The organism is Pseudomonas sp. LB3P31 (assembly GCF_054897945.1).
This window is the reverse complement of sequence record NZ_CM142710.1, coordinates 1,883,599-2,333,819: the sequence shown is the minus strand read 5'-3', so window position 1 is coordinate 2,333,819 and position 450,221 is coordinate 1,883,599. Positions and strand designations below refer to the sequence as shown.

Annotated in this window: 436 protein-coding genes, 5 tRNA genes, 2 pseudogenes and 1 riboswitch (2 of these 444 only partly in view); of the genes and pseudogenes, 262 read left to right on the top strand and 181 right to left on the bottom strand. The window is 59.8% G+C overall.

The window, feature by feature from the left end:
* The 4 genes from cyoD to ACYZTK_RS10680 all read left to right on the top strand — a co-directional run.
* Positions 1-157, top strand: partial view of a cytochrome o ubiquinol oxidase subunit IV gene (gene cyoD, locus ACYZTK_RS10695; RefSeq protein ID WP_194691338.1) — the 3' end only. Its footprint begins 179 nt before the window's first position; only the last 157 of its 336 coding nucleotides appear in the window; the start codon falls outside the window, past its left edge; it ends in the stop codon at positions 155-157.
* 11 nt (positions 158-168) lie between these two features.
* On the top strand, positions 169-1,056 hold the full coding sequence (gene cyoE / locus ACYZTK_RS10690; RefSeq protein ID WP_462014402.1) for a heme o synthase: 888 nt from the start codon (positions 169-171) through the stop codon (positions 1,054-1,056).
* Positions 1,057-1,202: 146 nt separating this feature from the next.
* Positions 1,203-1,547: a toxin gene (locus tag ACYZTK_RS10685; protein ID WP_462014887.1), complete on the top strand. Its 345-nt coding sequence runs from the start codon at positions 1,203-1,205 to the stop codon at positions 1,545-1,547.
* Positions 1,544-1,858 (top strand): helix-turn-helix domain-containing protein, encoded by a 315-nt coding sequence (locus ACYZTK_RS10680; RefSeq protein ID WP_462014401.1) that lies wholly within the window; start codon positions 1,544-1,546, stop codon positions 1,856-1,858. The genes ACYZTK_RS10685 and ACYZTK_RS10680 overlap by 4 nt, the downstream gene beginning before the upstream one ends.
* A gap of 52 nt (positions 1,859-1,910) precedes the next feature.
* Here ACYZTK_RS10680 and ACYZTK_RS10675 read toward each other — a convergent pair whose 3' ends face one another.
* Complete coding sequence (locus tag ACYZTK_RS10675; protein ID WP_462014400.1) at positions 1,911-3,329, bottom strand: aminotransferase-like domain-containing protein; 1,419 nt, start codon at positions 3,327-3,329, stop codon at positions 1,911-1,913.
* A gap of 149 nt (positions 3,330-3,478) precedes the next feature.
* Between ACYZTK_RS10675 and ACYZTK_RS10670 the strand changes: the two genes are divergently transcribed.
* The 10 genes from ACYZTK_RS10670 (at position 3,479) to ACYZTK_RS10625 (ending at position 12,745) form a co-directional block, all read left to right on the top strand.
* Positions 3,479-4,579, top strand: coding sequence for a hypothetical protein (locus ACYZTK_RS10670; protein WP_462014399.1), 1,101 nt, complete (start codon positions 3,479-3,481; stop codon positions 4,577-4,579).
* Positions 4,580-4,635: 56 nt separating this feature from the next.
* Entirely contained in the window at positions 4,636-5,916 is a 1,281-nt protein-coding gene (locus ACYZTK_RS10665; protein ID WP_462014398.1) for an ATP-grasp domain-containing protein, read from the top strand.
* A 39-nt stretch (positions 5,917-5,955) separates the two neighbouring features.
* A complete protein-coding gene (locus tag ACYZTK_RS10660; protein WP_462014397.1) occupies positions 5,956-6,450 on the top strand; it encodes a RidA family protein in 495 nt (164 codons plus the stop codon).
* Between the two features lie 83 nt (positions 6,451-6,533).
* Positions 6,534-7,001: a cupin domain-containing protein gene (locus ACYZTK_RS10655; protein WP_462014396.1), complete on the top strand. Its 468-nt coding sequence runs from the start codon at positions 6,534-6,536 to the stop codon at positions 6,999-7,001.
* Positions 7,002-7,205: 204 nt separating this feature from the next.
* The gene (gene yfcF / locus ACYZTK_RS10650) at positions 7,206-7,850 is read left to right on the top strand and encodes a glutathione transferase (RefSeq protein WP_462014395.1); all 645 of its coding nucleotides are present in this window, start codon (positions 7,206-7,208) and stop codon (positions 7,848-7,850) included.
* A gap of 30 nt (positions 7,851-7,880) precedes the next feature.
* Complete coding sequence (locus ACYZTK_RS10645) at positions 7,881-9,221, top strand: KamA family radical SAM protein (RefSeq protein WP_462014394.1); 1,341 nt, start codon at positions 7,881-7,883, stop codon at positions 9,219-9,221.
* 24 nt (positions 9,222-9,245) lie between these two features.
* Positions 9,246-10,118 (top strand): branched-chain amino acid aminotransferase, encoded by an 873-nt coding sequence (locus ACYZTK_RS10640; protein WP_462014393.1) that lies wholly within the window; start codon positions 9,246-9,248, stop codon positions 10,116-10,118.
* Positions 10,119-10,139: 21 nt separating this feature from the next.
* Complete coding sequence (locus ACYZTK_RS10635; RefSeq protein ID WP_462014392.1) at positions 10,140-10,898, top strand: TauD/TfdA family dioxygenase; 759 nt, start codon at positions 10,140-10,142, stop codon at positions 10,896-10,898.
* Between the two features lie 69 nt (positions 10,899-10,967).
* Complete coding sequence (locus tag ACYZTK_RS10630; RefSeq protein WP_462014391.1) at positions 10,968-11,927, top strand: diiron oxygenase; 960 nt, start codon at positions 10,968-10,970, stop codon at positions 11,925-11,927.
* A 14-nt stretch (positions 11,928-11,941) separates the two neighbouring features.
* The gene (locus tag ACYZTK_RS10625) at positions 11,942-12,745 is read left to right on the top strand and encodes an N-acyl homoserine lactonase family protein (protein ID WP_462014390.1); all 804 of its coding nucleotides are present in this window, start codon (positions 11,942-11,944) and stop codon (positions 12,743-12,745) included.
* Positions 12,746-12,929: 184 nt separating this feature from the next.
* Here the strand turns inward: ACYZTK_RS10625 and ACYZTK_RS10620 are convergent, their stop codons facing one another.
* From ACYZTK_RS10620 to ACYZTK_RS10585, 8 genes are all read right to left on the bottom strand, one after another.
* On the bottom strand, positions 12,930-14,351 hold the full coding sequence (locus tag ACYZTK_RS10620; RefSeq protein ID WP_462014389.1) for an aminotransferase-like domain-containing protein: 1,422 nt from the start codon (positions 14,349-14,351) through the stop codon (positions 12,930-12,932).
* Between the two features lie 320 nt (positions 14,352-14,671).
* Complete coding sequence (locus tag ACYZTK_RS10615; protein WP_462014388.1) at positions 14,672-15,376, bottom strand: hypothetical protein; 705 nt, start codon at positions 15,374-15,376, stop codon at positions 14,672-14,674.
* Positions 15,377-15,605: 229 nt separating this feature from the next.
* On the bottom strand, positions 15,606-16,106 hold the full coding sequence (locus ACYZTK_RS10610) for a hypothetical protein (RefSeq protein ID WP_462014387.1): 501 nt from the start codon (positions 16,104-16,106) through the stop codon (positions 15,606-15,608).
* An 80-nt stretch (positions 16,107-16,186) separates the two neighbouring features.
* Entirely contained in the window at positions 16,187-17,014 is an 828-nt protein-coding gene (locus ACYZTK_RS10605; protein ID WP_462014386.1) for an ABC transporter permease, read from the bottom strand.
* Positions 17,015-17,022: 8 nt separating this feature from the next.
* The gene (locus ACYZTK_RS10600) at positions 17,023-17,895 is read right to left on the bottom strand and encodes an ABC transporter permease (protein WP_462014385.1); all 873 of its coding nucleotides are present in this window, start codon (positions 17,893-17,895) and stop codon (positions 17,023-17,025) included.
* Between the two features lie 10 nt (positions 17,896-17,905).
* Complete coding sequence (locus ACYZTK_RS10595; RefSeq protein ID WP_462014384.1) at positions 17,906-19,018, bottom strand: ABC transporter substrate-binding protein; 1,113 nt, start codon at positions 19,016-19,018, stop codon at positions 17,906-17,908.
* Positions 19,019-19,107: 89 nt separating this feature from the next.
* Complete coding sequence (locus ACYZTK_RS10590; RefSeq protein WP_462014383.1) at positions 19,108-20,199, bottom strand: ABC transporter ATP-binding protein; 1,092 nt, start codon at positions 20,197-20,199, stop codon at positions 19,108-19,110.
* A gap of 252 nt (positions 20,200-20,451) precedes the next feature.
* Entirely contained in the window at positions 20,452-21,357 is a 906-nt protein-coding gene (locus ACYZTK_RS10585; RefSeq protein WP_462014382.1) for a LysR substrate-binding domain-containing protein, read from the bottom strand.
* 245 nt (positions 21,358-21,602) lie between these two features.
* On the opposite strand from ACYZTK_RS10585, the gene ACYZTK_RS10580 reads away from it, so the two are divergent.
* From ACYZTK_RS10580 to ACYZTK_RS10570, 3 genes are read left to right on the top strand one after another with little or no spacing between them, the layout of a single operon-like run.
* Positions 21,603-23,348: an amidohydrolase gene (locus ACYZTK_RS10580; protein ID WP_462014381.1), complete on the top strand. Its 1,746-nt coding sequence runs from the start codon at positions 21,603-21,605 to the stop codon at positions 23,346-23,348.
* The gene (locus tag ACYZTK_RS10575; protein ID WP_462014380.1) at positions 23,348-24,298 is read left to right on the top strand and encodes a CobW family GTP-binding protein; all 951 of its coding nucleotides are present in this window, start codon (positions 23,348-23,350) and stop codon (positions 24,296-24,298) included. Before ACYZTK_RS10580 ends, ACYZTK_RS10575 begins: the two co-directional genes overlap by 1 nt.
* On the top strand, positions 24,295-25,050 hold the full coding sequence (locus tag ACYZTK_RS10570) for a class II aldolase/adducin family protein (protein ID WP_462014379.1): 756 nt from the start codon (positions 24,295-24,297) through the stop codon (positions 25,048-25,050). Before ACYZTK_RS10575 ends, ACYZTK_RS10570 begins: the two co-directional genes overlap by 4 nt.
* A gap of 185 nt (positions 25,051-25,235) precedes the next feature.
* Here ACYZTK_RS10570 and ACYZTK_RS10565 read toward each other — a convergent pair whose 3' ends face one another.
* Both ACYZTK_RS10565 and ACYZTK_RS10560 read right to left on the bottom strand, forming a co-directional pair.
* Positions 25,236-26,756, bottom strand: a complete 1,521-nt coding sequence (locus ACYZTK_RS10565; protein ID WP_462014378.1) for a sensor histidine kinase — start codon at positions 26,754-26,756, stop codon at positions 25,236-25,238.
* Positions 26,753-27,472 carry a response regulator transcription factor gene (locus tag ACYZTK_RS10560; protein WP_462014377.1) on the bottom strand — a complete coding sequence of 240 codons (720 nt, stop codon included), beginning with the start codon at positions 27,470-27,472 and terminating at the stop codon, positions 26,753-26,755. Before ACYZTK_RS10560 ends, ACYZTK_RS10565 begins: the two co-directional genes overlap by 4 nt.
* A gap of 208 nt (positions 27,473-27,680) precedes the next feature.
* Between ACYZTK_RS10560 and msrB the strand changes: the two genes are divergently transcribed.
* Positions 27,681-28,193, top strand: a complete 513-nt coding sequence (gene msrB, locus ACYZTK_RS10555) for a peptide-methionine (R)-S-oxide reductase MsrB (RefSeq protein WP_462014376.1) — start codon at positions 27,681-27,683, stop codon at positions 28,191-28,193.
* Positions 28,194-28,217: 24 nt separating this feature from the next.
* Positions 28,218-28,922 carry a peptide-methionine (S)-S-oxide reductase MsrA gene (gene msrA, locus ACYZTK_RS10550; protein WP_462014375.1) on the top strand — a complete coding sequence of 235 codons (705 nt, stop codon included), beginning with the start codon at positions 28,218-28,220 and terminating at the stop codon, positions 28,920-28,922.
* Positions 28,923-28,930: 8 nt separating this feature from the next.
* Here msrA and ACYZTK_RS10545 read toward each other — a convergent pair whose 3' ends face one another.
* Both ACYZTK_RS10545 and ACYZTK_RS10540 read right to left on the bottom strand, forming a co-directional pair.
* Positions 28,931-29,422, bottom strand: coding sequence for a GNAT family N-acetyltransferase (locus ACYZTK_RS10545; protein WP_462014374.1), 492 nt, complete (start codon positions 29,420-29,422; stop codon positions 28,931-28,933).
* 89 nt (positions 29,423-29,511) lie between these two features.
* A complete protein-coding gene (locus tag ACYZTK_RS10540; protein WP_462014373.1) occupies positions 29,512-30,417 on the bottom strand; it encodes a LysR family transcriptional regulator in 906 nt (301 codons plus the stop codon).
* 102 nt (positions 30,418-30,519) lie between these two features.
* On the opposite strand from ACYZTK_RS10540, the gene ACYZTK_RS10535 reads away from it, so the two are divergent.
* Positions 30,520-31,686 carry an acetylornithine/succinylornithine family transaminase gene (locus ACYZTK_RS10535; RefSeq protein WP_462014372.1) on the top strand — a complete coding sequence of 389 codons (1,167 nt, stop codon included), beginning with the start codon at positions 30,520-30,522 and terminating at the stop codon, positions 31,684-31,686.
* Positions 31,687-31,818: 132 nt separating this feature from the next.
* Here the strand turns inward: ACYZTK_RS10535 and ACYZTK_RS10530 are convergent, their stop codons facing one another.
* The gene (locus ACYZTK_RS10530) at positions 31,819-32,241 is read right to left on the bottom strand and encodes a bleomycin resistance protein (protein ID WP_462014371.1); all 423 of its coding nucleotides are present in this window, start codon (positions 32,239-32,241) and stop codon (positions 31,819-31,821) included.
* A gap of 92 nt (positions 32,242-32,333) precedes the next feature.
* Between ACYZTK_RS10530 and ACYZTK_RS10525 the strand changes: the two genes are divergently transcribed.
* Entirely contained in the window at positions 32,334-33,479 is a 1,146-nt protein-coding gene (locus tag ACYZTK_RS10525; RefSeq protein ID WP_462014370.1) for a hypothetical protein, read from the top strand.
* Positions 33,480-33,481: 2 nt separating this feature from the next.
* Here ACYZTK_RS10525 and ACYZTK_RS10520 read toward each other — a convergent pair whose 3' ends face one another.
* Positions 33,482-35,398 carry a metallophosphoesterase family protein gene (locus ACYZTK_RS10520; protein WP_462014369.1) on the bottom strand — a complete coding sequence of 639 codons (1,917 nt, stop codon included), beginning with the start codon at positions 35,396-35,398 and terminating at the stop codon, positions 33,482-33,484.
* A gap of 231 nt (positions 35,399-35,629) precedes the next feature.
* Here ACYZTK_RS10520 and ACYZTK_RS10515 point away from each other — a divergent pair, with 231 nt between their 5' ends.
* Together ACYZTK_RS10515 and ACYZTK_RS10510 are read left to right on the top strand one after the other, a co-directional pair.
* On the top strand, positions 35,630-35,971 hold the full coding sequence (locus ACYZTK_RS10515; protein WP_462014368.1) for a potassium channel family protein: 342 nt from the start codon (positions 35,630-35,632) through the stop codon (positions 35,969-35,971).
* A gap of 53 nt (positions 35,972-36,024) precedes the next feature.
* A complete protein-coding gene (locus ACYZTK_RS10510; protein ID WP_150583123.1) occupies positions 36,025-36,393 on the top strand; it encodes a PH domain-containing protein in 369 nt (122 codons plus the stop codon).
* A gap of 245 nt (positions 36,394-36,638) precedes the next feature.
* On the opposite strand, the gene ACYZTK_RS10505 is transcribed toward ACYZTK_RS10510, so the two are convergent.
* The 4 genes from ACYZTK_RS10505 to ACYZTK_RS10490 form a co-directional block, all read right to left on the bottom strand.
* Positions 36,639-36,938 carry a DUF3077 domain-containing protein gene (locus ACYZTK_RS10505; RefSeq protein WP_462014367.1) on the bottom strand — a complete coding sequence of 100 codons (300 nt, stop codon included), beginning with the start codon at positions 36,936-36,938 and terminating at the stop codon, positions 36,639-36,641.
* Between the two features lie 491 nt (positions 36,939-37,429).
* The gene (locus ACYZTK_RS10500; protein ID WP_462014366.1) at positions 37,430-38,398 is read right to left on the bottom strand and encodes an RHS repeat-associated core domain-containing protein; all 969 of its coding nucleotides are present in this window, start codon (positions 38,396-38,398) and stop codon (positions 37,430-37,432) included.
* 102 nt (positions 38,399-38,500) lie between these two features.
* Positions 38,501-38,830, bottom strand: coding sequence for a hypothetical protein (locus ACYZTK_RS10495; protein WP_462014365.1), 330 nt, complete (start codon positions 38,828-38,830; stop codon positions 38,501-38,503).
* A gap of 162 nt (positions 38,831-38,992) precedes the next feature.
* Positions 38,993-39,077, bottom strand: a tRNA-Leu gene (locus ACYZTK_RS10490).
* 108 nt (positions 39,078-39,185) lie between these two features.
* Here ACYZTK_RS10490 and queA point away from each other — a divergent pair.
* The 6 genes from queA to ACYZTK_RS10460 all read left to right on the top strand — a co-directional run bounded on the left by queA (position 39,186) and on the right by ACYZTK_RS10460 (position 45,271).
* Positions 39,186-40,235 carry a tRNA preQ1(34) S-adenosylmethionine ribosyltransferase-isomerase QueA gene (gene queA, locus ACYZTK_RS10485; RefSeq protein WP_462014364.1) on the top strand — a complete coding sequence of 350 codons (1,050 nt, stop codon included), beginning with the start codon at positions 39,186-39,188 and terminating at the stop codon, positions 40,233-40,235.
* A gap of 14 nt (positions 40,236-40,249) precedes the next feature.
* Positions 40,250-41,365 (top strand): tRNA guanosine(34) transglycosylase Tgt, encoded by a 1,116-nt coding sequence (gene tgt / locus ACYZTK_RS10480; RefSeq protein WP_163019375.1) that lies wholly within the window; start codon positions 40,250-40,252, stop codon positions 41,363-41,365.
* Positions 41,366-41,408: 43 nt separating this feature from the next.
* A complete protein-coding gene (gene yajC / locus ACYZTK_RS10475; RefSeq protein ID WP_007982729.1) occupies positions 41,409-41,744 on the top strand; it encodes a preprotein translocase subunit YajC in 336 nt (111 codons plus the stop codon).
* A 63-nt stretch (positions 41,745-41,807) separates the two neighbouring features.
* Positions 41,808-43,676, top strand: a complete 1,869-nt coding sequence (secD, locus tag ACYZTK_RS10470; protein WP_462014363.1) for a protein translocase subunit SecD — start codon at positions 41,808-41,810, stop codon at positions 43,674-43,676.
* Between the two features lie 9 nt (positions 43,677-43,685).
* On the top strand, positions 43,686-44,600 hold the full coding sequence (gene secF / locus ACYZTK_RS10465; protein WP_462014362.1) for a protein translocase subunit SecF: 915 nt from the start codon (positions 43,686-43,688) through the stop codon (positions 44,598-44,600).
* A gap of 122 nt (positions 44,601-44,722) precedes the next feature.
* A complete protein-coding gene (locus tag ACYZTK_RS10460) occupies positions 44,723-45,271 on the top strand; it encodes a glycine zipper 2TM domain-containing protein (RefSeq protein WP_462014361.1) in 549 nt (182 codons plus the stop codon).
* Positions 45,272-45,485: 214 nt separating this feature from the next.
* On the opposite strand, the gene suhB is transcribed toward ACYZTK_RS10460, so the two are convergent.
* Positions 45,486-46,304 (bottom strand): type III secretion system regulator SuhB, encoded by an 819-nt coding sequence (gene suhB / locus ACYZTK_RS10455; protein WP_016984379.1) that lies wholly within the window; start codon positions 46,302-46,304, stop codon positions 45,486-45,488.
* A 146-nt stretch (positions 46,305-46,450) separates the two neighbouring features.
* On the opposite strand from suhB, the gene trmJ reads away from it, so the two are divergent.
* The 21 genes from trmJ to ACYZTK_RS10350 all read left to right on the top strand — a co-directional run bounded on the left by trmJ (position 46,451) and on the right by ACYZTK_RS10350 (position 65,423).
* On the top strand, positions 46,451-47,221 hold the full coding sequence (trmJ, locus tag ACYZTK_RS10450) for a tRNA (cytosine(32)/uridine(32)-2'-O)-methyltransferase TrmJ (protein ID WP_462014360.1): 771 nt from the start codon (positions 46,451-46,453) through the stop codon (positions 47,219-47,221).
* A 3-nt stretch (positions 47,222-47,224) separates the two neighbouring features.
* Entirely contained in the window at positions 47,225-48,001 is a 777-nt protein-coding gene (cysE, locus tag ACYZTK_RS10445; RefSeq protein ID WP_462014359.1) for a serine O-acetyltransferase, read from the top strand.
* A gap of 241 nt (positions 48,002-48,242) precedes the next feature.
* Complete coding sequence (iscR, locus tag ACYZTK_RS10440; RefSeq protein WP_008042436.1) at positions 48,243-48,734, top strand: Fe-S cluster assembly transcriptional regulator IscR; 492 nt, start codon at positions 48,243-48,245, stop codon at positions 48,732-48,734.
* A gap of 50 nt (positions 48,735-48,784) precedes the next feature.
* On the top strand, positions 48,785-49,999 hold the full coding sequence (locus ACYZTK_RS10435) for an IscS subfamily cysteine desulfurase (RefSeq protein ID WP_462014358.1): 1,215 nt from the start codon (positions 48,785-48,787) through the stop codon (positions 49,997-49,999).
* 84 nt (positions 50,000-50,083) lie between these two features.
* Positions 50,084-50,470 carry a Fe-S cluster assembly scaffold IscU gene (iscU, locus tag ACYZTK_RS10430; protein WP_003443374.1) on the top strand — a complete coding sequence of 129 codons (387 nt, stop codon included), beginning with the start codon at positions 50,084-50,086 and terminating at the stop codon, positions 50,468-50,470.
* 28 nt (positions 50,471-50,498) lie between these two features.
* Positions 50,499-50,822: an iron-sulfur cluster assembly protein IscA gene (gene iscA / locus ACYZTK_RS10425; protein WP_028620147.1), complete on the top strand. Its 324-nt coding sequence runs from the start codon at positions 50,499-50,501 to the stop codon at positions 50,820-50,822.
* 8 nt (positions 50,823-50,830) lie between these two features.
* Positions 50,831-51,343 carry a co-chaperone HscB gene (gene hscB / locus ACYZTK_RS10420; RefSeq protein WP_462014886.1) on the top strand — a complete coding sequence of 171 codons (513 nt, stop codon included), beginning with the start codon at positions 50,831-50,833 and terminating at the stop codon, positions 51,341-51,343.
* A gap of 51 nt (positions 51,344-51,394) precedes the next feature.
* Positions 51,395-53,260 carry a Fe-S protein assembly chaperone HscA gene (hscA, locus tag ACYZTK_RS10415; RefSeq protein ID WP_462014357.1) on the top strand — a complete coding sequence of 622 codons (1,866 nt, stop codon included), beginning with the start codon at positions 51,395-51,397 and terminating at the stop codon, positions 53,258-53,260.
* Positions 53,260-53,601, top strand: a complete 342-nt coding sequence (fdx, locus tag ACYZTK_RS10410) for an ISC system 2Fe-2S type ferredoxin (RefSeq protein WP_462014356.1) — start codon at positions 53,260-53,262, stop codon at positions 53,599-53,601. The genes hscA and fdx overlap by 1 nt, the downstream gene beginning before the upstream one ends.
* 14 nt (positions 53,602-53,615) lie before the next feature.
* Positions 53,616-53,816 carry a Fe-S cluster assembly protein IscX gene (gene iscX / locus ACYZTK_RS10405; protein ID WP_426206946.1) on the top strand — a complete coding sequence of 67 codons (201 nt, stop codon included), beginning with the start codon at positions 53,616-53,618 and terminating at the stop codon, positions 53,814-53,816.
* An 88-nt stretch (positions 53,817-53,904) separates the two neighbouring features.
* Positions 53,905-54,330 carry a nucleoside-diphosphate kinase gene (ndk, locus tag ACYZTK_RS10400; RefSeq protein WP_002552482.1) on the top strand — a complete coding sequence of 142 codons (426 nt, stop codon included), beginning with the start codon at positions 53,905-53,907 and terminating at the stop codon, positions 54,328-54,330.
* Positions 54,331-54,358: 28 nt separating this feature from the next.
* Entirely contained in the window at positions 54,359-55,501 is a 1,143-nt protein-coding gene (gene rlmN / locus ACYZTK_RS10395; protein WP_462014355.1) for a dual-specificity RNA methyltransferase RlmN, read from the top strand.
* Positions 55,502-55,518: 17 nt separating this feature from the next.
* Positions 55,519-56,277: a type IV pilus biogenesis/stability protein PilW gene (gene pilW, locus ACYZTK_RS10390; RefSeq protein ID WP_462014354.1), complete on the top strand. Its 759-nt coding sequence runs from the start codon at positions 55,519-55,521 to the stop codon at positions 56,275-56,277.
* Complete coding sequence (locus ACYZTK_RS10385; RefSeq protein WP_462014353.1) at positions 56,277-57,272, top strand: RodZ domain-containing protein; 996 nt, start codon at positions 56,277-56,279, stop codon at positions 57,270-57,272. Before pilW ends, ACYZTK_RS10385 begins: the two co-directional genes overlap by 1 nt.
* 3 nt (positions 57,273-57,275) lie before the next feature.
* Entirely contained in the window at positions 57,276-58,385 is a 1,110-nt protein-coding gene (gene ispG / locus ACYZTK_RS10380; protein WP_462014352.1) for a flavodoxin-dependent (E)-4-hydroxy-3-methylbut-2-enyl-diphosphate synthase, read from the top strand.
* A gap of 36 nt (positions 58,386-58,421) precedes the next feature.
* Positions 58,422-59,711 carry a histidine--tRNA ligase gene (gene hisS, locus ACYZTK_RS10375; RefSeq protein ID WP_462014351.1) on the top strand — a complete coding sequence of 430 codons (1,290 nt, stop codon included), beginning with the start codon at positions 58,422-58,424 and terminating at the stop codon, positions 59,709-59,711.
* A 42-nt stretch (positions 59,712-59,753) separates the two neighbouring features.
* On the top strand, positions 59,754-60,395 hold the full coding sequence (locus ACYZTK_RS10370; RefSeq protein ID WP_462014350.1) for a tetratricopeptide repeat protein: 642 nt from the start codon (positions 59,754-59,756) through the stop codon (positions 60,393-60,395).
* Positions 60,388-61,539: an outer membrane protein assembly factor BamB gene (gene bamB, locus ACYZTK_RS10365; RefSeq protein WP_462014349.1), complete on the top strand. Its 1,152-nt coding sequence runs from the start codon at positions 60,388-60,390 to the stop codon at positions 61,537-61,539. The genes ACYZTK_RS10370 and bamB overlap by 8 nt, the downstream gene beginning before the upstream one ends.
* A gap of 239 nt (positions 61,540-61,778) precedes the next feature.
* Complete coding sequence (gene der / locus ACYZTK_RS10360; RefSeq protein ID WP_462014348.1) at positions 61,779-63,248, top strand: ribosome biogenesis GTPase Der; 1,470 nt, start codon at positions 61,779-61,781, stop codon at positions 63,246-63,248.
* A gap of 247 nt (positions 63,249-63,495) precedes the next feature.
* Positions 63,496-64,644: a pyridoxal phosphate-dependent aminotransferase gene (locus ACYZTK_RS10355; protein WP_462014347.1), complete on the top strand. Its 1,149-nt coding sequence runs from the start codon at positions 63,496-63,498 to the stop codon at positions 64,642-64,644.
* The gene (locus ACYZTK_RS10350) at positions 64,632-65,423 is read left to right on the top strand and encodes an amidohydrolase (protein ID WP_462014346.1); all 792 of its coding nucleotides are present in this window, start codon (positions 64,632-64,634) and stop codon (positions 65,421-65,423) included. The genes ACYZTK_RS10355 and ACYZTK_RS10350 overlap by 13 nt, the downstream gene beginning before the upstream one ends.
* A 170-nt stretch (positions 65,424-65,593) precedes the next feature.
* Here the strand turns inward: ACYZTK_RS10350 and leuA are convergent, their stop codons facing one another.
* The 3 genes from leuA to ACYZTK_RS10335 form a co-directional block, all read right to left on the bottom strand.
* Positions 65,594-67,273 (bottom strand): 2-isopropylmalate synthase, encoded by a 1,680-nt coding sequence (gene leuA / locus ACYZTK_RS10345; protein ID WP_462014345.1) that lies wholly within the window; start codon positions 67,271-67,273, stop codon positions 65,594-65,596.
* A gap of 364 nt (positions 67,274-67,637) precedes the next feature.
* Positions 67,638-68,141, bottom strand: a complete 504-nt coding sequence (locus ACYZTK_RS10340; RefSeq protein ID WP_462014344.1) for a L,D-transpeptidase family protein — start codon at positions 68,139-68,141, stop codon at positions 67,638-67,640.
* Between the two features lie 84 nt (positions 68,142-68,225).
* On the bottom strand, positions 68,226-68,777 hold the full coding sequence (locus ACYZTK_RS10335; RefSeq protein WP_462014343.1) for an NUDIX hydrolase: 552 nt from the start codon (positions 68,775-68,777) through the stop codon (positions 68,226-68,228).
* Between the two features lie 146 nt (positions 68,778-68,923).
* Here ACYZTK_RS10335 and ACYZTK_RS10330 point away from each other — a divergent pair, with 146 nt between their 5' ends.
* The 5 genes from ACYZTK_RS10330 to purT all read left to right on the top strand — a co-directional run bounded on the left by ACYZTK_RS10330 (position 68,924) and on the right by purT (position 72,214).
* Positions 68,924-69,523, top strand: coding sequence for a CoA pyrophosphatase (locus ACYZTK_RS10330; protein WP_462014342.1), 600 nt, complete (start codon positions 68,924-68,926; stop codon positions 69,521-69,523).
* A gap of 53 nt (positions 69,524-69,576) precedes the next feature.
* On the top strand, positions 69,577-70,101 hold the full coding sequence (locus ACYZTK_RS10325) for a gamma carbonic anhydrase family protein (RefSeq protein WP_462014341.1): 525 nt from the start codon (positions 69,577-69,579) through the stop codon (positions 70,099-70,101).
* Positions 70,098-70,313, top strand: a complete 216-nt coding sequence (locus tag ACYZTK_RS10320; RefSeq protein WP_462014340.1) for a DUF1289 domain-containing protein — start codon at positions 70,098-70,100, stop codon at positions 70,311-70,313. Before ACYZTK_RS10325 ends, ACYZTK_RS10320 begins: the two co-directional genes overlap by 4 nt.
* 151 nt (positions 70,314-70,464) lie before the next feature.
* On the top strand, positions 70,465-70,932 hold the full coding sequence (locus ACYZTK_RS10315; RefSeq protein WP_462014339.1) for a preQ0 transporter: 468 nt from the start codon (positions 70,465-70,467) through the stop codon (positions 70,930-70,932).
* 100 nt (positions 70,933-71,032) lie between these two features.
* Positions 71,033-72,214, top strand: coding sequence for a formate-dependent phosphoribosylglycinamide formyltransferase (gene purT / locus ACYZTK_RS10310; RefSeq protein ID WP_462014338.1), 1,182 nt, complete (start codon positions 71,033-71,035; stop codon positions 72,212-72,214).
* A gap of 102 nt (positions 72,215-72,316) precedes the next feature.
* Here purT and ACYZTK_RS10305 read toward each other — a convergent pair whose 3' ends face one another.
* The 3 genes from ACYZTK_RS10305 to ACYZTK_RS10295 form a co-directional block, all read right to left on the bottom strand.
* The gene (locus ACYZTK_RS10305; RefSeq protein WP_462014337.1) at positions 72,317-73,633 is read right to left on the bottom strand and encodes an MFS transporter; all 1,317 of its coding nucleotides are present in this window, start codon (positions 73,631-73,633) and stop codon (positions 72,317-72,319) included.
* A gap of 243 nt (positions 73,634-73,876) precedes the next feature.
* Complete coding sequence (locus tag ACYZTK_RS10300) at positions 73,877-75,121, bottom strand: transporter associated domain-containing protein (RefSeq protein ID WP_462014336.1); 1,245 nt, start codon at positions 75,119-75,121, stop codon at positions 73,877-73,879.
* 12 nt (positions 75,122-75,133) lie between these two features.
* The gene (locus tag ACYZTK_RS10295; protein WP_462014335.1) at positions 75,134-75,946 is read right to left on the bottom strand and encodes a cytochrome C assembly family protein; all 813 of its coding nucleotides are present in this window, start codon (positions 75,944-75,946) and stop codon (positions 75,134-75,136) included.
* Between the two features lie 195 nt (positions 75,947-76,141).
* Between ACYZTK_RS10295 and ffh the strand changes: the two genes are divergently transcribed.
* The 10 genes from ffh (at position 76,142) to ACYZTK_RS10245 (ending at position 85,215) form a co-directional block, all read left to right on the top strand.
* Positions 76,142-77,518, top strand: a complete 1,377-nt coding sequence (gene ffh / locus ACYZTK_RS10290) for a signal recognition particle protein (RefSeq protein ID WP_008014733.1) — start codon at positions 76,142-76,144, stop codon at positions 77,516-77,518.
* A gap of 251 nt (positions 77,519-77,769) precedes the next feature.
* The gene (rpsP, locus tag ACYZTK_RS10285) at positions 77,770-78,021 is read left to right on the top strand and encodes a 30S ribosomal protein S16 (protein WP_010463010.1); all 252 of its coding nucleotides are present in this window, start codon (positions 77,770-77,772) and stop codon (positions 78,019-78,021) included.
* A 5-nt stretch (positions 78,022-78,026) separates the two neighbouring features.
* Positions 78,027-78,563: a ribosome maturation factor RimM gene (gene rimM, locus ACYZTK_RS10280; RefSeq protein WP_462014334.1), complete on the top strand. Its 537-nt coding sequence runs from the start codon at positions 78,027-78,029 to the stop codon at positions 78,561-78,563.
* On the top strand, positions 78,545-79,318 hold the full coding sequence (trmD, locus tag ACYZTK_RS10275; RefSeq protein WP_201200902.1) for a tRNA (guanosine(37)-N1)-methyltransferase TrmD: 774 nt from the start codon (positions 78,545-78,547) through the stop codon (positions 79,316-79,318). Before rimM ends, trmD begins: the two co-directional genes overlap by 19 nt.
* Positions 79,319-79,363: 45 nt before the next feature.
* The gene (rplS, locus tag ACYZTK_RS10270; protein ID WP_003175895.1) at positions 79,364-79,714 is read left to right on the top strand and encodes a 50S ribosomal protein L19; all 351 of its coding nucleotides are present in this window, start codon (positions 79,364-79,366) and stop codon (positions 79,712-79,714) included.
* Positions 79,715-79,908: 194 nt separating this feature from the next.
* A complete protein-coding gene (xerD, locus tag ACYZTK_RS10265; protein WP_462014333.1) occupies positions 79,909-80,805 on the top strand; it encodes a site-specific tyrosine recombinase XerD in 897 nt (298 codons plus the stop codon).
* A 255-nt stretch (positions 80,806-81,060) separates the two neighbouring features.
* On the top strand, positions 81,061-81,792 hold the full coding sequence (dsbC, locus tag ACYZTK_RS10260; protein WP_462014332.1) for a bifunctional protein-disulfide isomerase/oxidoreductase DsbC: 732 nt from the start codon (positions 81,061-81,063) through the stop codon (positions 81,790-81,792).
* Between the two features lie 133 nt (positions 81,793-81,925).
* The gene (locus ACYZTK_RS10255) at positions 81,926-83,230 is read left to right on the top strand and encodes a homoserine dehydrogenase (RefSeq protein ID WP_027924910.1); all 1,305 of its coding nucleotides are present in this window, start codon (positions 81,926-81,928) and stop codon (positions 83,228-83,230) included.
* Positions 83,231-83,296: 66 nt separating this feature from the next.
* Positions 83,297-84,706, top strand: a complete 1,410-nt coding sequence (thrC, locus tag ACYZTK_RS10250; protein WP_462014331.1) for a threonine synthase — start codon at positions 83,297-83,299, stop codon at positions 84,704-84,706.
* A 221-nt stretch (positions 84,707-84,927) separates the two neighbouring features.
* Positions 84,928-85,215: a DUF3509 domain-containing protein gene (locus ACYZTK_RS10245; protein ID WP_462014330.1), complete on the top strand. Its 288-nt coding sequence runs from the start codon at positions 84,928-84,930 to the stop codon at positions 85,213-85,215.
* Between the two features lie 170 nt (positions 85,216-85,385).
* On the opposite strand, the gene ACYZTK_RS10240 is transcribed toward ACYZTK_RS10245, so the two are convergent.
* A complete protein-coding gene (locus tag ACYZTK_RS10240) occupies positions 85,386-86,336 on the bottom strand; it encodes a TIGR02285 family protein (protein WP_462014329.1) in 951 nt (316 codons plus the stop codon).
* Positions 86,284-87,483 (bottom strand): CaiB/BaiF CoA transferase family protein, encoded by a 1,200-nt coding sequence (locus tag ACYZTK_RS10235; RefSeq protein WP_462014328.1) that lies wholly within the window; start codon positions 87,481-87,483, stop codon positions 86,284-86,286. Before ACYZTK_RS10235 ends, ACYZTK_RS10240 begins: the two co-directional genes overlap by 53 nt.
* 145 nt (positions 87,484-87,628) lie before the next feature.
* Here ACYZTK_RS10235 and ACYZTK_RS10230 point away from each other — a divergent pair, with 145 nt between their 5' ends.
* The 3 genes from ACYZTK_RS10230 to ACYZTK_RS10220 all read left to right on the top strand — a co-directional run bounded on the left by ACYZTK_RS10230 (position 87,629) and on the right by ACYZTK_RS10220 (position 91,327).
* Positions 87,629-88,171: a YaeQ family protein gene (locus tag ACYZTK_RS10230; protein ID WP_008151638.1), complete on the top strand. Its 543-nt coding sequence runs from the start codon at positions 87,629-87,631 to the stop codon at positions 88,169-88,171.
* Between the two features lie 65 nt (positions 88,172-88,236).
* A complete protein-coding gene (gene recJ, locus ACYZTK_RS10225) occupies positions 88,237-89,946 on the top strand; it encodes a single-stranded-DNA-specific exonuclease RecJ (protein WP_462014327.1) in 1,710 nt (569 codons plus the stop codon).
* Between the two features lie 274 nt (positions 89,947-90,220).
* Positions 90,221-91,327, top strand: coding sequence for an NADH:flavin oxidoreductase/NADH oxidase (locus ACYZTK_RS10220; protein ID WP_462014326.1), 1,107 nt, complete (start codon positions 90,221-90,223; stop codon positions 91,325-91,327).
* A 173-nt stretch (positions 91,328-91,500) separates the two neighbouring features.
* Here ACYZTK_RS10220 and ACYZTK_RS10215 read toward each other — a convergent pair whose 3' ends face one another.
* Positions 91,501-93,126, bottom strand: coding sequence for a glucan biosynthesis protein D (locus ACYZTK_RS10215; RefSeq protein WP_462014325.1), 1,626 nt, complete (start codon positions 93,124-93,126; stop codon positions 91,501-91,503).
* 388 nt (positions 93,127-93,514) lie between these two features.
* Here ACYZTK_RS10215 and ACYZTK_RS10210 point away from each other — a divergent pair, with 388 nt between their 5' ends.
* On the top strand, positions 93,515-93,700 hold the full coding sequence (locus tag ACYZTK_RS10210; protein WP_462014324.1) for a hypothetical protein: 186 nt from the start codon (positions 93,515-93,517) through the stop codon (positions 93,698-93,700).
* A gap of 49 nt (positions 93,701-93,749) precedes the next feature.
* On the opposite strand, the gene ACYZTK_RS10205 is transcribed toward ACYZTK_RS10210, so the two are convergent.
* The 9 genes from ACYZTK_RS10205 to ACYZTK_RS10165 form a co-directional block, all read right to left on the bottom strand.
* Positions 93,750-95,612, bottom strand: coding sequence for an NAD(P)-binding protein (locus ACYZTK_RS10205; RefSeq protein ID WP_462014323.1), 1,863 nt, complete (start codon positions 95,610-95,612; stop codon positions 93,750-93,752).
* A 64-nt stretch (positions 95,613-95,676) separates the two neighbouring features.
* On the bottom strand, positions 95,677-97,155 hold the full coding sequence (locus tag ACYZTK_RS10200) for an APC family permease (RefSeq protein WP_462014322.1): 1,479 nt from the start codon (positions 97,153-97,155) through the stop codon (positions 95,677-95,679).
* Between the two features lie 257 nt (positions 97,156-97,412).
* Positions 97,413-98,837: a gamma-aminobutyraldehyde dehydrogenase gene (locus ACYZTK_RS10195; RefSeq protein ID WP_462014321.1), complete on the bottom strand. Its 1,425-nt coding sequence runs from the start codon at positions 98,835-98,837 to the stop codon at positions 97,413-97,415.
* Between the two features lie 177 nt (positions 98,838-99,014).
* Positions 99,015-99,842, bottom strand: a complete 828-nt coding sequence (locus tag ACYZTK_RS10190; protein ID WP_462014320.1) for an ABC transporter permease — start codon at positions 99,840-99,842, stop codon at positions 99,015-99,017.
* Complete coding sequence (locus ACYZTK_RS10185) at positions 99,832-100,779, bottom strand: ABC transporter permease (RefSeq protein WP_462014319.1); 948 nt, start codon at positions 100,777-100,779, stop codon at positions 99,832-99,834. Before ACYZTK_RS10185 ends, ACYZTK_RS10190 begins: the two co-directional genes overlap by 11 nt.
* 1 nt (position 100,780) lies before the next feature.
* The gene (locus ACYZTK_RS10180) at positions 100,781-101,818 is read right to left on the bottom strand and encodes an ABC transporter ATP-binding protein (protein ID WP_462014318.1); all 1,038 of its coding nucleotides are present in this window, start codon (positions 101,816-101,818) and stop codon (positions 100,781-100,783) included.
* A gap of 176 nt (positions 101,819-101,994) precedes the next feature.
* Positions 101,995-103,146 (bottom strand): putative ABC transporter substrate-binding protein YdcS, encoded by a 1,152-nt coding sequence (gene ydcS, locus ACYZTK_RS10175; RefSeq protein WP_462014317.1) that lies wholly within the window; start codon positions 103,144-103,146, stop codon positions 101,995-101,997.
* A gap of 89 nt (positions 103,147-103,235) precedes the next feature.
* Complete coding sequence (locus ACYZTK_RS10170; protein ID WP_462014316.1) at positions 103,236-104,723, bottom strand: gamma-aminobutyraldehyde dehydrogenase; 1,488 nt, start codon at positions 104,721-104,723, stop codon at positions 103,236-103,238.
* 102 nt (positions 104,724-104,825) lie between these two features.
* On the bottom strand, positions 104,826-105,740 hold the full coding sequence (locus ACYZTK_RS10165) for a LysR family transcriptional regulator (RefSeq protein ID WP_462014315.1): 915 nt from the start codon (positions 105,738-105,740) through the stop codon (positions 104,826-104,828).
* 184 nt (positions 105,741-105,924) lie between these two features.
* Here ACYZTK_RS10165 and ACYZTK_RS10160 point away from each other — a divergent pair, with 184 nt between their 5' ends.
* The 15 genes from ACYZTK_RS10160 (at position 105,925) to ACYZTK_RS10090 (ending at position 122,400) form a co-directional block, all read left to right on the top strand.
* Entirely contained in the window at positions 105,925-106,647 is a 723-nt protein-coding gene (locus ACYZTK_RS10160) for a tellurite resistance TerB family protein (protein WP_462014314.1), read from the top strand.
* Positions 106,648-106,835: 188 nt separating this feature from the next.
* Positions 106,836-108,458 (top strand): methyl-accepting chemotaxis protein, encoded by a 1,623-nt coding sequence (locus ACYZTK_RS10155; protein WP_462014313.1) that lies wholly within the window; start codon positions 106,836-106,838, stop codon positions 108,456-108,458.
* Entirely contained in the window at positions 108,458-108,994 is a 537-nt protein-coding gene (locus tag ACYZTK_RS10150) for a chemotaxis protein CheW (protein WP_462014312.1), read from the top strand. Before ACYZTK_RS10155 ends, ACYZTK_RS10150 begins: the two co-directional genes overlap by 1 nt.
* Positions 108,991-110,259: a CheR family methyltransferase gene (locus ACYZTK_RS10145; protein ID WP_462014311.1), complete on the top strand. Its 1,269-nt coding sequence runs from the start codon at positions 108,991-108,993 to the stop codon at positions 110,257-110,259. The genes ACYZTK_RS10150 and ACYZTK_RS10145 overlap by 4 nt, the downstream gene beginning before the upstream one ends.
* The gene (locus ACYZTK_RS10140; protein WP_462014310.1) at positions 110,256-110,939 is read left to right on the top strand and encodes a chemotaxis protein CheW; all 684 of its coding nucleotides are present in this window, start codon (positions 110,256-110,258) and stop codon (positions 110,937-110,939) included. Before ACYZTK_RS10145 ends, ACYZTK_RS10140 begins: the two co-directional genes overlap by 4 nt.
* The gene (locus ACYZTK_RS10135) at positions 110,936-113,221 is read left to right on the top strand and encodes a response regulator (RefSeq protein ID WP_462014309.1); all 2,286 of its coding nucleotides are present in this window, start codon (positions 110,936-110,938) and stop codon (positions 113,219-113,221) included. The genes ACYZTK_RS10140 and ACYZTK_RS10135 overlap by 4 nt, the downstream gene beginning before the upstream one ends.
* Positions 113,218-114,228 (top strand): chemotaxis-specific protein-glutamate methyltransferase CheB, encoded by a 1,011-nt coding sequence (cheB, locus tag ACYZTK_RS10130; RefSeq protein ID WP_462014308.1) that lies wholly within the window; start codon positions 113,218-113,220, stop codon positions 114,226-114,228. The genes ACYZTK_RS10135 and cheB overlap by 4 nt, the downstream gene beginning before the upstream one ends.
* 48 nt (positions 114,229-114,276) lie before the next feature.
* A complete protein-coding gene (locus ACYZTK_RS10125; RefSeq protein WP_462014307.1) occupies positions 114,277-115,278 on the top strand; it encodes a diguanylate cyclase domain-containing protein in 1,002 nt (333 codons plus the stop codon).
* A gap of 203 nt (positions 115,279-115,481) precedes the next feature.
* Positions 115,482-116,577, top strand: a protein-coding gene (prfB, locus tag ACYZTK_RS10120; protein WP_122837662.1) for a peptide chain release factor 2 whose coding sequence is annotated in 2 segments (ribosomal slippage) — positions 115,482-115,553 and positions 115,555-116,577 — 1,095 coding nt in all. Because the reading frame shifts where the segments join, the coding sequence is not laid out codon by codon here.
* A 110-nt stretch (positions 116,578-116,687) separates the two neighbouring features.
* Positions 116,688-118,190 carry a lysine--tRNA ligase gene (lysS, locus tag ACYZTK_RS10115; protein WP_462014306.1) on the top strand — a complete coding sequence of 501 codons (1,503 nt, stop codon included), beginning with the start codon at positions 116,688-116,690 and terminating at the stop codon, positions 118,188-118,190.
* 99 nt (positions 118,191-118,289) lie between these two features.
* On the top strand, positions 118,290-119,006 hold the full coding sequence (locus ACYZTK_RS10110) for a TetR/AcrR family transcriptional regulator (protein WP_462014305.1): 717 nt from the start codon (positions 118,290-118,292) through the stop codon (positions 119,004-119,006).
* Positions 119,007-119,147: 141 nt separating this feature from the next.
* A complete protein-coding gene (locus tag ACYZTK_RS10105) occupies positions 119,148-119,702 on the top strand; it encodes a hypothetical protein (protein WP_462014304.1) in 555 nt (184 codons plus the stop codon).
* Between the two features lie 36 nt (positions 119,703-119,738).
* The gene (locus tag ACYZTK_RS10100; RefSeq protein WP_462014303.1) at positions 119,739-121,016 is read left to right on the top strand and encodes a flavohemoglobin expression-modulating QEGLA motif protein; all 1,278 of its coding nucleotides are present in this window, start codon (positions 119,739-119,741) and stop codon (positions 121,014-121,016) included.
* A gap of 143 nt (positions 121,017-121,159) precedes the next feature.
* Positions 121,160-122,074: an alpha/beta hydrolase gene (locus ACYZTK_RS10095; protein WP_462014302.1), complete on the top strand. Its 915-nt coding sequence runs from the start codon at positions 121,160-121,162 to the stop codon at positions 122,072-122,074.
* On the top strand, positions 122,071-122,400 hold the full coding sequence (locus ACYZTK_RS10090) for a hypothetical protein (RefSeq protein WP_462014301.1): 330 nt from the start codon (positions 122,071-122,073) through the stop codon (positions 122,398-122,400). Before ACYZTK_RS10095 ends, ACYZTK_RS10090 begins: the two co-directional genes overlap by 4 nt.
* A gap of 182 nt (positions 122,401-122,582) precedes the next feature.
* Here ACYZTK_RS10090 and ACYZTK_RS10085 read toward each other — a convergent pair whose 3' ends face one another.
* From ACYZTK_RS10085 to ACYZTK_RS10075, 3 genes are all read right to left on the bottom strand, one after another.
* On the bottom strand, positions 122,583-123,371 hold the full coding sequence (locus ACYZTK_RS10085; protein ID WP_462014300.1) for an OmpA family protein: 789 nt from the start codon (positions 123,369-123,371) through the stop codon (positions 122,583-122,585).
* Between the two features lie 55 nt (positions 123,372-123,426).
* Positions 123,427-123,840: a DUF4398 domain-containing protein gene (locus tag ACYZTK_RS10080; protein ID WP_247288361.1), complete on the bottom strand. Its 414-nt coding sequence runs from the start codon at positions 123,838-123,840 to the stop codon at positions 123,427-123,429.
* A 359-nt stretch (positions 123,841-124,199) separates the two neighbouring features.
* Positions 124,200-124,544: a pilin assembly protein gene (locus ACYZTK_RS10075; protein WP_462014298.1), complete on the bottom strand. Its 345-nt coding sequence runs from the start codon at positions 124,542-124,544 to the stop codon at positions 124,200-124,202.
* Positions 124,545-124,745: 201 nt separating this feature from the next.
* Between ACYZTK_RS10075 and ppc the strand changes: the two genes are divergently transcribed.
* The 7 genes from ppc (at position 124,746) to ACYZTK_RS10040 (ending at position 132,036) form a co-directional block, all read left to right on the top strand.
* On the top strand, positions 124,746-127,376 hold the full coding sequence (gene ppc / locus ACYZTK_RS10070; protein ID WP_462014297.1) for a phosphoenolpyruvate carboxylase: 2,631 nt from the start codon (positions 124,746-124,748) through the stop codon (positions 127,374-127,376).
* Between the two features lie 277 nt (positions 127,377-127,653).
* On the top strand, positions 127,654-128,304 hold the full coding sequence (gene adk, locus ACYZTK_RS10065) for an adenylate kinase (RefSeq protein ID WP_462014296.1): 651 nt from the start codon (positions 127,654-127,656) through the stop codon (positions 128,302-128,304).
* A gap of 85 nt (positions 128,305-128,389) precedes the next feature.
* Complete coding sequence (gene tsaB, locus ACYZTK_RS10060; RefSeq protein ID WP_462014295.1) at positions 128,390-129,064, top strand: tRNA (adenosine(37)-N6)-threonylcarbamoyltransferase complex dimerization subunit type 1 TsaB; 675 nt, start codon at positions 128,390-128,392, stop codon at positions 129,062-129,064.
* A gap of 257 nt (positions 129,065-129,321) precedes the next feature.
* On the top strand, positions 129,322-129,627 hold the full coding sequence (locus ACYZTK_RS10055; protein WP_462014294.1) for a hypothetical protein: 306 nt from the start codon (positions 129,322-129,324) through the stop codon (positions 129,625-129,627).
* Entirely contained in the window at positions 129,627-130,487 is an 861-nt protein-coding gene (locus ACYZTK_RS10050) for a DUF72 domain-containing protein (RefSeq protein WP_462014293.1), read from the top strand. The genes ACYZTK_RS10055 and ACYZTK_RS10050 overlap by 1 nt, the downstream gene beginning before the upstream one ends.
* Positions 130,488-130,519: 32 nt before the next feature.
* Entirely contained in the window at positions 130,520-131,341 is an 822-nt protein-coding gene (locus ACYZTK_RS10045) for an isocitrate lyase/PEP mutase family protein (protein ID WP_462014292.1), read from the top strand.
* Between the two features lie 2 nt (positions 131,342-131,343).
* Positions 131,344-132,036: an extensin-like domain-containing protein gene (locus ACYZTK_RS10040; protein WP_462014291.1), complete on the top strand. Its 693-nt coding sequence runs from the start codon at positions 131,344-131,346 to the stop codon at positions 132,034-132,036.
* Positions 132,037-132,039: 3 nt separating this feature from the next.
* Here ACYZTK_RS10040 and ACYZTK_RS10035 read toward each other — a convergent pair whose 3' ends face one another.
* A complete protein-coding gene (locus ACYZTK_RS10035) occupies positions 132,040-132,663 on the bottom strand; it encodes an energy transducer TonB (RefSeq protein ID WP_462014290.1) in 624 nt (207 codons plus the stop codon).
* A 92-nt stretch (positions 132,664-132,755) separates the two neighbouring features.
* On the opposite strand from ACYZTK_RS10035, the gene ACYZTK_RS10030 reads away from it, so the two are divergent.
* Positions 132,756-133,538 carry a class I SAM-dependent methyltransferase gene (locus tag ACYZTK_RS10030; protein ID WP_462014289.1) on the top strand — a complete coding sequence of 261 codons (783 nt, stop codon included), beginning with the start codon at positions 132,756-132,758 and terminating at the stop codon, positions 133,536-133,538.
* 235 nt (positions 133,539-133,773) lie between these two features.
* Here ACYZTK_RS10030 and ACYZTK_RS10025 read toward each other — a convergent pair whose 3' ends face one another.
* Positions 133,774-134,418 (bottom strand): TetR/AcrR family transcriptional regulator, encoded by a 645-nt coding sequence (locus ACYZTK_RS10025; RefSeq protein WP_462014288.1) that lies wholly within the window; start codon positions 134,416-134,418, stop codon positions 133,774-133,776.
* Positions 134,419-134,511: 93 nt separating this feature from the next.
* Between ACYZTK_RS10025 and ACYZTK_RS10020 the strand changes: the two genes are divergently transcribed.
* Together ACYZTK_RS10020 and ACYZTK_RS10015 are read left to right on the top strand one after the other, a co-directional pair.
* Entirely contained in the window at positions 134,512-135,612 is a 1,101-nt protein-coding gene (locus ACYZTK_RS10020; RefSeq protein WP_462014287.1) for an efflux RND transporter periplasmic adaptor subunit, read from the top strand.
* 6 nt (positions 135,613-135,618) lie between these two features.
* On the top strand, positions 135,619-138,684 hold the full coding sequence (locus ACYZTK_RS10015; RefSeq protein WP_462014286.1) for an efflux RND transporter permease subunit: 3,066 nt from the start codon (positions 135,619-135,621) through the stop codon (positions 138,682-138,684).
* 3 nt (positions 138,685-138,687) lie between these two features.
* Here ACYZTK_RS10015 and ACYZTK_RS10010 read toward each other — a convergent pair.
* From ACYZTK_RS10010 to plsB, 4 genes and pseudogenes are all read right to left on the bottom strand, one after another.
* A pseudogene (locus ACYZTK_RS10010) lies at positions 138,688-140,037 on the bottom strand (Fic family protein).
* A gap of 98 nt (positions 140,038-140,135) precedes the next feature.
* Entirely contained in the window at positions 140,136-140,825 is a 690-nt protein-coding gene (locus ACYZTK_RS10005; RefSeq protein WP_462014285.1) for a DUF4197 domain-containing protein, read from the bottom strand.
* 26 nt (positions 140,826-140,851) lie between these two features.
* A complete protein-coding gene (locus ACYZTK_RS10000; protein ID WP_462014284.1) occupies positions 140,852-141,250 on the bottom strand; it encodes a YbaY family lipoprotein in 399 nt (132 codons plus the stop codon).
* A 114-nt stretch (positions 141,251-141,364) separates the two neighbouring features.
* Entirely contained in the window at positions 141,365-143,866 is a 2,502-nt protein-coding gene (plsB, locus tag ACYZTK_RS09995; protein ID WP_462014283.1) for a glycerol-3-phosphate 1-O-acyltransferase PlsB, read from the bottom strand.
* Positions 143,867-144,030: 164 nt separating this feature from the next.
* On the opposite strand from plsB, the gene ACYZTK_RS09990 reads away from it, so the two are divergent.
* The gene (locus tag ACYZTK_RS09990) at positions 144,031-144,240 is read left to right on the top strand and encodes a cold-shock protein (RefSeq protein WP_010462862.1); all 210 of its coding nucleotides are present in this window, start codon (positions 144,031-144,033) and stop codon (positions 144,238-144,240) included.
* A 92-nt stretch (positions 144,241-144,332) separates the two neighbouring features.
* Here ACYZTK_RS09990 and ACYZTK_RS09985 read toward each other — a convergent pair whose 3' ends face one another.
* The 4 genes from ACYZTK_RS09985 to ACYZTK_RS09970 form a co-directional block, all read right to left on the bottom strand.
* Positions 144,333-144,710 carry a hypothetical protein gene (locus ACYZTK_RS09985; protein ID WP_462014282.1) on the bottom strand — a complete coding sequence of 126 codons (378 nt, stop codon included), beginning with the start codon at positions 144,708-144,710 and terminating at the stop codon, positions 144,333-144,335.
* Between the two features lie 77 nt (positions 144,711-144,787).
* A complete protein-coding gene (locus tag ACYZTK_RS09980; protein ID WP_462014281.1) occupies positions 144,788-145,597 on the bottom strand; it encodes a putative RNA methyltransferase in 810 nt (269 codons plus the stop codon).
* Positions 145,597-146,748: a succinyl-diaminopimelate desuccinylase gene (gene dapE, locus ACYZTK_RS09975; RefSeq protein ID WP_462014280.1), complete on the bottom strand. Its 1,152-nt coding sequence runs from the start codon at positions 146,746-146,748 to the stop codon at positions 145,597-145,599. The genes ACYZTK_RS09980 and dapE overlap by 1 nt, the downstream gene beginning before the upstream one ends.
* 197 nt (positions 146,749-146,945) lie before the next feature.
* On the bottom strand, positions 146,946-149,537 hold the full coding sequence (locus ACYZTK_RS09970; protein ID WP_462014279.1) for a glycosyltransferase: 2,592 nt from the start codon (positions 149,535-149,537) through the stop codon (positions 146,946-146,948).
* A 229-nt stretch (positions 149,538-149,766) separates the two neighbouring features.
* On the opposite strand from ACYZTK_RS09970, the gene tcdA reads away from it, so the two are divergent.
* The gene (gene tcdA, locus ACYZTK_RS09965; RefSeq protein ID WP_462014278.1) at positions 149,767-150,579 is read left to right on the top strand and encodes a tRNA cyclic N6-threonylcarbamoyladenosine(37) synthase TcdA; all 813 of its coding nucleotides are present in this window, start codon (positions 149,767-149,769) and stop codon (positions 150,577-150,579) included.
* A 131-nt stretch (positions 150,580-150,710) separates the two neighbouring features.
* Here tcdA and ACYZTK_RS09960 read toward each other — a convergent pair whose 3' ends face one another.
* From ACYZTK_RS09960 to ACYZTK_RS09945, 4 genes are all read right to left on the bottom strand, one after another.
* Complete coding sequence (locus ACYZTK_RS09960) at positions 150,711-151,115, bottom strand: SufE family protein (protein ID WP_462014277.1); 405 nt, start codon at positions 151,113-151,115, stop codon at positions 150,711-150,713.
* On the bottom strand, positions 151,112-152,317 hold the full coding sequence (locus tag ACYZTK_RS09955) for an aminotransferase class V-fold PLP-dependent enzyme (RefSeq protein ID WP_462014276.1): 1,206 nt from the start codon (positions 152,315-152,317) through the stop codon (positions 151,112-151,114). The genes ACYZTK_RS09960 and ACYZTK_RS09955 overlap by 4 nt, the downstream gene beginning before the upstream one ends.
* 236 nt (positions 152,318-152,553) lie before the next feature.
* Positions 152,554-153,588: a 2,3,4,5-tetrahydropyridine-2,6-dicarboxylate N-succinyltransferase gene (gene dapD, locus ACYZTK_RS09950; protein WP_462014275.1), complete on the bottom strand. Its 1,035-nt coding sequence runs from the start codon at positions 153,586-153,588 to the stop codon at positions 152,554-152,556.
* Between the two features lie 31 nt (positions 153,589-153,619).
* Positions 153,620-153,928, bottom strand: a complete 309-nt coding sequence (locus tag ACYZTK_RS09945) for an arsenate reductase (protein WP_462014274.1) — start codon at positions 153,926-153,928, stop codon at positions 153,620-153,622.
* Between the two features lie 324 nt (positions 153,929-154,252).
* Here ACYZTK_RS09945 and ACYZTK_RS09940 point away from each other — a divergent pair, with 324 nt between their 5' ends.
* Positions 154,253-155,884 (top strand): Na+/H+ antiporter, encoded by a 1,632-nt coding sequence (locus ACYZTK_RS09940; RefSeq protein ID WP_462014273.1) that lies wholly within the window; start codon positions 154,253-154,255, stop codon positions 155,882-155,884.
* Positions 155,885-155,909: 25 nt separating this feature from the next.
* Here the strand turns inward: ACYZTK_RS09940 and ACYZTK_RS09935 are convergent, their stop codons facing one another.
* The 5 genes from ACYZTK_RS09935 to map form a co-directional block, all read right to left on the bottom strand.
* Positions 155,910-156,653, bottom strand: a complete 744-nt coding sequence (locus ACYZTK_RS09935; RefSeq protein ID WP_462014272.1) for a M12 family metallopeptidase — start codon at positions 156,651-156,653, stop codon at positions 155,910-155,912.
* A gap of 65 nt (positions 156,654-156,718) precedes the next feature.
* Positions 156,719-157,450: a M12 family metallopeptidase gene (locus ACYZTK_RS09930; protein WP_462014271.1), complete on the bottom strand. Its 732-nt coding sequence runs from the start codon at positions 157,448-157,450 to the stop codon at positions 156,719-156,721.
* A gap of 167 nt (positions 157,451-157,617) precedes the next feature.
* Positions 157,618-158,817 (bottom strand): succinyldiaminopimelate transaminase, encoded by a 1,200-nt coding sequence (gene dapC / locus ACYZTK_RS09925; RefSeq protein WP_462014270.1) that lies wholly within the window; start codon positions 158,815-158,817, stop codon positions 157,618-157,620.
* Positions 158,818-159,006: 189 nt separating this feature from the next.
* A complete protein-coding gene (locus tag ACYZTK_RS09920) occupies positions 159,007-161,709 on the bottom strand; it encodes a [protein-PII] uridylyltransferase (protein ID WP_462014269.1) in 2,703 nt (900 codons plus the stop codon).
* Positions 161,710-161,753: 44 nt separating this feature from the next.
* Complete coding sequence (gene map, locus ACYZTK_RS09915; protein WP_462014268.1) at positions 161,754-162,536, bottom strand: type I methionyl aminopeptidase; 783 nt, start codon at positions 162,534-162,536, stop codon at positions 161,754-161,756.
* A 374-nt stretch (positions 162,537-162,910) separates the two neighbouring features.
* Between map and rpsB the strand changes: the two genes are divergently transcribed.
* The 23 genes from rpsB to ispD all read left to right on the top strand — a co-directional run bounded on the left by rpsB (position 162,911) and on the right by ispD (position 189,031).
* Entirely contained in the window at positions 162,911-163,648 is a 738-nt protein-coding gene (rpsB, locus tag ACYZTK_RS09910) for a 30S ribosomal protein S2 (RefSeq protein WP_003219330.1), read from the top strand.
* A 191-nt stretch (positions 163,649-163,839) separates the two neighbouring features.
* Complete coding sequence (tsf, locus tag ACYZTK_RS09905; protein ID WP_033056302.1) at positions 163,840-164,703, top strand: translation elongation factor Ts; 864 nt, start codon at positions 163,840-163,842, stop codon at positions 164,701-164,703.
* Between the two features lie 210 nt (positions 164,704-164,913).
* A complete protein-coding gene (gene pyrH, locus ACYZTK_RS09900) occupies positions 164,914-165,657 on the top strand; it encodes a UMP kinase (protein ID WP_003172271.1) in 744 nt (247 codons plus the stop codon).
* Positions 165,654-166,211: a ribosome recycling factor gene (frr, locus tag ACYZTK_RS09895; protein ID WP_462014267.1), complete on the top strand. Its 558-nt coding sequence runs from the start codon at positions 165,654-165,656 to the stop codon at positions 166,209-166,211. The genes pyrH and frr overlap by 4 nt, the downstream gene beginning before the upstream one ends.
* Positions 166,212-166,224: 13 nt before the next feature.
* Positions 166,225-166,980, top strand: a complete 756-nt coding sequence (uppS, locus tag ACYZTK_RS09890; RefSeq protein ID WP_462014266.1) for a polyprenyl diphosphate synthase — start codon at positions 166,225-166,227, stop codon at positions 166,978-166,980.
* Positions 166,980-167,786 (top strand): phosphatidate cytidylyltransferase, encoded by an 807-nt coding sequence (locus ACYZTK_RS09885; protein ID WP_462014265.1) that lies wholly within the window; start codon positions 166,980-166,982, stop codon positions 167,784-167,786. The genes uppS and ACYZTK_RS09885 overlap by 1 nt, the downstream gene beginning before the upstream one ends.
* On the top strand, positions 167,783-168,973 hold the full coding sequence (ispC, locus tag ACYZTK_RS09880; RefSeq protein ID WP_462014264.1) for a 1-deoxy-D-xylulose-5-phosphate reductoisomerase: 1,191 nt from the start codon (positions 167,783-167,785) through the stop codon (positions 168,971-168,973). The genes ACYZTK_RS09885 and ispC overlap by 4 nt, the downstream gene beginning before the upstream one ends.
* A gap of 56 nt (positions 168,974-169,029) precedes the next feature.
* A complete protein-coding gene (gene rseP / locus ACYZTK_RS09875) occupies positions 169,030-170,382 on the top strand; it encodes a sigma E protease regulator RseP (protein ID WP_462014263.1) in 1,353 nt (450 codons plus the stop codon).
* A gap of 74 nt (positions 170,383-170,456) precedes the next feature.
* Positions 170,457-172,832, top strand: coding sequence for an outer membrane protein assembly factor BamA (gene bamA / locus ACYZTK_RS09870; RefSeq protein ID WP_462014262.1), 2,376 nt, complete (start codon positions 170,457-170,459; stop codon positions 172,830-172,832).
* A 45-nt stretch (positions 172,833-172,877) separates the two neighbouring features.
* The gene (locus ACYZTK_RS09865; RefSeq protein WP_010462812.1) at positions 172,878-173,381 is read left to right on the top strand and encodes an OmpH/Skp family outer membrane protein; all 504 of its coding nucleotides are present in this window, start codon (positions 172,878-172,880) and stop codon (positions 173,379-173,381) included.
* A 3-nt stretch (positions 173,382-173,384) separates the two neighbouring features.
* Positions 173,385-174,440, top strand: a complete 1,056-nt coding sequence (lpxD, locus tag ACYZTK_RS09860; protein ID WP_462014261.1) for a UDP-3-O-(3-hydroxymyristoyl)glucosamine N-acyltransferase — start codon at positions 173,385-173,387, stop codon at positions 174,438-174,440.
* A 109-nt stretch (positions 174,441-174,549) separates the two neighbouring features.
* Positions 174,550-174,990, top strand: coding sequence for a 3-hydroxyacyl-ACP dehydratase FabZ (fabZ, locus tag ACYZTK_RS09855; protein WP_462014260.1), 441 nt, complete (start codon positions 174,550-174,552; stop codon positions 174,988-174,990).
* Positions 174,987-175,763 carry an acyl-ACP--UDP-N-acetylglucosamine O-acyltransferase gene (gene lpxA / locus ACYZTK_RS09850; protein ID WP_462014259.1) on the top strand — a complete coding sequence of 259 codons (777 nt, stop codon included), beginning with the start codon at positions 174,987-174,989 and terminating at the stop codon, positions 175,761-175,763. The genes fabZ and lpxA overlap by 4 nt, the downstream gene beginning before the upstream one ends.
* 2 nt (positions 175,764-175,765) lie before the next feature.
* Entirely contained in the window at positions 175,766-176,899 is a 1,134-nt protein-coding gene (gene lpxB / locus ACYZTK_RS09845) for a lipid-A-disaccharide synthase (RefSeq protein ID WP_462014258.1), read from the top strand.
* A 7-nt stretch (positions 176,900-176,906) separates the two neighbouring features.
* Complete coding sequence (gene rnhB / locus ACYZTK_RS09840; protein ID WP_462014885.1) at positions 176,907-177,533, top strand: ribonuclease HII; 627 nt, start codon at positions 176,907-176,909, stop codon at positions 177,531-177,533.
* A 76-nt stretch (positions 177,534-177,609) separates the two neighbouring features.
* Positions 177,610-181,131, top strand: a complete 3,522-nt coding sequence (gene dnaE / locus ACYZTK_RS09835; RefSeq protein ID WP_462014257.1) for a DNA polymerase III subunit alpha — start codon at positions 177,610-177,612, stop codon at positions 181,129-181,131.
* 153 nt (positions 181,132-181,284) lie between these two features.
* A complete protein-coding gene (locus tag ACYZTK_RS09830; protein ID WP_462014256.1) occupies positions 181,285-182,232 on the top strand; it encodes an acetyl-CoA carboxylase carboxyltransferase subunit alpha in 948 nt (315 codons plus the stop codon).
* 129 nt (positions 182,233-182,361) lie between these two features.
* Entirely contained in the window at positions 182,362-183,687 is a 1,326-nt protein-coding gene (tilS, locus tag ACYZTK_RS09825) for a tRNA lysidine(34) synthetase TilS (RefSeq protein ID WP_462014255.1), read from the top strand.
* Positions 183,688-183,961: 274 nt separating this feature from the next.
* On the top strand, positions 183,962-185,593 hold the full coding sequence (locus ACYZTK_RS09820; RefSeq protein WP_462014254.1) for a CTP synthase: 1,632 nt from the start codon (positions 183,962-183,964) through the stop codon (positions 185,591-185,593).
* A gap of 5 nt (positions 185,594-185,598) precedes the next feature.
* Entirely contained in the window at positions 185,599-186,444 is an 846-nt protein-coding gene (gene kdsA / locus ACYZTK_RS09815; protein WP_462014253.1) for a 3-deoxy-8-phosphooctulonate synthase, read from the top strand.
* Positions 186,445-186,589: 145 nt separating this feature from the next.
* Positions 186,590-187,879 carry a phosphopyruvate hydratase gene (gene eno / locus ACYZTK_RS09810; protein WP_138964488.1) on the top strand — a complete coding sequence of 430 codons (1,290 nt, stop codon included), beginning with the start codon at positions 186,590-186,592 and terminating at the stop codon, positions 187,877-187,879.
* A gap of 169 nt (positions 187,880-188,048) precedes the next feature.
* A complete protein-coding gene (ftsB, locus tag ACYZTK_RS09805; RefSeq protein WP_008028992.1) occupies positions 188,049-188,327 on the top strand; it encodes a cell division protein FtsB in 279 nt (92 codons plus the stop codon).
* Positions 188,324-189,031: a 2-C-methyl-D-erythritol 4-phosphate cytidylyltransferase gene (ispD, locus tag ACYZTK_RS09800; protein ID WP_462014252.1), complete on the top strand. Its 708-nt coding sequence runs from the start codon at positions 188,324-188,326 to the stop codon at positions 189,029-189,031. The genes ftsB and ispD overlap by 4 nt, the downstream gene beginning before the upstream one ends.
* 139 nt (positions 189,032-189,170) lie before the next feature.
* Here ispD and ACYZTK_RS09795 read toward each other — a convergent pair whose 3' ends face one another.
* Positions 189,171-190,067, bottom strand: a complete 897-nt coding sequence (locus tag ACYZTK_RS09795; protein WP_462014251.1) for a LysR family transcriptional regulator — start codon at positions 190,065-190,067, stop codon at positions 189,171-189,173.
* Positions 190,068-190,172: 105 nt separating this feature from the next.
* Here ACYZTK_RS09795 and ACYZTK_RS09790 point away from each other — a divergent pair, with 105 nt between their 5' ends.
* From ACYZTK_RS09790 to ACYZTK_RS09730, 13 genes are all read left to right on the top strand, one after another.
* The gene (locus ACYZTK_RS09790; protein ID WP_462014250.1) at positions 190,173-191,285 is read left to right on the top strand and encodes an S-(hydroxymethyl)glutathione dehydrogenase/class III alcohol dehydrogenase; all 1,113 of its coding nucleotides are present in this window, start codon (positions 190,173-190,175) and stop codon (positions 191,283-191,285) included.
* A gap of 8 nt (positions 191,286-191,293) precedes the next feature.
* Positions 191,294-192,148 (top strand): S-formylglutathione hydrolase, encoded by an 855-nt coding sequence (fghA, locus tag ACYZTK_RS09785; protein WP_462014249.1) that lies wholly within the window; start codon positions 191,294-191,296, stop codon positions 192,146-192,148.
* Between the two features lie 91 nt (positions 192,149-192,239).
* Positions 192,240-192,713, top strand: coding sequence for a 2-C-methyl-D-erythritol 2,4-cyclodiphosphate synthase (ispF, locus tag ACYZTK_RS09780; protein ID WP_462014248.1), 474 nt, complete (start codon positions 192,240-192,242; stop codon positions 192,711-192,713).
* On the top strand, positions 192,710-193,768 hold the full coding sequence (gene truD, locus ACYZTK_RS09775) for a tRNA pseudouridine(13) synthase TruD (RefSeq protein ID WP_462014247.1): 1,059 nt from the start codon (positions 192,710-192,712) through the stop codon (positions 193,766-193,768). Before ispF ends, truD begins: the two co-directional genes overlap by 4 nt.
* Complete coding sequence (gene surE, locus ACYZTK_RS09770) at positions 193,756-194,505, top strand: 5'/3'-nucleotidase SurE (protein ID WP_462014246.1); 750 nt, start codon at positions 193,756-193,758, stop codon at positions 194,503-194,505. The genes truD and surE overlap by 13 nt, the downstream gene beginning before the upstream one ends.
* Before the next feature lie 41 nt (positions 194,506-194,546).
* The gene (locus tag ACYZTK_RS09765) at positions 194,547-195,182 is read left to right on the top strand and encodes a protein-L-isoaspartate(D-aspartate) O-methyltransferase (RefSeq protein WP_247289450.1); all 636 of its coding nucleotides are present in this window, start codon (positions 194,547-194,549) and stop codon (positions 195,180-195,182) included.
* A 199-nt stretch (positions 195,183-195,381) separates the two neighbouring features.
* Positions 195,382-196,236, top strand: a complete 855-nt coding sequence (locus tag ACYZTK_RS09760; RefSeq protein ID WP_462014245.1) for a peptidoglycan DD-metalloendopeptidase family protein — start codon at positions 195,382-195,384, stop codon at positions 196,234-196,236.
* Positions 196,237-196,341: 105 nt separating this feature from the next.
* Positions 196,342-197,349, top strand: coding sequence for an RNA polymerase sigma factor RpoS (rpoS, locus tag ACYZTK_RS09755; RefSeq protein ID WP_462014244.1), 1,008 nt, complete (start codon positions 196,342-196,344; stop codon positions 197,347-197,349).
* A 1,189-nt stretch (positions 197,350-198,538) separates the two neighbouring features.
* Complete coding sequence (gene kynU, locus ACYZTK_RS09750) at positions 198,539-199,783, top strand: kynureninase (RefSeq protein WP_462014243.1); 1,245 nt, start codon at positions 198,539-198,541, stop codon at positions 199,781-199,783.
* Between the two features lie 31 nt (positions 199,784-199,814).
* Positions 199,815-201,230 carry an amino acid permease gene (locus ACYZTK_RS09745; RefSeq protein ID WP_462014242.1) on the top strand — a complete coding sequence of 472 codons (1,416 nt, stop codon included), beginning with the start codon at positions 199,815-199,817 and terminating at the stop codon, positions 201,228-201,230.
* 130 nt (positions 201,231-201,360) lie between these two features.
* Positions 201,361-202,686 carry an OprD family porin gene (locus tag ACYZTK_RS09740; RefSeq protein WP_462014241.1) on the top strand — a complete coding sequence of 442 codons (1,326 nt, stop codon included), beginning with the start codon at positions 201,361-201,363 and terminating at the stop codon, positions 202,684-202,686.
* Positions 202,687-202,786: 100 nt separating this feature from the next.
* The gene (locus tag ACYZTK_RS09735) at positions 202,787-204,541 is read left to right on the top strand and encodes an LVIVD repeat-containing protein (protein ID WP_462014240.1); all 1,755 of its coding nucleotides are present in this window, start codon (positions 202,787-202,789) and stop codon (positions 204,539-204,541) included.
* Positions 204,542-204,645: 104 nt separating this feature from the next.
* On the top strand, positions 204,646-205,671 hold the full coding sequence (locus tag ACYZTK_RS09730) for a porin (RefSeq protein ID WP_462014239.1): 1,026 nt from the start codon (positions 204,646-204,648) through the stop codon (positions 205,669-205,671).
* A gap of 68 nt (positions 205,672-205,739) precedes the next feature.
* Here ACYZTK_RS09730 and ACYZTK_RS09725 read toward each other — a convergent pair whose 3' ends face one another.
* The 11 genes from ACYZTK_RS09725 to mutS form a co-directional block, all read right to left on the bottom strand.
* Positions 205,740-206,714: an amidohydrolase family protein gene (locus ACYZTK_RS09725; protein ID WP_462014238.1), complete on the bottom strand. Its 975-nt coding sequence runs from the start codon at positions 206,712-206,714 to the stop codon at positions 205,740-205,742.
* An 8-nt stretch (positions 206,715-206,722) separates the two neighbouring features.
* A complete protein-coding gene (locus ACYZTK_RS09720) occupies positions 206,723-207,295 on the bottom strand; it encodes a 3-hydroxyanthranilate 3,4-dioxygenase (protein WP_462014237.1) in 573 nt (190 codons plus the stop codon).
* Positions 207,296-207,305: 10 nt separating this feature from the next.
* Positions 207,306-207,731: a RidA family protein gene (locus ACYZTK_RS09715; protein ID WP_462014236.1), complete on the bottom strand. Its 426-nt coding sequence runs from the start codon at positions 207,729-207,731 to the stop codon at positions 207,306-207,308.
* Positions 207,728-208,516: a 2-keto-4-pentenoate hydratase gene (locus ACYZTK_RS09710; RefSeq protein ID WP_462014235.1), complete on the bottom strand. Its 789-nt coding sequence runs from the start codon at positions 208,514-208,516 to the stop codon at positions 207,728-207,730. The genes ACYZTK_RS09715 and ACYZTK_RS09710 overlap by 4 nt, the downstream gene beginning before the upstream one ends.
* Positions 208,513-209,550, bottom strand: a complete 1,038-nt coding sequence (dmpG, locus tag ACYZTK_RS09705; protein WP_462014234.1) for a 4-hydroxy-2-oxovalerate aldolase — start codon at positions 209,548-209,550, stop codon at positions 208,513-208,515. The genes ACYZTK_RS09710 and dmpG overlap by 4 nt, the downstream gene beginning before the upstream one ends.
* On the bottom strand, positions 209,547-210,500 hold the full coding sequence (locus tag ACYZTK_RS09700) for an acetaldehyde dehydrogenase (acetylating) (protein WP_462014233.1): 954 nt from the start codon (positions 210,498-210,500) through the stop codon (positions 209,547-209,549). The genes dmpG and ACYZTK_RS09700 overlap by 4 nt, the downstream gene beginning before the upstream one ends.
* 14 nt (positions 210,501-210,514) lie before the next feature.
* A complete protein-coding gene (locus ACYZTK_RS09695; RefSeq protein WP_462014232.1) occupies positions 210,515-211,327 on the bottom strand; it encodes a fumarylacetoacetate hydrolase family protein in 813 nt (270 codons plus the stop codon).
* 17 nt (positions 211,328-211,344) lie between these two features.
* Positions 211,345-212,811, bottom strand: coding sequence for a 2-hydroxymuconic semialdehyde dehydrogenase (locus ACYZTK_RS09690; protein WP_462014231.1), 1,467 nt, complete (start codon positions 212,809-212,811; stop codon positions 211,345-211,347).
* 113 nt (positions 212,812-212,924) lie between these two features.
* The gene (locus ACYZTK_RS09685; protein ID WP_462014230.1) at positions 212,925-213,893 is read right to left on the bottom strand and encodes a LysR family transcriptional regulator; all 969 of its coding nucleotides are present in this window, start codon (positions 213,891-213,893) and stop codon (positions 212,925-212,927) included.
* Positions 213,894-214,138: 245 nt separating this feature from the next.
* The gene (gene fdxA / locus ACYZTK_RS09680) at positions 214,139-214,462 is read right to left on the bottom strand and encodes a ferredoxin FdxA (RefSeq protein WP_462014229.1); all 324 of its coding nucleotides are present in this window, start codon (positions 214,460-214,462) and stop codon (positions 214,139-214,141) included.
* 141 nt (positions 214,463-214,603) lie between these two features.
* Positions 214,604-217,183, bottom strand: coding sequence for a DNA mismatch repair protein MutS (gene mutS, locus ACYZTK_RS09675; protein WP_462014228.1), 2,580 nt, complete (start codon positions 217,181-217,183; stop codon positions 214,604-214,606).
* Positions 217,184-217,417: 234 nt separating this feature from the next.
* Here mutS and ACYZTK_RS09670 point away from each other — a divergent pair, with 234 nt between their 5' ends.
* The 3 genes from ACYZTK_RS09670 (at position 217,418) to recX (ending at position 219,536) form a co-directional block, all read left to right on the top strand.
* The gene (locus tag ACYZTK_RS09670; protein WP_462014227.1) at positions 217,418-217,924 is read left to right on the top strand and encodes a CinA family protein; all 507 of its coding nucleotides are present in this window, start codon (positions 217,418-217,420) and stop codon (positions 217,922-217,924) included.
* An 83-nt stretch (positions 217,925-218,007) separates the two neighbouring features.
* Complete coding sequence (recA, locus tag ACYZTK_RS09665) at positions 218,008-219,060, top strand: recombinase RecA (protein WP_150709927.1); 1,053 nt, start codon at positions 218,008-218,010, stop codon at positions 219,058-219,060.
* An 8-nt stretch (positions 219,061-219,068) separates the two neighbouring features.
* Positions 219,069-219,536 carry a recombination regulator RecX gene (gene recX / locus ACYZTK_RS09660; RefSeq protein WP_462014226.1) on the top strand — a complete coding sequence of 156 codons (468 nt, stop codon included), beginning with the start codon at positions 219,069-219,071 and terminating at the stop codon, positions 219,534-219,536.
* A gap of 42 nt (positions 219,537-219,578) precedes the next feature.
* Here the strand turns inward: recX and ACYZTK_RS09655 are convergent, their stop codons facing one another.
* The gene (locus tag ACYZTK_RS09655) at positions 219,579-220,697 is read right to left on the bottom strand and encodes an LOG family protein (RefSeq protein WP_462014225.1); all 1,119 of its coding nucleotides are present in this window, start codon (positions 220,695-220,697) and stop codon (positions 219,579-219,581) included.
* 322 nt (positions 220,698-221,019) lie between these two features.
* Here ACYZTK_RS09655 and ACYZTK_RS09650 point away from each other — a divergent pair, with 322 nt between their 5' ends.
* Positions 221,020-221,214 carry a hypothetical protein gene (locus ACYZTK_RS09650; RefSeq protein ID WP_462014224.1) on the top strand — a complete coding sequence of 65 codons (195 nt, stop codon included), beginning with the start codon at positions 221,020-221,022 and terminating at the stop codon, positions 221,212-221,214.
* Between the two features lies 1 nt (position 221,215).
* Here ACYZTK_RS09650 and ACYZTK_RS09645 read toward each other — a convergent pair whose 3' ends face one another.
* Positions 221,216-221,638 carry a quorum-sensing-regulated virulence factor family protein gene (locus ACYZTK_RS09645; protein WP_462014223.1) on the bottom strand — a complete coding sequence of 141 codons (423 nt, stop codon included), beginning with the start codon at positions 221,636-221,638 and terminating at the stop codon, positions 221,216-221,218.
* A 160-nt stretch (positions 221,639-221,798) separates the two neighbouring features.
* Between ACYZTK_RS09645 and ACYZTK_RS09640 the strand changes: the two genes are divergently transcribed.
* The 3 genes from ACYZTK_RS09640 to ACYZTK_RS09630 all read left to right on the top strand — a co-directional run bounded on the left by ACYZTK_RS09640 (position 221,799) and on the right by ACYZTK_RS09630 (position 223,842).
* Positions 221,799-222,557: a tRNA-uridine aminocarboxypropyltransferase gene (locus ACYZTK_RS09640; RefSeq protein WP_462014884.1), complete on the top strand. Its 759-nt coding sequence runs from the start codon at positions 221,799-221,801 to the stop codon at positions 222,555-222,557.
* 197 nt (positions 222,558-222,754) lie between these two features.
* Positions 222,755-223,405, top strand: a complete 651-nt coding sequence (gene erdR / locus ACYZTK_RS09635) for a response regulator transcription factor ErdR (RefSeq protein WP_462014222.1) — start codon at positions 222,755-222,757, stop codon at positions 223,403-223,405.
* A gap of 74 nt (positions 223,406-223,479) precedes the next feature.
* Positions 223,480-223,842 (top strand): diacylglycerol kinase, encoded by a 363-nt coding sequence (locus tag ACYZTK_RS09630; RefSeq protein ID WP_247288596.1) that lies wholly within the window; start codon positions 223,480-223,482, stop codon positions 223,840-223,842.
* Here the strand turns inward: ACYZTK_RS09630 and ACYZTK_RS09625 are convergent.
* Positions 223,839-224,765, bottom strand: a complete 927-nt coding sequence (locus ACYZTK_RS09625) for a LysR family transcriptional regulator (RefSeq protein WP_462014221.1) — start codon at positions 224,763-224,765, stop codon at positions 223,839-223,841. The two genes, ACYZTK_RS09630 and ACYZTK_RS09625, sit on opposite strands and share 4 nt — an antisense overlap.
* Positions 224,766-224,887: 122 nt before the next feature.
* Between ACYZTK_RS09625 and fpr the strand changes: the two genes are divergently transcribed.
* On the top strand, positions 224,888-225,667 hold the full coding sequence (fpr, locus tag ACYZTK_RS09620) for a ferredoxin-NADP reductase (protein ID WP_462014220.1): 780 nt from the start codon (positions 224,888-224,890) through the stop codon (positions 225,665-225,667).
* Positions 225,668-225,799: 132 nt separating this feature from the next.
* Here fpr and tsaA read toward each other — a convergent pair whose 3' ends face one another.
* The 5 genes from tsaA to rimO all read right to left on the bottom strand — a co-directional run bounded on the left by tsaA (position 225,800) and on the right by rimO (position 230,062).
* On the bottom strand, positions 225,800-226,498 hold the full coding sequence (gene tsaA, locus ACYZTK_RS09615) for a tRNA (N6-threonylcarbamoyladenosine(37)-N6)-methyltransferase TrmO (protein ID WP_462014219.1): 699 nt from the start codon (positions 226,496-226,498) through the stop codon (positions 225,800-225,802).
* Positions 226,499-226,671: 173 nt separating this feature from the next.
* Positions 226,672-227,148, bottom strand: a complete 477-nt coding sequence (locus ACYZTK_RS09610; RefSeq protein ID WP_462014218.1) for a YehS family protein — start codon at positions 227,146-227,148, stop codon at positions 226,672-226,674.
* A gap of 75 nt (positions 227,149-227,223) precedes the next feature.
* Positions 227,224-227,934 (bottom strand): rRNA pseudouridine synthase, encoded by a 711-nt coding sequence (locus tag ACYZTK_RS09605; protein ID WP_462014217.1) that lies wholly within the window; start codon positions 227,932-227,934, stop codon positions 227,224-227,226.
* Positions 227,935-228,140: 206 nt separating this feature from the next.
* Positions 228,141-228,614, bottom strand: coding sequence for a GNAT family N-acetyltransferase (locus ACYZTK_RS09600; protein ID WP_462014216.1), 474 nt, complete (start codon positions 228,612-228,614; stop codon positions 228,141-228,143).
* A 110-nt stretch (positions 228,615-228,724) separates the two neighbouring features.
* Entirely contained in the window at positions 228,725-230,062 is a 1,338-nt protein-coding gene (rimO, locus tag ACYZTK_RS09595; protein ID WP_462014215.1) for a 30S ribosomal protein S12 methylthiotransferase RimO, read from the bottom strand.
* A gap of 288 nt (positions 230,063-230,350) precedes the next feature.
* Between rimO and ACYZTK_RS09590 the strand changes: the two genes are divergently transcribed.
* The gene (locus tag ACYZTK_RS09590; RefSeq protein WP_462014214.1) at positions 230,351-232,252 is read left to right on the top strand and encodes a potassium transporter Kup; all 1,902 of its coding nucleotides are present in this window, start codon (positions 230,351-230,353) and stop codon (positions 232,250-232,252) included.
* A gap of 172 nt (positions 232,253-232,424) precedes the next feature.
* On the opposite strand, the gene ACYZTK_RS09585 is transcribed toward ACYZTK_RS09590, so the two are convergent.
* From ACYZTK_RS09585 to ACYZTK_RS09570, 4 genes are all read right to left on the bottom strand, one after another.
* Positions 232,425-233,720, bottom strand: coding sequence for a virulence factor family protein (locus ACYZTK_RS09585; protein WP_462014213.1), 1,296 nt, complete (start codon positions 233,718-233,720; stop codon positions 232,425-232,427).
* On the bottom strand, positions 233,720-236,362 hold the full coding sequence (gene mprF, locus ACYZTK_RS09580) for a bifunctional lysylphosphatidylglycerol flippase/synthetase MprF (RefSeq protein ID WP_462014212.1): 2,643 nt from the start codon (positions 236,360-236,362) through the stop codon (positions 233,720-233,722). Before mprF ends, ACYZTK_RS09585 begins: the two co-directional genes overlap by 1 nt.
* 266 nt (positions 236,363-236,628) lie before the next feature.
* Positions 236,629-236,705, bottom strand: a tRNA-Met gene (locus tag ACYZTK_RS09575).
* A gap of 229 nt (positions 236,706-236,934) precedes the next feature.
* A tRNA-Met gene (locus ACYZTK_RS09570) sits at positions 236,935-237,011 on the bottom strand.
* Positions 237,012-237,307: 296 nt separating this feature from the next.
* Here ACYZTK_RS09570 and dinB point away from each other — a divergent pair.
* On the top strand, positions 237,308-238,369 hold the full coding sequence (gene dinB / locus ACYZTK_RS09565) for a DNA polymerase IV (protein ID WP_462014211.1): 1,062 nt from the start codon (positions 237,308-237,310) through the stop codon (positions 238,367-238,369).
* 93 nt (positions 238,370-238,462) lie between these two features.
* Here the strand turns inward: dinB and ACYZTK_RS09560 are convergent, their stop codons facing one another.
* The 4 genes from ACYZTK_RS09560 to ACYZTK_RS09545 all read right to left on the bottom strand — a co-directional run bounded on the left by ACYZTK_RS09560 (position 238,463) and on the right by ACYZTK_RS09545 (position 243,241).
* Entirely contained in the window at positions 238,463-239,416 is a 954-nt protein-coding gene (locus ACYZTK_RS09560) for a hypothetical protein (protein ID WP_462014210.1), read from the bottom strand.
* A gap of 17 nt (positions 239,417-239,433) precedes the next feature.
* Entirely contained in the window at positions 239,434-241,149 is a 1,716-nt protein-coding gene (locus ACYZTK_RS09555) for a proline--tRNA ligase (RefSeq protein WP_462014209.1), read from the bottom strand.
* A gap of 132 nt (positions 241,150-241,281) precedes the next feature.
* A complete protein-coding gene (locus tag ACYZTK_RS09550; protein ID WP_462014208.1) occupies positions 241,282-242,844 on the bottom strand; it encodes an AmpG family muropeptide MFS transporter in 1,563 nt (520 codons plus the stop codon).
* A gap of 43 nt (positions 242,845-242,887) precedes the next feature.
* On the bottom strand, positions 242,888-243,241 hold the full coding sequence (locus ACYZTK_RS09545) for an MGMT family protein (protein WP_462014207.1): 354 nt from the start codon (positions 243,239-243,241) through the stop codon (positions 242,888-242,890).
* 164 nt (positions 243,242-243,405) lie between these two features.
* On the opposite strand from ACYZTK_RS09545, the gene ACYZTK_RS09540 reads away from it, so the two are divergent.
* Entirely contained in the window at positions 243,406-244,413 is a 1,008-nt protein-coding gene (locus ACYZTK_RS09540) for a DUF481 domain-containing protein (protein WP_462014206.1), read from the top strand.
* 166 nt (positions 244,414-244,579) lie between these two features.
* Here the strand turns inward: ACYZTK_RS09540 and ACYZTK_RS09535 are convergent, their stop codons facing one another.
* Positions 244,580-244,789: a cold-shock protein gene (locus ACYZTK_RS09535; protein ID WP_002554837.1), complete on the bottom strand. Its 210-nt coding sequence runs from the start codon at positions 244,787-244,789 to the stop codon at positions 244,580-244,582.
* Between the two features lie 356 nt (positions 244,790-245,145).
* Between ACYZTK_RS09535 and dcd the strand changes: the two genes are divergently transcribed.
* Positions 245,146-245,712 (top strand): dCTP deaminase, encoded by a 567-nt coding sequence (gene dcd / locus ACYZTK_RS09530; protein WP_110658603.1) that lies wholly within the window; start codon positions 245,146-245,148, stop codon positions 245,710-245,712.
* 106 nt (positions 245,713-245,818) lie between these two features.
* Positions 245,819-246,028, top strand: coding sequence for a hypothetical protein (locus tag ACYZTK_RS09525; protein ID WP_017336784.1), 210 nt, complete (start codon positions 245,819-245,821; stop codon positions 246,026-246,028).
* 33 nt (positions 246,029-246,061) lie between these two features.
* Here ACYZTK_RS09525 and pdeM read toward each other — a convergent pair whose 3' ends face one another.
* The 10 genes from pdeM to ACYZTK_RS09475 all read right to left on the bottom strand — a co-directional run bounded on the left by pdeM (position 246,062) and on the right by ACYZTK_RS09475 (position 259,308).
* On the bottom strand, positions 246,062-246,715 hold the full coding sequence (gene pdeM, locus ACYZTK_RS09520) for a ligase-associated DNA damage response endonuclease PdeM (protein WP_462014205.1): 654 nt from the start codon (positions 246,713-246,715) through the stop codon (positions 246,062-246,064).
* Entirely contained in the window at positions 246,715-249,204 is a 2,490-nt protein-coding gene (locus ACYZTK_RS09515) for a ligase-associated DNA damage response DEXH box helicase (RefSeq protein ID WP_462014204.1), read from the bottom strand. Before ACYZTK_RS09515 ends, pdeM begins: the two co-directional genes overlap by 1 nt.
* A 280-nt stretch (positions 249,205-249,484) precedes the next feature.
* On the bottom strand, positions 249,485-250,249 hold the full coding sequence (locus tag ACYZTK_RS09510) for an ABC transporter ATP-binding protein (RefSeq protein ID WP_462014203.1): 765 nt from the start codon (positions 250,247-250,249) through the stop codon (positions 249,485-249,487).
* Between the two features lie 13 nt (positions 250,250-250,262).
* Positions 250,263-251,381, bottom strand: a complete 1,119-nt coding sequence (locus tag ACYZTK_RS09505; protein WP_462014202.1) for a succinylglutamate desuccinylase/aspartoacylase family protein — start codon at positions 251,379-251,381, stop codon at positions 250,263-250,265.
* Between the two features lie 29 nt (positions 251,382-251,410).
* Entirely contained in the window at positions 251,411-252,121 is a 711-nt protein-coding gene (locus tag ACYZTK_RS09500; protein WP_462014201.1) for an ABC transporter permease, read from the bottom strand.
* A complete protein-coding gene (locus ACYZTK_RS09495) occupies positions 252,118-252,846 on the bottom strand; it encodes an ABC transporter permease (RefSeq protein WP_462014200.1) in 729 nt (242 codons plus the stop codon). Before ACYZTK_RS09495 ends, ACYZTK_RS09500 begins: the two co-directional genes overlap by 4 nt.
* A 57-nt stretch (positions 252,847-252,903) precedes the next feature.
* A complete protein-coding gene (locus ACYZTK_RS09490) occupies positions 252,904-253,686 on the bottom strand; it encodes a transporter substrate-binding domain-containing protein (RefSeq protein WP_462014199.1) in 783 nt (260 codons plus the stop codon).
* 197 nt (positions 253,687-253,883) lie between these two features.
* Positions 253,884-255,572 (bottom strand): ATP-dependent DNA ligase, encoded by a 1,689-nt coding sequence (locus tag ACYZTK_RS09485; RefSeq protein WP_462014198.1) that lies wholly within the window; start codon positions 255,570-255,572, stop codon positions 253,884-253,886.
* The gene (locus ACYZTK_RS09480) at positions 255,569-256,633 is read right to left on the bottom strand and encodes a ligase-associated DNA damage response exonuclease (RefSeq protein ID WP_462014197.1); all 1,065 of its coding nucleotides are present in this window, start codon (positions 256,631-256,633) and stop codon (positions 255,569-255,571) included. The genes ACYZTK_RS09485 and ACYZTK_RS09480 overlap by 4 nt, the downstream gene beginning before the upstream one ends.
* 224 nt (positions 256,634-256,857) lie before the next feature.
* Positions 256,858-259,308 (bottom strand): penicillin acylase family protein, encoded by a 2,451-nt coding sequence (locus ACYZTK_RS09475; RefSeq protein ID WP_462014196.1) that lies wholly within the window; start codon positions 259,306-259,308, stop codon positions 256,858-256,860.
* A 315-nt stretch (positions 259,309-259,623) separates the two neighbouring features.
* On the opposite strand from ACYZTK_RS09475, the gene ACYZTK_RS09470 reads away from it, so the two are divergent.
* Entirely contained in the window at positions 259,624-260,193 is a 570-nt protein-coding gene (locus tag ACYZTK_RS09470; RefSeq protein WP_462014883.1) for a cysteine hydrolase family protein, read from the top strand.
* A gap of 74 nt (positions 260,194-260,267) precedes the next feature.
* On the opposite strand, the gene ACYZTK_RS09465 is transcribed toward ACYZTK_RS09470, so the two are convergent.
* Genes ACYZTK_RS09465 through ACYZTK_RS09450 form a run of 4 tightly spaced genes read right to left on the bottom strand, consistent with a single transcriptional unit; the run spans position 260,268 to position 261,989 of the window.
* Positions 260,268-260,477, bottom strand: a complete 210-nt coding sequence (locus ACYZTK_RS09465; RefSeq protein WP_064676164.1) for an SEC-C metal-binding domain-containing protein — start codon at positions 260,475-260,477, stop codon at positions 260,268-260,270.
* 5 nt (positions 260,478-260,482) lie between these two features.
* Positions 260,483-260,968 carry an LEA/WHy family protein gene (locus ACYZTK_RS09460; protein WP_462014195.1) on the bottom strand — a complete coding sequence of 162 codons (486 nt, stop codon included), beginning with the start codon at positions 260,966-260,968 and terminating at the stop codon, positions 260,483-260,485.
* 42 nt (positions 260,969-261,010) lie between these two features.
* Positions 261,011-261,487, bottom strand: coding sequence for a YchJ family protein (locus tag ACYZTK_RS09455; protein ID WP_462014194.1), 477 nt, complete (start codon positions 261,485-261,487; stop codon positions 261,011-261,013).
* 4 nt (positions 261,488-261,491) lie between these two features.
* A complete protein-coding gene (locus tag ACYZTK_RS09450; protein WP_462014193.1) occupies positions 261,492-261,989 on the bottom strand; it encodes a DUF6231 family protein in 498 nt (165 codons plus the stop codon).
* A 191-nt stretch (positions 261,990-262,180) separates the two neighbouring features.
* Here ACYZTK_RS09450 and ACYZTK_RS09445 point away from each other — a divergent pair, with 191 nt between their 5' ends.
* From ACYZTK_RS09445 to ACYZTK_RS09430, 4 genes are all read left to right on the top strand, one after another.
* Positions 262,181-262,876, top strand: a complete 696-nt coding sequence (locus ACYZTK_RS09445; RefSeq protein ID WP_462014192.1) for an OmpA family protein — start codon at positions 262,181-262,183, stop codon at positions 262,874-262,876.
* 92 nt (positions 262,877-262,968) lie between these two features.
* A complete protein-coding gene (locus ACYZTK_RS09440; protein WP_462014191.1) occupies positions 262,969-263,694 on the top strand; it encodes an OmpA family protein in 726 nt (241 codons plus the stop codon).
* Between the two features lie 149 nt (positions 263,695-263,843).
* Entirely contained in the window at positions 263,844-264,122 is a 279-nt protein-coding gene (locus ACYZTK_RS09435) for a DUF1145 domain-containing protein (RefSeq protein WP_462014190.1), read from the top strand.
* Positions 264,115-264,873, top strand: coding sequence for a collagen-like triple helix repeat-containing protein (locus ACYZTK_RS09430; RefSeq protein ID WP_462014189.1), 759 nt, complete (start codon positions 264,115-264,117; stop codon positions 264,871-264,873). Before ACYZTK_RS09435 ends, ACYZTK_RS09430 begins: the two co-directional genes overlap by 8 nt.
* A 290-nt stretch (positions 264,874-265,163) precedes the next feature.
* On the opposite strand, the gene ACYZTK_RS09425 is transcribed toward ACYZTK_RS09430, so the two are convergent.
* Positions 265,164-265,628, bottom strand: a complete 465-nt coding sequence (locus ACYZTK_RS09425; protein WP_462014188.1) for a CopD family protein — start codon at positions 265,626-265,628, stop codon at positions 265,164-265,166.
* A gap of 99 nt (positions 265,629-265,727) precedes the next feature.
* Here ACYZTK_RS09425 and dinG point away from each other — a divergent pair, with 99 nt between their 5' ends.
* The 5 genes from dinG (at position 265,728) to pdxH (ending at position 273,454) form a co-directional block, all read left to right on the top strand.
* Complete coding sequence (dinG, locus tag ACYZTK_RS09420; RefSeq protein ID WP_462014187.1) at positions 265,728-267,872, top strand: ATP-dependent DNA helicase DinG; 2,145 nt, start codon at positions 265,728-265,730, stop codon at positions 267,870-267,872.
* 96 nt (positions 267,873-267,968) lie between these two features.
* Positions 267,969-270,332 (top strand): beta-agarase, encoded by a 2,364-nt coding sequence (locus ACYZTK_RS09415; RefSeq protein WP_462014186.1) that lies wholly within the window; start codon positions 267,969-267,971, stop codon positions 270,330-270,332.
* A gap of 90 nt (positions 270,333-270,422) precedes the next feature.
* A complete protein-coding gene (locus tag ACYZTK_RS09410; RefSeq protein ID WP_462014185.1) occupies positions 270,423-271,568 on the top strand; it encodes a serine hydrolase domain-containing protein in 1,146 nt (381 codons plus the stop codon).
* A 113-nt stretch (positions 271,569-271,681) separates the two neighbouring features.
* Positions 271,682-272,782 (top strand): OmpA family protein, encoded by a 1,101-nt coding sequence (locus ACYZTK_RS09405; RefSeq protein WP_462014184.1) that lies wholly within the window; start codon positions 271,682-271,684, stop codon positions 272,780-272,782.
* A 24-nt stretch (positions 272,783-272,806) separates the two neighbouring features.
* Positions 272,807-273,454, top strand: a complete 648-nt coding sequence (pdxH, locus tag ACYZTK_RS09400; RefSeq protein ID WP_462014183.1) for a pyridoxamine 5'-phosphate oxidase — start codon at positions 272,807-272,809, stop codon at positions 273,452-273,454.
* Between the two features lie 5 nt (positions 273,455-273,459).
* On the opposite strand, the gene ACYZTK_RS09395 is transcribed toward pdxH, so the two are convergent.
* Complete coding sequence (locus ACYZTK_RS09395) at positions 273,460-273,696, bottom strand: hypothetical protein (RefSeq protein WP_462014182.1); 237 nt, start codon at positions 273,694-273,696, stop codon at positions 273,460-273,462.
* Positions 273,697-273,863: 167 nt separating this feature from the next.
* On the opposite strand from ACYZTK_RS09395, the gene ACYZTK_RS09390 reads away from it, so the two are divergent.
* On the top strand, positions 273,864-274,328 hold the full coding sequence (locus ACYZTK_RS09390; protein WP_020798113.1) for an outer membrane lipoprotein: 465 nt from the start codon (positions 273,864-273,866) through the stop codon (positions 274,326-274,328).
* Positions 274,329-274,398: 70 nt separating this feature from the next.
* On the opposite strand, the gene nhaA is transcribed toward ACYZTK_RS09390, so the two are convergent.
* Positions 274,399-275,589: a Na+/H+ antiporter NhaA gene (gene nhaA, locus ACYZTK_RS09385; RefSeq protein ID WP_462014181.1), complete on the bottom strand. Its 1,191-nt coding sequence runs from the start codon at positions 275,587-275,589 to the stop codon at positions 274,399-274,401.
* Between the two features lie 249 nt (positions 275,590-275,838).
* On the opposite strand from nhaA, the gene ACYZTK_RS09380 reads away from it, so the two are divergent.
* Positions 275,839-276,933, top strand: coding sequence for a PLP-dependent cysteine synthase family protein (locus ACYZTK_RS09380; protein WP_462014180.1), 1,095 nt, complete (start codon positions 275,839-275,841; stop codon positions 276,931-276,933).
* Between the two features lie 144 nt (positions 276,934-277,077).
* Here the strand turns inward: ACYZTK_RS09380 and ACYZTK_RS09375 are convergent, their stop codons facing one another.
* The 3 genes from ACYZTK_RS09375 to ACYZTK_RS09365 form a co-directional block, all read right to left on the bottom strand.
* Positions 277,078-278,691 (bottom strand): NAD(P)/FAD-dependent oxidoreductase, encoded by a 1,614-nt coding sequence (locus ACYZTK_RS09375; protein ID WP_462014179.1) that lies wholly within the window; start codon positions 278,689-278,691, stop codon positions 277,078-277,080.
* A 100-nt stretch (positions 278,692-278,791) separates the two neighbouring features.
* Positions 278,792-279,445, bottom strand: a complete 654-nt coding sequence (locus ACYZTK_RS09370) for a COG3650 family protein (protein WP_462014178.1) — start codon at positions 279,443-279,445, stop codon at positions 278,792-278,794.
* Positions 279,446-279,786: 341 nt separating this feature from the next.
* A complete protein-coding gene (locus tag ACYZTK_RS09365; protein ID WP_462014177.1) occupies positions 279,787-280,386 on the bottom strand; it encodes a short chain dehydrogenase in 600 nt (199 codons plus the stop codon).
* Positions 280,387-280,491: 105 nt separating this feature from the next.
* On the opposite strand from ACYZTK_RS09365, the gene ACYZTK_RS09360 reads away from it, so the two are divergent.
* Entirely contained in the window at positions 280,492-281,400 is a 909-nt protein-coding gene (locus ACYZTK_RS09360) for a LysR family transcriptional regulator (protein ID WP_462014176.1), read from the top strand.
* Positions 281,401-281,560: 160 nt separating this feature from the next.
* On the opposite strand, the gene ACYZTK_RS09355 is transcribed toward ACYZTK_RS09360, so the two are convergent.
* The 5 genes from ACYZTK_RS09355 to ACYZTK_RS09335 all read right to left on the bottom strand — a co-directional run bounded on the left by ACYZTK_RS09355 (position 281,561) and on the right by ACYZTK_RS09335 (position 286,562).
* Positions 281,561-282,262: an ABC transporter ATP-binding protein gene (locus ACYZTK_RS09355; protein ID WP_122837748.1), complete on the bottom strand. Its 702-nt coding sequence runs from the start codon at positions 282,260-282,262 to the stop codon at positions 281,561-281,563.
* Positions 282,262-283,029: a high-affinity branched-chain amino acid ABC transporter ATP-binding protein LivG gene (livG, locus tag ACYZTK_RS09350; protein WP_462014175.1), complete on the bottom strand. Its 768-nt coding sequence runs from the start codon at positions 283,027-283,029 to the stop codon at positions 282,262-282,264. The genes ACYZTK_RS09355 and livG overlap by 1 nt, the downstream gene beginning before the upstream one ends.
* Positions 283,026-284,282, bottom strand: coding sequence for a high-affinity branched-chain amino acid ABC transporter permease LivM (locus tag ACYZTK_RS09345; RefSeq protein WP_462014174.1), 1,257 nt, complete (start codon positions 284,280-284,282; stop codon positions 283,026-283,028). Before ACYZTK_RS09345 ends, livG begins: the two co-directional genes overlap by 4 nt.
* Positions 284,279-285,202 (bottom strand): high-affinity branched-chain amino acid ABC transporter permease LivH, encoded by a 924-nt coding sequence (gene livH, locus ACYZTK_RS09340; RefSeq protein WP_462014173.1) that lies wholly within the window; start codon positions 285,200-285,202, stop codon positions 284,279-284,281. The genes ACYZTK_RS09345 and livH overlap by 4 nt, the downstream gene beginning before the upstream one ends.
* Positions 285,203-285,434: 232 nt before the next feature.
* Positions 285,435-286,562, bottom strand: a complete 1,128-nt coding sequence (locus tag ACYZTK_RS09335) for a branched-chain amino acid ABC transporter substrate-binding protein (protein ID WP_462014172.1) — start codon at positions 286,560-286,562, stop codon at positions 285,435-285,437.
* Positions 286,563-286,913: 351 nt separating this feature from the next.
* Here ACYZTK_RS09335 and ACYZTK_RS09330 point away from each other — a divergent pair, with 351 nt between their 5' ends.
* Both ACYZTK_RS09330 and ACYZTK_RS09325 read left to right on the top strand, forming a co-directional pair.
* On the top strand, positions 286,914-287,219 hold the full coding sequence (locus ACYZTK_RS09330; protein ID WP_462014171.1) for a DUF2288 domain-containing protein: 306 nt from the start codon (positions 286,914-286,916) through the stop codon (positions 287,217-287,219).
* 269 nt (positions 287,220-287,488) lie between these two features.
* Positions 287,489-288,340: an NAD(P)-dependent oxidoreductase gene (locus ACYZTK_RS09325; RefSeq protein ID WP_462014882.1), complete on the top strand. Its 852-nt coding sequence runs from the start codon at positions 287,489-287,491 to the stop codon at positions 288,338-288,340.
* Here ACYZTK_RS09325 and ACYZTK_RS09320 read toward each other — a convergent pair.
* Complete coding sequence (locus tag ACYZTK_RS09320) at positions 288,231-290,513, bottom strand: putative bifunctional diguanylate cyclase/phosphodiesterase (protein ID WP_462014170.1); 2,283 nt, start codon at positions 290,511-290,513, stop codon at positions 288,231-288,233. The two genes, ACYZTK_RS09325 and ACYZTK_RS09320, sit on opposite strands and share 110 nt — an antisense overlap.
* Positions 290,514-290,784: 271 nt before the next feature.
* Here ACYZTK_RS09320 and ACYZTK_RS09315 point away from each other — a divergent pair, with 271 nt between their 5' ends.
* Positions 290,785-292,134 (top strand): spinster family MFS transporter, encoded by a 1,350-nt coding sequence (locus ACYZTK_RS09315; protein ID WP_462014169.1) that lies wholly within the window; start codon positions 290,785-290,787, stop codon positions 292,132-292,134.
* A 163-nt stretch (positions 292,135-292,297) separates the two neighbouring features.
* Here ACYZTK_RS09315 and rapA read toward each other — a convergent pair whose 3' ends face one another.
* Positions 292,298-295,144 (bottom strand): RNA polymerase-associated protein RapA, encoded by a 2,847-nt coding sequence (rapA, locus tag ACYZTK_RS09310; protein WP_462014168.1) that lies wholly within the window; start codon positions 295,142-295,144, stop codon positions 292,298-292,300.
* 264 nt (positions 295,145-295,408) lie between these two features.
* On the opposite strand from rapA, the gene ACYZTK_RS09305 reads away from it, so the two are divergent.
* From ACYZTK_RS09305 to ccoM, 3 genes are all read left to right on the top strand, one after another.
* Positions 295,409-295,750: an aspartate-semialdehyde dehydrogenase gene (locus tag ACYZTK_RS09305; RefSeq protein WP_462014167.1), complete on the top strand. Its 342-nt coding sequence runs from the start codon at positions 295,409-295,411 to the stop codon at positions 295,748-295,750.
* A gap of 94 nt (positions 295,751-295,844) precedes the next feature.
* Positions 295,845-296,006, top strand: coding sequence for a hypothetical protein (locus tag ACYZTK_RS09300; RefSeq protein WP_462014166.1), 162 nt, complete (start codon positions 295,845-295,847; stop codon positions 296,004-296,006).
* A 144-nt stretch (positions 296,007-296,150) separates the two neighbouring features.
* On the top strand, positions 296,151-296,267 hold the full coding sequence (gene ccoM, locus ACYZTK_RS09295) for a cytochrome c oxidase subunit CcoM (protein WP_015634423.1): 117 nt from the start codon (positions 296,151-296,153) through the stop codon (positions 296,265-296,267).
* A 284-nt stretch (positions 296,268-296,551) separates the two neighbouring features.
* Here ccoM and ACYZTK_RS09290 read toward each other — a convergent pair whose 3' ends face one another.
* Positions 296,552-298,027: an inorganic phosphate transporter gene (locus ACYZTK_RS09290; RefSeq protein WP_462014165.1), complete on the bottom strand. Its 1,476-nt coding sequence runs from the start codon at positions 298,025-298,027 to the stop codon at positions 296,552-296,554.
* Between the two features lie 376 nt (positions 298,028-298,403).
* Positions 298,404-298,604, bottom strand: a complete 201-nt coding sequence (locus tag ACYZTK_RS09285; RefSeq protein ID WP_007903846.1) for a hypothetical protein — start codon at positions 298,602-298,604, stop codon at positions 298,404-298,406.
* A gap of 647 nt (positions 298,605-299,251) precedes the next feature.
* Here ACYZTK_RS09285 and pcaR point away from each other — a divergent pair.
* From pcaR to pcaC, 11 genes are all read left to right on the top strand, one after another.
* Positions 299,252-300,094 carry a pca regulon transcriptional regulator PcaR gene (gene pcaR, locus ACYZTK_RS09280; RefSeq protein ID WP_462014164.1) on the top strand — a complete coding sequence of 281 codons (843 nt, stop codon included), beginning with the start codon at positions 299,252-299,254 and terminating at the stop codon, positions 300,092-300,094.
* Between the two features lie 140 nt (positions 300,095-300,234).
* A complete protein-coding gene (locus ACYZTK_RS09275) occupies positions 300,235-301,581 on the top strand; it encodes an aromatic acid/H+ symport family MFS transporter (protein WP_462014163.1) in 1,347 nt (448 codons plus the stop codon).
* A 229-nt stretch (positions 301,582-301,810) separates the two neighbouring features.
* Positions 301,811-302,668 (top strand): CoA transferase subunit A, encoded by an 858-nt coding sequence (locus ACYZTK_RS09270; protein ID WP_462014162.1) that lies wholly within the window; start codon positions 301,811-301,813, stop codon positions 302,666-302,668.
* The gene (locus ACYZTK_RS09265; RefSeq protein ID WP_462014161.1) at positions 302,668-303,447 is read left to right on the top strand and encodes a CoA-transferase subunit beta; all 780 of its coding nucleotides are present in this window, start codon (positions 302,668-302,670) and stop codon (positions 303,445-303,447) included. Before ACYZTK_RS09270 ends, ACYZTK_RS09265 begins: the two co-directional genes overlap by 1 nt.
* A complete protein-coding gene (pcaF, locus tag ACYZTK_RS09260; protein WP_462014160.1) occupies positions 303,444-304,652 on the top strand; it encodes a 3-oxoadipyl-CoA thiolase in 1,209 nt (402 codons plus the stop codon). Before ACYZTK_RS09265 ends, pcaF begins: the two co-directional genes overlap by 4 nt.
* Positions 304,653-304,672: 20 nt before the next feature.
* Positions 304,673-305,377 (top strand): protocatechuate 3,4-dioxygenase subunit beta, encoded by a 705-nt coding sequence (gene pcaH / locus ACYZTK_RS09255; protein ID WP_462014159.1) that lies wholly within the window; start codon positions 304,673-304,675, stop codon positions 305,375-305,377.
* Position 305,378: 1 nt separating this feature from the next.
* A complete protein-coding gene (gene pcaG, locus ACYZTK_RS09250) occupies positions 305,379-305,945 on the top strand; it encodes a protocatechuate 3,4-dioxygenase subunit alpha (RefSeq protein WP_462014158.1) in 567 nt (188 codons plus the stop codon).
* A gap of 193 nt (positions 305,946-306,138) precedes the next feature.
* Positions 306,139-307,443, top strand: a complete 1,305-nt coding sequence (locus ACYZTK_RS09245; protein ID WP_462014157.1) for an MFS family transporter — start codon at positions 306,139-306,141, stop codon at positions 307,441-307,443.
* A gap of 45 nt (positions 307,444-307,488) precedes the next feature.
* The gene (locus tag ACYZTK_RS09240) at positions 307,489-308,853 is read left to right on the top strand and encodes a 3-carboxy-cis,cis-muconate cycloisomerase (protein ID WP_462014156.1); all 1,365 of its coding nucleotides are present in this window, start codon (positions 307,489-307,491) and stop codon (positions 308,851-308,853) included.
* Positions 308,854-308,864: 11 nt separating this feature from the next.
* Complete coding sequence (gene pcaD / locus ACYZTK_RS09235) at positions 308,865-309,656, top strand: 3-oxoadipate enol-lactonase (RefSeq protein ID WP_462014155.1); 792 nt, start codon at positions 308,865-308,867, stop codon at positions 309,654-309,656.
* Between the two features lie 10 nt (positions 309,657-309,666).
* Entirely contained in the window at positions 309,667-310,059 is a 393-nt protein-coding gene (pcaC, locus tag ACYZTK_RS09230; RefSeq protein WP_462014154.1) for a 4-carboxymuconolactone decarboxylase, read from the top strand.
* Between the two features lie 221 nt (positions 310,060-310,280).
* Here pcaC and emhC read toward each other — a convergent pair whose 3' ends face one another.
* From emhC to ACYZTK_RS09215, 3 genes are read right to left on the bottom strand one after another with little or no spacing between them, the layout of a single operon-like run.
* Positions 310,281-311,741, bottom strand: coding sequence for an efflux RND transporter outer membrane subunit EmhC (emhC, locus tag ACYZTK_RS09225; RefSeq protein ID WP_462014153.1), 1,461 nt, complete (start codon positions 311,739-311,741; stop codon positions 310,281-310,283).
* Entirely contained in the window at positions 311,738-314,902 is a 3,165-nt protein-coding gene (emhB, locus tag ACYZTK_RS09220; RefSeq protein WP_462014152.1) for an efflux RND transporter permease subunit EmhB, read from the bottom strand. The genes emhC and emhB overlap by 4 nt, the downstream gene beginning before the upstream one ends.
* Positions 314,903-314,905: 3 nt before the next feature.
* On the bottom strand, positions 314,906-316,063 hold the full coding sequence (locus ACYZTK_RS09215; protein WP_462014151.1) for an efflux RND transporter periplasmic adaptor subunit: 1,158 nt from the start codon (positions 316,061-316,063) through the stop codon (positions 314,906-314,908).
* 266 nt (positions 316,064-316,329) lie between these two features.
* Here ACYZTK_RS09215 and emhR point away from each other — a divergent pair, with 266 nt between their 5' ends.
* Entirely contained in the window at positions 316,330-316,962 is a 633-nt protein-coding gene (gene emhR, locus ACYZTK_RS09210; protein ID WP_462014150.1) for an efflux system transcriptional repressor EmhR, read from the top strand.
* Positions 316,963-317,334: 372 nt separating this feature from the next.
* On the opposite strand, the gene ACYZTK_RS09205 is transcribed toward emhR, so the two are convergent.
* The 3 genes from ACYZTK_RS09205 to ACYZTK_RS09195 are packed head-to-tail and all read right to left on the bottom strand — an operon-like array spanning position 317,335 to position 319,895.
* On the bottom strand, positions 317,335-318,384 hold the full coding sequence (locus ACYZTK_RS09205) for an alkene reductase (RefSeq protein ID WP_462014149.1): 1,050 nt from the start codon (positions 318,382-318,384) through the stop codon (positions 317,335-317,337).
* A gap of 22 nt (positions 318,385-318,406) precedes the next feature.
* Positions 318,407-319,573 (bottom strand): MFS transporter, encoded by a 1,167-nt coding sequence (locus tag ACYZTK_RS09200; protein ID WP_462014148.1) that lies wholly within the window; start codon positions 319,571-319,573, stop codon positions 318,407-318,409.
* 19 nt (positions 319,574-319,592) lie between these two features.
* A complete protein-coding gene (locus ACYZTK_RS09195; RefSeq protein WP_462014147.1) occupies positions 319,593-319,895 on the bottom strand; it encodes an ArsR/SmtB family transcription factor in 303 nt (100 codons plus the stop codon).
* Positions 319,896-320,066: 171 nt separating this feature from the next.
* Between ACYZTK_RS09195 and ACYZTK_RS09190 the strand changes: the two genes are divergently transcribed.
* Positions 320,067-320,645 (top strand): acyl carrier protein phosphodiesterase, encoded by a 579-nt coding sequence (locus tag ACYZTK_RS09190; protein WP_462014146.1) that lies wholly within the window; start codon positions 320,067-320,069, stop codon positions 320,643-320,645.
* 149 nt (positions 320,646-320,794) lie between these two features.
* Here ACYZTK_RS09190 and ACYZTK_RS09185 read toward each other — a convergent pair whose 3' ends face one another.
* Both ACYZTK_RS09185 and olsB read right to left on the bottom strand, forming a co-directional pair.
* On the bottom strand, positions 320,795-321,586 hold the full coding sequence (locus ACYZTK_RS09185; protein ID WP_462014145.1) for a lysophospholipid acyltransferase family protein: 792 nt from the start codon (positions 321,584-321,586) through the stop codon (positions 320,795-320,797).
* Positions 321,586-322,341: an L-ornithine N(alpha)-acyltransferase gene (gene olsB, locus ACYZTK_RS09180; RefSeq protein ID WP_462014144.1), complete on the bottom strand. Its 756-nt coding sequence runs from the start codon at positions 322,339-322,341 to the stop codon at positions 321,586-321,588. Before olsB ends, ACYZTK_RS09185 begins: the two co-directional genes overlap by 1 nt.
* An 835-nt stretch (positions 322,342-323,176) precedes the next feature.
* Here olsB and ACYZTK_RS09175 point away from each other — a divergent pair.
* The 4 genes from ACYZTK_RS09175 (at position 323,177) to ACYZTK_RS09160 (ending at position 326,557) form a co-directional block, all read left to right on the top strand.
* Positions 323,177-324,271 carry a serine hydrolase domain-containing protein gene (locus ACYZTK_RS09175; RefSeq protein WP_462014143.1) on the top strand — a complete coding sequence of 365 codons (1,095 nt, stop codon included), beginning with the start codon at positions 323,177-323,179 and terminating at the stop codon, positions 324,269-324,271.
* Entirely contained in the window at positions 324,268-324,597 is a 330-nt protein-coding gene (locus tag ACYZTK_RS09170) for an amidase (RefSeq protein ID WP_462014142.1), read from the top strand. The genes ACYZTK_RS09175 and ACYZTK_RS09170 overlap by 4 nt, the downstream gene beginning before the upstream one ends.
* A 206-nt stretch (positions 324,598-324,803) precedes the next feature.
* Positions 324,804-325,394: a YceI family protein gene (locus ACYZTK_RS09165; protein ID WP_462014141.1), complete on the top strand. Its 591-nt coding sequence runs from the start codon at positions 324,804-324,806 to the stop codon at positions 325,392-325,394.
* Between the two features lie 5 nt (positions 325,395-325,399).
* Positions 325,400-326,557: a phospholipase D-like domain-containing protein gene (locus ACYZTK_RS09160; RefSeq protein ID WP_462014140.1), complete on the top strand. Its 1,158-nt coding sequence runs from the start codon at positions 325,400-325,402 to the stop codon at positions 326,555-326,557.
* Positions 326,558-326,659: 102 nt separating this feature from the next.
* On the opposite strand, the gene bglX is transcribed toward ACYZTK_RS09160, so the two are convergent.
* Complete coding sequence (bglX, locus tag ACYZTK_RS09155) at positions 326,660-328,951, bottom strand: beta-glucosidase BglX (RefSeq protein WP_462014139.1); 2,292 nt, start codon at positions 328,949-328,951, stop codon at positions 326,660-326,662.
* Between the two features lie 237 nt (positions 328,952-329,188).
* Here bglX and ACYZTK_RS09150 point away from each other — a divergent pair, with 237 nt between their 5' ends.
* The 6 genes from ACYZTK_RS09150 to ACYZTK_RS09125 all read left to right on the top strand — a co-directional run bounded on the left by ACYZTK_RS09150 (position 329,189) and on the right by ACYZTK_RS09125 (position 332,289).
* Entirely contained in the window at positions 329,189-329,797 is a 609-nt protein-coding gene (locus tag ACYZTK_RS09150; protein ID WP_462014138.1) for a LemA family protein, read from the top strand.
* Between the two features lie 34 nt (positions 329,798-329,831).
* Positions 329,832-330,590 (top strand): TPM domain-containing protein, encoded by a 759-nt coding sequence (locus tag ACYZTK_RS09145; protein WP_462014137.1) that lies wholly within the window; start codon positions 329,832-329,834, stop codon positions 330,588-330,590.
* 28 nt (positions 330,591-330,618) lie between these two features.
* A complete protein-coding gene (locus ACYZTK_RS09140; RefSeq protein ID WP_462014136.1) occupies positions 330,619-331,236 on the top strand; it encodes a TPM domain-containing protein in 618 nt (205 codons plus the stop codon).
* Positions 331,237-331,368: 132 nt separating this feature from the next.
* Entirely contained in the window at positions 331,369-331,668 is a 300-nt protein-coding gene (locus ACYZTK_RS09135; RefSeq protein WP_462014135.1) for a helix-turn-helix transcriptional regulator, read from the top strand.
* On the top strand, positions 331,655-332,011 hold the full coding sequence (locus ACYZTK_RS09130) for a putative holin (RefSeq protein WP_462014134.1): 357 nt from the start codon (positions 331,655-331,657) through the stop codon (positions 332,009-332,011). The genes ACYZTK_RS09135 and ACYZTK_RS09130 overlap by 14 nt, the downstream gene beginning before the upstream one ends.
* The gene (locus ACYZTK_RS09125) at positions 332,008-332,289 is read left to right on the top strand and encodes a phage holin family protein (protein ID WP_462014133.1); all 282 of its coding nucleotides are present in this window, start codon (positions 332,008-332,010) and stop codon (positions 332,287-332,289) included. Before ACYZTK_RS09130 ends, ACYZTK_RS09125 begins: the two co-directional genes overlap by 4 nt.
* Positions 332,290-332,311: 22 nt before the next feature.
* Here the strand turns inward: ACYZTK_RS09125 and ACYZTK_RS09120 are convergent, their stop codons facing one another.
* Positions 332,312-332,731: a helix-turn-helix domain-containing protein gene (locus ACYZTK_RS09120; RefSeq protein ID WP_462014132.1), complete on the bottom strand. Its 420-nt coding sequence runs from the start codon at positions 332,729-332,731 to the stop codon at positions 332,312-332,314.
* Between the two features lie 300 nt (positions 332,732-333,031).
* Here ACYZTK_RS09120 and ACYZTK_RS09115 point away from each other — a divergent pair, with 300 nt between their 5' ends.
* From ACYZTK_RS09115 to ACYZTK_RS09090, 6 genes are all read left to right on the top strand, one after another.
* On the top strand, positions 333,032-333,316 hold the full coding sequence (locus ACYZTK_RS09115) for an Ogr/Delta-like zinc finger protein (protein ID WP_462014131.1): 285 nt from the start codon (positions 333,032-333,034) through the stop codon (positions 333,314-333,316).
* Positions 333,313-333,675, top strand: coding sequence for a hypothetical protein (locus tag ACYZTK_RS09110; RefSeq protein WP_462014130.1), 363 nt, complete (start codon positions 333,313-333,315; stop codon positions 333,673-333,675). The genes ACYZTK_RS09115 and ACYZTK_RS09110 overlap by 4 nt, the downstream gene beginning before the upstream one ends.
* 115 nt (positions 333,676-333,790) lie before the next feature.
* Entirely contained in the window at positions 333,791-335,008 is a 1,218-nt protein-coding gene (locus tag ACYZTK_RS09105) for a class I SAM-dependent methyltransferase (protein ID WP_462014129.1), read from the top strand.
* A 171-nt stretch (positions 335,009-335,179) separates the two neighbouring features.
* Positions 335,180-335,761: a DJ-1/PfpI family protein gene (locus tag ACYZTK_RS09100; RefSeq protein ID WP_462014128.1), complete on the top strand. Its 582-nt coding sequence runs from the start codon at positions 335,180-335,182 to the stop codon at positions 335,759-335,761.
* 14 nt (positions 335,762-335,775) lie between these two features.
* On the top strand, positions 335,776-336,081 hold the full coding sequence (locus ACYZTK_RS09095) for a ribbon-helix-helix domain-containing protein (RefSeq protein ID WP_462014127.1): 306 nt from the start codon (positions 335,776-335,778) through the stop codon (positions 336,079-336,081).
* A gap of 164 nt (positions 336,082-336,245) precedes the next feature.
* The gene (locus ACYZTK_RS09090) at positions 336,246-336,590 is read left to right on the top strand and encodes a YegP family protein (protein WP_462014126.1); all 345 of its coding nucleotides are present in this window, start codon (positions 336,246-336,248) and stop codon (positions 336,588-336,590) included.
* 143 nt (positions 336,591-336,733) lie between these two features.
* Here ACYZTK_RS09090 and ACYZTK_RS09085 read toward each other — a convergent pair whose 3' ends face one another.
* Both ACYZTK_RS09085 and ACYZTK_RS09080 read right to left on the bottom strand, forming a co-directional pair.
* The gene (locus ACYZTK_RS09085; RefSeq protein ID WP_462014125.1) at positions 336,734-337,621 is read right to left on the bottom strand and encodes a dihydrodipicolinate synthase family protein; all 888 of its coding nucleotides are present in this window, start codon (positions 337,619-337,621) and stop codon (positions 336,734-336,736) included.
* 30 nt (positions 337,622-337,651) lie between these two features.
* The gene (locus ACYZTK_RS09080) at positions 337,652-338,434 is read right to left on the bottom strand and encodes an aldolase (RefSeq protein WP_462014124.1); all 783 of its coding nucleotides are present in this window, start codon (positions 338,432-338,434) and stop codon (positions 337,652-337,654) included.
* Between the two features lie 109 nt (positions 338,435-338,543).
* On the opposite strand from ACYZTK_RS09080, the gene ACYZTK_RS09075 reads away from it, so the two are divergent.
* Positions 338,544-339,086, top strand: a complete 543-nt coding sequence (locus ACYZTK_RS09075; protein WP_462014123.1) for a helix-turn-helix domain-containing protein — start codon at positions 338,544-338,546, stop codon at positions 339,084-339,086.
* A 118-nt stretch (positions 339,087-339,204) separates the two neighbouring features.
* On the opposite strand, the gene ACYZTK_RS09070 is transcribed toward ACYZTK_RS09075, so the two are convergent.
* Positions 339,205-340,224 carry a DUF4917 family protein gene (locus tag ACYZTK_RS09070; RefSeq protein ID WP_462014122.1) on the bottom strand — a complete coding sequence of 340 codons (1,020 nt, stop codon included), beginning with the start codon at positions 340,222-340,224 and terminating at the stop codon, positions 339,205-339,207.
* A gap of 156 nt (positions 340,225-340,380) precedes the next feature.
* On the opposite strand from ACYZTK_RS09070, the gene yiaY reads away from it, so the two are divergent.
* Positions 340,381-341,529, top strand: coding sequence for an L-threonine dehydrogenase (gene yiaY, locus ACYZTK_RS09065; protein ID WP_462014121.1), 1,149 nt, complete (start codon positions 340,381-340,383; stop codon positions 341,527-341,529).
* On the opposite strand, the gene ACYZTK_RS09060 is transcribed toward yiaY, so the two are convergent.
* Positions 341,526-342,692 carry an MFS transporter gene (locus ACYZTK_RS09060; RefSeq protein ID WP_462014120.1) on the bottom strand — a complete coding sequence of 389 codons (1,167 nt, stop codon included), beginning with the start codon at positions 342,690-342,692 and terminating at the stop codon, positions 341,526-341,528. The two genes, yiaY and ACYZTK_RS09060, sit on opposite strands and share 4 nt — an antisense overlap.
* Before the next feature lie 794 nt (positions 342,693-343,486).
* Here ACYZTK_RS09060 and ACYZTK_RS09055 point away from each other — a divergent pair.
* Entirely contained in the window at positions 343,487-343,990 is a 504-nt protein-coding gene (locus ACYZTK_RS09055; protein ID WP_462014119.1) for a DUF4142 domain-containing protein, read from the top strand.
* A gap of 42 nt (positions 343,991-344,032) precedes the next feature.
* Here ACYZTK_RS09055 and ACYZTK_RS09050 read toward each other — a convergent pair whose 3' ends face one another.
* A complete protein-coding gene (locus ACYZTK_RS09050) occupies positions 344,033-344,443 on the bottom strand; it encodes a low affinity iron permease family protein (RefSeq protein WP_462014118.1) in 411 nt (136 codons plus the stop codon).
* A gap of 169 nt (positions 344,444-344,612) precedes the next feature.
* Between ACYZTK_RS09050 and ACYZTK_RS09045 the strand changes: the two genes are divergently transcribed.
* Complete coding sequence (locus tag ACYZTK_RS09045) at positions 344,613-344,759, top strand: hypothetical protein (RefSeq protein WP_462014117.1); 147 nt, start codon at positions 344,613-344,615, stop codon at positions 344,757-344,759.
* Positions 344,760-344,828: 69 nt separating this feature from the next.
* Positions 344,829-345,599, top strand: coding sequence for a trans-aconitate 2-methyltransferase (gene tam / locus ACYZTK_RS09040; RefSeq protein ID WP_462014116.1), 771 nt, complete (start codon positions 344,829-344,831; stop codon positions 345,597-345,599).
* 156 nt (positions 345,600-345,755) lie between these two features.
* On the opposite strand, the gene ACYZTK_RS09035 is transcribed toward tam, so the two are convergent.
* From ACYZTK_RS09035 to ACYZTK_RS09025, 3 genes are all read right to left on the bottom strand, one after another.
* Positions 345,756-346,484: a class I SAM-dependent methyltransferase gene (locus ACYZTK_RS09035; protein WP_462014115.1), complete on the bottom strand. Its 729-nt coding sequence runs from the start codon at positions 346,482-346,484 to the stop codon at positions 345,756-345,758.
* A 395-nt stretch (positions 346,485-346,879) separates the two neighbouring features.
* Positions 346,880-347,551: a hypothetical protein gene (locus ACYZTK_RS09030; RefSeq protein WP_462014114.1), complete on the bottom strand. Its 672-nt coding sequence runs from the start codon at positions 347,549-347,551 to the stop codon at positions 346,880-346,882.
* A 128-nt stretch (positions 347,552-347,679) separates the two neighbouring features.
* Positions 347,680-348,360, bottom strand: a complete 681-nt coding sequence (locus tag ACYZTK_RS09025) for a recombinase family protein (protein ID WP_462014113.1) — start codon at positions 348,358-348,360, stop codon at positions 347,680-347,682.
* Positions 348,361-348,507: 147 nt separating this feature from the next.
* Between ACYZTK_RS09025 and ACYZTK_RS09020 the strand changes: the two genes are divergently transcribed.
* The 5 genes from ACYZTK_RS09020 (at position 348,508) to ACYZTK_RS09000 (ending at position 352,338) form a co-directional block, all read left to right on the top strand.
* A complete protein-coding gene (locus tag ACYZTK_RS09020) occupies positions 348,508-348,999 on the top strand; it encodes a hypothetical protein (RefSeq protein WP_462014112.1) in 492 nt (163 codons plus the stop codon).
* A gap of 15 nt (positions 349,000-349,014) precedes the next feature.
* Positions 349,015-349,335 (top strand): hypothetical protein, encoded by a 321-nt coding sequence (locus ACYZTK_RS09015; protein ID WP_462014111.1) that lies wholly within the window; start codon positions 349,015-349,017, stop codon positions 349,333-349,335.
* Between the two features lie 11 nt (positions 349,336-349,346).
* Positions 349,347-350,246 (top strand): hypothetical protein, encoded by a 900-nt coding sequence (locus ACYZTK_RS09010; RefSeq protein WP_462014110.1) that lies wholly within the window; start codon positions 349,347-349,349, stop codon positions 350,244-350,246.
* Between the two features lie 346 nt (positions 350,247-350,592).
* Entirely contained in the window at positions 350,593-351,225 is a 633-nt protein-coding gene (locus ACYZTK_RS09005) for a hypothetical protein (protein ID WP_462014109.1), read from the top strand.
* A 387-nt stretch (positions 351,226-351,612) separates the two neighbouring features.
* Positions 351,613-352,338: a hypothetical protein gene (locus tag ACYZTK_RS09000; RefSeq protein ID WP_462014108.1), complete on the top strand. Its 726-nt coding sequence runs from the start codon at positions 351,613-351,615 to the stop codon at positions 352,336-352,338.
* Positions 352,339-352,873: 535 nt separating this feature from the next.
* Here ACYZTK_RS09000 and ACYZTK_RS08995 read toward each other — a convergent pair.
* The gene (locus ACYZTK_RS08995; RefSeq protein ID WP_462014881.1) at positions 352,874-354,817 is read right to left on the bottom strand and encodes a DUF6538 domain-containing protein; all 1,944 of its coding nucleotides are present in this window, start codon (positions 354,815-354,817) and stop codon (positions 352,874-352,876) included.
* Positions 354,818-355,106: 289 nt separating this feature from the next.
* On the opposite strand from ACYZTK_RS08995, the gene ACYZTK_RS08990 reads away from it, so the two are divergent.
* Positions 355,107-356,342, top strand: coding sequence for a tyrosine-type recombinase/integrase (locus tag ACYZTK_RS08990; RefSeq protein ID WP_462014107.1), 1,236 nt, complete (start codon positions 355,107-355,109; stop codon positions 356,340-356,342).
* A 61-nt stretch (positions 356,343-356,403) separates the two neighbouring features.
* Here ACYZTK_RS08990 and ACYZTK_RS08985 read toward each other — a convergent pair whose 3' ends face one another.
* From ACYZTK_RS08985 to ACYZTK_RS08945, 9 genes are all read right to left on the bottom strand, one after another.
* Entirely contained in the window at positions 356,404-357,426 is a 1,023-nt protein-coding gene (locus ACYZTK_RS08985) for a DUF262 domain-containing protein (protein ID WP_462014106.1), read from the bottom strand.
* The gene (locus ACYZTK_RS08980; protein ID WP_462014105.1) at positions 357,426-357,968 is read right to left on the bottom strand and encodes a hypothetical protein; all 543 of its coding nucleotides are present in this window, start codon (positions 357,966-357,968) and stop codon (positions 357,426-357,428) included. The genes ACYZTK_RS08985 and ACYZTK_RS08980 overlap by 1 nt, the downstream gene beginning before the upstream one ends.
* 188 nt (positions 357,969-358,156) lie before the next feature.
* Positions 358,157-358,348 carry a helix-turn-helix transcriptional regulator gene (locus ACYZTK_RS08975; protein ID WP_462014880.1) on the bottom strand — a complete coding sequence of 64 codons (192 nt, stop codon included), beginning with the start codon at positions 358,346-358,348 and terminating at the stop codon, positions 358,157-358,159.
* 47 nt (positions 358,349-358,395) lie between these two features.
* Positions 358,396-358,689, bottom strand: coding sequence for a hypothetical protein (locus ACYZTK_RS08970; RefSeq protein WP_462014104.1), 294 nt, complete (start codon positions 358,687-358,689; stop codon positions 358,396-358,398).
* Between the two features lie 25 nt (positions 358,690-358,714).
* The gene (locus tag ACYZTK_RS08965) at positions 358,715-361,408 is read right to left on the bottom strand and encodes a toprim domain-containing protein (RefSeq protein WP_462014103.1); all 2,694 of its coding nucleotides are present in this window, start codon (positions 361,406-361,408) and stop codon (positions 358,715-358,717) included.
* 2 nt (positions 361,409-361,410) lie between these two features.
* Positions 361,411-361,656: a hypothetical protein gene (locus ACYZTK_RS08960; RefSeq protein ID WP_462014102.1), complete on the bottom strand. Its 246-nt coding sequence runs from the start codon at positions 361,654-361,656 to the stop codon at positions 361,411-361,413.
* A gap of 72 nt (positions 361,657-361,728) precedes the next feature.
* Positions 361,729-362,094, bottom strand: a complete 366-nt coding sequence (locus ACYZTK_RS08955) for a hypothetical protein (RefSeq protein ID WP_462014101.1) — start codon at positions 362,092-362,094, stop codon at positions 361,729-361,731.
* Entirely contained in the window at positions 362,091-362,570 is a 480-nt protein-coding gene (locus ACYZTK_RS08950; RefSeq protein ID WP_462014100.1) for a YmfL family putative regulatory protein, read from the bottom strand. Before ACYZTK_RS08950 ends, ACYZTK_RS08955 begins: the two co-directional genes overlap by 4 nt.
* A 29-nt stretch (positions 362,571-362,599) precedes the next feature.
* Entirely contained in the window at positions 362,600-362,800 is a 201-nt protein-coding gene (locus ACYZTK_RS08945) for a DNA-binding protein (protein ID WP_430954122.1), read from the bottom strand.
* Positions 362,801-362,892: 92 nt separating this feature from the next.
* Here ACYZTK_RS08945 and ACYZTK_RS08940 point away from each other — a divergent pair, with 92 nt between their 5' ends.
* Both ACYZTK_RS08940 and ACYZTK_RS08935 read left to right on the top strand, forming a co-directional pair.
* Positions 362,893-363,240, top strand: a complete 348-nt coding sequence (locus ACYZTK_RS08940) for a helix-turn-helix domain-containing protein (RefSeq protein WP_462014879.1) — start codon at positions 362,893-362,895, stop codon at positions 363,238-363,240.
* A 101-nt stretch (positions 363,241-363,341) separates the two neighbouring features.
* Positions 363,342-363,527: a hypothetical protein gene (locus ACYZTK_RS08935; protein WP_462014099.1), complete on the top strand. Its 186-nt coding sequence runs from the start codon at positions 363,342-363,344 to the stop codon at positions 363,525-363,527.
* A 69-nt stretch (positions 363,528-363,596) separates the two neighbouring features.
* Here the strand turns inward: ACYZTK_RS08935 and ACYZTK_RS08930 are convergent, their stop codons facing one another.
* The 3 genes from ACYZTK_RS08930 to ACYZTK_RS08920 all read right to left on the bottom strand — a co-directional run bounded on the left by ACYZTK_RS08930 (position 363,597) and on the right by ACYZTK_RS08920 (position 366,773).
* Positions 363,597-363,854 (bottom strand): ogr/Delta-like zinc finger family protein, encoded by a 258-nt coding sequence (locus ACYZTK_RS08930; protein WP_462014098.1) that lies wholly within the window; start codon positions 363,852-363,854, stop codon positions 363,597-363,599.
* A gap of 62 nt (positions 363,855-363,916) precedes the next feature.
* A complete protein-coding gene (locus ACYZTK_RS08925) occupies positions 363,917-364,798 on the bottom strand; it encodes a phage portal protein (protein ID WP_462014097.1) in 882 nt (293 codons plus the stop codon).
* Positions 364,710-366,773 (bottom strand): terminase large subunit domain-containing protein, encoded by a 2,064-nt coding sequence (locus ACYZTK_RS08920; protein WP_462014096.1) that lies wholly within the window; start codon positions 366,771-366,773, stop codon positions 364,710-364,712. Before ACYZTK_RS08920 ends, ACYZTK_RS08925 begins: the two co-directional genes overlap by 89 nt.
* 161 nt (positions 366,774-366,934) lie before the next feature.
* On the opposite strand from ACYZTK_RS08920, the gene ACYZTK_RS08915 reads away from it, so the two are divergent.
* The 26 genes from ACYZTK_RS08915 (at position 366,935) to ACYZTK_RS08790 (ending at position 387,104) form a co-directional block, all read left to right on the top strand.
* The gene (locus ACYZTK_RS08915) at positions 366,935-367,858 is read left to right on the top strand and encodes a GPO family capsid scaffolding protein (RefSeq protein ID WP_462014095.1); all 924 of its coding nucleotides are present in this window, start codon (positions 366,935-366,937) and stop codon (positions 367,856-367,858) included.
* Position 367,859: 1 nt separating this feature from the next.
* On the top strand, positions 367,860-368,876 hold the full coding sequence (locus ACYZTK_RS08910) for a phage major capsid protein, P2 family (RefSeq protein WP_462014094.1): 1,017 nt from the start codon (positions 367,860-367,862) through the stop codon (positions 368,874-368,876).
* Positions 368,876-369,604, top strand: a complete 729-nt coding sequence (gpM, locus tag ACYZTK_RS08905) for a phage terminase small subunit (protein ID WP_462014093.1) — start codon at positions 368,876-368,878, stop codon at positions 369,602-369,604. Before ACYZTK_RS08910 ends, gpM begins: the two co-directional genes overlap by 1 nt.
* A gap of 98 nt (positions 369,605-369,702) precedes the next feature.
* Positions 369,703-370,164 carry a head completion/stabilization protein gene (locus ACYZTK_RS08900; RefSeq protein WP_462014092.1) on the top strand — a complete coding sequence of 154 codons (462 nt, stop codon included), beginning with the start codon at positions 369,703-369,705 and terminating at the stop codon, positions 370,162-370,164.
* Complete coding sequence (locus tag ACYZTK_RS08895) at positions 370,161-370,607, top strand: phage tail protein (protein ID WP_462014091.1); 447 nt, start codon at positions 370,161-370,163, stop codon at positions 370,605-370,607. The genes ACYZTK_RS08900 and ACYZTK_RS08895 overlap by 4 nt, the downstream gene beginning before the upstream one ends.
* On the top strand, positions 370,594-371,277 hold the full coding sequence (locus ACYZTK_RS08890) for a virion morphogenesis protein (RefSeq protein ID WP_462014090.1): 684 nt from the start codon (positions 370,594-370,596) through the stop codon (positions 371,275-371,277). The genes ACYZTK_RS08895 and ACYZTK_RS08890 overlap by 14 nt, the downstream gene beginning before the upstream one ends.
* Before the next feature lie 11 nt (positions 371,278-371,288).
* Positions 371,289-372,404, top strand: a complete 1,116-nt coding sequence (locus tag ACYZTK_RS08885) for a DUF2586 domain-containing protein (protein WP_462014089.1) — start codon at positions 371,289-371,291, stop codon at positions 372,402-372,404.
* A 6-nt stretch (positions 372,405-372,410) separates the two neighbouring features.
* Positions 372,411-372,860 (top strand): phage protein, encoded by a 450-nt coding sequence (locus ACYZTK_RS08880; RefSeq protein ID WP_462014088.1) that lies wholly within the window; start codon positions 372,411-372,413, stop codon positions 372,858-372,860.
* On the top strand, positions 372,860-373,072 hold the full coding sequence (locus ACYZTK_RS08875; protein WP_462014087.1) for a TraR/DksA family transcriptional regulator: 213 nt from the start codon (positions 372,860-372,862) through the stop codon (positions 373,070-373,072). The genes ACYZTK_RS08880 and ACYZTK_RS08875 overlap by 1 nt, the downstream gene beginning before the upstream one ends.
* On the top strand, positions 373,069-373,275 hold the full coding sequence (locus ACYZTK_RS08870) for a hypothetical protein (RefSeq protein ID WP_462014086.1): 207 nt from the start codon (positions 373,069-373,071) through the stop codon (positions 373,273-373,275). Before ACYZTK_RS08875 ends, ACYZTK_RS08870 begins: the two co-directional genes overlap by 4 nt.
* On the top strand, positions 373,272-373,799 hold the full coding sequence (locus ACYZTK_RS08865) for a lysozyme (RefSeq protein ID WP_462014085.1): 528 nt from the start codon (positions 373,272-373,274) through the stop codon (positions 373,797-373,799). The genes ACYZTK_RS08870 and ACYZTK_RS08865 overlap by 4 nt, the downstream gene beginning before the upstream one ends.
* Entirely contained in the window at positions 373,787-374,263 is a 477-nt protein-coding gene (locus ACYZTK_RS08860) for a lysis protein (RefSeq protein WP_462014084.1), read from the top strand. The genes ACYZTK_RS08865 and ACYZTK_RS08860 overlap by 13 nt, the downstream gene beginning before the upstream one ends.
* Positions 374,264-374,294: 31 nt before the next feature.
* Positions 374,295-374,582 (top strand): putative phage tail assembly chaperone, encoded by a 288-nt coding sequence (locus tag ACYZTK_RS08855; protein ID WP_462014083.1) that lies wholly within the window; start codon positions 374,295-374,297, stop codon positions 374,580-374,582.
* 23 nt (positions 374,583-374,605) lie between these two features.
* Positions 374,606-374,746, top strand: a complete 141-nt coding sequence (locus tag ACYZTK_RS08850) for a DUF6890 family protein (protein WP_462014082.1) — start codon at positions 374,606-374,608, stop codon at positions 374,744-374,746.
* A 6-nt stretch (positions 374,747-374,752) separates the two neighbouring features.
* Complete coding sequence (locus ACYZTK_RS08845; protein ID WP_462014081.1) at positions 374,753-376,735, top strand: phage tail tape measure protein; 1,983 nt, start codon at positions 374,753-374,755, stop codon at positions 376,733-376,735.
* Positions 376,732-377,049 (top strand): DUF2590 family protein, encoded by a 318-nt coding sequence (locus tag ACYZTK_RS08840; protein WP_462014080.1) that lies wholly within the window; start codon positions 376,732-376,734, stop codon positions 377,047-377,049. Before ACYZTK_RS08845 ends, ACYZTK_RS08840 begins: the two co-directional genes overlap by 4 nt.
* Positions 377,046-378,221 carry a baseplate J/gp47 family protein gene (locus ACYZTK_RS08835; RefSeq protein WP_462014079.1) on the top strand — a complete coding sequence of 392 codons (1,176 nt, stop codon included), beginning with the start codon at positions 377,046-377,048 and terminating at the stop codon, positions 378,219-378,221. The genes ACYZTK_RS08840 and ACYZTK_RS08835 overlap by 4 nt, the downstream gene beginning before the upstream one ends.
* Entirely contained in the window at positions 378,214-378,801 is a 588-nt protein-coding gene (locus ACYZTK_RS08830; protein WP_462014078.1) for a phage tail protein, read from the top strand. Before ACYZTK_RS08835 ends, ACYZTK_RS08830 begins: the two co-directional genes overlap by 8 nt.
* 8 nt (positions 378,802-378,809) lie before the next feature.
* Complete coding sequence (locus ACYZTK_RS08825; RefSeq protein ID WP_462014077.1) at positions 378,810-380,495, top strand: phage tail-collar fiber domain-containing protein; 1,686 nt, start codon at positions 378,810-378,812, stop codon at positions 380,493-380,495.
* A gap of 8 nt (positions 380,496-380,503) precedes the next feature.
* Positions 380,504-381,214, top strand: coding sequence for a DUF4376 domain-containing protein (locus ACYZTK_RS08820; protein ID WP_462014076.1), 711 nt, complete (start codon positions 380,504-380,506; stop codon positions 381,212-381,214).
* The gene (locus tag ACYZTK_RS08815) at positions 381,211-382,131 is read left to right on the top strand and encodes a hypothetical protein (protein WP_462014075.1); all 921 of its coding nucleotides are present in this window, start codon (positions 381,211-381,213) and stop codon (positions 382,129-382,131) included. Before ACYZTK_RS08820 ends, ACYZTK_RS08815 begins: the two co-directional genes overlap by 4 nt.
* Positions 382,128-382,670 (top strand): baseplate complex protein, encoded by a 543-nt coding sequence (locus ACYZTK_RS08810; RefSeq protein ID WP_462014074.1) that lies wholly within the window; start codon positions 382,128-382,130, stop codon positions 382,668-382,670. Before ACYZTK_RS08815 ends, ACYZTK_RS08810 begins: the two co-directional genes overlap by 4 nt.
* Complete coding sequence (locus ACYZTK_RS08805) at positions 382,667-383,377, top strand: hypothetical protein (protein WP_462014073.1); 711 nt, start codon at positions 382,667-382,669, stop codon at positions 383,375-383,377. The genes ACYZTK_RS08810 and ACYZTK_RS08805 overlap by 4 nt, the downstream gene beginning before the upstream one ends.
* Positions 383,350-384,300, top strand: coding sequence for a hypothetical protein (locus tag ACYZTK_RS08800; protein WP_462014072.1), 951 nt, complete (start codon positions 383,350-383,352; stop codon positions 384,298-384,300). Before ACYZTK_RS08805 ends, ACYZTK_RS08800 begins: the two co-directional genes overlap by 28 nt.
* 1 nt (position 384,301) lies before the next feature.
* Positions 384,302-386,320: a glycerophosphodiester phosphodiesterase gene (locus ACYZTK_RS08795; protein ID WP_462014071.1), complete on the top strand. Its 2,019-nt coding sequence runs from the start codon at positions 384,302-384,304 to the stop codon at positions 386,318-386,320.
* A 13-nt stretch (positions 386,321-386,333) separates the two neighbouring features.
* A complete protein-coding gene (locus ACYZTK_RS08790; RefSeq protein WP_462014070.1) occupies positions 386,334-387,104 on the top strand; it encodes a hypothetical protein in 771 nt (256 codons plus the stop codon).
* 61 nt (positions 387,105-387,165) lie between these two features.
* Here ACYZTK_RS08790 and ACYZTK_RS08785 read toward each other — a convergent pair whose 3' ends face one another.
* From ACYZTK_RS08785 to ACYZTK_RS08775, 3 genes are all read right to left on the bottom strand, one after another.
* Positions 387,166-388,146: an acyltransferase family protein gene (locus ACYZTK_RS08785; protein WP_462014069.1), complete on the bottom strand. Its 981-nt coding sequence runs from the start codon at positions 388,144-388,146 to the stop codon at positions 387,166-387,168.
* Positions 388,147-388,620: 474 nt separating this feature from the next.
* Positions 388,621-389,055: a hypothetical protein gene (locus tag ACYZTK_RS08780; protein ID WP_462014068.1), complete on the bottom strand. Its 435-nt coding sequence runs from the start codon at positions 389,053-389,055 to the stop codon at positions 388,621-388,623.
* Positions 389,048-389,986: an endonuclease/exonuclease/phosphatase family protein gene (locus ACYZTK_RS08775; protein ID WP_462014067.1), complete on the bottom strand. Its 939-nt coding sequence runs from the start codon at positions 389,984-389,986 to the stop codon at positions 389,048-389,050. The genes ACYZTK_RS08780 and ACYZTK_RS08775 overlap by 8 nt, the downstream gene beginning before the upstream one ends.
* A 471-nt stretch (positions 389,987-390,457) precedes the next feature.
* On the opposite strand from ACYZTK_RS08775, the gene ACYZTK_RS08770 reads away from it, so the two are divergent.
* Complete coding sequence (locus ACYZTK_RS08770) at positions 390,458-390,607, top strand: hypothetical protein (protein WP_462014066.1); 150 nt, start codon at positions 390,458-390,460, stop codon at positions 390,605-390,607.
* Positions 390,608-391,018: 411 nt separating this feature from the next.
* Here the strand turns inward: ACYZTK_RS08770 and ACYZTK_RS08765 are convergent.
* The 11 genes from ACYZTK_RS08765 to ACYZTK_RS08715 all read right to left on the bottom strand — a co-directional run bounded on the left by ACYZTK_RS08765 (position 391,019) and on the right by ACYZTK_RS08715 (position 403,405).
* A tRNA-Gly gene (locus ACYZTK_RS08765) sits at positions 391,019-391,092 on the bottom strand.
* A gap of 151 nt (positions 391,093-391,243) precedes the next feature.
* Complete coding sequence (locus tag ACYZTK_RS08760) at positions 391,244-392,128, bottom strand: alpha/beta fold hydrolase (protein ID WP_462014065.1); 885 nt, start codon at positions 392,126-392,128, stop codon at positions 391,244-391,246.
* A gap of 314 nt (positions 392,129-392,442) precedes the next feature.
* A complete protein-coding gene (locus tag ACYZTK_RS08755) occupies positions 392,443-393,135 on the bottom strand; it encodes a pseudouridine synthase (RefSeq protein ID WP_462014064.1) in 693 nt (230 codons plus the stop codon).
* A gap of 32 nt (positions 393,136-393,167) precedes the next feature.
* Positions 393,168-393,386: a cysteine-rich CWC family protein gene (locus ACYZTK_RS08750; protein ID WP_462014063.1), complete on the bottom strand. Its 219-nt coding sequence runs from the start codon at positions 393,384-393,386 to the stop codon at positions 393,168-393,170.
* Positions 393,387-393,619: 233 nt separating this feature from the next.
* Positions 393,620-395,392 (bottom strand): allophanate hydrolase, encoded by a 1,773-nt coding sequence (gene atzF, locus ACYZTK_RS08745; protein WP_462014062.1) that lies wholly within the window; start codon positions 395,390-395,392, stop codon positions 393,620-393,622.
* Positions 395,393-395,418: 26 nt separating this feature from the next.
* Positions 395,419-399,069, bottom strand: a complete 3,651-nt coding sequence (gene uca / locus ACYZTK_RS08740) for an urea carboxylase (protein ID WP_462014061.1) — start codon at positions 399,067-399,069, stop codon at positions 395,419-395,421.
* Positions 399,070-399,330: 261 nt separating this feature from the next.
* On the bottom strand, positions 399,331-399,972 hold the full coding sequence (locus ACYZTK_RS08735) for an urea amidolyase associated protein UAAP2 (RefSeq protein ID WP_462014060.1): 642 nt from the start codon (positions 399,970-399,972) through the stop codon (positions 399,331-399,333).
* 11 nt (positions 399,973-399,983) lie between these two features.
* Positions 399,984-400,709: an urea amidolyase associated protein UAAP1 gene (locus ACYZTK_RS08730; RefSeq protein WP_462014059.1), complete on the bottom strand. Its 726-nt coding sequence runs from the start codon at positions 400,707-400,709 to the stop codon at positions 399,984-399,986.
* Positions 400,710-400,721: 12 nt separating this feature from the next.
* The gene (locus ACYZTK_RS08725) at positions 400,722-401,510 is read right to left on the bottom strand and encodes an ABC transporter ATP-binding protein (protein WP_462014058.1); all 789 of its coding nucleotides are present in this window, start codon (positions 401,508-401,510) and stop codon (positions 400,722-400,724) included.
* Positions 401,507-402,322: an ABC transporter permease gene (locus tag ACYZTK_RS08720; protein WP_462014057.1), complete on the bottom strand. Its 816-nt coding sequence runs from the start codon at positions 402,320-402,322 to the stop codon at positions 401,507-401,509. The genes ACYZTK_RS08725 and ACYZTK_RS08720 overlap by 4 nt, the downstream gene beginning before the upstream one ends.
* A 15-nt stretch (positions 402,323-402,337) precedes the next feature.
* Entirely contained in the window at positions 402,338-403,405 is a 1,068-nt protein-coding gene (locus ACYZTK_RS08715) for a putative urea ABC transporter substrate-binding protein (RefSeq protein WP_462014056.1), read from the bottom strand.
* 62 nt (positions 403,406-403,467) lie between these two features.
* Positions 403,468-403,568, bottom strand: a riboswitch (guanidine-I (ykkC/yxkD leader).
* Between the two features lie 349 nt (positions 403,569-403,917).
* Between ACYZTK_RS08715 and ACYZTK_RS08710 the strand changes: the two genes are divergently transcribed.
* The gene (locus tag ACYZTK_RS08710) at positions 403,918-404,367 is read left to right on the top strand and encodes a hypothetical protein (protein ID WP_462014055.1); all 450 of its coding nucleotides are present in this window, start codon (positions 403,918-403,920) and stop codon (positions 404,365-404,367) included.
* Between the two features lie 179 nt (positions 404,368-404,546).
* Here ACYZTK_RS08710 and ACYZTK_RS08705 read toward each other — a convergent pair whose 3' ends face one another.
* The gene (locus ACYZTK_RS08705; protein ID WP_462014054.1) at positions 404,547-405,659 is read right to left on the bottom strand and encodes an enoyl-CoA hydratase/isomerase family protein; all 1,113 of its coding nucleotides are present in this window, start codon (positions 405,657-405,659) and stop codon (positions 404,547-404,549) included.
* Positions 405,660-405,790: 131 nt separating this feature from the next.
* On the opposite strand from ACYZTK_RS08705, the gene ung reads away from it, so the two are divergent.
* Positions 405,791-406,483, top strand: coding sequence for a uracil-DNA glycosylase (ung, locus tag ACYZTK_RS08700; RefSeq protein ID WP_462014053.1), 693 nt, complete (start codon positions 405,791-405,793; stop codon positions 406,481-406,483).
* A 103-nt stretch (positions 406,484-406,586) separates the two neighbouring features.
* Here the strand turns inward: ung and ACYZTK_RS08695 are convergent, their stop codons facing one another.
* Genes ACYZTK_RS08695 through ACYZTK_RS08680 form a run of 4 tightly spaced genes read right to left on the bottom strand, consistent with a single transcriptional unit; the run spans position 406,587 to position 410,631 of the window.
* Positions 406,587-407,627 carry an AbrB family transcriptional regulator gene (locus ACYZTK_RS08695; protein ID WP_462014052.1) on the bottom strand — a complete coding sequence of 347 codons (1,041 nt, stop codon included), beginning with the start codon at positions 407,625-407,627 and terminating at the stop codon, positions 406,587-406,589.
* Complete coding sequence (locus ACYZTK_RS08690) at positions 407,620-409,134, bottom strand: tripartite tricarboxylate transporter permease (RefSeq protein ID WP_462014051.1); 1,515 nt, start codon at positions 409,132-409,134, stop codon at positions 407,620-407,622. The genes ACYZTK_RS08695 and ACYZTK_RS08690 overlap by 8 nt, the downstream gene beginning before the upstream one ends.
* Before the next feature lies 1 nt (position 409,135).
* The gene (locus ACYZTK_RS08685) at positions 409,136-409,594 is read right to left on the bottom strand and encodes a tripartite tricarboxylate transporter TctB family protein (protein ID WP_462014050.1); all 459 of its coding nucleotides are present in this window, start codon (positions 409,592-409,594) and stop codon (positions 409,136-409,138) included.
* A 59-nt stretch (positions 409,595-409,653) separates the two neighbouring features.
* Positions 409,654-410,631: a Bug family tripartite tricarboxylate transporter substrate binding protein gene (locus ACYZTK_RS08680; protein ID WP_462014049.1), complete on the bottom strand. Its 978-nt coding sequence runs from the start codon at positions 410,629-410,631 to the stop codon at positions 409,654-409,656.
* Between the two features lie 377 nt (positions 410,632-411,008).
* On the opposite strand from ACYZTK_RS08680, the gene ACYZTK_RS08675 reads away from it, so the two are divergent.
* A complete protein-coding gene (locus ACYZTK_RS08675; RefSeq protein ID WP_462014048.1) occupies positions 411,009-411,680 on the top strand; it encodes a response regulator in 672 nt (223 codons plus the stop codon).
* Positions 411,673-413,064: a sensor histidine kinase gene (locus ACYZTK_RS08670; protein ID WP_462014047.1), complete on the top strand. Its 1,392-nt coding sequence runs from the start codon at positions 411,673-411,675 to the stop codon at positions 413,062-413,064. Before ACYZTK_RS08675 ends, ACYZTK_RS08670 begins: the two co-directional genes overlap by 8 nt.
* On the opposite strand, the gene ACYZTK_RS08665 is transcribed toward ACYZTK_RS08670, so the two are convergent.
* The gene (locus ACYZTK_RS08665; protein ID WP_462014046.1) at positions 413,058-413,879 is read right to left on the bottom strand and encodes an HDOD domain-containing protein; all 822 of its coding nucleotides are present in this window, start codon (positions 413,877-413,879) and stop codon (positions 413,058-413,060) included. The genes ACYZTK_RS08670 and ACYZTK_RS08665 overlap by 7 nt on opposite strands.
* A 36-nt stretch (positions 413,880-413,915) precedes the next feature.
* On the bottom strand, positions 413,916-414,857 hold the full coding sequence (gene ygfZ / locus ACYZTK_RS08660) for a CAF17-like 4Fe-4S cluster assembly/insertion protein YgfZ (RefSeq protein ID WP_462014045.1): 942 nt from the start codon (positions 414,855-414,857) through the stop codon (positions 413,916-413,918).
* 149 nt (positions 414,858-415,006) lie between these two features.
* On the opposite strand from ygfZ, the gene ACYZTK_RS08655 reads away from it, so the two are divergent.
* Both ACYZTK_RS08655 and ACYZTK_RS08650 read left to right on the top strand, forming a co-directional pair.
* A complete protein-coding gene (locus tag ACYZTK_RS08655) occupies positions 415,007-415,261 on the top strand; it encodes an FAD assembly factor SdhE (RefSeq protein WP_462014044.1) in 255 nt (84 codons plus the stop codon).
* Positions 415,245-415,697: a protein YgfX gene (locus ACYZTK_RS08650; RefSeq protein ID WP_462014043.1), complete on the top strand. Its 453-nt coding sequence runs from the start codon at positions 415,245-415,247 to the stop codon at positions 415,695-415,697. Before ACYZTK_RS08655 ends, ACYZTK_RS08650 begins: the two co-directional genes overlap by 17 nt.
* On the opposite strand, the gene nadB is transcribed toward ACYZTK_RS08650, so the two are convergent.
* Positions 415,666-417,282, bottom strand: coding sequence for an L-aspartate oxidase (gene nadB, locus ACYZTK_RS08645; protein ID WP_462014042.1), 1,617 nt, complete (start codon positions 417,280-417,282; stop codon positions 415,666-415,668). The genes ACYZTK_RS08650 and nadB overlap by 32 nt on opposite strands.
* A gap of 559 nt (positions 417,283-417,841) precedes the next feature.
* Here nadB and rpoE point away from each other — a divergent pair.
* From rpoE to ACYZTK_RS08625, 4 genes are all read left to right on the top strand, one after another.
* Entirely contained in the window at positions 417,842-418,423 is a 582-nt protein-coding gene (gene rpoE, locus ACYZTK_RS08640) for an RNA polymerase sigma factor RpoE (RefSeq protein ID WP_007944079.1), read from the top strand.
* A 31-nt stretch (positions 418,424-418,454) separates the two neighbouring features.
* Positions 418,455-419,042, top strand: a complete 588-nt coding sequence (locus ACYZTK_RS08635; RefSeq protein WP_462014041.1) for a sigma-E factor negative regulatory protein — start codon at positions 418,455-418,457, stop codon at positions 419,040-419,042.
* Positions 419,043-419,050: 8 nt separating this feature from the next.
* The gene (locus ACYZTK_RS08630; protein WP_462014040.1) at positions 419,051-420,004 is read left to right on the top strand and encodes a MucB/RseB C-terminal domain-containing protein; all 954 of its coding nucleotides are present in this window, start codon (positions 419,051-419,053) and stop codon (positions 420,002-420,004) included.
* Between the two features lie 181 nt (positions 420,005-420,185).
* The gene (locus ACYZTK_RS08625) at positions 420,186-421,619 is read left to right on the top strand and encodes a DegQ family serine endoprotease (RefSeq protein ID WP_462014039.1); all 1,434 of its coding nucleotides are present in this window, start codon (positions 420,186-420,188) and stop codon (positions 421,617-421,619) included.
* Between the two features lie 75 nt (positions 421,620-421,694).
* Here ACYZTK_RS08625 and ACYZTK_RS08620 read toward each other — a convergent pair whose 3' ends face one another.
* Positions 421,695-423,128: a M48 family metalloprotease gene (locus ACYZTK_RS08620; protein WP_462014038.1), complete on the bottom strand. Its 1,434-nt coding sequence runs from the start codon at positions 423,126-423,128 to the stop codon at positions 421,695-421,697.
* 98 nt (positions 423,129-423,226) lie between these two features.
* Here ACYZTK_RS08620 and ACYZTK_RS08615 point away from each other — a divergent pair, with 98 nt between their 5' ends.
* Both ACYZTK_RS08615 and ACYZTK_RS08610 read left to right on the top strand, forming a co-directional pair.
* On the top strand, positions 423,227-423,466 hold the full coding sequence (locus ACYZTK_RS08615) for a sulfurtransferase TusA family protein (protein WP_020300476.1): 240 nt from the start codon (positions 423,227-423,229) through the stop codon (positions 423,464-423,466).
* Between the two features lie 31 nt (positions 423,467-423,497).
* On the top strand, positions 423,498-424,568 hold the full coding sequence (locus ACYZTK_RS08610; RefSeq protein WP_462014037.1) for an AI-2E family transporter: 1,071 nt from the start codon (positions 423,498-423,500) through the stop codon (positions 424,566-424,568).
* Positions 424,569-424,664: 96 nt separating this feature from the next.
* Here ACYZTK_RS08610 and ACYZTK_RS08605 read toward each other — a convergent pair whose 3' ends face one another.
* On the bottom strand, positions 424,665-425,138 hold the full coding sequence (locus tag ACYZTK_RS08605) for a peroxiredoxin (protein ID WP_095060286.1): 474 nt from the start codon (positions 425,136-425,138) through the stop codon (positions 424,665-424,667).
* Positions 425,139-425,149: 11 nt separating this feature from the next.
* Positions 425,150-425,710, bottom strand: a complete 561-nt coding sequence (locus ACYZTK_RS08600) for a glycine cleavage system transcriptional repressor (RefSeq protein WP_462014036.1) — start codon at positions 425,708-425,710, stop codon at positions 425,150-425,152.
* 325 nt (positions 425,711-426,035) lie between these two features.
* Between ACYZTK_RS08600 and dapA the strand changes: the two genes are divergently transcribed.
* From dapA to ACYZTK_RS08575, 5 genes are all read left to right on the top strand, one after another.
* Positions 426,036-426,914, top strand: a complete 879-nt coding sequence (dapA, locus tag ACYZTK_RS08595; protein WP_462014035.1) for a 4-hydroxy-tetrahydrodipicolinate synthase — start codon at positions 426,036-426,038, stop codon at positions 426,912-426,914.
* 17 nt (positions 426,915-426,931) lie between these two features.
* Positions 426,932-428,047: an outer membrane protein assembly factor BamC gene (gene bamC / locus ACYZTK_RS08590; protein ID WP_462014034.1), complete on the top strand. Its 1,116-nt coding sequence runs from the start codon at positions 426,932-426,934 to the stop codon at positions 428,045-428,047.
* Positions 428,048-428,051: 4 nt separating this feature from the next.
* Positions 428,052-428,810, top strand: a complete 759-nt coding sequence (locus ACYZTK_RS08585) for an MBL fold metallo-hydrolase (protein WP_462014033.1) — start codon at positions 428,052-428,054, stop codon at positions 428,808-428,810.
* A gap of 28 nt (positions 428,811-428,838) precedes the next feature.
* Entirely contained in the window at positions 428,839-429,552 is a 714-nt protein-coding gene (gene purC / locus ACYZTK_RS08580) for a phosphoribosylaminoimidazolesuccinocarboxamide synthase (RefSeq protein ID WP_092271820.1), read from the top strand.
* 83 nt (positions 429,553-429,635) lie between these two features.
* Positions 429,636-429,725, top strand: a tRNA-Ser gene (locus tag ACYZTK_RS08575).
* Positions 429,726-429,820: 95 nt separating this feature from the next.
* Here ACYZTK_RS08575 and ACYZTK_RS08570 read toward each other — a convergent pair.
* Complete coding sequence (locus ACYZTK_RS08570) at positions 429,821-430,105, bottom strand: DUF3077 domain-containing protein (RefSeq protein WP_462014032.1); 285 nt, start codon at positions 430,103-430,105, stop codon at positions 429,821-429,823.
* Positions 430,106-430,750: 645 nt separating this feature from the next.
* On the opposite strand from ACYZTK_RS08570, the pseudogene ACYZTK_RS08565 reads away from it, so the two are divergent.
* A pseudogene (locus ACYZTK_RS08565) lies at positions 430,751-431,084 on the top strand (type II toxin-antitoxin system HicB family antitoxin).
* Between the two features lie 86 nt (positions 431,085-431,170).
* On the opposite strand, the gene ACYZTK_RS08560 reads toward ACYZTK_RS08565, so the two are convergent.
* From ACYZTK_RS08560 to ACYZTK_RS08535, 6 genes are all read right to left on the bottom strand, one after another.
* Positions 431,171-431,542 carry a hypothetical protein gene (locus tag ACYZTK_RS08560; RefSeq protein WP_462014031.1) on the bottom strand — a complete coding sequence of 124 codons (372 nt, stop codon included), beginning with the start codon at positions 431,540-431,542 and terminating at the stop codon, positions 431,171-431,173.
* A 35-nt stretch (positions 431,543-431,577) separates the two neighbouring features.
* Positions 431,578-431,931: a hypothetical protein gene (locus ACYZTK_RS08555; protein WP_462014030.1), complete on the bottom strand. Its 354-nt coding sequence runs from the start codon at positions 431,929-431,931 to the stop codon at positions 431,578-431,580.
* 479 nt (positions 431,932-432,410) lie between these two features.
* Positions 432,411-433,385, bottom strand: coding sequence for a hypothetical protein (locus ACYZTK_RS08550; protein WP_462014029.1), 975 nt, complete (start codon positions 433,383-433,385; stop codon positions 432,411-432,413).
* Between the two features lie 11 nt (positions 433,386-433,396).
* The gene (locus tag ACYZTK_RS08545; RefSeq protein WP_462014028.1) at positions 433,397-433,885 is read right to left on the bottom strand and encodes an Hcp family type VI secretion system effector; all 489 of its coding nucleotides are present in this window, start codon (positions 433,883-433,885) and stop codon (positions 433,397-433,399) included.
* Positions 433,886-434,062: 177 nt separating this feature from the next.
* The gene (locus tag ACYZTK_RS08540; protein WP_462014878.1) at positions 434,063-434,662 is read right to left on the bottom strand and encodes a cupin domain-containing protein; all 600 of its coding nucleotides are present in this window, start codon (positions 434,660-434,662) and stop codon (positions 434,063-434,065) included.
* Positions 434,663-434,728: 66 nt separating this feature from the next.
* Entirely contained in the window at positions 434,729-436,690 is a 1,962-nt protein-coding gene (locus ACYZTK_RS08535; protein ID WP_462014027.1) for an oxidoreductase, read from the bottom strand.
* A gap of 234 nt (positions 436,691-436,924) precedes the next feature.
* Between ACYZTK_RS08535 and ACYZTK_RS08530 the strand changes: the two genes are divergently transcribed.
* From ACYZTK_RS08530 to ACYZTK_RS08485, 10 genes are all read left to right on the top strand, one after another.
* Positions 436,925-437,572: a TetR family transcriptional regulator C-terminal domain-containing protein gene (locus ACYZTK_RS08530; protein ID WP_462014026.1), complete on the top strand. Its 648-nt coding sequence runs from the start codon at positions 436,925-436,927 to the stop codon at positions 437,570-437,572.
* Between the two features lie 93 nt (positions 437,573-437,665).
* Positions 437,666-438,382, top strand: coding sequence for a response regulator (locus tag ACYZTK_RS08525; protein ID WP_462014025.1), 717 nt, complete (start codon positions 437,666-437,668; stop codon positions 438,380-438,382).
* 5 nt (positions 438,383-438,387) lie between these two features.
* Entirely contained in the window at positions 438,388-439,161 is a 774-nt protein-coding gene (locus tag ACYZTK_RS08520) for a substrate-binding periplasmic protein (RefSeq protein WP_462014024.1), read from the top strand.
* Positions 439,158-441,407: an ATP-binding protein gene (locus ACYZTK_RS08515; protein ID WP_462014023.1), complete on the top strand. Its 2,250-nt coding sequence runs from the start codon at positions 439,158-439,160 to the stop codon at positions 441,405-441,407. The genes ACYZTK_RS08520 and ACYZTK_RS08515 overlap by 4 nt, the downstream gene beginning before the upstream one ends.
* 208 nt (positions 441,408-441,615) lie before the next feature.
* A complete protein-coding gene (locus ACYZTK_RS08510; RefSeq protein ID WP_462014022.1) occupies positions 441,616-443,028 on the top strand; it encodes an amino acid permease in 1,413 nt (470 codons plus the stop codon).
* A gap of 1,362 nt (positions 443,029-444,390) precedes the next feature.
* Positions 444,391-445,182, top strand: coding sequence for an enoyl-CoA hydratase/isomerase family protein (locus ACYZTK_RS08505; protein WP_462014021.1), 792 nt, complete (start codon positions 444,391-444,393; stop codon positions 445,180-445,182).
* 43 nt (positions 445,183-445,225) lie between these two features.
* The gene (locus ACYZTK_RS08500; RefSeq protein WP_462014020.1) at positions 445,226-446,386 is read left to right on the top strand and encodes an acyl-CoA dehydrogenase family protein; all 1,161 of its coding nucleotides are present in this window, start codon (positions 445,226-445,228) and stop codon (positions 446,384-446,386) included.
* Positions 446,387-446,404: 18 nt separating this feature from the next.
* Positions 446,405-448,504 carry an acetate--CoA ligase family protein gene (locus ACYZTK_RS08495; protein WP_462014019.1) on the top strand — a complete coding sequence of 700 codons (2,100 nt, stop codon included), beginning with the start codon at positions 446,405-446,407 and terminating at the stop codon, positions 448,502-448,504.
* Positions 448,505-448,514: 10 nt separating this feature from the next.
* A complete protein-coding gene (locus tag ACYZTK_RS08490; RefSeq protein ID WP_462014018.1) occupies positions 448,515-450,122 on the top strand; it encodes a 5-guanidino-2-oxopentanoate decarboxylase in 1,608 nt (535 codons plus the stop codon).
* A gap of 36 nt (positions 450,123-450,158) precedes the next feature.
* Positions 450,159-450,221 carry the beginning of a pyridoxal phosphate-dependent aminotransferase gene (locus tag ACYZTK_RS08485; protein ID WP_462014017.1) on the top strand. The gene runs 1,128 nt beyond the window's last position, so only the first 63 of its 1,191 coding nucleotides appear in the window; the start codon lies at positions 450,159-450,161; the stop codon falls past the right edge of the window.

Here is a 450,221-nt window from a genome sequence, read left to right as displayed (position 1 = left end):
GCTGGTGCACCTGGTGTACTTCCTCCACCTGGACCGCTCGGCTGCCCAGCGTAATAACGTGATCGCGTTTATTTTCGCTGCACTGGTCATCGTCCTGTTGGTCGGCCTGTCGCTGTGGATCATGTTCAGCATCCACACCAACATGATGGCGCACTGAGGTAAATCCGGATGTCCTTGAAGCACTTTATCCAAATCACCAAACCGGGGATCATTTTCGGTAACGTGCTTTCAGTGGCAGGCGGATTTTTCCTGGCCTCGAAAGGGCATGTCGATCTGGCCATTTTCCTGGCCGCCATGATCGGCACGTCCCTGGTGGTGGCTTCCGGTTGCGTGTTCAACAATTGCATCGACCGCGACATCGACGTAAAAATGGAACGCACCAAGAACCGGGTGCTGGTGCAGGGCTTGATCTCCCTGAAACTGGCGCTGATCTACGCGACCGTCCTGGGTGTCGCCGGCGTTGCCTTGTTGTACAAGGTGGCCAACCCGCTGGCCGCGCTGTTTGCGGTGATCGGTTTTGTCATCTACGTCGGCTTCTACAGCCTGTACCTCAAGCGCAAGTCGGTGCACGGCACGCTGGTGGGCAGTCTGTCGGGAGCGATGCCGCCGGTGATTGGCTACGTTGCCGTGAGCAACAGCTTCGACATGGCCGCGCTGACCCTGCTGGTGATGTTCAGCCTGTGGCAGATGCCGCATTCCTACGCTATCGCGATTTTCCGCTTCAACGATTACCTGGCCGCATCGATTCCGGTGCTGCCAGTGAAGCGCGGAATCCAGGTGGCCAAGAAGCACATCCTGCTCTACATCCTGGCGTTCCTCGTGGCGACCTTGATGCTGACCTTCAGCGGCTACGCCGGCATGAGCTACCTCGCCGTCGCCGCGGCCATGGGCATGTACTGGTTGTACATGGCCTGGACCGGCTACAAGGCTGTGGATGACACGGTCTGGGCACGCAAGCTGTTCGTGTTCTCGATCTTCACCATTACCGCGTTGAGCGTGATGATGTCCCTGGACTTCCAGGTGCCGGGCGAGTTGTTGCTGACGTACGCGCCTTAAGCGTTGGATCCTGTAAAGAGAGACCCCGCCTTCGAGAGATGTGCGGGGTTTTTTATTGGGTGATTGTTGATGGGCCGCATCAACTGCTCGTCTGATGCATACGCTGGGACTTGATTGACTATAAGCAATTTGCCTATAGTTACCTCGTGCGAACAATATTTTTCGAAACCACATCCTTTACGGCAGCCCTCAGCGATTACCTGACGGACGACGAGTATCGAGCGCTGCAGAATCATATGCAGCTGCATCCACAGGCCGGCGACGTGATGCCTCGGACGGGCGGCTTTCGCAAGCTGCGTTGGGCTGATGGTCGCCGGGGTAAAGGCAGGCGGGGTGGCTTGCGGGTTATCTATTATTGGCTTATGAATGATGGCCAGTTCTGGATGTTTGCTATTTATGACAAAGATGAGCTTGAGAATTTGACTGCCGACCAAGAGAAGGCGCTTAAGAAAGCCATCGAAACAGAGTTGAAAGTACGAGGTACCCCATGAAAAAGCGTGACCTGTTTGCAGAGTTGATGCAGGGCGTTGAAGAGATGGCGGCCCAACGCGAAGGCAAGATCACACTGCGCAATACGACGGTGGAGGACATTCCGGCGCCTGATGTGGGGGCGCAAGAAATCGTCGCACTACGGGCAAAACTACACATGTCCCAAGCCGTTTTCGCCAAACGTATTCGGACCAGCCCGAGCACCCTGAGAAATTGGGAGCAGGAAAAGTCAAAACCCAATGCCCAAGCTGCCTTGTTGATCAGGCTGGTGGAGAAATTCCCTGACATGGTTGATCGACTGGCAGCCGTTTGAACGGAAAGCTGAACCACTGTAGGAGCAAGCTCGCTTCTACAGAGGGGAGCCGTTATTTTGGTTGGATATCCAGCAACCGAAAAAACCGCTCCCGCACCTGGCTGTTATCGCTGTGAGCCACATTAAAACGCAGGTACTGGCTGGCGTCCGGGGCTTTGCTGAGGAGGGTGCCGGGGGCCAGGACCAGGTCGATGTCCAGGCCTTTTCGGGCCAGGGTTTCGGCGTGGTAGCCGTCGGGTAATCGGGTCCAGATGAAAAGCCCTTCGTGAGGCTGTGATGACACCGAGCAGCCTGCCTCTTCCAGCCAGCGGGTCACTCGGCTGCTCGACTCGTAGAGCCGGTCTACGGTGCGGCGGGTGTGCTTGGCGTAGCTGCCGTCGCTGAGCATGTTGCAGACGATCTGCTCGGCCAGTTCCGAAGTCATGCCGCCGGCGGCCATCTTGAGCCCGATCATCCGTGCTGCCAGTTGCGGCGCCAGTACCGCATAACTGACGCGGCTGTTGGCAGTCAGGGTCTTGGAGAAGCCGGACACGTAGCTGACGTTGTCCAGCCCGCCCGCCGCCAGACGCGGGGTGCTTCGTTGTTGCAGGTCGCAATACAAATCGTCTTCGACGATGTGGAAACCGTAGCGGTGACTCAACTCCAGCAGGCGATAAACCTGCGCCGGGGAGAAGGAGTGCCCGGTCGGGTTGTGCAGGCTGTTGTTGGTCATGTAGAGCACAGGCCGATGGGCGATCACTGTGCGTTCGAAGGCGTCCAGGTCCATGCCGTCAACGCCCCGGTGCACAGTGACCACCTTGGCGCCATGCAAGGCCAGATTGGTGTGCATGGTGAAATAGCACGGGTCGTCGAGCAGCACCGTGTCGCCGGGTTTGATCAGCAGGCGCATCAGCATGTCGATGGCTTGCACGGTGTTGGCGGTGGTGACGATCTGTTCCACCGGCACTTCAATGCCGATGGTTGCGAGCTTGACCCGCAACGCTTCGCGCAACGGCGGATAGCCGGCGGCTACGCCATATTCACCCATGCGCAGGGAGGCAGCGCGCAGGGTCCCGCGCACGGCTTTGAGCAATTCATCCGCCGGCAGCCACGACGAAGGCAGAAAACCCGCACCGGGGCGCAGTGCGCCGTTGTCCTGCAGCACCGCGCGGCGGACCACGCTGAGTGTGTCCTGGGGGAGCAGGTCCGGGCCGGCATCAAGTTTGGGCATGGCGCTGGAGCGGTGCACAAAATGCCCCGAGCCCTGGCGCGATACCACCAGCCCCTTGGCACGCAAGCGATCCAGGGCATCGACCACCGTCGACTTGCCCACATTCATCAGGTCCGAGAGTTCGCGAATCGGCGGTAGCCGGGAGCCGTGGGGCAGGCCGCCCTGGTTGATTGCCACCGACAGCTGATCGACGATCTGCTGCACCAACGGGACCCCTGGCTGGAATTCGATGGCGGCAATGACCGCGCGTTGAACCTGCATTTTACTGGTCACTCCAGCAATAAACTTCGTTTGATTCTATACGAACTTGCTCTGATCAAGGCAAGCCCCTCTCTCTACCATCACCTTACAGTCTTTCCTGATTGTCGACGTTTTTTGCTCGCACAATCATTTGGTTCAAGAGGTGTTGCATGAGTATCGAGACAACGGTCGCCATCGCCAAACCGGTGATCAATATCCGTCTGTTCACGATCCGGATCATTACTGCGGTGTCGCTGTTTGCCGTGTTGGGCAAAGCCAACGTCTGGCTAGACACCGCCACCAACAGCATTCTCGCCCTCGGTTATCGCGCGTTGTTGCTGCTCCTGCCATTGACCTTGCTGGTGCTCGGCCGGCGTTCCCTCAGCGTCACTTTGCTCTGCGCGGCGTTGGGGCTGGTGCTGCTGGCGGTGACCAGCAACCAGGGCGTGGTGATGTTCGCCGCCGCGCTGTTTGCCTACGGCATTGCGATTGCCGGTTACCTGATCAAAAGCGAGGCGGCGCAGACCAAGGAAGGCGCGGCGTACAACCGGGTGGCGATGAACATGGGCAGCCTGCTGGCCGGGTTGATCCTGCTGTCGCCGCTGCTGACCCCGACCATGTTCTTCCTCGGTGCCGCCAGCTTTGTCCTGCTGTGCCTGCCGATCGCCATGGGCGCGACCTTCACTACCCAGGCAGCCGTGGCCAGCCCCGCGAGCCATGACGGCAGCGGCTGGCGCAACAAGCTGCCGTGGGTAATCGCCGGCATCATTATGGGGATCAAGCTGTTCGGCGTGTTCTCGATCCTTCCGCAGGCCATCCTCCTTGAAACCGGCGAGCTGCCAGCCTGGTATGGGCTGATGCTGATCCTCAACAGTGCGGTGGTGGTCTTCGCCCAGGTGCCGATGATGAAACTCATCGAGCGGACCGGGCGCTTCAAGGTGCTCGCGGTGATCGGGATAATCGTCGGCGGCTTCCTGGTGCTCTCGTCACCGGCGGCATTCCATGTCGAAACCCTGGTCGGTGCGTTGATCTGGGTGGCGCTGCTGTCCCTGGCTGAATGCGCCTTCAGCTACCTCGATTACTTCTCGGTCAAGCAGAACAACATGTTCGTCAAGGAAGTGTCCCTTGGCGTCGGGGCCGGTCTGACCGTGCTGATCATGCGGGTCGTGCCTGCGCCCTATAACGCCTTGCTCCTGGCAGCGATTGGCGCGGGCGGGATTCTGGCGTGGTACTGGCTCAACCGAAAATCCAATGCGTCACTGCACGACTGAGTCTTAAGGAACAAGCCATCGCGGTTGCGTTTTTTGCTTCACAGGTCGGAGGTTTCATGAAGACGACGTCATGCGTAGTAGTGGTCGGGTACAACGGCAACCGGGTTCACGATATCCAGAAGCTGCGCGACCTCTGCAAGACGCTCTACAACGCAAGATTGATCCTGGTAGTCGAGCGCATTGCGCCGGATGACGACCAAGTGGCGGACCACGTCTGCAGCACTTCGCTGTCGCCAGAGGACGTCACCGACTCGCTGGAACTGGTCGCAGGATGCCTGGCGGTCGACCGCTGGAAACTGATCGGCGTCCTGCCGTTTTCCGACCGCGGGGTGTTGCTCGGGGCGGCCCTGGCCACTCACTACGGCCTGCCGGGCATAACCCCGGCCGAGGCACGGGCAGGCCTGGACAAGCAGATTTTTCGCCAGCTGGAAGCGAGCTCCACGACTGCGCCTGAAGACTACCGACCGGTGTTTTCAACACCAGTCGAAAGCTTGGCAGAGCTGCGCCAGCGCGTTGTCGAACTCGGCGGCAGGGCGTTCATCAAGCCGGCGTGCGAAGGCGCCAGTCGCGGCTGCCGGGTGATTCATCATCCGTCCGAATGCGACGAAGCGTGGCTGGCGCTCAAGCCTTATCGTAGTGGCGGCATCGTCCTCGAAGAGTTGATTCGAGAGGCTCGGGAGTACAGCTGGGACTACGTGGCCGGCAACACCTGGGTCACTGAAAAGACCACCACCGAAGGCGCCTACCGCGCCGAGATCCAGCAAGTGGTGCCCGCCCCCTTGGCAGCCGATGCCGAGGCTCGCCTGACAGCGGCCGGCCGTCACATGTCGGGGCTGGTCTCACTTGATAACGGCGCCTACCACAACGAAATCTTCCTGCGCGGCGACGCACTGACCTCGGCCGTGGAAACCAACATGCGCCCCGGCGGCATGCACATCTGGGACCTGGCGCGGATCGCCTTTGTCGACTTCGACCCCTGGGAACGCTGGGTCCGTTGGGCCGTAGAAGGCAAGGTCGAACAACAGGACCCGGTCGCGCGCGGCTATTGCGGCATCCGCCTGCTCAGGGCGCCGGCGGGCGGCCTGCTGCGTGACCTGCCGAACATCGAGTTGCTGGCCGACAGGCTGGGTATCGAATTGGTGGAGGCGGTGTACGAAAAACGCATCGGCGATTCAGTGACGGCACAGGTGAAGGACAACACCGCGTTTATTGGCCACATCGTCCTGTTTAACCAGCACTACGAACAACTGAGCGCTGACTTGTTGCGCCTGGCCGAGGCTATCGAAGACCGCATGGACGTCGCCTGCGTGGCTCCACCCGCCAGAGCGATGGGCTGAACCCTGTTGTCTGGCTGATTTGATTGAGAGGTTTTACCCATGTTTGAACACACCACCTGTGATGAGCGTTTCATCACCCTCGCCAAGGAACTGGGCTACGACATCTACGGCGAAAACACTGCCGGCGGCCACTACGCGCCGCTGGTGCGGCACCATGACGAGTTGTACATCAGCGGCATGGTGCCGCGGATGAACGGCGCGATTCAGTACCCAGGCCGAGTTGGCCTGGAACTGAGCCTCAGTGATGCCCAGGCCGCCGCCAGCATCAGCGCGATGCGCGGGCTGGCGTTGATCGTGGATGCCATCGGTTCGCTGGACAAGATCAAGTCGCTGGTGCGGGTGACTGTGTACGTGAAATCCACGGCGGATTTTGTCGACCTGAGCGAGGTAGCCAACGGTGCATCGGATGTATTTAGCCACGTACTGGGGGATGCCGGTAAACATACAAGAACCACCGTGGGTGTTTATCAATTGCCAAAGAACGCGGCAGTAGAAGTGGACATGATCGCGGCATTGCGTCCTTCCGCATTATAAGACTTGATTGTCGACTTTACAGTGGCGACGGGTTCACCTAAGGTTCGGTGAATCACGTCGGCCTAATAGGTTGGAATGCATAAATGAATAACGTCCAAGGTGCGTTTTTTTCATATGATGAGTTTCGCCAGAGTTTACACCAGTCACCCGTTGGTGCGCGGGTGTGGACCCGTGATGAACTTGCCGCTATGCGCAAAAGTCTTGAGGGCAGTGAAGTTGATATAGTCGCGCTGGCGCACGACAACAGCATCGAAGGCTGCAAGCTGACACCCGGGGTGGCGGTGTCCATGCAGTGGCTTAAACCGGGCTCAACGTTAAACGGGCATGCTCATGCCTGGTGGCACCTGTTTATCATCCAGAGCGGTTGCGGCGTGCTGACCCTGGGCGATGCCGAGGAGGTCCGGGCCAGTACAGGCGACGTATTGCTGGTGCCAGCCTGGACTCGTCATGGCTTCGTCAACACCAGCACCAGCGAGGCTCTGGCCATGCTCAACATAAGCAATATGCCGCAACTGGCGCTGCTTTCGAGCATAGCCAACCCCATAAGCTGAGCCTCGAAAAACTTCTGATTTCCTCTCTGCTGCCCATCCGGGAGTCCGCATTCGCCGACTCCCTTTTTTTGTTTCAGTCTTCCAGGCTGCGCATTTCTGTATCCGTATAAACAGCTGATTTCTGTATCTGTTCGCCGCCTGCTCAATTATCTAGGATCGATTCCAGTGCAACCGATTAATTAAATAAATGCACAGGAGCGTTATATGGAAAGTGCGGGAATCAAACTTTATTTGGGTGCGGATTTTGTCAGTGCTTTTGCCATGTCGGCATTTGTTGCGCTAAAAGAAAAACAACTTCTGTTTGATCTGGTAACGCTTGATTTAAAAAGCCGCGAGAACTACCAGGCGAGTTATCGAGACTTGTCGATGACTTGCAAGATACCCACCCTGGTCCACGAAAATTTCGCCCTGTCGGAGTCCTCGGCGATTGCCGAATACCTCGACGATATCATTGCGCAAGCACCAAGACTGTTTCCCACAGACGCCCGGCTGCGTGCCAGGGCCCGCCAGCTGCAGGCCTGGTTGCGCAGTGATCTGCTGATCATCCGCAAAGAGCGTCCGGCAGACCTGATCTACTTCGGCCAAAAAGACACAGCCTTATCCGATGACGCACTGGCGGCTGTGGACCGTTTGTTCTTCGTGGCCGATCGCCTGCTCAAGGGCGGCGCTGACCACCTGTTCGGCGACTGGAGCATCGCTGACACGGACCTGGCAATCATGCTCAACCGCTTGCTCGCCAATGGCGACCACGTGCCGGCGCGACTTGCCGCCTATGTCCGTCGGCAGTGGGACCGCGACAGCGTGCGGGCCTGGATGGACATCGAGCGTACGCCGCCGGCCGCCCAGTAAGAAAGCCAGGAACCCATAGGGAGCGCTGCCATGCAGGGAATGTCGGAGCTGCACAGATACAAGCCTTACAACTCACGGACCATTCGCGAGACGCCGTACTGGCAAAGGCTCACCCCAGCCTTGCAGGAGGCCATGAACGTGGTGGCGCGGGTGATGCCATTTCGCACCAACGAGTATGTGCTGGGCACATTGATCGATTGGGACAACATTCCAGACGATCCGATTTTTCGCATGACTTTTCCCCACAAGGACATGCTGCTACCGGACGAATACGAGTCGCTCAGGCAACTGATCGAGCAGGATGACGCAATTGCCATCAAGCGCCGCATCGAAGCGATCTGGCTGCGCATGAATCCACACCCGGCGGGCCAGTTGACGCACAACGGCGCCAGCCTCGGCGGCAAAGCCTTGGCGGGTATTCAGCACAAGTACCGTGAAACCGTGCTGTTTTTCCCCGGCGCGGGCCAGACCTGTCACGCCTACTGCACTTTCTGTTTTCGCTGGGCGCAATTCATCGGCGAGGAAGAGCTCAAATTCAACGCCCGTGAATCCCAGGACCTGGTGAACTACCTGCGGGTGCACACCGAGGTTACGGATGTGCTGATCACCGGCGGCGACCCGATGATCATGAATACTCGCTCGCTGGCCAGTTACATCGAGCCGCTGCTGGAGGTGCCGCACCTCAGGAGCATCCGCATCGGCACCAAGTCGGTGGCTTACTGGCCGCAGCGGTTTGTCAGCGACAAGGACGCGCCGGAGCTGCTGCAGTTGTTCCGACGGATCGTTGCGGCGGGCAAACACCTGTCGGTGATGGGCCATTACAACCACCCGGTGGAGCTACGCCAGGACATCGCCCGCCAGGCTGTCGAGAATATTCGCGCCACTGGGGCAACCCTGCGCATGCAGGCGCCAGTGATCCGCCATATCAACGAAAACCCTGCCGACTGGGCCGAGCTCTGGACCGAAGGTGTACGGCTTGGCGCGGTGCCCTATTACATGTTCGTCGAGCGCGACACCGGCCCTCGCCACTACTTCGCGATGCCGCTGGCGCGGGCCTTCGAGATTTTCCAGGCGGCCTATCGCACGGTTTCCGGACTGGCGCGAACGGTACGCGGGCCCTCGATGAGCACCTTCTACGGCAAGGTCCTGATCAACGGCATTGAAACCGTGGCCGGAGAAAAAGTCTTCGTGCTGCAGTTCCTCCAGGCTCGGGATCCACAGTGGGTGCTGCGCACTTTTCATGCGCGCTTCGATCCGCAAGCCACCTGGTTCGACGAGTTGCGGCCGGCGTTCGGCGAGCGCGCATTTTTCTTCCAATCGGAACCCGTTGCGGCGCCGGAATTGATACCGGTCCTGCTGGAAACGGCGTAGGACGATTCATCAGGAGATAGGGATATGAGTGGCATACCGTTTGATCAGCGAGAAGGATTTATCTGGCTCGACGGCGAGTTCGTCGAGTGGTCCCAGGCGCGCTTGCATGTGCTGACCCATGGTCTGCATTACGCAAGCACCGTGTATGAAGGGGAGCGTGTCTACAACGGCAGGATTTTCAAACTGCGTGAACACAGCGAGCGGCTGTATCGCTCGGCGCAGTTGATGGACTTCGTGATCCCTTATGAGCTGGCCGAACTGGAAGCGGCCAGCCACGAACTGCTGCAACGCAACAACGTGGTCGACGGCTATTTGCGGCCAGTGGCGTGGCGCGGCAGCGAAATGATCTCGACCTCGGCGCGCTTTAACCGGGTGCACGTGGCGATCGCCTGCTGGCAGTGGCCGAGTTACTTCGACCCGGCGGGGCACATGGGTGGCATCCGTTTGAAAACAGCCGAGTGGCGTCGTCCGCCACCCAGTAGCAGCCCCTTCGAAGCCAAGGCGTCCGGGCATTACCAGATCGCCACGTTGAGCAAGCACGACGCCGAAAACAACGGTTACCACGATGCGCTAATGCTCGACTGGCGTGGCCATGTCGCCGAAGCCACCAGCGCCAACGTGTTCTTCGTCAAGGACCGGACGCTGCACACGCCGCTGCCCGATTGCTTCCTCAATGGCATCACCCGCCAGACTGTTATCGAGCTGGCCGCGGTGCTGGATTACCAAGTGATCCAGCGCACGATTCTTCCTACAGAGCTCGGCGATTTCGAGGAGTGTTTTCTGACGGGTACTGCCGCCGAAATCACTCCCGTGCAGAGCATCGACGAGCAGCGCTATCGACCGGGCAGCGCCTGTCGCGAATTCATTGCCGCCTACACCTCAACCGTTAACGCCTGATCAACCGCCAGGAACACCACCATGTCAGATCAAGGGATTGTTGCGTCTAAACCTTATGTTTCACTGGGCCATCGCCATGAAGAGTTGGCGTCCCGCGGCTGGACGGTGCTCACTCCGGCCGAATTTGCCTACGATGTCGTCGGCACCCTGCAGGAATTCGGCCCGATCATTCCGCAATTCAACGGGCAGACCGCGTTCGCCATTACCCGCAAGCCGGGGTATGAAGCGCTGCCGTATTCCCAGAGCATGAACGGCATCGGCCCGCACACCGAAGCGCCGGTCTATGGACCGCCGCCGCGGTATTTGGCGTTGCATTGTCATCATCAGGCCAAGTGTGGTGGCGGGCATACGGGGTTGGTCGACGGAATCGAATTCCTGGCGTTTCTGGAGCGCACCGAACCCAAGTTGCGCGAATGGATCGACGAAACACCGATCGAGTTCGTCGCCACCGCCAAACCCGGTGAGGCAGCTCAAACCCGGGTCAAGGAGTACATCCTGACGCCTACAGAGGACGGCGATATTTTCCGCTTCAGCTACAACCAGTTTCACTACGGCGATGTGAATCCTTCCGAGCAGGCCCTGCAGCAATCACTGGTGGCCAACAATACTTCGCCGCTGGCCCGCTTCGCGACACTGGGGGAAGCGTATTTCGTCGAGCACAGCACACCGGTGTTGATTCCCGATGGCTGCCTGCTGATCTGGGACAACTGGCGCATGATCCACGCCCGCAGTCGATACACTGACCCGGCGCGTAACCTGACCCGCTACTGGCTGGCCTGATTTTTTTCATCGCCCCTTCATTCCTTTTGCGTACCCCATGGCGGGTACGCGTCCTACAGGTATCGCGTTATGCAAACAGCCATCGAGATCGCCAAGGTCGATCATCAACTGATCGTGCGGCTCAACCAGGCGTGGACCAAACGGGCCACGGTGTGTGCGCCGGAGAAGTTGCTGGTCAGCGAAGCATTCGATCCGGCGCGCCCGGATTACCCGGAGTGCATGGTGCCGTTTTTCCAGCATCCAAAATTCCAGGCCCTGAGCGAAGAGCTCAAGAGCAGTGTGGTGACCTGGGGCTGGATCGGCTACAACCTGCGCACGGTCACGGCAGAAGAACACGTGGTGAACCCGGCCCTGAGTGTCATTGCCAATCAATACCTGGGCAAGCACGACTGGCATTTTCGCGAGGCCATGCAGCAGACGTTGATTGACGAGCATTACCACACACTCATGCACCTGCGCGCTATCCAGCGCACCAAAGAAGATCGCGCGCTCGACCAGGATCTGGACCTGCCACCTTCGGTGACTTACCTGCGTCTGCTGGCCCTGCGCGAGGAATTGCCGGAGCAGTGGCAGCGCGATCTGGCCTCGATCACTTTCGCTGTGGTCGCCGAAATCAGCGTCAACGCTTATCTGGACCTGCTGGCAGACGACCAGAGCATCCAGCCACAAAACCGGCGGGTGGCCGAACTGCATAACCGTGACGAGTATGCACACAGCAAGGTTCTGGCCGAAGTTGCGAAGGTCATGTACGCCAACATGCAGCCGCCGCAACGGGAATTTTTCGCACGGACTTTGTCGGTAGCGCTGAGTGCTTTTGTCGCCCAGGACTACTCGATGTGGGAAGCGATCCTGACTCAACTGGGGGTCGAGGACGCGGCGCTGATCATCGCCGATACCCGCGAGAGCAACCGCAACGCGACGATCATGCGCGACTACAGCGGGCTGCAGCGTCTGGCCGAGGACCTGGGCATCACCGGGCAAATCGATTTCGACTTCCGACCGACCCTCAAGTCCGCCTCGGTGGCGTGAACCAGGAGCTGCCCATGTCTGTTCCCGTTTACGAAGTGTTCGCCATCCGGGTCGGTGCCAATGCCCAGCGCACGGCCCGGGAGAATTTTCTCTACGACGCCTGCTGCGGTGACCCGAATGCGCCGATGCCGCTGGATTATTATTTCTGGGTGATTCGCAATGAGCAGCAGCAGGTGATTGTAGTCGACACCTGTTTTCAGCCGGCCACGGCGGATCGGCGCAACCGTCAGATGTATCGCCTGCCGGAAGAATCCCTACGCCAGCTGGGGATTGACCCGGCACGGGTCGACAATCTGGTCCTCACGCATCTGCATTGGGACCATGCCGGTAACCTGGGGTTGTTTCCCAGGGCCACCGTGCATTTGCAGGAGGCGGAACTGCGCTTCTGCACCGGGCCGAAGATGGCCCATCGCGCGGTGAACAAAACCTACGAGGTGGATGACGTGATGTCGGCGCTGCCACCGCTGTTCGAGGGGCGGATGCGCTTGCACAACGGCACTGTCGAGGTGGCTCCGGGGGTCACCCTGCATCCGGTGGGCGGGCACACGCCGGGTAGCCAGGTGGTGCGGGTGCATACCGGGCGCGGCTGGATAGTGCTGGCGTCGGATGCAGCGCATTTGTGGGTGAACATTCGCGAGCGTAGTCCGTTTCCGATACTCGATGACCTGGCGCAGTCGCTGGAAGCGTTTAGCGAAATCGATCGCCTGGCGGATAGTGAAGATCACGTGATCCCCGGTCATGATCCGCTGATCGCTGAGCGCTTCCCGCACTGGAACAACGATCCGCATATCATTTGCCTGCACGAAAACCCGATCTGAAACACGCCCATGGGCCTGCACCGAAACGCGACCTGAAACACATCCCCCTGGACCGATACGGGATCTGAAATGCCCCCCTGTAGGAGCTGCCGAAGGCTGCGATCTTTTGATCTTAAAAATTCAAAGTCAAAAGATCGCAGCCTTCGGCAGCTCCTACAGGGGGATGTGCGTTTCCCTGGCAGCCTTAAGTCTGGTTTTTCAGGAGCTGACCCAAGGTCGCCAACGCCTCCTCAACCCGCAACGAAAACGGCGCACCACAACCCACCCTCAAACAATGCCCAAACCCCGCGCCATTGGAAAAGATATCCCCAGGCAAAATCTGAATCCCCACCTTCAACCCCTCATGAAACAAACGCATCGCCGAATACCCAAACGGCAACTCCACCCACAACAGCGTTCCACCCCGTGGCTCGGTCACTCGGGTGCCCTGGGGGAAATGCCGCAGGATCGCCGCACTTATCTGTTGGCGTTGTTGCGTCAGCGTCTTGCGCAGCCGCCGCAGATAGCGTTCGTAAGACGGAGTTTTCATGAACGCACCGACCGCCAACTGCGACAGCACCTCGCACCCCCTCGATTGACTGTGCTTAAGCATCTCCACGCGGTCATGCCATCTGCCGGCACTGATCCACCCCAGCCGCATGCCCGGGGCCAGGGTTTTGTTCAGCGAGGCGCAGTAGATCAGGTTATCGCTGCGGTCCCAGTGCTTGAGCGTGGACTGCGGTTGCTCGGTATCCACCAGGTCGCCATAGGTGTCGTCTTCGATCAGCACAGCGCCGCGCTCGGCGCACAACTGCACCAGTCGTGCCTTGTGCGAGTCGGGCATGATGCTGCCCAGCGGGTTTTGCAGGTTGGGCATCACGATCACGGCATGGATCCGCTCGGGACCGCGCAGCAGCTGTTCCAGGGCAATAAGGTTAATCCCGCAGTGCGCCGTCGCCGGTACCTCCCGCACTTGCAGGTTCAGGCTTTCGAGAATCTGCAGCAGGCCGTGGAAGGTCGGCGACTCGACGGCAACCGTATCGCCGGGTTGCGTTACGGCGCGCAGTGCCAGGTTCAGCGCTTCGCTTGCGCCGTTGGTGATCACGATCTGCTCGGCGCTCAGCTGGGTTTTGCTGGTCAGGGCGCGGCGGGCGAGGATAGTGCGCAATGCCAGGTTGCCGCTGGTGGGGCCGGTCCGGCCCAGCAACTGCTGATCCTGACGCAGTGCCTTGGCCATATGGTTCTGGAGGATTTTCAGCGGATAGAGTTCCGGCGCGCAGTAGGGGCTGGCGAAATTGACCTTGATCGTCGCACGCTGGCTGGCCTTGAGCACCGCTGATACCTGTTGATGAATACCCACATAAACATCGGCGTCCGGCACCGCCTTTGGCATCGGCTGGGGCAGGCAGTCGGGCTGGCGGATGTAGTTGCCCGAACGCGGTCGGGCTTCCAATACCCCCTGGCCCTCCAGTTCCCGGCACACCTGCACCGCGGTCGACAGGCTGACGGCGTGCTTTTCCATCATCAGGCGGATGGAAGGGAAGCGTTCGCCGGTTTTCAAAGTGCCGCTGCGGATCGCGTCGAGGTAGTGGTTGGCTAACTGACGGTACAGGGGAAGTGTATTCATGCAGACCTCAGCAATTGCACCACTGAGGTCCTGGGCTGGACAGTGAGTTGACGCTCCCCGCAGACGGACCCATGGTGCTCGGGGATCAAGGGACGTGTTGATGCTGTTTCGATACTGGAACAGTAGTCGCGGACTTGCCTGAATCGCAGGCAATAAAAAGCCCCGCACGAGGGCGGGGCTTGGGGGAGGCAGCTGCTGGCGACAAACCCGTGGCGAGCGAGCTTGCTCGCGCTTGAGTGCGCAGCACTCACAAAAGAAGTGGTGCTGCCACTATTCTGGGGCCGCTACGCAGCCCAGCGGGAGCGAGCGCCCTCGCCACATTACTGCGCGGCGATAGTGAAACCGTCGAACGCGCTCTGTTGCTGCAGCGCGGTGATGATGTTCTTGCGGTTGATCGCCTGTTCGGCCCCGCTGTTGTCCAGGAACGTTTCGCTGTCCAGCTCCGCTTCCTCGCCTTCGCCAACGAAGGTGAAACCGAGGAACTCCAGGGCTTCGCGGTCAACGTTCAGGCGCGAACGCGGAGTGCGCAGCGGCAAGGTGACGCTCGTGCCGTCCTTGCTGATGGTGAACACTTCGACTTCTTTTTTCGCCTTGGCGGCTTTGCTCTTGCCGCCGCTCGGGTTGCTGATGGCCTGGTGGGTCTGGTTCAGCACTTTCAGCGCCAGGCCGTAGACGATTTCCTGGAACGCCGGGTCGTCCTTGAAGCTGGACAGGATGCGGCTGATCGGGAACTTGCTGCTGAGGTCTTCGAGGGCGGCGATGTCGGCGGCCTCGGCGTCCTTGAGCTGCTTGAGCTCGCCCATCAGTTCGTAGGCCTTGTCATCGTCGAAACTGTCGTGAGCCTGGCGAATCGCGGCACGCAGCTCGCGGATCTGCTCGCTTTCGCGGGTGGACTGGAACGAGTCCAGAACCATCTCGGCGATGGTCTTGGCCTGGGGCACATGCTGTGAAAGATTGATGGAGTTTTCGTATTCCGCTTTGGATGACAAGGTGACTACGGATTCAGCGGTATTGGAATCTGACATTGAAATTTCACTACTTCTCTTAACTTGGGTTTAGGCGAGAAAGCACAGGGCCTTTTCAGGCCGCCTAATCTATTGGACCGAGGCCGTGTTGTCACGGACGAACAGGCCAGCGGCCAAAAGATCACCCTCGGTCCCCTGTAGGAGCTGCCGCAGGCTGCGATCTTTTGATCTTGATCCTTGAAGACCCCAATGTTGCCAAAGATCAAAAGATCGCAGCCTGCGGCAGCTCCTACGCGGTTGATGCCTTGAAGCCGCGAAATACCTGATAAAACCTGATTGAACGCCCGCAGAACAAACCGCTGGCAATCCCGGACGCACAGGCCTTGAGCAACATCACCGGGAGGGTCTTGGACAGTTGCGGGTGCACTTCGGCTTCGTAGCCAAAGTAGTAGTTGATGGCAAACAACAGCAGATACAGCACCAGGGTCTTGCTGGTGCCCGGCAAAACCAGCCCGCTTCCCGTGTCATCCAGCCTGACGTCCTTGCTGGAAAAAATCAGCAGTGCGGCGGCGCTGCCCACCAGTACGGCGACCAGCCAGAAGCCCAGGGACAGCGCCGGATGCAGTGACAGATTCAGCGAATACAGTGACCAGGCGAGCAAAATTGGCGGTGTGATCAGCAGCGAGATCTTGCTTTCGCGGGTGGGGGAGAGGGCCTTGATACCGAAGTAGCACAGCAGCACGAATAGCGCGTAGACCCACGGCGGGGTGTTTAGCAGGGCGTTAAGCATCTTGACGCGTCCGTGTCGAAAGGTGAGTCGGGATAATAGCCGTGCTGCGTAGCTAGCAGCCGACTATTTCCCGATTACCTTCACGGATGCAGCAGCTTCTGCACGCGCTTGTCGGCCAGATGCTGGAACACCAACCGGCCGATCAGCACCAGCAAGGTCAGCGAGATCAGCAATACGGAAATGGCTGCCACACTCGGGTCAACGTTATCGCGCAAGCCGCTCCAGATGCGTTTCGGCAGGGTATCGACGTTGACACTGGTGATGAACAGCGTCACCGCGACTTCTTCCCACGAAAGGGCGAACGCCAGCAGGGCGGTGGAGGCAATGCCCAGTTTGAGATTGGGCAGGATCACCATGAAGGTGGTCTGCATCAGGCTGGCGCCGAGGTTGCGCGAGGCCAGTTCGATGCGTCGGTCGATCTGGCTGAGGGCAACCATCATGGTTACCACGCCGTAAGGCACGACCATGATCACGTGGGCGATCACTACGCCGGTCAGGGTGTCGTAGCCCATGCCCGGGGCGAAGCGTCCGAGCTTGGTTTCCATGAAATACAGCACCAGTGCGGAAATCACCGGCGGAATGGCCATGGGCAGCAGCACCAGGCCGATCAGCGCGGTGGCCAGTTTCGAGCGCATGTACCAGATGCCGAGGCTGAAGCTGGCGGCGAGCACGGTGGCGATCAGGCTGGTAGCGAACGCGATGGTCAGGCTCTGGCTAATCGCGTGGAACCAGTCGGGATTGCTCACCAGCGCCTCATAGTGGCGCAGCGACCAGTTGCCCTCCGGCATCGACAGGAAGCGTTTGCTGGTAAACGACACCGGGATGACCGTCAGCAACGGGAACAGCATGAAGGCCATGGCGATCACGGCCAGCAGCCGCGTACTCAGGCTTGTGCGATGGGTATTCATTATGGACCTCAGCCGACCAGGCGATTCACGCCGGTGATTTTCAGCAGTACCCAGATCAGCGCACTGACCAGAGCCAGCAACACCACGCTCAGTGCCGCACCCAGGCCCCAGTTGCTGGTCTGGAACATTTGCAGGAACACATATTCGGCGATCATCACGGTTTGCCCGCCGCCCAACAGCACCGGGGTAATGAAGAAACCCAGGCAGAACACGAACACCATGATGAACGCGCCCAGCATGCCCGGCAGGGTCTGTGGCAGCAGCACTTGCCAGAACGTGCGCAAGGGGCCGGCGCCGAGGCCGCGGGAGGCCATGAGGATGCGCTGGTCCAGCTGGCGCATGCTCGACAGCAGCGGGAACACCGCGTACGGAATCATCACGTGGAGCATGCCGATGACCACGCCGATTTCATTGCGACTCAACTGCAGCGGTTGATCGATCAGGCCCATGCCCATCAGGCCATTGTTGAGCACGCCGTTGCTGCGCAGGGCGATCAGCCAGCCGAACGCGCGTACCAGCACCGAAATCCAGAACGGAATGAAGATGCAGATCTCCACCACGCGCTGCCAGAACGGCGGGCTGAATACCCAGCAGTAGGCCAGCAGGTAGCCGATCAGCAAGGCCAGGCAACTGACGGTCATGCACAGGCGCAAGGTGCGCCAGAGCATGTCGTGGATCGCCGGGTCCGTGGCGATACGCTGGTACTGCTCGATGCCGGGTGTCGGCAGCGAGAAGCTCCAGCCCACCACGCCGAGGAATGGCAGCACGTAGAAAATCAGCAGCAGCACCGGCAGCGGAAACAGCAGCAAGCCGCGCTCCAGGCCCGGCGAACTGAATCGGGGCTTGGGCGGGGTCAAGGTGGAGGTCAGGGTCGTGGTCATGGTCGATGGCTCACTTGGACAGCCGTGTCAGGTAGGTTTCCAAGGTCTTCGAGTAGTTGTCGGCGTACCACTGGGCGTTGAGGGCGATCTGTTTTTTCAGGTTTTCGGCCGATGCACAGTTGGCCTGCAGTTGCTCGGCCGACATCAGCTTTTCAGTCGCGCTGTTGGACGGGCCATTGCCGAGCAGTTCAAACAGTTTCAGTTGGCCTTCCGGTTGCAGTGCATGCTGGATGAACTGCATTGCCGGTTGCGTACCGGCCGGGTTGCCCTGCAATACCGCCCAGCTACTGGAGTTGATGAAGCCGTTGTCGAAGCTCCAGCGCACGCGGTTGTCGGTGTCTTCGGCGAGCAGCTTGGCGCGGGTATGCCAGATCGCACCCATCGACACTTCGCCGTCGACCATCAGCTGTTGGCTCTCGGCGCCCGAACTCCAGAAGGACAAGACGTGGGGCTTGATCTCGTCGATCTTGGCCATCGCGCGGGGTATGTCCAGCGGGTACAGCTGGTCCGCCGGCACGCCGTCGGCGAGCAAGGCCGCTTCGAGCATGCCGTTCATCCATTTGTACATGGTGCGCTTACCGGGAAATTTCTTCACGTCCCAGAAATCCGCCCAGCTTTTCGGACCGTTATCGCCGAATTTTTCGCTGTCCCAGGCCATCACGTAGCTGAACTGATAGCTGGCGATACCGTGGTCGGAGGCAAGCGCCGGGGCCACCAGGTCGCGCTTGATGGTGGTGTAGTCCAGCGGCTGGAGAATCTTTTCCTTGCCCAGGACGATGGCGCTGTAGCTCTCGACGTCGACCACGTCCCAGCTCGGCTGGCCGCTGGCCAATTGCGAGCGGATGGCGCCCTCGGTCGGGCCTGCGCCGTCTATGCGCACCTGGATGCCGGTGTTTTTGGTGAAGGTTTCGGTCCATGCCGAGCGGAACGCATTCAGCGCATCGCCACCCCAGTTGACCACCACCAGCGGCTTGTCGGCCGACCAGCTGATGCCGCTGCGCAGGGCCAGGGGCACGGCTGCCAGTAGCCCCATGGCCTGGATGAAGGTCCGACGGTTGATCTGCCCGCCACGGGCTTTTTCGATCAGCACTTCAATACAGTCGCGTTGATGATCCTGGCTCATTGCAAGTCCTCAGTTGGCGGGTGTCCCTGGGGACAGTGGCCTTTTTTTGTAGTTAGGAGAGAGCTTCGTGACGCTTGGGTTAACGCGCTTCAGGCCTGCAGCAGGAAGCTTTGTTGCACCGGCCAGCTCAGCCACACCGGCGCCCCGGTGGGCATCAGCGCACCCGGATGATTGCCGGGAACCGACAGATTGACCGGTAACGCATCGCCTCCGACCTTGAGTGCCAGGTGGGTGCTGGAACCCTGGTAAACCTTGTCCGTGAGTCGCGCGGGCACCACGTTGTAACCGTCCCGGGTCGGACAGTCGCTGAGCAGCTCCATGTGTTCGGGGCGTACCGCCAGCACCGTCGGCTGGGCGCTAAACGGGTTGGGGGCGAGGGCGTGCAAGACGCTGCTGCCGCAACGGCCGCTGGCGGTAGGACCGTTACGGCTCATGTCCACCAGCGGAAACAGGTTCATCTTGCCGAGGAATTCCGCGACGAAGCGGCTTTCCGGACGGTTATAGATATTTTCCGGGGTGTCGACCTGGGTCAGCTTGCCGTGGTTGAAAATCGCGATGCGCGACGACAGCGCCAGCGCCTCGCCCTGGTCGTGGGTGACGAAGACGAAGCTGGTGCCGACCTGGCGATGGATGCGTTGCAATTCGGTCTGCAGTTGTTCGCGCAAGTTTTTGTCGAGGGCCGACAGCGGCTCGTCGAGCAGCAGCAATTCCGGTTCGAACACCAGCGCCCGGGCGATCGCTACCCGCTGCTGCTGGCCACCCGACAGCTCGGAAGGCTTCTTGTGCATGTGGGCGCCCAGGCCAACTACTTCGAGGATGTGCTTGACCCGGCGCTGGCGCTCTTCAGCGGCAACCTTGCGGATGCGCAGCGGGTAGGCGACGTTATCGGCCACGCTCATGTGCGGGAACAGCGCGTATCCCTGGAACACCATGCCGTAGTTACGCTTCTCGGCAGAGCGCTTGATGATGTCGACGCCTTGCTCCATCAGCTTGCCCGAAGTCGGGCTGAGGAAACCGGCCAGGATCATCAGCAGTGTGGTCTTGCCCGAGCCGGACGGACCCAGCAGGGTCAGGAATTCGCCTTGGCGAACATCCAGGTCGACGTTATCCAGCGCCGCGAAACGACCGTAATACTGGCTGATACCTTGTGCGCTAAGCTGGATCGCTGAACGGCTGGACACGATGGAAGTTCCTCTTTTTTGTTGCCCCGAGGCGTGCGAGGACGGATGTAAATCCGGCAGGGGCTTTGGGTTTATTATTGTTAAAAATATCGCTACATCAATGGAATTATTTTGCCGGGATTGGTTAGTTTTATTGAACAAACTTTGTAGGAGTGAGCCTGCTCGCGATGGGGCCAACACATTCAACATTGATGTCGCCTGGCGCACCGCGATCGCGAGCAGGCTCGCTCCTACAGGGGGATGGAATGTTCTTTACAAGGTGTCCTGCCAGGTTTGGTGTGACGACTGCAGCTGGGTTTTTACCCAATTGCTGAACGCCTGCACCACCGCGCGCTCGGCTTTTTGCGGGTCGGCGGCGAGGTAATAACCGCGGTGCAGGTCGATGGTGATGTCGAATGGGCGCACCAGCAGGCCCTTGGACAGAGCATCGCCACTGATCAGGTTGTCGCCGATGGCAATGCCCTGGCCGGCAATGCACGCCGACTGCGCGCAATGCGCATCGGAGAACAGGATCCCGCTCACCGCGTTCACCCCGGAGGCGCCGGCAGCGGTCAGCCAGACTCGCCAGTCCGAATAGTCGGTCATGTGCAGCAACGGGTAGCCGCTCAATTCCTGCGGGGTTTTCAGGCCGCTCAATGAATTGATCAGGCGCGGGCTGCACACGGGGAAGAAGCGCAGGGCGACGATTTCCTCGACGACCATTTCCGGCCAGTCACCAATGCCATAAGCGATGAACAGATCGGCGCCGGGGTTGTTGATGTCGTCCGGAGTCCTGGGGGAGATCAGCTGCAATTGCACTTGCGGATACTGCCGCAGGAACGCGCCGATGTGGTGGCACAGCCAATAGGTAGCAAAGCCCGGCGCGCAACTGACGCACAGGCGCCCGGAAATCTCCTGGTCGTCGACCAACTGCCCGGCGTCCAGCAGGTTCAACAGAATCCCGTGCACTTCCCGGGCATACCGTTCGCCCTGATACGTGAGGCCGATGCCGCGGCCGATGCGCTCGGTCAGGGCAAAACCGACGCACTCCTCCAGTTTGCTGATCTGGTGGCTGATGGCGCTGCGGGTCAGGTTCAGTTCACGGGCGGCCACCGACACGCTGCCGAGGCGGGCGACGGCATCGAGGGCGCGAAGGGCTGTCATCGATGGAAAACGCATAAATCATCCCGCTGAGAGTGGTCGGTTTGCTGTTTATGGTGACTTAAATTGAACAGTCAGGCCAAAAAAAATCGATTGTTGTATCGGTTGGTTCAACAATACTAGCCCCATTCGTCATCGGCCCATGAGGCCTTTGTCCAGGACGGCGTGTCTCGCCGACTAAAACAACAAGAACTTTCAGGCCCCGCCGCGCGGATTTTGCGCAAGGGGCCTTCAATTGAACTGCACTCGAAAAGGTGGCTTGCATGGCTGAGTCCGACAACTTTACCTCGACCCATTCTGCACAAGGGACATACGCCGATCTGATCCTCGGTAACGGTCGCATCTACACCCAGGATCCGGCAAACCCGTGGGCCGAGGCCGTGGCGATTCGCGACGGCAAGTTGATCGGAGTCGCCAGCCTCGACGAGCTTGAAGGGTTCAAGGGCCCGAACACCCTGTTGCACGATCTGCAGGGCGCGTTTTGCATGCCCGGCCTGCACGACATGCACACCCATCCCGACCTGGCCCTGGCGCCGCGGTACAGCGACGACCTCGACGTGGGCATCGAAGATCCCACGCCGGAGCAGCTGCGTGAAAGCATTCTGGCCTACGCCGACAGCCATCCGGGAGACGGCTGGATCTACGGGCAATACTGGGTGCGCTACACCTTCCGGGAAGCCGGCTTGACCCCGGGCCGGGCGTGGCTCGACAGCGTGATGCCGGACCGTCCCGTGGCCCTGCTCGACCGGATGTGGGGCACCATGATGGTCAACTCCAAGGCGCTGGAACTGGCCGGCATCGACCGCCACACCAGCGACCCGCGCAACGGTTATTTCGAGCGCGACGAACTGAGCGGCGAACCAACCGGCCTGATGATCGACGGCGCTTACGCAATGATCCACGCCGCCATGCCGCCGACCCCGGTCAGCGTGCTGCGCCGCGCCTATCGCGACGGCGTGCATTTCCAGAGTTCGCGCGGGGTCACGGCGAGCAAATACGTGCACGTCTGTGAGCAACGCCTGCAAGCCTTGAAGGAACTCGACGACAGCGGCGAATTGACCGTGCGCATCGAAGCGGCGATCAGCTGGCAGGACGATATTTTCCCGGTGCGGCGTCGCTGGGAACTGCTCAGCGGTGAGCGTCACTACTATCGCAGCGCGCGCCTCAGTGCGAACGCGGTGAAATTCCACTTTGACGGCACGGTCGAGCCGAAATCCTCGTACCTGCTGACCCCTTGGCCGCAGGAGAAAAGCTGGCGCGGCAAGCTCAACCTGACCCCGGAGCACATCACCGACATGGTGGTGGACATGGACAGCAAGGGTATTCGGGTGATCGCTCACTGCACCGGTGACGGCGCCTCTGACGTCTTTCTCGATGCAGTCGCCGAGGCGCGGCGGCGCAACGGTTTCAGCGGAGTGCGGCACCAGTGTGCGCACAGCACCTTGCTGCACCCGGGCAACCTGCCGCGCTTCAAGGAACTCAACGTGATCGCCGAGTTTTCCCCCGCTGCCTGGTATCCGACGCCGTTCGCCAGCGGGGCACGCTCCGGTTACGGCCAGGAGCGGCTCAAGCGCATCTATGATTTCAAGGGTGTTCTGGACGCGGGCGGCACGGCGGTGATGGGCACCGATTGGCCAGTGGCGTCGATCGACCCGTGGCTGGCGCTGGAAACCATGGTCACCCGCCAGAACCCATGGAACGACGATCCGGCCTGCTTCGGCGAACCGATCACCCTCGAACAGGCGCTGAACGTGGTGACCAGCAACGGCGCAGTAGCCATGGGCCTGGAACACAGCACCGGTAGCCTGCAGGTCGGCAAAGCGGCGGACCTGATCGTCATCGACCGCGACCTGTTCGCCGAGCCGGCGCGCAACTACATCCACCGCACCAACGTGTTGCTGACGTTTGTCGAAGGGCAGCTGGTCTATGACCGGCATTCGACCCTGGCACCCGCTGGATTAAAAGCCGTGTGGCAGGGCGAACCACCGGTGCTGGAGGGCAAGGCGTAATGGACCTTCCGCGCATCGCAGTCACTGTGGTCTCGGGTTTCCTCGGGGCCGGTAAAACCACCTTGCTCAACCGCATGGTGCGCCGTGCGGAAGGCAGTCGACTGGCGGTGATCGTCAACGATTTCGGTGAGCTGAACATCGATGCGGCGATCGTTTCCGAAGTGACCGACGCGGTGTACAGCCTGCAAAACGGCTGCATCTGCTGCACGGTCCAGGAAGACTTGCTGGCGCAGCTGGCGAGCCTGGCGCAACTGCAGCCACGCCTGGAACGCATCGTCATCGAATGCAGTGGAGTGTCCGATCCGCAGCGCATTGTGCAAACCCTGGCGTACCCGCAATTGCGCAGCCAGATGCAGCTGGACATGGTGATCACGGTGGTCGACGCCACCCGTCACCTGCAACTGGAGGGAGAATATGCGCGGCTGGCCCGGGCGCAGGTGGCTGCGGCGGACCTGCTGCTGTTGAACAAAACCGATCTGGTCGACGACGCGCAGTTGCAGACCCTGCGCGACGCCCTGGGTGCGCGGGTGCGGGTGCACGAGAGTGTGCAGGCGCAGTTGCCGGATGCGCTGTGGCTGGACACCGAGCTGGATGTTGCGCCTCGGGCGCTGAAGCCGCTGACGCTGGTGTCGACGGACGATCACAGCGAAATGTTCAGCAGCTGGTTGTGGCAGAACTCCGCCGGGCTCGATGTCGAGCGTCTGCGCGGCTGGCTGCAAGCATTACCAGGCGATGTGTTTCGGGTGAAAGGGTTGGTGTTGCTGGCGCAAGGTGGCAAGGCGCACTGGTTGCAACATGTCGGCACCCGCAGTCAGTTTCTGCCCGCCACGGATGAGGCGCTGGCGAGCGAGTCACGATTGGTGTTTATTGCTCGTCGGGGCTTCGACGGCTGGGACGCGTTGGGGCAAGGACTTGAGGCGTGCAAGGTGCCGGAGAAAGTGCGGACATGACCCCTGTGGAACAACGTTTACGTGAAGAGTTGGCCGCGTGTTATCGGCTGATCGCGCACTTTCGCATGACCGATCTGATCTTCACTCACATCTCGGTGCGCCTGCCAGGGCCCGAGCATCATTTCCTGATCAATCCGTATGGCTTGATGTTCGATGAAATCACCTCGTCGAACCTGGTGAAAATTGACCTTGAAGGGCGGGCGGTGGAGGCCAGTGCCTATCCGGTGAACCCGGCGGGGTTTGTTATCCACAGCGCGATTCACGGTGCCCGGGAAGATGCCCAGTGTGTGCTGCACACCCATACCAAAGCCGGTTGCGCGGTGGCTGCGTTGAAGTGCGGGCTGCTGCCGGTGAACCAGATCTCCATGGAGTTTTACGGTCGGGTGGCCTACCACGACTATGAAGGCGTGGCGCTGGACATGAGTGAGCAACAGCGGCTGGTGCAGGACCTGGGCGACAAGTCGGTGTTGATGCTGCGTAACCACGGTTTGCTGACTGTCGGCGAGACGGTGAGCCAGGCATTCCTGCGCATGTACTACCTGGAAAAAGCCTGTGAAATCCAGCTGGCGGCGCAAGCGGCGGGTGAGGTGATCTTGCCGCCGGCGCAGGTGTGCGCGCATACCGAGCGGCAGTTCAATGATCCTGGGCGACCGTTGGAGGAGGGTGAACTTGCTGACCCGGATGCGATGCAGTTGGCCTGGGCGGCGTTGATTCGGATGCTGGATCGGGTGGCGCCGGGGTATCGGGATTGATCCGAACCCTGTGGGAGCGGGCTTGCTCGCGAAGGGGCCGTCACATTCAATAATGATGCTGACTGACCCACCACTTTCGCGAGCAAGCCCGCTCCCACATTGGACCAGTGTTTTCCATACATGCCTTGCCCGCTGCAGATCCATGTGGGAGCAAGGCTTGCCTGCGATGCAGACGCCACGGTCAATCAGACCTGCCCCGGCGTATTCAGATTCATCGATCGCATCGCCAACCCCGTCGCCGTCTCCTCATCCACCGGCAACGAAAACACAAAAGTAGCCCCTTGCTCCGGCACATCCACCAGCCGAATCTCGCGGCCATGCAGCTGCAAAATTCGCTGCACAATTCGCAACCCCAACCCGCCGTCACGCCGCGCGCCGCCGATGTTGAACGGTCGCAAAAACAGCCCTTCACGCAGCTGCGCAGAAATCCCCGGCCCGCTGTCACTCACAGTGATCTCGACGAACCTGCCCTGTGATACCAGGCTGATGCCGATGGTCCCGCCCACGGGCGTATGACGCAGCGCGTTATCAAACAGATTGGTCAGTACTCGTTCGATCAACCCCAGGTCAGCAAAGACCCCAGACACCGTCGGAGCGAAGCTGGCCTTGAGTTGCACCTGGCGCGCCTCCGCCGTCAGTTCGAACTTCTGGAAAATATCCTGCACCAGGTCAGTCAGGAAAAACCGCTCCAGCACCGGCTGCACAAAGCCATGCTCCAGTCGCACCAGTTCCAGCAGCGATTGCGCCAGCCCGCCGACCTTGCGGCTTTGATCCAGGGCGATGCCCAGGTAGCGGCGGCGCTCGACGGCGGACAGCGTGGCGTCCTTGAGCGACAGCGTTTCCAGATAGCCGTGCAGCGACGCCAGCGGCGTGCGCAAATCGTGGGAGATGTTCGCCACCAGTTCGCGGCGCTCCTGGTCCTGGCGGGTCAACGAGCGCCATTGCTCGCCCAGGCGCGCCTGCATCTGCCGGAACGCGGCATCGAGCACCGCGATTTCGTCGTGACTGGCGGCTTTTTCCACGGTGACGGGCAGAGCTGGCGTGACCGGAACGCCATCGATGTCGAACTGGCTGACGGTTTCGGTGAGGCGGCGCAATGGCCGGGTGATCAGTGCAAACGCGGTGAGACCGGCAATCAGGCACAGCAGCGCGACCAGTGCGATTGACAGCAGGGCGGTATTGAGCGCAGCGCTGGTGGCGCCGCGCTCGGCCAGGCGATCATGGTCTTCACCCAGCAGTACCACATAGAGATAACCCGCCGGCTTGCCATCAACCTTCAGCGGTGCGGCGCTGAACACCTTGCGCGCATCGACACTGCGTGGATCGTCACCGGCAATCGGCAGGGCATCGCCCCTGAGCATACGCTGGATCGGCGCCAGGTCGACGCGCTCCCGCCGAATCCGGCCTTCGGGCGCGGCACTGCCGACAATCTTGCCCTCGGTGTCCAGCAGGTACACCTCGACACTGGGGTTGACCTGCATCAGCTTGCTGAACAGATCACGCACCGCATTGGGCATCAGGCCCTGGGTGTCCATCAACACCGTGTCGCGCGCAATGTGTTGCGCCAGGTCCCGGGACAACCCTTGCACCACTTCCTGTTCATGCATCTGGTTGGAACGCACCTGCAGCCACGCCGAGGTGCCGCAGCACACCAGCAGCAGCACGGCGAACACCAGGGACAGGCGCTGCGTCAGGGTCAGCCTCATGGCTGCGATTCCTCCCCGGTGGCGAACTTGTAGCCGCGGCCCCAGACCGTGAGGATGCGCACCGGTTGCGCCGGGTCGGCCTCGATCTTGGCGCGCAAGCGATTGATGTGGGTGTTGACGGTGTGCTCGTAACCTTCGTGGCTGTAGCCCCAAACGGCGTTGAGCAGATCCATGCGCGAAAACACCTTGCCCGGCTGGCGGGCGAAAAAGTACAGCAAGTCGAACTCCCGGGGCGTGAGGTCCAGGCGACGGCCATCGAGGGACACTTCGCGGGTGATCGGGTCGATGGCCAGGCCGTCGGTGAGCAGGCTGCCGGCGTCCATCTTCAGGTTGCGTGCCATGGCATCCACCCGACGCAGCAAGGCTTTGACCCGGGCCACCAGTTCGAGCATGGAAAACGGCTTGGCCAGGTAATCGTCGGCACCGAGTTCCAGACCGAGAATCCGGTGCACTTCGCTGGAGCGCGCACTGGTGATGATGATCGGCGTGTAGCGGGCCATGGCGCGGGCCCGGCGGCAGATTTCCAGGCCGTCGACACCGGGCAGCATCAGGTCGAGGATCAGCGCATCCCAGTTGCCTTGTTGCAGCAGGCGCATGCCTTCAGTGCCATCGGCGCTGTGCACCACCTCGAACTGCTCGTCACGCAGGTGCAGGCAGATCAGGTCGGCGATATGCAGGTCATCCTCGACTACGAGGACGCGTTTGGTCTGTTCCATCAAGCTCAATCCTTAAGTGCGATGTGCGATGTGCGATGGTCACAATTGCCACTGTTGCCACGGTAGGAGCGAGTGTATGCAACGACATTGTGCGGGTTTTTCACGGGCCGAGTTATCACGATTTATTTAACTTTCCGTGAGGATTTGGCGATCAAACCAAGCCTAGGTTGTCTTCCATGAAAGGCCCCCTGGATTTTTGGAGACGCGCATGTTTTCACGACGGCAGTTTCTCGTAGCGAGCGGCGGGCTGGGGGTTGCAGCCCTGGCGATCGGTGTATTGCCAAAATTTGCCGCGAGCTCCGCATTGCTCAGCAACGCCAGCGCCGCAGAGGCCTTCGAAGTTACCCACAGTGACAGTGAGTGGCACGCCCTGCTGAGCGATGAACAATACGAAATCCTTCGTGAGGAGGGCACCGAACGGGCCTACAGCAGTGCGCTGAACAATGAGCACCGGGACGGCACGTTCAGCTGTGCCGGCTGTGACCTGGCGCTGTTTTCCTCGGCCACCAAGTTCGAAAGCCACACCGGCTGGCCAAGTTTCTGGAAGCCGCTGGACAACGCGGTGGGCATTCGTCAGGACCGCTCGTTCGGCATGCTGCGCGAGGAAGTCCACTGCCGGCGCTGCGGCGGTCATCTGGGCCACGTTTTCGATGACGGACCCAAACCGACCGGGCTGCGCTACTGCATGAACGGCCTGGCGATGAAATTCACGCCGGCTTGATCCTTTGCTTCGGGAGTAAATCTGATGAAAGTCTCGTTCACCTGGCGTCGCACCTTGCTCGGCCTGGCAGCTGCCGGTGCCATCGGCCAATGCTCGGCCTTCTCCTTTGGCGCCGAGGACGCAGTGGTCATTCCGCCGCCGGCCCTTGATCAAACCACCCAGGCGCGCAGTGAAACCGCAGTGTTTGCCGGCGGATGTTTCTGGGGTGTGCAGGGCGTGTTCCAGCACGTCAAGGGCGTGCAAAAAGCTGTGTCAGGATATGCCGGCGGTACCGCCGACACCGCGCGCTATGAGCGGGTCAGCGACGGTGATACCGGGCATGCAGAGTCCGTTGAGGTCACCTTCGACCCGACGCAGGTCAGTTACGGCGCTTTGCTGCAGATCTACTTCTCGGTGGCCCACAACCCGACCGAACTCAATCGCCAGGGGCCTGACAGCGGCACTCAGTATCGGTCGGCGATCTTCACCCGCAATGGCGAGCAACAAAAAGTCGCCCAGGCCTACATCGCCCAGCTCGACGCCGCGCATTCGTTCAACAAACCGATCGTGACCAAGCTGGAAAGCTACAACGGTTTCTACCCGGCGGAGGATGAACATCAGGACTTCCTGACCGAACACCCGACGTACCCCTACATCGTCATCAACGACTTGCCGAAAGTGGCGCAGTTGAAACAGCTGTATCCGGAGCGTTATCAGGAGAAGCCGGTGCTGGTAAAAGGTGGGTCGTGACTTGGTGGTTACGCGTCGATCAGGCGTTTGCCCATCTCGAAAGCGCGCATTTCAAAACCCAGCTCTTCGTAAAGGCGCCGCGCCGGCTCGTTGAAACCCCATACGGTCAAGCGCAAATCCGCGGCGCCCTGTTCCAGTGCCCAGATTTGCGCCTGCTCCATCAACGCCCGGCCAATGCCCTGACCCCGGCCAGCCTGGTCCACGCAGACCGAACCAATGCGCCCGACAAGTTGCGGCTGCATCAACGAGCCCTTGGATTCGGTAACTTGTACAGTGATGAAACCAATCGCCGTATTGGCCTGTTCAGCGAGGAACACCGCGTGATGTTCGCCCTCGATGCTCGGCCGCCAGAAGTCGCTGTCGCGGGCGAAATCACCGGTCGAAGGCGCATAAATGTCCGGTCGGTGCTGGTGGTGCAGGCTGTTGAGTTGCTGGCCCAATCGGCAGATCGACAGTAAGTCCTCAGAGGTGGCTCGGCGGTAAAGGGTAGGTGAAGTCATTGGCTGTCCGTGGCGTATTGATCAGGTGGGACCTGCTCTCCATGTCGATCAGGTCCCCGCGCAGACTAGTGCATCCAGCTCGCCCCTGGCTACTGCTTGCCCCACAGCTGCATGGCGAAATCAACGAAGTGGCGCAGCTTCGGCAGGCGGTAGCGATCCTGGGCGTAGATCAGGCTCATGGGCCGGCTCGGCAATTGATAATCCGGCATCAGCGCCACCAGTTTTCCACTCGCCAGGTCCTGCTCCACCAGCGCGTCCGGCAACATCACGATCCCCATGCCGGTGCGAGCGGCTTGATGCAGGCCCGCTGAACTGTTGATCAGCATCGTGCCACTCACCGCCACCAGGATTTCACCTTCCGGGCCGCTCAGCCGCCAGTGTTTTGCTACCGAGTGCCAGTCGTCTCCGGCCGGATAGGCGAAGGACAGGCAGTCATGCTGTTGCAGGTCTTCCGGCTGCTGCGGAGTGCCCCGACGCTCCAGATAGGCCGGCGAAGCGCACATGGTCAGGGTGTAGTCGATCAGCGGCCGGGCGATCACATTGCTCGACTCGATGGCGCCCAGGCGAAACGCCACGTCGAGACCATTTTCCAGCAGGTCGGGGCGCCCGTTGGAGAGCATCACATCGAGTTTGACCTGCGGGAAGCGCAGGGCGAACTCGCTGAGCGCCGGCGCGAGCTTTTCCGTGCCGAAGGTCAGCGGTGCGGTGATGCGCAACGTGCCGCTGGGGGTGTCCTGGCTTTGTTCGGCCAGGCGCTCGGAGTCAGCCACCAGGCCCAATACTTCCAGACAGCGCTGATAGTAGGCCGTGCCGAATTCTGTCAGGCGCTGACGGCGGGTGGTGCGATTGAGCAGGCGCACGCCCAGTCGTTGCTCCAGCGCGCGCAAGTGATTGCCGACCATGGTGGTGGACATTTCACACTGGTACGCGGCGGCGGTCATGCTGCCGGTTTCGACCACCCGCACGTAAACGGTCATTGCCTGGAACAGATCCATTATCAAGCTCAGCTTTAAAATGATTGAAGGATTGCGGCGTTTATCCAGCTCAGGTGGCTAACGATACTGGAAAAACACCGACAATTGCTGGAGCTTGATGTCATGACCGCCGCCTGCCTGATGACCACCTATCAACCCTTGGCCTTGAGCTTCTGCAAAGGCCTGGGCACTCGCCTGTGGGATCAGGCCGGTCGCGAATACCTCGACGCGGTGGCGGGAGTGGCGGTAACCAACGTCGGCCATTCCCACCCTAAAATCGTTGCGGCGATCAGCGAGCAGGCCGGACTGTTGCTGCATACCTCCAACCTGTACAGCATCGACTGGCAACAGCGCCTGGCCCAGAAGCTCACCCAATTGGCCGGGATGGAGCGGGCGTTCTTCAACAACTCTGGCGCCGAAGCCAACGAAACCGCGCTGAAACTGGCGCGGCTACATGGCTGGCGCAAAGGCATCGAGCAGCCGCTGGTGGTGGTCATGGAGAACGCTTTCCACGGTCGCACCCTCGGCACCCTGTCTGCCAGCGACGGCCCGGCGGTGCGCCTGGGGTTCAGCGAGCTGCCGGGAGACTTCGTCAAAGTGCCGTTCGGCAACCTCAAGGCGCTCGACCGGGTGCAGCAACTGCACGGCCCGCGCATCGTAGCGATCCTGATGGAGCCGATCCAGGGCGAGAGCGGCGTGCAACTGGCGCCACCCGGCTACCTGCAAGCCGTGAGCGACCTGTGCAATCGGCAAGGGTGGCTGATGATGCTCGATGAGATCCAAACCGGCATCGGCCGCACCGGCCAGTGGTTCGCGTTCCAGCACGAAGGCATCGTCCCGGACGTCATGACCCTGGCCAAGGGCCTGGGCAACGGCATCCCCATCGGCGCCTGCCTGGCCCGCGGCAAAGCCGCCGACCTGTTCACCCCCGGCAGCCACGGCAGCACCTTCGGCGGCAACCCGTTGGCCTGTCGGGTCGGTTGCACGGTCCTGGAAATTATCGAAGAACAGGCTCTGCTGCAAAACGCCGCACGGCAGGGCGATCGGCTGCTCGCCAGATTGCGCGCCGAACTGGCAGACAACCCAAACGTGCTGGCCATCCGTGGGCAAGGCCTGATGATCGGCATCGAACTCAAGCAACCCATCCGCGACCTGACCCTGATCGCCGCGCGGGACCACGGCCTGCTGATCAACGTAACCCGCGGCAAAACCATCCGCCTGCTGCCGCCTCTGACAATTGATGAGCGGGAGGTGGAAATGATCGTCAGAGGGATCTGCCGGGCAATCTGATTCCCCAAGTCACCCACAACCCCCGTAGGAGCTGCCGCAGGCTGCGATCTTTTGACCTTGATCTTCTCGGCGATATTGGAACCGTTGAAGATCAAAAGATCGTCCGAACGCGGCCCGAGCCTTCGGCAGCTCCTACCATGGCCGCTCCCCCAGGCTTTCCACCAACCGCACCAGATAACCGTCCGGGTCCTGTACCAGGAATTCCCGCTGGCCCACTTCAACCTTGTCGGCGCGATACCAAGTGTCGGCACAGGCACGAAACAGCGGCCATTCCACTTCGGCCAGCCGCCGCAGGATCGGTTCAACCGATTCAACGGTGATCTGAAAATTGATCCCCCGACCAAACGGCACCTGCAACTCACCACTCAGCCACTGACCCTCATCGGGATCATATTGCTCCAGCATCAGCTGCACGCCGTTCAAATCAAGATAGGCAAATCCAACTTCCGGTCGCTCATAGGCAATCGGAATGCCGATCAACGAAGTCCAGAAGTGCAGGCTTTTCCTGATGTCGGTGACCATCAGCTCAGGTACCAACTTGCTCCGTGCAAACATAAAATATCCTTATTCAACAGTGTGAGGTTGTAGCGGGCGACGGCGGCATTGTAGTCGCCCGACGCCAACAGCATCATTCACTGGAGTAGTCCTTGCAGAACCTGCAGAATCGCCAGTCACTCAAGGGCAAGGAGCTTCCTAACGTGCGCGCAAAACTACTCTTTTTTATGCTGGCTGGACTCTACTCAGGCGCAAGTATTGCCACTCCCGCCGAAGACATCCCAGGAAACTACTACCTGCGCGCAATGGAAGTCGACTCCCGAATCATTCTCCAGCCCGACCACACGTTCACCGCCAACATCGCCTACGCCGGTGCGCAAGGCGAAGCGCAAGGTCATTGGGACCTGTCCGATAAAGTCCTGACCCTGACCAGCGACGAAGTAGAGCCGCCCGCCGACAAGCTGCTGTTCAGTTTAAGCCGAGCGCGCAACTTGAAAGAGTTGCAGGCAAGAGAACAGACCGACGCCGCCCAAACCCTGAAACAGGCGCAAAGCAACTACCTGCTGAATCTCAAGTACGCCCGCTCACGTCCGGTCCCGACCATCCCACCGGTAACACTGGTATTCGAATTCAACCATGGCCCGGCAGTTGAGTGGCTGTGGGACAACGCCCAAGGGCAGCAGTATTACCTGCCGTATTCCGAAGAAAGAAGCCTGACCCGAGTCGGATTTCAGTCCGCCGATAACGCTCAAGTCACCCAATGGTTTCCCATCGACCCGGCAACGCGTGCCATGACCCTGAACTGGACAGTCGATCGCGCAAACAGCCAGATGATTTACCAACAACCCGACCAGCTCGACCTCGGGCAATCGCAACACTACTTGCGCAACGCCCCAAGCGCACTGGCACTTATCGACAAGAACTACCGGGTGTCCATGTACTACGACATGCCCGCCGACCCTCCCGCGATCAAACCGATGGATATCTTCTGGTCATTCGACGATGGCTCGTCAGAACAGCAGCAATGGACCGACTCCCGGCAACAGCAATTACGCATGCCTGTCAGTTCGACAAAGACACTGAAAAAGTTCGGCGTGAAATTATCCGGTACCGCACAAGAAACCGAATGGTTCGACGTGGCCCCAGACAGCCGCGCGTTCTACCTGCTCTGGGAAGAACGCATCCGCCCTGGCCGGGGCAACGACCTGTCGGCGATGTTCAAGTCCCTGGAGTTGCAGGTCGACGACGGTTGCCTGGCCGTAGACCTGGGCAGAGGCGTGGCCTGTTACCGCAAGTAAGGTCAGTCGGTGGTCGTAGGCGCAACCATCCGCGTCTTCGGCGCACCGTTGGAATTGTGCTGATAAATAGCCTGAGGCTGGCCCTTATCATTAAAGAACACCTGCCCAATCCCCGCCGAGTTCCACAACCGCTCCCCAGCCTCGGCATGCTCCGGCACATGCGGAACAATGCGCATCAGCCGACGCTTGGTCAGCCAGTTCAGCGGCGAGCGCGGCGAGTAGAGCCAGCGGTTGAGCCGGTCGAACCACTCCAGCAGCGTCGGCGGAAATTCATTTTTGATGCCGCTACTGACGATCTGCCATATGCGCGGCCCACCCTTACGATGTCGGATAAATACTTCGTAGACGAAGGAATAATGCACATCGCCTGACAGCACCACGTAGTTACCCGGCGTCCGCGAGTGTCGGAAAATATTCAGGATCACCTGGGCTGCGCCGCGATGGGCCATCCAGTTCTCCGCGTCCACCAGTAGCGGGAAACCGCACCAGCTGAACACTTTCTGCACCGTCTCGATCAACTTCACCCCAAAGATCGGCGCTGGCGACACGATGATGGCCGAAGGGTGATCGAGCAACTCCTGTTGCAGCTCGCTCAAGGCTTCCCAGTCCAGCAAACCCGAAGGCTGCTTCAGCGTCATCTCGCTGCGCCAACGCCGGGTGCGGGTATCGATCACCACCAGCGCCGGGCTGGTCGGCAGCACGTAATGCCAGTGCTGGAATTTCAGCAAGTCATCGATCAGCTCATCCTGCACCGGACTGTCCAGGTAACGGTCCTGGCCGGTCGCGCTGAACAACGCAGTTTTCCTCAGCAAATCCTCGAACGCATCCGGGTTATTACCCCAGCCCTGACACAACATATACGCGATCAACGCGTTGCCGATGATCCGCTTGGAGAACGGATGCCCGTAGGCCGTTTCCTCCCATTGCGCGGAAAGATTCCAGTCATCGGTAATATCGTGATCATCAAAAATCATCAGGCACGGCAAATGCGCCATCGCCCGCGCCACTCCACCAAGGCCTGCTTTAAAGCCGTCGATCCGCGTCTGCTCCAGCGCATAACGCTTGGCGCGCGGCGCAGTCAGCACCGGCGGCTGCGGCGCAATCAGCGTCCAGGCCGTCGGCGACCACACCAACAGATACATCGCCATCACCTCGGCAAAGGTCACCAGATGATTGTCCGCGCTGCTACTGGTGAAAATCGGCTTACGCGCCCCGCCGAAAAATCGCTCACGCAACGTCTCGTTGCTCTCAAGCGCCGGTAACAGATCCGCACGATGGTAATAACTGGCCGGGTGCTCATACAGCTTGGCGCTGTCGCTGACCACCGCCCCCTCAAGATGCTCCTCGAACAACCCCAACCGCTCGATCAACGCATGAATCGCCCGCAGCATCGGGCCGGCGACGTCATCGGCATACACCTGGTCGCCCGTCATCATCAACAACGCAGGACGCTGATGAGGCTCGTGCTCGGTCGCCAGCAACTGATCCACACACAACAAACCATCGGCGGCAGGATGATGCGGCTTGCGGCAGGACCCGTGCAGCAACTGATCGATCCGCGAGCGCAGCACAAAATTCGGCCGCAGCGCATCTCCATACAACAGGTGCGGCGCCCACTCGGCGATGCCGGCGCCCTCAACCAACACGTCATATTCAATCAGCGTGTCGCAGGGCAGGGGACTGTCCAGGTGCACATCAATCAAATGCACAAACGCATGCGCGCCAATCGGAATCACCGTGCAGTGCTCGTCGCCCAAGCGAATATCATCCGCGCCGTGCAAACGCAAAGTCAGCGACAACTCACGAGTTCCCACCAGCCACAGCACCAGCCGCGAGGGCTCGAGCCGCCGCAGCAGCGGGCCGACCAGGACAGGGGGCAGGGAAGAGAGAGCGTCAGGCAATGGCAGAGACATGGACATCCGGGTTAAAGGTACACAGAGCCCGCGATAATACCGCAGGCGGCGGCGGGACAGCGAAAGTGCAGGAACTGATCGTTACATCGTGGGCGGGTATCGCAGCAGACATGCTTTGCTGCGCCGCAGTTGCGCTGTCGTCTTGGTGAGCTCATGCCAACGCTTTCCAGCGCTTGTGCCAAGCTGATGGAATCTTGATTCGCCATCAGCCCAGACAATCTCCAGGAAGCCCATGCCATGAAACCCACTCGTGCATCGCAGGTCCGTAGAGAGTTCTTCAGAGCCACCGGCTTCTACCTTCGCGTGGTGTGGCCGATCATTTCCGTACTGGTGCTGATCATCATCGTGTCCGGGTTGATCATCGGCTATCTGGAGGATTGGAAGGCGCTGGACGGGATCTACTTTGCCTTCGTCACCGGCTTTACCATTGGCTACGGAGAACTCGTGCCCAAGCTTGGCGTTTCGCGGGTCTTGGCGATATTGCTTGGGTTCAACGGCGTGTTGATGACGGCGATATTTGCAGCGGTCAGCGTTCGGGCGATAGAAGTTGCGGTGAAGGCGTCGGATTCGGAGGAGTAGGTAAGGCTGCGGTAACATGCTTAGATAGGCATTTAAATCGGGTGCAATCGCAAATGATCGACTTCAACAACAAAGGCTTCTTCAAGCTCAAGCAAAACGACGAATACGCCGAACGCGTCACCGCGCTGCTACTCGACGGCGAGCAAGTCATCGACTCCTACAAATCCATGCGCGACGGCGTGGTGTTTACCAACAAGCGCATCATCGCCGTCAACGTCCAGGGTCTGACGGGCAGCAAAAAAGACTTCACCTCGCTGCCCTATAAAAACATCGTCGCCTACTCGGTAGAAACCTCCGGAACGTTCGACCTGGACTCCGAACTGGAGATCTACTTTTCGTCGCTGGGCAGAGTGAAATTCGAATTCACTGGCCGGACATCTATGGTGGAAATCTCGAAGCTGATCTCGCAGCATCTGCTCTAAAACAAGCGCAAAGCCCCGAGAAGGCCGGGGCCTGACACCATCCAAAACCATTCCCGAATCCACGCGATCCCCACCGCAGAAGCCACACCGGGGAAGTCCCCTCTGGCAGACCAACTGAGCAAGTCACCGAGGATGACCCACTGTGGAAGTCACCTCTGTGGGAGCAAGGCTTGCCCGCGATAGCGCCAGATCACCCACCACCAACCCAAATGACCCACCATCACCGCAATCACCCCCCCCCAGCCCTAATCCCCTGAGCCCGTCGTCGGCTCAGAATCCCCCCGCTCCCGCACCAAAACCTTCACCGAATCATCAACCAACGCCTTACTCATAGCCGTCAAATAATGCGCAGCCCAAGCATGCCGCCCACTGCCCTTCGCATAAGCAGCATCCTCAGTAAGCGACTTGGCCAGGCAAAGAAAATCCGAAGCCATCGACAACGCATCACCAATGGGCACGCCACAAGTGACATGGAACATCGGTTGATTACCGAGGTAGATCGCGGGTGTGAAGCCGATGGTTTTAAGTTCGGAATCGTCGGTCATTTGCCACCTCCGGTGATGGAGAGGCAGTGGGGGAGGGCGGATAGTGGGACGCTACGCAACCGAAAGCCACGCAGAGGGAAAAGCCAAATTTCGAAGGGATTTATGCTGCGCATAGTGAAGCTCCTAGAATTAAGAAGCTGCCACGTTCGTTTCCAAGCGAATGGGTGACAGCTGTGCGCAGGTTGGAAAACCGGGAATCTAGGAAACCGGCACGCCCGAAGACGTCCCACGCACAGCCGCCATAGATCACGACTGAGAGAGTAAGAACTCCTGCAAACGTGAGTAAGGCACTGATGCACTTCCAGATTTGATCGGGTTTCCAAGCCCGGTCGCTGAGTTGGCAGCGACGGCGGAAAGGGTATCTCGCAACATCACTTCCTGCAACTGCGAGATTTCGCTCGGTCCGCCTGAGGTCAGGTGTGGCGGAGTTGTGGTCTGACGCCTATTTTCCTTCGTGCCCAAAGCTGATAGTTGTTGCCAACAGTGGGTTATTAAACTTTCGTACGGATCAAACCAGCGACAGTTTGCACAGGGTCAGGGACTAGACGTACGTTCCATTCTTGAGGTCGGGCGTGGTTATGGATAGGGCTTAAAGCGGTTCTGCTGTCGGCAGGCGGCAACCCAGGGGTGAGTTGCACTCGCCACTCGTCCTGGCCTGAAAAGTTATGGATTGGGGTCAGGGCGGTTCTACTCTGTGCTGTAGGAGCTTTGACCGAATCCATTTTTTTATTTGCAATCGTGCGTGATTTGTTGCGGGAAGTTCCGGTGGCGTTTCTGCTCGTCGTAGCGGCGGCTGCCTGATTGAAGCTTGAAGGTTTAACTGGTGCTGTCTTTTTTGATACTCGCGTTATTTTAGTTTTTTTAATACCGCTTGAGCTGTTGGTAGCTCGACGCACAACGGCGAGTAGTTTTGGTTGTTTGAACAATTTAAAGCGTAAAAAAAACCGCTTAATTTTACCCGAAGGATCTGCGCAGTTGATCGGGTCGTTTTCGCAGTAGGCATAAGAATTCAAGCCACCCTTTCCGAACGGACTTGAGCTGTCCGGGCTGTTAAAACGCATCAGCACCCGACAGTAAGTCCGATGACCCTGACCCAGTAAATAATTATCGGTTAGAGGGTCAAGCCATTCTCCGTTAAACCCTAGCAGGCTCAGTACTCCATTGTTCGCTGCGCGGCGATGACCGTAGGGGCTGTAGATTTGTAGATAAATGACGGTTCGATTGATGCTGGATAGCACCGTATTTTGTAGGTCAGTGGCGAGTAAGTTTCCAGGGGCGCCAGGTTGTATTTCGGCTAGCGGTATCGCGTCATGTTCGAAAATAGAAGTTTTTCTATCATCCTGAATTTTAGTCGCAATACGGGTCTTGTTGTAAAAATATTGGATCGTATTAGTGCCAATTAAACGATCCAGCGGGTCGTATCGGTGGAGGTTCGCGGAGCTTTTACGTGGTGTGCTCATGTTACAGGCTCCGGACAATGTTGATCTTCACATCAGCCTCTGCCTGTTTTCCTCGCTTGTATAGCTAGCAGATCTGTTAGCTACTTGGCTGCCCACCCTCATTTATTGAATATCTTTCAGGTAACCTTTGAGTCGGTTGGCCGGTGCATCAAGCTGCTCCACCGTTCGCGCACGATTGAAATCAATTGCCAACTTTTTCAACTCCCGCCCCAAAACCGTATCAACCCCACCAACCGCCTCCAGCGCCACCCCCACACATTCCCCCACCTTCACCTGAATCCCTTCCACATCTCCCCGCCGAACCAACAACCCAAATACCTCCCGCTCATATTCACTCATGATCGGATCATCCCGCAGAATCGGGCTCGACCCCTCCGTCTCATAAGCGAGCTTCAGGCAATACAGGGCAACGGCTTCCAGTAGCAATTCCATGGGGGGAATCCTTGTGAAATGGTTCACCGGTGGGGGAGGGCGGAAGAGAAGCAAGATCAAAAGATCGCAGCCTTCGGCAGCTCCTACGCAGGTCGGTGGGGTGGCAGTGGCTTTATCGCAGGCGAAAAAAAAGGCCTTGCAAAGCAAGACCTTTCTTAATTTTGGTGCCCCGAGGGAGACTCGAACTCCCACTTCTTGCGAAAACGGATTTTGAATCCGCCGCGTCTACCAATTCCGCCATCAGGGCTCAATGGCGGCGAAGTATAGAGATGAGATTACCGTTGGTCAATCACGTTTCATGGAGAATTTTTGATATTTCCGCTAGACTTCCCGGCCCTGCTAGACGAACCCCATCATGCGCGTTGCTGACTTTACTTTCGAGCTCCCTGATTCGCTGATTGCTCGCCATCCTTTGGCTGAGCGTCGCAACAGTCGCCTGTTGACCCTTGATGGGGTCAGCGGCGCCCTGGCACACCGTCAATTCACTGATTTGCTTGAGCATTTACGCCCGGGCGACTTGATGGTGTTCAACAATACCCGGGTGATTCCGGCGCGGCTGTTTGGCCAGAAAGCTTCCGGCGGCAAGCTGGAAATTCTGGTTGAGCGGGTGCTCGACAGTCATCGCGTGCTGGCCCATGTGCGGTCGAGCAAGTCGCCGAAGCCGGGGTCGAAGATCCTGATTGATGGCGGTGGCGAGGCCGAGATGCTGGCGCGGCACGATGCGTTGTTTGAGCTGGGGTTTGCCGAAGAGGTGTTGCCGCTGCTCGACCGCGTCGGGCACATGCCGTTGCCTCCTTATATAGACCGGCCGGATGAGGGCTCGGATCGCGAGCGTTATCAGACGGTGTACGCCGAGCGCCTGGGCGCGGTGGCGGCGCCGACGGCGGGGCTGCATTTTGATCAGCCGCTGCTGGAGGCAATTGCCGCCAAGGGCGTCGAGACGGCGTTCGTGACCTTGCACGTGGGTGCGGGTACGTTCCAGCCAGTGCGGGTCGAGAAGCTCGAAGATCACCACATGCACACTGAATGGCTGGAAGTCGGCCAGGATGTGGTGGATGCGGTGGCGGCGTGCCGCGCTCGCGGTGGGCGGGTGGTGGCCGTGGGGACCACCAGCGTGCGTTCCCTGGAAAGTGCTGCGCGCGATGGCGTGCTCAAGCCGTTCAGTGGCGATACCGACATCTTCATCTATCCGGGCCGGCCGTTTCATGTGGTCGATGCCCTGGTCACCAACTTCCATTTGCCCGAATCCACGCTGTTGATGCTGGTTTCGGCGTTCGCCGGTTATCCCGAGGCCATGGCCGCCTATAAGGCCGCTGTCGAGCACGGTTACCGCTTTTTCAGCTACGGTGATGCGATGTTTATCACTCGCAACCCAGCACCACGTGGCCCTGAGGAAACACAATGAGTCGCCAAAGTCGTATGTCGTTTGAGTTGCTTGCCACAGACGGCAAGGCTCGTCGCGGTCGTTTGACCTTCCCGCGCGGTACCGTCGAGACCCCGGCTTTCATGCCGGTGGGCACGTACGGCACGGTCAAGGGCATGCTGCCGCGGGATATCACCGCGACCGGCGCGGAAATCATTCTGGGCAACACCTTTCACCTGTGGCTGCGGCCTGGCACCGAAGTGATCAAGAAGCATGGCGACCTGCATGATTTCATGCAGTGGAAAGGCCCGATCCTGACCGACTCCGGTGGTTTCCAGGTGTTCAGCCTGGGCGCCATGCGCAAGATCAAGGAGGAGGGCGTGACTTTCGCCTCCCCGGTTGATGGCGCGAAGGTGTTCATGGGCCCGGAAGAGTCGATGCAGGTGCAGCGTGACCTGGGCTCGGACATCGTGATGATTTTCGACGAATGCACGCCGTACCCGGCTGACGAAGACGTCGCGCGTATTTCCATGGAGCTGTCGTTGCGTTGGGCCCAGCGTTCGAAGAATGCTCACGGCGATAACACGGCGGCACTGTTCGGTATCGTTCAGGGCGGCATGCACCAGGACCTGCGCATGCGCTCCCTGGAAGGCCTCGACAAGATCGGCTTCGATGGCCTGGCTATCGGCGGTCTGTCGGTGGGCGAGCCCAAGCACGAGATGATCAAGGTGCTGGATTATCTGCCGGGCCAGATGCCCGCTGACAAACCTCGTTACCTTATGGGCGTTGGCAAACCGGAAGATCTGGTTGAGGGTGTGCGCCGCGGTGTGGACATGTTCGATTGCGTGATGCCAACCCGTAATGCCCGCAATGGGCATCTGTTCATCGATACAGGCGTGCTGAAGATCCGCAACGCGTTCCATCGCCATGATGATTCGCCGCTGGATCCGACCTGCGATTGCTATACCTGCCAGAACTTCTCCCGTGCTTATCTGCACCATCTGGACAAGTGCGGCGAAATGTTGGGTAGCATGTTGAATACCATCCATAATTTGCGCCATTACCAGGTGCTTATGGCTGGTTTGCGCGAGGCTATTCAACAGGGTACATTGGCCGCCTTTGTCGATGCCTTCTACGCCAAACGCGGACTTCCCGTTCCGCCTTTGGACTGAGTTTTCTGACCCCAAGATTCAACATTTGCAACTGGAGTGCTAAATGAGCTTTTTTATCTCTAACGCCATGGCTGACGCTGCTGCACCTGCTGCAGGCCCAATGGGCGGCGGCTTTGAGTGGATTTTCCTGGTCGGTTTCCTGGTCATCTTCTACCTGATGATCTGGCGTCCACAGGCCAAGCGCGCCAAAGAGCAGAAGAACCTGCTGAGCAGCCTGCAGAAAGGCGACGAAGTTGTGACCACTGGCGGCATCGCCGGTAAGATCACCAAAGTGGCTGATGATTTCGTGGTTCTGGAAGTTTCCGACACCGTCGAAATGAAGTTCCAGAAAGGCGCCATCGCCGCCACGCTGCCAAAAGGCACGCTGAAAGCGATCTAAGTTCCAACTTCTACTCAATCGACGGGGCGCGCAAGGCGCCCCGCGTCATAAGCGGGCGGCGTGATGCTGAACAAATACCCTCTGTGGAAATACATTCTGATCCTGGCGGTGCTGGCGGTCGGTCTGATTTATTCCGCTCCCAATTTATATCCTGATGACCCGGCCATTCAGGTCAGCGGTGCAAGCACTGCGCTGCAGGTCAATCAGGCTGATCTGGATCGCGTGAGCGCTGCGCTCAAGGAATCCGGGATCAACGTCAAGGCGGCCACCCTGGCTGAAAACGGCAAGGGCGGTCTGATTCGCCTGACCAAGGCTGAAGACCAGCTGCCGGCCAAAGACGTCGTGCGCAAGGCATTGGGTGATGACTACGTCGTTGCACTGAACCTGGCACAAACCACCCCGCAATGGCTGCGCAGCCTGGGCGCGCACCCGATGAAGCTGGGTCTGGACTTGTCCGGTGGTGTGCACTTCCTGCTGGAAGTGGACATGGACAAAGCCCTCGATGCTCGCCTGAAAGTCTACGAAGGCGACGTGAAGAGCCTGTTGCGCAAAGAGAAACTGCGCTATCGCAGCCTGCCGCAACTCAACGGTGCCATTCAGCTGGGTTTCAGTGATGAAGCTTCCCGCGAACAGGCCCGTGCACTGATCCGTAAGAATTTCAACGATTTCGACATTGTTCCGGCCGACCTCAATGGTCAGGCGGTGCTGCGTCTGGCGATGACCCCAGCCAAGCTGGCGGAAATCCGCGAATACTCCATCAAGCAGAACTTGACCACGGTACGTAACCGCGTCAACGAGCTGGGTGTTGCCGAACCGATCGTTCAGCGCCAGGGCGCCAACCGCATCGTGGTTGAGCTGCCAGGCGTGCAGGACACTGCCGAAGCCAAGCGTATCCTCGGCAAGACGGCCAACCTCGAGTTCCGTCTGGCTGCAGAGCCGGGTGCTTCGAAAGCCACTTCGGAATCTTTCGAGTTCCGTGAAGGCAATCGTCCATCGGCGCAGATCGAGCGTGGCCTGATCATCACCGGTGACCAGGTGACTGACGCCAAGGCTGGCTTTGGCGAGCAAGGCACGCCAGAAGTGAACATCCGCCTGGATGGTCATGGTGGCGAGCTGATGAGTCGTGCCACTCGCAGCAACGTCGGTCGCAGCATGGCAGTGATCTTCATCGAGCAGCGTCCGGTTACCACTTACGTCAAGCAAGTGGTTAACGGCGTCGAGAAAGACGTGCCGGTGCAAACCTTCAAGGAAGAGAAGAAGATCATCAGCCTGGCGACTATCCAGTCGCCGTTGGGTGCGCAGTTCCGCATCACCGGCCTGAACGGCCAGGGCGAGTCGTCCGAGCTGGCGCTGTTGCTGCGTGCCGGTGGTCTGGCTGCGCCGATGTACTTCGCTGAAGAGCGCACCATTGGCCCGAGCCTGGGTGCGGACAACATCACCAAGGGTATCGATGCTTCGCTGTGGGGCATGCTGTTCGTCTCGCTGTTCATCATCGCCATCTACCGCTTCTTCGGCATCATCGCCACTGTCGCTCTGGCGGTGAACATGGTGTTGCTGCTGGCCCTGATGTCGCTGCTGGGTGCAACGCTGACCCTGCCAGGTATCGCCGGTATCGTGTTGACCATGGGTATGGCGGTCGACGCCAACGTGCTGATCTTCTCGCGGATTCGTGAAGAGATTGCCGCGGGCATGACTATCCAGCGGGCAATCAACGAAGGCTTCGGCCGGGCATTCACCGCGATTCTCGACGCCAACCTGACAACATTGCTGGTCGGCGGGATTCTCTTTGCCATGGGCACCGGCCCGGTCAAGGGCTTCGCAGTGACCATGTCCCTCGGGATCTTTACCTCGATGTTCACGGCCATCATGGTGACCCGCGCGATGGTCAACCTGATCTTCGGCGGTCGTGACTTCAAGAAGTTGTGGATTTAAGGGGCTGCCATGTTACGTACAATCAACTTCATGGGCGTTCGCAACGTTGCGTTCGGCGTCACATTGTTCCTCACGTTGCTGGCTTTGTTCAGTGTTGCTACCAAGGGCATGAACTGGGGTCTGGACTTCACCGGCGGTACGCTGATTGAGCTGACCTACGAGCGTCCGGCCGATGTCACCAAGGTGCGCGAGCAGTTGGTGGCTTCGGGCTATAACGACGCGATCGTGCAGAACTTTGGTGCGACCACCGATTTGCTGGTGCGCATGCCGGGTGAAGACCCGCAGTTGGGTCATCAGGTCGCAGAAGCGCTGCTGAAGGTCGGCGGCGACAACCCGGCGTCGGTCAAGCGCGTCGAGTTCGTCGGCCCGCAGGTTGGTGAGGAGCTGCGCGACCAGGGCGGCCTCGGCATGCTGATGGCGCTCGGCGGTATCCTGATTTACCTGGCTTTCCGCTTTCAGTGGAAGTTCGCGATCGGCGCCATCGTTTCGCTGATTCACGACGTGATCGTGACCATCGGTATCCTGTCGTTCTTCCAGATCACCTTCGACCTGACGGTGCTGGCGGCGGTACTGGCGATCATCGGCTACTCGTTGAACGATACGATCGTGGTATTCGACCGGGTTCGAGAGAACTTCCGGGTGCTGCGCAAGGCGACGCTGATCGAGAACATCAACATCTCGACCACCCAGACCTTGCTGCGGACCATGGCGACTTCGATCTCCACGTTGCTGGCGATCGGGGCCCTGTTGATCTTCGGTGGTGACAACCTGTGGGGCTTCTCCATTGCGCTGTTTGTCGGCGTTCTGGCGGGTACCTACTCGTCGATCTACATCGCCAACGTGGTGCTGATCTGGCTGAACCTGAGCACTGAGGATCTGATTCCTCCAGTGGCTACTGACAAGGAAGTCGACGACCGCCCATAACGGCTATCGTTGACCCAGTTGTCGGCCGAAAAGGCGCGAGTATTGAACTCGCGCCTTTTTTTATGCTCCAAGGCTGGGAGAAGCGCGGGCTTTGTCCCGCATGTGATGGTCAGGAGGTTCATGTGAACAAGTCGTTGCTGGTTGGTGCGGTATTGGGTGCTGTCGGTGTCACTGCCGGGGGTGCTGTTGCCACCTACAGCCTGGTTAAAAGCGGCCCTGAGTATGCGCAAGTTCTAGCCGTTGACCCGGTCAAGAAACAGATCAAGACGCCACGTGAAGTGTGCAAGGACGTAGCCGTGACCCGTCAGGCGCCGGTCAAGGATCAACACCAGATCCTCGGCACCGCCATTGGCGCAGTTGCCGGTGGTCTGCTGGGTAATCAGGTCGGCGGTGGTACGGGCAAGAAGATCGCCACTGTAGCGGGCGCTGTTGGCGGCGGTTACGCCGGTAACAAGGTGCAGGAAGGTATGCAGAACCGCGATACCTACACCACGACCCAGACTCGCTGTAATACGGTGAATGACATCAGCGACAAGGTCGTTGGTTATGACGTGCGTTATTCGCTGGATGGCAAGGAAGGCAAGGTGCGGATGGATCGCGACCCGGGGAATCAGATTCCGGTGGATAAGGAAGGGAAGCTGGTGCTTTCGCAGGCTGAGCCTGGGCAGTAAAGCCCGGCGGCTTTATCAAGAAGCACCCTGCGGGGTGCTTTTTTGTATCCTAAAAACCCGCCCCCGCTGTAGGATCTGCCGAAGGCTGCGATCTTTTGATTTTGATTTTTTAAACAACAAGATCAAAAGATCGCAGCCTTCGGCAGCTCCTACAGAGGAGAGGGTTGCAGGCAAAAAAAAGCACCCCGAAGGGTGCTTTTTTGTCGCTGGAAGCTTAGCGCTTCAGCGAGGCTGGCAGGTGCGGCTGGATGGCCGTCAGGACTGCTTTGAAGCACTTGGTGTTGCCGGCAACGATGTGGCCTTTCTCGAGGAAGTCGTGACCGCCGGTGAAGTCGCTCACCAAACCACCAGCTTCCTGGATTAGCAGGGCGCCTGCAGCCATGTCCCACTCGGACAGGCCCGACTCCCAGAATGCATCGAAACGACCGGCAGCGACGTAGGCCAGGTCCAGGCTCGCCGAACCGGCACGGCGGATGCCGGCGGTCTGGCCAACCAGGGCGCGGAACATGCCCAGGTAGTTGTCGAGGTTGTCCATCTGGTCGTCACGGAACGGGAAGCCGGTGCCCAGCAGGGCGCCGTCAAGGCTGGTGCGGCCGCTGACGCGCAGGCGACGACCGTTCAGTTGGGCGCCGCGACCACGGCTGGCGGTGAATTCTTCCTGGCGAACCGGGTCCAGAACCACTGCGTGTTCCAGGCGGCCACGGTATTTGCAGGCAATGCTGACTGCAAAGTGCGGGATGCCGCGCAGGAAGTTGGTGGTGCCGTCCAGTGGATCGATGATCCACAGGTATTCTTCGCCTTCGATACCGGTGCCGGCGTGCAGGCCGGTTTCTTCACCGCGGATCGAATGGTTCGGGTAAGCCTTGCGCAGCGCGTCGATGATTTTCTGCTCGGCGGCGCGGTCCACCTCGGATACGTAATCCTTGGCGTCTTTTTCGTCGACCTTGATGGTATCCAGGCGCTCGATGGAGCGGAAGATCAATTCACTGGCGCTGCGGGCGGCGCGCAGCGCGATATTCAGCATGGGCTGCATGGATGTGTCACCTAAGGTTGTTAAAGAAAGCCGGGCATTCTATCAGAAAGTTTCTACAGGTGAAGGACGACGTTCGCTTTCGTAGCTTAACGGTAGTAGGCGCTGTAAGATTCGGCTCCCCTTTATTGTGTTCGAGAGCGCCTCCCTTGCTGCATAACATTCGTGTCGTCCTGGTCAATACCAGCCATCCCGGGAACATCGGCGGGGCTGCGCGTGCCATGAAGAACATGGGCCTGTCGCGGCTGGTGCTGGTCGAACCCAGGTTGTTCCCGCACCACGAGGCCGATGCCCGGGCCTCCGGTGCCGGTGACATCCTGGAAAACGCCCAGGTGGTTGCCACCTTGGAAGACGCGCTGGTCGGCAGCAACCTGGTACTCGGCACCAGCGCCCGTGACCGGCGTATCCCCTGGCCGCTGCTGGATCCGCGTGAGTGCGGGACCAAAGTGGTCGAGGAAGCGGCCCAGGGTGCCGAGATCGCCCTGGTGTTCGGTCGTGAAGATTCCGGCCTGACCAACGAAGAGCTGCAGCGATGTCATTATCACGTGCACATCCCATCAGACCCTGAGTTCAGTTCGCTGAACCTCGGGGCAGCGGTGCAGGTGTTGAGTTATGAAGTGCGCATGTCCTGGCTCGCGGCCCAAGGCCAGCCGAGCAAGGTCGAGAAGGATGAAGTGGCTTCCACCAAAAGTGGCGAGCTGGCGACCATGGATGAGCTGGAGCGATTCTATGAACACCTGGAGCAGACCCTGGTGGCTATCGAATTCCTCGATCCGGAAAAACCGCGACACTTGATGGCGCGCCTGCGTCGCTTGTACGGACGAAGCTCGGTCAGCCGGGCGGAAATGAATATATTGCGTGGCATCCTCACGGAAACCCAGAAAGCGGCCCGTGGTGAGCTTCTAAAGCGGAAGGACTGAATGATGTTTGAGCGTTTGCGTGAAGATATCCAAAGCGTATTCCATCGAGACCCGGCGGCGCGTAACGCTTTTGAAGTCCTGACCTGCTACCCGGGCATGCATGCCATCTGGATCCATCGCCTGTCAGCGGCGTTGTGGGGCATGGGCTGGAAGTGGCTGGCGCGGCTGGTGTCGAACTTCGGTCGCTGGTTGACCGGGATCGAGATTCACCCGGGCGCCAAGGTGGGTCGTCGGTTCTTTATTGACCATGGCATGGGCATTGTCATCGGTGAGACTGCCGAGATCGGCAACGATGTCACGCTGTACCAGGGCGTAACCCTGGGTGGCACCAGCTGGAACAAGGGCAAGCGTCATCCGACCCTTGAGGATGGCGTGGTAGTTGGCGCTGGCGCCAAGGTGCTGGGGCCGTTCACTGTCGGCGCCGGGGCCAAGGTCGGTTCGAATGCGGTGGTGACCAAGGCTGTGCCGCCGGGTGCGACGGTGGTCGGGATTCCCGGGCGGATTATCGTCAAGTCTGATGATGAGGTCGATGCCAAGCGCAAGGCCATGGCCGAGAAGATCGGGTTTGATGCTTATGGGGTGGGTGAGGACATGCCCGACCCGGTGGCTCGCGCGATCAATCAGTTGCTGGATCATCTGCAGGCGGTTGATGGGCGGCTGGAGGGGATGTGCGGGGCGTTGAAGGATCTGGGCAGTAATTATTGTGCCAAGGATCTGCCGGAGCTACGGGAAGAGGATTTTGCCTGTGTGAAGGATAAGGATCAGAGTCAGGCCAGTTAGACCGAGTTGGCTTCATCGCGAGCAGGCTCGCTCCTACAGGGGGGGTGCGCGATCCAAATGTAGGAGTGAGCCTGCTCGCGATGAACGATGACTCGGTACTACTGGCTGTCAGAGCCCAGCCTTTGCTATGATACCGCCGCTCTTTTGCGGGTAATCCTGACTAAAGTACTAGGTCTTATAGTTGACTTAAATACTCGGGAATTGCATACTCGTCCCATTCCGAACTCCGTGGTAATTGTCCATGCGACTGACTACAAAAGGCCGATACGCCGTGACCGCCATGCTCGACCTGGCGTTGCACGCGCAGCACGGGCCGGTGTCACTGGCCGATATCTCCGAGCGCCAAGGCATCTCCCTGTCCTACCTCGAACAGCTTTTCGCCAAGCTGCGTCGCAGCAACCTGGTTTCCAGCGTCCGCGGTCCGGGCGGCGGCTACCAGCTGTCGCGCGACATGCAGGGCATCCAGGTGGCCCAGGTGATCGATGCGGTGAACGAATCGGTCGATGCCACCAAGTGCCAGGGCCAAGGGGATTGCCATCAAGGCGACACTTGCCTGACTCACCACCTGTGGTGCGACCTGAGCTTGCAGATCCACGAATTTCTGAGCGGTATCAGCTTGGCTGATCTTGTCACTCGCCGTGAGGTACAAGAAGTAGCCCAGCGTCAGGACCAGCGTCGTTGCAACAGCAAGACGCCGCGCCTGGACAAGATTGAAGCGTCCGCCGTCGAATGACAGCCAAAGAGCTAGCGGCACGCCAGCCAGCCTGATTTAGGAGATAGTCCATGAAATTGCCGATTTACCTTGATTACTCTGCGACCACCCCGGTTGATCCGCGGGTAGCGCAAAAAATGAGTGAATGCCTGCTGGTCGACGGAAACTTCGGTAACCCGGCGTCCCGTTCCCACGTGTTTGGCTGGAAAGCCGAAGAGTCGGTCGAAAACGCTCGCCGTCAGGTCGCTGACCTGGTGAACGCCGACCCGCGTGAAATCGTCTGGACCTCCGGTGCTACCGAATCCAACAACCTGGCAATCAAGGGCGCGGCGCATTTCTATGCGACCAAGGGCAAGCACCTGATCACCTCCAAGATTGAGCACAAGGCTGTCCTCGACACCATGCGCCAACTGGAACGTGAAGGCTTCGAAGTGACCTACCTCGATCCTCGCACCGACGGCCTGGTCACCCCGGAGATGGTTGAGGCGGCCCTGCGCGACGACACCATCCTGGTTTCGATCATGCACGTGAACAACGAAATCGGCACCGTCAACGACATCGCCGCCATCGGCGAGATGCTTCGTTCCAAAGGCATCCTGTTCCACGTTGACGCCGCGCAGTCCACCGGCAAGGTCGAGATCGACCTGCAACAGCTGAAAGTCGACATGATGTCGTTCTCGGCGCACAAGACCTACGGCCCTAAAGGCATCGGCGCGCTGTACGTCAGCCGCAAGCCGCGTGTGCGCATCGAAGCGACCATGCACGGCGGCGGTCACGAGCGTGGCATGCGTTCCGGCACCCTGGCGACCCACCAGATCGTCGGCATGGGCGAAGCATTCCGTGTGGCCAAGGAAGACATGGCTGCCGAGAACGTGCGGATCAAAGCCTTGAGCGACCGTTTCTTCAAGCAGGTCGAAGGCCTGGAAGAGCTGTACATCAACGGCAGCATGACCGCCCGCGTTCCGCACAACCTGAACCTGAGCTTCAACTACGTTGAAGGCGAGTCGCTGATCATGGCGCTCAAGGATCTGGCGGTTTCGTCCGGTTCGGCCTGCACTTCGGCATCGCTTGAGCCTTCGTACGTACTGCGCGCCCTGGGCCGCAACGACGAACTGGCACACAGCTCGATTCGCTTCACCTTCGGTCGCTTTACCACCGAAGAAGAAATCGACTACGCCGCGCAGAAAGTCTGCGAGGCCGTTACCAAGCTGCGCACTCTGTCGCCGCTGTGGGACATGTACAAAGACGGTGTCGACATTTCGAAAATCGAGTGGGCGGCACACTGATTTCAAGTCGCCGCAAACCAGCCCTGCAAGCCTTTGGGCGGCAGGGCTCAAGAGCGACTCTCTGATGAGTGAGGATTAAGAATCATGGCTTACAGCGAAAAGGTCATCGACCACTACGAGAACCCGCGCAACGTCGGCAAGATGGACGCGGAAGATCCTGATGTCGGCACCGGCATGGTCGGCGCTCCGGCGTGCGGCGACGTGATGCGCCTGCAGATCAAGGTCAACGAGCAAGGCATCATCGAAGACGCCAAGTTCAAGACTTACGGCTGCGGTTCGGCAATCGCTTCCAGCTCCCTGGCGACCGAGTGGATGAAAGGCAAGACTCTGGATGAAGCAGAGACCATCAAGAACACTCAGCTGGCTGAAGAGCTGGCACTGCCACCGGTAAAAATTCACTGCTCCGTACTCGCTGAAGACGCCATCAAGGCCGCCGTTCGCGACTACAAGCAGAAGAAAGGCTTGATCTAAGCATTGGGCGACGAGTAAGGAGTCAACGATGGCTATCAGCATGACAGAAGCGGCTGCTCGACACGTGCGACGCTCCCTTGACGGGCGCGGCAAAGGTGAGGGGATTCGTCTGGGTGTTCGCACCACGGGCTGTTCCGGCCTTGCCTACGTGCTGGAGTTTGTCGACGAGGTGGTTGCAGAGGACCAGGTGTTCGAGAGTCACGGCGAGAAAGTGATCATCGACCCCAAGAGCCTGTCCTACCTGGACGGCACCGAACTCGATTTCGTCAAGGAAGGGTTGAACGAAGGCTTCAAGTTCAACAACCCCAACGTGCGCGGTGAATGTGGCTGCGGCGAAAGCTTCAATATCTGAGGCTGATCGTGGGTACTCCTTGTCATTTCGCTTTATTTGAGCTGCAACCGAGTTTCAACCTGGACCTCGACCAGCTGGCTACGCGCTACCGTGAGTTGGCGCGCGGCGTTCATCCGGACCGCTTCGCAGACGCTTCCGAGCGCGAGCAGCGGCTGGCGCTCGAGCAATCCGCGAGCCTCAACGAGGCCTACCAGACGCTCAAGAATCCCCCAAAGCGCGCGCGATACCTGCTCGCCATGGGTGGTCGCGAGTTGCCGCTGGAGGTCACGGTGCATGATCCGGACTTTCTCCTGCAGCAGATGGAGCTGCGCGAAGAGCTCGAAGACCTGGCCGATCTGGACGGAGTTGCTGCGTTCAAGCGCCGCCTGAAGACCGCCCAGGATGAACTGAACCAAAGCTTCGCAGCTTGCTGGAATGATGCAGAGCAGCGCGAGCAGGCCGAACGCCTGATGCGCCGCATGCAGTTCCTCGACAAGCTCACCTACGAAGTGCGCCAGTTAGAAGAGCGCCTCGACGATTAACCCAGTGCCGCTCCGGTCGCACGCCTGATATACAGATAAGTCCTGATAACGATGGCCCTACTGCAGATCGCCGAACCCGGCCAAAGTCCTCAACCGCACCAGCGTCGTCTGGCTGTGGGGATCGACTTGGGCACTACCAATTCGCTGGTCGCTGCGTTGCGCAGTGGTCTTTCCGGGCCCCTGGCCGACGCCGACGGACAGGTCATCCTGCCGTCTGCGGTGCGCTATCACGCCGATCGCATTGAAGTCGGCGAGTCGGCCAAGCTGGCTGCCGCCACCGATCCGTTGAACACCGTGCTGTCGGTCAAGCGCTTGATGGGTCGTGGTCTGTCCGACGTCAAGCAGCTGGGCGACCAACTGCCATACCGCTTCGTCGGCGGCGAGTCGCACATGCCGTTCATCGACACCATCCAGGGCCCGAAAAGCCCGGTAGAAGTCTCCGCCGATATCCTCAAGGTGCTGCGCGAGCGCGCTGAAGCGGCCTTGGGCGGCGAGTTGGTGGGTGCGGTGATCACGGTTCCGGCCTATTTCGACGACGCTCAACGTCAGGCGACCAAGGATGCGGCCAAGCTGGCGGGCCTGAACGTGCTGCGCTTGCTTAATGAACCGACTGCGGCTGCTGTGGCGTACGGTCTCGACCAGCACGCCGAAGGACTGGTCGCCATTTATGACCTGGGCGGCGGTACCTTCGATATTTCGATCCTGCGCCTGACCGGTGGCGTGTTCGAAGTACTGGCCACCGGTGGCGACAGCGCCCTGGGCGGCGATGACTTCGATCACGCGATTGCGGGCTGGATCATCGAGAGCGCCGGCTTGTCCGCAGACCTCGATCCGGGTGAGCAGCGCAGCCTGTTGCAAGCCGCCTGCGCGGCCAAGGAAGCGCTGACAAATGCTGCATCGGTTGAAGTGGCCTATGGCGACTGGAAGGCCGAGCTGACGCGTGAAGCGTTCAACGCGCTTATCGAGCCGATGGTCGCTCGCAGCCTCAAGGCTTGCCGGCGCGCGGTGCGTGATTCGGGTATCGAGCTCGACGAAGTGCATGCCGTGGTGATGGTCGGTGGTTCGACTCGCGTCCCGCGTGTCCGCGAAGCGGTCGCAGAAGCGTTCGGTCGCCAGCCTCTGACTGAAATCGATCCGGATCAAGTGGTGGCCATCGGTGCCGCGATCCAGGCCGATACCCTGGCGGGCAACAAGCGCGATGGCGGCGAACTGCTGCTGCTGGACGTGATTCCGTTGTCCCTGGGCCTGGAAACCATGGGCGGCCTGATGGAGAAGGTGATTCCGCGTAACACCACCATCCCCGTCGCCCGCGCCCAGGACTTCACTACTTACAAAGATGGCCAGTCGGCCATGGCGATTCACGTCCTGCAGGGTGAGCGCGAGCTGATCAGTGACTGCCGTTCCCTGGCGCGCTTCGAACTGCGCGGCATTCCGGCGATGGTGGCGGGTGCGGCGAAGATTCGCGTGACCTTCCAGGTCGATGCCGACGGCCTGCTCAGCGTTTCTGCCCGCGAATTGGGTTCAGGCGTTGAAGCGAGCATTCAGGTCAAGCCGTCCTACGGCCTGACCGATGGCGAGATCGCCAAGATGCTCAAGGATTCGTTCCAGCATGCCAATGACGACAAGGTCGCCCGTGTACTGCGCGAGCAGCAGGTCGACGCCCAGCGCCTGATCGAGGCGGTGCAAGCCGCCCTTGAAGTCGACGGCGAGCGCCTGCTCGACGCCGAGGAGCGCATGGTGATCGACATGCAGGTGCAGGAACTGACCGAATTGATGAAAGGCACCGATGGCTACGCCATCGAGCAGCAGACCAAGCGTCTGTCGCAAGTGACCGATGCCTTTGCTGCCCGCCGCATGGATTTGACGGTGAAAGCCGCTCTCTCGGGGCGCAATCTGAATGAAATCGAGGATATCTGATGCCGCAGGTCATTTTTCTGCCCCATGACAAGTTCTGCCCTGAAGGCATGGTTGTAGACGCTGCGCCAGGCACGTCGATCCTTGAACTGGCTCACGAACACCATATCGAGATGGAAAGCGCCTGCGGTGGCGTCTGTGCCTGCACCACCTGCCACTGCATCATCCGCGAGGGTTTTGACTCGCTGGAAGAGGCCGACGAGCTGGAAGAAGACTTCCTCGATCGCGCCTGGGGTCTGGAAGCGCAATCGCGCCTGGCTTGCCAGGCGATCGTGGGTGAAGAAGACATCACCGTCGAGATTCCGAAGTATTCGCTCAACCACGCCGCCGAAGCGCCGCACTGATTGGTACTACTGTCATGAGTTATGGTTGGAATGATGTTCAGCGCATTGCAGAAGAATTGGCTGAAACCAAGCCGGATGTGAATCCACTTTCTGTCAATTTCGTGGACCTGCAGCGATGGATCATGGAACTTCCGGATTTTGACAACACCTCCGGCCGTTGTGGCGAGAAGGTGTTGGAAGCGGTTCAGGCGCTCTGGATCGAAGAAGCAGACTGATCGTCCTCGCAGGTTAGGCAATACCCAGGAACCCGCGTATAATTCGCGGGTTTAATTTTTCACAAATTACCGTTTCTGGAGTTACACCATGGCTGTTCAACGTACTTTCTCCATCATCAAGCCTGACGCTGTTGCAAAAAACGTCATCGGCGAGATCACCACTCGTTTCGAAAAAGCAGGCCTGCGCGTTGTAGCTTCGAAATTGAAGCAACTGTCCAAAGCTGAAGCTGAAGGCTTCTACGCTGAGCACAGCGCTCGTGGTTTCTTCGGCGACCTGGTTGCTTTCATGATCTCCGGCCCGGTTGTTGTACAGGTTCTGGAAGGCGAAAACGCTATCGCTCTGAACCGTGAGCTGATGGGCGCTACCAACCCTAAAGAAGCTGCTGCCGGCACCATCCGTGCTGACTTCGCTGATTCGATCGACGCCAACGCTGTACACGGTTCGGACTCCGAAGCCGCTGCTGCTCGTGAAATCTCGTACTTCTTCGCAGCTACTGAAGTAACCGCTCGCTAAGCATTGGCTTAAGAGCGCAGGTGAATCCATGACTACATCGACTGTAAAAACCAACCTGCTGGGTCTGACTCAACAGGAAATGGAAAAATTCTTCGACTCAATCGGGGAGAAGCGTTTCCGTGCCGGTCAGGTAATGAAATGGATTCACCACCTTGGCGTCGATGATTTCGACGCCATGACGAACGTCAGCAAGGCCTTGCGCGACAAGCTCAAGGTCATTGCCGAAGTTCGCGGCCCCGAAGTGGTCAGCGAGGACATTTCCACCGACGGCACCCGTAAATGGGTGGTGCGCGTGGCGTCCGGCAGCTGCGTCGAGACCGTTTACATTCCCCAGGGCAAACGCGGCACTCTGTGCGTTTCGTCCCAGGCAGGCTGTGCCCTGGATTGCAGTTTCTGCTCCACCGGCAAGCAAGGTTTCAACAGCAACCTCACCGCCGCCGAAGTCATCGGCCAGGTGTGGATTGCCAATAAATCGTTCGGTAGCATCCCGGCGACCGCCGACCGTGCCATCACCAACGTGGTGATGATGGGCATGGGTGAGCCGCTGCTGAACTTCGACAACGTCGTCGCCGCCATGCATCTGATGATGGATGACCTGGGCTACGGGATCTCCAAGCGCCGCGTGACCCTGTCCACTTCGGGCGTGGTGCCGATGATCGATGAGCTGTCCAAGCACATCGACGTGTCCCTGGCGTTGTCCCTGCACGCACCAAATGACGCATTGCGTAATCAATTGGTGCCGATCAACAAGAAGTATCCGCTTAAGATGCTGCTTGAGTCGTGCCAGCGCTACATGTCGACCCTGGGCGAAAAGCGCGTGCTGACCATCGAGTACACCTTGCTCAAGGACATCAACGACAAGGTCGAGCACGCGGTCGAGATGATCGAGCTGCTCAGGAACATCCCGTGCAAGATCAACCTGATTCCGTTCAACCCGTTCCCGCATTCCGGTTACGAGCGCCCGAGCAACAATGCGATTCGCCGTTTTCAGGATCAGCTTCACCATGCCGGCTACAACGTCACCGTGCGCACCACCCGCGGTGAAGACATTGATGCCGCGTGTGGCCAATTGGTAGGGCAGGTGCTGGATCGCACCCGTCGCAGCGAACGTTATATCGCCGTGCGCGAGTTGAGCGCCGAAAACGATATCGCACAGAACGCCGCGAAATAAATTAAGAGAGGATCTCTATGTCCCTGCGCTTTGCGCTGCTTTTGCTGTTGGCCAGCCTGTGTGCTGGTTGTGTCCTGTCGGGTGATTACAACCCGATGAAGACCAGCAAGGGCCGCGACGAAGCGCGTGCTGCGTATGTGCAGCTGGGCCTGGGATACTTGCAACAGGGCATGACCGAGCGCGCCAAGGTGCCGTTGAAGAAGGCGCTGGATCTGGACAGTTCCGACCCGGACGCCAACGCGGCGCTGGGCCTGGTGTTCCAGGCCGAGATGGAGCCGGAGCTGGCGGACGAGCATTTTCGCAAGGCCTTGTCTTCGCGGCCCAACGATGCGCGAATCCTGAACAACTACGGCAGCTTCCTTTACGAAGAAAAGCGTTACAAAGAAGCGTACCAACGCTTCGAACAGGCCGCTTCCGACTCCCTGTATCCTGAACGCTCCCGGGTGTTCGAGAACCTGGGCATGACCGCTGCGAAGATGGGTGAGCGTGACCTGGCTCAGCAGCAACTGGAAAAAGCCCTGCGCCTGAATCGTCAGCAGCCGCGAGCATTGCTGGAAATGGCTGAGTTGTCCTTCGAAGATAGGCATTATGTGCCCGCGCGTGACTACTACGATCGTTTTAGCCTGCTCACCGAGCAAAATGCACGTAGTCTATTGCTCGGCGTTCGGCTGGCAAAAGTGTTTGAAGATCGCGACAAGGCTGCCAGTTTTGGCCTGCAACTAAAACGACTCTATCCCGGTACGCCGGAATATCAGCAATACCTGTCGGAGCAATGATGAAAGCGGCGCATCCCGAAGTTGTAGCAGCGAATCGCGTTAACCCCGGTGAAACCTTGCGCCAGGCCCGCGAAAGCAATGGCTGGTCGCTGGCCGAAGTGGCGCTCAAGCTCAACCTCACCGTCAATTCCCTGGGCAATCTTGAAGCCGGCGCTTTCGACAAGCTGCCGGGGCATACCTTTGCGCGTGGTTACATCCGCGCCTATGCCAAGTTGCTCGGCATGGACCAGACCGTGCTTGTCCAGCAGTTCGACCAATCCACCGGCACCGATTCCCAGGGCAGCAATGTGCACAGCCTCGGGCGGATCGAAGAGCCGGTGCGGGTTTCCCACACTATTTTGCGCATCGTCAGCCTGTTGCTGCTGGTGGCGGTGATCGGCGGCGGTTTTGTCTGGTGGCAGGATCAAACCTCCCAGCGCGCCAAGGACCTCACTACCTTGAGCCCGGAGCACGTCGAAGTCGAAGGCGCCGACGGCACTACCCAGATCCATCCGCTGGACGAGCCGGAAGACCAGGCCGTCGAGCAAGCCCAGGCTGAAGGCGCAACTGCACTGGCATTGCCTCAGGCCGCCACTTCTGCGGAGCCTGAAGTGGTGACTGCCCCGGCTGCGGCCCCGACTACTCCGGCTGCACCGGTGCAGAATGCTGCTCCTGTAGTTGCGACGCCGGTGGCGCCTGCTCCGACTGTGGCTGCGCCGGTAGCTCCAGTGGCACCGACAGCTCCGGCTGCGGCGCCTGCTGCCGCGGTAGCCGGCCAGGGCCAGGTTTCCCTGCAGTTCGTCGCCGATTGCTGGACGCAAGTCACCGATGGCACCGGCAAGGTGCTGTTGAGTGGTCTCAAGCGTAAAGGCGAAAATGTTTCCGTCAGCGGCAAGCCACCCTTTGCCGTGCGTCTGGGTTATGCCCGTGGCGCGCAGGTCAGCTACAACGGGCAGGTGGTTGATGTCGCTCCGTTCACCAGTGGCGAGACTGCTCGCCTGAAGTTGGGTCAATAAGTCATGCACGGCGAATCTCCAATCAAACGTCGCGAATCGCGCAAGATCTGGGTCGGTAATGTGCCCGTGGGCGGCGATGCGCCTATCGCTGTGCAGAGCATGACCAACAGCGACACCAATGACGTCGCGGCCACCGTGGCACAGATCAATCGCCTGGAAGCGGCTGGCGTCGATATCGTGCGCATTTCCGTGCCGGACATGGACGCTGCGGAAGCCTTTGGCAAGATCAAGCAACTGGTCAAAGTGCCGTTGGTTGCCGACATTCATTTCGACTACAAGATCGCCTTGCGCGTCGCTGAACTGGGCGTGGATTGCCTGCGCATCAACCCGGGCAACATCGGTCGCGAAGACCGGGTGCGGGCGGTGGTCGATGCTGCGCGGGATCGCGGGATTCCGATCCGCATCGGCGTCAACGCTGGTTCCCTGGAAAAAGACCTGCAGAAAAAATACGGCGAGCCGACCCCGGCCGCGCTGGTCGAGTCCGCCTTGCGTCACGTCGAGCACCTTGAACGCCTGAATTTCCACGACTTCAAGGTCAGTGTGAAGGCATCCGACGTGTTCATGGCCGTCGCTGCCTACCGCTTGCTGGCCAAGGAAATCGTCCAGCCGCTGCACCTGGGCATCACCGAAGCTGGTGGTTTGCGTTCAGGCACGGTGAAATCCGCCGTGGGCCTCGGTATGCTGCTCGCCGAAGGGATTGGCGATACTATCCGCATCTCGTTGGCGGCTGATCCGGTCGAGGAAGTGAAAGTCGGCTACGACATTCTCAAATCCCTGCACCTGCGTTCCCGTGGCATCAACTTCATCGCCTGCCCGAGCTGCTCGCGGCAGAACTTCGATGTGGTGAAAACCATGAACGAACTGGAAGTTCGCCTTGAAGACCTGCTGGTGCCGCTGGATGTTGCGGTGATCGGTTGTGTGGTCAACGGCCCCGGCGAAGCCAAGGAAGCCCATATCGGCTTGACCGGCGGTACACCGAACCTGATTTACATCGACGGCAAGCCGTCGCAGAAACTGACGAATGACAATCTGGTGGATGAGCTTGAACGCTTGATCCGCCAGAAAGCGGCCGAGAAGGTCGAAGCTGAAGCAGCGGTAATCGCGCGCGGCTGAGCCGACTGAAGAGCCGAACGAATTTAAGGATTTATAGTGAGCAAGTCTCTGCAAGCCATACGTGGCATGAACGACATCCTGCCCGAACAGACACCCCTGTGGCGTCATTTCGAGGGCACCGTCTCGCGTCTGCTGGATAACTACGGTTACAAGCAGATCCGCATGCCGATCGTCGAGTTCACCGAGCTGTTCAAGCGCTCCATCGGTGAAGTGACCGACATCGTCGAAAAAGAGATGTACACCTTCGACGACCGCAACGGCGATTCCCTGACCCTGCGCCCTGAAGGCACGGCGGCTTGCGTGCGTGCGGTGCTGGAACACGGCATCACCGGCGGTGGTCAGGTGCAGAAACTCTGGTACATCGGCCCGATGTTCCGCCACGAGCGTCCGCAGAAAGGCCGTTATCGCCAGTTCCACCAGATCGGAGTCGAGGTGTTCAACCTCGACGGTCCGGACATCGACGCCGAGCTGATCGTGCTGACGTGGCGCCTCTGGGGCGAGTTGGGTATTCGTGACGCGGTCAAGCTTGAGCTCAACAGCCTGGGCACTGCAGAGTCCCGTGGTCGTTACCGCGAGGCACTGGTCGAGTTCCTGTCGGCGCACCTGGACAAGCTGGACGAAGACAGCCAACGCCGTCTGAAGACTAACCCGTTGCGCGTGCTGGACACCAAGAACGCCGAGACTCAAGCCGTGCTGGTCGATGCGCCGAAAATGGCCGACTACCTCGACGAAGAGTCCCGCGTGCACTTCGAGGGCCTCAGGGCCCGTCTGGATGCGGCCGGTATTCCGTACGTGATCAACCCGAAGCTGGTACGTGGGCTGGATTACTACAGCAAGACCGTTTTCGAATGGGTCACCGACAAGCTGGGCGCCCAGGGCACGGTGTGCGCCGGTGGTCGTTACGACGGCCTGGTCGAGCAAATGGGCGGCAAGCCGACTGCCGGTGTAGGTTTCGCCATGGGCATCGAGCGCCTGGTTCTGCTTTTGGAGACCCTGGAGCAGATCCCGGAAGAGATCTCCCGCCAGGTCGACGTCTACCTCTGCGCCTTCGGCGAAGAAGCCGAATTGGCTGGCCTGACCCTCGCCGAACGAGTGCGTGATCAATTACCCAACCTGCGTCTGCAAGTCAATGCCGGCGCCGGCAGCTTCAAAAGCCAGTTCAAGAAGGCCGACAAGAGCGGTGCGTTGTATGCGCTGATCCTCGGTGACGACGAAATGGCCCAGCAAGTGGTAGGTTTCAAACCCCTGCGTGGCCAGGGCGAACAACAAAGCATTGCCTGGGATGCGCTTGCTGCACACCTGGCCACCTGCGTCGTGCAGGGTTGAAGCTGTCATAAACAGCCGATTTAGCGATTAAGGAGTATTGGGGTGTCGAGTACCGAAGACGAAAACCTGGCGGATTTGAAGGACTGGTGGACACGCAACGGCAAGCCCCTGGTTACTGGCGGCCTGTTGGCGCTGGTCATCGTGTTCGGCTGGCAGGCATTTCAGAAGTATCAGAGCAATCAGTCGCAAGGCGCCTCGATTCTCTATCAGCAACTGCTGGAAACCACGCTGACCCCGGACGGCAAGCCTGATGCGGCGCGTGTTTCGGACCTGGCTGGCAAGCTCAACAGCGAATTCGGCGGCTCTGCGTACGCGCAGTACGGCAGCCTGTTCGTGGCCAAGGTCGCAGTCGACAGCGGTAAGCTCGACGACGCTGCAACTGAACTGAAAGCGATCGTTGCCAAGCCGGCCAACCCGGCACTGGGCGAAATCGCCCGTCAGCGCCTGGCACAGGTTCTGGCTGCGCAGGACAAGGCCGATGAAGCCCTGAAACTGCTTGAAGGCGACGCCGACACCGCATTCCTGGCCACCCGTGAAGAACTCAAGGGCGACCTGCTGGTGAAACTGGGCCGCGCTGACGAAGCAAACACGGCGTATCAAAAAGCCAAGGCGGCACTGTCGGATGAAGCGGCGGTAGGCGGCCTACAAATCAAGCTGGATGACCTGGCCAAAGGGGATGCGTGACGTGATCCGTTGGAAACATGCAGCATTGCTGGCCCTGGCCATTTTGGCCGCGGGTTGCAGCAGCAACAGCAAAAAGGAATTGCCACCGGCCGAGTTGACCGACTTCAAAGAAGAAGTGGTCCTGCAGAAGCAGTGGAGTCGTTCGATCGGTGACGGTCAGGGCGAAACTTACAACATGCTGGTTCCGGCGATCGATGGCGATACCATTTATGCCGGCGACGTCACCGGTGTAGTGGTGGCGATGGATCGCAGCAATGGCGACGTCAAATGGAAGAAAGATCTCGAACTGCCCGTTTCCGGCGCTGTTGGCGTGGGTTACGGGCTGGTCATGATCGGTACCCTCAAGGGCGAGATCGTTGCCCTTGATGCCAGCAGCGGTGAAGAGAAATGGCGCGCTCGCGTGTCCAGCGAAGTGCTCGCACCGCCTGCCAACAATGGTGACGTGGTCGTGGTTCAGACCCAGGATGACCGTCTGATTGGCCTGGATGCCTCAACCGGCAACCAGCGCTGGTTGTATGACAGCACGCCTGCCGTCCTGACCCTGCGCGGTACCAGTGCGCCGATCGTGACCAATCGCCTCGCGGTGGCTGGCCTGTCGACTGGTAAAGTAGTCGCCCTGGACATCTCCAACGGCGTGCCGGTGTGGGAACAGCGGGTTGCCATTCCTCAGGGTCGTTCGGAACTGGAGCGTGTTGTCGACATCGACGGCGGCTTGCTGCTGTCTGGCGGTACCCTGTACGTGGCCAGCTACCAGGGTCGCGTTGCGGCAATGGACCTGGAGAGCGGTCGTCAGCTCTGGCAGCGTGATGCTTCCAGCTATGCCGGTGTCGCCCAGGGTTTCGGCAGCGTCTACGTAAGCCTGTCCTCGGGCACCGTTGAAGGCGTCGACGAACGTACCACCACAGCCTTGTGGACCAACGATTCGCTGGCTCGCCGTCAATTGTCGGCTCCGGAAGTGTTTTCCAGCTACGTGGCTGTCGGCGACATGGAAGGCTACCTGCACCTGATGAGTCAGGTGGACGGTCGCTTCGTCGGTCGCGAGCGCATCGACAGCGACGGCTTGCGTGCCCGACCGCTGGTGGTGGGTGACACGATTTATGTGTATGGCAACAGTGGCAAACTGGAAGCCCTGACCATCAAGTAAAGGTTTGACTATGCTTGGGTTAAACCCCAAGCGGCTTCACTTGTAGGTATGAATGTGGGAGCGAGCCTGCTCGCGATGGACGTTAACGATAACGTTGGCGACCTGAATAAACGCGGTGCCTTTGCGTTTATCGCGAGCAGGCTCGCTCCCACAGAAAAGCACACAGTGATTGCCCCGAGCACCAGCCGCTGCCTAGCAGCGGCTTTTGTATTTTCTGAAATAACGAAGTGGAGAGCCGCATGGTTCCCGTAATCGCCCTGGTGGGCCGACCCAATGTCGGCAAGTCCACCTTGTTCAACCGCCTGACCAGGACTCGTGACGCCATCGTCGGCGACTTGTCCGGTCTGACCCGTGATCGCCAATACGGTGAGGCCAAGTGGCAAGGGCGTTCCTACATTCTGGTCGACACCGGCGGTATCTCCGGTGACGAGCACGGTATGGACGAAAAAATGGCCGAGCAGTCGCTGCTGGCCATTGAAGAAGCCGATGTGGTGCTGTTCCTGGTAGATGCCAAGGCTGGTTTCACCGCCGCCGACCAGATGATCGCCGAGCATTTGCGCAAACGTAACAAGCGTTCCTACGTGGTTGCCAACAAGGTCGACAACATCGACCCGGAAATGGCCCGCGCTGAATTCGCCCCTCTGGGCATGGGCCACGCGATCCCGATCGCTGGCGCCCACGGTCGTGGCATCACCCAGATGCTGGAAATCGCCCTCAGCGACTTCCCGAAAGACGACGACGAGCTGGAAGAAGGCGAAGAAGAGGTCGTTGCCGAAGGTGAGGAAGCCAAGCGCATTCCTGGCCCAAGCGAAAAAGACGGGATCAAGATCGCCATCATCGGCCGTCCGAACGTTGGCAAGTCGACCTTGGTCAACCGCATGCTCGGTGAAGACCGGGTAATCGTCTATGACCAGCCGGGCACCACCCGCGACAGTATCTACATCCCGTTCGAGCGTAACGACGAGAAGTACACGCTGATCGACACCGCTGGTGTGCGCAAGCGCGGCAAGATCCACGAAGAAGTTGAAAAGTTCTCCGTGGTGAAAACCCTGCAGGCGATCAAAGACGCCAACGTGGTGATCTTCGTCATGGACGCCCGCGAAGGTGTGGTCGACCACGACCTCAACTTGCTGGGTTTTGCCATTGAGTCGGGTCGTGCGCTGGTGATCGCGATCAACAAGTGGGACGGCATGACGCCGAGCGAGCGCGACTTCGTCAAGATCGAGCTGCAACGTCGGCTGTTCTTCGTTGATTACGCTGATATCCACTTCATCTCGGCGTTGCACGGTACCGGCGTGGGCAACCTCTACGCTTCGGTGCAGAACTCGTTCAAGTCCGCGGTCACCCGCTGGCCCACCAACCGCCTCACCCAGATCCTGGAAGATGCAGTTGGCGAGCACGCGCCACCGATGGTCAACAATCGCCGGATCAAGCTGCGTTACGCTCACTTGGGTGGTGCAAACCCGCCGATCATCGTGATCCACGGTAACCAGATCGAGAAGGTGCCGAAGTCTTACGTTCGTTATCTGGAAAACACTTACCGCCGTGTGCTGAAGCTGGTCGGTACGCCGATCCGCATCGAGTTCAAAGGCGGCGAGAACCCGTACGAAGGTAACAAGACCTCGCTCACCGACCGTCAGGTCAACAAGAAGCGCCGGATGATGTCGCACCACAAGAAAGCCGATAAAAAGCGCCGCGACAAGCGCTGAGTCGGATGGTCATCCCCGCGCTCGCACGGTGGATGACTGGCCGCTCTTGTAGGAGCTGGCGAAGCCTGCGATCTTTTGACTTTGCTTTAAAGGCAAGATCAAAGATCGCAGCCTGCGGCAGCTCCTACGGGGTTCGGCGATGAGAAGGGTACTCACCAGAGTGCCCTTTTTTTATGGGCGCCGTATGGGCTATCCTCGGGCTCTCCCGCGCCGCCGTTAGAGCCGGGTGCAGAGCAGGGAATCACCGATGATCACCAGTAAGCTGCCGAATGTCGGCATCACTATCTTCACCCAGATGTCGCAGCTCGCGGCGCAGACCGGCGCGCTCAATCTGTCCCAGGGCTTCCCCGATTTCGATGCCCCGCAGGCGCTGTGCGATGCGGTTGGCCGACACATCGCCCAGGGCCACAACCAGTATTCGCCAATGACTGGCCTGCCGGCGTTGCGTCAGCAGGTGGCTAGCAAGATTGCCCGCAGCTACGGGATCACCGTCGATGCCGACAATGAAGTGACGATCACACCCGGCGCGACCCAGGCGATTTTTTGCGCCATCCAGGCCGTGATCAACCGCGGCGACGAAGTGATTGTGTTCGACCCGTGCTACGACAGCTATGAACCCTCGGTAGAGCTGGCGGGCGGTCGCTGCGTCCACGTTCAGCTGGGGCTGGATGATTTTTCCATCGACTTCGAAAAGCTCGCCGAGGCCATCACGTCGCGTACGCGGATGATCGTGCTCAACTCCCCACATAACCCCAGCGGTGCGCTGATCAGTCGCGCCGAGCTCGATCAGCTGGCGCGGCTGATTCGTGACCGCGACATCTACCTCATCAGCGACGAAGTCTACGAACACCTGGTGTTCGACGGCGTGCCCCACGTCAGCGTCCTGGCCCACGAAGAGCTGTACCAGCGCGCATTCGTGATCAGCTCCTTCGGCAAGACTTACCACGTCACCGGCTGGAAAACCGGCTATGTAGTCGCTCCGCCGGCACTTACGGCGGAATTGCGCAAGGTTCACCAGTACGTCAGTTTCTGCGGGGTGACTCCGCTGCAGTTTGCGTTGGCCGACTTCATGGCCGAGCACCCGGAACATGTCGAGGAGCTGCCGGCGTTCTACCAGGCCAAGCGCGACTTGTTCTGCGATTTGCTGGCGCCGTCGCGGTTCAGTTTCAACCGGGTTGCGGGCACCTATTTCCAGCTGGTCGACTATTCGCAGATCCGCCCAGACCTCAACGACGTCGACATGGCGTTGTGGATGACCCGGGAGCACGGCGTGGCCAGTATCCCGATCTCGGTGTTTTACCAGACACCCCCCGAAGGCCAACGGCTAATCCGCCTGTGCTTTGCCAAACGCGAGGAGACCCTGCGTGAAGCAGCGGAAAAACTATGCGTGATCTGAGTGCGCTGCCGAACCTGACCGTTGCGCTGATCCAGACCACCCTGGCCTGGCATGACCGCCAGGCCAATCTGGAGCATTTCGAGCAGTTGCTGGAGCAGGCACGCGGCGCGGACCTGATTATCCTGCCGGAGATGTTCACCACCGGGTTCTCCATGGAATCCGAGACGCTTGCCGAGCCGGAGAACGGCGCGACCAGCAAATGGTTGCGGCTGCAGGCGGCGAAATTCGATGCGGTAATCACCGGCAGCGTCATCGTTCAAGCTGCCGATGGCAGTCATCGCAATCGCCTGCTGTGGGCGCGCCCGGACGGCGAGGTCTGGCATTACGACAAACGTCATCTGTTCCGCATGGCCGGCGAGCACAACCACTACACCCCCGGCGAGCGCCAGGTGCAGTTCGAGCTCAAGGGCTGGCGCGTGCGTCCGCTGATTTGCTACGACCTGCGGTTCCCTGTGTGGAGCCGCGATGCCCAGGACACGGACTTGTTGCTGTACACCGCAAACTGGCCCGGCGCGCGGCGTCAGCACTGGAATCGCTTGCTGCCGGCGCGGGCGATTGAAAACCTGTGTTATGTGGCGGCGGTGAATCGCATCGGGACTGACGGCAAGGGCTTCGCCTACACCGGGGACAGTCAGGTGCTGGATTTCCAGGGTGAGACTTTGCTGAGTGCGGGGGAGGCGGATGGAGTGTTTCAGGTGGTGTTGAATGCGGCGGAGCTGGCGGCGTATCGCACGCGGTTTCCGGCGAATCTTGATGCTGATACTTTCGAATTCACCTGAGACCTGGGTAGCCCCGAAAAGATCGCAGCCTTCGGCAGCTCCTACAGGACCGATGTTCGGCGAAACACTGTAGGAGCTGCCGAAGGCTGCGATCTTTTGATCTTCAAATAGCACACAAAAAAAGGCCCCAAGGTTCTCACCGAGGGGCCTTTTGCATTTCAGCTAAGGCTTTATGCTGCTTTCGCCTCCGGCTGGCTCAGCGAGCGGTTCAGCGCGCTGAACAGGGCCTTGAAGCTGGCGGTGGTGATGTTCTCGTCGATACCGACGCCATGCACCGCACGCTCACCATTGACTCGCAGTTCGATATACGCCGCCGCCTTGGCGTTGGTGCCTGCACCGATCGCGTGTTCGTTGTAGTCCATGATCTCCACCGGAATCGGCAGCCCTGCCACCAGCGCTTCCAGCGCGCCGTTGCCCTTGCCACGCCAGTGCAGGTTGTTCTCGCCCTGGCCTTTGCTGGAGACCTCGACTTCTACAGCGCTGCTACCGTTCTCTTCCTGCAGGCGATGGCTGACCAGCGCGTACGGAGTGTTGGCTTGCAGGTATTCACGCTGCAGCAAGGCGTAGATCTGCGGTGCAGTCATCTCCAGGCCAACGCGGTCGGTTTCGGCCTGGACTACCTGGCTGAACTCGATCTGCATGCGACGTGGCAAGCTGATGTCGTATTCCTGCTCCAGCAGGTAGGCGATCCCGCCCTTGCCTGACTGGCTGTTGACGCGGATTACCGCCTCGTAGCTGCGGCCGATGTCGGCCGGGTCGATCGGCAAGTACGGCACTTCCCACAGGGTGCCTTGTTTCTGCTGGGCAAAGCCCTTGCGAATGGCGTCCTGGTGCGAGCCGGAGAACGCGGTGTGAACCAGGTCGCCGACGTATGGGTGACGCGGGTGCACCTGGATCTGGTTGCATTCCTCGACGACCTTGCGCACGCCGTCGATGTCCGAGAAGTCCAGCTCAGGGTGGACGCCCTGGGTATAGAGGTTCAGGGCCACGGTCACGAGATCGACGTTACCGGTGCGTTCGCCGTTGCCGAACAGGCAACCTTCGACGCGATCAGCACCGGCCATCAGGCCCAGTTCGGTAGCGGCAACGCCGGTGCCACGGTCGTTGTGGGTGTGCAGGCTGATGATCACGCTGTCACGACGGTTGATGTGACGGCCGAACCACTCGATCTGGTCGGCATAGATGTTCGGCGTGGCGCATTCGACGGTGGCCGGCAAGTTGAGAATCATCTTGTGCTCAGGCGTCGGGTTCCAGACCTCGATCACCGCGTCGCACACTTCCTTGGCGAACTCCAGTTCAGTGGCGCTGAAAGTTTCCGGCGAGTATTCGAAGGTCCACTGGGTGTCCGGCTGCTGGGCGGCATACTTGACGAACAGCTTGGCCGCGCTGACCGCGATTTCCTTGATCCCGTCCTTGTCCTGGTTGAAGACAATGCGACGGAACGACGGCGAGGTCGCGTTATACAAGTGCACGATGGCTTTCTTCGCCCCGCGCAGGGATTCGAAGGTGCGCTCGATCAGGTCTTCACGGCCCTGGGTCAGCACCTGGATGGTGGTGTCGTCCGGGATGTGGTTGCCTTCGATCAGAGTACGCACGAAGTCAAAGTCGGTCTGCGAGGCGGCCGGGAACGACGCCTCGATTTCTTTCACGCCGACTTGTACCAGGGTTTTCCAGAAACGCAGCTTCTTCACCGCATCCATCGGCTCTATCAGCGACTGGTTGCCGTCACGCAGGTCCGAGCTGCACCAGATCGGCGCGGCGGTGATGGTCTTCGACGGCCAGGTGCGGTCCGGGATGTCGATGGTCGGAAACGCGCGGTACTTCGAAGACGGGTCTTTGAGCATGCTCATCGGGAAATCCTTGTTGTCGGGGCCGAGAGAAGGCGGCCTGCCGGTGGATCAAAAGTTCTGGGGATGAAACGTAGGACGAGGCACTGCGATTCAGCCCGGCAGTCGTGCACTGACGAGGCACAGACTGCGGTGCTGGCGAAGCTGAATGAGGGTGTGAGAGGTTTTCATGCCTTCAACCCTAACCGCGAGTCTGAGGGTTGGCAAGCGCTCGGAAAAAATTGAGAGGAATACTCTCAGGAAGCGATCTCGCGAGATTTAATTGCTGGGAACAACGTTGATTGTCCCATTGATTGCTCAGGGTTTAAGCACTGCGCAATCGATCTGTGGGGCTGGCGCGGCGAGTTGCCTGGGGTGCAACAGGTAGTTACGGACGAATCTCGATCATCGTCCCATCCGGCACCAGGCCCCACACCTCGCGCATGTCCATGTTGCGCATGGCGACGCAGCCGTCGGTCCAGTCCAGGGTGTGGAACAGGTTTTCCGGGTAGTCGTAGGTATCGGGAGTCCCGTGGATCATGATCATGCCGCCGGGCGGAACGCCTTCACGCTGCGAGCGCGCTGAATCTGCGGCATTGGGGTAGGAGATGTGCATGGCCAGGTTGAAGCGGTCGCTGACTTTGCGCCAGTCCACCCAGTAGAAACCTTCCGGCGTGCGCTTGTCGCCTTCCATCAGCTTGGCGCCCTTGGGCTGCTTGCCCAGGGAAATGCGGTAGGTTCGCACGGGTTGGCCATCGGCAATCAATTGCAATTGATGAGCGGATTTGAGCACCAACACCTTTTCGATACGTTTGCCATCCAGGGTCACCACGGTGGAAGCCTGGGAAACGGCGATGAACGACAAGCAAAACAGGGCAAGCAACCAACGCATTAAAACGATATCCCTAAGAAAATGTACTGTAGGAGCTGCCGAAGGCTGCGATCTTTTCGCTTTTGCGATATTTCGGATCACACATCAAACAATCACAGGCTGAGCCAACGGCGGAATCGACTCCGACCGCACCGGGTACACCTCGGACCGCCGGTCCGCAAAGAAGCATTCTAGAGTACGCCCCACCGTGCGGAAAGCCAGGTCGGACCAAGGGATGTCGGCTTCCTCGAAAAGCTGCACTTCGAGGCTTTCTATACCGGCGGCAAAGTCCAGGTCCACCAGTTCGGCGCGATAGAACACGTGCACCTGGCTGATGTGCGGCACGTCGATCAGGGTATAGATGTTCAGGTCGCGAACCCGGGCGCAGGCTTCCTCGGCGGTCTCGCGAATGGCGGCCTGCTCGATGGTTTCACCGTTCTCCATGAAGCCGGCGGGCAGGGTCCAGTAGCCGAGTCGCGGCTCGATGGCCCGGCGACACAGCAATACTTTCGAGCCCCAGGTGGCCACGCAGCCGGCGACAATATTGGGGTTCTGGTAATGGATGGTGTGACAGCTGTCACACACAAACCGCAGGCGCGAATCGCCTTCGGGAATGCGTTGGGTCACCGGGTTGCCGCACTGGCTGCAAAATTTCATGCTTGAGTTCCTGAATGCTGTGCCTATCTTGGCGTGCGGCGGTGTCGGTCGGCAAGTTGTCGTTTCGCGACAGACGGCTGTTCGGGGGTTGGGCGCTCGGTGTGATTGGTGCATGATGCAGGGTAAGGCACAGATCGAGATCACTCATGCTGGACGAGCTACTGCATCGGGTAAGCAACCACACGCCGCGAACCCTGGAAACCGACAAACGTTTTCCCGAGGCCGCCGTACTGGTGCCCATCACCCGCAGTGATGAACCGGAACTGGTTCTGACCCTGCGCGCCAGCGGGCTTTCTACCCATGGCGGAGAAGTGGCGTTTCCCGGCGGCCGGCGCGACCCCGAAGACCCGGACCTGATTTTCACCGCCTTGCGCGAGGCCGAAGAAGAAATTGGCCTGCCGCCAGGGTTGGTCGAGGTGATCGGGCCGCTCAGCCCGCTGATTTCCCTGCACGGCATCAAGGTAACGCCTTACGTCGGCGTGATCCCGGATTTCGTCGAGTATCGTCCCAACGATGCCGAGATCGCTGCAGTGTTCAGCGTACCGCTGGAGTTTTTCCGCGAGGATCCCCGCGAACACACGCACCGCATCGATTATCAGGGCCGCAGCTGGTATGTGCCGAGCTATCGTTACGGCGAGTACAAGATCTGGGGCCTGACAGCGATCATGATCGTCGAGTTGATCAACCTGCTGTATGACGCGAAAATCAGCCTGCACCTGCCGCCCAAGAGCTTTATCAACACCTGAAGCCATTGTTCATATGGCCACACCCGAGCCTGCCTGGCCTTGAGGACAACAAGATGCAATACCGCCTGGGCGACGCCCGAGTCGAAACCCACCCGCAGAGCTGGGTAGCCCCCAACGCCGTGCTGGTGGGTAAGGTCAAACTGGAAGAGGGCGCCAACGTCTGGTTCAACGCCGTTTTGCGCGGCGACAATGAACTGATCCTGATCGGCAAGAACAGCAACGTTCAGGATGGCACGGTGATGCACACTGACATGGGCTACCCGCTGACCATCGGCACCGGCGTGACCATCGGCCACAACGCCATGCTGCATGGCTGCACGGTCGGCGATTACAGTCTGATCGGCATCAACGCGGTGATTCTCAATGGTGCAAAGATCGGCAAGAACTGCATTATTGGTGCGAATTCGCTGATCGGTGAAGGCAAGGAGATTCCTGATGGGTCCCTGGTGATGGGCTCCCCCGGAAAAGTGGTGCGTGAATTGACTGAACAGCAGAAGAAAATGCTCGAGGCCAGCGCCGCGCACTATGTGCATAACTCCCAGCGGTATGCCCGCGATCTGGTTGAGCAAGAAGAATGACCACGGTGGAAAAACCGGTTCGTTCCCCTTGCGTGAATGTCTGTGCGCTGGATGACGATGATGTTTGCACCGGTTGCCAGCGCACGGTCGACGAGATCACGCGCTGGAGCCGGATGGACAACGATGAGCGTCGTCGGGTGTTGGGGTTGTGTCATGAGCGGGCGAAATCCAGTGGCTTGATCTGGATGCTCGGCAACCCTCCAGGGCGATAAGATCAAAAGATCGCAGCCTGCGGCAGCTCCTACAGGGGAACGCATTCCAAAATGTAGGAGCTGCCGAAGGCTGCGATCTTTTGATCTTAAATTGGCGACAGCACGCCTCTCAAGTACCCTGCACCGCAAATCCCAGGTATCTACACACCCCATGCTCTTCCTGATCGCCTACATCAGCAGCGTCGTGCTGATTAACTACGCCTTTTCCTCCGCCCCGCACCTGGACATCATCTGGTCGGCCTGGGGTGGCCTGGTGTTCGTGTTGCGCGACATGGTGCAAACCCGCTTCGGCCACGGCGCGATTCTCGCGATGCTGGCGGCGCTGGTGTTGTCCTATGTCACCTCCGACCCGTCCATTGCCTTGGCGAGCGCCACCGCATTCGCGGTCTCCGAGTGCATCGACTGGCTGGTCTTCAGCATTACCAAACGCCCGCTGCACGACCGCCTGTGGATAAGTTCGGCGTTGAGTATTCCCCTCGATACCTTCATCTTCTTCGGCATGATCGACGCCTTCACACCGGGCGTGATCCTCACCGCCATGGCCTCGAAGTTCGCTGGCGTGACTGCCGTCTGGCTGATCATGGCCTGGCGCCTGCGCAAACAGGCCGTCGCCAGCTAAAGCCAAACCCGCCGGTTCATGTAAAATGCCGCGCTTTCTCCCTATGGGAAGCGCGCCCGGCGTTGCCTCCCTCGATGATCCGCTTCTTTGAGGACCTGAGATGACCCGTATCGGAACTCCATTGTCGCCAACCGCGACCCGCGTATTGCTGTGTGGCTGTGGCGAGTTGGGCAAGGAAGTGGTGATCGAGCTGCAACGCCTGGGCGTTGAAGTGATCGCCGTGGACCGTTATGCCAATGCGCCGGCCATGCAGGTCGCGCACCGCAGCCATGTGATCAACATGCTCGACGGCGCGGCCCTGCGTGCAGTCATCGAAGCTGAAAAGCCGCACTTCATCGTGCCGGAAATCGAAGCCATCGCCACCGCGACCCTGGTCGAGCTGGAAGCCGAAGGCTTCACCGTGATTCCGACCGCCCGCGCCGCGCAGTTGACCATGAACCGTGAAGGCATCCGCCGCCTGGCCGCGGAAGAGCTGGACCTGCCGACCTCGCCGTACCATTTCGCCGATACCTTCGAGGATTACCGCAAAGCGGTCGAAGACCTCGGCTTCCCGTGCGTGGTCAAGCCGGTGATGAGCTCGTCGGGCAAGGGTCAGAGCCTGCTGCGCAGTGTCGATGACGTGAAGGCTGCGTGGGATTACGCGCAGGAAGGTGGTCGCGCCGGCAAAGGCCGGGTCATCGTTGAAGGTTTCATCGACTTTGATTACGAGATCACTCTGCTGACCGTGCGTCACGTCGGCGGCACCACGTTCTGCGCGCCGGTTGGCCATCGTCAGGAGAAGGGCGATTACCAGGAATCTTGGCAGCCACAAGCGATGAGCCCGATCGCGCTGGCGGAGTCCGAGCGAGTGGCCAAGGCGGTCACCGAAGCGTTGGGTGGTCGTGGCCTGTTCGGCGTTGAGCTGTTCATCAAGGGCGACCAGGTGTGGTTCAGCGAAGTGTCGCCGCGTCCGCATGACACTGGGCTTGTGACTTTGATTTCCCAGGACCTGTCGCAGTTCGCGCTGCATGCGCGGGCGATTCTGGGCCTGCCGATTCCATTGATCCGCCAGTTCGGGCCTTCGGCTTCGGCGGTGATTCTGGTGGAAGGGCAGTCGACCCAGACGGCTTTCGCCAACCTGGGGGCAGCGCTGAGCGAGCCGGACACGGCGTTGCGCCTGTTTGGCAAGCCTGAGGTCAGTGGCCAGCGGCGCATGGGTGTGGCGTTGGCGCGGGATGAGTCGATTGAAGCGGCTCGTGCGAAGGCGACCCGGGCTGCTCAGGCCGTCGTGGTAGAGCTGTAAAAGCATCGCGAGCAAGCTTTGCTCCCACAGGTCCGCGTCGTACGCATAATTGTGAGTCGACAATGACCTGTGGGAGCAAGGCTTGCCCGCGATGGCGGTCTGTCAGGCCACCCTGTTCAAATCGTTATGCCGCGTTTCCTTCAAGCACAGCACCGCAATCAAACTCAGCACCGCCGCCCCCGACACATACCCCCCGACATAACTCAAACCGCCCATCGCCACCAGCTTCTGCGCGAAGAACGGTGCCGCCGAGGCTCCGACGATTCCGCCCAGGTTGTAAGCTGCTGACGCGCCCGTGTAGCGCACATGTGTCGGGAACAGCTCAGGCAGCAGCGCCCCCATTGGCGCAAACGTCACGCCCATCAGAAACAGCTCGATGCACAAAAACAGCGCCACGCCCCAGGTAGAACCCTGAGTCAAAAGCGGCTCCATCAGAAACCCCGACAGCACCGCCAGCACGCCACCGATGATCAGCACCGGTTTGCGCCCGTAACGGTCGCTGGCCCAGGCTGACAGCGGGGTTGCAGCCGCCATGAACAGCACGGCGAAGCACAGCAGGGCGAGGAATGTTTCCCGTGTGTAGCCCAGGGTCGACACGCCGTAGCTCAGGGAAAACACCGTCGAGATGTAGAACAGCGCGTAGCACACCACCATCGCGCCCGCGCCCAGCAACGTTGGTACCCAGTACTGGCTGAGCAACTCGACCAGAGGCATTTTCACCCGTTCCTGGCGCGCCATGGCGTTGGCGAACACCGGCGTTTCATGGAGTTTGAGGCGCACGTACAGACCGACCATCACCAGCGCTGCGCTGAGCAGGAAGGGGATCCGCCAGCCCCAGGAGCGGAACTGCTCGTCGTTCAGAGTCATCGCCAGGGTCAGGAACAGCCCGTTGGCCGCGAGGAAGCCGATCGAAGGGCCCAGCTGCGGGAACATGCCGAACCAGGCGCGTTTGCCCTTGGGCGCATTCTCCGTAGCCAGCAGCGCTGCACCGCCCCATTCGCCGCCGAGTCCCAGGCCCTGGCCGAAGCGCAACACGCAAAGCAGGATCGGCGCCCAGGCCCCGATGCTGTCGTAGCCCGGCAGCACGCCGATCAGCGTGGTGCACACGCCCATTAGCAGCAGCGAGGCCACCAAAGTCGACTTGCGCCCGATGCGATCGCCGAAATGGCCGAACAGCGCCGAGCCGAGAGGTCGGGCCAGGAATGCGATACCAAAGGTCAGGAAGGCCGAGAGCATCTGCGCGGTGCCGGAGGTCTGCGGAAAGAACACCGGACCGATCACCAGCGCTGCGGCAGTGGCATAAACGTAGAAGTCGTAGAACTCGATGGCAGTGCCGATGAAACTCGCGGTGGCCACGCGGGTGGCGGAGTTGGTCGGTTGCGCGGGCGTGGTTTCGCTGTAAGTCGTGCTGGTTGTCATGCGGTTATCCCTGACAGTCATGTGCCCCAGTGGAGCGAATTGTTATGGTTGAACACCCAGGGATGTGGGTTTGAAACTGTGTGCGGATAGCACAGGGGTAGGGCGGCGCTTGGGTAAGCGGCTCGATTATAGAAAGGTGGCTATCGATCAAACAAGAGCAAAAAGATCGCAGCCTTCGGCAGCTCCTACAAGGGAACGCATTTCAAATGTAGGAGCTGCCGAAGGCTGCGATCTTTTAGCAATCTAACGGACGGGCAAGACCGCCGGCACCGAACTGGTGTGCCACACCAACACCCGCGTCACCCGGTTATCCTCGGTCTCGAGAATCTCCAGCCGATAACGCCCGATCTTCAGGCACACCGCGCTCTCCGGAATGGTCTCCAGCGCTTCGGTCACCAAACCGTTGAGGGTTTTCGGTCCATCGCTGGGCAAGTGCCAGCCCAGGCTCTTGTTCAGGTCGCGAATCGACGCGGCGCCCTCGATCATCAACCGGCCATCAGGTTGGGGATGAACGTGGGGGTTGCCCAGGCTGTGCTGGCTTTCGAACTCGCCGACGATTTCTTCGAGTATATCTTCCAGGGTAACGATCCCGAGCACTTCGCCGTACTCGTCCACCACCATGCCCAGGCGCCGCTGTTGCTTGTGGAAGTTGAGCAGCTGCAGCTGCAGTGGGGTGCTTTCCGGCACGAAGTACGGTTCGTGGCAGGCCGCCAGCAGCGCTTCGAGCGTCAAGCTGGCGTCCGCCAGCAGGTGCCGGATCTGCCGGGTATTGAGCACCGCCTCGACCTGGTTGATGTCGCTGTGAAACACCGGCAGGCGGGTGCGGCGGTTATTGCGCAACTGTTCGATGATCTCCGGGAGATCGTCGTCGAGGTTGATGCCGTCGACGTCACTGCGCGGTACCAGAATGTCGTTGACCGTGATGTTGTCCAGCGCATGGATGCCCGACAGCACGTGCGGGCGGCAGGATGAGTGCTCGTTATCGTCGTGGCGCTCTGCCGGGGATTCGTCTTCGCTCTGCTGCACCACTTTGACCTTGCGGGCAAACGGTCGCATCAGCAGTTGGCTGATGCCACTGAGCAACCAGGCGGCGGGGTAGATGATTTTCAGCGGCACGCCGAGCAAGGTGTTGCCCAGGCTCAGGACGGCGTCCGGGTAACGCACGGCAAGGGTCCGCGGCAAGTAGTCGGCGAACACCAGCAGGACCGCACCGGCGCCGATGCACGCCGCCCATGGCCCGTTTTCGGCCCAGGCGAAGATCGCCAGCAGGGTGCTGATCACAATCACCAGCGCCCGGCACAGGGTGTTGCACAGGATCAGGCTGTTGAGCGGGAAGCTCAGCTTTGCCACCGGCTTGTCGCTCGAACGCGACGCAGTGCGCTGGGCCAGCAAGTGTTGTTGCGCGACTTCGATGGCGGTAAACAGCCCCGACCATAAAATCAGCAGGGCAATCACTGCGAGCATCGGCCCTATGGGCAAGTCGTCCATTATTGCCGCCCGTCAGATGTGCAGGATGTATTCACGGACCAGCTTGCTGCCGAAATAGGCCAGCATCAGCAGGCAGAAACCGGCGAGTGTCCAGCGGATGGCTTTGTGCCCGCGCCAGCCGAGGCGATTGCGCCCCCACAGCAACACGCTGAAGACGATCCACGCCAGGCAGGCCAGCAAGGTCTTGTGCACCAGGTGCTGGGCAAACAGGTTCTCGACGAACAGCCATCCGGAGATCAGCGATAGCGACAGCAGGGTCCAGCCGGCCCAGAGGAAGCCGAACAGCAGGCTTTCCATGGTTTGCAGTGGCGGAAAATTCTTGATCAGACCGGACGGGTGTTTGTGCTTGAGCTGGTGGTCCTGGACCAGCAGCAGCAAGGCCTGGAACACCGCGATGGTAAACATGCCGTAGGCGAGGATCGACAGCAGGATGTGCGCGAGTATGCCCGGCGCTTCGTCGATGATCTGCACGGTGCCGGCGGGGGCGAACTGCGCCAGCAGCACGGTAGCGGCGCCCAGCGGGAACAGCAGGACGAGCAGGTTCTCCACCGGGATCCGCGAACAGGCCAGCAGGGTCAGGGCAATGACCGCTGCGGCGATCAGGCTGGCGGCGCTGAAGAAATCCAGGCCCAGGCCGATCGGCGTCAACAGGTGGGTCAACAGGCTGGCGCTGTGGGCCAGGACCGCCAGAACGCCGAGCGTAACCAGCAGGCGCTTGTTCGCCTTGGCGCCAGTGGCCAGGCGAGAGCCCTGATAGAGAGTCGCAGCGGCGTATAAGCAGGCGGCGGCGAGGGTGGTAAGCAAGCTGGGTGACAAGGGGAGCATAAATCCTGTTAGGCAAGCCCGAAAGGCGCTGAGTTTGGCATAGAACCCTCATCACACGAAAGTGCGAGGTGTCCGCCAGACGCAGTCTTCGCTATAATCCGCGACCTGCCCACGCCGCAGGCTCGCCGAGCACACGTTTATTCCGGTCTGGGCCGCCATTATCCCGGTCTACACAGGGCCTGAAAGGATCGCGCAATGTTTGAAAACTTAACCGACCGTCTCTCGCAGACGCTGCGCCATGTCACCGGCAAGGCCAAGCTGACCGAAGACAATATCAAAGACACGCTGCGTGAAGTGCGCATGGCGTTGCTCGAAGCCGACGTCGCCTTGCCGGTGGTGAAGGACTTCGTCAATTCGGTCAAGGAACGCGCCGTCGGCACCGAGGTGTCGCGCAGCCTGACCCCGGGCCAGGCCTTCGTGAAGATCGTCCAGGCCGAACTCGAAAGCCTGATGGGCGCGGCCAACGAAGATTTGAACCTGAGTGCCGTGCCGCCAGCTGTCGTGCTGATGGCCGGTTTGCAGGGCGCGGGTAAAACCACCACCGCCGGTAAACTTGCGCGCTTCCTTAAAGAGCGCAAGAAGAAGTCGGTGATGGTGGTGTCTGCGGACGTTTACCGTCCGGCGGCCATCAAGCAGCTGGAAATGCTGGCCGGTGAAGTCGGTGTCACCTTCTTCCCGTCCGACCTGAGCCAGAAGCCGGTCGATATCGCGCAAGCGGCTATTAAAGAAGCCAAGCTCAAGTTCATTGACGTGGTCATCGTCGATACCGCCGGTCGCCTGCACATCGATGAAGAGATGATGGGCGAGATCAAGGCATTGCACGCCGCGATCAACCCGGTGGAAACCCTGTTCGTGGTCGACGCCATGACCGGCCAGGACGCCGCCAACACGGCCAAGGCCTTCGGTGATGCGTTGCCGCTGACCGGTGTTATCCTGACCAAGGTCGACGGCGACGCCCGTGGCGGTGCCGCACTGTCGGTCCGCGCCATCACCGGCAAGCCGATCAAGTTCATCGGTATGGGCGAGAAGAGCGAAGCGCTCGAGCCGTTCCACCCTGAGCGTATCGCCTCGCGCATCCTTGGCATGGGTGACGTGCTCAGCCTGATCGAGCAGGCCGAGCAGACCCTCGACAAGGACAAGGCCGACAAGCTCGCCAAGAAGCTGAAGAAGGGCAAGGGCTTCGACCTCGAAGACTTCCGTGATCAGCTGCAACAGATGAAGAACATGGGCGGCCTCGGCGGCCTCATGGACAAGCTGCCGAACATCGGTGGCGTGAACCTGGCGCAGATGGGCAATGCCCAGGGCGCGGCAGAGAAACAATTCAAGCAGATGGAAGCCATCATCAATTCCATGACCCCGGCCGAGCGCCGCGACCCTGAGCTGATCAGCGGTTCGCGCAAACGTCGGATCGCCATGGGTTCCGGCACCCAGGTGCAGGATATCGGTCGCTTGATCAAGCAGCACAAGCAGATGCAGAAGATGATGAAGAAATTCTCCGCGAAAGGCGGAATGGCCAAAATGATGCGCGGCATGGGCGGTATGTTGCCCGGCGGCGGCATGCCGAAAATGTAAAGAATTCGCGCCGGCATTTATGTCGGCGCTAACCCACACGGAGGTGGGGATACACAGCAAACCCGCACTTGGCGGGAGCTGACTGGCCGTTTTCAACGACGGCTCTATAGCAAATCTGGATGGCGTCCGATAGGCCGCCGGAAAAAGACATTTGCAAAAGTCCGGATATTCCTTAGAATATGCGGCCTTTCGGGCACCTATGCCCGCTGTGCCTTTAGATTTGCAGCACCGACTACAGGAACGATGTTCACATGCTAACAATCCGTCTTGCCCTTGGCGGCTCCAAAAAGCGCCCGTTTTACCACTTGACCGTAACCGACAGCCGCAACCCGCGCGACGGTTCGCACAAGGAACAGGTTGGTTTCTTCAACCCTGTTGCTCGTGGTCAGGAAGTTCGTCTGTCCGTGAACCAAGAGCGCGTAGCCTACTGGCTGAGCGTTGGTGCACAACCTTCTGAGCGCGTTGCTCAGTTGTTGAAGGATGCATCTAAGGCTGCGGCCTGAGCAATATGAACGCGACGCCTGCCATTGCTGATGATTTGATCGTTATCGGCAAGATTTATTCTGTTCATGGCGTTCGCGGCGAAGTGAAGGTTTATTCCTTTACTGATCCGACTGAAAACCTGTTGCAGTACAAAACCTGGACGCTCAAGCGCGAAGGTAATGTTAAGCAGGTTGAGCTGGTCAGCGGACGTGGGAACGACAAGTTCCTGGTCGCGAAGCTCAAGGGTCTCGATGATCGTGAAGAAGCTCGTCTTCTGGCCGGTTATGAGATCTGCGTGCCGCGCAACCTGTTCCCTGAATTGACCGACGGCGAGTACTACTGGTACCAGCTCGAAGGTCTGAAGGTCATTGATCAACTCGGGCAACTGTTCGGGAAAATCGATCATCTTCTGGAAACCGGCGCCAATGATGTAATGGTGGTCAAGCCTTGCGCTGGCAGCCTGGACGATCGCGAACGCCTGTTGCCCTATACGGAGCAATGTGTGCTGGCAGTCGACCTCGCAGCAGGCGAGATGAAGGTGGAATGGGATGCGGACTTCTAAGCGTGGCTAACTTGCGCGTAGAAGTGATCAGTTTGTTTCCCGAGATGTTCTCCGCCATCAGCGAGTACGGCATCACCAGTCGTGCGGTGAAACAGGGGTTGTTGCAGCTTACCTGTTGGAATCCGCGAGACTACACGACGGATCGACATCACACTGTGGACGATCGCCCATTTGGCGGTGGCCCGGGCATGGTGATGAAGATCAAGCCCCTGGAAGATGCTCTGGTTCAGGCCAAGGCAGCAGCCGGGGAGGCGGCGAAGGTGATTTACCTGTCCCCCCAAGGCCGTCAACTGACTCAGTCGGCGGTACGCGAGTTGGCGAATTCGGATGCACTGATCCTGATTGCCGGCCGCTATGAAGGCATTGACGAGCGTTTTATTGATGCTCATGTCGATGAAGAGTGGTCGATTGGCGACTATGTACTGTCTGGCGGCGAGCTGCCGGCGATGGTCCTGATCGATGCGGTTACACGACTGCTGCCTGGAGCTTTAGGGCATGCGGACTCCGCCGAGGAAGATTCCTTTACGGATGGTTTGCTGGATTGCCCGCACTACACCCGACCTGAGGTGTATGCGGATCAGCGTGTTCCCGACGTGTTGCTAAGTGGCAATCACGCGCATATCCGGCGTTGGCGTTTACAGCAGTCCCTTGGTAGGACCTTTGAACGACGCGCCGATCTTCTGGAAAGCCGCTCGCTTTCTGGAGAAGAGAAGAAGCTGCTCGAGGAATACATCCGCGAGCGGGACGATAGTTAACAACGTATCGATGGTAAATCCGTTGATTTACCTTAGGAGCACAGCATGACTAACAAAATCATCCTTGCACTCGAAGCAGAGCAGATGACCAAAGAAATCCCTACCTTTGCCCCGGGCGACACTATTGTCGTTCAGGTGAAAGTGAAGGAAGGCGACCGTTCGCGTCTGCAAGCGTTCGAAGGTGTTGTTATCGCCAAGCGTAACCGCGGCGTAAACAGTGCTTTCACCGTTCGTAAAATCTCCAACGGTGTTGGCGTAGAGCGTACTTTCCAGACCTACAGCCCGCAAATCGACAGCATGGCCGTTAAACGTCGCGGTGACGTACGTAAAGCCAAGCTGTACTACCTGCGTGACCTGTCCGGTAAAGCAGCTCGCATCAAGGAAAAACTGGCTTAAGTCCAGCTTCCCGATGCAGAAAAAAGCAGCCTACGGGCTGCTTTTTTGTTGCCTGCGATTTACCTGGGACAAGCCTGTGGGAGCGTGGCTTGCCCGCGAATCGGTCTATCAAGCGCCGCGTTTACATCAGGCTCTATAAAGCCTCAGCAGGCTATGAAAGACTTGCCTCCAGTTTTCCAGTGACCTGAGCCTCTATGCCCGCCATCGATCATCCTTTGATAGACCAGTTTCTCGACGCGTTGTGGCTGGAAAAAGGCCTGTCCGATAACACCCGCGACGCTTATCGCAGCGATCTGGCCTTGTTCAACGGCTGGCTGCAGGACAAGGGACTGGAGCTCATCAACGCTGGTCGCGAGTTGATCCTCGATCATCTGGCGTGGCGCCTCGAGCAAAACTACAAGCCCCGTTCCACTGCACGATTTCTCTCGGGGGTGCGTGGCTTTTATCGCTACCTGCTGCGGGAAAAGTTGATCGCGGTCGATCCGACCTTGCGCATCGACATGCCGCAACTTGGCCGGCCATTGCCGAAGTCGCTGTCGGAAGCCGACGTGGAAGCGCTGCTGAAGGCTCCGGACCTGAGCGAGGCCATCGGCCAGCGCGATCGGGCGATGCTGGAGGTGCTGTATGCCTGCGGCCTGCGCGTGACGGAGTTGATCAGCCTGACCCTGGAACAGGTCAACCTGCGCCAGGGCGTGCTGCGGGTGATGGGCAAGGGCAGCAAGGAGCGCCTGGTGCCGATGGGGGAGGAGGCGATTGTGTGGATCGAGCGCTACATGCGCGATGCCCGTGGCGAATTGCTGGGCGGGCGTCCCAGTGATGTGCTGTTCCCCAGCCTGCGCGGTGAACAGATGACCCGCCAGACGTTCTGGCATCGGATCAAGCACCAGGCCAAGGTGGCGGGGATCGGCAAGTCGCTGTCGCCGCACACCCTGCGCCACGCCTTTGCCACGCACCTGCTCAACCATGGCGCCGACCTGCGCGTGGTACAGATGTTGCTCGGCCACAGCGACCTGTCGACCACCCAGATCTACACCCACGTCGCCCGCGCCCGCCTGCAGGACCTGCACGCCAAACATCACCCCAGGGGCTGAACAAAATCCCTGTAGGAGTGAGCCTGCTCGCGATGGCGGTTTGTCAGTCACCATTGTGTTGTCAGGATTGCCGCTATCGCGAGCAGGCTCACTCCTACAGGTTCTTCCGTACTCTCAACATGTCTTGCGACAGCCGCATTCGGCCCCACGGGCCTTATGTGATAGGCTTTGCCGGTTTGCACGGTGGGCGGTTGTGACCCGGTGTTTCGGCACTGGCGTTCTGGTCGTCCCATTTGTCCGCCTTCAGGAGTTAACATGCGTCTGACCCAGATTTTCGCCGCCGCAGCCATTGCGTTGGTCAGCACCTTTGCCGTCGCCGATGACGCGGCCGACAAAGCCATTCGTAAAAGCCTGGAAAACCTGCAGCTTGAGGTTCCGGTAGAAAGCATCGCCGCCAGCCCGCTGGCCGGCCTGTACGAAGTACGTCTGCAAGGCAGCCGGGTGCTCTACGCCAGCGCCGATGGCCAGTACGTGGTTCAGGGCAACATGTTCCAGCTCACCGACGGCAAGCCGGTCAACCTCACCGAGAAGACCGAGCGCCTGGGCGTGTCCAAGCTGGTCAACGCGATTCCGGTCGCGGAAACCGTGGTCTACCCGGCCATCGGTGAAACCAAGTCACACATCACCGTATTCACCGACACCACCTGCCCGTACTGCCACAAGCTGCACGCCGAAGTACCCGAGCTGAACAAGCGCGGCATCGAAGTGCGCTACGTCGCGTTCCCGCGCCAGGGCCTGGGCTCGCCGGGTGATGAACAGCTGCAGGCGGTGTGGTGCTCCAAGGACAAAAAAGCGGCCATGGATAAAATGGTCGACGGCAAGGAAATCAAGGCCGCCAAGTGCGAGAACCCGGTTGCCAAGCAGTTCGCCCTCGGTCAGTCGATCGGCGTGAACGGTACACCGGCCATCGTTTTGGCTGATGGTCAAGTCATTCCGGGCTACCAGCCTGCGCCACAAGTCGCCAAACTGGCGCTGGGCGCGAAGTAAATTCGCATCGTCATGGTCAGCCTTTGACGATCATGGTCTGGCGGCAGTTACGCCGGGCCATTAATAGAGAACCGCGAGCATGCGGTTGTTTTCACGGCCGACCTTGCGTCGGCCGTTTTATGGGGAGTTCACAGTGAAACCGGTCAAAGTAGGCATCTGTGGGTTAGGAACCGTCGGTGGCGGTACCTTCAACGTACTTCAGCGCAACGCCGAGGAAATTGCTCGTCGTGCCGGGCGTGGAATCGAAGTGGCACAAATTGCCATGCGCACGCCAAAGCCTCAGTTCCAAACGACCGGTATTGCGATTACCAACGATGTCTTCGAAGTGGCCACGAACCCTGAGATCGACATCGTCATAGAGTTGATGGGCGGCTACACCGTTGCCCGTGAGCTGGTACTCAAGGCCATCGAGAATGGCAAGCATGTGGTCACCGCGAACAAGGCACTGATTGCCGTTCACGGTAACGAAATTTTCGCCAAGGCACGCGAGAAAGGCGTGATCGTGGCGTTCGAAGCAGCTGTGGCCGGTGGCATCCCGGTGATCAAGGCGATCCGCGAAGGCCTGTCGGCCAACCGTATCAACTGGGTCGCCGGCATCATCAACGGCACCGGCAACTTCATCCTCACGGAAATGCGTGAGAAAGGTCGCACCTTCGAAGACGTGCTCGCCGAAGCGCAAGCTTTGGGTTATGCCGAGGCCGATCCGACTTTCGACGTCGAAGGCATCGACGCAGCTCACAAGCTGACGATCCTGGCGTCCATCGCATTCGGCATTCCGCTGCAATTCGACAAGGCCTACACCGAAGGCATCACCAAGCTGACCACTGCTGACGTGAACTACGCCGAAGCGCTGGGCTACCGCATCAAGCACCTGGGTGTGGCTCGCAGCACCGCCGCCGGTATCGAGCTGCGCGTGCACCCGACGCTGATTCCGGCCGATCGTCTGATCGCCAACGTCAATGGTGTGATGAACGCGGTAATGGTCAACGGTGATGCTGCCGGTTCGACCCTGTTCTACGGCGCCGGTGCTGGTATGGAACCGACCGCTTCCTCGGTGATCGCCGACCTGGTGGACGTGGTTCGCGCCATGACCTCCGACCCGGAAAACCGCGTACCGCACCTGGCCTTCCAGCCGGATTCGCTGTCGGCCCACCCGATCCTGCCGATCGAAGCCTGCGAAAGTGCCTACTACCTGCGGATCCAGGCCAAGGACCATCCAGGCGTGTTGGCGCAAGTCGCGAGCATCCTGTCGGAGCGCGGCATCAACATCGAATCGATCATGCAGAAAGAAGTCGAAGAACATGACGGCCTGGTGCCGATGATCCTGCTGACTCACCGTGTGCTGGAACAGCACATGAACGACGCGATCGCCGCCCTCGAAGCGCTGACGGGTGTCGTTGGACCGGTTGTAAGGATCCGTGTAGAGCACCTGAACTAAGCCGTTATCGTTCACCGGGCCCGCGCGCGGGCCCGGGTTTGCGAACACTGTCTATTGGAGCCAGTCATGCGTTATATCAGTACCCGCGGCCAGGCACCGGCCCTGAATTTCGAAGACGTCCTGCTGGCCGGTCTGGCCACGGACGGCGGCCTGTATGTGCCGGAATGCCTGCCCCGTTTCACCCAGGAAGAAATCGCTTCCTGGGCCGGCCTGCCGTATCACGAGCTGGCCTTCCGGGTGATGCGCCCATTTGTAGTCGGGAGCATTCCGGACGCCGATTTCAAAAAGATTCTGGAAGAGACTTACGGCGTGTTCTCACACAGTGCCGTAGCGCCGTTGCGCCAACTGAACGGCAACGAATGGGTGCTGGAGCTGTTCCACGGCCCGACTCTGGCGTTCAAGGACTTCGCCCTGCAGCTGCTCGGTCGCCTGCTCGACTACGTGCTTGAAAAACGCGGCGAGCGCGTGGTGATCGTCGGTGCCACCTCCGGTGATACCGGTTCGGCCGCCATCGAAGGCTGCAAGCACTGCGAAAACGTCGACATCTTCATTCTGCACCCGCACAACCGGGTGTCTGAAGTGCAGCGTCGGCAGATGACCACCATCTTTGGCGAGAACATCCACAACATCGCCATCGAAGGCAACTTCGATGACTGCCAGGAAATGGTCAAGGCCAGCTTCGCCGACCAGAGCTTCCTCAAGGGCACTCGCCTGGTGGCGGTGAACTCGATCAACTGGGCGCGGATCATGGCCCAGATCGTCTACTACTTCCACGCGTCCCTGCAGTTGGGTGGCCCGGCTCGGTCGGTGTCGTTCTCGGTGCCGACCGGCAACTTCGGCGATATCTTCGCTGGCTATCTGGCGCGCAACATGGGCCTGCCGATCAACCAGTTGATCGTCGCTACCAACCGCAATGACATCCTGCACCGCTTCATGAGCGGCAACCAGTACGTCAAGGAAACCCTGCACGCCACGCTGTCGCCGTCCATGGACATCATGGTCTCGTCGAACTTCGAGCGTCTGCTGTTCGACCTGCACGGTCGTAACGGCGCGGCGATTGCCGGGCTGATGGACAGCTTCAAGCAAGGCGGCGGTTTCAGCGTTGAAGAAGAGCGCTGGACCGAAGCGCGCAAGTTGTTCGATTCCCTGGCCGTGGACGATGCACAAACCTGCGAAACCATCGCCGAGGTCTACGCGCAAACCGGCGAGCTGCTCGATCCGCACACCGCGATCGGCGTCAAGGCCGCCCGCGAATGCCGTCGCAGCCTGGACATCCCGATGGTGATCCTCGGCACAGCGCACCCGGTCAAGTTCCCGGATGCAGTGCTCAAGGCCGGCGTCGGCAAGGCGCTGGAGCTGCCGGTACACCTCGCCGACCTGTTCGAACGCGATGAGCGATGCACCGTCCTGCCAAACGACCTGAAGGCCGTCCAGGCGTTCGTCAGCCAGCATGGCAATCGCGGCAAACCGTTGTAAGCGTCGAAGCGGTTACATTAAAAAGCCCGTCTTCCGACGGGTTTTTTGTTGATGTGGGGCGCCGCTGTTTTTTCCCTGTCATCTTTGCCATGCATGCTTCATCAACCAGAGGCGTCGACGCTGCTGCAGTTGTCATCCAGAACTTTCTTCCCGGGCCGGTGGTCATTTAATGTAGACCTGCCCCAGGCACTTTGTTTTCGGACTATTGAGTGGTGATCGAGATGGAAAGTATCAGTCTATTGCTCGGTGAGGCTCTGAGCCCGTATCAAGTCACGCTGACTCCGTCGGGCATCCAGTGTGAATGCCTGGTAACCCTGAAAAGTTCGACCGGTGCCATCGTGGTCGAACGGCTGTTCAACCTGGCTCAATTGAGCGACAAGCGCCTGCTCACGGATGTGGTCGACGGCTTGCACCGCGACCTGATGATTGCCGAAGGCCGGCTGGAGCCCTGCGTTATCGCCGCGTTGCGCAATGCTGCACAGGACAAGCTGATCGCCAATCGAAATTGAATCGAATTCTGCGGGAACCTTTTTGCTTGAAAGTTAGTCAGAGCATGTAACAGCAGGATCAAGCATTGTGCTCCGGTGCTTGCCGCTTGCTGTTACTGGTCTTTATGTAGACCACGTTTAACCCCGAGTCGTCTCCCCACTTCTCGGGGTTTCTTTTTGCCCGGGATTTGTCACGGCTGCGGCTGGTGCTCGAAAAAAGCCCGAGTGTCTTGCAGGTAGTCGCTGCGCATTTGCGGATCGAGCCAGTCTGCGTAGAGATGGTCCAGGGATTCGCGGGGCAGGGTGCGCAGCAGCTGGTTGATGTCGCTGATCGCCTGTTTGCCCTGGGCCGTGTTGGAACAGCCGATGTACCCCGACAGAAATTTGTCCGAGCCCTTGATGGGCAGGAATGCCAACTGGTCGTCGGCAATCTGGCCGCGATTGGCCAGGTAACGGATTTCCGGCCAGTAACCCAGCACCACCTGCAGGCGACCCAGGCGCTGCATCTGCAGCAGGCTGGCGATGGCGTCGTTGCCGTGGTGCGCAGTCAGCGTGCCGGATGGGGCTTGCTTGAGTAGCGAGTCAATGGGCTGGCCATAACTGCGCTCGGCCACTACGCCGACTTGGGTTTTACCGCTGGTCAGCAGCGGCGCCAGGTCGACTTCGCCGTCGACAACAAATTCATCCAGCACCGCTCGATCATTCTGGCGCACCACCAGGCCGTTGCGGACGGCGCGGAAGGCCGCGCTGGAGAAAGCAATCCACTGCGCTCGCTCTTTGGTCCAGACCAGCGCGGGATCGCAGGTAAATGATTCTTCCTGCAGCATCTGCATGCCGCGGGCGCGGTTGACCCGCATCAACACATGTTCGTACTGTGGCATACCGGCGATCAGCAGCGGCAGCATCCGGTCAACGATGCCCTGACCTTTTTTCGGTCCTTCGAAGATCATCGTCGGCGGCAGATCGCGTAGCAGCCAGATCAGCGTCTCCTTAGCTTGGGCTGCGACGGGGGCCGCCAAACCGGCCAGCAGCGCGAAAACCGCCAGCGCATGGCGGTTGTGCAGGGCTGAACACAGCAGGCGCTTCAGCTTAGATGGCTCCGTCTTCGCGCAGCCTGGCAATCTGTGCCGGGTCGTAGCCAAGGTCGTTGAGTACCTGCGAGTTGTGTTCGCCCAGTTGCGGCCCGACCCATTCCGATGACCCCGGTGTATCAGAGAGTTTCGGCACGATCCCGGGCATCTTGAACTCCTTGCCGTCCGGCAACTTGGCCTTGAGGAACATTTCCCGGGCCAGGTACTGCGGGTCACCGAACATGTCTTCGGCGCTGAAGATCCGGCTGGCCGGTACTTCTGCCTGGTTCAATTGCTCGATGATGGCGTCCAGCGGCAGCGAGTTGGCCCAGCGGTCGATCACCCCGTAGAGTTCGTCGCGGCGGGTGTCGCGCCCGTCGTTGCTGGCCAGGGCAGGGTCGTTGGCCAGGTCTTCGCGACCGATGATTAGCATGAAACGCTTGAAGATCGCGTCGCCATTGGCGCCGATCTGCACGTGCTTGCCGTCGGCGCTGGTGTGGATCGAGGAGGGCGTGATGCCCGGCATGATGTTGCCCGTGCGTTCACGAATAAAGCCGAACACATCGAACTCCGGCACCATGCTTTCCATCATCGCGAAGATGGCTTCGTACAGTGCCACGTCAACGACCTGGCCCAGGCCACCGTTGACCTCACGATGCCGCAAGGCCATCAGTGCGCCAATCACGCCCCACAGCGCAGCAATCGAGTCACCGATGGAAATGCCGGTGCGCACTGGCGGACGGTCCTCAAAGCCGGTGATGTAGCGCAGTCCGCCCATGGACTCGCCGACGGCGCCAAACCCCGGTTGATCCTTCATCGGACCGGTCTGGCCGAACCCCGAGAGTCGCACCATCACCAGCTTGGGATTCAAGGCGTGCAGGACGTCCCAGCCCAGGCCGAGTTTTTCCAGGACCCCCGGGCGAAAATTCTCGATCAGGATGTCGGCTTCGCCGAGCAGTTTCTTCAGGATGGCCAGGCCCTCGGGGTGCTTGAGATTCAGCGTGAGGGACTTTTTGTTGCGCGCCTGAACGAACCACCACAGCGAGGTGCCTTCATACATCTTGCGCCACTTGCGCAATGGATCACCGCCGTCCGGGGATTCGACCTTGATCACTTCGGCACCGAACTCGCCGCATATCCGCGACGCGAAGGGCCCGGCGATCAGGGTACCCAATTCGATGACTTTCAGGCCTGAGAGCGGTTTGGCGGAGAACGACATGCTGGATCCTGTAGGACAAAGGCTGACTGGTAGAGCGTTTTAGCATAGCCGGGCGTCAGTCGCCCAAGGTTCATCGCTTCAATTCGTTGATTGGTCGTCGCATCGGTTAGACTTGCCGCCTTTCCTCGTATCAAGAAGCCCGTTCATGGCCCAGCCGTCCACGACCTACAAGTTTGAACTGAACCTTACCGATCTCGACCGCAGCGTCTACGAGAGCGTGAAGCAGACCATCGCCCGTCACCCTTCGGAAACCGAAGAGCGCATGACCGTGCGGCTGCTGGCCTACGCCTTCTGGTACAACGAGCAGCTGTCTTTCGGTCGCGGTCTGTCGGACGTAGACGAACCTGCCCTGTGGGAAAAGAGCCTGGATGATCGCGTCCTGCACTGGATAGAAGTCGGCCAGCCGGATGCCGATCGCCTGACTTGGTGCTCGCGGCGCACTGAACGTACCAGCCTGCTGGCCTACGGCAGCCTGCGCGTCTGGGAAACCAAGGTGATCCCGGCGATCAAGAACCTGAAAAACGTGCACATCGCTGCTGTTCCCCAGGACGTGCTGGAAACCCTGGCCAAGGACATGCCCCGCGTGATCAAGTGGGACGTGATGATCAGCGAAGGGACGATTTTTGTAACCGACGACCGTGGTCAGCATGAAGTCCAGCTGCAGTGGCTGAGCGGCGAACGCGGCTGATTGGCTTCAGCCTGTCGCGATAATCGGTTTTTTCCTACGTAATCAAGAGAAGCATCCGTCACCCCATGCGCATCGAACATCGCCAGCTGCCCGCCGTCCTGCCTTTCCTCGGGGATATCCCGCCACTGCTGACCCGCTTGTACGCCGCTCGCGGCGTGCAGTCCGAGGCCGAACTGGACAAGAGCCTGGCGCGGTTGATCCCGTTCCAGCAGCTCAAGGGTATCGACGCTGCGGTGGACTTGCTGGTGACCGCCCTGGAGCAGCGCCAGCGCATCCTGATCGTCGGCGACTTCGATGCCGATGGTGCCACGGCCAGTACCGTGGGCGTGCTGGGTCTACGCCTGCTGGGCGCTGCCCACGTCGATTATCTGGTGCCGAACCGTTTCGAATATGGCTACGGGCTGACCCCGGAAATCGTCGAAGTGGCGCTGACCCGCACGCCTCAACTGCTGATCACCGTGGACAACGGCATCTCCAGCGTTGAGGGCGTGGCGGCGGCGAAAAAGGCCGGGCTGCAGGTGCTGGTCACCGACCACCACTTGCCCGGCGATGAGTTGCCGCTGGCCGATGCCATCGTCAATCCGAATCAGCCAGGCTGCGCTTTTCCAAGCAAGGCGCTGGCCGGAGTCGGGGTGATTTTCTACGTATTGATGGCCTTGCGCGCGCGCCTGCGGGATCTCGGCTGGTACGCTACCAAGCCGCAGCCGAACATCGGCGAGTTGCTCGACCTGGTGGCTTTGGGCAGCGTTGCCGACGTGGTGCCGCTGGATGCCAACAACCGGATCCTGGTGCACCAGGGGCTTGAGCGAATTCGCGCCGGTCGCGCCCGGCCGGGGGTCAAGGCGATTCTCGAAGTGGCCAAGCGTGACCACGCGCGTATCACCTCCACTGACCTCGGCTTCATCGTTGGCCCTCGCCTGAACGCGGCGGGGCGCCTGGATGATATGAGTCTGGGCATTGAATGCCTGCTGACCGACAGCCAGGATCTGGCCCGGGAAATGGCGGTGCAGCTGGACGGCATGAACCAGGACCGCAAATCCATCGAACAGGGCATGCAGCGCGAAGCGCTGGCCCAGCTCAAGGATCTGCCGGTCGAGTCCATGCCCTTTGGCTTGTGCCTGTTCGATCCGGAGTGGCATCAGGGCGTGATCGGGATCCTCGCGTCGCGCATGAAAGAGCGTTACTTCCGTCCGACCATCGCCTTTGCCGATGCCGGCGATGGCCTGCTCAAGGGCTCGGGCCGCTCGGTGCAGGGCTTTCATATTCGAGATGCCCTGAGCGTAGTGGCGGCGCAGCATCCGACGCTGATCAGCAAGTACGGCGGCCATGCCATGGCGGCGGGCCTGACCCTGCCGGAGGCGAATTTCCCATTGTTTGCCGAGGCGTTCGACGCTGAAGTGCGCCGGCAGCTGCGCGAAGAAGACCTGACGGGGCGCATGCTGTCGGACGGCACCCTGGCGGTTGAAGAGTTCCACCTGGAGCTGGCTCGCGCCCTGCGTCACGCCGGCCCCTGGGGCCAGCATTTCCCTGAGCCGCTGTTCCATGGCGTGTTCCAGCTGGTCGAACAGCGTGTGGTAGGCGAACGGCACCTCAAAGTGGTGCTCAAGAGCGAGTGCGGCTCGGTGAAACTCGATGGCATCGCTTTCGGCATCGATCGCGACATCTGGCCCAATCCAACCATCAAGTGGGTGGAGCTGGCCTACAAGCTTGATCTCAACGAGTTTCGTGGCAATGAAACCGTGCAGTTGATGATTGCCCACATAGAACCGCGTTAAGGCTATCGCGAGCAGGCTCACTCCTACAGGTGGATTGTGAACGCCACATTCCCCTGTAGGAGTGAGCCTGCTCGCGATGCGATCTTCCTGCCGGCAAATCACTCTGAACCCACCCCGATCCCCCGATGTCGACTAGGCTCTAAGCACTGCTTGATTTTCCTTGTGACGTCTCGTCAATTTTTACCCGCGGGGGCGGGTGCTGCATCTCTTTACTGTCACTCGTCGACTGTCAAACAGAACCCTGGAGCCTGCCCACTGATTCGAGAGGTGCCCCATGAGTCTGCTGCTTGAACCCTACACGCTGCGCCAGCTAACCCTGCTCAACCGCATCGCGGTTTCTCCCATGTGCCAATACTCCAGCGTCGATGGCCTGGCCAATGACTGGCACCTGGTTCACCTTGGCAGCCGCGCGGTCGGCGGCGCGGGCCTGATTTTTACCGAAGCCACGGCCATCACTGCCGATGGCCGCATTACCGCCGAGGACCTGGGCCTCTGGAATGACGAACAGATTGAACCCCTGCAACGCATCACCCGCTTCATCGCCGCCCAAGGCGCGGTAGCGGGTATTCAGCTGGCGCACGCCGGGCGCAAGGCCAGCACGTACCGGCCGTGGCTTGGCAAGCATGGTAGCGTCAAGGTAGATGATGGCGGATGGGTCCCGGTCGGGCCGTCGCCGATCGCCTTCGACCCACAGCACACCCAACCCACTCAGCTGGATGAGGGCGCGATCGCCGAGATCATTCAGGCCTTCGTCGACTCGGCAAAACGCGCGCTGGTGGCCGGTTTCAAGGTAGTGGAAGTGCATGCGGCGCACGGTTACCTGCTGCACCAGTTCCTGTCCCCATTGAGTAATCAGCGCCGGGACCAATACGGCGGCTCCTTCGAGAACCGTATCCGCTTGGTGCTGCAGGTCACTGAAGCGGTGAGGGCGGTGTGGCCCGAAGAGTTACCGCTGTTTGTGCGGGTGTCGGCGACTGACTGGGTGGAGGATGGCTGGAATCCGGATGAAACCGTCGAGCTGGCGCGTCGCCTGCAGGCATTGGGCGTGGACCTGATCGACGTGTCGTCAGGCGGTACGGCGGTCAATGCGGAAATTCCTACAGGGCCGGGTTATCAGACCCGTTTCGCCGAACGGGTGCGCAAGGAGTCAGGCATCGCGACCGGCACCGTAGGAATGATTACCGAGCCGGCGCAGGCGGAGCACATTCTGCGGACCTGTCAGGCGGACATCATCTTTCTTGCTCGCGAGTTGTTGCGTGATCCGTATTGGCCGTTGCATGCCGACGATGACCTGGGCGGGCGCAAGGCCGTCTGGCCGGCGCAGTATCAGCGGGCGACGCATAGGGATCAGCCGATTCATGAGTCGGACTTGCGCGACTGAAGTCAGGTTGGCTCCTGCAAGGCGGTGATCTCTGTGGGAGCAAAGCTTGCTCGCGATGACGGGGTAACATTCAGCATGGATGTTGAACATCAGACCGCCATCGCGAGCAAGCTTTGCTCCCACAGGGTATGCCAATACAGTGACGGTGCCTTAGGTGGTCGGTTTCTATCCGGTCATACGTACTTGCGCTTGTCCGGAGCAGGCGGGAAGTACTGGTACAACCAGGTCTCACTCAACGTCCGGTCATTGCTGCGGATGAACAACCGCAGCTCTACCGGCTCCACGCTGTCGTTGGTCGGGTACCAGTCAAAGAGAATGCGATAACCCTTGATGTCGTCCAGCACCAGCACGCTGAAATCCTTCACCTCGCCATTCGAACAGGTCACCACTGGTTCGATCCCGGTACCTTCCGGCAAGCGATCCAGCCCGCCGCCATTGAAGTCCACGGCAAACCGCCGCGCCCAGACTGGCGGATAGTGCTCGCCCGGTGCCCAGCCCTCGGTAAAACCGCCCATGCCCGACCGCGTGGCGTTGACCCGCGCCAGAGGCGTGCCCACCGGTGGCAAGGCGCTCCAGTAGAGCTTGTAGCCGTAGTTCAGCGAATCCCCGGCGGCGACCGGTTTTTTCGGGGTCCAGAACGCGACGATGTTATCCAGGGTCTCACCGGTTGTAGGAATTTCCAGCAGATCGATGGAGCCTTCGCCCCAGGCGGTTGTAGGTTCTACCCACAGGCTCGGGCGCTTGCTGTACCAGTCGACCGTGTCCTGATAGTTGGCGAATTCGTGATCGGTCTGCACCAGGCCGAAACCCTTGGGATCAGTGTCGGCGAAGGCATTGAATTGCAGGGTCGCCGGATTGTTCAGCGGACGGCAGATCCACTCGCCGTTGCCGCGCCACATGGCCAGACGATCGGAGTCGTGGATCTGTGGATGGATGGTGTCGCACATGCGCCGCTCATGGGTGCCGCAGCTGAACATGCTGGTCATCGGTGCGATACCCAGTTGTTCAATGGCCGTGCGCGCATTGACGTGCGCGTCGATGGCCATGACCACCTGGCTGGCCTGGCAGTCGATGTCGAACCGATAGGCACCCGTGGCGCTCGGCGAGTCCAGCAGGGCGTAGACCACGAAGCGCGTGCTGTCCTTGTCCGGCGTCTCGAACCAGAACTTGGTGAAGTCGGGGAATTCCTCACGCTTCTTGGCATAGGTATCAATCGCCAGTCCGCGTGCCGACAAGCCGTACTGGCCGGTCGCATCCACTGCGCGGAAATAGCTGGCGCCGAGGAAGGACAACACGTCGTGACGGTCCAGCTCCGGAGCCTTGAACAGCTTGAATCCGGAGAAACCCAGGTCGCCCTTGAGCTGCTGGGTGTCCACCGTGGTTTTCTCGTAGTTGAACAGCGAAGGGCGGAAGTGCACCTCGCGGGCCTGGCGCGTCATGGGGTTCACGCTGTACATGCGCACCGGCTGCTTGAAGCCCATCCCGACATGGAAAAATTGCACGTCGAGCTGCCCGTTCAGGTCATTCCACAAGGAATGATCGGCGTCGTAGCGGATCGCGTTGAAATTCTGCGGAGTCATGGTTGCCAGGGTCGGTGGCAGCAGCTGCTTGGTGTCCTGGTACCGATTGCCGGCAAGTTGCTTGGCCTGGATCTTCAGCGCTTCGAAGTCGAATGCCTGGGCATCGCCATCAGCCGTGCCACTCGCGGCCCAGGCCCGGGAGGCTAGCAGTCCTGTAGCGGACAAGCCTGTGTAGGCCGCAATGGCCATGGACGCTTTGAGCAAATTCCTGCGGTGCATAAGTAAACCTGTCGTGAACAATCCCGCGCCGTTCCTGGCACGTGCTGGATCAAAAATGGGGTTCGGACATGCCTTCGGCCAAACGCAACGGTCTCTTAACAGATGCCAACTAGCTTAAACCGTTCGGTAGCAGAGCAAAATTGATTGATGGCATTAGGACAGGTTGGCAATGAAACAAGAAATGTCGGTGATTTTTCTGACAGACCGTTCTGAATTTGAGGGCATTTCTGCTTTTTTCGACTAATTACTCTAAAAACCCCTTTTCAGCGCCGATTAACTTTCTATTCTATGGGCATGACCGGTTTCTGCCCTTCAGGCCGGTGGCTGCGAAATTGGAAAGCGGCGATGGGTATTTAGGTTTTCTCTGACTTGTGAAAGGACGTCGTCCATGGCGAAAGTACAAGGTTTTACCGAAATGTTGGGGATATTCCCCTGCTTCAATGTCAGTCGTCGAAGGCGTCGATTGAGTTCGGAGGAAATGAAATTGGTGGAGCAATATCGCGACCTGTCGGAGAGCGACCGGATTGCGATGCGTTACCTGGTAGACGCGATGCGAACAGTGTCGCGGTTTTGACGAGGCAGGGGATCGGCCGTAACGAGAGTTACGGCCGAGTCTTTTGCGCTTACCCGATTTCCCCCACCGCTCGATACGCCTCATCAATCGCCGCATGCGCATACGCGCTCCATGCCGCGTCCGAGTTGGCGATGCTGACTCGACCGACTGGCTGACGCGCCAGGTTCATCAGTTTTTCGCTCTCATCCGAATCGTCGAACAGGCTGTTGGAGAAGTACGCGTAGCCGTGTGACCAGCGGTTGACCGTGATCGCCAGGATGTCGGTCTGGTGGTTGAAGCCGCCAGGGCCGAGCATGCGTTGCAGTTGATCGCGCAGTTGCGCTTCCAGTTGCTCGAACGATTGTCCGTACAGCCGACCGCGGCCGGCACGCGCCTGGTCGCGGGCGTTCATGCCGCTGTTGGGGCTGGTGGGCACGTAGACCATGTGCAGGCCGATGGGTTGTGTCGGATCGCGTGGGTGGTCGTAGCCGCCCATGCTCACCGGGTAGTCGAGCTTGATGCGACTGTAGGGTTGGGTCGCGGCATAGATTTCATGCACACCCAGTTTCTGGAACGACTGCCAGTTGCGGATCACCACCTTGGTGTAGACCAGCGGGAACTTCACGTTCTGGCTCAGCGCGTGGGACTGTTCGGCGGACAGGTCGCGCAGCAGGTAGGGGATGACCATGTTGTAGCAGGCCATGATGCAGTGTTTGCCTCGCACCTGGCTGAGCTGACCGCCGCGGCTGTAGCCGACGTTCACGCCGCTGCCAACGTTACGCACGCTGACCGCCGTGCTGTTCAGGCGAATGCGCACCGGGGCCTTGGGTTGGTCGAGCTTGGCGTAATCAAACGCGGCCAGCACCACATCGTCCATCGTATGCCCGGGTGCCACTGCCGGAATCAGGCTGCGCACCAGCAAGCGCGCAAGCGAGGCGTTGCCGTCGGGGAAGTGGTAGATGTAGGGCTCTTCCATTTCCGCCTTGGCTTCTTCGCTGATGGGCTGCAGATTCATCGCACTGAAGCCTGGGAAACCTACCGAATACGCGTCGGCAGCGGCGACGGCGTCGATGCTCAGTGCCATGAAGTCGTTGGTGCGACTCTGGAAGTACTTCACCGCCTGGGCCGAAAGTCCTACGTCCTTGAGCAGGAAATCCTGGTAGCTGGTGGCTTCCAGGTGTGCGGTTTTTTCCTCGATGGTCTTGCCGGTCAGGTAGTCCTTGGGCGTCGTGTGCAGGGCAATCAGCGCCTGGCGGTCGGCTTGCGGCAGCGGAAAATCGTTGATGAAATCGGTGATCGAACGTGCGTGGAGCTGGTCCGGTGCGATGTCGTCCGCGACCATCGGCGTTGGATCGCCACTGACCAGTTTGTCTTCGCCGAAGTTCTCCTTGTCGAAGAAGACAGCGCGGGACAAGCCCAGGTCGGGGTAGAACTGGCGGTCGAACGCGGTCTCGAAACGCTTGATGTCGACCCCGAGTTTTTTCAGCAGGCCGTTCACTTCCTTGCTGTACAGGTGATTGGGCGACTGGAAAGCTTCGCTGCCACCGTAGCCGATGATCGTGCGACCACCCGCGGAGAATTCGTTGCGCTTGGCGTGACCGCCAAAGTCGTCGTGGTTTTCCAGAATCAGGATGCGTGCTTTCGGATGTTTCTCACGGTAGAACCACGCGGCCGACAGACCGCTGAGGCCGCCGCCTACAACCACCAGGTCATATTCCTCGGCGATGGGCAGCTTGTCGGTATCGAAGACTTTCTTCTCCCAGCCCAGCTGGTGGGCTATTTCGAAGGAGCCTACGTGGCTCCCGCGCAGGCCGGTGAGGGCCGGAGGGTAGTAGCGTCCATCGGGGGCTGCCTGGAGAATCTGCAGTGGCGTCATGCCGGCAGCGATGGTGACTGCAACGCCGTTGAGGAAGTCGCGGCGGGTGATATCCATGGTCAATCCTTGTTGGTTTTGATAAATCGCCCCGGCACCCACACAGGTGTCGGGGCGAGAGCCGTTACCGGCTGACTTTCCAGGCATCGCCCGCAGGCGCGGTGCCGTGGTCGTAGGGTTTGGCGAGCCACATGTACAGCAGGCCCAGGCCGATGACGATGGCGGTGCTCAATACCATGGCGTAGTTGACGTACCACGCCGCATCCGGCGTGCGTGGCCAGGCCATGTTGATGATGGCACTGACACCATAGACCAGCGCACCGATATTGACCGCCCAGCCCCAGGCGCCCAGGGTGAATTTGCCACTCGGTTTCCAGCCTTTCATGCGCGCATACAGCGCCGCGAGCACGATCATCTGGAACGCCAGGTAGATGCCGATGGCCGCGAAGCTGACGATCGTGGCTACCGCGTCCTGCAGGAAAAAGCCCAGCACAATGATAAGGGCAGGCAGGACGCCGGACACGAACAGGGCCGCCACTGGAACCTGGGTCGTAGGAGAAATCTTCTTCAGCAGCGAGCTACCGACGACCATTTCATCCCGTGCGTAGGAGTACAGCAGACGACTCGCCGCGGCCTGCAGGCTGATGACGCAGGAGATGAAGGAAATCATCACTACGCCCATGACCATTTTCGAGCCCAGGGGACCGAAGGCATTGTTGAGGATGGTGCTGACCGGGTCCTTGTCGGTGCCGTTGATGACCGCCTGCATATCCGGCACGGCGAGGATCAGCGCCAGGCAGGCGAACATCGCCGCGATGCCGCCGATGTAGATGGTCATGCGCATGGCCACCGGAATCTGCTTGCTCGGGTTCGGGGTTTCTTCGGCGACATCGCCGCAGGCCTCGAAGCCGTAGTACAGGAACATCCCTGCCAGCGAAGCGGTGAGGAAGGCCGGCAGGTACGAGCCGTTGATGCTGATGTCGAAGGTGTTGGACAACACGCTGAGCGGTTGATGGCGCTCGAAGACGAGCAGGTAGACGCCCACGATCACCGCGCCGACCAGCTCGCACAGGAAGCCGAACATGGCGATCCGTGCCAGCACCTTGGTGCCGCTCAGGTTGACCAGGGTGGCGAACAGCGTCAGCACCAGCGCGATGACGATGTTGGTGTTGTTGCTCGGTTCAAAACCGAGCATGGCCGCCAGGTACGGGCCGGCACCGACTGCAACGGCCGCGATGGTCACGCACAGGGCGATGGAGTAGATCCAGCCGACCATCCACGCCCAGCGCTTGCCCACCAGGCGACGCGCCCATGGGTAGACGCCGCCGGAGATGGGGAATTGCGAGACCACTTCACCGAAGATCAGGCACACCAGCAACTGGCCGCAACCGACCAGCAGATAGGCCCAGAACATCGGCGGCCCGCCAGCGGCGAGGCACAGGCCGAACAGGGTATAAACCCCTACGACCGGAGACAGGTAAGTGAAGCCCAGGGCGAAGTTTTCCCAAAGGCTCATGCTGCGATTGAAGTTGGAGGTGTAGCCCAGCTTGCGTAGCTGCTCGGCATCGCTGTCGGCGGCGGAGAGATCGGGTGATGCGCTCATGATGTGTTGGCTCCGGAAAATCGGCAGATTTCGGATGTCCGAAACCGTGGCGGGGCCTTCGAGGCGCAGCCCGGATCGGTGGTTGTTGTTTTGGCTTCTTTGGTGTGTGGCCTGGTGGTGCGGGGTGCCGGTTTCTGCCTTGATACCGGGGGGACGCCATCGCGAGCAGGCTCACTCCTACAGGGGAGGGGTGCACCCCCATTTTGTGAATGTCCAAAAATCCTGTAGGAGTGAGCCTGCTCGCGATGCTTTTGCTTTTAGTGCTTGAACATCACATGCCGAACAACGGTGTAATCCTCCAGTCCATACATCGACATGTCCTTGCCATACCCAGACAATTTCTGACCGCCATGGGGCATTTCGCTGACCAGCATAAAGTGCGTATTGACCCAGGTGCAGCCGTACTGCAGGCGCGCCGCCAGGCGATGTGCGCGGCCGACGTCGGCGGTCCAGACCGATGAGGCCAAGCCGTAATCCGAGTCGTTGGCCCAGCCCAGCACCTGCGCCTCATCACTGAACCTGGTCACCGAAACCACCGGCCCGAACACTTCGCGACGGACGATCTCGTCGTCCTGTTGTGCGTCTGCCAGCACCGTCGGCTCGAAGAAAAAGCCATTGCCTTCCACCGCTTTGCCGCCGGTGATCAGGCGGATGTGCGACTGCGCCACGGCGCGTTCGACGAAGCCGGCCACGCGGTCGCGATGCTGCGCAGTGATCAGCGGGCCGAGCTCGGTCGCCGGGTCATCCTGCAGGCCATACTTGATGCTGCTGACGGCGGCACCGAGCTTCTCGACGAACTTCTCGTAGATGCCCGCCTGGGCATAGATGCGGCAGGCTGCGGTGCAATCCTGGCCAGCGTTGTAGAAACCGAAGGTACGGATGCCTTCCACGGCGGCGTCGATGTCGGCGTCGTCGAAGATGATCACCGGGGCCTTGCCGCCCAGCTCCATGTGCATGCGCTTGACGCTATCGGCGGTGCTGGAAATGATGTTCGAACCGGTGGCGATCGAGCCGGTCAGCGACACCATGCGCACTTTCGGGTGGGTAACCAGCGGGGCGCCCACCGTAGGACCGCGACCGAATACCAGGTTGAGTACTCCGGCCGGGAAAATGTCCGACGCCAGTTCGGCCAGGCGCAACGCGGTCAACGGGGTTTGTTCCGACGGCTTGAGGACCACGGTATTACCGGCGGCGAGGGCCGGAGCGATTTTCCAGGCGACCATCATCAACGGGTAGTTCCACGGCGCGATGGAGGCGATCACGCCCACTGGATCGCGGCGGATCATCGAGGTGTGGCCGGGCAGGTATTCACCGCCAGCCGAACCGCTCATGCAGCGGCTCGCACCGGCGAAGAAACGGAACACGTCGGCAATCGCCGGGATCTCGTCGTTCAGCGCGGCGCTGTAGGGTTTGCCGCAGTTGTCCGATTCCAGTTTGGCCAACTCCTCGCCGTGAGCTTCGATGGCGTCGGCGAGTTTGAGCAGCAGCAGCGAGCGGTCTTTCGGCGGGGTCTGCGACCAGCTGTCGAACGCCGCATCGGCGGCACGCACGGCGGCGTCGACCTGGGCTTCGCTGGCTTCGTTGATTTCCACCAGGACCCGGCCCAGTGATGGATTGAACACGGCTTGGGCCGGGCCTTCGCCGGCGATCAGTTGGCCGTTGATCAGGAGTTTGGTTTGCATGGGTTGGTCCTCTTCGGAACTGTTGTTTTGAACTGAAGGAACTGGTTCCAACTGTGGGAGCGGGCTTGCTCGCGAATGCGGTCTAACATTCAACATTTATGTTGGCTGACCCACCGCTTTCGCGAGCAAGCCCGCTCCCACAGGATTCGGTTCCGACATTTGGATTTGAGTTGTCGGTTACTTCCCGCCACTACCCGCAACACTCTCACCGCCGCGAGTCAGGTAATACGCGCCGAGGATCGGCAGCATGGTCACCATCATCACCAGCATTGCGACCACGTTGGTCACCGGCACGTCCCGTGGGCGGCTGAGCTGGTTGAGCAGCCACAGCGGCAGGGTGCGTTCATGGCCGGCGGTGAAGGTGGTCACGATGATTTCGTCGAACGACAGGGCGAACGCGAGCATGCCGCCGGCCAGCAACGCCGAGCCGAGGTTCGGCAGGACGATGTAGCGGAAGGTCTGCCAGCCGTCGGCACCGAGGTCCATCGAGGCTTCGATCAAGCTGTGCGAAGTACGGCGCAACCGGGCGATGACGTTGTTGTAGACGATCACCACGCAGAAGGTCGCGTGGCCGACGATGATGGTGAACATCCCCGGCTCGATCCCCAGCGTCTTGAACGTCGCCAGCAAGGCGATCCCGGTGATGATCCCCGGCAACGCGATAGGCAGGATCAGCATCAGCGAGATGCCTTGCTTGCCGAAGAAATCGCGCCGGTACAACGCCGCCGAAGCCAGCGTGCCGAGCACCATCGCGATCAGCGTTGCGATGGAGGCGATCTGCAACGACAGCTTGATCGCTTCCAGCACGTCGGGCCGCGAGAACGCCACGCCGATCCACTTCAGGGTGAAGCCCTTGGGTGGAAAACTGAATGCAGCGTCTTCGGTGTTGAACGCGTACAGGAAGATGATCAGGATCGGGAAGTGCAGAAATACCAAACCGCCCCAGGCTGCGATTTTCAACCCTAGAGAGGCTTTCTCCCCCTGCTTGTCAGAATTAGAGTGCATCGAAGGCCCCCAGGCGTTTGACGATGGACAGGTAAATGGCGATCAGCACGATCGGCACCAGGGTGAAGGCTGCGGCCATCGGCATGTTGCCGATCGCCCCTTGCTGGGCGTAGACCATGCTGCCGACGAAGTACCCCGGCGGCCCCACCAGCTGCGGCACGATGAAGTCGCCCAGGGTCAGGGAGAAGGTGAAAATCGAACCGGCGGCAATGCCCGGGATCGACAGCGGCAGGGTCACCTGCATGAACGTCTGGCGTGGCTTGGCGCCAAGGTCGGCGGAGGCTTGCAGCAGCGACGGCGGCAAACGTTCCAGGGACGCCTGGATCGGCAGGATCATGAACGGCAGCCAGATGTAGACGAACACCATGAAACGGCCCAGGTGCGAGGTCGACAAGGTACTGCCGCCAACACCCGGAATGCCCAGCACGAACTGCAGGACCGGCTCCAGCCCCAGGTGCTGGACGAACCATTGCGCCACGCCGCCCTTGGCCAGCAGCAACGTCCAGGCATAGGCCTTGACGATGTAGCTGGCCCACATCGGCATCATCACCGCGATGTAGAAAAACGCCTTGGTCTTGCCGGTGGTGTAGCGCGCCATGTAGTAGGCGATCGGGAAGGCCACGACGGCACTGGCAATCGACACGACAATCGCCATGCCCAGGGTGCGCAGGATGATGTCGAAGTTCGACGGCTGGAACAGGGCCGCGAAGTTCGCCAGGGTCAGGTCCGGCGTGACCGCCATGGTGAAGTCGTCGAAGGTGTAGAAGCCTTGCCACAACAGCGTCAGCAACGAGCCGAGGTAGATCGCGCCGAACCAGATCAGCGGCGGCACCAGCAGCATTGACAGGTACAGGTTGGGCCGGCGGTACAGCAGGTTGGCAAACCTGCGCAGCGGCGAGCCACCCGACGGGGTTTGCGAGATAGCCAAGGTGTTCATCTCACACCCCGCCGACTGCGTGGTCTTGCAGCGCGATCATCGCTTCCCGGGCCCAGCGCGCGGTGATCCGCTGGCCGGTCTGGTGCTGGGCGCTGATATCCAGCCATTGGTTGTTGGCCTGGCTGATGTTCAGGGTCTGGCCGTTTTCCAGCTTCAGTTCATAACGCGTGGCGCTGCCTTGGTACTGGATGTCGTGGAGCAGGCCGCTGACTTCGATCTCGTGGCTGGCCAGCGGGCCTTCGGCGAAGCGTACGTGTTCCGGGCGAATCGAAAACGGCTGTGGATTGCCGCTCAACTGCTGCGCCAGGTCGCCACGAATGACGTTCGAGGTGCCGACAAATTCGGCGACGAAAGTGGTCGCCGGCTTCATGTAGAGGTTGCGCGGGGTGTCGACCTGTTCGATGCGACCCTTGTTGAACACCGCAACCCGATCGGACATCGACAGCGCTTCGGTCTGGTCATGGGTAACGAAAATGAAGGTGATCCCGAGCTGGCGTTGCAGCTTTTTCAGCTCGCTCTGCATCTGCTCGCGCAACTTCAGGTCGAGGGCGCCCAGGGGTTCGTCGAGCAGCAAAACCCGAGGACGATTGACCAGGGCGCGAGCCAGGGCCACGCGCTGGCGCTGGCCGCCTGACAGTTGCACCGGCTTGCGCTCGCCGTAGCCACCGAGGGCAACCATATCGAGGGCTTCTTCGGCACGTTTCAGGCGCTCGGCCTTGCCCACGCCCTTGACCTTAAGGCCGTAGGCGACGTTGTCACGAACGTTCATGTGCGGGAACAGCGCGTAGTCCTGGAATACGGTGTTGACGTCACGCTGATACGGCGGCAGCCCGGCGGCTTCTTCGCCATGTATACGGATGGAACCTGCGCTCGGTTGTTCGAAACCGGCGATCAGGCGCAGACAGGTGGTTTTGCCCGAGCCGGAAGGGCCCAGCATGGAGAAGAACTCGCCGTCCTGGATGTCGATGGAAACCCGATCTACGGCTTTCACTTCGCCGAATAGACGGGAAACGTTGGTGAACTGGACTGCAAGCGTCATGGTGCGGTGCTCCGAAAAGGCGCGCTTTCTATAAATAAATTAAATCGAGTCCGCTGCGAAAAGATCGCAGCCTTCGGCAGCTCCTACGGGATTTGTAGAAGACGCCGCATTTGTGATGCCTGCGGTCGGCGTAGGAGCTGCCGCAGGCTGCGATCTTTTGATCTTGAGAGGGGGTGTTATCTGCCGCCCATGATCGCAATGTAATCCTGGGTCCAGCGGCTATACGGCACGAATTTGCCGCCTTCAGCCTGCGGGGTTTTCCAGAAGGCGATCTTTTCGAACTGGTCGAAACCGTTGGTCTTGCAACCCTCGGCGCCCAGCAGCTCGCTGCCCTGGCAGGCGGCCGGCACGGCTGGCAACGAACCGAACCAGGCGGCTACATCGCCCTGGACCTTCGGTTGCAGCGACCAGTCCATCCACTTGTAGGCGCAGTTCGGATGCTTGGCCTCGGTGTGCAACATGGTGGTGTCGGCCCAACCGGTGGCGCCTTCTTTGGGGATGGTCGAGGCGATCGGCTGCTTCTCGTTCATCAGGCCGTTGACCTGATACGGCCAGGCGCTGGACGCGACCACGCCTTCGTTCTTGAAGTCACTCATCTGCACGGTGGTGTCGTGCCAGTAGCGGTGGATCAACGGCTGCTGGGCGCGCAGCAGATCGAGCACGGCCTTGTACTGGGTTTCGGTGAGTTCGTACGGGCTCTGGATGCCCAGTTCCGGCTTGGCGGTTTTCAGATACAGCGCGGCGTCGGCGATATAGATCGGGCCGTCATAGGCCTGCACGCGGCCCTTGTTCGGTTTGCCGTCGGGCAGGTTCTGCGCGTCGAACACCACGTTCCAGCTGGTCGGCGCGGTCTTGAACACATCGGTGTTGTACATCAGCACGTTCGGCCCCCACTGATACGGGGTGCCATAGGTCTGCTTGTTGACCACGTACCACGGCGCATCCTTGAGGCGTGGGTCGATGCTTTTCCAGTTCGGGATCAGGTCGGTGTTGATCGGCTGAACGCGCTTGCCCACGATCAGTCGCAGCGACGCATCGCCCGACGCGGTCACCAGGTCGTAACCGCCCTTGGCCATCAGGCTGACCATCTCATCGGAGGTCGCAGCGGTTTTCACATTGACCTTGCAGCCTGTCTCCTTCTCGAAACCGGTCACCCAGTCATAAGCCTTGTCGCTTTCGCCCCGTTCGATGTAGCCGGGCCAGGCCACGATATCCAGCTGGCCTTCGCCGGCGCCGACGGCTTTCAGCGGTTCGGCGGCCTGGATACTGGCACTGGCCAGCAGCGCTGTGGTGATTGCACTGAGCAGTGCGGTCTTGTGCACGAACATGGGGTTTCCCTCTTCTTTAATTATGGTCGGGGCAGTTGGAACGGGGTCAAGCCAATGCCTTTACGGCTAATTGTTAGCGTAGTGCGCTTTTATAAATGCTGTCCGTGGCGGGCCATGATGTGCCGCACCACGCTGTAGTCCTGAAGCGAATCGCTGGACAGGTCCTTGCCGTAGCCCGAACGTTTCAGGCCGCCATGGGGCATTTCGCTGACCAGCATGAAATGGCTGTTGATCCAGGTGCAGCCGTATTGCAGGCGTGCTGCGACCTGCATGGCTTTGTCGAGGTTCTGGGTCCAGACCGAAGAGGCGAGGCCGTATTCCGAGTCATTGGCCCAGTCCACCGCCTGTTCCAGCTCATCGAAACGGGTCACGGTGACCACCGGGCCGAATACTTCGCGCTGGACGATTTCATCGGTCTGTTTGCAGCCGGCGAGCAGCGTTGGCTGGTAGTAGAAACCGGCGCCGGAATGCACTGCCGCGCCAGTCACTCGCTCAATGTGCGGCTGGCCGAGGGCGCGCTCGACAAAACTGGCCACGCGATCGCGCTGGCGAGTGCTGATCAGCGGACCGATCTCGTTGTCGGCATCGCGCTTGCCGGCGAAGCGCAGGCTGCTGACGGCGGCACCGAGCTCGGCCACCAGGCGGTCATGAATGCCGGCCTGGGCATAAATTCGGCAGGCCGCGGTGCAGTCCTGCCCGGCGTTGTAATAGCCATAGGTGCGAACGCCTTCGACCACGGCCTGGATGTCGGCGTCGTTGCAGACGATCACCGGGGCCTTGCCGCCGAGTTCGAGGTGCGTGCGCTTGAGGGTTTTCGATGCGGCCTGGAGGATCTTCTGCCCGGTGACGATATCGCCGGTCAACGACACCATGCGCACTTTCGGGTGGCTGACCAGATGACTGCCAACGCCTTCACCGCCGCCGCAAACAATGTTGATCACGCCCTGTGGCAGAATTTCAGCCAGGGCAGGGGCCAATGCCAGGATCGACAGCGGCGTGTGTTCCGAAGGCTTGAACACCAGGGTGTTGCCGGCGGCGAGGGCCGGGGCGATCTTCCACGCGGCCATCATGATCGGGTAATTCCAGGGCGCAATCGAGGCGACGACGCCGATGGGATCACGCCGCACCATGCTGGTGTAGCCCGGCAGGTATTCACCGCTGAGCTGGCCGGTCTGGCAGCGTACGGCGCCGGCGAAGAAGCGGAACACGTCAACGGTCGCGCTCAAGTCGTCCTGGCGTGCCAGGTGCAGGGGTTTGCCGCAGTTCAGGGATTCAAGACGGGCGAGCAGGTCGGCATTTTTTTCGATGGCGTTGGCGATTTCCAGCAGCAGCACCGAACGTTGCTGCGGTGTAGTTCGCGACCAGCTGGCAAAAGCGCGATGCGCCGCAAGCACGGCGGCTTCGACTTGCTCGGTGCTGGCTTCGGCAATGTGCGTCAGCACCTCACCGGTGGCCGGGTTGAGGATCGGTTCGACAAAGCCCTGGCCCGCGACTAATTCGCCATCAATCAACAACGCGGTGAATAACGGGGTCTGCGCGCCAGCCATTTTACGGGTTCTCTTTTCTTGTGTGGCCATGGTGCTCCCAGTGACTGGGGCCCGGCCGTCTTATATAGATGTAACAAGACTAGTCTGAGGCCCCGAGGTCGACAAATACTAAATACTGAAGGTGGCGTTCGATTAAATAGATGGCTTGCGCCCGCCGTGGGGTTGCTCCCGGGCGACGGTCAGGAATGGGTCCACCAGCGCAGGGCGCGCGGTGCCGCGACGCCAGGCAAGCCCGACATCGAGGGTCTGGCTCAGGTCGGCAATCGGGCGCGCTTCGATGATGTCGCCCTCCAGCGACCAGGGGCGGTAGGTCATGTCCGGCTGGATCGACACCCCCAGGCCGGCAGCCACCAGGCTGCGCACCGCTTCAGTGGAGGCGGTTTTCAGCGTGATGCGCGGTTGCAGGCCGGCGCTGCACCACATGCGGTGGGCGTTTCGGTCCATTTCATCAACGTTCAGCTGAATCAGCGGTTCGCGCGCGACGTCGGCCAGGTTGATGCTGTCGTGTTCCAGCAACGGGTGCTGGGCCGGCAGCCAAAGGCGATGGGGTGAATGGGTCAAGACTTCGGTTTGCAGGGCGTGGCGATCTTCGAGGTTGGAAAGGATCAACACGCCTACATCGATCTCGCCGCTGACCAGCAGATGCTCGATATAAGGCCGCTCATCCTCCATCACGCGGATTTCCACATTGGGGTAGGCGCGCTGGAAGCGGGTGAGCAGGTCTGCCAGGTAATAACCGGCGACCAGGCTGGTCACGCCGATGATCAACTGCCCGGCCACTTGGTCGGTGCTCTGCTGCAAGCTGCGCTTGGCGTTGTCCACCGTCGCCAGAATCAGGTGCGCCTGACGCAGGAACTGGTGCCCCTGGTGGGTCAGCGTCATGCCCTTGGCGTGGCGGTTGAACAGGCTCACGCCAATCTCCTGCTCCAGTTGCTGGATCGCCAGGGTCAGCGTGGACTGGGAAATGAAGGCGGTTTGCGCGGCGGCGGAAATCGAGCCGGTTTCAGCCACGGCGATGAAATGACGGATCTGACGCAAGGTCATCATGAAAAAGTACCCGGTGGGCGTTATTTTTAGATTTGAGCCAGTGTATATCTTTTTTTCTGATGGCCTGAGTGTGGTCGCCGGACATATGCAACATCTGGAAGCACTCTCGCAGCAGGGCCTGGGGCACTTTCGATCTAGGCTGATGGCCTTATTGGTCCGATAGACCGAATGTTTGGAGGCGCACATGATTACCCGTGGATTGCTCGACCAACTGCTCAAGTCCGGCCAGGACCTGTTGAAAAACAAGGCCGGGGGCTCTCACAACAAGTCATCCAGCGGCGGATTGGGCGGTTTGCTCGGTGGTTCCGCAAGCTCGGGTGGCCTCGGCGGCCTGCTCTCGGGCGCCGGTGGTGGCGCACTGGCTGCCGGTGCCATGGGGCTGTTGATCGGCAACAAGAAAGTTCGCAAGGTCGGCGGCAAGGTAGCCATATATGGCGGCCTCGCGGCGCTGGGGGTCATTGCCTACAAGGCTTATGGCAACTGGCAGGCGCAGCAGGGCACCGCACCGAAGCAAGAGCCGCAAACCGTCGACCGCGTTCCGCCAGCCCAGGTCGAGCAGCACAGTCAGGCGATCCTCAAGGCGCTGGTGGCGGCGGCCAAGGCCGATGGCCATGTCGATGAGCGCGAGCGTGAGCTGATCGAAGGCGAATTCATCAAGCTCGACAACGATCAGGAATTGCAGCATTGGCTGCATGCCGAGCTAAACAAGCCACTGGACCCAACCGACGTCGCCCGCGCCGCCAGCACCCCGGAAATGGCCGCCGAGATGTACATCGCCAGCGTGCTGCTGGTGGATGAGGAAAACTTCATGGAGAAGTCCTACCTCGATGAACTGGCCCGCCAGCTCAAGCTTGAGCCCGGTTTGAAGGCCGAGCTGGAGAAACAGGTACGCCAGGCATCACTGTAAACACCCTTCTCAAATGATCGCAGCCGTAGGAGCTGCCGAAGGCTGCGATCCTTTGATTTTCTACCTCCATGACCATTCATCCCGGTGTCAATCTCACCAGGATGAGAACTGGTGCGCATCCGTCTTATAAATGACACACCGCCCTCGGCTATACTCCGCAGCATTTGAAACGGCCCCGAGGACTGACTGTGAAGAACTGGACGTTGCGCCAACGCATTTTGGCGAGCTTTGCGGTAATTATCGCCATCATGTTGCTGATGGTCATCGTCTCCTATTCGCGGCTGCTGAAGATCGAGGAAAGTGAAGCCAGCGTGCGTGAAGATGCACTGCCGGGCGTGTATTACAGCTCGATGATCCGAGGCGCCTGGACTGACAGTTACCTGCGGACCCAGCACATGCTCGGCCTCAAGGAGGGTCAGGGGGTCAGTGCTGCGGACGAAGACGAGTTCAACACCTTCGAAGTCCATTTGCAGGAGCAGATGAGCAACTATCGCGGCACGGTCACCACGGACGAGGACAAGCTCGAGTACGCCGCCTTTGAAAAACTGCACCAGGACTACTACAAGCTCCTGGTCGCCGTGCTCGACTTGCACAAGCGCAACCAGGAAGCCGAAGCGATCCGCATGTTCGACGAGCAACTGACTCCTGCCTGGAAAGCCGGGCGAGTAAAGCTCAATGACATCATCCGTCAGAACAAGGCGGTAGCCGATCAGGACATCATCGCCATCGACAATGCGGTGGTCACTGCCAAGATCATCATGGGCATCTCCCTGCTGATTGCGGTGCTGGCCGCGGGCCTGTGCGGCCTGCTGCTGATGCGCGCCATCATGGCGCCGATGAACCGCATCGTGAAAATCCTTGAAATCATGCGCACCGGTGACCTCAGCGGTCGTCTCAACCTCGACCGCAAGGATGAGTTTGGCGCCGTGGAAACCGGCTTCAACGACATGATGACCGAACTCACCGCGCTGGTATCGCAAGCCCAGCGCTCGTCGGTGCAGGTAACCACTTCGGTGACTGAAATCGCCGCTACTTCCAAGCAGCAACAGGCCACCGCAACCGAAACCGCGGCCACTACCACCGAGATCGGTGCGACCTCCCGGGAAATCGCTGCCACCTCGCGGGACCTGGTGCGCACCATGACCGAAGTCTCCACCGCCGCCGACCAGGCCTCGGTGCTCGCCGGTTCCGGCCAGCAAGGCCTGGCGCGCATGGAAGACACCATGCATTCGGTGATGGGCGCTGCGGATCTGGTCAACGCCAAACTGGCAATCCTCAATGAGAAGGCCGGCAACATCAATCAGGTGGTGGTGACCATCGTCAAGGTGGCCGACCAGACCAACCTGCTGTCGCTCAATGCCGCTATCGAAGCGGAAAAAGCCGGTGAGTACGGCCGCGGTTTTGCCGTGGTCGCCACTGAAGTCCGACGCCTGGCAGACCAGACCGCCGTGGCCACTTACGACATCGAGCAGATGGTGCGCGAGATTCAGTCGGCGGTATCGGCGGGCGTGATGGGCATGGACAAATTCTCCGAGGAAGTGCGCCGCGGCATGTCCGAGGTGCAACAGGTGGGCGAACAGTTGTCGCAGATCATCCACCAGGTCCAGGCGCTGGCACCGCGGGTGCTGATGGTCAACGAAGGCATGCAGGCCCAGGCGACTGGCGCGGAACAGATCAACCATGCGCTGGTGCAGTTGGGTGATGCCAGCAGCCAGACCGTCGAGTCCCTGCGCCAGGCCAGTTTCGCCATCGACGAACTGAGCCAGGTGGCCGTGGGGCTGCGTGGCGGCGTGTCGCGATTCAAAGTCTGATGAGCGACCTTGCGGCCAGACGCGGCGCCGTGGTGCCGGCCAAGCAGTCCCTGTTCCTGGTGTTTCGCATTGGCGACGAACGTTATGCCGTGCAGGCGATCGAGGTGGCGGAAGTGCTGCCGCGCGTGCCATTGAAGCCGATCGCCAAGGCGCCGGCCTGGGTCGCGGGGGTGTTTGCCTATCGCGGTGCGGTCGTGCCGGTGATCGATCTCAGCTTGCTGACCTTTGGCCAGCCGGCACAGGCACGTACCAGCACGCGGCTGGTGCTGGTGCATTACCGGGTTGCTGAAACCGCGCAGGCGCAACTGCTCGGGCTGATCCTCGAACAGGCCACCGACACCCTGCGCTGCCACGCTTCGGAATTTCAGCCGTACGGCCTGGACAATCGCCAGGCGCCGTACCTGGGGCCAGTGCGCGAGGATGCCCAGGGTTTGCTGCAATGGGTGCGGGTCGCCGATCTGCTGGATGACTCGGTGCGGGCGCTGCTGTTTCCATCGCCGCCGCTGGATCCGGCCCTGCTTGAGGAGCGCTCATGAGCAGCGACCAGCGATTTTTCGATTTCCTCAAGGAGCGTATCGGTCTCGACGTGACGTCCGTGGGGCCGGCGATCATCGAGCGCGCCGTGCGCCAGCGCAGCAGCGCGAACAATGCCCTGACTGCCGACGAGTACTGGCACCGCCTGCAAGGCTCGCGTGACGAGCAACAGGCGTTGATCGAAGCGGTGATCGTGCCCGAGACCTGGTTCTTTCGTTACCCGGAATCCTTCGCCACCCTCGCGAAGCTGGCAGCCAGGCGCCTGGCCGAGATCAACAACATGCGCGCCCTGCGCATCCTCAGTTTGCCGTGCTCCACCGGCGAAGAACCGTACTCGATTGCCATGGCGCTACTCGATGCCGGGCTCAAGCCGCATCAGTTCAAGGTCGAAGGCATGGACGTCAGCCCGTTGTCGGTGGAAAAAGCCAAGCGCGCGGTGTACGGAAAAAACTCGTTCCGTGGCCAGGACATCGAATTTCGCGAGCGTTATTTCACCCCTGAAAGCGACAGCTATCGCCTCGACGAGCGCGTACTGGAACAGGTGCGGCTGGAGGTTGGCAACCTGCTCGATCCGACGCTGCTGGCCAATTTGCCTGCGTATGACTTTGTGTTCTGCCGCAATCTGCTGATCTATTTCGACCTGCCGACCCAGCAGCAGGTGTTTGAAGTATTGAAGCAGCTGACCCATGTCGACGGCGTGCTGTTTATCGGCCCGGCCGAGGGCAGTCTGCTGGGACGTTTTGGCATGCGCTCGATCGGCATCCCGCAGTCATTTGCCTTCAGTCGCCAAGCCGCGCCTGAGCCTGCTCCGGCATTTGTTCCTGCGCCAAAACCGTTGCCGCAGCACCAGCCAGTGCGCAGCGTGATCCCCGCGCCAACGCGCAGTCGTCCCTTTGCAATCCAGGCTGCGCTGCCAGTCGTGGCCAAAGCCCAGACGCCAACCTCGACCTTGCTGGCGAACATCGCCGCGCTGGCCAACGAAGGCAAGAGCGCCGAAGCCCGGGCCGCGTGCGAAAGCTACCTGCGCAGCCACGAACCGGTAGCCCAGGTGTTTTACTGGCTGGGCTTGCTCAGTGATATCGCCGGCAGCGCCCTCGAAGCCCAGGGCTTTTATCGCAAGGCGTTGTACCTTGAACCGCAACACCCCGACGCGTTGATGCACCTGGCGGCCTTGCTGCAATCCCAGGGCGATACGGCGGGTGCCAGACGATTGCAGGACCGCGCCGCCCGCAGCGAGCGCGCCGTTGACAGTGAGCGTAAACGATGACCGCTTCCGACACCTTGAGCGTCACCCATGCAGATGCCCAGGCCATCGACGACTGCTGGAACCGCATCGGGGTCCACGGTGACAAGTCCTGCCCGCTGCTGAGCGAGCATATTCACTGCCGCAATTGCCCGGTGTATTCCGCTGCCGCCACGCGTTTGCTCGACCGCTACGCGTTGCAGCAGGAAGACCGCGCGCAGCTCTCCAGCGCCGTCGAGAGCGAGGTGAAAACCCGTTCGCTGCTGATGTTCCGGCTCGGCGAAGAGTGGCTGGGACTGGCCACCCGCACCCTGGTGGAAGTTGCACCGTTGCAGGCGATTCACTCGTTGCCGCATCAACGCTCCCAGGCCCTGCTCGGCGTGGTGAATGTGCGCGGCGCGCTGGTGGCGTGCCTGTCGCTGGTGGAGCTGCTCGGCCTCGACGCAGTCAACAGCGTACTGCCAGGCGCGCGAGTGATGCCGCGCATGTTGATTATCGGCGCCCACGGCGGGCCGGTGGTGGTGCCGGTGGACGAAGTGGACGGGATTCACGCCATCGACGAGCGGGTCCTGGAGGCGGCGTCCCGTTCCGGCACCCAGGCCAGCAGCAAGTACACCCATGGCGTCTTGCAATTCAAGGGTCGCAGCCTGCGCTGGCTGGATGAAGAGCAACTGCTGTCCGCCGTGACCCGGAGCCTCGCATGACCCCCGAACAGATGCGCGACGCCTCGTTGCTGGAACTGTTCAGCCTGGAAGCCGAAGCCCAGACCCAGGTGCTGAGCACCGGCCTGCTGGCCCTTGAGCGCGACCCGACCCAGGCCGATCACCTCGAATCGTGCATGCGTGCCGCCCACTCGCTCAAGGGCGCCGCGCGAATTGTCGGCGTGGATGCCGGGGTCAGCGTTGCCCACGTCATGGAAGACTGCCTGGTCAGTGCCCAGGAAGGCCGCCTGTACCTGCGACCGGGACACATCGATGCCTTGCTGCAAGGCACCGACCTGCTGATGCGTATCGCTACTCCCGATAATGCGCCGGGCACCACCGACATCGAGGCTTATGTGGCGTTGATGGGGTTGTTGCTCGACCCGCTGGCGCTGGCGGCTCCGATCAGCACGCCCATCGCGCCATTCATGGCGGAGCCGGAACCGGAGGCGCCGCTAATCGAAGTGCCGATTATTGAGCCATTGCCGGCGGCTCCCGCCGAGCCACTGCTGAAAAATCGCCGCACCACCGAGAACGGCGAGCGGGTCCTGCGGGTCACGGCAGAACGCCTGAACAGCCTGCTCGACCTGTCGAGCAAATCCCTGGTGGAGACCCTGCGGCTTAAACCGCACCTGGCCACCATGCAGCGCCTCAAACGCATGCAGAGCAACGGCCTGCGCGCGCTGGAAAATCTCAATGTGCACCTCAAGGATCAGACCTTGAGCCTGGAAGCCCAGGAAGCCCTCGACGATGCTCGCCGGCTGCTGGCGGAATCCCAGCAGTTGCTGGTGGAGAAAAATGCCGAGCTGGACGAGTTTGCCTGGCAGGCCAGTCAACGCGCCCAGGTGCTGTACGACACGGCGCTGGCCTGTCGCATGCGGCCGTTCGCCGATGTGCTGACCGGTCAGGTGCGGATGGTCCGTGACCTTGGGCGCAGCCTTGGCAAACAGGTGCGCCTGGAAATCGAGGGTGAGAAGACCCAGGTCGACCGTGATGTCCTGGAAAAACTCGAAGCGCCACTGACCCACCTGCTGCGTAACGCCGTCGACCACGGCATTGAATCCCCTGAACAACGGTTGCTGGCGGGCAAGCCTGCTGAAGGTTTGATCCGCCTGCGCGCCTCCCACCAGGCCGGCCTGCTGGTGCTGGAGCTGAGCGACGACGGCAACGGCGTCGACCTGGAGAAAGTCCGGCGCAGCATCATCGAACGCCAATTGTCTCCGGCCGAAACCGCCGCGCAGTTGAGCGAAGAGGAGCTGCTGACGTTCCTGTTCCTGCCAGGCTTCAGCCTGCGCGACAAGGTCACCGAAGTCTCCGGCCGTGGCGTCGGCCTGGACGCGGTGCAGCACATGGTCCGCCAGTTGCGCGGCGCGGTGGAGCTGGAGCAGACGGCGGGCGAGGGCAGTCGCTTCCATCTCGAAGTGCCGTTGACGCTGTCGGTGGTGCGCAGCCTGGTGGTGGAAGTCGGTGACGAGGCTTATGCCTTCCCGCTGGCGCACATCGAACGCATGTGCGACCTCGAACCGGCCGACATTGTGCAGGTCGAGGGCCGCCAGCACTTCTGGCATGAAGGCCGGCATGTCGGCCTGGTCGCCGCCAGCCAGCTGTTGCAGCGCCCTGCGAGCCAGGGCAACCAGCAGACGCTGAAGGTAGTAGTCATCCGCGAGCGTGAGGCGATTTACGGGGTGGCCGTCGAACGATTCATCGGTGAGCGGACCCTGGTGGTCCTGCCGCTGGATGAGCGATTGGGCAAAGTGCAGGACATTTCTGCCGGGGCCCTGCTCGATGACGGATCGGTGGTGCTGATTGTCGACGTCGAGGATATGCTGCGTTCCGTGGACAAACTGCTCAATACCGGGCGCCTGGAGCGTATTGCGCGCCAGGGCAATCAAGTGGTCGAAGCGGCGCGCAAGCGCATTCTGGTGGTCGACGATTCCCTGACCGTGCGGGAACTGCAGCGCAAGCTGTTGCTCAACCGTGGCTACGACGTGGCCGTGGCGGTCGACGGCATGGATGGCTGGAATGCCCTGCGTTCGGAGGATTTTGATCTGCTGATTACCGATATCGACATGCCGCGCATGGACGGCATCGAGCTGGTGTCGTTGTTGCGGCGCGACAACCGCCTGCAATCGCTGCCGGTGATGGTGGTGTCCTATAAGGATCGCGAGGAAGATCGCCGTCGTGGACTGGACGCCGGAGCCGACTATTATTTAGCCAAGGCCAGTTTTCATGACGATGCCCTGCTCGATGCAGTGGCTGAGCTCATCGGAGGAGCACGGGCATGAAGATCGCAATCGTCAACGACATGCCCATGGCGGTAGAGGCTCTGCGCCGCGCCTTGGCATTCGACCCAGCGCATCAGGTGATCTGGGTCGCCAGCAATGGCGCCGAGGCGGTGCAACGCTGCGCCGAGAACACTCCGGACCTGATCCTGATGGACCTGATCATGCCGGTGATGGATGGCGTCGAGGCCACCCGCCGGATCATGGCCGAAACCCCCTGCGCGATTGTCATCGTCACCGTCGACCGCCAGCAGAATGTCCATCGGGTGTTCGAGGCTATGGGCCATGGCGCGCTGGACGTGGTCGACACCCCGGCACTGGGGGCCGGCAACGCCCAGGAGGCGGCGGCACCGCTGTTGCGCAAGATCATGAACATCGGCTGGCTGATCGGCGACAAGGGCAACCTCGAGCGCCCGGCCCCCAGCCCGCTGCGCAGCGCGGGTTCGCGCCAGCGCCTGATCGCCATTGGCTCGTCCGCCGGCGGGCCCGCCGCCCTGGAAGTATTGCTCAAGGGCCTGCCACGGGATTTTCCGGCGGCCATTGTCCTGGTGCAGCACGTTGACCAGGTGTTCGCCGCCGGCATGGCCGAATGGCTCAGCAGTGCCAGCGGCCTCAACGTGCGCCTGGCCCAGGAAGGCGAGCCGCCGCAAACCGGCACGGTGCTGCTGGCCGGCACCAACCACCATATTCGCTTGTTGAAGAACGGCACGCTGGCGTACACCGCCGAACCGGTCAACGAGATCTACCGGCCCTCGATCGATGTGTTTTTCGAAAGTGTGGCCAGTTACTGGAACGGCGATGCCGTCGGTGTTTTGCTCACCGGCATGGGGCGAGATGGCGCACAGGGGCTTAAACTCATGCGCCAACAGGGCTACCTGACGATTGCGCAGGACCAGCAAAGCAGCGCGGTGTATGGCATGCCCAAGGCGGCTGCGGCCATCGACGCGGCAGTGGAAATTCGTTCGCTGGACAAGATAGCGCCCCGATTGCTGGAGATTTTCGCCAAATGAAGACCTTTATCAGCAGTCCGGGCCCAAGTAGTACTCAGGTGATCGCACATGAATGAATTACAGCTCGACGACTTCAAGACCGACGAAAACGCCGCCATGGTGTTGCTGGTGGACGATCAGGCGATGATCGGCGAGGCCGTGCGGCGCGGGTTGTCGCACGAAGAAAATATCGATTTCCACTTCTGCTCCGATCCGCACCAGGCCATTGCCCAGGCTATCCGGATCAAGCCGACGGTGATCCTGCAGGACCTGGTGATGCCCGGCCTCGACGGCCTGAGCCTGGTGCGCGAGTACCGCAATCACCCGTCGACCAAGGACATTCCGATTATCGTCCTGTCGACCAAGGAAGACCCGCTGATCAAGAGCGCGGCGTTTGCCGCCGGCGCCAACGACTACCTGGTCAAGCTGCCGGACAACATCGAGCTGGTGGCGCGCATCCGCTATCACTCACGCTCCTACATGACCCTGCTGCAGCGGGATGCGGCGTATCGGGCGCTGCGGGTAAGCCAGCAGCAATTGCTCGACACCAACCTGGTGCTGCAACGCCTGATGAACTCCGACGGCCTGACCGGCCTGTCGAATCGTCGGCATTTCGATGAATACCTGGAGCTGGAGTGGAGAAGGTCGCTGCGGGACCAGACCCAGCTGTCGTTGCTGATGATCGACGTCGACTACTTCAAGTCCTACAACGATAGCTTCGGCCATGTTGAGGGCGATGAAGCCTTGCGCAAGGTCGCCCTGGCGATCCGCGATGCCAGTGGTCGACCGTCCGACCTGCCGGCGCGCTACGGCGGAGAAGAGTTTGCCCTGGTGCTGCCCAACACCTCGCCAGGCGGCGCCCGGCTGGTCGCGGAAAAACTGCGCCAGACCGTTGCGGGCCTGAAAATCCCGCACATTGCACCGGCTGAAGGTTCCAGTCTGACTATCAGCATCGGCCTGTCGACCATCACGCCGCAGCAGGGCACCGATTGCCGGCAATTGATCCTGGCGGCGGACAAGGGGTTGTATCTGGCCAAGCACAATGGGCGTAATCAGGTCGGCATTTCGTAATGTAGGAGTGAGCCTGCTCGCGATGACGGTCTGACATTCAACATTTTTGTTGGCTCACCCTCCGCTATCGCGAGCAGGCTCACTCCTACAGGGATCAACAGGGCAAATCATTCACCCTTAAAGCCGCCAGGCGGGCTGCCGTGACAGCCTGATTACGGTATACTCGCCGGCTTTCAAAAGTTCGCCAACGAGTGCTGCCCGCTATGGAAATCAACCCGATCCTTAACAGCATCAAGGACCTGTCCGAGCGCTCCGAAACTATTCGGGGGTATCTTTGACTACGATCAAAAGCATGAGCGTCTGACTGAAGTCAATCGCGAGCTTGAAGATCCGAGTGTCTGGAACAACCCTGCCTACGCCCAGGAACTGGGGCGCGAGCGCTCCCTGCTGGCGCAGATCGTAGAAACCCTCGACGAGATGCACTCGGGCCTGGCCGACGCCAAGGACCTGCTGCTGATGTCCGCCGAGGAAGAAGACCAGGCCGCCGTCGATGACGTCGCCGCCGAAGTCGAGCGCCTGCGCGAGTCCCTGGAAAAACTTGAATTCCGCCGGATGTTCAGCGGTGAGATGGATGCCAACAACGCCTACCTGGACATCCAGGCCGGTTCTGGCGGCACCGAGGCCCAGGACTGGGCCAACATCCTGCTGCGCATGTACCTGCGCTGGGCTGACAAGCGCGGTTTCGACGCGACCATCATGGAGCTGTCCGCCGGTGAAGTTGCCGGGATCAAGGGCGCTACCGTGCACATCAAGGGCGAATACGCCTTTGGCTGGCTGCGTACCGAAATCGGCGTGCACCGCCTGGTGCGCAAGAGTCCTTTCGACTCCGGCAACCGTCGCCACACCTCGTTCTCGGCCGTGTTTGTGTCGCCGGAAATCGATGACAACATCGAAATCGACATCAACCCGTCGGACCTGCGCATCGACACCTACCGCTCCTCCGGTGCCGGTGGTCAGCACGTAAACACCACTGACTCGGCCGTACGTATCACCCACGTACCGTCCAACACCGTGGTCAGCTGCCAGAACGAACGCTCCCAGCACGCCAACAAAGACACCGCGATGAAAATGTTGCGGGCGCGCTTGTACGAGCAGGAAGTGCAGAAACGCAACGCTGCTTCGCAGGCTCTGGAAGACACCAAGTCGGACATCGGCTGGGGTCACCAGATTCGTTCCTACGTACTCGATGCGTCGCGAATCAAGGATTTGCGCACTAACATCGAACGCAGCGACTGCGACAAGGTGCTCGACGGCGACATCGACGAATACCTGGTGGCGAGCCTGAAACAAGGCCTGTAACACATGCAATGCGGAATCGCCTGAAACACCGCGATTCCTGTGGGAGCGGGCTTGCCCGCGATCCCCAGCCGCAGGCTGGGGACAATGAACCTGATGGAATACTTAAAGACATGAGCGACCAAGAACTCGACCCGCAAGCCCTGCAACAGGAAGAAAACTCCCTGATCGCCCTGCGCAAGGAAAAGCTTGCCGCCGAGCGCGCCAAGGGCAATGCCTTCCCGAACGACTTCCGCCGCGACAACTACTGCGAAGATTTGCAGAAACAGTACGCGGACAAGACCAAGGAAGAGCTCGCTGAGGCTGCAATCCCGGTCAAGGTTGCCGGTCGCATCATGCTCAACCGTGGCTCGTTCATGGTGATCCAGGACATGTCCGGTCGTATCCAGGTTTACGTCAACCGTAAAACCCTGTCCGAAGACACCCTGGCCGCGGTGAAAACCTGGGACCTGGGCGACATCATTGCCGCCGAAGGCACCCTGGCGCGTTCCGGCAAGGGCGACCTGTACGTTGAAATGACCAGCGTGCGCCTGCTGACCAAATCCCTGCGCCCGCTGCCGGACAAGCACCACGGCTTGACCGACACCGAGTCGCGCTATCGCCAGCGTTACGTTGACCTGATCGTCAACGATGACGTGCGCCAGACCTTCCGCATTCGCTCGCAAGTCATCGCGCACATACGCAGCTTCCTGATGCAGCGTGACTTCCTCGAAGTCGAGACGCCGATGCTGCAAACCATTCCTGGCGGTGCGGCGGCCAAGCCGTTCGAAACCCACCACAATGCCCTCGACATGGACATGTACCTGCGCATCGCGCCGGAGCTGTACCTCAAGCGCCTGGTGGTCGGTGGTTTTGAAAAGGTCTTCGAGATCAACCGCAACTTCCGCAACGAAGGCGTCTCGACCCGGCACAACCCTGAGTTCACCATGTTGGAGTTCTACCAGGCGTACGCCGACTACGAAGACAACATGGACCTGACCGAAGAACTGTTCCGGGAACTGGCCCAGCTGGTCCTCGGCACCACCGACGTGCCTTACGGCGACAAGGTGTTCCACTTCGGCGAGCCGTTTGCACGCCTGTCGGTGTTCGACTCGATCCTCAAGTACAACCCTGAGCTGACGGCCGATGATCTGAATGACATCGACAAGGCCCGCGCCATCGCCAAGAAAGCCGGCGCCAAGGTGCTGGGCTTCGAAGGCCTGGGCAAACTGCAGGTGATGATTTTCGAAGAGCTGGTCGAGCACAAGCTGGAGCAGCCGCACTTCATTACCCAGTACCCGTTCGAAGTGTCGCCGCTGGCCCGTCGCAACGATGACAACCCGAACGTCACCGACCGCTTCGAGCTGTTTATCGGTGGTCGTGAAATCGCCAACGCCTACTCCGAGTTGAACGACGCGGAAGACCAGGCCGAGCGCTTCATGGCACAGGTGGCCGACAAAGACGCCGGCGACGACGAAGCCATGCACTACGACGCCGACTTCGTGCGCGCGCTAGAGTACGGCATGCCGCCAACGGCGGGTGAGGGTATCGGCATCGACCGTCTGGTGATGTTGCTGACCAACTCCCCGTCGATCCGCGATGTGATCCTGTTCCCGCACATGCGGCCGCAAGCGTAAGTGTTTTAATTAAAAAGCCGCCTTCCAAGGCGGCTTTTTATTGCCTGTCTGGTACAAACGTATCAATTTGTTGCTTTCATCTGAGAGGAAAGACCTGTCGTGAATCGTGCAATAGCTCAAGAAGGTGCGGCGGGGATCGCCACTGCGGTCGCTGAAAGTGTTCAGTACCAGGGTCGCAAGGCCAGCCGACAGGGCAGCGAACAGCGTCGACAGGACATTCTCGATGCAGCGATGCGCATCGTCGTGCGCGATGGCGTGCGGGCCGTGCGCCATCGCGCCGTGGCTGCGGAGGCGAGCGTGCCGTTGTCAGCGACGACTTACTATTTCAAGGACATCGATGACCTGCTCACCGATACCTTCGCTCAATACGTAGAGCGCAGTGCGGCGTTCATGGCCAAGCTGTGGGTGAACAACGAGGGGCTGTTGCGGCAGATGGTGGTCCGCGGCGACGGCAGCCCGGAGTCGCGCTCGCATCTGGCGGATGATATTGCGCGGCTGATGGCGGACTATGTGCATCGGCAACTGGTCAATCGTCGCGAGCACCTGATGGCCGAGCAGGCGTTCCGCCAGGAGGCACTGCTGAACCCGCGCCTGGCGGAACTGGTGCGCTCGCATCAGCAGATTCTGTTGCAGGGTACGTGTCAGCTGTTCCAGGTATTGGGATCGCGTGAGCCACAACAGGACGCCAAGGTGTTGACGGCGATTATCGGACGGATGGAATATCAGGGCCTGCTCAACGACGCCGAGCCTGCCGCGGAAGCCGAGATGCTCGGGATCCTCAACCGTTACATGCACCTGGTGTTGGCGTCGGTGTAATGCGATCCCCCGTAGGAGCTGCCGAAGGCTGCGATCTTTTGATCTTGATCTTCCTGGCACTGCTGCAAGGCAAGATCAAAAGATCGCAGCCTTCGGCAGCTCCTACAGGGCTCGGTGGTGTGTGTTCATAGGGAGTACTGAATGAAAACCTGGCGTGTCGTTGTGATCGCCTTGTCGTTCCTGTTGCTCAGTGGCTGCCTGGTATCCTTCAAGGAGCCGCTGGCCCAGAGCGATCCCGCGCCCAAGGGCCTGCTAGGCAGATGGACCAGTACCAATGCCTGGGGCGAACCGATGAACCTGGAACTGACGCGCATTGGCGATGCTCGTTACCAGGCCGTCAGCTATTTCAAGGCCACACCCAAAACGCGCGAAGCCTATCCGTTTACCGTGTCGCGGCATGGCGATCGCTGGTATTTGTCGGCGCAGGCGCCAGCGCAATTCGGCGGTCATTTCATCATCGCCGGTTTCGAGCTCAACGAGCAGCGCGAATTGGTGGTCTATAACCTCGACCTTGAACAGATCAACCAGGCCCTGGGGCAGAAATCCCTTAGCGGCCAGGGCTTCCAGACGGATGATGGCGATGGCGTGCTGATCAACAACAGCATGGCCGAGGTATTCGCCTACCTGGACGATCCAGCCAATTCCGACGTGTTTGTCGAAGCCGTGCGCTACCAGCGCCTGGCCAAAGCCAAATAAACCCAGTACTGAACGGTTTTACTACAGGAGTTTCGGGTGGACGATTACCAGCAGACGATACGCATTTTGTCCGATCGCATTGTGCTGGCACAGACGCCGATTCGCGTCCTCGACGCGGTGAAGTGGGACGATGGCATCCGCAAGGGTTTCCTCAAGGCCAAGGGCAAGGAAATGCCGGCGGTGGACCGTGACTACTACCTCAATCGGCCACTGTCTTTCGACTCCAGCAAAGTCAAACTGGAATTCCAGAACATCGAGCGCGATATCACCCGCCAGCTCGGCCAGTTCAACCCGGTCGGCCAGATCATGCGGCGCATGTGCAAGGAATACCGGATGGTGGTGCGCATGCTGGAAGCGCGCGGCACCGAAGACTTCGGGTTGATTTCCCAGGAACTGTACGGCGCCGCGTCCGATGCATTTCACGCGGGCGACCCGACCTTGTCCGACCTCGGTTTGATGCTGTCCGATTACCTGAACAACATTGATGGCCGTGGCGATCTCAAGGACGAGCCAAAAATCCTCACTGCCAAGGACGCGGTGAACCTGCTGCAAACCCGCTTGAGCAAGGTGTTCGGCGAGGCTGAGGAGACTATTCGGGTATTTGAATCCGATGGCATCGTCGCAGACGCGGCGGCCGGTGCGGACTACATCAAGATCCGCACCGATGCGATGTTCAACGAGCGCGACGTGCGTGCCCTGGAAGTTCACGAAGGGCTGGTGCACGTCGGCACCACCCTCAACGGCCTGAACCAGCCGATCTGCACCTTCCTGTCCAAGGGGCCGCCATCGTCGACCGTGACCCAGGAAGGCCTGGCGATCCTCATGGAGATCATCACCTTCGCCTCCTACCCAAGCCGGTTGCGCAAACTGACCAACCGCACCCGCGCCATCCACATGGTGGAGGAGGGCGCAGACTTCCTGCAGGTGTTCGAGTTCTTCCGCGAGCAGGGTTTTGAAATGGCCGAAAGCTATGGCAACGCCAGCCGGGTGTTCCGCGGTTCGATACCGACCGGCCTGCCATTTACCAAAGATTTGTCCTATCTCAAGGGCTTTATCATGGTTTACAACTACATTCAGTTGGCCGTGCGTAAAGGCAAGCTGGAGCAGATTCCGTTGCTGTTTTGCGGCAAGACCACGCTGGAAGACATGCGAACGTTGCGTCAGCTGGTGGATGAAGGACTGGTGGTACCGCCGAAATACCTGCCGGAGCAGTTTCGTGACATGAACGCGTTATCGGCGTGGATGTGCTTCTCGAACTTCCTCAATCACTTGAGTCTGGACCGGATTGAGGCGGATTACTCCAACATCCTCTGAACAATGAAGATCCCTGTAGGAGTGAGCCTGCTCGCGATGGCGGTGTGTCAGCCAAATTGATTTCGAATGACACACCGCCATCGCGAGCAGGCTCACTCCTACAGGGTTACGTATTCCAATTCAAATTCGCGGGGCTTCAACGGATGAGAATCCTCGGCATCATCTGCCTTCTCCTGACCCTGAGCGGTTGCAGCTCTCTGCTCTTCTACCCCGAACCCGGGCAGATCTTTACCCCGGCCAAAGCCAAGCTCGAATACCGCGAAGTCACCCTGGTCACTGCCGACGGTCTCAAGCTCAACGCCTGGTGGCTGCCGACGAAGCAGGGCGTTGAGGTCAAGGGGACGGTGCTGCACCTGCACGGCAACGGCGGTAACCTGCCGATGCACCTGGGTGGCAGTTGGTGGTTGCCGGAAGAGGGATACCAGGTGTTGCTGGTGGACTATCGCGGGTATGGCCTGTCCGAAGGCGAGCCGAGCCTGCCGGCGATCTATCAGGACATCGATGCCGCCTTCAACTGGCTCGACCAGGCCCCCGAGGTGAAAGGTAAACCGCTGATCCTTCTCGGCCAGAGTCTCGGTGGCTCGATGGCCGTGCATTACCTGGTCCAGCACCCGCAGCGCCAGAAGCAGCTCAAGGCGTTTGTCCTCGACGGCGTCCCCGCCAGCTACCGCAGTGTCGGCCAATTTGCCCTGAGCACCTCCTGGCTGACCTGGCCATTGCAGGTGCCGTTGTCCTGGCTGGTGCCGGACGGCGACAGCGCGATCAACTCCATGGCGCAGCTCAATGGCGTGCCCAAATTGATCTTCCACAGCGTCGACGATCCGATCGTGCCTCTTTCCAACGGCATCCTTCTGTATCAAGCTTCGCCGCCGCCGCGTGTGCTGCAACTGACCCGGGGTGGTCATGTGCAGACGTTCGGCGACCCGGTCTGGCGCAAAGTCATGCTGCGCTACCTCGAAGATCCACAACATTTCGACGGGCTGCGCCGCCTGGGCGAGATCCCGAATTACCCGGCACCGCCGAATTCTGAAAATGAACCACCAGAGAGTCCGCAATGAGTGAAGAACGTAATGCCATCCCGCTGATCATCACCGGTATCTGCAGCATCCTCGGCACGGTCGCCGCCCTGTGGTGGTACGGCTACCTGCACTTCGCCAAGCCTGAAGACGCACTGCTGCTGAGCGAATTCACCATGCTCAAGACCGTCCCGGGCGAAGACTACAAGGTCTCCCTGCAGCCGGCGGCCCAAGTCGCCCAGTGCATCGATGGCGTGCTGGTGATGTTCGACACCGAGCAGAAAGGCCTGACAGGCGTGTTGGTCGACAACAAGAAAAAAGCAGTGCGTTGCGTGGGCCAGGAAACTCCGCAGAAGCTGGAACCGTAGCGCCTGCAAAAAAAGATCGCAGCCTGCGGCAGCTCCTACGAGGATCGCGAGAACCCTGTAGGAGCTGCCGAAGGCTGCGATCTTTTGATCTTTTGATCTTTTGATCTTTTGATCTTTTGATCAACAATGAAAAAGCCCCGCCTGATCGACTCAGGCGGGGCTTTTGCGTTTCTGCGCGAAGCTTAGTTCGAGCTGACAGCCGAGCGCGGGATCACCGGCTGGTTGTCGTTGGAAATGGTCACTTCCACTCGACGGTTCATTGCACGACCCGAAGCATTGCCGTTTTCAGCAACCGGGTATTCCTTGCCATAACCCTGGGCAACGATGCGCGCTGGATCAACGCCCATTTTCACCAGGGCAGTGCGGACCGAAGCGGCACGACGCTCGGACAGCGACTGGTTGTGGGACGCGGTACCGGTGCTGTCGGTGTAGCCTTCGACGATCACTTTACGGTCCGGGTTTTCCTGGAGGAACTGCGCCAGTTTGTTGATGTTGACCAGGCCGCTGGATTTCAGATCGGCACGGTCAGTGGCGAACAGCACGTCACCGAAAGTGACCAGCGTACCGCGATCGGTCTGCTTGGCGTTCAGGCTGTCCTGCAGCTGTTTGATCTGCGCGTCACGGGCATCCAGGCGAGCCTGTGCACGTTGCGCCGAAGCGTTTTTCAGGTTGGCTTCAGCGGTGCGCAGGGCGATGGTCTGCTTCGCCACTTCAACGCGCTGGTTGGTCAGATAAGCCAGCTGGTCGACTTTGGACGCGTCTTCCTTGTTCAGGTAAGCCTTGTCTGCCTTGTCCAGGTAGTCACTGGCTTCCTTGGTCTCCAGCGCCGCGACTTTGCTCGCCTGTGGGTTGGTCTGCAGGCCGGTGTAGTTGGTGCGGGCGTTCTCCAGGTTGGCGTTAGGCGGAGTGGAGCAGGCTGCCAGTGCAACGCTTGCGGCCAGGAGAGCAGGGATCATCAATTGTTTACGCATAATAAGTCGTCCTTTCTATCGATTAGAGCTTCAGGTCTGGGGTCTGGATGCGCGCTTACTGCACGGTGCGCTGGCTTTCCTGACGCAGTTCCTGAACACCTTTCTGAGAGTCCTTGACGGCCTGTTCGGCCTTCATTGCCTGGGCTTTACGTTCCGCTACGCGGGCGTCCCACTCGGCTTGTTCAGCCAAAACCTTGGCCTCGTCGTACTTCTTGTCGTGCATGGCCAGTTCGGCTTGCTTGAGTTTGTCCTGCGCCGACTTCATTTCCACTGCGGCGAATTCGGTACCGCCAGCGCTGACGGCGCTGTTGACCGCCGATTCAGTCACGGCAAATTGCTCGGTCGGCGGGTTGCCCGCGCAACCGGCCAGAACGAAGCTGGTGCCGATTGCCAGTGCAGCCATTTTCAGACCGCGCAGGTGGGTAGACGGGGATTTGGCGATGCTGGTCTTCATGGTCTTCAACTCCATTGGAAATACTCCTGAAAAACTTGAAAATCCATCCTGGGCAAGGAGCCGTACCACTGGTTTCTACAGGCGTTTTGAAACGGCCGTCCCAGGCGTGGTTACAGGGTACGACCGGAGGCGTTTTTCAAAAGTTCAGAACAGATGGCCTATCGCCTGAAAAAATATCTGACCGATTGGTCATGGCTTTGGAGGGGGAACTTTGGGGTGGCGCGGGGGTATTCGCGGGATTTTGTGACCGCCACTGTAGGAGTGAGCCTGCTCGCGATGGCGGTGGGTCAGTCACATGATTTTTGAATGTGCAATCGCCATCGTCGGAACGCCGCCCGGAGCAGGCTCACTCCTACAGGTCCGCGGTCGGTGGATCAGTGTTTGGGTTTGTCGCCACCGCTCGCCAGATCGTGAAGATGCCGCCGTGACAACGCCAGGAAACGCGGTGTCGAACCGACATCTTCATACAGCGGATCACCTTCTTCATCCGTCGCAACAACCGTCGACCCTTTCACATACGGGAAACTTTTCTCAAGCTCCTCCAGTGCAGCACCGATCAGCTCTCCGAGCAGTTCCTCGGGCTGGCGTTTGGGGTACATTTCGGTGATTGCCGCAAGCCGGGCGGCGGCTTCCATGTCCAGGTGAATCCGGTAGCCGGTGTCGGTCAGGCGGCCTTTGGCGTTTTCTTCCCAATGCTGGGCGAGCTCGCGAATTTTCATGAGAACCTCATTGCATGCCTGCTCGTGGCAGGCCGGAAAATACCCACCTGTGGTCGGCGGCAAGCCGTTGTACGGCTTACTCTTCAGACTAGCTCCAACACTGAAGGTTTACAGTCCCTTCGTCGTCTGCTTGTCAGAAACGGTCTGGAGCGGCACTCTTGAAGCTCATGGCCGCCCGGATTTTTCGCTGGAGAACTGCTGATGACCGATATTGATGCACGCTTGCGCGAGGATGTTCACCTGCTGGGTGAGCTGTTGGGCAACACCATCCGTGAGCAGTATGGCGATGGCTTTCTCGACAAGATCGAGCAGATTCGCAAAGGCGCCAAGGCCGACCGTCGTGGCTCGATGGACGCCGAGCTGAGCGCCAGCCTCAACCAGTTGAGCGAAGAGGAATTGCTCCCGGTTGCGCGGGCGTTCAACCAGTTCCTTAACCTGGCCAATATCGCCGAGCAATACCAGTTGATTCACCGGCGCGAAGAGTCCCGGCCTGCACCTTTTGAAACCCGCGTGCTGCCAGAATTGCTCGCACGCTTGCTCGCCGAAGGGCATGGTGCCGAAGCGTTGGCGCGACAGTTGGGCCGGCTGGAAATCGAGCTGGTGCTGACCGCGCACCCGACCGAAGTGGCGCGGCGCACGCTGATCCAGAAATACGACGCGATTGCCGCGCAACTGGCTGCCCAGGATCATCGCGACCTGACGACTGCCGAACGCGAGCAGATCCAGTCCCGATTACAGCGCCTGATCGCCGAAGCCTGGCACACCGAGGAAATTCGCCGCACCCGCCCGACCCCGGTAGACGAAGCCAAATGGGGCTTTGCGGTGATCGAACATTCGCTGTGGCAGGCCATTCCGAATTATTTGCGCAAGGCCGACAAGGCCCTGCTCGACGCCACCGGGCTGCACCTGGCCCTCGAAGCCGCGCCGATCCGCTTCGCCTCCTGGATGGGTGGCGATCGCGACGGCAACCCGAATGTCACGGCGGCCGTCACCCGCGAAGTGTTGCTGCTGGCGCGCTGGATGGCCGCAGACCTGTTCGTTCGCGACATCGACCACCTGGCCGCGGAGCTGTCGATGCAGCAGGCCAGCGCTGCGCTCAAGGCCAAGGCCGGCGACAGTGCCGAACCCTATCGCGCGGTACTCAAGCAACTGCGTGAACGCCTGCGTGCCACGCGCAGCTGGGCCCATGCTTCGCTGACGGCCAGCACGCCGGCATCGGCCGAGGTGTTGCAGGACAATCGCGATCTGCTGGACCCGCTGGAGCTGTGTTATCAGTCGCTGCACGAGTGCGGCATGGGTGTAATCGCCGACGGGCCTTTGCTCGACTGCCTGCGTCGGGCGGTGACCTTCGGCCTGTTCCTGGTACGCCTGGACGTGCGCCAGGATTCCTCGCGGCACTCGGCAGCCATGACCGAAATTACCGACTACCTGGGCCTCGGACGCTACGAAGACTGGAGTGAGGAAGAGCGCATCGCCTTCCTGATGCGCGAGCTGAATAACCGCCGGCCGCTCCTGCCGCCGTACTTCAAACCGTCGGCTGATACCGCCGAAGTGCTGGCGACCTGCCGCGAAATTGCCGCCGCACCGGGCGCTTCGTTGGGCTCGTATGTGATCTCCATGGCGGGCGCCGCCTCGGACGTGCTGGCCGTGCAGCTGCTGCTCAAGGAGGCCGGAGTACTGCGGCCGATGCGGGTGGTGCCACTGTTCGAAACCCTCGCCGACCTGGACAACGCCGGCCCGGTGATTGAAAAACTGTTGCTGTTGCCCGGCTATCGCGCGCGTCTGCACGGCCCGCAGGAAGTGATGATCGGCTATTCCGACTCGGCCAAGGACGCCGGCACCACGGCAGCGGCCTGGGCGCAGTATCGAGCCCAGGAACGCCTGGTCGACATTTGCCGCGAACAGCAAGTGGAGCTGCTGTTGTTCCACGGTCGCGGCGGCACCGTGGGCCGTGGCGGTGGCCCTGCTCACGCGGCGATTCTGTCGCAGCCGCCGGGCTCCGTGGCGGGGCGTTTCCGTACCACGGAACAGGGCGAGATGATCCGCTTCAAATTCGGCCTGCCCGATATCGCCGAACAGAACCTCAACCTGTACCTGGCGGCCGTGCTCGAGGCGACGCTGTTGCCGCCACCACCACCGGAGCCGGCCTGGCGCGATCTGATGGACGAACTGGCCGCCGACGGCGTCAAAGCCTACCGCGCCGTGGTGCGGGAGAATCCGCAATTCGTCGAGTACTTCCGCCAGTCCACCCCGGAGCAGGAACTCGGCCGCCTGCCGTTAGGCAGTCGCCCGGCCAAGCGCCGTGCCGGTGGTATTGAAAGCCTGCGGGCGATCCCGTGGATCTTCGGCTGGACCCAGACTCGCTTGATGCTGCCGGCCTGGCTCGGCTGGGAAGCGGCACTGAGCAAGGCCCTGGAACGTGGTGAAGGTGAGCTGTTGGGGCAGATGCGCGAACAGTGGCCGTTCTTCCGTACGCGCATCGACATGCTGGAGATGGTATTGGCCAAGGCCGACGCGGATATCGCCCGTTCCTACGACGAGCGTCTGGTCGAGCCGGATCTGCTGCCATTGGGCGCGCACTTACGCGACCTATTGTCGCAGGCTTGCGCCGTGGTCCTGGGGTTGACCGGTCAGTCCCAGCTGCTGGCACACAGCCCGGCCACCCTCGAATTCATCCGCTTGCGCAACACTTACCTCGACCCGCTACATCTATTGCAGGCAGAGCTGCTGGCGCGCTCGCGACAGCAGGAAGTCAGCCAGGGCAGCCCGGTAGAACAGGCGTTGCTGGTGTCTGTAGCGGGAATTGCCGCTGGTTTGCGTAACACTGGCTAACATTTTTGTGGTGGCATCCTGCACCTGCAACAGGTGCAGGATGTCTGTCGGAAAGTGCGGTCAGGCGACAGTTAGTGATGGGGTTGCGACTTGGGGTACCCCGCCGCAAAGTCACGCAAGGCGCGGGTTTCTCCGACTTTCGGCGGCTTGTGTGGGCAGGGCCTGCTGTGTATCTTGATCAGCCTTTGGCCGTTTGGGCGGTCACGACCCTATTTTTGAGATTGGCCCCATGAGGCGAATCTGACGTTATCCATATAAAAAATTGAGGAGCACATCGATGCGCGTCATTCTGCTGGGAGCTCCCGGGGCCGGTAAAGGTACTCAGGCGAAGTTCATCACCGAGAAGTTCGGCATTCCGCAAATCTCCACTGGCGACATGCTGCGTGCAGCGGTCAAGGCTGGCACCGAGCTGGGCCTGATCGCCAAGAGCGTCATGGACAGCGGCGGCCTGGTCTCCGACGACCTGATCATCAACCTGGTCAAGGAACGCATCAGCCAGGCTGATTGCGCTAACGGGTTCCTGTTCGACGGTTTCCCGCGCACCATTCCCCAGGCTGAAGCATTGGTCAAAGCCGGCGTGGAACTGGATCACGTGGTTGAGATCGCTGTCGACGACGAAGAAATCGTGCAGCGGATCGCCGGTCGTCGCGTTCACGAGGCCAGCGGCCGCGTGTACCACACCGTCTACAACCCGCCGAAAATCGCTGGTAAAGACGACATCACCGGCGAAGACCTGGTGCAGCGCAAGGACGACACCGAAGAAACCGTTCGTCATCGCCTGTCGGTTTATCATTCCCAGACCAAGCCGCTGGTGGAGTTCTACCAGACACTGTCGGCCAAAACCGACGGCAAGCCGAAGTACAGCCACATCGCTGGCGTTGGCTCGGTCGAAGCGATCACTGGCAAGGTGCTTGAAGCACTGAGCTGATACACGCTTGATCTTCTACGGCCCGCTTGCGGGCCGTAGTTGTTTATACTGATGCACTTTTTCTGACTCTCTTACGGAAACATTGATGAGCACCTTGCTGGCCCTGGACACCGCGACTGAAGCTTGCTCTGTTGCCTTGCTGCATGACGGCAAGGTCACGAGCCATTACGAGGTGATCCCGCGCCTGCATGCGCAGAAGCTGTTGCCGATGATTCAGCAGTTGCTGGCAGACGCCGGCATCACCTTGCAGGCGGTCGACGCCATCGCCTTCGGCCGTGGGCCGGGTGCTTTCACCGGCGTGCGGATCGCCATCGGCGTGGTACAGGGGTTGGCATTTGCCCTGGATCGTCCAGTGCTGCCGGTGTCCAACCTGGCCGTGCTGGCCCAGCGCGCCTTGCGCGAACATGGCGCCACCCAGGTGGCGGCTGCCATCGATGCGCGGATGGATGAAGTGTATTGGGGCTGCTACCGCGAGACGGCGGGGGAGATGCGCCTGGTCGGAAACGAAGCGGTGCTGCCTCCGGAAGTGACGGCGTTGCCTGCCGATGCCAGCGGCGAGTGGTTTGGTGCCGGTACTGGTTGGGGTTATGCCGAGCGCATTGGCGTTGAGCTGGTCGGGCAGGATGCGGGCATGTTGCCGCACGCCGAAGACCTGCTGACCCTGGCGCGTTTTGCCTGGAAACGGGGTGAGGCGATTGTGGCGGATGAGGCGCAGCCGGTTTATTTGCGCGACAAGGTGGCGACGCCTAAAGCGCGGTAAGTTTTGAGAACAGGTTGGTTTCTTCGCGAGCAAGCCCGCTCCCACAGGGGTTCGTGTTGTCACTGAGTCTGTATGCGACACAGTCCCCTGTGGGAGCGGGCTTGCTCGCGAAGGCGGCCTCAAAGACACAGCCAATCGTCGATTTATCCCCCGGCTTTTAAACCTTTTACCTTTTCTGTGTTCTAGTTATCACTCGGCAGTTTGCGAAGAGCTCTGCGAGCCACTAAACTGCCATCATCGATACCGAGCATGACTTTATGCGTATAGACGGCTTTTCCTCTCAGTCCTACCCCATCAAGCGCCAACAGCGTAAGAGCACTGTGGTGGAAGACGAGCCGGTCGATATCGATGGCGAACTGGAATATCCCTCCGAAGAGCAACAGGCTGCCCGCGCCGCCAAAGCCTCCGCCCAGCGAGCGAGCAATTTGCCGGCCCGTCCCCAGGACATGCTCTACCACCGCGCCATGAGCAAGAGTGTCGCCATGGCCCTGGCCAGCTACCTCAGCACTGCCGGTTTTGTGGATTGGGATGCAGATGTGCTGGGCCTCGACCTGTACATCTGATGTTGCTGCCCTATTACCTCGGCTGTCCGTCCTGGAGTGAAAACGCCTGGCGCGATTACTTCTACCCGCAAGACGCCAAGCCCAACGAGTTCCTGTCGTTGTATTCCCAGGTTTTCAACGCCGTTGAAGGCAACACGACCTTTTACGCGAGTCCGGCTGCCGCCACCGTGCAGCGTTGGGCCGAGAGCATGCCCGAGCACTTTCGCTTCACTGCCAAGTTTCCTGGCGACATCAGCCACAACGGCGATCTGCGCGACCAATTGACCGCCGCCGAGACCTTCCTGCAGTTGCTCAGCCCGCTGGGTGAGCGGGTCTCGCCGCTATGGTTGCAACTGTCGAAGAGCTTCACTCCGCAGCGCTTGCCCGAGCTGGCCGGATTCCTTGATGCGCTGGAGCGGCCGATAGCGGTGGAAGTGCGCCATCGCGAGTTCTTCGCCAAGGGCGACAGCGAGCGGATGCTCAATAACTTGTTGCGCGATCGTGCAACTGAACGTATCTGCCTCGATCCGCGCGCACTGTTCAGCTGCACCTCGACCGATCCTGCAGTCCTGGATGCCCAGGCGAAAAAGCCCAACGTGGCGACCCGTCCTGCTGCGTTCACGCAATGCCCCCAGGTACGCTTTATCGGTCATCCGCAGCTTGAGGCGAATGATCCATTCCTGGTGCCCTGGGTGGCAAAAATCGCCCAGTGGATCGAGGAAGGGCGCACGCCCTATATCTTCCTGCACACCGCCGACAACCTGCTGGCGGCGAAACTCGCGCAACGTTTCCACACTCAACTGATGCTGCGTTTACCTGGCCTGCCGCCGCTGCCTGAGCTATACAGAGAGCCCGCCGCCGAGCAACTTGGTTTGCTCTGAAGCGCGTTTCGGTCTTTTTCAGGAGCCTGCCAATGGATGCGCAAACCCTTCGAGCCCAGGCGTTCAAAGCGCTGCACGAACGCGACGAGGCTTTTGTCATTCCCAACCCGTGGGACGCCGGTTCGGCGAAAATGCTCGCCAGCCTGGGTTACCAGGCACTGGCCACCACCAGCGCCGGTTATGCCTTCTCAAATGCTCGCCCCGATGGCGGGCTGAGCCTCGACGACACCCTGGCCAACGTCCGGGCGATCGCTGCGGCGACGGACCTGCCGGTGGCGGTAGATCTGGAAAACGGCTTCGCCGACGATCCTGTCGAATCTGCGCAAAGTATTCTGCGTGCAGCAGAGGCCGGGGCTGTCGGCGGTTCGATCGAGGACGCGACGGGGCGCGAAGATGCGCCGATCTATTGCTTCGAACATGCCGTGGCGCGCATCGAAGCCGCAGTTGCAGCCGCTCGTAGCCTGCCATTCAAGTTCATGCTGACGGCCCGGGCGGAAAATTTCCTGCACGGCAACCCTGACCTGGCCGACACCATCCGCCGTTTGCAGGCGTACTCCGAAGCCGGCGCCGACGTGCTTTATGCACCCGGTTTGCGCAGCGCCGAGGACGTGCTGGCAGTGGTCCGGGCCGTGGCGCCCAAGCCGGTGAATGTACTGATGTCCGGCGGTCTCAAGCTGACGGTCGCGCAGCTCAACGACATGGGCGTCAAACGCATCAGTGTTGGTTCGGCGCTGGCCCTGGCGGCCTATGGCGAGTTTTTCCGCGCCGCGCAGGAGATCAGGGACGCCGGCACGTTTGATTTCACTTCACGGTCGATGCCGTACGCCCAGGCCAATCAACTGTTCAAGGACTGACGATGCGGTTGCGCTGGTGGCTGGTGCTGCTGTTGATCTTCGGCATAACGGCTGCCGGCGTCTGGCGCGGCTGGTTAGTGGTGCCGCCGCAATGGAATCCCTGGGCGCCGCTGGACGTTGCCGCTGCACCGAATTTCCTCACTCGCTACAAACTCATGCGCCTGCGGTCCGATCCGCAGTTGTGTGAGCAGGCACTGGCCAGTTCCGGCCTGCGCGTGAGCCGCCAGGCCGACAGCCCGGGTGCGACTTGCCCGCTGAGCAATACCTGGCGAGTGCAGGGCGGCGAGGTGGCCCTGAGCAGCAGTTTCCTCGCCAGTTGCCGGCTGGCCGTATCCTTCGCACTATTCGAGCGCCACGCGCTGCAGCCGACAGCTCAGGCGATCTACGGGCAGGCTGTGGCGCGAGTCGATCACCTGGGCAGCTTCGCTTGTCGCAATGTCTACGGGCGCGAAAATGCCCGGCGCAGTCAGCACGCTTCCGCCGATGCGCTGGATATTGCGGGTTTCCGGCTGGCGGATGGGCGATCGATCAGCGTGCTCAAGGATTGGCCGAAAGATAATCAGGACGCGCAGTTCCTGCGTCAGGTTCGCGACGGTGCCTGCGAGCTGTTCAGTGTGGTGTTGAGCCCGGATTACAACGCCGCCCATCGCAATCACTTTCATGTCGATGTCGGGCCGTGGTCGGTGTGCCGCTGAGGGTCAGGCGGCGATGCGCAGGTTGTGCAGGACGATCGGGCGGGCCCAGCCGATATCGAAATCGAAGTTCTTCTGCTGGTCCACCAGCTCTTCAGGCGAGAAAGGCGGGAAGGGTTTGTCCAGCAACTCGAGTTCGAATTCGGCAATCGGCAGGCGCAGCGGGCGCTGTTGTGGCGCCGGGCCGGTATCTGCCACGGGCTGACCGGCGTTGAGCACGATGGGGCGAACCCAGGCGCTATCGAAGTCCTGCTGTTTTTGCTGGGCGACGATTTCTTCTTTCGGGAATGGCGGGAAGGGTTTGTCAGCCAGGTCCATCTCGAACTCGGCAATTGGCAGGAACAACGGCTCCGGTGGGCGTACTTCGTTGTCCTGCACATTGCATTCGCGCTGGGACACGATGTGCGCCAACAGGTCGCTGCCGACGGTGGGTTCCACCGGGCTGTCGAGATCCACCGGCGGGAAATCCAGCGAAGCCGGGAGCACATCTTCCTTCGACTGATCCGCCAGGGCCCGGGCAAAAAAATCCTGCCACAGGTGACTGACGCCGCTCAGTGCTTGGGAATTTCGCAGGCTGTAATCGCCGTAGGGCGAGATAAAGCCGCTGATGATGGGTTGAATGTCTGACATTTCTCTCGGTCGACGCTCAGCTCTGGCAAAATGCTCGATAGTTTGGTTATCGGCCGTTTTTGCCGATCATTAATTTTTTGAGTATGTTTTCCATGATTGAGCAACCGGCGGCCTGCCGCATCCATGTTGAAGCCCTGGGCACGACTTTCCAGCCACAGGCCGAACAATGGGCCGAGCGCCTGGGTTTGCCGTTGCAGGTCGTCGACGCCGAGTTCGCCCTGCAGATCGGCGAGCAGGGGTTGCAGCTGCAACAGCTCGGGCCCGATGCGCCGGGGCCGGTGCGGGTGGATTTCGTCGAGGGCGGTGCTGCGCATAGGCGTTTGTTTGGCGGTGGCACCGGGCAGATGATTGCCAAGGCAGTGGGCGTCGGCCAGGGTGTGCGCCCGCGGGTGCTGGATGCTACGGCAGGTTTGGGCAAGGATGCATTTGTGCTGGCGAGCCTGGGTTGCGAGATGAGCCTGATCGAACGCCAGCCCCTGATCGGCGCCTTGCTGGAAGATGGCCTGCTGCGGGCGGCGGAGGATTTCGACGTGGCGCCGATCGTGGCGCGCATGCGCTTGCTCAAGGGCAATTCAATCGAGGTGATGCGCAACTGGGAGGGCGAGCCGCCGCAGGTGATCTACCTCGATCCGATGTTTCCGCACCGCGAGAAGACCGCATTGGTGAAGAAGGAAATGCGCCTGTTCCGGCCCCTGGTGGGCGATGACCTGGATGCGCCGGCTCTGCTCGAAGCGGCGCTGGCACTGGCCAGCCATCGCGTGGTGGTCAAGCGCCCACGCAAGGCACCGTGCATTGCCGGGCCGAAGCCTAGCCATGCGCTGGACGGGAAATCGAGTCGGTATGATATTTATCCGAAGAAGGCGCTTAAGTCTTGAGACCGCGTTGCGCCCTTCGCGAGCAAGCCCGCTCCCACATGAGATTTGTGGTGTGACATCAATGGAGCCTGCTCCCACAGGGATTTGTGGCGTGACATCAATGGAGCCTGCTCCCACAGGGATTTGTGGTGTGACATCAATGGAGCCTGCTCCCACAGGGATTTGTGGTGTGACATCAACCCAATGTGGGAGCGGGCTTGCTCGCGATGGCGCCGGTGCTGACACCAACAATCTTTCAGGCTAATTCCGGCCGATAAGCCCGCATAAACAACCCAACCACTTCCCGCACATGACTCTCCGCCGCCTCCCCGGCCAGCGGCTCGCCACAGCCATACAACAAGCGAAAATTCCCCGCGCCCTTGAGCAGGCAAAAGAAGTGCTCGGCGGCGTTGCGCGGTTTATCGATGCTCAGCGCGCCGCTCAGGTTGATCCTGCCCAGCAGCCGCTCCATGCCATGCAGCATGCGCTCCGGGCCGGCTTCGAAGAAGATCAGCGAGAGCTTGGGGTCCTGGCTACCCAGCGTCATCATCAGGCGATGCAGGTTCACCGATTCATCGCTATTGATAAGTTGATGAAAACCCCGGGCAATGTTCAACAGCACCGTTTCTACCGCAATGCCGTCAGGCAATTCGAAAAACAGCGTCGGCAGTTGCTCTTCGCATTTGGCCATGACAGCAGCAGAAAATAGCGTCTCCTTGTCGTTGAAATGGCTGTACACCGTGAGCTTTGACACCCCGGCCTCAGCCGCCACCGCGTCCATGCTGGTGTTGGCGTAGCCGTTGCTCAGGAACAGGATTTTCGCCGCATCGAGGATCGCCTGGCGCTTGGCCAGGTCCTTGGGGCGGCCAGGACCGTTTGGGGCTGAAAGATTGTTGGACATTCTTCGCTTTAATACTGGACTGGTGAGTTTGCTATTAATAACATACTGGTCAGTATAATTATTCCAAGCACCATTAGCGAAAGGTCCTTCACCATGTTCCGCTATGCCTTGCCCCTCGCGTTGCCAGTTGGTCTGGCTTTTTTATTGTCCGCGTGCGGTCACGAGGAGGCGCCTCAGGTCACGGTGCGACCGGCCATGATGGTGCAGCCAGAGCCTTCGGCGCAGGCCATGGAAAGTTATCCCGGTGAAGTGCGGGCTCGCTACGAGCCGGACCTGGCGTTCCGCATTGGCGGCAAGGTGATTCGACGACTGGTCGAGGAAGGGCAGCGGGTCAAAGCCGATCAGCCGCTGGCCGAACTCGATCCGCAGGACGTACGCCTGCAACTGGAAGCCACCCGCGCCCAGGTCGCGGCCGCTGAAGCCAATCTCAGTCTGGTACGCGCCGAGCGTGATCGCTACAAGACCCTGATGGACCGTCAGATGGTCAGCCGCTCCGCGTACGACAATTCCGAAAACCTGTACCGCTCCGGTGAAGCCCGCCTTAAGCAGATCAAGGCCGAATTCAACGTATCGACCAACCAGGCCAGCTATGCGGTTTTGCGCGCTCCCCAGGATGGCGTGGTAGCCAAACGAGCGGTGGAAGTCGGGCAAGTGGTATCTGCCGGGCAAACCGTATTCACCCTGGCCACCGATGGCGAGCGTGAAGTGCTGATCAGCCTGCCGGAACAGAGCTTTGGCCGCTTCAAGGTCGGCCAGCCGGTGTCTGTGGAGCTGTGGACCCAACCCGACCAACGTTTCGCCGGGCGCATCCGCGAGCTGTCGCCTGCGGCCGATCCAAAGTCGCGCACCTTTGCCGCACGGATTGCTTTCACCGCTGGCAAGGTCCCCGCTGAACTGGGCCAGAGCGCCCGAGTGTTCATCCAGTCCGCCGACGTCGTGTCGCTGGCGGTGCCGCTCTCGGCGGTGACTGCGGAAAACGGCGCCACCTATGTATGGGTGCTCGGCGCCAACAACACCTTGAAAAAAGCCCCGGTTCGGGTCGGCGCATTCGGCGAGAAAACCGTGCCGGTGCTCGAAGGTCTCAACGCCAATGACTGGGTGGTCGCAGCCGGTGTGCATGTGCTGCACGACGGGCAGCAGGTGCGCCCGGTGGATCGCGCCAACCGCGTGATCAATCTGGCGGACAAGGAGTAATTCCCGATGGGTTTCAATCTTTCCGAATGGGCGTTGCGTAACCGCCAGATCGTACTGTTCCTGATGCTGTTACTGGCGGTGGTCGGAGCGCTTTCCTACACCAAGCTGGGCCAGAGCGAAGATCCGCCGTTCACCTTCAAGGCCATGGTGATTCGCACCAACTGGCCCGGTGCCACGGCCGAGGAAGTCTCGCGCCAGGTCACCGAGCGCATCGAAAAGAAACTGATGGAAACCGGCGAGTACGAACGCATCGTGTCGTTCTCCCGTCCGGGTGAGTCCCAGGTGACGTTTATCGCCCGGGATTCCATGCACTCGGTGGAAATCCCCGAGCTGTGGTATCAGGTGCGCAAGAAGATCAGCGACATCCGCCACACCTTGCCCCCGGGCATTCAGGGGCCGTTTTTCAACGACGAATTCGGCACCACCTTCGGCAACATCTACGCCCTGACCGGCGATGGATTCGACTACGCAGTGCTCAAGGATTACGCCGATCGCATCCAGATCCAGCTGCAACGGGTCAAGGATGTCGGCAAGGTCGAATTGCTTGGCCTGCAGGACGAAAAAATCTGGATCGAGCTGTCCAACGTCAAGCTTGCGACTCTGGGATTGCCTCTGGCGGCGGTGCAGCAAGCCTTGGAGGAACAGAATGCGGTGTCCACGGCTGGGTTCTTCGAAACCACCAGCGAGCGTTTGCAGCTACGGGTTTCGGGAAACTTTCAGACAGTCGACGAGATAAAGAACTTCCCGATCCGGGTCGGCGATCGTACGTTCCGAATTTCCGACGTGGCTAACGTACGTCGCGGCTTCAACGATCCTCCGGCGCCGCGCATGCGTTTCATGGCGCAGGACGCAATCGGCCTGGCCGTGGCGATGAAGGGCGGCGGCGACATCCTGGTGCTGGGTAAGGCGCTGGAAATCGAATTCGACCGCATCCAGAACAACCTGCCGGCCGGCATGCAATTGCGCAAGGTCTCGGATCAGCCCGCCGCAGTTAAAACCGGCGTGGGAGAGTTCGTCCAGGTGCTGGTGGAGGCCCTGGCGATCGTGTTGCTGGTGAGCTTTTTCTCCCTCGGCGTGCGGACCGGCATGGTCGTCGCGCTGGCGATCCCGCTGGTGTTGGCGATGACTTTCGCCTGCATGTATTACCTCGGCATCGGCCTGCACAAGATTTCCCTCGGCGCCCTGGTGCTGGCCTTGGGCTTGCTGGTGGACGATGCAATCATCGCCGTGGAAATGATGGCGATCAAAATGGAGCAGGGCTTCGACCGGATCAAGGCGGCCAGCTACGCCTGGACCAGCACTGCGTTCCCGATGCTCACCGGCACCCTGATCACCGCAGCCGGCTTTTTGCCGATCGCTACGGCGCACTCGGGCACCGGCGAGTACACCCGCTCGATCTTCCAGGTAGTGACCATTGCGCTGCTGGCGTCCTGGGTGGCTGCTGTGGTGTTCGTGCCGTACCTGGGAGAAAAACTCCTGCCGGACCTGGCGAAAATTCACGCCGCCAAACACGGCGCGGGTCAGCCGGATCCCTACGCGACACCTTTCTATCAGCGCGTGCGGCGGCTGGTGGAATGGTGCGTACGCTGGCGCAAGACGGTGATTGTGCTGACCGTGGTGTTGTTCATTGCCTCGATTGCGCTGTTTCGTTTTGTCCCGCAGCAGTTCTTCCCGGCATCCGGTCGCCTGGAATTGATGGTCGACCTGAAGCTGGCCGAGGGCGCGTCCCTGAGCAATACCGCCGAAGAGGTCAAACGCTTCGAAGCGCTGCTGAAGGATCACGCCGGCATCGATAATTACGTGGCCTACGTGGGCACCGGGTCACCGCGCTTTTATCTGCCGCTGGATCAGCAACTGCCGGCGGCGAGCTTCGCCCAGTTTGTGGTGCTGGCCAAGACCATCGAGGACCGCGAACCCCTGCGCACCTGGCTGATCGAGACGCTCAACGAGCAGTTCCCGGCATTGCGCTCGCGGGTAACGCGCCTGGAAAACGGCCCGCCTGTGGGTTACCCGGTGCAGTTCCGGGTCACCGGTGAACACATCGAGGAAGTGCGAGCCCTGGCGCGCAAAGTCGCGGCAAAAGTTCGCGAGAACCCGCACGTGGTCAACGTCCACCTGGACTGGGAGGAGCCGAGCAAGGTGGTCTACCTCAACGTCGATCAGGACCGCGCCCGGGCGCTTGGCGTGAGTACGGCGAACCTGTCGAAATTCCTCCAGAGTTCTTTGACCGGTTCCAGCGTCAGCCAGTATCGCGAAGACAACGAGTTGATCGAGATCCTGCTGCGCGGCACCCTGCACGAGCGCACCGAGCTGTCGTTGCTGCCGAGCCTGGCCGTGCCGACCGACAACGGTCGCAGCGTGGCCCTGTCACAGATTGCCACCCTGGAATACGGCTTCGAAGAGGGCATCATCTGGCACCGTAATCGCCTGCCGAACGTAACGGTGCGGGCTGATATCTACGGCAAGGAGCAACCGGCCACCCTGGTGTCGCAGATCATGCCGACCCTCGATCCGATTCGCGCCGAGCTGCCGGACGGCTACCTGCTGGATGTCGGTGGCACCGTCGAAGACTCGGCGCGCGGGCAGAACTCGGTGAAGGCCGGTGTTCCGTTGTTCATCGTGGTGGTGCTGACCTTGCTGATGCTGCAATTGCGCAGCTTCTCGCGCACGGTGATGGTTTTCCTGACCGCTCCACTGGGGCTGATCGGCGTGACCCTGTTCCTGCTGATATTCCGTCAGCCGTTCGGTTTTGTCGCCATGCTCGGGACCATTGCCCTGTCCGGAATGATCATGCGTAATTCGGTAATCCTGGTGGACCAGATCGAACAGGACATCGCCGCCGGGCTCAAGCCATGGCAAGCCATCATCGAAGCCACCGTCCGCCGCTTCCGTCCGATCGTACTGACTGCGCTGGCGGCAGTGCTGGCGATGATCCCGCTGTCACGCAGCGTGTTCTTCGGGCCGATGGCCGTGGCGATCATGGGCGGCTTGATCGTGGCAACGGCGTTGACGCTATTGTTCCTGCCGGCGTTGTATGCGGCATGGTTCCGCGTCAGGAAGGAACCGGCCTGATCGCTACTGGGGAATATTTTGGGCGCGTAGAAAGAACACCCACTCGCGCCCGATCTTTCTTTTTTCGAACAGGTTTAGTGCAACCAGGCCGTTCAATGTTGCCGATGCAGTGTTTTAGGAACAATCCAGATTTTCCTTCACGTTCACAGCAGTGAACTCCTTGGCCATGCCACTCTTGGCCACCTGGTAGACAGCCCGCTGTTTTTCGCTGAGCTGGTCGAAGACCCCGGATTCCAGCAACCAGCGATCAAAGTTTTCGGTGTAGACCAGGCTCTTGCGATAGGCCTCGGTAAAGCCGCTGACGGCCCTAAGGATGACCGAGCACTGGAAGTCTATGAAATAGCTCAGGTCCAGGTCATCAGCCTCGGTGTTCAGATAGGACCGGCCATATTTCACCGGAGCATTGCGCAGCAGCATGCTGATCGCAATGTACCGAAAGGCCGAGAAGTCGTTCTTGAACATGAACCAGTAGAACAACGCTCGCGCGACTCTACCGTTGCCGTCGCGGAATGGGTGCTCGTAACCCAAGGCGAAATGCAGGGAAATGCCTTTGATCAGCGGGTGCAGGTAATCAAAATGCTCGGGGTCGTCATGGGGCTGGTTGATCCATCTGCACAACTTCTGCAGGCGTGACTCCAGCCCCGCTGCAGGGGGCGGGGTGTGGACGATATTGCCCTCGCCATCCTGAACCACTACTTCATCATTGCTTCTCAGGTCGCCTGGCGAATACAGAGCGTCGTTAATGCCTTCCACTCCGACTTGGTGCATCGCGCAAATCAACTCCACGCTCAGGGGTTGGTAGCGTTGCTCCCAGGCAAAGTTCATCATTCTGTAGTTGCCGATCACCATGCGCTCATCAGGCGTGCGTGGCAGACGTTTGCGCTTGAGCATGTCCTTGGCCACGCGGGTAGTGGTTGCCGCGCCCTCCAGCTGACTGCTGCTGATGGCCTCGTCCTCGATCAGATCGTTGAGCAGGTAACTGAAATGCGCATGCTCACCGATCCGGCCGGTCATGTGCTCCAAAGCCGCTGTTGTCGCTTGTCGATCAATGGCGGAAATGGCTTTGAGTGCCAGCGGGGTCCACATGAAGTGGCCCCACCGGACCGGCTCGCCCAACGGCAGCAGGGTAATGTACTGGGCTGCACGCGCCTTTTTGACCAGCGCCCAGCACAAATGAGCATCCAGCCCTGGCGCCCAGCGGTAGCGCAGCTCAGCGAAAGGCAGGTAACGACCTTGATCGTCCAGAGGCTTGAGCAGCGCCAGGTAATCTGCGAGGCGATCTTTGTGGGGAGGGCGCGCCAAGAGGTCGAATACCGGGTCGGTTCGACCGCTCAGCGCGGGTGGTTTTTTCATCGCTGCTGTCTCAAAAACTTATGAAATTGAGATAGGAGTACAGCATTTGGCAGCTGGTATCTCAATATCAGACAGTTCCGAGATTGCTGTAGGAAAGGTTACAGGGTGCCGAATACCTTCTTCGCCAAACTGGTCGCCGCAGCCGCCGGGTTGTTGCGGATGGTTTCTTCCTGTTTGCCGATCATCTCGAACAGGCCGTTCAGGGCCTGCTCGGTCACGTAGCTTTCGATGTTGGCGTTTTTGGTATCCAGTACGCCCATGGTGGCCGCCTGGCCGGCGAAGGAGTTGTATTGCTTGGCCAGGCCCACCTGGTCAGTGGCTTGCTTGACGATCGGCAGGAACTTGACGCGGATCTGTTCGCGGCTGGTTTTGCTCAGGTATTGCGTGGCCGAGTCGTTGCCGCCGCTGAGAATGCCCTTGGCATCGTCCACGGTCATCTTCTTCACGGCATCCACAAGAATCGGCTGGGCCTGGACCACGGCCGTTTCTGCGGCCTTGTTCATGCTGGTTTCCAGTTGATCGACCTGATCGCCCATGCCGAATTGTTTCATTTTGCTGGCGACCTTGCCCAGTTTTCCCGGCAGCCCGATTTTCACGTCTGGGTTGTTGCTGAAACCGCCCGGGGTGCCGAGTTGCTTGACAGCGATTTGGGCGCCTTGGGTCAGGGCGTCCTTGAGGCCGCCGGTGGCGTCTTTTTGCGACAGGTCATTGAGCGACAGCGCCATGGCGTTGGCGCACATCAGCATGCCTGCACAGAGGCCGGTGAAGCGAAGGGTGGTGCGGAGCATGGCGGCTTCCTTGTAGGTAAAGAGTGTTAACGAGCGGCGTCGACGCGGATTTTAAGCGGCTGCGGATCGCTGCCATCCAGTTGCACGGCGTGGTGTTCGGTGGTGATGAACAGGAGTTGGCCTTTATCTTCGATGCGCGCGCTGACCGAGTAACGATGACCGGGGTTGACCTGGACAGAATCGTAGCTCAGATGGAACGGCAACGGCACCTGGCCTTTGACCGGGCCTTTTTGTTCGTCGATCACTAATGCGGGCGCGTCGGCCAGGGATACGTCCTGCAACGTGACGGTCAGGGTCGCGGTTGGCGGCAGGGCGATGCGTTGCAGGTAGAAGACTTCGCCGTCGAGACTGGCTTTTGCGGCGGGTTGCATTGATTGGCAGGCGCTGAGGAGGGTGGCTGCGGCCAGGAGGGTAAGTTTTTTCATAGCGGTTCTCTTTTTAATGTAGGAGCGAGCTTGCTCGCGATGGTGTGACATTCACCATTGGTGTTGTCTGACATACCGCTATCGCGAGCAGGCTCACTCCTACAGGGGATTTCATCAAGGTTCGGGTGGTGCGGGGGGCTGGTCCGCTGCATCTTCACTGCGATGCAATGCCACCTGGCGGATCGACAGGCGAATATCCGCTGGCAATACGCGCTTGGCCGCACCTTCGGCCAGTTCGCCGAGCAGCTCGTGATAGCTCAGCTTGCCGGCTTCGTCGCGGCGCAGTACGTCGAGGTCGAGCATAGTCTGGATGAAGTGGCGGAACAGGCTCTTGTCGAAGAATTCCGGCGCGTTCAGCCCGTGCAGGATGGACAGGCGCTGGGCCATGACGGTGCACAGGTCTTCCAGTTCTTCGGCGCTGATGCTGTGCTGGCCGCTGTTGAGCAGAAGCGACACGGTCATGTAGAAGCGTTGCAAGGTCTGGGCGATGCTTTTGGACAGCAGGGTCAGCAACACGAAGTGCCGCGAGCTTGGTGCCGGGCGCAGGTAGACGTCGTTCTCGAAACGCAGCAGACCCTGCTCGACGAATGCCTCGAGCCATTGATCGACCACTGCATCCAGCTCATCCATGGACCAGCGGATGAACAGCTCCGACTGCAGGTACGGATACAGCGCGCGGGTGTAGCGCAGGATCTGCTCGCGGCTCATGCGCGAGGCGCTCTGGAAGAAACTGGCCAGCAGCGCGGGCAGGGCGAAGATGTGCAGCACGTTGTTGCGGTAGTAGGTCATGAGGACGGCGTTCTGCTCGTCCAGGTACAGGATCTTGCCCAGGGCATCGCTCTGCTCGGACAGCAGGTCCATGTCCTTCACATGCTCGATCAGCGCCCGGCCATCGCCTTCCGGCAAGGTGGTGTGCGGCGAGTAGGGGACCTTGCGCAACAGCGCCAGATACAGGTCGAGCACCCGCGCCATGGCGCGATCGTCCAGGGCCAAACGGGTGGTGGAGAGCAGGGCCAGGGCGACCAGGTTGACCGGGTTGATTGCCGCCGCTTCGTTGAGGTGCTGCGCGACTTTCTCGCCGAGGCGGTTGGTGGTTTCGTTAAGCCACGCCGGCTTGAACTGCGGACCCAGCTCTTGCTGGCGCCAGTCCGGCTGCTCGCTGTCAAGGAACTCCGCCAGCTTGATCGGCTCGCCGAAGTTGACGGCGACCTGGCCGAAGCGTTGCTTGAGGGCGCCGATGACCTTGAAGATGTCGAAAATCGATTCCTTCTTCTTGGTGGCTCCGCGCAACTCGCCCAGATAGGTGCGGCCTTCCAGCACCCGCTCGTACCCGATGTAGACCGGCACGAAGACGATCGGCATGCGCGAAGAGCGCAGGAAACTCCGAAGGGTGATCGCGAGCATCCCGGTCTTCGGTTGCAACATGCGCCCGGTGCGCGAACGGCCGCCCTCGACGAAATACTCGACCGGAAAGCCCTTGGTAAACAGGGTGTGCAGGTATTCGTTGAACACCGAGGTGTAGAGCGGATTGCCCTTGAAGGTGCGGCGCATGAAAAACGCTCCGCCGCGGCGCAGCAGACTGCCGATCACTGGCATGTTGAGGTTGATCCCGGCGGCGATGTGCGGCGGAGTCAGGCCGTTGCGGAACAGCAGGTAGGACAGCAGCAGGTAGTCGATGTGGCTGCGATGGCACGGTACGTAGATCACTTCGTGACCCTGGGCGACCTTCTGCACGCCTTCGATATGGTTGACCTTGATCCCGTCGTAGATCTTGTTCCAGAACCAGCTCAGCACCACTTCCAGGAAGCGGATCGCGGTGTAGGTGTAGTCCGAGGCGATCTCGTTGCCGTAACGCAGGGCCTGGGCCTTGGCTTTCTCCGGGGAAATGTTCTCGCGTTCGGCTTCCTCGAGAATCGCCTGCTTGACCAGCGGCTGGTTGAGCAGGCCCTTGACCAGGTTGCGGCGGTGGGAGATGTCCGGGCCGATCACTGCGGCTTTCAGGTTGCGGAAGTGCACCCGCAGGATGCGCTGGGCCATGCGCACGGTGCGCTCATGGCCCTTGTTGTGATCGATCAGCTCACGCAGGTGGATCGGCGCGGAGAATTGCACCCGGGTCTTGCGCCCCAGCACGACGATGCTGAGTAACCGGCGCAGACGACCGGTGACGGCCCAGCTGTCGGCAAACAGCAGTTTCCACGGGCTCGACTCGCTGTCCGGCGACTGGCCCCAGAACACGCTGACCGGAATGATCTGCGCATCTTCAGCGGCGTTCTGGCTCAGGGCGCTGACCAGACGGGTCAGGGTCGGCGGCGCGCCGCGCTTGTCCTGGCGGCCGAGCCAATCCGGGTCCGGCGTCAGATAGAAGAACGCCGCCGGTTCCAGCAGGTTGCCCACCGATACTGGCAACACCGGGCGCGGCAGGCCGGCCTTGGAGCATTCGGTATCGACCACGGCAAGGTCGGTCAGCGAAGGATTTTGCAGGACGTAGAACACCGGCCGACTGCGGTCGAGGTTGAGGGTGAACGACGACTGGTTGATCGTCTCTGAGCGAACCCAGAGGTACAGCAGTCGGCGCAGGGTGCCAAACACTAGACGGCGGAACGGGGAGCGGGTCATACGGCTTCTGCGTTAGTGGGTGAGACCGAGCATTTGCTCGGGCGGCCGATAGTGTGCCGGATTCATCGAAAATCGGCAAAAAAGCGGCTAAGTAAAGTTGAGTTGAGAGTTTTCCGGGCTGTCATATACTCGCCCCTCAACAATAAAAAGAAGAGGTACGATTCATGGCAACGCGCGAGACCGGCAATGTGAAGTGGTTCAACGACGCCAAGGGTTATGGCTTCATTCAGCGCGAGGATGGGGTGGACGTGTTTGTGCACTACCGCGCGATCCGCGGCGAGGGGCATCGCTCGCTGGCTGAGGGGCAGCAGGTGGAGTATGCGGTGGTGACGGGGGAGAAGGGGTTGCAGGCTGAGGATGTGGTTGGGTTGTAAACCCTGAGATCAAAAGATCGCAGCCTTCGGCAGCTCCTACAGGTGTACACATGACCCTGTAGGAGCTGCCGAAGGCTGCGATCTTTTTGCTGTTAAACGGTTTTCCAGGTGATCTCTTCTTCGCCATCCGCGCTGATGCGCATCCAGCGATCAGCCGACTCCTCACCTTCTTCCTCGACCCAGCTTCCCGGCGCGCAGCGCACTTCCACGTTCAGCGCAGCAAACGCAGCGCGGGCGCAGGCGATGTCGTCTTCCCACGGGGTTTGGTCGCTTTCCAGGTACAGGCTGTTCCATTTTCCTACAGCCTTTGGCAACCAGGTCACCGGCACGTTGCCGGCCTTGCACTTGTAAGTCTGACCCTTCTGGACCCAGTCGGTGCACGGGCCCAGGGCTTCGCTGAGCCAGGCGGCAACGGTCTTGTAGTCGACGTCAGCGTCTTTGAGGTAAATCTCGATATCGGGTTGGCGCATGGATGTCCTCACTGCGGGTCTGAAAAATCCATTCGCGGATTTAGCCGGCCTCGAGCCGTTTGCTCAAGACCAAAAAATTATTGAAGTACGAAGTAATCGTAACGCATTGAAACGGTGACCTCGAACGGTTCCACCTGCTCGATGACCGCCGCCCGGCGTTCGGCACTGGCGCGCCAGCCATGGGGGGTCATGGCCAACAGGTTGGCACGATCCTGGCCATTTTCCAGGGTCAGGCGAAACTCCAGGGTTTCACTGTGCTGCAGCGTCATGCCATCCGGCACCAGCGCCAGATGCTTGTCGTCGGTGTATTCACGGACTTCATCGTACAGGCGCTCGCGCAATTCCATCAGGTGACCGCTGGTCGGTCCGACTTTCATCAGGCCGCCACCGGGGCTGAGCAGGCGCTTGGCTTCTTCCCAGTCCAGTGGGCTGAAGACGCTGGCCAGGAATTGGCAACTGCCGGAAGCCAGCGGCACCCGCGCCATGCTGGCGATCAACCAGGTCAGCTGCGGGTTACGCTTGCACGCGCGTTTCACCGCCTCGCGGGAGATGTCCAGTGCGTAGCCATCGGCATTGGGCAAGGCGTCGGCGATCTGCGCGGTGTAATAACCTTCGCCACAACCGATGTCGAGCCAGCGCTGCGGCGCGTACTGAGCAGCCAGCTCGGCCAGGCGCCTGGCCACCGGCGCGTAATGGCCAGCGTTGAGAAAGTCGCGGCGAGCCTCGACCATCGCCAGGTTATCCCCAGGGTCGCGGCTGTTCTTGTGCTGCACCGGCAGCAGGTTCAGGTAACCCTGGCGCGCGCGGTCGAAACGATGCCCGGCGGGGCAGGCCACGCCGTTGTCCACCGCGTTCAGCGGTTCGCTGCAGATCGGGCAGGCAAGCATCAGGCGAGCAACTTGATCAGGGTCTGGTAGTAGATCTCGGTCAGCACGTCGAGATCGGCGGCCAGCACGCGTTCGTTGACCTGGTGGATGGTCGCGTTGACCGGCCCCAGCTCGACGACCTGGGTGCCCATGGTGGCGATGAAACGGCCGTCGGAAGTGCCACCGCTGGTGGACGCTTTGGTGTCGCGGCCGGTGATGTCCTTGATGCTCGATGCGACGGCATCCAGCAAGGCGCCAGGTTCGGTCAGGAACGGCAGGCCGGACAGCGCCCAGTCGATGTGCCAGTCCAGACCGTGGTGGTCGAGAATATCGGCGACACGCTTCTGCAGGCCTTCAACGGTCGATTCGGTGGAGAAGCGAAAGTTGAACACCGCCACCAGGTCGCCCGGGATCACGTTGGTCGCGCCGGTGCCGGAATTCACGTTGGAAATCTGGAAGCTGGTCGGCGGGAAGAAGTCGTTACCGTTGTCCCAGTGCTCGGCGGCCAAGGCAGCCAAGGCTGGGGCAGCCAGGTGGATCGGGTTCTTCGCCAGGTGCGGGTAGGCCACGTGGCCCTGTACTCCGCGCACGGTGAGTTTGGCGCCGAGGGAGCCGCGTCGGCCATTCTTTACTACGTCGCCGACCAGGGTGGTGCTCGACGGTTCGCCGACGATGCACCAGTCCAGGCGCTCCTTGCGGGCGACCAGGCGCTCGACCACGGCTTTGGTGCCGTGATGCGCCGGGCCTTCTTCGTCACTGGTGATCAGAAACGCGACCTTGCCCTTGTGGTTCGGGTAGTCGGCAACGAAGCGCTCGGCGGCGACGGTCATGGACGCCAGGCTGCCTTTCATGTCCGCTGCACCACGACCGCAGAGCATGCCTTGCTCGTCGATCAGCGCGTTGAACGGGTCGATCTGCCACGCGGCGACCGGTCCGGTTGGCACCACGTCGGTGTGGCCGGCAAAACACAGTACCGGGCCATCATGCTGGCCGTGGGTGGCCCAGAAGTTATCCACATCCTCGATGCGCATTGGCTCCAGGGTGAAGCCGGCATCCCCCAGGCGCTGCATCATCTGCTTCTGGCAATCGGCGTCGACCGGCGTCACGGACGGACGGCGGATCAGGTCGATGGCGAGTTGAAGGGTCGGCGAAAGGTCGGCGTGGGCCGTCATGGAAAACTCCGGAAACTTGATTTGTGGGAGCAAAGCTTGCTCGCGATGAACGATGATGCGGTCCTTGTGTTACACCGCGTCATGCTAATCGCGAGCAAACTTTGCTCCCACAGGGGAAGGGCCAAGCCCTGCAAAATGGCGGTTATCTTAAAGCAAAACGGCGGCCATTGGCCGCCGTTTAGTGCATCGGTGAAGATTTAGACCGCTGGCGCCTTTTCGGTTTCCGCCGCCGGTTTGGGCAGCGAAGACAGGAACGCCATGATCAACGCCGCCAGGTAAGGCAGCGATTGCACCAGCAACATGGTGACCCAGAAGCGCATGTCGTTGCTCGGCAAGCCGTTCACGAGGTAGATCCCCAGCGCGGCGCCCCACAGCAGCAACATGATGAACACTTCTTCCCGTGCCTCGGAAATCGCCACCCAAAAGCCGTGGTTATCAGCGTTTTTCGGCGTGCGGAAGAACGGAATGCTGCTGGTGAAGAACCCGTACAACACCGCTTTGGCGATGGTGTGCGACAACGCCAGGCCCGCCAGTGCCGCGCAGAATGCATCCTTGAGATTCACCCCGACCGCGCGACGATAGAGGAAGATGATCTTGCCGACCTTGAACACGAACAGTGCCAAAGGCGGAATCGCGAAAATCAGCAGTGGTGGATCGACCCGCTGCGGCACGATAATCATCGCCGCCGACCACAGCAACGCGCCGACGGTGAAGAAGATGTTCATGCCATCGGCCACCCACGGCAGCCAGCCCGCGAGGAAGTGATAGCGCTGGCCGCGGGTCAGCTCGGTGTCCTTGCCGCGCAGCAGACTGGCGGTGTGGCGCTTGATGATCTGGATCGCGCCATAGGCCCAGCGGAAACGCTGCTTCTTGAAGTCGATAAAGGTATCGGGCATCAGGCCCTTGCCGTAGCTGGTGTGGTAATACGCTGCCGACAAGCCTTTTTCGAACACACGCAGGCCCAGCTCGGCGTCTTCACAGATGCACCAGTCGGCCCAGCCTAGTTCCTCGAGCACTGAACGCCGGGTCATGGTCATGGTGCCGTGCTGGATGATCGCGTCACGGTCGTTGCGAGTGACCATGCCAATATGGAAGAAGCCCTTGTATTCGGCGTAGCAGAGCTTCTTGAAGGTGCTTTCGTTCTGGTCGCGATAGTCCTGTGGCGATTGCACCACGGCGATTTTCGGATCGGCAAAGTGCGGCACCATGTGCTTGAGCCAGTTCGGATCGACGCAGTAGTCCGAGTCGATCACCGCAATCACTTCGGCATCCTTGGCGGTATGCGGGATCAGGTAGTTCAGCGCCCCGCCCTTGAAACCGGCCAGGGGCGCGACGTGGAAAAACTTGAAGCGCGGGCCCAGGGTTTCGCAGTAGGCCTGCACCGGTTCCCACACGGCCGGGTCCTTGGTGTTGTTGTCGATGATCAGGACTTCGAAGTCCGGGTAATCGAGGTTGGCGAGGGCGTTAAGGGTCTGTTTGACCATCTCCGGCGGCTCGTTGTAGCAAGGCACGTGGATAGAGACCTTCGGCCTGTAGTCCGAATGCCCCTCCACCGGCAGGAATTCGCGCCGGCGTTTGTGGGTCCAGACCGCCTCCGCCAGTTCGTGGGCCTCGGTCAGCAGCACGATAAACACCCCGAACGCGCCGAAGGCAAGCAGGATGCCGACCGTCAGGCTGAACCAGGTGTTGTATTGCAAGCTGTAGTCATAACCGATCCACACCAGCACCGAACCGCAAAGGAAGGCGATGAAGGTCAAGAAGGTACGACCACGCTGGCGCAACGCCGAGCCGTCGATCATCAGCAGCGTCAGGGAGAGCAGGGCCAATACCACCGAGCCGACCGCCAGCACGCGCCATTGCGGGATCGCGACCACCGGGCCTTCAAAGTTGAATTTCTGCTGACGGGCAGCGTTGAACACGCCCCAATAGGCGCCTACCGAGCCTTCGTCGCTGGCCTTCCACGGCTGGTCGAAGGCTTCGATCACGAAGTAGTTGAAGCCCTGGCGGTTGAGCTTGTTGACCAGCGTGCGCAAGTAAATCGCCTGGTCTGCCGGCGAGGCATCGGCGCCACCGCGCATGCGGCCATTACTCGGCCAGCCAACCTCCGAGAGCAGCAGCGGTTTTTTCGGAAACATTTTTTTCAGGTCGCGGGCGCGGTCGAGGACAAATTGCCCGGCCTTGTCCACGGGGATGAATTCCCAGTACGGTAATACGTGAGCGGCGATCAGGTCGACATGTTTGGCCAGCTCCGGGTGTTCTTCCCAAACGTGCCATTGTTCGGACGTGGTAACCGGCACTTTCACCGCCGCGCGCACCCGGTCGAGGATCATGCCCAGTTCCGCAGCGGTAATTTCCTTACGGAAAATGGCCTCGTTTCCTACAACCACCCGTACCACGCTACGCGAGGTGTTGGCGATTTCAATGGCGCGCAGGATTTCCCGCTCGTTGCGCTCCTCGTCCGGGCTGATCCAGATCCCCAGGGTCACGCGCAGGCCGAACTCTTCCGCCAGCTTGGGGATGTCACCCAGGGTGCCGTCGACCGAGTAAGTACGGATGTTGTCCGTCAGCTTGCTCATGATCTCCAGATCGCGGCGCATTTCGTCGTCGCTTGGGTACTGATCTTTCTGTGGGTACTGGCCTTGCTGGAACGGCGAGTAGGAGAAGCCGGAGATCTGTTCAGGCCAGTTGGGAGCGGTGACGGGGCGATTAATCAGAGCCCAGAAGCCGGTAAACAAGGCTGCGATGGCGAGCACCACGACCAGGTTGAGTCCAAATTTACGCGATGACATAGCTTTTTCGGGTTCCAAAGGGCTGTGGAACGAAGGAGCGGTTGGCGGCAGACTGCCAGTTGGCAGGGGCGCGCATCCTACACTGGAGGTTCTCTGACCGTACAGCTAACAGGGAAATGCCTGACATTGGGCCATTAAATTTCACATAAGTTCTTACACTTACAGCGTGTAGCTTAAAACTTGTCGCTGCGTAGCCCTATAATGCGCGCCGGTTTTTGGGGTAATGGTCATGAGTACAGAAGATCCACGGTTTGCCGGCATCGCTCGTTTGTATGGCATTGAAGGCCTCGAGCGCCTGCGCGCGGCGCATGTGGCGATTGTCGGCGTCGGCGGCGTCGGTTCCTGGGCGGCGGAAGCCATTGCCCGCTGCGGTGTCGGCGAGATTTCGCTGTTCGACCTGGACGATGTCTGCGTCAGCAACGCCAACCGGCAACTTCATGCGCTGGACAGCACGGTGGGCAAACCCAAGGTCGAGGTGATGGCTGAGCGTTTGCGCGGGATCAACCCGGAGTGCACGGTGCACGCGGTGGCGGATTTCGTCACCCGCGAAACCATGGCCGAGTACATCACGCCGAACATCGACTGCGTCATCGACTGCATCGACAGCGTCAACGCCAAGGCTGCGTTGATTGCCTGGTGCAAGCGCCGCAAGATCCAGATCATTACCACTGGAGGCGCGGGTGGGCAGATTGATCCGACGCTGATCCAGGTGTGTGACCTGAACCGTACCTTCAATGACCCGCTGGCGTCGAAAGTGCGCTCTACGCTGCGCCGCGATTACAACTTCTCCCGCACCGTGACCCGCCATTACAGCGTGCCGTGCGTGTTTTCCACCGAGCAACTGCGCTACCCGAAGCCGGATGGCAGCATTTGCCTCCAGAAGAGTTTTGTTGGCGACGGCGTCAAGCTCGACTGCGCGGGCGGGTTTGGTGCGGTGATGATGGTGACGGCGACGTTCGGCATGGTCGCGGCGACCAAGGCTGTGGATAAGATTGTGGCAGGCGTGCGGCGCCCGGCGGAGCGCCTCAAGCCAGAGGCATGAAACACAACCGTGTAGGAGCTGCCGAAGGCTGCGATCTTTTGATCTGTAGGAGCTGCCGAAGGCTGCGATCTTTTGATCTTTAGCGAAACCACTGACGCCGAAGATCAAAAGATCGCAGCCTTCGGCAGCTCCTACGTGGCGAGTTCTCGCATTCGCTGGAGGACTGCGTTGAGGCCATTGCTGCGTGAAGGGGAGAGCTGTCGGGCCAGTCCGAGCTGATTGAACCAGTCCGGTAAGTCGACCTGCTGCAATTCGCTGGCCGAGAGGCCGTTGACCCGCGCCAGCAGCAACGCCACCAGCCCGCGAATCAGTCGCGCGTCGCTGCTCGCAGCGAACTGCCAGCGATCCTCGTGGAGTGTCCCGACCAGCCAGACCTGGCTCTCACAACCATGTACCCGGTTGGCCTCGATTTTATCCACATCGTTCAGAGCAGGCAGGCGATCGCCCCATTGCATCAGCAGACGGGCGCGCTGTTCCCAGCCCGCAGCAGCCTGGAAAGTTTCCAGGGCAGTGACGGCGTCTGGGGGCATGGTCATCGCAGCAGCTCCAGTGCCTGGTCCAGCGCTTCAAAGAAGCGTTCCAGGTCTTCGGAATCGTTGTACAGCGCCAGTGATACGCGAATTGCCCCGGCCAGTTCGAGACTTTTCAGCAGCGGCATTGCGCAATGGTGACCGGCGCGTACGGCGATCCCCTGTTCGGTCAGCAGGTGCGCCAGGTCCGAGTTATGCACACCCTCGACGACGAAGCTGGCCAACGCCAGTTGCGGTTTGCCCAGCAGGCGAATGCCGTTGCGGGATTGCAGGCCCTTGAGCAAATAGTCGTGCAGTGCGGCTTCGTGGGCAGACACGGCGTCCTGGTCCAGCCCGGCCAGATAATCCAGGGTGGCGCCAAGGCCGATTACGCTGGCAATCGGCGGAGTGCCTGCTTCGAAACCCAGTGGCGCCGGACGAAAGCGCGCGTCATGGTAATTGGCGTCCAGCACCATTTCGCCGCCAAATTGCCAATGCCGCAATTGTGTCAGCGCTTCATGTCGGCCGAACAGCACACCGAGACCGTCGGGGCCGTACAGTTTGTGGCTGGAGAACACATAGAAGTCGCAACCCAGTGCCTGCACGTCATGCCGGCCATGGACTACCCCTTGGGCGCCATCGACCACGGTGATGGCGCCGAGGGACTTGGCCATCGCCAGCAGGGCGGGCAGCGGTTGCCAGGCGCCCAGCACGTTGGACAGTTGGCTGACCGCCAGCAGGCGGGTGCGTGGGCCGATCAGCTGCGCGGCGGCGTCGAGGTCGATCAAGCCATCGGCGTCCAGCGGCAGGATCACCAACTTCAGGTCGCGACGACGTGCCAGTTGCTGCCATGGCAGCAGGTTGGCGTGATGCTCCAGGGCGCTGATGACGATCTCGTCGCCCGGATTGAATGAGTGTTCCAGGCCATAGGCCAGGAGGTTCAGCGCGGAGGTCGCGCCGTGGGTGAAGATAATTTGTCCGCAATCGCCAACATTTAGCCATTGCCCGACCTTGCTGCGGCTGTCCTCGAAGGCCTGGGTCGCGTGAGCGCCGGGCAGGTGCTGCGCCCGATGCACATTGGCTGCGCCATTGGCGTAGTAATGCGTCAGCGCATCCAGCAGGGCTTGAGGTTTTTGCGTGGTGGCGGCGTTGTCCAGGTAGGTCTGGTCTTGCCGTTGCAGCGCGGCGATCGCCGGGAAGTCGGCACGCCAGGGGGAGGGGATCATCATGCAAATTGGCCCTGCCAGACATGGGCGGAAAAACGCCAGGCCCTGGTGGAACATGGCTGGCCTGCGAAGGTTTCGGCGGCCTTGAGGGCCTCATCGCGAGCAAGCTTTGCTCCCACAGGTGTGATCTGCGCGTTATAGGAGCAAGCTTTGCTCCCACAGGTGTGATCTGCGCGTTATAGGAGCAAGCTTTGCTCCCACAGGTGTCATCTATATGTTGTGGGAGCAAGCTCGGCGGCTTAGTTGTGCGCGTGCAACGCTTCGTTCAGTTCGATCGCCGATTTGTGGGTTTTGCATTCCACGGCACCGGTTTCCGAATTGCGACGGAACAGCAGGTCGGACTGGCCGGCCAGTTCACGGGCCTTGACCACTTTGACCAGCTGGTTTTTCTCGTCCAGCAGCGCCACCTTGGTGCCGGCGGTCACATACAGGCCCGATTCGACAGTGTTGCGGTCGCCTAACGGGAAACCGATACCGGCGTTAGCGCCGATCAGGCAGCCCTCGCCAACCTTGATCACAATGTTGCCGCCGCCCGACAGGGTGCCCATGGTGGAGCAGCCGCCGCCCAGGTCCGAACCCTTGCCGACGAATACACCAGCCGAGACACGACCTTCGATCATGCCCGGGCCTTCGGTGCCGGCGTTGAAGTTGATGAAACCTTCGTGCATCACGGTGGTGCCTTCACCCACGTAGGCGCCCAGGCGCAGACGCGCGGCATCAGCGATACGGACGCCGGCCGGTACCACGTAGTCGGTCATTTTCGGGAACTTGTCCACCGAGAACACTTCCAGCAGCTCACCGCGCAGACGCGCTTCGAGTTGCATCTCGGCCAGTTCGGCCAGGTCGATTGCGCCCTGGCTGGTCCAGGCGACGTTCGGCAGCAGCGGGAAGATCCCGGCCAGGCTCACACCGTGCGGCTTGACCAGGCGATGGGACAGCAGGTGCAGCTTGAGGTAAGCCTCTGGGGTGGAAGTCAATTGCGCGTCTTCGGCCAGCAGGGTAGCGACCAGCGGCTTGTGGCTTTCGGCCAGGCGGGTCAGCAGCTTGCCTTGTACCGCGTCGATGCCTTTCACGGCTTCAGCCAGTTGTGCAGCTTGCGCGGTGGTGAAGGTGATCGCCTGGTTGCCTTCGCTGTAACCGAGAGTCGGCGCAACGGCGGCGACCAGTTCGGCCGATGGATTCAACAGCGGCTGCGGGTAAAACACTTCCAGCCATGCACCTTGACGATTCTGGGTGCCGACGCCAAAGGCAATGCTGAACAGGGAATTGGACATGTAAATACCTCTACAAAGAATGACGGGCTGCTTACTTGAGGGCAGCCGCGTAGATATCTGGCTTAAAGCCAATCAGGGTTCGGTCACCGAGATCGAGCACCGGGCGCTTGATCATCGAGGGTTGTGCGAGCATCAGTTCGATAGCTTTCGCTTGGTCGAGATCGGCTTTGCGTTCGTCTTCGAGTTTGCGAAAGGTCGTGCCTGCGCGGTTCAACACCACTTGCCAGCCGTGCTCGTCGCACCACTGGGTCAGGTGTTCACGGTCGATTCCGGCCGTCTTGTAATCGTGGAAGTCATAGCTGACAGCGTGTTCATCAAGCCAGGTGCGCGCCTTTTTCATGGTGTCACACGCCTTGATGCCGAAAAGGTGCAACGTTTTACTTGAAACGGTCAAGGAATTGCCCCCTTTACAGGTGCTGGAAAAAAGGTGAGAGATTATGCCATGACCCTCGAACTAAAACCCAAACCCCTGTAGGAGTGAGCCTGCTCGCGATGGCGGTTTGTCAGTCACCCTCGTGTTGTCAGGACTATCGCTATCGCGAGCAGGCTCACTCCTACAAGGGTATCCCGCGATAGCGATGCGACATTGGTGTAACGGCCAGCCCGCAGTCTAAACGGCTAATATGGCACTTCAATGCTGTCGAATGCCTGGGAAAAACGCTTTATGCAAACCGCCTACACCGTCCTGATCCTGCTGATGCTGGTCAGCGTTTCCCGCCTGGTCGGGCGGGTGATACCGCTGCCGTTGCCGCTGGTGCAGATCTGCGCCGGCGCCTTGCTGGCGTGGCCCACTCTCGGTTTGCACGTGGCGCTGGACCCAGAATTGTTTCTATTCTTGTTTTTGCCGCCTTTGCTGTTCTCCGATGGCTGGCGCATGCCTAAAAGGGAACTGTGGCGGCTGCGCGGTCCGATCCTGACCTTGGCGGTGGGCCTGGTGCTGTTCACTGTGGTTGGCGCCGGTTATTTCATCCATTGGCTATTGCCAAGTATTCCCTTGCCAGTGGCGTTCGCGTTGGCGGCAGTGTTGTCACCGACCGATGCCGTGGCGGTTTCGGCGATCTCGCAGAATCGCCTGCCAACCCCGTTGATGCACATGTTGCAGGGCGAAGCGCTGATGAACGACGCCTCGGGCCTGGTGACGTTCAAGTTTGCCCTGGCTGCAGCCGTGACCGGTGTGTTCTCCCTGGCCAATGCCAGCCTGACCTTCGTTCTGGTGGCCGTTGGCGGGCTGGCGGTCGGCGTCGCGCTGAGCTGGCTGGTTGGGCGCCTGCGTTCCTGGATGATCGCCCGGGGTTGGGATGACCCGGCAACCCACGTGGTGTTCATGCTGTTGCTGCCGTTTGCGGCCTACGTACTTGCCGAGCGTCTGGGCGCGTCGGGCATCCTGTCGGCGGTAGCGGCGGGGATGATGCAAAGCTGGCTCGACCTGCTGCCGCGCCAGACCAGTACCCGACTGCTCAATCGCAGCGTCTGGTCACTGCTGGAGTTCGCCTTTAACGGCCTGATCTTCCTCCTGCTGGGTCTGCAGTTGCCGGACATCATCAAGGCGGTGGCCAGCCACGAGACTTCGCTGTGGCCGACTTTGCTCTACCGTTGCCTGGACGTGGTGGCGATCTTCCTGGTGCTGCTGGTGTTGCGATTCGTCTGGGTGCAGAGCACCTGGCGCTTTTCCGGATGGCTGCGGCGTTGGCGAGGTAAAGACCAGATGACCCAGGTCCCGACTGCCCGTTCGTGCTGGTTGCTGACCGTGGGCGGCGTGCGCGGGGCGGTGACCTTGGCCGGCGTGCTGTCGGTGCCGATGCTGATGGGCGGTGCGGCGTTTCCTGAGCGAGATCTGCTGATTTTCATCGCGGCCGGGGTAATCTTGCTGTCGCTGATCGCTGCGTGCATCGCGTTGCCGCTGCTCTTGCGCGGAATCGAAAAAAGCCCGGACGACAAACGCCGCAATGAAGTGCGCGATGCCTGGCGTAAGACCGCCGAGGCGGCGATCCACGCGCTCGAAGTCGACGAGGTCACTCCGCAGGACGCGGCCCAGGCTGCGCTGGCGATTGAACTGAAGGCGCGGATCATGTCCGAGTATAGGCATCAGCTGGAAGTGTTCAACGATTCGGCGGAGGCCCAGGCGCTGGCGTTCCAGATGGATTTGCTGGAGCGGCGGATGCGCCTGAAAGCGCTGCGGGCGCAGCGCCTGGAGTTGTACGCGCTCAGCCGTCACCACCAGATTGGTGATGACGTCTTGCGCGAGGTGTTAGGGGAGCTGGACTTGAGCGAAGCCAATCTCGGGGTGGTGAAGTAATCAAACTCCCCGGTTACTGTTGGGCTTACGGGTAAATCTGGCGGGCAAATGCGATATCGCCTTCGCTAAGTTGCTTATTCATGGACTGCTCCCAATCACCGAGGGTGATTTCGTTCGGTATTGGGTAATGCATCACGGATTGTCGGTCATAGGGTGCATAAGTCGTATTGTTGTCTCGGGCGAGAGGAAGCACGATAGCGTCCACCGTGGCCCTCGACATTCCATGGTTTCTTTCCAGTGCTTCATAAGCCTTTTCCTTGTCCCAAGGTATGTCCGCGTCAGGATGTTGATGCTCATGTAGCAGGCCCAAAGCGTGGCCAAACTCGTGGATGACTATTGCCTCATAATTTGCCTCGGTCTTGTTAATCCCCAACCACATGGTGGCTTCACTGGGTTGAGCCGCCACTGCGTCCGTTCCAATGAGTGAACGAGCGACGGTGTTGTAGTTAGGTGACAGATAAATGCGAATGTCACCTTCATAGCGTTCGTCATTGTCGTCGAGGTCTACAAAGTCAAAACCAAGATTGACGTAAGGTGCCCATTGGTTAATGGCATTTTTAACGATGTCGAACAAATCGTCGTCCCATCGATAGATCGCAATTTTTAATGTTCTGCCCGTTGCCCAGAATTTGGTATGGCTACCCACGTTACGCTTTTGTCGATTTGATTTACTTTGAAGTACGTTGCTTTTTCGTTCGTCTGATGCGGCTTCGAAAGATGCCTGAAGGTCAATAGATGTTTGAGGTTGGCAAAAATGAAATGTGTTCATGATTTATAGTTCTTTTTGAAATCTATGGGCTATGCGTGTCGCAGGTTTTTTTTTGACAAGCACCGTTAATGTTTTGGATAAAGCAACTTCATAAGTGTTTTATCTTTTTTGCTAATCTTTCGGTTGATAGGGATTTCCCAATCGCCCAGCGTCAGTGTGTTAGCCACTGGGTGGTGCATGATGGATTTCTTGTCGTACGGCGTATAAATCGCTTCGATAGTATCGAAGGGCTCAAACAGGTTCCTGTCGACCCGTTCTTTTGTCAGTGGATTCATTTCCCGATTCTGGTAGAACGCATACACTTTCGGTTTGTCCCAGGGAATATTGGCCTCAGGGTGTTGGTGTTCATGCATGGCGCCTAATGCATGTCCAAACTCATGCGTTACGATCACGTCGAAGTCTTTATCTTCAGGTTTGACCCCAAGATTCATAGTCGGCCAGTCCGGATGAATCAACAGCGCATCGGTGCCCAGCATTGAGCTGTTGACGTTGTTTTTTGTCGCGATCCGGATATCACCTTCACGTCCATCGACAAATTCGAAGCTCAGATTGATATAGGGCAGCCACTGGCTGGCGGCTTCGATAATCTTGTGTTTATGTTTATCGTCGGGGTCGTCGATAAAGGCGATTTTAAGCGTCCGGCCGTTAGCCCACAGTTTTGAGTAATTGATCAGCGAACGTTTGCGGCGAGTACCGCTGGAGGCGTTTGCATTTGCGGGGTTTTCGTTGACGGCAGCCTCGTAGGATTGCTGATCATCAGGCCATTGGAGAAGAGTGCAGTTTTCAATGCGGTTCATTAGTTACTTCTTCCATGAAGTGGCTGTAAAAGTTTATTAGGGTGCACAGTTGTGTGCTGCATGAGAGTAATAGGAACTCTGCAGGATGGTGAGCTTAAATTGTGAGCGAAGTGTTACTGGCTATATGAGAGTGCCCGCACTGCATTGAACAGTGCGGGCTGGGATATTTACTGGTTGCGGGTAATAAACTCGCGAATTCTCTTGGCCGCTTCTACACATTCAGCCAACGGTGCGACTAGCGCCAAGCGCACCCGCCCGGCACCCGGATTCGCACCGTCAACGTCACGGGACAGATAGGACCCCGGCACCACGGTCACATGTTCTTCGACGAACAGATCGCGGCAGAACGCTTCATCATCGCCGTCAATGTTCGGCCACAAATAGAAGCCACCATCCGGGCGCTGCACGTCCATCACCGGAGCGAGGATTTCCAGCACCGCATCATACTTCTCGCGATACAGCGCACGGTTGGCTTGCACATGCACTTCGTCATTCCACGCGGCAATGCTGGCCAGTTGAGTCTGAACCGGCATCGCGCAGCCGTGGTAGGTGCGGTACAGCAGGAAGCCTTTGAGAATCTCGGCATCACCCGCCACAAAACCCGAACGCAGGCCGGGCAGATTGGAGCGCTTGGACAGGCTGTGGAACACCACGCAGCGCTTGAAGTCCTGGCGACCCAGCTCCACGCAGGCGCTGAGCAGGCCGGCCGGCGGGGTTTGTTCGTCGAAATACAGCTCGCTGTAGCACTCGTCGGCGGCGATCACGAAGTCGTATTCATCGGCCAGGGCGATCAGCTTTTTCAGGGTTGCAACCGGGATCAGCGCGCCGGTCGGGTTGCCTGGGGAGCACAGGAACAGGATCTGGCAGCGTTTCCAGATGTCTGGCGTAACCGCGTTGAAGTCCGGGTTGAATCCGTTGGCATCCAGGCACGGCAGGTAGTGCGGCTTGGCGCCGGCGAGGAAGGCCGCGCCTTCGTAGATCTGGTAGAACGGGTTCGGACTGACGACCAGCGCGTCTTCACCACGATTGACTACGGTCTGGGTGAAGGCGAACAGCGCCTCGCGGGTGCCGTTCACCGGCAGCACGTTGCGCGCCGGGTCGAGCCAGCCGTTCGGAACGTTGAAACGGCGCTCGCACCAGGCAGCAATGGCTTCGCGCAGGGCGGGGATACCGAGGGTGGTCGGGTATACAGCCATCTGATCCAGGTTCGTGGCCAGTGCTTCAGCGACGAAGCCTGGCGAACGGTGCTTGGGCTCGCCGATGGACAGGGCGATAGCGCGCTTGTCCGGATTGGGCGTGACGCTGCCGAGCAGGGCGCGGAGCTTCTCGAACGGGTAGGGCTGCAGCTGGGTCAGGGCGTTGTTCATCGGTAAATCTCGTTCGGAGTGGAGATCCTGCAGGAGCCGGCTTGCCGACAACCTCTGTGGGAGCAAGGCTTGCCCGCGATGCAAGCGGCTCGATTTTCGGTCGAATCGCAATGCGCTATCGCGAGCAAGCTTTGCTCCCACAGGGGGATGGCAGCAAGCCGGGTACTACAGAGTACGGTCTTCACAGGTTCAGATAGTTAGTCGCGACAGTTTGATTTCGGAGTCCTGGCTGACGGTCAGTTGCTCGACGATCGCATCCTGCAAACGGCTGCAAAGCAACGGGTCGGACAGCGGCTGGTTGTTCGCGTCGGTGATGAAGAACACGTCTTCCACCCGTTCGCCCAAGGTGGCGATCTTGGCGTTCTGCAACGACAGGTCGAACTCGAGGAAAATCGTGCCGATGCGTGCCAGCAGGCCCGGGCGGTCCGGGGCGCTGAGTTCCAGGACGGTGACCGGACGCTGGGCGTCGTTGTGGATCGTCACTTGTGGCGCAAACGCGAAATGCTTGAGCTGGCGCGGCACTCGACGCTGAATGATGGTCGGGTAGTCGTCCGGATTGCGCAACGCTTCGGTCAGGCCTTCGCGGATCTTCTTCACCCGCGCCGGGTTATCGCCGATCGATTCGCCTTCGGTGTCGAGCACGATGTAGGTGTCGAGGGTGAACTGGCTGCTCGAGGTGATGACCCGGGCGTCGTGGATGTTCAGGTTAAGCTGGTCCATCGCCGCCACGGTCACCGCGAAGAAATCATGCTGATCGGGGGCATAGATGAAGATCTGGGTGCCGCCCTCGAACTCGCGCTGGGTGGTTTCCTTGATCAGCACCAGAGGCCCGCCGTCAGCCGGCTGCTGGAGGATCGCGTCACTGTGCCAGGCGACGTCGCCGGCAGTGTGGCGCAGGAAGTAGTCATCACCCAGTTGCGCCCACAATTGCTCGACGTCATCCGGGTCGGTACCGCCGCGTACAAGAATGTCCAGGGCGGCGCTTTGGGTCTGGCGAATCTGCTCTTCGCGGTCCACCGGGTTTTCCAGGCCGCGACGCAGGGCGCGCTTGGTCTCGGTGTAGAGCTGGCGCAACAGGCTGGCGCGCCAGGAATTCCACAGCGTCGGGTTGGTGGCGTTGATGTCGGCCACCGTCAATACGTATAGATAGTCGAGGTGGGTCTCGTCGCCGATGATCTGCGCGAAGTCGTGGATTACCTGGGGGTCGGACAGGTCCTTGCGCTGGGCGGTGGTCGACATCACCAGGTGGTTCTGCACCAGCCAGACGATCAGGCGGCTGTCCCACGCAGGCAACTGGTGGCGCTGGCAGAACGCCTCGGCATCGACTGCGCCGATTTCCGAGTGGTCGCCATGCCGGCCTTTACCGATATCGTGATACAGGCCCGCCAGGTAGATCAGCTCCGGCTTGGGCAGCTTGGCCATGAGCTTGCTGGCCAGCGGGAATTTTTCCGACACCTGGGTGTACTGCAGCTTACGCAGGTGCTTGATCAGGTTCAGGGTGTGAGCGTCGACCGTATAGATGTGAAACAGGTCGTGCTGCATCTGCCCGACGATGAAACCGAATTCCGGCAGATAGCGCCCAAGGATGCCGTAACGGTTCATCCGTCGCAGGTTGCGATGAATGCCAATCTTGCACTTGAACAGCTCGATGAACAGGCTGGTGTTGCGGATGTCGTTGCGAAATTCGTCGTCGATCAGGTGCCGGTGCTCGCGCAGCAGGCGAATCGTATCGGCGCGCACCCCTTTGATTTCCGGTTGCTGAGCCATCAGCACGAAGATTTCGAGCATGGCAAACGGGGTGCGGTGGAACACGTTGTCGTTGCGCGCCTCGATGTAGCCGTCGTGCAGCTGGAACCGGGAGTTGATCGGTTGCGGCGCAGCTTCGTCTTCCGGTGCCAGGATGACTTCTTCGAAGTGCTGGATGATCAGGTCGCTGAGCTGGGCGATGCTCATGACCACCCGGTAATACTGCTGCATGAAGTTTTCGATGGACTGCTTGGCATCATCGCCTTCGTAACCCAGCAGGCCGGCGATCGAGCGCTGGTGGTCGAACAGCAGGCGGTCCTCGGAGCGACCGGCGAGCATGTGCAGCGCGTAGCGGACCTTCCACAGGAATTCCTGGGAGGAGGCCAGCAGGGCGTTTTCGCTCTCGACCAGGAAACCTTCGCCGGCCAGGGCCCGCAGGTTCAGGGTGCCGTACTCGCGCCGGGCAACCCAGAGAATCGTCTGGATATCCCGCAGGCCGCCAGGCGAGCCTTTGACGTTGGGTTCCAGGTTGTATTCGGTGTCGTTGTACTTGTGGTGGCGGGCCTTCTGCTCGGCGCGCTTGGCCAGGAAGAAGTCCTTGCTCGGCCACATGTGCGCGGTACTGGTGACATCGAGCATGCGCTGGCGCAAACGCTCGGGGCCACAGATGGTGCGGCTTTCCATCAGGTTGGTGACAACCGTCAAGTCGGCTCGGGCTTCAATCGCGCATTCGTCTACCGAACGCACGCTCTGGCCGACTTCCAGGCCGATGTCCCACAACAACGTCAGAAAACGCTCGATGGAGTCGCGGAAAATCTCGTGATCGGCGCTGTCCAGCAGGATCAGCAGGTCGATGTCGGAGTAGGGGTGCAATTCGCCACGCCCGTAGCCACCGACCGCGACCAGCGCGATGTCGGCGTCCTCACTCCAGTCGAACTGCTCCCAGGCCTTTTGCAGGATGTTATCGACGAACCAGGCACGATCCTCGATCAACCGGCGGATCTCCCGGCCGCTGCGGAAGCGCCCGTCGAGCACCTCGCGAGCCTGGCGGATGGCCTTCTTGAAGGCGGCAATCGGGCTTGCCTTCAGGGCCAGTTCAGCCTGGAACTGGCCACGGTCGAAGAGTTCGGGATCCACCTGCGGCATCGATTGGCTTTCCTTTCTATAGGCTGGGAGCTGCGCTGGTTGAATCAGGCCGAAACGCGCGGGATGGTGTCATCGCTGCGCAGGGTGAAGATCTCGTAGCCGGTGTCGGTCACTACCAGGGTGTGTTCCCACTGGGCCGAGAGCTTGCGGTCCTTGGTGATGGCGGTCCACCCGTCGCCCAGCACCTTGGTGTCAGCCTTGCCCTGGTTGATCATGGGTTCGATGGTGAAGGTCATGCCCGCTTTCAGCTCCATGCCCGTACCGGCGCGGCCGTAATGCAGAATCTGCGGTTCTTCGTGGAACACCTTGCCAATGCCGTGGCCGCAGAACTCGCGAACCACCGAGAAGCCGTTCTTTTCAGCATGCTTCTGGATCACTTCACCGATGTCGCCCAGGCGGCAGCCGGGTTTGACGATTTCGATGGCCTTGTACATGCATTCCTGGGTGATCTGCGACAGGCGCTCAGCCCAGACTGGCACAGTGCCGACGTGGAACATGCGGCTGGTGTCGCCGTGGTAGCCGTCCTTGATCACGGTGACGTCGATGTTCAGGGTGTCGCCATCCTTGAGCGGCTTCTCGTTCGGAATGCCGTGGCAGACCACGTGGTTGATCGAGGTGCAGATCGACTTCGGGTAGCCTTTATAGTTAAGCGGCGCTGGGATCGCCTGCTGCACATTGACGATATAGTCGTGGCAGATGCGGTCCAGTTCTTCGGTGGTGATGCCCGGTTTGACATGTTCAGCAATCATTTCCAGCACATCGGCGGCCAGTTTGCCGGCGACACGCATTTTTGCGATGTCCTCTGGGGTCTTGAGGTTGACGGTCATACAGGCTCTCTCTGCGCTCGATGGCGCTTCACTAAGTCAAAATGGGCGGTGCGCATGCGATCTTCGCAGCCCTGAAAAACGCGATTCTACCAGACGACAGGGGCAAATCTGAGCCTCTATGCATCGCTTCTCCCTATAGATGGGCGCATTCTTGAGGGATTCCAAGGGCGCCAGCAAAGGCGTGCGTCAGGAATTGAGAATCCGGGTTCCGTTTTTGCGAGCCATATGATATAAAATGCGCCGCTTTCCGGGGATACCCCGAAAGGCTTAAATCCACACACGTGTCGACACGATGACCTGGGTGCCTTCAGCTGATGCTGCTGGTTGGTCATTGGGATACGTGGAGGCCAAACCCGACTTATTAAGGAACTATCATGTCCCAAGTCAACATGCGCGATATGCTGAAGGCCGGTGTGCACTTCGGTCACCAGACCCGTTACTGGAACCCGAAAATGGGTAAGTACATTTTCGGCGCGCGTAACAAGATTCACATTATCAACCTTGAAAAAACCCTGCCAATGTTCAACGAAGCTCTGACTTTCGTAGAGCGCCTGGCCCAGGGCAAAAACAAGATTCTGTTCGTCGGCACCAAGCGTTCCGCTGGCAAGATCGTTGCTGAAGAAGCAGCACGTTGCGGTTCGCCGTACGTCGATCACCGCTGGTTGGGCGGCATGCTGACCAACTTCAAAACCATCCGTGCTTCCATCAAGCGTCTGCGTGACCTTGAAGTTCAAGCCGAAGACGGTACTTTCGCCAAGCTGACCAAGAAAGAAGCGCTGATGCGCACTCGCGATCTTGAGAAGCTCGATCGTTCCCTGGGTGGTATCAAGGACATGGGCGGTCTGCCAGACGCTCTGTTCGTTATCGACGTTGATCACGAGCGCATCGCGATCACCGAAGCCAACAAGCTGGGCATCCCGGTTATCGGCGTAGTCGATACCAACAGCAGCCCGGAAGGCGTTGACTACATCATCCCAGGCAACGATGACGCAATCCGCGCTATCCAGCTGTACATGGGTTCGATGGCTGACGCTGTAATCCGTGGTCGCAACCACGTTGCTGGTGGCACCGAGCAGTTCGTTGAAGAAGCTCCGGTAGCTGCAGCTGAGTAATTGACGCCTTGGCGTTGACTCAGTAAGCAAAAAGGGGGCTTGGCCCCCTTTTTGCCACCTTGAAAACCATTTGTGTGCAGCGCAGTTGCAGCCCTGTAACGTGCAGCCGCTATCAAATAAGGCTTCGGGAAGAATTGAACGCCCGTTTGCTCGGGTGGAATGGTTGAAAACCTATCCAAGAGGATTTTGAAATGGCAGAGATTACTGCAGCGTTGGTCAAAGAACTGCGCGAGCGTACCGGCGAAGGCATGATGGATTGCAAAAAGGCCTTGACCAAGGCCGGCGGCGACATCGAAAAAGCCATTGATGACATGCGTGCTTCGGGCGCCATCAAGGCTGCCAAGAAAGCAGGTAACGTCGCTGCTGAAGGCGCAATCGCTCTGAAAGAAGACGGCAAATCTGCTGTTCTGCTGGAAGTGAACTCGCAGACCGACTTCCTGGCTCTGCAAGACGACTTCAAGGCATTCGTTGCCTCCAGCGTTGAAAAAGCCTTTGCTGACAAACTGACTGACGTCGCTCCACTGATCGCCGCTCAAGAAGCCGATCGTCTGGTTCTGGTCGGCAAAGTTGGCGAAAACGTCAACATCCGTCGCCTGGCTCGCGTTGAAGGTGATGTTGTTGGTGGTTACCTGCACGGCAACAAGATCGGTGTTGTGGTTGCCCTTAAAGGCGGCAGCGTTGAGCTGGCCAAAGACATCGCCATGCACGTAGCGGCGACCAACCCTGAATTCCTGCTGCCATCGGAAGTTTCCGCTGAAGCGGTAGAGCGTGAGAAGGGCGTGTTCCTGACCCTCAACGCTGACAAGATCGCCGGCAAGCCGGAGAACATCGTTGAAAACATGGTCAAAGGCCGTATCAGCAAGTTCCTGGCTGAAGCGAGCTTGGTTGAGCAGGCGTTCGTCAAGAACCCTGAAATCAAGGTTGGCGAACTGGCCAAGAAAGCCGGTGCTGAAATCGTTTCCTTCACCTACTTCAAAGTAGGCGACGGCATCGAGAAGCCGGTCGACAACTTCGCTGAAGAAGTTGCTGCCCAGCTGGCTGCCGCCAAGCAATAAGACAGTTTTCAACTGTCGCCCTGAAGAGGCTGCCCGCTCACGCGCGCAGCCTCTTTTCAGATGGGGTGCCAAATTTTATATTGGTTTCCCTTTGGAACTGGCTTACAAAGCCATGTTCCGATGGCGCTGAAGCAGCGCCAAGCTAGAGTGAGCGCCAGCTGTAAACAGCTCGCAAAGAATTTTTAAAATACGCCGCAGGAGAGATTCGCAATGGCTCAGCAGGGCAGTGGTTATCAGGCTCGCTATAAACGCATTCTACTCAAGCTTAGCGGCGAGGCCCTGATGGGCTCGGAAGAGTTCGGGATCGATCCGAAAGTCCTGGATCGCATGGCGCTGGAAGTCGGCCAACTGGTCGGCATCGGTGTTCAGGTCGGTCTGGTGATCGGTGGTGGCAACCTTTTCCGTGGTGCGGCGCTCAGCGCGGCCGGCATGGATCGGGTCACCGGCGACCACATGGGCATGCTGGCCACTGTGATGAACGCCCTGGCCATGCGGGACGCGCTGGAACGTGCCAATATCTCGGCCATCGTGATGTCGGCGATTTCCATGGTGGGTGTGACTGATCATTACGATCGTCGCAAAGCCATGCGCCACCTGAACGCCAAGGAAGTGGTGATTTTCGCTGCAGGTACCGGCAATCCGTTCTTCACCACGGATTCGGCCGCCTGCCTGCGTGCTATCGAAATTGACGCCGATGTCGTGCTCAAGGCGACCAAGGTCGATGGCGTCTACACTGCCGACCCATTCAAAGACCCGCATGCCGAGAAGTTCGATCATCTGACTTACGATGAAGTGCTGGATCGCAAGCTGGGCGTGATGGATCTGACGGCCATTTGCCTGTGCCGTGACCACAAGATGCCGTTGCGCGTATTTAACATGAACAAGCCCGGCGCCCTGCTGAACATCGTGCATGGTGGCGCTGAAGGGACCCTGATCGAGGAAGGCCAACAATGATCAACGAAATCAAGAAAGACGCTCAAGAGCGTATGCAGAAATCCCTGGACTCGCTGTCGCACGCGTTCGGCCAGATCCGTACCGGCAAGGCTCACCCAAGCATCCTGGGTAGCGTGATGGTGCCGTACTACGGTTCTGACACCCCGTTGAGCAGCGTTGCCAACGTTACCGTTAAAGATTCGCGCACCCTGCAGGTCGTGGCGTTCGAGCGCAACATGCTCGGAGCAGTCGACAAGGCCATCCAGAGCGCCGGTTTGAACCTCAACCCGACCAACCTGGGCGAGTTGCTGCTGATTTCCATGCCAGCCCTGACCGAAGAAACCCGCAAGGGCTTCACCAAGCAGGCTCGCAGCGCCGCAGAAGACGCCCGTGTTGCCGTGCGCAACATCCGTCGCGATGCGCTTGGCGACCTGAAGAAACTGGTCAAGGACAAGGAAATCAGCGAAGACGAAGAACGTCGTGCCGCTGCCGATATCCAGAAGCTCACCGACAAGGCTGAGGCCGATATCGACGCGGCGACCAAGCAGAAAGAAGCGGACCTGATGGCCGTATAAGGGTCACGTTTTCATGGAAAAGACTAAGCAGACTGCACCCTTTGCGGTGCCGCGCCATGTCGCGATTATCATGGATGGTAATAACCGTTGGGCGAAGAAGCGCTTTTTGCCCGGTGTCGCCGGTCATAAGGCCGGCGTGGATGCGGTGCGGGCTGTTATCGAGGTGTGCGCCGAAGCCGGGGTCGAGGTATTGACCCTGTTCGCGTTCTCCAGCGAAAACTGGCAGCGCCCGGCCGCCGAGGTCAGTGCCTTGATGGAGTTGTTCTTCAAGGCGCTGCGCCGCGAGGCCAAACGCTTGAGCGAGAACAACATCAGTTTGCGCATCATCGGTGACCGTTCGCGCTTTCACCCCGAGCTCCAGGCCGCCATGCGCGAGGCTGAAGCCATGACGGTGGGCGCGAATCGCCTGGTCCTGCAGATCGCCGCGAACTACGGCGGCCAGTGGGATATCGCGCAAGCGGCCCAGCGCCTGGCTCGTGAAGTCCAGGCCGGGCACCTGCGTCCGGAAGACATCACTCCGGAGCTGCTGCAGACCTGCCTGTCGACGGGCGATCTGCCGTTGCCGGACCTGTGCATCCGTACTGGGGGCGAGCACCGCATCAGCAACTTCCTGCTTTGGCAACTGGCTTACGCCGAGTTGTACTTCTCCGACCTGTTCTGGCCGGACTTCAAACACGACGCCATGCGCAAAGCGCTGGCCGATTTCGCATCGCGCCAGCGTCGCTTCGGTAAAACGAGCGAGCAGGTCGAGGCTGGAGCCCGGGTTTAATGCTTAAACAACGAATCATCACTGCACTGATCCTGCTACCGATTGCCCTGTGTGGCTTTTTCCTGCTGGAAGGTTCCGGCTTTGCGCTGTTCATCGGCCTGGTCGTGACCCTGGGCGCCTGGGAATGGGCGCGCCTGGCGGGTTTTACCGCACAGCCAGTACGCGTGGCCTATGCGCTGGCCGTCGCGGTGATGCTGTTTTTCATGCATGTATTGCCCGGGCTCGCGCCTTGGGTACTGGGCGCTGCAGTGCTGTGGTGGGGCGTTGCGACCTATCTGGTGCTGACCTATCCGCGTTCGAGCAGTCATTGGTCGAGTGCCGCCTGCAAGCTGGTGATTGGCCTGCTGGTGCTGCTTCCGGCCTGGCAAGGTCTGATCCTGATCAAGCAGGAGCCCCTGGGCAACTGGCTGATCATGGCGGTGATGGTGCTGGTCTGGGGCGCAGACATCGGGGCTTACTTCTCCGGTCGTGCCTTCGGCAAGCGCAAGCTGGCGCCGCAGGTCAGTCCTGGCAAGAGCTGGGAAGGGGTCTACGGCGGCCTGGCGCTGGCGCTGGTGATCACGGCCATCGTCGGCCTGGTGCGTGACTGGACGGTGGCAGAGCTGCTCAAGGGTCTGATTGGTGCGGCGGTAATCGTGTTCATCTCGGTAGTGGGCGACCTTACCGAGAGCATGTTCAAGCGTCAGTCCGGTATCAAGGACAGCAGTAACCTGCTGCCGGGTCACGGCGGCGTGCTGGATCGCATCGACAGTCTGACTGCGGCAATCCCGGTCTTTGCAGTATTGCTGTGGATGGCCGCGCCATGAGCCGTCCTCAGCAGATCACCGTGTTGGGCGCTACCGGCTCGATCGGCCTGAGCACCCTCGACGTCATCGCCCGTCACCCGGATCGTTTCCAGGTGTTCGCCCTCAGCGGCTTCACCCGCCTGGCTGAACTGCTGGCCTTGTGCGTGCGTCACATTCCGCAGTTTGCCGTGGTGCCTGAAGCCAGCGCTGGCCGTCGTCTGCAGGAGCAATTGCGCTCCGCCGGGCTGTCGACGCAGGTATTGATTGGGGAGGAGGGCCTGTGCCAGGTCGCCGCCGACCCTGAAGTCGATACGGTAATGGCTGCCATCGTCGGTGCGGCGGGCTTGCGCCCTACCCTGGCGGCAGTCGAGGCCGGCAAGAAGATTCTGCTGGCCAACAAGGAAGCGCTGGTGATGTCCGGCGCCTTGTTCATGCAGGCCGTGCGCAAGAGCGGGTCGGTGCTGTTGCCGATCGACAGCGAACACAACGCGATTTTCCAATGCATGCCACGGGATTTTGCCCGGGGGCTGGAGTCGGTCGGTGTTCGCCGCATCCTGCTCACGGCTTCGGGTGGCCCGTTCCGCCAGACACCGCTGGCCGAACTGGCACACGTGACCCCGGAACAGGCCTGTGCCCATCCGAACTGGTCCATGGGGCGCAAGATTTCGGTCGATTCGGCCAGCATGATGAACAAGGGGCTCGAGCTGATCGAGGCCTGCTGGCTGTTCGACGCCAAACCATCCCAGGTCGAGGTGGTGATCCACTCCCAGAGCGTCATCCACTCCCTGGTCGATTACATCGACGGTTCGGTGCTGGCGCAATTGGGCAACCCCGACATGCGCACGCCGATCGCCAACGCGCTGGCGTGGCCGGAGCGCATCGACTCGGGCGTGGCGCCGCTGGATCTGTTCGCTATCGCGCGTCTGGACTTCCAGGCACCCGATGAAGAGCGTTTTCCCTGCCTGCGCCTGGCGCGTCAGGCGGCCGAGGCGGGCAACAGTGCGCCGGCCATGCTTAACGCAGCAAATGAAATCGCGGTTGCCGCCTTTCTCGGTGGGCGGGTTGGTTATCTGGAAATCGCGAGTATCATCGAGGAAGTGTTGAATCTCGAACCTGTAGTCGCGGTGGATGATCTCGATGCCGTATTCACGGCAGATGCCAAGGCCCGCGAACTCGCTGGCCAATGGCTGAGTCGCCACGGGCGGTAACACGTGTTGCAATACGCAAGCCCATGCAGCACTGGAAAGCACTGCGGAGAAATTAGATGAGCGCGCTTTACATGATTGTCGGCACCCTGATTGCGTTGGGTGTGCTGGTTACCTTCCACGAGTTCGGCCATTTCTGGGTCGCGCGTCGCTGTGGGGTCAAAGTGCTGCGTTTCTCCGTGGGCTTCGGCATGCCATTGCTGCGCTGGCACGACAAGCAGGGCACCGAGTTCGTGGTCGCCGCCATTCCATTGGGCGGCTACGTGAAGATGCTCGATGAGCGTGAAGGCGAAGTACCTGCCGATCAGCTCGATCAGTCGTTCAATCGTAAAACCGTACGTCAGCGGATTGCCATCGTGGCGGCGGGCCCGATCGCCAACTTCCTGCTGGCAATGATCTTCTTCTGGGTCCTTGCCATGTTGGGCAGCGATCAGGTGCGCCCGGTAATTGGCGCGGTCGAGCCTGCGAGCATCGCTGCCAAGGCCGGCCTGAGCGCCGGGCAGGAAATTGTTGCAATAGATGGCGAGCCGACTACCGGCTGGGCGGCGGTGAACCTGCAGCTGGTGCGCCGGTTGGGTGAAAGCGGGTCGCTGCAACTGCTGGTCCGCGATCAAGGCTCAACAGCCGACACCCCGCGCGAGCTGGTGCTGAATGAATGGCTCAAAGGTGCAGATGAGCCGGATCCGATTCGCTCGCTGGGTATTCGTCCATGGCGCCCGGCGCTGCCACCGGTGCTGGCCGAGATCGATCCGAGTGGTCCGGCACAGGCTGCTGGCCTGAAAACCGGGGATCGCCTGGTCGCCCTTGATGGCAAGTCGCTCGACGACTGGCAACAAGTGGTCGATACGGTGCGTCTGCGTCCTGCTGCCAAGGTTGTGCTGCGGGTCGACCGCGAGGGTGCGCAAATCGACGTGCCGGTCACCCTTGCCGCTCGCGGCGACAGCAAGGCGCCCAATGGATATCTGGGTGCCGGGGTAAAAGCAGTCGATTGGCCACCAGAGATGATTCGCGAGATCAGCTATGGTCCCGTGGCGGCAATTGGGGAAGGGGCTCGACGCACTTGGACCATGAGTGTCCTGACCCTCGATTCGCTGAAGAAAATGTTGTTCGGCGAGCTCTCGGTAAAAAACTTGAGTGGACCGATAACCATTGCTAAAGTGGCGGGCGCTTCTGCCCAGTCGGGCGTCGCTGATTTCCTGAATTTCCTTGCTTATCTGAGTATTAGCCTGGGAGTTCTGAATTTGTTGCCCATTCCAGTACTGGATGGGGGGCATTTGTTGTTTTATCTGATCGAGTGGGTGCGTGGTCGCCCCTTGTCGGATCGGGTGCAGGGTTGGGGGATACAGATCGGGATCAGTTTGGTGGTCGGAGTGATGTTGCTCGCTCTGGTCAATGATTTGGGTCGACTGTAACGCTTCGCTGAATTGCGAATCTGCCGCATTTTGCGGCAGTTTGTTTATTGCCAGTTGGAATAAGAAAGGACTTCATGAAACGTCTGCTGCTAACTGCGGTTCTCACCGTATTGATGATCGCCGAAGTTCACGCCGAGTCCTTCACTATCTCTGATATTCGCGTCAATGGCCTCCAGCGGGTCTCCGCGGGTAGCGTTTTTGGTGCCTTGCCGTTGAACGTCGGCGAGCAGGCTGACGATCGTCGCCTGGTTGAGTCCACTCGTGCGTTGTTCAAAACCGGTTTCTTTCAAGATATCCAGCTGGGCCGCGATGGCAACGTCCTGGTCATCACGGTAGTCGAGCGTCCGTCGGTCGCCAGTATCGAAATCGAAGGCAACAAGGCGATTTCGACTGAAGACCTGATGAAGGGCCTTAAACAGTCCGGTCTGTCCGAAGGTGAAATCTTCCAGCGCGCCACCCTCGAAGGTGTGCGTAATGAGCTGCAGCGCCAATATGTCGCTCAGGGTCGCTACTCGGCAACTGTCGACACCGAAGTGGTGTCGCAGCCGCGTAACCGCGTCGCGCTGAAGGTCAACATCAACGAAGGCACCGTTGCGGCTATCCAGCACATCAACGTGGTGGGTAACACCGTATTCCCTGATGAAGACCTGATCGACCTGTTCGAACTCAAGACCACCAACTGGTTGTCGTTCTTCAAGAACGATGACAAGTACGCCCGTGAAAAACTCTCCGGTGACCTGGAGCGTCTGCGTTCCTACTACCTGGACCGCGGCTACATCAACATGGACATCGCTTCCACCCAGGTGTCGATCACCCCGGACAAGAAGCACGTCTACATCACCGTCAACGTCAACGAAGGCGAGAAATACACCGTTCGTGACGTCAAGCTGAGCGGCGACCTGAAAGTCCCTGAGGACCAGATCAAGTCCCTGCTGCTGGTGCAGAAAGGCCAGGTGTTCTCGCGCAAGCTGATGACCACCACTTCCGAACTGATCACCCGCCGTCTGGGTAACGAGGGTTACACCTTCGCAAACGTCAACGGTGTGCCGCAGCCGCACGATGAAGACCACACGGTCGACATCACTTTCGGCGTGGATCCGGGCAAGCGTGCCTACGTCAACCGCATCAACTTCCGTGGCAACACCAAGTCCGAAGACGAAGTGCTGCGTCGTGAAATGCGCCAGATGGAAGGTGGCTGGGCTTCGACCTACCTGATCGACCAGTCCAAGACCCGTCTTGAGCGTCTGGGCTTCTTCAAGGAAGTGAACGTCGAAACCCCAGCGGTACCGGGCGTCGACGACCAGGTAGACGTCAACTACAGCGTGGAAGAGCAGGCCTCGGGCTCCATCACCGCCAGCGTTGGTTTTGCCCAATCTGCCGGTCTGATCCTCGGTGGCTCGATCACCCAGAACAACTTCCTCGGTACCGGTAACAAGGTCAGCATCGGCCTGACCCGCAGTGAATACCAGAGCCGCTATAACTTCGGTTATGTCGACCCGTACTGGACTGCTGATGGCGTGAGCCTGGGTTACAACGCGTTCTATCGCACTACTGACTACGATGAGCTCGATACTGACATCGCCAGCTATGCGGTAGACAGCCTGGGTGCCGGCGTGAGCGTGGGCTACCCGATCAGCGAGACTTCGCGTCTGACCTTCGGCCTGACTGCCCAGCAGGACACGATCAAGACCGGCGTTTATACCGTCGACGAGATCTTCGACTTCGTGAACAAGGAAGGCGACAAGTACCTGAACTTCAAGGCGTCGGTCGGCTGGTCGGAGTCGACCCTGAACAAAGGTGTGCTGGCCACCCGTGGTCGTTCCCAGAGCCTGACCCTGGAAACTACTACGCCGGGCAGCGACCTGTCGTTCTTCAAGCTCGATTACCGCGGCCAGTTGTTCCAGCCGCTGAGCGAAAACTACACCATGCGCCTGCACACCGAATTGGGTTATGGCGACGGCTACGGCTCGACCGATGGCTTGCCATTCTATGAAAACTACTATGCTGGTGGTTTCAACTCGGTTCGGGGCTTCAAGGACAGCACTTTGGGTCCTCGCAGTACGCCAAGTCGTGGCAACAACCCAGGTACTGCGGAAGATCCGGACCAGGATCCGCTGCCGTTCGGTGGTAACGTCCTGATCCAGGGCGGCGTGGAATTGTTGTTCCCACTGCCGTTCGTCAAGGATCAACGCTCCCTGCGGACTTCGGTCTTCTGGGACGTGGGTAACGTGTTCGACTCGCAGTGCAAGGACACCACCAATGCTGATGGCTCACCGTCCCGTACCAAGTGCAACGACATCAGCCTGAGCAACATGGCCAGTTCCGTCGGTGTCGGTGTGACCTGGGTTACAGCGCTGGGCCCGTTGAGCTTCGCCCTGGCAATGCCAGTGAAGAAACCGGATGACGCTGAGACTCAAGTGTTCCAATTCTCCCTCGGCCAGACGTTCTAAGCGTCTGACCCAAGATAACGACAATGGATTTTGTAGGAGTGCATCGTGCGTAAGTTGACTCAATTGGTTCTCCTGGCGACCGTACTGGTAGCAGGCCCGGCTTTTGCCGACATGAAAATCGCCGTCCTGAACTATCAGATGGCCCTGCTGGAATCCGACGCGGCCAAGAAATACGCGGTGGATGCCGAGAAGAAGTTCGGCCCTCAGCTGTCCAAGCTGAAGACGCTGGAAAGCAGTGCCAAGGGTATTCAGGATCGCCTGATGGCCGGTGGCGACAAGATGCAGCAAGGCGAGCGTGAGCGTCTGGAGCTTGAATTCAAGCAAAAGGCCCGCGACTTCCAGTTCCAGTCCAAGGAGCTGAACGAAGCCAAAGCCGTTGCTGACCGTGAAATGCTTAAACAGCTCAAGCCGAAACTGGACAGCGCTGTGGAAGAAGTCATCAAGAAAGGTGCCTTTGACCTGGTCTTCGAGCGTGGTGCAGTGATTGATGTCAAACCTCAGTACGACATCACTCGCCAGGTCATCGAGCGCATGAATCAGCTGAAGTAATCCATGACAGCGACTATGAAGCTCGGCCAGTTGGCCGAGTTCCTCGGCGCCACCCTGCGTGGCGACCCGGAGAAAGAAATTACTGGGCTAGCCACTTTGCAAGAGGCTGGCCCAGCTCAGTTGAGCTTTCTGGCAAATCCTCAATACCGCAAATACCTGGCTGATTGCCGGGCTGCGGCGTTGTTGCTCAAAGCCGGTGATGCTGACGCCTTTGCGGGTGACGTGCTGGTAGTACCGGATCCGTACCTGGCATACGCGCGCATCTCCCACCTGTTCGATCCCAAGCCGAAGGCGCCGGCCGGCATTCATCCGACAGCGGTGATCGCCGCCGATGCGGTGGTCGATCCGGCAGCGAGCATTGGTGCATTTGCGGTCATCGAGAGTGCCGCGCGTATTGCCGCCGGCGTGACTGTTGGCGCACATTGCTTCATTGGCGCGCGGTGCGAGATCGGCGAAGGTGGCTGGTTGGCTCCGCGCGTGACGCTGTATCACGACGTGCGCATTGGCAAACGGGTCGTAATCCAGTCGGGCGCAGTGTTGGGCGGTGAAGGTTTTGGTTTCGCCAACGAGAAGGGCGTCTGGCAGAAAATCGCCCAGATCGGCGGAGTACTGGTGGGTGACGACGTGGAGATCGGGGTCAATACTGCGATCGACCGTGGTGCGCTGGCCGATACAGTGCTCGGCAATGGTGTGAAGCTCGACAATCAGATCCAGATCGCCCACAACGTGCAGGTCGGTGATCACACCGCCATGGCGGCGTGCGTGGGGATCTCCGGCAGCACCAAGATCGGCAAGCATTGCATGCTCGCCGGCGGCGTTGGGCTGGTGGGGCATATCGAAATTTGCGACAACGTTTTCATCACCGGGATGACCATGGTGACCCATTCGATTACCGAAAAGGGTGCCTATTCTTCCGGTACGGCGATGCAGCCGGCAGCCGAGTGGCGCAAAAGCGCGGCACGCATCCGTCAGCTCGATGATATCGCGCGGCGTTTGCGCCAGCTGGAAAAGCGGACAGGGGAAGTGACCCCTGACGGTAATGCTTCATCAGATGGCTGATACCATTTCCATATCAAGTGTGCACAGCCGCTAGACTGCCTCCTTGATTTGCTAGAGGGGTGCGCTTTCAGTCGCGCGCTCCCAATCTTTACATAGGCTTCCCCCCGAAATGATGGACATCAACGAGATTCGCGAATACCTGCCTCACCGTTACCCGTTCCTGCTGGTGGACCGGGTCGTGGATCTGGATGTGGAAGGCAAGCGCATTCGCGCCTACAAGAATGTCAGCATCAACGAGCCGTTCTTCAATGGTCACTTCCCGGCGCATCCAATCATGCCGGGCGTACTGATCATCGAAGCGATGGCTCAGGCTGCCGGGATCCTTGGTTTCAAAATGCTCGACGTGAAACCGTCCGACGGCACCCTGTACTACTTCGTCGGCTCGGACAAACTGCGTTTCCGCCAGCCAGTGCTGCCGGGCGACCAGTTGATCCTCGAAGCCAAGTTCCTGAGCTGCAAGCGTCAGATCTGGAAGTTCGAGTGCCAGGCTTCGGTCGACGGCAAGCCGGTGTGCTCCGCTGAAATCATCTGCGCGGAACGCAAACTATGAGTTTGATTGACCCTCGCGCAATCATCGATCCGACGGCCGTGCTGGCCGACGACGTCGAGGTCGGCCCCTGGTCGATCGTCGGCGCTGGTGTGGAAATCGGCGAGGGGACAGTGATCGGGCCGCATGTGATTCTCAAGGGCCCGACCCGCATTGGTAAACACAATCGCATCTACCAGTTTTCCTCGGTAGGCGAGGACACGCCGGACCTGAAATACAAGGGCGAAGAAACCCGCCTGGTGATCGGCGACCATAACGTCATCCGCGAAGGCGTGACGATTCACCGTGGGACTGTCCAGGACCGTTCGGAAACGACTCTGGGCGATCACAACCTGGTGATGGCTTATGCCCATATCGGCCACGACAGCGTCATCGGCAACCACTGCATCCTGGTCAACAACACTGCGTTGGCCGGGCACGTGCATGTCGAGGACTGGGCGATCCTGTCCGGTTTCACCCTGGTGCATCAGTACTGTCACATCGGCGCCCACAGCTTTTCCGGCATGGGCACCGCCATTGGCAAGGATGTACCGGCGTACGTCACGGTGTTCGGCAACCCCGCCGAAGCCCGCAGCATGAACTTCGAAGGCATGCGCCGTCGCGGTTTCAGCGAAGACGCCATTCACGCCCTGCGTCGCGCCTACAAGGTGGTCTACCGCCAGGGCCTGACGGTCGAGCAGGCACTTGCCGAGCTGGGCGAATCCTCGGCGCAGTTTCCCGAGGTCGCGGTGTTCCGTGACTCGATCCAGTCTTCGACCCGCGGCATAACCCGTTAATCATGGCTATTTTGCGTATTGCGCTGGTAGCGGGTGAGGCTTCCGGTGACATTCTGGGCGCGGGTCTCATGCGCGCGCTCAAGGTGCGGCATCCGGCGGTAGAGTTCATTGGCGTCGGCGGTCCGTTGATGGAGGCCGAAGGCCTGGTCTCGTACTTCCCGATGGAACGCCTGTCGGTCATGGGCCTGGTGGAAGTGCTGGGTCGCCTGCGCGAACTGTTGGGGCGGCGCAAGAAACTGATCGCCGACCTGATCGCCGAAAAGCCCGATGTGTTCATCGGCATCGACGCCCCGGATTTCAACCTGAATATCGAGCTCAAGCTGCGCCAGGCCGGGATCAAGACCGTGCACTACGTCAGTCCTTCGGTGTGGGCCTGGCGGCAGAAGCGCGTGCTGAAGATTCGCGAAGGTTGCGATCTGATGCTCACGCTGTTCCCGTTCGAAGCCAAATTCTACGAAGAGAAGGGCGTGCCGGTACGTTTTGTCGGGCATTCCCTGGCGGACGCGATTCCACTTGAAGCTGATCGCGCCGCCGCGCGGGCTGAACTCGGCTTGCCGGACGGGCCATTGGTCGCATTGATGCCGGGCAGTCGCGGTGGCGAAGTCGGGCGCCTTGGCGAGCTGTTCCTGGACACCGCCCAACGCCTGCGGGCCATGCGCCCTGGCGTGCGTTTTGTCATGCCATGCGCAAGCCCCCAGCGTCGGGCACAGCTGGAAGCCATGCTGGCCGGGCGCGATCTGCCCCTGACGCTGCTTGACGGCAAATCCCATCTGGCGCTGGCTGCCTGCAACGCGGTGTTGATCGCGTCCGGAACAGCGACGCTTGAGGCGTTGTTGTACAAGCGGCCGATGGTGGTGGCTTATCGCCTGGCACCGCTGACGTTCTGGATTCTCAAGCGCATGGTCAAAAGCCCCTACGTGTCCCTGCCAAACCTGCTGGCTCAGCGCCTGCTGGTGCCGGAGTTGCTGCAGGATGACGCGACGGTCGAAGCCCTGGCTCAGACCCTGTCGCCCTTGATCGAAGGCGGTGAAGAGCAGACCCGCGGCTTCGACGAAATTCACCGGACCTTGCGTCTGGACGCCTCCAACCAGGCTGCGGATGCAGTGCTGAAGCTGATTGGCCAGAATAATGAGTAAGACAAGCATGCAGATAGGGCTGGATTTCACCTTGGTCGCGGAAGTCGAAGAACTGGTTGCCGGGGTCGATGAAGTCGGTCGCGGCCCACTCTGCGGTGCAGTAGTGACTGCTGCGGTAATCCTCGATCCGAACCGACCGATCCTCGGCCTCAACGACTCGAAGAAGCTCACCGAAGCCCGGCGAGAGAAGCTCTACGACGAAATCTGCGAGAAGGCCCTGAGCTGGTGCATCGCCCGTGCCGAAGTCGAGGAAATCGACGAACTGAACATTCTTCACGCCACCATGCTGGCAATGCAGCGGGCCATCGAGGGCCTGCACATCCAGCCCAAGCTGGCGATGATCGATGGCAATCGTTGCCCGAAGCTGTCCATGCGCGCTGAAGCTGTGGTGCAGGGCGACGGCAAGGTGCCGGCCATTGCCGCGGCGTCGATTCTGGCCAAGGTCAGTCGTGACCGTGAAATGGCTGCTTTCGAATTGATCTACCCGGGTTACGGCATTGGCGGCCACAAAGGCTACCCGACCCCCGTTCATCTGGAAGCCCTGGCCCGTCTGGGACCGACGCCGATTCACCGACGCTCGTTTGCCCCGGTACGCCTGGCGTATGAGGCTCGGGAGAGCCTGATCGAGAGTTAGTCGCGAGGCTGATGTTTTCGCCAAGGCCCGGTACAATCCGGGCCTTGTTGTTTTCGAGCTCACAGACAGGATCACTATGCCGGCTTCATTCGTTCATCTACGCCTGCACACTGAATATTCCCTGGTCGACGGTCTGGTGCGGATCAAACCGCTGGTCAAGACCCTGGTCGGCATGAACATGCCTGCCGTGGCGGTCACCGACCAGAACAACATGTGTTCCCTGGTCAAATTCTACAAAGCCTCCATGGGCGCGGGCATCAAGCCGATCTGCGGCGCCGACCTGTGGCTGTCGAACAAGGATCCGGACAACGCCCTGAGCCGGATCAGCCTGCTGGCCATGAACGCCGTGGGTTATCGCAACCTGACTGAACTGATCTCCCGAGGGTTCATCGACGGCCAGCGCAATGGCTCGATCATCATCGAGCGCGAGTGGGTGGCCGAAGCCAGCGAAGGCTTGATCATGTTGTCGGCGGCCAAGGAAGGTGAAATCGGCCTGGCCATGCTCAGTGGCAATCCGGCGGAAGCGGAGACCCTGGCCCGCGAATGGATGGCGGTGTTCCCGGATCGTTTCTACCTGGAAATCCAGCGCACCAATCGTCCCAACGATGAAGAGCAGTTGCACGGCGCCGTGGCCCTGGCCGACAAGATCGGCGCGCCGCTGGTGGCGACCAACGATGTGCGCTTCATCAAGCAGGAAGACTTTGCCGCCCACGAAACCCGGGTTTGTATCGGTGAGGGCCGTGCCCTCGACGATCCCCGGCGTTCGAAGAACTACAGCGATCAGCAGTACCTCAAAAGTGCCGAGGAAATGGCCGAGCTGTTCAGCGACATTCCCGAAGCACTGGAAAACACCGTCGAGATCGCCCGCCGCTGCAACATTGAAGTCAAGCTGGGCAAGCACTTCCTGCCCAACTTCCCGATCCCCGATGGCATGACCATCGACGAGTACTTCCGCAAGGTGTCCTTCGATGGCCTGGAAGACCGTCTCAGTGTGTTGCTGCCCAGGGACACAACCGAGGACTACGACGCCAAGCGCCAGGTGTATGTCGACCGGCTGAATTTCGAGCTGGATATCATCATCCAGATGGGCTTCCCCGGTTACTTCCTGATCGTGATGGACTTTATCCAGTGGGCCAAGAGCAATGGCGTGCCGGTGGGGCCTGGACGGGGCTCGGGTGCCGGATCGCTGGTGGCCTATGTGCAGAAGATCACCGACCTCGATCCGCTGGAATATGACCTGCTGTTCGAACGTTTCCTCAACCCGGAACGGGTCTCCATGCCCGACTTCGACGTCGACTTCTGCATGGACGGTCGTGACCGGGTTATCGAATACGTGGCCGAGAAATACGGACGCAATGCGGTAAGCCAGATCATCACCTTCGGATCCATGGCCGCCAAGGCTGTGGTCCGGGACGTGGCGCGGGTGCAGGGCAAGTCCTACGGCCTGGCGGATCGCCTGTCGAAGATGATCCCCTTCGAAGTCGGCATGACCCTGGAAAAAGCCTACGAGCAGGAAGAGATCCTCCGTGACTTCATCAAGGTCGATGAAGAGGCTGCGGAAATCTGGGAGATGGCACGCAAGCTCGAAGGCGTTGTGCGTAACGTCGGCAAGCACGCCGGTGGTGTGGTTATCGCTCCAACCAAGCTGACCGACTTCTCGCCGATCTACTGCGACGAAGCCGGCGACGGTCTGGTAACCCAGTTCGACAAGGACGACGTCGAGGCGGCCGGCCTGGTGAAGTTCGACTTCCTCGGGTTGCGGACCCTGACGGTCATCGACTGGGCGCTGAAAACCATCAACCGCGACCGCGCGAAGGTCGATGAGCCGCCGCTGGATATCGCGTTCATCCCGCTGGATGACAAACCGACCTACCAGTTGCTGCAAAAAGCCGAAACCACTGCGGTGTTCCAGCTCGAGTCCCGGGGCATGAAGGAGCTGATCAAGAAGCTCAAGCCCGACTGCCTGGAAGACTTGATCGCACTGGTGGCACTGTTCCGTCCGGGCCCGTTGCAATCGGGCATGGTTGACGACTTTATCAACCGTAAGCACGGTCGCGCCGAACTGGCGTACCCGCACTCGGACTACCAGTACGAAGGCCTCAAGCCAGTACTGGCACCGACTTACGGCATCATCCTGTATCAGGAACAGGTGATGCAGATTGCCCAGGTCATGGCCGGTTACACCCTTGGCGGTGCGGACATGCTGCGTCGGGCCATGGGCAAGAAAAAACCTGAAGAAATGGCCAAGCAGCGCGGCGGTTTCATTGAAGGTTGCAAGACCAACAATATTGAAGCAGACCTGGCCGGTAACATTTTCGACCTGGTGGAGAAATTCGCCGGTTACGGCTTCAACAAGTCGCACTCTGCGGCTTATGGCCTGGTGTCGTACCAGACGGCCTGGCTGAAGACCCACTACCCGGCGCCGTTCATGGCCGCGGTACTGTCGGCGGACATGCACAACACCGACAAGGTCGTGACCTTGATCGAAGAAATTCGCACCATGAAGCTGCGTCTCGACGCGCCGGATGTGAATACTTCGGAGTTCAAGTTCACGGTGAATGAAGAGGGCCGGATCATCTACGGTCTGGGCGCGATCAAGGGCGTTGGCGAAGGGCCGGTCGAGGCGATTACCGAAGCGCGCCAGCACGGGCCGTTCAAGGATCTGTTCGATTTCTGCGCCCGGGTCGACCTCAAGCGCATCAACAAGCGCACCCTCGACGGTTTGATCCGTAGTGGTGCCCTGGATCGTCTGGGGCCATATTTTCACGACGAACCGAAGGCTTATCAGGCGAGCATCGACCAGAACCGCGCGGTGTTGCTCAATGCGATGGAAGGGGCGATCAAGGCCGCCGAACAGACCGCCCGCACCCACGACAGTGGTCACGCCGACCTGTTTGGCGGGCTGTTCGTCGAGGAAGATGCCGACGTCTACGCCAATCACCGCAAGGCGAAAGAGCTGACGTTGAAGGAGCGCCTCAAAGGTGAGAAAGACACCCTGGGCCTGTACCTGACCGGGCACCCGATCGACGAATACGAAGGCGAGATTCGCCGGTTCGCCCGTCAGCGCATCATCGACCTGAAACCGGCGCGCGATACCCAGACCGTGGCCGGCATGATCATCGCGCTGCGGGTGATGAAGAACAAGAAGGGCGACAAGATGGGGTTCATTACCCTGGACGACCGCTCTGGCCGGATTGAAGCCTCGCTGTTTGCCGAAGCGTTCCATTCCGCGCAGTCGCTGCTGCAGACCGACGCGATGGTGGTAGTCGAAGGCGAGGTCAGCAACGATGACTTCTCCGGCGGCTTGCGCCTGCGGGTCAAGCGCGTGATGAGCATGGAGGATGCGCGCACCAACCTGGCCGAAAGCCTGCGCCTGAAGCTGCAGACCAAGGACTTGAAAGGCGATCAGCTACGCTGGCTGGGTGAATTGTTCAAGCGCCATCGCGGCGCGTGTCCGATCACCATGGAGTACACGAGCCCCGACGCCAAGGCCTTGCTGCAGTTCGGCGAGACCTGGCGGATCGACCCGGCGGATGCGTTGATTCAAGCCTTGCGTGACCAGTTCGGGCGAGACAACGTCTTCCTCCAATACCGTTGACGGTCAGGTGCCATTATTGCCATCAAGCACATGGCCCTGATCTCGACCAAACTTTTTAATCTCGACCTGAACGCGCCTCTCCCTTAAGGTAGGGCGCGAATAGACAACCGGCCGACCCAAGCTCACTTGGATGTCGACCCAAGACGGACGCCTATGAACCCGAATTTTCTAGATTTCGAACAGCCGATCGCCGACCTGCAAGCCAAGATCGAAGAGTTGCGCTTGGTCGGTAATGACAATTCGCTGAATATCGGCGATGAGATCTCCCGCCTTCAGGACAAGAGCAGCACCCTGACCGAGGACATCTTCGGCAAGCTGACCAGCTGGCAGATCGCACGTCTCGCGCGTCATCCGAAACGTCCGTACACCCTCGATTACATCGAGCATATCTTCACCGAGTTCGACGAACTGCACGGCGACCGTCACTTCTCCGACGACGCTGCTATCGTCGGCGGCATTGCCCGCCTGGACGATCAGCCGGTGATGATCATCGGTCACCAGAAAGGCCGTGAAGTGCGCGAGAAGGTTCGCCGCAACTTCGGCATGCCGCGTCCGGAGGGCTACCGCAAGGCGTGCCGCCTGATGGAAATGGCCGAACGCTTCAAGATGCCGATCCTGACCTTCATCGACACCCCGGGTGCCTACCCGGGTATCGACGCCGAAGAGCGCAACCAGAGCGAAGCGATTGCCTGGAACCTGCGTGTGATGTCGCGCCTGAAAACCCCAATCATCGCCACCGTGATCGGTGAGGGTGGTTCCGGTGGTGCATTGGCGATTGGTGTCTGCGATCAGCTGAACATGCTGCAGTACTCGACCTACGCGGTGATTTCGCCGGAAGGTTGCGCCTCGATCCTGTGGAAAACCGCAGAAAAGGCCCCGGATGCTGCTGAAGCCATGGGCATCACTGCCGAGCGCCTCAAAGGCCTGGGTATTGTCGACAAGGTGATTGGCGAGCCTCTGGGCGGCGCGCACCGCGACCCGGCAACTGCTGCCGCATCGATCCGTGCCGAGCTGAGCTCGCAACTGGCGATGCTGAAGAAGTTCGACAACGAAGCGCTGCTCAAGCGCCGTTACGAGCGCCTGATGAGCTACGGTCTCTAAAGACCAAGCGATACCCCCGTAGGAGCTGCCGAAGGCTGCGATCTTTTGATCTTGTTTTGATTTTCAAGACAAGATCAAAAGATCGCAGCCTTCGGCAGCTCCTACAGGGACTTTTGTGGTTTGAACGATATGAGTCAGCCCATGATTGATCTGCCTGCAAGGTTGCTCTTGAATCTTGCGCCCTGGCGCAACGCCACGACCTGGCGCATCGCCTTCTCCGGTGGCCTCGACTCCACCGTCCTGCTGCACCTCCTCGTCCATCTCGCCAAAACCCAATCCCTGCCAGCACTCAGGGCCATCCATATCCACCATGGCCTCCAGGCTGCGGCTGACGCGTGGCCGCAACACTGCCAATCGGTCTGTGATGCGCTGGGTGTGCCGCTACAGGTGATTCGCGTGCAGGTACAGCCCGGCGCCAGCCTGGAGCGTGCCGCGCGGGATGCGCGCTATAGCGCGTTCACTGAAGCCACTCAAGCCAACGAACTGCTGCTGACCGCCCAGCACCGCGACGATCAGGCCGAAACCCTGTTGTTTCGGCTGATGCGCGGGGCAGGGGTGCGTGGCCTGGCGGGGATGCCTCGTGAGCGGGTGCTGGGGCAGGGACATCTTGTGCGTCCGTTGCTCGACGTCACCCGCGCCGAGCTTGAGGCCTATGCATCGGAGCACAGGCTGAGCTGGATCGAAGACCCTTCAAATCAGGACCGCCAGTTCTCGCGCAATTACCTGCGCCATCAGGTAATTCCGGCCATGACCGAGCGCTGGCCGCAAGCTTTGGCCACCATGGCCCGCAGCGCCGCGCACCTGGGCGAAGCGCAGGGCTTGCTTGACGAGCTGGCACAAATTGACCTGGCCAGTGCCAGAGCGAGCGGTTTCGAATGGTTGGGCGTGCCGTCTCTCGAACTCGCACCGTTTACAGGGCTTTCCACCGCACGCCAGCGCAATGCACTGAGCCACTGGCTCACGCCCCTGACCCGGCTGCCCGACAGCGACCATTGGTCGGGTTGGGAAAATCTGCGCGATGCCGCCGCTGATGCCCGACCGGTCTGGCGCCTGGCGGAGGGCGAATTGCATCGAGCGGGCGGGCGGATCTGGTGGTTGTCCGGCAGCTGGTTGCGCCCTGTAGCCGAAGCTGGTGCCTGGAACGATCCAGCGCAACCGCTGGTACTGACGGAGAATGGAATGCTCAGTTTCAGCGGACAAATCCCCGCTGGCCCGCTGCAGATCCGCTATCGTCAGGGGGGCGAGGTCATGGCTGTGGGCGATCGCGGGCACCGCGACCTCAAGCGCCTGCTCAACGAACGCGGGGTTCCAGGTTTCGTCCGTGGCAGATTGCCGCTGCTCTACCGCGGCACGCAATTGCTGGCGGTGGCCAACCTGTGGGGCTTGAATGGCAGCGAGCAGGACGGCTGGCATTTGCATTGGGCGCCATTGAGCGAAGATCAAGGTTTGAGCTGAAAGGGGCTTTCCGGTAGACTACGCTCCCTTCTTGATACAACTTCTGTGGATTCGCCTGAATTGCAGGAGTTGCCGATTACCAAGCAGTCTTTGCTGGGCGATTCCAAAAAATGTGTAGCGAGCAACGTACCGGTGTTTCACCTGCCGGTCTGTCCCAACGCGGCGGTTTTTTCGAAAGGTGCACTGTGATTAATGCAGGTGATCGGGGGCTTCGGCCTTCCTTCGCTTCCCCCGGCGGCTCGGACCGCTTTAACGCAGACTTCTAGGGTTTTTCATGACGCGCTACATATTCGTCACGGGCGGTGTTGTTTCTTCATTGGGGAAAGGCATTGCATCGGCTTCATTGGCGGCGATCCTGGAGGCGCGGGGACTTAAGGTCACCATGCTGAAGCTGGACCCGTACATCAACGTCGACCCAGGCACCATGAGCCCGTTCCAGCACGGTGAAGTGTTCGTCACCCACGACGGCGCCGAGACCGACCTGGACCTGGGCCACTACGAGCGGTTCATCCGCACGACCATGACCCAGAACAACAACTTCACCACCGGCCGTGTCTACGAACACGTCCTGCGCAAAGAGCGCCGTGGTGACTACCTGGGTGCAACCATCCAGGTGATCCCGCACATCACCGACGAAATCAAGCGCCGGATCATCAAGGGCGCCGGCGATGCCGACGTGGCCATGGTCGAGATCGGTGGCACCGTGGGTGACATCGAGTCGCAACCGTTCCTCGAAGCGATCCGTCAACTGCGTTTCGAAGTTGGCGCCAAGCGCGCGATGCTGATGCACCTGACCTTGGTCCCGTACATCGCCACTGCCGGTGAAACCAAGACCAAGCCAACCCAGCACTCGGTCAAGGAACTGCGTTCCATCGGCCTGCAACCAGACGTGCTGGTCTGCCGTTCCGATCACCCGATCGACATCTCGTCGCGTCGCAAGATCGCACAGTTCACCAACGTTGAAGAACGTGCGGTGATCGCGCTGGAAGACGCCGACACCATCTACAAGATCCCGGGCATTCTGCATTCGCAAGGCCTGGACGATTTTGTGGTCGAACGGTTCGGCCTGCAATGTGGCGGTGCCGATCTGTCCGAGTGGGAAGCCGTGGTCGACGCCAAGCTCAACCCTGAGCATGAAGTGACCATTGCCATGGTCGGCAAGTACATGGAGCTGCTGGACGCGTACAAGTCGCTGATCGAAGCGATGAGTCACGCCGGCATCAGCAACCGTACCAAGGTCAACCTGCGCTACATCGATTCCGAAGACATCGAGAACCAGGGCACCGCGCTGCTGGAAGGTGTCGACGCCATCCTGGTGCCGGGCGGCTTCGGTCTGCGTGGCGTGGAAGGCAAGATCACCGCCGTTCAATACGCTCGCGAAAACAAGGTTCCGTACCTGGGTATCTGCCTGGGCATGCAAGTGGCCGTGATCGAGTTCGCTCGCAACGTGATGGGCTGGAAAGACGCCAACTCCACCGAGTTCGATCGTGCCAGCGGCCACCCGGTCGTGGGTCTGATCACCGAGTGGGAAGATGCCACCGGCGCGGTCGAAACCCGTACCGAGACTTCCGACCTGGGCGGCACCATGCGTCTTGGCGCACAGGATTGCCTGCTTGAGCCGGGATCCCTGGTGCACGATTGCTACGCCAAGGACGTGATCGTCGAGCGTCACCGTCATCGCTATGAAGTGAACAACAACCTGCTGCCACAAATCATCGAAGCCGGCCTGAAAATCTCCGGTCGCTCCGGTGATGGCGCCCTGGTTGAAGTGGTCGAAGCACCGGATCATCCATGGTTCGTCGCTTGCCAGTTCCACCCTGAGTTCACCTCGACGCCACGCGACGGTCACCCGTTGTTCAGCGGTTTTGTCAAAGCTGCTTTGACTCAACACCAGAAGAAGGCGTAACCCTGATGGCGCAGAAGATCATCCGCGTAGGCGATATCGAGATTGCCAACGACAAGCCAATGGTGCTGTTCGGTGGCATGAACGTGCTGGAAAGCCGCGACATGGCGATGCAGGTTTGCGAAGAGTACGTCAAGGTCACCGAAAAACTCGGTATCCCTTACGTGTTCAAAGCCAGCTTCGACAAAGCCAACCGGTCTTCTGTGGCCTCTTACCGTGGCCCGGGCCTGGAAGAGGGCATGCGCATCTTCCAGGACATCAAGCAAGCCTTTGGCGTGCCGATCATCACCGACGTCCACGAGCCTGAACAGGCTGCGGTCGTCGCTGAAGTGTGCGACATCATCCAGCTGCCGGCCTTCCTGTCGCGCCAGACCGATCTCGTGGTCGCGATGGCCAGGACCGGTGCGGTGATCAACATCAAGAAAGCCCAGTTCCTCGCGCCCCAGGAAATGAAACACATCCTGAACAAGTGCGTGGAAGCGGGTAACGACCAGTTGATCCTGTGCGAACGTGGTTCGAGTTTCGGCTACAACAACCTGGTCGTGGATATGCTCGGCTTCGGTATCATGAAGCAGTTCGAATACCCGGTATTCTTCGACGTGACCCACGCGCTGCAAATGCCTGGCGGTCGTGCCGATTCTGCCGGTGGTCGTCGTGCCCAGGTCCTCGATCTGGCGAAAGCCGGGATCAGCCAGTCGCTGGCAGGCCTGTTCCTCGAAGCCCACCCGGATCCGGACAACGCAAAATGCGACGGCCCTTGCGCCTTGCGTCTGGACAAACTGGAGCCATTCCTGGCCCAGCTCAAGGCACTGGACGAATTGGTGAAGGGTTTTGCGACGGTAGAAACCGCGTAAACCTCATTTCTACTGTAGGAGCCGAGCTTGCTCGCGATGGGGCCCTAGAGGGCACCGCGAGCAGTGCGGCCAAAGCAATAATGTAATGCACAAGTTATAAATCGATCGGTAAAGCGTTTTCGTCAACTTTGGAGTGTTTACAACAATGGCAAAAATCGTCGACATCAAAGGTCGTGAAGTTCTCGACTCCCGTGGCAATCCCACCGTGGAAGCGGATGTGCTTCTCGATAACGGCATCATCGGCAGCGCTTGCGCGCCGTCCGGTGCTTCCACTGGCTCGCGCGAAGCGCTCGAGCTGCGTGATGGCGACAAGAGCCGTTACCTGGGCAAAGGCGTTCTCAAAGCCGTCGCCAACATCAACGGCCCGATCCGCGACCTGTTGAAAGGTACCGATCCAAGCGACCAGAAAGCGCTGGATCACGCGATGATCAAGCTCGATGGCACTGAAAACAAAGGCTCCCTGGGCGCCAACGCGATCCTCGCCGTTTCCCTGGCTGCGGCCAAGGCAGCAGCACAGGACCAGGACCTACCGCTGTACGCTCACATCGCCAACCTGAACGGCACTCCGGGTGTTTACTCGATGCCGGTTCCGATGATGAACATCATCAACGGTGGCGAGCACGCTGATAACAACGTCGACATCCAGGAATTCATGGTTCAGCCGGTTGGCGCCAAGTCTTTCTCGGAAGGCCTGCGCATGGGCACCGAAATTTTCCATCATCTCAAAGCTGTGCTGAAGGCCCGTGGCTTGAGCACTGCAGTCGGTGACGAAGGTGGTTTCGCACCTAACCTGGCTTCCAACGAAGACGCTTTGAAAGTGATCTCCGAAGCGGTGGCCAACGCCGGTTACAAGCTCGGTACCGACGTGACCCTGGCTTTGGACTGCGCGGCGAGCGAGTTCTACGAAGACGGCAAGTACAACCTGTCCGGCGAAGGCCAGGTGTTCACTGCTGAAGGTTTTGCTGACTACCTCAAAGGCCTGACCGAGCGTTATCCGATCATCTCGATCGAAGACGGCCTGGACGAGTCCGACTGGGCCGGCTGGAAAATCCTCACCGACAAGATTGGCGAGAAAGTCCAACTGGTAGGCGACGACCTGTTCGTAACCAACACCAAGATCCTGAAAGAAGGCATCGATAAAAAGATCGCCAACTCGATCCTGATCAAGTTCAACCAGATCGGCACCCTGACCGAAACCCTGGAAGCTATCCAGATGGCCAAGGCCGCTGGTTACACTGCCGTTATCTCGCACCGCTCCGGCGAAACCGAAGATTCGACCATTGCCGACCTGGCTGTGGGCACCTCGGCTGGCCAGATCAAGACCGGCTCCCTGTGCCGTTCCGATCGCGTCTCCAAGTACAATCAACTGCTGCGTATCGAAGAGCAGTTGAACGGCAAAGCCAAGTACAACGGTCGCAGCGAATTTCGCGGTTAATCGTTGACTGATATAAAGTCAGCGGATTGTGGCGAAAAAATCGCAACGGCGATGGATTTGCCACTAATCTGATGCCTTATCAGCACAAGCCTGGGTTCTCCAGGCTTCGTGCTATCAGATGCTTCAAGTTTTGGCATGGCTGTCTTTTTCACTGGAAACCCGATATTCGATGCGCAGTCCCAATTGGTTGTTCCTCGTCTTGCTCCTGTTGCTGGCTGGCCTGCAATACCGCCTGTGGGTGGGTAATGGTAGCCTCGCGCAAGTGGCCGAGCTGACTCAGCAGATCGCAGATCAACACGCTGAGAATGAAGGCTTGCTGGAACGCAATCGGGTCATGGACGCCGAAGTCAGTGAGTTGAAAAAAGGCATGGAGACCGTTGAAGAGCGGGCTCGCCATGAGTTGGGCATGGTCAAGGACGGTGAAACCCTTTACCAGCTGGCTCAATGAATTCCCCGATACCGGCCTTCTGGGCCGTGATTCCCGCCGCGGGCGTTGGCGCCCGAATGGCCGCAGACCGTCCCAAGCAATACTTGCAACTGGGCGGGCGCACTATTCTCGAACACAGCCTTGGCTGCTTCCTTGATCATCCTGCCCTGAAGGGGTTGGTGGTCAGTCTTGCTGTTGATGATCCCTATTGGCCGAACCTCGCCTGTGCTGGCGATGTGCGTATCCAGCGTGTCGAAGGCGGGGCTGAGCGCTCCGGGTCGGTACTAAACGCCCTCCTGCATTTGCATGCGCTGGGCGCCGACGATGAAGACTGGGTGCTGGTTCACGATGCCGCGCGGCCGAATCTGGCCCGGGATGACCTGGACAAGTTGCTCGGCGAACTGGCGGATGATGCTGTCGGCGGACTGCTGGCGGTCCCGGCGCGTGATACGTTGAAACGGGTCGACAAGCACGGTCGCGTGGTTGAAACCGTGGACCGCAGTGTGATCTGGCAGGCGTATACGCCGCAGATGTTTCGCCTTGGGGTGCTGCATCGGGCGCTGGCTGACAGCCTGGTGGCGGATGCGTTGATTACCGATGAAGCTTCGGCGATGGAGTGGGCGGGGTTGGCGCCGCGCTTGATCGAAGGGCGCTCGGACAACATCAAGGTCACGCGACCTGAAGATCTTGAGTGGTTGCGGCAGCGCTGGGCTAACCGTCGCTGAGTGATGTGGTGTCTGTACTGCCGCTATCGCGAGCAGGCTCACTCCTACAATGGATCTGCGGCGCACGCAAAAGTGAGCAACACAAAACACTGTAGGAGTGAGCCTGCTCGCGATAGCGGCAGTACAGATAACACAACACTCAACCCTGATACTCCTGCCTCAACGCCAACCCCTCCTTCAAATAATCCACCAACTTACGCACCTTCGGCGACAAATGCCGTTGCTGCGGATAAAGCGCCCACACCGCCGTATTCGGCGGCTGATGCGCATCCAGCAGCGAGATCAGCTCGCCACTTTTAAGGTGCTCCAGCACGTAATAGTCCGGCAACTGACACAACCCAACCCCTTGCAGCGCCGCATCCAGCACCGCCTGCCCGCTGTTGCAGCGCCAGTTGCCCTGGACCCGCTGGGAAAACTCCCGCCCGTTCTGCTCCAGTTGCCACAGGTCCGAGCTGCCGATCAGGCAATTATGCCGGCTCAATTCTGACAAGCTGTGTGGCCGACCATAACGTTCGACGTAGGAAGGCGAGGCGCACAGGTACATGCGTCGGGGTGCCAGGCGGGCCGCTACCAGCCTGGAATCCTGAAGACGGCCGAGGCGGATCGCCAGGTCGAGACCTTCATGCACCAGGTCGAGCTGCCGGTTGCTCAGTTCGATATCAATGCGCAGTTGCGGGTATAACGCCATGAACCGCGTCACTAGTGGCACGATAAATCGCTCGCCATAGGCCACGGCGCAGGTCATGCGCAGCATGCCCTTGGGCTCGCTGGTCAGGTCGCCGACTGCACGCAGTGCTTCTTCACGACCATCCTGCAAGCGTTGGCAATGCTGCAGAAACGTCTGCCCGGCTTCGGTCAGGGTCACCCTGCGGGTACTGCGGTACAGCAGCCGCGTCTGAAGACGTTCTTCAAGGCGTACGATCTGTCGGCTGATGTGGGAGGAAGAAACGCCGAGACGCTCCGCTGCCGCCGTGAACTGGCTTAATTCGGCTACGGCGACAAACTCGTCAATTCCTTCCCAGCGATTCTCGGACATCAATGATTATCCCTGTATGGCAATAATGTTTTGCTTTTGCCCGGATTATTCACCGTAAACCGATGTATTACACTCCCTGTCTCGTTAATTCACTGGAGTGTCCCCATGATCAAGTCGCGCGCCGCCGTTGCGTTCGAGGCCAAGAAGCCTCTCGAGATCGTTGAAGTCGACGTCGCCATGCCCAAGGCCGGTGAAGTCCTGCTGCGGGTAGTGGCCTCCGGTGTTTGCCATACCGATGCCTACACCCTGTCGGGTGCGGATCCGGAAGGCATCTTCCCGTCGATCCTGGGCCACGAAGGTGGCGCAGTGGTTGAAGCGATTGGCGAAGGCGTGACCTCGGTCGCGGTCGGCGATCATGTTATTCCGCTGTACACCCCGGAATGCCGCCAGTGCAAATTCTGCCTGTCGGGCAAGACCAACCTGTGCCAGGCCATTCGTGCGACACAGGGCAAAGGCCTGATGCCGGACGGCACTTCGCGTTTTTCCTACAAGGGCCAGGAAATTTTCCACTACATGGGCACTTCGACTTTTTCCGAATACACCGTGTTGCCGGAAATCTCCGTGGCCAAAATCGCCAAGGAAGCGCCGCTGGAAAAAGTCTGCCTGCTGGGCTGCGGTGTCACCACTGGCATCGGCGCGGTGCTCAATACCGCCAAGGTAAAACCAGGTGACACCGTGGCTATTTTCGGCCTCGGCGGCATCGGCCTGTCTGCAGTCATCGGTGCGGTCAAGGCCAAGGCGGCGCGGATCATCGCCATCGACATCAATCCGGGCAAATTCGAAATCGCCAGGCAGCTGGGCGCCACCGATTGCGTCAATCCGAAAGACTTCGATCGTCCAATCCAGGAAGTCATCGTCGACATGACCGATGGCGGCGTGGACTTCTCCTTCGAGTGCATCGGCAATGTGCAGCTGATGCGCGCCGCACTTGAGTGCTGCCACAAGGGTTGGGGCGAGTCGGTGATCATCGGTGTTGCCGGCGCCGGCCAGGAAATCGCTACCCGTCCATTCCAGCTGGTCACCGGTCGCGTCTGGCGCGGGTCGGCGTTTGGTGGAGTGCGCGGTCGCACCGAATTGCCAAGCTATGTCGAAATGGCTGAAACCGGGGAAATCCCGCTGGATACTTTCATCACCCACACCATGGGCCTGGAAGACATCAACAAAGCTTTCGACCTGATGCACGAAGGCAAAAGCATCCGTAGCGTCATTCATTTCTGAGGTCGCTCATGAGCCTGGAAAATATTTCCTGCCAGAAAAGCTTCGGCGGCTGGCACAAACGCTACCGGCATCGTTCCGATGTGCTCGGCTGCGACATGGTGTTTGCCGTGTACCTGCCGCCGCAAGCGGAGCAGGGCGGCAAGTTGCCGGTGCTGTATTGGCTGTCGGGCCTGACCTGCACCGACGAGAATTTCATGCAAAAGGCCGGCGCCCTGCGCATGGCCGCCGAGCTCGGGCTGATCATCGTTGCGCCGGACACCAGCCCTCGCGGCCCCGATGTACCCGGTGATCCGGATGGTGCCTGGGACTTCGGCCTGGGTGCCGGGTTTTACCTGAATGCCACCCAGGAACCCTGGTCCCGGCATTACCGGATGCATGACTATGTGGTGAAGGAACTGCCGGCTCTGGTCGAAGCGCATTTCCCTGCGTCGGACAAGCGCGGCATCAGCGGTCACTCCATGGGTGGTCACGGTGCGCTGGTATGTGCTTTGCGCAATCCGGGGCGCTATCAGTCGGTGTCGGCGTTTTCACCGATCAACAATCCAATGGACTGCCCGTGGGGGCACAAGGCCTTTTCCCGTTACCTGGGCGAGGACCGCTCCAAGTGGCGAGAATGGGATGCCTGCGCACTGATCGCCGAGGCGCACGAGAAGCTGCCGCTACTGGTCGATCAAGGAGATCGCGATGACTTCCTCGCCACCCAGCTCAAGCCTGAAGCCCTGCAACAGGCGGCCAAACTGGCCGGTCACCCGTTGACGTTGCGCCTGCAACCCGGCTACGACCACAGCTATTTCTTCATCGCCAGTTTCATCGATGAGCACTTGCAGCATCACGGACGCGCCCTAGGGGGTGCTCTCAGTTAGTTTCCCCACCGCGGAGGGGAAACTAATTGAGAGCACCCCCTCCTCTAATGCAGGTAGAATCACGCCCTGACAAAATTCGGGGCGTTTTTTTATGCGTATTGGCCACGGCTATGATGTGCACCGTTTCGCTGAAGGCGATTTCATTACTCTGGGCGGCGTGCGTATTGCATACGGCTTCGGGCTGCTCGCTCACTCCGACGGTGACGTCCTGCTGCACGCCTTGAGCGATGCCTTGCTCGGCGCCGCTGCGCTGGGTGATATCGGCAAGCACTTCCCGGACACCGACCCCACCTTCAAAGGCGCCGACAGTCGTGTGCTGTTGCGGCATGTCGTCGGTCTGATCCACGCCAAGGGCTGGAAAGTCGGCAACGTCGACAACACCATCGTCGCCCAGGCGCCGAAAATGGCCCCGCATATCGAATCGATGCGCGCGCTGATTGCCGCGGATCTTCAAGTTGAGTTGGACCAAGTGAACGTAAAAGCCACCACCACCGAAAAGCTCGGCTTTGTCGGTCGCGAAGAGGGTATTGCCGTGCATTCCGTTGCCCTGTTGCTGCGCGCATGAACGAACTGCAACTGCTCGGCCCGCGGGCTTATGGTGAGGCGCTCGGTACCGCAGTCCTGAAGGCCACGGCCGAAGACTTCCAGGTCGACGAAGTGCTCGATATTCCCCTCAGTGGTGATGGTGAGCATTTATGGATCTGGGTCGAGAAGCGCGGCCTGAACACCGAGGAAGCGGCACGGCGGATCGCCAAGGCGGCGGGCGTTCCTTTGCGCACCGTCAGCTATGCGGGCCTCAAGGATCGTCAGGCGCTGACTCGCCAGTGGTTCAGCGTGCAGTTGCCGGGCAAGGCCGATCCTGACCTGTCGGCGGCAGAAAACGACACGTTGAAAGTCCTCAAGACCGGCCGACACAGACGCAAGCTGCAACGCGGTGCTCACTCGGCCAATGGATTTACCCTGCGCCTGACTCAGTTCTCCGGTGACAAGGCGGCGATCGAAGAACGGCTGCAACTGATCAGCCAGCAAGGCATTCCCAACTATTTTGGCGCCCAGCGTTTTGGCTTCGACGGCGGTAACGTGGTCGATGCCCGCGGATGGGCCGCGCGCAAGGCCCTGCCGGAACAGCGCAATGTACGCTCGCGCCTGCTGTCTACCGCTCGCAGTTTCCTGTTCAACCAGGTGCTGGCCGCACGGGTTGCCGACGGCACCTGGCAGCAAGCCCAGGTCGGCGACCTGCTGGCCTTTACCGACAGCCGCAGCTTTTTTCCGGCCGGCGAAGCTGAGTGCAGCGACCCGCGCCTGGCGATTCTTGACCTGCATCCAACAGGACCGCAGTGGGGCGAAGGTGACTCACCGGCCACCGGGGTTGTCCATCAACTGGAGCAGGAAATCGCCTCTCGCGAAGCAGACTTGCGCGATTGGCTGGTTAACGCCGGAATGAGCCACGAACGTCGCATCCTGCGACTGCCCATTGGTGGGTTGACGTGGCATTATCCGGAGCCTGACATTCTGCAACTGGAATTCGTCCTACCGGCCGGATGCTTCGCCACCGTATTGGTGCGCGAGCTTGTCGATCTGGTGCCGGTGGGGCAGACGGACAGCCCATGCGTATTCTGATTTCTAACGACGATGGGGTCACCGCGCCCGGTCTCGCCGCGCTTTATGCTGCGCTGGCGGATTACACCGAATGCGTGGTGGTCGCCCCGGACCAGGACAAGAGTGGCGCCAGCAGTTCGCTGACGCTCGACCGTCCGTTGCACCCGCAAACCCTGGCCAATGGTTTTATCAGCCTGAACGGCACCCCTACCGATTGCGTGCATCTGGGCCTTAATGGCCTGCTGGAGCGCCAACCGGACATGGTAGTTTCGGGGATCAACCTGGGTGCCAACCTGGGGGACGACGTGCTGTATTCCGGCACCGTTGCCGCAGCGCTTGAAGGCCGTTTCCTGGAACGTCCCGCTTTCGCGTTCTCGCTGGTCTCACGGCAAGTGGAGAACCTTCCCACAGCGGCTTACTTTGCGCGCAAACTGGTAGAAGCCCACGCTGACCTTGACCTGCCCCCGCGCACGGTGCTGAACGTGAACATTCCCAATTTGCCCCTGGATCACATCCGCGGCATCCAGTTGACCCGCCTCGGCCATCGCGCCCGGGCGGCGGCACCGCTGAAAGTGGTCGACCCGCGTGGTAAATCCGGCTACTGGATCGCCGCCGCCGGGGATGCCGAAGACGGTGGCCCGGGCACGGATTTCCATGCCGTGATGCAAGGTTATGTGTCGATTACCCCACTGCAACTGGACCGCACCTTCAATGATGCCTTCAGAAGTCTCGATGGCTGGCTGGAGGGCTTGCGCTAATGGCTCGTGAACACGACGACATCCTGCGTCGCGGCATCGGGATGACTTCCCAGCGAACCCGCGAGCGCCTGATCCAGCGCCTGTATGACGAGGGCCTGTCCAACGCCAAGGTGCTGGAAGTGATTCGCCGTACACCGCGTCATCTGTTCGTCGATGAGGCGCTGGCGCACCGCGCCTACGAAGACACGGCGCTGCCGATCGGCCATAACCAGACCATCTCCCAGCCTTATATGGTGGCGCGCATGAGCGAGCTGCTGCTGGAGGCGGGTCCGCTGGACAAGGTCCTCGAGATTGGCACGGGTTCGGGCTACCAGACGGCGGTGCTGTCGCAGCTGGTAGAGCGGGTGTTCTCCGTGGAGCGCATCAAGGTGCTGCAGGACCGGGCCAAGGAACGCCTGGTCGAACTGAACCTGCGCAACGTGGTATTTCGCTGGGGAGACGGCTGGGAAGGCTGGCCGGCACTGGCGCCCTACAACGGTATTATTGTCACGGCGGTGGCCACCGATGTACCCCAGGCGCTGCTCGATCAACTGGCGCCGGGTGGACGCCTGGTGATCCCGGTCGGCTCTGGCGAGGTCCAGCAATTGATGCTGATCATTCGTGAAGAACAGGGCTTTTCCAGGCATGTACTAGGGGCTGTCCGGTTCGTTCCATTGCTCAATGGGCCGCTGGCCTGAGCATTTATTTAAACGCGCTGAATTCTATTCGTTTGCCCCTGTCTTACAGCGGCAACATCGCGTTAAACAGATTCATCGTCAGTCAGCAAACGTGTGCGGTGCTTCATTGAGGTAAAGCCGGCACAGGCCGTTATACTTGCGTCATTTCCTGCCGATACTTGGCAATTCAAATTTTCAGCCACCACAAAGGGAGCGGCGGGTGAGTCTCAAAGTCATTGCGCAGCGAATCAGTACAACGAGCTTTCAGCGCCTGGTGACTGGCCTTGTCTTGAGCACCTTGCTGGTCGGATGTTCCAGCAACAAATCCAGCGACGTGCGCGTCGTCGATCGCAATGCCGTGGCTCAACGGCCGGCGGTTACTACCGGGCAATACGTCGTGCGCCCCAAGGACACGATGTTCTCCATCGCCTTTCGCTACGGCTGGGACTACAAGGCCCTGGCCGCACGCAACAACATTCCCGCGCCGTACACGATTCATCCGGGTCAGACGATTCGCTTCGACGGTCGTACCGGTTCAACGTCTTCAACGGTTTCCAGCTCGTCCAGTTCAACGCCTTCCTCGTCGAGCAAAACCACGGTGTTCAAGCGTCCGGTAAACGGCTCGGGACCGACCACTGCAGTGGTTGTACCGTCCGTCGCGAACAAACCGGCACCTGCTCCACTGCCTCCAGCGGGCCCAGCCCCGACCGGCTGGGGATGGCCTTCTAATGGCATTCTTATTGGAAAATTCTCTTCAAACGGGAGTTTGAATAAAGGAATTGATATCGCCGGGGATTTGGGACAGCCTGTTTTAGCTGCGTCTGATGGGACGGTGGTATACGCCGGGAGTGGCTTAAGGGGCTACGGCGAGTTAGTCATCATCAAACACAGCGATACCTACGTCAGTGCCTACGGACATAACCGCAGGCTGTTGGTTCGGGAGGGGCAGCAGGTCAAGGTCGGACAGACAATTGCCGAAATGGGGTCAACGGGTACAGACCGGGTGAAACTGCATTTTGAGATTCGCCGCCAAGGTAAACCAGTAGATCCGCTGCAGTTCCTGCCACGTCGTTGATTTGTTACCAGCCTGTTCCGTCACGTAGAGGGAACAGGCTCCAGCGTTGCCAAGGATAAAGGCGTCGCTTGAGCTTGAGGTCGAACTCACCAAAGGACTATAACAATGGCTCTCAGTAAAGAAGTGCCGGAGTTTGACATCGACGATGAGGTTCTCCTTATGGAGGCCGACATTGGTACGGAATCGGTGTCGAATGATGAAGGGGCAGCTCCACCTTCCGTTCGTGCCAAATCCAAAAACTCCGCGTCGTTGAAGCAACACAAGTACATTGACTACACGCGTGCGCTCGATGCCACGCAGCTGTACCTCAATGAAATCGGCTTTTCCCCTCTGTTAACCCCCGAAGAAGAAGTACATTTTGCGCGATTGTCGCAAAGTGGGGATCCGGCTGGGCGCAAGCGCATGATTGAAAGCAACCTGCGCCTGGTGGTGAAAATCGCCCGACGCTACGTCAATCGTGGCCTGTCGCTGCTGGACCTGATCGAAGAGGGCAACCTCGGGCTTATTCGGGCGGTAGAGAAGTTCGACCCTGAACGCGGCTTCCGCTTCTCGACTTACGCAACCTGGTGGATTCGTCAGACCATCGAGCGCGCGATCATGAATCAGACCCGGACCATCCGGTTGCCGATCCATGTGGTCAAGGAGCTGAATGTGTACTTGCGGGCAGCCCGGGAACTGACGCAAAAACTCGACCATGAACCTTCACCCGAAGAAATCGCCAACCTGCTGGAAAAACCGGTTGGAGAGGTCAAGCGCATGCTGGGCTTGAACGAGCGGGTTTCTTCGGTCGACGTCTCGCTGGGTCCGGATTCGGATAAAACCCTGCTGGATACGCTGACTGATGACCGTCCAACCGATCCCTGTGAATTGCTGCAGGACGACGACCTGTCCCAGAGCATCGATCAGTGGCTGTCCGAGCTGACCGACAAACAGCGCGAGGTGGTGATTCGCCGCTTCGGTCTTCGTGGTCATGAGAGCAGCACGCTGGAAGATGTGGGCCTGGAAATCGGTCTTACTCGGGAACGGGTTAGGCAGATTCAGGTGGAAGGCTTGAAACGTCTCCGGGAGATCCTGGAGAAGAACGGCTTGTCGAGCGAGTCGCTGTTTCAATAAGCGCAGTGTAGGCAAGCTGCAAAAAGCCCCGACTGGTTCGGGGCTTTTTGTTGGGTGGGATTTGGCTGGGCGGGGGAATCGGGTTTGCAGTGAGTTGGTGTAAGTCTTCGCTTACTGTGGCGTAAGTGTTCGTTATTTTTACAGTGCGATAGTTGGTACCATGCTCGCCAGTTAACGCATAACTAACTGATTTTTAGTTGATTTTTCATCGTCAGGTTGGTGAGGTATTGAGTTGCTTGGGGATTTTAGAGGCGTTGCTTGTGGTCGGGAAAGGTCTAGTATCGGGGTTGTGTCGACGGATGGACACGCCCTTCAGGATGAGGGGAAAGGATATCGCAGGAGCGATTCATCAGGATGATGAAAGGGAACACAGGGACTATGGAAAAAAATGTGGGCGGGTCAAACCGCCCCTTTTTTTTGCCTGCAGAAAAGTGGTCGTGGCAGACGTTCTGGCCATTCCGGACTTCTTCCCCCGATCCCCCGATACCCCGATCCCCCGATCCCCTGTAGGAGCTGTCGAGTGAAACGAGGCTGCGATCTTTTGATCTTGGTCTGGGTACATATCCATTTCTGCGGCCACGGCTTCCTTTGGTTCCGCTTTTACAGCGGGTCACTTGGAACAGCGCCAAGTAACCAAGCGCTTTCTGCCCCACCACTCGGCACCTCGCTAAGGCTCGGTGTGCCCGAACGCAGGCATTGCTCCGCGGGCCGCTGCGCTGGGCCATCCATGGCCCAGCGCAGCTAAACCGGCATCCTTGCCGGTTTACCCGCTACGCAATACCTGCGTTCGGCCAGCGTGGTTAACGGGGCGCCCTCAATCAAAAACCTCGCTGTGGCGGCCTCTGGGCCGACCAAGGCATCAAGCCGGCGCGCTTCGCTGGATTGTTCGTGCACATCTTCTGGATTTCCGACCGGCTAATCGCCAATCGCCAATCGCCAATCGCCCAACGTCCAACGTCTCGATTCGCTGCGCCGCACATTTGGCCCCCGCCCCCCGTAGGAGCTGCCGAGTGCAACGAGGCTGCGATCTTTTGATCTCGCCCCTCTGGCACCCAACTACCCCCAGCTATAACAGTCGAGAATACTTGGCGCGTGCTTTTCTATTTTCGGGTAATGGCAAGTGCGGTTAGCATCAAGCCACTTCGCCCGTTAGCCCCACCAGAAGAAGAAAAACTCAGAAGGAGCGTTTATGTCCACGTCCACCCCCGCCACTCGAGCGGACTTTGAACACCTCGATCAGATTGACGAATTGCGCAACTCCCGTGAGCGTTTCGACTTGCCCGAGGGCGAAATCTACCTCGATGGCAACTCATTGGGCGCGATGCCCGCGCATATCCCGGCGCGGATCGAGAAAGTGCTCAAGCAGGAATGGGCCCAAGGCCTGATTCGCTCCTGGAACGATGCCGATTGGTACCCGGCGCCGCAGCGTACCGGGGCAAAGATTGCCGGGTTGATTGGCGCGCAAAGCCACGAAGTGATTGTTGCCGACTCGACCTCGATTAATCTGTTTAAGGTGCTGGTCGCCGCCATCCGCCTGCGTCCCGGGCGCAGTGTGATTCTGGCTGAGCGCGGCAACTTTCCAACTGACGTTTACATCGCCGATGGCGTGGCCGAACTCATGGGCAGTCAATTGCGCTGCGTTGAGCCGGACGACATCCTCGATGCCCTGGATGAAGAGGTGGCGATCGTTTCGCTGACCCATGTCAATTTCAAATCCGGCAAGCGCTATGACATGGCGCGCATCACCGAACGGGCGCAGGCAGTCGGTGCTCTGGTGGTCTGGGACCTGTGCCATTCGGCCGGTGCGATGCCCATTGCGCTGAACGAAGTCAATGCCGACTTCGCCGTGGGTTGCGGTTACAAATACCTCAATGGCGGTCCGGGTGCGCCGGCGTTTGTGTTCGTCGCCGAGCGTCATATCCCGCACATTCGCCAACCACTTACGGGCTGGCATGGCCATGCCAAGCCGTTCGATTTTGACCATCACTTCCGGCCTCATCCGACTATCGACCGCATGCTCACGGGCACTGCGCCACAACTGGGCGTGTTGGCACTGGAAGCGGCACTGGAAGTGTTCGATGGCGTCGACCTCAAAGTGCTCCGACAAAAAAGCGTGGCTCTGGGCGACCTGTTCATTTCGCTGTGCGATCAGCAGTTGGCCGGCCTGGGCATCGAGTTGCGCTCCCCGCGTGACGGCGAACAGCGCGGCAGTCAGGTGTCGCTGGCCCATGAGCAGGCTTACGCAGTGATGCAGGCGTTGATCGCCCGCGGCATCGTCGGCGACTTCCGTGCGCCCGACATCCTGCGGTTTGGTTTTGCCCCACTGTACATCCGCTATGTGGATATCTGGGACAGCGTGGTCGCCTTGCGTGAAATCCTCGAACAAAAAGAATGGGATCGCCCGGAATTTCTGGCCCGCAAGTCAGTGACCTGAGCCCCTCCCACCGATTCGGAGCAATTGTGCAATGACAAAAACAACCAGCACCTTCGAACATTTGATAGACCGCGAAAAAGGCTTGAAGCAAAGCCTCACCAGCGGCCAGTTGTCGATGATCGCCATTGGTGGCGCCATCGGCACCGGGCTGTTTCTGGGCAGCGGTTTCGCCATTGGATTTGCCGGCCCCAGTGTTCTGGTGAGCTACGGCATCGGCGCGCTGATTGCCCTGTTGTTGATGGGCTGCCTCGCGGAGATGACCGTGCGCCATCCCACCTCGGGGTCGTTTGGTTCGTTCGCCGAGTTCTACGTGGCGCCGTGGTTTGGCTTCGCGATTCGTTACGCCTACTGGTCGTCGATTGTGTTTGCGGTCGGCACGGAAATCACTGCTGCAGCGATGTACATGAAGTACTGGTACCCGGACGTGCCGGGTGGTTACTGGATGGTGGCGTTTTCCATGGCGCTGATCGTCGCCAACGCCTTCAGCGTCAAGGTGTTTGGCGCCATTGAGTATGTGTTCTCGCTGATCAAGCTGTGCGCAATTGTGGTGTTCATCCTGTTGGGGGCTTACGTGGTGTACGGCGCTCCGGCAGACACCAGCATCGGTTTTGCCAATTACACCAATGATCGGGGATTCTTCCCGAACGGCTGGTGGGGTACCTGGGTGGCGGTGATCGTCGCGTTTTTCAGCTACCTGAGCATCGAGATGATCGCGGTGGCGGCCGGCGAGGCCAAGGACCCGCAGCGTGCAGTGACTCGCGCGTTCCGTATCACCATAGTGCGCCTGGTGGTGTTTTACCTGCTGACCATCGCGCTGGTACTGGCGATTGTGCCTTGGGGTCAGAACAGTGGGGGCCAGAGCCCGTTCGTCACGGTGATGGCGGCGACCGGCGTGCCTTATGCGGGCGCGGTGTTTAACGCGGTGATTCTGATCGCGGCGCTGTCAGCGATGAACAGCCAGCTCTACATCACCACACGCTTGATGTTCAGCTTGTCGCGGGCCGGTCAGGCACCCACGGTGTTTGGTCGCCTGAACAGCAAAGGCGTGCCGTTGCCTGCGCTATTGCTGTCCTCGGTGGGCATTGGCCTGGCGACGCTGCTGTACCTGGCCTACCCGGAAAAAGCCTTCACCCTGATGATGTCCATCGCGATGTTCGGAGCAATGTTCACCTGGGCCGGGATTTTCCTCACACACCTGTTCTTCCGTCGCAGTCAGGCCGGGCAACCTTTGGCCTTCAAGCTGTGGGGTTATCCATGGACCAGCCTCGCCGGGTTGCTGCTGATGCTGGCAGTGATGATCACCACGCTGTTCACCGAAGAGTTTGCTCCGACGTTGCTCTGCGGTGTGCCGTTCCTGGTGGTGATCCTGCTGATCTACTTCCTGCGCTTTCGGCAAAAGGCCCCCGTGCTGACGGACGCGCCCAAGCCTTTGCCACTGCAACGCTGAGTGGCTACGCCTGACCAGGGACGGTCAGGCACTTTTTTCTGCTGATGCATTGACCGGGCACCTGCGTGCCGGGGTCGATTGCGCGCGCCGGTAAATCACGTTTCGGCTCGCCTTCCACATTGGGGTTGTCATGAATCACACCAGAACCACCGTTCTGTTGTTGGCCAGCGCCTGCGCGTTACCTTCGTTCGCGGCTCAGCTGACGGCACCGGGGCACGGGTTTATCGCGGACAGCGGCGTCGACGTCTTGCTGCGCAATTCCTACTTCAACCGCAGCAAGGAAGACGGCCGTCGCGATGCTCGCGACTGGACCCAGGGCGTGCTCGGTCAATACACCTCCGGCTTCACCGAAGGCACCTTTGGCGTTGGCGTGGATGCGTTTGCGTATCTGGGCTTGAAGCTGGATGCACCCGCGGACAAATCCGGCACTGGTAACTTGCCGGTGCACGATGACGGGCAACCGGCGGACAACTATTCCAAGGCCGGCGCGGCGCTGAAGCTGCGTATGTCCAAGAGCATTTTGAAGGTGGGCGAACAACGCCCGGAAACCCCGGTGTTTGGCGTCAGCCATTTTCGCATCGTGCCGCAGACCGCTACTGGTTTGTCGCTGATCAGTCGCGAAGTCGAAGGGCTGGAAGTACAAGCCGGGCATTTCACTTCCGCCACCAGCCCGGTCACCACCAATGCCGATGGCGATCTCTGGGCGGTGATGGCCGGCGTTACCACGCCAACGGCGGACTACCTGGGTGGCAGTTATCAACTGACACCGGGGCTGACCGTCAGCCTGTACGGTTCGCGCTTTGAGGACCTCTGGAACCAGTACTACGCCAACCTCGAAAGCCGTACCGATGTCGATGCGCTCAATCAGTTCGGGCTGGGCCTGACGGCCTACCGCACGCTCGATGAGGGCCAGGCCAAGGCCGGTGAGATCAACAACACCAGTGTCGGCCTGTCGACCTTCTGGCGCCATGGCGCACATCGCTGGCTGCTGGGGTTGCAGAAAATCGACGGAGACACGCCGTTCGATTACCTGGGCGTGGGTGACAAAGACCGCAATGGGCGTAACGGCAACGATCAGGGCGCCTCGATTCAGTTGCCGAACGCGGCGCAGTTTTCCGACTTCAACGGCCCGCAGGAACAGTCCTGGCAAGTGCGTTACGACCTGTCACTGGCGCCTTATGGCATGCCAGGCCTGACCGTCATGAGCCGCTACGTGCGCGGCTGGGGCATCGACGGTAGCCGCATTGCCGCCACCGGCCCTTATTCCGGACGCTACGGCGATGACGGCAAACATCACGAAACCAATCTGGAAGTGCGCTATGTGGTCCAGTCCGGGCCCGCCAAAGGCTTGAGCGTGCGGGCGCGCCAGGCCTGGCATCGGGCCAACGGCGACCAGGGCTCGGGCGACCTGGACGACTTCCGGCTGATTACCGATTACCCCATCGACATTTTGTAGGGCGGGCGGGCGCACGCCGCCGGCATGCGCTTGTTCAACCGACCACAACCATTGGCAATCACCTGTACTGCCCAACCGGGCACCACCCCTGGAGTGAATAATGAAAACAATGCGACTCCCCAACAAACCCCGTGCGCCGTTTCTCACAAGCGCACTGACCACCTGCGTGATGCTGGGACTGTGCAGCAGCGTCCACGCGGACAGCTCGGCGCCGGTCAACATCACCGACCCATTCGTCAAACAGCAGACTGCGATGTCCGTGGACAAGATTCCACCGATGCCGGCGCCGGGCAGCTATGGCATGGACAAAACCACGGGCAAGTTCACCCACCCGGTGGCGACTCCGTTCAGTCACGAAGGCGAGCCTTTTGCCGGTGAGCTGGATTACTGGGACACCAAAAGCTACATCAAGAACATGACCGTCGAGGCGTATTACCCGATCACGGTCGAGCCGTTTCACACCTGGCAGAACATCGTCGATTTCGACGGCAAGCGTTACCTCTACCAATACGTACGCCGCAACCTGAAGGTCTTCGATATCACGCATCCCAAGGACGTGAAGCTGGTGTTCACCAAGGGTTCTACCTGGGGCCCGGACGGTCCGGGTGCGGAAGAAAACCCGTACGCCGCCGATGATATGTTTGGCGCGGCCACGGTGCAGTGGAACAAGAAGCTGGGCAAATACATCATGGTCCAGTCCTTCGAAGTGCGCCGCTTTGGCGTGTTGAGTGACAAGTACCGCGAGCCGGACAAAGTTGAAGCCATCCGCAAGTCCAAGCACCTCAAGGGCTTCAAGGTCTACGAGATGAACGGGCCGCTGCCGGCGGACTGGAAACTGATCGCCACCCGCACCAGCGACATCGAACATCCCGATGCGCCGATTGGCGAGCAGCAGGGCTCCGGCGTGCGCGACATCCCGGCCTACTTTGGTGGCGACGTGATGTACGTGGCCGCAGCGCCCAGCGACAGCTACGCGCTGACCGAATACCCCAACGACCTTTACAACGCCGGCTACCAGTCTTGGGACATGTCGGACCCAGGCAACCCGAAGCTGCTGCAGATGCTCACTGTGCCAGGGCAAATCGTCGGTGATCCAAAACACGAAGCCGTGTTCAAGGCCAACCCGCGCGCCGGCAACCGGGCCTCTTGGATGGGCGCCAGGATGTCGCTGTTCATTCCGAAAACCGTCGAGCAGGGCGGCAAATATGGCTACGCCGCGATGGGCGGGATGGGGCTCTACGTGGTCGATATCACCCAGGCCGACAACATGAAAGTGGTCGGCCACCTGGAGTTCCCGGTCAGCGTCGCGGGCACCGAAGGCGACAACATCGACGTCTCCCAAGTGGAGAAAACCGGGATCCTCTACTTCAGTGGCTACCCGCTGTCGGAAGATTGCTTCGAGGCGAAAAAAGACATCTTCGCGGTCAACGTCAGCAACCCGCAAAAGCCGTCCATCAAGTATGTGCTGCCACGCCCGACGCCACCGAAAGAAGCGGCGTTTACCGATTACTGCCAGCGCAAAGGCAGCTTTGGGCCCAAGCGTTCGGGTTATTACACCCAACCGGGGATCTCGCGCGAGGGCATCCTGCCGTACGCATTCTACAACGCCGGCGTGCAGGTGTTTGATGTGCGCGAGCCCGGAAAACCGAGCATCGGTGCGTACTTCGTACCGCCATTCGACACCAAAAACGTGGCGAGTTACGCCATGGGCAACCTGACCCACGGCACCTACACCGAATACGACCGCAACCTGATCTGGGTCTTCACCAACCACGGCTTCTACGCACTGTCGACGCCGTTGCTGGGCAAGCCGAGTTTCGACGCCCCGAGCAAACCGTGGCCGTCCCGAGACTGATCACGCAGTAACTGACGACTCACCATAAAAATAAATAAGAGAAGTCTGGCGGTGGTTTGGCGACAAGCCACCGACCAGCACTTTCGCAGTGTCCGGAGTTTTTCATGCGCAAACTATTGTTCGCCATTCCATTGATGAGTGGTGCTTGCTACGCGGAGTTCAAGGTGTCCGGGGTGGTTGACCTGACGTATGAAGTGGCGCACTCGGGAGGCGATACCGTGGACCGGTTGACGGGTGCGGGCCTGAGTGCCAACCGCATCCAGTTCAGATGGACCGAGGAGCTGACCGATGACATCAAGCTCAATGCGGTCTATGAAGCCATGTACAACCCTCATTCCGACGACTCGACCGGTAAACGCGAAGTTTATTACCAGGTGATATCCGAGCGTTGGGGCACCCTCAGCGCCGGTCGCCAGGACACGCCGTCAGCCAACAGCTACGGCTACGCTGACCCGCTGTACGGTAACGACTACAGCCTGATCAACAACGTCCAGGTGTTTTATGCACCGTGGCGAGAGGATGATTCGCTGATGTACATCAGCCCGCGATATGAGGGTTTGCAGTTTCGCGGCATGGCCACCCTGGGTGAAAACGACGGCAGCCGCGACGGCGTGGTCTACAGCACCAGCATCGACTACTGGGCGGACAGCCCGTGGTACTTCGCCGCCTCTGTGGACCGCAAATACCAGCGCAACCTGTGGGACAAACACACCATGGAGCAGGCCACCGACGCCTATTTCACCCTGGTCTACACCATGGGCACCACGGACCTGACCGCGGTCTATCACCGTTATGTCGGTTACTACGCCTATGCGCCCTGGGTGGATTTCGAGTCCAACGGCAGCGACCTGCAGCTGGGTATCCGCCACAACTTCTGGGACACCCAGAACATTGCTTTCAGCGTGGTCTACAAGGATGACCGCAAGAACGAAGCCCTGAGCGACGCCAGTGGTATCAACCTGGCGTACATCTACAACTTCAACAAACAGACCGACCTCTACGCGGTGTATGGCTATGTCCACCACAACCGTGATTCAGAGGTGCGTTACCCGGTCAGCTGGAACCTGGAAAGCCCGCTGCGCAACGAAAACCCCGAAGGATTGCAGATGGGGGTGCGCTACAAGTTTTGATAGCTTGCTGAATCAAAAAGCCCTGCTGCGATCACTCGCAGCAGGGCTTTTTAACCCCTCTCAATCCATCAGAGCCCGAAGAACGCCTGAGCGTTGCTCCCCAGAATTTGGGCCTTGGTGGCCTGATCCAGTTCAGGGTGTTCGATTACACCGGCACCAATGCTTTGCTCGCCCAGCGGGAAAGGGGAATCGGAGCCGAGCATCACCCGGTCGCTGCCCATCACGTCCACCAGCAACTTCAGTGAGCGCGGATCGAATACCGCGGAGTCGACGAAGAAGCGTTTGACGTAGCTCGATGGCAAGCTCGGGCAGTCTTCACGGACGATGTCGCGGTGCTTCCAGGCGTTGTCCACGCGGCCCAGCAAAAAGGCAAACCCTCCGCCGCCGTGGGCAAAACACAGGCGTAGCGATGGCGGAATGCGTTCAAAGGCGCCAGACAGGATCAACGACAAAATGCCCAGCTGGGTTTCCGCCGGCATCGCCACCAGCCACGGCAGCATCCACTTGCGCATGCGCTCGCCACCCATCATGTCCCAGGGGTGCACCAGCACGGGAATGTCGTCCTGCGCACAGTGGGTGAAAAAGGTCACCAGCCCCTCATGGTCGAGGTCGTGATTGCCCACGTGATTGCCGATTTGTACGCCCACATGGCCGGCGGCCTTGGCGCGACTCGCTTCGCGGCAGGCGGCATCGATGTCCTGCAAGGGCACCTGCGCCAGTACCTTCAGGCGGCTCGGTGCCACGGCAGTCATTTCCAGCGCACGGTCGTTCATCAATTGCGCCCAGGGCAGGGCGCGTTCGATGGGCGCGTCGTAGGCGAACATCACCGGCGTGGCGCACATGATCTGCGCGTCCAGGCCCTGCTCGTCGAGGTGCTCCAGCCGACGGTTCATGTCCCACAACACGTCGTGCACCGGGCGAAACGGTTTGTCGCCGACCATGATCTGGCCGGTGCGCCCGCTGGCGTGCAACCACGGCCCGCGATCGGGGCTCAGGCGCGCAGCTTCGGCCTGGCTGATGGTGGGAAAAAAATGCGAATGCATGTCGATTTTCATGGGCGTTTGACTGCCTCCAGGGTGCGGTGCCAGGTCTGCCAGTCACGACCGGGATGGATTTCGCCGCAGCCGTTACAGCGTCGTTCGGCGTCGCTGGTTGCATAGAACTGTTCGTAGACGGGTGGCAGGTCGTTGACGATGCTTTGCAGCTGCAGCTCGTAGCGTTTGACCAGCGTGCCACAGTGGGCGCATGACCATTGCAGGGCATCGAACTGCCCAGGGGGCCGGGCTTTTTCGATCACCAGACACAGGCTGCCGGGCTCCGGGCGCTGTGGCGAATGGATCACATGCGGGGCCATCAGGTACAGGTCGCCTTCGCGCAAATCAATGCGCTCGTACTGGCCACGGTCCCAGATGTTCAGGTACGCGTTACCTTTGAACTGGTAGAAGAACTCCTCCACCGGATCGTCGTGAAAGTCGGTGCGCTGGTTAGGGCCACCGACCACCGTGACCATGGTGTCGCTGTCTTTCCACAACTGGCGATTGCCCACCGGCGGCTTGAGCAGGTGGGCGTATTCCTCGATCCAGCGATTGAAGTTCAGGGGCGGACTGAAGTGATGCTTGTCCATTGAGTCGTCCTTAAGCGTTGAGGGGGGCGTAGGCCACGGCTTTGATTTCGATGCGCAAATGCGGATGGGGCAATTGATGCACGGCCACGGTGGTGCGGGTGGGTCCGGTTTCGTCGAAGTACTGCGCGTAGACCTGGTTGTAACCGTCGAAGTCGTTCATGTCGACGAGAAAACTGCTGATCTCCACCAGGTCGGCAAGGCCTGCACCTTCGCTGTTGAGAATGTCGCGAATGTTCTCGATCACCGCCCGGGTTTGCGCGCGGATATCCAGGCGAGTGGTGCCCATGGCGTCGACTTCCACGCCTTCGAAACTGTTGTCGGGACGGCGTGAGCTGGTGCCCGACACGTAAAGGAAGTCACCGGCACGGCGGATGTGGGGAAAGCGTCCGCGCGGTGTGGCTTTGCCAGGGACGACGGTGGCTCGGTTGCTGTTCATTGCATCTCTCCTCGCGGCGCTGCGACGCTGAAACCGCACTCGCCGAAACCGGCAATTTCCACGCTGACGTGCGCGCCAGGGCTCAAGGCTTCTGCTGCGGTCGCGGCGCCGGCCATGATCAGGCTGCCGGCGGGCAGGGCGATTTGCGCCTGGGCCAACAGCTGCGAAGCCTGCACCAGGCTGCGTAGCGGATGCCCGAGGATTGCGGCGGTGGAGCCGGCCTGTACCACCCGGCCATTGATGCGCATCAGCACCCCGGCGTTGGCCAGGTTGGCGAAGTCCCTGGACCAGGCACCGACTACCAGGCCGGCTGACGAACAGTTATCGGCCACCACGTCTTCGAGGCTGAACTTGAACGCCTGATAGCGCGAGTCGATGATCTCGATCGCAGGCGCTACGGCTTCCAGGTAGTCGGCTGCTTCAAGCGCGGTCAGCGGCCGGTCGATGGTGCGCCTGGTGAGAAAGCACACCTCGGGTTCGGCCCTTGGATGGATGTACCGTTGCAGGTCGATGACGCCGCCATCCTCTTCGAGCATGGCATCGGTGAGCCAGCCCCAGATCAGGCTGTCGACGCCCATCTGGATCATCTTCGCGCGGCTGGTGAAGCCCAGCTTGAGGCCGATCGTGCGTTCGCCGGCATCGTAGCGATGGCGCATCGATGCACGTTGAATCAGGTACGCATCGTCGAGGCTGAAAGGGCTGTGGGTGCTGAACTGGCTGACCGGCTCGGCTTTGCGTGCGGCCTGATCCAGCGCGTTGGCGATGTAGGCAATGTCGGTGCTCATGGGCGTTGCTCCTTGCGCGAATTCAATAGGTCCAGTGCGACGTCGACGATCATGTCTTCCTGCCCGCCGACCATGCGCCGCTTGCCCAGCTCGACGAGAATATCCACGGCCTTGATGCCGTATTTGTGCGCGGCCACTTCGGCGTGGCGCAGGAAGCTGGAGTACACACCGGCGTAGCCCAGGGCCAGGGTTTCACGGTCAACGCGCACCGGGCGGTCCTGCAGCGGGCGCACGATATCGTCGGCGGCGTCCATCAAGGTGTAGAGGTCGGTGCCGTGGTCCCAGCCCAGACGTTCGGCAGCGGCGATGAATACTTCCAGCGGTGCGTTACCGGCGCCGGCGCCCATGCCGGCGAGGCTGGCGTCGATGCGATCGCAGCCTTCCTCTACCGCGACAATCGAGTTGGCCACGCCCAGGCTCAGGTTGTGGTGTGCATGAATGCCGGTCTCGGTCTCAGGTTTGAGCACGGCTTTGAGCGCTTGGAAACGCTCGCGGATATCCTGCATGCCCATCGCGCCACCGGAGTCGACCACGTAGATGCAGGTGGCGCCGTAGCTCTCCATCAGCAGCGCCTGCGCAGCCAGCTGTTGTGGGCTGATCATGTGGCTCATCATCAGGAAACCGACGGTGTCCATGCCCAGTGTGCGGGCGTATTCGATGTGCTGGCGCGACACGTCGGCTTCGGTGCAATGGGTGGCCACGCGCACGATCCGCGCCCCGGCCACATAGGCGTTCTTGAGATCGTGCAGGGTGCCGATGCCGGGCAGTAACAGCGTCGCGACCTTGGCGTGAGTCAGCACATCGCTGACTGCTTCGATCCACTCCAGATCGGTATGGGCGCCGAAGCCATAGTTGAAACTCGAACCTTGTAGCCCGTCGCCATGGGCCACTTCAATCGAATCGACTCGCGCCTGATCCAGCGCGCGGGCGATGGTTTGCACCTGTTCCAGTGAATACTGATGACGGATTGCATGCATGCCATCGCGCAACGTGACGTCAGAGATGTAGAGCTTTTTGCCTGGGTTGAAAGTCATTGCAAAACTCCTCGGGCGCCCAGCATCGCCTGCGCCATGCGCTCGGCGGTGGCCAAGGCAGCGGAGGTCATGATGTCGAGGTTGCCGGCGTAGGCGGGCAGGTAGTGGGCGGCGCCTTCGACTTCGAGGAACACCGAAGTCTTCAGCCCGCTGAAACGGCCATGGCCGGGAATCAATAGCGGAGCGTCGGCGCTGATGACGTCGAATTGCACCTGTTGCTTGAGGCGATAACCCGGTACGTAAGCTTGCACTGCCTGGACCATTTCCTCGATCGATGCCGCGACGCTGGCCTGATCGACCGCCTCGGACAGCACATACACGGTATCGCGCATGATCAGCGGCGGCTCGGCCGGGTTCATCACAATGATCGCCTTGCCCTTGGCTGCGCCACCGATCACCTCAATCGCCCGCGAGGTGGTTTCAGTGAATTCATCGATGTTGGCGCGGGTGCCGGGGCCGGCGGATTTACTCGCAATCGAGGCGATGATCTCGGCGTAATGCACCTTGGCGACGCGCGATACGGCGGCCACCATCGGGATCGTTGCCTGCCCGCCGCAGGTGACCATGTTGACGTTGAGCTGATCGAGGTGGTGTTCCAGGTTGACCACGGGCACGCAGTACGGGCCTATCGCCGCAGGGGTCAGGTCAATCAGGCGGATGCCGGGTTTGGCATCGCGCAACAAGGCCGCGTTGTACACATGGGCGGTGGCCGAGGTGGCGTCGAAGACGAAGTCGATGTCGGCAAACTGCGGCATTTCGATCAGCCCGGCGACACCGTTGTGGGTGGTCGCCACGCCCATGCGTCGGGCGCGGGCGAGGCCATCGGAATGCTCGTCGATGCCGACCATTACCGCCATCTGCAGATGCCGGGCGTTGCGTAATACCTTGATCATCAGGTCGGTGCCAATGTTGCCGGAGCCGACGATGGCGATGTTCAGTTTCTGGCTCATGCTGGGTTCCCCGGTCACGATTGCAGGTCGAAGGCTGCGGTGACGCTGCCCAACCCCTGGATATGCGCGGTAAACACGTTGCCCGGCCGCGCCGCGACCATCGGCCCGAGGGCGCCGGTCAGCAGAATGTCGCCGGCGCGCAATGGCGTACCGAGACGCGCCATGGTGTCGGCCAGCCACACGGCGGCGTTCAGCGGGTTGCCCAGGCAGGCGGCACCGGCGCCAACCGACACCGGCTCACTGCCCAGGGTCATGCTCATGCCGCAGCGCACCAGGTCCAGCTGCGACAACTGCACCGGACGGCTGCCCAGGACAAACAGGCCGGAGGAGGCGTTATCGGCAATGGTGTCGACCAGGCGGATGTCCCACTGGGCGATTCGGCTGCCAACCACTTCGATGGCCGGCAACGCGAACGCGGTGGCGCGGATCAGGTCGGCGAGGGTGTGGCGTTCGTGGCACAGGTCGTGTTCCAGCACCAGGGCGATTTCCGCCTCGACCTTCGGTTGCAGTGTGTCGAGCCAGGCAATCGGCTGATCGTCACCGCGAGCCATGCTGGCGAACAGTTGCCCGAAGTCCGGTTGATCGACGCCGAGCTGTTGCTGGACCGCACGCGAGGTCAGGCCGATTTTGCGCCCGACCGGACGCTGGCCGGCCTCGATAGCTGCGGTGTTGTTGTACTGCTGCACGGTGTAGGCGAGGGCGACGGGATCGGCCGAAGGGTCGGCGGCGAGGGCGCTGGCGATCAGTTCGCGCACTGGCGCGCACGGTTGCCCGCCGCGTTCGGCCTGGCGTAGCCGAGTGGCCGCTTCAATAAGAGCTGCATGCATGGGCGAAACTCCAAGACTCATGGGTTGACGCAGATGGTGGTGATTTGCGAATAGAAATCCAGGGAATGGCGGCCGCCTTCACGGCCCAGGCCCGACAGGCGCGTGCCGCCGAACGGGGTGCGCAGGTCGCGCAGGAACCAGGTATTGACCCAGACCATGCCAACCTCGAAGCGCCGCGAAACCTTGTGGGCGCGCTTCAGGTCGCGGGTCCACAGGGCAGTGGCCAGGCCGTAAGCCGAGTCGTTGACGCGCCGCACGACTTCGTCGTCGCTGTCGAACGGGGCGATGTGGCAAACCGGACCGAACACTTCTTCACGCACGCAGCGCGCGTCGTCGTTGAGGCCGGTCCAGATGGTCGGCTGCACGTAGGCGCCGTTATCGCGTTCATCGTCAAAGCGCGGCACGCCGCCACCCGTGACCACGGTTGCGCCTTCGCTGCGGGCCAGCTCGAAGTAGCCCAGCACCTTGTCACGATGCTTGTGGGAAATCAGCGAACCCATGTTCACGCCGTCTTCATCGGGGTAACCGATTTTCAGCGCTTCAGCGCCGGCTTTCATTGCCGCGACGAAGCGCTCGTAGATCGGCCGCTCGACATACACCCGCTCCGAGCACAGGCACACTTGCCCTGAGTTGGTGAAGCTGGAACGCAAGACGCCGGCCACTGCTGCATCGAAATCGCAGTCGGCAAACACCACGGCGGCATTCTTGCCGCCCAGTTCGAACGACACATCGCGCACACCTTCAGCGGCGACTTTCATGATGGTTTCGCCGGTGCGCGACTCGCCGGTGAAGGTGATGGCATCCACATCCTGGTTTCGGGTCAGGAACTCGCCGGCCGACCCCGGCCCGAAGCCGTGCACCAGGTTGAATACGCCAGCAGGCAAGCCCACTTCGTGCATCACTTCGGCGAGCAGCGTTGCGGTGGAGGGTGAGTCTTCCGACGGTTTGATCACCACCGAATTACCACACGCCAATGCCGGGGCAACTTTCCAGGTCATCAGCAGCATCGGCAGGTTCCATGGCGAGATAATCGCCACCACGCCATGGGGTTTGCGCACCGAGTAACTGAACACGTCATTGCCATCGGCGGCGCGCATCTCGAAACACTCACTGCCAGCCTGGTTTATCAGCTCGGCGAACGTGCGAAAGTTGTGAATTCCCCGGGCGATATCCAGGGTGCGCGCCTGTTGTACCGGGCGCCCGGTGTCGGCGACTTCGGCGGCGACAAACTCTTCGAAACGACGCTCGATGGCGTCGGCGATACGCTGCAATACCGCGGCCCGCTGACTGGCGCTGTAATCACCCCAAGGCCCGTGCTGCGCGGCTTTGGCCGCCGCGACGGCGCGGTCGACCAGGGTTTTGTCAGCTTCACAGACATGGCTGAACGTGCGGCCATCAATGGGCGAAATATTGGGGAAGGTCTGCTCGCAAGCGACGAATTCGCCCGAGATGTAATTACGCAGCAACAGCAAGGGTGCAGACACATCAACCTCCGGAAAACATGGGTAGTCGGAGGAAGTGTAGGGAGAGTGGATATTAGTGAATAATAAAAAGGTCGGGTCTGGCTATGTCAAATTGGAATACCTGAATGAACGCTTCAAGCGCTCGATTGTTGGCGTTCTCCGGACTCGCTGCGGGCCTGATTCAGGCACTCGCGAAACAACCGCGCTGCGGGGCCCAACGCGCGGGTATTGGAGAAGAAACAGCCAATATCGCCAAATTGCAACGGTTCGCCCAGGTCGAAAGCCTTGAGCAGACCGGCGCTGACAAACTGTTGCGACGCTTCAAACGGCATCAGCGCGACGGTCTGTTGATCTTGCATCAAGGTGATATTGGTGAGGATCGACAGCGACTCCACTACGTTACCCGGCGTGGCCAGTTCGGCATCGGCGAATAGCTTGTCGGCGGTACGCCGCAGCAGCGAATCACGGGTCGGCAGCACCCACGGATACTCGTGCAAATCGGCCAGACTGACCGGCGAGCGCCCGTGCAATGGGTGGTTGGCGCCGGCAACCACACTCAACTCTTCGGCATACAGCACCTCGACATCAAGCATGGGTGACTCGTTGCGCCAGCGCCAGTCGTCAGGCACCCGGCCCACCACCAGATCGACTTCCCCCACCGCCAGCGCCGGAAACAACTGGTCCATCTGCCCCACCCGCAACGACACCAGCACCCCGGGTGCCTGTTGTTTGAGCAACTGCATGGCCCGGGGCAGCAAAGAGGTTGAAGCAGAGATCAGCGTGCCCACCATGACATGCCCGGACGTACCTTCCTGGAAGGCATTGACCTCGTCGGTCAGCGAACGCAACTCCGCCAGCAGCGACTTGGCCCGCCGCACCACCAGCTCACCCAGTTCCGTGGCCGTGACGCCGCGATTGCCACGAATCAGCAACGGCGCATCGAAGTACGATTCCAGCTCATGGATGATCTTCGTTACCGCCGGCTGAGTCAGGTTCAGCGCATGCGCAGCTCGCACCAGGGAGCCACTTTGCAGCACCTGATCGAACACCACCAGTTGGTAAAACTTGAGCTTGCGCGCAACGGAGATCGTGGTGAACTTCATGCAAGGCCTCGAGTGACGCTTTGGGGGGCGTCACTGGTAACAAATCGTCAGGCAGCATGCAACTGTAGGAGCTGCCGAGTGAAACGAGGCTGCGATCTTTTGATCTGTCTTTTCACAAACAAGATCAAAAGATCGCAGCCTCGTTTCACTCGACAGCTCCTACGAGGGGAGGGGGCATTGAGGAAAACCTTGATTGCAGAAAAGCAAAAAGGCCCACAAGGGGCCTTTTTCGGAGCGCTGAATGATCAGCGTTCGAGGTGTTCGATCTTGCCTGGCTTGCCGTCCCACTCCGCAGAATCCGGCATCGGATCCTTGCGTTCAGTGATGTTCGGCCAGATTTCGGCCAATTCCACGTTCAGCTGAATAAACTGTTCCATGCCAGCCGGTACTTCATCTTCCGAGAAGATGGCCACAGCAGGGCATTCTGGTTCGCACAGCGCGCAATCGATGCACTCATCCGGGTGAATCACCAGGAAGTTCGGGCCTTCGTAAAAGCAGTCCACCGGACACACTTCTACGCAGTCGGTGTACTTGCACTTGATGCAGTTGTCGGTGACGACGAAGGTCATTTCTAATTCTCTCCTCAGGCGGCGGCAGCGGAGCCCCTTCACGTTGGGGTCGCCAGGTTCGGGAGCGATAGTCTGCAGGCCAGGCTGTAGCCTGCAGCATCCCAAACCGCGCGAGATTCTAACAGCTTGCAAGCAAGTGCGTTAGATCCGTGTCTTCAGTGCATAGAGCATTTCGAGAGCCTTGCGGGGCGTCAGGTCATCAAGATCAAGTTTTGCCAGTTCATCCAGCACCGGATGCGGCAGGCTGGCGAACATATCGCTCTGCTGCGGTGCGGCCGGTTTGCCTTTGGCCGGCTTGGATGCTTCGTGGGGCAGGGCGGTGGCTTCGAGGCGGCCGAGGTGCTCGCGGGCACGCAGGATCACTTCGCTGGGCACACCCGCCAGCTGTGCCACGGCCAGGCCATAACTCTGGCTGGCAGGCCCCGGCAGTACGTGGTGCAGAAACACGATGCGCTCGTTGTGCTCGGTGGCGTTGAGGTGCACGTTGGCGACCAGCGGCTGGGCTTCCGGCAACACCGTCAGCTCGAAATAGTGCGTGGCGAACAAGGTGTAGGCGCGCAGGAACGCCAGGCGCTCGGCTGCGGCCCAGGCCAGGGACAGGCCGTCGAAGGTGCTGGTGCCGCGACCGACTTCGTCCATCAGCACCAGGCTGCGCTCGGTGGCGTTGTGCAGGATGTTCGCGGTTTCGCTCATCTCGACCATGAAGGTCGAACGCCCGCCGGCCAGGTCATCGCTGGAGCCGATTCGCGTGAAGATGCGGTCGACCAGCGACAGCTCGCAACTGGCGGCCGGAACGAAACTGCCAATGTGCGCGAGCAGGACGATCAAGGCGGTCTGGCGCATGTAGGTGGATTTACCGCCCATGTTCGGACCGGTGATCACCAGCATGCGGGTGTTGTCGTCCAGGCTCAGGTCGTTGGCCACGAACGGTGTGGTCAATACCTGCTCGACCACTGGATGGCGACCCTGGCTGATGCGCATGCACGGCTCTTCGACGAAGCGCGGGCAATTCAGGTCGAGGTTCAGCGCGCGCTCGGCAAGGTTGCTCAACACGTCCAGCTCGGCCAGGGCCGCGGCGGTATCCTGCAACGGCGGCAGCTGCGAAATCAGGTCTTCGAGCAATGCCTCGTACAGCATCTTCTCGCGGGCCAGCGCGCGGCTCTTGGCCGACAGTGCCTTGTCTTCAAAGGCCTTGAGTTCTGGCGTGATGAAGCGCTCGGCACCCTTGAGGGTCTGGCGACGAATGTAATCCGCCGGCGCTGATTCGGCCTGTTTGCTTGGCAATTCGATGAAATAGCCGTGGATGCGGTTATAGCCGACCTTCAGGTGCGACAGGCCGGTGCGGGCCTTCTCGCGCGCTTCGAGGTCGATCAGGAATTGCCCGGCATTCTCGCTCAGCGATTGCAGGTCATCGAGTTCGCTGTCATAGCCAGTTTTCAATACGCCGCCGTCACGGATAACCGCAGGCGGATTGTCGACGATGGCTTTTTCCAGCAACGCCGCCAGTTCCGGGTAGGTACTGGTGGTCGCTGCCAGTTGAATGATGTGCGGGGCTTCCAGCTCGGCCATCGCCACCTGCAATTGTGGCAGCGCACCGAGGGCGTCACGCAAGCGGGCGAGGTCGCGAGGGCGGGCGTTGCGCAGGCCGATCCGCGCGAGAATCCGCTCGATGTCGCCGATTTCCTTGAGCTGCGGTTGCAGCTGTTCAAAACGATAGGCATCGAGCAGGCAAGTGATGGAAGTCTGGCGCGCCAGCAATACCTTGAGGTCACGTAGCGGACGGTTCAGCCAGCGGGTCAGCAGGCGGCTGCCCATGGCGGTCTGGCAGCGGTCGACCACCGATTGCAGGGTGTTGTCGCGGCCCCCGGCCAGGTTGGTGTCCAGCTCCAGATTGCGCCGACTGGCGCCATCCAGCACCACCGTGTCGTCGAGGCGCTCGTGGCGCAGGCTGCGCAAATGCGGGAGTGCCGTGCGCTGGGTTTCCTTGGCGTAGCTCAACAGGCAGCCGGCAGCGCCGATCGCCAGGGTCAGGTTCTCGCAACCAAAACCTTTCAGGTCCTGGGTGGAAAACTGCTGGCACAGACTTTTCAGCGCCGAATCGCGCTCGAAATCCCACGGCGCCCGGCGACGAACCCCACGACGCTTCTCCGCCGGCAGGTCTTTTGGCCAGTCGTCCGGGATCATCAGCTCTACCGGATTGACTCGCTCCAGTTCCGCCAGCAGGTTTTCCCAACCCTTGATTTCCAGCACGGTGAAGTTGCCGCTGGTGATATCCAGCACCGCCAAGCCGAACAGCCGCTCGTCTCCCAGCACCGCAGCGATCAGGTTGTCCCGGCGCTCATCCAGCAGCGCCTCATCGCTGACCGTGCCCGGCGTAATGATCCGCACCACCTGGCGATCCACTGGCCCCTTGCTGGTGGCCGGGTCGCCGACCTGCTCGCAGATCACCACCGACTCGCCAAGCTTGACCAGTTTCGCCAGGTAACCTTCCGCAGCATGGTAAGGAATCCCACACATGGGGATTGCCTGTCCTGCAGACTGCCCGCGGGCGGTCAGGGTGATGTCCAGCAGTTTGGCGGCTTTCTTCGCATCTTCGTAGAAGATCTCGTAGAAATCGCCCATGCGGTAGAACATCAGCTGGTCAGGGTGCTGGTTCTTCAGGCGCCAGTATTGCTGCATCATTGGCGTGTGGGAGGACAGATCGGAGAGCGCTTTATTCATCGGATATCAGGCAAATTCGTTGAAAGGTGTAGGGCAAAGGAGGGACGTCGGCCCGGCTTTTCCGCGATGGGCGCAAGATTACCATGGGCAGTCCGCCCCTCGCAGGGATGAAAGCCATGCACTGCATTTCATTCCTCGGCGCAGCACCTGCAGTTCTTCACATTTTGATTGATGCTGTGCCTTGCAAGCGCAATGCGCTCGTGTACGGTAGATCTCATCCCGCCCGCCCAGGAGATGACCGTGAAAGAAATCACCCAGCTCGCCGCTGAACTTGGCAGACGCCTGCAGGTTCTCAATGCTCATGTCGCTACCGCCGAGTCGTGCACCGGCGGTGGGATTGCGGAGGCGATTACCCGGATTCCGGGGAGTTCGGCGTGGTTCGAGGCCGGTTATGTCACTTATTCCAATCGGCAGAAGACCGCGCAGCTTGGGGTTGCCGATGAGCTGTTTGCCACGGTCGGGGCGGTCAGTCGCGAAGTCGTTGAGGCCATGGTCAGGGGCGCGCAGGAGAAAAGCCGGGCGACTTTTGCCGTAGCGGTCAGTGGTGTCGCCGGGCCGGACGGCGGTTCTCCGAGCAAGCCGGTCGGCACGGTCTGGCTGGCCTGGGGCGTCGGCGAACAGCTGTTCAGCGAGGTCCAGCACTTCCCGGGCAATCGCGATGAGGTCCGCCGACAAACGGTGAAGGCCGCGCTAGAGGGGCTGCTGCGGCATGCCGCTTTAGAAATCTCAAATCAGGGGTAGGCGATCCGGAAGCGCTGTGGAATAATACTGTCTACTTATACAGGTGTTGGCCGTCAGGCCTTATTGATTACGTGAGGACTTTAATGGACGACAACAAGAAGAAAGCCTTGGCTGCGGCCCTGGGTCAGATCGAACGTCAATTCGGCAAGGGTGCCGTAATGCGTATGGGCGATCAGGACCGTCAGGCGATCCCGGCTATTTCTACTGGCTCTCTGGGTCTGGACATCGCGCTCGGCATTGGCGGCTTGCCAAAAGGCCGTATCGTTGAAATCTACGGTCCTGAATCCTCCGGTAAAACCACGCTGACGCTGTCGGTGATCGCCCAGGCGCAAAAAGCCGGCGCGACCTGCGCATTCGTCGACGCCGAACACGCCCTCGACCCTGAGTACGCCGGCAAGCTCGGCGTTAACGTTGACGACCTGCTGGTGTCCCAGCCGGACACCGGTGAACAGGCCCTGGAAATCACCGACATGCTGGTGCGTTCCAACGCGGTTGACGTGATCATCGTCGACTCCGTGGCGGCACTGGTACCGAAGGCCGAAATCGAAGGCGAAATGGGTGACATGCACGTGGGCCTGCAAGCCCGTCTGATGTCCCAGGCGCTGCGTAAAATCACCGGTAACATCAAGAACGCCAACTGCCTGGTTATCTTCATCAACCAGATCCGGATGAAAATCGGCGTCATGTTCGGCAGCCCGGAAACCACCACTGGTGGTAACGCGCTGAAGTTCTACGCTTCGGTTCGCCTGGACATCCGCCGTACTGGCGCGGTGAAAGAAGGTGACGAAGTCGTTGGTAGCGAAACCCGCGTCAAGGTTGTGAAGAACAAGGTCGCTTCGCCGTTCCGTCAGGCCGAGTTCCAGATTCTTTACGGCAAGGGTATCTACCTCAATGGCGAGATGATCGACCTCGGTGTTCTGCATGGTTTCGTCGAGAAGTCTGGTGCCTGGTATGCCTACGAAGGCACCAAGATCGGTCAGGGCAAGGCCAACTCGGCCAAGTTCCTGGCGGACAACCCGGAAATCGCCAAGAAACTTGAGAAGCAGCTGCGTGACAAACTGCTGACTCCAGCGCCGGACGTTAAAGCATCGCCAGTCAAAGAGACTGCTGATGACCTGGCCGACGCTGATATCTGATTGATCAGATGACCGCCGTACTCGATACACTCGTCGCAGTGCGGCGAACCGCAATGGACCTGCTCGCACGACGCGAGCACGGTCGAGTCGAGCTGACGCGTAAACTGCGTCAGCGCGGCGCCCTCCCTGACATGATCGACACTGCACTCGACCGTCTGACGGAAGAGGGGCTGCTGTCCGAGTCCCGTTACCTTGAAAGCTTCGTTTCCTACCGTGCCCGTTCAGGCTACGGTCCGTTGCGTATTCGTGAAGAACTGAGCCAGCGCGGCCTGCAGCGAGCAGATATCGAGCTGGCACTGCGCGAGAGCGGAATCAGTTGGTATGAACAGCTGGAAGACACCTGGCGGCGCAAGTTTTCCGGGCATTTACCAATAGATGCCCGGGAGCGAGCGAAGCAGGGTCGTTTCCTGAGTTATCGCGGTTATTCCATGGAAATGATCAGCCGGCTGTTCAGCGGCCGAGGCATGGACGACTAAATGAAAATGCCCGCTATCGATAGCGGGCTTTTTTTATTCGCTTCACGTCACTTTGGAAGGCTCACGGCTGCGCTGTTGTGCCTGGGCCTTCGGCTGCGCCCAGTTCTCCGGCAGGTTGATGTAATCCACCAATTCCCGCAAGCGTCCGTGATTGCGCGCATTGAAGGTGAACGCCAGTCGCGCCAGGTGGCTGAACTGTTGGTCGTCGTGTTCTTCGCCGCTGTAGACGTGCTGATGAAAATGATCGCTCAGACACAGGTCGGCAAATGCCTCTTGCATGTGTTCCAGCGCCTGTTCGCTCAGTTTGTGGTTCATGCGAATCACGAACTGATGCTTAAGCCAGCGGCTGGAGTGGAAGTTGCTGTAAAACTGATTGATCTGCTCCACCGCCTCCTCGGCGCTGTAGACCAGGCTGACGAGCTTCATGTCAGTGGGCAGGATGTAGCGATTTTCTGCCAGCTGATGGCGGATGAAATCCAGCGCACCCTGCCAGAAGGTGCCGCCGGGAGCATCCAGCAATATCACCGGTACCAGCGGACTTTTGCCGGTCTGGATCAATGTCAGTACTTCCAGCGCTTCATCGAGGGTGCCGAAACCTCCCGGGCAGAGGACCAGCGCATTGGCTTCCTTGACAAAGAACAGCTTGCGGGTGAAGAAGAAGTGGAACGACAGCAGGTTGGCCGTGCCCTGGACGGTCGGGTTGGCATGCTGCTCAAAGGGCAATGTAATGTTGAAGCCCAGGCTGTGATCAAGGCCGGCACCTTCGTGAGCTGCAGCCATGATTCCGCCGCCGGCCCCGGTGATCACCATCAGGTCCGAGCGGGCCAGTGCAGCACCCAGTTCTCGGGCCAGGCCGTAAAGCGGGTGCTCAACAGGCGTACGGGCAGAGCCGTAGACCGTGACTTTGCGTCGTCCCTTGAACGGTTCCAGCACGCGAAAGGCGTGTTCCAGTTCGCGCAGGGCTTGCAGGGTGATCTTGGCATTCCAGCGATTGTGGTCTTCCTGCGCCATGCGTAGCACGGTAAGGATCATGTCACGGTAGATCGGTGTGTTCGGGCTGGTGGGTGAAACCAGGCTGAGTAGTTCTTCGACCTTGCTGGTGAGGTCGTGGCCGCTTTCTGCAAAATGACGGCTGAGGAGGTCATTCGGTAGGTAAGGCATTCAACTTCTCCTTGTGTGCGGGCTCTGGTTTTTTTCGCTAAATGAAAAAAACGTTCGCAACGTCAGAATCAACAACGGGCGGCTCCTTCCCGACCCTGAAACGTAGTGGTGTTTACTCTAAATCTAGTCCTTGGCGATGATTTGCGCAGGCTTGATCATTGCGCCGCAAAGTCTTTCCTGGCAATCGCTTATTAGCCAATTGAAAGGTGATTTCACCGCTCGTCCGATCCTGGTCCGAGACTGCTGTGCTCTGATTTACTAAATGACAGGCTTTACCCGACAGTTTCGCGTAAAGGGGCGAAGGGCAGGGAGGCGGGAAGCGATGACCAAGGTCGTTCTGGAAATCGATACGCAGCTGTATCGATTGCTGAAAGTATCAGCCGAGACCAACCATTTGAGTCTCGAGGAGGAGTGCTGCCGGCGTCTGGAGGGCGGCGAGCGTCGTTCGCGTTATTTGCAGGCCCTGGTAGCGGAACTGCGCGCCGAGGATGAACAGCGACGCGCCAATTCCCGCTGAATCACTTTTTCTTCTGGTTGGCTTTCGGGCAATCCGATTCCTGGAAGCGCTCAGTGGCGACCGGGCGGTTGGTCTTGACCTCTGTGAACTCGTAACGCATGACCGCGCCCTTGGCCATCAGCTTGCGCAGGCCGGGGTTATTGCAGACGGTGGAGCCGAGCTGGAAATACACGGCCTTGGGGTCGGCGCGCATCTTGTCAGCGTGAGTGCTCTGTACGCTGAGGTGATTGATCAGCTCTTTGCCTTCGACGGTATAACCCTGATCGAGAATGTCTTCATTGATTGCCCGCGGAGTGCCGACGCTGCTTTGCGCGGCAACGTTTTGCAGCATTTTGCTCAGTTCCATGTCTTTCAAGGAAGCAGCCTGGGCGCTGAAGGACGACGCCAGCAAAATGGCAGCGGTAGGAACGATAAGGCGCAGCATGAAACTCTCCTGGTTCAGTGACTGGTGGTTCGACCCGTCACATGACTGTGCGTTCAGTGGCGGCGAATTATAGGGGACGGGGCCTGGACGGTACAGGCTTGCGCGGGTTGCTCTGATAAACTGCCAGCACTTTATGCCCAGCCGAGTGTTGTTCGTGTCGATGATCCCTTCTGCTCCCCCCTTTGCGGCAAATGCCGTGGCCCGCTTGCGCGATCAGCGCGAGGAGGAAGGAATCAAGCCGATTCAGGCGCGCGGCTGGAGGGCCACCCGCTGCCGAGCCTGTCGCGTGATCGAGAGCCATTGCCTGTGCGCCTGGCGCCCGCAGGTCGACGCGCGCTCCGGTGTGTGCCTGATCATGACCAACAAGGAAGTGTTCAAGCCGAGCAATACCGGCTGGCTGATTGCCGACGTTGTGCGCGACAACCATGCCTTCATCTGGTCGCGCACCGAAGTCGATCAACAGCTGCTGGCGCTGCTGGCCGACCCGCAGTGGCAACCGTACCTGGTGTTTCCTGGGGAGTACGTCAAGCCTGAACGGGTGACCAACCACGTTGCGGCGGATAGCTCGAAGCGTCCGTTGTTCATTCTGCTGGATGCTACATGGACCGAGGCGCGGAAGATCTTCCGCAAGAGTCCGTACTTCGATGCACTGCCGATCCTCAGCCTGCTGCCTGAAAAGCTTTCGCGCTATCGCCTGCGCCGGTCAACCCGTAGCGAGCATCTGTGCACGGCTGAGGTGGCGGCGCTGTGCCTGGACCTGGCGGGAGATGTCGAGGCTGCATCGGCACTGGACGCTTATTTCGATGTGTTCAGCCAGCACTACCTCGATGCCAAGCAGCAACTGGACATGAACGTCGAAACTCCCGCACACGCCGAGCTGATGCCCTATGTGCAGAATGCTGCGGCTGCAGTCGGCTGATTGTCGCCCATACTGTAAAGATCTGTACCGCCCAAGCACCTTGACCACCCCGGCTGCGCTGGGCATGCTTGGCGCCGATTGGGGCGCGGCCGTGCTTTGAAACGCCGTTTTATTGATTGATTGGCGTTGAACGTGCCCTGTTGGTGCAGCTCCGTGGCTGCGCTTTGAGTTGTTTGAAAAACAGGATCATTTGAAAAATGGCCACATACGACATCCTGATTGCCGATGACCATCCACTTTTTCGCAGCGCATTGCACCAGGCGTTGACCCTGGGCCTCGGCCCGGAAGTCCGCCTGGTAGAGGTCGCGAGTATCGCGGAGCTGGAAACTCGCCTGGACGAAAAGTCCGACTGGGATCTGGTCCTGCTCGACCTCAACATGCCCGGTGCCTACGGTTTTTCCGGGTTAGTGCTGTTGCGCGGTCAGTACCCACAGATTCCAGTGGTGATGGTGTCGGCCCAGGAAGAAGCGTCAATCATGGTCAAGTCCCGCGAATTCGGGGCCAGCGGCTTTATTCCCAAGTCCAGCGACCTGAGTGTGATTCAGAAGGCCGTCAGGGCCGTATTGGACGGCGATGTGTTCTGGCCCCCTCAGGCTTTCGAGGCGGTCAGTGTTTCAGCCGAGGCCAAGGCCGCCAGTGAAGGCCTGGCGAGCCTCACCCCCCAGCAGTTCCGGGTGTTGACCATGGTCTGTGAAGGGTTGCTGAACAAGCAGATCGCTTACGAGCTGAGTGTGTCGGAAGCCACCATCAAGGCCCACGTGACCGCTATCTTTCGTAAGCTGAACGTGCGCACCCGCACCCAGGCGGCGTTGCTCTTGCAACAACTTGAGTCAATTTCGAGCCATTAAACCGGCGGCTTCACGCTTTTTTGACTTTTACTGGTCTAGCTTTCCCACTCCTTTTTGGTGCAGTTGCTTAATATATGTCTCCTTTCAAAGGCCAGACCGGCCTAAAACGCATTCTCAACGCCTCCGGTTACTCCCTGGATGGCCTGCGCGCCGCCTTCACTGGCGAGGCAGCATTCCGCCAGCTGGTGTTGCTCAACGTCATTCTGGTGCCACTGTCGTTCTTCTTGAATGTCAGCCGCGTGGAGCAGGCATTGTTGATCGCCGTGTGCCTGCTGGCCCTGATCGTCGAGTTGCTCAACTCCGCAGTTGAGGCGGCCATTGACCGCATCTCCCTGGAACTGCACCCGTTGTCCAAGAACGCCAAGGACATGGGCAGTGCCGCGCAGTTCGTGGCGCTGACCATGATTGCGCTGGTGTGGGCAGTGATCCTGCTTTAAGCGATGGTCGGCAGCACGATCTCGTCGCTGCGCTGAACCCCGGCGGTGAAAGCGCGGCACAGGTCGAGAAATTCGCGCATCGCCGAGGTCTGGTATTTCTGTTTGTGCCAGATGAAGTAGAACTGCCGCGCCAGGTCCAGATCTGGCGTTTCCACTGGCACCAGGCTGCCACGGCGGAAGGCGTCGCGCAGTGCCAGGCGCGAGATACAACCAATCCCCAGACCTGACTCGACCGCGCGCTTGATGGCTTCGGTGTGCTCAAGCTCCAGGCGAATATTCAGCGCACTGCGGTGATGGCGCATGGCTTGGTCGAACGTCAGGCGCGTGCCGGAACCCTGTTCCCGCAGGATCCATGCTTCCTGGGACAATTCCTCCATGTTCGCCGTGCCGCGCAGGGCCAAGGGATGTTGGGGTGCGCAGAACACCACCAGCTCATCCTCGACCCAGCTTTGCACTTCGATGTCCGGATGGCTGCAATCGCCCTCGATCAGACCCAGGTCAATTTCATAGTGCGCGACCTGTTGCACGATGTTGGCTGTGTTCTGCACGTGCAGCTTCACCTGGCTTTCCGGATGACGCTGCATGAAGCTGCCGATCAGCAGCGTGGCCAGGTAGTTGCCGATGGTGAGGGTGGCGCCCACCGCCAGCGAGCCGAAACCGGACTTGCCGTTGAGCAGGTCTTCGATTTCCTTGGCCTGATCGAGGAGTGCGACAGCTTGCGGTAATAGCTGTTTGCCCAAGGCGTTGAGGCTCAGCCGTTTGCCCGCGCGGTCGAACAGCTGACAGCTGGACTGGCGCTCGAGCTCGGTGATTGAGGTGCTGGCGGCCGATTGCGAGAGGTTGAGCAGGCCCGCTGCACGGGACACGCTTTCCTGCTGGGCAACGGCGACGAAGACTTGAAGTTGACGTAGAGTAAATCGCATATCTATATAACCGATAACCCTTATCTTAATAATCCATTTAACAGATATTGTCGCTGCCATTAGAATGCGATGCAATTGCGCACAGCATAGGCGCAGGCAATATCTCCAGGAGTCCCACGTACATGAGCAACATGAACCACGAGCGTGTCCTCAGTGTTCATCACTGGAACGACACTCTGTTCAGCTTCAAGTGCACCCGCGACCCGGGTTTGCGCTTCGAGAACGGTCAGTTCGTGATGATCGGCCTGCAACAGCCCAACGGCCGGCCGCTCATGCGCGCTTACTCGATCGCCAGCCCGAACTGGGAAGAGCATCTCGAGTTCTTCAGCATCAAGGTGCCTGATGGCCCGCTGACTTCCCAGTTGCAGCATCTGAAGGAAGGCGACGAGATCATCATCAGCAAGAAGCCTACCGGCACGCTGGTACTGGATGACCTGAAGCCTGGCAAACATTTGTACCTGCTCAGCACCGGTACCGGTCTGGCGCCGTTCATGAGCATCATCCAGGATCCGGAAACCTACGAGCGTTTCGAAAAGGTGATCCTGTGCCACGGCGTACGTTACGTCAACGAAGTCGCTTACCGCGAATTCATCACCGAGCACTTGCCGCAGAACGAGTTCTTCGGTGATGCCTTGCGTGACAAGTTGATCTACTACCCGACTGTGACCCGTGAGCCGTTCGAGAACGAAGGGCGGCTGACCGACCTGATGCGCAGCGGCAAGCTGTTCAGCGACATCGGCCTGCCTCCGATCAACCCGCAGGACGACCGCGCCATGCTGTGCGGCAGCCCGAGCATGCTCGACGAGACCAGCGAAGTGTTGAACAGCTTCGGCCTGAAAGTTTCGCCGCGGATGCGCGAGCCGGGTGATTACCTGATCGAGCGTGCGTTCGTCGAGAAGTAAGCCTCTCGCGCAATTGCTTTGCTCTACCTGTAGGAGTGGGCCTGCTCGCGATAGCGGTATACCAGCCAAGATTACCGTTGGCTGATACACCGCTATCGCGAGCAGGCTCACTCCTACAGTTGTTTCCGGGATTCAGGTTTCTGCGGGTATGACTTCAAGCACGCGAATCACGCCCGCCTCGGGGTAATGCCAGCGCACATCCAGGTCCCAGAACTGTGCGCCGTATTCCCTTTGCGGGGTTGGTGTCTGGTACGCCGGACGCGGATCCTGCGCCAGGCACTGCTCGATCAGTTCGACCAAAGGCTCCTCAAGGCGCTGAGCATGGCCATGGGCCTGCTGTAGCGCTGCATCCGCCCACTGCACCGGAATCAGCTGCGGCGCAGCGCTGGCGATGCTGTTGGAGGCCGTCTCGATGATGTCGGCGTAAGGTACGTAGGGTTTTATGTCGAGAACCGGCGTGCCATCCAGCAAATCAATGCCGGAAATCCACAGTCGATCCGCTTCGACTCTGTCCAGCTTCACCACGGACTGACCCATGCCATTGGGCCGATGCGTGGCGCGGGTGGCGAACACTCCCATGGATTTATTACCGCCCAGGCGCGGCGGGCGCACTTTCAGACGTGGCTTCTCTTCCAGCGCCTGGTGGAACAGGAATAGCAGCCACACATGGCTTACCTGCTCCAGGCCCTGTACAGCATCGCCCTGATCGAATGGCGCGACCAGTTCCAGCACGCCACGCGCGGCGGGCGCCAGCTGCGGTTGACGCGGAATGGCGAACTTTTCCTTGAAGCAGGAGCGCACGAAGCCGATGGGGGAAACGCTGTAGGTCATGGTTTGGGGTCGAGGCGGGAACTGGACGGGCATGATAACTCACCCAGAGACCGTTCACCGTGGGAGCAAAGCTTGCTCGCGATGGCGTTTTCGAGATTGCCATCGCGAGCAAGCTTTGCTCCCACAGGCAAGATCGCCATCGGCAGCAAGCCGGCTCCTGCATCAGAATCGGGTCAAGATTCTTGAGGACGCACGCGCAGGGTCAGGCCCTTGAGGAAGTTGCGCAGGAGCTGGTCACCGCATGCGCGGTAGTTGGTGTGGCCGAACTTGCGGAACAGCGCGCTCAGCTCTGGCTTGGACACTGGGAACTCGGCAGCCTTGAGGATGGCGTGCATGTCGTCTTCCTTCAGCTCGAAGGCCACGCGCAGTTTCTTCAGGATGATGTTGTTGGTCACCGGCGTTTCAATCGGCTGTGGTGCACGGCTGTCGTCCTTGCCGCGCTTGAAGATCACCAGGCCGTCGAGGAAATGCGCCATGACTTCATCCGGGCAGCGGACGAAGCCTTCTTCGTCTTCCTCTTTCTTGTCCAGGTAGGTCAGCAGGTCTTCCATACTCACGTCCATGCCGCCGAGCTTGATGATCTCGATGACTTTCTTGTCGCTGATGTCGAGCATGTAGCGCACGCTGCGCAGTACGTCATTGTGGATCATGGTGTGCAGTCCTGATATTCAGCAGTGGGCGCCGCACAAGTAGCGGCGCCGAAATGTAGGGCGGCGTGAAAAGCCTTAGAACTTTTCTTTGCCGGACAGGTAGCGCCATTGCCCCACTGGCACCTTGCCAATGGACACGCCGCCGATGCGAATGCGACGGATGGCAACGACCTTCAGGCCGACGGCCTGGCAGAACAGGGCGATCACACCCGGTTGTGGATTCTTCATCGCAAAGCGCAGGCGATTTTCGTTCTGCCAGCTGGCCTTGACCGCCGGCAGCTCCTTGCCTTTGTAAGTCAGGCCGTGGTTCAGGCGGTTGAGGCCGTGAGCGACCATGTCGCCTTCCACCTCGACCACATACTCCTGCTCGATCTTGGCGGAGTCCGCAGTCAGCTTGCGCAGGATCTTCCAGTCCTGGGTGAACACCAGCAGACCGCTGGCATTGGCCTGCAGGTCGGTGCTGGCGGTCAGGCGCAGGAAGTGGCCCTTGAGCGGGCGTTTGCTGAATCGGTGTTCTTCGCTCAGGGTCTCGGCGCTGATGGTGGCCATGGCCGTCTCAGCGTCCATGCCCGCCGCGACGTTGAACAGGATGGTCACCGGCTCTGGCGCAGTGGCCTTGGCTTCCGGATCGAGTTCGACTTTCTGGGTGTCGACCTTGAATTGCGGCTCGTCGATGACTTCACCGTCCACGGTGACCCAGCCGCCCTCGATGAACAGCTCAGCCTCCCGACGGGAACAGCCGACGAGTTCGATGAGGCGTTTGGAGAGACGAATCGGGTCAGTCATGACAGGGCCGTAACAAAAAAGGGGTGGGCATTGTACCTGCTGGGCGCCGGTTAATCGCGGGTCCATTTGTCTCAGGTGCTTTTAATGTGGGAGCGGGCTTGCTCGCGAAGGCGGTACATCAGTCAATTTTTCCGTGAATGACACACCGCCTTCGCGAGCAAGCCCGCTCCCACAGTTTGGGAGCAGACCAATTGTTCAATGTTGTGTCAGGCATTTCGCGTCAGTTGTTGCGGCTGGCGCAAGCGCATATGCAACAACGGATAAGGCTGCCCCATCCCGTCATGCTCCGTGCGGCCGATCACCTCGAACCCCTGCTTGAAGTAAAACCCCAGCGCCTGCGGGTTCTGTTCGTTGACGTCCAGCTCAGAGGCGTTCAAGTGCTCCAAGGCGTAGCGCAACAACTGCTTGCCCAGGCCTTGGCCACGATGAGCCGGGTCGATGAAGAGCATTTCGATCTTGCCCGCCGCGACCCCGGCGAACCCGGTGATGCGCTGGTTGCGGTCGCGGGTGCAGATCAGCATGACGGCATCGAGATAGCGCGTCAGCACCAGGTTCTTTAGCAGTTCGATGTAACTTTCCGGCAAAAAGTCATGGGTGGCGCGCACCGAGTCTTCCCAGACTTGCGTGAGTTCCTGGTAGTCACTGAGTTTCGGCGTATGGATGACCGAATGATGGCGCATGGCCGGTTGCCCCTTGGGTGGTAGATGAAATGAATCCTTTCATCACAAAACGATAGACGTAAAAAAGCCCCGCATCTCGTCAGGAGAGCAGGGCTTTCAGATTTTTTGCGTTAGATCTGTTCAGCCCACAGGTCGTATTCGTCGGCGTCGGTGACTTTGCACCAGACCTTGTCGCCCGGCTTCAGGTTGCTGCCGTTGTCGATGAACACGTTACCGTCGATTTCCGGGGCGTCGAAGAAGCAACGGCCGACCGCGCCTTGCTCGTCGACTTCATCGACCAGCACTTCGATTTCACGGCCGACACGCATTTGCAGGCGCGCCGAGCTGATGGCCTGCTGATGTGCCATGAAGCGGTCCCAGCGGTCCTGCTTGACGTCGTCCGGGACGATCTCCAGGTCCATGTCGTTGGCCGGGGCGCCCTCGACCGGGGAGTACTGGAAGCAGCCTACGCGATCAAGCTGGGCTTCGGTCAGCCAGTTCAGCAGGTACTGGAAGTCTTCTTCGGTTTCCCCGGGGAAGCCGACGATGAAGGTCGAGCGGATGATCAGGTCCGGGCAGATCTCGCGCCAGTTCTTGATCCGCGCCAGGGTCTTGTCTTCGAAGGCCGGGCGTTTCATCGACTTGAGGACTTTCGGGCTGGCGTGCTGGAACGGGATGTCCAGGTAGGGCAGGATTTTCCCGGCGGCCATCAGCGGGATCAGCTCGTCGACGTGCGGGTACGGGTAAACGTAGTGCAGGCGCACCCAGACGCCCAGAGTGCTGAGGGCTTCGCAGAGTTCGGTCATACGCGTCTTGACCGGCGCGCCGTTCCAGAAACCGGTGCGGTATTTTATGTCGACGCCGTAGGCGCTGGTGTCTTGCGAGATCACCAGCAGCTCCTTGACGCCGGCCTTGACCAGGCGCTGGGCTTCGTCCAGCACATCACCCACCGGCCGGCTGACCAGTTTGCCGCGCATCGACGGGATGATGCAGAAGCTGCAGCTGTGGTTGCAGCCTTCGGAAATCTTCAGGTAGGCGTAGTGGCGCGGGGTCAGCTTGATGCCTTGCGGTGGCACCAGGTCGATCAGCGGGTTGTGGTCCTGGCGCGGCGGCACGGCGTCGTGCACCGCATTGACCACTTGCTCATACTGCTGCGGACCGGTCACCGACAGCACGCTCGGGTGGATCTTGCGAATGTTGCCTTCTTCGACGCCCATGCAGCCGGTGACGATGACCTTGCCGTTTTCCTTGATCGCTTCGCCAATCACTTCCAGGGATTCGGCCTTGGCCGAGTCTATGAAGCCGCAGGTGTTGACCACCACGACGTCGGCGTCCTGATAAGTAGACACCACGTCATAACCTTCCATGCGCAGCTGGGTAAGGATGCGCTCGGAGTCGACCAGTGCTTTGGGGCAACCCAGGGATACGAAACCAACCTTTGGATTGGCCGGCGCAGGAGTGGTGGACATGTCTAACCTCGGTATTTGTGACGCCTGCGGCCGGGAAGGGCGAGGCGGCTGACGGACGCTTTGTGGCGTCTCTGATCAAAAAGTGCGCAATTCTAGCGATGGAGGCCGCACTTGACCAGCTTTATGCAGGGAAATACGACGAGTGCTGCGCTATGCTTCGCGCCGTGGAGCTTTACCGATTTTTTACAGTCAACGAAACGTCTGTTACAGCAAGTAAATCAGCGCATGCTGCAAGCCAAAGCATAGTGCTTTTTCAGTGAAATCCGGGTCTGGGTGTAGGGGTGGTGGATGGGTCAGGCAAGTAGTCAGGCGGCGGACGCCGGGCATTCGGCGGCAAAACCGATCGGTATGCTGGTCGCGGCGGTGGGTGTGGTGTACGGCGATATCGGCACCAGCCCGCTGTACACCCTCAAGGAAGTTTTTTCCGGTGGGTATGGCGTGCCCGTCAACCATGACGGGGTGCTGGGGATTCTGGCGCTGATCTTCTGGTCGTTGATCTGGGTGGTGTCGATCAAGTACATGATGTTCGTACTGCGCGCCGACAACCAGGGGGAGGGCGGGATCATGGCGTTGACCGCCCTGGCGCGACGCGCCGCTGCCGGACATAGGAGGTTGCGCAGCCTGCTGGTGGTCTGCGGCCTGATCGGTGCGGCGCTGTTTTACGGCGACAGCATGATCACCCCGGCGATTTCCGTACTGTCGGCGATCGAGGGCCTGGGACTGGCGTTTGATGGCATCGATCACTGGGTGGTGCCTTTGTCGCTGGTGGTGCTGGTGGCGTTATTCCTGATTCAACGCCATGGCACGGCGCGTATCGGCATCCTGTTCGGCCCGATCATGGTCACCTGGTTCGTGGTGCTGGGCGCCTTGGGCGTCTACGGCATCCTGCAGCACCCGGAAGTGCTGCATGCCATGAACCCGATATGGGGCGTGCGTTTCTTCATCGTGCACCCAGGCATGGGCGTTGCCATACTCGGTGCCGTGGTGCTGGCCTTGACCGGTGCCGAAGCGCTGTACGCCGACATGGGGCATTTCGGCCGCAAACCGATCGCCCGGGCCTGGTTCATCCTGGTATTGCCGGCATTGGTGCTGAACTACTTCGGCCAGGGCGCGCTGCTGCTGGGCGATCCTGAAGCCGCGCGCAACCCGTTCTATCTGCTGGCGCCCAGCTGGGCATTGATCCCGTTGGTGGGGCTGTCGACCCTGGCCACGGTGATCGCCTCCCAGGCGGTGATTTCCGGCGCGTTCTCCCTGACGCGCCAGGCGATCCAGCTCGGTTACATTCCGCGCATGCACATCCAGCACACCTCCAGTGCCGAGCAGGGCCAGATTTACATCGGCGCGGTGAACTGGGCGCTGATGGTCGGGGTGATCCTGTTGGTGCTCGGTTTCGAGTCTTCCGGCGCACTGGCGTCGGCTTATGGCGTTGCCGTGACCGGCACCATGCTGATGACCACGATTCTGGTATCGGCCGTCATGCTGTTGTTGTGGAAATGGCCTCCGGTGCTCGCGGTGCCGGTGTTGCTGGGCTTCCTCCTGGTGGATGGCTTGTATTTCGCGGCCAACGTGCCGAAAATCGTCCAGGGCGGGGCGTTCCCGGTGATTGCCGGTATCGCGCTGTTCGTGCTGATGACCACCTGGAAACGCGGCAAACAGTTGCTGGTGGAGCGCCTGGACGAGGGCGGTCTGCCGCTGCCGATCTTCATCAGCAGCATCAGCGTACAGCCGCCACACCGGGTCCAGGGCACCGCCGTGTTCCTCACGGCCCGCCCGGACGCCGTACCCCATGCGTTGTTGCACAATTTGCTGCACAACCAGGTGCTGCATGAGCAAGTGGTGCTGCTGACCGTGGTCTATGAGGATATCCCGCGGGTGCCGCCGACCCGGCGTTTCGAGGTCGAATCCCACGGCGAAGGGTTCTTCCGGGTGATCCTGCACTTCGGCTTCGTCGACGAGCCGGACGTGCCGCAGGCGCTGAAGCTGTGTCATCTCGATGACCTCGACTTCAGCCCGATGCGCACCACCTACTTCCTCAGCCGCGAGACCGTCATCGCCTCCAAGCTGGAAGGCATGGCCCGCTGGCGTGAAGCACTGTTCGCGTTCATGTTGCAGAACGCCAATGGCAATTTGCGGTTCTTTAATCTGCCGTTGAATCGGGTGATTGAGTTGGGGACGCAGGTGGAGATGTAGCGGCGATTAAAAAAGCCCCTGCTGCTTCCCGGCAGCAGGGGCTTTCACATATCTCTGTAGGAGTGAGCCTGCTCGCGATAGCGGTGGGTCAGGCAATACAAATGCCAACAGATGCACCGCCATCGCGAGCAGGCTCACTCCTACAATGATCCCGGCGCGTCACCGCGTCAGATCACTCCTCAACCACCTTGTCATTGCTCTGGCGCTTCTCGATCACATCCACCAGCCGTTGCGCCAGTTTCGGATAGTTCTCATCAAAGTGATGCCCGCCCGGCAATTTCAGCGCTTCACCCACGGCGGTCTTGTCGGTGCAGCCGCTTTCATCCGCTTCCTCTTCACCGTAGATGCACACCACCTTCTCCGCAGGCAGCTTGGCCATTTCCGGGCCGGTGGCGGCTTCCTTGCCGGCGTTGCCGAGCCAGCCTTCGACTTCGATCTCAAAGCTGCCGGTCCGGGCGAAGGCCAGCAGGATAATGGCATCTACGCGCTGCTGTTCGGCCGGTACCAGGCGGTTGTAGATGGCTGGCAGGACATCGGCGCCAAACGAGTAGCCGGTCAGGACGAAACGCTTGGTGCCCCATTTCTGCCGGTAGTGCTGCATCAGTTCGGCCAGGTCCAGCGCGCTCTGCTCGGGGCTCTTGTGCTGCCAGTAGTAGCGCAGGGTGTCGATGCCGACTACCGGGTAGCCGATCTTCGCCATCTCGCCCGCTACGTCGCGGTCGAGGTCGCGCCAGCCGCCGTCGCCGGAGAGGAACAGGGTGACGGTGTCCTTGGCCTGGCCGGCCGGCACTTCGACTACCGGAATCTGCAGGCCGCCAGCGTCCTTGTCGCCGCCGACGAGGATCTTGCGCAGCTCGTTGTTCAGCACCTGCGGCAGGTTGATGTCGTAGTCGCTGATGCTGGTCTCGGCGTTGGGCTGGTCACGCACGAAGCCGGCGCTGCTGTCGTCCGGGTTGTCGTTCCAGGCGACTAGCCAGTGGCCATGCGCAGCGCTTTTTGGCAGCAAGTGAGTGCAGCCGGGTTTTTCCAGGGCCAGGTCCACCGAGATGGCCTGGGCCTTGTCGTTCTTCTGCTCGGACAACCAGCGCCAGGCCAGCACGGCGCCGGGGCCGATGCCGCTGACCAGGGTCGCCGGGCCTTGAAGTTCGCGCAGGCCCGATTGCAGTGCGCGACTCTGCAGCAGGCATTCCTTGGGCAGGATCACCTGGACGATCTGCGCCGAGCCGGTGCGGCTCAGGGTCAGCAGTTGTTTGTCGCTGAGCTTTTGCTCTTCAGTTACCGCGACCAGCACCTGGGCGCGGGGCGTGGTACCGGGAATCACCCGGGTTATCGCCGCGCCGTCGGCCGGTTTGAGCGTTTCGAGAGTGGGTTCCGGGGCCGGGCGCTTGAGGTACCAGTAACCGCCACCGAGAATCAGGGCCAGCACTACCAGTGTGGCCAGTACATACCGCAGGGAGCGTTGAATCATCAGCGTTTCACCAATCCAGTCAAGCCGCCCGCAATCAGGGCGGCAGTGTCGGCCAGGGCTACCAGCGGATCGAGTCCGGCGGGCACGGCCATATAACGGGGTTCCCAGTCAGGCTGGAATTTGTCTTTGAAGCGGCGCAAGCCTTGGAAGTTGTAGAGCTGCTCACCACGGCGGAAGACCATCGAGCCCAGGCGCTGGGTCAGCGGTGCACCGCGCCGGGGTTGCAACCCCGACAACGGCACCATGCCCAGGCTGAAGCGCGCGTATCCGTGACTCTTATAGTGTTGAATCAGGCCGACCATCATGAATTCCATGGTCAACTTCGGCGCATCGGGGTGCGCGCGCATCAGGTCGAGGCTGGCCAGGTCATGGCTGAATGTCTCGAGCAGGTTGGCGAACGCCACCGGGCGGCCTTCGAAGCGAATCACCGCAATGCGGAAATGCTTGAGGTAGTCATAGCTGAAACGGCCGAGGGAAAAGCCTTTTTCGCGAACATTCTTGCCAGTCAGCCAGGCGTCGGAAATCACCTTGAGCTCGTCCATCGGCGCCAGGCCCGGCTCGAAGATCTCCAGCGACAGGCCATCGCGGGTACCGCGGTTCCAGGTGTAGCGCAGGTCCTTCATCTCCTTGCCCTTGGCTTCCAGGTCGAAGCGCAGCAGATCGACCCGGGCTTCTTCGCCCAGCTTTATCGCGGTCAGGCCGATGTCCATGTAGTACGGCAGGTTCTCGGCGCGCACCTGGTAGAACACCGGGCGGGCGTGGTGGATGTCGCACAGGTCGCGGAACTGCCAGATCATTTCGGCGCGCTGCTGGGCCGGCCCGATCGGGTCGTACAAGGCCACCAGGCTGCGGCCACGCCGCGCGTACATCAGGAACGCCTGCTCGTCAGGGTGGAACAGCAACGCCTTGTCACCGGTCAGCGCCAATCCACCGTCGGGCTGGGATGAGGCCATGAGGATCTTCACGGCCCGGTCCAGCTCATCAGGCGTTGGCAAGTGGATCACCGGACGCGCGGTGCGCAACAGCCAGGTCAGCGACACCACCACCAGCAGCACGGCAGCACCGAGCAATGATCGCAGGCCTCGGGGTGCATCGGCATCCAGGGTGAACTGCCACCACAGTTGATGGCTGTACGGAACATCCTGGTAAGCAAACAGCAGCAGCCAGATCGACGCACCGAGTACGCACAGGCTCGACACCAGGTACAGCGGCGAGAACGGCAATTCAGTCAGGCGGCTCGGCCGATAGAACGAGCGACGGAACACCCCCAGCAGGCTGGCGGTCAAGGTCAGGAGGCTGGCTTCTTCCCAGTCAAAACCCTTGAGCAGGGAAAGCAGGGCGCCCACCAGCAACAGAATGGTGGTCAGCATCCAGGCTGCCGACAGGCGCCGGCGCAGACCTTGGGCCAGCAGCAGGCACAGTACGCCGATCAAGCTGGCGCCGAAGTGCGAGGCCTCGACCAGGCGATGGGGAATCAGAAAGCCGATGTGCTCCAGGCGGGTGTCGATTTCCGGGGTCACGCCGGAGAACAGCAACACCACGCCCGACAGGAACACCAGCACCGCCAGGATCGGCGCCGCCAGGCCAGAGGCGGCGCGCAGGGACTGGCGGGATTGGAACAGGCGCTGCCCTTCGTTAATCAGCAGGAACACGCAGGCCACCAGCAATGGCAACACCACGTAGATCAATCGATACAGCAGCAGCGCGGCGGCCAGCGGGGCAGCACCGAGCTTGTCGGCGAAGGCAGCCAGCAGGATCGCTTCGAAGACGCCGACACCGCCCGGCACATGGCTGAGCACCCCGGCGGCCAGCGCCAGCAGGTACACCAATAGAAACGCACCGAAAGGCGGGGCTTCCGGCAGCAGCAAATACAGCACGGTGGCTGCTGCGGCTACATCGAGGGCGGTGATGATCAGTTGCAGGAACGTCAGGCGCCGACCCGGCAGGCGCAATGTGCGGCGCCCGGCCTTGACCAGTAGATTGTCCGGATACAGTTGTTCCGGCAGGCGGCGACGATAGATGCCGATGGCCAGCACGCTGAACAGCAGTAAAACGGCGCCAGCGACGGTGCCTAGCAGGAGCTCGGACAAACCCAGGGCGGCCGAGGCCGCTGGCAGGTCACTGAGTGTGGCAAGGGCAGCCAGGGGCGGCAGGGCGCAGCCAAGCGAGAGGCTGGCGAACAGCGTCATGTGCGCGACTTCCGACGCACCCAGGCCGTGACGCGCATATAAGCGGTAACGCACTGAACCACCGGAGAGCATCGACAGGCCAATGGCATTGCCGATCGCAAACGCAGTGAACCCGCCCAGGGCGAGAATCCGCGGGGCCAGTGTCACGCGCGCATACCGACTGGCCGACCATTCATAGCCCAGCAGGATAATGAACCCGACCACGGTCGCTGCCAGTGCACCGAGCAAAGCGGGTTTGGGGACTTCGAGTATCGAATCGTGCAGAGCGTCCAGATCCAGCTCGCTCAACAGATGACGACAGGCAATCAGCGCGATGGCGAACAGCAGCAACGTAACTGCCAGGCCGATTGGCTGGCGGTATTTGCTCACCAGATCCAGCAGGCGCAAACGCCCGGGCTTGATCGGTTGTGTCGCTGTGACGGAGTCTTGTGGATCAGACGAGTTGGCGCGCATCAATCACCTCTTGGATTGTGCGCGACAGGATGGGGGTATCCAGCCAAGTTACCAATCCCTGCAGAAAAAAATAATCACAAATATTAACGCCACTCACCCTCATCAGGTGCAGGCATGCCATGGGCCGTTGCGGTATCAGCATAGACGGAACTCAAGGTTCGAGTGATTCCGATCAGCCCACCCCAGGGTGGCAGATCATTGTTGCGAAAGGACTTTTTCGACAGATACAAAAAAGGCCACTCTTTCGAGTAGCCTTTTTTGATGTTTGGTTGCGGGAGCCGGATTTGAACCGACGACCTTCGGGTTATGAGCCCGACGAGCTACCAGACTGCTCCATCCCGCGTCTGTGTGGCGGCATTCTATAGAGATTCGACTGTGTGTCAACCGTTAATCCTGAAACAAGCCAAATAAGCGGAAATGAGTGATAGCCGGTGGCGTTGCAGCGCTAAGTTTCGGAATCAGAACGATTTCTCCTTTTCGCAGGAGAAAGGCGGGCGCACGTTTCGCTTTGTTCTGTACAAAACAGACGCGCACAAAAAAGGCCACTCTTTCGAGTAGCCTTTCTTGATGTTTGGTTGCGGGAGCCGGATTTGAACCGACGACCTTCGGGTTATGAGCCCGACGAGCTACCAGACTGCTCCATCCCGCGTCTGTGTGTCGGCATTCTACAGAGGATGGCGGGGGTGTCAACCGTCAATCACGGGGAAAACTGTTCCTGTTCAATCGCTTAGCGTAAAAACGGACCCTTCTGCATGGCTGCAGCGCAGGTGTGGTAAGGGTTTCAGCTCTATTGGTGGGTGGCTTTCGATTGAGAATATAAATTCATCTTTTTTCCTACGCTGAGGAAAGAACATTCTTACTACTGGTGCTATATACAGGTGTGGGTGAGATACTGCCGATCCGACTCGCCGAAATCCCTTTGCGCACAATGAACGCCGCTTTTATATGACCCAACGAAAAATCATCCACGTCGATTGTGACTGCTTCTATGCCGCCATCGAGATGCGTGACGACCCACGGTTGGCCGGTAAACCTTTGGCGGTGGGTGGCTCTGCGGATCGGCGTGGGGTGATCGCCACCTGCAATTACGAGGCGCGGGCCTATGGCGTGCGTTCGGCGATGTCTTCCGGCCACGCCTTGAAGCTGTGCCCGGACCTGACGATCGTCAAGCCACGCATGGATGCCTATAGAGAAGCGTCGAAGGAAATTCACACGATTTTCCGCGACTACACCGACCTGATCGAGCCACTGTCGCTGGATGAGGCCTACCTGGATGTATCGGACAGCGCGCATTTCGGTGGCAGCGCTACCCGGGTCGCCCAGGAAATCCGCCGGCGCGTATCCAATCAGCTGCACATCACGGTCTCGGCCGGGGTGGCGCCCAACAAATTCCTGGCCAAGATCGCCAGCGACTGGAAGAAACCCAACGGGCTGTTTGTCATCACTCCGGGTCAGGTGGAAGACTTTGTCAGCGGCTTGCCAGTGAACAAGCTCCACGGTGTGGGCAAGGTGACCGCTGACAAGCTCGGCCGGCTGGGCATTGTCGATTGCTCGCATTTGCGTGAGTGGGACAAGTTGGCGCTGGTGCGCGAATTCGGCAGTTTTGGCGAGAGACTGTGGAGCCTGGCGCGTGGGATCGATGATCGACTGGTGCACAACGACAGTCGGCGCCAGTCAATCAGTGTCGAGAACACCTACGACGTGGACTTGCCGGACCTGGTGAGTTGCCTGGACAAGCTGCCCGAGTTGCTGGAGACGCTGGCGGGACGCATGGCGCGGATCGACAGCAGCTACCGCCCGGGCAAGCCGTTCGTCAAAGTGAAGTTTCATGATTTCACCCAAACCACGCTGGAGCAGGCCGGGGCAGGGCGGGATCTGGGGAGTTATCAGCTGTTGCTGACCCAGGCGTTCAATCGAGGTGGGAAGCCGGTGCGGTTGTTGGGGGTTGGGGTGCGGCTGGAGGATTTGCGGGGTGGGTTTGAGCAGATGGAGTTGTTTGAGCGGTAGCTCCCTGTAGGAGCGAGCCTGCTCGCGATGGTGTGTCAGACGCATTGATGTCTACTGACACTCCATCGCGAGCGGGCTCACTCCTACAAAAACTTAATTCGGTCCTGGATCCGCGACCAGTCGCCCGGCATCCTTGGTCAACGACTTGAGGAATTCGGTCTGCAGCTCGGGATCATTGCGAGTCAGTTCAATCAGGCTCTGTTCCAGTTCCGTGGCTTCTTCTTCCAGCCCCAGTTCCGACAGGCGCTTGACCCGGTGCACCCACTGGCTCACTTCGTCGTCCTCGAGGTCGTCGTAGATCAGGCCATGAGCTTCCAGCAATTTGCCGCGCAGTGAGCTGCTGACAGCCAAAGACGTATCGACGTGCACGTCGTCCTGGCCATCCTCGACACTGATCAGCAAACGACTCAGATGATTGATGTCATGTTCGGCAAACGGGCTGTCCAGCAGGTTGATGCGCAACACGCCATTTTTGTCGGTCGTCAGCTCGAAAGTTTCCTTGCCAGCCTTGACCTGCACCGGACGCTCGCTCCACGGCAGGCTCGAGTACTCGGTGCGTTTGTCGAGTTGCACCTCGTCGATGCCGGCCAGGTTCTGCTGCGCACGACCGTGGGACTGCACGTTCATGAACGGGTTGAGCCCGGCAAAACCGTAGCTCAGCCAGTCCCTGGTCACGCTGTCCGGCAAATTGCCCAAGGCGAACACATTGACTACGTTCGCGCCGACACCGGCCACCACCGCTACGGCGCCCAGAGGAATCTCGTAAGCCTCCCGCCAGGGTTGGTAGGGCGTATAGCGGTCGTAATGGCGAGTGACCTCGAATTCGGTGACTTCGAAGGTCTTCTGCTCGTGGATTTTCACCCGGCGTTGCGGCAACTCAAGCACCTTGGGCTCGCCGACATCGACCTGCAGGCTGTGATCGAGCAGTTTGCGCTCGACACGTTCCTCGTGCTCGCTGCGTTGCGACATGTGATTGGCACAGCCGCTGACCAGCAGGGTGCCGCACAGGGCGGCACCACCGAGGCCTAAGGTGTTTCGCTTGAACATGACTTCTCTATCTGGTGTCAGCGGCGGATACGGGCCTGGAGGAAGGACAGCACTTCAGCGACTGGCAGTGCCTGCGCTTCAGGTGCGGTGCGGCTCTTGTATTCCAGGTTGCCTTCGGCGAGGCCGCGGTCACTGACCACGATCCGGTGAGGAATGCCGATCAGCTCCATGTCCGCGAACTTGATGCCCGGGCTGGTTTTCTTGTCACGATCGTCCAGCAGCACTTCAAAGCCGGCCGCAGTCAGTTCTGCGTACAACTTGTCGGTGGCTTCGCGAACCTGTTCGTTGTCGTAGCGCAGCGGTACCAGCGCGATCTGGAATGGCGCGAGGGCATCGCTCCAGATGATCCCGTTGGCATCGTTGTTCTGTTCGATGGCGGCAGCCACCACGCGGGAAACGCCAATGCCGTAGCAGCCCATTTCCAGGGTCACCGGCTTGCCGTTGTCGCCCAGCACTTCGCACTTCATCGCCTTGCTGTACTTGTTGCCCAGCTGGAAGATGTGCCCGACTTCGATGCCGCGCTTGATTTCCAGGGTGCCCTGGCCGTCCGGGCTTGGATCGCCGGCGACGACGTTGCGCAGGTCGGCAACGGTCGGAACCGGCAGATCGCGCTCCCAGTTCACCCCGAAGTAGTGCTTGTCGTCGATGTTGGCACCAATGCCGAAGTCGCTCATCAGCTCGACCGAGCGGTCGATGATGATCGGCAACGGCAGGTTCAGCGGGCCGAGCGAGCCGGCACCGGTGCCAATGGCGTCACGCAGTTCGGCATCGGTGGCCATAACCAGCGGGCTGGCCACGCCAGGTTGCTGGGCAGCCTTGATTTCGTTGAGCTCGTGGTCGCCACGGATAACCAGGGCGATCAGCTTGCCTTCTTCTTCGGCGCGCACGATCAACGTCTTGATGGTCTTTTCAATCGGCAGATTGAATTTTTCCACCAGGGCAGCAATCGTCCTGGTCTCCGGGGTATCGACCAGGCGCAGCTCTTCAGCCGGCGCTGGACGGGACGTTTCCCGTGGCACCGCTTCGGCTTTCTCGATGTTCGCCGCGTAGTCGGACACATTGCTGAAGGCGATATCGTCTTCGCCGGACTCGGCCAGGACGTGGAACTCGTGGGAGCCAGCACCGCCGATGGAGCCGTTATCGGCTTCCACAGGACGGAATTTCAGACCCAGGCGAGTGAAAATGTTGCAGTAGGCCTGGTGCATGCGGTCGTAGGTGACCTGCAGCGAAGGCTGGTCCGCGTGGAACGAATAGGCGTCCTTCATGATGAATTCGCGGCCGCGCATCAAACCGAAGCGTGGGCGGATTTCGTCACGGAATTTGGTCTGGATCTGATACAGGTTGATCGGCAGCTGTTTGTAGCTGCTCAACTCGCTGCGCATCAGGTCAGTGATGACTTCTTCGTGGGTCGGGCCGGCGCAGAAATCGCGACCATGGCGATCCTTGAAGCGCAGCAACTCGGGGCCGTACTCTTCCCAGCGCCCGGATTCCTGCCACAGCTCAGCCGGTTGCGTGCTCGGCATCAACACTTCAAGAGAGCCGGCAGCGTTCATTTCTTCGCGAACGACCGCTTCAACCTTGCGCATTACTCGCAGCCCCATGGGCAGCCAGGTGTACAGACCCGAGGCGAGTTTGCGGATCATGCCGGCGCGCAGCATCAACTGATGGCTGATCACGACCGCGTCGGAAGGCGTTTCTTTCTGTGTGGCGAGCAAAAATTGACTGGTGCGCATGGTTGGCCGTTGTCGGTTGCTGATGACGAGAAATGACGGAGCATTGTACGGGCGAGATCTGCTGGCGTACAGGCGTGCGGTCGGTGGTGTCGCAGCAGTGCGGGAATCACCCCGCTCCTGCGCGCTTTGCAGCTATAGAGGCTCTTCCGCAACCGGTGCGGGAACCGGTTCCGGCGTGGGTGTCGGCCCCGCGCGGCGGCTTTCCTGATACCAGTGCAGCATGATCAGGAGCAGTGTCGGGACCCCCAGCAACGCAGTGAGCAGGAAGAAGTTGTGATAGCCGAATTTTTCCACCATGACCCCTGAGTAGCCGCCGATCAGGCGTGGCAGCAGCAGCATGATCGAGCTCAACAGGGCGTATTGGGTGGCGGAGAACTTCAGGTTGGTCAGACTCGACAGGTAGGCGACGAACGCCGAAGTCGCCAGCCCGGAACTGAAGTTGTCCAGGGAGATGGTGGCGATCAGCATGTTCAGGTTGGCGCCCATGTCGGCGAGCATCAGGAACAGCAGGTTGGTGCCGGCGGATGCGATGCCGCCGATCAGCAGGATCGGCAGAATGCCGAAGCGCACGATCAGCAGGCCGCCCATGCCCGCGCCCACCAGGGTCATGATCAGGCCGAAGATCTTGCTGACGCTGGCGATCTGGTCCTTGGTGAAGCCTTGGTCGATGTAGAACACATTCGCCATCACTCCCATGACCGTATCGGACATCCGATAGGTCGCGATCAGGCCCAGCAGCAGGAACGCTTGCCAGCGGTAGCGCAGGATGAAGTCGTTGACCGGCGTCAGTACCGGCGCCAGGCCGCGGCGGCCCATGGCCGACAGGCACATGACGGTCAGGGTGGTGTAGAGGATGGCCCGCAGGAAGGCGCGGTCTTCGAGCAGCAGGTCGAGCGCGCTGTGACCTTCGAACAGCACGCTGGCAAAATCGGTATTGTAGAGCTGGGTGAACATCGCCGGCACGGAAACCAGCAGCACGATCAGCACGAACACCGACGCCAGTTGGTGCACGAAGGTGTAGCGTCCGGCCTGCAGTTGCGTGCGCAGCGGCACAGGCGGTTCGCGCATGAAAAACGAAGTCAGCAGCGCCGGAATCATCAATGCGCCGAACAGGATGTAGGTCCAGGCCCACGCCGAATGCTGGTAGTTGAATCCCGTTGAACCGAAGCCTTCGGCGAAGAACAGGGCACCGGCAGTGGCCAGCAGTGCGGCAATGCGGTAACCAGACATGTAGCTGGCGGCGAGGGCGGCCTGGCGGCTGTCGTCGGCGATTTCCAGGCGATAGGCGTCGACGGCGATGTCTTGTGTCGCGGAAGCGAAGGCAACGACCACGGCGATCGCTATCAGCCAGGACAGGTGTTTTTGCGGGTCGCAGAAACCCATCCCGATCAGGCCGAGGATCACCAGTGCCTGGGAAAGTACCAGCCAGGAGCGGCGGCGCCCGAGCTTGCCGAGCAATGGCAGGCGCCACTGGTCGAGCAGCGGCGACCACACCCACTTGAAGGCGTAAGCCAGGCCGATCAGGCTTGCATAGCCGATGGTTTCGCGAGCCACACCGGCTTCACGCAACCAGACCGAAAGTGTCGAAAACACCAGCATGTACGGCAGGCCGGCGGCGAAACCCAGCAGCAACAGCACGAGCGTTGAAGGGCTGGCATAGGCGGCGAGCGCGGCGCGCCAGGTTTTACGGGGCATGGGCTGGAGTCTGCCTCAAAATTACGGAAACAAAGCGCGCACTCTAACCGCTGTGCTCTACCGGGCGCCAGCCATGGCGCTGAATATCAACACGATTATTCAGGATACTAACGCCTTCCTCGCGCAATCGCGCCCGCTGTTCATCCCCGGAAGCGCTGCCTGCGGGCAGGCTCAGACGGCCGCCAGCGCCGAGCACCCGGTGCCACGGCAGCTTGGTGTCGCCGGGCAGCTGGCTGAGGGTGCGTCCGACATAACGGGCGGCGCGACCCAGGCCTGCCAGCTCGGCGAGCTGGCCATAACTGACGACTTTGCCCGCCGGCACTTGGGCCAGTGTGAGGTAGAGCGCCGTGCGTCGGATTTGCGCTGCGCTTTCGGTTTCAGTGATCGGGTCTGTCACGTACGCGGTTCCTGCCGGATAGGGTATTCAGCGTATCCAGAGTAAGTCGAGAATCGCCAATTGAGAAATGAACTCAATAGAAATAGTCGGGTCAGTGCTTGCTAGGGTCTTATTCATACGGATAATGCCGACTTTTTTTCGCAAACTTGAGCCTGTGTTCGCTTATGTTGTCCAGATCTCTGTTGTGCCTTGCTGTCCTTAGTGCTTCCACATCCTTGCTCGCCGACACCGTCTGGCTGAAAAACGGTGACAAGTTGAGTGGCAAGATCACCTTGTTCGACGGCGGCAAGCTGTTGATCCAGACCGAATACGCCGGCGCGGTGCCGATTGACTGGAAGCAGGTCAAGACCCTGGAAAGCGATCAGGAATTGCTGGTCAAGCAGGATGCCTACACCGGGGAAAAGGCCAAGGCACTGCATGCGGCAGACGATGGCAAGGTCACGCTGGCAAACGGCGACGCGCCGAAAACCGTCGAGCTGGCCAGTATCCAGCAGATCCTCAAACCCAAGCCGGTGGTCGAGGACCTGGTGTGGAAGGGTAATGTCGACATGGCCCTGGATTACCAGCGGGCCGAAAAAGACACCGATGATTACGACATCGACTTCAAGACCAGTGCGCGGCATGGCAAATGGCGGCACACGGCAGAAGGCGAGTACAACCGCGAGTTCCAGGATGACGTGGTGACCACCGACAACTGGCGCGGCGAATACTCCCTCGATCGGTTCCTCACTGAGAAATGGTTCTGGCAGGGTCGCGCGGTCTATAAGCGAGACAAGGTCGAAGATTTGTCCCGCCAGCGCACCGTCGGTACGGGCCCTGGTTACCAATTCTGGGACGACGAACTGGGCGCGTTCTCCCTGGGGTCGCTGGTCAACCGTACGGACTATCAGTACGCGGACGGCGGTAAGGAGAACTTCTATTCCCTGGCGATGAAGTGGGACTACAACCGTTATTTGATCGGCAAGAAGGTTGAGTTCTTCACCAATGGCGAGGTGGGCAAGCCGTTGTCGGGCGTGGCGGAGTACGCGCTGGATGCCGAGGTTGGGTTGCGTTACAAGGTGACGGACTGGGCTTCGCTTAATCTGAAGGCGGAGCGGGATGTCATCAGTGGTACTGATGATGCTGATTTGGAGAAGACGCGTTATACCGCAGGGTTTGGCGTGGCTTGGTAACACTTTAGAAGATCAAAAGATCGCAGCCTTCGGCAGCTCCTACGGGGATTTTCGTACACCGTAGGAGCTGCCGAAGGCTGCGATCTTTTTTGTCGCCATACAAAATCTGCAGGCACAAAAAAGCCCCGCTTTTGAGGGCGGGGCTTTTTACTAAAGCAAGTACAAGTTAGATAACTTGAACTTCTTCAGCTTGCATGCCTTTCTGACCGCGGGTAGCGATGAAAGAAACCTGTTGGCCTTCTTTCAGGCTTTTGAAGCCGTCGGATTGGATAGCTTTGAAGTGAACGAACAGGTCGTCACCGGATTGTGGAGTGATGAAGCCGAAGCCTTTTTCATCGTTGAACCACTTAACGGTACCGGTTTGGCGATTAGACATGGTGTAACTCCTTGAACAAAGATAACTGCGACGCAGGAAGAACCCTGGCCGAGACTGAGTGCAAAGAGCAGGAAAAATTCTTGTAGATGGTTGGATCGAAATTCAACATATCGTGTAGAGATTCTCAGTGACACAAGCAGCACAGTGGCGCCACCTTAACCCTTTTTGCGGAACGTGCCAATCCTTCTTGCGAAGGTTTCTGTGATTTCGTGACTGACGGTGCAGCGAAATACCGTGAAACCCCGGAAATTCGGGGGGCAGCGCGGGAGAAATGTATTGCAGTCTTTGAACCGGCGGCGCGCCCCCGGTAAGATGCCGGACAGATTTTCTCCACCTCGCTATTCAGGACACCCGCCATGAGCATCAAATCGGACAAGTGGATTCGCCGCATGGCGCAAGAGCACGGAATGATCGAACCTTTCGTCGAGCGCCAGGTGCGCGGCAGTGACGATAACCGTGTGATCTCCTACGGCGTGTCGAGTTACGGCTACGACGTTCGTTGCACTAATCACTTCAAAGTGTTTACCAACATCAATTCGGCCATCGTCGACCCGAAAAATTTCGATGCCGGCAGCTTCGTCGACATTCACAGCGACGTCTGCATCATCCCGCCTAACTCTTTCGCCCTGGCCAGCACCGTTGAATACTTCCGTATTCCGCGCAACGTATTGACCATCTGCCTCGGCAAGAGCACCTATGCCCGCTGCGGCATCATCGTCAACGTCACCCCGCTTGAGCCTGAGTGGGAGGGTCACGTGACCCTGGAATTCTCGAACACCACCAACCTGCCGGCGAAAATCTACGCCAACGAAGGCGTGGCGCAGATGCTGTTCCTTGAATCCGACGAAGAGTGCGAAGTCTCCTACAAAGACCGTGGCGGCAAGTATCAGGGCCAACGCGGCGTCACCCTGCCGCGCACCTGAGACATCCATCTGACGGAGCGCGGGAATTCTTCCACGTAAAGACACTCTATTGGGTGTACTGCCCGGTTTACCCCCAGTGAACCGGGCCTTTGCTCAGGAGTGCTCTATGAAGATCGATCCGCGAATAAGTGCCGAACTGGCCAGGCTTGAGCCCAATCAGGTTGGCGTCTTGGCCTGGTCCTTGTTGGCACACCCGCCAATCAGCATGGCAGGGGGCATCCCCGGCCAGCCTGATCCCGATACCCCAAACGAACAACCGACTGAACCAGGCGAGCCTACGCTGCCGGATGAGCCGCCTCCCGCGCCTGTCGCGTAAACTGAGGCGATTGTCGTGTAGGGGCGAAAGCTCCTACACCGGCCATATTTCGTTGTCGCCGATGACGAAAACCCTGCAACTATCGCTCCTGTCGACTTGATGCCCGCCGGTAAACGCGCCGAACGCGGGTAGCAGGCTGATCGCCTCCCCGAGCCTGAAGCACGCCAGGCGCAAGCTTTGCCGTCCCCGACCATGCAGGCGATAAACCGGATGAACGTGACCGGCCAGGACGTGCCTGTCCGGGTGTGGGTCGGGTTCGTGTTGCAGCGCGAAGGGCCCAATCAGCAATGGCTCTGGGACGACTCGAATGTTCAGGGAATCTGGCGGGTCACCAGCACGCTTGTCGTGATTGCCGCGGATCAGCGTCATCGGCAAGTCCACGTGTCGCGCTCGCCATTGCGCCAACGCGGCCAAGGTTGCAGGCGCGTGGGAACCGGGCCCGTGCAGAAAGTCGCCGAGGAAAATCAGCTGTCGACACGGCAGCCGGGCCAACAGTGCGTCCAGCAAGCTGACGTTTTGCGTGGTAGTGCCCTGCGGTACGGGTTGCCCCAGGCGCCGATACGCAGCGGCCTTGCCAAAATGCACGTCGGCCACCAGCAATGCCTGCTGCGCTGGCCAGTAAATCGCTTTCTCCGGCAGCAACCACAGCTCTTCTCCCGCCAGTCGGATGGGATAGGGTGTACTCATCAGGCTTTCCCTGTTTCAGCGGTATCTTCCAGGTCGCTGACCATGCGGCGGATGCGGTCGGCGAGTTTTTCCGAGCTCATGCTCTCACGCATGCGTTCCACCAGCAGGGGGAAGGCAAGCGGGGTAGGACGTTTGATCAGGTGCAGGTCGAGCCTGAGTCGGCAGATTCGCTCCAGGGTCTGTTCCAGCCGACGAATGTCGAGCTCCTCGCGCAGGACTTCTTCCCCGGCCTGGGCCAGCAGAAGGTTGTCGGCGTCGTATTGCTTGAACACTTCAAAAAACAGTCCGCTGGACGCCTGAACCTGCCGTGTGCTCTTCGGTGCACCGGGATAACCGGCGAATACCAGCCCGGCGATGCGTGCGATTTCGCGAAAGCGGCGCAGGGCCAGCTCGCCGGCGTTCAAGCTGGCGAGCACGTCAGCCATCAGGTGTTCGTGACTGAGCAACTGCGGGTTGAGATGTTCGGACCAGTCGATATGAGTGGCGCTCAGCAACTCAAGGCCATAGTCATTGACCGCGATGGAGAACGTCACCGCCAGCCGTTGGCTAACCCGCCACGCCAGCAGGCTCGCCAGGCCCAGGTGCACCTGGCGACCGGCAAAGGGATAGAGGAACAGGTGCCAGCCCTCGCGGGATTTCAATGCTTCGGCCAGCAGCGTGGTGTCGGTTGGCAGCCCTGACCATTTTTTCTGCACCTCCAGCAAGGGTCGCAGCGCCTTCATTTCCGGCCCTACAAATTCGCCAGCAGCGGCAGCGCTGAAGCGTGCGACTACTGCAGTGGCCAGTTCATTGGAGAGCGGCATGCGCCCGCCATTCCAGCGCGGCACCGCGGCTTTCTTCGCCGTGCTGCGCTTGACGTAGGCCGTCATGTTTTCCACCCGCACCAACTCCAGCAAGCGCCCGGCGAACAGAAAGCCGTCGCCGGGCTTAAGCCGGGCGATGAAGCCTTCTTCGACACTGCCCAACTGCTTGCCACCGCCGCCCTTGCTCCAGAACTTCAACTGGATGCTCGCGTCGCTGACAATGGTGCCGATGCTCATGCGGTGGCGGCGGGCCAATCGGGCGTCGGGTACCCGCCACACGCCGTGCTCATCAGGCTCGACCCGCCGATAATCCGGATAGGCCGTCAGCGACAGCCCGCCGTGGCGTACGAACGCCAGCGCCCACACCCAGTCGGCCGGGCTAAGGTCGCGGTACGCCCAGGCGCCGCGCACTTCTTCGTACAGTTCCTCGGGTAAAAAGCCACCGCCCAACGCCATGCTGACCAGGTGCTGCACTAATACATCCAATGGTTTGTGCGGGGATTCTCGCGGTTCGATGCGCCGTTGCGCAACGGCGTCCTGCGCCGCAACCGCTTCGATCAGTTCGAGGCTGTGAGTCGGCACCAGCGTCACCCGCGACACTCGCCCCGGCGCGTGTCCGGAGCGACCGGCACGTTGCATCAAACGTGCGACGCCTTTGGCCGAGCCGATTTGCAACACCCGCTCCACCGGCAGGAAATCCACCCCCAGGTCGAGGCTGGAGGTACAGACCACGGCCTTGAGTTGCCCATCCTTGAGCGCCCGTTCGACCCAGTCCCGGGTATCGCGGGACAGTGAACTGTGGTGCAGCGCAATCAGCCCGGCCCAATCCGGGCGCGCTTCCAGCAGCGCCTGATACCAGATCTCAGATTGCGCGCGGGTATTGGTGAACACCAGGGTGCTGGGACTGGACTCCAGTTCCTCGACCACTTGCGGCAGCATTTTCAAGCCGATGTGGCCGGCCCAGGGAAAGCGTTCGATGGCAGGCGGGCGCAGCGAATCGACTCGCAGATCCTTGGCGCTCTGGCCTTGAACGCTGATGCCGCCACCCTGGGGGATCAGTACTTGCTCAGCGTGGGCTTGATTGCCCAGGGTCGCGGAAACGCCCCACACGACCAGCTCCGGCTGCCAGCGGCGCAAGCGGGCGAGGGCCAGTTGCAGCTGGACCCCGCGCTTGTTGCCGAGCAGCTCGTGCCATTCATCCACCACAATCATGCGCAGGGTCGACATGGCGGTTTGCGCATCGGCCCGGGCCAGCAACAGCGTGAGACTCTCCGGGGTGGTGATTAGCGTGGTGGGCAGACGCCGGCCCTGACGGGCCCGTTCGCTGCTGCTGGTGTCCCCGGTGCGCAGGCCGACGCTCCATTGGATCTGCAGGTCTTGCAGCGGAGTTTCCAACGCCCTGGCGGTATCGGCCGCCAGTGCGCGCATCGGAGTTATCCACAGCACGGTCAGAGGTTCGGCTACAGGTTTGCGTTTGCGCGATTTTTCCACCGGGGTGAGGGTGGTAGTGGCGAAGCGGTTGAGAGCGCCGAACCAGACTGCATAGGTTTTACCGGCGCCGGTACTGGCGTGGAGCAAACCGGACTGGCCTTGCTTGACGGCGGCCCAGACCTGTTTCTGAAAGGCAAATGGCTTCCAGCCGCGAGCGGTGAACCATTTTTTTGCAAAGTCTGGAGTGGTTCCCATTCGGTTGCTTGCGCTCTGATAATCCTTTATCAGTGACCGCAGGGTGCGGGGCAAGTTTAATTGGGTTGGTGGAGGCGTACACCCGGGTTAACTGTGGGAGCAAAGCTTGCTCGCGATGACGAATTGGCATTCAACATCGATGCCGACAGGCATGGCGCCATCGCGAGCAAGCTTTGCTCCCACAGGTTTCATGGCACCACTGGTGACATCAGCCTTTGGGATATATTTGCCGCAGCAAAAGATCGCAGCCTCGTTTCACTCGACAGCTCCTACGCAGCTCCTACTTCAAATTGCCGCTAAGGAATTGCTTCAGCCGCTCACTGCGCGGATTGCCCAGCACATCCTCCGGCGCACCTTCCTCTTCCACCAACCCCTGGTGCAGAAACAGCACCTGGCTCGACACCTTGCGCGCAAAGCTCATCTCGTGAGTCACCATGATCATGGTCCGGCCTTCTTCAGCCAGGCCCTGAATCACCTTCAGCACCTCGCCCACCAGCTCCGGGTCCAGCGCCGAGGTCGGTTCGTCAAACAACATCACCTCCGGCTCCATCGCCAGCGCGCGGGCAATGGCGACTCGCTGCTGCTGGCCGCCCGACAGAAACGCCGGGTACTGATCGGCCACCCGGGCCGCCAGGCCGACCTTGTCGAGATACCGACGGGCGCGGTCCTCGGCTTCCTTCTTGTCACACCCCAGCACCCGGCGCGGGGCCATAGTGATGTTCTCCAGCACCGTCATATGGCTCCACAGATTGAAATGCTGGAACACCATCGCCAGGCGGGTGCGGATCTTTTGCAGTTCATCGGCATCGGCCACATGCATGCCGTGACGATCCTTGATCATGCGGATGCTCTGGCCGTCGAGGCTCATCGCGCCATCGTTGGGTTGCTCGAGAAAATTGATGCAGCGCAGGAAGGTACTTTTGCCCGAGCCGCTGGCGCCAATCAGGCTGATGACGTCGCCGGTGTTGGCCTTGAGCGAGACTCCCTTGAGCACTTCATGATCGCCGTAGCTTTTATGCAGGCCTTCAATGGTCAGTTTGTACATGGGGCATGCATCCTCAAGGCGAAAGTAGGTAGCCGCTGCGATAGGCTTCAGTGCCCGCGACATGGGCGATCACCATGCCGGCAGTGGCCATGCGCCGCAGCGAGCGGGCGTACATCAGCCCGGCGACGGAGCAGTGAACAGGGGTGACGCGATCCAGCACCGGATCAATGATTTCGGCAACCAGTTGCCCGGCTTGCAGGTGCTCCCCCGGCAGTGCGGTGAACACCAGTAGCCCGCCCACCGGGGTCACCACGGGTTCCACGGCGGCCAGTGGCGTCGCAGGGTAGGGCAGTTCTGGCAGGGGCGCCGGTTCGCCGGCGATGGCCCCGAAATGGATCAGATAGTCGAGCAGCGCCTGGCAGTCGAGACTGGCCAGCGGGTGATTGACGTCACCCTGGCCACGCAACTCGACGGTCACCGAGAAACTGCCGGCGGGGATATCGAACTGCTCGCCGAAGCGCTCCTGCAGTTGCCACCAGAGCAACGTGAAGCATTCGTCAAATGACTGGCCGCCAGAGTCGGTGGCCAGCAGGCTGGCCTCGGCACCGATGTAGCGGGCCAGCGGTTCAACCTGGGGCCATGCCTCGGGTGTGGTGTAGAGGTGCGCGACGGCTTCGAAATCGCAATGCAGGTCCAGCACCATATCGGCGTCGCAGGCCAGCCTTTGCAAGGTCAGGCGCTGGGACTGCAACTGCGTGGCCGGCACATGGCGCGCCAGGGCCTGGCGCAGGCTGCTGCGGATCACATGCAGGTTGTGCTGCGGATCGGCGCCCAGTTGACCTTCGATCTCGTTACCGACTTCTTCACTCACGTCGACAAACCAGCGGTTGAAGTTCTGCCCGCTTTCCAGCTCGTAGCGGCCCAGCGGCACGTCCATCAATACCTGCTCCAGGCCGACCGGGTTGGCCACCGGCACCAGCACGATTTCGCTGCGCAGGCGGCCGGCGGCTTCCAGTTCCTTGAGGTGCTGCTTGAGGTGCCAGGCCACCAGCATGCCGGGCATTTCATCGGCGTGCAGGGACGACTGGATGTAGATCTTGCCGCTGGCCGAAGAGGGGCCGAAGTGAAAGCTGTGAATCTGCCGTGCGGTCCCCGGCAGCGGGGCCAGCAAGTCATGTATCTGGTGGCGCATGTTCTTCTCTTTATTCCTGAAAACGGGTCCTAGTGGGTCGGCCCGAGGAAGGCCAGCCATCGGCGTTCGGCGAGGCGGAACAGGCCGACCAGCGCAAAGGTGATGGTCAGGTAGATCAGCGCGGCGATGCCGAACGACTGGAAGGTCAGGAAGGTCGCCGAGTTGGCGTCCCGAGCGACTTTCAGGATGTCCGGGATGGTCGCGGTGAACGCCACCGTGGTTGAGTGCAGCATCAGGATCACTTCGTTGCTGTAATAAGGCAACGAACGGCGCAGGGCCGAAGGCATGATCACGTAGGCATACAGCTTCCAGCCCGTCAGGCCATAGGCCTTGGCCGCTTCGACTTCACCGTGGTTCATGCTGCGAATGGCCCCGGCGAAGATCTCCGTGGTGTAGGCGCAGGTGTTCAAGGCAAACGCCAGGATCGTGCAATTCATCGCATCGCGAAAAAACGCGTCCAGCGCCGGTTGCGCACGCACTGCTGCCAGGCTGTAGATGCCGGTGTAGCAGATCAGCAGCTGGATATACAACGGCGTGCCGCGGAACAGATAGGTGTAGAACTGCACCGGCCAGCGCACGTAGATCTTCGACGAGACCCTGGCAATCGACAACGGGATCGACACCAGGAAGCCAATGAAGATCGACGCGCTGAGCAGCCACAGGGTCATGGCCAGGCCGGTGATGTTGTTGCCGTCGGTATAAAGGAAAGGTTTCCAGTATTCCTGCAGGAGTTCGATCATCGTACAGCCTCCCGGGAGCCGGCGGCGTAGCGGCGTTCGAGCCAGCGCAGGACAAAGTTGGAAGCGCTGGTGATCAGCAGATAGATCAGGGCAGCCAGCACCAGGAAGTAGAACAGCTGGTAGGTGCTTTTACCGGCGTCCTGGGCGGCCTTGACCAGGTCGGCCAGGCCAATGATCGACACCAGCGCGGTGGCCTTGAGCATCACCATCCAGTTGTTGCCGATGCCTGGCAGGGCGAACCGCATCATTTGCGGGAACACCACGATGCGAAACCTCTGGCCACGTTTGAGCCCATAGGCGGTCGCCGCTTCGACCTGCCCCCGGGGAACCGCGAGGATCGCGCCACGGAAGGTCTCGGTGAAGTACGCGCCATAAATGAAGCCCAGTGTGATGACCCCGGCACTGAACGGGTTGATCTCGATGTATTCCCATTCCATGAAGTCAGTAAACGACGTCAGCCAGGTCTGCAGGCTGTAGAAGATCAGCAGCATTAGCACCAGGTCCGGCACTCCGCGAATCAGCGTGGTGTAGACCTGCGCCGGGATCCGCACCAATTTGACTTTGGACAGCTTGGCAGTGGCGCCGAGCAGGCCGAGCAACACGGCCACCAGCAGCGACAACGCCGATAATTTGATGGTCATCCAGGTGCCTTCCAGCAGCAACGGGCCAAAGCCCTGGAGGCTGAAGGCGGAGAGCCCCAGATTTTGCAGGAGATTTTCGAACATAAATCAGCGACCTGATCAGATAAAAAAAGCGCCCATCAAAAAGATGGGCGCCGGGCATTATTTGCCGCTGAACAGATTCAGATCGTCAAAGTGTTTTTTCTGAATGGTGGCGTAGGTGCCATCGTCGTGTAACGCTTTGATACCTTTATCCAAAAGCGCTTTCAGCTCGGTGTTACCTTTCTTAATACCGACTGCTGTTTTGGCTGGCAGCAGTTCGCTGTCGACCGGCTTGCTGACTTCGTAATCTGCGCCTTGAGGCGACTTCAGAAAGCCCAATTCGGCTTGCAGCATGTCCTGGATGCCGGCGTCGAGACGACCGGAAGTCAGGTCGGAGTACACCTGGTCCTGGTTCTGGTAGGCCTGGGTTTTAACCCCGGCCTTATCCAGCACGGCCTTGGCGTAGGCTTCCTGAATGGTGCCCTGCTCGTAGCCGACGGTTTTGCCTTTGAGCGACGCGACGTCTGCAGTCACGCCGGAGCCCTTCTTGAATACATAGGCGGTTGGACCGGAGAACAACTCGCTGGAGAAGTCGATAACCTTTTCACGGGCCGGGGTCACGGTCATCGACGAAATCACACCGTCGAATTTATTGGCCTTGAGGCCCGGGATCATGCCGTCGAAATCACTTTCGACCCATTTGCACTTGACCTTCAACTCGGCGCAGATCGCGTTCCCCAGATCGATATCGAAACCCACGAGGTTGCCGTCAGCCGCTTTCGACTCAAACGGTGCGTAGGAAGGGTCAACGCCAAACCGCAGTTCCTTGTACTCCTTTGCTACCGCGGAACCGGCAGCCATGCACAACGCCAGTGCAGAAAGGGTCAGCAATGCTTTTTTCATTATTCAATCCCTAAAAACCAATTTGAGCGCTTGTGGCGCGTAAAATTTGTTACTGGAAAGCGTCAGACCTGAATAAAGTAGCAATTTCTGAACCATAGTCCCGAACAAGCGTTTTAAAAGCTGCTTGGAGAAATCCCTGGCGGGGGTTTATGCACGTAAGTGGGCGTGGATAAAGCGGCGCACCAAAGCGGTTCGTCTCAGCCCAACAAGTCCTGCAAAGTCGCCAAGTTGTCCGCCTCGTCCACCGACTTGTCGCGTCGCCAGCGCAACATCCGCGGAAAGCGCACGGCGATCCCGCTTTTGTGGCGCTTGGACAGGGCGATGCCCTCAAAACCGAGTTCGAACACCAGGCTGGGTTTGACGCTGCTGACCGGGCCGAATTTTTCCACGGTGGTCTTGCGCACGATGCTGTCGACCTGGCGCATTTCTTCGTCGGTCAGGCCGGAATAGGCCTTGGCGAACGGCACCAGCGTGCGCTCAGTGGAATCCACCGGGCCGTCCCACACGGCGAAGGTGTAATCGCTGTACAGGCTGGCGCGGCGACCATGGCCGCGCTGGGCGTAGATCAACACGGCGTCAACGCTGTATGGGTCGACTTTCCATTTCCACCACACGCCCATGTCCTTGGTCCGGCCAACGCCGTACAGCGCATCGCGCGCCTTCAGCATCATGCCTTCAACCCCCAGGCTGCGTGACGCCTCGCGCTGGCGGGCCAGGTCGAACCAGTCTTCGCCGGTCAGTACCGGCGAGGCCAGCAACATCGGGTTGTTACACTGGGCGAGCACTTGCTCCAGCTGGGCGCGGCGCTTGGCCTGGGGCTGGTTGCGCCAGTCTTCGCCGTTCCATTCCAGCAGGTCGTAGGCAAGCACCACCACGGGCACATCGTCGAGGATCTTCTTGCCCAGGGTCTTGCGGCCGATGCGCTGCTGCAGCAGGGCGAAGGGTTGCACCGAGGGTGAGGAGGGCGCTTGCGGATCGAAGGCGTCTTCGGTATCCGCCGGGGCGGCTTTCCAGGCGACGATTTCGCCATCGATTACCGTGCCGTCGGGCAGGCCGTGAACCAGGCTGTCGAGTTCCGGGAAACGCTCGGTGACCAACTCTTCGCCGCGGGACCAGATCCACAGGCGCCCTTCACGTTTCACCACCTGGGCGCGGATGCCGTCCCACTTCCATTCGATCTGCCACTGGCTGGCCGGGCCGAGCAGCGCTTCAAACTGGTCGACCGGTTGCGACAGCGCATGGGCGAGGAAAAATGGGTAGGGCTGTCCGCCGCGCTGGGCATGTTCGTCAGTCGATTCCGGGGCGATCAGCTTCAGGTAGCTGGCGGCGCTCGGGCGGTTGGACAGGTCGGTGTAACCCACCAGGCGCTGGGCCACGCGTTTACTGTCCAGCTGCGCCATGGCTGCGAGGGCGCGGGTCACCAGCAGTTTGGAAACGCCCACACGAAAACTGCCGGTGATCAACTTGATGCACAGCATCAGGCTGGAGCGGTCCAGTTGCGCCCAGAGCGCGGGCAAGGCCTGGGCGAGCATTTCGGGGGACTCGCCGCGCAAGGGCAGCAGTTTCTCTTCGATCCACACGGCCAGGCCGTCGTCGGAGGTATGCAAGGCTTCAGGCAGTACCAGGGAAATGGTTTCGGCCATGTCGCCGACGGCCTGGTAGCTCTCTTCGAACAACCAGGGCGACAGGCCGGAAACTGCTACCGCCAGTTCGCGTAGGACGCGGACCGGAACCAGCTGTCGGGGCCGTCCCCCGGACAGGAAGTACACTGCCCACGCAGCATCTTGCGGCGCGGCTTGGGCAAAGTAGTCCTGCATGGCGGTGAGCTTCGCGTTGCTTGAAGTCGTTGCATCGAGTTCGGCATAGAGTTCGGCGAAGGCTTTCATGGCGCCACCTCGGCGCTTTCCATCGGGGTGCTTTCCTGTTCAGTGCTTTGCGGCTCGACGCTACCGAGTTCCTCTTCGTCGTCGCCGTACTCAGTGCTGAATCCTTGGGCATCCAGGCCTTGCTCGCGCAGATGGCGCACCAGTACGGCGATCGAACCGTGGGTGACCATCACCCGTTCGGCACCGGTCTGCTCAATGGCCCAGAGCAAGCCCGGCCAGTCGGCGTGATCGGACAGCACAAACCCGCGATCGACCCCGCGCCGGCGACGGGTGCCGCGCAGGCGCATCCAGCCGCTGGCGAAGCCGTCACTGTAGTCGCCAAACCGGCGCATCCAGGTGCTGCCGCCGGATGAAGGCGGGGCAATCACCAGGGCCTTGCGCATGATCGGGTCACTTTTTTTCACGTCGCCGGCGTAGATCGTGGGCGGGATGTACACGCCGCTGTCGCGGTACACCCGGTTCAGCGGCTCGACCGCGCCGTGGGTCAGGATCGGGCCGAGGCTCGCGTCGATGCCGTGGAGAATGCGCTGGGCCTTGCCGAAGGAGTAACAGAACAGCACGCTGGCTTTGTCTTCGGCCGCGTTGGCCTGCCACCACTGGTTGATCTCGGCGAACACCTGGGCCTGGGGTTGCCAGCGATAGATCGGCAAGCCGAAGGTCGATTCCGTGATGAAGGTATGGCAGCGCACCGGTTCAAAGGGCGCGCAGGTGCCATCGGGTTCGATCTTGTAATCCCCGGACGCCACCCAGACTTCACCGCCGTATTCGAGACGCACCTGGGCCGAGCCGAGTACATGCCCGGCGGGGTGAAAACTCAAGGTCACGCCGTGATGCAGCAATCGCTCGCCATAGGCCAGGGTTTGCAGGTTGATGTCCTGTCCCAGGCGCGACCGCAGAATCCCTTTGCCAGGAGCTGCAGCCAGGTAGTGTTGATTGCCGGTGCGGGCATGGTCGCCATGAGCGTGGGTGATCACCGCACGCTCGACCGGGCGCCACGGATCGATATAGAAATCTCCGGCGGGGCAATACAGGCCTTCGGGGCGAGCAATAACAAGGTCCATGTGGGTGACCAGGCTGGGGGACTTGTTAGCTATGAGGATGGGGCGGGGTCAGAAGTTCTATTGATTTTTGTGAACAGGACACCCTTCCCTGTGGGAGCAAAGCTTGCTCGCGATTACGGTGTGCCAGCCGCCATCAATGGCGCCTGACATACCGCTGTCGCGAGCAAGCTTTGCTCCCACAGAATGGTCTGCACCCCAATGGAGGGGGGTCGCACTGGGGGGGATTATTTCCCGGGAGTCAGGGTCAACCGCGTCTTCCCGTACACCTTGTCGAAGTTCTGCGGCTGCATCGGCAGGCTCATGTATTGGCCCTTGAGCCACGGGTCGATGCTGTTGAGGTAATTGGGGCTGGCCGGGTTGCCGGACTGGCCGGTGCCGTTCTGGCCCATCAGCGGTTCGGCCTGGCCGAAATCGACGATGAACCGCATCGAAGGTGCCAAGGTAGTGTTGAAATCCTGACCCCAGGCATACGCTGCGGTGTTTAACGTGGTGTGGTCGCCGCCGGCTGCGAGCGGACCGCGCACGGTCTGGCCGCTGGCGTTTTTCCATTCATAGCGGTGCAGCTTGCCCCATTGCCAGGCCTTGTGATCGGCGCCCAGCAGGCTTTCGCCAGCGGTGATGGCGGCCGCCAGGCTGCGCGCCAGGATTTGCGCCTTATCCTCTTTCTGTGGCGTGCGGGCGTCATCCCAGAACGGGCTGTCCTCGCGTCCCAGCAGATGATCGGCCTGGGCGGCGTAGGACAACTTGCCGTTGGCGATAAAGGTTTTCCATGCCGGGCTGCTTTCCGGGCCCAGCTCGTCGAGGAAAATCTGCTTGGTGCTTTCTTGAAGGAACAGCTGGTAAATCGCCGCGTCGGCGGCAGTCGGGCTGAGTTTGCCGTCGAATGCCATCAGGCGGGTAAAGGCCTCGGTTGCCTTGGTCTTGTCCGCTGCGGGCAACGCTGCGATGGCTTGCTTGAGTGGCTGGACCATCCCCGGCGCCTGAAACATTTTTTTCAGCTTGGCCGCGAAGGTGGTGGTCTGGTCGTACTGCATGGCGATCATGCTGCGAGTGTCGTGCTTGCCGCTGCCGGCGAGTTCGGCCATGCGTTCGCCACGCTCGGGCGCCGACCAGGAATTGGACAGTTGCATGCCATAACCATGGGGGATGACCCGCTGATTGGCAGTGCCAAGCCAGCCTTGGGCCGGATCCTGATCGTAGGGGTGCAGCATCGGATCGGCGTAACCGTCCCAATCGTAGCGACCTTCCCAGCCCGGCGAGGGCAGCAGGCCTTCGCCTTCGCGGCGGTTCGGGTAACGACCGGTGACTTGCCAGCCGATGTTACTGGCATCGGCGAAGACCAGATTCAGGGCAATCGCGCGGATTTCACGACTGGCGTCCGATGCTTTCTCGACGTTCTGCGCCCGGGACAGGTCGAAAAACGCGTCCAGGGTCTTGTCGTCGGTGAAGCTCGGCGCCTGCAGCGCCAGACCAAAGCCGTTGGCCAGGGAGGTGCCCTGGGCGCTGTTGAGCAGCGGACCATGACGGGTTTCGTACACAGCCTCGCGAGTCGGCCGCTGGCCTTTGACGAAGTGGGTTTCGTTGCGAACGATGACCGGCTGCCATTTACCGCCAGCCTCATACGTCAGGCCATTGCCCTGGCGTTTGATTTTTTCCAGGAACAGGTCCTGATTGTCGCCCATGACCGTGGTCATGCTCCACGCCACTTTGCCGTTGAAACCACCGAGTACCATTGGCAAGCCGGCGATGGTCACGCCCGAGGCCTGATATTTCGGCGCGCGAATCTGCACGTAGCTGAACAGCGATGGCACACCGAGCGGGCCATGGCTGTCGCTGGCCAGCAGGCTTTTGCCACTGCGGCTGCGCTGCGGCGCGATTGCCCAGTTGTTGGAGGACGTGGCCGCGAGCAGATTCAGGCCGGACAGCTGGGTCGCGGCTTTGCTGATGTCGACGAGTCCCGGAATCTGCCCATTGAGCTTAATGCCCTGGAGCTTCTCGGCTTCGGCTACAGGTAGTTTTTCATCGGGGGCGGACGGGGTCAGCCAGGCAAGTTTGTCGGTACTGACGGTCTGCGCCAGCATCAACGAAGCAATTTCTTCCGGCAGGTTGGCCGATTGGCTGAAGTTGAGCAGGCAGAAAATCAGCGCCGAATCTTCCGGCTGCCAGTATTCAGGTTTATAGCCGTTCGCCATCAGGTCTGCGGGCAATTTGTCGCGGTAGCGGAACAGGTAGGCGTTGACGCCCCGGGCATAGACTTCAAAGAACCGCTTGAGCCGTGGCGAAGAGGCCTTGTACAGCTCGCCCGCGCTTTTCTTCAAGTTGACCGCGCGCATGTAGCGGTCGGCGTCCAGCAGGTCAGCGCCGGACATTTCCGCCAGACGGCCCTGGGCCAGCAGGCGCAGGGTGACCATTTGCGTGATGCGATCACTGGCGTGCACATAACCCAGGGCAAACAGCGCGTCGTGGAAGCTGTTGCTTTCGATCAGCGGCATGCCCATGGCGTTACGCCGCACCGAGACATTTTGCGCCAGGCCCTTGAGCGGCTGCACGCCGGTGGTAGGCGGGAGGGTGTCCTGGGTGTTCAGGGACTGACAACCGGTCAGGCTCAGAACACCGGCCACTGCTGCGGCAACGCCGAACCGGGGAAGAAAATGAGTATGGGCTGGCGAGGCCATGGCAAAGCTCCTGCGGGGGTAGTAACGCAATAAAGTCGCTACGTTAGTGAGCAGGAGGTGGGCGCGCAAGCGGGGTGTCAGGTTATTTCCGGTTTTGTCTGATTAATCGAAAAGATCGCAGCCTCGTTTCACTCGACAGCTCCTACGGAGTATCTGCATGGGTTTGCATTCCCCTGTAGGAGCTGTCGAGTGAAACGAGGCTGCGATCTGTTGATCTTCGATCGGTACTTAGGCCGATTCTGGATGTAGTTGAACCAGCGCAAAAACGATGCTCAAGTGTGTGAAATTCAATGACCCGGTGTGAGAAAAGTCGGCATGGAGCTAAAGAAAAACGCAGCCCTGATCATCATCGATCAGCAGAAAGGCATTCTCGAACCGCGACTGGGTGCACGCAATAACCCATTGGCCGAAGAGCGGATCCTGCAATTGCTGGCCCATTGGCGCCAGACCGGCAGGCCGGTGATCCATGTGCAGCACCTGTCCCACTCGCCGGATTCGGTATTCTGGCCACAGCAGTCGGGCGTCGAGATTCAGCAACGATTCGAACCTTTGCCCGGCGAGCGTTTGATTCAGAAGCGGGTGCCGGATGCATTTTGTGCAACGGGATTGGAGGTCGGGTTGCGGGAGGTCGGGATTGATCAATTGGTAATTGTCGGTGTGGCGACCAACAACTCGGTGGAGTCCACTGCGCGAACGGCGGGGAATTTAGGGTTTGCGACGTGGGTGGTGGAGGATGCTTGTTTTACGTTCGACAAGGCCGACTACTTTGGCCATTGGCACTCCGCGCAGGAAGTGCACGCGATGTCACTGGGAAACCTGCATGGCGAGTACGCTACGGTCATGAGCACAGCACAAATCCTGCAGGAGCCGGCTTGCTGGCGATAGCTGCGACGCGGTGCATCAGGCCCGACGCCATCGCGAGCAGGCTCGCTCCCACAGGGAATAGGCAAACTATCAAATCAAGCGCCGTGGCACTTCTTGAATTTCTTGCCATTGCCGCATGGGCACGGGTCGTTGCGGCCGACGTCTTTCAAGGCGTTGCGCACCGGTTCCTGGTGAGCGTGGCCGCAGTTCGGGCCGTGTACATGACCGTGGTCGTGATCATGGTGCTCGTGATGGTCATGATCGTGGTTGCAGTCAGGGCCATGGACGTGGGGTTGCTGGGTCATCGGGGTTACTCCGGAATTAAATCGGCGGGGATTATCACGCCATTCCGCGCTACGTGCACGTAGTGCGCGATGAATAAACCGGTTTCCATCTCTCCTTCCAGACGGTAGGGGATGGGGTGGTCAGGTTTTTTCAGGAGTTTCACCAGGTCGCGGATCTTCGGCCACAGATTCGTACGGATCGGCACCTTGAAGTACGCGCTGCGCTTGGGGCCCACGGTGAACCAGTGCTCGTGCTCACCCTCGGTCAGCAACATGGCGCCCAGGTGAATACGGTAATCCAGGCCGCGTACCGTCAGGTCGCTATCGTTGGGATTGTCCACGCGAAAGTGCAGGAGGAATCGCTGCTCCAGCAGTTTTGCCCGGATGACTTCCACCTTGACCAGGTGCAGTTGGGGTTCCGGCTCATCGCTGCTGAACCAGGACGCACAGCCACCGAGCCCGAGCGCGAGGCTCAGGGTCAGCAGGTGGAGCACCAGACGCCGGGTGATCATGGTTGGTTTCCTTGGGCAGTTCCCTTCAACAACCGCTCTATCTCACTTACCGAAATAACCCGCACAGCATTTCTTGAATTTCTGTCCGCTGGCACAAGGGCAGGCATCGTTGCGCCCGGCCTTGAGTTGCACGGTCGGGTCGATGAAATACCACTGCCCGGCGTTCTGCACAAACGCGGAGCGCTCGCGATGGCTGTGCTCACCGGTGCTGTCATGCCAGCGCGCGGTAAAGGTCACGAAGGCATGCTCCGGCTGTCCGCCGAACACCTCCGAACTCTCGACTTCAAGCCCGAGCCAGGTGCTGTTGGCGCTCCAGTCGCTAATCGACTGGCGATCCAGGCCGACCCGCTGTGCGGGCAGGGTGGTGCCGACCAGGTAGTCGATCAGTCCCTGCACGTAGGCGCTGTAGCGCGAACGCATCAAAGCTTCGGCGCACGGCGCGGGGTGGCCGGCGTGATAGTGACCACAGCAGGCGTCAAGCAGGGTGCCGCTGCCGCAAGGGCAAATGGATGTACTCATTGCGTCACCACCAGTATTTCCCGAAGTTCTGCGGATTGGCCCAGAACCTCGAGTTGAGCCAGTCAGGTACCTGTTTATAGTCAAGCAGATCATAGGTGAACAAGGTCAACACCTGTTCCTCGCGCTGGAAGCGTTCGCTGGCTTGCAGGGCCAGGGAGAAAAAATCGGTTTCCTGCCAGCCGCTGGCGGGCAGGTCAGCCAGCACCGCGATTCGGCTGGCGTTGAGATTACGGATGCCTCCAAGCAGATGCAGACCGTCGCGTTTGGGCAGGTGTTCCAGACAATCGACCACCAGTGCCAGGTCGAACCGACGTGCCGCCAGCTCCGCAGGCAACGGCCCAGGGGCGGCGTGAGCGACACAGCTGTCGGGGTGCGCGAGCTTGAATGCCTCGAGCGCGGGAAACTCACTGGCGCCAATCAATAGCAGGCGCGCAGGGGCGTATCGATCAAGCAAGGCGGCCAGCGCCTGTTGCGGCGTGCGCGAAGAAATACCGGCAATCATCAAGGATCCTCAATCAGCGTCTGCCAAGACTAGCCTGCCCAAAGGTCCGGGCCTAGCGCTCTATTGCGGCAAATGCTGCGATCCACGGTGAACACGGGGCAAAACTGCCGTGGCCTATTGCTGGCGGAGATTAAAACTCCGGTCTTTACTCCCTGAATCGGTTCTAAGCCGATCCCTCAGGAGAAAACTAGATGAGCATAGTTCGGACAGCATTACCCTTGGTTCTGCTAACCAGTGTGTTGACTGGTTGCGCAGGTTTGCAGAAAACCGACTGGCCGACCTGTGCGGCGGTCGGTGGCGTCATAGGTGCAGGTCTTGGCGCGACCGAAAGCTCGGCGTGGGCAGGCTATGGCGCGCTGTTGGTCGGTGGTACGGCAGCGGCCTATTGCTGGGTTCACGGCGATGGCGACGAAGACGGTGATGGCGTGCCGGACAGTCGCGACAAGTGCCCGGGTACGCCTAAAGGCGTGCAGGTCGATGCTGACGGATGCCCACCACCCGTACCTGCACCTGTGGTCGAAGAGGCGGTAGTAGTCAAGGAAGAAGTGATTGTCGTACGTGATGTGCACTTCCAGTTCGACAAGGCGACGCTGACGCCTTCCGACAAACAGGTACTCGACAAAATCGCTACTCGCCTGAAACAGGAATCCTCTACCGCGCAACTGACCGTGACCGGCCACACCGACAGCGTGGGCAGCGATGCCTACAACCAGAAGCTGTCGGATAAACGCGCGCGCTCGGTAGTTGAATACCTGATTTCCAGTGGCATCCCCCGTGCCAGCTTCGTGTCTGTAGCGGGTGCCGGCGAGAGCCAGCCAGTGGCCGACAACAAAACTGAGGACGGCCGCGCGATGAACCGTCGCACGGAAATCAAAATCAATCGTTGAGGCACCCTCGCACTCCGCGGCTTGTGCAGTCGCGGATGCGGGTCTTTACTCCTGTGTAACCGGTATGGGCCGGTAACACAGGAGCTTTCACTATGAGTGTTCTCACAAGGACCGTCTTGCCGGTTCTGCTGCTAGGCAGCCTACTGACCGGTTGCGCGACGCACAGCGATGGCACTGCCCCCTTGAATCAACGTACCTGGCCAATCTGCAGCCTCATCGGCGGACTGGTCGGCGGAGGCCTGGGCGCGATTGAAAGCGCCGGTTGGGCAGGTGGTGGCGCAGCGCTGGGCATTTTGACCGGAGGCCTGATCTGCTACTCCCAGGATGGCGATGAAGATGAAGACGGCGTATTCGATCGCCGTGATCGCTGCCCCGATACGCCCGCCAATACCCCTGTCGAACACCACGGTTGCCCGCTGCCGCAATATCCGGCCAGCGTGAAACCAGCTGAACCTGCCCCGGTGACGTCGGAAGTCGTGACGCTGAGCGACGCCAATGACGTTCTGTTCGCCTTCAACAAGTCCGACCTGACACCTGCTGCGCGCAGTGAACTCGATTCGCTGATGGGCAAATTGCAAAACGCCGACGTAATCAGCATCAAGGTGATTGGCCATACCGATAGCGTGGGTTCGGATGCCTACAACCAGGGACTCTCGGAACGTCGCGCCAGCAGCGTCGCCGACTATCTGCTGAGCCAGGGCCTGGCGCCGAACAAACTCACCAGTGAAGGACGGGGCGAGCGTGAACCTGTCGCCGATAACGATACGGACGAAGGACGCGCGAAAAACCGTCGAGTGGAACTGCACATAAACCGCTAATGCCCGAAATAGAGCCGTCCACCGATGAAACTTATCGGCTGGACGGCCCAGTCGGCGGCCGTCATGAAGAAATTTCGATTGCCCTCTGGCTTATCCCGCGCGGAAGCCGTTACTGTGCGCGCAAAGAATAATTCTCATCGGGGGCGCGTATGAAGGTGTTCTGGGGGCTATGGAAGCTGCTGACCCTGCTGTTCTGGGCGGTGGTGGCGGTCAACTGGCTCATGCCGTTTACCTACCCGCTGAATCTGCTGGTCCCACTGGCCGGCGGCCTGTTGGCGATTGTCCATCTTCTGGAAGTGTTGCTGTGCAATCGCAGCCTCAAGGGTCGTGCCCATCCGTGGCGTGATCGCCTGAAGATCCTGTTTTTCGGCGTGTTCCACCTGCAAACCATCCCGGCTCCTACCGTATCGAAGGCTTCCCATGCGTAAACTTTGTCTGCTCGCCGCATTTATCAGCCCGCTGGCTTGTGCCCAGGTGGTGAGCGTTGAAACCAATTCCCTGATGCGCTTGCCCAACACCGCCAGCACCTTGCAGCTGGAACGGCTGGAAGTCGCTGACTACGGCACCTTGCTGATTCCCTCGAACGTCACCGAAGTGACGGTCGGTGAACTGCGCCTGGGGCGTGAAGCGCGGATCGCCATCGTGCCGAGCGAACAGGCGCTTGATTTGAAAGTCAGCCGGGCCCTGTTGTCGGAAGGCAGCCAGATTACCGCTCGCGGCGCACCGGGTACTTATCTCAAGGCTGCCCGTTCAGGACGTAACCTGAACTTGCAGATCAAGACGCTGGACGCCCCGCAGTTGGCGGTGGACGCCCGGGGTGGGGCGGGGGCGCCAGGGTTTGTCGGACTTGACGGGGCCAACGGCCAGGCGCCGGGCTGCACCTGGGGCCAGGCCGGTCGCGGTGCCGACGGTAGCGATGGCAGCAACGGCCAGGCCGGTGCGCCGGGTGCGCTGGTACGGCTGGAAGTGCCACGCGATTACCCGGTTGAACAGATCAAGGTCCAGGTGGCCGGCGGCGTCGGTGGCCTCGCGGGGCCCGGTGGCAAGCCAGGTGCCGGTGGCAAATCCAAGGGCTGCATTGTTTATCGCGCCGATGGCGGCAAGGCCGGTCGCCCTGGGGTCGATGGCCAGCCAGGGCCTGCGGGGGCAGCGGGTTCGGTGACGGTGCAGCGGTTGTAAGCTGTTTGTGATCTGCAGATTGTCATCGCGAGCAAGCTTTGCTCCCACAGTTGCTGGCTTGCCTCTAGATTGAAGGAGAAGCTGCGGAAGCTTTGCTCCCACAGTTGCTGGCTTGCCTCTAGATTGGAGGAGAAGCTGTGGAAGCTTTGCTCCCACAGTTGCTGGCTTGCCTCTAGATTGGAGGAGCCGCTGTGAGATCAAGCCTGCTCCCACAGTTGCTGGCTTTTTTGCAGATTGGTGGAAAACCTGTGGGAGCAAGGCTTGCCCGCGATGGCGTCAGTCCTGCCAGCTCAGAACATCGGTCGGGCGGCAGCAATCGCCACCAGCAGCAACCCGACCAGCAGGTTGATCCCCACCAACCGGCGAATCCTCCCCAACACTGCAGCGCCCGTCGGCCAGTCCTGGGCCGTCACCGCCGTGCGCAATTCAGGCAGCATCAGCGCCTGGATGCGGATAAACAGCGCGGTCATCACTACGTACAGCCCCATCATCACCTGTACATAGCGCGGTGCGGTTTCAAAACCGGAATATTGCAGATGGATCATGGCTACGCCGCTGACCGGCAATAGCACCACCGCGACCCACACCCAGCGGAAAAAACCGGAAAACACCTCGACCCACAGTTTCAGCCGGGCGGGACCTTCCAGCGCCTTCATGGCCGCCGGACGCAAAACCATCCAGGCGAAAAACATGCCGCCGACCCATACCAGGGCCGAGAGGACATGCAGGCTGTAAACGATGCCAAAAGGTGTCATTTGGGTACTCCGTTCTGCGCGGGATTAATTAGCGGGGTATGATAGCGGCCGAACCGAACCACTGAAAATTTATCCAGCGTTTTTTGCGCCCGACAATCCATGATCAGCACCGAACTCAAAACCACGATCCAGGGCGCCTACTCGCGTTTTCTCGAGGCCAAGAGCCTCAAGCCACGCTACGGCCAGCGCCTGATGATCGCCGAAATTGCCAAAGTCCTCGGGGATATCGACACCGACGACGAAGGCCGGCGCAGTGGCGACCCCGCGATTGTCGCGGTGGAAGCCGGCACCGGTACCGGTAAAACCGTGGCCTACAGCATGGCGGCGATTCCGACGGCGAAGGCCGCCGGCAAACGCCTGGTGATCGCCACGGCGACCGTGGCCCTGCAGGAGCAGATCGTCTACAAGGACCTGCCCGACCTGATGCGCAACAGCGGGCTGAACTTCACCTTCGCCCTGGCCAAGGGCCGTGGGCGCTACATGTGCCTGTCCAAGCTCGACATGCTGTTGCAGGAAGGCCACGCGCAAACCGCGACGGCGCAGTTGTTCGAAGAAGAAGGCTTCAGGATCGAAGTCGACGAGGCCAGTCAGAAGCTGTTCACCAGCATGATCGAAAAGCTCGCCGGCAATAAATGGGACGGCGACCGCGACAGCTGGTCCACCGCCCTGGAAGACGCCGACTGGGCGCGCCTGACCACCGATCACAGCCAGTGCACCAACCGCCATTGCCCCAATTTCGGCCAGTGCGCCTTCTACAAGGCCCGCGAAGGCATGGGCAAGGTCGACGTCATCGTCACCAACCACGACATGGTGCTGGCTGACCTGGCCCTGGGCGGCGGCGCCGTGCTGCCGGACCCGCGCGACACCATTTATGTGTTCGACGAAGGCCACCATTTGCCTGACAAGGCTATCGGCCATTTCGCCCACTACACGCGCCTGCGCTCCACGGCCGACTGGCTGGAGACCACCGCGAAGAACCTGACCAAGTTGCTCGCCCAGCACCCGCTGCCAGGTGATCTGGGCAAGTTGATCGAACAGGTCCCGGAACTGGCGCGGGAGATCAAGACCCAGCAGCAGTTCATGTTCACCGCCTGCGAGCAGGTAGCCGATTTCAAGCCGGGCGAAGACGTCGAAGGCCGCGAACGGCCACGCCATCGCTTCGTCGGCGGAGTGATTCCCGAGCACATGCGGGAAATGGGCATCGAACTGAAGAAAGGTTTTGCTCGACTGAACGACGTGTTCACCCGGCTCACCGAACTGTTGAAAGAAGGCATGGACGGCGAGGTCAACATCGGCATCGCCAGCAACCAGGCCGAAGAGTGGTATCCGCTGTTCGGCAGCCTCCTGTCCCGTTGTACGGGCAACTGGGAATTGTGGACGGCGTTCACCGTCGAGGACCCGGAAGACAACCCGCCAATGGCGCGCTGGCTGACCCTGGCCGAGAGCGGCTCGCTGTTCGACATCGAGGTCAATGCCAGCCCGATCCTCGCGGCGGAAATGCTTCGGCGCAACCTGTGGAACGTGGCCTATGGTGCCCTGGTGACTTCGGCGACCCTGACCGCACTGGGCACTTTCGACCGTTTTCGCATGCGTGCCGGCTTGCCAAAAAAAGCCGTGACGGCCGTGGTGCCCAGCCCGTTCCATCATGCCGACGCCGGTGTGTTGCGAGTCCCGGATTTGAAAGCCGATCCACGGGACGCGCCGGCGCACACTGCGGCGATCATTCGCGACCTGCCGCAACTGGTCGAAGGCTCACGCGGTACCCTGGTGCTGTTCTCTTCGCGCAAACAGATGCAGGACGTGTTCGACGGGCTTGACCGCGACTGGCGTAAACAAGTGTTTATCCAGGGCAACCTGTCCAAGCAGGAAACCCTGAACAAGCACAAGGCGCGAGTGGATGGCGGAGATTCGAGCGTGCTGTTCGGCCTCGCCAGTTTTGCCGAGGGCGTGGATTTGCCCGGTGCCTATTGCGAGCACGTGGTGATCGCGAAGATTCCGTTCTCCGTGCCCGACGATCCGGTGGAAGCAGCCCTCGCCGAGTGGATCGAAGCCCGTGGCGGCAATCCCTTCATGGAAATCTCGGTGCCGGATGCCTCGCTAAAACTGGTGCAGGCCTGCGGTCGCTTGCTGCGCACCGAAGAAGATCGCGGCACCATCACCTTGCTCGATCGACGTCTGGTGACCCAGCGTTACGGCAAGGCGATTCTCAATGCGCTGCCGCCATTCCGGCGTGAAATTTCCTGAGACTCCGGTGGGCAATTATGCCCGCCGCGTTGTCTATCTCTCTGCCATCGCTTTTCCACTGGCCCATTGAAGGTCGTTAGGGAGAACTACGTTCTTATGATTCGCCGTTCGTTGCCAGCCTTTTTTGCCCTGATGTTTACAGCTCCTTTGCTGGCGGCCCCCGCCGGCCAACAGACGCTGTTCAACTTCGTGCGCCCCGCCGATGTTGTTCAGGTGGTCACTCAGGACGCCAGCCTGCCGCAGTCCAATGCGGAGCAAACGGCCGAAGGCGAAGTGCTACGCCGTGTAACATTCAATCCGGTTGCGCAACCGACGTTGCGCCTGACCCCGCAAAGCGGCGCCTGGGACTGGTCGCAGTCGGGCGTCATGAGCTTGCGCATCCAGAGTGCGATGAGCTGGGCGCTGACCCTCTACGTGAAAATCCAGAGCAACGATGGCAAGACCCTGGTCAGCCGCGTCGACCTGCCGGCCGGGCCTGCGCAAACTCTGCTGGTGCCCCTGCAACCGAGTTCGCCACTGGGCTTGGGCATGAAAGCCGGGCCGCCGATGCCGATCACGGTCGATGGTCAGCGCGTGCTGCTGGCCAGCAGTGCCGGTGAGCTGGATCGCAGCCAGGTGGTGTCGGTGACTTTGTCGATGGAGCAACCGAAAGTTGCCCAGAGCATTCTGCTCGAGCGCTTTGGTGTGCAGGACGGCGAGGGTGTGGTGCAAGCGGCTTATGGCGGCCTGGTGGATGCCTACGGCCAGTCGACACGTGCCAAATGGCCGGAAAAAGTCACTGGCGATGAGCAGATGAAAAGCGCCGCCACCAAGGAACAGCAACAGCTGAAAACCTGGTTGGGTGAGCGCGAGAAATCCTCCCTGGACAAGTTCGGTGGCTGGACCAAGGGGCCGCAATTCAAGGCCAGCGGTTTCTTCCGCACCGAGAAACGCGAGGGCCGTTGGTACCTGGTAACGCCTGAAGGGCATCCGTTCTATTCCCTGGGCGTCAACACTGTCACGCCGGATGTCGATCAGACTTATGTTGCCGGTCGCGAGTGGATGTTCGAATCCCTGCCCAAGCCCGACGAGCCGCTGGCGAGCCATTACGGCGAAGGCGACAACCGCGGTGGCAACGGCGCGGACAAGGGGCGCGGCTACAACGCCGGGCGCTGGTACGATTTTTATGGTGCCAACTTGCAGCGCCTTTATGGCCAGCCCTGCGTCTTTACCAGCGAAACCAAGGCCGAGGTAGCCGATGCCGCCAAGGCCGACGCTGAAACCGCCGAAAAACCTGCTGTCGCACCTTGCGCACCGCAAGTATTCGACGACAAGCGCTGGACTGCTCATACCCTGGATCGCTTGCAAGCCTGGGGCTTCAACACCCTTGGTAACTGGAGCGCGCCGATGCTCGGCGATGCCGAGCGCGTGCCGTACACCGTGCCGCTGTCGATCGTCGGCGATTACGCCAGCATCAGCACGGGAACCGACTGGTGGGGCGGCATGCCTGATCCATTCGATCCGCGTTTTGCCATGGCTACTGAACGCGCCGTGGCAATCGCTGCCCGCGACCATCGTGACGATCCATGGCTGATTGGCTATTTCGCCGATAACGAGCTGGCCTGGGCGGGCCCCGGTGACGATCCGCAAGCCCGTTATGCGCTGGCTTACGGCACCTTGAAAATGACCACCGATGTGCCGGCCAAGCGGGCTTTCCTCAAGCAATTGCGCGACAAGTATCGCAACCAGGCCGGCCTGTCCAAGGCCTGGGGTATTGATCTGCCGGCCTGGGAGCTGATGGAAGACCCAGGCTTCGTGCCGCCGCTGCCGAGTGCGGAATATCCGGAAATCGAAGCCGATTTCAAGTACTTCCAGAAAGTGTTTGCCGATACCTATTTCAAGACCATTTCCGATTCGCTGAAGTGGCACGCGCCCAACCATCTGTTACTGGGCGGCCGGTTTGCCGTGAGTACGCCGGAGGCCGTGGCATCCTGCGCCCAGTTCTGCGATGTGTTGAGTTTCAACATGTACACGTTGCAACCCCAGGACGGTTATGACTTCGAGAAACTGCGAGGGCTGGACAAACCGGTGCTGATTACCGAATTCAACTTCGGCTCGGCTGATCGCGGCCCGTTCTGGGGCGGCGTGACGCAACTGGCGAAAGAAGAGGACCGTGGCCCGGCTTATGCGAACTTTCTCAAGCAGGCAATGAGCGAGCCGTCGATCGTCGGGGTGCACTGGTTCCAGTATCTGGATCAGCCCGTCACCGGACGCTTGCAGGATGGCGAGAACGGTCATTTTGGTCTGGTGGGGATTACCGATCTGCCATTCCAGGGGTTTGTCGACAGTGTGCGCAAAAGCAACCTGACCACCGTTGATCAACTGGGCAAAGAGGCCGAGAAGGCTCAGGTCGCAGCAGACAAGGCCGGCCACGATGCCGAAGGCGGACGCAAAGGTGACGCTGGCAAGGGCGCGAAGTAACTGACCGCCCAGCCCGCACCTGTTCCCAAAACCGTCAATGGCTGGAACAATGCGGGCCACTTTGTAGAGCATTAATCCGGGGAGTTGCGGGTGCAGATTCAGGGTCATTACGAGCTCAAGTTCGAAGCCGTGCGCGAGGCATTCGCCGCGTTGTTCGACGATTCCCAGGAACGTGGCGCAGCGTTGTGCATCCAGGTCGGCGGCGAAACCGTCGTCGACCTGTGGGCCGGTACCGCAGACAAGGACGGCAGCGAGGCCTGGCACAGCGACACCATAGCCAACCTGTTTTCCTGCACCAAGACCTTCACCGCGGTCACGGCGCTGCAACTGGTCGCCGAAGGCAAGTTGCAACTGGATGCCCCGGTGGCCCGCTACTGGCCCGAATTCGCTGCTGCGGGCAAGGAGTCGGTGACCCTGCGCCAACTGCTGTGCCATCAGGCGGGCTTGCCGGCATTACGCGAGCTGCTGGCTCCCGAAGCCCTGTACGACTGGCAGGCCATGGTCGATGCCCTGGCCGCCGAAGCACCGTGGTGGACACCGGGTACCGGTCACGGTTATGCCGCGATCACCTACGGCTGGCTGGTTGGCGAATTGCTGCGGCGTGCCGACGGTCGTGGCCCTGGCGAGTCGATCGTGGCACGGGTCGCCAAGCCATTGGGACTGGATTTCCACGTTGGCCTGGCCGATGAAGAATTCCATCGGGTAGCGCATATCGCACGCGGCAAGGGCAATGTCGGCGATGCTGCGGCCCAGCGCCTGCTGCAAGTGACCCTGCGCGAACCGGCCGCGATGACCACTCGCGCCTTCACCAATCCGCCGTCGGTTCTCACCAGCACCAACAAGCCCGAGTGGCGCCGGATGCAGCAGCCGGCGGCCAACGGCCATGGCAATGCGCGCAGCCTGGCCGGGTTCTACGCTGGCCTGCTGGACGGCAGCCTGCTCGAAAGCGAGATGCTTGACGAGCTGACCCGCGAACACAGCGTGGGTGACGACAAGACTTTATTGACCCGGACCCGGTTCGGTCTGGGCTGCATGCTCGACCAACCGGACGTTGCGAACGCCACCTATGGCCTTGGCCCTCGGGCGTTCGGACATCCCGGCGCCGGCGGTTCCATCGGTTTTGCTGACCCGGAACACGATGTTGCCTTCGGTTTTGTGACAAATACCCTGGGGCCGTACGTCTTGATGGATCCACGCGCACAAAACCTTGTGCGAGTACTGGCCACTTGTCTGTAATTCAGCCTATCAGCCTTCCATATCGGAACCTGATGGCCTTTTCGGTTTCAAAGCGTCTGTTTATGCGGGCCATACGGGCCTGATTTTTTACAACTTCATTTTGTGGATATCCAATGTCATCCAATAAAACCATCGCCTTGGCACTGTGCTTCGCTGTTACCGGTTGTGCACAGACTCCGCAAAATGACGCCGATGGCGGCAGCTGGTGGCCGTTCGGTTCCTCCGACAAAGTCGCGGCGAAAGACCCGGCACCGGCACCGGCTCCTCTGAAGCCTGCGGCAACTGCCCCGGTGGCCAAGGCTGAAAGCGCCAACCCGTGGTACTGGCCGTTCGGCTCGGAAGAAGTTCTGGATAAAAAACCTGACGCAAAACCTGAAGCCAAACCCGTCGAAGTGGCCAAGGCTGATGCGGACGCCGGTAGTAAATGGTGGTGGCCGTTCGGTGGCAAGGAGCAGCCTGTCGCAAAGGCCGTGCCGATGCCTGATCCGAAAGTCACTCAAGCCTGGCTCGACGACTACGAACCACGCCTGCGCACGGCGATCAAGGACAGCAACCTGCAACTTGAGCGCCGTGAAAACGTGCTGGTAGTTATCGCGCCGGTAGAGGGCTCGTTCAACCCGGACCGTCCGGCCATGCTCTTGCCGGTCACCTTGGGCCCGTTCACCCGCGTGGCTAAAATTCTCGAAATCGACCCGAAAACCGCAGTGCTGGTGCTGGGTCACAGTGATACTTCCGGTGCTGCGCCAGCCAACGTCAAGTTGAGCCAGGAGCGTGCGCAAGCTGTTGCGGCGATCTTCCGCCTCAGCGGGCTGCAGCGCGATCGCCTGATGCTGCGCGGCATGGGTAGCGAAGCGCCACGGGCTGCCAACGACAGTATCGAGGGCCGCGCGTTGAATCGTCGCGTGGAGCTGCTGGTGACCCCACAGAACACCATGATTGCCTTGTTGAGCAAGTACAATATGCCGGCCCCGGCGCCGATCCGCATGGTCGCCGCCCAGGACGTCAAGCCGGCCGTGGCGCCGGTCGCCCCGGTTCCTACAGCGAAGAAAGCCGATGTTCCAGCGGCGAAAAAAGCGCCGGCCAAAAAGGCCGCTGTCAAAGCTCCGGCGAAAAAGGCTCCAGCCAAAACTCCGGCGAAGAAGACCGCGCCGGCGAAAGCCAAGGCCGCAGCCACTGACAAGAACGTCGCGGCTGCTGACGCTGCAAAAAAGTGATTCGTTAACCAAAAGGAATGCGCCATGACCCAGGGCCTGGCTGATATGCGTCGCGACTACACCCGGGATGGCCTGACCGAGGCGCAAGCCCCGGCCGAGCCGTTCGGGCTGTTTCACCAGTGGTTTGCCGAGGCGGTGAAAACCGAACAGGTGCCGGTGGAGGCCAATGCCATGACCCTGGCTACTGTCGACCCGGACGGGCGTCCGCATTGCCGGATCCTGCTGCTCAAGGGCCTGGACGCGCAAGGCTTCACGTTTTTCACCAATTACGAGAGTGCCAAGGGTCAGCACCTGGCAGCGAATCCCTTCGCTGCCATGACCTTTTTCTGGCCAGCCCTGGAGCGTCAGGTGCGCATCGAAGGGCGAGTGGTGAAGGTCTCCCCTCAAGAGTCCGACGCCTACTATCAGGTCCGGCCGTTGGGCAGCCGTCTCGGTGCCTGGGCATCGCCGCAAAGCCGGGTGATCGCCGACCGCGCCGAACTGGAAGCGCTGCTCAAGAACACTGAGCAACGTTTCAGCGATACCCAGCCGCATTGCCCCGAACACTGGGGCGGTTACCGTCTGTTGCCTGAGCGCATCGAATTCTGGCAGGGCCGTCCGAGCCGTCTGCACGATCGCCTCAACTACCGCCTGCAGGGCGCCAACTGGATTCTTGAACGTCTGGCACCCTGAGCAGTCTACCGAGCGGGATAGCTTGCTGCAGCGGCCTTGAGCCACTGCGGCAGGTCCCGACGCTTGATCCTCTGCGCTTTGGCGTTCGCCAGTTGTTGGAGCATGAAGGCTTTTTTCGCTTCGTCACCTTCAGCGAGGGCTAGCGCCAGATCCCGGTCCATCCAGCGTTTGATCCGCACGTACAACCACCAGTGGAAGTACAAACCGGCGACAGTGGTGACGACAATGATGAAGTAATCCATGAAAATCCTTGGGTCAGTGGCGCAGATCTCGTAATTTGTCGCTACTGTGTGGTGAATTCAAAGGGCGCCTGTACATGCCCTGAATCAAACCACTTTTATCCGGGCGATGCCGTGACAGGCGTCATGCTGCGGAGTTTAATGAATACCTGTCCTTTGGAGTTGATGCTATGCGTAAGTCTGTTTTGTTGGTTGCTTCCTTTTCCACGATGGCGATGTTGCTCACCGGCTGCCAATCGAGCCTGACCGGTGACTCCTATTCCCGTGACGAAGCGCGTCGCGTGCAGACGATTCGCATGGGCACAATTGAAGCACTGCGCCCGGTGAAAATCGAAGGCACCAAGACCCCAATCGGCGGCGCCGCCGGTGCTGTGGTCGGTGGTGTAGGCGGTAGCGCCATCGGTGGCGGTCGCGGCAGTATCGTTGCAGCGGTCATCGGCGCAGTCGCCGGCGGCTTGCTGGGTTCGGCCACCGAAGAAGGCCTGACCCGCACCCAGGGCGTGGAAATCACCGTTCGCGAAGACGACGGCAGCATGCGCGCCTACGTGCAGCAGGTTCAGGAAAACGAAGTGTTCCGTGTCGGCGAGCGCGTACGCATCGCCACCGTGGATGGCACGAGCCGCGTTTCGCACTAAGCGTAACCGGATAAAAAGAAAACCCCGATCAGGTGACTGGTCGGGGTTTTTCATTTGTGGCAGTTGGATCTTACGATCGGACCGGAACGGGGGCCTTGCGACTCGCCGCCGCCGTCACCGCATAACCAATCAACGCAGCCAGGATCGAACCGGTCAGGATGCCCATGCGGTCCATGCCCGCGTACTCGCTGACACCTGGTTCAAACGCCAGTGAGCCAACGAACAGGCTCATGGTGAAGCCGATGCCGCACAGGATCGCTACCCCGAGAACCTGGCCCCAGTTGGCGCCTTGAGGCAGGGCTGCGATGCCGATTTTGACCGCCAGCCAGGTCAGGCCGAACACGCCAACGGTCTTGCCCAGGAGCAGGCCGATCGCGATGCCCATCGGGACGTGATGGGTAAAGCTTTCAACGGTCACGCCGCTCAGGGACAGGCCGGCGTTGGCGAAGGCGAACAGCGGCAGAATGCCGTAGGCGACCCAGGGATGCAGGGCATGTTCGAGCGTCAGCAGTGGCGAAGGCTCGGCATTTTTGGTGCGCAGCGGGATGCAGAACGCGAGAGTCACACCGGCCAGCGTGGCGTGGACTCCGCTTTTCAGCACGCAGACCCAGAGGATCAGGCCGATGATCATGTACGGCCCGAGCTTGACCACCCCGAGCCGGTTCATCGCAATGAGTGCCACGATGCAGGCCCCAGCCAGTGCCAGGGACAGGGTCGACAAGGTACCGGAGTAGAAGATCGCGATGACGATGATCGCGCCCAGGTCATCGATGATCGCCAGGGTCATCAGGAACAATTTCAGCGACACCGGCACCCGTTTGCCCAGCAAGGCCAGCACACCGAGGGCGAAGGCAATGTCAGTCGCCATCGGAATGGCCCAGCCATCAAGGGCTGCGCCGTTGTCCCGGTTAAAAAACCAGTAGACCAGCGCCGGGATGACCATGCCGCCAATCGCCGCGGCACCGGGCAGGACCACCTGGGAAGGTTTCGACAGCTGGCCGTCGAGGACCTCGCGCTTCACTTCCAGGCCGATCAGCAGGAAGAACAGCGCCATCAGGCCGTCGTTGATCCACAGCAGCGCCGGCTTGGCGATTTGCAGCGCGCCGATCTGCGCCACCACCGGGGTATCGAGGAAGCTGGTGTACAGCCACGACAGCGGGGAGTTGTTGATGATCAAGGCCAGGGCTGCGGCGGCGATCAGTAACAGACCGCTGGCAGCTTCCAGCTGGAAGAAGCGCGTGAATGTGCTACGCAGAGGCAAGGGCACTCTCCATTGACGGGTTCGAAAGGTGGCACACCCTAACCCGTACCGTTAGTTGTTAAAACAAAAGTTATATTCTTTTTTGTTATATGCCGTTACAGCTCAGGCACTCGACTCGACGGTGAGCCTAGCAGTTGCCAACCGTATTGAACCTCAGCTGTATCTGTGCGCGATGTAGGTTTTTTCCTAAGCTTGTCTGCTGGGCGTTGAAAAATGCCAACTGATGCCCAATTCGACGAGAAAATCACCATGAGCGACAATCGACAGTGGGCCCGTGAAGCCATCCGGATCATTGAAGCGGATTTTCAGCGCAGCGCCGACACTCACCTGATCCCCTTGCCGTTGCCAGGATTTCCCGGCATCGAGCTGTATTTCAAGGATGAGTCCAGCCACCCCACGGGCAGTCTCAAGCATCGCCTGGCGCGCTCGTTGTTCCTCTATGCGTTGTGTAACGGCTGGCTTAAACCGGGTGCGCCGGTGATCGAGGCGTCCAGCGGTTCGACTGCGATTTCCGAGGCTTACTTTGCGCGCATGCTCGGCCTGCCATTTATTGCGGTGATGCCGGCGACCACGTCCAGGGAGAAGATCGCGCAGATCGCCTTCTACGTCGGCCAAAGTCATCTGGTGGACGATCCGACGCAGATCTACGCCGAATCCGAGCGTCTGGCCCGGGAGCATGATGGTCACTTCATCGACCAGTTTACCTATGCCGAACGCGCGACCGACTGGCGCGCCAACAACAACATCGCCGAATCGATCTTCCACCAGATGCGCTTTGAAAAGCATCCGGAGCCGAGTTGGTTGATTTCCAGCCCTGGCACAGGCGGTACCACGGCCACGCTGGGGCGTTACGTGCGTTATCGCCAGCACTGCACCCGCGTGCTGTGCGCCGATGCCGAGCGTTCGGTGTTCTTCGATTTTTACCAGACCGGCGACGCCAGCCTGCGCCTGGACCATGGTTCGCGTATCGAGGGCATTGGCCGGCCACGGGTAGAGGCATCGTTCCTGCCCAAGGTGATCGATGCGATGGTCAAGGTGCCGGACGCGTTGTCACTGGCGGCCATGCATTATCTGGCCGGGCGTTTGGGACGGCATGTCGGCGGGTCGAGCGGAACCAACCTGATTGGCGCCTTGATGGCCGCGCAGCAGATGGCGGCAGCGGGGGAGTCGGGGTCGATTGTGGCGATTTTGTGCGATGGGGGTGAGCGCTATGCGGACACCTATTACGATCAGGGGTGGCTCAAGGCGCAAGGGTATGAGTTGAGTGGCTTGATCGATGCGGTGGCGGCGAGTGCGGAGCGTGGTGAGGCGTTGCCGGCGAGTGTACTGCGCGCCAATATCTAAATCTCTGCGGCATTGAAGAGCCCCTGTAGGAGTGAGCCTGCTCGCGATAGCCTCAGATCATTCAATATTTCTGTTGAATGTTAATCCGCTATCGCGAGCAGGCTCACTCCTACAGTGGAGGTGTGGAGTTTTGAAGACTTTGCATCAAGCTTCCAGACCAAGAATATCCCGAGCCACAGCCTCCGCAATCCGAATCCCGTCCACACCGGCCGACAGAATCCCGCCCGCATAACCCGCGCCTTCACCCGCCGGGAACAGGCCCTTTACGTTCAGGCTTTGCATCGACTCGTTGCGGGTAATCCGCAGCGGCGACGAAGTGCGGGTCTCGATCCCGGTCAATACCGCGTCATGCAACGAGTAACCGCGGATCTGCTTTTCAAATGCAGGCAGCGCTTCACGAATCGCTTCGATGGCAAATGCCGGCAGGGCCAGGGCCAGGTCTCCCAGGGCAACTCCCGGCTTGTAGGACGGCTCGACGCTCCCCAACTCGGTGGACGGCTTGCCGGCAATGAAGTCTCCGACCAGTTGCGCCGGGGCTTCATAGTTACTGCCACCCAGCACGAAGGCGTGGGATTCCAGGCGCTCCTGCAACTCGATACCGGCCAGCGGGCCGCCCGGATAGTCGACTTCCGGGGTAATGCCCACGACGATGCCAGAGTTGGCGTTGCGTTCGTTGCGCGAATATTGGCTCATGCCGTTGGTCACTACCCGGCCCGGTTCGGACGTCGCGGCCACTACGGTGCCGCCCGGGCACATGCAGAAGCTGTAGACCGAACGGCCGTTCTTGGCGTGGTGCACCAGTTTGTAGTCGGCGGCGCCGAGTTTCGGGTGGCCGGCATATTTGCCCAGGCGCGCGCGGTCGATCAGCGACTGCGGGTGTTCGATGCGAAAGCCTACCGAGAACGGCTTGGCTTCCATGAATACGCCACGACCGTGCAGCATGCGGAAGGTATCGCGGGCGCTGTGGCCGAGGGCCAGGATCACATGTTTCGAATGAATCTGCTCGCCGCCATTCAGCTCGACGCCGACCAGTTGCCCGTCTTCGATCAGCACGTCGGTGACGCGCTGCTGGAAGCGTACTTCACCGCCCATGGCGCGAATCTGCTCACGCATGTTTTCCACCACACCGGTCAGCCGGAAGGTGCCGATGTGCGGTTTGCTGACGTAGAGGATTTCTTCCGGTGCGCCGGCCTTGACGAACTCGTGCAGGACTTTGCGACCGATGAATTTCGGGTCCTTGATCTGGCTGTAGAGCTTGCCGTCGGAGAACGTCCCGGCGCCGCCTTCACCAAACTGTACGTTGGACTCTGGGTTCAACACGTTTTTGCGCCACAGGCCCCAGGTGTCCTTGGTGCGCTGGCGAACTTCAGTACCGCGCTCAAGGATGATCGGCTTGAAGCCCATCTGCGCGAGTAGCAGGCCGGCGAAAATCCCGCACGGACCGAAGCCGACGACCACCGGGCGCTGCTGCAGATCGGCCGGCGCCTGGCCGACCACCTTGTAGCTGACATCCGGCGCCACGTTGACGTTACGGTCATCGACGAACGTGCTCAGCACCACCGCTTCATCGCGCACGTTGAGGTCGATGGTGTAGATGAAGCACAGCTCGGAGGACTTTTTACGCGCATCGTAGCTGCGCTTGAACAAAGTGAAATCGAGCAGATCATCGCTGGCAATGCCCAGGCGCTGCACGATGGCAGGGCGCAGGTCTTCTTCGGGATGGTCGATCGGCAGCTTGAGTTCAGTGATTCGTAACATGACGGGATCCGGTTCGCGGGGCGCTTGACTGCGCCAGGGCGGAATAGCACAAACCGGAGATTATAAGCCCCAAAGCGCGGAATCCGTGAGGCTAAAACGATCAGTCGTCACGCGCCCCGCCGAAATACCCGCAGCCACGCTGGACCTGGCCATTGATGCGCAGTTCGGCACTCATGTGCTGGACGGCACCGGTGGTGGCGTCAACGCAACGTTGCGGCGCGACCCACAGCTCGATGTGTTGGTCGTTGGCTTCGGTACTCAGGTTGAACCGTCCATCGCCCAGCTGTTCCTCGACGTAGGGCAGGGCCAGGGGAGGCTGGCCGGCGCGGTCGATGACCATGCCCTTGCCGCTGACCTTGACGTTCCACTCTGGCGCATGGCCGGCAGCGCGCAGGATCAGCAGTTTGAAGTTCGGATCAGCGCACGCAGTGCCCGAACGTTCGACTCGGTACAGTTGCTCCAGGTCGAGACGGCTGCCGTCGATGCGCCCGCGCACGTCAGCGAACAACTTGCCCTGGTGATCGGCCAGGGTTGCGGCCTCCTGCAGGACACTGGTACCGCCGCTGTCGTTGACCACAAAACTGCGCGAGTCATTGCACGGTTGGAACACCAGTTTGCCGTCCGCCGCTGTCAACTGCCCCTGCATGCGGGTCTGGCCCACATGGGAGGCGCTTTGCCGCGGGCCATCAAACAACTGGCAGGCGGCGAACAACGGAAGCAGGGCAACGAGGACGAGGGAACGAGCAACACGCATCTTTGGTTCTCCAGACAAGTGCCGCCACGTTACGCAGCCTGACCGCTCATCACAACCCCGATGATTGAGCCCATTGCCTGAGCCTTGCTCCCACAGTATGGGGACTGCACCTGCAGCCCAAAGAGCCTCAGCTGTGGGAGCAAAGCTTGCTCGCGATAGCGGTCTCAAGGGCCCCATCGCGGGCAAGCCTTGCTCCCACAGTATGGGGACTGCACCTGCAGCCCAAAGAGCCTCAGCTGTGGGAGCAAAGCTTGCTCGAGATGGCGGTCTTAAGGGCCCCATCGCGGGCAAGCCTTGCTCCCACAGTCTTGGCCACCACAGTTTCTCAGATCGCCGCAGGCTCAGCCCACGTGAAAAGTCTGACCCGTCTGCAAGCCTTCCACGCTTTTGGCGTAGGCCAAAGCAACATCAGCTGCCGGAACCGGTTTGTACCCACGGAAGTACGGCGCATAGCTGCCCATTGCCTCAAGCAGCACCGTCGGGCTGATCGAGTTAACGCGCAGACCACGAGGCAGCTCAATGGCCGCAGCGCGCACGAAGCTGTCCAGCGCACCATTGACCAGAGCCGCCGAAGCGCCGCTGCGAATCGGGTCGTGGCTGAGTACGCCGGTGGTGAAGGTGAACGAGGCACCGTCATTGGCAAACTCCCGGCCGATCAGCAGCAGATTGACCTGGCCCATCAGTTTGTCCTTCAATCCCAGTGCAAAACTGTCCTCGGACATCTCACTCAGCGGCGCAAAGGTCACGTTACCAGCGGCGCAGACCAGGGCGTCGAACTTTCCGGTCTGTTCGAACAGCTTGCGAATCGAGGCGCTGTCGCTGATATCCACCTTGAAGTCACCGCTATTACGCCCGATGCGAATGACCTCGTGGCGTTGCGACAACTCCTCGTCGACCGCTGAACCAATAGTGCCGCCTGCGCCAATCAACAGAATTTTCATGCCCTGTTCCTCATATGGTTTAAACGAGGCTCCAGTCTAGGGCTGGTTTTTTCTGTTGATAAGCGTGCTAATAGGCAACCTTTGGTTTTCAAATGGAAACAATCAATGAGCGAGATGGATGACCTCGCGGCGTTCGCGGTATTGATCGAGGCGGGAAGTTTTACCCTGGCGGCGCAGCAACTGGGGTGCAGCAAGGGACAATTGTCCAAGCGCATCAGTCTGCTGGAATCGCGTTTTTCGGTAGTCCTGCTGCAGCGCACCACCCGCCGTTTGAGTCTTACTGCAGCGGGCGCGGCGCTGTTGCCGCAAGCCCAGGCGCTGGTGGTGCAAGTCGAAAGGGCACGGCAGGCCCTGGCGCGCTTGAAGGACGACATGGCCGGCCCGGTGCGCATGACCGTGCCCGTGTCGCTGGGAGAAACCTTCTTCGATGGTCTGTTGCTGGAGTTCTCCCAGCAGTACCCCGAGGTGCAGATTGAGCTCGACCTGAGCAACAACTACCGCGACTTGTCCCGGGACGGTTTTGACCTGGCGGTTCGCTCCGAAGTCGGCAACGACGAGCGACTGGTGGCCCGCCCCTTGTTGGCCTGGCACGAAATGACCTGTGCCAGCCCGGCCTACCTTGAACAATACGGCGAGCCGCCGACGCCGCAGGCGCTCGTGGAGCACCGCTGCCTGCTCAACAGTCACTACAGCGGCCGCGAGGAATGGCTGTATCACCAGCAGCATGAATTGTTGCGGGTGCGCGTGATGGGGCCGTTCGCCAGCAATCATTACAGTCTGCTGAAAAAAGCGGCACTGGCGGGAGCGGGAATTGCGCGGTTGCCGTCCTACCTGCTGCAAACGGAATTGGCAGACGGGCGTTTGCGCTGGCTATTGCGTGATTATCAGACTCGCAGGATGCCGATGTATCTGGTGCATCCGTATCAGGGTGGTTTGCCCAAACGCACGCAGGTGCTGGCGGATTATCTGATGGGGTGGTTCAAGCGCAGTGGTGAGGCGCTGGATCGCCTTTAAGGCATCGCCCAACAACCCCCGTAGGAGCTGCCGAAGGCTGCGATCTTTTGATCTGGTTTTTGACTTTCAGCGGTATCGAAACATCAAAATCAAGGTCAAAAGATCGCAGCCTTCGGCAGCTCCTACAGGGTATTGTGCCTGGCTCTAGTGCGTTTGTTGTTTAACCGCCGAGGTACGCCTCGCGCACCTTCGGATCAGTCAGCAGCGCTTCACCGGTACCCTGCATCACCACCCGGCCGTTCTCCAGAACGTACGCGCGGTCAGCGATTTTCAGCGCCTGGTTGGCGTTCTGCTCCACCAGAAACACCGTCACGCCATCCTTGCGCAGCTGTTCGATGATGTCGAAGATCTGCTGGATGATGATCGGTGCCAGGCCCAGCGACGGCTCATCGAGCAGCAGCAGCTTGGGCTTGCTCATCAGCGCACGGCCGATGGCGAGCATTTGCTGTTCACCGCCGGACATGGTGCCGCCGCGTTGGCTAAAGCGCTCTTTCAGACGAGGGAAAAGGCCGAGGACCTTGTCCATCTGTTCCTGATAATCGCCCTTGTCGGTGAAGAACCCGCCCATCGCGAGGTTTTCTTCAACGGTCAGCCGGGCAAACACCCGACGACCTTCCGGGACCACGGCAATGCTCTTGCGCATGATCTGCGCCGAAGTCTGGCCGACCAGTTCCTCGCCCATGTAGCGAATACTGCCGCTGTGGGCTTGTGGCGACCCGCACAGAGTCATCAGCAAGGTGGACTTGCCGGCACCGTTGGCCCCGATCAGGGTGACGATTTCGCCCTGGCGGATTTCCACGTTGACGCCGTGCAGGGCCTGGATCTTGCCATAGAAGGTGGAAACGTTTTCGAACTGCAGCATTACGCTTCCCCCAGGTAGGCTTTGATCACTTCAGGATTGTCGCGGATCTGTTCCGGCGTGCCGTCAGCCAGGGGAGTGCCCTGGTTGATGACGACGATATGGTCGGAAATACTCATCACCAGCTTCATGTCGTGTTCGATCAACAGCACGGTCACGTTGTGCTCCTCACGCAACACGCCAATCAGCGCCTTGAGGTCTTCGGTTTCCTTCGGGTTCAGGCCGGCGGCCGGTTCGTCGAGCATGAGGATCCGCGGACGGGTCATCATGCAGCGAGCGATTTCCAGGCGTCGTTGCTGACCGTAGGCCAGGGTGCCGGCGGTACGATTGGCGAACTCCCGGAGGTTGACCTTGTCCAGCCAGTATTCGGCAAATTCCATGGCCTCGCGTTCGCTTTTGCGGAACGCCGGGGTCTTGAACAGGCCAGACAGGAAGTTGGTGTTCAGGTGACGGTGCTGGGCGATCAAGAGGTTTTCCACCGCCGTCATGTCCTTGAACAGCCGCACGTTCTGGAAGGTTCGCACCACGCCCTTGCGGGCGATCTCGTGGCCGGCCAGGCCTTCGATGGCCTGACCGTCGAGCAGGATGCTGCCACCGCTCGGCTTGTAGAAGCCGGTCAGGCAGTTGAACACCGTGGTCTTGCCGGCGCCGTTAGGGCCGATCAAGGCAACTACCTGTTTTTCCTTGACGGTCAGGGCCACGCCGTTGACTGCCAGCAAGCCGCCAAAGCGCATGCTCAGATTTTCGACTTTCAGGATCTCGCGGCTCATTTGCGCAGCTCCATGTGTGGACGTTGCATGGGCAGCAGACCCTGGGGACGCCAGATCATCATCAGCACCATCAAGGCACCGAACATCAACATGCGGTACTCACTGAACTCACGCATCATTTCCGGCAGCAGGATCATCACCACGGCCGCGAGGATCACGCCCAGTTGCGAGCCCATGCCACCCAACACGACGATGGCGAGAATGATCGCCGACTCGATGAAGGTGAAGGACTCCGGTGTCACCAGGCCTTGGCGGGCAGCAAAGAAGCTGCCGGCAAAACCGGCGAAGCTGGCGCCGAGGGTAAATGCCGAAAGCTTGATCACTGTCGGGTTGAGACCGAGTGCACGGCAGGCGATTTCGTCTTCACGCAAGGCTTCCCACGCGCGGCCGATTGGCATGCGCAGCAGGCGGTTGATGACGAACAAAGCAGCCAGGGCCAGCAACAGCGCAACCAGGTAAAGGAAAATCACCTTGTTGATCGAGTTGTATTGCAGCCCAAAGTACTCATGGAACGTCTGCATGCCCTCGGCGGCTTTACGTTCGAAGGTCAGGCCGAAGAACGTTGGCTTCTCGATGTTGCTGATGCCGTTCGGGCCACCCGTGATGTCGGTGAGGTTACGCAGGAACAGCCGGATGATTTCACCGAAGCCCAGGGTCACGATCGCCAGGTAATCACCCCGTAAGCGCAGTACCGGGAAGCCGAGCAGGAAGCCGAAGGTGGCTGCCATCAGGCCGGCGACCGGCAGGCAGACCCAGAAACTCCAGCCCAGGTAGTGCGACAACAGCGCATAGCTGTAGGCGCCGACGGCATAGAAGCCGACGTAACCGAGGTCGAGCAGGCCCGCGAGTCCGACCACGATATTGAGGCCCAGGCCCAGCATCACGTAGATCAGGATCAGGGTCGCGATGTCCACCGCGCCGCGGGAGCCAAAGAACGGCCATACCAGGGCACCGATGATCAACGCGATGATGATCCAGCGCTGAGTGGTCGGCAGTGTCAGGAAGTTGCTGGCTTTGGCCGGAATCAACGGCATGGACGGCGAGGATTTCCAGGCCTTGCTGATGGTGTCGTTGAACAGCACTCGCAGGAACATCAGCACCGAGCAGATCGCGATGATCGCCAGGGTCATGTTGCTGGTGCCGTGAACTTCCAGGTTGATGCCGACGATGGTCAGTTTCAGACCCAGTACTGGATAGGCAACCGCCCAGACCAGTAGCGCGCTGAAGAGCGCTTGCTTGAGATTCTTAGTCATACCTTCTCAACCTCCGGACGGCCCAGGATGCCGGTCGGCCGGAACAACAGAACCAGAACCAACAAGCCGAAAGCCACGACGTCCTTGTACTGGTCGCCGAAGATATCGGCACCAAAGGCTTCCGCCACCCCAAGCACCAGCCCGCCGAGCATGGCGCCGGGGATGCTGCCGATGCCGCCCAGAACCGCAGCGGTGAAGGCCTTGAGGCCGACGAGGAAACCGGCGTTCGGGTTGATCACGCCGTACTGCATGCTCAGCAACACTGCAGCGATAGCCGCCAGTGCCGCACCGATGACGAAGGTCAGGGCGATGATGTTGTTGGTGTTGATGCCCAGCAGGTTGGCCATCTTGATGTCTTCGGCGCAGGCGCGGCAGGCGCGACCCAGTCGGGAACGGGAGATGAACATCGTCAGGCCGAACATGGCAACCAGGGTCACCACGAACACGACGATCTGCATGTAGGAAATCAGCACTTCATGTGCGCCACCTGGCCCGAAGGAGAGATTCCCGGGGATCAGGTTGGGGATGGATTTGTCCTTGGAGTCTTGCGCCAGCAGAACGGTGTTCTGCAGGAAGATCGACATGCCGATGGCCGAAATCAGCGGAATCAGACGATTGCTGCCACGCAAGGGTCGGTAGGCAATCCGTTCGATGCTGTAGCCGTAGGCACTGCAGACGACGATGCTCGCGATGAAACCCGCGGTCATCAGGAGCGGGACACTGTCGAGTCCCATCATGGCCAGGCCCGCGATGGCGATGAACGCCACATAGGAACCAATCATGTACACCTCGCCGTGGGCGAAGTTGATCATTCCAATGATGCCGTAAACCATCGTATAGCCGATGGCGATCAGGGCATACGTGCTGCCAACGGTCAGGCCGTTAACCAGCTGTTGGAAAAAGTGATAGATGTCAGGCATTACAGCGCTCCTAAAAACCTGATACGCATTTCACTGGTGGAGTCATTTTCCCGCCCGAGGCCCGTGGATCTGCATCCACTTCGAAATCGGGGTTTGCCAGCGAACCGCTGATGACGGTTTTGAGATTTTCAGGTGGGGAGACTTGCGGATCACGCAAGCGCGGCCCAGTACATTCGTAAAACAAAGCCCACGGCACGCCGTGGGCTTTGTGGGCAGTCAACCAGGCAACGCCTTACTGAGGCGAAGCTTCAGTTTTAGGCTTGCCGAAGTGCCACTCGTAAACCACGAATTTGAAGTCTTTCAGGTCGCCCTTGGCGTCGAAGCTCAGGTCGCCAGTCGGGGTTTTGAAAGTACCTGCGTGAATGGCTTCAGCCACTTTCGCAGGGTCTTCGCTCTTGGCGGCAGTGATGCCACCGGCGATGACTTCAACAGCGGAGTAGGAAGGGAACACGAACGGACCGCTCGGATCTTCTTTCTTCGCCTTGAACGCGTCGGCCAGGGCAATGTTGGCAGGATCCTGATCGAAGGATTTCGGCAGGGTTACCAGCAGGCCTTCGGAAGCGTCCTTGGCAATCTGCGAGATCGAGTCGTTACCCACGCCTTCCGGACCCATGAACTTGGCTTTCAGGCCTTTTTCCTGTGCTTGACGCAGGATCAGACCCAGCTCCGGGTGGTAGCCGCCGTAGTAGACGAAGTCGACGTTGGCTTGCTTGAGCTTGGCGATCATCGAGGAGAAATCCTTGTCGCCGGCATTGATGCCTTCGAACACGGCAACCTTGACGCCTTTGCCTTCCAGGGTTTTCTTCACGGCGGTGGCGATGCCTTCACCGTATTGCTGTTTGTCGTGCAGGACCGCAACGATTTTCGGCTTCACGTGATCGGCAATGTAGTTGCCGGCCGCAGGGCCCTGGGCGCTGTCCAGACCGATGGTGCGAAACACCATTTTGTAACCACGGGAAGTGATGTCCGGGCTGGTGGCAGCTGGGGTGATCATGATCACGCCTTCGTCTTCGTAGATGTCCGAAGCCGGTTGGGTGGAGCTGGAGCACAGGTGACCGACCACGAACTTGACGCCGTCGTTGACGACCTTGTTTGCGACCGCTACCGCTTGTTTCGGATCACAGGCGTCATCGTATTCAACGGCTTCGAGCTTCTTGCCGTTTACACCGCCCTTGGCGTTGATTTGCTCGATGGCCATCTTGGCGCCACTGAACTGCATGTCGCCGTACTGGGCTACAGGGCCGGTCTTAGGGCCGGCAATGCCGATCTTGATGGTGTCAGCTGCGAACGAATGGCTGGCAACCCCGGCCAGAACCATAGCGGCAAACAGTTTGGAAATCTGCTTAGTAGCCTTAGTCATAGTGCTCCACTCTTACTGTTGTAGTTTTTATAGTCCTGGCGCCGTAGCAGCAGAACCGGGTCAGATATCTTCGATATCCTCCGGAAGATGCCCCGGCAACTGTACCGGTACAGTGTAGAGCGCCGATTGACAGCCTGGGAAGGCAGCGCCGGGGGGCAAAACCAGAGGGTGTCGCTTTATTGAAAGAAAAATACAGAATAGCGGCGGGATGTTAGCTGGCTAATAGCTTGATTCACCTGCATTCCTTGGCTTTCCTGCGGTTTTCAATCGGTGAAGCAATTTGCATCCGGGTTTTGCTGCCGGTCCATGGACGTTTATCATTCCCGTCGATTTCTTTTCCGGACAGAACCCATGAATCAAGAACCTAGCACCCTCTATGCCAAGCTGCTTGGTGAGACTGCATCTATTACCTGGAAGGAGCTGGAACCGTTCTTCGCCAGGGGTGCCCTGTTATGGGTCGACCCTGAGCTGGATTTGATCGTCGCAGCCGAAGCCGTGGCCACTGACGAAGGTGAGAAAGTGGCTGCCTGGCTGGCCGCTGACAAACTCGCCAAGCTCTCTGAATCGCGGGCGCTGGATCTTTTCGAGCGTGATCCGCAGCTGTGGGCAGTAGTGGTTTCGCCGTGGATTCTGATCCAGGAAAGGGCGGCGGAATAAGTTGTCGCACTCTATTGGTGCGCTCAAGCATCAGTTGAAAGTGTGTAGGCGCGTAGCGTGATGGCATGTTGCCGTGGAGAAAGGCCACAACGAACGATGAGTCAGGGTGACGTGCGCGTAACGGGAACAGTTGAGTACCCTGTCATCGGTCTGTTTAAGTGTTTCGAATTGATGCTCGCACGCGCCTTATTTTATCAACCCGTGTTCATTCAGAGGAAAACCAGACCGTGGTCACTTTACCTTCGCTGGGATTTGCCGGAATTGGCTTGATGGGCTTGCCAATGTGCCAACGATTGCTGGCCGCGGGATTTCCATTGACCGTATGGAATCGCAATTCGGACAAGTGCGCACCATTGGTCGAGGCCGGTGCGCGACAGGTCGCGACTCCGGCCGAGCTGTGTGCCCAAGCGGATGTGGTGATGCTGTGCCTGGCGGATACCGCAGTGGTACGCGAGGTGGTGTTTGGTGCAGGGGGCATCGCGCAAGGGGCGAAAAGCACGCAGTTGCTGGTGGACTTTTCCAGCCTGGAGCCGGCTGCAACCCGGGAAATGGCCGCGGCGCTCGCAGCAACAACCGGCATGCATTGGCTGGACGCTCCGGTGTCCGGGGGCGTGGTGGGCGCTGAAGCCGGCACGCTGGCGATCATGGTCGGAGGCGCTGTGGCAGATCTTGAGCGAGTCAGGCCAGCGTTACTGAGCGTCGGTCAGCGAGTGACCCACATGGGCGCCGTCGGTGCGGGACAGGTGACCAAGGCCTGCAACCAGATGATCGTCGCCTGCAATGCTCTGGTGATCGCCGAGGTCGTGGCCCTGGCCGAGCGGTCCGGCGTTGATGCCAGCCTGATTGCCGAAGCGCTGGCCGGTGGTTTCGCCGATTCAAAACCATTGCAGATCCTCGCGCCGCAAATGGCTGACAGCCGTTTTGAGCCTGTGAAATGGCATGTTCGCACGTTGCTCAAGGATCTCGACACCGCCGTGAAATTTTCCCGCGAGCAGGGTTCAGCGACACCCATCAGCGCACTGGCCGCGCAATTAATGCGGTTGCACGGGAGTAAGGGCTTCCTGGAAAAGGATCCGTCGACGTTTGTGCAGATGTACCGCGAGCCTGAATCGAAGGATTGACCGACCTGGAGTACTTGCGCTGGTTGATTTCGTTGAGTACAGGGCGCAATTCATCCAGCGGAACCGGACGGCTGAGCAGGTAGCCCTGCACAAAATCGCAGTCGTAACGTTCCAGGAATTCGTACTGCTCCAGCGTCTCGACGCCTTCGGTAACGACCTGCAAATGCAGGGTGTGGGCCATGACAATGATCGCCTGAACGATCTCCATGTCCTGGGTGGACTGCGGGATATCCTGGATAAATGAGCGATCGATCTTTAAGGTGTTGAGTGGCAGGCGCTTGAGATAGGCCAGGGATGAATACCCGGTGCCGAAGTCGTCGATCGACAGCGATACGCCGAGCGCGCGAATCTGGCGCAGTAACACCAGGGTGTTGACGATGTTGCCCATCAGCGCATTTTCCGTCACTTCCAGTTCCAGCCGTTGCGGTGCCACCCCGGCAACCCGCAGCGCCTGTTCGATTTCATCGGCGAGTTCCTCGCGCGCCAGGTTCAGGGGCGAACAGTTGACTGCAATCTTCAGTGCTTCGCAGCCCTGGCGCGACAATTCGCCCAAATCTTCGCAGGCTTTGCGCAGCACCCAATTGTCGAGTTCCGCAATCAGTCCGTTGGCTTCGGCGATGGCGATGAACCGATCCGGGGCGAGCAGGCCGTGCACCGGATGCTGCCAGCGCACCAGGGCCTCGAGCTTGGTCACCAGGCCGGTCTTGAGGTCGAAGATCGGCTGGTAATAGAGCATCAGGCCGCTGTTCTCGCGCAAGGCATGGCGCAGTTCTTCTTCCAACTGCAGCTCCAGGGTGGCGCGGGTCTTCAGATTGGCGCTGAAGAAATTCAAGCCGTTGCGGCCATTGCCCTTGGACTGGTAGAGCGCCAGGTCGGCGTTTTTCAACAGCTCCTCGCAGGTTCTGCCATCTTCGGGGAACACGCTGATGCCAATACTGGTGGTCATCACCATGCGCCGTCCGGACAACTCAATGGGTTCTTTCATCTTCAGCATGATGCGTTGCGCCATCTGCCGCGCTTCCTCCCGTTCATGCACGCCGATAAGGATGCAGAACTCGTCGCCACCAAAACGCGCCACCACATCTTCATGGCCCCGTACCGACCCCCTGATGTGATTGGCCAGTACCTTGAGCAATTCATCGCCGGCGTCATGGCCAAGGCTGTCGTTGATGCGCTTGAAGTGGTCGATGTCGAGAAACATCACCGCGAGCATGCCGCCTTCGTTGGTTTTCTCGATGAGTTTCTCGGCGAAGATCTGATTAAAACCACGGCGGTTTATCAGGTTGGTCAGGGCGTCGTAGTGCGCCACTTGCTGCAGCGACATGCGTGCCTGATCCAGTTGGCTGAGCAGGGCATTGACCCGTTGCAGGTCGTGTTCCTTGTATTGCAGCTTCTTGTCGGCCAGCGCCGCGCTGATGCTGCTGCCGATGATCAGCAGGGTCATGACGGCCAGGGTGAGGCCCAATTGCAGGTGATCGTTGTCGCCTGGCGGCGTCAACACGCTGCCTGCGGGCATCACCAGGTTAAACGCAGCCATGCCGGTGAAGTGCATGCTGAAGAGACCGGCGCCGAGTATCAGACTGGCGCTGTATTTCTTAAGCTGATGAGTCAACCCGGTGCTGCTGCGCAGATGCCGGGCAATTAACAGGGCCGTCAACCCGGCCAGCATGGCAATTACTATGGACAGTGTGAAGAGCGTCGGGTCGAAATACGCGGCGGCCTTCGAATGCATGGCGCCCATGCCGACGTAATGCATGGCCGAGATGCCCAGGCCGATGCACACCGAGGCTTTTACATAACGCCATAGGGTTTGTTGCGCCTGGCTGAGCGTTTGCATCACCAACCAGGAGGCCAGCAGGGCGATTAACAGGGAAACGAGAGTGATGGGCAGGGCGTAATGAATCTCGATAGGCGCTTCAAACGCCAGCATGCCAATGAAGTGCATCGCCCAGATGCCACCTGCCAGACACGCAGTTCCGACTAACCGCCAGAGGCGTTGTGATTCTGGTTTTTCGGCATGATCAACACGTTCGGCCATGTCCAGCGTGGCGAAGCTGCCGACGCAGGCGACCAGATAAGCCAGCAACACGAGGAACGGATTGTGGGTGCAACTCAGGATTACCTGTCCGCTATCTGGTAGGCCGGTGATGAAAGGCAACCCAAGCCATTCCATAGCATTTCCCGTTTTTCGTCGTCCTGGCTGCCGCTGTTAAAGCTGGCGCATTGCGTTGGAGTATAGAGCGCATGGTGGAAGCGCAAGAGATAGTGGCAATTTGGCGTCAACCAATTTGGAATTGACGTTAGAACGTTTGGAAATAATGTTTTTTCAGCTTTTCATGGCGACATATCAGCTTAACGAATAATTACAGACAGCTTGGGCAGGCGTGACTAGATTGCATGTTCCGGGGGCAGTGAAGCCCCATAACAATAAAAGAGACGGAAGCATGCAGAACTCGACCCAAGCGGCGAATGCCTGGCGCATTCTGTTCCTGTTGTTCCTGGCCAACCTGTTCAACTTCTTCGATCGCACCATCCCGGCCATCATCATTGAGCCTATCCGCATGGAATGGCACTTGAGCGATTTTCAGTTGGGGATCATTGGTACGGCATTCACCATTGTCTACGCGATCGCCGGACTGCCCCTGGGGCGTATGGCCGATACCGGGTCGCGGGCCAAGTTGATGGGCTGGGGGCTGGCCGTCTGGAGTGGACTGACTGCGGTCAATGGCCTGGTCGGCAGTTTCTGGACCTTCCTGATTGTGCGAATGGGGGTTGGCATAGGCGAAGCCAGTTATGCGCCCGCCGCCAATTCGTTGATCGGCGATCTGTTCCCGGCCCACCGTCGTGCACGGGCCATGGGGATTTTCATGCTCGGCCTGCCTCTTGGCCTGTTGCTGGCATTCTTTACCATCGGCTGGATGGTCAAGACCTTCGACAGCTGGCGCGCGCCGTTCTTCATTGCTGCAGTGCCGGGGTTGGTGCTGGCGGTGTTCATGTTTTTCATCAAGGAACCCAAGCGCGGCGCGGCGGAAAGCGTGCAGGTGTCCCAGGAACGCGTGGATCGGCCGATTCGCCGCGTGCTGGCGGTACCGACCTTCCTGTGGCTGGTGATGGCCGGGTTGTGCTTCAACTTCGCCACTTATGCCTGCAATTCCTTCCTGGTGCCGATGCTGCAGCGTTACTTCCTGATGCCCTTGCATGAAGCGGCAGTGGCGACCGGGGTGATCGTGGGGGTCACTGGATTGTTCGGCCTGACCCTGGGCGGGCTGGTCGCCGACAAGATTCATCAGCGAGTCGCTAATGGGCGGCTGTTGTTTGCCGCGTTCAGCATGATTGTCGCGACCGTCTGCACCGCCTGGGCCTTGCACGCCGGGCGGATCGAGATCGGCCTGTTTGTCGCGGTGTTCAGCCTCGGTTGGCTGTTTGCCTATAACTTCTATACCTGCGTCTATACCGCCATTCAGGACGTGGTTGAACCCCGCCTGCGAGCGACGGCCATGGCGTTGTTTTTTGCCGGGTTGTACCTGTTGGGTGGCGGTTTGGGGCCGGTGGTCGTGGGCGGGCTGTCCGATCACTTTGCTCATACGGCGATGCTGGCGACGGGTACCGAGCAGATGACCGAGGCGTTCAAGGCGGTGGGCCTGCATGACGCGATGTTCCTGATTCCGGTCGCGTTGTTCTTGACCATGGTGTTTCTGTTCATGGCTTCGCGGTGTTTTGTAAGGGATGCGCAGCGGATGAAGGATGGGTTGGTGGCCGTGGTTGAGCCTGGGATTTCGGCGGCGACTGCTTAATCGCCATCGCGAGCAGGCTCACTCCTACAGGGGGGGGGTGTGAACCCAATGTAGGAGTGAGCCTGCTCGCGATGAGGCCATCAGCATCACTGCAATAATCAAGCATAAAAAAAGGCCCGCATCTCTGCGGGCCTTTTTGTTTTACCGGTAGAGCAGGGCAGACTTAACCCGCCACCAACACCCGAATCGCTTCCAGTCGCAACGCAGCCTTGTCGAGCATGGCAAGGCCTTGCTCGCGTTGTTTGCGCAAGGCAACCAGTTCGCTGTCACGCACGGTCGGGTTGACCGCTTGCAGGGCAGTCAAACGCGCCAGTTCTTCGTCGGTATCGGCGGCCAGGCGACGCTGAGCCTCTGCAACACGTTCGGCATGGCGCGGGAAGATCTTCTCTTCGCCGGCGTTGATCCGCGGCGTCAGCTGGTCACGCTGAGCCTGGATGAACTTGTTGGCGCTGGCGCGAGGCACGCTTTCGAGCTGGTCGTTGAGGGTTTCGAACGCGACACGGGCCGACAGGTCGTTGCCATTGGCATCGAGCAGGCAGCGCAGGGCTGCCGGCGGCAGGTAACGGCCCAATTGCAGTGAACGCGGTGCTACCACCTCGCTGACGTAGAGCAGTTCGAGCAACACGGTGCCAGGTTTCAGCGCCTTGTTCTTGATCAGCGCCACGGCGGTGTTGCCCATGGAACCGGACAGCACCAGGTCCATGCCACCCTGAACCATCGGGTGCTCCCAGGTAATGAACTGCATGTCTTCGCGAGACAGCGCCTGGTTACGGTCATAGGTGATGGTCACGCCTTCGTCGTCGCCCAGCGGGAAGCTGGCGTCGAGCATTTTTTCACTCGGCTTGAGGATCAGCGCGTTTTCCGAATGGTCTTCGCTGTCGATACCGAAGGCGTCGAACAGGGTTTCCATATAGATCGGCAGGGCGAACTGATCATCCTGCTCAAGAATCGCCTCAACCAGTGCATCGCCTTCGCCAGCGCCGCCGGAATTGAGCTCGAGCAGGCGGTCACGGCCAGTGTGCAGCTCGGCTTCCAGACGCTCACGCTCGGTGCGGGCTTCGTCGATCAGCGCTTGCCACTCGCCGTCGTCGGCATTTTCCAGCAGTGGCAGCAGGCGTGGGCCAAAGCGATGCTGCAGGGCATTACCGGTCGGGCAGGTATTGAGAAACGCGTTGAGCGCTTCGTGGTACCACTGGAACAGCCGTTCTTGCGGGCTGGTTTCCAGGTACGGCACGTGCAGCTCAATGATGTGCTTCTGGCCGATACGGTCCAGACGACCGATACGCTGCTCCAGCAAGTCCGGGTGAGCGGGCAGGTCGAACAGCACCAGGTGGTGCGAGAACTGGAAGTTGCGGCCTTCACTGCCGATTTCCGAGCAGATCAGCACCTGCGCGCCAAACTCCTCGTCGGCAAAGTAGGCAGCGGCGCGGTCACGCTCAAGAATGTTCATGCCTTCGTGGAACACGGTCGCCGGAATGCCGGAGCGCACGCGCAAGGCGTCTTCCAGGTCCATTGCGGTTTCAGCGTGGGCGCAGATCACCAGGACCTTGGTGCGCTTGAGCATTTTCAGCTGATCGATCAGCCACTCGACCCGTGGGTCGAATTTCCACCAGCGCTCTTCTTCATTGGCGTCCGGCTGGGCCTGAAAGCTCACTTCCGGGTACAGCTCGGCGTGATCGCCCAGCGGCAATTCGAGGTATTCGTCCGGGCACGGCAGGGGATACGGGTGCAGCTTACGTTCCGGGAAACCCTGCACGGCGGCGCGGGTATTACGGAACAGCACGCGGCCGGTGCCATGGCGGTCCAGTAGTTCGCGTACCAGACGCGCGCTGGCTTCGGTGTCGCCGTCGTTGACTGCGGTCAACAGCGCCTCGCCTTCATTGCCGAGGAAACCATGGATGGTTTTGTGCGCCGCAGGCGACAGGCGTCCCTTGTCCAGCAGCTCCTGAACGGCTTCGGCCACCGGGCGATAGTTTTCGCTCTCGGCGCGGAAGGCGTGCAGGTCATGGAAACGGTTTGGATCGAGCAGGCGCAGGCGTGCGAAGTGGCTGTCCTGGCCAAGCTGTTCAGGAGTCGCGGTCAGCAGCAGGACGCCGGGGATGACTTCCGCAAGTTGCTCGACCAGCGAGTACTCGGGGCTGGCTTTTTCTTCATGCCATACCAGGTGGTGGGCTTCGTCGACCACCAGCATATCCCAGCCGGCAGCAAAGAGTGCGTCCTGGGCTTTTTCGTCGTCGACCAGCCATTCAAGGGCAACCAGCGCCAGCTGGGTGTCTTCGAACGGATTGGTAGCATCGCTTTCGATAAAACGTTCTTCGTCGAACAGCGCGACCTGCAGGTTGAAACGGCGGCGCATTTCCACGAGCCACTGGTGCTGGAGGTTTTCCGGAACCAGGATCAGCACGCGGCTGGCGCGGCCCGACAGCAATTGGCGATGGATCACCAGGCCGGCTTCGATGGTTTTACCCAGGCCCACTTCGTCGGCCAGCAGAACCCGGGGCGCGATGCGGTCGGCGACTTCACGGGCAATGTGCAACTGGTGCGCGATCGGCTGCGCGCGAACGCCGCCGAGCCCCCAGAGCGACGACTGCAGCTGGCGGCTGGTGTGTTCCAGGGTGTGGTAACGCAGGGAGAACCAGGCCAGCGGGTCGATCTGCCCGGCGAACAGACGGTCGCTCGCCAGACGGAACTGGATAAAGTTCGACAGCTGGGTTTCCGGCAGCGTAACGACTTCGTTCTGCGCGTTGAGGCCGTGGTAGACGAGCAGGCCGTCGACATCGTCGACTTCGCGAACAGTCAGTTTCCAGCCTTCGAAGTGAGTGATCGAGTCACCCGGGGAAAACCTCACGCGGGTGAGGGGCGCATTCCGTAGCGCGTACTGGCGGGTGTCGCCAGTGGCCGGATAGAGCACGGTCAACAAGCGGCCGTCCTGTGCCAGAACGGTGCCTAAACCCAGCTCGGCTTCGCTGTCACTAATCCAGCGTTGCCCCGGTTGATACTGCTGCGCCATGCTGCCTGACTCCCACCTTGAAAAAGCGGGCTATCTTAACGGAATGAGGGCCCCAGGCCAAAGAATAACGCGCGTAGGAGCTACCGCAGGCTGCGATCTTTTGATCCTGGCGGAACACCCGGGATAAGCGTTGTCCGATAAATGACAGTCTAGTACCCCAACGCCCGCCGCAACCGCACAAGTGCCAACCGGGTCACAGTTTGCGTGCGCTGGCTCAAGTCGCGATCCCCGCAGCCGACAGCCTGCTGACAGGAGAACAAAATCATGCTGCCACCGATGCTCCCCCTGAGTGCCGTGCCGATCACCTCACAGCAGGATCCGGTCCGCCCGCGCCCGGACATTACGCCTGTGGCCCCGGTGCAGCAAACCCCCAGTGAAAGCACGATCGACTTGCAACAGCGCAACCCCGAAGAGGCGGCTTTTCAGCTGCGTGAGGAGCAACGTCGTCAGCAGCAGCGGGAAAAGCGTCGGCGTGAAGTCGAAGGCGATCCTGATCAGCATCTGCCGATTCCGGGCTACGAGCTGAACGCGGACAATACCGTGCCGGTAGTCCCTTTGATCGAGGACGAGCCTCGGCAGGGTTTGTGGGTCGATATCGAGATTTGAAGCCTGCGGCTGGTCAGCGCCGTCATCAGGCGCCATTATTGGTGCAACCATGCGTGCAAACGCAGCACCCTTGAACGACGCGATGTATTAAGACATGAGCCAGGACGACAAGCTGATCGATCTCACCACTGAACGCGCCAAGCGAGTTCATGACCTCAATGAAAAGCGCCTTATTGAAGTGCGCAACGCATTCGAGCAGGCCATGCCGTTGGGCAAACCAAAGAAAAAGCCGAAGAACAAACCGAAAAAGCGCTGAATCCCCTGCATCGATTGATGCAGGTCAGTTTTCCCCCCCTCCTTTACGCCCGGTCTCGGGCAACATTGATCCTGGTCAATTCTCTGCCCCGCCTGATTGGTTAACTTAGCCCTATCGCAACAGGGCAAGTGCAGGAGGCCAGTCATGTTTTTCGACAACGTGGTGATCGCCGGAGTGCTGACAGTCGGCCTCATGGTTCTGTTTTTTGCAGGGTTTGGATTTTTTATCTGGAAGGATGCGAACAAGCGGAAAAAACCGTAGTTCTTTCTGGAAGCAATGAGCACGCAAGGCATTTTGGGCAACTTCGGTTGCCCTTTTTTTTTGCTCGCAAAACACCAACACCTGTAGGAGCCGAGCTTGTGTGGGAGCCGAGCTTGCTCGCGATGGGTGCATTGCGTTCAACATCTGCATTGACTGCTAGACCGCTATCGCGAGCAAGCTCGGCTCCCACAGGATTTATGGTGATTGTGGTCTTTGTGGTGTTTTCTGCAGGCATTAAAAAGGCGCGAACCTCACGGAACGCGCCTTTTTTGTGCCGCTGTGTATCAGCTCCCCAGCGCCTTCGACGCCAGCCAGAACAGACCGGCCGAGAGGCTCACTGTTGCAGGCAAGGTCAGCACCCAAGCCAGCAGGATGGTTTTAACCGTGCCGCCTTGCAGGCCGCTTTTGTTCGCGACCATGGTGCCGGCCACGCCCGAGGACAGTACGTGGGTGGTGGAAACCGGCAGGCTGAAGATGTTCGCCATGCCGATCAGGCTCGCCGTGGTGATCTGCGCCGACATGCCCTGGGAGTAGGTCATGCCCTGCTTGCCGATTTTCTCACCGATGGTCAGTACTACGCGTTTCCAGCCAACCATGGTGCCCAGGCCGAGGGCCAGGGCGACCGCCAGAATAACCCAGAACGGGGCGTATTCGGTGGTGGTGGTCAGGTCTTTGCGCAGCTTGTCCAGGTCGGCTTTTTCACGGGCATCGAGGCCGGGCAGCTTGCTGACTTTTTTCGCTGTGTCATCCAGGCAGAGCAAGTAGCGACGTACTTCTATGCGGCTGTCCGACGGCAACGAGTGGTAGTCGGAGACACCTTTAAGGGTGCCGAGCAGGGCGGTGATAGTCGGTTCGGTCTGTTGCGGGTTGCAACGGAATTTCTCCGGCAGATCACCTTCCACGCTTTTGCCCAGGGCCAGGAACTCGCCCAGGGTATCGGCGTTGCGCTTGTAGAACTGGCTCAAGTGCAGGGTCGCATCGCGAGTCCGTTCGATCTGGTAAGTGGTGCTGCCCAGGTCGAGCACGAACTGCGCAGGCACGATTCCGATCAGTACCAGCATGATCAGGCCGATACCTTTCTGGCCATCGTTGGAGCCGTGCACAAAACTCACAGCCATGGCCGAAATCACCAGCACCAGGCGGTTCCAGAACGGCGGGTGCTTCTTGTCGTCGATCTTGCGGCGCTGTTCCGGCGTCTTGTGCATCTTCGACAGCGGGCGCCACCATTTCAGGCCGATCAGGATCAGCGCGGCGATCAGGAACCCGGCCATCGGCGAGAAGACCAGGGAGGCGGCGATGTCGATCGCTTTCTGCCAGTTCACGCCGTCTGCCAACGGAATATCGTTGATCAGGGCGTTGGCCAGGCCGACACCGAGGATCGAACCGATCAGCGTGTGGGAGCTGGAAGCCGGGATACCGAAGTACCAGGTGCCGAGGTTCCAGGTGATGGCCGCAGCAAGCAGCGAGAACACCATGGCCAGTCCGTGACCGGTGTTCACATTGATCAGCAGCTCTACCGGAAGCAGGTGGACGATGGCATACGCCACGCCGACACCGCCCAGCAGCACGCCGAGAAAGTTGAACACACCGGAAAAGAACACCGCCAGATGGGGCGGCATGGCTTTGGTGTAGATAACGGTGGCCACCGCGTTAGCGGTGTCATGAAAGCCGTTGATGAACTCGAAGGCGAGGACAAAGGCCAGGGCGAGCAACAGGCTCACAAGAACCCAAGCATCCAGTCCGCTGAATAAATCGATCATGAAGGTTTTCTGACCCGGTCGTAAGGGGGCGCGATTATGCCAGAAAAGGATGGAAATCGATGCACTAGCTGCTCATTGGTAACATTCTTCAACGAATTAGTTTGCGTGCCCCGCCTGGCCGATGGTGCCTTGAGCGGTTTTGCAGGCTGTTGAATTTAAAGGCAAAGCCTGCGCCCACGGGATTTTCTCGCACAAACTGTAGAGGCTTGAACGTTTGTGGGAAATTTCTGAGAAGTGGGTCGGAAATGATCTTTTTACCTCAGCCGGTGAGCAAGGCTGCCGCTGCCCGCTCGTAGCGGGCGCGAAGGCATCATCTATACAACCCACTTTTAGCAGGCCAGCATCCAGACCCTTGAAGCAAACAAAGCCTCGCCCTTCAAGGCTCTTCGGCTTTGAGCTCCTTTTCCATCTTCTGCAGTTCCTGGCTGAATGCCTGATCCTGAACGGTGGCGCGTTTACGCCAGGGTTTACGTTCCGGTTCGGGCTGAGCGGCGTAGGTGGTGACTTCCCCGCCGTAAACTTCCTTGTAACGTTGTTCCTGGCGCTCAAGTTCCGCGCGCAGTTCGTCTTTCGTCACAGTGCTACCTGTATGAGTTGAGATTAATTCTGGTGAAACGCACTGCACGGCGGTATTGACCGCACTCGCCGATGACCCGGAAGGGTTTCAATTGCGAGACGCACTCAATACATGTTGCAGGCGGCCACGGCACCAGAGATAAACAGCTGACGTAGCATCAGTCTCCTGTTACAGCGAGCGCGTTGGCGTAGCATCGAATGATCAGCGGCAGGCGCTTGCTGCTGGCAGCGACAATGGGACATTGCGCCACCCAATGGTGGACCCGGCAGATGAGCAGCCAGGTCGCCATTGAATTCTATTATAGCGGTCGTTTCGAAGAACACTATCTCCAAACAGTTAAAACAAGATGTTGACCGAAGAAAGTTTGGTAACTCACAAGTCTTACCCTGAACTAGGCCATTCAGGGTATGTATTTTGTGACGCTGTCTTTCTGACGCCAGTATGACAGACAAGTTCTCGCAAACCTTAAGTTGCACGGAAGTCCCGTTTCCTAAAGTCTCAAGGGGGGTCCTCAAGCGGTCGGGCATCAGGGGTTTGCGATAATCGGATAATGCTTCGATAATCGCCCAGTGTCGACTGGCGCGCCTTGTGCGCCATTGCGGACCCGCCTGTAATGACAGCCGATTGGTGTTGGGAAAGGACCTGAGATGAATGATGAAATGCGCAATTCCTTCGCTTCGGTGGCGCCACCGATCGTCGCGTCGCCCGCGAAACGCATCCAGGCGCTGACCGGTGACCCGGATTTCATGACTTCGCTCGCCCGCGGCCTGGCTGTGGTGCAGGCGTTCCAGGAGCGCAAGCGTCACCTGACCATCGCCCAGATCAGCCACCGCACGGAGATCCCCCGCGCCGCAGTACGGCGTTGCCTGCACACGCTGATCAAGCTTGGCTACGCCACCACGGACGGTCGCACCTATTCACTGCTGCCCAAGGTCCTGACGCTCGGCCATGCCTATGTGTCGTCAACCCCGCTGGCGGTCTCGGCCCAGCCGTATCTGGACCGCATGAGCGAACAGCTGCACGAGGCCTGCAACATGGCCACCCTGGAAGGTGACGACATTCTCTATATCGCGCGCTCGGCCACTACCCAGCGGCTGATCTCCGTCGACCTTTCGGTAGGCGGGCGCCTTCCCGCCTATTGCACATCCATGGGCCGCATCCTGCTGGCGGCGCTGGACGATACCTCGCTGCGTGAGTATCTCGACCATGCGGAGTTGCAGGCCAAGACCAGCCGCACCCTGCACACCCCCGAAGCCTTGCTCGAATGCCTGCAGGAAGTGCGGCAGCAGGGCTGGTGCATCGTCGACCAGGAACTTGAACAGGGCCTGCGCTCGATTGCCGTTCCTGTCTATGACGCCTCCGGGCAAGTGGTGGCGGCGCTGAACGTCAGCACTCACGCCGGCCGGGTCAGCCGCAACGAACTCGAACAGCGCTTCCTGCCTGGGCTGCTCAGCGCCAGCCGCGACCTCAGCAGCCAGCTGTTCGCTTAGTGCCGACTCGCTAATATGTTCGATAAACGCACAAACTCGCGTTTATCGAATTGACGCTGTTTCCCCAGGATCATTAATGTCGCCGCAGCGCCAGCAACAGGCTGGCACGTGTTCGACTGCGATCTTGCGGAATAAAAATAATGAATCAGCCTCAGTCTGCTGTAGGAAACTGCCTCGACGTGCAGTCCTTCATCAATGCCCAACCCATTTCGCGCTACCAGTGGCGGGTGGTGATTCTCTGCTTTCTGATTGTGTTTCTCGATGGTCTCGACACGGCGGCGATGGGCTTCATCGCGCCGGCCTTGTCCCAGGACTGGGGCATCGATCGCGCCAGCCTCGGGCCGGTGATGAGTGCCGCGCTGATCGGCATGGTGTTCGGCGCCTTGGGCTCCGGCCCACTGGCTGATCGTTTCGGGCGCAAAGTGGTGCTGGTCGGTGCGGTCCTGTTGTTCGGGGCCTTCAGCCTGGCGTCGGCCTACAGCACCAACGTCGACCAACTACTGGTATTGCGCTTCCTCACCGGCCTGGGCCTGGGTGCCGGGATGCCGAACGCCACCACATTGCTGTCGGAATACACCCCGGAACGCAAAAAATCACTGCTGGTGACCAGCATGTTCTGCGGCTTCAACCTCGGCATGGCCGGCGGCGGGTTTATCTCGGCCAAGCTGATTCCAATGTTCGGCTGGCACAGCCTGCTATTAATAGGCGGGATCCTGCCGTTGATCCTCGCCGTGGTCCTGCTGTTCTGGCTGCCGGAATCGGCGCGCTACCTGGTGGTGCGCAATCGCGGCACAGATAAAGTGCGCAAGACCCTGGCGCCGATTGATCCGGTAGTCGTGGCCCAGGCTTCAAGCTTCAGTGTACCGGAGCAAAAAACCGTAAAGGCACGCAACGTGTTCGCGGTGATCTTCTCCGGCACCTACAGCACCGGCACGTTACTGCTGTGGCTGACTTATTTCATGGGCCTGGTGATTGTCTATCTGCTGACCAGTTGGTTGCCGACGCTGATGCGTGACAGTGGCGCCAGCATGGAGCAGGCGGCCTTTATCGGCGCGTTGTTCCAGTTTGGTGGAGTGCTGAGTGCCGTGGGCGTGGGCTGGGCGATGGATCGCTTCAACCCGCACAAGGTCATCGGCATTTTCTACCTGCTGGCCGGGGTGTTTGCCTACGCAGTGGGGCAGAGCCTGGGCAACATCACGCTGTTGGCAACCCTGGTGCTGGTGGCCGGCATGTGCGTCAACGGCGCGCAGTCGGCGATGCCATCGCTGGCGGCGCGGTTTTATCCGACCCAGGGGCGGGCGACCGGCGTCTCGTGGATGCTGGGGATTGGTCGCTTCGGCGCGATTCTCGGCGCATGGATGGGGGCGACGTTGCTGGGCCTGGGCTGGAACTTCGAGCAGGTACTGACGGCGCTGGTGATACCGGCGGCGCTGGCGACCACGGCGGTGGTGATCAAGGGCATGGTCAGTCATGCGGATGCAACCTGATCCGGGTTGACGCCCGCAAAGATCGTCCGAACGCGGCCCGAGCCTTCGGACGATCTTTTGCGAGCGACACAGAACGATAGCCAAACAACAATATGTTCGATAATCGAACACTCAGTCGATTATCGGATTGTTTGGCAAGTTCCTGCGGCTTACTCTTCAGGCATTCCGGCGCTACGCATCGCGCCTTGTCCTTCCACTGTCGGTTCATAACAAAACGGGAGCCTGCCCCATGGCTGAAATCCTTTCGCTGCACGACGCGGTGAAGCAATTCGTGAATGATGGCGATACCGTCGCACTCGAAGGCTTTACTCACCTGATCCCCACGGCTGCGGGTCATGAAATCATTCGCCAGGGCAAGAAAGACCTGACTCTGGTACGGATGACGCCTGACCTGATCTACGACCAGTTGATCGGAGCCGGCTGCGCGCGCAAGTTGATTTTCTCCTGGGGCGGCAACCCGGGTGTCGGTTCGCTGCACCGTCTGCGTGACGCCGTCGAGAAGCAGTGGCCACACCCGCTGGAAATCGAAGAACACAGCCACGCCGACCTGGCCAATGCCTACGTCGCCGGCGCCTCCGGGCTACCATTCGCGGTACTGCGCGCCTACGCCGGTTCCGACCTGCCCAAGGTCAACCCGCTGATCAAGACCGTCACTTGCCCGTTCACCGGCGAAGTGCTGGCGGCGGTGCCTTCGGTGCGCCCGGACATCGCCGTGATCCACGCGCAGAAGGCCGATCGCAAGGGCAACGTGTTGCTCTGGGGCATTCTTGGCGTGCAGAAAGAAGCGGCGCTGGCGGCCAAGCGTTGCATCGTCACCGTTGAAGAAATCGTCGATGATCTCAACGCGCCGATGAACTCCTGTGTATTGCCGACCTGGGCGTTGAGCGCGGTCTGCCACGTGCCCGGTGGCGCGCATCCGTCCTACGCCCACGGGTACAACGAGCGTGACAACCGCTTCTACCAGGCCTGGGATCCGATCGCCCGTGACCGTGAAACCTTCACCGCGTGGATCAACGAATACATCCACGGTAGCGCTGACTTCAGCGAGTTCCAGGCCAAGCTGGCCGCTGCTTCGGAGGCCAAGTAATGACTTACACCACCAATGAAATGATGACCGTCGCTGCCGCTCGCCGCCTGAAAAACGGTTCGGTATGTTTCGTCGGCATCGGCCTGCCATCGAAAGCCGCGAACCTGGCGCGCCTGACTTCTTCGCCCGACGTCGTGCTGATCTACGAATCCGGCCCGATCGGCGCCAAGCCGAGTGTGCTGCCGCTGTCGATTGGTGATGGCGAACTGGCGGAAACCGCTGACACGGTCGTCCCGACCGGTGAGATCTTTCGCTACTGGCTGCAGGGCGGGCGCATCGACGTCGGCTTCCTCGGCGCTGCCCAGGTAGACCGCTTCGGCAACATCAACACCACCGTGGTCGGCGACTACCACTCGCCAAAGGTCCGCCTGCCGGGTGCCGGCGGCGCTCCGGAAATCGCCGGCTCGGCCAAGAGCGTGCTGATCATCCTCAAGCAGTCGGCGCGTTCGTTTGTCGACAAACTGGACTTCATTACTTCGGTAGGCCATGGCGAAGGCGGCGATTCGCGTAAACGCCTGGGCCTGCCGGGCGCAGGTCCTGTCGGCATCATTACCGACCTGTGCATCATGGAGCCGGAAGCCGATACCCATGAGTTCGTGGTCACCGCCTTGCACCCAGGCGTGACCCGCGAGCAAGTAGTCGCGGCTACTGGCTGGGCGATTCGTTTTGCCGACGCGGTTGAACATACTGCCGAGCCGACCGACGTCGAGCTCAAGGCACTCAGGGATCTGGAAGCCCGCACCGCCGCCGCCCACGGCCAAGCACCCGGAGAAGCGTGATGCGTGACGTTTATATCTGCGACGCGATTCGCACCCCCATCGGCCGGTTCGGCGGTGGCCTGTCCGGCGTACGCGCTGACGACCTGGCCGCCGTGCCGATCAAGGCCCTGATGGAGCGCAATCCATCCGTGGACTGGAGCGCAGTGGATGAAGTGTTCTTCGGCTGCGCCAATCAGGCCGGCGAAGACAACCGCAACGTCGCACGCATGGCCCTGTTGTTGGCCGGGCTGCCGGAAAGCATTCCGGGCGTCACGCTTAACCGCCTGTGCGCTTCGGGTATGGACGCTATCGGCACCGCGTTCCGCGCCATCGCCAGTGGCGAAATGGAGCTGGCAATTGCCGGTGGAGTCGAGTCGATGTCCCGGGCGCCATTTGTCATGGGCAAGGCCGATGCGGCGTTCTCGCGCAACATGAAGCTGGAAGACACCACCATCGGCTGGCGTTTCATCAACCCGTTGATGAAAGCCCAGTACGGTGTGGATGCAATGCCGCAAACTGCTGACAACGTTGCAGACGATTACCAAGTGTCCCGGGAAGATCAGGACGCGTTCGCCTTGCGCAGTCAGCAACGCACCGCCGCCGCCCAGGCGGCCGGCTATTTCGCCGAAGAAATCGTCGAAGTGCGCATTGCCCACAAGAAAGGTGAAACCGTGGTCAGCCAGGACGAGCATCCTCGCGGCGACACCACCCTGGAAACCCTGGCCAGGCTCAAGCCGGTCAACGGTCCGGACAAAACGGTCACCGCTGGCAATGCTTCAGGTGTGAACGACGGCGCGGCGGCATTGATTCTGGCGTCCGCCGAAGCGGTGAAAAAACACGGTTTGACCCCGCGCGCCAAGGTGCTGGGCATGTCGAGTGCAGGCGTCGCCCCGCGGGTCATGGGGATCGGCCCGGTGCCGGCCGTGCGCAAGCTGACCGAACGCCTAGGCCTGGCGGTCAGCGACTTCGACGTGATCGAACTCAACGAGGCATTCGCCAGCCAGGGTCTGGCAGTGCTGCGCGAACTGGGGCTGGCGGATGACGCGATCCAGGTTAACCCGAACGGAGGCGCCATTGCATTGGGCCATCCGCTGGGCATGAGCGGTGCGCGCCTGGTGCTGACGGCACTGCATCAGCTGGAAAAAACGGGTGGCAGCAAAGGCCTTGCGACCATGTGTGTCGGCGTTGGCCAGGGCCTGGCCCTGGCGATCGAACGCGTCAGCTAACAAGAACAGAGGAAAGCGTCATGACTGACAAACCTGGTTACCGCCGCCCGCAAGAGGGCACTCAGCCGGAATATCTGCACCCGGAGTATCAATCCACCAACGTGCGTGCGCCGTCCAAGCCGTTGGTGTTTTTGCCGCATTCGCTGTCGGAAATCACCGGCCCGACCATTGGTGCCGAGCGCATTCAGGAGCGCGACAACGATCTGACCGCCCAGCATGCGGGCGAACCCCAGGGCGAGCGCATCATCGTCCATGGCCGCGTGCTGGATGAAGACGGCTTGCCGGTGCCGGGGATCCTGGTGGAAATCTGGCAGGCCAACGCCGCCGGGCGCTACAACCATGCGCGCGACCTGCACGACGCGCCACTGGACCCGAACTTTACCGGTACCGGTCGCACCGTGACCGATGCCGATGGCTGGTACCAGTTCCAGACCATCAAGCCGGGCGCGTATCCGTGGGGTAACCATCACAACGCCTGGCGCCCGGCGCATATCCATTTCTCGCTGTTCGGGCCGAGCATCCTGACGCGCCTGGTCACTCAGATGTACTTCCCGGGCGACCCGCTGCTGGCGTATGACCCGATCTACAACTGCGTGCCGGATACCAGCGCCAAAGAGCGTTTGATCGCCAGTTTTGACCTGGAAAAAACCATTCCTTCCTATGCCCTCGGTTATCGCTGGGACATCGTCTTGCGCGGCCGTGAAGCCACGCCGATGGAGAAATAAGATGACGCTGAACGCGACCACGTCCCACACCGTCGGACCCTATTACCACATCGGCCTGACCTGGCTGAACCGCGAAAACCTCACCGTCGAGCAAACCCTGGGCGAGCGCGTGGCGATCACCGGGCAAGTGGTGGACGGCAATGGCGACTTCGTCAACGACGCCATGCTGGAAATCTGGCAGGCCAATGCGGCTGGCAAGTACGATCATCCTGAAGATGACCAGGCTAAAGCCCTGGATCCGAACTTCGAAGGATTTGGTCGGGTGCCGGTCGACGCAGAAGGGCGCTTCCGTTTTACCACGATCAAGCCGGGTACCGTGCCCGGGCTGCAGGGCTCGACCCAGGCGCCGCATCTGGTGGTACTGGTGTTTGCTCGCGGGCTGGTGAAGCATTTACTGACTCGGATTTACTTTGATGGCGAGCCGGCGAATGTCGCGGACCCGCTGTTGGAGTGTGTGCCGGCCGAGCGTCGCAGTACTTTGCTGGCGAAGCCGGATGCGACGGGTGTGTATCAGTGGAATGTGATTCTGCAGGGGACTGAGGCGGAGACAGTGTTCTTCGATTACTGAGACCACCACAGACCCTGTGGGAGCGGGCTTGCTCGCGAAGGCGTCGTGTCAGCCGACATCAAGTTGCCTGACACACCGCATTCGCGAGCAAGCCCGCTCCCACAGTGGTGCGTGGTGTTGCTGAATGCATCTGTGGAACGGGACTGTTGCAAAGTGTGTCTAGAATGTCACTGTCCCCAAAGAGTGAAAACCAATGACAACCCCCACCGCTATTACAGCGCACTACACCGGTGAAGAGCGCAAGAAAAGAATCTTCGCGATTGTCGGCGCCTCGTCGGGCAACCTCGTCGAATGGTTCGATTTCTACGTCTACGCCTTCTGCGCGATCTACTTCGCCCCGGCGTTTTTCCCGTCTGACAACCCGACCGTGCAGCTTGTTAACACCGCAGGCGTATTCGCTGCCGGGTTCCTGATGCGGCCTATCGGCGGCTGGATTTTCGGTCGAGTGGCGGACAAGCACGGGCGCAAGAATTCGATGCTGATATCGATTCTGATGATGTGCTTCGGCTCCTTGCTCATTGCCTGCCTGCCGACTTACAAGGACATTGGCGTCTGGGCGCCGATCATGCTGCTGTTCGCTCGTTTGCTGCAGGGCCTGTCGGTCGGTGGCGAATACGGCACGACTGCCACCTACATGAGCGAAATCGCGCTCAAGGGGCAACGCGGCTTTTTCGCCTCGTTCCAGTACGTGACGCTGATTGGCGGACAACTGCTGGCGGTGTCGCTGGTGGTGGTCCTGCAGCAATTTCTCACGGAAGACGACTTGCGCGCCTACGGCTGGCGGATCCCGTTCGTGGTCGGTGCAGCCGCCGCGTTGATCTCGCTGTTCCTGCGTCGTTCGTTGAAAGAAACCAGCAGCAAGGAAATGCGCGAGAACAAGGACGCCGGCAGCATCCGCGCACTGTTCCGTGATCACAAGGCTGCGTTCATTACCGTGCTCGGCTACACCGCCGGCGGTTCGCTGATTTTCTACACCTTTACCACGTACATGCAGAAGTACCTGGTGAACACTGCTGGCATGCACGCCAAGACCGCCAGCTACATCATGACCGGCGCGCTGTTCCTGTACATGTGCATGCAGCCGCTGTTTGGCATGCTCGCGGACAAGATCGGCCGTCGTAATTCGATGCTCTGGTTTGGCGCTCTCGGGACCCTGTGTACCGTGCCGATTCTGCTCAGTCTGAAAAGCGTCAGCAGTCCGTTCCTGGCGTTCGTGTTGATTACCGTGGCGCTGGCGATCGTGAGTTTCTACACCTCCATCAGCGGCCTGGTGAAAGCCGAGATGTTCCCGCCGGAAGTGCGCGCACTGGGCGTTGGCCTGGCGTATGCGGTAGCGAATGCGATCTTCGGCGGTTCGGCCGAGTATGTGGCGCTGAGCCTCAAGGCCGCAGGCATGGAAAACTCCTTCTACTGGTACGTGACGGTGATGATGGCGGTGGCGTTCCTGTTCAGCCTGCGCCTGCCGAAACAGGCGAAATACCTGCACCACGACCTTTGATTTTTACCCGTGGGCCGAAACGGCCCACGCCTTCAGGGATTGTTTATGAACGAGCGACCGGGCAATCAGTTGTTCGATGCCTACTTCACTGCCCGCGATATGCGCGAAGTGTTCTGTGATCAGGGCCGTGTCCAGGCCATGCTCGACTTCGAAGCGGCGTTGGCTCGTGCGCAGGCGCGAGTCGGGCTGATTCCGCAGTCGGCGGTGGCTGCGATTGAAGCGGCGTGCCAGGCCGGTCATTACGACTTTGCACTGCTTGGCGAGGCAATCGCCACCGCAGGCAATTCGGCGATTCCACTGGTGAAGGCCCTGGGCAAGCAGATTGCGGCCACCGACGTAGAGGCCGAACGTTATGTGCATCTGGGCGCTACCAGCCAGGACGTGATGGACAGTGGCCTGGTGCTGCAACTGCGTCGTGCACTGCAACTCATCGAAAACGACTTGGCGCAGTTGGGCGAGCTCCTCGCGGCTCAGGCGATGCGCCATGTTGCAACTCCGCTGGCCGGACGCACCTGGCTGCAACATGCGACGCCGGTCACCCTCGGGATGAAAATCGCCGGTTGGCTGGGCGCGATCACTCGCAGCCGCCAGCGCCTTGCGGAACTTAAACCGCGGTTACTGGTGCTGCAGTTCGGCGGCGCCTCGGGCACCCTCGCGGCGCTGGGCGAGCAGGCGATGCCGGTGGCCCAGGCGCTGGCGCAAGAACTGCAACTGGCCGTGCCGGAACAACCCTGGCACACCCAGCGCGATCGTCTGGTGGAATTTGCCGCAGTGCTCGGGCTGATCGCCGGTAGCCTCGGCAAGCTGGGCCGTGACATCAGCCTGTTGATGCAGACCGAAGCTGCTGAAGTGTTCGAGCCGTCGGCACCGGGCAAGGGCGGTTCCTCGACCATGCCGCACAAGCGTAATCCGGTGGGCGCGGCCGTGCTGATCAGCGCTGCAACCCGGGTGCCCGGTTTGGTCTCGACTTTGTTCAGTGCAATGCCCCAGGAACACGAACGCAGCCTGGGTCTTTGGCATGCCGAGTGGGAAACCCTGCCGGAAATCTGTTGCCTGGTATCCGGCAGCCTGAAGCAGGCGCTGCTGGTGGCGGGCGGGCTGGAAGTGGACGCCGCACGCATGGTGCGCAATCTCGACCTGACTCAAGGTCTGGTGCTGGCCGAAGCGGTGAGCATCGTCCTCGCTCAACGGCTGGGCCGCGACACCGCTCACCATCTGCTTGAACAATGCTGCAAGCGCGCCGTGGCCGAGCAGCGCCATTTGCGTGCGGTGCTGGGCGATGAGCCGCAAGTGACCGCCGAACTGTCCGCCGCTGAACTCGATCATCTGCTCAACCCTGCCCATTATCTCGGTCAGGCCCGTACCTGGGTCGAACGAGCCGTGGCTGAACATGTTGCATTAACTGCCTGAAGGAGATTGCTGTGGCTTTTGTACAACTCGCCGAGGGCGAACTGCATTACCAACTGGATGGACCTGAAGATGCGCCGGTGCTGGTGCTGTCCAATTCACTGGGCACCGACCTGCACATGTGGGACGCGCAAATTGCCGCGTTTACTCAACACTTCCGGGTGCTGCGTTTCGACACCCGCGGGCACGGAAAATCGCTGGTGACGCCGGGCCCTTACACCATTGAACAGCTGGGTGGTGACGTACTGGCCCTGCTGGACACCTTGCACATCGAGCGCGCGCATTTCTGTGGCCTGTCCATGGGTGGCTTGATTGGCCAGTGGCTGGGGATCAATGCCGGTGAGCGCCTGCTCAAACTGGTGGTGTGCAATACCGCAGCGAAGATCGGCGATCCGTCGGTGTGGAACCCGCGAATCGAATCAGTGTTACGTGATCGCGCGGCGGCCATGGTTGCGCTGCGGGATGCATCGATTGCGCGCTGGTTCACGCCGGAGTTTGCCGCTGCCAATCCTGCTGTCGCCGGCAAAATCACCGACATGCTCGCCGCTACATCGCCTGAAGGTTATGCCGCCAATTGTGCGGCGGTGCGCGATGCCGATTTCCGTGATCAGTTGGCCGCAATCAAGGTGCCGTTGCTGGTAATTGCCGGCACCGAAGACGCGGTTACGCCGCCGGCCGGCAGCCATTTCATCCAGGAACATGTAGCGGGTGCCGAGTATGCGGAGTTCCATGCGGCGCACCTGTCCAACGTCCAGGCCGGCGCTGCTTTCAGCGAGCGGGTTGTGGCGTTTCTGACCGCTCGCTAAGGGGACACTCGTGGACGAAAAACAACGTTACGACGAAGGCCTGGAAGTTCGCCGCGCGGTGCTCGGCGACGCTCATGTTGATCGCAGCCTGAGTGCCCTGACCGAGTTCAACTCGGAGTTCCAGGAAATGATCACCCGCCACGCCTGGGGCGACATCTGGACCCGTCCAGGATTGCCGCGACACACCCGCAGCCTGATCACCATCGCGATGCTGATCGGCATGAACCGCAACGATGAACTCAAGCTGCACCTGCGCGCCGCGGCCAATAATGGCGTCAGCCGTGGCGAGATCAAGGAAGTGATCATGCAGAGCGCGATCTACTGCGGCATCCCGGCCGCCAACGCGACCTTCCACTTGGCTGAGTCGGTGTGGGATGAGCTTGGAGTCGAGTCCCGGGAGTAGGTCGCTCAGATACCCCCCTGTAGGAGTGAGCCTGCTCGCGATGACGATGAAACATTCAACATTGATGTGACAGGCAGACCGCCATCGCGAGCAGGCTCACTCCTACAGGGTGAACGCGGTTCTCTGTAGGAGCTGTCGAGTGAAACGAGGCTGCGATCTCTATCTTACGGCCCAACAAAAAGCCCACCTGAAAGGTGGGCTTCGACATTGCTACAGCGCTATCAGAACAACTTCAATTTCGGTGCTTCTTCCTTCACCGGCTCATTCTGCGCGGTCTGCGCATTCCAGCCACCGCCCAGTGCCTTGTACAGGTTCACTGCGCTGACCAGCTGCGCCAGACGGTCAGTGATCAGTACCTGCTGGGCACTGAACAACTGACGTTGGGCATCGAGGAAGGTCAGGTTGCTGTCGACACCAATGCGATAACGACGCTCGGCCAGACGGTAGTAGTCCTGGTTGGCGGTGACGAAATCACGCTGGGCCTGCAGCTGCTGGGTGTAGGTCTGGCGGGCGGCCAGGCCGTCGGCGACTTCCTGGAAGGCCGTTTGAATGGACTTCTCGTAGTTTGCCACGCCAATGTCTTTCTGGATTTTCGAGTAATCCAGGCTGGCACGCAGGCTGCCGGCGTTGAAGATCGGCAGGTTGATCTGCGGCTGGAACAACCAGGTGCCCGAGCCGCCCTTGAACAGGCCGGACAGATCGGGGCTCAGGGAGCCAGCATTGGCGGTCAGGCTAATGCTCGGGAAGAACGCAGCCCGGGCAGCGCCGATGTTGGCGTTGGCGGCCTTGAGGTTGCGCTCGGCCTGGAGGATGTCCGGACGACGTTGCAGCAGGTCCGACGGCAAGCCCGGCGGCACATCGCTCAGCAGGTCGTCAGCCAGCGGCCGGGTCGGCTGCAGGTTGGCTGGAAGACCAGTGCCGAGCAGCAGCACCAGGCTGTTTTCATCCTGGGCGACCTGGCGGGTGTACTTGGCCAGTTGCGCCCGGGCGTTTTCCACCGAGGTGCGCGACTGCGCCAGGTCCAGTGCCGAGGCTACGCCCACTTCGGCGCTGCGCGAGGTGAGCTTGAAGCTCTCCTCGAACGCCCCGAGTGTGTCCTGGGTCAGCTTCAGCAGTTCCTTGTCAGCCTGCCAGGTCAGATAGGCATTGGCGACGTTGGCCACCAGGCTGATCTGTGTGCTGCGCCGACCTTCTTCAGTGGCGAAGTACTGCTGCAGGGCTTCCTCGCTCAGGCTGCGAACCCGACCGAACAGGTCGAGTTCGTAGGCGCTGATGCCGACGGTGGCCGAGTAGGAACTGGTGATCCCTGCCTCGCCGGTTTGCGAAGCGTTGGCCGGAACGCGCTGGCGGCTGCCAGTGCCATTGGCCGACACCGCCGGGAACAGGTCCGCACGCTGGATGCGGTACTGCGCGGCGAATGCGTCGATGTTCAACGCAGCGACCCGCAGGTCACGGTTGTTTTCCAACGCCACCTGGATCAGCTGTTGCAGGACCGGGTCATGGAAAAACTGTTTCCAGCCCTGTTCAGCGGCGGCCTGACCTGGCGCCTGGGCCGGCGAATACGCCGGGCCTTGCGGGTACTGGCTCGCCACCGGGGCTTCTGGCTGCTGATAATCAGGTATCAGCGAGCAGCCACCGAGAACAAACGCGGCGACCGCCAGGGAGAGTAGCGACTTGCTCATTGGCCAGCCTCTTTAGAAGTTTCAATAGCGTCATCCTGATCGGTTTTCTTGCGCTGACCAATGGAGGACACGGTAACGAAAAACAGTGGGACCCAGAAGATTGCCAGGACCGTGGCCGTGATCATACCGCCAATAACGCCGGTACCGATCGCATGTTGGCTACCCGAACCTGCACCCGTGGAAATCGCCAGCGGCACTACGCCGAGGACGAAGGCCAGCGAGGTCATGATGATCGGACGCAAGCGCATGCGGCAAGCTTCGATCGCTGCATCGCGCAGGCTCTTGCCCTGCTCATGCAGCTCCTTGGCAAATTCGACGATCAGGATGGCGTTTTTCGCCGCCAGACCGATGGTCGTCAACAGTCCCACCTGGAAGTAAACGTCGTTGGACAGGCCGCGCAGACTCGTGGCCAGCAATGCCCCGATGATCCCCAGGGGCACCACCAGCATCACCGCGATCGGAATCGACCAGCTTTCATATAGCGCCGCCAGACACAGGAACACCATCAGCAGCGACAACGCGTACAACGCTGGCGCCTGGGAGCCGGATAGACGTTCTTCGTACGACAGGCCGGTCCAGGAAATACCGACACCCGCCGGCAGTTTCTTCGCCAGGGCTTCGACTTCCGCCATGGCTTCACCGGTGGAGTAGCCAGGCGCCGGGGCACCGAGGATCTCCATGGCTTCCACGCCGTTGTAGCGCGAGAGCTTAGGCGGACCGTAGATCCACTCGCCCTTGGCGAAGGCCGAGAACGGCACCATGGTTCCTTCGGCGTTGCGCACGTACCATTTCTTGATGTCTTCCGGGCTCATCCGCGAGCCTGGCTGGCCTTGCACGTACACCTTCTTCACCCGACCGCGGTCGATGAAGTCGTTGACGTAGCTACTGCCCAACGCAATCGACAGGGTGCTGTTGATGTCGGAAAGGGTGATGCCCAGGGCACTGGCTTTCTCGTCATCAATTTCCAGCTGGTACTGCGGCTCGTCGTTCAGGCCGTTTGGACGCACCTGCGTCAGCACCTTGCTTTGCGCTGCCATGCCGAGGAACTGGTTGCGCGCTTCCATCAGTTTTTCGTGACCGATACCGGCACGGTCCTGGAGGAATACGTCGAAGCCAGTGGCGTTACCCAATTCCAGTACCGCTGGTGGCGCGAAGGCGAACACCATGGCATCTCGGAACGAGAAGAAGTGCTGTTGGGCTCTGCTGGCCAGGTTAAACACGCTGTTATCGGCGTTACGCTGGTCCCAGGGTTTGAGCATGATAAATGCCATGCCCGAACTCTGGCCGCGACCGGCGAAATTGAAGCCGTTTACGGTAAATACCGAGGCCACTGCATCGCCTTCACCGCCGTCCTTGGTCGGACGCAGCAGGAACTCGCGCATCTCGTCGATCACCACCTGGGTGCGCTCGGCACTGGAGCCGGCCGGGGTCTGCACCTGGGCAAACAATACGCCCTGGTCTTCTTCCGGCAGGAATGCCGTTGGAATGCGGGTGAACAGCCAGATCATGCCGACCACGATGATCACGTAGGCCAACAGGTACGGAGCCTTGTGCGTGAGCATGTTGCCGACGCCGCGCTCGTAGCTGCGCACGCCGCGGTCGAAACTGCGGTTGAACCAGCCGAAGAAGCCGCGTTTCGGGGTGCCGTGCTCGCCTTTCGGAATCGCCTTGAGCATGGTCGCGCAAAGCGCCGGGGTAAAGATCAGGGCAACCAGTACCGACAGGGCCATGGCCGAAACGATGGTGATCGAGAACTGCTTGTAAATCACGCCAGTGGAACCGCTGAAGAACGCCATCGGCAGCAGTACCGCCGAGAGCACCAGGGCGATACCGACCAGGGCACCCTGGATCTGCCCCATGGATTTCTTGGTGGCCTCCTTGGGTGACAGACCTTCTTCGCTCATCACCCGTTCGACGTTTTCCACCACGACGATGGCATCGTCCACCAGCAAGCCGATGGCCAGCACCATGCCGAACATGGTCAGGGTGTTGATGCTGAAACCGAACGCCGCGAGGATCCCGAAGGTACCGAGCAGTACCACCGGCACGGTCATCGTGGTGATGACGGTGGCGCGGAAGTTCTGCAGGAACAGGAACATCACCAGGAACACCAGTACGATCGCTTCGACCAGGGTTTCAACCACACCCTTGATCGACTCGGTCACCACCGGGGTGGTGTCGTACGGGAACACCACTTCCATGCCTTCCGGGAAGAATGGCTTGAGGGTGTCGATGGTGTTGCGCAGGGCTTTGGCGGTGTCGAGGGCGTTGGCACCGTTGGCCAGTTTCACTGCAAGACCGGAAGCCGGTGCGCCGTTGAACTGGGCATTGATGCTGTAGTTCTCGCCACCCAGGCCAACGTCGGCGACGTCGGACAGGCGTACTTGCGAACCGTCCTTGTTGACCTTGAGCAGGATCTTGTTGAACTGCTCGGCGGTCTGCAGGCGGGTCTTGCCAATGATGGTCGCGTTCAGTTGCTGGCCGGGCGCTGCAGGCAGGCCGCCCAGTTGACCGGAGGACACCTGGATGTTCTGTGCGGCGATGGCTGCCTTGACGTCTACCGGAGTCAGGCTGAAGTTGTTCAGCTTGGCCGGGTCGAGCCAGACGCGCATCGCGTATTGCGAACCGAAGACCTGGAAGTCACCGACACCGGCGGTCCGCGAGATCGGGTCTTGCATGTTCGACACGATGTAGTTGGACAGGTCGTCCTTGGTCATGCTGCCGTCACGCGACACCACGCCGATCACCAGCAGGAAGTTTTTCACTGCCTTGGTTACGCGGATCCCCTGTTGCTGCACTTCTTGGGGCAGCAGCGGGGTGGCCAGGTTCAGCTTGTTCTGCACCTGGACTTGCGCGGTATCAGAGTTGGTACCCTGCTCGAAGGTCGCGGTAATGGTCATGCTGCCGTCGGAGTTACTTTCCGAAGAGACATAACGCAGGTTATCGATACCGTTGAGCTGTTGCTCGATCACCTGGACCACAGTGTCCTGAACCGTTTGTGCCGAAGCGCCCGGGTAGCTCACGGAGATCGCAATGGCCGGTGGCGCAATGCTCGGGTACTGGTTGATCGGGAGTTTGAGGATCGATAGAGCCCCGACCAGCATGATCACCAAGGCAATTACCCAGGCGAAAATCGGACGGTCGATAAAAAATTTCGACATGGGTTACTCCCCTTTGCCGCTGGAAGCCTTATCAGCTGCCTGTGCGGGGGCCGGGTTCTTGGAGCCTATGTTAGTCGCTTCACTGACTTTCACTTCGACGCCAGGTTTGACGTATTGCAGCCCTTCGGTGATCAGGCGATCGCCGGCTTTGAGGCCGTCTTCGATCAGCCACTGGCTGCCCACGGTGCGACTGGCCTTGAGCTGGCGCAACTCGACCTTGTTGTCCGGACCGACGACCAGTGCGGTCGGCGAGCCTTTGAGGTCGCGGGTCACGCCCTGTTGCGGGGCCAGGATCGCCGCGCTGTTCACGCCGGCCTGCAGCTGGGCGTGCACGAACATGCCTGGCAGCAAGGTGTGATCAGGGTTCGGGAATACGGCGCGCAAGGTTACGGAACCGGTGGTCTGGTCAACCGAGACTTCGGAGAACTCCAGCTTGCCGTCAAGCTTGTACTGGCTGCCGTCTTCCAGGGTCAGCTTGACCGCAGCGGCGGTGTCACCGGCCTTTTGCAGGCGGCCGCTTTCCAGTTCGCGGCGCAATTCAAGCAGCTCCACGGACGACTGGGTCACGTCGACATAGATCGGATCGAGTTGCTGGATGACGGCCATGGCGTCGGTCTGGCCGCTGGTCACCAAAGCGCCTTCGGTTACGTTGGAGCGCCCGATGCGACCGGTGATGGGCGCGTAGACTTTGGTGTAGCGCACGTTGATCTGGGCGGTTTGCAAGGTTGCTTCCGACTGCAGGCGATTGGCCAGGGCCGTGTCGTACTCCTGGCGGCTGACGGCCTGTTCCTTGACCAGCAGCTTGTAGCGATCGGAGATCGACTTGGTCTGCTGCAGGTTGGCCTCGGCGCTTTTCAGCGTGGCTTCATAAACGGCTGGATCGATCTGGTACAGCTGCTGGCCGGCCTTGACGTCGCCGCCTTCCTTGAACAGGCGCTTGAGAATGATGCCATTGACCTGCGGGCGAACCTCGGCAATGCGGAACGCACTGGTGCGGCCCGGAAGCTCGGAAGTCAGGGTAAAGGACTGGGCTTGCAGTGTGACTACGCCGACCTGAGGGGGTGGGGCGGCCTGTGCCGTCTCTTCCTTTTTGCATCCGCTTAGCAGCGATGCCAGGGCGACGGCAGTGACCAGAGCGGTAACAGCTGGCTTGAATTGCATGAAAATCCTCGGGTCAGGCGCGCCAATGGCGCACCGGAAAGGGTGGAAAGTAAAAAATCAGCGCTGAGTGGATATGTAGCTTGCTAAGGAATATACTTACATTCATGGTTGTTTGTAAATACCTTGGCTGTGTACCCTCGCTTTTGCAGAGACCGCCGCAAGGTTTGAATTGTAGGCCCGGGGACGAACCCCAAGAACGTTCGCCCCGCTTTTATTCAGCTGATATTCAGACATCGCTGAAGCACCCTGATTGAGGTTGTACTGCCATGGTCCGTCGTACCAAAGAGGAAGCTCAGGAAACCCGCGCCCAAATACTCGAAGCGGCAGAAAAAGCCTTTTACGAGCGGGGCGTGGCGCGCACGACCCTGGCCGACATTGCGACCCTGGCCGGCGTCACTCGCGGTGCCATCTATTGGCATTTCAGCAACAAGGCCGATGTGGTGCAGGCGATGCTCGACACCTTGCAGGAGCCACTGGATGAAATGGCCAAGGCGAGCGAAAGCGCAGAGGAACTCGACCCCCTGGGCTGCATGCGCAAGCTGCTGATTCATTTGTTTCATCAGATTGCCCTGGACCCGAAAACCCGGCGCCTCAATGAGATCCTGTTTCACAAGTGCGAATTCACCGATGAAATGTGCGACCTGCGCCAGCAGCGCCAGACCGCCAGCCTCGACTGCAACGTGCGGATCGGCCTCGCTTTGCGTAATGCCGTGAACCGTGGGCAATTGCCGGAAAACCTCGACACGGAGCGCGCCGCCATCAGCCTGCATGCCTACATCGACGGCATCCTGTATCAGTGGCTGCTGGCTCCGGACAGCTTTGAACTGCACACCGAAGCGGAGCGATGGACCGACACAGGCTTGGACATGCTGCGCTACAGCCCGAGCCTGCGCAATTGATACAAAATGCGTAATTGGATCCTTGCGTGTCAATAGACGCTGGCGAAGATCACCTCTTTACCGCTTTACCGCTTTACCCGCGTTTTTGCAGCGGGTGGCTTTTATATACGCACGGGCTTGGGGATGACAGGCCGGGAGCGGCGTATTTTGTAGGAAATTTGTGTCGGACTTGTGAGCAAGCGCGTTCACGCCGATCCGTAGGAGCTGCCGAAGGCTGCGATCTTTTGATTCTGGCGTTCTGCCGGAAAATCAAGATCAAAAGATCGCAGCCTTCGGCAGCTCCTACAGTGAGCGGTGTCAATCCAAAGATTTGTTTCACAAAAAAGCCCCAACTCTTTCGAGTCGGGGCTTTTGCATTTCATTGGCGCTGAATTACATCACCGGGTAGTCGATGTAACCCACCGGCCCCTTGGCATAAAACAGTTCAGGGCGTGCTTCGTTCAACGGCGCATCAGCCTTCAAGCGAGCCGGCAGGTCCGGGTTGGCAATGAATGGCACGCCGAAAGCCACCGCATCAGCCTTGCCGGCAGCCAGCCAGGCGTTGGCGCTGTCCTTGGTGAAGCGTTCGTTGGCGATGTACGGGCCGCCGAAGGCTTCTTTCAGTTGTGGGCCCAGGCTGTCGGTGCCTTCTTTCTCCCGGGAGCAGATGAACGCGATGCCGCGCTTGCCCAGCTCCCGAGCGACGTAGGTGAAGGTTTCGGCCAGGTTGTCGTCGCCCATGTCGTGGGAGTCGGCGCGAGGTGCCAGATGCACACCTACGCGGCCTGCGCCCCAGACTTCGATGGCGGCATCGGTCACTTCCAGCAACAGGCGCGCACGGTTTTCCAGGGAGCCACCGTAGTTGTCGGTGCGCTGGTTGGTGCTGCTTTGCAGGAACTGGTCGAGCAGGTAACCGTTGGCACCGTGGATTTCCACTCCGTCGAAACCGGCGGCCTTGGCATTTTCAGCACCGGTGCGGTAGGCGTCGACGATGTCGGCGATCTCTGCGGTTTCCAGGGCACGCGGCGTCGGGTAGTCGGCGAGTGGGCGCACCAGGCTGACGTGGCCTTTTGGCTGGATGGCGCTTGGAGCCACCGGTGCTTCACCGTTCAGGTACGACTCGTGGGAGATCCGGCCGACGTGCCACAGTTGCAGGAAGATCTTGCCGCCCGCGCCGTGGATCGCCTTGGTCACATTGCTCCAGCCGCGGACCTGGTCGTTGGACCAGATGCCCGGGGTGTCCGGGTAGCCGACGCCCATCGGCGTGACCGAAGTGGCCTCGCTGAGGATCAGGCCGGCCGAAGCGCGTTGCACGTAGTACTCGGCCATCAGCGCATTCGGCACCCGACCTTCGTCGGCGCGGCAGCGGGTCAGGGGGGCCATGATGATGCGGTTGGCGAGTTCGACGTCGCCCAGTTTGATCGGATCGAAAATAGTCGTCATGAAATAAAGGCCTCGTGGGAGATTAATGGGTAGCAGGGGCCAGCTCGGCGTCGCCGCTCTGACGGAAAGTAATCAGCGTGACCAGCAGGGCGAGCACCGCCAGTGCGGCAGCCGCCAGGGGCACGCTGGTCAGGCCGAAGCCGTGGGCGATGACGCTGCCACCGACCCAGGCGCCCAGCGCATTGCCGACGTTGAACGCGCCGATGTTCAGGGTCGACACCAGGTTCGGCGCCGCCTTGCCAAAGCTCACTACGTTGATCTGCAGTGCTGGCACGGCAGCGAACGATGCGGTGGCCCAGAGAAACAGGGTGATTTCGGTCGGGATCAGCGCGACGCTGGTCCAGGTCAGTACGGTCGAGATCACCGCCATTGAGATGAAAACGCCGATCAGGGTCGCCGCCAGGCGCTTGTCTGCCAGCTTGCCGCCGATGATGTTGCCCACGGTCAGGCCCAGGCCGATCAGCAGCAGGGTCCAGGTCACGCCCTTGGGCGAGACGCCGGTGACGTCGCCAAGCAGCGGCGCAACGTAGGTGAACAGGGTGAACATCGACGCAGCGAACAGTGCGGTCATGCTCAGGGACAGCCAGATGCCGGCCCCTTTGAGCGCTCGCAGTTCGGCGCGCATGTCGAGTTTTTCTTCATCGCGCTTGGCCGGAAGGAAGCGAATCAGCCCGATCAGCGCGATCACGCCAATCACGGTCACCGCCCAGAAGGTCGAGCGCCAGCCGGCTTCCTGGCCGAGCGCAGTGCCCAGTGGCACCCCGAGCACGTTGGCCAGGGTCAGGCCGGTGAACATCAGGGCCACGGCGGAGGCCCGCTTGTTCGCCGGAACCAGGCCTGCCGCCACTACTGAGCCAATGCCGAAGAAGGCACCGTGGCACAGCGCGGTCACTACCCGGGCGAACATCAGCACGTTGTAGTCACTGGCCAGCGCACAGAGCAGGTTGCCGATGATAAAGATGACCATCAACGCTACGAGGGCGGCCTTGCGTGGCAGTCTGGCGGTGGCCAGTGCCATGAATGGCGCACCGATGGCCACGCCCAGGGCGTAGCCGGTCACCAGCCAGCCGGCGCCAGGAATCGACACCCCGAGGTCGGCCGCCACATCAGGCAGCAGGCCCATGATGACGAACTCGGTGGTGCCGATGGCGAAGGCGCTCAAGGCCAGGATGAGGAGCGAGAGGGGCATGTGGATTCCTTTGAAAGGGTCAGAGCTCTTTACTGAAAGTGCTGAGGAATTCCTGGATGGTTTCCTCGTTGCGTTTGAAAAAGTGCCATTGGCCAACCTTGCGGCTGCTGATCAGGCCAGCGCGCTGCAGGGTGGCAAGGTGTGCCGAGACCGTGGACTGCGAGAGGCCGCAGCGTTGATCGATCTGTCCGGCGCACACCCCGTGTTCGTTGCTGTGGGACTGGTCGGGAAATTCAACGGTCGGGTCTTTTAGCCAGTGCAGGATTTCTCGCCGTACTGGGTGTGCCAGGGCTTTTATTATTTCGTCGAGATTGATAGACATGGTGTGGGCTCGTGATTAATAAAACGTTATATCGCGATGAGGCGAACTTTAAATCGTAATTTCGCGATATACAAATATGAATTTGGCCTGACGACCGCATAATTCGCTATATCGGGTTATAACGATACGTTGACTTTAACGATTCGAGTGCGCAGTGCTAAGCTGCGCGACATGAATTATCTCGCACATCTGCACCTCGGTGGCCAGCGCCCCGGTCAATTGCTCGGCAGCCTGTATGGCGATTTCGTCAAAGGGCGGCTGCAAGGGCAATTTGCTCCGGAGGTCGAAGCGGCCATCCAGCTGCATCGCAGCATTGATGTCTTCACCGACCGGCATCCGTTGGTGGACATCTCGTTGTCGCGGTTTTCCCTGACTCGCCGGCGTTATGCCGGGATTGTCGTCGATGTGTTTTTTGATCACTGCCTGGCGCGGGACTGGACGCTCTATGCCGAGGGGCCGCTGCAGTTGTTTACGGCTGATGTGTACCACGTGCTGGCTGGCGAGCAGCAATTGCCGGAGCGCCTGGCGCGGATCGCGCCGCATATGGTGGCCAACGACTGGTTGGGTTCTTACCAGGAGTTTGAGGTGCTGGAGCAGGTGCTGCGGGGGATTTCGCGTCGGCTGACCCGGCCTGAAGAGCTGGCTGCCGCGATGCAGGAATTGCGGGCGTTGTATGAGCCGTTGAGCGAGGATTTCCGGTTGTTCTATCCGCAGTTGCAGGATTTCGCCCGGAACCGCCAGGTAACTTGATATCCCTGCAACATACAACCTCTGTGGGAGCCCCTTTGTAGGAGTGAGCCTGCTCGCGATGGCGATCTTCATTCAACATCATTGTTGAATTTGAAGCAGCCATCGCGAGCAGGCTCGCTCCTACAGGGAATAGGTGTTCCTGCAGTGGATCAGGCGGCGATCGCGGGGCGCATTGGCGTTGGCTGCTTTTGCGGAATTTCTCCAAACAACACCTTCTGCACCGCCTGCTGCGCGTCAAACGCCAGCGCCGCGCGCTCGCGGCCTTCGCAGGCGATCGGCTTGAGCAGGTGAATTTCCACATCGCCGCGATCATTGCCAAACAGACGCATCAGGTGCGAGAGCAGATCGTCATCGCCAATGAATGGCGCGAGCGAATCCAGTTCACCTTCACGCAGATAACGGATCGCCACCGGTTGTAGCTTGGCTTGGGAATCAATCGCCGCCGACAGCAGACGCCCGTGGAAGGTGCGCAGCGCGCGGCCATCGGTGGTGGTGCCCTCCGGGAACATCAGCAGTGGATGCGCTTGCTGCAGATGACGGGTCATCTGCTTGCGGATCAGTTGGCTGTCGCCCGAGCCACGACGAATGAACAGGCTTCCAGCCTTGGCCGCGAGCCAGCCCGCTACCGGCCAGGTGCGCACCTCGGCCTTGGACAGGAACGACATGGGCGTGAGCATGCCCAGTAGTGGAATGTCAGTCCAGGACACATGGTTGCTGACCCAGAGCATTGGTTGTTGCGGCAGCTCGCCGTGGACTGTCACGCGAAAGGGCAGGGCATTGGCCAGACGCGCCATGAAAAAACGCGACCAGCGCTGACGGCGAACCATCGAGTGCGCAATGCCCAACCGCTCGAACAGGCCGAACATACCGGCCATGCTCAGCCCCAGCGTGACCACCACCAGCACTCGCGCGATCCGCGCGTAAACTCGCAGCCGGCTCATCACATGGCCGCCTTGAAGTGCTTGGCGTATCGCGGGCAGAGTTCGTCGCGCTTGAGCAGGATGAACACGTCGGCGACCTGGAAATCTTCATCCCAGCACGGCTCGCCGCAGATCTTAGCGCCCAGGCGCATGTAGGCCTTGAGCAGCGGCGGCATTTCGGCGATGACATTGGACGGAATGGCCAGGGCCGGCAGCGGTTTTTTCGGCTCGGCGCGCAGGTGTTCGGTGCACAGGTAGCGTTCGCGCAGGCGCTGCATGATTGCGTGGGCCTGGATGCCGCCATCCTGCATCGGGATGCTCGCGCAGCCCATCAGGTAGCTGTAGCCGCCCTGGTTCAGCACTTCGGCCAGCTCGCCCCAGAGCACGGCGATGGTGCCACCGTTGCGATACGCCGGGTCGACGCAGGTGCGGCCGATTTCCAGGATCGGACCCTGCAGATGGACCAGGCCGTGCAAGCTGAATTCTTCTTCGCTGTAGAATTTCCCCAGGCTGCTCGCGGCCTGGTGATCGAGCAGGCGGGTGGTCGCCACCAGACGCCCGGTGTTCAGGTCACGCACGCCGATGTGGGCGCAATGAACGTCGTAGTCGTCCATGTCCAGACCGCGCTCGGCGCCTTTCAACTTGGCGTTGAATTCTCCACTGAACACGTTGAAGCGCAAAGCCTGGGCTTCCTGCAACGCGTTTGCGCCGATCAGGCGTTCGGCTTGCAGGCGGCGTTCACTGCCGGTGTCGCGGATGCGGGCGATCTGAGTCATGGCGAATCTCCGTGCGGGCTGGTCACCCGTCTTGGGTGGCAGTCGATCGACTTTCTTTATGCAGCCGTGTTGTGCAAAGTCAGGCTATGTAGCGCCGGTGTCATCGCCATGAAGCTTTGGTGATGCTTGTATGACAGCCCTTGGGGTACATATCCGTTATTGCGGTAACGGCTTCTATAAGTTCCGCCTTTCTAGCACTCCCCCCCCTGTAGGAGCTGCCGAGTGAAACGAGGCTGCGATCTTTTGATCTTGCCTTGTGTACATATCCGTTATTGCGGTAACGGCTTCCAATGGTTGCGCTTTTACAGCGGGTCACTTGGAGATGGCTGCGCGCCCCGGCCCCAAGTAACCAAGCGCTTTTTGCCCCACCACTTGGCACCTCGCTAAGGCTCGGTGTGCCCTCACTCCGGCATTGCTCCGCGGGCCGCTGCGACGGGCCATCCATGGCCCAACGCAGCTAAACCGGCATCCTTGCCGGTTTACCCGCTCCGCAATACCTACGTTCGGCCAGCGTGGTTAACGGGGCGTCCGCAATCTACGACCTCGCCGTGGCGGCCTTCGGGCCGACCAAGGCATCACGCCGGCGCGCTGCGCTGCTGTGATCGTGCACACCCTCCAAACTGACGCCGTCCCCTGTGGGAGCGGGCTTGCCCGCGAAAGCGGTGTGTCAGTCGAAATTGATGGTGGCTGACACAGCGCATTCGCGAGCAAGCCCGCTCCCACAGGGAATTGATGGTGCGCAAAAATCCCTGACGCGCTGCAGATACTGGTCTGACTCAAAAACTGTCATTAACTACGACTAGGCTCACCAGGTTCAATCCACCGAGCCCCCGCCATGTTCAAAGGCTTGCCCCTGTGGTTAATGCTCATGCTCAGCTTCACCACCTACGCCGAAAATTGGCCTGCCGAACACTGGTCTCGCGGCCCGACTCTCTCCGGTCCTGCGCTCCACGCCCTGGAGACCTACGCCTTTCCTCCCAGAGATGACACCACCCGAACCGGCATCCGCACCGACGCCCTGCTGGTGATCCGCGACGGTCAAGTGGTCTATGAACGCTACGCCGCGCCGACCACCGCCGACACCCCGCACCTGACCTGGTCGATCAGTAAAAGCCTAATGGCCACGGTGCTCGGAGTGGCTTACGGCGAAGGCCTGTTCAAGCTTCAGGACCCTGCGCTGAAATTCTATCCGGCGCTGAAACAACACCCGGACCTGACCCTCGCCGATCTGCTGCACTGGGCCTCCGGTCTCGACTGGCAGGAAGACTACGAATACGCGCCGCTGAAGTCGTCGGTGGTGGCGATGCTGTACACCCGCGGCCATTCCGACATGGCGGCGTTCACCGCCAGCCATGTCGCCTACGCCGAGCCAGGTCAGGCTTTTCGGTATTCGAGTGGCGACAGCAATCTGCTGTCTGCCGCGCTGAAAAACATCGTCGGGCCAGTGCGTTATGCGGACTATCCGTGGACTGCACTGTTCGAGCCGCTGGGTATTCGTCATGCGACCTGGGAGGCCGATGCCAGCGGTACATTTGTCGCTTCCTCCTACGCTTACCTCACTGCCCGCGACCTGGCGCGCGTCGGCCTGTTAATGGCCCGCGACGGGCGCTGGGGGGAGCGCCAGTTGGTGCCCAAGGAGTGGGTAGCTTTCAATCTCGAGCCCTTCAAGCACTACAAGGCCCATCAGGACGCCACGGTGCCGGGCGGCCATTGGTGGCTCAATCGCGCTGCCGACGGCGCCGCCCAACCCTGGCCCGATGCGCCCGCCGATACCTTCGCGGCACTTGGGCATTGGGGGCAGGCCCTGTACGTGATCCCCAGCGAGAACCTGGTGATCGTGCGTTACGGCGATGATCGCGATGGCAGCTACAGCCACAACGCACTGCTCCAACTTATACGCCAGGCAGTCGCCGGGCAGGTGCAGCCATGACCCGCCGCAGTGTTATCCGTCGCCGTCCGCTAAGCATATTGGGGTTGATTGTGCTGCTCGCCTTGTCAGGTTGGATCTGGCAGGAGCGGGTAGCGCTGTGGGCGTTCCCGGACATCATCAGCGGCTACACCGCCAAGGAGTATTGTTCATGCCGGTACGTGATGAACAACCCCGCCGACTACTGCCACAGCTATGTGAAACAGTGGCTGCCCACCAGCGGTTTTACCGATGACCCGCTCGGCAAACGCATCACCGTCAGCGGCATGGGCCGAAGCAGCAGCGCGCAGTGGATCGGCGAACGCCAGGGCTGTCGCCTGACTCCCTGAATGCTGCGATCCCTGCAGCGGCCCGCGAACCCTGTAGGAGTGAGCCTGCTCGCGATTGCGATCTTGCAGCCAATGACATTGTTGAATGTTAATCCGCCATCGCGAGCAGGCTCACTCCTACAGTGATTTTGCCCGCCCCATAGATGTATGCAATTGGTTCAGGGGCGGTTAAGGTTCGTGCAAGTTTATTTTCAGCACGAGTCTTTATGCTCAAGCCGTCCCTCTGCAAAACCCTCGCTTTCCTGCTGCTGGCTGGCACATCCCTGGCCGCCCAGGCCAACTGGTACCTGGACGGCGAATCCTCGCGGCTGTCGTTCATCAGTACCAAGAACGCCAACATTTCCGAAGTGCAGCGCTTTCTGGTGCTACACGGCAAGGTCAGCCCCAAGGGCCTGGCCGAGGTCGAAGTCGAGCTGGACTCGGTGAGCAGTGGCATTCCGTTGCGCGACGAGCGCATGCGCAAGGAGCTGTTCGACGTCCAGAAATTCCCCGAAGCCCTGATCACGGCACAGATCGATCTGCGCCCGATCAACGACCTCGCGTCCGGTGCGCAGCTCGAATTGCGTTTGCCGGTGACCGTCAACCTGCATGGCAAGACCCAGGAATACAACGCCGAACTGCTGGCGACTCGTCTGGATGACCGGCGCTTTCAAGTGGTGACGCTGGAGCCGCTGGTAATCAGCGCTGCGGATTTCGACCTGGTGCCCGGCCTGGAAAGCTTGCGCAAGGTTGCCGGTCTGTCCGCCATCAGTCTGTCGGTACCGGTGGGTGCGGTACTGATCTTCACGGCGCGCTGACGGCCATGGCCGGTGCAATCTTTCCCTGGCGTGAAGGCAATAGCTTCGAACTGCTGATCGACGGTCCGCAGTTTTTTCCGCGCATGCTGGTAGCGATCGCCCGTGCCGAGGATCAGGTCGAGCTGGAACTGTATCTGGTGGAAGCGGGCGCCTGTGCCGACGCCATGGTGCAGGCGTTGATCCAGGCTGCGGAGCGCGGCGTGCGGGTGCGCTGCCTGTTCGATGACTACGGCAGCCTCGCATTCACCCTGACTCTGCGCCAGCGCCTGATCGATGCTGGCGTCGAGCTGCGCTTCTACAATCGTTTGAGCTGGCGGCGCTGGGTCGGCAATTTCTACCGCGATCACCGCAAACTGCTGCTGGTCGATCAGAGCCTGGCGGTGGTCGGCGGCACGGGCGTTACCGATGAGTTCTGGACCCCGGGTGAGGACGTCAGCGAGTGGCACGAAGTGATGGTTGAGATCAGCGGCCCATTGGTGCTGGACTGGCAGCTGCTGTTCGACCGCCAATGGATCGCCAACCGGCATCGCCGCGCCTGGAAACCCTCGTCGCACTTTGGTTTGCCAAGACTGCCCCGCGTGCCGTCTACCGGCGAGGGCATGGGCCGGGTGGCGTACGCCGATGCCCGGCAACACCGGGACATCTTGCAGTCGCTGGTCCGCGCGCTGAACAGTGGACAGCAACGCATCTGGCTGGCCACGCCGTATTTTCTGCCGACCTGGAAAGTCCGTCGCTCACTGCGCCGTGCCGCCTCACGGGGCGTTGATGTGCGCCTGCTGCTCACCGGGCCGCACACCGATCATCCCTCGGTGCGGTACGCCGGGCATCGTTATTACCCGCGACTGCTCAGGTCGGGGGTTAAGATCTTTGAGTACCAGCCGTGTTTCCTGCACCTGAAAATGGTCTTGATCGACGACTGGGTGAGCATTGGCTCGTGCAATTTTGATCACTGGAATTTGCGTTTTAATCTGGAGGCGAATCTCGAAGCACTTGACCCCGGGTTGACGCGGGCGGTGGTTGCCAGCTTCGAGAAAGATTTTGCCTTGAGCCAGGAAGTCAGCCTGGAAGCCTGGCAGCGCCGGCCGCTGTGGCGGCGGGTGAAGCAGCGGATCTGGGGATGGGTGGATCGGGTGGTGGTGAATCTGCTGGATCGGCGGGGGTAGTTTTTTAAGATCAAAAGATCGCAGCCTTCGGCAGCTCCTACGGGTGTACACAGAACTGTGTAGGAGCTGCCGAAGGCTGCGATCTTTTGCTTTTTGCCAGGGTTACAGCAATTCAAAGCTCTGCTGCGTCACATCCTCGGAATCCAGGCCGATCTGCACGTTGAACTTGCCAGGCTCCGCCGCGTACTTGAGCTGGGTGTTGAAGAACTTCAGCTCATCCTCGGTGATGGTGAAGTGCACCACCTTCTGCTCGCCGGCCCTGAGCATGATTTTCTGGAAATTCTTCAGCTCTTTCACCGGGCGGATCATCGATCCGGTCACGTCCTGGATGTACAGCTGCACCACGGTTTCGCCATCGCGCTTGCCGGTGTTCTTCAGCACTACGCTGGCATCGAGCTTGCCGGTCTTGTTCAGGGTGGTCGACGACAAGGCCATGTCGCTCAGGCTGAAATCGGTGTAGCTCAAGCCGAAACCAAAGGGGAACAGCGGGCCAGTGGTGTCATCGAAGTACTGCGAGGTGTAGTTGCCCGGTTTGCCCGGGGTGAACGGCCGGCCAATGCTCAGATGGTTGTAGTAGGTCGGAATCTGGCCGACCGAGCGCGGGATGGTGATCGGCAGTTTGCCCGACGGGTTGTAATCGCCGAACAGCACGTCGGCGATGGCGTTGCCACCTTCGGTGCCGCTGAACCAGGTTTCCAGGATCGCGTCAGCCTGCTCCTTCTCCTGCAGGATCGACAGCGGGCGGCCGTTCATCAGTACCAATACCAGCGGTTTGCCGGTGGCTTTCAAGGCGCGGATCAACTCACGCTGGTTTTCCGGGATGTTCAGGTCAGTGCGGCTCGACGACTCATGGGACATGCCACGGGACTCGCCCACGGCGGCCACCACCACATCGGCATCCTTGGCGGCCTTCACCGCTTCATCGATCAGCACCTGCGCCGAGCGCGGATCATCCACCACTTCCGGGGCATCGAAGTTGAGGAAGTTCAGGTAATCCAGCGCCTTCTTGTCGCTGGTGATGTTGGCGCCGCGGGCATAGATCAGCGTCGATTGCGTACCGAGTGCGCTGGTCATGCCCTCAAACAGGGTCACCGATTGCGCAGGGCGACCGTTGGCGGCCCAGCTGCCCATCATGTCGATCGGCGCCTTGGCCAGCGGACCGACCAGGGCGATTTTCGCGGTTTTCTTCAGTGGCAGGGTTTCGCCCTGGTTTTTCAGCAGCACCAGGCTGCGGCGTGCAACGTCGCGGGCCTCGGCGCGGTGCAGGCGGCTGTCGGCATTGGTGTCGGCCGGATCATCCTCGGCCTTGCCGATGCGCAGGTACGGGTCCTTGAACAGGCCCATGTCGTACTTGGCATCGAGCACCGCGCGCACGGCGTTGTCGATATCGCTCTGCTCGATCTCGCCAGCCTTCAACAGCCCTGGCAATTCCTTGCCGTAGAGCGTGTCGTTCATGCTCATGTGGATGCCGGCCTTGATCGCCAGCTTCGCGGCCTCGCGACCGTCACGGGCAACACCATGCTTGATCAGTTCGAAAATTGCCCCGTGGTCGCTGACGGCCAGGCCCTTGAAGCCCCAGTCCCGGCGCAGCAGGTCATTCATCAGCCAGGTGTCGGCAGTGGCCGGCACGCCGTTGATCGAATTCAACGCTACCATGACTCCGCCGGCTCCGGCGTCAATTGCGGCGCGGTAGGGCGGCAAGTAGTCCTGGTACATCTTCACCGGGCTCATGTCGACGACGTTGTAGTCGCGACCGCCCTCGACCGCACCGTACAGGGCGAAGTGCTTGACGCTGGCCATGATGCTGTCGGCCGCGTTGGCGCCGGTGCCCTGAAAGGCCCGGACCATCACTGCGGCGATGCGCGACACTAGGTAGGTGTCCTCGCCGAAGCCTTCGGAGGTACGGCCCCAACGTGGGTCGCGGGAGATGTCGACCATCGGCGCGAAAGTCAGGTCGATGCTGTCTGACGCGGCTTCCTTGGCGGCGATGCGCCCGGACAGGCCGATGGCGTCCATGTCCCAGCTCGAGGCCAGGGCCAGCGGGATCGGGAAGATCGTGCGATGGCCGTGGATCACGTCATAGGCGAAGAACATCGGGATCTTCAGCCGGCTGCGCATCGCCGCGTCCTGCATCGGACGGTTTTCTGCACGGGTGATCGAGTTGAACGTGCCGCCAATGTTGCCGGCGGCAATTTCCTTGCGGATCAGCTCCCGGGGCATTTCCGGGCCGATGCTGATCAGGCGCAACTGGCCGATTTTTTCCTCGAGGGTCATCTGCTTCATCAGGTTGCCGATGAACGCGTCCTTGTTTTCCACGGGTGCGGGCGTCGTGGCGGCCAGTACGGTATGACTGGCCAGGCTGACGAACAGGCCCAGCAAACACAGCTTCTTCATGAATAGTTTTCTCGAAAGCCTAAGCGGCGGTTATGACGCGCCGGTCAGCCAAAATTTAGGGAGCGACTATTGTTGTTCAAGTAAATGCAGCAAACTTCTGAACTGTTTTAATGTTGGAGCATCTTTTAGCCCATCGGCAGGATGCAATCCAGTAGCGGCGCCGATTATGCCCCAAGAGCCGTGTTCAAAGTTCGCAGGTTGTTTTTTCAACGGAATGTGCAAGGGAGCGTCAACCAGATGAATGTACGACACCACTATCGGTCGAGCCTGCAAATGGCCGCCTTGATGTTGCTGACCACACTGTTGGCCGGCTGCGGCATCAACAACATCCCGACTCTCGACGAACAGGCCAAGGCGGCCTGGGGTCAGGTGCAGAACCAGTACCAGCGCCGTGCCGACCTGATCCCCAACCTGGTCGAGACAGTGAAGGGCTATGCCAAGCATGAAGAAGAAACCCTGACCGCAGTGATCGAGGCGCGAGCCAAGGCAACTTCGATTCAGGTGGATGCCAGCACCCTCGACAACCCGGAAAAGCTCAAGCAGTTCCAGCAAGCCCAGGATCAACTGACCGGTGCGCTGAGCCGCCTGATGGTGGTGTCCGAGCGTTATCCGGACCTCAAGGCCAACCAGAACTTCCTGGCGCTGCAGTCGCAGCTGGAAGGCACCGAGAACCGTATCGCGGTCGCGCGACGGGATTTCATCCTCGCAGTGCAGAAATACAACACCGAGATCCGCACCTTCCCGGGTCGCCTCTGGCACAGTGTGATGTACAGCGACCTGCCAGTGCGTGAAACCTTCGAGGCGACCAGTCCCGATGCCGAGAAAGCACCTCAAGTGAAGTTCTGATCGGGTTGCTGCTTTACCACGGAAGAGGTTGCCAATGCGCGTGTTGAGAGTTGGCCTGGTGCTGCTGCTTTGGGTGTTTGCCCTGGCGGCCCAGGCCGAATTGAAGTTTCCACAGCTGACCGGGCGGGTAGTCGATAACGCCCAGATGATTGAGCCTGCGGTGCGCGAGCAGTTGGCCCAGCAGCTTGAAGCCCACGAAAAAGCCACCGGTGAACAGCTGGTGGTGGTCACCGTGGCGGATTTGCAGAGCGCCGACATTGCTGACTTCGGTTATCAGCTGGGGCGTTACTGGGGAATCGGCCAGAAGGACAAGAACAACGGCGCGCTGTTGATCGTGGCTCGTGATGATCGGCGCTTGCGGATCGAGGTCGGTTACGGGCTGGAAGACCGCCTCACCGATGCGCAGAGTTCGGTGATCATCAACCAGGTGATCACGCCGTCGTTCAAGACCGGTAACTTCAGCAAGGGCATCAGCGACGGTGTCGCGGCCATGCTGGTGGTGCTGGGCGGTAATCCCCTGGACGAGCCCTCCACGGTCTACGAGTCCCGAGGGGACCCGGACAGCGATTTCATGTCACGCCACCCAGGGGTGTTCGTGTTCCTGGTGATGCTGTTCATCCTGGTCGTGTTCGTCTGCCAGATGCTCGGCATCCTGCCCAGTGGCGGCGGTGGTCGAGGCGGTTCGGGCGGCGGTTTCGGCGGTGGTGGTTTTGGTGGCGGTGGAGGCGGAGGCGGAGGCTTCAGTGGTGGCGGGGGCAGTTTCGGGGGCGGCGGTTCGTCGGGCGGCTGGTGATGACAATAAGTGAGCGAGCGTTTCTGAAATGGCATTACTGAATGAACACGAACAGCGCAAGGTCGCCGAAGCGATTGCCCGGGTTGAGCGCGACACTGACGCTGAACTGGTCACCGTACTCGCCGCTCGCGCTGACGACTATGCCTACATCCCGCTGCTGTGGGCCAGCCTTCTGGCGCTGGTGGTGCCCGGTATCGTGCATTACCTGACGGGCTGGCTGACCCTGCACAGCCTGTTGCTGGTGCAATGGGCGAGTTTCATCGTGCTGTGCCTGTTGTTCCGCATTCCGCGCATCACCACCCACCTGATCCCGCGTTCGGTTCGTCACTGGCGGGCCTCTAACCTGGCGCGTAGGCAGTTTCTCGAACAGAACCTGCACCACACGGTAGGCAGTACCGGCATGCTGATTTTCGTCTGCGAAGCCGAACGGTATGTGGAAATTCTGGTGGACGAGGGGATTTCCAGTCGCCTGGACGACAAGAGCTGGGATGCGATTGTCTCGGCCTTCACCCGTCAGGTGAAGCGGGGGCAGACGTTGCAGGGGTTTGTGACCTGCGTTGAAGCCTGTGGCGAACTGCTGAAGGTGCATGTGCCAGTGACGCATGTGCGAAATGAGTTGCCCAACCGTTTGGTGGTATTGGGTTAGGTCATAGCGCCTGGTTGTGTATCACTGCGCTACAAACCCCGGCCGTTGTTCGAGTTCCGGCTTGTCTTCAACATCTCCCTCCAATAGCGAACGCCCTGAATCGGGTGTTCTGACCTGGAGGGAGTTTTTGTCATGTCAGCTCATCAACCGCTCAACTCTGTCAACGAAGGGGGGCTCACTGACGACGAGCCGCCTGTGACCCAACTGACGGTCAAAGAGAAACAAGTACTGCATTGGTGCTTCCACGGAAAGACCTCCTGGGAGATTGCCCTGATACAGAATTGCTCGGTGTCCACGGTCAATTTTCACTTCACCAATATCCGCCGCAAATTCGCCGTGCATTCGCGTATGGCCGCCGTCTACAAAGCCATTGAACTGGGAGTCATCGCAGTGGCCAGGCGCGACGGGGGAGTCTGCGATGAGCATGACTGACTCGACCTACAACAGCGTCAGCGGCCTGTTGTTGGGGCTGGGGATCGGCACGTTGCCGTCGATCGATGGCGAGGCGTTGTTCGGTGCGGCGCTCGGCGCCTGGCTCGTCACCACCACTCGGGTTAACTTCAAGGCCTGGCAGCGCCTGGGCTCGTTGCTGTTATCAGCCGGCGTCGGCTATCTGTTCACCCCCGTCGCACTGCCGTTGGCGCCCTCGCTGACCGGAGGGGTAACGGCCTTTATCTGCGCACTGATCGTGATCCCGGTGAGTATAAAACTGATGCAGTGGATCGATGGCGCAGGCATCGGCGACATCATCCGCCACCTCAAGGGGCGCGGATGATGGGCGGCGCATCGATGATTCTGGTGTTGTTAACGGCCATTGCGCATTTGCTCAGTGCGCTCAGGCTGGCCTGCTATCGGCGAGATGAGGGGTGTAACTGGTGGCGTGACGGACTGGTGAACAGCCTATGCGGAGGCACGTTTTGCCTGGCCGGCATGGATGTTCTGCTGAGCTCGGTGCCCGTCAGTCCATGGCATGCGGGAGTGAGTGTGCTGGCCTGCCTACTGATCATCCGCAGTGGTGGGAACATCATGCTGTTGTGGGGGGCGGTGAAGTAACGGCGCAGTGGCCTTGGGTCCATTATCCAGGGTGCCTCAGCTCGGCCAGCGCGGCGGACATTTCCGACAGTTTGAGTTCCAAATCCCGCAGGCGGTGCTTGTCTTCCAGCACGCTCTGCACGACCACGCGATCCTCTTCGCTGAGCAGCCGCCACAGCGTCAATACGGTGGTTTCCTGCAGCGTCCGTTCTGACGTGTCACCCACCCGATCTTCAGACGATTGACGCAACATGGGCCCTTCACCGAGCAGCAACCAGTCGAGTGATATGCCCTTGGCGCGGGCAAGATCTACGCATATTGAGTATGGCGTGCTGTCTCGACCTTTCCAACTGCTAAGGGTCTGGGGGCTGATCTGTAGCGCCAAAGATAAGGACGCATCGGTCTTTGTGCCGGTGATCAGCTTCAGGCGCGCCAGGACGGCTTGGGATTTTTTGTTACGCAATTGGAGCCTCTGGCTTTTGACACATGCATTTCGAGTAATTAACGTATGCGTATTGAGTTGTTTTTATCTTGTGAGCAATCAAACTTCAACTATGAGCAAGAAGAATACGATGTCGAAACTTCCTAATGGTATCAGGGTGATTTCCTACAAGCTTGGCTTGTACCCGCTGCGCGGCTGCGCGTCGCCCATCCTTGCGTCTGGCAGACGTTTAACCCATGACCGAACCGAGGCGATCAATGCATGCGGCAGTATTGCGTTTGCTCAAGTTGATTACCACCAGCTGACTTCAGGGAATCCCGCATGAGTACCTACAAAATGGTGTGCCCGCACTGCTTGAACCGGATGCGTATCCGGACCAGCGAAGGGCGGCATATATTCCTGCGGGTGGCCTACCTGCAATGCACTTCGGAAGCGTGCGGCTGGTCGGTTCGCGCCGAATTCGAAATGACTCATGAGCTGTCTCCGAGCGGTATGCCCAATCCGGCGGTGCACCTGCCGTGTGCCGGACCTGATCTACGCAGTGCGGCCCGACCGGTCGTGGAGAGCGAGCCTGCGGCGAGCACGCACCCGGAGTCGGGAGCATGAAAACAGACGATGAATATTTTGAAATGCATGAGGATCTGCTGGATATCGCCAGGTCGTTTCTCGCGCGCCATGAAAGCCAGGCGGTGAGCGATGATCAGGTATTGTTCTGTCGTGCGGTGAAGCATCTGCAAGACCTGGACGTGCCGATGCACCTGGCGGAAAAGCTGGTGAGCCACGCCTATGGGCTGCTCAAGTCCTGCAACGATCGACGGCGCCTGGATGTCGCTGCCAGTTCGGACACCATTGCCGTGATTACCGATCCCGACAACGGCCTTACGTGGGCCGTGCCGGTGGGGCTTATCGTCAAATACGTCATCAACTCGCCGATCAATCGCAAACTTCGGCTGGTGGAGCCGTAGGGCTCACCGCAGAGACGCAGTTCAGGGCCCGGGGAAATTACTCCGTGCCCAAAGCAGCCATCCCCCTTAAAATACCGGCATTCCCCGTTTCGCTACGCCCGAGGCCGTTTCTGCCATGTCCATTGTTGCCAACCCCGCCAGCCTCGTGCCGGATCATCACGCGCAGTTTATTGATCTGCTGCAATCGAGCCTTGATGAGAACGCTTTCATCAAGCTGGTGCTGGCCAAGTACGTCGGTGAGGAGCCGGACTTGCAGCGCCTGATCATCAAGCAACTGACGGTCAAGGATCAGCCGTGTCTGTCGTTCGTCTATCGCTACAAGACCCGCGACATCACCAAGAACCTGGCGCTGGCCGAGGGTGTGGCGAGCATTGCTGCACTGCTGCCGGCGGCGTTCAAGAATGCGCATTTGCTGGCGCTGACGGATGAGGCCCAGCTCGAATACAGCAAGAAGGGCAAGAGTTCGCTGTTCAAGAGCAAACCACAGCAATTGCGGGAAGTGCCTTCGGCCGAGCACAACCGTGAGAAAAACCGCTTTCTCGACCTGAGCCGGCCATTTCTCGCCGACCTTGGAGTGACCAACAAGCAACACGAGCTGATCCCGGCGATGTCGCGCAAGTGGAAGCAGATCAACAAGTTCATCGAGGTGTTCAGCCATGCGCTGACCACCTCGCCGCTGGTGCTGGACCAGCCGGTGCGCGTCGCCGACTTTGGCTCAGGCAAGGGCTACCTGACGTTTGCGATTCACGATTACCTGCGCAATACCTTGAAGGCCGAGGGGGAGGTCACGGGGGTCGAGCTGCGCGAGGACATGGTGACCCTGTGCAACGCTGCGGCCGCCAAGCTGGACCATCCGGGGCTGGTGTTCAAATGCGGCGATGTGCGCAGCGTGGCGCCGAGTGAGCTTGATGTGATGATCGCCTTGCATGCCTGCGACATAGCCACCGACTATGCGATCCACACCGGCATCCGTTCCGGCGCCTCGATCATCATGTGTTCGCCGTGCTGTCACAAACAGATTCGCTTGCAGATCCAGAGTCCTGCCTTGCTCAAGCCGATGCTGCAATATGGCCTGCATCTGGGCCAGCAGGCGGAAATGGTCACCGACAGCCTGCGTGCGCTGTTCCTCGAAGCCTGCGGTTATGAGACCAAGGTGTTCGAGTTCATTTCGCTCGACCACACCAACAAAAACAAGATGATCCTCGCGGTCAAGCGCGCCGAGCCGGTGGATCCGGCGCAGTTGCTGCTGAAGATCCAGGAGTTGAAGGATTTTTATCGGATTAGTGAGCATTGTCTGGAGACGCTGCTGCGGGCTGACGGGTATCTGAGCTAATCCCAAAAGATCGCAACACGGCAGCTCCTACATTTGGAGGGCGTACTCCGGTAGGAGCTGCCGAAGGCTGCGATCTTTTGATTTTGCTTTCACCGTAGTAACAGGCTATTACCCACCCCAAAACAAAGAGACTACCTTCAGTACTCCCCGTACCCCAAAGGAGTCCTCCCCATGGCTGCCAAGAAAATCCTCATGCTGGTCGGCGATTACGTCGAAGACTACGAAGTGATGGTGCCGTTCCAGGCATTGCTGATGGTCGGCCACACGGTGCATGCGGTCTGCCCGGACAAAAGCGCCGGCCAGACCGTGCGCACGGCTATCCACGACTTCGAAGGCGACCAGACCTACAGCGAAAAGCCCGGCCACCTGTTCGCCCTGAACTTCGATTTTGCCCAGGTCAAGGCGCAGGACTACGACGCACTGGTGATCCCGGGCGGTCGCGCACCGGAATACCTGCGCCTCAATGAACAGGTCCTGGACCTGGTGCGAGCGTTCGACCAGGCCGGCAAACCGATCGCAGCCGTGTGCCACGGTGCACAATTGCTGGCGGCCGCGGGGATTCTCGAAGGGCGTGAGTGCAGCGCCTACCCGGCCTGTGCACCCGAAGTGCGCCTGGCGGGCGGTACGTTCATCGATATCCCGGTGACGCAGGGCCACGTTCAGGGCAATCTGGCGACTGCTCCTGCCTGGCCGGCGCACCCGAACTGGCTCGCCGGTTTCCTCGGGTTGCTGGGTACCAAAATCACCCTGTAACGAGGAAAACGCCGATGTGCGAGCTTTACGTCAAGGCTGATCCGATCCTCTACGAATCGCGCTCTCGCTCGCTGCGCATTTGCGGGGTGGTGACCACCCTGCGCCTGGAAAACCAGTTCTGGGACATCCTCAGCGAAATCGCCCAAGTCGACGGGATGACCACCAACCAGTTGATCGCCAAGCTGTATGAAGAGGTGATGGATTATCGCGGGGAGGTGGTGAATTTTGCTTCGTTTCTGCGGGTGAGTTGTACGCGTTATCTGAGCCAGCGGCGGGTGCCGGTGCCTGGGTTGTCGGTGGTGCGCGCGGCTGCCAAGTAGCGCAGACCGTGTCGCCTCCATCGCGAGCAGGCTCACTCCTACAGTGGAATGCATTTCCCTTTAGGAGTGAGCCTGCTCGCGATGAGGCCCGCACAGGCGACAAAAAACCGTGGCTGGTCTTTACTCTGAAGCGCGAATCCTCTCAATCGCCAAGGAGAACCAGCATGTCCGGATGGTATGAAGTGAGCAAAAGCAGCAGTGGCCAGTTCAGGTTTGTTCTGAAAGCCGCCAATGCCGAAACCATTCTGACCAGCGAGCAGTACACCACCCGCGCCGCTGCCGACAAAGGCATTGCGGCGGTTCAGAGCAACAGCCCGCTGGACGAACGCTACGAAAAGAAAACCACCAGGGACGGTCACCCCTACTTCAACCTCAAAGCCGGCAATCACGAGATCATCGGCAGTAGCGAGGCATACACCAATGCATCTGCGCTGGAAAAAGGCATTGCCAGCGTCAAGGCGAACGGGCCGACTACGGTGATCAAGGACAAGACCTTGCTGGTGCTCTGATCACACCCTCAAATCCAACACTAATCCCCCTGTAGGAGTGAGCCTGCTCGCGATTGCGGTGTTACAGGCAACTTTGATGTCGACTGATACACCGCCATCGCGAGCAGGCTCACTCCTACAGGGGGTTGAGGTGTCTCAACAGATCAGCGCAATTCTTTCAGCAAATCCTGCAACTGCCCGACACCCGCATCTCCCAGCGCAAACACCGGCAGCCGCGGATCACCCGCTTCCAGTCCGGTCGCGCGCAAGCCCGCCTTGATCGTCGCCGGCAGCCCGCCTTTCAGAATGAAGTCCAGCAGTGGCAACTGGCGATAGAACAGTTCCCGCGCCTTGCCGAGGTCGTTGGCCAGTACCGCCTGATACAAATCCAGATTGAGCTGTGGGATCAGGTTCGGCGCCGCCGTGCACCAGCCTTTTGCTCCGGCCGCAAAAGCCTCCAGTGCCAGCGGATTGCAACCGTTGTAGAACGGCACCTGCCCCTCGCCGAGCAATTGCAGCCTGTGCATGCGCTGGATGTCACCGGTGCTCTCCTTGACCATGGTCACGTTCTCCACGGAGTTGAAGATGCGCAGGATCAGGTCCACCGACATGTCGGTGCCGCTGGTGGCCGGGTTGTTGTAGAGCATGATCGGCACGCCAATGCTGTCGCCGATGGCCTGGTAATGGGCGAGGATTTCCGCTTCGCTGAGTTTCCAGTAGGACGCCGGCAACACCATCACCACGTCTGCGCCCTGGGCTTCGGCGAAGCGCGCGCGGCGCACTGCTTTGGCGGTGGTAAGGTCGGACACGCTGACCACGGTGGGCACCCGTTTGGCCACGTGCTTGATACTGAATTCACTGACCTGATCCCACTCGGCATCGCTTAAATAAGCGCCTTCGCCGGTGCTGCCCAGCGGCGCGATTGCATGCACGCCAGCGTCGATCAGGCGGTCGATGGAGCGCCCGAGCGCGTCAAGATCAACGCCTTCGCCTTTGGCGGTAAAAGGGGTAATGGTGTAGCCGATGATGCCGTGAATGGTTGGGGTCGACATGCTGTCTCTCCGTTTGAAAATGGAATGGGTTCAGTTCAGGCAATCAGCGTGGTGGCGCAGGTTCTGCCGAGCGTAATAGTTGAAAGCGGCGGCGTGGCGTTTGGGCCTGGCGATCCAGTCGTGGGCTTCGCGGCCCAGTTCCGGCAGGATCGGCTTGATGGTCCCGGCACTCATGGCCAGCAGCTGCAACTTTGCCGCGCGCTCGATCAATTGGGCGATCACACAGGCTTCCTCGATTGTCGTCCCGGTGGACAACTGGCCATGGTGCGAAAGCAGGATCGCGCGCTTGTTTCCCAGGGCGCCGGCGATCAGTTCACCTTCTTCGTTACCCACCGGCACGCCTGGCCAGCCTTCGAGAAATGCACAGTCTTCGTAGAGCGGGCAGAGGTCCATGTGGGAAATCTGCAGCGGCACCTCCAGCATCGACAGCGCCGCGACGTGGGTCGGGTGCGTGTGGATGATGCAGTTCACGTCAGGCCTTGCGCGGTACACCCAACTGTGAAAACGGTTGGCCGGGTTGGGCATGCCGTGGCCTTCCAGGACTTCGAGGTCTTCGTTGACCAGCAACAGGTTGCTGGCGGTGATTTCGTCGAAGCCCAGGCCCAGTTGCTGAGTGTAGTAAGTGCCTGGCGTCGGGCCGCGCGAGGTAATTTGCCCGGCAAGGCCCGAGTCGTGACCGTTCTCGAACAGGATTCGGCAGGTCAGGGCCAGCTTTTGCCGCTCGGTCCACGTATTATCCGCCAGGGTATTTTGCATCTGGGTCAGCGCCTGCTTGACCAGTTGTTCCTTGGGTAGTGCTAATGTCTTGGCCATGGGTGTGTCCTTCGGTCAGTTCATTCAAATGACACCAAAGATGCTATATGACACATTGTGTCATTAGCAAGGACAAATCGTCGATTCCTTGATGGATTAATCGCTTCGCATGTCTATCCGTTTGAAATTACTGAGAAAAAAACTTGGTGTGACCCTGGAGTCATTGGCCGAAAAATCCGGCATGACCAAGAGTTACCTGTCGAAGGTAGAGCGCGGGTTGAACACGCCGTCGATTGCGGCCGCGCTGAAACTGGCCAAGGCGCTGAATGTGAAAGTCGAGGAGTTGTTCTCCGAAGACAATGTCAGCCTCGACAGCTACAGCCTGGTGCGCAGCAACGAGCGCCAATCCCTGGCGGCCAACGACCAAAGTCCGGGCTATGCGGTGCTGGCGCACCAGGTCAGTGAGCGTAGCCTGCTGCCGTTCATCATCTACCCGCCGACAGAGTTCACCGACAAGGCGTTCAAGGAACACACAGGCGAAGAGTTTCTATTCGTTCACGAAGGGCAGGTGGAAGTGGATTTCATGAATGAGCGAGTGCTGCTGGAGCGCGGCGATGCCTTGCATTTCAACGCGCAGAAACCGCACCGGATCCGCTCGGTAGGCGAGGTTCAGGCGCAGTTGCTGGTGGTGGTGCATAGCACCGAAGATTGAGTCAGCCACACCGCGCATCCTGTGGGAGCCGGCTTGCTGGCGAAAGCAGTATGTCAGTCAACATATCTGTTATCTGACAGGACGCCTTCGCCAGCAAGCCGGCTCCCACAGGGTTGGGTCATACCTCGACGGGCACCGTCAGCTTAGGACTCCCCAACGCATGAGTCTTCGAATCAAAAAACCGCAGCTCTGATCCGGTCCCTTCGAACACCTTCGCGTAATGACGCTTCTGATGCTGGATAAACGCCTTGCTGCGTGGATAAATCGAGATCGCCACCACCTTCGGTCGCGCCTGACGCAGCGCCTCGATGATGTGACTGTCCTGCTCACCCAGTGCATGCCCAAAGATGCACAGTCCCGCGCCATGCCCCAGTAGCTGGTCATAACAGAACGACAGATAATCCGAGCTGCGGATGGTCCGGAGCTTGTCCTGGGACTTTCCTTCGTTGACGAACAACGGCACATCGTCGAGGGTCTTGATCGTATTGTTGATGGCGAAACTGCCGAGCAAAGTGCCCTCGGTCGTCATCAATTTGCGCGCCGTGCCGTCCTGGTTGCGCACCAGGTGCAGGCCGCCGTGCAGGTACAGCAGGCGGGTCTGACCTGTCGCCGTGGCGCTCAGGTCGAAGCGCGGTTCTGCGCCCTGGAACAGGTCGCTGATCGCGTCTGGCTGGTGCTGGATAGCCCAGTGGTTGAGCAGGTCGTAGTTGGTGGTGAACACCGTGCGGTAACGGCCCAGTTCCTGACTGATGGCCGCCAGGGTCGCAGGCACGACCAACCGCCACGGGATATGCACCGCGTGCACGGTATTGATCAGTGCTTCCTTGATCGCATAGTAACGATTGCGCGGTGCGGCAGAGCTGACGGCCAGGGCCTTGTTGACCCGGCTGGTAGTTTTCAGCGCACTCAGCACCTGCTCGAAACTGCGCGTCTGCAGGGCATCGAACACACTCAGCTCGGACTGGCTCAAGGGTTTTTCCTCGACGGTGCGGGCGTTTTCAAACAGCGAGTCGTAGCCGAAATCGTCCCACACGGCGCGACTGGCGCCGTTGCCCACCAGCAGGCCGTCCAGCGAGGCGGTGGCGCGCAAGGCGTTCCAGTCTTCAAGTTGGGCATCAACATCCTGGAAATCGGTCATTGCGGTCAAAGTCTCGAAGCAAAAGGTCTGATGGGCGGCGACTTTATCACGACCAGACCTTGAGCCAGATCAAGTTGCTGCTTCACCGATGAGTCGATCCTGTGGGTACCCGCTGGATCGGCACCGCCGGTCTGGCCCTTGTCAGGAGATTGGCTCATGAGCAGCACCTTTTTTATCCCTGCGGTAAACATCATGGGCATCGGCTGCCTCGACGAAGCGATGGTCGCGATTGGCAAGTACGGTTTTCGCAAGGCGCTGATCGTCACCGATACGGGGCTGGCGAAGGCCGGAGTGGCCGCGATGATCGCCGGGAAACTGGCGCAGCTGGACATCGAGTCGGTGATTTTCGACGGGGCCAAACCCAACCCGAGTATCGCCAACGTCGAGCTTGGCCTGGGCCTGCTCAAGGAAACCCAGTGCGATTTTGTAGTATCCCTGGGCGGCGGTTCGCCTCACGACTGCGCCAAGGGCATCGCCCTGTGCGCGACCAACGGAGGACAGATCCGTGACTACGAAGGCGTCGATCAATCCAGCCTTGCGCAACTGCCGCTGATTGCCATCAACACCACCGCCGGTACCGCCAGCGAGATGACCCGTTTCTGCATCATTACCGATGAATCCCGTCACGTGAAAATGGCCATCGTCGACCGTAATGTCACGCCGCTGCTGTCGGTCAATGACCCGGCCTTGATGGTAGCGATGCCCAAAAGCCTGACTGCGGCGACTGGCATGGACGCACTGACCCACGCCATCGAGGCCTACGTGTCCACAGCCGCCAACCCGATCACCGACGCCTGCGCGCTAAAGGCCATCACCCTGATCAGCAACAACCTGCGCCTCGCCGTGCGCAACGGCAGCGACCTCGCCGCGCGGGAAAACATGGCCTACGCGCAGTTCCTCGCTGGCATGGCATTCAACAATGCGTCCCTGGGTTTCGTGCATGCGATGGCCCACCAACTGGGTGGTTTCTACGACTTGCCCCACGGCGTATGCAACGCCGTACTGCTGCCCCACGTGCAGAGTTTCAACGCGCTGGTGTGTGCCGACCGCCTGACCGACGTGGCCCATGCCATGGGCGCCGACATCCGCGGTTTCAGCCCGGAGGAGGGCGCCCAGGCCGCCATTACCGCGATCCGCACCCTCGCCCTTGATGTCGAGATCCCCGCCGGCCTGCGCGACCTCGGCGCCAAGCTCAGCGACATCCCGCTCCTCGCCACTAACGCCTTGAAAGATGCCTGCGGCCTGACCAACCCACGGGCGGCAGATCAACGCCAGATCGAGGAGATTTTCCGCAGCGCGTTCTAAGTGGCTTTGCGGCCGGGTGCGACTGTCACGCAGAGCATCGCACCCGTGGCCAGCAAGGTGCACAGCAGTGACAAAGGCCATGCTTGCGGACTCGCGATCAGACTGGCAATTCCGCCGATAACAGCCGCCATCAGCTGATGAATGAAGCCGCTCAACGCCATCGCATAGGCACCACCGACCGGCGCACCGTCGTTAGCCAGCGCCAGGCTGATCGGGTAGTTCAACGACTGGCCGAACACTGCAATGCAGTAGGGCAACCAGAGCAGCAGGGCGATTGAAGCCCAAGCGATACTTCCCAGCAACATCACCAAGCTGCCGGCCAGCGCCAGACCCACGCCCACCTTCATCAGCCGGCGCTGACCCGTGCGCAACACCAGAGCGTTGACGGCCAATGCACCGAGGAAATACGCCGCACTGATCGGCCAGCCCAACAGCCCGTACTCCACGGCGGACCAATTGAACGGTCCCTGGAGAATTAGCGGCGCGGCGGTGTTGAACGCGATGATCACTCCATAACCCAGACCACCGGCGAGGGCCGGTAGCAGGAAGGCTCGATCGCCCAAAATGCGCCAATAACTTGGCCACGCGGATGACTGAACGTTGTCCTCTACGCGTGTCGCAAACGCGACCTGTGACACGATCACCGCCTGCACCAGGCTGACAAAACCCAGCACGTAGAAAATCGCCGACCAGCCTGCCGTCACCTGAATAATCGACCCCAGATACTGTCCGATCCCCAGCGCCACCACGAAGGAAATAGATACCCACGACAGCGCTTTGGCCAGCAAGTCTCCACTGAAGCTGTCGCGGATGAGCACCCTGGCCATGACCGAAATTCCGCTGGCGCCGATGCCCTGCACCAGTCGGAAAAACAGAAAGGATTCGAGTGTCTGGCCAAGGGGCAGCGCAAGATTGCCCAGCCCGTATATACCCAGTGCCGCGAGCAGCACCGGCTTGCGACCGAACCGCTGCCCCAGGCTGCCCCAGAACAACATCGGCAACGCCATGCCGATCAGGTACACCGCCAATCCCCAGGACACCTGCGACACGTCGGCGGACAGAGCCCCGGCAATCTCCGGCAGCGCGGGCAGGTAGATGCTCATGCCCAACTGCGCGAGGAACACCGTGGTACAGGTGACGAGGAGGGTGGTGCTGCTTTTCATGGCAAGCCCTGGGTGGTTTTTTGCGGCCAGACTATACCCCTCGGCGCTAGAACTCCTGAACACCCCACTCCCAAACACACATCTGAACTCTGTGGGAGCAAAGCTTGCTCGCGATGGCGGTCTGATTTTCAACACTTGTGTCGACTGATCCACCGCTATCGCGAGCAAGCTCGTCTCCCACAGTAGGGAAGGCATGCGCAACCCTGTACTCAACGGCCGAAGTGGGAATCAGGCGTTCAACTGGTTGAATGGGCGGATCGCAGAAGCGCTAGTTCACAGGTCTTGAACGTGCTTGCCGGAGAGCTCCGAACGGTTCCAAATCGGTTTTGTGCCGTTAGGCGAGCATCAGCGGGCGTTTACCGTCCACTTGCTAATGACAGTGCACATTTCTTCGTCTGTTGCGAAATCACCGTCCTCAGCCTCAGTCAGAGCTTGCCGTAGTTCTTCGTTCAACGAATTTTCGTAGACTGGGTGTTCACGCGAAGTACCTGTTGTATCAAGAAAACCATTCAGCACTTCGGTCCTGATTTCCATTTTTTAAGCTCCAATAACCGTGAATCATTAACATACCCATGAGGAGACAAATTTGCTAACCGGCCTCAACCACCTGACCCTGGCTGTCACCGACCTCGAAGTAAAGCGCCGTGCCACCGTTCGTCGCACTAGCCGCAGCCTTTCTAAACCTTTCGGCTTTTAAAATTTCCTATTCCATGCGGGCTGCTGCTCGCCGCAATCATCATCGAGAGGCGGGAGCTCATGCTCCTGCCTGAATTCTTCAAGAGGAGGGCACGACCATGAGTCGGATGGCCACCCGATTACGCACAATCAGTTTTGCCACGCTACTGGGGCTGTTTGCCACGCATGCCTTTGCCCAGTCGCCCGCCGAATTCATCAACGATGCTTCTGCCAAAGGCATGGCCGACATCGAAGCGAGCCGCCTGGCTCACCAGAAAACCGAATCCAAAGAGGTCAAGGACTACACCATCGTGGTGATCAACGACCGCACCACGGCCAATCAGCATTTGGCCAAGATCGCCAAGCAGCTGGACTTGCCAGTGGCGCCGCGAGAAGAGGTGGTGGATAAAGCCAAGACCCTGATGCCAGAGGTGCAGGACGGGGCGGCGTTCGATCAGGCGTATGCGGCCAATCAGGTAAAGACTACAGAGGAAGCAATTCAACAATTGCAGCAGCAGGCGCAGTCCACTGATGTGCCGGAAATCAAAGCCTTTGCCGAAGAAACGTTGCCTAAATTGCAGAACCATCTGCAGATGGCCAGGGCTCTGCAAGCCAGCCGATAACAACATGAAAAACGGCGCGATTAACGCGCCGTTTTTTTTCCCTCAGCATTCGTTTAGATTCTGCTTACGCTTGCTGACAGATGCCAGCCCCTCCAACCCATGCACATCTTTTTCGCCCATGGCGCGGTAGTGTTTACGCAACGCTTCCAGCTGTTTCAAGTCGAGTAATTCCAGGCCCAGCATCGCGTTCTGCGCTTCCTTGTTGACCCGCAGTAACTCGTCGATTTTCAGGTGCAGGATGTCGGTGTCGCGGTTTTGCGTGTTCTGGATCAGGAAAACCATCAGGAAGGTAATGATCGTGGTGGAAGTGTTGATGATCAGCTGCCAGGTGTCGTCGTAGCCAAAAATCGGACCGCTCAAACCCCAAAGGAAAATCAGGATCAAGGCGCCCATGAATGTCTTGGGACTGCCAGCCCACAGGGCGAGCTTCTGCGAGATTTTTGCGAATTTCATTGCCGTATTCCTTATTGGGATGCGCCTGAAATTTGAGACAGCGCCGGCATGTGGAAAATTCTGCTTACATATTAATTATGGTTGAAGAGGCGTGGCGGATGGCAGTGGTCGCAACCTTTACCCGGACAAGCCAGTCACTTGTTAGACCCCCTTTGAATTGGAGAGCGCCATGAATATCGTCCGCACCCTGTGTTTTTCATGCTGCCTGTTCGCCCTGCAAGGCTGCTTTGATAATTCGGATAACGAGACCCAAGACAATACCGATGGCACCAAGTCTTCGGTGCAAATGCAGGACAAGGACGCGGCAGACAAATAGGACCGTGTTATTTTTGCTGGGCCGTTGCTACGAGGCTATTTTCGAGAGTTGAGCCGACAGGAGAACGCAATGAGTTGGTCTGCCAAGCAATACGTCGCCTTCGAAGATGAGCGCACTCGTCCCGCGCGTGACCTGCTGGCGGCGTTGCCGCCCGTGGAAGTGCATTCGGCCATCGATATCGGCTGCGGTCCCGGCAATTCCACGGAGCTGCTGGTGGAGCGTTTTCCCCATGCCACTGTGCGCGGGCTGGACAGTTCCAGCGATATGATCGACGCCGCGCGCAAGCGCTTGCCGCAGCTGCAGTTCGATGTGTCGGATATCGACAAGTGGAGCGAGGCCGGTCCGTTCGATGTGATTTTCGCCAACGCGGTTCTGCAGTGGTTGCCTGACCACGCCTCCTTGCTGCCCGCCCTGGTGCACAAGCTTGCACCGGGGGGAAGCCTGGCGATCCAGATGCCCGACACCCTGAACCAGCCGTCGCACCGGTTAATGCGCAAAGTGGCCGCTGCCGGGCCTTGGGCGAAAAAGCTCTCAGGAGCTGCCGGGCAGCGCACGGAAGTGGCTGGTGCCAGCGATTATTATTCGATGCTGCGCCCATATTGTTCGCGGGTGGATGTCTGGCTGACCACCTACCATCATCCACTGGCAGCGGGGCCGTCGGGGATCGTCGAGTGGTTCAAGGGCAGTGGCTTGCGACCCTTTCTTGAGCCTCTTGCCAAGGGCGAACGCGAAGATTTTCTGCAGCAGTATCTGGCGGGTGTAGAGAAAGCTTATCCGGTGTTGGAAGATGGATCAGTGCTGCTGCCGTTCCCGCGGTTGTTTATCGTGGCGACCCGGTAACTGCCTAGAAATATTGAATCCCATCTCTGTGGGAGCAAAGCTTGCTCGCGATTACGCACTGACATCCAGCATTGATGTCGACTGACACTACGCCATCGCGAGCAAGCTCTGCTCCTACAGGCTTGAGGTGGACTCCGTTTGTTCGGTTCGCACTCTTCAGCGCTCCACACCCACCAACATCATCATCGGTCTTTCCCGCTCCTCGGCAAGCGCCGGCAGTGCCGCCACATCCGCATCACTCGGGCCCCACTCATTGACGTGGCGGATAGTGAATCCCGCTGCAATCAAAGTGTTCAGCAACGTGCCCACAGTTCGATGCTGCTTGATCACACCCTCGGCCAACCAATTAGTCACTCGCTCACCTTCGCGCTGATAACTATCCACCGGCCAGCGCTTGCGACCCTCGCTGTCAGTCAGCCAGCCAGGATTGCGCGGCGCCATGAAGATCGGGTGCTCAATCGAGAAGACGAAACGCGAGCCGGGCTTCAGCGCCGCATAAATGGTGGCGAACAGCGTCGGCAGATCCTTGATGTAGTGCAGTGCCAGCGAGCTGTACGCCAGATCGAACTCGGCGCTCGGCAACTCCAGGTGTTCCAGGTCTGCGCGTTCAAAACATACGTTGGACGCAGTGGTGGTCTGGCGCGCCCGTTCCAGCATTTTCTCTGACACGTCGAGCCCCAGCACACTTCCAGCGCCGTGCTCACTGGCCCAGCGGCTGAACCAGCCATAACCGCAGCCCAGGTCCACCACTTTCAACCCTTGCAGGGGTGGCAGCATCGCCTTGAGGGCAGGCCACTCGGGTGCCGCATCGAGTCCGCCGACCGAGCGGCCCAGCTGGCTGTAGGCCTGGAAAAATTCGAGATCGTCGTAGATGTTTTGAGTCATGTTCGAGGTGCTCTGGCGGATTCGTTTACACGGGAAAAGGGCGAGGAGGTGACCGGGGGAAAGTTGAGCAGTCCCCAGCAAATCTGTTACTGAGTGCAGAAAAACGCTAAGAGAATGGCAATGTTTTGCGAAAACGCTAATTTTCTACCACTCCGTGTCTTCCAATGTCCAAATCCCAGGCACAAAAAAACCGGCCATCAAAGCCGGTTTTTTTATCTGCCCCCCCGTCAAAAAACCAACGTGAGAGCGAAATCTGAGTGGAGCGGGTGAAGGGAACCCGCTCCACCCCTACCTGTCACGTAAGCTCTTGTTAATTGGTTAAATTATTTTGGGTTTGTAGGACCGCTTTGTAGGAGTGACAAGCGGCGGCCTCGGTAGATGATAGCAGTCCGGATCTACTGCGAAGTGGAGCCCATTGCGCTGGATTCGCTTTTCCCAGCGCTACTACTTGGCGAAGGTCTTGACCATTTTGTTGAGCGATAATCGAACTGCACTGTTTCAAACCAAAAGTTGGACGCTTCAATGATTCGCTTGCACCGTTTGTGGACGGTTGGAAGAAAATCCACGCTTTGACGGGCACTCTCTGAGGGATTGATGTCGGCACGAGCGTCTCTAATAGCTCCCCACAGGCACCGATAAGCTATTGCCGCTTGCTCGTCGTGAAAATCCGTTGGGCAAAACTTATCCAGCTGCTCGTAATAACCAGCACACGATCTGTTCACTTGATTCCAATCAACTGCGCCCATGCGCTCCAAGTTCTGAAGACGGTCTAAAAGATCCTCAGCAAAGTAGTGCGTGGTTGCTGCGGTATGGCTGATCGCGCTTTGGAGCAAAGCTATTTTCTCTTTCGCCTTCTCCTCATCTCGTCGATCCTTCGCATTGGCTATCCACACCGACGCTAGGATGGCCGCGATAGAGCCAACAGCCTGAACCCAAGCCGGCGCGTTTGGGCTTTCCCAAGACCAGTTGAAAATCCACCACGCGACCAGAATAGCTAACGGCGATACAAGCAGAGTGCCCACAAGATTGCGTGGGCGAATGGTGAATACGAACTCTTTCGGCAGCATTGCTGTCTCCGTGCCATCACTAAAGCGTGAAGCTTGCCGTGTGAGATTTAGCAAGTCCAGTGGGCGACGTTGATGGCATTACTATTCTGATCTAGCCTGCTGAGAATGCTTTAAACCGGGCCCTAACCTCACAGTCCAATTTCAGAGCGCAGTCGTGCAATGGTCCGTTGGATCTGGGTCAGCCCCCATAGGCCGCCTTTTGGGGTTGGGATGCCGATCATGTTTAGCTCTGCCGCCATGGCCCGCTGAGATAGGCCTCTGGCAGTCATCCCATCGAAGAGGAGGCGTAGCCGCTCTACGAACGCGGTGGCGGTTCGCTGGCGCAATTCCATGTTGGGTTTCAAATTGGCGGCGCCCGCCGTCCCTAACGCGACCCCGCGGGCTTTGGCAGCTGCCAATGCTTCTTTGGTCCTTTGGCTGATGCGCTTCGCTTCGTGTTCTGCGAACGCGGCCATGATGTGAATGGTCAGTTCATTTGCCTCGGGCATATCACAAGCAACGAACTTTGCCCGAGACTCCATGAGTCCTGAGACGAAGTGGACGTTCCTTGCTAGGCGGTCAAGTTTTGCAATCACGAGAGTGGCGCCTTGTTTTCGGCAGAACTCAAGTGCAGCTCTCAATGTGGGGCGCTTGACCAAAGCGTCTGAGCCCTTCCCTGTCTCCACCTCCTGATACTCAGCGATCAGCGTTCCATGTGCCCCGTCTACAAAGTGCTCGACAGCATTGCGTTGTGCATCTAGCCCCAACCCGGAAGCGCCTTGTTTCTGAGTAGAGACGCGGAGATAGCTGACAAAATTTAGCCCTGACATCGGTAAACCTCACTCGTGACCACGCTACAAGACGTTCGTTTAATGTGTGGTCAGAATAACATTATATTTAACCTCAGTATAATGATTGTGTTGAGGTAGTGCTTTTGTGGTAATGTTGCTTTTCTCACACCACTGAAGGATTCACCAATGAAAACATTCAAGGTCCGCACGGCAGAGCTAGCAGATGGAAGGCGCACGTCTTTCCGGTTTGAAGAAACTACATGGGCGGCGATAGAGGCCTTTGCCGACAGTCGTGGCATCCGTTGGCAGGATTGGGCGCGTGTTGTGTTGGCGCAAAAGCCTGACGCGCCGAACAAAGCTGCGGTCATCCGGTCTGCGCTCGCTGACGAGTTACTGACCGAGCAATTCGCCGCGATGGCTGAAGAGTCTGGTATTGGAAAGTCCGAGCTAGAGGAACCACACGAGATTGCCGGAACAGGCTACTACCGCATCGACGACGACCAGTTGGCCAACGAGCTGGCGGACGCCACCACCATCACAAGAGACGGCAGCTTTGGCTCCTTCGTGCTGCATATCGGTCGGCGCTCGACTTCCTATGGTGGCGAGCCGTTCGTGATCGTCGAGAACCTGCTGAAAGGGCAACTGCACCTGATGATTGCCCCGACTGTTGAATCATAAAAGGCGGACCCACCTATGAAAGTAAAAACGATTTCGGCCAGTGAAACTGCATACATTCTTCGCCGCAAACTCGGTGCTGTTCGTGCATGGGACGACGTGCTGGCTGACATGAGAAGGGGGCGTAGCTCCTACTTCGGCTTGACCCTGACTCCTTATTTGTCGAGCCATGACGGTAAAGCGCTGCGCCCATACTATCGCCTCCAGGACATCGCGGACTTCATCAATGCAGCCCTAAGTATCGCTCCATCATCGACGGCAATGATCCCGGTTCAGATGTATGAGTTTGAGGTCTCGCCTGCTGACAAGAGGCTCTGGAAAGGGGGTGCAGCGGTGTGAACGGGTCAGGCGTGGTCAACCGCAAATCCTTCAAGGTCACAGCCTGCATTGATTGGCTCGACGTTGTTGTCGAAACGTCCAGACCAACACAACACCACCACCTTCAAGAAGCGCTCAGAGAAATCACCCGCACCACGCTCTGGGTCAAGGCGCTTGATAAACAGGCCGGTAACGTCGGAACAGTGTTTAGAGTTCGCTTTCACGATGTCTTGGCGAACGACTACACAAAACTAGATCACACGATGGGCGAGCTTTCCCTTCGATACCCTTTCGTAGCACTGCCAAAAATCACAGCGGTTGAAGTGGCCTGCGACTTCCGGCACAAGACCGGCTCGATACCCGAAATGCTGGCAATGACTCACAGGTTGCAATCAAGCCTTTTTGCCGATGTGACAAAGCACCGCCAGTTCGACCCCGCCACCTGGGAGAATCGTTATCTCGACCGTCACGGGGATCGATTAGATCCGAACCTGAATTTTCGCATAGGCAACAAAGAAGACCCATTCGCCTGGCAGGTTTACTACAAACAAACCGACAACCAAAAACCACTCGCGAAAGATCAGTGGCGAGCACGAGTCGAGGTAACACTGCAAGGTTCGGCACTGCATGAATACGGGATGAACCTGCTGTCTGATCTTCAGCATTTCCACTTCGATAAACTCGCCGGACTGTTTCGTTTTCGACGACCAGTAGCGCCAGAGAAGCAAGCTGACGGCGACCGCTTCAAGCTGTCGGCGATCAAGATAAATCGCAAACTGCATGACGCAACCCCGGAACGCGGCATGCACAGCTTCGATAAAGTAGGGCAGCGTGACAAGTGGCGCAAGATGCGTGCGGAGAGTCGGCACCTTGAAGCTGACAGCGAGCTTCAGGGGGCGGTAAAGGGCGCTCTCCGCCGACTCAGCCTGTAGAATGCTTGCGCAAAAAAAAGGGACAAAAGTCGACCCACAAGCCGCCCGAAATCCGCGCAAGCACAGGACATTGATCCCACCGTCCTAATAACTGTGTAGTTACCGTAAGCATCTATGTGAAGCACCCACAGTAACTCTCAATAAAAGCGAACCCTTAGAACCATAAGGCCCCCTCAAAGGGGTTGCTTTTGTTGTCGGCGGGAGAAACTGATAAAAACTTATACGTGGCCCCTGAGGCCCATCCTGAGATCGTCTAAGGGCCGCCGGTGACTTTAGGCTTGGCGTCGTTGCTTTTTGGATCGCAGTGAATCTATTCTGATGTTCGTGACAAATCTAAGGAGTAATCATGCGTTGGATCGACCGGAGACTACCCTTCACCCGATTAAAACCGCTGCGCTCGCTCATGGTTGGATGCTCAATCTATCTTGCAGCTTCCTCCGCGTTCGGAGGCACAGAAAACGCAAATAAAAGCAGCAACCAATCTCCTGTCCCGTTCGAATTGAAGGGCGTGCAGATAGGCGACGGGCCAGAAAAAATCGCAAAAGATTTTAATACTGAATGCAATGGTGTGTTTTGTATAGCTCTTCGCAATAGGGATCAGCCCGACAAACAGACGATACCAAGTGATAAGCAACTTTTTGCCGGATATCAAGTGTTGAGTTATAGTTTTCAGTTTTCCAACAGAAAACTTGGGGTTGCCACTGCAAAGTTCTACTCGGGGGCTTTTAGTTCTGCTTTAGAGGCTCTTTCTGCCAAATATGGAAAGCCTTCATTTTCCAATAAAACAACCCTTCAAAATCAATATGGCGCAAGCGTTACCGGTAAAGAAATATGGTGGACGAAAAAAGACGTAGCCATTGTTTTGACTCAATATTCTGGCGACCCGGAGACAGGGTCTGTTCAGCTATTGTCAAAAGCGCATCTTGATGGCCTTAAGAGAGAAAACGCTAAACAAGCGCAGACGCCTGGGAATATTTGATGCGTTACGCGAACCCTTCGGCCTTGTCGGGAGAATGCCCGATGTGGCTGAGCTCCTTCATAAGCGTGCCTAAGATCCGCCGGCGTTTTAGAGCGATAGCCCATGCAAACTAATAGGTTGGTAGTGGGCTGTAGCGTTTTTTGTGCAACGTAACGCCTATGCAATGCAACAGAAGATCGTTGGTTTTTAACCTTCATCCCGCGCTCTATACGGCTGACGTAGCTGTAAGCGACGGATGCAGCGGCACCATGTCTAGAAAAGAGAAGTGCGTTAGTTGTTGAAGGCTTTGTGTGATGTGCATCTTCAATGCTGAGTTTGTGGTAGAACACGGGAGCAACACCTAGTCATGCCGGCACGGTGTGGCACTCAAAATTTGCGGATGAAGGAATGAAAGCAATGCAGGATCTCTCTGTGCGTCATCGTCGCTGGGTGGCAAACCATTTCGGCGGCAAGGTTAAGGAACTGCACTACTATTTGGCCGCCATCGTTACCGCCAGTGACCATTCTCTTCGGCTGTTCGCCAGTGGGCATCAAGTTCCCAGCACAAACAGTCAGGCCCTTGTCTACGGATTTTCTGCGTATGCGAATGTCATCCAGACACTGAAGGACGCGACTAAGACAGTGACCGGCGAGCAGCTACCGTGGTCAACGATCAAGCTACTTCGCCATGGTTCTTTCATGAAGGATGCGCGTAACGCAGCGACCCATGACGGCAATCCTGTCGTCAGCGCCTGGGTCGATGGACGCTACTTTGTTCCTGCAAAAATTACCCGACTAGGTGATAGTGGGCAGGTTATAGAGATTCCGGCACCTGCCGAAGACGTTGGAACCCTATGCCTGGAATTCGCTGAAGATTTTTGCCAGCTATTACGCGAAACATTGCTTGGGATGGATAACGTCGCCCACCTTAGGGGAGCTTCGTTCAGCATGGCCGAACTGGAGGAAGCGATCGCGGAATCCAAGGTCATGCCAGAGTTCGCCAAGGAGCTGTTCGCCAGCAATCGACAAGAGATCGCGACAAGTATCAGTGACGCCAAACATGATCCTGTAGCTCAGGCGATTGGCCACCTTGACGAGGTGATCCGCTACTGCGAATTGATTCAAAAAAAGTAACCGGACAGCCACTATGGCTGCTTGGTTATTGAATCAGGCGTCAAAAGCCGTATTATCGCTTGTCATCAACGGATTGGCCATGAGCTCAAACGGTAGCCGATAGCCTCTTCGGCCGGTTACTGCCTATCGCCGCCATCGGTATCAACGTGCAGCTCTCCGAACGGCAACTCTACGGCTTCGTATGGTGCCGCTGGAGCGACGATCTCGGAAAACGCGCGCCCAGTCTACGCCGAGAGCCGCCGCAAACCCCTCAATCGCTTCCAGGGAGGGAGGGGCGAGTAGCGTCAACGGCGATTGCGGTGACAAGCGCCGAAGTCGCTCGTCATTCGATTGTTGGCACCGGTCAGAGACTTTATTGACCAGGTCACTGGAGGTCGGATGCGAGCGCTTAGCCTCATTTCTGACGCTATGTGCCTTCATCAGGAAGCTTTTTTCCACCGCCCCCATAGTCTTCTTCAAGCTTCCAGTCGTGGCTCACTCGCAGAGGGTGCGCGAGCAACATGAAGTGGCGGAAGTCGCCACTTCTGTAATGCGTTTACTTTTTGGAGTTCTGGATCTTTCTTTTTGTTGCGCTTGCCACGGCCAGCAGCCCGTCAGTGATATTGAATTTGTGAATTTCTGGAAGGGGGAACTCCAGCGCGTTCACAATTGGAGCCATTCGGTCTGGAAAGGTGTCTTTCCGGTATGTGCGAGCCGCAAGTGACTCTCCACGCTCATGACCTGCAAGCTGGGACGCAACGTCTTCCGGATGACCTTGATTGAAAATCTCGCTAATGAACATGTGTCGGAAACTATGGAAGGTTTTGCGTCCGTCGCGTTTTATGCCTAGCTGCTTGCCAAGAAACCTCTCGTTAAACCATGAGCTTGCCGGTTTACCGTAGCCTTTTACCCGGTCGTATTTCAGTTCGGGGAACAATCTCTCATGCTTGTTTGCCTTGAGTTCCTCGATGTAGTCCAAAAGTCCGAGATCGATCAGTTTCGCATGAAGCGGTATTTTCCGGTCTGAACTCAGCGTCTTCAGGGACTTATCGCCGGCTGAGTCGACTTTGCCCGCACCATCTTTGTTGAAGGAAACGAAGTGCGTGCCAATTTTCGTGCTTTGAAAGTCTTTCAAATACAGCTGAGATAGCTCGTTGATGTGGCCTCCGGTGTAAAGGCCGAGCAATGGCAACCAGTAAAAATGAGGGCGATATGATGTGAATCCCCCGTATTGGTTTTTTTTGTCAGTGCCGGTGACGAACCATGCACAAGAAAAGATTTTACGTATTTCGTCATCGCTAAATACACCTCGGCTGTCTTGGTCCCGTCTGGTCTTTTTGACAGGGGGCGTGATGTTTTTTGCTGGATTCTCTTTGAGATACTGCTGAATTACTGCCCACTGGAAAATCTCCGCGAGTTTTTCCATGTGTTTTTTGACTGCGTTCTCAGTCATTCGTAGTTCGTCATTGATCTCGGCGAGTTCAATCAGAATGGCTGGATCGTCCGTTCCATGCTTCTTTGCGGAAATGTCGCGCTTCACCGGCATTTTTTTCAGCAACTGATGGTAGCTTCTGATCAATTCTCGATTGAGTTTTCCGAGCGCAGGGTTGTTCATGAGAGAAATGAATATTCGCACCATTGAGGCGATCCGGATGCGCGTCTCCTCTTTGCAGCTTGCCTTGTATGCCAGGTAGAGAGTGAGTAGGTCGGCAACAGTCATGGATGAGTGTTCTGGTGCGCAACAGGAGTCAGATGCTGTCGGAGCTGGGGGTGCTGACGAAGCCGAAATGGGTGTTGCAGTGGTCAGTGCGCTGACCGGCGCGACTGTTGTAGGCGTCAACGCTTTGATGAGCGGAACGATAAATAGACTTTGCGCCTGAACCGTTGAAATCAGCACAGAGGCAGCAGTTAGGCGAAGGCCGGGCAGATCAAAGAATGCGCCAGATCGCCCTCCAGGCACGTTGAAAGCGACCTCCTCTGACACTCCGTCCTCAAGAATGCTGAGAATCGTATTGCGGTTGTGGAATGGTCTGAGGTTGCCTGTAAATGTGTGCGGGTCTCCTTCGGTAAAAGCGCTGTTTAGGACAAATCCACCCGTGTCCGACTCCCGATCAACCTCGTCGTAGTCGGTAACTAAATAACCGGGCTGTGCGTTTGCCGCGTAGAACACGGGAAGGTTGTGTTTCAGCGTCTCTCTGAGGAGGTGCTCTACAGGCAGGCCGGAAGCTGAGCTGAGTTCGCTAATGCTGATGAACCCTACGGTCGATAGGAGAGCACTGCTCATGTTCAATTTTTCTAGGTTCATCTGATCCAATTCTTCTACGCACGAATGCCAATGCAACAGCAATCGGCATGCTACAGCTTTTGCCGCACGATAATCACTGGATCGGGTCGAGGTGTGAAGTTCGCGTTGACCAAAATGTAGTCGGAAGCGTTTGGGGATGGTGATGCGTAAAACGTAGATTCCGCTCGAACGGCGATAGAGGTTGTCACGATGCATCACGTTGGGTGACTCCAGTGTAGGAGGGCCTCGTGACAAGCTACTGCTAACCCATAAAATTGATTGAGAAATCAATGAGTTAGATGGGAGATGGAGCGGGTGAAGGGAATCGAACCCTCGTTATCAGCTTGGGAAGCTTTGGTGGGTGATGTTTCATGCGGTCGCGAACTGTATGCTTATGCGTCGATAGCCCAGCCAGAATGCGGGTTTCGATGAAATCGGCAGTTTCAGGCTGCTTCACGGATAGACCACTTATTTCAGGCCAACGGCCCCCAAGTACGGCCCCCAGATGCTCACAGAGAAACAAATCAAGGCTATGAAGCCTTGTGAGAAGGAATACACAGTCTCAGATGGACGTAGCGCTCGAGGCGAGGGCATCTTGATGATCCGGGTCCGTCCCAACGGGACAAAGGAGTTCTATTTTCAACGTCGCGTGAATGGCAAGAAGTCTAAGACGAAATTGGGCACCTGGCCGACTCTTGGCCTGGCTGCTGCGCGGGACCATTGCCGAGTCGAAAAAGAGATCCTGGTATCGGCCGGTACCTTTCAAGATTTGCTAGACGGCTACATCACAAAACTGGAAGGTGAGAACGCCGCCTCGGCCGATGATGTGAAATGGTCATTTCGCCACTACGTAACCGAGCCGTTCTCTGACCTCGTAAAGCGGCCGGTATCCCTGATCGGACCTGCAGACATTCGCGACATCATCAGCAAGATGATTGCTGCTGGCATCACGACCTATTGCAACCGGCTGCGATCGCAACTGCATGCTGCATTTCAGGTCGGCCTTGAGCAGGAGTTCAACCCGCGCAGTTACAATAAGCAGGATTTGAAGTATGGGCTGCAGAGCAATCCTGTCGCGAGCGTCCCGGTTCAAGCTGACTGGGAGTCACCAGGCGATCGAGCCTTGTCCTCGACGGAGTTAGCCACGCTATGGCAACTCCTGCCGGAACACCTCTCCCTGGTGACATCGGAACTGTTGAAATTCTTGATTGCATCCGGTGGCCAGCGTCCGGAACAGCTTCTGGCCTGCGATCGTCGGCAGTACCTGGCCGACCATTTAATTATCAGAAACAAAAAGGGCAGGAGTAGCCGCAAAGGGATTGAAGGGGAGCGTTCGCTGCATGTGGTGCCATACAACAAGTTGATGCGGCATAGCTTGAAGGTGATGAACGAAGTCAGCCAAACGAGCGCGTATCCTTTTGAGGGCAAGATCGAAGGTCAGTCGCTTCATACAAACTCACTATCCCGAGCAGTGACAAAGCTTTACGGTCGGCACACTGACAAATTCAGCGCTCCGTTCACGCTGCGTGACATTCGCCGGACCTGCAAGACTTTAATGGGAATGGCGAAATTGGACAAAGAGCTGCGGGATCGAATACAAGGGCATGCGTTCAACGACGTGTCGTCAAAGCATTACGATCGATACAGTTACTTTCCGGAAAAAAAGCAGGGCCTCCAGCGCTGGGCTATTTGGCTTGATAAGAATGTCATAAATGTAAAAGTTAAAGCGCCGTCCATGTAGCTTAAAGTATGTCTGCACGACGGGATTTGCAGAGGGGCGCATAAAGCGCCCCCATGCATTATCAAATGATAGCGCTTCTAATCACTTTGTTAATGATCTCGCCCCGAAGGATTCTACTACCTCTGTCGTTAGTAGCTTGTATCGCTGCCTTGTAATATCTCATATTGTCAGCGTCAAGTGGGTCTTCTTCCGTCTCCGTCCCGGTACCAACGTTATCTACCAGCGTCATGAATTTCTCGAGTTCATGGCGGACCATCGGGACTCTTAGATCCACTTCTGCAAGAATTAAAAGTTTATAGAGCTCTACAAATAATGTGAAAAAGTCAGCTTTTTTGTAAATGCGACTCTTGGGCGGGAAGTTCAGCCTGTCTATGAATGAAAGGACAACTTGAGTATTGTGTAGTATCTGATCTTTGTTTGGGAATGATTCATTGAATTGGTCGAGAAATGCTTCTACTTCGTTGTCGCGATTAAAGTAAGTGCTCATAACTGTTGCCAGCAAACTTGCGCAATACATGGTGTCGTTCATGCGCTTGACATCAGTCGAAGTAAAGATCCGGTAGTCGTTAAAGAACTCAAACTGCGCAAACGTTTCGGCGGCCTTTTTAAATTCGCCCCCGTAACGAGCGTTGTGGATTTCCATGGCGTTCAATCCGTAGCTAGTCGAATTGATACGCTGAAACACCTGCTTGATCTGTTCGATCGACATGTTGCCCAAGTCACGAACAACGACTTTGTACTCTAAAAATCTAACCTGATCTTCTTCGGCTAATTCGTCATAGCTCAGAAAGCCGGCTGGTAAACGTAAGTCGGGTGACCCTTTGAAATATTGGTAAAGAGTGGTTATGCGCTGCTGGCCGTCTACCAACATCTCAGCACCTTCGCCAGTTTTTGTATCAACTTTTCCGGCCGCTATATAAATTTCAGGGAAAGGGTAACCCTCTAGTACAGTGCGAATAAATTCAACCTTGTCCTTGTTGATCCACACCAGACGGCGTTGGAACTCTGGTTGGGGAATTAAAGTTGTGTTGGCTATGGCGGTCAACAGAACTCGGAGGCGTCTATTTGAAGCTGAAGTATCCATTAAATTAGTTCCTTGCATTGTTCGATGCAGATTTTTTGATACTCATGCAGGAAAAAGTTTGAGTGGTATAGTCCTGCTCGTATCTTATACGGTCCGTATTGCCCGCTTGAAGTTAGGGCGTTAAAGAACGCCCACCACTCTGTCGTAAATTGATTTCTCGGAAGTTTGTCTGGTCTAATCCAGCCCTCCGAAAGGTATCTGAAAAAAGATTCAGATTTTGGCCAGTATGCCCCGCCTTTCTTAAATAGATATGCCTCGGCCCAGACCGCTTCAAATAATTTAGGTGATACGACTGCTATATCTATGTCGGACTCGTCGTTGAAAGACTGGAACCTCCGGCTGGGTTTTATGCTGAAGCCTAACTTTCCCGAGCCAACTACAATGACGTCGCTAAATTCAATGCCAAAATTTTCGCAGACCTGTTCTTTCAGGCGGTAGTGCTGATCGACACTTAGAATTTTACTCTCGGCCGCCAGTATATATTTTCTGATTATCTGTAAGCTTGTAAGTATCGCTAAGTCTTGCTTGAAATCATCGATCATCTTTTAAGGTCTGACCTGGTTGGTAGTTGTCCACCTTTACTTCTTACGTAAAGACGGGCAAAAAACATGTCCGTATGGTGGTTCAGCACAAACCGTATACCATCGTGTGCGGTATTTTGCACCTGAAATACCGCGATAAGGCTCTTTACAGTTTCTCGATTCTGAGGTGTTCGATGCGACGGGGGTGCTTATGCAGCCTCATCTTTTGCGGCGGTTCCCCAATTCTCCGGTGAGTTTTGCCAGGCCGTTATCGCAGATTCTCTCCAGCCAACTCGACCAGCCGAAATCATCACCGATCTTGGAAACCTCCCGCGTTTGATTTCTCGCCAAAGAGTCGCTCGAGACAACGACGTTACGTCTAGCACTTCCTTTTCTCGCATAAATCGGTCTAGTTTTCGCATACTTTGTATCCTACAGAATTGGCTGGTTAGGCTTGGCGAGCCAGGTGAATGACCAAGTCATCAAAACTAGGGTCGTCCCCTGTGCATGACCGCCATTCCAGAACCTTCAGAACCTGCAAGCGGCTGCAGTCGTCCACCAGGATCTCTCGCTGGCCAGCTGCAGCTCTAACTTCCAGAATCTGCAGTAGCCCGTCTTCGCCATATGCCCCGGCTTGAATGATCGGGGTGTTTTGTCCAGCCGAGATCATCCTGTCTTGGATCTCCTGCAGCTTGCTGGTTTTGCCGTCGCAGGCGTTTCCTATGAACACTTGAACTTGCATCTGTGATTCCTCCCTTGGTGTGTAATCAGGCAGCCTGGAAAATCCAGCACCGCACGGTCTTCGGTTTGTCGGCGGCATCGGTATCCCATGCGGAGCAGACATTCCTGTTGGTCTCAACGAACTTGGGGCACTTGCTTGTTTTTAGGTGGCGCTTGAGCTCAGTCAGGTCCGGGACTTTCTGGCGTTTCTCAGCGGCTTCCTTGGCGAAGTCGTTGAGGTTCACCGCAATCAGGCCGTCATTGCGGGAGTGGTTGAGCCCACCTGCAGTGCTGTTCAAGTACTCGTACAGTTCCCAGAACTCGACGACGATCGGGTGATCAGCGTTGATCGCCAGCTGACGTTCCTTGGCCATGCTCTGGATCTCGGCGTGGGCAGCGTCCACCTGGTGCTTTTTCAGCGGAACAACGTGAACCAGGGCATCGACTAGGGCGTGCAGCTGCGCGTGATTCTTCGCGATCCGGACGGTGCGGATCTCGGGAAGGGCCAGCAGCTGCTGTTCGTATTTGGGCCCCTTTTCGCGGACGGTCTCCATCACCTTGCTTTCCATCATGGTGGACTTGACCAGGAAGCCGCTGACGCGGTCGACCGGCATCCGCTCGAGCTTTTCCACCAGCAATTTGGTTTGCGGCGTCTGCCCGTCCTTCGTCATGGCGATGTGCACCAGGCGTTGCAGGATGGGTTCTGAAGCGTTCACCGCGTGGTTCTGGCCGATGACCACAGCGCCACGGAAAGGAGGTTCCCGGGTGTCGTTGCCGTTGTTCTTCACACCGGTGGAGCGAACGCTGCGGCCGTTGTAGGCGGTTTTCAGTTCGTCCCAGTCGTACTGTTTGGTTTGGCTGCCATCGGTCTTTTCCCGCTCCGATTCGATCAGCACCACCGGCAGATTGCCGACCTGGGCGAAGTTCCGTGCTCGAGCAACTGGGGTGCCCTTGGTTGGGTCGAAACCCTCGTAGTCGATACGTCCGCAGAGCTTCCATAGAAACTCGATCAGCGTGGACTTACCGGCGCCTGGCTCACCGATGATTTCCATGAAGGGGTAGCTTTTCTGATGCTGCCGGATCTGCTCGGCGAACAGCGAGCCGAACCAGAATGCGAGCGCGACCAGACCCTTGGCACCGAAGCATTGCCAGATGATGTCCAGCCACTCGGTGTCGAACTTCTCCAGCTCCGTGTTCAGGTTGAGGATCACCGATTGGCTGAGGGTCTTGATGCTCAGCCGGTCCATGTCGAAGAAATCCTCCTCGTTCAGCTTGAACACTTTCCCATCGCGCACCGCTACGTCGCCGTAGACGTACGCGCTGTGCTCACGGGTGTAGCCGGTGAAGTCGATGGTCTGAACGGTTTTGAGGGCGTCGGTTTGCTCCTCAATGAAGGCGTCCAGCTGCTGGGTGGTACCGGTGAACATCCCGCCCGGGGCGATACCGAGAAGGCGCTTCTTGAACTCTGCCGACGAGGCGATCTGCGAGCTGGTGAAGGTGTTCTTGATCGGTGCAGCATCGTGGGCGAACGTGATCCGGAAGTAGTACCAGGACTCGTCGGTGAGCTTGTTTTCCTGGTAGTACAGGGCCTTCGGATTACAGGTCGCAATGCGCTGCAGCGCGCCGCACTGCTGCATAGCCTTGGCCCGCATTTGCTTATTGTTCAGCTGCTGATCGTCGTGGTGATCGCTGTCCTCGAGTTCCTGGATCGCCTTGTTGTACTTCTCCAGATCGAGCTTGAACCAGTACAGTCGATTGCCGAATTCCAAGTGGAATTCGCTGCGGCGCTTCCAATCAAACATCACCAGAGCTTTCTCGGTGGCGTTCTCAGCAATCAGCAGGGCGCCGTAATGCCGCGCAGTGGTGATGTCTTTGTCGACCTGAGCATCACGCTTCTCGCCTTCGTCCAGAAACTGCCACCGCTGGTGCAGATCGTTCCAGTCGACCTTCTTGTTATCCCGCTGCGGTATCTGGGCTGCTTCGCAGGTGAAGCCAAGTTCGCGGGCCATGCGGACCCAACGCTTGGTGTAAGCGTGTGCGCCAGGCTCGTTATCAAGCGCCCAAACCAGTTTTGGCAGGTGGCCTGGACGAGCCGCTGCCAGCGCTTGCAATGAGTCCGCTGGGAAGGCGTTTGAGGACATAGCCGACACTGCGGGAATGTTGTGGTGCACCAGGGCAAGCGCGTCGAAGATCCCTTCGACAATCCAGATCTCTTTCGCCTCGAGCACGTCAACGCAAGGCGGGCACCACCAAACACCTTTGTAGGACTCACCCGGCTTGAAGCGCGCCTTCATCTTGCCGAAACGCGCAGGCTTGTCGATCAGTCGTTCCCAATAGCCGCCTTTCTCCAAGGCGAAGCGTACCGTCGCACTGCCTGCGTCGTGCTGGGCCGAGTAATACGTTTCCTGTGTAAACCAACCGGCGATCAACGAAATGTCGAAGCCGCGGGCAAATTCAAGGTATGCACGCGCAGTCGCCGTTGGGGCGTTCTCAGTGGCTGGAACGCGCTTGCTCCAGTCTTCAAAGAGGTCGTCGTAAATCTCTTTCACGTGCACGGTGTGGCCGCACTTTTCCTGACGTCCACAGATGAGCTGCCACGGACTGTCGAAACGGGTGTACAGCTCTTTCTTATTGCACTTGGGACAAGTGCCCCCACGCATGTAGTTGGTGGGCGCACGGTGTTTGAGACCGAATTCGGACTCGATGCGCTGCAGAACGTCGTGACGCAGATCGTCTCTCATAGTTACTTCACTGCCTTGAGGCTAAGGCCGAGGCTTTGGGTTATGGCGCCGATCAGGTGCTTCTGGGCAGCCATCACAGGGCTGTTGGCGAGAATTGATCCATGGCGCAAGCCATCAGGAATCATGCGGTACTGATCTGCGTACCAGAGGTCATTGAGGCTGAGACGGTATTGCTCGCGCAGGTTGGCCAAGAGCGCTTGGGCCTGACCTGGTGTCAGTTTTGCGTTGATGTTCATGGCGTTTTCCATCGTCAAACCTCTATTCCGGGCGCAGCTCACCCAAGCCCACAGCGGCGGGACGGGCGATTCAGTGGGTGGGTATTACGGTGCGGCTATGCGGAAACGACCGTTGTCCGGTGCGTTGAGAATGCGTTCGTAGATCAGGCTGACAGGAACAGCCCAAGCGTTACCGGTGGCGGGATCGATGATGACTGTGTGCGTCGACGTGCTGCTGCTCATGTCCAACCGCTGCCGATCGCGGATCGCTGACATATCGCTGCAAGCCAGGTGAACAAGCTTTTCGGCGGTGGTCGTCAAAACGTCGTAGTCGGTTACCAAGTGCTGCACTGCACGATCAAACAACTGCTGATCGTCGCCCAAGTGTTCGCATTGGTGGCGCTCCAGAAATGCGAGCGCTGCTGCTTTGAGCACGTCCTGGTATTCAAGTACCGCAGGCAGATGGTTCATTGAGTAACCCCTGATTTGTTGCGGTACAAGTCAATGGCTGCCAGCACTTCGGCGTGGCGTGCTGCCATGTGCAGGTTGTGGGCATTGAGGATGTGTTCGGCTTCGGTTTCGGAAATGCAGCCGTCCGCTAACGCTTTAGCAATCTCTTGATCAACACATCCGCGCTTGGCTGCTACGTTCACAGAAAGGGTGTACATCTCTACGTTGTCCAAACTCTCTGGATCTGCCACCGGAACGAACAAACCGCCGTACATCGCTGCCACGTAGTTGGGCAAATGCTGAGTGCCGGCTTCCTGTTCCAGTTGGTAGAGCTGGGCGTCTGATAGCGGACGGCTGTTGTTGTTTTCGTAGGCGTGGTTGTCGAACTTTTTCAGTGCCAAACCTATGCGCGCTGCAGCGCATTCCCGGCCACCCGGATAACTACAGATAATGGCGCTGACAACTTCCCGGCGAGTTTTTAGAACTGAACTTTTCATGTTCTGCTTTTCCCTGTGGCTCAGTGCCATTACTGTTCGATCACGCCGTCTTTGATACCGAGTAACACGGCGGCGCGATGTGCCTCCCCACGGCGACCTTTGATCCGACCGTTCAATAGGTCGCTGACTAAATTTTTGTTCAGCCCATGTTTACGGCTGAATTCCGCAATGCTTATCCCTCTGCGATCCAGATCAGCGCGGGCTTGCTCGGGCGTAACAGTGGCGGGCATAGTGGTTACTCTGTTCGTTTGTGGTTGTTTGCGTTTGTCTGGGGTGATTCTTGGTCAAAAAATTGATCAAGTCAATGGCGGTGAATAAAAAAATGCTCATAGCGGATCAAGTAGGTGAACGCCTGAGGGAAGAGCGCGAGCGCTTAGGATTAAATCAAACAGAGTTTGGAGCGCTTCTTGGGGTGAGTCGTGGGACTCAAAAGAACTATGAGTTGGGAGCGAATTCGCTCGACCTTCGCTATGTGGCGGCACTTGAAGAGTGCGGTGTAGATGCAGCGTTTGTATTGACTGGCCGGCGTTCCACGCCGCTGGGACAACTGTTTTCTCCAGAAGAAGAAAAGCTGATCAAGCAATACAGAAGCATCACGCCGTTCGACCAGGAGGCGATTCGTCGTTTCCTGCAAGCCATGGCCGACGACGCCGCCCGTCATCGGAATTAACTTGTAACAAAGCATGTGCGGCATTCGTCGCCCCCTCATCCAAAAGCCAGTTCTCGCCCCGATATCGTCGATTCAGCAATGCACTTTATGGAGTAGTAAGCATGTTGGATCGCACAAAAACTGAACCCATCACCGTTCAAACCAATGAGTTCGAATGGGTGGATCTGTCCAAAATTGAACGTCGTTTGATCCGCCTGTATCGCCTGTTGAATGAGCAGGAGCAACTTCAACTCCGGCGGATGTCCCAGGTACTCGCCACCAATCCGAATGAGCCGGCCAGAAACTGATATTCCGCGTCGCTGATAGCCCGTTCCATGTAATCGATCGCCGACATCGTTGAGTCGGCGATTTGCGCATCACTCCATCGCCTGCGATCCAAACTGTTCAAACAGCTCCCGCTGCTTCGCTTTGGGCATGCTCTTCAAGCAATCGAGCAACATCCTTTCGTAGGTCTGAGCCGATGGACTCACCGTGTGAGAAAACGTCAGGTGGGCAACCCAGCTGTGCCCGCACTCTACGTTCAAGCACAGGCAGTAGAGCGTGACGAAATCCGGTGAATGCTTTTTGCTGTCCCGAATCAAACCCTTGTTTCCGCATTTGCATGTAACTCGCATTGTGTCCCTCCCCAGGGCAGCCAATCGCCACTATATTGCCACAATATATAGTGGCAATCCCCTCAAGCCGTACCGGATGCAGTGGTATCCACTGGTTCTTTGATTTCTCTCCAGGTGAATCGCCTGTCTTCTCGTAGAGAGTCGTTCAGCTGATTGAACAACTGGCAGATCGGTCGAATCTCGTTGCTGGTGTATACGCGATCGATCTTTTCGATGTCCCCAAAACCCGCGCTGTTTTCCGGGATGATGCCCGCCAGAGCTGGGTTCATTCGCCAGGCTGCAATCACGTCGTTGCGCGTAATGTTCTTTACCTTCTCCAGCTCGTCCTTGGCCTGAAAGTCTCCTACCGGAATGATCTGAATAGCCTTCTCGGCACCGCCAGGGATGTTTACAAACATCGATCGGAAGTTGCCGACGCCCTTGCTGGCGCTGATCTGGTCGCGAAGCGTCTCTTCGTCGTCCTCAGTCAGGTTCGGGTCGTTGGTGTAGAAGATGTAACCGGCGTGCGCGCCATTGCTGTAGTAGCGCCGGCGGAAGAGGGTGGCCGCCTCGTTCAACAACAGCGCCTGCATGCCACCTAAGTATTCAGGAACGCCATAGACGTTTTGTTCAACGTCGTAGTTCAGGACGTGCTCGATCTCGTCCTGGTGAAACTCCTCTTCTTTGCCATCCTTCAGCAGCATCACGAAACCGCTATCGACTTTGATCCGCATGTTGATCGCCGGGAGGTGTTGCATTTGCAGTACCTGGCCGAACGCATTGCGAACGCGCAGGAAATACGCTTCTCCGAAAACCATAAAATCCAATGCAGCCCGGCTCATGGTGCTGACCGAGCAGCCTGCTGATGGCATGAACTCACGCAGCAACAGGTTGCGCTTGAACCCCGGTATGGCGCCGTGGTGAGCGTTGGCGCGCAGCAGCTTGGCCAGACCCTGACGCGACACGGGCGGGGTGTACAGACGTCCGTCGTGACTGGCGAACACGCCCAGGTACTGCCCGATGTTGTCGGTGAGGACCTGTTCCGGTGCCCCGAACGAAAACGCCCGCATGGGACCGGGTGCCGATGGTTGTTGCTGCTTTCTTACTGGTTTGCCCATGGGTACTTGATCCGCTGAGTGCATAGCGGCTGCGCCGCTGCTTGTTGATGTTGAGAGGTTCATGGGCCAGGGCATGCATGATCGCCCAGGCAATATCGGCATGGCCCGAGGCGTCAGTACGCGATGCGCTATACGTGACCTGGCCACCGCCAGTGGTGCCGCGCTTGATCGTCAGGAAGGCCTGGGCGATGTCGTTCCAGCCAGCGTCCCACTCGATCCGGCTGCCCTGAATCGTGTCCTGGGCCTTGAGCACCAGGGTGTTTTTGGTCTCGAGGCTGTAGTGGATTGAGGTCGCACGCGGGTAGAAGTCGCGCACCAAGTCGAACACGCCGTATCCGATGCCGGTGGTATCGATGCCGATGTGCTGGACGTTGAATCGCTCGGTGAGCTTCTTGACCTGGTCGGCCTGGTACTTGAACGACTGTCCCCGCCAGCTGTACTTCTCCAGGATCCGGAACTTGCCACCATCCTCCAGCGGCGGTGCGATGACCACGCAGCTCGCATCGTCGCGGGTGCGGCTCGGGTCGTAGCCAATCCAGACGGGGCTGTTGCCGAACGGTCGGGGATCGTCCGGGTCGTAGTCGGTCCACAACGACAGGTCGGAGTAACAACGCTCGAGGTCGACCAGGGAAAACGCACTCTGCGTGCTGTCGATGAACTTGCACATGAACAGCTGCTGAAATTTGTCCTCGTCGTACTCCAGCTGCAGCTGCTCGAGGTCGAACAGATCACAGCCGCCAGCGATGGCGTCGAGGATGGTGATGACCTTGCGCCATTGCCCGTCCGGACACAGTGAGCCAGCTGCAGCTTGGGCTTCGCTCGGCCACGGATCTTTGGCGTTCTTGCGTTTGCTGTTGCGGAATTTCTCACCGGTCCAGAACGGGTAGGCCTGGTGCGACACCGCGCTGGGCGTGGAGAAGTAGGTCTTTCGCCACTTCTTGTGTGTGGCCATAGCACTGGCGACGGTGTTGAGTTTTTCGAAGTCGCGAATCCAGAAGTACTCGTCCACGTAGACGTGGCCATGATGGCCCTGGGCGGTGCTGCTGTTGGTGCTGAGAAAGCGCAGCTCGGCCCAGGGCTTGCCGTCCTTGCTCAAAACGATCGGGTTGCCGGTCAGCTCCAGGCCGAACCATTCCTGGGCAAATGAAATGATGTAGCTGCGGAAAATTTCGGACTGTGCGCGACTGGCGGACAGGAAGATCTGGTTGTCACCCGTGAGCACAGCGTCCATGAACGCTTCGCCGGCGAAGTAATACGTCAGACCCACCTGGCGGCTTTTGAGGATGTTGCGGATACGGCTCGTCAGCGGGTTCTGTTTGGCGGCAAATAACTCCTTCTGGTAGCCGTACATTTTGCTGATGAACTTGTCGAGGAAGTCCACCTCGGTCAGCTCGCCGACCTCGTTTTTAGCTTTCTTATCGCGCTTCTTTCCGCCCTTGTCGTTGCGATCGCCACGCTCACGACGCTCGCTGCGTTGTCCTTCTTTGCGCTGGCCATCGTCCGCCGGCGGATCGCCGATCGGCGTCGGTACCAATTTCACGGATTGCTTCAGCAGCCGATCGCGGACGGTCGTCAGGCGGTCGAGCTCGTCCAGGTCGCCCTTGGTCAGCGACGTGGCTTTGTCCAGGATGAGAGTGATGCGCCGGCCAACGGCCGTCAGCGGCTCTTCATCCGACAGCATGTCGTCCCACTCACCCTGACGGATCCAGTAGTAAATGATCCGGATGTTGGGCAGGGACAATTGCGCCTGAATTTCACGCGGCTTGCACCGGCGTAAATAGAGGCGTTTGGCGGCTTCTTTAAGTTCGGGGGCGTATGGCATGACCGCAGTCTATGCGGCGAAAACACGCGAAACGCGGGGTTAAAAACCACGTTCTTCGTAGAACCAGATTCTACGAATGGCGCCGCAGCAAAGCGTTTGTTCGGTGGTGTTCCGGTGCATATCGTGGCGGCTCAAATCAAGATTGAGCGCAGTTAACGCCCATGCCCCGTTCCCTAGTTTCGTATTGGAAACGTGTCGCCACCAGCGGCCCGACCGTAGATGGTCGCGAAATCCTTCCCCAGGAACTGCGCGATATCGCCGAGACGTATGCACCCTCCAAATACACCGCCGTTATCTGGTGCGAGCACGAACGCTGGAGCGGATCCCACGGCACCGTCTTCGCCGTGCGCCTCGTTGAGGAAGGCGATGATTTGGAGCCTGGTCAAATCGCGCTGGAAGCCCAGCTTAAGCCGAATCAGAAGCTGCTTTGGCTCAATGACCAAGGCGAGAAACTGTTCTCCAGCATCGAAATCTGGCCGAATTTTGCCGGTACCGGCAAAGCCTATCTGACCGGCCTGGCTGTGACTGACCAACCTGCAAGCCTCGGCACCCAGGAACTGTACTTCTCGCAGCGCACCAACAAAGCAACGTATTACGCCGCCTCTGTCGAGCTGGGCGATCTGAACGAAGAAAAGCCTCAAGGCGAGATCGCCAAGCTGGCGGCGATGGTCACCAGCCTATTCAAGCGCTTCGCTGTCGAGCCCCCGGCAGCCGCTGACAAAACCGACCCCCCCAACGAGAGCAAACCCCCAATGGATGAAGCTACAGCTACGGCTTTGAAGGCCTTGCTGGCTCAATTGCTTGTTGTCGCTGCCGGCATTCAGGCAGTGATTGAGCCTGCCGCCGAAGACGCCCCAGAGCCTGATCAGGCGCCGATCGATGACGTGCAGACAGCGGTGGACGACATCGTTTCTACAGCCGAGCAGGATCGAGAGTTTACCCGTCAAGGCGCAGGCAACAAGGCGCTGGCTGCCAGTGTCGCCCGCATTGAAAAACAGTTCAGCGCTTTGTTGAACACTCCGAAAGGCCGCGATCTGCCACGCACCACTAGTGCCGCTGATCAAAAGAAAGCGCGGGTGCTCTGACATGTCTCAATCTCTGAGTATTTTGGGCGCCAAAATGTACGCCCAGATGCAGCTCGATATTGCCGAGAATTACGGCGTTGAGCTGGCGAATAAAATGTTCAGCGTTGAGCCGACAATCGCTCAAGAGTTGAACGAGGCAATCACTGCCAAGTCGGACTTCCTGCAGCGCATCAACGTCATTGGCGTGAGCGAGATCAAAGGTCAGAAGGTGTTCTTGGGCGTGTCTGGTCCCGTGACCGGCCGCACCAACACTAAGACCACCGATCGCGAAGCCAAAGACGGCTCGGCTCTCGACGAAAACACCTACGAGCTGTTTTCCACCGAGTCCGACGTTAGCCTGCCATACGCGAAAATAGACGCATGGGCGAAGTTCCCGGACTTCCATCAGAAGTACTCCGCTGCTGTGCAGAAACAGATCGCGCTCGATCGCATCATGATCGGCTTCCATGGCACCACTGCCGCCACGCAGACCGATATCGTCGCCCACCCGATGCTGCAAGACGTCAACAAGGGGTGGCTGCAGATCGCTCGTGAGCAGATCCCGCAGCAGGTCATGAAGCAAGGTTTGACTGCCGGCAAAGTTACGCTGGGCGAGGGCGGCGACTACCCGAACCTTGATGCCCTGGTGCACGACACCAAGCAGATGGTCGATGAGCGACTGCGTGACGGTGGCGACTTGATCGCGATCATCGGCAGCGACCTGCTGGCCTCTGACAAAGCCAAGTTGTATGCCAAGCAGGGCGATGTCCCGACCGAAAAAGAACGCATCGAAGATGCCCAGGTTATCGCGACCTATGGCGGTCTACCGAGCTTCAGCGTGCCGTTCTTCCCGGTCAACGGTGTCGTGGTCACCAGCTTCGACAACCTGTCGATCTACTTTCAGGACAGCAGCTGGCGCAAGCAAACCATCGACAACCCGAAGCGCTCCCGCGTCGAGGATTACAACAGCCGTAACGAAGGCTATGTGATCGAGCAGCTGGAAAAGTTCGCGATGACTGAAAACGTGGAGCTCGTCTGATGAGCCTGGCACTGGCGCACAAGCGCCGAATTCTGGCCGAAGGTCCAGCCGCTGCACGCGCCGATGCCGAATCGGTGGCGTATTCATCCGCCACTGCGTTGTCCAGTCCAGCAAACGCGAAGAAGCACTTGAAGCTAATGGAAGACGCAATGGCGCAGGATCTTGAGCGTCTTAGCTCGATGGATAACCACGGGCTGCGCCAGCTGCTCAAGCGTGACGAGTTGCTGCCCAAATACCTGGACTACGTGCAGCGCTACCGCGATTCCGGATTGAGTTTCCCGAACTCGGTAGTGATGCAGGTCTTGGTCTGGCTGTTTGATACCGAGCAGTTCGAAGCAGGGTTCGACCTGGCCGGCTTCGCGATGGAACAAGGGCAAGCAATGCCTGAGCGCTTCAAGCGCAACGTGCAGACCTTCGTTGCAGATGCGGTGATCGACTGGGCCGAGGCTGAGTACAAGGCCAAACGCAGTCCCGAACCGTACCTCACCAACCTGCTGCCTTTGGTGGACGGTGAATGGAAGCTCTTTGATCGCATTCCGGCTCGCTATCACAAGCAGATTGGGATTCTCGCGCTGGACCAGCGGGATTTTGCGAAAGCCATCACCCACTTCGAACGTGCGGAAGCGCTGTACGAAGGGATCGGTGTGGGCACTCGCCTGGAAGGCGCTCGCAAGGCACTGACAAAAGAGCAGGCCCAACAACCACCGGCTGACACAGCCGCCGAATAACTGACTACCCCCCCCGGCGAGAAACTGTGGATGTGAGCCAACCATTTTTGGCCTGACCCACTGAAACAGTTTTCCCGCCCCTATTTGAGTGCCCAGCAATGAGCTTTTCCGGGAAACCCACCACCTTTGTGGATCAGGCGATCGAGAATGACGGCTTCTGGCCGAACCTCTCCTTGTCCGACTTCCAGAAGGGTTACCGCCTGCCGGCGGAGTACCTGGTAGACATGCTGGCCACTGATCTGACCACGGCAATGATCGAGGTCAACAAGGATCTCGCCAAGCGCAAAGCAGCCTGGCAATCCGTAGGCATCACCTCCGTGGAATCTGCAGACCCTACGGTGCTGCAGGAACGCACATTTCACGCAGCGACGTACAAGCGCGCCGTGTATTGCCGCGCAAAAGCCAGTTTGCTGACGCAGTTCGCCACCGTGACCCGCCGTGAAAGTGCGGAGAACACCGGAAAAGAATTGCCCGAACGTGGCGAGACCTTCCTCGAGTTCAGCCAGCAGGCCGTGCGTTCGCTTCAGGGCCGTGGCCGCATTACGGCGGCACTCCTGTGATCAAACTGCGCGCACTCACCACGTACCTGATCGCGCGTCAGCTGGTGCTGCCTGAGCAGCTCGACAGCTGGACCGACCAGGTGAACCTGGGCCTGATCTGGAAACCGGACGTCGGCGGTCTGCACATGGGTGACATGCGTTACAGCGCGACGATCGCCCTGGAGCGTTTCGCCGATCACCCCGGTCGCCTGATGGCGTTGGTGGGCAGTTGGCTTGAGAACAATGACCAGGACCGTGACGAACTGCCGGCGCCGAAGTTCGACATCACCATGCTCGACAACGACTTGGCCGACGTGGACATCACCCTGGAGTTCAACGAGCCGCAATACCTGACCGAGGATCCTGCCGGCGAGATCGAGGCCTTCGGTAAGACCTGGGCGTTTGTCCCATTTGACCTGTGGGTTGCCGAGCACGGCGAGGTGGCCAGCTATGGCCGGTCGTAGCACGTTCGAGCTCGATGCTCGCGGCTATTTAGGCATCCGTGAGCAGTTGGCATTGCTGAGCCTGCCCCCGCAGCTTCGCCGGCGCCTGCTCAATAACGTCACAAAACGCGTCCGGACAATGAGCCGTAAGCGGGCAAGAGACCAGCGAAACCTGGACGGCTCGCCGTTCGAGGCGCGCAAAGGATCCGCCAAGGGCAAAAAGAAGATGGAAGCCGGCCTGGCCAAGCTGATGGTGGTCACTCGCGTGAACGCCAATGAGGCCGAGTTGGGCTGGCGCAACGCATTGACCAGCTGGGTCGCATCGCAGCAGCACCACGGCGTCAGCGAGCGCCGCACAGCCGCCCAAATGCGTAAGTGGAACACCGTCCCCGTCGGCTTGGCTGCTACAGAAAAACAGGCCAAGCGTCTGCGCAGGCTGGGCTTCAAGGTACGCCAGGAAGGCAAAAAAAGCCTCACGCGTCCGTCTGTGGCGTGGATTCAAGAGCATGTGAATTACGCCAAGGCTGGCCTGCTGATCCGGATCCTGGACGATGAAAAAGCCGAGAGCAGTGGCGCCCAGAGCTGGGAAATCACCTTGCCCAAGCGCCAGTTCATCGGGGTCAGCACCGAACGCGACACCGGCCTGCTGCTGAACCAGGTGCTCCAACAAATCCTTAAATCTCCCCGCTAGCGAGGCACTGCATGGCACTTGGCAAAGTCAGCGTAAACAATCTCAATCTGGGCCAAGGTGCCGTGACTGAGATCGAGCGCTATTTCCTTCTCATTGGCACCGGCGCGAAGAGCCTCGGCCAGCTTATTCCTCTGAACACCGACAGCGACCTGGACAGCACGCTCGGTATTCCAGCCAGTGATCTGAAAACTCAGATCATTGCTGCGAAGCTGAACGGCGGCGACCGTTGGGCCTGCCTGGCTGCGCCAATCGCGGCGGATGGTGACTGGTCCGAAGCACTGGAACAGGCCCAACAGCAGGGGTACTCCGTCGAGGCAGTGGTAATTACCAAGCCGGTGACTGCTGCAGCGCAACTGTCGGCCATGCATGACGCGGCGATCGATCTGAACAACGTCTATGGCCGGCGGGCTTTTGTGATGGCGGCAAGTGCCGGTATCACTCCGCTGCAGACCTGGGATCAATACCTGGTCGAGCAGCGGGCAATCACCATGGGCCTTGCCGCGCCGCGTGTCTTGGTCGTGCCTCAGTTGCACGGCAATGACCTGGGCGTGCTGGCCGGTCGTTTAGCGAATGCGGCTGTGAGCATTGCTGACAGCCCAATGCGCGTGGCTTCCGGTGCAGTGCTGGGCTTGGGCGCTGTACCCAACGACCTTGACGGCGTGCCGCTGCCATCCGCCATCCGTGCAGAGCTTGATAAAGCGCGCTTCTCCGTATCGCAGACCTACCCGGATTACCCAGGCGTGTTCTGGGGCGACGGCAACATGCTCGATTCGCCGGCAAGTGACTTCCAGGTAGTCGAGTACCTGCGTCTGGCCGACAAGGCTGCACGTCAAGTTCGCCCGTTGCTGATCCGTCGTGTCGCTGATCGTCGACTCAACAACACCCCCAACAGCGTGGCCGCAGCAATCAGTGCGCTGATGAAACCCCTGCGCCAGATGGCTAAGTCCGCCACGTTTGCCGGTCAAGTGTTTCCTGGTGAGATCGAGGCGCCGAAGGACGGCGACATCGTCCTGGTGTGGCTCAGCAAAACCAAGGTCGAGCTCTACATCAAGATCCGACCGCTCAACTGCCCGAAGGACCTGACGGCAAACATCGCCCTCGACCTTTCCACCGACGATTCGGAGTAACCCACTATGTCACGTATTGGCGGCAAAAACTTCGACGTGAACCTGGGAGATCTGCAGGTCCACGTCGAGAACTGCACACTGGATGTCACGGACAACACTGCCGTGGCGCAGAGCAAGGGCGTGCCTGATGGCCACGTCGACGGCGATGTCTCGGCTAGTGGTGAGTTCGAGTTCGACACCAGCAACTTCAACCTGCTGATCGAAGCTGCGCGCACTGCCGGAAGTTTTCGAGGGCTGGAAACGTTCGACATCGTCTTCTTTGCCAAGGCAGGTGAGGAAGAACTGCGCGTCGAGGCGTTCGGCTGCAAATTGAAAGTCTCCAGCTTGCTCGGGATCGATCAGAAGGGTGGCGAGAAATCCAAGCACAAGGTGCCGTTTGACGTCACCAGTCCGGACTTCATTCGCATCAATGGCGTGCCTTATCTGGCCGCCGCCGAGATCGAGGGCCTGCGCTGATGGTTTGCCCGTTCGATCGTGCCCAGGCGCTGGAACAACGCCAGCGTGATCAGGCGATTGCCGCCCAGCTCGCCAAGGCACGCCCGATCGGGCCAAGCCGTAGCGAGTGTCTGGACTGTGACGGTGAGATCCCTAAAGCGCGTCAGGCGCTCGACGGGATCTTGCGTTGCGTGCCATGCCAATCAATTTTTGAGAAAGAGGTTCGCCGATGAGCACGAATCAGGCTGCTCAGGACACCGCCATTGCATTTGTAAAGGCGTCACCGGCCATCGGCGTGGCCGCTACCGGTGTGACCGGTACCGTCGACTGGTCAGCGGTCGCCTACATGCTGACCGCACTTTATATGGTGCTGCAGATCGTTCTACTGGTCCCCAAGTACCAACAAATGCTGCGCGACTGGAAGGGCAAGTTATGAACCTGCGCATCAAGATCGCCACCGGCGCCATTGCGCTGGCCAGCGCTTCGTTGCTCGGTTTTCTCGGCAAGTGGGAAGGCCAGGGCCAGAACGTTGTGTACCCCGACACGTTGGCCCGTGGCCTGCCCACGGTGTGCAAAGGCATCACCCGTCATACCAGCCCTTATCCGGTCGTGATCGGCGATTACTGGTCAGACGCTCGCTGTGACCAGGTGGAGCAGCTGGTGATCGAGAAAGGCCAACTGGCTCTGGCTGACTGCCTGACAAATCAAGCGATCGGGCAGAACACCTTTGATGCCCTGAGCAGCCATGGCCACAACTTCGGTGTGCCGAGCACGTGCGCCAGTCGAGCCGTGGGGCTGGTCAATGCCGGACGCCTCCAAGACGGCTGCAAAGCATTGGCCTGGGGCCCCGATGGCAAAACACCGGTGTGGGCATTCGTCACCGATTCCAAGGGCCAAAAGCTGTTCGTGCGTGGCTTGCATGCGCGCCGCCTGGCAGAAGCGGAGCTATGCGTGAAATGACCATAACCCCGTTCCGATTTTTTCTCGTGGTGGCTCTGACCGGGCTGATTCCATTGTTCTGGTTCATCCAAGTCGTGCAGGACCGCGACACCGCTCGCAGCGAGCGTGATCTCGCCCGAAGCGAAGTCACCGGCCTGCGTGAAGCGGCGCGAATCAGCGGCGAGATGCTGGCCGCGAGCGAAGCCATCGATATTCAACGCACTCAGGAGCTCGCCATTGAGCGCAACAAAAACGATGTCCTGCGCCGCGCTGTTGGCGATGGCAGTCAGCGGCTGCTCGTCAACGCCACCTGCAGCAGTCCCAAGTCCCACCAGGCCAGCGCCGGCGGCGTGGCTGATGGGGGAACCGCCGAACTCGCAGCAGACGCTCGATCGGATTATTTCACCCTCAGAGATCAACTCGCCCTCAGCCGGCAAATGATCCTGGGCCTGCAAGACCACGTGCGCCGGATCTGCCTGCGCTGAACGTCACCCCTCAATCAAATGGAACAACAAGATGACCGAGAAACGCGAAATCACCCTGGAAGTCGGCGACAAAGAATTCACCTTCTCGGTAACGCCCCAGGACGTGACCAAGTACTTCAACGCCATGACGGCGAACAACAAGGTGTCGCCGTCGCACAACTTGCTGATCAACACCGGGCTCCACGCTGAGCGAGACGAGCTGCGCAAAGTGCTGCTCAACCCGGTGATGACGATGCAGATCTCCAGTGCACTGCTCGAAGAGTACGCGCCGGACATCGAAGTGATCGTAAAAAAGCCCTCGAGCACGCTGAGCGCCTGAGCGAAGACGGATTGGGCCAACTGATGGCCCTGTCCAGTCGTTGGCTACCTGGTGCAGAGCCCACACCCGAGGTGATGGGCACCGCCAAGTGGCTGGAGGACGAGCACTGGAGACGCATGGAAATCGCCGTGGCAAACGGCATCGCTTACGCATTGAACGGATAACCGCACATGGCTGACCGCGCCGCCCGCCTGGCCTTCATCTTGAGTCTGACCGACAAGGTCACAGCGCCCCTGGGCAAAGTGAAAATGGGGTTCTCCGACCTTGCCGAGAAGAGCGAAAAGAACATCAAGACGATGGGCCTGGGGCTGGGCGGCATGGTGGGCGCCGGCGTAGCAATCACGCAATCGTTGGCACCTGCCTTGGAAATGAACCGCGCCCTGGGCGAGGTTAAATCGCTGGGCGTGGCCGAGGACGCGTTGAACGCGCTGAACCGCAAGTCGCTGGAGTTTTCGGTGGCCTACGGTGAGAACGCCCGGGATTTTGTGGCGTCTGCGTACGTGATTGAAGGCGCGATCAAAGGCCTGACCGGCGACCAACTGGCCACGTTCACCAACACCAGCAACCTGCTGGCCAAGGCGACCAAGTCTGACGCGGACACCATGACCGCTTACGTGGGCACCATGTACAACCTGTTCAAAGGCCAAGCCGATGCCATGGGCAAAGGCGAATGGGTTGAGAAACTTGGTGGCCAGACAGCACTGGCGGTGCAGCTGTTTCGCACCGACGGCGCCCAGCTCAAGGACGCCTTCAAGGAAGTCGGCTCGATCGCTACGACGTTCGGGGTGGACCTGGCCGAGCAGTTCGCGGTTATCGGCTCGCTTAGCAGCACCATGGAAGGCGGGGACGCCGGCGGCATCTACAAATCATTCTTCGAGAACATCGGCGGCGCGTCGGAAAAGCTCGGCCTCAAATTCGTCGACCAAAACGGCAAATTACTGCCGATGCTCGACATCCTTGGCAAGCTGGAAGGCAAGTTTGGCGACCTGAACAGCGCGTCGACCGGCGCCAAGCTGATCGAGGCCTTTGGCGGGGAGGGCGCTCGGGTAATCACCGCGCTGACCAAGGACACCGAGCGCCTGCGCAACGGCATGGACCGGCTGGGCAAAGTCCGGGGTCTTGAGAACGCCGAGAACATGGCCAAGTCCATGGTCGACCCCTGGCAGCAATTCGGGGCGGCGGTCGAAGCGCTGCGCATCACCTTTGGTCAAGTGCTGATCCCGATCTTGGCCCCTCTGATGGACAAACTGGTTGCGATCGGGGCGGCCCTGAGTCGCTGGACGCTGTTGTTCCCGAACATCGCCCGAATCATTGGGATCACCACGCTGACCGTGTTCGGGATTATCGCCGCCATGTCGGCGCTCACCCTGGTGATCGGTATCAGCCGCATGACCTGGTTGGGAGTGATGACGGTCTGGAAGGTGGTGCAGTTATTGAACTTGCGCACTGCTGCCAGCTTCGTGCTGCAGAAGCTGGCGATCTTGGCCTACATCGCGGTCATCTACCTGCTGAGCGCGGGGTTGGCCATCGTCCGTGGCGTCATGCTGATGTGGCAGGGCGCGATCTGGCTGGTCAACGCGGCGCTGCTGGCCAACCCGGTGGTGTTGATCGTGGCGGGTGTGGTCGCATTGGTCGCGGCTGTGATCGCTGCCGTTTACTACTGGGACGAATGGACCGCCGCGCTGCTCAACAGTGACGCCTTCAAATGGGTCAGCGATCAGTTCAAGACGCTGTCCGACTGGTTTGGCTCCATGGGCGGCTGGTCAGCCATGGCCAAGGGCTCCTGGGACAGCATCGTTGGCGTCTTCTATAAGGCCATCAACAGCCTGATCGAGATGATCAACAGCATCCCGGGCGTGAACATCGAGGCGCGGTTCGGTGGGATGCCTGAAGTGCCGGGTGTCGATGCGGCTATGAATGCAGCCAATACCGCCCAGGCCGCGCAGAAAGCGAAACAGACTATCAATGCCGCAATCCCCAGCCTTTCACCGTCGCGGCCTTCCGCTGTACCACCTGGTGGACTGCTCACCAGCATTCAGAACACCAGCAGTCAGAACAAGGGCACGCACGTCGAGAACGTGAACATCCATACCGCTAAGCCAATGACTCCGTTGGAGCTGGAAAACATGGTCGCGATGGGGGTGGGCGGATGAGCCTCTACATCGATCTGCTGATCACTAATAACGACCTGACCCTGGACCCCTCGAGCCAACCGCTGCTGGTGGACGATCGGGCCAGTATTGCCCAGGACATCGGTCACATGATCCGCGAAAGCGGCCTCTTGGTGACGCTGGTAGCCGAACGTGACCGCTTCCGACAGGCCGACTGTATCCAGCAACTGGAGCTGCTGGTCGAGAACGACGTGCGCCTGGTCCCGGGCACCGTGCGGATCCTGGGAGAAGGGCAGGGCGAGTACCTGGTCACCGCCAAAACCGTTGAATTTGGATCTGTCGAGGTAGTGCTGTGAGTGACGTAGATTTCAAAAAGGCGTTGAGCGACGCCGGCATTCCGACCACAGAGGCCAAGATGCGTGCTGCCTGGGAGCTGGAAGTCATCGCCCAGGGCAGCAAGCTGAGCAATACGAGCGCCTGGTCGCCATTCTGGCGGGTGATCACCGCGCTGGTGACCAAGCCCGTCATGTGGCTGATCGAATTTATCGCCGGCACCGTGTTGCCGAATTTCTTCGTAAAGACCGCCACCGGCGCCTGGCTGGATATGTTGGCCTGGGCGGTCAACGTCACCCGCAAGCCGGCGACTAAAGCCGAAGGGTTACTGCTATTCACCAGGAGCGCGCTGGCCGGCTTGCTGGAAGTCCCCGTCGGTACCCGTGTTCAATCGATCGCGATCAACGGCAACGTGTACGAGCTGGTGACGGTGGCAGCGGCCAGTTTTGCCGACGGCGAATCGCAGATCCGCGTATTGGCCCGAGCCAAGCAGCCCGGCAGCGGGTTCAATCTTGCACCAGGTTACTTTTCGATTCTGCCCGAGCCCGTGCCCGGGGTTGTCCAGGTCGTGAATGCTGACGGCTGGCTGAGCCAACCAGGTGCGGATGTTGAGCCTGACGACGAGCTGCGTTTACGGGTGCGCAACCAATTTTCAGCGGTCAACCAGTGGCACACCGATGCGGTGTATCGCGCCATGATCGCCGCGTTTCCTGGTGTGCAGCCCGACGGCGTTTACTTTGAACACAGCGCACCCCGGGGCCCCGGCAGCGCCAACGCCTTTGTGTTGTTCGAAGCCGACTCACCAGCGGACACCTTCCTGGCTGAAATCAACAACTACATCCGGGACCAGGGCAACCATGGCCACGGCGATGACCTGTTGGTGCTGGAGATGCCCGCTACGCTGCATGCCGTCAGCTTGACGGTCTGGCCCAAGGCCGAAGTGGGTGCCGAACGTCATCCAGCATTGAAGGCCGACATCGAGCTTTACATCCGCGCCGCGTTTCGCGAAAGCACGGACAGCGATTACCAGCCAACGCTGACCCACCCGCAATCCCGGTTTTCCTTCAGTCGATTGGGCGAGGAGCTGCACCAGCAATTCCCGGGCATCGACTCGCTGAAGTTCGACAATGTCGACATCATTTCAGAACTGAACATCCCGCGCCTGTCCGGGGTTGAGGTGGTTCTGAATGCTTAAGTTGAGCCTTCCTTTCTGGCTCGACGGGCCGGAGCTAGCCAAGCTCAAAGCGGCCGCGCAAGCCTGGTGGGGCAAGGTCGAAAACTGGCTGCACTGGCCGTTGCTGCAAATGGACGCCGAAACCTGCCACCTAAGCGTGCTCGATCTGCTGGCCTGGCAGCGCGACATTCAGCGCTTTCATGGAGAGCCCGAACGCCTGTACCGCCTGCGGGTCAAGTACGCCTTTATCAACGCCGTGGACGCGGGCAGCACCGCTGGCATGGTGCGTATTTTCGAACGCCTGGGCGTGGGTTACGTGGAGATCCAGGAGCGCCTGCCGCACCTCGAATGGGATGTGGTGCTGCTGCACCTGTCTGACACGCAGCTGAGCGAAAACCCGGTGTTGCTGCGCGTCCTGATGCAGCAGTACGGCCGCACTTGCCGGCGGTACGACTTCGTCACGATCACCCCAGTGAAGCTGAACATCGGCGTGGCTGACTTCAATGATGACCAACAAACCCTTATTGCAACGCTGGATGACAGCGCCAGTCGCTTGGTCGTGATCAACGAGCTCGCATTGCTCACCTTCTTGAAACTTTAGGAGCACCCATGGGAGCTAGCATTACCCTTGCCGGCGAGAGTCTGATTGCCCAAAAGCAAGGCGCTGGGGAGAAGCTTGAGATTGCTCGCTTCATTCTGGCCCTTGTTCCAGGTCTCGATCCAAATGCCCCGGTCGATCGCGCAGCCGGCAAGCCGCCGGCGGCGCAGATCGTTTTCACCAAAGCCTACGACCGCAAAGGGTATGTCAGCCCCAACCAGGTGATTTACAGCCTGATGGTCGGCTCGGATGTGGGGGACTGGGACTTTAACTGGATCGGTCTGGAAGCCGCCGGCGGCGAATTGCTGGCCGTCGCGACCGTACCGGTGCAGCAGAAGCGCAAGAACATCCCGCCGCTGCAGATCGGAAACAACGTCACCCGTAACTTCCTGGTGGAGTTCAACGGTGCTCAGGCGCTGACGGGCATCACCGTTGATGCGAGTACCTGGCAGCACGACTTTACGGTGCGATTGAACGGCATAGATCGGCGCGAGCGCATGAGCAATCGCGACGTGTTTGGTCGTGTCTGCTTCCTGGCCAACAGCCTGCTGATGGAAACCAGTTTCGGGCTCTACCAAGTCAAAGCGGGCGTTGCTTATATCGAAGGGATTCGCGTCGAACTGGCAGAACCGGTGCAGACCCAACTGCCGGCGCTTCCGGTCAAAGCTTGGTTGGACGTTGCGCTGGCCCGGGAAGGCAGCGATGCGGTGGCTGCCTGGAAAGTGGTGTTTGGTGAGGCCAAAACGGACTACATCGACAGTAACGGTACTGCGCATTACGTGGTCGAGCTGGCCAGCGTTGACGTATCGGGTGCGATCACTGATTTGCGCGCAAGCGAGCCCATCACTGGCGCCCTGGTCAAGCAGTTCGCGTTGCGCAACGGTGACTACGAGAACCTGCGCGCCAGAGCGACGACAAAGGACGATGTCGATCTGGGCGAGTTGCCAAATGCCAAGAGCGATGACCCAGGTACTGACAGCAGTGAAGTCCTCGCTACCACCAAAGCTCTTAATGCGCTGCGCAAGATCATTGCTGACTCTGAGGTCGGGCGTATCGGCACGTTTGCGATGGCCACACCGCCACCAGGATGGTTTCGGGCGAACGGTGCCGCCGTTTCCCGCACGGTGTATGCCGCGTTATTTGCCAAGATCGGCACCACTTACGGTGCCGGCGACGGCGTCAGCACCTTCAACCTGCCAGACCCTCGCGGAAAGTTCATTCGTGTCCTGGACGATGGACGTGGCATCGATGCCGGCCGGACTCTGGGCAGCTCTCAAGCAGACGAAACGCGTAGTCATAACCATGGGGGCAGCTCGGCAGGCGCGGGCGGTCACGCGCATACGGCCTCTACCGGCGCAGCCGGCAGCCACTCGCACACCGCTTCAACGGGTAACTCCGGTAACCACGCCCACAGCGTGCGATCGGGTTCATACACGCCTGACGGTGTCGACATCAGCGGCGACGTCTGGGAGCCGCGGAACATCGTCAATTTTGGCGAGGATGGAGTTCACGACAAGCTGACCAGTGAAGGTGGAGCGCACAACCACTCCGTATCGGTCGATGGTGTAGCCGATCACAGTCACACCGTCTCGGTCGCGGGTGTCGGCGATCACAGTCACGCCATCACCGTGGGTTACGCCGGCGGGACAGAAACGCGCCCGCAAAACATTGCCTTCCTCGCCTGTATTAAGTACTGAGACCTGCCATGGATACCAAAGTCGTCTACCAAACCGATCACCTGGGCATCTTCACCGGCAAAACGGTGGCCGATCGCTCGCCGTTGGAGCCGGGTGTCTGGCTGATTCCTGGCGGTTGCGTGGAGGTCGCACCGCCAGTGGTGCCCGATAAAAAAGCCGCGTTCTGGGATGGCCGGCGCTGGCAGTTGGTCGACTCCTACCAAGGGTTGACGGCCTACAACGTTGAAACTCGCGAGCCCCTGGTGATTGAGCGTGCGGGATCTTTGCCGACGGGTTACACCCTGGAAGTCCCTGGCCCTGGACAAATTTGGGGCAATGGACATTGGGTCGATGACATCCCTGCTGTGATCGAACTGCGTTACGTAGTTCAGTTATCAGCGGTCAATCTGGCCTGTCTACAGGAGATCACCGGCGGGTTTTGGTCGGCGGTGTTGGGCGATCGCTTTTTCTACGACACCCAGCTCGAGGACCAACTGAACCTTGCCGGCATGATTCTGCGGGGGGCGGGTGGTGAATTTGCCTGCCGTAATGCATCCGGGGCGAAGGCCTTCCTGGAGCACAGCAGCGAACAGCTGCGCCAGATCGGCGACGAGTTCACCGAGTTCAAAATGCAGCGCCTGCGTAAGGTTAACGATCTCAAACAAGCATTGGCTGCGGCGCGATCGGCGTCTGACCTGGACGCGGTCAATGCTGTGAGATGGGAGTCCGCGCCAGTATGAATTGGGCCACCATCACCATGCGCTGGCCGGAGCAGTCCACTCAGTGGCTCAGCGACCTCGAGGCCGCCAAAGCTTTAGCCGGCAGTGAGTTGGCTAGCACCGCGCAACGCCTGGAAGGTCTGGCCGACTTGGCCACCACCTCACCAGGGCCGGTCGGTGCCGCCGCTGAAGCCGCCGTCGCTGCTGGTCGTGCAGGTCTGAGCGATTCCCTGGGCGAAGTGCCGGCCTGCCTGGTGGTGACGCCTTTCCAAAGTGGTGTGGGGCAGGGGCGCGGCTACCAGCGTTACCTGTCGGCACCTAACTTGCTGCAGCAGCTGGGCGAGAAACTGGAGGACGTCGGAGACGATGGTCGTCCGGCTGGCTCGCAATACGCCTTAGTTGTGATGTTCCTGGGTACGCGTTACGACAAATTCGCAGCGACCTTGTCCAGGTTCAACACTGTGCTACCCACGCCAGACCTGCAGCGCGCCGAACGCCGAGCGAAAAGCCTGTCCGCGCTGGACGCTGAAAAATGGGAATTGCCCACCGCCGGCACACTGCCGCGTTGGGGGGCTCTGCCTTTGGAGCGTTGCACCGTGACCAAGGCCGCCACCCAAGCCCTGAACAGTCAGCTGTCGGCATTGGAGAGCTACGCGGACAGTTCGCCGATGGCAGATCTGGCCAAGATGGCCATTCGCAAAGCCAGTCAGGCACAGGCGCAGGCGCAGAAATTGGTCGATCTCAAGTCTCAATTCGCCGGCGGCACTGCTGACGACACCATGCGCGCACGCATCCTTGGCCCAGGTAATGCCGCCGAGTTGCGTCGCCAGCTGCTACAGGGCGATGCACCAGGTCATGAGTGGGGACTGTCCGCCGGAGTGCTCCTGGTCGGATCCCTGAAAGGCTTGAGCTTTGTTCGCGAATTGGTGGGCCTATGACTTTATTGCTCGATGGCGAACAGGTGCGCGGTAAAAACCTCAAGGTCACGGCGAACCTGCGGATCGAAAGCGACGATCTGTCCGGACAGACCAGCAGCACCGAATCGGCTCACAAGGGCTTCAAGCCCAAGACACTGGCGGTCACGCTGCAAATCCCGTTTGTGGATAACGCCTTTTTACGCAAACTGATGCGCCTGGCCGAAGCAACCGGCACCGGTGGACAGCTCAAAACCTATCGGGTCGTAAACGATACCGCGTCTGCGTTTGGCGTGCGTCAGGTGGAATTCTCCGACGGCGTCAGCGCCCGGGAAGACGACTCACTTCGGGCTTGGCTTGTTCAATTCACGCTGTCGGAAAAGCTCTCCAACCCCGAGCGGGTCGAGACTCGCCGAGCCGGTAAGAGCGTTACCCAGCAAGGGGCCCCGGGACAGTCCGTGACTGCACCTGGTGCAGGCGAAACCGGCGAGAACGGTGAGGAACTGAGCGGTTTTGAAGCCACCTTGAAGAAACTGGATAACTACCTCGGCGGTGTTTCATGAGCATGAAGCTGCACAAAGTATTGACCATCGGTGGGGTGGTTTATCCGCTGATCGCCGATGACGTGCGCCTCGAGCTGCGATCGCCTGGCAGGGCAACGCTGACCATCCAGGCAGCGGTGCCGGTAAAGGGCTTGGTCACCCTCGACATCGGCTACAACGACAACCCGCTGCAGCGCCACTTCATCGGCTACGTCGAACGCTGCACGTCGTCCAACGCGATCGAGCAGGTGCTGTTCTGTCGCGAGCTGGCCGCGATCCTGGCCAACCCATTGCCTCTCAATCTGCGCCACGCAGATTTGAGCACGGTACTGGCCGAGATCAATCAGAAAACTGGGCTGAGCTTTCGCGTTCCGGACAAAGCTTACGCCAAGGTCAAAGCCCCCTTCTTTTACAACCTGGCCGCCGGCTACCAAGCCTTGGACAGCTTGCCCCGTGTTTTCGGTATACCCGACTTCATCTGGCAGCAGCAGGGTGACGGCGAAGTGTTTGTGGGCAGTTGGGCCGACAGCTTCTTTGGTGCCCGATCGCCGCTGCAGTTGCCGGTCGATCTGTTCAACGACTACCAGAACAACCAGAGCGCGATGATTGCGGCCCTTCCCGGGTTACGACCAGGTGCATCCATCAACAACGGCGAGCGGATCACCCAGGTGACGCTGACCGGCAACCAAATGGCGATCCGATGGAAGATGCAATCCGCCGCAGCGTAGAGCGGCAATTTCCTGAACTCACCGGCGGCTACCACCTGCCGCGCTTTGCCCGTGTGGTGGGTGTGGCTGATGCCCCCGCCGGCGCCGGTATCTGCGACGACTTCCGTCCGCGCTTCGCGGTCGACCTCGAGCTGCTGGGGGAAGACGACGAGCCGGATCCGCAATTGCCCGTGCTCGCTGGCGTCCCGCTGCCCATGCCGATGGGGGGTGACGAGATGGGATTTTTCGCATTCCCCGAGGAAGGGACACGGGTGGTCGTTGCCTTCGCCTACGGATTGCCGAACAAGCCGTTTATCCAGGCGATCCTGCCCCACGGCCTGAGCCTGCCCAAGGTGCCGAAGGGTGACCAGGTGTGGCAGCACAGCGATGCGGCGCAGCAGCGTGCCGACGCGGACGGTAACTGGCTGCGCCAGACCGATGGCCGGATTCGAGACAAGTCGATCGATCGGGAAGTTGAAAGCCTGACCAATGCCGAACGCCACCAGAGCAGCACGGTGGAGGTGGACGACCATTCGACTGAGTCGGTCGGCGGCATCAAAACGATCGAGGCGATCGGCGCGCTGAAGCTGTTGTCGGGCGGATCCGCGAGTCTGGCCGCACTGGACGACCTGCACCTGGCCAGCGGGCGCGACCTCAACCAGGTGGTGGGCCAGAAACTGAACCTGACAGTGGGAGGTGATCTGCAGGAGCGCGTTGAAGGTCTGCGACGCAGTGTCGCTCCCACGACCTGGTTGGGTTCGGAGTCGGTGAACGTGCTGCAGGTGTTGTGCGATCTGATCGACCTGGTCACGCAGATGAACACAGAACTGGCCGCTCATGTCCACGGGCCGAGCCCTGTCCCGACCACCGCTGCGAACTTCATCGAACACGCCGGTACCGGCATACAGCTTACTGGGCAGCTCAAGCCCATCACCGGAGCTTAATTTGGAACTCAAGAATTTTTTTGCCTTGGACGATCAAGGTAATGCGCTCAGCGCAGCGAAATGTTCCGTGTACATGCGAGGTACTGAGACGCTTGTGAGCGGTCTGCTTGCAGCGAATGGCGTGCCGTTGACCAACCCATTTGTGGCAGACCAACTGGGGCTTATCCAGTTCGCTGCAGCTAACGGCCTCTATGACGTCCGTGTTGAAACTGACAGCCGGGACTACCGGATTCGTGCGCAATTCAACGATGTGTCCGAGACCGTTGCGGTAGCTGAAGCCGCAGCTGAACGCGCTGAAGTGGCACGCGACGTGGTTCACCTGTCGGCAGGGCTTAAAGACGACGTCGCCCACGGGTTGGCAACGACTGTCCCCGGGCAAAACTTCACCGCTCCCAGCCTGGAGTCGAATAAGTACCTGACCATCTACAAAAACGAGGCTGGCGCGGCGGTACCAGTTGATAGTTATCCCAATGCGGCCGCGCTGGATGTTGCGATCAAAAATGTTCGACAGGACCATTCGAGTGACGTGCTGTTCAGCGTGGCGGATGAGGGTGGTTTTTCCAAGTTCACACTGACCGCCGATGGCGGATTTGGGACCGCAGAGGTTCACTTTGGACCCGAAAAAATAGCCAACGATTCGTTTGAAATGGGTGCGCCGGGCTCCGGCGTTGACTTTTCCATTAATGACGACGCAGGCTTTGCCCGTCTGGTGCTGGGCGAAGATGGCAGTTTAAAAACGCCAGCCGTCCAGCTCGGCCCCGACAAGGTGGCCATCGATGGCTTTGAGATGCGTACCTCCGCGCCTGGTGTGCGCTTCGCCGTGGTCGACCCGTCAGGCTTTCATGCGGTGCATGTGGGGGCCCACGAATCATTGAGTGGTGCACCTACCCCTTCAGCCCCCAGCACCGTCGGTGGTTTGGCCGCGATTCCTACGTCAGGCCGCCAGGTTATTGCCCACCGTGGCTCCACTGTCGGTGGCATTGCACCGGAAAACTCGCTGGACGCTTACAAGCTGGCGGCGCGCGCCGGCTACAAGCGTGTGGAGACAGACGTGATCAGGACCGCCGACGGTCAGTTTTTGATTATGCACGACGACTCTATTAATCGAACTTGCCGGAATGCGGCTGATTACTCAGTGATTACCGGTACGGTTAACGCGCTCGACAAGACCATGGCGGAACTGCGCGCCAATTACGTGCTGACGTCAGCGGTCCCGCGCTTCCGTCGAAAGATTCCTACCCTGGACGAGTTCTTGGGTGTGTGCCGTGACTTCGGTTTGTACCCAGTGATCGAGCTGAAGTACTTCGGATTCACCAACGCTGAAATTGAGGCCATCACCAACCGGGCTATCGAAATTTTGGGCGCTGATGGGTTTGCCTTCTGCTCGTTCAAACTGGACTACCTGGACTACGTGCGCAGTATCTTTCCCAAGGTCGAGCTGTATTACATCTACGGCAGCGTCAATACGGCGGCAATTGAACACATGGTCGCCATGCAGCCAGCGGCGCTCTATGCCTCGTACAGCGCATACACGGCGGAAACCGTGGCAGAGGCCCACCGCCGAGGGGTAAAGGTCGCCGCTTGGACCGTACCCAACAACCAGTTCGACAACCTGCTGAAGTTGGGATTTGACGAGTTCGCGACCGATACGCTGGCTCCACCACTGGCGGGGCAAAGCATCATTTACAGCGACTACAGCGGCGCCGAGTTTGCGGCCTATGCGACCACCGGCAGCCTGGCGGATGGGGTGGTCACCTTAGCCCAGGGCCAGACGTTGACGTTCGTTCCTGGGCGCAATGTAGCCGTGGGCTTCGGTGCCTATTACTTGAGCCTGGATGTGCGTGGAGCGCTGTCCGTTGCCGCCACGCGCCTGGCTGATTCAGTCGTCAATGCCGGTGATGACTTCGCGTCGTATCGCTGGCAAGCCGCGCTTTACAACGAATCGTTCACGCTCACCGTCACCGCTGGTGCGGGTGGCTGCGTGATCAAAGACGTGCAACTGGCCGTCGCCAAATTCTAAGAGAGGTATACCCATGACAACTATTATCGTGAAAGGCGCTAACTTCGCATCCGGTCATATTGCGCATTACTCGCCGCCGGTTGAGGGGGCTTCACTGTGCGCCTTTGTCGGAGACTCTGACGACACTACCTGGCTGCGCAACTTCGGTTCGGGCGCCGACCTGACGGTAGCCAAAGGTGCGCCTGAAAAGATCGATGCGGCCTTTCGCCGTTTCGGCCCGCAGAATTATCTGGCCAGTGGCGTGTATCGCACGCCGGAAATCACCGTGATGGCGGTCTATCGCAGCATCGTCCCGGCCACCCTGCATGGGGTGCTGCTGAGCAGCGAGCGCGAAGCCGTAGTAGATCCTGGCCGCCGAGGCATTTCGTTGTTGCGTGCCAATGGCGTAGAAGCCGCGTCCATGACGGTGTTCGGTACCAACACTTCCAACGTGTACCAGACGTTTACTAACCAGACTGCAGTGTCTCCGACTGGTCCGGCGTTTATCGCAGGTACGGTTGAGCCTCTTATCCCGACCGGTGCGCGGACAAGTATCGCCCGCTTGACCCCCGCGCCTCTGACCGGAACCAACGCCACGAGTACCACGGCGAGTTTGGCTCCGACCGTTGATGAGGCTTCTTTTCCGCTGCGGATCGGCACCCACTACCGAGCTGACCAGTCGGCGATTGGCCTGATTGATATTGGTTTTCTCGCGGTGTTCCCACGTGTGCTGACCGCGACCGAGAAAGACGCGATGTATCAGTCAGTGAAAAAGCGCTTCGCGGCGCTGGGTGTCGCCATCTGAACTGATCCCTGATACGCCCGCTCAAAAAAAGTCCGCTTATAAGCGGACTTTTTTATGGATGCTATCGAGCTAAAATCGGAACACTTCGGTTCAGGATCCAAGCCGATACATTTCTGATGTAGCGGTCAATCGAGCCTCTACCAAGCACTACGGTGATCAAGGCGGCCACCACCACTGCAGCACCTAGCACCGCTATAGCTCCGTGATGTGTCGAGACCCACCTCAAAGCTCTGCCACCTCCTGCCATAAGGAGGAAGCCGTGTAGCAAGAAGACTGCCATGCTTGCGCTGCCAATCGACGATAGCCAACCGGCTTTTGCTGAAGATGCAACCAGCACCGCGTAAGTCGAAGCGGCCGCTATCAAAATCAACCCACCCCGAATGGCTATGGCGGGCAATCCGCCTGTGTTCAACACATCGAAATTGGCGTATCCAGAGAGCCATGGGTGCCCGATCTCTGCCACGTACAACACGGTCGCCATTGATGCAAGACCCAGAACGGCGGGTACCGCCCAAAGCGGCGAGCTTGGCAACATCGCCATTAGACGTCGGCCATGGACCTGACCAGCCACAAAGAATGGGAGGAAGACGAGTGTCCGTGAAACGCTGAGCGGATAGCCTGCCCAGGATAGAAGACCTGCCCCCACCGCAACCGCTGTCGAGATGAGCAAGGGGAAGGGGAGGCGGACAATCAACGGTAGCAGTGCTAGCCACCAAACCATCGAGAGCAGGAACCAGAGAGCCCAGTAGGGCTGAAGTGGGCCTACCGGGCTGGTGCCATCTTTAATGGTGACCGGTACTACATACGCCAGTTGGAACAATACGAGGATGATTGCCAAGTTGGCTATGCGTCGCCCCAACTGGTCCTGTTTCGCAGTAATGCCCGCAAGGAATACGAAAGCCGGCATGTGGAACATATAGATGGCAGTCAACAGCCCCCTGATGATGGGATCTTCCCAGCCTTTGACGGCTTCTAAGCAGTGCCCGAGCACGACCAAGAAAATCAGTAGCCCTTTTGCGTTATCCATGCGGTGGTCGCGCATTCCGATTGCTCTGTGTGGTTGAAGACGGCGGATTATGCCGATTTGCCACCACCGTATCGAGAGTTAAACCTGAGCAACCGTCACAAACACCTCACTTTCACCCAGATCAACGTCTGAGTCGTATTTTCTGCCAGTTGTCTTCGCTAGCAACCGTCCCTGTGTCGCCGCGAGCGGCGTATAGAGTTGCCCGGTACACGGACGTGAATCGGGAGCAGTGGAGCCCGCGGAGTTTTCGATAGGCCCATGTCCAACCGTGGCTAGTCGTTTCGCTCATGTTTTCCCCCTCAATGTCATCCATTCGCAGATGGTAGTCCCATCGTGGAAAAAATTGGATCCGACCGAAGGAAAATCGTTCGACCTAATAAAAAACATTCGGAGAAGCACTTACCCCCTCCAGCCAAATCCCTAATGCAGATGGCAACAGACCCCGCCCTGAGGGGGGGTCTATCGGTTGCAGGCTGACTGGTGTTGCTGCTAACTATTAGGTTCTTGCTCAATTACGGCTTTCAGTTTCTTACCCGCTTCTGGGGTCGCAATCATCTTGCTCAATGCGTTTTCCAAAGCAGTTTTGTCTTCGCAATATATTTCTTTATCTGACAAAACAATGCGGCAAGGATATCCTGATTCACTGAGTTTCCACTCAGCCAGCTCCGTTGACTGATAAGTTGTCAGTGGGTTTGAAGCAGCGATGGCCCAGTATGTTTTTCTATTCACGAGTTCAGATAAACTCATCGAGAATCCGGATAAGGGCGAGTGTTTTTCAACAATGCTAATTTTTAGCCTGCCATTTGTTGCTTGACTCAATTGTTCGCTAAGTTGCTCTATAACTGAGTCAATTTCATCCTTGTTTGCAATGGCTTTCTCTGCAGCTGAGAGTCCTTTGTTAAATGAATCAATGAAATCAACCATTGTGCATGACCTTTTCTATTTTTCCATATACAGGAAGGTGATCAAATATGAAGTCTGGATTTTTTACCAATTCTATCAGCTCTGGGATTTCATGCACCAAACCGGACCTATGGTTATACGACCATCCGCGTGAAGCCAGAAAAGCCTGAGAATACATTAGCTGATCGAAGGTGTGCCACTTGGTAGTCTTACCGCCTTTGTAGTAATAGCTACCAGCGCCCTGGTGATCTTCAGTCTGCTTGCACAAATGCCTCCAGAAGGGATTATAAAGCAGATATTTCTTACGGCGCACCAAGTCGATGTCGCGACTTGCCATGACTTGCTCACTAAGAGACTCATCGAATGGCTCATCATTGTAATCACCCAGCATGATTACGAATGGGCAGGCATCGTATATTTCGACAATGTCATCAAATGAATCTCTAAGGCGTATCCCCAAAGTGTGACGATCGGCATTATTTTTTTCACACCAGAGCCTGCTGGGCCAGTGGGAAATGAATAAGTGAAATACCGTCTCATCTATCAAAGATATCAGGTCAACTCTTTTTGCAATTTTTAACGTCGATTCTCCTTTCTTGGATATTATGTCCTTAAAGCCAAGTATCGACAGCTTCTGATCATTGCAAATATAACAAACATCAAACTTTGATCGGCCCGCTTTGGTTATGCCTGAGTGAACGCTATATCCCAATTCATTACATACTAGAGCTATAGCAGAGAGGTCTATATCTGACATCTCTCCCAGAGCAATGAAGTCAGCGCCAATCTCGGATATTAAATTTATTACCACTTGGCAGGCGATCGCTCTTTCTGCGGGAGTCGACCTGCTGTTGCCTGAAGGGGCAAGGCTGGTGTTCCACCATGCAAATACGAGATGATTTTCAGAAAACACCAACAGACGCTCCCCTTGAGCTTTCACAAATCCGCGCATTTAAATTAAGCCATTGACGCCGAAATTCAAAGCCCCATCCCCGTTTGAAGGCGCTGATGAGCGCTTCGATGAAAAAAGTTCGCTCAGGATAAAAAACTAACTGATAAAGCACTTATCCCCCTCCCGCCGACGGGCTTTGTGTCCTTTTTTTGTGCAAATCCGGATGTAGTGCAAACGAACCTGCAGCCCAGGCGGGCCGTGGGGCTCTGCAGGGTATTGGCCATTGCACAGAGTGCAAAGTTTGGAAGGGAAATGCAGGGCGGCTGCACAGCGGGACTCAGGGCGGTCACGGACAGGGTAGCGATGGAACCCCCGGTTTCATTGGGCGAAAACTTTGAAAACGTGGGTTTCGGTGGATTTTCAAAAACGCGCACGATCTTTTTCGGGCGGGGACTGGCTGGGGACTGGCTGGGGACTGGGAGAGGCTGAATTCCCTGCAGGCCACGACTGACGGGGGCTGTGGCGTGTTTGATGGATTTCACAGAACTGAACACGATTGACGACCAGCTTCGCCTCTATGCAACCGAACCAGGCGCCCTGAAAAAACGTCTTTTTGTTGAGAGTGGTTCTTATGGGCAGGGGGGTATTTTCAAAAAGAGCGATATCAGCGATATGGATTAGGTGAATGGCCTGGATGCCCCGGTTTTACTGGGCTTTAGATGTTACAGGGGAAGGTAATACGAAGCGATATGAACAGTAATATTTCCGGCAACCCCCCGGTTTCATTGGGTTTTGAGGAATAGAAATATAGCTTTTAAGAAAGGTAATACTATCGCCTTCCTATCGCTAGAATATCGCCTTTTCCACAAACCGCTGAAAGCCTTGGTCTACAAGGGCTGTAGCTAGATTCAGGAGGGAATATTACTAATATCGCTCTTTTTTTGGACCCCCACAGATTTTAGGATTGGCACCTATACGGGGGTTGGGATCAGGTCGTGCGGCTATTTGCGTCTACGCTTATCAAACGGTCCCCAATACGGCCCCCAGAGGGATGCGGTAAAGGATGAACATCGCTGCAGGCCTTGAAAATAGTGGAGCGGGTGAAGGGAATCGAACCCTCGTTATCAGCTTGGGAAGCTGGAGTAATGCCATTATACGACACCCGCTCAGAGCGGCTGACTTTGTACCAGATGTGCGCGTGGAAATGAAGTTTTCTTTGTGTCGATCGCGTTATTACAGGTGAAAAACCGCGTGACGGTCTATCGCGGGCAAGCCTTGCTCCTGCAACGGGAGGGGCTTGCTCGCGATGACGCTGTTTCAGATTGCCAGTGCATGGTGATCCTGGACGTAGTGGTAACGCGGACGGCTTTCGTGTTGTGCAGGTTTCAGAAAGCCCAGCAGGGCGTTGCGGCTGTCGCGGCAGGCGGCTTTGTGTTCCATGTCGAGGAAGTGGCCGGTCGCTTCCAGGGTGGTGAAGGTGCTGTGTTGCACGTGATTGGCGAACAGTCGCGCGCCGTCGGCGGCGGTGTATTCGTCCCATTCACCATTCATGAACAGCACCGGCACCTTGATCTTCTCGGCTGCCTTGAGGAAGCACTGGCGGTCGCTGGTGAGCAGGTCGCTGATGTGGAAATGCATCTGCCCATATTCGTGCTCGGCCAGGCTGCTGACGTGGCGGTAGTTGAAGCGCTTGAACAGGGTCGGCAGGTGCTTGCCGATGGTGCTGTTGACCAGGTTGCCGACGCGGTCGCCGTCGCGGCTGCCGAGGTAGTCGATGCCGCGCTCGAGGTAGTCGAGCATGTGCGCATTGATTTCCGGGGAGAACGAGCTGATCACGGCTTTTTCGATGCGTCGTGGCTGGTGCGCGAGGGCGACCAGGGTCGCGGCGCCGCCCCAGGAAAAAGACAGTACGTGTTCGGCGGCGAAGTGGTCGATCAGCTCCAGGAGGATCTGCCCTTCGACTTCCTTGGTCAGCAATTTCTCGTGCAGGTTGTGGGCTTTGGACTTGCCCGCGTAGGGCTGGTCGTAGCAGACCACGTTGAACTGCGGGTGCAGGTTTTTCACGGTTTGTGCAAACGACGCAGTCGTGGCCATCGAGCCGTTGACCAGGATGATGGTCTTCTCTGCGGCATCTGCGCGATAGAACTCCGTGTAAACCCGATACTGACCTTGTATATCCAGCACAGCGATTTCTGGCCTCATGTCATAAGACTCCTGGCAAGCGGGTATGCGCGCAATTGAGATTGCACGAGCTTTGTGACAGGTAGGCATATGCCTGGAATTTTTGGAGGCCCATGTCGATCCGATGCAGCAGGTCGACGGGTATTATTATTGGCGGGCAGTCTGCCGGTCTGAGGCGGAACCTGAGGGTTCACTAACCGGCAAAAAGTTTCTTAGAAGTATGTTGTGACTCGTCAGTCACATTTCGGCTGACGTCCTGATTCAAGCAGGGGCGAAGGCTTCGCGCAAGTGCCATTGGTGAATTGTTCGACAACTTCTGCTCAGCGGTAGGCTGCTTAGATCATTTGGATCTCATCGGCACTAAGCGGGCGGTATTCCCCCGGTTTCAGCGAGCTGTCGAGCACCAGCGGACCCATGCGTTCGCGGTGCAGGCGCAGCACCTTGTTGTCGAAGTGGCCGAACATGCGCTTGACCTGGTGATAGCGGCCTTCGACGATGCTCAGGCGCGCCGACCTTGGCCCGAGCACGACCAGCTCGGCGGGCACGGTGGTCAGGTCTTCGAACGCGAAGTACAGCCCCTCGGTGAATTTCAGCGCGTACTCCGGGCCGATTTCCTGCTCGGTCTCGACGTAATAGACCTTGGGCAGTTTGGTCTGTGGCTGGGTCAGGCGCCGCGACCAGCTGCCGTCATTGGTCACCAGTAGCAAACCGGTGGTGTTGAAATCCAGGCGACCGGCGATGTGCAGCTCTTCCTTGTGCGGTTCATGGATCAGATCGAGGACGGTCGGGTGCTGCGGGTCACGGGTGGCGCTGACGCAGCCTGGCGGTTTGTGCAACATGAAATGGCGCACCGGCTTGCCGGCCTGCAGCACCTCGCCATCGACTTCGACGCGGCTGAATTCGCGGACTTCGCTATGCGGGTCGCTGACCACGGATCCATCAATGCGCACACGTTTTTCCACCAGCAACAGGCGCACCTGCTTGCGGTTGAAGCACGGCAGGTTGCTGAGAAAACGGTCTACGCGCATGACGGGGAATCGGCAGGAAAAGGCCGGATAGCTTACGTGATCGGCCGGCCTGCTGCTTGCAGTTGCGCTTCCACCTGGGCGCAGCGAGGGCACAGGCACGAGACGTCGCGCAGCTCGGCCGGCAAGGCTTCGAGGACTGCCGGGTCGATGCTGACGCCGTAGCACCAGCAGGCCCGGGCGGCGGTGCGTGGGTCGGCCAGGGTGCAGTCGTTGGGCGCGCCGCAGGCCGGGCAGGTGTCGGGTTTGTTCATAGGCGCAGCGGGGCCCGTTTGAGTGACAGCAGCACGCAGGTGCGGTTACGGCCAGTTTGCCTGGCCCGATACATAGCATTCTAAAGGCACTGTGGGGAAATAACTGCGGATTTGTGGGGTGAATTGGCCGGGATAAGGATAGAGGTGCCTGGACTGACGCCTTCGCAGGCAAGCCAGCTCCCACAGGGACCGCATCAATCCTGTGGGAGCTGACTTGCCTGCAATTCGTGAATTCACTGCCGATCTTTCAGGTACGCACGCCATCCGCCAAAACCACTGATGTCCACCGCGCCTTCCAGGCCGTACCCCTCACAGATAAACCCACTCTCCCATCGACCATCCGCCAGCTGCACTTTTCCCAGGCCCAAAGGCGCCGGGATTCCGGTAAGGAACGAACCCAGCTCGCTGCTTGGCAACTCCCAAACCTCCACCGCAATCGCCACGCCGCCTTCCTTTACCCGCACCATCCCCGGGCGAAACGGCGGGCCACCGGCCAGTGCATACAGCTGGTAGTCCGGCGAACTGACTGTCGTCTCGACCAGCGTCGCCCCGCGGCGTTTCAGTTGCCAGTTCAACGCCAGCCCGTCCAGATGGGCGCCGCACACCACCAGTCGGGCGCGGTCATTGCGGGCGGCCGTGGTCGCTACGGGGGCTGCGCCGGGCTGCTGGTAAGCTTGGGCCACGCTCAGCAGGTATTGATCGGTAAACGCCCGACCAAACAGCGTCACACCCCACGGCAGGCCATTGCCCATGAAAGCGCTGGGGACGGCGACGGCGGCGTAGTCGAGCAGGTTCATGAAGTTGGTGTAGTAACCCAGTTCCGAGTTGCGCAAAACAGGTTCGGCTTCAAGTTTAGCCAGGGTCACCGGACGACCGATGGTCGGTGTGACGACGCAGTCGAGGTGTTCCAGTGCCTTGTCGCACAGTGCCTTCAAGGCCTGCAGGCGGTACTGGGCGCGGAAGGTCTGCACGCCATTGACCGCCGGTGCCTTGGCCAGTACTGCGCGAATCACCGGCAATACCGCCTCTGGATTGCGCTCCATCAACTCGCCGGCGACGCTGTAGCGTTCGGCGACCCACGGCCCTTCATAGAGCAGGCGCGCGGCTTCGAGGAAGGGCGACAGATCCAGTTCCACCGCCTCGCCGCCCAGAGCCTTGAGCCGGTCGATGGCATCCCCGAACAGCAAGGGGCCTTCAGGGCAACCGAAGAACTCGAGGTCCTGGGCGCGCGGTACGCCGAACCGAAATGGCCGTGGAATGCCAAACGCCGAGCCGTCATTCCACAGCGGATTGCTGCGGCTGTACTCGTCCCGAGGATCCAGCTGCGCCGTCAGCGCCAGGAGCTGGCTGGCTTCCCGGGCGGTGGCGGTGAAGGTAGTAACACAGTCGAGGGTGCGGCAGGCCGGGACCACGCCAGCAGTGGAGATCAAGCCTTTGGTAGCCTTCATCCCCAGCAGATTGTTCAGCCCGGCGGGCACGCGTCCGGAGCCCGCCGTGTCGGTGCCCAACGCGAAACTCGCCACGCCCAGCGCTACCGCCAGCGAAGACCCGGCGCTGGAGCCACCCGATGGATACTCCGGCAGCACGCTGTTGGGACATGCGCCATAGGGCGAGCGACTGCCATTGAGGCCGGTGGCGAACTGATCGAGATTGGTCTTGCCCAGGGGAATCGCGCCCAGCGCCAGCAACTGCTCGACGATGGTCGCCGAGCGGTCCGGCACATAGGCAAATTCAGGACACGCGGCCGTGGTGGGGATGCCGGCCAGATCAATGTTGTCCTTGATCGCAAACGGCACGCCGTACAGCGGCAGGCTGTCGATGTCGCGCCCATCGAGCGCGGCGAGATAAGGTTCGAGTTCCTCGACACTGAGCAGGTGAATGAACAGGTGATAGTCCGGGTTCAGTGCGGCGGCCTTGTTGCGCAGGCCCAGGAGCAATTCCCGAGGGGTCAGGCTGCCGTCGCGATAGGCACTGCGCAGGGGGTCGAATTGCAGGTTGATGGTCATGCTGTCAGTCCTTTAAAAAATGAGGTTCACTCGAGTTCCAGCACCACCACGCGCTGCCCGGCACGCACCGGCGAACCGGGTTGCACGCGGATCTCGCGGACGATGCCGGGCATCGGCGCGAGCAGCGGAATTTCCATCTTCATCGACTCCAGGATCACCAGCACATCACCGGCCTGAACCCGGCTGCCGGTCTCGACCTGCACCTGCCAGAGGTTGCCGGCGATGTGGCTGTCGACGCTCATTTCGCCGCTGGCCAATGCGGTTTCTTCGGTGGCTTCAGGGGCGGGTTCTTCACTGTCGAAATGCGCCTGGCCGCTGGCGATCCAGCGCTCGCGTTCGGCGTTGAATGCGCCTTGCTGCTGCTCGCGAAAGGCGGCGATGGTCTCGGCTTCCTGCGCCAGGAATTCCTGATAGTCGGCGAGGTTCAGCTGGCTGTGCTCGATGTTGAGCTCGAAGCGACCCAGGGGGAAATCCCGACGGATGCGCAGCAGTTCTTCGGCGCTGACCGGGTAGAAACGTATCTGATCGAAGAAGCGCAGCAGCCACGGTTTGCCATCGAAGGCAGCGACTTCGCGATAGCGGTTCCACATCTGCAAGGTGCGACCGACGAACTGGTAACCGCCGGGGCCTTCCATGCCGTAGACGCACATGTACGCTCCGCCGATGCCCACCGAATTTTCCGCGGTCCAGGTGCGCGCCGGGTTGTACTTGGTGGTCACCAGGCGATGGCGTGGGTCGAGCGGGGTGGCCACCGGTGCGCCCAGGTAGACGTCGCCCAGGCCCATCACCAGGTAGCTGGCGTCGAACACTGTGCGCTGCACTTCGTCGAGGTTGGGCAGGTCGTTGATGCGGCGGATGAACTCCAGGTTACTCGGGCACCACGGCGCGTCCTTGCGCACGGTGGTCATGTATTTCTCGATCGCCAGCTGGCAGGCGGGATCGTCCCAGGACAGTGGCAGGTGGACGATACGCGAAGGCACTTGCAGGTCCTTGGCGGCGCACACGGCGTCCCATTCCCCGGCGACGATACCCAGCAGATCGGCCAGGGGCAGTTGCTCAGGCTGGTAATGCACTTGCAGCGAACGGATGCCCGGCGTCAGGTCGATCACGCCGTGCAGGCGTTTGCTTTCCAGCGCTTGCATGAGGGCGTGGGCGCGAAAGCGCAGGACCAGGTCGAGCTCGGGGGCGCCGATTTCCAGGAGCAGGTGGGTGTCGCCGGAGAGCCTGGCAACCAACCGCATATCCCCTTGACCCAAATCCATCACTACAGGCGACACAACTTCCAGCCGGGCAAACCCCTGTAGGAGTGAGCCTGCTCGCGATGAAGTTGATGCGGTGTCTGGTCTGGCCCCATCGCGAGCAGGCGCACTCCTACAGGTATTGGGGAATTTCACGGCCAGGGTGCGGGCGGTCTGGAGATCCACTGGGTGAAACTGCACCTTGTCGCCAGCCTTGAGCTGGCCGAGCTGCCACAGGTCTGCCTCGATCACGGTCACCGGGCAGACAAACCCGCCAAGACTCGGCCCATCCGGCCCGAGGATGACCGGCATGTCCCCGGTGAAATCCACTGCGCCAATCGCATAAGGATTGTCGTGAATATTCGACGGATGCAGACCCGCTTCGCCACCGTCGGCGCGCACCCATTCAGGCTTAGGGCCGATCAGGCGAACGCCGGTGCGACTGGAGTTGAAATGCACTTCCCACTGAGTCGCGAAGAATGTGCCGATGTAATTTTCGCTGAAATATTCCGGAGCGCCATGGGGGCCGTAGATCACTCGGATGTGGCGAACGGCGGGCAATTCGCTGAGCTGTTCTTCAGCCAGCGCTACACCATGGCTTTGGTCGTTGAGGGCAGGGACATGCAGCACATCGCCCGCACGCAACGCGCGGCCGCCGTGGCCGCCGAACTGGCCAAGCGTAAAGGTGCTTTTGCTGCCCAGATAATCCGGAACCTGCAGGCCGCCGCGCAGGCACAGATAGCTGCGGGCGCCCGCGCCGGCGATGGTGCCGAGGTTCAAGGTGGCGCCGGCCGGGATCCGCAGCGTGGTATTCATCGCAACGCTTTCGCCGTTCAGGGTCAGGGGAATCGCTGCCCCGGTGACCGCCACCACTGCCTCGCAATTGAAGCGCAGCAACGGCCCGCTCATGGTGATTTCCAGCGCTGCAGCGCCTTCGTCATTACCCAGCAAGCGATTGCCCAAACGCAGCGCGCGACTGTCCATCGGACCGGACGGCGGCACCCCCACGGCCCAATAACCCAGGCGGCCAGGATAGTCCTGCACGCTGGTCTGGGTGCCGGCGCTGAGTACTTCAAAAGTGTTGGCCTGATAGACCAGGTCTTCCAGGCAACGGGTCCACGGCTGGCCGCTGGCGAATGGCGCGTCGAGCAAAATCTGACGCAGGTAATCGCGGTTGGTTTCCACGCCGTACAGCAGGCTGTCGCCCAGGGCCTGATGCAGAGCGCCGGCGGCCTCTTCACGGCTCGCTGCCCAGCAGATGACCTTGGCGATCATCGGGTCGAAGTAGGGCGGGATCTCGCAGCCGGCTTCGACCCAGGTGTCGATGCGCAGGTGTTTGCCGTCGGCAGCCGGGAAGTTCACCGCAGTCAGCAAGCCAGGGCTCGGTTGAAAGTCCCTGCCAGGATCTTCGGCATACAGCCGCGCCTGAATCGCATGGCCCTCGGCTTTCAAGCCGCGGCTCAATTCGCTCAGCGGCGGCAAATCTCCGGCGGCCAGTTCGATCATCCAACGCACCAGGTCGACGCCCCACACCTGTTCGGTGACGCCATGCTCCACCTGCAGGCGAGTGTTCACTTCGAGGAAGTAGAAGCGTTGGTCGGCGCTGTCAAAAACAAATTCCACGGTGCCGGCACTGCGGTAGTTCACCGCCTTCGCCAGTTTGATCGCGGCGGCGCAGAGCTCGTCGGTCATGCCCTCGGGCAGGTTGGGCGCCGGGGTTTCTTCAAGGACTTTCTGGTTGCGGCGCTGCACCGAACAATCGCGTACACCCAGTGCAATCACTTCCCCGCGACCATCGCCGAACACCTGGACTTCCAGATGCCGGGCGCGTTGGATGTACTTCTCGATGAACACCCCGGCGTCGCTGAAATTATTCTGGCCCAGGCGCTTCACCGCTTCGAAGGACTCGCCCAATTCAGCGGCACTGCGGCACACGCGCATGCCGATGCCACCCCCGCCGGCAGTGCTCTTGAGCATCACCGGGTAGCCGACCTGCTCGCCGGCGATCAACGCGGCTTCGAGGCTGTCGAGCAGCTCGGTGCCTTCGAGCATCGGCACGCCGTGCTGTTTGGCCAGGGCCCGTGCGGTGTGCTTGAGGCCGAACACCCGCAGCTGCTCCGGCGTCGGGCCAATGAAGGCGATGTCGGCGGCGGCGCAGGCTTCGGCGAAGGCGGCGTTTTCCGAGAGGAAACCGTAGCCGGGATGGATCGCCGTGGCGCCACTGGCTTTGGCAATGGCGAGGATTTTCTCGACCACCAGATAGGTGCCGGCAGCTGCGCCTTCGCCCAGGCTGTGAGCTTCATCGGCCTGCAGGATGTGCAAGCTGGCCGCGTCGGCTTCGGAGTACACGGCAACGCCCTTGACCTGCAATTCACGCAGGGTGCGCAGGACGCGACAGGCAATGGCGCCACGGTTGGCAATCAGGACTTTTTCGAACATGGCAAACCCCTAGAGGGGATGCGGGCCGTCCCGCAGTTTTTCGACAGGCGCCGAGGTCGTCCCGGGTGCCTGAAACCGATACCCCGGTAGGAGCTGCCGAAGGCTGCGATCTTTTGATCTTGCTTGGGGTACTTGACTGCCTCTGAAGATCAAGATCAAAAGATCGCAGCCTTCGGCAGCTCCTACGGGGACGTCATTTAATGCACTGGCCTGAACGGGCCTGACACAGGGCAAACAGCCATTTGCGCAACCGCATTATTTTCAGTTCCATACCAGCACCTCTGCAGCAGTCGGGTTGTAGGCATTGCACGGGTTGTTCAATTGCGGGCAGTTGGAGATCAGCACGATCACGTCCATCTCCGCGCGCAAGTCGACGTACTTGCCCGGTGCTGAAATACCGTCTTCGAAGGTCAGCCCGCCGTCAGCGGTTACCGGCACATTCATGAAGAAATTGATATTCGGCCCGATATCACTTTTGCCCAGGCGCCCGTCGTGGACGCAGGCCCGCAGGTAGTTGTCGCGGCAGCTGTGCATGTAGCGTTTTTCCAGGGCGTAGCGCACCGTGTTGCTCTCTTGCGCGCAGGCGCCGCCGAGGGTGTCGTGGCGGCCGCAGGTGTCGGCGATGATGGTCAGCATCGGTTTGCCGAGGTTGGAGTAGAGCACGCTGCCGGTGCCCAGGTAGACGCTGTTCTGCCGGCGCAAGGTGCGTTGTACGTCGTAACGTTCCCTCGGGTTGGCCAGGCTGTAGAACAAGGTGTCGACCGCCTGGTTACCTTCCAGGTCGAGGATGCGCAGGGTCTGGCCGGCCTTGACTTCCAGCAGGAAGGGTTCGCCTGCCGGGATGGTGGCGCGGTAGGTCGCGGACTCGGGCAGTTGTAGCGCGGTGGCGATAGCGAGTGACATGGCAGCGATCCTCAGGCGAACAGGCGGTCGGTGTTGATGAAGCCGCGCTGGTTTTCCGGGCGCGAGCTGCGGCAGTGTTCGGCGACGCTGGCATCGGCATTCATCCAGCTGAGCTTCAGCGGTTTGGGCGCATATTCCGGCGCCGGGTCCATCGGGTGTTGCAGGGCGGTGAGCACCACCAGCGTGTCCATCGGTGCGTACAACTCGATGTAGTCCCCGGCCGTAGAGTTGCCTTCGACGAAGTGAAAAGCCCCGGCCTCATCGACGTTGACCCGGCTGAACAGGTTGAGGGTCATCAGCAGGTCGGACAGGCCCAGCCCCCACTTGCCCAGCTCCACCAGGAGGTTGTCGGTGCCGTTGCGGAAGAAGCCATTGCGCAGTTCCTGATAGCGGCCCGCGCCGTATTTATCCGCGACTTCTTCAGCGCACAGCACGCCGCCGAGGCTGTCGCTCCAGCCGCAGGTGTCAGCAGTGATGGCGGCCAGCACGCGGCCCATGTCCGAGTACAGGCAATGGCCGCTGGTGAGCTTGGCGGTGTGTTGGCATTTGAGGCTGTCGGGCAGGTTCAGGCGCTCGGTTTTCTCGTTGGCGTTGAGCAGCGTCAGGCTGACGTTGGCGCCGCCGCGCAGGTCGGTCAGGCGCAGCAGCTGGCCGCGCTTGAGGATGAACGAGCGATGGCCGCCACCTGGCAGGGTTTCTTCGGCGAACACCGGGAACAGTTGAGTCGAATCAGTCATGGGCAATTTCCTCTAAGCGATACGGAGCGTGCCCGCCAGCGCTGCTGGCAGGACGTCGACGGCGGCGCGCTGGACGCGGCGGTCGCTGTTCAAAGGGATGTCGTAGGTGATGCGCGCGCCATAGGCACCCGGTGCGTGGGGGTCGACGCGGACCTTGTCGAACACCAGCAGACGAGTGCCGAGGCTGAAGCCTTCAGACAGGTCATGGGTCACCATGAACACCGTCAGTTGCGTCTCGCGCCACAGCTCCAGCAGCAGGCCGTGCATGTCCTTGCGGATGCCCGGGTCGAGGGCGCCGAAGGGTTCGTCGAGCAGCAGCACCCGCGGCTTCATGATCAGCGCCTGGGCGATAGCGAGCCGCTGTTGCATGCCACCGGACAGCTGCGCCGGGTATTTGTCCAGCGAGTGGCCGAGGCCGACTTTGTGCAGCAGCACCGAGGCTTGCTCGCGGGCGTCTTTTTTCGCGCTGCCGAACAGGCGCCCGAGCAATAGTGAACGCGGCAGTTCAAGGCCGAGGGCGACGTTGTCCAGCACGGTCAGGTGCGGGAACACCGAGTAGCGTTGGAACACCACGCCGCGGCTGGAATCCGGCTCGCCGGCCAGGGCCTGGCCATCGAGCAGAATCTCGCCGCGACTGGCGCGTTCCTGGCCGAGCAGCAGGCGCAGGAAGGTCGACTTGCCGCAACCGGAAGCGCCGACCAGGGTGCAGAATTCGCCCTCGTTGACGTTGAGATTCAAGCCTTCGAGCACCACCTGGTCGGCGTATTGCTGCCAGACATTCTTCACGGTGATAAAGCTCATGCCCGTGCTCCTTCGTACCAGGGGAACGCGCGTTGAGTCAGGCGCTTGAGGCCCCAGTCCATCAACCAGGCGAGCAGGGTAATCCACACCACGTACGGCAGGATCACGTCCATCGCCAGGTAGCGGCGCACCAGGAAGATCCGGTAGCCGAGACCGTCAGTGGAGGCGATGGCTTCGGCGGCGATCAGGAACAACCAGGCCGAGCCGAGCATCAGCCGCAGCGAGATCAGCAGGCGCGGCAGCAACTGCGGGAGTACCACGCGCAACATCAGGGTCCAGGTCGAAGCGCCGAGGGTCTGGGCCTTGATCAGCAACTCTGGCGGGATTTCCCGGGCGCGCTGTTCCAGGTCGCGGGCCAGGCAGGGGGTGATACCGATGACGATCAGCATCACCTTGGACAGTTCCCCCAGCCCGAACACGATGAACAGAATCGGCAGGATCGCCAGTGGCGGTACCATCGACAGCACCGTCAGCAGTGGCGACAACGGCGCGCCGAACAGCGGCAGGGTCCCGGCGGCGATGCCCAGGCACAAGCCGGCCAGTGCGCTGATGCCCAGGCCGATGGCCAGGCGGCGCAGGCTGGAGGCGCTGTCTTGCCACAACAGGTAGTCACCGGTGCGAGCGTCGGCCGTGAAGGCCAGGCGTTTTACCGCGTCGCTCATCTGCGCGGCGCTGGGCAGCAGCTTGTCGTTGGGGTTGTCCGCCAGGCGGTCGGCCGAGCCCGTGAAGTAGGCGAACAGCACCAGGGCGAACGGCAGGATCACCAGCAACAGGCGGCTAGGGCGATCCGGGTGACGATTGATCAGGCGCATGGCAAGTCCTCCTGATTACAGCTTGGCGTCGGCGGCGAGCTGTACGTAGGTCGGGTCGAAACGCAGCTTGAGGTTGCCCTTGTCGCCGCTGGTCACGCCATTGGCGAAGGCCATGCCGACGGCGCTGGTGTCCTTGGCGCCTTCGCCGAGCAAGCCGTGCTGGAAGGAAAATTCGGCGACCTTGCGCATGGTTTCCGGCAGTTGCTGGCTGGTGGCGAAGTCGAGGGCTTCTTGCGGAGTGGCGAACAATTTGGTGGTGTCCAGTTGCGCCTGGAAACCTGCGAGGTCAGTGCCGGACGCCTTGGCCATGTGTTCGAGGGCGACTTTGCTGGCGGCGGTTTTCGCATTCATCAACTCGACCACTTCAAACCAGGCGCCAGTCAATGCCTTGCCCAAGGCCGGGTTGTCTTTGAGGGTGGCGCTGTTGACCACCATCATGTCCATGATTTCGCCGGGGATCTGGCTGGAATTGAACACTTCGCTGACGTCGGGTTTGGCCTTGATGTCCGAGAGCATCGGGTTCCAGGTGGTCACGGCGTTGACCTGGTCGGTGTTGAAGGCTGCAGAGATATCGGCGTCGGAGGTGTTGACCACCTTCAGGTCTTTTTCGGTGAGGTCCACCGAGTCCAGCGCCCGGGCCAGCAGGTAGTGGGACACCGAAAGCTCCACCAGATTGACGTCCATGCCCTTGAGGTCGCTGACCTGCTTGCCTTCACCCTTGAGCACGATGCCGTCGTTGCCATTGGAGAAGTCGCTGACGATCAGCGCGGTGCTGTCGACGCCGCCGGCTGCCGGGATGGTCAGCGCGTCCATGTTGGTCATGGTGCAGCCGTCGAACTGGCCGGCGGTGTACTGGTTGATGGATTCGACGTAGTCGTTGAGCTGCACCACTTCGATCGTGATGCCGTACTTCTTCGCCCACTTGTCGACGATGCCCTGGCTGCCAGCGTATTCCCAGGGCATCCAGCCGGCATAGATAGTCCAGCAGACGCTGAAGTGGTCTTTTGGCGCGGCCTGGGACGAGAAGCTCACGAAAGCTGCAAAGGCTGCGGCGAGCAGGGCGGGTAAACGGGGCTGGGACATGGTGGTTCTCCAGTTGATCATGGGCGGACAGGAAAGCAACGCGGCACCGCGAACGGTGGCTTGTCTCCCGGGCTTTTGTCCCGCCGTGTAACCTCAACTGGAGGTCGCCAACTCTCGGACCAGCCACTCGCCTTAGCGAGCCGGAACCCTAGTCAGCCATTGCAAATTGTGGTGCCGCGAACCTGTGATGACTCCTGCACGGGTTTGCTATAGCGAGAGACGTGCCAAGTTGTTTCGAACGCTCTAGGACGGGGTGTTGAATGGTGGGTACGGTTTTGCGAAGGGGAAAGGGCGCATTGTGATGGTGCAGGGATGCACCGCATTGGATCGTCGGTACCGCTGAAGTGCGGGAGTTGGTAGATGAAGAACCTTTCATCGGCGAGATGTTTCAACGTGTAACGAGGCCGCACCAGATTCCGGAATCGATGTCTGATCTATCGACAGTCAGCGAATAATCGACTGTCGCCTGCCAGCGTCGCTGGTACGGCTCACTCGCGGTCCAGGAGGCCGCCATGCTCTCTCGAATCAAGCGCCGAATTCTTCTGATTGCTGTGTTGGGATTATCCCTGGGTGCCTGCGTGCCTTATTCCGATGGGGGAGCCAGCTACTACAGTTCCGAGGTCTACACCTCGCCCGCGCCTGCCTATTATTCCGGCGGCACTTACTACTCGGGGGGAGGCGGTTACTACACCCAGCCACGCCGGTACTACGCACCGCCTGCGCGGTATTACCAGCCCACTCCGCGCTACTACTATCAGCCGCGGGTTTATCAACCGGCACCGCGTTATTACCATTCATCACCACGGGCCGATTACCGGGCTCATCAGAATCACGGTTGGGATGGACGGAATCGTGGCGGCAATAATGATTACCGGGGCGGTGGTCGCCACGATAATCGCGGCGGGCGAGGGGACCATAATGGCCGCAGTGATCACGATGGCCGCGGTGGCCGAAACCGCTAAAACGTTGAACGAGCAGATCGCCGGCAATGGATTGCCGGCAATCCGCTATCTAACTGACACACCACCACCTGTAGGAGCTGCCGAAGGCTGCGATCTTTTGATCTTCAGCGCCGCCATTGACGCAAAAGATCAAAAGATCGCAGCCTTCGGCAGCTCCTACGGGTGGGGTTTAGCACCAATCAATATTGCGACAGATCCGCCAGCGGATGCCGCCCTTCCCAGGCCTTCTGGAAATGCGCCTCCACCACCGCATCCGGCACATTGTTGATATCCGGCCAGTGCCAATGCGGCTTCTGTTCCTTGTCGATCAATCGCGCCCGCACCCCTTCACTGAATTCCGGATGACGGCAGCAGTTGAGGCTCAGGGTGTATTCCATCTGGAACACCTCAGCCAACGACATGTGCCGCGCCCGGGCAATCTGCTCCCACACCAGATGCGCAGTCAGTGGCGAACCTTCGCTCATGGTCTTGGCGGCGCGGCTGAGCAGCGGGTCGCTGTGGTCGCGCTGCTGGCTGATGGCTTTCCAGGCACAGCGCACATCGCTGACATCCAGTAACTCGTCGATCTGCTGGCGACGCGGCAACCACTGCGCTTCGGGCATTTGCGCCACGGCTTCCTGCTGCAGGGCCTTGAGCAGGCTGTTGAGCTGCATGGCCGTCTGCTCCTGCCAGTTGATCTGCAGCAGGCCCTCAAGCAACGCCTCCTGTTGCTCATCCAGGAGGAATCGATCAGCCAGATCGAGGTCGATCGCATCGCGAGCATTCATGTGCGCGCCGGTCAGCCCGAGGAACAGCCCGAGCTTGCCCGGCAGACGCGACAGGAACCAGCTGGCGCCCACATCCGGATACAGGCCGATGCTGATTTCCGGCATCGCCAGGCGGCTGCTCGGGGTGACGATACGCAGGCTTGCGCCTTGCAGCAGGCCCATGCCGCCGCCGAGTACATAACCATGGCCCCAGCAGATCAGCGGTTTGGGGTAGGTGTGCAAATTGAAATCAAGGCGGTACTCCGCCGCGAAGAAGTGTGCGGCCAGGGGCGGTACTTCACCCGGTTGCGCACGACAGGCGTCCACCAGGCTGCGTACTTCGCCGCCGGCACAAAAAGCCTTGGCGCCATTGCCGCGCAGCAGCACGCAGACGATTTGTGGCTCCTTGGCCCAGGCGTCCAGTTGATCACTCAGGGCATTGATCATCGGCAGGGACAGGGCGTTGAGGGATTTTTCGGCATCCAGGCTGGCCACGCCGATGCGCGCGCCGTCGGTGCCGGTGAGTTCTTCGAAGTGCAGATTCATCGTGACCTCGATCAGGAATTTGAGCGTTCAGTATGATCGCTGTGCAGGAAAGTGCCGGATCTGCGTCAGATCATTTGACAAGCGTGGCGGGCCTTCTTAGGGTTCGCCCATTGATTTTGCCGGGTATAACCATGACTGCTGACGACCGTATCAAACTCGAACCGAGCTGGAAGGAGGCACTGCGTGCTGAGTTCGACCAGCCCTACATGGCAGAGTTGCGCAACTTTCTGCAGCAGGAGCGGGCGGCGGGCAAGGAGATCTATCCACCGGGCCCGATGATTTTCAACGCGCTCAATTCGACGCCACTGGATAAGGTCAAAGTGGTGATCTTAGGCCAGGACCCCTATCACGGTCCGGGCCAGGCCCATGGCTTGTGCTTCTCGGTGCAACCGGGCGTACCGGCGCCGCCGTCGCTGGTGAATATCTATAAAGAATTGAAGCGTGACCTGAACATCGACATCCCCAATCACGGCTATTTGCAGAGCTGGGCCGATCAGGGAGTGCTGATGATCAACACCACCATGACGGTGGAGCGCGCCAATGCTAATGCGCACAAGGACAAGGGCTGGCAGTTTTTCACCGACCGGATTATTGAAGTGGTCAGCCAGCGACAACCGCACCTGGTGTTCATGTTGTGGGGGGCGCATGCGCAGAGCAAACAGAAGCTGATTGATGCGACCAAGCACCTGGTGCTGACCTCGGTGCATCCTTCGCCGTTGTCGGCGTACCGGGGGTTTCTCGGGTGCGGGCACTTCAGTCGGACCAACAAGTATCTGGAGCAGAATGGCGAGACGCCGATCGAGTGGCGGTTGCCACCGGTTTGATGGGGTAGACCGAGGTGTCCCCTTCGCGAGCAAGCCCGCTCCCACAGGGACTGCGATAACCCTGTGGGAGCGGGCTTGCTCGCGAAGGGGACAACCCGGTCGCTCAGACAGAATCCGGCTGCCGGTTCCAATACTTGAACAACGGCTCCGCTAGAAATAGCACAAACAACAACCGCATCACCTGCATCGCCGTTACCAAAGGCACCGACAGCTGCAGGGTTTCCGCTGTCAGGCTCATCTCGGCAATCCCGCCAGGCATCATGCCCAGGGTCAGTGAACGCAAGTCCAGATGGGTCAAGGCACTCAAGCCCAGCGCCGCCAGTGTCGCGATCAGCATGGTCAATACGGTGCCGATCAAGGTCCGCCCCATGAAGGACGGCGCGCGGCGGAAGAACTGCCGATTGAAGTGACAGCCCAACCCGCTGCCGATCAGCCATTGGCCAATCTGACTGCCGCCATTCGGCAGACCGATGTGCAGGTCCCAACCGATGCTGACCGCAGCACTCACCAGCAACGGCCCGAACAGCCACGGGTTGGGTTGACGAAGACGTTCCCAGATCCAGGCCGCCAAAGCGCCCGCCGGGAAGAGCAGGGCCAGCCACCACCAGTTGACAGCAGCCGGATGAAAAATCGGTGCGCCTTCGCCCAGCAGATACTTGAACGCTGCCGGCACACACAACACCACCACCAATACCCGCAAGCTCTGTCCCGCAGCGACACGGCTCAACACCGCACCATTGCGTGCGCCAAGGTTGACCATCTCGCCGGAACCGCCAGGCATGCTGGAAAAGAACGCAGTGGCGCGATCCTCGCCAGTGCGGCGCATCAGCCAGACGCCGACTACCGCAGACAGACTGGTGACCAGTGCGCCAAAGAAGATCAGGCCAAAGTGACTCAGCACCTGCTCCATCACCACCGGGGTGAAATGCAGGCCGATGCCGATGCCGACGATCCACTGGCCGCACTTGCGCCCGCCAGGGATCTCCGCCAATTGCCAGGGCGTCAGGCAGCGCACCAGGATGATCGCCAGCAACGAGCCGACCATCCACGGCAGCGGCCAGCCAACCAGGCTGGCCAGGTAACCGCCCAGCGCGCCAACCAGCGGCGTACCCCACCAGGCGTTGAACGGTGTTCGATCAGACATCGGCAACTGCGCGACGAGCAACCGAACGTTTGCGCCAGATGCGCAGGATCGGCACCAAAAGCATCACCACGATCAATGCCCAGACACTCAGGGTGATCCCGCTCGACCAGAGAATCTCCAGCGATCCGTTGGAGATCGACAATGCCCGGCGCAGGTTCTGTTCCATCAAGCCACCAAGAATGAAGCCGAGCAATACCGGTGACAACGGGAAGTCCAGCTTGCGCAGGATGTAGCCGAAGATGCCGATGCCGATCATCAGGAACAGATCGAAGGTGGTGGCATGCACCGCATACACGCCGATGGCGGTAATGATCGCTATCATCGGCACAAGTGCCCAGTTCGGTACGGCGAGGATCTTGGTGAAGATACGGATCATCGGGATGTTGAGGATCACCAGCATGATGTTGGCGATGAACAACGAAGCGATCAGGCCCCAGACGATGTCTGGTTGTTGTTGGAACAACAGTGGGCCAGGAGTGATGTTGTACAGCGACAGCGCGCCGATCATCACCGCCGTCGTGCCCGAACCGGGAACGCCCAGCGTCAGCATTGGCACCAGCGCGCCGCATGCTTCAGCCCCGATGGCGGTTTCCGGAGCGGCAAGACCGCGCTTGTCACCTTGTCCGAATTTGCCACTGGGCCCGGCGATTCGTTTTTCGGTCATGTAGGCCACGGCGCTGGCGAGCGTTGCGCCCGCACCGGGCAGTACGCCCATGAAGAATCCCAGCACGCCGCAGCGTATGTTCACCCAGAATACCGATGCAGCTTCCTTGAAGTTGAACATCATGCGACCGGTGGCCTGAAACGCTTCCTGACCGCGGTGAGTTTTTTCCAGCAGCAACAGAATTTCGCTGATGGAGAACAGACCTAGCACCAACACTACAAACTGGATGCCGTCGGTGAGGTGCAGATTGTCCCCGGTGAACCGATAGACACCACTGTTTGCGTCAATGCCGACGGTCGACAGGAACAAGCCGATCAAAGCCGCAATAAACGTCTTCAGCGGTCGGTCACCGGCCATCCCGCCGAGGCAGACAATCGCGAACACCATCAGTACAAAGTACTCGGCCGGACCGAAGGCGATCGCCCATTTCGCCAGAATCGGCGCGAACACCACCATTCCGCAGGTAGCGATGAACGCGCCGATGAATGAACTCCACGCTGACAGTGACAGAGCAACCCCGGCCATGCCTTGACGGGCCATCGGGTAGCCGTCGAGGGTCGTCATTACAGTGGAGGCTTCGCCGGGAATGTTCAGCAGAATCGAACTGATCCGGCCACCGTACTCGCAACCCAGGTACACCGCAGCCAGCAGGATCAGCGCTGATTCCGGGGGCAAGCCGAGGGCGAAGGCAATCGGGATCAGCAACGCCACGCCGTTGATCGGTCCGAGGCCGGGAAGCAGGCCCACGACCGTGCCGATCAGTGTGCCGCTGAGGGCGGTGACCAGATTGTAGGGCGTCAATGCGACGCCAAAGCCGTGACTCAGATAACCAAGCGTATCCATATCAGTTCTCCAGAACGTCGAGCAGGCCCAGAGGCAGTGGCACGTCCATGACTTTGTCGAACAGCAAATACAGCCCGATACTCATCAGGCCGATGATCGCTGCACTGGGCAACCAGCGTCCGCCATACAGGCGGGCCATTGGAATACCAATCAGCATGCTGCTGAGGATGAAACCCAGCGGTTCGAACAACCCTGCGAAGACCAGCAGCAACGCGACGCATAGACCAATCTTGGTCAGAGTTTCGCGATCCATCGGTGGGTCGTCATCTGAGTGAACGATCGGCGAGGGGCGATACACCATGTAAATCAGACCCAGGCCCATTAATCCCAGCATCAGCAGGGGGAAAGCTCGTGGACCGATCGGTTCGTAGGAAAAAGCCGCCTGATACGGCCAGGCCATCAACACCAGGCCGAGACAGGCCAGCAACAGCACCGATGCAAAAATGCGTTGTAAGAGCATGAGGAACTCCTGGCCGCAGCCTCCTTCGTAAAGAGGCTGCAGCCGCTAGACAGAGGCGATCACTGGATCAGGCCGAACTCTTTGGCCAGCACTTTGTAGTCCGCAACCTGTTTCTTCACGTAGGTGTCCAGCTCGGGGCCGGTCATCGCGAACGGGAAGAGCTCACGCTGATCACGCAGCTTGGCGAACTCGTCGGAAGCCAGGAGTTTGTCGAAGGAGTCTTTCCACCAGGCGTAATCTTCGTCACTGACCTTAGGCCCGAGGTAGAAGCCGCGAACCACTGGCCAGACGATGTCGTAGCCTTGTTCCTTGGCGGTCGGAATGTCTTTCATTTCCGGCTCGTCCAGGCGCTTCTCGGAGAACACCGCCAGCAGGCGCATGTCGCCGCTCTGGATATGCGGCATGGAGTCGGAGATGTCGGTGCTGCCGACCTGGATGTGACCGCCCAGCAAGGCCGTGGCGATTTCACCGCCGCCTTCGAGGGCAACGTAGCGCAGGTCGCGCGGGTTGATCCCGGCGGCCTTGGCGATCAGGGCGGTTTGCATCCAGTCCTGGCTGCCAACGGTGCCGCCGGAGCCGATCACCACTTTGCTCGGATCTTTCTTCAGGGCCTGGACCAGATCGTCGAGGGTCTTGTAGGGCGAATCACTTTTCACCGCGATCGCGCCATAGCTGGTGCCGACCGCTGCCAGCCAGCGCACCGCGTTTTCGTCGAAACGCCCGAACTTGCCCTGGGCCAGGTTCAGCAGGGAACCGCTGGACCATGCCACCAGCGTTCCGGCGTCGGCCGGACGCTGCGCCACCACCGCGTTGTACGCCACTGCACCGACTCCGCCGGGCATGTAGGTCACGCGCATCGGTTTGCTCAGCAGCTTCTGGTTCACCAGGGCGCTCTGCACCAGCTTGCAGGTCAGGTCAAAACCGCCACCCGGCGAGGCCGGCGCGATGCATTCCGGGCGTTTGGGCTCGGCCATGAGTTGGCCAGCAAAGAACATGCAGCTGGCGGCGAGGGCGAAACGGCGCAGTGATCGATTCATGGTGTCTCCACAGGAGTTATTGTTTTTGGAATGATTCAGGCGAAGCGAATTCGCACCGGGGAAGCGGCACTGGAAAGCGTTGGGGAGCGAAACAAGGGGCGGAGCAGGTCAGCCTGGCGGCATGTAGACGGCATGGAGCAGTACCTCGGTTATTGTTCTTATTGGCGAAAACGCTTCAAGGCGTTTTTCGGGAGCTACATTTCAAACCACGGGTCGATGGCTTGCAGTCGAAACCATCCGTGGGCCGACTGTAACTGGCCAACCTTTCACTAACCTTTCAGCGTGCTTTCACGGTTTTGCTGCTTCACAGCGACTGAGCGGGCTGTAAACTCCGCGCCAAAGAATGGCGTCGACCATCCCTAAAGAGGTAAAGATCCATGCGTGTTCTGCTCGTCGAAGACCACTTGCAGCTGGCCGAAAGTGTCGCCCAGGCGCTGAAAAGCACCGGGCTGACCGTGGACGTGTTGCACGACGGCGTGGCTGCGGACCTGGCGTTGAGCAGTGAGGAATACGCCATGGCGATCCTCGACGTCGGGCTGCCACGCATGGACGGGTTCGAGGTGTTGGCGCGCCTGCGCTCGCGCGGCAAAAACCTGCCAGTGTTGATGTTGACGGCGCGCAGTGACGTCAAGGATCGGGTGCACGGCCTCAATCTCGGCGCCGACGACTACCTGGCCAAACCTTTTGAACTGACCGAACTCGAGGCGCGAGTCAAAGCGCTGCTACGCCGCAGCGTGCTGGGTGGCGAGCGCCAGCAGACCTGCGGTGTGCTGTCCTACGACCTCGACACTCGACGCTTCACCCTCGCCGAGGAACTGCTCACCTTGACTTCCCGCGAACAGGCGGTACTCGAGGCGCTGATCGCCCGTCCGGGGCGGGTGATGAGCAAGGAGCAACTGGCGTCCCAGGTATTCGGCCTGGACGAAGAAGCCAGCCCCGACGCGATCGAAATCTACGTCCACCGCCTGCGCAAGAAACTCGACGGCCAGCCGGTCGCCATCGTCACCTTCCGCGGCCTCGGGTACCTGCTGGAAAGCCGCGATGCATAAGCCCAGCAGCCTGCGCTGGCGGTTGCTGTGGAACCTCGCGCTGTTGCTGGTGGTGTTGATGCTGGCCAGTGGTTTAAGCGCCTACTGGAATGGTCGCGAAGCCGCCGACACGGCCTACGACCGCACCTTGCTGGCCTCGGCGCGCACCATAGCGGCGGGGGTGTCCCAGGTCGACGGCACCCTCAGCGCCGATGTGCCATATGTCGCCCTCGACACCTTTGCCTACGACAGCGCCGGGCGAATTTTCTATCTGGTCAACGACATTAACCAGAAGCTGATCTCCGGCTACGAAAACCTGCCGCCGCCGCCCCCAGGCACTCCGCGTACCGACGATTACCCGGCGCTCGCACGGTTCTACAACGCCAAGTACCAAGGGCAGAACGTGCGTGTGGTCAGCCTGCTCAAACCGGTGAGCGAGCCGAACATGAATGGCATGGCCGAGATTCGCGTCGCGGAAACCGATGAAGCGCGGGTCGCCATGGCGCGCAGTCTGGCGGCGGATACCTTGTTGCGCCTGGGCATGCTGGCGATCGGCGCGCTGTTGATGGTGTGGTTTGCCGTGAGTGCGGCGTTGCGGCCACTGGAGCGTTTGCGCACGGCCGTGGAAGAACGTCAGCCCGATGATCTGCGGCCGTTGCCGCTGGTGGAAGTGCAGCACGAGTTGTGGCCACTGGTGCGCGCGCTCAACCATTTCACCGAGCGCCTGCGCGGGCAGTTCGAACGCCAGGCGCAATTCATCGCCGATGCCGCCCATGAGCTGCGCACACCGCTGGCGGCACTCAAGGCGCGACTTGAACTGGGCTTGCGGGCAACTGAACCGCAAACCTGGCGCACTACCCTGGAAACTGCTGCCCAAGGCACCGACCGCCTGACCCATCTGGCCAACCAGTTGCTGTCATTGGCCAGAGTCGAGAACGGTGCGCGGGCGATTGCCGAAGGCGGCGCGCAGCTGCTCGACCTCAGTCAGCTGGCCCGAGAGCTAGGGATGGCCATGGCGCCCCTGGCGCACGCACGGGGCGTGGCTCTGGCCCTGGAGGCGGACGAACCGGTGTGGCTGCGCGGTGAGCCGACGTTATTGAATGAGCTGTTGAGCAACCTGGTGGACAACGCCCTGGCCCACACGCCGTCTGGCGGCAATGTGATCCTGCGGGTCACTGCGCCTGCGGTGTTGGAAGTCGAGGATGATGGCCCAGGCATTCCCCTTGAAGAGCGGGAGCGGGTGTTCGAGCGTTTTTATCGGCGCAACCAGCAAGTCGCCGGTTCGGGATTGGGGTTGGCGATTGTCGGCGAAATCTGTCGCGCGCACCTGGCGCAGATCAGCCTGCACGATGGCGAACAGGCGGGGCTGAAGGTTCGAGTGAGTTTTATCGGTCTCGATCAGTAAAACATCGACCGCGACTCTTCCAGATCCCGGCACAGCCCCTCGTTCTGTGGATCGAAACCCAGCTTCCTGAAAGCCGGCACGTCGAAGGCATCGACTCGCGACAGCGGATGGTCGCTGTTCTTGTGGCAGTACAAGCTGGCGACCTGCACCAGGTCGACGTAATCCAGGCGCTCTGAATCGCGCTGCAAATCCAGGTAGAGCCCGGGCACCTGCGCCAGCTTCTCGGGGAATTCCCAGACTCTGAGCAGCTTGTCGCCAATCAACGGATGAATCTGGTCAATCACGTGGTTGAGGCTCACCGAATCGGCCAGCAACTCGTTGTGGTCCTCGGCATACGTCAGGATCGGCAGCACGCCGATCTGATGCACCAGCCCGCCCAGCGCGGCCTGATCAGGTTTGAGCTGAGTGTAGCGGCGGCACAGGGCGTAGCTGACGCCAGCGATTTCCAGGCTCTTGTGCCAGACTTCGCGCATTTTCTGTTCAACCACTGCGGAGCGGGCGTTGAAGATCTGCTCCATCACCAGTCCGATGGCGAGGTTGCTGCTGTAGTTGACGCCCAGGCGCGTGATTGCCGTGTGCAGGTCAGTGACTTCCTGGGTCGCCCGCAGCAACGGGCTGTTAACCACCTTGATCAGGCGCGCCGACAGCGCGGTATCGCGGCCGATCACCTTGCTCAGGGCGCTGACACTGATCTCCGGATCCTCGGCGGCCTTGCGAATCTGCAAGGCCACTTCCGGCAGTGTTGGCAGAACCAGGTCATCGTTATCGATGGCTGCAACCAAATCCTGTTGGACCATTTCCGCCAATTTGCTCATTAAGTCTATCCAGGGGGAATGCGACAGGTGCTGCCTTCAGCGCTGGATTTCGCGGTCGCGATCCAGTTCGTAAGGCAAGTCGAGCAAGGTCAGGGCCGGCCCTTCAAGGGTGCCGAGGTGAATATCACCACCTTCCGCTGCTTCGGCTTGCAATACCGCCAGGAGTTCAATGTTTTGCTCTGCCCGTGCGGCGATCACTACTTCGCCAATCGAGCTGCCGTGGGTCGGCGAGAATAGCGGCGCACCGGGCTCCGGTAGCGCGTCCGCAGTCAACTGCAGGCGATACAGGCGGCGCTTGAGTTTGCCCAGGTACTGCATGCGCGCGACGATTTCCTGGCCGGTGTAGCAGCCTTTCTTGAAACTCACGCCACCGATGGCTTGCAGGTTGAGCATTTGCGGGATGAACAGCTCGCGGGTGCCGGGCATGACCTGGCCAATCCCGGCGCGAATCTGGCCCAGCAGCCATTGATTGAGCTCGCCTTCGGCCAATTCGACAGCCAGCTGGCTTTTCACGGCAGCGGCCTGATCGGCGGCAACCCACAGTTCGGCGCGCTCAGGCGAGACCCGGATGGCGATGATCCCGGCGAGGCGCGCGACACTGTCAGTAGCTGCCGGCAGGTCGAGCCCCAGGGCATTCAATGCAGCATCGCCATGCTCGAGGCCGAAGCGCACCCAGGCAGCACTTTCATCGGTGAGTTTGGACTTGGAGAACACTGCGTACTTTTTCAGATCCGCCAACTGCGGTTCCAGCAGCTCGGTCGCCATGGCCAGCAGCACGCCGTCACCTTCCAGCAGGATGCGGAAGCTCGACTGCATCCGGCCTTTTTGCGTGCAGCGCGCGCCCAGGCTGGCCTGGGTGTCACTCAGGTAATTGAGGTTGCAGGTCAATTGGCCTTGCAGGAACTTGCTGGCGTCCGCGCCTCGGACCGCCAGTACGCCTTCGTGAGACAGGGTGCAGAAAAAAGCAGAATCGGCCATGGGTCATCGCAGGGTAAAGAGTCTGGAGGACATCATAAGGGGGCGCCCTCGAAATGGGTAGTTTACAAAAGCCCGGCAGTGCCCGACCAAAGCCGAGTGCCCCACCGGACACGGGACTGTATACTCGCGGCCTATTTGAGGAGCGCTCCATGGTCGAACAAGTTGAACTCAATCGCCTCTACTGGCACAGCCGCCGCGGCATGCTCGAACTTGACGTGTTGCTGGTGCCCTTCGTCAAGGAGGTTTATCCGCATCTGAACCAGGTTGATCGAGACCTCTACGTCCGATTGCTCGAGTGCGAAGACCAGGACATGTTCGGCTGGTTCATGGAGCGCGCCAAATCGGAAGATCCGGAGCTGCAGCGCATGGTCCGAATGATTCTGGATCGTGTCCAGCCCAAGTAATCTGTTCGAATGCCGCTGGCACGCCTCACGGCAGTTGCTGGCGGCTTATCTGCTGGCCCAGCTGTTCGCGCTGGGTTCGTTGTTCCTGCTGGCCATTCCAATCTGGGCGACGGTGCTCGGGGTGTTGCTGTGTCTGGCCCAGGGCGCGTGGGTGTTGCCACGGCAGATTTTGCTGAATCATCCGCGCGCCTTCACTGGCCTGCGCCGCGACGCCGATGGCTGGCAGTTGTGGAGCAGGGCGGGCGGATGGCAACCGGTGCAGCTGCGGCCGGACAGCCTGGCGCTGCCGCTGATCGTGGTGCTGCGTTTTCGCCTGCGCGGGGAGCGCCGGGTCCGCTCGGTGTGCGTACTGCGGGATTCGCAGGCGGCGGACGCGCATCGCCGCCTGCGGGTCCGGCTGGCCTTTAGTCGGCGTAGGTGGGCGGCACCAGGATAGTGTCCAGCGCCACTGGCAGCATATCTGGATAGTCCAGCGTGTAGTGCAGGCCCCGGGATTCCTTGCGTTCCATGGCTGACTGAATCATCAGTTCGGCCACCTGGGCCAGGTTGCGCAATTCAATCAGGTCGCGGCTGACTTTATAGTTGCTGTAGAACTCGTCGATTTCATCGAGCAGCAGGCGCACCCGGTGCTGAGCCCGTTGCAGGCGCTTGTTGGTGCGCACGATGCCCACGTAGTCCCACATGAACCGCCGCAGTTCATCCCAGTTGTGCGCGATGATCACGTCCTCATCCGAGTCGGTGACCTGGCTGGCGTCCCAGACGGGAAGGGCCATGGGGATCGATACCGCAGGCAGTTGCTCGAGAATGTCCGCCGCCGCAGAGCGCGCGTACACAAAACATTCCAGCAACGAGTTGCTCGCCATGCGATTGGCGCCATGCAGCCCGGTGAAGCTGGTTTCGCCGATGGCATACAGGCCGGGCACATCGGTGCGGCCGTGCTGGTCGACCATTACGCCGCCGCAGGTGTAGTGCGCGGCCGGTACCACGGGGATCGGCTGCTTGGTGATGTCGATGGAAAACTCGAGGCAGCGTTCATACACCGTCGGGAAGTGGCTCTTGATGAACGCTTCCGGCTTATGGCTGATGTCCAGGTAGACGCAGTCCACCCCAAGGCGCTTCATTTCATGGTCGATGGCCCGTGCCACGATGTCCCGGGGCGCCAGTTCGGCGCGCGGGTCGAAGCGCTGCATGAAGCGTTCGCCGTTGGGCAGCTTGAGGTGCGCGCCTTCACCGCGCAGGGCTTCGGTGATCAGGAAACTCTTGGCTTGCGGGTGATAAAGGCAAGTTGGGTGGAACTGATTGAATTCCAGGTTCGCCACGCGGCAACCCGAGCGCCAGGCCATGGCAATGCCGTCACCGCAGGCGCCGTCGGGGTTGCTGGTATAGAGGTAGACCTTGGCCGCACCGCCAGAAGCGAGGATCACGAAGCGCGCGGCATAGGTGTCGACTTCGCCAGTGCCGCGATTGAGCACGTAGGCGCCAAGGCAACGGTCACCGGCCAGGCCCAGGCGTTTTTCGGTGATCAGGTCGACGGCGACCCGCTGCTCCAGCAGTTCGATATTCGGTCGTAGCTTGGCCTGGGCGAGCAATGTGCGAAAAATCGCGGCGCCGGTGGCGTCGGCGGCATGGATGATGCGCCGATGGCTGTGGCCCCCTTCGCGCGTCAAATGAAATTCGAATCCGCCGTCTTCGGTGCCCGACTGTTCATCGCGAGTAAAAGGCACGCCCTGGTCGATCAGCCACTGAATGGCTTCCTTGCTGTGCTCTACGGTGAAGCGCACCGCGTCTTCGTGGCACAACCCGCCGCCGGCATTAAGGGTGTCATCGACGTGGGATTCGACAGTATCGGTGTCATCCAGGACCGCCGCGACGCCACCCTGGGCCCAGAATGTCGAGCCGTTGGCGAGGTCGCCTTTGCTTAGGACGGCGATGCGCAAATCACCGGGCAAGGTCAGCGCCAGGCTCAAACCTGCAGCGCCGCTGCCAATAACCAGAACATCGTGTTGAAACTGTTGGCTCATTTCAGAATTCCGCACAAAGCGACCCGAGTCGGGGTTGGCGCAAGACTCCGCAACGGCGAGTCAAGGCAGCCACACAGCCCACTAGTATATAGAGGGGGGGAGCGGCACAATAGCCGAGGCGACATGGCATTGTGAAACTACCGTGACAGGAAAAATCTGACGCTTCGTCGGATGTTTTTTTCACCGGTTCGGCGACAGCGCGACTGTATCGTGGATTTAACAGTCGTTTTTGCTCACATTTGCCCGATGTTGCTGGCGCAAGGCTATAAATAATTGGAACTTTTGCCAAAGTGCCAAGATCAATAGACCGTTGCCCGAATCAAGGGACAGTGTCGGCTTCAGTGCAGGATCTGTGATTCAGAGCCCTGCCATGTGAATCCGGCGACAAGATTATTCGCGCAGCCGGGTTAACCCGCGCTGCGCTTTTCGTGCGTGCCAAATCAGAGCCCGCAGGAAACTTGCTTGGAGGGGGAGAACTTTTGCGAAAAGCCCGAGTCTATGTTTGCAAGTCTGGTCGTTTAGTTATGCAAGCCTCCTTCGAGCTCATCGAGGAGTGTTCATGCTAACCCAGGAAGAGGATCAGCAGCTGGTCGAGCGCGTTCAACGCGGCGACAAGCGAGCGTTCGATCTGCTGGTGCTGAAATATCAGCACAAAATTCTCGGGTTGATCGTGCGTTTTGTGCACGACACCCATGAAGCCCAGGATGTGGCGCAGGAAGCCTTTATCAAGGCGTACCGAGCGTTAGGCAATTTTCGCGGAGACAGCGCGTTTTATACGTGGCTTTACCGCATCGCCATCAACACGGCGAAGAACTATCTGGTTTCACGCGGCCGTCGGCCGCCGGATAGCGATGTCAGTTCCGAAGACGCAGAATTCTACGATGGCGATCATGGCCTCAAGGATCTCGAGTCGCCAGAACGCGCATTGCTGCGGGATGAGATCGAAGGCACCGTCCATCGAACCATCCAGCAACTTCCAGAAGATTTGCGTACGGCCTTAACTTTACGTGAATTCGATGGTCTGAGTTACGAGGACATTGCAGCAGTCATGCAGTGTCCGGTGGGTACCGTGCGCTCCCGGATTTTCCGCGCTCGGGAAGCCATCGATAAAGCCCTGCAGCCGTTGTTGCAGGAAAACTAGAGACAGCGGCGATAGCCAAGAGAGGAACGCCATGAGTCGTGAAGCCCTGCAGGAATCGCTGTCCGCAGTGATGGATAACGAGGCGGACGAACTGGAATTGCGTCGGGTATTAAATGCCTTCGACGATGTTGAAACCCGTGAAACCTGGGCTCGTTATCAAATCGCTCGGGCAGTCATGCACAAGGACCTGCTGCTTCCACGCCTGGATATCGCGGCAGCCGTTTCGGCAGCCCTGGCTGACGAAACCGTACCGGCAAAAGCCACCCGTGGTCCATGGCGCAGCCTGGGTCGTCTGGCTGTTGCTGCGTCCGTGACCGTTGCGGTATTGGCTGGTGTTCGCCTGTACAACCAGGACGAAATTGCCGGTGTCGAACTGGCACAGCAGTCCAATCAGCCAACCCTGGCCGTTCCTCAGGTCAAGGGTCCAGCCGTATTGGCAGGCTATAGTGAGAGTTCCGAAGCGACTGGTCCCATGGCCAATGGCGTTCTTCAAGGTCAGCCAGGTTGGCACGACCAGCGTCTGCCAGGTTACCTGCGTCAGCATGCTCAAGAAGCTGCGATGAAAGGTACTGAAAGCGCACTGCCGTACGCTCGTGCAGCAAGCCTGGAAAACCGTTAAGGAGGATCATGCGCGCCATACCTCTACTCTCGCTTCTGCTCAGTGGCTGGTTTGTTGTTCCAGCCCACGCCGATGAAGCCCAGGACTGGTTGACCCGACTGGGCCGTGCCGAGCAGACGCAAAGCTTTAACGGTACTTTTGTCTACGAGCGTAACGGTAGTTTTTCTACCCACAACATCTGGCACCGAGTCCAGGATGGCAAGGTCCGCGAGCGTCTACTCCAGCTCGACGGCTCGGCGCAGGAAGTCGTACGTGTTGATGGACACACCCAATGCGTCAGCGGCACCCTGATTGCGGGGCTTGGAGACTCCAAGTCCGCCTCTCGTGCACTCGATCCACAAAAGCTCAAGAATTGGTATGACCTTGCTGTAATCGGCAAGTCGCGTGTGGCTGGGCGTCCGGCGGTGATTGTTGCCCTGACGCCACGGGATCAGCATCGATATGGCTTCGAGCTGCATCTGGACAAGGAAACCGGCCTGCCGCTGAAATCATTGTTGTTGAATGACAAAGGGCAGTTGCTGGAGCGCTTCCAGTTCACCCAGCTTAATACTTCTGATGTGCCTTCCGAAAACGATTTGCAGCCAGGTGCTGATTGCAAGCCCGTTGTCTTTGACGGCAACAAGGCTTCTGCCGCGAGTGTTGCACAAACATGGCGTTCGGACTGGTTACCACCCGGCTTTGAACTGGCCAGCAGTTCCGCCCGCAAGGATCCGCAGACCAAAGCTCAGGTGAACAGCCTGATGTACGACGATGGCCTGGCCCGTTTCTCGGTATTCCTCGAGCCCATTGACGGTACTGCCGTGACTGACACCCGAACTCAATTGGGGCCTACCGTTGCGGTCTCGCGACGCTTGACTACCCCTCAAGGCGAGATCATGGTGACGGTCGTCGGTGAAATCCCGATTGGTACCGCTGAAAGAATTGCGCTGTCCATGCGCACCGATGCCACTGCAACCAAGTAGTGAGTCGATATCGAAATGTTTGGTGAGCATTTCAATTTGCAAATACCCCCAGAATTTTTTATAGGTCACAGCCTCTCGGCTCTGGCCTTGTTTGTTGTTCCCGGAACAAAAATACCGGCGTATCTTTCCCGGTGTTCCTTGCTCCATATCGCTTAACCATGCTCGTCGTAACGGGAGCCGTATGTCGATACCACGCTTGAAGTCTTACCTTTCCATTTTCGCAACCGTGCTGGTGCTCGGGCAGGCGGCCGCCGTGCAGGCGGTCGAGTTGCCGGACTTTACACAGTTGGTCGAGCAAGCCTCGCCCGCTGTCGTCAACATCAGCACCACGCAAAAACTCCCGGACCGCAAAGTGTCCGCCGAGGACATGCCGGACCTCGAAGGCTTGCCGCCAATGTTGCGCGAGTTCTTCGAGCGCGGCATGCCGCAGCCGCGTTCTCCACGCTCACCCCGGGGTGATCGCCAGCAGGCGCAGTCCCTGGGTTCGGGGTTCATCATCTCGTCTGACGGCTACATCCTGACCAACAACCACGTGATCGCCGATGCCGACGAAATTCTCGTTCGTCTGGCTGACCGCAGTGAACTGAAAGCCAAGCTGGTCGGCACCGATCCACGTTCCGACGTGGCGCTGCTGAAAATCGAAGGCAAGGACCTGCCGGTTCTCAAACTGGGTAAGTCCCAGGACCTGAAGGCCGGCCAGTGGGTCGTCGCCATCGGTTCGCCATTTGGCTTTGACCACACCGTGACCCAAGGCATTGTCAGCGCCATCGGTCGCAGCCTGCCGAACGAGAACTATGTGCCGTTCATCCAGACCGACGTGCCGATCAACCCGGGCAACTCCGGCGGCCCGCTGTTCAACCTGAATGGTGAAGTGGTCGGGATCAACTCGCAGATCTACACCCGCTCAGGCGGCTTCATGGGCGTGTCGTTTGCCATCCCGATCGATGTGGCCCTGGACGTTTCCAACCAGCTCAAAAGCGGTGGCAAGGTCAGCCGTGGCTGGTTGGGCGTAGTCATCCAGGAAGTGAACAAGGACCTGGCCGAGTCGTTCGGCCTGGACAAGCCGGCCGGTGCACTGGTTGCGCAGATCCAGGATGATGGCCCGGCTGCCAAGGGCAACCTGCAGGTGGGTGACGTGATCCTCAGCATGAACGGTCAACCAATCGTGATGTCTGCCGACCTGCCACACCTGGTCGGCGCGCTGAAAGCAGGTTCCAAGGCCAATCTCGAAGTGATTCGTGACGGCAAGCGCCAGAACGTCGAACTGATCGTTGGCGCAATCCCGGAAGAAGGCAAGGAGCTGGAGGCCCTGGGCAAATCCGGCGTTGAGCGCAGCAGCAACCGCCTGGGTGTAGCCGTAGCCGAGCTGACGCCTGAGCAGAAAAAGACCTACGACCTCAAGGGGGGCGTGATCATCAAGGAAGTCCAGGACGGTCCTGCTTCGTTGATTGGCCTGCAACCCAATGATGTGATCACTCACCTGAACAACCAGGCGATTGGTTCCACCAAGGAGTTCACCGATATCGCCAAGGCGCTGCCGAAGAATCGTTCGGTGTCGATGCGAGTCCTGCGCCAGGGTCGCGCAAGCTTCATCACCTTCAAGCTGGCTGAATAAGCCGGTTGTTGGCTGAATAAAAAACCGCCTCGAGAGAGGCGGTTTTTTTATGTCTGCAGATTCATCGCGGATGATTCAACCCATCATATCCTTGACCATCCGTTCCTGCTCCATCAACTCACGCTGACGTGCGTCGATTCGCGAAGACAGCGGGAAGTTGCTCCCCGCCTTGCGCTTGGCAAAATCCAGCTGCTGGATGGCCTGGCGATAGTCGCCCACCAGTGCGAAATACTCGGCACGCGCCTGGTGCAGGCCGATGATGTTGCCCGACAGGCCGCGGGTTTCGGCGACCTGATACCAGACGTCCGGATCGTCCGGGCGCGACTTCAGCAATCCTTCAAGCGCCTTCTCTGCATCGGCGGCGCGGTTCTGTTTCAGCAGCAGGTCGACCCGCACCTGGTTCAGCGGATAGTTTCCGGGGTACTGGGTGAGCATCCGGTCAACCCGTGTCTGTGCATCCGCCAGGCGATTGTTGGTGATGTCCAGGTCCACCTGCGCCAGGTTGTAGATGATCTCGTTCGGCGACTTGGCCAGCAGCAACTTGAGGTTTTCCCTTGCTTCATTCAGCTGGCCACCCTTGATCTGGGCGATCGCCAGGCCATAGCGGGGAACGTCGCTTTTCGGGTTCTCATCGAGCTGGGCACGAAAACGCTTGGCGCCCAGCCCTGGAGTTTCTTCGTAGACCAGTTGGACCCGAGCACGAATCAGCTGATAGCGCAGCGTGTCTTCGACGCCGCCTTTTTTGGCCTGCTCGGCACGGTTACGGGTGTCGGCGATCCGTGATTCGGTCACCGGGTGAGTCAGGAGAAATTCCGGTGGCTTGGCATCGAAGCGATACTGGCGCCCCAGACGCTCGAACATGCTCGGCATCGAGCGCGGGTCGTAACCGGCTTTTTCCAGGTTAAGGATGCCGATACGGTCAGCTTCCTGTTCGTTCTGGCGCGAGAAACGTCGCTGTTCCTGAATCGCCGCCGCCTGGGTCCCGGCAATCGCGGCAATCCCCGCATCACCGGCACCGGCTGCGGCGATCACGATCCCGGCCAGCAGCGCGGCCATCATCGGCACCTGCATGCGCTGTTGCGCTTCAACCCCACGGGCGAAGTGGCGCTGCGACAAGTGAGCCAATTCGTGCGCGAGTACCGAGGCGTACTCGCCTTCGGTCTGGGCATTCAGGAACAGGCCGCCGTTGACCCCGACAATCCCGCCCGGCGCCGCGAAGGCGTTGAGCTGAGGGCTGTTGATCAGGATGAACTCCAGGCGCCGGTCATTCACCTGACTGGTCTCCACCAGGCGATACACGCTGGATTCGACGTAGTCCTTGAGCTGCGGATCGTTGAGTTGCGAGACCTGGCTGCGCAGCAGCGCGAGCCAGGCGCGGCCCAGCTGATATTCCTGTTGCGGCGAGACGATGGCAGAACTGGCGTCGCCGAGTGACGGCAGGTCGTCGGCGAAGCCCGGTGAGGCGAGCAGGCAAGCGAGCGTCAGCAGGGTAGGGCGCAGAAAGGTCATGCACAAAGCCTTAATCGACAAAGACCTTACTGTAGCCGGACACCAGGCTTGGGACCAGATATTCTAAGCCGCTCAACCGCCCGAACCGGAGTGATGCAATGACCGACGCTGTAGCCCACGACGCCGAACTGGACGCCAGCGGCCTGAATTGCCCGCTGCCGCTGCTCAAGGCCAAGCTCGAACTCAACCGACTGGCCAGTGGCGCAGTGCTGAAGGTCATCGCCACTGACGCGGGCTCGCAGCGCGACTTTCGCACCTTTGCCCGATTGGCCGGTCATACGCTGCTGCGTGAAGAAGATGAAGCAGGCGTCTACCGCTACTGGTTGAAAAAAGCCTGAAATTTGCCGGGTTCGTTTCTAAGGATTTTTGATGTTCAAGGTGTTACGCGACTGGATTCAGCGCTATTTCTCCGATGAAGAAGCCGTGGTGCTGGCGGTGCTGCTGTTCCTGGCATTCACTGCGGTCCTAACCCTGGGCGGGATGCTCGCCCCCGTTCTTGCGGGGATGGTGCTGGCGTATCTGATGCAGGGCCTGGTGGTGACCCTCGAACGCTTGCGCGTGCCCGGCGGGGCGGCGGTGGGCCTGGTGTTCGCGCTGTTCATGGGCGTGTTGCTGGTGTTCATCATCGTCGTGGTGCCGTTGCTGTGGCACCAGCTGATCACGCTGTTCAACGAACTGCCCGGAATGCTCGCAAAATGGCAATCGCTGTTGTTGCTGTTGCCGGAACGCTACCCGCACCTGGTGTCGGACGAGCAGGTGTTGCGGGCTATCGAGGTGGCGCGTGGCGAGATCGGCAATTTCGGCCAGTGGGCACTGACGTTCTCGCTGTCGAGCCTGCCGCTGCTGGTGAACATCATGATCTACCTGGTGCTGGTGCCGATCCTGGTGTTCTTCTTCCTCAAGGATCGCGCGATGATCGGCCAGTGGGTGCGCGGTTATCTGCCTCGGGAGCGGGCGCTGATCACCCGTGTCGCCCATGAAATGAATCGGCAGATCGCCAACTACATTCGCGGCAAGGTCATCGAGATTTTCATTTGCGGTGGTGCGACCTACATCGGATTTGTGGTTCTGGGGCTCAACTACGCGGCGCTGCTGGCGCTGCTGGTAGGTGTCTCGGTGGTCGTGCCCTATGTCGGCGCCGTGGTGGTGACCGTGCCGGTCTTGCTGATTGCACTGTTCCAGTGGGGATGGAGCGATCAGTTCATCTACCTGATGGCGGTCTACGGCATCATCCAGGTGCTGGACGGCAATGTGCTGGTGCCATTGCTGTTCTCGGAAGCGGTGAACCTGCATCCGGTGGCGATCATTTGCGCGGTGTTGTTGTTTGGCGGGTTGTGGGGCTTCTGGGGGGTGTTCTTTGCGATTCCGCTGGCGACGCTGTTCAAGGCGGTGCTGGATGCGTGGCCGCGCAAGGAGCCGGTGGTGGCGCCGTTGCTTTGAGTTGACGCCGCGAGAAAAGATCGCAGCCTTCGGCAGCTCCTACAGGATTTCGCATAAACCCGTAGGAGCTGCCGAAGTCTGCGATCTTTTGATCAATCAAGCCTTGTTCAACGCCTGAGCAGCCGCCAAAACCGCATCCACATGCCCCGGCACCTTCACCCCGCGCCATTCCTGACGCAACACCCCATCCTTATCAATCAGGAAAGTGCTGCGATCAACCCCCATGTATTCCTTGCCATACAGCTTCTTCAGCTTGATCACATCAAACAGCTGGCACAGCGCCTCTTCCTTGTCGCTGATCAGCTCGAAGGTGAACGCCTGCTTGGCCTTGAAATTCTCATGGGACTTGAGGCTGTCGCGGGACACGCCGAACACCTCGGTATTGGCCGCCTTGAACGCCTCAAGCTGGTCGCGAAAGCCCTGGCCCTGGGTGGTGCAGCCCGGTGTGCTGTCCTTCGGGTAGAAGTAGATCACCACCTGCTTGCCCTTCAGCCCCGCGAGGCTGACGGTTTGCCCGCTGGTGGCGGGTGCTTCGAAGTCGGCAACCGGTTGGTCGATGGCAACGGCCATGAAAAGCTTCCTTACATTGGGTTCTGTGGGCGCCACGGTTCGATCAGGGCATCCAGATTCAGCGCGTCGGCAAAATCCAGGAACTGATCACGCAGCCAGCTGATCTGCACGCCAGCCGGCAGGGTCACGGTAAACGTGGCGTTGAGCATGGTGCCGCCGGTCTGAGGCGCCTGGTACGTGTCGCACGTCAGGTTCTCCAGCTCGACGTTGTGGTCCATGAAGAACTGGCACAGCTCGTTGATGATGTCCGAACGATACGCGGAGCTGACGTAAGCGACGTACGGCAGGGCCTGTGGACGGTTCTCCAGGGCCGCGCTGCGCACCACGTTGACGGTAAAGGCGTGCTTCTTGGCCAGGCCCGAAAGGCTGCCTTCGAGGCGTGCCAGGGCGTCCCAGCTGCCGGAGATCTCGAGGATCAACGCACTGCATTCGCCATGACGGGTCAGGCGAGAGGTGACCACGGCGCAGCGATTATCATGGCTGGCGCGGCACAGGACGTTAGTCAGCTCCATAGGGTTGGCGCCGAGGGCACTGATGACAAGGAATTGTTCGCGAACTGTGGGGGTGGACATGCAGCATTCCTAAAGCGATGAGCGGTCGATACCTCAATGGGCTTTTTACCGGGAACGAGCCTGCGGATGCGAATTCAGAAAACCCGATGGCAGGTTGCGACGTGCTCCATTGAGGCAAGAGCGAGGGGTGGCAACGCTGGATCGGGGCTTGTGATGCCGAAAATGGAGGCTGGAACCCGGCGTACGAGCTTATCAGTACCGATCAAAGTCTGAAGGGTAGCGAAAAGCAGCGCCAAGGGGAATGGCAGCAGCGCAGTACTTTGCTTGTACAAGCATCTTGGCGCCAGTACCATTACCGCTCTCTTTTTCCGGCAGGAGCGGTTGCATGATTGCGGGCAGTATGGTGGCACTGGTCACACCCATGGATGCACAGGGTCGTCTCGACTGGGACAGTCTGAGCAAACTGGTGGACTTTCACCTGCAAAACGGCACCCACGCCATCGTGGCGGTCGGCACTACAGGTGAATCGGCCACTCTTGACGTGAACGAGCACATCGAAGTGATTCGTTTCGTGGTGAAGCAGGTTGCAGGGCGCATTCCGGTGATCGCCGGCACGGGCGCCAACTCGACGCGCGAAGCCATCGAGCTGACCACCAACGCGAAGACCGCCGGTGCCGACGCCTGCCTGCTGGTGACGCCGTATTACAACAAGCCAACCCAGGAAGGCCTGTACCAGCACTTCAAGGCCATCGCCGAAGCGGTCGACATCCCGCAGATCCTCTACAACGTGCCTGGCCGCACCGCATGCGACATGCAGGCCGACACCGTGATCCGCCTGTCGACCGTGAAGAACATCATCGGTATCAAGGAAGCCACCGGCGACCTGACCCGTGCCAAGGCCATCCTCGATGGCGTCAGCGCTGACTTCCTGGTGATCTCGGGCGACGACCCTACTGCGGTCGAACTGATCCTGATGGGCGGCAAGGGCAACATCTCGGTGACCGCCAACGTTGCTCCGCGCGACATGGCCGACCTGTGCGAAGCCGCTTTGAAAGGCGACGCCGTCACGGCCCGCGCCATTCACGAAAAGCTGATGCCACTCAATAAAACCCTGTTCATCGAATCCAACCCTATTCCCGTGAAATGGGCACTGCATGAAATGGGCTTGATGCCGGACGGTATCCGTCTGCCGCTCACCTGGCTCAGCACTGCCTGTCACGAACCGCTGCGGCAGGCCATGCGCCAGTCCGGCGTCCTGGTTTAATTGAGGAAGTACTACGCATGAAGCGATTGGCCGGACTTTCCGCACTAGCCGTGATCATCTCCAGCACCAGTGGCTGTGGATGGGTCTGGGGCCCGGAAGGTTATTTCCGTGACCGTGGTAGCGATTACCTGGAAGCGCAACAGACTGCACCGATGCAATTGCCACCGGATGTCACTACCGCCAAGCGCCTGGACCCGTTGTTGCCGATCCCGCGCAACGTGGCCGATGACTCCGTCAAGGGCGAGTACATCGTTCCTCGTCCGCAACCGCTGACCGCGGCGGCTGACGCCAGTGCCTACTCGCTGCAGAAAAGCGGTGACACCCGCTGGATCGTCGCGCAGAACCCACCGGCCGAAGCCTGGCCAGTGGCGGTGCAGTTCTTCCAGGACAACGGCTTCCGCCTGGACGAACAGCGCCCGCAAACCGGCGAATTCACCACCACCTGGCAGCATTCCGACGAACTGTCCGCCGCCATGGCCAAGCGCCTGAGCGCAGCCGGTGTCGGCGCCGACAGCGAAACCCGCGTGCGGGTGCGCATCGAGCCAGGCGTGCAGCGCAATACCAGTGAAATCTACGTGGTCAGCGCCGAGCGTCCTGCTGGCAGCACTGCCGACGTCGACTTCACCAACCGTTCGGTCAACACCGGCCTGGACGCAGCACTGGTCGACGACATGCTCGCGAGCATGAGCCGTATCTCCGAGAAGGGCGGTTCGGTGTCGATGCTGGCTTCGCGTGACTTCGATACGCCAAGCCGTGTCAGCCTCAGCGAAGACGGCAGCGGCAACCCGGTGCTGAACATCGGCAACGACCTGGATCGTGCCTGGTCAAGCGTCGGTCGTGCGCTGGAGCAGGGCGAATGGCGAGTGGAAGACATCAACCGCAGCCTGGGCCTGTACTACATCAACCTCGCCGAAAAGGCCGAGAAGAAAGACGACAAGCCTGGTTTCTTCAGCAGCCTGTTCGGCAGCGCGCCGAACAAGGAAGAAGTTGAAGCCCGCGCCGAGCGTTATCAGGTTCGCCTGAGCAAGGTGGGTGAAAACGTCCAGGTCACCGTCGAGAAGAACATCAACACTGTGGCGCCAGCTGATGTGGCGCGCAAAGTGTTGAGCGTGATTCAGGACAACCTGGGCTGATCTCATGCGTTTTGCCGTTCTCGGCAGCGGTAGCCAAGGGAACGGCACGCTGATAGCCAGCGCTGACACGTATGTGCTGGTGGATTGTGGTTTCTCCCTGCGGGAAACCGAAAAACGCCTGCTGCGCCTTGGTGTAAACCCGGCGCAGCTGAGCGCGATACTCGTAACCCACGAACATGCCGACCACGTGCATGGCGTGGGTTTGCTGTCTCGGCGCTACAATCTGCCTGTCTACCTCAGTCGCGGCACCCTGCGCGGGATGCGCAAACCGATAGAACCGGCTGGCCTCCTGGCCGGCGGCGAGCAACTGCAGATCGGCGCACTGAGCATCGGCGTCATTGCCGTGGCCCATGATGCACAGGAACCGACGCAGTACGTGTTCAGTGATGGTGAACGGCGCTTTGGCCTGCTGACCGACCTGGGCTCGTATTGCAACACGGTGCTGGATGGCTACAGGGATCTCGATGCGCTGATGATCGAGTCCAACCACTGCCGTGACATGCTGGCTCGCGGTCACTACCCGTACTTTCTCAAGCAGCGGGTGGGCGGCGAATTTGGGCATTTGAACAACCACCAGGCGGCATTCCTGGTGTCCGAGTTGGGCTGGCAAGGCCTGCAACACCTGGTCCTGGCCCATCTAAGCAGCAAGAACAACCTGCCGCAGCTGGCCCGGCAATGTTTTGTCGACACCCTCGGGTGCGACCCGGACTGGCTGCAACTGGCCGATCAAGATTCAGGGCTCGACTGGCGACACATCGCCTAGCCCACCTACTTAGCAAGCGGAGCCCATCATGGAAAAACGTGAAGAACTCTACCGCGGCAAAGCCAAATCGGTCTTCAAGACCGACGACGCTGACCGCTTGATCCTGCTGTTTCGCAACGACACCTCGGCGTTCGACGGCAAGCGCATCGAACAGCTCGACCGCAAGGGCATGGTGAACAACAAGTTCAACGCCTTCATCATGCAGAAACTCGAAGCTGCCGGCGTGCCGACCCAGTTCGACAAGCTGCTGGGCGACAACGAGTGCCTGGTGAAGAAGCTCGACATGATCCCGGTCGAGTGCGTCGTGCGTAACTACGCCGCCGGCAGCCTGGTCAAGCGCCTGGGCGTTGAAGAGGGCATGAAGCTCAACCCTTACACCTTCGAACTGTTCCTGAAGGACGACGCCAAGGGCGACCCGTTCATCAACGAATCCCACGTCGTGGCATTTGGTTGGGGCACCGCCGAGCAACTGGTCCGCATGAAGGAACTGTCGCTCAAGGTCAACGAAGTCCTGAACAAACTGTTCGACGACGCCGGCCTGCTACTGGTCGACTTCAAACTCGAATTCGGCGTATTCAGCGACGGCTCCATCGTCCTGGGTGACGAATTCAGCCCCGACGGCTGCCGCCTGTGGGACAAGGCCACCGGCAAGAAAATGGACAAGGACCGCTTCCGCCAGGGCCTCGGTGACGTCATCGAAGCCTACGAAGAAGTCGCCAACCGTCTGGGCGTACCGCTCTAATCGACGCAAGCATCTGATAGCACAGAAATATTTCGCTTAGGGGCTTCGCATCCGGCGAAAGTGTTGTTATGATGCGCGCCGTTGGAGAGATGCCAGAGTGGCCGAATGGGACGGATTCGAAATCCGTTGTACCTTCACCGGTACCTAGGGTTCGAATCCCTATCTCTCCGCCATTACATAGAAAAAGCCCCGTAGCTGAGAAGTTGCGGGGCTTTTTCGTTTCTGTGGGTTTTTCTCGGGCGTTAGTAGGCGGGCCTACGAGCGAGTGTCAACCGTCGGTATTCACCGGTGGCCACCTACGCAACACCTTGTGTACGTCATCTACTACTGCTTTGCTCATCGCGGTCAGGTAGTGCGCTGCCGAGGCGTTTCTGTCTGTGTCCTTATCTTGAGCAGCATTGGCAGTCAACAGCTTGGCCAGGCACAAAAGATCAGAGGCTTGCGCCAGAGCATTCCCGATAGGCACGCCGGGGTTTACGCGAAACAGCGGCTGGTTGGCGCAGTAGTGGAACGGAGTGAGGCCAATGGTCGTCAGTTCGGGTTTGTCGCTCATCTGCCACCCCCTTCAATGAAGCAGGTGAGATCGAGCCGAGAGGTTTGAAAGGATTTGGAACTACGTTGAGGGGAAAGACTTTGTTTGTGCGGATTTACAGTTTCCATGTCTAGCTCCGTGACTTGGGGAGCTGCCATTTTCGTTACCAAGCGAATGGGTGGCAGCTGTGCGCAGGTTGGTAAACCGGGAGTCACGGAGACCGGCACGCCCGAAAGCGTCCCGCGCACAACCGCCATAACACAGATATTCAGGCGTCAAGACACCAGGAAAATGTGAAGGGGGCGCTGTTGCGCAACTCGTCGGGTTACCAAGCCCGATCGCTGGATATCCAGCGACCTCATGAGGGTATACCGACGCAACTCACGCCATCAAGGCGCTGGCCTGCCGTAAAACACAACAAAGCAAATTCGTACGCAACTCTCGGAGTTTGCCTACAACTCCGTCGAGAGTCACCCCGATATTCTTATGGGCTTAAAAAAACGACTGAATCTGGGAGTTCCTAGGCCGTTAAGGGCAGTGGGGCGCGGGTTCTCCCTAAGCTCAGCTGCATAGTCGCGACCTCTCATCGGCCGCATCCAGTTAAAGAAGCAAAGCCCTACTAGGTGCGGGACGTTCGGGCTTTTCTTGAACAAGCAGGGTTAACCCGTGAACGTTATGAATTATCAGGGCTATGTTGCCCGGATCGAATACAGAGATGAAGAAGGCCTTTTTGTAGGCCACATTGCCGGCATCAAGGACGTCGTTGGGTTTCACGGCGAATCGGTCGGCGAGCTTCGCTCAGCATTTAAAGAGGCGGTCACTGACTATCTGGAAGCGTGCGCCAAGCTCGGTTGCGCACCGCAGAAACCGTTTTCGGGAAACCTCAGTTTGCGTCTCGCTCCAGCGCTGCACGCGACGGACGCTGTAAAAGCACAGCTTTGCTAACAAACGCATCAACCAGTGGGTAGCTGATGTTCATGATCGGGAAGCACGTGTCTGACGAGTCATCTTTCCAGTGGTGAGCCGCAATGCTCGCTCGAATGCTTCAAATTTATCAAAGTCTCGGAGGCGCGGCGCGTACGTTATCTAAATATTTTGCCCATATATGGGAACGAAAAAAAAAGCTAAGGAAGATATTATGCTGACGATCCACGGCAGTATAAGCTTGTTTCTCAGGCTAGTTGGCATGGTCGACAGCTCGCGTGCGTCTATCAATCCGCGTCTTTCAAATAAATCAGGTGCTAAAAACATCACAATAATCGAACCGTTTCTCGGAATTTTTCCAAACAATCCAAAGCTTCCAAAAGTTTTCAGATTGATCTCAACAAGTTTGCTTGTCTTTAAATGACTTTCTGCTTGTTCAGTTAGCTTGTGGGCCGAGACAATGAGCCAGATTGCTGAAGATATTTGAGTAGTCATTACAAATGTGCCGGCGACAACCAATGTTAAGCTGCCCATTGTGAAGAGTTCCTCTCAGATCAATGTCTTGTCAACTAATTGATAAAAAACATAGCGATAAGGAATAATGTACCGGCGATCCACGGCATTATAAGCTTATTTCTTAAACTGGTCGGCATGTTTGACAGCTCACGTGCGTCTATCATTCCACGTTTCTCAAAAAGTTTAGGTGCTAAAAACATCATTGCAATCGAACCGCTTCTTACGACTTTACCCATCAATCCAAGGCTTTCAAATACTATTCGATTGCTCGATACGAATTTGCTTTTATTTAAATAACTTTCTGCTAGATCGGTTAGCCTGTGTGCAGACATGAAGATCCATATTACAGTCAGCAGTTGCCCGGAAATTATAAATGTACCAGCGATAATCAACGTTTGGATGTTCATTGTGGAAAGTGCTCATGGATAAGCTCGTCGAGTTGCTCTTGGCCAAAAAACTACTGAAAGGTGACGATTAAGAAAATGGCAGAATGAGATACTGAGTGGTCACGTATTTTACGAATAGGTCCTGCCCATATATGGATACATAATAAACGCTAAGCCGAATATTATGCCGACGATCCAGGGCAGTATGAGCTTGTATCTAAGGCTAGTCGGCATGTTTGACAACTCATGTGCGTCTATCATTCCACATCGCTCAAAAAAATTAGGAGCTAAGAACATCAGGGCTATAGACCCGTTTCTTGCGACTTTTCCAAACACTCCAAAGCTTCCAAGAGTTTTTAGATTGTTCTCTACAAATGTGCTTTTCTTTAAGTGACTTTCTGCTAGTTCAGTCAGCCTATGGGCGGAGATGATGAGCCAGATTACTGAGGATATTTGTGCGATCATTATAACTATACCAGCGATAACCAACATTAAGCTGCTCATTGGGGGTGCTCATAGATAACATTACCCATATATTCCCCAGCCCTGGAGCCGTATTCGCCTCCTGCCCATCCTCCTAAAACTCCTCCGACTAACGTGCAGGCGAAAATACTTGCACCAAACGTGACTGGAGTGAATGCGACCGCACAAATAGTAGTAGCCGCTGCGACTCCGACTGAACCGCCGAGCATTCCAATAGCCACGCCTCCCACCAACTTACCACCCTCCGTATACTTGGCCTTTCGGCACTCTTGTTCCCGACCGCTGGAGCACGCTGTGTAGATTGATGTCCCCGCCGCTGCGACGTTTAACCCAACTCCCAGGTATGTGCCTTTTTTTATCAGGTTCGAAGCCTTAGACACACCGCTGATGGTGTCCGCGTAACCCGCGATGATCCCCTTATGTAAAAAGCTCTTGGTCGAAATTCCAAGCATACTCTTGATTGGACCTTGATTCCGCATCCCTGAACCATGGCCCGCAAAGCTTTTTAACTGGCTGTCGAGCTTGTCAAATAGCATTCTACGCTTTGAGTAAAAGGCTTCTCGACTCAGGCTCGTGCCACTCCTTAAGTGTTCGTTATGCGCTGCTTCAATATCGAGCAGGGTGGTCTTGATGCCCTCGAGATGTCTGCTCCATGCATCACCTACCGTACCGATGCCGAGTGAAGAATAGCCGAGGACCTTTGTCAGAAATTCATGATTTTCAACCAGGAAGCCATCGCTTTGCATTCCGTTTGTCATAAGCGCGATATGGGTCTCAGAAGCTTTGCGCATATAGAAAGCTTCTTCAGCTGTACAAAACGGGGTCGAGTGATCCCCAATAATCACTATCTCACCCGGCAATACCACAGTGTTGAAGATGTGCGCGTTCAAAATGTCGAATTTCGCGCCGGTATTTTTACCGAGCTGTAGATTCGATTTCAAATACGAATAGGGTTGTACTCTTGGGTTAATGAAGCTGTATACCTCAGACATAGATAATAGCCTCAGGAGTATTTCTTATTGTTGATTCGATCCCAACCACCTGCGACATTCCCTCCGCCGGCGCCATCCGCTCGTTTTTGCTGAGTGTAAGTCGTTTTGATACGCCCATAGTTCAAGCTGATCGTTTCGGTTGGCACGCCATCATTCGCAACTTGCGAGTACATTGAAATAATCACCTCTTCAAGGGTGATCTCGAAATACTTTAATTTATCTCCGCCCGCCCTGTGCAAGGACAGAACTACTTCTTTCAGGTGCTCGCCTGCACAGCTAGCTTCGATCAGCTTGCAGCTGGATTTGTCCAGAAATTTGGTAATGGTTAAATCGGTGACAGTGGTTCGGCCTGATGAAGCCCCTCCCGCAGAGCTGGCGGTAGCAGAAGTACTTTGGTGGGTACCAAAGCTGTAACCTGTGGTTTCTATCCAGTCCTTGTGCTGCTCATCCAGAGCTTCACCGGGAATTCCCTCTATCTTCAGATACGCGTCGAATGCCATTGCCTTTCATCCTTGTCGTGAGAGTTGTTTAACAGATCTTAAGCATTAAATTACTGCCCACCAGTAGTTGGGAAAAATCAGGAAGTGACTGTAGGAAAAAACTCCTTGTCCCCATCCAAAAACAAAAAAGCCCCAAAGCAAATCAAGCTTCGAGGCCTCTTCATCACAAACAACCCATCAAAACGTAGGCGGCGTAACCACCCATATCACCACCGCATCCACCTCCCCAGGATTGCCATACCGGTGCGGCTCCTGACTCGAGAAGCTGAAACTATCTCCCTCGCTCAGCTGAAAATACCGCTCGCCAACCCACAACTCAAAACTCCCCGACAGTAAATACCCGGCTTCTTCGCCCTCATGGTTGTAACTCTGCTGACTATAAGTGCCAGGCGGAAACCGTGAGTGCAGCATCTCCAACTGCCGGTTCGGCTGCGGGGTCAGCAGTTGGTCGACGATGCCGTCTTCGTAATGCACGCTCATCCGCGTGTTTTTGCGCACGACTACGCCTTGGTCTTCGGGGGCCGTGATGGCTTCGCTGGCGAAGAACCACTGGATGGTCACACCCAGGCTGCGGGCGATGTTGAAGAGGGCGGGGATAGAGGGGTAGGCGAGGTTGCGTTCGAGTTGGCTGATGTAGCCGGCGGTCAGCTCGCTCATGCTGGCCAGTTCGGCCAGGGTCATGCCCCGGCGTTTGCGCAGGCCGCGGATTCGGGTGCCGAGGAAGCTCGGCTCTGCCGCGGCGCTGTCCTGTGCGGGCGCGCCGCGGGCAGGCGGCATCTTGCTGCTGTTGCTCATGCGTGCTCCAGGCCGGGGTTGGGTGAAAACCCCGGAGTATAAACAGCCTCAAAGCGCCCAGGCGACTTTCAAACCTTCGTAGATTGCCTCTTCGGCAGTGCGTGGTGCGAGGCAGTCGCCGATGCGCCGGAATTCCACCAGGCCTTGCAGTTCGGCGCCCAGGGTGTCGACCGGTTGATGACCCTGGCACAACACCAGCGTGTCGATATTTTCCAGCAACATCGGTTCGCCGCTGGCGGTGTGTTGCAGGTAGACGGTGTTGTCATCGCAGCCGTAGAGGCGGGCGTAGGGGGTGATGGGGATGCCGAGTTTGTGCAGTTCGCCGGCCAGTTGATCGCGCACGTACAGCGGCAGGTTTTCTGCGCAGTGGGTGCCGTTGACCGCGAGTTGCACCTGATGCCCGGCGCGCACCAGGCGTTCGGCGATGCCGGGGCCGATCCAGTCGCAGCGCCAGTCGACCACGACAACTGAACGACCGATCTGCACTTCATCGCGCAGCACTTGCCAGGCGTCCACCACCTGCAGTTCGCCGCCGCGCTCGAAGTTGGGCCAATAGGGTTCGGCCCCGGTGGCGACGATCACCAGGTCCGGGCGCTCGCGTTCTACCAGAGAGCGGTCGACGCGGGTGTTGCGCACGACCCGCACACCGGCCATTTCCATCTCCCGTTGCAGATTGGTGCTGGCGCCGCCGAACTCGCTGCGTCGTGGTAAAAGTTGCGCCAGCAGCACCTGGCCGCCGAGTTGCGCGGTGGCTTCGTAGAGCGTCACCTCATGTCCACGCTGGGCGGCCACCGCAGCGGCTTTCATGCCGGCCGGGCCACCGCCGGCGATCATGATGCGCTTGCGTTGGCCGGCCGGTCGGCGCTGACCGAAGATCAGCTCGCGGCCGGTTTCCGGGTGCTGGATGCAGGAGATCGGCAAGCCTTTGTGGAAGTGGCCGATACACGCCTGGTTGCAAGCGATGCACGCGCGCACATCTTCGACGTGGCCGGTATCGGTCTTGTTAGGCATTTGCGGATCGCAGATCAGCGCGCGGGTCATGCCGCAGACGTCGGCTTGACCGCGTGCCAATATCAACTCGGCTTCCTGAGGCTGGTTGATGCGCCCGGTGACGAACAGCGGGATCGACAGCGCGGCCTTGAAGGTTCCGGCTTCCTTGGCCAGGTACGCGGCCTCGATCGCCATCGGCGGCACGATATGCACGGCGCCGCCGAGGGATGCGGAAGTACCGGCGACGATGTGCACGTAGTCCAGGCTGCCTTGCAGGGATTGCACGGCGAGCAGCGATTCGTCCTCGGTCAGCCCCTCTGGATCGCGCTCGTCGGCGGAGATGCGCAGGCCGATGATGAAGCTGTCGTCGGTGCTGGCGCGCACCGCAGCAATGATTTCCCGAAGGAAACGCAGACGTTGTTCGAGCTCGCCGTTGTAACCATCGGTACGCCGGTTGACTCGCGGGTTGATGAACTGTGCAGGCAGGTAACCGTGGCTGGCGACCACTTCGACTCCATCGATCCCGGCCTGAAACAGGCGCCGGGCCGCTGCTGCGTAGCCGGCGACAATCTCGTCGATCATGGCCTGATCCAACGCGCGCGGCATCACCCGAAACCGCTCGTTGGGCACCGCCGAAGCGGAATAGGCGACCGCCAGCAGGCCATCGCTGGACTCCATGATTTCCCGCCCCGGATGGAAGATCTGCGACAGGACAACCGTGTCGTGTGCATGGCAGGTTTGTGCGAGCTTGCGATAGCCCTCGATGCAGGCGTCCTCGGTGGCCATCAACACGTGGGAGGTGTAACGCGCACTGTCGTGCACCCCGGCCACCTGCAGCACGATCAACCCGGCACCGCCCGCGGCTCGTGCCTGGTGGTAGGCGATCAATTGATCGTTGACAAGGTTGTCGGTGGGCATCGAGGTGTCGTGTCCGCTGGACATGATGCGATTTTTCAGGCGTTTGCCGCGTAGCTGCAGCGGTTCGAACAGGTGCGCAAAAGCGTGGGACGAGGTGCTCATGGTGTGGCTACTCCAGGCGGCCTGAAGCCGAAAGGGCCGGTTTTCGGCGTCATTATTTCGCCATAAGAATTTACCTGTAGTAAAAAATCAATATAAATCTTTACTGGAGTAAGACGCTCGCGTGCATGTAATCCGTCTCGACATCTGGAGTAGGCGAGGGTTGTTGCTGTACAGTCGTTCAGCTCGTGAATGGCTCGTACCGGGCTCAACTCTCGCCTCCAGGAAGGTCGTCCAATGACTCAGGAAGTCCGATTCTCCAGAATGGCGCCTGAACTGCGCAAAACCAATCTCATCGAGGCCACGCTCGTGTGCCTGCAGCGCCACGGTTTCCAGGGCGCGTCCATCCGCAAGATTTCCGCCGAGGCCGGGGTGTCGGTCGGGCTGATCAGCCATCACTATTCCGGCAAGGACGAACTGGTCGCAGAAGCCTACCTGGCGGTGACCGGCCGGGTCATGAGCCTGTTGCGCGCAGCCATGGAGCAGGCGGCGCCCAATGCCCGTGAAAGGATGTCGGCATTTTTCCGTGGCTCGTTCTCCGCCGAGCTGCTCGATCCGCAACTGCTCGACGCCTGGCTGGCGTTCTGGGGCGCGGTGAAGACGGCAGAGGCAATCAACCTGGCGCACGAACATTCCTACGGCGAATACCGCGCCATCCTGCGCAAAGTGCTGAATGAGCTGGCGGCGGAAGAGGGCTGGGAGCACTTCGACTCCGACCTCGCGGCCATCAGCCTCAGCGCCTTGCTCGACGGCTTGTGGCTGGAATCGGGCCTCAACCCCGGCACCTTTACCCCGGAACAGGGCATGCAGATCTGCGAAGCCTGGGTCGATGGTTTGCAGGCCGGCGGTCGGCAGCGCTTCACTTTGCAGACGACGGGCTGTTGATCGATCGTTCAGCAGTGGCTATTCTCGGCCCTCAGTGCAAGAACAAAACTCTAATAAGAAACACGCCTTCGGGCATACGCGGGACACCTAGCGATGACTCCTCGGGTATTGATCGTCGATGACGATCCGCTGATTCGCGAACTGCTGCAGGCCTACCTGTCCCAGGAAGGTTATGCCGTGCATTGCGCCGCCACTGCCGAGCTGGCCGAAACCTTCCTGGCTACCCAGAGCGTCGATCTGGTGATGCTCGATATCCGCCTGCCGGGCAAGGATGGCCTGACCCTGACCCGGGAGCTGCGGGTCCGTTCGGAAGTCGGGATCATCCTGATCACCGGGCGCAACGATGAAATCGACCGCATCGTCGGCCTCGAATGCGGCGCCGATGACTACGTGATCAAGCCGCTCAATCCACGGGAACTGGTGTCCCGGGCGAAGAACCTGATCCGCCGGGTGCGCCACGCTCACACGCCCCAACCGGTTGCCACCGTCGCCCGCCCGGTCAAACAGTTTGCTGCCTGGGGACTGGACACCGACCGGCGCCGCCTGATCGACCACAGCGGCAGCGAAACCCTGCTGACCCATGGCGAGTACCAGCTGCTCAGCGTGTTCCTGCGCAACAGCGGGCATACCTTGAGCCGGGACCAGCTGATGGACCAGATCCGCAATCGCGAGTGGGTGCCCAACGATCGCTCGATCGATGTACTGGTCGGGCGCTTGCGGCGCAAGTTGCATGATGACCCCGCCGAGCCCGAGCTGATCATCACCATTCACGGCGCCGGTTATCTGTTCACCGCCAGCGTGGCGGCCTGAGCGGCATGTGGCGCGGGTTCTGGTTACTGTTGATGCTCGCGGCGACAGGCGTGACGGCTGCGGAAAAGATTCGCTATTGCGACTATCCGGTCTACCCGCCGATCTCCTGGAGCGACGGCAAACAGATCCGCGGCGTTGCGCCCAGCGTGGTGAAAAAACTGTTCGGGCAACTGGGCTACGAAGTCGAACTCGTCGAGCTGGATAACTGGAATCGCTGCGTGCTGGATGCCGTCGAAGGTCGGGTGGATGTGGTGCTGGCCTATCGCACTGCCGAGCGTGAGCAGGGCCTGGATTTTTCGACGGTGCCGGTGTTGCGCGAGGAGGTCGCGGTGTTCGTCAATCGCCAGCATCCGGTGCGGATCGATCGGCTGGAAGATCTGGCAAATTACCGCGGTGGTTTCCTGTTCGGTGAAAGTTACGGTGAGACGTTCGACCGTTTTGTCGCCGAGCACCAGAACATCGAAAAGGTCTCCGATAGCCGGCAGAACTTCGGCAAGCTGATACGCGGGCGCATCGACTTTATCGTCTCCGAGCGCCGCACCGGGCAAATGCAGGTCGATACATTGCCGGGGGCGCAGGACATCGTCGCCCTGGCCAACTCCTTTGGCGTGGATTACCTGCGAGTGGCGGTCTCGCGCCGTTCTCCCTTGGCCAGTCGCATGGAAGAGATCAACGCGCAGTTGCAGCGCATGGCCGACTCGGGCGAGATCGAGCGCTTGCTCCACGAGAGTGAGGTCACTTACCGCGACACGTTTGGCCTGCCGGCGGATCGACGGTGATTCGCGCCCGGCCCGGTGGCCTGCTGCGGCGCCTGTTGCTGTTCATCCTGTTCTTCAGCCTGTGCTTCACCGTGCTGGCGAGCAGCGTGCAGTTGTACTTCGAGTACCGGCGCGAGATGCGCGATATCGACTCGCGCATGGAGCTGATCCGCGCCGGCTATCTGGCCAGTCTGGAGCGCAGTCTGTGGGATCTGAACCAGGAACAGCTAAATGTGCAATTGCGCGGGCTGGTGGATTTTTCCGACGTCGCGCGGGTGCGTCTGATCAGCCCGGATTTTGCTCTGCTGCAAGGCAATCCCGACCCGGTAGGGCCACTGCGCATCGAGCGTTTTGCCCTGGACTATCAACCACCGTCGGGGGGCCTGCGGCACCTGGGCGCGCTGGAAGTCAGCACCGACCTGGGGGCGGTGCACGAGCGCCTGTTTACTACCGGGCTGACCAGCCTGTTATGGATGAGCGTGTTTCTATGTGGCCTCGCCGTCGTGCTTTCGGGGTTGTTTTATCGCCTGGTCACGCGCCATCTGCAGGTCATGGCTGAGTTCGCCCGGCGCATCGCAGCGGGCGACTCCCACGAGCCGCTGCGGCTGGACAAGAGTCGTGGTCCGCAGGACGACGAAATCGATACCGTGGCCCACGCGCTGGACGACATGCGTCGGGCTATTCTCAGTGACATTGATCGGCGGGAAAGTGATCGACTGGCGTTGCAGGACAACCGCGACGAACTGCTGCGGATGGTCGAGCGCCGCACTGCCAGCCTGATGCGCGCCAAGGACGAAGCCGAAGCGGCCAACCTGGCTAAATCACGGTTTCTGGCGACCATGAGCCACGAGCTTCGCACCCCGCTCAATGGCATCCTCGGCATGGCCGAATTGCTCCGTGATGCGCCGCTCGATGAAGTCGGCGGCAAGCGTCTGGATGCTCTGTACAAGGCGGGCGAAGGACTGCTGTCGATCCTCAATGAGGTGTTGTATTTCGCCCGGTTGGAGGAGGGTGTGAGCCTTCCGGAACTGGTGGATTTCTCCCTACGCCAGTTGCTGGAGGAGGTGTTGACGCTGCTTGAGCCGCGCGCCCTGGGTAACGACACGATCCTGCAATGCCACGTCGATCCACGGGTCGCGCAGCGCCAGCATGGCGCCGAACAATTCCTGCGCCAGGTGCTGAGCAATCTGCTGGCCAACGCCATCAAGTTCACCGAGGGCGGGCTGGTCAAGGTTGAGGTAACGCTGTTGCCTGGGGACCCCGGGCAGAGGTTGCGCGTCAGCGTCACCGATGATGGCATCGGTATCGAGCCGGCGATGCAGCAGAAGATTTTCGAGCGCTTCACCCAGGCCAGCGAAGAGGTGGCGCAACGCTTCGGCGGCACTGGACTGGGGCTGGCGATCTGTAAGCACCTGGTGGAGCAGTTGGGCGGAAGTATCGGCGTAGACAGCGAAGTCGGTCGCGGCAGTTGTTTCTGGTTCGAGCTGACACTGCAACCGGCGACCGGTGTGGCGGTCTTGTTGCCGAGTAGCGTCCCGGGCCAGGCCCTGCGGATTCTGGTTGTCGAAGACGTGGCGCTGAACCGCGAGGTGGCCAGCGGCCTGCTGCGACGCGACGGGCATCAGGTGTGGCTCGCAGAAGACGCTGAACAGGCGCTGGTGCAGTGTGCCGCGCAGTCCTTTGATCTGATCCTGCTCGACGTGCATCTGCCGGGCATCAGTGGCGTCGAGCTGTGCAAGCAGCTGCGCGGCAACTCGGGACCAAATCGGCACAGCCGCATCTTCGCCCTGACTGCCAGTGTGCAGCCGGCCCTGGTTCGCGGTTACCTGGATGCCGGCATGGACGGCATCCTCGCCAAACCGTTGAAACTCGACAATCTGCGCCAGGCCCTGGGCGGTCAGTTGCCACCGCAGTCGCAGCCGTCCGATGAAGTCATGGACTGGCCACTGCTGGACACTCACCGCACCCTGCTGGGCGAGCAAAAACTAAACGGGTTGTTGAAGGTGTTGCGCGACTCGATCGAGCAACACAGCGCTGCGCTCAGCGAAGCCATCGACGCCGACGACTGCACGGAAGTGGCGCACCTGGCCCATCGCCTGGCCGGCAGCAGCGACTCGTTGGGCTTTCGTGCGCTGGCCCAGGTGCTGCGCACATTGGAAGAGGCAGCGATGATCCACGATGAGGTGGCGCTACGCGGATTGGCGCCACAGGTAAACGAGCAACTGGGTCGCTCGCGGCAGACCCTGGCGGGCCTGCTGCAGGCCTGACGTACAAGTTTGTTACGACTTTTTACATCTTTGATCCTCGCGTACAACTCGAACTTACATGCCTTTCCAATAATCGACGCAACCGCCGCAGCGCGGTCTTCGAAGCTTATTGGAGATAATAATAATGAACCGCCGTAAAGCTGACCCTTCCTCGCGCCATGACGTCCTGTCAGCCGCCGCGCACCTCGCCGACTATTGAGGTGCCGACATGAGCGAATCAATCGACCGCCAAGGCATCCACCTGACCCGCGCACTGAAAAGCCGGCACATCTTCATGCTGTCCCTGGGAGGCGTGATCGGCACCGGGTTGTTCATGGGCTCCGGCGTGACCATCAACCAGGGCGGTCCGGTGGGAGCGATCCTGTGCTACCTGGTCGCCGGTTTCCTGATGTACCTGGTGATGGTCTGCCTCGGTGAATTGTCTGTGCAGATGCCGGTGTCCGGCTCGTTCCAGACTCACGCCACCAAATTCATCGGGCCGGGCACTGGCTTCATGATTGGCTGGGTCTACTGGATGAGCTGGGCAACCACCGTGGGGCTGGAGTTCACCGCTGCGGGCATGTTGATGGAGCGCTGGTTTCCGACGGTGCCGATCTGGTATTGGTCGGCCTTGTTCGTCGCAGTGCTGTTCGGCCTGAATGCCCTGGCGACCCGCGCATTCGGTGAAGCGGAATACTGGTTTTCCGGGATCAAGGTCGCGGCGATTCTCGGCTTCATCGTGGTCGGCGTGCTGGTGATCTTCGGCGCGATCCCGCTGACCAGCGGCGAGCCGGCACCGATGATGAACAACCTGATCGGTGATTCACTGTTCCCCAACGGCCTGTCGGCGGTGTTCGCGGTGATGATGACCGTGGTCTATGCCTTCCAGGGTTGCGAAATCATGGGCGTGGCGGCGGGCGAAACCGACCAGCCGGAAAAGAGCATTCCCCGTGCGGTGCGCAACGTGGTGTTCCGTGTGTTGATCTTCTACGTGCTGGCGATTGTGGTGCTGTCTGCGATCGTGCCGTGGCAGCAGGCCGGGCTGATGGAGAGTCCGTTCGTGCAGGTGTTTGACATGGTGGGCATTCCGTACGCCGCTGATCTGATGAACTTCGTGATCCTTACCGCGATTCTGTCGGTCGGCAATTCCGGGTTGTATGCCTCGACGCGTATTTTGTGGGCGATGTCCAAGACTGGCATGGCACCTCGGAGCCTGTCGCCCCTGAGCAAGCGTGGTGTGCCGTTGCGGGCGCTGAGTATCACGCTGTGCTTTGCCCTGGTGTCGTTGATGACCAGCTTCGTCGCGGCCGATACGTTGTTCATGGTGCTGATGGCGGTGAGTGGTATGTCGGGCACGGTGACCTGGATTGTCATTGCCCTGGCGCAGTACAAGTTCCGCAAGGCTTACCTGCGTGATGGTGGGAAACTGAGCGACCTGAAATACAAGGCGCCGTGGTTCCCGCTGATTCCGCTTACGTGCATTGTGTTGTGCTGTTCGTTGTTTGTGTTTCTGGCACTTGATGCGACTCAACGTCCTTCGCTGTATTGGGGGTTTGGTTTTATTGCGCTGTGCTATGGCACTTACTTCCTGTTTTATCGCAAGCGTCAGGAGATGTTGGCGCCGAGTTTGCCTTCTGCCTGATTGATTGGGCTGGACGAAAAACGCGATGGATGACTGTCGCGTTTTTTTGTTTTTATCAGTTCCATTCGACTTCCCTGTAGGCGCTGTGTAGGAGCTGTGTAGGAGCTGTGTAGGAGCTGTCGAGTGAAACGAGGCTGCGATCTTTTGATCTTGCTTCTTCGTACATATCCATTGCTGCGGTAACGGCTTCTATTGGTTCCGCTTTTACAGCGGGTCACTTGGAACAGCCCCAAGTAACCAAGGGCTTCCTGCCCCACCACTCGGCACCTCGCCTAGGCTCGGTGTGCCCTCACTCCGGCATTGCTCCGCGGGCCGCTGCGATGGGCCCTCCATGGCCCAGCGCAGCTAAACCGGCATCCTTGCCGGTTTACCCGCTACGCAATGCCTGCGTTCGGCCATCGTGGTTAACGGGGCGTCCGCGATCAACAACCGGGCCGAGGCGGCCTGAGAGCCGACCTGGCTGGTAGTTCGGTGCAGTCTCAGCGCCCATGAAACACCTGCAAATTAAACACCCGCAAATGGGACACCCTCTGTGGGAGCAAAGCTTGCTCGCGATGACGGATAGGCATTCGACATTGGTGGTGACTGATATACCGCTATCGCGAGCAAGCTTTGCTCCCACTGGTCCATCTCCCACTGGTCCATCTCCCACAGGTCCATCTCCCACTGGTCCATCTCCCACAGGTTCTCTTTTCAGATTCAGGAAGGTGCACGACCAAACAAGCGCAGCGCGCCGGCTTGATGCCTTGGTCGGCCCGAAGGCCGCCACGGCCCGGTTTTTGATCGCGGACGCCCCGTTAACCACGATGGCCGAACGCAGGTATTGCGTAGCGGGTAAACCGGCAAGGATGCCGGTTTAGCCGCGCTGGCCCATGGATGGGCCATCGCGGCGGGCCCGCGGAGCAATGCCGGAGTGAGGGCACACCGAGCCTAGGCGAGGTGCCGAGTGGTGGGGCAAAAAGCGTTTGGTTACTTTGCGCTTTTCAAAGTGACCCGCCGTAAGGGCGGAACCAATAGAAGCCATGACCGCAGAAACGGATATGTACACAGCAAGATCAAAAGATCGCAGCCTCGTTTCACTCGACAGCTCCTACAAGGTAATCGTGTGATGTAAGGGCAGAACCAATAGAAGCTGCTACGGCAAACCCCAAAACCCCATGTACCCAGTTGTTCAAAGTTGTAACAAACCCATCCCTACCAAACCAAAAAAACAAAAATAAACCAATAACATCAATTACATACGAATAAAAACCCACAGTTACAACCACCCATCCCCCCAATTGCCGCCTTACTGAACACTCGTTTAGTATGGCCTCAAGTCGCACCCCCTCACTCCAATCAAAAAAAATCCGAGGCCCCGCAATGACTACTCAACCTTCTCTGCTCAGCCAGGTCGAAGCAGGCGTCGCCTGGATCACCCTGAACCGCACCGCCCAGCGCAACGCCCTCGACATCCCGACCCTGAAAAACCTGCACGCCTTGCTCGACCAGTTCAACAGCGACCCCACCGTCCGGGTCGTCGTCTTGACCGGCAGCGGCCGCAGCTTCTGCGCCGGTGCCGACCTCGCGGAATGGGCTGAAGCCGAAGCCCGTGGCGACCTCGAAACCTACGGCTGGACCGAAACCGCCCACGCCCTGATGAGCCGCCTGTACAGCCTGGAAAAACCCACCATCGCCGCCATCAACGGCACCGCCGTCGGCGCCGGCATGGACCTCACCCTGTGCTGCGACCTGCGCATCGCCGCGCAATCGGCGCGGTTCAAGGCTGGGTACACCAGCATGGCGTACTCCCCGGATGCCGGTGCCAGCTGGCACCTGCCAAGGCTGATCGGCACCGAGCAAGCCAAGCGCCTGCTGTTCCTCGACGAACTGTGGGGCGCCGACCGGGCCCTGGCGTCCGGGCTGGTGGGCGAAGTGTGCGCCGATGAACTGCTGCTCGACACCGCCGGTGACCTGGCAAGCCGCCTGGCCAACGGCCCGACCTTCGCGTTTGCCCAGACCAAAAAACTCATGCGCGAAGGCGCCCAACGTGACCTGCCGCAGCAACTGCAAGCCGAACTGGCCGCCGGCCTGTTGTGCGGTCGCAGCACAGACGGCGCGGAAGCCTTGCGTGCCTCCGTGGAAAAGCGCCCGGCGCGCTTCGTCGGTAAATAAGCCGTCCCGCCCCCATAACCGTGAACGAACAACAGGTAGCACCATGAATTTCCAACTGACCCAAGAACAAGAAATGTTGGTGGACGCGGTACGCAGCTTTGTCGCCAAGGAACTGCTGCCCCACGAAGAAGCGGTCGACCGTGCCGATGAGGTTTCCCCGGAGTTGGCGGCTGAGATTCGCGGCAAGGCTATCGCTGCCGGTTTCTATGCTTTCAACATGCCGGAAGAAGTGGGTGGCGGCGGGCTCGACTACCTGTCCCAGGCGCTGATCGAGCGCGAGCTGTCGAAGGTGTCTTGGGCGCTGCACGTGTTCGTCGCACGGCCGTCGAAGATCCTCATGGCCTGCACCGGCAGCCAGATCGGCGACTACCTGTTGCCGTGCATTCAAGGCGAGAAAATCGACTGCTTTGCCCTCACCGAACCGGGTGCCGGTTCCGACGCCAATGCAATCAAGACCCGCGCGGTACCCGACGGTGATGACTTCATCCTGAACGGCAGCAAGCACTTCATCAGCCACGCCGGGCACGCCGATTTCGCCATCGTCTTTGCGGTCACCGACACCTACGAACACAACGGCCGCAAGCGCAACGCCGTGACCTCGTTCCTGGTGGATCGCGACACCCCGGGCATGACCATTCGCCGCGGTCCCAAGTGCGTGAGCAACCGGGGTTACCACACCTTCGAAATGTTCTTCGACGACTGTCGGGTACCGGCCAACAAAGTACTCGGCGAAGTCGGCAAGGGTTGGGAAGTCGCCAACGCCTGGCTCACTGCTGGTCGGGTCATGGTCGCCGCCAACTGCGTCGGCCAGGCGCAGCGTGCACTCGACGTGTCGCTGCAATGGGCGGCGGATCGCAAGCAGTTTGGCCAGCCGATCGGCACCTACCAGGGCATCTCGTTCAAGCTCGCCGACATGGCCACGCAGATCCGCGCAGCCGAACTGCTGACCTTGCACACCGCGTGGAAAATGGACCAGGGCACCATGACCGATGGCGAGGCCGGCATGGCCAAGCTGTTCGCCAGTGAAGTGCTCGGCCGTACCGCCGATGAGGCGGTGCAGATTTTTGGCGGCATGGGCCTGATGGATGAGGGACCGGTGGAGCGCATCTGGCGCAACGCGCGGATCGAGCGAATCTGGGAAGGCACCTCGGAAATCCAGCGGCACATCATTTCCCGTGAACTGCTGCGGCCGCTGCTGCGCTGAGCGCCCTGGAGAACTCCCATGTCGCAGACTATTCGTGACAATCTCAAGCGCCTGCTCGCCCCGCGCCACCTGGCGTTTGTCGGCGGTCGCAGCATGGCGCGCGCGCTCAAGCGTTGCGCCGAAGGCGGCTATCAGGGACAGATGTGGCTGGTGAACCCGCAGCATGAAAGCCTCGAAGGCGTGCCCTGTGTACGCAGCATCGCCGAGCTGCCCTGCGGCCCGGACGCGGTGTTCATCGCGACCAATCGCGAGCTGACGCTGACCTGCGTCGCCGAGCTCGCGGCCAAGGGTGCCGGCGGGGCGATCTGCTACGCCTCGGGTTTCGCCGAGACGGGCGCCGAAGGCGAGGCGTTGCAGCAGCAGTTGCTCAAGGCGGCGGGGCAGATGGCTCTGCTCGGTCCCAACTGCTACGGCCTGCTCGACTACTTGCACAGCTCGGCCTTGTGGCCGGTGGCCCATGGCGGCAAGCCGGTGGAGAAGGGTGTCGCGGTGCTGACCCAGAGCGGCAACTTCGCCTACAACCTGTCCATGAGTGATCGCTCGCTGCCGGTGGCCTACATGGCCTCGGTGGGTAACCAGGCGCAATTGGGCGTCGCCGAGTTGATGGACGTGCTGCTCGATGAGCCGCGGGTCACCGCTATTGGCCTGCATATGGAAGGGCTGAAGAACGTGCCGGGTTTTGCCCGTGCCGCACACAAGGCACTGGAGAAGGGCATTCCGATCATCGCGCTGAAAACCGGGGTGTCGCAGATCGGTGCCGAACTGGCGCTCAGTCACACCAGCTCGCTGTCCGGTTCCGATGCGCTGTACGACAGCCTGTTTGCGCGCCTCGGCGTGATCCGCGTCAGCGGCCCGGTGAGCTTCGTTGAAACCCTCAAGGCCGCGGCCTGCGGAAGACTCCCTGCGGGCGGCAGCCTGATTGCGCTGGCCTGTTCCGGTGGCGATGCCGGGCTGATCGCCGACTACGCCGAACGCAACGAACTGACCTTGCCCAAGCTCGATGCAACCCAGGTTGAAGAACTCGCCCGGGTGCTGCCGAGCTACGCCAACCTGGTCAACCCGCTGGATTTCACCACGGCGATCTGGGGCGATGGCGAGGCGTTGAATCGCATGCTCGACAGCGCCCTGCGCACCGAAGCCGATGGGGCGATGCTGGTGCTCGACTACCCGTCGGAGTCCACCGGCGAACGCAAGGAGTGCGACCTGCTGCTGGAGCTTTACTGCGCAGCGCTGGCGCGTCACGGCAAGACCGGCTTTGTCACTTCGGCGTTCCCCGAGCTGCTGCCGGCCAGTGCCCGCGAACGCCTGCATGCCCAAGGTGTGGCAGCGTTGCAAGGGGTGGAAGACGGCCTGGCTGCATGGGGCCGGATTGCCAATTACCAGCCCAATCGCCAGGCGCTGTTGGCGCTGGGTGAGTCGGCGTTGGTGCCGCTGTGTCCCCAGGCCCTGGAAGGCGAAGGTCGCCTGCTCAACGAGTGGGATTCCAAACAGGCACTGCGCGCTTTCGGCCTGCCGACGCCGAATGGCGTGTTGAGCACCCCGGCAAATGCTGCAGCCGATGCCAATGTCCTGGGCTACCCGCTGGTGCTCAAGGCAGTCAGCGCGCAACTGCCGCACAAGACCGAAGCCGGCGCCGTAGCGTTGAATCTCAAGGACGCTGGCGCCGTGAGCGCAGCCCTGGACAAGATGCGCGCGAGCATTGCCGATTACGCACCGCACGTGCCGTTCGATCAACTGCTGCTGGAGCCGATGGCCACGCCGCCGTTGGCCGAACTGATCGTCGGCATCAAGCGCGAAAATGACTTCGGCCTGGCCCTGGTGATTGGCGCCGGCGGCATCCTGGTAGAGCTGCTCAAGGACAGTCGCAGCCTGCTGCTGCCGACCACCGACGGCGCCATTCGCAGCGCGTTGCTGAGCCTGCGCAGTGCCCCGTTGCTGCAAGGTTTTCGCGGTCGTCCGGCGGCGGACATTGACGCGCTGGTGGCGGCGATTCGCGCAGTCGCCGACTACGCCTGCGAAAACGTCGACCAGTTGCTGGAACTCGATGTGAACCCATTGTTGGTCGGTGCCCATGGCACGACTGCGGTCGATGCGTTGATTCGCCTTGGCCACGAGTGAGGATTTGAACATGCAAACCAAAACAATGACCGGCGGCCAGGCCCTGGTCCGCCTTCTGGCCAACTACGGCGTCGATACCGTATTCGGCATTCCCGGCGTGCACACGCTGGAGCTGTATCGCGGCCTGCCGGGCAGCGGCATTCGCCATGTGCTGACCCGGCACGAGCAGGGAGCCAGTTTCATGGCCGACGGTTATGCCCGGGTCAGTGGCAAACCAGGGGTGTGTTTCATCATCACCGGGCCTGGCGTGACCAACGCCGCCACCGGCATTGGCCAGGCGTACGCCGACTCGATTCCGATGTTGGTGATCTCCAGCGTCAACCACACCGCCAGCCTCGGCAAGGGCTGGGGCTGCCTGCACGAAACCCAGGATCAGCGCGCGATGACCGCGCCGATCACCGCGTTTTCGGCGGTGGCATTGAGCGCCGAAGACCTGCCTGAATTGATCGCCCGCGCCTACGCCGTGTTCGACAGTGAGCGCCCGCGCCCGGTGCACATTTCGGTACCCCTGGACGTGCTGGCAGCGCCAGTGGCTCGCGACTGGAGCAACGACGTGGTGCGTCGTCCGGGGCGTGGTCCTGCCTCGCTCAATGCCATCGAGGAAGCAGTAGCGAAGCTGCAGAATGCCAAGCGCCCGATGATCATCGCCGGCGGCGGCGCACTGAATGCGGCGCAGCAACTGCAAGCGATCAGCACGCGGCTGGCCGCGCCGCTGTTCAGCAGCGTGGCCGGCAAAGGCCTGCTGCCGCCGGACGCGCCACTCAATGCCGGTTCGAGCCTATGCGTCGAGCCGGGCTGGAACCTGATCGCTGAAGCCGACGTGGTGCTGGCGGTCGGCACTGAAATGGCCGACACCGATTTCTGGCGCGAGCGCTTGCCGCTGAATGCCGAGCTGCTGCGGGTGGACATCGACCCACGCAAGTTCAACGATTTCTACCCTTGCGCGGTGGCCCTGCAAGGCGACGCACAGCAGACGTTATCGGCGCTGCTGGAGCGCCTGCCCGCGGCTGATCGCGACGCCGCGGCGGCCATCACTCGCGTAGCGCAACTGCGTGACGCGGTGAAGAACAGCCACGGCCCGCTGCAGTCGATCCACCAGGCAATTCTTGAACGCATTGCCGCCGAGCTGCCGGACAACGCCTTCATCAGCACCGACATGACCCAGCTGGCCTACACCGGCAACTACGCCTTCAACAGCCGCGCCCCGCGCAGCTGGCTGCACCCGACGGGCTACGGCACTTTGGGCTACGGCCTGCCGGCCGGTATTGGCGCCAAGTTCGGTGCGCCAGGTCGCCCGGGCCTGGTGCTGGTCGGCGACGGTGGTTTCCTCTACACCGCCCAGGAGCTGGCGACAGCGGTCGAGGAACTGGACAGCCCGCTGGTGGTGTTGCTGTGGAACAACGACGCTCTGGGGCAGATTCGCGACGACATGCTCGGCCTGGATATCGAGCCGATCGGTGTGCTGCCGCGCAACCCGGATTTCGCCGCCCTGGGCCGCGCGTTCGGTTGCACCGTCACCCAGCCGCAGAGCCTGGCCGAACTGCAGACCGATCTGCGGCACGGCTTCAAGCGCAACGGCGTGACCCTGATCGAACTCAAGCATGCCTGTGCGCATTGATCTTCATTTTTCGCGGCTTTTCAAAAGGAGCGGGCCATGCGTTTTTCCGATCTGACCCAACGTATCGCCGGTGACGGCGCCGCCGCGTGGGACATTCAT

Coding starts and splice junctions, on each gene's coding strand:
- ACYZTK_RS08980 (WP_462014105.1), bottom strand. CDS start 357,968: ATGATCGATGATTTCAAGCAAGACTTAGCGATACTTACAAGCTTACAG.
- ACYZTK_RS08520 (WP_462014024.1), top strand. CDS start 438,388: ATGTGGCGCGGGTTCTGGTTACTGTTGATGCTCGCGGCGACAGGCGTG.
- ACYZTK_RS08560 (WP_462014031.1), bottom strand. CDS start 431,542: ATGGGCAGCTTAACATTGGTTGTCGCCGGCACATTTGTAATGACTACT.
- ACYZTK_RS10085 (WP_462014300.1), bottom strand. CDS start 123,371: ATGCGTAAACAATTGATGATCCCTGCTCTCCTGGCCGCAAGCGTTGCA.
- ACYZTK_RS08670 (WP_462014047.1), top strand. CDS start 411,673: ATGCATAAGCCCAGCAGCCTGCGCTGGCGGTTGCTGTGGAACCTCGCG.
- ACYZTK_RS09325 (WP_462014882.1), top strand. CDS start 287,489: ATGGGCTTGCCAATGTGCCAACGATTGCTGGCCGCGGGATTTCCATTG.
- ACYZTK_RS08805 (WP_462014073.1), top strand. CDS start 382,667: ATGAGCATGAAGCTGCACAAAGTATTGACCATCGGTGGGGTGGTTTAT.
- ACYZTK_RS08540 (WP_462014878.1), bottom strand. CDS start 434,662: ATGCCGCCTGCCCGCGGCGCGCCCGCACAGGACAGCGCCGCGGCAGAG.
- tcdA (WP_462014278.1), top strand. CDS start 149,767: ATGAGTACAGAAGATCCACGGTTTGCCGGCATCGCTCGTTTGTATGGC.
- ACYZTK_RS08495 (WP_462014019.1), top strand. CDS start 446,405: ATGTCGCAGACTATTCGTGACAATCTCAAGCGCCTGCTCGCCCCGCGC.
- ACYZTK_RS09045 (WP_462014117.1), top strand. CDS start 344,613: ATGAATATCGTCCGCACCCTGTGTTTTTCATGCTGCCTGTTCGCCCTG.
- cysE (WP_462014359.1), top strand. CDS start 47,225: ATGTTTGAGCGTTTGCGTGAAGATATCCAAAGCGTATTCCATCGAGAC.
- ACYZTK_RS08975 (WP_462014880.1), bottom strand. CDS start 358,348: ATGCGAGAAAAGGAAGTGCTAGACGTAACGTCGTTGTCTCGAGCGACT.
- ACYZTK_RS09490 (WP_462014199.1), bottom strand. CDS start 253,686: ATGAAAAAAGCATTGCTGACCCTTTCTGCACTGGCGTTGTGCATGGCT.
- ACYZTK_RS09820 (WP_462014254.1), top strand. CDS start 183,962: ATGACGCGCTACATATTCGTCACGGGCGGTGTTGTTTCTTCATTGGGG.
- ACYZTK_RS09940 (WP_462014273.1), top strand. CDS start 154,253: ATGCAAACCGCCTACACCGTCCTGATCCTGCTGATGCTGGTCAGCGTT.
- ACYZTK_RS08760 (WP_462014065.1), bottom strand. CDS start 392,128: ATGAGGCCAGAAATCGCTGTGCTGGATATACAAGGTCAGTATCGGGTT.
- trmD (WP_201200902.1), top strand. CDS start 78,545: ATGGGATGCGGACTTCTAAGCGTGGCTAACTTGCGCGTAGAAGTGATC.
- ACYZTK_RS08855 (WP_462014083.1), top strand. CDS start 374,295: ATGACCGAGAAACGCGAAATCACCCTGGAAGTCGGCGACAAAGAATTC.
- ACYZTK_RS10170 (WP_462014316.1), bottom strand. CDS start 104,723: ATGGCCACACAAGAAAAGAGAACCCGTAAAATGGCTGGCGCGCAGACC.
- rpsB (WP_003219330.1), top strand. CDS start 162,911: ATGTCCCAAGTCAACATGCGCGATATGCTGAAGGCCGGTGTGCACTTC.
- map (WP_462014268.1), bottom strand. CDS start 162,536: ATGACCGTCAACCTCAAGACCCCAGAGGACATCGCAAAAATGCGTGTC.
- ACYZTK_RS09240 (WP_462014156.1), top strand. CDS start 307,489: ATGAACGAGCGACCGGGCAATCAGTTGTTCGATGCCTACTTCACTGCC.
- iscR (WP_008042436.1), top strand. CDS start 48,243: ATGCGACTGACTACAAAAGGCCGATACGCCGTGACCGCCATGCTCGAC.
- ACYZTK_RS09610 (WP_462014218.1), bottom strand. CDS start 227,148: ATGATCCACAATGACGTACTGCGCAGCGTGCGCTACATGCTCGACATC.
- purT (WP_462014338.1), top strand. CDS start 71,033: ATGACCCGTATCGGAACTCCATTGTCGCCAACCGCGACCCGCGTATTG.
- nadB (WP_462014042.1), bottom strand. CDS start 417,282: ATGAGCCAACAGTTTCAACACGATGTTCTGGTTATTGGCAGCGGCGCT.
- ACYZTK_RS08615 (WP_020300476.1), top strand. CDS start 423,227: ATGACCGACGCTGTAGCCCACGACGCCGAACTGGACGCCAGCGGCCTG.
- ACYZTK_RS09080 (WP_462014124.1), bottom strand. CDS start 338,434: ATGGCCAAGACATTAGCACTACCCAAGGAACAACTGGTCAAGCAGGCG.
- recA (WP_150709927.1), top strand. CDS start 218,008: ATGGACGACAACAAGAAGAAAGCCTTGGCTGCGGCCCTGGGTCAGATC.
- ACYZTK_RS09515 (WP_462014204.1), bottom strand. CDS start 249,204: ATGGGAACCACTCCAGACTTTGCAAAAAAATGGTTCACCGCTCGCGGC.
- ACYZTK_RS09980 (WP_462014281.1), bottom strand. CDS start 145,597: ATGCTTGCCTGCCCGATCTGCAGCGAACCGCTGAACGCGGTGGACAAC.
- ACYZTK_RS09380 (WP_462014180.1), top strand. CDS start 275,839: ATGAGCGACAATCGACAGTGGGCCCGTGAAGCCATCCGGATCATTGAA.
- ACYZTK_RS10040 (WP_462014291.1), top strand. CDS start 131,344: ATGCGGTTGCGCTGGTGGCTGGTGCTGCTGTTGATCTTCGGCATAACG.
- tgt (WP_163019375.1), top strand. CDS start 40,250: ATGTCGTTTGAGTTGCTTGCCACAGACGGCAAGGCTCGTCGCGGTCGT.
- ACYZTK_RS09375 (WP_462014179.1), bottom strand. CDS start 278,691: ATGTTACGAATCACTGAACTCAAGCTGCCGATCGACCATCCCGAAGAA.
- ACYZTK_RS09300 (WP_462014166.1), top strand. CDS start 295,845: ATGAGCCAGGACGACAAGCTGATCGATCTCACCACTGAACGCGCCAAG.
- ACYZTK_RS08535 (WP_462014027.1), bottom strand. CDS start 436,690: ATGAGCACCTCGTCCCACGCTTTTGCGCACCTGTTCGAACCGCTGCAG.
- lpxD (WP_462014261.1), top strand. CDS start 173,385: ATGACAGCGACTATGAAGCTCGGCCAGTTGGCCGAGTTCCTCGGCGCC.
- ACYZTK_RS10665 (WP_462014398.1), top strand. CDS start 4,636: ATGAAGACGACGTCATGCGTAGTAGTGGTCGGGTACAACGGCAACCGG.
- pcaH (WP_462014159.1), top strand. CDS start 304,673: ATGACTGACAAACCTGGTTACCGCCGCCCGCAAGAGGGCACTCAGCCG.
- ACYZTK_RS09585 (WP_462014213.1), bottom strand. CDS start 233,720: ATGATTCAACGCTCCCTGCGGTATGTACTGGCCACACTGGTAGTGCTG.
- ACYZTK_RS09725 (WP_462014238.1), bottom strand. CDS start 206,714: ATGCATTCGCATTTTTTTCCCACCATCAGCCAGGCCGAAGCTGCGCGC.
- ACYZTK_RS09345 (WP_462014174.1), bottom strand. CDS start 284,282: ATGACTAAGAATCTCAAGCAAGCGCTCTTCAGCGCGCTACTGGTCTGG.
- ACYZTK_RS09115 (WP_462014131.1), top strand. CDS start 333,032: ATGAGTACCTACAAAATGGTGTGCCCGCACTGCTTGAACCGGATGCGT.
- ACYZTK_RS08880 (WP_462014088.1), top strand. CDS start 372,411: ATGTCACGTATTGGCGGCAAAAACTTCGACGTGAACCTGGGAGATCTG.
- ACYZTK_RS08790 (WP_462014070.1), top strand. CDS start 386,334: ATGACAACTATTATCGTGAAAGGCGCTAACTTCGCATCCGGTCATATT.
- tilS (WP_462014255.1), top strand. CDS start 182,362: ATGAGTCAGCCCATGATTGATCTGCCTGCAAGGTTGCTCTTGAATCTT.
- ftsB (WP_008028992.1), top strand. CDS start 188,049: ATGCGCAGTCCCAATTGGTTGTTCCTCGTCTTGCTCCTGTTGCTGGCT.
- ACYZTK_RS09145 (WP_462014137.1), top strand. CDS start 329,832: ATGCGCGTGTTGAGAGTTGGCCTGGTGCTGCTGCTTTGGGTGTTTGCC.
- ACYZTK_RS09470 (WP_462014883.1), top strand. CDS start 259,624: ATGGAGCTAAAGAAAAACGCAGCCCTGATCATCATCGATCAGCAGAAA.
- ACYZTK_RS09630 (WP_247288596.1), top strand. CDS start 223,480: ATGTCTCCTTTCAAAGGCCAGACCGGCCTAAAACGCATTCTCAACGCC.
- ndk (WP_002552482.1), top strand. CDS start 53,905: ATGGCTGTTCAACGTACTTTCTCCATCATCAAGCCTGACGCTGTTGCA.
- lysS (WP_462014306.1), top strand. CDS start 116,688: ATGAGCGACCAAGAACTCGACCCGCAAGCCCTGCAACAGGAAGAAAAC.
- ACYZTK_RS09025 (WP_462014113.1), bottom strand. CDS start 348,360: ATGTCAGGGCTAAATTTTGTCAGCTATCTCCGCGTCTCTACTCAGAAA.
- ACYZTK_RS09730 (WP_462014239.1), top strand. CDS start 204,646: ATGCGCAAACTATTGTTCGCCATTCCATTGATGAGTGGTGCTTGCTAC.
- kdsA (WP_462014253.1), top strand. CDS start 185,599: ATGGCGCAGAAGATCATCCGCGTAGGCGATATCGAGATTGCCAACGAC.
- rapA (WP_462014168.1), bottom strand. CDS start 295,144: ATGGCGCAGCAGTATCAACCGGGGCAACGCTGGATTAGTGACAGCGAA.
- pcaR (WP_462014164.1), top strand. CDS start 299,252: ATGAATGATGAAATGCGCAATTCCTTCGCTTCGGTGGCGCCACCGATC.
- iscA (WP_028620147.1), top strand. CDS start 50,499: ATGGCTATCAGCATGACAGAAGCGGCTGCTCGACACGTGCGACGCTCC.
- ACYZTK_RS10325 (WP_462014341.1), top strand. CDS start 69,577: ATGCAATACCGCCTGGGCGACGCCCGAGTCGAAACCCACCCGCAGAGC.
- ACYZTK_RS08680 (WP_462014049.1), bottom strand. CDS start 410,631: ATGAATCGATCACTGCGCCGTTTCGCCCTCGCCGCCAGCTGCATGTTC.
- ACYZTK_RS09765 (WP_247289450.1), top strand. CDS start 194,547: ATGACTTCCCAGCGAACCCGCGAGCGCCTGATCCAGCGCCTGTATGAC.
- ACYZTK_RS10295 (WP_462014335.1), bottom strand. CDS start 75,946: ATGCTCCCCTTGTCACCCAGCTTGCTTACCACCCTCGCCGCCGCCTGC.
- bamB (WP_462014349.1), top strand. CDS start 60,388: ATGCGTGACGTGATCCGTTGGAAACATGCAGCATTGCTGGCCCTGGCC.
- fdxA (WP_462014229.1), bottom strand. CDS start 214,462: ATGACCTTCGTCGTCACCGACAACTGCATCAAGTGCAAGTACACCGAC.
- ACYZTK_RS09320 (WP_462014170.1), bottom strand. CDS start 290,513: ATGGAATGGCTTGGGTTGCCTTTCATCACCGGCCTACCAGATAGCGGA.
- ACYZTK_RS10385 (WP_462014353.1), top strand. CDS start 56,277: ATGAAAGCGGCGCATCCCGAAGTTGTAGCAGCGAATCGCGTTAACCCC.
- ACYZTK_RS08545 (WP_462014028.1), bottom strand. CDS start 433,885: ATGGCATTCGACGCGTATCTGAAGATAGAGGGAATTCCCGGTGAAGCT.
- ACYZTK_RS10575 (WP_462014380.1), top strand. CDS start 23,348: ATGGACCTTCCGCGCATCGCAGTCACTGTGGTCTCGGGTTTCCTCGGG.
- ACYZTK_RS09130 (WP_462014134.1), top strand. CDS start 331,655: ATGAGCATGACTGACTCGACCTACAACAGCGTCAGCGGCCTGTTGTTG.
- ACYZTK_RS09505 (WP_462014202.1), bottom strand. CDS start 251,381: ATGCGCCACCAGATACATGACTTGCTGGCCCCGCTGCCGGGGACCGCA.
- xerD (WP_462014333.1), top strand. CDS start 79,909: ATGCCCGCCATCGATCATCCTTTGATAGACCAGTTTCTCGACGCGTTG.
- ACYZTK_RS09315 (WP_462014169.1), top strand. CDS start 290,785: ATGCAGAACTCGACCCAAGCGGCGAATGCCTGGCGCATTCTGTTCCTG.
- ACYZTK_RS10600 (WP_462014385.1), bottom strand. CDS start 17,895: ATGACCACGACCCTGACCTCCACCTTGACCCCGCCCAAGCCCCGATTC.
- ACYZTK_RS09105 (WP_462014129.1), top strand. CDS start 333,791: ATGTCCATTGTTGCCAACCCCGCCAGCCTCGTGCCGGATCATCACGCG.
- ACYZTK_RS08845 (WP_462014081.1), top strand. CDS start 374,753: ATGGCTGACCGCGCCGCCCGCCTGGCCTTCATCTTGAGTCTGACCGAC.
- ACYZTK_RS10195 (WP_462014321.1), bottom strand. CDS start 98,837: ATGCAAACCAAACTCCTGATCAACGGCCAACTGATCGCCGGCGAAGGC.
- ACYZTK_RS10215 (WP_462014325.1), bottom strand. CDS start 93,126: ATGCACCGCAGGAATTTGCTCAAAGCGTCCATGGCCATTGCGGCCTAC.
- ACYZTK_RS09715 (WP_462014236.1), bottom strand. CDS start 207,731: ATGAACAGCAACCGAGCCACCGTCGTCCCTGGCAAAGCCACACCGCGC.
- ACYZTK_RS10030 (WP_462014289.1), top strand. CDS start 132,756: ATGATTGAGCAACCGGCGGCCTGCCGCATCCATGTTGAAGCCCTGGGC.
- ACYZTK_RS10125 (WP_462014307.1), top strand. CDS start 114,277: ATGAATGAATTACAGCTCGACGACTTCAAGACCGACGAAAACGCCGCC.
- ACYZTK_RS10540 (WP_462014373.1), bottom strand. CDS start 30,417: ATGGATCTGTTCCAGGCAATGACCGTTTACGTGCGGGTGGTCGAAACC.
- ACYZTK_RS09510 (WP_462014203.1), bottom strand. CDS start 250,249: ATGTACAAACTGACCATTGAAGGCCTGCATAAAAGCTACGGCGATCAT.
- ACYZTK_RS08830 (WP_462014078.1), top strand. CDS start 378,214: ATGCTTAAGTTGAGCCTTCCTTTCTGGCTCGACGGGCCGGAGCTAGCC.
- ACYZTK_RS09550 (WP_462014208.1), bottom strand. CDS start 242,844: ATGCCCCGTAAAACCTGGCGCGCCGCGCTCGCCGCCTATGCCAGCCCT.
- ACYZTK_RS10300 (WP_462014336.1), bottom strand. CDS start 75,121: ATGGACGACTTGCCCATAGGGCCGATGCTCGCAGTGATTGCCCTGCTG.
- ACYZTK_RS09035 (WP_462014115.1), bottom strand. CDS start 346,484: ATGACTCAAAACATCTACGACGATCTCGAATTTTTCCAGGCCTACAGC.
- ACYZTK_RS09600 (WP_462014216.1), bottom strand. CDS start 228,614: ATGCGCCATCATTCGGTCATCCATACGCCGAAACTCAGTGACTACCAG.
- recJ (WP_462014327.1), top strand. CDS start 88,237: ATGCGCATCGAACATCGCCAGCTGCCCGCCGTCCTGCCTTTCCTCGGG.
- ACYZTK_RS08600 (WP_462014036.1), bottom strand. CDS start 425,710: ATGTCCACCCCCACAGTTCGCGAACAATTCCTTGTCATCAGTGCCCTC.
- ACYZTK_RS09555 (WP_462014209.1), bottom strand. CDS start 241,149: ATGCGCACCAGTCAATTTTTGCTCGCCACACAGAAAGAAACGCCTTCC.
- ACYZTK_RS10245 (WP_462014330.1), top strand. CDS start 84,928: ATGGAAAGTATCAGTCTATTGCTCGGTGAGGCTCTGAGCCCGTATCAA.
- ACYZTK_RS10205 (WP_462014323.1), bottom strand. CDS start 95,612: ATGGATATCACCCGCCGCGACTTCCTCAACGGCGTTGCAGTCACCATC.
- ACYZTK_RS09090 (WP_462014126.1), top strand. CDS start 336,246: ATGTCCGGATGGTATGAAGTGAGCAAAAGCAGCAGTGGCCAGTTCAGG.
- ACYZTK_RS10635 (WP_462014392.1), top strand. CDS start 10,140: ATGTCAGATCAAGGGATTGTTGCGTCTAAACCTTATGTTTCACTGGGC.
- ACYZTK_RS09125 (WP_462014133.1), top strand. CDS start 332,008: ATGATGGGCGGCGCATCGATGATTCTGGTGTTGTTAACGGCCATTGCG.
- erdR (WP_462014222.1), top strand. CDS start 222,755: ATGGCCACATACGACATCCTGATTGCCGATGACCATCCACTTTTTCGC.
- ACYZTK_RS08810 (WP_462014074.1), top strand. CDS start 382,128: ATGACTTTATTGCTCGATGGCGAACAGGTGCGCGGTAAAAACCTCAAG.
- ACYZTK_RS09140 (WP_462014136.1), top strand. CDS start 330,619: ATGGCATTACTGAATGAACACGAACAGCGCAAGGTCGCCGAAGCGATT.
- ACYZTK_RS09935 (WP_462014272.1), bottom strand. CDS start 156,653: ATGAACACATTTCATTTTTGCCAACCTCAAACATCTATTGACCTTCAG.
- ACYZTK_RS08710 (WP_462014055.1), top strand. CDS start 403,918: ATGCTCTCTCGAATCAAGCGCCGAATTCTTCTGATTGCTGTGTTGGGA.
- atzF (WP_462014062.1), bottom strand. CDS start 395,392: ATGACCATCAACCTGCAATTCGACCCCCTGCGCAGTGCCTATCGCGAC.
- ACYZTK_RS10630 (WP_462014391.1), top strand. CDS start 10,968: ATGCAAACAGCCATCGAGATCGCCAAGGTCGATCATCAACTGATCGTG.
- ACYZTK_RS08935 (WP_462014099.1), top strand. CDS start 363,342: ATGTTGGATCGCACAAAAACTGAACCCATCACCGTTCAAACCAATGAG.
- ACYZTK_RS09920 (WP_462014269.1), bottom strand. CDS start 161,709: ATGCCGCAGGTGGATCCCGAACTCTTCGACCGTGGCCAGTTCCAGGCT.
- ACYZTK_RS10005 (WP_462014285.1), bottom strand. CDS start 140,825: ATGCTCCGCACCACCCTTCGCTTCACCGGCCTCTGTGCAGGCATGCTG.
- livG (WP_462014175.1), bottom strand. CDS start 283,029: ATGAGCCGCGAGATCCTGAAAGTCGAAAATCTGAGCATGCGCTTTGGC.
- rpoS (WP_462014244.1), top strand. CDS start 196,342: ATGGCTCTCAGTAAAGAAGTGCCGGAGTTTGACATCGACGATGAGGTT.
- ACYZTK_RS09535 (WP_002554837.1), bottom strand. CDS start 244,789: ATGTCTAATCGCCAAACCGGTACCGTTAAGTGGTTCAACGATGAAAAA.
- rpoE (WP_007944079.1), top strand. CDS start 417,842: ATGCTAACCCAGGAAGAGGATCAGCAGCTGGTCGAGCGCGTTCAACGC.
- ACYZTK_RS08735 (WP_462014060.1), bottom strand. CDS start 399,972: ATGTCACTCGCTATCGCCACCGCGCTACAACTGCCCGAGTCCGCGACC.
- gpM (WP_462014093.1), top strand. CDS start 368,876: ATGAGCCTGGCACTGGCGCACAAGCGCCGAATTCTGGCCGAAGGTCCA.
- ACYZTK_RS09095 (WP_462014127.1), top strand. CDS start 335,776: ATGTGCGAGCTTTACGTCAAGGCTGATCCGATCCTCTACGAATCGCGC.
- ACYZTK_RS10305 (WP_462014337.1), bottom strand. CDS start 73,633: ATGACAACCAGCACGACTTACAGCGAAACCACGCCCGCGCAACCGACC.
- leuA (WP_462014345.1), bottom strand. CDS start 67,273: ATGAGCATGCTCAAAGACCCGTCTTCGAAGTACCGCGCGTTTCCGACC.
- ACYZTK_RS09485 (WP_462014198.1), bottom strand. CDS start 255,572: ATGAAAGCCTTCGCCGAACTCTATGCCGAACTCGATGCAACGACTTCA.
- ffh (WP_008014733.1), top strand. CDS start 76,142: ATGTTTGAAAACTTAACCGACCGTCTCTCGCAGACGCTGCGCCATGTC.
- ACYZTK_RS09645 (WP_462014223.1), bottom strand. CDS start 221,638: ATGCTGCGCCTTATCGTTCCTACCGCTGCCATTTTGCTGGCGTCGTCC.
- ACYZTK_RS09050 (WP_462014118.1), bottom strand. CDS start 344,443: ATGAAATTCGCAAAAATCTCGCAGAAGCTCGCCCTGTGGGCTGGCAGT.
- ACYZTK_RS09745 (WP_462014242.1), top strand. CDS start 199,815: ATGACAAAAACAACCAGCACCTTCGAACATTTGATAGACCGCGAAAAA.
- ACYZTK_RS10180 (WP_462014318.1), bottom strand. CDS start 101,818: ATGACGCTTGCAGTCCAGTTCACCAACGTTTCCCGTCTATTCGGCGAA.
- ACYZTK_RS09365 (WP_462014177.1), bottom strand. CDS start 280,386: ATGAAAATTCTGTTGATTGGCGCAGGCGGCACTATTGGTTCAGCGGTC.
- ygfZ (WP_462014045.1), bottom strand. CDS start 414,857: ATGGCCGATTCTGCTTTTTTCTGCACCCTGTCTCACGAAGGCGTACTG.
- ppc (WP_462014297.1), top strand. CDS start 124,746: ATGACCGATATTGATGCACGCTTGCGCGAGGATGTTCACCTGCTGGGT.
- ACYZTK_RS10625 (WP_462014390.1), top strand. CDS start 11,942: ATGTCTGTTCCCGTTTACGAAGTGTTCGCCATCCGGGTCGGTGCCAAT.
- yajC (WP_007982729.1), top strand. CDS start 41,409: ATGAGCTTTTTTATCTCTAACGCCATGGCTGACGCTGCTGCACCTGCT.
- tam (WP_462014116.1), top strand. CDS start 344,829: ATGAGTTGGTCTGCCAAGCAATACGTCGCCTTCGAAGATGAGCGCACT.
- ACYZTK_RS10640 (WP_462014393.1), top strand. CDS start 9,246: ATGAGTGGCATACCGTTTGATCAGCGAGAAGGATTTATCTGGCTCGAC.
- ACYZTK_RS10230 (WP_008151638.1), top strand. CDS start 87,629: ATGGCCCAGCCGTCCACGACCTACAAGTTTGAACTGAACCTTACCGAT.
- ACYZTK_RS09605 (WP_462014217.1), bottom strand. CDS start 227,934: ATGACTGACCCGATTCGTCTCTCCAAACGCCTCATCGAACTCGTCGGC.
- ACYZTK_RS08720 (WP_462014057.1), bottom strand. CDS start 402,322: ATGCGCCTGATCAATCGTCACCCGGATCGCCCTAGCCGCCTGTTGCTG.
- ACYZTK_RS10320 (WP_462014340.1), top strand. CDS start 70,098: ATGACCACGGTGGAAAAACCGGTTCGTTCCCCTTGCGTGAATGTCTGT.
- rimO (WP_462014215.1), bottom strand. CDS start 230,062: ATGTCCACCACTCCTGCGCCGGCCAATCCAAAGGTTGGTTTCGTATCC.
- msrB (WP_462014376.1), top strand. CDS start 27,681: ATGTTTTCACGACGGCAGTTTCTCGTAGCGAGCGGCGGGCTGGGGGTT.
- recX (WP_462014226.1), top strand. CDS start 219,069: ATGACCGCCGTACTCGATACACTCGTCGCAGTGCGGCGAACCGCAATG.
- fdx (WP_462014356.1), top strand. CDS start 53,260: ATGCCGCAGGTCATTTTTCTGCCCCATGACAAGTTCTGCCCTGAAGGC.
- ACYZTK_RS10340 (WP_462014344.1), bottom strand. CDS start 68,141: ATGCGTTGGTTGCTTGCCCTGTTTTGCTTGTCGTTCATCGCCGTTTCC.
- ACYZTK_RS09070 (WP_462014122.1), bottom strand. CDS start 340,224: ATGACCGATTTCCAGGATGTTGATGCCCAACTTGAAGACTGGAACGCC.
- ACYZTK_RS10200 (WP_462014322.1), bottom strand. CDS start 97,155: ATGAGCGCATCACCCGATCTCTCCGCCGCCGACAGCGATGCCGAGCAG.
- kynU (WP_462014243.1), top strand. CDS start 198,539: ATGTCCACGTCCACCCCCGCCACTCGAGCGGACTTTGAACACCTCGAT.
- ACYZTK_RS10335 (WP_462014343.1), bottom strand. CDS start 68,777: ATGAAATTTTGCAGCCAGTGCGGCAACCCGGTGACCCAACGCATTCCC.
- ACYZTK_RS09165 (WP_462014141.1), top strand. CDS start 324,804: ATGCTCAAGCCGTCCCTCTGCAAAACCCTCGCTTTCCTGCTGCTGGCT.
- ACYZTK_RS10645 (WP_462014394.1), top strand. CDS start 7,881: ATGCAGGGAATGTCGGAGCTGCACAGATACAAGCCTTACAACTCACGG.
- ACYZTK_RS10050 (WP_462014293.1), top strand. CDS start 129,627: ATGTTGCTGCCCTATTACCTCGGCTGTCCGTCCTGGAGTGAAAACGCC.
- tsaA (WP_462014219.1), bottom strand. CDS start 226,498: ATGACCTACAGCGTTTCCCCCATCGGCTTCGTGCGCTCCTGCTTCAAG.
- ACYZTK_RS09685 (WP_462014230.1), bottom strand. CDS start 213,893: ATGAAGTTCACCACGATCTCCGTTGCGCGCAAGCTCAAGTTTTACCAA.
- ACYZTK_RS08940 (WP_462014879.1), top strand. CDS start 362,893: ATGCTCATAGCGGATCAAGTAGGTGAACGCCTGAGGGAAGAGCGCGAG.
- ACYZTK_RS09355 (WP_122837748.1), bottom strand. CDS start 282,262: ATGCTGCAGTTCGAAAACGTTTCCACCTTCTATGGCAAGATCCAGGCC.
- ACYZTK_RS09290 (WP_462014165.1), bottom strand. CDS start 298,027: ATGATCGATTTATTCAGCGGACTGGATGCTTGGGTTCTTGTGAGCCTG.
- ACYZTK_RS08900 (WP_462014092.1), top strand. CDS start 369,703: ATGAGCTTTTCCGGGAAACCCACCACCTTTGTGGATCAGGCGATCGAG.
- ACYZTK_RS09625 (WP_462014221.1), bottom strand. CDS start 224,765: ATGCGATTTACTCTACGTCAACTTCAAGTCTTCGTCGCCGTTGCCCAG.
- ACYZTK_RS09650 (WP_462014224.1), top strand. CDS start 221,020: ATGACCAAGGTCGTTCTGGAAATCGATACGCAGCTGTATCGATTGCTG.
- cheB (WP_462014308.1), top strand. CDS start 113,218: ATGAAGATCGCAATCGTCAACGACATGCCCATGGCGGTAGAGGCTCTG.
- ACYZTK_RS08985 (WP_462014106.1), bottom strand. CDS start 357,426: ATGGATACTTCAGCTTCAAATAGACGCCTCCGAGTTCTGTTGACCGCC.
- ACYZTK_RS10035 (WP_462014290.1), bottom strand. CDS start 132,663: ATGTCAGACATTCAACCCATCATCAGCGGCTTTATCTCGCCCTACGGC.
- ACYZTK_RS08885 (WP_462014089.1), top strand. CDS start 371,289: ATGGCACTTGGCAAAGTCAGCGTAAACAATCTCAATCTGGGCCAAGGT.
- ACYZTK_RS08620 (WP_462014038.1), bottom strand. CDS start 423,128: ATGACCTTTCTGCGCCCTACCCTGCTGACGCTCGCTTGCCTGCTCGCC.
- ACYZTK_RS09335 (WP_462014172.1), bottom strand. CDS start 286,562: ATGACTAAGGCTACTAAGCAGATTTCCAAACTGTTTGCCGCTATGGTT.
- dapC (WP_462014270.1), bottom strand. CDS start 158,817: ATGAACAACGCCCTGACCCAGCTGCAGCCCTACCCGTTCGAGAAGCTC.
- ACYZTK_RS08755 (WP_462014064.1), bottom strand. CDS start 393,135: ATGCGCGTAGACCGTTTTCTCAGCAACCTGCCGTGCTTCAACCGCAAG.
- ACYZTK_RS08625 (WP_462014039.1), top strand. CDS start 420,186: ATGTCGATACCACGCTTGAAGTCTTACCTTTCCATTTTCGCAACCGTG.
- ACYZTK_RS09450 (WP_462014193.1), bottom strand. CDS start 261,989: ATGATTGCCGGTATTTCTTCGCGCACGCCGCAACAGGCGCTGGCCGCC.
- ACYZTK_RS09480 (WP_462014197.1), bottom strand. CDS start 256,633: ATGGACCTTGTTATTGCTCGCCCCGAAGGCCTGTATTGCCCCGCCGGA.
- ACYZTK_RS10150 (WP_462014312.1), top strand. CDS start 108,458: ATGAGCGACCTTGCGGCCAGACGCGGCGCCGTGGTGCCGGCCAAGCAG.
- ACYZTK_RS10655 (WP_462014396.1), top strand. CDS start 6,534: ATGAATAACGTCCAAGGTGCGTTTTTTTCATATGATGAGTTTCGCCAG.
- ACYZTK_RS08685 (WP_462014050.1), bottom strand. CDS start 409,594: ATGCTCTTACAACGCATTTTTGCATCGGTGCTGTTGCTGGCCTGTCTC.
- ACYZTK_RS10210 (WP_462014324.1), top strand. CDS start 93,515: ATGGCGAAAGTACAAGGTTTTACCGAAATGTTGGGGATATTCCCCTGC.
- ACYZTK_RS08865 (WP_462014085.1), top strand. CDS start 373,272: ATGAACCTGCGCATCAAGATCGCCACCGGCGCCATTGCGCTGGCCAGC.
- ACYZTK_RS10315 (WP_462014339.1), top strand. CDS start 70,465: ATGCTCTTCCTGATCGCCTACATCAGCAGCGTCGTGCTGATTAACTAC.
- ACYZTK_RS09265 (WP_462014161.1), top strand. CDS start 302,668: ATGACTTACACCACCAATGAAATGATGACCGTCGCTGCCGCTCGCCGC.
- ACYZTK_RS10560 (WP_462014377.1), bottom strand. CDS start 27,472: ATGGAACAGACCAAACGCGTCCTCGTAGTCGAGGATGACCTGCATATC.
- ACYZTK_RS09245 (WP_462014157.1), top strand. CDS start 306,139: ATGACAACCCCCACCGCTATTACAGCGCACTACACCGGTGAAGAGCGC.
- ACYZTK_RS08605 (WP_095060286.1), bottom strand. CDS start 425,138: ATGGCCGTTGCCATCGACCAACCGGTTGCCGACTTCGAAGCACCCGCC.
- ACYZTK_RS08990 (WP_462014107.1), top strand. CDS start 355,107: ATGCTCACAGAGAAACAAATCAAGGCTATGAAGCCTTGTGAGAAGGAA.
- ACYZTK_RS09185 (WP_462014145.1), bottom strand. CDS start 321,586: ATGAGCCGGCTGCGAGTTTACGCGCGGATCGCGCGAGTGCTGGTGGTG.
- ACYZTK_RS08965 (WP_462014103.1), bottom strand. CDS start 361,408: ATGAGAGACGATCTGCGTCACGACGTTCTGCAGCGCATCGAGTCCGAA.
- ACYZTK_RS09445 (WP_462014192.1), top strand. CDS start 262,181: ATGAGCATAGTTCGGACAGCATTACCCTTGGTTCTGCTAACCAGTGTG.
- ACYZTK_RS10620 (WP_462014389.1), bottom strand. CDS start 14,351: ATGAATACACTTCCCCTGTACCGTCAGTTAGCCAACCACTACCTCGAC.
- ACYZTK_RS09500 (WP_462014201.1), bottom strand. CDS start 252,121: ATGATCGAACTCCTGCAGGAATACTGGAAACCTTTCCTTTATACCGAC.
- ACYZTK_RS10330 (WP_462014342.1), top strand. CDS start 68,924: ATGCTGGACGAGCTACTGCATCGGGTAAGCAACCACACGCCGCGAACC.
- ACYZTK_RS08815 (WP_462014075.1), top strand. CDS start 381,211: ATGAATTGGGCCACCATCACCATGCGCTGGCCGGAGCAGTCCACTCAG.
- ACYZTK_RS10190 (WP_462014320.1), bottom strand. CDS start 99,842: ATGCACTCTAATTCTGACAAGCAGGGGGAGAAAGCCTCTCTAGGGTTG.
- ACYZTK_RS10235 (WP_462014328.1), bottom strand. CDS start 87,483: ATGTCGTTCTCCGCCAAACCGCTCTCAGGCCTGAAAGTCATCGAATTG.
- ACYZTK_RS09525 (WP_017336784.1), top strand. CDS start 245,819: ATGAAGATCGATCCGCGAATAAGTGCCGAACTGGCCAGGCTTGAGCCC.
- ACYZTK_RS09360 (WP_462014176.1), top strand. CDS start 280,492: ATGAGCGAGATGGATGACCTCGCGGCGTTCGCGGTATTGATCGAGGCG.
- ACYZTK_RS09330 (WP_462014171.1), top strand. CDS start 286,914: ATGAATCAAGAACCTAGCACCCTCTATGCCAAGCTGCTTGGTGAGACT.
- ACYZTK_RS10045 (WP_462014292.1), top strand. CDS start 130,520: ATGGATGCGCAAACCCTTCGAGCCCAGGCGTTCAAAGCGCTGCACGAA.
- pdxH (WP_462014183.1), top strand. CDS start 272,807: ATGACCCAGGGCCTGGCTGATATGCGTCGCGACTACACCCGGGATGGC.
- ccoM (WP_015634423.1), top strand. CDS start 296,151: ATGTTTTTCGACAACGTGGTGATCGCCGGAGTGCTGACAGTCGGCCTC.
- lpxA (WP_462014259.1), top strand. CDS start 174,987: ATGAGTTTGATTGACCCTCGCGCAATCATCGATCCGACGGCCGTGCTG.
- ACYZTK_RS09055 (WP_462014119.1), top strand. CDS start 343,487: ATGAGTCGGATGGCCACCCGATTACGCACAATCAGTTTTGCCACGCTA.
- ACYZTK_RS09710 (WP_462014235.1), bottom strand. CDS start 208,516: ATGAGCACCGACATTGCCTACATCGCCAACGCGCTGGATCAGGCCGCA.
- emhR (WP_462014150.1), top strand. CDS start 316,330: ATGGTCCGTCGTACCAAAGAGGAAGCTCAGGAAACCCGCGCCCAAATA.
- ACYZTK_RS09000 (WP_462014108.1), top strand. CDS start 351,613: ATGAAAGCAATGCAGGATCTCTCTGTGCGTCATCGTCGCTGGGTGGCA.
- ACYZTK_RS09020 (WP_462014112.1), top strand. CDS start 348,508: ATGAAAACATTCAAGGTCCGCACGGCAGAGCTAGCAGATGGAAGGCGC.
- ACYZTK_RS08870 (WP_462014086.1), top strand. CDS start 373,069: ATGAGCACGAATCAGGCTGCTCAGGACACCGCCATTGCATTTGTAAAG.
- dnaE (WP_462014257.1), top strand. CDS start 177,610: ATGCCGGCTTCATTCGTTCATCTACGCCTGCACACTGAATATTCCCTG.
- ACYZTK_RS09030 (WP_462014114.1), bottom strand. CDS start 347,551: ATGCTGCCGAAAGAGTTCGTATTCACCATTCGCCCACGCAATCTTGTG.
- ACYZTK_RS08930 (WP_462014098.1), bottom strand. CDS start 363,854: ATGCGAGTTACATGCAAATGCGGAAACAAGGGTTTGATTCGGGACAGC.
- ACYZTK_RS08695 (WP_462014052.1), bottom strand. CDS start 407,627: ATGTCTGATCGAACACCGTTCAACGCCTGGTGGGGTACGCCGCTGGTT.
- ACYZTK_RS09270 (WP_462014162.1), top strand. CDS start 301,811: ATGGCTGAAATCCTTTCGCTGCACGACGCGGTGAAGCAATTCGTGAAT.
- uca (WP_462014061.1), bottom strand. CDS start 399,069: ATGTTCGAAAAAGTCCTGATTGCCAACCGTGGCGCCATTGCCTGTCGC.
- ACYZTK_RS09150 (WP_462014138.1), top strand. CDS start 329,189: ATGAATGTACGACACCACTATCGGTCGAGCCTGCAAATGGCCGCCTTG.
- ACYZTK_RS10565 (WP_462014378.1), bottom strand. CDS start 26,756: ATGAGGCTGACCCTGACGCAGCGCCTGTCCCTGGTGTTCGCCGTGCTG.
- fghA (WP_462014249.1), top strand. CDS start 191,294: ATGAGCCTGGAAAATATTTCCTGCCAGAAAAGCTTCGGCGGCTGGCAC.
- truD (WP_462014247.1), top strand. CDS start 192,710: ATGAACGAACTGCAACTGCTCGGCCCGCGGGCTTATGGTGAGGCGCTC.
- ACYZTK_RS10660 (WP_462014397.1), top strand. CDS start 5,956: ATGTTTGAACACACCACCTGTGATGAGCGTTTCATCACCCTCGCCAAG.
- ACYZTK_RS09190 (WP_462014146.1), top strand. CDS start 320,067: ATGAATTATCTCGCACATCTGCACCTCGGTGGCCAGCGCCCCGGTCAA.
- eno (WP_138964488.1), top strand. CDS start 186,590: ATGGCAAAAATCGTCGACATCAAAGGTCGTGAAGTTCTCGACTCCCGT.
- ACYZTK_RS10495 (WP_462014365.1), bottom strand. CDS start 38,830: ATGGAATTGCTACTGGAAGCCGTTGCCCTGTATTGCCTGAAGCTCGCT.
- ACYZTK_RS08690 (WP_462014051.1), bottom strand. CDS start 409,134: ATGGATACGCTTGGTTATCTGAGTCACGGCTTTGGCGTCGCATTGACG.
- ACYZTK_RS09170 (WP_462014142.1), top strand. CDS start 324,268: ATGACCCGCCGCAGTGTTATCCGTCGCCGTCCGCTAAGCATATTGGGG.
- ACYZTK_RS09305 (WP_462014167.1), top strand. CDS start 295,409: ATGCTGCCACCGATGCTCCCCCTGAGTGCCGTGCCGATCACCTCACAG.
- ACYZTK_RS10595 (WP_462014384.1), bottom strand. CDS start 19,018: ATGAGCCAGGATCATCAACGCGACTGTATTGAAGTGCTGATCGAAAAA.
- ACYZTK_RS08820 (WP_462014076.1), top strand. CDS start 380,504: ATGGATACCAAAGTCGTCTACCAAACCGATCACCTGGGCATCTTCACC.
- ACYZTK_RS08555 (WP_462014030.1), bottom strand. CDS start 431,931: ATGAACATCCAAACGTTGATTATCGCTGGTACATTTATAATTTCCGGG.
- ACYZTK_RS08995 (WP_462014881.1), bottom strand. CDS start 354,817: ATGCATCGTGACAACCTCTATCGCCGTTCGAGCGGAATCTACGTTTTA.
- dcd (WP_110658603.1), top strand. CDS start 245,146: ATGAGCATCAAATCGGACAAGTGGATTCGCCGCATGGCGCAAGAGCAC.
- bamA (WP_462014262.1), top strand. CDS start 170,457: ATGAAACGTCTGCTGCTAACTGCGGTTCTCACCGTATTGATGATCGCC.
- ACYZTK_RS10095 (WP_462014302.1), top strand. CDS start 121,160: ATGAGAATCCTCGGCATCATCTGCCTTCTCCTGACCCTGAGCGGTTGC.
- ACYZTK_RS09830 (WP_462014256.1), top strand. CDS start 181,285: ATGAACCCGAATTTTCTAGATTTCGAACAGCCGATCGCCGACCTGCAA.
- ACYZTK_RS08715 (WP_462014056.1), bottom strand. CDS start 403,405: ATGTCCCAGCCCCGTTTACCCGCCCTGCTCGCCGCAGCCTTTGCAGCT.
- ACYZTK_RS08785 (WP_462014069.1), bottom strand. CDS start 388,146: ATGCGCGACCACCGCATGGATAACGCAAAAGGGCTACTGATTTTCTTG.
- tsf (WP_033056302.1), top strand. CDS start 163,840: ATGGCAGAGATTACTGCAGCGTTGGTCAAAGAACTGCGCGAGCGTACC.
- ACYZTK_RS09440 (WP_462014191.1), top strand. CDS start 262,969: ATGAGTGTTCTCACAAGGACCGTCTTGCCGGTTCTGCTGCTAGGCAGC.
- ACYZTK_RS09430 (WP_462014189.1), top strand. CDS start 264,115: ATGCGTAAACTTTGTCTGCTCGCCGCATTTATCAGCCCGCTGGCTTGT.
- ACYZTK_RS09215 (WP_462014151.1), bottom strand. CDS start 316,063: ATGCAATTCAAGCCAGCTGTTACCGCTCTGGTCACTGCCGTCGCCCTG.
- yiaY (WP_462014121.1), top strand. CDS start 340,381: ATGAGCAGCACCTTTTTTATCCCTGCGGTAAACATCATGGGCATCGGC.
- ACYZTK_RS09655 (WP_462014225.1), bottom strand. CDS start 220,697: ATGCCTTACCTACCGAATGACCTCCTCAGCCGTCATTTTGCAGAAAGC.
- dsbC (WP_462014332.1), top strand. CDS start 81,061: ATGCGTCTGACCCAGATTTTCGCCGCCGCAGCCATTGCGTTGGTCAGC.
- rseP (WP_462014263.1), top strand. CDS start 169,030: ATGAGCGCGCTTTACATGATTGTCGGCACCCTGATTGCGTTGGGTGTG.
- ACYZTK_RS10680 (WP_462014401.1), top strand. CDS start 1,544: ATGAAAAAGCGTGACCTGTTTGCAGAGTTGATGCAGGGCGTTGAAGAG.
- ACYZTK_RS10610 (WP_462014387.1), bottom strand. CDS start 16,106: ATGCTTAACGCCCTGCTAAACACCCCGCCGTGGGTCTACGCGCTATTC.
- dmpG (WP_462014234.1), bottom strand. CDS start 209,550: ATGACTTTCAACCCAGGCAAAAAGCTCTACATCTCTGACGTCACGTTG.
- rimM (WP_462014334.1), top strand. CDS start 78,027: ATGAACGCGACGCCTGCCATTGCTGATGATTTGATCGTTATCGGCAAG.
- ACYZTK_RS08860 (WP_462014084.1), top strand. CDS start 373,787: ATGCGTGAAATGACCATAACCCCGTTCCGATTTTTTCTCGTGGTGGCT.
- bamC (WP_462014034.1), top strand. CDS start 426,932: ATGAAGCGATTGGCCGGACTTTCCGCACTAGCCGTGATCATCTCCAGC.
- ACYZTK_RS10145 (WP_462014311.1), top strand. CDS start 108,991: ATGAGCAGCGACCAGCGATTTTTCGATTTCCTCAAGGAGCGTATCGGT.
- iscX (WP_426206946.1), top strand. CDS start 53,616: ATGAGTTATGGTTGGAATGATGTTCAGCGCATTGCAGAAGAATTGGCT.
- ACYZTK_RS10605 (WP_462014386.1), bottom strand. CDS start 17,014: ATGAATACCCATCGCACAAGCCTGAGTACGCGGCTGCTGGCCGTGATC.
- rlmN (WP_462014355.1), top strand. CDS start 54,359: ATGACTACATCGACTGTAAAAACCAACCTGCTGGGTCTGACTCAACAG.
- ACYZTK_RS08530 (WP_462014026.1), top strand. CDS start 436,925: ATGACTCAGGAAGTCCGATTCTCCAGAATGGCGCCTGAACTGCGCAAA.
- emhB (WP_462014152.1), bottom strand. CDS start 314,902: ATGTCGAAATTTTTTATCGACCGTCCGATTTTCGCCTGGGTAATTGCC.
- ACYZTK_RS09085 (WP_462014125.1), bottom strand. CDS start 337,621: ATGTCGACCCCAACCATTCACGGCATCATCGGCTACACCATTACCCCT.
- ACYZTK_RS10585 (WP_462014382.1), bottom strand. CDS start 21,357: ATGCGTTTTCCATCGATGACAGCCCTTCGCGCCCTCGATGCCGTCGCC.
- ACYZTK_RS10090 (WP_462014301.1), top strand. CDS start 122,071: ATGAGTGAAGAACGTAATGCCATCCCGCTGATCATCACCGGTATCTGC.
- ACYZTK_RS08630 (WP_462014040.1), top strand. CDS start 419,051: ATGCGCGCCATACCTCTACTCTCGCTTCTGCTCAGTGGCTGGTTTGTT.
- rpsP (WP_010463010.1), top strand. CDS start 77,770: ATGCTAACAATCCGTCTTGCCCTTGGCGGCTCCAAAAAGCGCCCGTTT.
- ACYZTK_RS10570 (WP_462014379.1), top strand. CDS start 24,295: ATGACCCCTGTGGAACAACGTTTACGTGAAGAGTTGGCCGCGTGTTAT.
- ACYZTK_RS09790 (WP_462014250.1), top strand. CDS start 190,173: ATGATCAAGTCGCGCGCCGCCGTTGCGTTCGAGGCCAAGAAGCCTCTC.
- ACYZTK_RS10105 (WP_462014304.1), top strand. CDS start 119,148: ATGAAAACCTGGCGTGTCGTTGTGATCGCCTTGTCGTTCCTGTTGCTC.
- ACYZTK_RS10530 (WP_462014371.1), bottom strand. CDS start 32,241: ATGTTTGCACGGAGCAAGTTGGTACCTGAGCTGATGGTCACCGACATC.
- ACYZTK_RS10675 (WP_462014400.1), bottom strand. CDS start 3,329: ATGCAGGTTCAACGCGCGGTCATTGCCGCCATCGAATTCCAGCCAGGG.
- ACYZTK_RS09390 (WP_020798113.1), top strand. CDS start 273,864: ATGCGTAAGTCTGTTTTGTTGGTTGCTTCCTTTTCCACGATGGCGATG.
- ACYZTK_RS08730 (WP_462014059.1), bottom strand. CDS start 400,709: ATGACTGATTCGACTCAACTGTTCCCGGTGTTCGCCGAAGAAACCCTG.
- mprF (WP_462014212.1), bottom strand. CDS start 236,362: ATGCGCGCCAACTCGTCTGATCCACAAGACTCCGTCACAGCGACACAA.
- ACYZTK_RS09405 (WP_462014184.1), top strand. CDS start 271,682: ATGTCATCCAATAAAACCATCGCCTTGGCACTGTGCTTCGCTGTTACC.
- ACYZTK_RS09945 (WP_462014274.1), bottom strand. CDS start 153,928: ATGAAAAAGGCGCGCACCTGGCTTGATGAACACGCTGTCAGCTATGAC.
- ACYZTK_RS09100 (WP_462014128.1), top strand. CDS start 335,180: ATGGCTGCCAAGAAAATCCTCATGCTGGTCGGCGATTACGTCGAAGAC.
- ACYZTK_RS09200 (WP_462014148.1), bottom strand. CDS start 319,573: ATGCCCCTCTCGCTCCTCATCCTGGCCTTGAGCGCCTTCGCCATCGGC.
- ACYZTK_RS08850 (WP_462014082.1), top strand. CDS start 374,606: ATGGCCCTGTCCAGTCGTTGGCTACCTGGTGCAGAGCCCACACCCGAG.
- ACYZTK_RS10615 (WP_462014388.1), bottom strand. CDS start 15,376: ATGTCAGATTCCAATACCGCTGAATCCGTAGTCACCTTGTCATCCAAA.
- ACYZTK_RS09395 (WP_462014182.1), bottom strand. CDS start 273,696: ATGGATTACTTCATCATTGTCGTCACCACTGTCGCCGGTTTGTACTTC.
- iscU (WP_003443374.1), top strand. CDS start 50,084: ATGGCTTACAGCGAAAAGGTCATCGACCACTACGAGAACCCGCGCAAC.
- ispG (WP_462014352.1), top strand. CDS start 57,276: ATGCACGGCGAATCTCCAATCAAACGTCGCGAATCGCGCAAGATCTGG.
- ACYZTK_RS09885 (WP_462014265.1), top strand. CDS start 166,980: ATGCTTAAACAACGAATCATCACTGCACTGATCCTGCTACCGATTGCC.
- ACYZTK_RS10545 (WP_462014374.1), bottom strand. CDS start 29,422: ATGACTTCACCTACCCTTTACCGCCGAGCCACCTCTGAGGACTTACTG.
- ACYZTK_RS09275 (WP_462014163.1), top strand. CDS start 300,235: ATGAATCAGCCTCAGTCTGCTGTAGGAAACTGCCTCGACGTGCAGTCC.
- ACYZTK_RS09540 (WP_462014206.1), top strand. CDS start 243,406: ATGTTGTCCAGATCTCTGTTGTGCCTTGCTGTCCTTAGTGCTTCCACA.
- ACYZTK_RS10535 (WP_462014372.1), top strand. CDS start 30,520: ATGACCGCCGCCTGCCTGATGACCACCTATCAACCCTTGGCCTTGAGC.
- ACYZTK_RS10355 (WP_462014347.1), top strand. CDS start 63,496: ATGATCACCAGTAAGCTGCCGAATGTCGGCATCACTATCTTCACCCAG.
- ACYZTK_RS10670 (WP_462014399.1), top strand. CDS start 3,479: ATGAGTATCGAGACAACGGTCGCCATCGCCAAACCGGTGATCAATATC.
- dapE (WP_462014280.1), bottom strand. CDS start 146,748: ATGACGGCCCACGCCGACCTTTCGCCGACCCTTCAACTCGCCATCGAC.
- ACYZTK_RS09175 (WP_462014143.1), top strand. CDS start 323,177: ATGTTCAAAGGCTTGCCCCTGTGGTTAATGCTCATGCTCAGCTTCACC.
- rnhB (WP_462014885.1), top strand. CDS start 176,907: ATGCAGATAGGGCTGGATTTCACCTTGGTCGCGGAAGTCGAAGAACTG.
- ACYZTK_RS10020 (WP_462014287.1), top strand. CDS start 134,512: ATGTTCCGCTATGCCTTGCCCCTCGCGTTGCCAGTTGGTCTGGCTTTT.
- ACYZTK_RS08550 (WP_462014029.1), bottom strand. CDS start 433,385: ATGTCTGAGGTATACAGCTTCATTAACCCAAGAGTACAACCCTATTCG.
- ACYZTK_RS09990 (WP_010462862.1), top strand. CDS start 144,031: ATGGCAACGCGCGAGACCGGCAATGTGAAGTGGTTCAACGACGCCAAG.
- olsB (WP_462014144.1), bottom strand. CDS start 322,341: ATGACTCAGATCGCCCGCATCCGCGACACCGGCAGTGAACGCCGCCTG.
- ACYZTK_RS09590 (WP_462014214.1), top strand. CDS start 230,351: ATGGGTCAGGCAAGTAGTCAGGCGGCGGACGCCGGGCATTCGGCGGCA.
- ACYZTK_RS09455 (WP_462014194.1), bottom strand. CDS start 261,487: ATGAGTACATCCATTTGCCCTTGCGGCAGCGGCACCCTGCTTGACGCC.
- der (WP_462014348.1), top strand. CDS start 61,779: ATGGTTCCCGTAATCGCCCTGGTGGGCCGACCCAATGTCGGCAAGTCC.
- ACYZTK_RS09720 (WP_462014237.1), bottom strand. CDS start 207,295: ATGGACAAGCATCACTTCAGTCCGCCCCTGAACTTCAATCGCTGGATC.
- ydcS (WP_462014317.1), bottom strand. CDS start 103,146: ATGTTCGTGCACAAGACCGCACTGCTCAGTGCAATCACCACAGCGCTG.
- ACYZTK_RS09015 (WP_462014111.1), top strand. CDS start 349,015: ATGAAAGTAAAAACGATTTCGGCCAGTGAAACTGCATACATTCTTCGC.
- ACYZTK_RS10505 (WP_462014367.1), bottom strand. CDS start 36,938: ATGACCGACGATTCCGAACTTAAAACCATCGGCTTCACACCCGCGATC.
- frr (WP_462014267.1), top strand. CDS start 165,654: ATGATCAACGAAATCAAGAAAGACGCTCAAGAGCGTATGCAGAAATCC.
- ACYZTK_RS08825 (WP_462014077.1), top strand. CDS start 378,810: ATGGGAGCTAGCATTACCCTTGCCGGCGAGAGTCTGATTGCCCAAAAG.
- ACYZTK_RS09495 (WP_462014200.1), bottom strand. CDS start 252,846: ATGTTCGAAAATCTCCTGCAAAATCTGGGGCTCTCCGCCTTCAGCCTC.
- fabZ (WP_462014260.1), top strand. CDS start 174,550: ATGATGGACATCAACGAGATTCGCGAATACCTGCCTCACCGTTACCCG.
- ACYZTK_RS08875 (WP_462014087.1), top strand. CDS start 372,860: ATGGTTTGCCCGTTCGATCGTGCCCAGGCGCTGGAACAACGCCAGCGT.
- ACYZTK_RS09970 (WP_462014279.1), bottom strand. CDS start 149,537: ATGTCATCGCGTAAATTTGGACTCAACCTGGTCGTGGTGCTCGCCATC.
- fpr (WP_462014220.1), top strand. CDS start 224,888: ATGAGCAACATGAACCACGAGCGTGTCCTCAGTGTTCATCACTGGAAC.
- ACYZTK_RS08800 (WP_462014072.1), top strand. CDS start 383,350: ATGGAAGATGCAATCCGCCGCAGCGTAGAGCGGCAATTTCCTGAACTC.
- ACYZTK_RS09160 (WP_462014140.1), top strand. CDS start 325,400: ATGGCCGGTGCAATCTTTCCCTGGCGTGAAGGCAATAGCTTCGAACTG.
- ACYZTK_RS08780 (WP_462014068.1), bottom strand. CDS start 389,055: ATGGTTGATTTCATTGATTCATTTAACAAAGGACTCTCAGCTGCAGAG.
- dinB (WP_462014211.1), top strand. CDS start 237,308: ATGACCCAACGAAAAATCATCCACGTCGATTGTGACTGCTTCTATGCC.
- ACYZTK_RS08910 (WP_462014094.1), top strand. CDS start 367,860: ATGTCTCAATCTCTGAGTATTTTGGGCGCCAAAATGTACGCCCAGATG.
- ACYZTK_RS08840 (WP_462014080.1), top strand. CDS start 376,732: ATGAGCCTCTACATCGATCTGCTGATCACTAATAACGACCTGACCCTG.
- ispF (WP_462014248.1), top strand. CDS start 192,240: ATGCGTATTGGCCACGGCTATGATGTGCACCGTTTCGCTGAAGGCGAT.
- suhB (WP_016984379.1), bottom strand. CDS start 46,304: ATGCAGCCCATGCTGAATATCGCGCTGCGCGCCGCCCGCAGCGCCAGT.
- ACYZTK_RS10055 (WP_462014294.1), top strand. CDS start 129,322: ATGCGTATAGACGGCTTTTCCTCTCAGTCCTACCCCATCAAGCGCCAA.
- rplS (WP_003175895.1), top strand. CDS start 79,364: ATGACTAACAAAATCATCCTTGCACTCGAAGCAGAGCAGATGACCAAA.
- ACYZTK_RS09075 (WP_462014123.1), top strand. CDS start 338,544: ATGTCTATCCGTTTGAAATTACTGAGAAAAAAACTTGGTGTGACCCTG.
- ACYZTK_RS08525 (WP_462014025.1), top strand. CDS start 437,666: ATGACTCCTCGGGTATTGATCGTCGATGACGATCCGCTGATTCGCGAA.
- lpxB (WP_462014258.1), top strand. CDS start 175,766: ATGGCTATTTTGCGTATTGCGCTGGTAGCGGGTGAGGCTTCCGGTGAC.
- ACYZTK_RS08655 (WP_462014044.1), top strand. CDS start 415,007: ATGGTCGAACAAGTTGAACTCAATCGCCTCTACTGGCACAGCCGCCGC.
- ACYZTK_RS09475 (WP_462014196.1), bottom strand. CDS start 259,308: ATGGCCTCGCCAGCCCATACTCATTTTCTTCCCCGGTTCGGCGTTGCC.
- ACYZTK_RS09560 (WP_462014210.1), bottom strand. CDS start 239,416: ATGTTCAAGCGAAACACCTTAGGCCTCGGTGGTGCCGCCCTGTGCGGC.
- ACYZTK_RS10160 (WP_462014314.1), top strand. CDS start 105,925: ATGATTACCCGTGGATTGCTCGACCAACTGCTCAAGTCCGGCCAGGAC.
- ACYZTK_RS10500 (WP_462014366.1), bottom strand. CDS start 38,398: ATGAGCACACCACGTAAAAGCTCCGCGAACCTCCACCGATACGACCCG.
- ACYZTK_RS09960 (WP_462014277.1), bottom strand. CDS start 151,115: ATGACCATGCCCCCAGACGCCGTCACTGCCCTGGAAACTTTCCAGGCT.
- dinG (WP_462014187.1), top strand. CDS start 265,728: ATGATCAGCACCGAACTCAAAACCACGATCCAGGGCGCCTACTCGCGT.
- ACYZTK_RS08510 (WP_462014022.1), top strand. CDS start 441,616: ATGAGCGAATCAATCGACCGCCAAGGCATCCACCTGACCCGCGCACTG.
- ACYZTK_RS08725 (WP_462014058.1), bottom strand. CDS start 401,510: ATGAGCTTTATCACCGTGAAGAATGTCTGGCAGCAATACGCCGACCAG.
- ACYZTK_RS10135 (WP_462014309.1), top strand. CDS start 110,936: ATGACCCCCGAACAGATGCGCGACGCCTCGTTGCTGGAACTGTTCAGC.
- cyoE (WP_462014402.1), top strand. CDS start 169: ATGTCCTTGAAGCACTTTATCCAAATCACCAAACCGGGGATCATTTTC.
- ACYZTK_RS10350 (WP_462014346.1), top strand. CDS start 64,632: ATGCGTGATCTGAGTGCGCTGCCGAACCTGACCGTTGCGCTGATCCAG.
- ispD (WP_462014252.1), top strand. CDS start 188,324: ATGAATTCCCCGATACCGGCCTTCTGGGCCGTGATTCCCGCCGCGGGC.
- ACYZTK_RS09195 (WP_462014147.1), bottom strand. CDS start 319,895: ATGTCTATCAATCTCGACGAAATAATAAAAGCCCTGGCACACCCAGTA.
- pilW (WP_462014354.1), top strand. CDS start 55,519: ATGTCCCTGCGCTTTGCGCTGCTTTTGCTGTTGGCCAGCCTGTGTGCT.
- ACYZTK_RS09700 (WP_462014233.1), bottom strand. CDS start 210,500: ATGAGCCAGAAACTGAACATCGCCATCGTCGGCTCCGGCAACATTGGC.
- ACYZTK_RS09930 (WP_462014271.1), bottom strand. CDS start 157,450: ATGAACCGCATTGAAAACTGCACTCTTCTCCAATGGCCTGATGATCAG.
- purC (WP_092271820.1), top strand. CDS start 428,839: ATGGAAAAACGTGAAGAACTCTACCGCGGCAAAGCCAAATCGGTCTTC.
- dapA (WP_462014035.1), top strand. CDS start 426,036: ATGATTGCGGGCAGTATGGTGGCACTGGTCACACCCATGGATGCACAG.
- pdeM (WP_462014205.1), bottom strand. CDS start 246,715: ATGAGTACACCCTATCCCATCCGACTGGCGGGAGAAGAGCTGTGGTTG.
- ACYZTK_RS10220 (WP_462014326.1), top strand. CDS start 90,221: ATGAGTCTGCTGCTTGAACCCTACACGCTGCGCCAGCTAACCCTGCTC.
- pcaG (WP_462014158.1), top strand. CDS start 305,379: ATGACGCTGAACGCGACCACGTCCCACACCGTCGGACCCTATTACCAC.
- tsaB (WP_462014295.1), top strand. CDS start 128,390: ATGAGCACCTTGCTGGCCCTGGACACCGCGACTGAAGCTTGCTCTGTT.
- ACYZTK_RS10140 (WP_462014310.1), top strand. CDS start 110,256: ATGACCGCTTCCGACACCTTGAGCGTCACCCATGCAGATGCCCAGGCC.
- ACYZTK_RS08950 (WP_462014100.1), bottom strand. CDS start 362,570: ATGAAAAGTTCAGTTCTAAAAACTCGCCGGGAAGTTGTCAGCGCCATT.
- ACYZTK_RS10025 (WP_462014288.1), bottom strand. CDS start 134,418: ATGTCCAACAATCTTTCAGCCCCAAACGGTCCTGGCCGCCCCAAGGAC.
- ACYZTK_RS10510 (WP_150583123.1), top strand. CDS start 36,025: ATGATCGACTTCAACAACAAAGGCTTCTTCAAGCTCAAGCAAAACGAC.
- ACYZTK_RS09060 (WP_462014120.1), bottom strand. CDS start 342,692: ATGAAAAGCAGCACCACCCTCCTCGTCACCTGTACCACGGTGTTCCTC.
- thrC (WP_462014331.1), top strand. CDS start 83,297: ATGCGTTATATCAGTACCCGCGGCCAGGCACCGGCCCTGAATTTCGAA.
- ACYZTK_RS08915 (WP_462014095.1), top strand. CDS start 366,935: ATGCCCCGTTCCCTAGTTTCGTATTGGAAACGTGTCGCCACCAGCGGC.
- ACYZTK_RS09640 (WP_462014884.1), top strand. CDS start 221,799: ATGATCCCTTCTGCTCCCCCCTTTGCGGCAAATGCCGTGGCCCGCTTG.
- dapD (WP_462014275.1), bottom strand. CDS start 153,588: ATGTCCAATTCCCTGTTCAGCATTGCCTTTGGCGTCGGCACCCAGAAT.
- ACYZTK_RS10580 (WP_462014381.1), top strand. CDS start 21,603: ATGGCTGAGTCCGACAACTTTACCTCGACCCATTCTGCACAAGGGACA.
- ACYZTK_RS09425 (WP_462014188.1), bottom strand. CDS start 265,628: ATGACACCTTTTGGCATCGTTTACAGCCTGCATGTCCTCTCGGCCCTG.
- ACYZTK_RS08890 (WP_462014090.1), top strand. CDS start 370,594: ATGGCCGGTCGTAGCACGTTCGAGCTCGATGCTCGCGGCTATTTAGGC.
- ACYZTK_RS09435 (WP_462014190.1), top strand. CDS start 263,844: ATGAAGGTGTTCTGGGGGCTATGGAAGCTGCTGACCCTGCTGTTCTGG.
- ACYZTK_RS08500 (WP_462014020.1), top strand. CDS start 445,226: ATGAATTTCCAACTGACCCAAGAACAAGAAATGTTGGTGGACGCGGTA.
- ACYZTK_RS09370 (WP_462014178.1), bottom strand. CDS start 279,445: ATGCGTGTTGCTCGTTCCCTCGTCCTCGTTGCCCTGCTTCCGTTGTTC.
- ACYZTK_RS09985 (WP_462014282.1), bottom strand. CDS start 144,710: ATGCGCCAACCCGATATCGAGATTTACCTCAAAGACGCTGACGTCGAC.
- ACYZTK_RS08705 (WP_462014054.1), bottom strand. CDS start 405,659: ATGAATCTGCACTTCGAAGAACTCACCGGCACCGACGGCGCGCGCATC.
- ACYZTK_RS09695 (WP_462014232.1), bottom strand. CDS start 211,327: ATGCATGCAGCTCTTATTGAAGCGGCCACTCGGCTACGCCAGGCCGAA.
- ACYZTK_RS09460 (WP_462014195.1), bottom strand. CDS start 260,968: ATGATCACCCGGCGTCTGGTGCTCCACCTGCTGACCCTGAGCCTCGCG.
- livH (WP_462014173.1), bottom strand. CDS start 285,202: ATGCCTGACATCTATCACTTTTTCCAACAGCTGGTTAACGGCCTGACC.
- yfcF (WP_462014395.1), top strand. CDS start 7,206: ATGGAAAGTGCGGGAATCAAACTTTATTTGGGTGCGGATTTTGTCAGT.
- ACYZTK_RS08490 (WP_462014018.1), top strand. CDS start 448,515: ATGCAAACCAAAACAATGACCGGCGGCCAGGCCCTGGTCCGCCTTCTG.
- surE (WP_462014246.1), top strand. CDS start 193,756: ATGCGTATTCTGATTTCTAACGACGATGGGGTCACCGCGCCCGGTCTC.
- ACYZTK_RS10080 (WP_247288361.1), bottom strand. CDS start 123,840: ATGGAGTTGAAGACCATGAAGACCAGCATCGCCAAATCCCCGTCTACC.
- ACYZTK_RS08920 (WP_462014096.1), bottom strand. CDS start 366,773: ATGCCATACGCCCCCGAACTTAAAGAAGCCGCCAAACGCCTCTATTTA.
- ACYZTK_RS08665 (WP_462014046.1), bottom strand. CDS start 413,879: ATGAGCAAATTGGCGGAAATGGTCCAACAGGATTTGGTTGCAGCCATC.
- ACYZTK_RS09670 (WP_462014227.1), top strand. CDS start 217,418: ATGACCGTGAAAGAAATCACCCAGCTCGCCGCTGAACTTGGCAGACGC.
- ACYZTK_RS09135 (WP_462014135.1), top strand. CDS start 331,369: ATGTCAGCTCATCAACCGCTCAACTCTGTCAACGAAGGGGGGCTCACT.
- bglX (WP_462014139.1), bottom strand. CDS start 328,951: ATGAAGAAGCTGTGTTTGCTGGGCCTGTTCGTCAGCCTGGCCAGTCAT.
- ispC (WP_462014264.1), top strand. CDS start 167,783: ATGAGCCGTCCTCAGCAGATCACCGTGTTGGGCGCTACCGGCTCGATC.
- ACYZTK_RS08945 (WP_430954122.1), bottom strand. CDS start 362,800: ATGCCCGCCACTGTTACGCCCGAGCAAGCCCGCGCTGATCTGGATCGC.
- ACYZTK_RS08775 (WP_462014067.1), bottom strand. CDS start 389,986: ATGCGCGGATTTGTGAAAGCTCAAGGGGAGCGTCTGTTGGTGTTTTCT.
- ACYZTK_RS09740 (WP_462014241.1), top strand. CDS start 201,361: ATGAATCACACCAGAACCACCGTTCTGTTGTTGGCCAGCGCCTGCGCG.
- pyrH (WP_003172271.1), top strand. CDS start 164,914: ATGGCTCAGCAGGGCAGTGGTTATCAGGCTCGCTATAAACGCATTCTA.
- ACYZTK_RS08585 (WP_462014033.1), top strand. CDS start 428,052: ATGCGTTTTGCCGTTCTCGGCAGCGGTAGCCAAGGGAACGGCACGCTG.
- ACYZTK_RS10165 (WP_462014315.1), bottom strand. CDS start 105,740: ATGATGACCTTGCGTCAGATCCGTCATTTCATCGCCGTGGCTGAAACC.
- mutS (WP_462014228.1), bottom strand. CDS start 217,183: ATGAATAAAGCGCTCTCCGATCTGTCCTCCCACACGCCAATGATGCAG.
- emhC (WP_462014153.1), bottom strand. CDS start 311,741: ATGAGCAAGTCGCTACTCTCCCTGGCGGTCGCCGCGTTTGTTCTCGGT.
- ACYZTK_RS10520 (WP_462014369.1), bottom strand. CDS start 35,398: ATGTCCATGTCTCTGCCATTGCCTGACGCTCTCTCTTCCCTGCCCCCT.
- plsB (WP_462014283.1), bottom strand. CDS start 143,866: ATGACCCGCTCCCCGTTCCGCCGTCTAGTGTTTGGCACCCTGCGCCGA.
- ACYZTK_RS09005 (WP_462014109.1), top strand. CDS start 350,593: ATGCGTTGGATCGACCGGAGACTACCCTTCACCCGATTAAAACCGCTG.
- ACYZTK_RS08675 (WP_462014048.1), top strand. CDS start 411,009: ATGCGTGTTCTGCTCGTCGAAGACCACTTGCAGCTGGCCGAAAGTGTC.
- queA (WP_462014364.1), top strand. CDS start 39,186: ATGCGCGTTGCTGACTTTACTTTCGAGCTCCCTGATTCGCTGATTGCT.
- msrA (WP_462014375.1), top strand. CDS start 28,218: ATGAAAGTCTCGTTCACCTGGCGTCGCACCTTGCTCGGCCTGGCAGCT.
- ung (WP_462014053.1), top strand. CDS start 405,791: ATGACTGCTGACGACCGTATCAAACTCGAACCGAGCTGGAAGGAGGCA.
- ACYZTK_RS10075 (WP_462014298.1), bottom strand. CDS start 124,544: ATGAAAATTCGCGAGCTCGCCCAGCATTGGGAAGAAAACGCCAAAGGC.
- ACYZTK_RS09465 (WP_064676164.1), bottom strand. CDS start 260,477: ATGACCCAGCAACCCCACGTCCATGGCCCTGACTGCAACCACGATCAT.
- ACYZTK_RS10435 (WP_462014358.1), top strand. CDS start 48,785: ATGAAATTGCCGATTTACCTTGATTACTCTGCGACCACCCCGGTTGAT.
- ACYZTK_RS08750 (WP_462014063.1), bottom strand. CDS start 393,386: ATGAACAAACCCGACACCTGCCCGGCCTGCGGCGCGCCCAACGACTGC.
- ACYZTK_RS09415 (WP_462014186.1), top strand. CDS start 267,969: ATGATTCGCCGTTCGTTGCCAGCCTTTTTTGCCCTGATGTTTACAGCT.
- ACYZTK_RS09110 (WP_462014130.1), top strand. CDS start 333,313: ATGAAAACAGACGATGAATATTTTGAAATGCATGAGGATCTGCTGGAT.
- ACYZTK_RS10015 (WP_462014286.1), top strand. CDS start 135,619: ATGGGTTTCAATCTTTCCGAATGGGCGTTGCGTAACCGCCAGATCGTA.
- ACYZTK_RS08770 (WP_462014066.1), top strand. CDS start 390,458: ATGGATTTCACAGAACTGAACACGATTGACGACCAGCTTCGCCTCTAT.
- secF (WP_462014362.1), top strand. CDS start 43,686: ATGTTACGTACAATCAACTTCATGGGCGTTCGCAACGTTGCGTTCGGC.
- uppS (WP_462014266.1), top strand. CDS start 166,225: ATGGAAAAGACTAAGCAGACTGCACCCTTTGCGGTGCCGCGCCATGTC.
- ACYZTK_RS08960 (WP_462014102.1), bottom strand. CDS start 361,656: ATGGAAAACGCCATGAACATCAACGCAAAACTGACACCAGGTCAGGCC.
- ACYZTK_RS08635 (WP_462014041.1), top strand. CDS start 418,455: ATGAGTCGTGAAGCCCTGCAGGAATCGCTGTCCGCAGTGATGGATAAC.
- hscA (WP_462014357.1), top strand. CDS start 51,395: ATGGCCCTACTGCAGATCGCCGAACCCGGCCAAAGTCCTCAACCGCAC.
- ACYZTK_RS08570 (WP_462014032.1), bottom strand. CDS start 430,105: ATGAGCGACAAACCCGAACTGACGACCATTGGCCTCACTCCGTTCCAC.
- ACYZTK_RS08610 (WP_462014037.1), top strand. CDS start 423,498: ATGTTCAAGGTGTTACGCGACTGGATTCAGCGCTATTTCTCCGATGAA.
- ACYZTK_RS08505 (WP_462014021.1), top strand. CDS start 444,391: ATGACTACTCAACCTTCTCTGCTCAGCCAGGTCGAAGCAGGCGTCGCC.
- adk (WP_462014296.1), top strand. CDS start 127,654: ATGCGCGTCATTCTGCTGGGAGCTCCCGGGGCCGGTAAAGGTACTCAG.
- ACYZTK_RS09205 (WP_462014149.1), bottom strand. CDS start 318,384: ATGACGACTATTTTCGATCCGATCAAACTGGGCGACGTCGAACTCGCC.
- ACYZTK_RS08955 (WP_462014101.1), bottom strand. CDS start 362,094: ATGAACCATCTGCCTGCGGTACTTGAATACCAGGACGTGCTCAAAGCA.
- ACYZTK_RS09955 (WP_462014276.1), bottom strand. CDS start 152,317: ATGATGATCCCCTCCCCCTGGCGTGCCGACTTCCCGGCGATCGCCGCG.
- ACYZTK_RS09735 (WP_462014240.1), top strand. CDS start 202,787: ATGAAAACAATGCGACTCCCCAACAAACCCCGTGCGCCGTTTCTCACA.
- ACYZTK_RS08970 (WP_462014104.1), bottom strand. CDS start 358,689: ATGCAAGTTCAAGTGTTCATAGGAAACGCCTGCGACGGCAAAACCAGC.
- ACYZTK_RS10000 (WP_462014284.1), bottom strand. CDS start 141,250: ATGAAAAAACTTACCCTCCTGGCCGCAGCCACCCTCCTCAGCGCCTGC.
- ACYZTK_RS10185 (WP_462014319.1), bottom strand. CDS start 100,779: ATGAACACCTTGGCTATCTCGCAAACCCCGTCGGGTGGCTCGCCGCTG.
- ACYZTK_RS10515 (WP_462014368.1), top strand. CDS start 35,630: ATGAAACCCACTCGTGCATCGCAGGTCCGTAGAGAGTTCTTCAGAGCC.
- ACYZTK_RS09795 (WP_462014251.1), bottom strand. CDS start 190,067: ATGTCCGAGAATCGCTGGGAAGGAATTGACGAGTTTGTCGCCGTAGCC.
- secD (WP_462014363.1), top strand. CDS start 41,808: ATGCTGAACAAATACCCTCTGTGGAAATACATTCTGATCCTGGCGGTG.